The organism is Thermofilum sp., assembly GCA_038741495.1.
In the GTDB taxonomy this organism is placed as follows: Archaea; Thermoproteota; Thermoprotei; order Thermofilales; family Thermofilaceae; genus Thermofilum.
Genome location: JAVYKX010000001.1, coordinates 111,426 through 558,865 on the forward strand (window position 1 = coordinate 111,426; position 447,440 = coordinate 558,865).

At 58.0% G+C, this 447,440-nt stretch carries 507 protein-coding genes and 2 tRNA genes (1 of these 509 only partly in view); 300 read left to right on the plus strand and 209 right to left on the minus strand.

Annotation, left to right across the window (positions count from 1 at the left end):
* Positions 1-235 precede the first annotated feature (235 nt).
* Positions 236-3,526, minus strand: coding sequence for a hypothetical protein (locus QXU72_00680; protein ID MEM0493760.1), 3,291 nt, complete (start codon positions 3,524-3,526; stop codon positions 236-238).
* Positions 3,527-3,632: 106 nt separating this feature from the next.
* On the opposite strand from QXU72_00680, the gene QXU72_00685 reads away from it, so the two are divergent.
* Positions 3,633-4,415, plus strand: a complete 783-nt coding sequence (locus tag QXU72_00685; GenBank protein MEM0493761.1) for an MBL fold metallo-hydrolase — start codon at positions 3,633-3,635, stop codon at positions 4,413-4,415.
* A gap of 65 nt (positions 4,416-4,480) precedes the next feature.
* Positions 4,481-6,103: a hypothetical protein gene (locus QXU72_00690; GenBank protein ID MEM0493762.1), complete on the plus strand. Its 1,623-nt coding sequence runs from the start codon at positions 4,481-4,483 to the stop codon at positions 6,101-6,103.
* 25 nt (positions 6,104-6,128) lie between these two features.
* Here the strand turns inward: QXU72_00690 and QXU72_00695 are convergent, their stop codons facing one another.
* On the minus strand, positions 6,129-6,548 hold the full coding sequence (locus QXU72_00695) for an archaellin/type IV pilin N-terminal domain-containing protein (protein MEM0493763.1): 420 nt from the start codon (positions 6,546-6,548) through the stop codon (positions 6,129-6,131).
* 127 nt (positions 6,549-6,675) lie between these two features.
* Between QXU72_00695 and QXU72_00700 the strand changes: the two genes are divergently transcribed.
* Together QXU72_00700 and QXU72_00705 are read left to right on the plus strand one after the other, a co-directional pair.
* Positions 6,676-7,509, plus strand: a complete 834-nt coding sequence (locus QXU72_00700) for a hypothetical protein (protein MEM0493764.1) — start codon at positions 6,676-6,678, stop codon at positions 7,507-7,509.
* Position 7,510: 1 nt separating this feature from the next.
* Positions 7,511-7,687, plus strand: coding sequence for a hypothetical protein (locus tag QXU72_00705; GenBank protein ID MEM0493765.1), 177 nt, complete (start codon positions 7,511-7,513; stop codon positions 7,685-7,687).
* A 14-nt stretch (positions 7,688-7,701) separates the two neighbouring features.
* On the opposite strand, the gene QXU72_00710 is transcribed toward QXU72_00705, so the two are convergent.
* From QXU72_00710 to QXU72_00720, 3 genes are read right to left on the minus strand one after another with little or no spacing between them, the layout of a single operon-like run.
* A complete protein-coding gene (locus tag QXU72_00710) occupies positions 7,702-8,613 on the minus strand; it encodes a type II secretion system F family protein (GenBank protein ID MEM0493766.1) in 912 nt (303 codons plus the stop codon).
* Between the two features lie 4 nt (positions 8,614-8,617).
* Positions 8,618-9,481: a type II secretion system F family protein gene (locus tag QXU72_00715; protein ID MEM0493767.1), complete on the minus strand. Its 864-nt coding sequence runs from the start codon at positions 9,479-9,481 to the stop codon at positions 8,618-8,620.
* A complete protein-coding gene (locus QXU72_00720; protein ID MEM0493768.1) occupies positions 9,478-10,974 on the minus strand; it encodes a type II/IV secretion system ATPase subunit in 1,497 nt (498 codons plus the stop codon). Before QXU72_00720 ends, QXU72_00715 begins: the two co-directional genes overlap by 4 nt.
* Before the next feature lie 201 nt (positions 10,975-11,175).
* Here QXU72_00720 and QXU72_00725 point away from each other — a divergent pair, with 201 nt between their 5' ends.
* On the plus strand, positions 11,176-12,168 hold the full coding sequence (locus tag QXU72_00725; protein MEM0493769.1) for a hypothetical protein: 993 nt from the start codon (positions 11,176-11,178) through the stop codon (positions 12,166-12,168).
* Positions 12,169-12,203: 35 nt separating this feature from the next.
* Here QXU72_00725 and QXU72_00730 read toward each other — a convergent pair whose 3' ends face one another.
* From QXU72_00730 to QXU72_00745, 4 genes are all read right to left on the minus strand, one after another.
* Positions 12,204-12,467, minus strand: coding sequence for a hypothetical protein (locus tag QXU72_00730; GenBank protein MEM0493770.1), 264 nt, complete (start codon positions 12,465-12,467; stop codon positions 12,204-12,206).
* Between the two features lie 11 nt (positions 12,468-12,478).
* Positions 12,479-13,414: a glutamine-hydrolyzing GMP synthase gene (gene guaA / locus QXU72_00735; GenBank protein ID MEM0493771.1), complete on the minus strand. Its 936-nt coding sequence runs from the start codon at positions 13,412-13,414 to the stop codon at positions 12,479-12,481.
* 41 nt (positions 13,415-13,455) lie between these two features.
* Positions 13,456-14,484 carry a histone deacetylase family protein gene (locus tag QXU72_00740; protein ID MEM0493772.1) on the minus strand — a complete coding sequence of 343 codons (1,029 nt, stop codon included), beginning with the start codon at positions 14,482-14,484 and terminating at the stop codon, positions 13,456-13,458.
* 122 nt (positions 14,485-14,606) lie between these two features.
* Positions 14,607-16,775 carry an ABC transporter substrate-binding protein gene (locus QXU72_00745; protein MEM0493773.1) on the minus strand — a complete coding sequence of 723 codons (2,169 nt, stop codon included), beginning with the start codon at positions 16,773-16,775 and terminating at the stop codon, positions 14,607-14,609.
* Positions 16,776-16,878: 103 nt separating this feature from the next.
* Here QXU72_00745 and QXU72_00750 point away from each other — a divergent pair, with 103 nt between their 5' ends.
* The 6 genes from QXU72_00750 to QXU72_00775 all read left to right on the plus strand — a co-directional run bounded on the left by QXU72_00750 (position 16,879) and on the right by QXU72_00775 (position 22,889).
* Positions 16,879-18,150 carry a trehalase family glycosidase gene (locus tag QXU72_00750; protein ID MEM0493774.1) on the plus strand — a complete coding sequence of 424 codons (1,272 nt, stop codon included), beginning with the start codon at positions 16,879-16,881 and terminating at the stop codon, positions 18,148-18,150.
* On the plus strand, positions 18,134-19,138 hold the full coding sequence (locus tag QXU72_00755; GenBank protein ID MEM0493775.1) for an ABC transporter permease: 1,005 nt from the start codon (positions 18,134-18,136) through the stop codon (positions 19,136-19,138). Before QXU72_00750 ends, QXU72_00755 begins: the two co-directional genes overlap by 17 nt.
* 1 nt (position 19,139) lies before the next feature.
* Positions 19,140-20,021, plus strand: a complete 882-nt coding sequence (locus QXU72_00760) for an ABC transporter permease (protein ID MEM0493776.1) — start codon at positions 19,140-19,142, stop codon at positions 20,019-20,021.
* 2 nt (positions 20,022-20,023) lie between these two features.
* Positions 20,024-20,989: an ABC transporter ATP-binding protein gene (locus tag QXU72_00765; protein ID MEM0493777.1), complete on the plus strand. Its 966-nt coding sequence runs from the start codon at positions 20,024-20,026 to the stop codon at positions 20,987-20,989.
* Between the two features lie 10 nt (positions 20,990-20,999).
* Positions 21,000-21,968 (plus strand): ABC transporter ATP-binding protein, encoded by a 969-nt coding sequence (locus QXU72_00770; protein ID MEM0493778.1) that lies wholly within the window; start codon positions 21,000-21,002, stop codon positions 21,966-21,968.
* A gap of 99 nt (positions 21,969-22,067) precedes the next feature.
* Complete coding sequence (locus QXU72_00775; protein MEM0493779.1) at positions 22,068-22,889, plus strand: PIG-L deacetylase family protein; 822 nt, start codon at positions 22,068-22,070, stop codon at positions 22,887-22,889.
* A gap of 56 nt (positions 22,890-22,945) precedes the next feature.
* Here the strand turns inward: QXU72_00775 and QXU72_00780 are convergent, their stop codons facing one another.
* The 7 genes from QXU72_00780 to QXU72_00810 form a co-directional block, all read right to left on the minus strand.
* Positions 22,946-23,731, minus strand: coding sequence for a hypothetical protein (locus QXU72_00780; GenBank protein ID MEM0493780.1), 786 nt, complete (start codon positions 23,729-23,731; stop codon positions 22,946-22,948).
* Entirely contained in the window at positions 23,728-25,125 is a 1,398-nt protein-coding gene (locus tag QXU72_00785) for an FAD-binding oxidoreductase (protein MEM0493781.1), read from the minus strand. Before QXU72_00785 ends, QXU72_00780 begins: the two co-directional genes overlap by 4 nt.
* Positions 25,089-26,531, minus strand: coding sequence for an FGGY-family carbohydrate kinase (locus QXU72_00790; GenBank protein ID MEM0493782.1), 1,443 nt, complete (start codon positions 26,529-26,531; stop codon positions 25,089-25,091). The genes QXU72_00785 and QXU72_00790 overlap by 37 nt, the downstream gene beginning before the upstream one ends.
* 3 nt (positions 26,532-26,534) lie before the next feature.
* Positions 26,535-27,491: a hypothetical protein gene (locus QXU72_00795; GenBank protein MEM0493783.1), complete on the minus strand. Its 957-nt coding sequence runs from the start codon at positions 27,489-27,491 to the stop codon at positions 26,535-26,537.
* On the minus strand, positions 27,473-28,861 hold the full coding sequence (locus tag QXU72_00800; protein ID MEM0493784.1) for an FAD-dependent oxidoreductase: 1,389 nt from the start codon (positions 28,859-28,861) through the stop codon (positions 27,473-27,475). Before QXU72_00800 ends, QXU72_00795 begins: the two co-directional genes overlap by 19 nt.
* Positions 28,862-29,004: 143 nt before the next feature.
* Positions 29,005-29,499: a hypothetical protein gene (locus QXU72_00805; GenBank protein ID MEM0493785.1), complete on the minus strand. Its 495-nt coding sequence runs from the start codon at positions 29,497-29,499 to the stop codon at positions 29,005-29,007.
* A gap of 9 nt (positions 29,500-29,508) precedes the next feature.
* Positions 29,509-30,201 carry a hypothetical protein gene (locus tag QXU72_00810; GenBank protein ID MEM0493786.1) on the minus strand — a complete coding sequence of 231 codons (693 nt, stop codon included), beginning with the start codon at positions 30,199-30,201 and terminating at the stop codon, positions 29,509-29,511.
* 58 nt (positions 30,202-30,259) lie between these two features.
* On the opposite strand from QXU72_00810, the gene QXU72_00815 reads away from it, so the two are divergent.
* Complete coding sequence (locus QXU72_00815; GenBank protein MEM0493787.1) at positions 30,260-31,285, plus strand: hypothetical protein; 1,026 nt, start codon at positions 30,260-30,262, stop codon at positions 31,283-31,285.
* Here QXU72_00815 and pcp read toward each other — a convergent pair.
* The 3 genes from pcp to QXU72_00830 form a co-directional block, all read right to left on the minus strand.
* Positions 31,282-31,944 carry a pyroglutamyl-peptidase I gene (gene pcp, locus QXU72_00820; GenBank protein ID MEM0493788.1) on the minus strand — a complete coding sequence of 221 codons (663 nt, stop codon included), beginning with the start codon at positions 31,942-31,944 and terminating at the stop codon, positions 31,282-31,284. The genes QXU72_00815 and pcp overlap by 4 nt on opposite strands.
* Before the next feature lie 108 nt (positions 31,945-32,052).
* Complete coding sequence (locus QXU72_00825) at positions 32,053-32,526, minus strand: GIY-YIG nuclease family protein (protein MEM0493789.1); 474 nt, start codon at positions 32,524-32,526, stop codon at positions 32,053-32,055.
* On the minus strand, positions 32,486-32,749 hold the full coding sequence (locus QXU72_00830; GenBank protein ID MEM0493790.1) for a hypothetical protein: 264 nt from the start codon (positions 32,747-32,749) through the stop codon (positions 32,486-32,488). Before QXU72_00830 ends, QXU72_00825 begins: the two co-directional genes overlap by 41 nt.
* A gap of 98 nt (positions 32,750-32,847) precedes the next feature.
* On the opposite strand from QXU72_00830, the gene QXU72_00835 reads away from it, so the two are divergent.
* A complete protein-coding gene (locus QXU72_00835; protein ID MEM0493791.1) occupies positions 32,848-33,969 on the plus strand; it encodes a hypothetical protein in 1,122 nt (373 codons plus the stop codon).
* Positions 33,970-33,991: 22 nt separating this feature from the next.
* Here the strand turns inward: QXU72_00835 and QXU72_00840 are convergent, their stop codons facing one another.
* Positions 33,992-34,171, minus strand: a complete 180-nt coding sequence (locus QXU72_00840; GenBank protein MEM0493792.1) for a hypothetical protein — start codon at positions 34,169-34,171, stop codon at positions 33,992-33,994.
* Between the two features lie 306 nt (positions 34,172-34,477).
* Between QXU72_00840 and QXU72_00845 the strand changes: the two genes are divergently transcribed.
* The 7 genes from QXU72_00845 to pyrD are packed head-to-tail and all read left to right on the plus strand — an operon-like array spanning position 34,478 to position 40,092.
* Entirely contained in the window at positions 34,478-35,176 is a 699-nt protein-coding gene (locus tag QXU72_00845) for an orotidine 5'-phosphate decarboxylase / HUMPS family protein (protein MEM0493793.1), read from the plus strand.
* A gap of 2 nt (positions 35,177-35,178) precedes the next feature.
* A complete protein-coding gene (gene pyrE, locus QXU72_00850; GenBank protein MEM0493794.1) occupies positions 35,179-35,706 on the plus strand; it encodes an orotate phosphoribosyltransferase in 528 nt (175 codons plus the stop codon).
* Positions 35,703-36,617 (plus strand): aspartate carbamoyltransferase, encoded by a 915-nt coding sequence (pyrB, locus tag QXU72_00855; GenBank protein MEM0493795.1) that lies wholly within the window; start codon positions 35,703-35,705, stop codon positions 36,615-36,617. The genes pyrE and pyrB overlap by 4 nt, the downstream gene beginning before the upstream one ends.
* 5 nt (positions 36,618-36,622) lie before the next feature.
* Entirely contained in the window at positions 36,623-37,099 is a 477-nt protein-coding gene (gene pyrI / locus QXU72_00860) for an aspartate carbamoyltransferase regulatory subunit (protein MEM0493796.1), read from the plus strand.
* Between the two features lie 2 nt (positions 37,100-37,101).
* A complete protein-coding gene (locus QXU72_00865) occupies positions 37,102-37,890 on the plus strand; it encodes a dihydroorotate dehydrogenase electron transfer subunit (GenBank protein MEM0493797.1) in 789 nt (262 codons plus the stop codon).
* Positions 37,891-37,901: 11 nt separating this feature from the next.
* Complete coding sequence (locus tag QXU72_00870; GenBank protein ID MEM0493798.1) at positions 37,902-39,188, plus strand: dihydroorotase family protein; 1,287 nt, start codon at positions 37,902-37,904, stop codon at positions 39,186-39,188.
* On the plus strand, positions 39,181-40,092 hold the full coding sequence (gene pyrD, locus QXU72_00875; GenBank protein MEM0493799.1) for a dihydroorotate dehydrogenase PyrD: 912 nt from the start codon (positions 39,181-39,183) through the stop codon (positions 40,090-40,092). Before QXU72_00870 ends, pyrD begins: the two co-directional genes overlap by 8 nt.
* A gap of 174 nt (positions 40,093-40,266) precedes the next feature.
* On the opposite strand, the gene QXU72_00880 is transcribed toward pyrD, so the two are convergent.
* Together QXU72_00880 and QXU72_00885 are read right to left on the minus strand one after the other, a co-directional pair.
* Positions 40,267-41,055, minus strand: coding sequence for a hypothetical protein (locus tag QXU72_00880; GenBank protein ID MEM0493800.1), 789 nt, complete (start codon positions 41,053-41,055; stop codon positions 40,267-40,269).
* Positions 41,056-41,128: 73 nt separating this feature from the next.
* The gene (locus tag QXU72_00885; GenBank protein ID MEM0493801.1) at positions 41,129-41,929 is read right to left on the minus strand and encodes a hypothetical protein; all 801 of its coding nucleotides are present in this window, start codon (positions 41,927-41,929) and stop codon (positions 41,129-41,131) included.
* Between the two features lie 95 nt (positions 41,930-42,024).
* On the opposite strand from QXU72_00885, the gene QXU72_00890 reads away from it, so the two are divergent.
* On the plus strand, positions 42,025-43,242 hold the full coding sequence (locus QXU72_00890; GenBank protein ID MEM0493802.1) for an FprA family A-type flavoprotein: 1,218 nt from the start codon (positions 42,025-42,027) through the stop codon (positions 43,240-43,242).
* Between the two features lie 55 nt (positions 43,243-43,297).
* Here QXU72_00890 and QXU72_00895 read toward each other — a convergent pair whose 3' ends face one another.
* From QXU72_00895 to QXU72_00905, 3 genes are all read right to left on the minus strand, one after another.
* Positions 43,298-44,023 carry a creatininase family protein gene (locus tag QXU72_00895; protein ID MEM0493803.1) on the minus strand — a complete coding sequence of 242 codons (726 nt, stop codon included), beginning with the start codon at positions 44,021-44,023 and terminating at the stop codon, positions 43,298-43,300.
* Positions 44,024-44,086: 63 nt separating this feature from the next.
* Entirely contained in the window at positions 44,087-44,653 is a 567-nt protein-coding gene (locus tag QXU72_00900) for a V4R domain-containing protein (GenBank protein MEM0493804.1), read from the minus strand.
* A 46-nt stretch (positions 44,654-44,699) separates the two neighbouring features.
* Complete coding sequence (locus QXU72_00905; protein MEM0493805.1) at positions 44,700-45,083, minus strand: hypothetical protein; 384 nt, start codon at positions 45,081-45,083, stop codon at positions 44,700-44,702.
* Between the two features lie 68 nt (positions 45,084-45,151).
* On the opposite strand from QXU72_00905, the gene QXU72_00910 reads away from it, so the two are divergent.
* The 3 genes from QXU72_00910 to QXU72_00920 are packed head-to-tail and all read left to right on the plus strand — an operon-like array spanning position 45,152 to position 48,070.
* Positions 45,152-46,171 carry a histidinol-phosphate transaminase gene (locus QXU72_00910; protein ID MEM0493806.1) on the plus strand — a complete coding sequence of 340 codons (1,020 nt, stop codon included), beginning with the start codon at positions 45,152-45,154 and terminating at the stop codon, positions 46,169-46,171.
* A 22-nt stretch (positions 46,172-46,193) separates the two neighbouring features.
* Positions 46,194-47,156 (plus strand): 2-hydroxyacid dehydrogenase, encoded by a 963-nt coding sequence (locus QXU72_00915; protein MEM0493807.1) that lies wholly within the window; start codon positions 46,194-46,196, stop codon positions 47,154-47,156.
* 50 nt (positions 47,157-47,206) lie between these two features.
* Complete coding sequence (locus tag QXU72_00920) at positions 47,207-48,070, plus strand: DMT family transporter (GenBank protein MEM0493808.1); 864 nt, start codon at positions 47,207-47,209, stop codon at positions 48,068-48,070.
* 5 nt (positions 48,071-48,075) lie between these two features.
* Here the strand turns inward: QXU72_00920 and QXU72_00925 are convergent, their stop codons facing one another.
* Entirely contained in the window at positions 48,076-48,480 is a 405-nt protein-coding gene (locus QXU72_00925) for a thioesterase family protein (protein MEM0493809.1), read from the minus strand.
* A 241-nt stretch (positions 48,481-48,721) separates the two neighbouring features.
* Between QXU72_00925 and QXU72_00930 the strand changes: the two genes are divergently transcribed.
* Complete coding sequence (locus QXU72_00930; protein ID MEM0493810.1) at positions 48,722-48,979, plus strand: DUF131 domain-containing protein; 258 nt, start codon at positions 48,722-48,724, stop codon at positions 48,977-48,979.
* A 5-nt stretch (positions 48,980-48,984) separates the two neighbouring features.
* A complete protein-coding gene (locus tag QXU72_00935) occupies positions 48,985-49,290 on the plus strand; it encodes a hypothetical protein (GenBank protein ID MEM0493811.1) in 306 nt (101 codons plus the stop codon).
* Here the strand turns inward: QXU72_00935 and QXU72_00940 are convergent.
* On the minus strand, positions 49,252-49,956 hold the full coding sequence (locus tag QXU72_00940) for a hypothetical protein (protein MEM0493812.1): 705 nt from the start codon (positions 49,954-49,956) through the stop codon (positions 49,252-49,254). The two genes, QXU72_00935 and QXU72_00940, sit on opposite strands and share 39 nt — an antisense overlap.
* Positions 49,957-50,010: 54 nt before the next feature.
* Between QXU72_00940 and QXU72_00945 the strand changes: the two genes are divergently transcribed.
* The 6 genes from QXU72_00945 to QXU72_00970 all read left to right on the plus strand — a co-directional run bounded on the left by QXU72_00945 (position 50,011) and on the right by QXU72_00970 (position 54,387).
* Positions 50,011-50,808, plus strand: coding sequence for a nicotinamide mononucleotide deamidase-related protein (locus tag QXU72_00945; protein ID MEM0493813.1), 798 nt, complete (start codon positions 50,011-50,013; stop codon positions 50,806-50,808).
* A gap of 26 nt (positions 50,809-50,834) precedes the next feature.
* A complete protein-coding gene (locus QXU72_00950; protein MEM0493814.1) occupies positions 50,835-51,131 on the plus strand; it encodes a HypC/HybG/HupF family hydrogenase formation chaperone in 297 nt (98 codons plus the stop codon).
* A gap of 2 nt (positions 51,132-51,133) precedes the next feature.
* A complete protein-coding gene (hypE, locus tag QXU72_00955; protein ID MEM0493815.1) occupies positions 51,134-52,186 on the plus strand; it encodes a hydrogenase expression/formation protein HypE in 1,053 nt (350 codons plus the stop codon).
* 103 nt (positions 52,187-52,289) lie between these two features.
* Positions 52,290-53,396 carry a zinc metalloprotease HtpX gene (locus QXU72_00960; GenBank protein ID MEM0493816.1) on the plus strand — a complete coding sequence of 369 codons (1,107 nt, stop codon included), beginning with the start codon at positions 52,290-52,292 and terminating at the stop codon, positions 53,394-53,396.
* 69 nt (positions 53,397-53,465) lie between these two features.
* Entirely contained in the window at positions 53,466-54,137 is a 672-nt protein-coding gene (locus tag QXU72_00965; protein MEM0493817.1) for a hypothetical protein, read from the plus strand.
* Positions 54,112-54,387: a winged helix-turn-helix domain-containing protein gene (locus tag QXU72_00970; protein MEM0493818.1), complete on the plus strand. Its 276-nt coding sequence runs from the start codon at positions 54,112-54,114 to the stop codon at positions 54,385-54,387. The genes QXU72_00965 and QXU72_00970 overlap by 26 nt, the downstream gene beginning before the upstream one ends.
* Positions 54,388-54,398: 11 nt before the next feature.
* On the opposite strand, the gene QXU72_00975 is transcribed toward QXU72_00970, so the two are convergent.
* Positions 54,399-55,010, minus strand: coding sequence for a GNAT family N-acetyltransferase (locus QXU72_00975; GenBank protein MEM0493819.1), 612 nt, complete (start codon positions 55,008-55,010; stop codon positions 54,399-54,401).
* Between the two features lie 37 nt (positions 55,011-55,047).
* On the opposite strand from QXU72_00975, the gene QXU72_00980 reads away from it, so the two are divergent.
* A complete protein-coding gene (locus QXU72_00980) occupies positions 55,048-55,842 on the plus strand; it encodes a carbon-nitrogen hydrolase family protein (GenBank protein MEM0493820.1) in 795 nt (264 codons plus the stop codon).
* Here QXU72_00980 and QXU72_00985 read toward each other — a convergent pair.
* Positions 55,832-56,551 carry an HAD family hydrolase gene (locus QXU72_00985; protein ID MEM0493821.1) on the minus strand — a complete coding sequence of 240 codons (720 nt, stop codon included), beginning with the start codon at positions 56,549-56,551 and terminating at the stop codon, positions 55,832-55,834. The two genes, QXU72_00980 and QXU72_00985, sit on opposite strands and share 11 nt — an antisense overlap.
* An 80-nt stretch (positions 56,552-56,631) precedes the next feature.
* On the opposite strand from QXU72_00985, the gene QXU72_00990 reads away from it, so the two are divergent.
* On the plus strand, positions 56,632-57,099 hold the full coding sequence (locus tag QXU72_00990; protein MEM0493822.1) for an NUDIX domain-containing protein: 468 nt from the start codon (positions 56,632-56,634) through the stop codon (positions 57,097-57,099).
* Here QXU72_00990 and QXU72_00995 read toward each other — a convergent pair.
* From QXU72_00995 to QXU72_01005, 3 genes are read right to left on the minus strand one after another with little or no spacing between them, the layout of a single operon-like run.
* The gene (locus tag QXU72_00995) at positions 57,089-58,198 is read right to left on the minus strand and encodes a pyridoxal-phosphate dependent enzyme (protein ID MEM0493823.1); all 1,110 of its coding nucleotides are present in this window, start codon (positions 58,196-58,198) and stop codon (positions 57,089-57,091) included. The two genes, QXU72_00990 and QXU72_00995, sit on opposite strands and share 11 nt — an antisense overlap.
* Entirely contained in the window at positions 58,199-59,098 is a 900-nt protein-coding gene (locus tag QXU72_01000; GenBank protein MEM0493824.1) for a ParA family protein, read from the minus strand.
* Complete coding sequence (locus tag QXU72_01005; GenBank protein ID MEM0493825.1) at positions 59,082-59,471, minus strand: hypothetical protein; 390 nt, start codon at positions 59,469-59,471, stop codon at positions 59,082-59,084. Before QXU72_01005 ends, QXU72_01000 begins: the two co-directional genes overlap by 17 nt.
* A gap of 126 nt (positions 59,472-59,597) precedes the next feature.
* Here QXU72_01005 and QXU72_01010 point away from each other — a divergent pair, with 126 nt between their 5' ends.
* Entirely contained in the window at positions 59,598-60,296 is a 699-nt protein-coding gene (locus QXU72_01010) for a hypothetical protein (GenBank protein ID MEM0493826.1), read from the plus strand.
* A gap of 9 nt (positions 60,297-60,305) precedes the next feature.
* Entirely contained in the window at positions 60,306-61,640 is a 1,335-nt protein-coding gene (locus QXU72_01015; GenBank protein MEM0493827.1) for a rhomboid family intramembrane serine protease, read from the plus strand.
* On the opposite strand, the gene QXU72_01020 is transcribed toward QXU72_01015, so the two are convergent.
* From QXU72_01020 to QXU72_01030, 3 genes are read right to left on the minus strand one after another with little or no spacing between them, the layout of a single operon-like run.
* Complete coding sequence (locus QXU72_01020; protein MEM0493828.1) at positions 61,603-62,091, minus strand: hypothetical protein; 489 nt, start codon at positions 62,089-62,091, stop codon at positions 61,603-61,605. The genes QXU72_01015 and QXU72_01020 overlap by 38 nt on opposite strands.
* Positions 62,091-63,200, minus strand: a complete 1,110-nt coding sequence (gene menC, locus QXU72_01025; protein ID MEM0493829.1) for an o-succinylbenzoate synthase — start codon at positions 63,198-63,200, stop codon at positions 62,091-62,093. Before menC ends, QXU72_01020 begins: the two co-directional genes overlap by 1 nt.
* Complete coding sequence (locus tag QXU72_01030; protein MEM0493830.1) at positions 63,191-64,090, minus strand: GNAT family N-acetyltransferase; 900 nt, start codon at positions 64,088-64,090, stop codon at positions 63,191-63,193. The genes menC and QXU72_01030 overlap by 10 nt, the downstream gene beginning before the upstream one ends.
* Positions 64,091-64,258: 168 nt before the next feature.
* Between QXU72_01030 and QXU72_01035 the strand changes: the two genes are divergently transcribed.
* The 6 genes from QXU72_01035 (at position 64,259) to QXU72_01060 (ending at position 68,127) form a co-directional block, all read left to right on the plus strand.
* Positions 64,259-64,364, plus strand: a tRNA-Ser gene (locus QXU72_01035).
* Between the two features lie 76 nt (positions 64,365-64,440).
* Positions 64,441-64,905: a 30S ribosomal protein S13 gene (locus tag QXU72_01040; protein MEM0493831.1), complete on the plus strand. Its 465-nt coding sequence runs from the start codon at positions 64,441-64,443 to the stop codon at positions 64,903-64,905.
* 12 nt (positions 64,906-64,917) lie between these two features.
* Positions 64,918-65,439 carry a 30S ribosomal protein S4 gene (locus QXU72_01045; protein ID MEM0493832.1) on the plus strand — a complete coding sequence of 174 codons (522 nt, stop codon included), beginning with the start codon at positions 64,918-64,920 and terminating at the stop codon, positions 65,437-65,439.
* Positions 65,432-65,854: a 30S ribosomal protein S11 gene (locus tag QXU72_01050; GenBank protein MEM0493833.1), complete on the plus strand. Its 423-nt coding sequence runs from the start codon at positions 65,432-65,434 to the stop codon at positions 65,852-65,854. The genes QXU72_01045 and QXU72_01050 overlap by 8 nt, the downstream gene beginning before the upstream one ends.
* Before the next feature lie 193 nt (positions 65,855-66,047).
* A complete protein-coding gene (locus QXU72_01055) occupies positions 66,048-66,842 on the plus strand; it encodes a hypothetical protein (protein MEM0493834.1) in 795 nt (264 codons plus the stop codon).
* A 79-nt stretch (positions 66,843-66,921) separates the two neighbouring features.
* The gene (locus tag QXU72_01060; protein ID MEM0493835.1) at positions 66,922-68,127 is read left to right on the plus strand and encodes a pyridoxal phosphate-dependent aminotransferase; all 1,206 of its coding nucleotides are present in this window, start codon (positions 66,922-66,924) and stop codon (positions 68,125-68,127) included.
* Between the two features lie 12 nt (positions 68,128-68,139).
* Here QXU72_01060 and QXU72_01065 read toward each other — a convergent pair whose 3' ends face one another.
* From QXU72_01065 to QXU72_01085, 5 genes are all read right to left on the minus strand, one after another.
* Positions 68,140-68,508 carry a roadblock/LC7 domain-containing protein gene (locus tag QXU72_01065; GenBank protein MEM0493836.1) on the minus strand — a complete coding sequence of 123 codons (369 nt, stop codon included), beginning with the start codon at positions 68,506-68,508 and terminating at the stop codon, positions 68,140-68,142.
* A 61-nt stretch (positions 68,509-68,569) separates the two neighbouring features.
* On the minus strand, positions 68,570-69,097 hold the full coding sequence (locus QXU72_01070; GenBank protein MEM0493837.1) for an ATP/GTP-binding protein: 528 nt from the start codon (positions 69,095-69,097) through the stop codon (positions 68,570-68,572).
* Positions 69,045-69,476, minus strand: coding sequence for a hypothetical protein (locus QXU72_01075; GenBank protein MEM0493838.1), 432 nt, complete (start codon positions 69,474-69,476; stop codon positions 69,045-69,047). The genes QXU72_01070 and QXU72_01075 overlap by 53 nt, the downstream gene beginning before the upstream one ends.
* Entirely contained in the window at positions 69,466-70,209 is a 744-nt protein-coding gene (locus QXU72_01080; protein MEM0493839.1) for a hypothetical protein, read from the minus strand. Before QXU72_01080 ends, QXU72_01075 begins: the two co-directional genes overlap by 11 nt.
* A 48-nt stretch (positions 70,210-70,257) precedes the next feature.
* Entirely contained in the window at positions 70,258-71,715 is a 1,458-nt protein-coding gene (locus tag QXU72_01085; protein ID MEM0493840.1) for a hypothetical protein, read from the minus strand.
* Positions 71,716-71,832: 117 nt separating this feature from the next.
* On the opposite strand from QXU72_01085, the gene QXU72_01090 reads away from it, so the two are divergent.
* From QXU72_01090 to QXU72_01195, 22 genes are all read left to right on the plus strand, one after another.
* Positions 71,833-72,921, plus strand: coding sequence for a Xaa-Pro peptidase family protein (locus QXU72_01090; GenBank protein MEM0493841.1), 1,089 nt, complete (start codon positions 71,833-71,835; stop codon positions 72,919-72,921).
* A gap of 31 nt (positions 72,922-72,952) precedes the next feature.
* Positions 72,953-73,573 (plus strand): DUF99 family protein, encoded by a 621-nt coding sequence (locus QXU72_01095; GenBank protein MEM0493842.1) that lies wholly within the window; start codon positions 72,953-72,955, stop codon positions 73,571-73,573.
* 63 nt (positions 73,574-73,636) lie between these two features.
* On the plus strand, positions 73,637-74,683 hold the full coding sequence (gene mtnA, locus QXU72_01100) for an S-methyl-5-thioribose-1-phosphate isomerase (protein MEM0493843.1): 1,047 nt from the start codon (positions 73,637-73,639) through the stop codon (positions 74,681-74,683).
* A gap of 94 nt (positions 74,684-74,777) precedes the next feature.
* Positions 74,778-75,200: a hypothetical protein gene (locus QXU72_01105; protein ID MEM0493844.1), complete on the plus strand. Its 423-nt coding sequence runs from the start codon at positions 74,778-74,780 to the stop codon at positions 75,198-75,200.
* Positions 75,201-75,295: 95 nt separating this feature from the next.
* Positions 75,296-75,682: a 50S ribosomal protein L24 gene (rplX, locus tag QXU72_01110; GenBank protein MEM0493845.1), complete on the plus strand. Its 387-nt coding sequence runs from the start codon at positions 75,296-75,298 to the stop codon at positions 75,680-75,682.
* A 6-nt stretch (positions 75,683-75,688) separates the two neighbouring features.
* A complete protein-coding gene (locus tag QXU72_01115) occupies positions 75,689-76,450 on the plus strand; it encodes a 30S ribosomal protein S4e (protein MEM0493846.1) in 762 nt (253 codons plus the stop codon).
* Entirely contained in the window at positions 76,447-76,992 is a 546-nt protein-coding gene (locus QXU72_01120) for a 50S ribosomal protein L5 (protein ID MEM0493847.1), read from the plus strand. The genes QXU72_01115 and QXU72_01120 overlap by 4 nt, the downstream gene beginning before the upstream one ends.
* A 5-nt stretch (positions 76,993-76,997) precedes the next feature.
* Positions 76,998-77,162, plus strand: coding sequence for a 30S ribosomal protein S14 (locus tag QXU72_01125; GenBank protein MEM0493848.1), 165 nt, complete (start codon positions 76,998-77,000; stop codon positions 77,160-77,162).
* A gap of 11 nt (positions 77,163-77,173) precedes the next feature.
* Complete coding sequence (locus QXU72_01130; GenBank protein MEM0493849.1) at positions 77,174-77,563, plus strand: 30S ribosomal protein S8; 390 nt, start codon at positions 77,174-77,176, stop codon at positions 77,561-77,563.
* A gap of 11 nt (positions 77,564-77,574) precedes the next feature.
* Positions 77,575-77,973 (plus strand): 50S ribosomal protein L32e, encoded by a 399-nt coding sequence (locus QXU72_01135; GenBank protein ID MEM0493850.1) that lies wholly within the window; start codon positions 77,575-77,577, stop codon positions 77,971-77,973.
* Between the two features lie 14 nt (positions 77,974-77,987).
* Complete coding sequence (locus tag QXU72_01140; protein MEM0493851.1) at positions 77,988-78,443, plus strand: 50S ribosomal protein L19e; 456 nt, start codon at positions 77,988-77,990, stop codon at positions 78,441-78,443.
* Positions 78,436-79,035 (plus strand): 50S ribosomal protein L18, encoded by a 600-nt coding sequence (locus QXU72_01145; protein ID MEM0493852.1) that lies wholly within the window; start codon positions 78,436-78,438, stop codon positions 79,033-79,035. Before QXU72_01140 ends, QXU72_01145 begins: the two co-directional genes overlap by 8 nt.
* Positions 79,036-79,058: 23 nt before the next feature.
* The gene (locus tag QXU72_01150) at positions 79,059-79,685 is read left to right on the plus strand and encodes a 30S ribosomal protein S5 (protein MEM0493853.1); all 627 of its coding nucleotides are present in this window, start codon (positions 79,059-79,061) and stop codon (positions 79,683-79,685) included.
* 10 nt (positions 79,686-79,695) lie between these two features.
* A complete protein-coding gene (locus tag QXU72_01155) occupies positions 79,696-80,166 on the plus strand; it encodes a 50S ribosomal protein L30 (GenBank protein MEM0493854.1) in 471 nt (156 codons plus the stop codon).
* A 69-nt stretch (positions 80,167-80,235) separates the two neighbouring features.
* A complete protein-coding gene (locus QXU72_01160; GenBank protein ID MEM0493855.1) occupies positions 80,236-80,685 on the plus strand; it encodes an uL15m family ribosomal protein in 450 nt (149 codons plus the stop codon).
* The gene (gene secY / locus QXU72_01165; GenBank protein MEM0493856.1) at positions 80,685-82,121 is read left to right on the plus strand and encodes a preprotein translocase subunit SecY; all 1,437 of its coding nucleotides are present in this window, start codon (positions 80,685-80,687) and stop codon (positions 82,119-82,121) included. The genes QXU72_01160 and secY overlap by 1 nt, the downstream gene beginning before the upstream one ends.
* A 138-nt stretch (positions 82,122-82,259) precedes the next feature.
* Complete coding sequence (locus QXU72_01170) at positions 82,260-82,472, plus strand: FaeA/PapI family transcriptional regulator (GenBank protein ID MEM0493857.1); 213 nt, start codon at positions 82,260-82,262, stop codon at positions 82,470-82,472.
* 176 nt (positions 82,473-82,648) lie between these two features.
* The gene (locus tag QXU72_01175; GenBank protein ID MEM0493858.1) at positions 82,649-83,470 is read left to right on the plus strand and encodes an RNA methyltransferase; all 822 of its coding nucleotides are present in this window, start codon (positions 82,649-82,651) and stop codon (positions 83,468-83,470) included.
* Between the two features lie 98 nt (positions 83,471-83,568).
* The gene (locus QXU72_01180; GenBank protein MEM0493859.1) at positions 83,569-84,570 is read left to right on the plus strand and encodes a 50S ribosomal protein L3; all 1,002 of its coding nucleotides are present in this window, start codon (positions 83,569-83,571) and stop codon (positions 84,568-84,570) included.
* A 5-nt stretch (positions 84,571-84,575) separates the two neighbouring features.
* Positions 84,576-85,364, plus strand: coding sequence for a 50S ribosomal protein L4 (rpl4p, locus tag QXU72_01185; GenBank protein MEM0493860.1), 789 nt, complete (start codon positions 84,576-84,578; stop codon positions 85,362-85,364).
* Between the two features lie 6 nt (positions 85,365-85,370).
* Positions 85,371-85,631 (plus strand): 50S ribosomal protein L23, encoded by a 261-nt coding sequence (locus QXU72_01190; GenBank protein MEM0493861.1) that lies wholly within the window; start codon positions 85,371-85,373, stop codon positions 85,629-85,631.
* Between the two features lie 14 nt (positions 85,632-85,645).
* A complete protein-coding gene (locus QXU72_01195) occupies positions 85,646-86,389 on the plus strand; it encodes a 50S ribosomal protein L2 (GenBank protein ID MEM0493862.1) in 744 nt (247 codons plus the stop codon).
* 108 nt (positions 86,390-86,497) lie between these two features.
* On the opposite strand, the gene QXU72_01200 is transcribed toward QXU72_01195, so the two are convergent.
* Entirely contained in the window at positions 86,498-87,655 is a 1,158-nt protein-coding gene (locus tag QXU72_01200) for an FAD-dependent oxidoreductase (protein MEM0493863.1), read from the minus strand.
* A 79-nt stretch (positions 87,656-87,734) separates the two neighbouring features.
* Here QXU72_01200 and QXU72_01205 point away from each other — a divergent pair, with 79 nt between their 5' ends.
* The 8 genes from QXU72_01205 to rtcA are packed head-to-tail and all read left to right on the plus strand — an operon-like array spanning position 87,735 to position 95,188.
* Complete coding sequence (locus QXU72_01205) at positions 87,735-88,271, plus strand: 30S ribosomal protein S19 (GenBank protein MEM0493864.1); 537 nt, start codon at positions 87,735-87,737, stop codon at positions 88,269-88,271.
* 10 nt (positions 88,272-88,281) lie between these two features.
* On the plus strand, positions 88,282-88,782 hold the full coding sequence (locus tag QXU72_01210; GenBank protein ID MEM0493865.1) for a 50S ribosomal protein L11: 501 nt from the start codon (positions 88,282-88,284) through the stop codon (positions 88,780-88,782).
* Positions 88,783-88,787: 5 nt separating this feature from the next.
* Positions 88,788-89,462, plus strand: a complete 675-nt coding sequence (locus QXU72_01215) for a 50S ribosomal protein L1 (protein MEM0493866.1) — start codon at positions 88,788-88,790, stop codon at positions 89,460-89,462.
* Entirely contained in the window at positions 89,459-90,349 is an 891-nt protein-coding gene (rplJ, locus tag QXU72_01220; GenBank protein MEM0493867.1) for a 50S ribosomal protein L10, read from the plus strand. Before QXU72_01215 ends, rplJ begins: the two co-directional genes overlap by 4 nt.
* A gap of 58 nt (positions 90,350-90,407) precedes the next feature.
* Positions 90,408-93,140 (plus strand): alanine--tRNA ligase, encoded by a 2,733-nt coding sequence (alaS, locus tag QXU72_01225; protein ID MEM0493868.1) that lies wholly within the window; start codon positions 90,408-90,410, stop codon positions 93,138-93,140.
* 34 nt (positions 93,141-93,174) lie between these two features.
* On the plus strand, positions 93,175-93,528 hold the full coding sequence (locus QXU72_01230; protein ID MEM0493869.1) for a nascent polypeptide-associated complex protein: 354 nt from the start codon (positions 93,175-93,177) through the stop codon (positions 93,526-93,528).
* Between the two features lie 20 nt (positions 93,529-93,548).
* Positions 93,549-94,136, plus strand: a complete 588-nt coding sequence (locus tag QXU72_01235) for a CDP-alcohol phosphatidyltransferase family protein (protein ID MEM0493870.1) — start codon at positions 93,549-93,551, stop codon at positions 94,134-94,136.
* Positions 94,133-95,188: an RNA 3'-terminal phosphate cyclase gene (rtcA, locus tag QXU72_01240; GenBank protein ID MEM0493871.1), complete on the plus strand. Its 1,056-nt coding sequence runs from the start codon at positions 94,133-94,135 to the stop codon at positions 95,186-95,188. Before QXU72_01235 ends, rtcA begins: the two co-directional genes overlap by 4 nt.
* Here the strand turns inward: rtcA and QXU72_01245 are convergent.
* Positions 95,157-95,963, minus strand: a complete 807-nt coding sequence (locus tag QXU72_01245; protein MEM0493872.1) for an SAM-dependent chlorinase/fluorinase — start codon at positions 95,961-95,963, stop codon at positions 95,157-95,159. The two genes, rtcA and QXU72_01245, sit on opposite strands and share 32 nt — an antisense overlap.
* 24 nt (positions 95,964-95,987) lie before the next feature.
* Positions 95,988-96,275 (minus strand): hypothetical protein, encoded by a 288-nt coding sequence (locus QXU72_01250; protein ID MEM0493873.1) that lies wholly within the window; start codon positions 96,273-96,275, stop codon positions 95,988-95,990.
* A 138-nt stretch (positions 96,276-96,413) separates the two neighbouring features.
* On the opposite strand from QXU72_01250, the gene QXU72_01255 reads away from it, so the two are divergent.
* Positions 96,414-96,983, plus strand: a complete 570-nt coding sequence (locus tag QXU72_01255) for a THUMP domain-containing protein (protein ID MEM0493874.1) — start codon at positions 96,414-96,416, stop codon at positions 96,981-96,983.
* On the opposite strand, the gene QXU72_01260 is transcribed toward QXU72_01255, so the two are convergent.
* Positions 96,961-97,512, minus strand: coding sequence for a hypothetical protein (locus QXU72_01260; protein MEM0493875.1), 552 nt, complete (start codon positions 97,510-97,512; stop codon positions 96,961-96,963). The two genes, QXU72_01255 and QXU72_01260, sit on opposite strands and share 23 nt — an antisense overlap.
* Positions 97,513-97,592: 80 nt before the next feature.
* On the opposite strand from QXU72_01260, the gene QXU72_01265 reads away from it, so the two are divergent.
* The 4 genes from QXU72_01265 to QXU72_01280 all read left to right on the plus strand — a co-directional run bounded on the left by QXU72_01265 (position 97,593) and on the right by QXU72_01280 (position 103,039).
* Entirely contained in the window at positions 97,593-99,398 is a 1,806-nt protein-coding gene (locus QXU72_01265) for a ribosome biogenesis/translation initiation ATPase RLI (protein MEM0493876.1), read from the plus strand.
* A 63-nt stretch (positions 99,399-99,461) separates the two neighbouring features.
* The gene (gene albA, locus QXU72_01270) at positions 99,462-99,749 is read left to right on the plus strand and encodes a DNA-binding protein Alba (protein ID MEM0493877.1); all 288 of its coding nucleotides are present in this window, start codon (positions 99,462-99,464) and stop codon (positions 99,747-99,749) included.
* Positions 99,750-99,817: 68 nt separating this feature from the next.
* Positions 99,818-101,632 (plus strand): glycoside hydrolase family 57 protein, encoded by a 1,815-nt coding sequence (locus QXU72_01275; GenBank protein ID MEM0493878.1) that lies wholly within the window; start codon positions 99,818-99,820, stop codon positions 101,630-101,632.
* Positions 101,633-101,677: 45 nt separating this feature from the next.
* Positions 101,678-103,039: a glycerate kinase gene (locus tag QXU72_01280; GenBank protein MEM0493879.1), complete on the plus strand. Its 1,362-nt coding sequence runs from the start codon at positions 101,678-101,680 to the stop codon at positions 103,037-103,039.
* A 16-nt stretch (positions 103,040-103,055) separates the two neighbouring features.
* Here QXU72_01280 and QXU72_01285 read toward each other — a convergent pair whose 3' ends face one another.
* Together QXU72_01285 and QXU72_01290 are read right to left on the minus strand one after the other, a co-directional pair.
* Entirely contained in the window at positions 103,056-103,478 is a 423-nt protein-coding gene (locus tag QXU72_01285) for a hypothetical protein (GenBank protein MEM0493880.1), read from the minus strand.
* A gap of 85 nt (positions 103,479-103,563) precedes the next feature.
* Entirely contained in the window at positions 103,564-104,592 is a 1,029-nt protein-coding gene (locus QXU72_01290) for a glycosyltransferase family 2 protein (GenBank protein MEM0493881.1), read from the minus strand.
* 52 nt (positions 104,593-104,644) lie between these two features.
* Between QXU72_01290 and QXU72_01295 the strand changes: the two genes are divergently transcribed.
* Positions 104,645-105,733, plus strand: coding sequence for a lysylphosphatidylglycerol synthase transmembrane domain-containing protein (locus tag QXU72_01295; GenBank protein ID MEM0493882.1), 1,089 nt, complete (start codon positions 104,645-104,647; stop codon positions 105,731-105,733).
* A gap of 1 nt (position 105,734) precedes the next feature.
* Here the strand turns inward: QXU72_01295 and QXU72_01300 are convergent, their stop codons facing one another.
* The gene (locus QXU72_01300) at positions 105,735-106,064 is read right to left on the minus strand and encodes an SWIM zinc finger family protein (GenBank protein MEM0493883.1); all 330 of its coding nucleotides are present in this window, start codon (positions 106,062-106,064) and stop codon (positions 105,735-105,737) included.
* 40 nt (positions 106,065-106,104) lie between these two features.
* Between QXU72_01300 and QXU72_01305 the strand changes: the two genes are divergently transcribed.
* The 5 genes from QXU72_01305 (at position 106,105) to fbp (ending at position 110,320) form a co-directional block, all read left to right on the plus strand.
* The gene (locus tag QXU72_01305) at positions 106,105-106,614 is read left to right on the plus strand and encodes a metallophosphoesterase (GenBank protein ID MEM0493884.1); all 510 of its coding nucleotides are present in this window, start codon (positions 106,105-106,107) and stop codon (positions 106,612-106,614) included.
* Positions 106,615-107,460 (plus strand): inositol monophosphatase, encoded by an 846-nt coding sequence (locus tag QXU72_01310; GenBank protein MEM0493885.1) that lies wholly within the window; start codon positions 106,615-106,617, stop codon positions 107,458-107,460.
* Between the two features lie 3 nt (positions 107,461-107,463).
* Positions 107,464-108,192, plus strand: a complete 729-nt coding sequence (locus tag QXU72_01315) for a TatD family hydrolase (GenBank protein ID MEM0493886.1) — start codon at positions 107,464-107,466, stop codon at positions 108,190-108,192.
* A 112-nt stretch (positions 108,193-108,304) separates the two neighbouring features.
* Entirely contained in the window at positions 108,305-109,075 is a 771-nt protein-coding gene (locus QXU72_01320) for a PAC2 family protein (protein ID MEM0493887.1), read from the plus strand.
* 144 nt (positions 109,076-109,219) lie between these two features.
* Positions 109,220-110,320: a fructose-1,6-bisphosphate aldolase/phosphatase gene (gene fbp, locus QXU72_01325; GenBank protein ID MEM0493888.1), complete on the plus strand. Its 1,101-nt coding sequence runs from the start codon at positions 109,220-109,222 to the stop codon at positions 110,318-110,320.
* 19 nt (positions 110,321-110,339) lie between these two features.
* On the opposite strand, the gene QXU72_01330 is transcribed toward fbp, so the two are convergent.
* Positions 110,340-111,614 (minus strand): Clp1/GlmU family protein, encoded by a 1,275-nt coding sequence (locus tag QXU72_01330; GenBank protein MEM0493889.1) that lies wholly within the window; start codon positions 111,612-111,614, stop codon positions 110,340-110,342.
* 75 nt (positions 111,615-111,689) lie between these two features.
* Between QXU72_01330 and QXU72_01335 the strand changes: the two genes are divergently transcribed.
* On the plus strand, positions 111,690-112,379 hold the full coding sequence (locus QXU72_01335; protein MEM0493890.1) for a molybdenum cofactor guanylyltransferase: 690 nt from the start codon (positions 111,690-111,692) through the stop codon (positions 112,377-112,379).
* Between the two features lie 339 nt (positions 112,380-112,718).
* Here QXU72_01335 and QXU72_01340 read toward each other — a convergent pair whose 3' ends face one another.
* On the minus strand, positions 112,719-113,741 hold the full coding sequence (locus QXU72_01340; GenBank protein MEM0493891.1) for a M42 family metallopeptidase: 1,023 nt from the start codon (positions 113,739-113,741) through the stop codon (positions 112,719-112,721).
* 135 nt (positions 113,742-113,876) lie between these two features.
* Here QXU72_01340 and QXU72_01345 point away from each other — a divergent pair, with 135 nt between their 5' ends.
* A complete protein-coding gene (locus QXU72_01345; GenBank protein MEM0493892.1) occupies positions 113,877-115,727 on the plus strand; it encodes an aldehyde ferredoxin oxidoreductase family protein in 1,851 nt (616 codons plus the stop codon).
* 15 nt (positions 115,728-115,742) lie between these two features.
* Here the strand turns inward: QXU72_01345 and QXU72_01350 are convergent, their stop codons facing one another.
* Complete coding sequence (locus QXU72_01350) at positions 115,743-117,113, minus strand: 4Fe-4S binding protein (protein ID MEM0493893.1); 1,371 nt, start codon at positions 117,111-117,113, stop codon at positions 115,743-115,745.
* A gap of 67 nt (positions 117,114-117,180) precedes the next feature.
* Between QXU72_01350 and QXU72_01355 the strand changes: the two genes are divergently transcribed.
* The 5 genes from QXU72_01355 (at position 117,181) to QXU72_01375 (ending at position 121,254) form a co-directional block, all read left to right on the plus strand.
* Entirely contained in the window at positions 117,181-117,453 is a 273-nt protein-coding gene (locus QXU72_01355) for a MoaD/ThiS family protein (GenBank protein ID MEM0493894.1), read from the plus strand.
* On the plus strand, positions 117,446-117,790 hold the full coding sequence (locus QXU72_01360) for a LysR family transcriptional regulator (GenBank protein MEM0493895.1): 345 nt from the start codon (positions 117,446-117,448) through the stop codon (positions 117,788-117,790). The genes QXU72_01355 and QXU72_01360 overlap by 8 nt, the downstream gene beginning before the upstream one ends.
* A 155-nt stretch (positions 117,791-117,945) precedes the next feature.
* The gene (gene arcC / locus QXU72_01365) at positions 117,946-118,866 is read left to right on the plus strand and encodes a carbamate kinase (protein ID MEM0493896.1); all 921 of its coding nucleotides are present in this window, start codon (positions 117,946-117,948) and stop codon (positions 118,864-118,866) included.
* 193 nt (positions 118,867-119,059) lie between these two features.
* Complete coding sequence (locus tag QXU72_01370; GenBank protein MEM0493897.1) at positions 119,060-120,076, plus strand: transglutaminase-like domain-containing protein; 1,017 nt, start codon at positions 119,060-119,062, stop codon at positions 120,074-120,076.
* A complete protein-coding gene (locus QXU72_01375; GenBank protein MEM0493898.1) occupies positions 120,073-121,254 on the plus strand; it encodes a hypothetical protein in 1,182 nt (393 codons plus the stop codon). Before QXU72_01370 ends, QXU72_01375 begins: the two co-directional genes overlap by 4 nt.
* Positions 121,255-121,313: 59 nt before the next feature.
* On the opposite strand, the gene QXU72_01380 is transcribed toward QXU72_01375, so the two are convergent.
* Positions 121,314-122,648, minus strand: coding sequence for a TldD/PmbA family protein (locus tag QXU72_01380; GenBank protein ID MEM0493899.1), 1,335 nt, complete (start codon positions 122,646-122,648; stop codon positions 121,314-121,316).
* Positions 122,648-124,093 carry a TldD/PmbA family protein gene (locus tag QXU72_01385; GenBank protein ID MEM0493900.1) on the minus strand — a complete coding sequence of 482 codons (1,446 nt, stop codon included), beginning with the start codon at positions 124,091-124,093 and terminating at the stop codon, positions 122,648-122,650. The genes QXU72_01380 and QXU72_01385 overlap by 1 nt, the downstream gene beginning before the upstream one ends.
* A gap of 78 nt (positions 124,094-124,171) precedes the next feature.
* On the opposite strand from QXU72_01385, the gene QXU72_01390 reads away from it, so the two are divergent.
* Complete coding sequence (locus tag QXU72_01390; protein MEM0493901.1) at positions 124,172-124,825, plus strand: adenylate kinase; 654 nt, start codon at positions 124,172-124,174, stop codon at positions 124,823-124,825.
* Here the strand turns inward: QXU72_01390 and QXU72_01395 are convergent.
* From QXU72_01395 to QXU72_01430, 8 genes are read right to left on the minus strand one after another with little or no spacing between them, the layout of a single operon-like run.
* The gene (locus QXU72_01395; GenBank protein ID MEM0493902.1) at positions 124,788-125,273 is read right to left on the minus strand and encodes a hypothetical protein; all 486 of its coding nucleotides are present in this window, start codon (positions 125,271-125,273) and stop codon (positions 124,788-124,790) included. The genes QXU72_01390 and QXU72_01395 overlap by 38 nt on opposite strands.
* Positions 125,266-126,501: a DUF58 domain-containing protein gene (locus tag QXU72_01400; protein MEM0493903.1), complete on the minus strand. Its 1,236-nt coding sequence runs from the start codon at positions 126,499-126,501 to the stop codon at positions 125,266-125,268. Before QXU72_01400 ends, QXU72_01395 begins: the two co-directional genes overlap by 8 nt.
* On the minus strand, positions 126,501-127,463 hold the full coding sequence (locus QXU72_01405) for a MoxR family ATPase (GenBank protein ID MEM0493904.1): 963 nt from the start codon (positions 127,461-127,463) through the stop codon (positions 126,501-126,503). The genes QXU72_01400 and QXU72_01405 overlap by 1 nt, the downstream gene beginning before the upstream one ends.
* Positions 127,464-127,485: 22 nt before the next feature.
* Positions 127,486-127,758 carry a hypothetical protein gene (locus tag QXU72_01410; GenBank protein MEM0493905.1) on the minus strand — a complete coding sequence of 91 codons (273 nt, stop codon included), beginning with the start codon at positions 127,756-127,758 and terminating at the stop codon, positions 127,486-127,488.
* 2 nt (positions 127,759-127,760) lie between these two features.
* Entirely contained in the window at positions 127,761-128,642 is an 882-nt protein-coding gene (locus tag QXU72_01415; GenBank protein ID MEM0493906.1) for a DUF4129 domain-containing protein, read from the minus strand.
* Complete coding sequence (locus QXU72_01420; protein ID MEM0493907.1) at positions 128,642-129,541, minus strand: ArsA-related P-loop ATPase; 900 nt, start codon at positions 129,539-129,541, stop codon at positions 128,642-128,644. Before QXU72_01420 ends, QXU72_01415 begins: the two co-directional genes overlap by 1 nt.
* A 28-nt stretch (positions 129,542-129,569) precedes the next feature.
* Complete coding sequence (locus QXU72_01425; GenBank protein MEM0493908.1) at positions 129,570-130,064, minus strand: methylated-DNA--[protein]-cysteine S-methyltransferase; 495 nt, start codon at positions 130,062-130,064, stop codon at positions 129,570-129,572.
* The gene (locus tag QXU72_01430; protein MEM0493909.1) at positions 130,054-130,263 is read right to left on the minus strand and encodes a hypothetical protein; all 210 of its coding nucleotides are present in this window, start codon (positions 130,261-130,263) and stop codon (positions 130,054-130,056) included. The genes QXU72_01425 and QXU72_01430 overlap by 11 nt, the downstream gene beginning before the upstream one ends.
* Positions 130,264-130,322: 59 nt before the next feature.
* Here QXU72_01430 and QXU72_01435 point away from each other — a divergent pair, with 59 nt between their 5' ends.
* The 8 genes from QXU72_01435 to QXU72_01470 all read left to right on the plus strand — a co-directional run bounded on the left by QXU72_01435 (position 130,323) and on the right by QXU72_01470 (position 136,662).
* Positions 130,323-131,471 carry a glycosyltransferase family 2 protein gene (locus tag QXU72_01435; GenBank protein MEM0493910.1) on the plus strand — a complete coding sequence of 383 codons (1,149 nt, stop codon included), beginning with the start codon at positions 130,323-130,325 and terminating at the stop codon, positions 131,469-131,471.
* Between the two features lie 78 nt (positions 131,472-131,549).
* Complete coding sequence (locus QXU72_01440) at positions 131,550-132,119, plus strand: hypothetical protein (GenBank protein MEM0493911.1); 570 nt, start codon at positions 131,550-131,552, stop codon at positions 132,117-132,119.
* A gap of 12 nt (positions 132,120-132,131) precedes the next feature.
* Positions 132,132-133,676, plus strand: a complete 1,545-nt coding sequence (locus QXU72_01445) for an acyl-CoA carboxylase subunit beta (GenBank protein ID MEM0493912.1) — start codon at positions 132,132-132,134, stop codon at positions 133,674-133,676.
* Positions 133,677-133,684: 8 nt separating this feature from the next.
* Positions 133,685-133,837 carry a hypothetical protein gene (locus QXU72_01450; protein MEM0493913.1) on the plus strand — a complete coding sequence of 51 codons (153 nt, stop codon included), beginning with the start codon at positions 133,685-133,687 and terminating at the stop codon, positions 133,835-133,837.
* Between the two features lie 9 nt (positions 133,838-133,846).
* A complete protein-coding gene (locus QXU72_01455; protein ID MEM0493914.1) occupies positions 133,847-134,203 on the plus strand; it encodes a biotin/lipoyl-containing protein in 357 nt (118 codons plus the stop codon).
* A 97-nt stretch (positions 134,204-134,300) separates the two neighbouring features.
* Positions 134,301-134,942, plus strand: coding sequence for an MBL fold metallo-hydrolase (locus tag QXU72_01460; GenBank protein ID MEM0493915.1), 642 nt, complete (start codon positions 134,301-134,303; stop codon positions 134,940-134,942).
* A gap of 15 nt (positions 134,943-134,957) precedes the next feature.
* The gene (locus QXU72_01465) at positions 134,958-136,040 is read left to right on the plus strand and encodes a hypothetical protein (GenBank protein ID MEM0493916.1); all 1,083 of its coding nucleotides are present in this window, start codon (positions 134,958-134,960) and stop codon (positions 136,038-136,040) included.
* Positions 136,033-136,662, plus strand: coding sequence for a hypothetical protein (locus QXU72_01470; GenBank protein ID MEM0493917.1), 630 nt, complete (start codon positions 136,033-136,035; stop codon positions 136,660-136,662). The genes QXU72_01465 and QXU72_01470 overlap by 8 nt, the downstream gene beginning before the upstream one ends.
* On the opposite strand, the gene QXU72_01475 is transcribed toward QXU72_01470, so the two are convergent.
* Together QXU72_01475 and QXU72_01480 are read right to left on the minus strand one after the other, a co-directional pair.
* The gene (locus tag QXU72_01475; protein ID MEM0493918.1) at positions 136,655-137,074 is read right to left on the minus strand and encodes an Lrp/AsnC family transcriptional regulator; all 420 of its coding nucleotides are present in this window, start codon (positions 137,072-137,074) and stop codon (positions 136,655-136,657) included. The genes QXU72_01470 and QXU72_01475 overlap by 8 nt on opposite strands.
* A 29-nt stretch (positions 137,075-137,103) precedes the next feature.
* Entirely contained in the window at positions 137,104-138,564 is a 1,461-nt protein-coding gene (locus QXU72_01480) for a hypothetical protein (protein ID MEM0493919.1), read from the minus strand.
* Positions 138,565-138,729: 165 nt separating this feature from the next.
* On the opposite strand from QXU72_01480, the gene QXU72_01485 reads away from it, so the two are divergent.
* The 6 genes from QXU72_01485 (at position 138,730) to QXU72_01510 (ending at position 146,784) form a co-directional block, all read left to right on the plus strand.
* Positions 138,730-141,429 carry an ABC transporter substrate-binding protein gene (locus QXU72_01485; protein ID MEM0493920.1) on the plus strand — a complete coding sequence of 900 codons (2,700 nt, stop codon included), beginning with the start codon at positions 138,730-138,732 and terminating at the stop codon, positions 141,427-141,429.
* Between the two features lie 241 nt (positions 141,430-141,670).
* Positions 141,671-142,744, plus strand: a complete 1,074-nt coding sequence (locus tag QXU72_01490; protein MEM0493921.1) for an ABC transporter permease — start codon at positions 141,671-141,673, stop codon at positions 142,742-142,744.
* Between the two features lie 10 nt (positions 142,745-142,754).
* Entirely contained in the window at positions 142,755-144,179 is a 1,425-nt protein-coding gene (locus QXU72_01495) for an ABC transporter permease (GenBank protein MEM0493922.1), read from the plus strand.
* Positions 144,180-144,190: 11 nt separating this feature from the next.
* Positions 144,191-145,159, plus strand: coding sequence for an ABC transporter ATP-binding protein (locus QXU72_01500; GenBank protein ID MEM0493923.1), 969 nt, complete (start codon positions 144,191-144,193; stop codon positions 145,157-145,159).
* Between the two features lie 5 nt (positions 145,160-145,164).
* Positions 145,165-146,151, plus strand: a complete 987-nt coding sequence (locus tag QXU72_01505; GenBank protein MEM0493924.1) for an ABC transporter ATP-binding protein — start codon at positions 145,165-145,167, stop codon at positions 146,149-146,151.
* A 6-nt stretch (positions 146,152-146,157) separates the two neighbouring features.
* On the plus strand, positions 146,158-146,784 hold the full coding sequence (locus QXU72_01510) for a hypothetical protein (protein MEM0493925.1): 627 nt from the start codon (positions 146,158-146,160) through the stop codon (positions 146,782-146,784).
* Here QXU72_01510 and QXU72_01515 read toward each other — a convergent pair.
* Complete coding sequence (locus tag QXU72_01515; GenBank protein ID MEM0493926.1) at positions 146,695-148,047, minus strand: FAD-dependent oxidoreductase; 1,353 nt, start codon at positions 148,045-148,047, stop codon at positions 146,695-146,697. The two genes, QXU72_01510 and QXU72_01515, sit on opposite strands and share 90 nt — an antisense overlap.
* Positions 148,048-148,072: 25 nt before the next feature.
* Positions 148,073-148,828, minus strand: a complete 756-nt coding sequence (locus QXU72_01520; protein MEM0493927.1) for a 5'/3'-nucleotidase SurE — start codon at positions 148,826-148,828, stop codon at positions 148,073-148,075.
* Between the two features lie 136 nt (positions 148,829-148,964).
* Here QXU72_01520 and dcd point away from each other — a divergent pair, with 136 nt between their 5' ends.
* From dcd to QXU72_01550, 6 genes are all read left to right on the plus strand, one after another.
* Entirely contained in the window at positions 148,965-149,480 is a 516-nt protein-coding gene (gene dcd, locus QXU72_01525; GenBank protein MEM0493928.1) for a dCTP deaminase, read from the plus strand.
* Positions 149,481-149,489: 9 nt separating this feature from the next.
* A complete protein-coding gene (locus QXU72_01530; GenBank protein ID MEM0493929.1) occupies positions 149,490-150,047 on the plus strand; it encodes a DUF429 domain-containing protein in 558 nt (185 codons plus the stop codon).
* Positions 150,048-150,112: 65 nt separating this feature from the next.
* Positions 150,113-151,693, plus strand: coding sequence for a GTP-binding protein (locus QXU72_01535; protein MEM0493930.1), 1,581 nt, complete (start codon positions 150,113-150,115; stop codon positions 151,691-151,693).
* 72 nt (positions 151,694-151,765) lie between these two features.
* The gene (gene ppa / locus QXU72_01540) at positions 151,766-152,305 is read left to right on the plus strand and encodes an inorganic diphosphatase (protein ID MEM0493931.1); all 540 of its coding nucleotides are present in this window, start codon (positions 151,766-151,768) and stop codon (positions 152,303-152,305) included.
* Positions 152,302-153,870, plus strand: coding sequence for a glycoside hydrolase family 57 protein (locus QXU72_01545; protein MEM0493932.1), 1,569 nt, complete (start codon positions 152,302-152,304; stop codon positions 153,868-153,870). The genes ppa and QXU72_01545 overlap by 4 nt, the downstream gene beginning before the upstream one ends.
* The gene (locus QXU72_01550; GenBank protein ID MEM0493933.1) at positions 153,860-154,132 is read left to right on the plus strand and encodes a hypothetical protein; all 273 of its coding nucleotides are present in this window, start codon (positions 153,860-153,862) and stop codon (positions 154,130-154,132) included. The genes QXU72_01545 and QXU72_01550 overlap by 11 nt, the downstream gene beginning before the upstream one ends.
* Here the strand turns inward: QXU72_01550 and QXU72_01555 are convergent.
* Together QXU72_01555 and QXU72_01560 are read right to left on the minus strand one after the other, a co-directional pair.
* Complete coding sequence (locus QXU72_01555) at positions 154,109-155,359, minus strand: cytochrome c biogenesis protein CcdA (protein MEM0493934.1); 1,251 nt, start codon at positions 155,357-155,359, stop codon at positions 154,109-154,111. The genes QXU72_01550 and QXU72_01555 overlap by 24 nt on opposite strands.
* 4 nt (positions 155,360-155,363) lie before the next feature.
* The gene (locus QXU72_01560) at positions 155,364-157,085 is read right to left on the minus strand and encodes a carboxypeptidase regulatory-like domain-containing protein (protein MEM0493935.1); all 1,722 of its coding nucleotides are present in this window, start codon (positions 157,083-157,085) and stop codon (positions 155,364-155,366) included.
* A 93-nt stretch (positions 157,086-157,178) separates the two neighbouring features.
* Here QXU72_01560 and QXU72_01565 point away from each other — a divergent pair, with 93 nt between their 5' ends.
* Positions 157,179-157,889 carry a DUF72 domain-containing protein gene (locus QXU72_01565; protein ID MEM0493936.1) on the plus strand — a complete coding sequence of 237 codons (711 nt, stop codon included), beginning with the start codon at positions 157,179-157,181 and terminating at the stop codon, positions 157,887-157,889.
* On the opposite strand, the gene ileS is transcribed toward QXU72_01565, so the two are convergent.
* A complete protein-coding gene (ileS, locus tag QXU72_01570) occupies positions 157,882-161,070 on the minus strand; it encodes an isoleucine--tRNA ligase (protein ID MEM0493937.1) in 3,189 nt (1,062 codons plus the stop codon). The genes QXU72_01565 and ileS overlap by 8 nt on opposite strands.
* Before the next feature lie 218 nt (positions 161,071-161,288).
* Between ileS and QXU72_01575 the strand changes: the two genes are divergently transcribed.
* The gene (locus tag QXU72_01575) at positions 161,289-161,528 is read left to right on the plus strand and encodes a ferredoxin (protein ID MEM0493938.1); all 240 of its coding nucleotides are present in this window, start codon (positions 161,289-161,291) and stop codon (positions 161,526-161,528) included.
* Between the two features lie 22 nt (positions 161,529-161,550).
* On the opposite strand, the gene QXU72_01580 is transcribed toward QXU72_01575, so the two are convergent.
* Positions 161,551-163,020, minus strand: a complete 1,470-nt coding sequence (locus QXU72_01580) for a hypothetical protein (GenBank protein ID MEM0493939.1) — start codon at positions 163,018-163,020, stop codon at positions 161,551-161,553.
* A 44-nt stretch (positions 163,021-163,064) separates the two neighbouring features.
* On the opposite strand from QXU72_01580, the gene QXU72_01585 reads away from it, so the two are divergent.
* From QXU72_01585 to speE, 4 genes are all read left to right on the plus strand, one after another.
* The gene (locus QXU72_01585; protein MEM0493940.1) at positions 163,065-163,739 is read left to right on the plus strand and encodes a metallophosphoesterase family protein; all 675 of its coding nucleotides are present in this window, start codon (positions 163,065-163,067) and stop codon (positions 163,737-163,739) included.
* Entirely contained in the window at positions 163,667-164,317 is a 651-nt protein-coding gene (locus QXU72_01590) for a hypothetical protein (protein MEM0493941.1), read from the plus strand. The genes QXU72_01585 and QXU72_01590 overlap by 73 nt, the downstream gene beginning before the upstream one ends.
* A gap of 112 nt (positions 164,318-164,429) precedes the next feature.
* The gene (locus QXU72_01595; GenBank protein MEM0493942.1) at positions 164,430-164,675 is read left to right on the plus strand and encodes a winged helix-turn-helix domain-containing protein; all 246 of its coding nucleotides are present in this window, start codon (positions 164,430-164,432) and stop codon (positions 164,673-164,675) included.
* A 172-nt stretch (positions 164,676-164,847) separates the two neighbouring features.
* Positions 164,848-165,738, plus strand: a complete 891-nt coding sequence (gene speE, locus QXU72_01600; protein ID MEM0493943.1) for a polyamine aminopropyltransferase — start codon at positions 164,848-164,850, stop codon at positions 165,736-165,738.
* Here speE and QXU72_01605 read toward each other — a convergent pair.
* Positions 165,733-167,226 (minus strand): biotin carboxylase N-terminal domain-containing protein, encoded by a 1,494-nt coding sequence (locus QXU72_01605; GenBank protein ID MEM0493944.1) that lies wholly within the window; start codon positions 167,224-167,226, stop codon positions 165,733-165,735. The genes speE and QXU72_01605 overlap by 6 nt on opposite strands.
* Positions 167,207-168,031, minus strand: a complete 825-nt coding sequence (locus QXU72_01610) for a TatD family hydrolase (GenBank protein MEM0493945.1) — start codon at positions 168,029-168,031, stop codon at positions 167,207-167,209. Before QXU72_01610 ends, QXU72_01605 begins: the two co-directional genes overlap by 20 nt.
* Before the next feature lie 68 nt (positions 168,032-168,099).
* On the opposite strand from QXU72_01610, the gene QXU72_01615 reads away from it, so the two are divergent.
* The 4 genes from QXU72_01615 (at position 168,100) to QXU72_01630 (ending at position 171,371) form a co-directional block, all read left to right on the plus strand.
* Entirely contained in the window at positions 168,100-169,014 is a 915-nt protein-coding gene (locus tag QXU72_01615) for a polyprenyl synthetase family protein (protein ID MEM0493946.1), read from the plus strand.
* A complete protein-coding gene (locus QXU72_01620; protein MEM0493947.1) occupies positions 168,962-169,681 on the plus strand; it encodes a methyltransferase domain-containing protein in 720 nt (239 codons plus the stop codon). The genes QXU72_01615 and QXU72_01620 overlap by 53 nt, the downstream gene beginning before the upstream one ends.
* Before the next feature lie 60 nt (positions 169,682-169,741).
* The gene (locus tag QXU72_01625) at positions 169,742-170,089 is read left to right on the plus strand and encodes a PadR family transcriptional regulator (GenBank protein MEM0493948.1); all 348 of its coding nucleotides are present in this window, start codon (positions 169,742-169,744) and stop codon (positions 170,087-170,089) included.
* A gap of 91 nt (positions 170,090-170,180) precedes the next feature.
* A complete protein-coding gene (locus QXU72_01630; GenBank protein MEM0493949.1) occupies positions 170,181-171,371 on the plus strand; it encodes an NAD(P)/FAD-dependent oxidoreductase in 1,191 nt (396 codons plus the stop codon).
* Here the strand turns inward: QXU72_01630 and QXU72_01635 are convergent.
* A complete protein-coding gene (locus QXU72_01635) occupies positions 171,298-172,065 on the minus strand; it encodes a nucleotidyltransferase family protein (protein ID MEM0493950.1) in 768 nt (255 codons plus the stop codon). The genes QXU72_01630 and QXU72_01635 overlap by 74 nt on opposite strands.
* Positions 172,066-172,193: 128 nt before the next feature.
* On the opposite strand from QXU72_01635, the gene eno reads away from it, so the two are divergent.
* The 7 genes from eno to QXU72_01670 all read left to right on the plus strand — a co-directional run bounded on the left by eno (position 172,194) and on the right by QXU72_01670 (position 178,533).
* Positions 172,194-173,504, plus strand: coding sequence for a phosphopyruvate hydratase (gene eno / locus QXU72_01640; protein MEM0493951.1), 1,311 nt, complete (start codon positions 172,194-172,196; stop codon positions 173,502-173,504).
* Between the two features lie 41 nt (positions 173,505-173,545).
* Positions 173,546-174,346, plus strand: coding sequence for a phosphohydrolase (locus QXU72_01645; protein MEM0493952.1), 801 nt, complete (start codon positions 173,546-173,548; stop codon positions 174,344-174,346).
* A gap of 44 nt (positions 174,347-174,390) precedes the next feature.
* Positions 174,391-175,614: a DegT/DnrJ/EryC1/StrS family aminotransferase gene (locus tag QXU72_01650; GenBank protein MEM0493953.1), complete on the plus strand. Its 1,224-nt coding sequence runs from the start codon at positions 174,391-174,393 to the stop codon at positions 175,612-175,614.
* Complete coding sequence (locus tag QXU72_01655; GenBank protein MEM0493954.1) at positions 175,611-176,315, plus strand: acetate--CoA ligase family protein; 705 nt, start codon at positions 175,611-175,613, stop codon at positions 176,313-176,315. The genes QXU72_01650 and QXU72_01655 overlap by 4 nt, the downstream gene beginning before the upstream one ends.
* 188 nt (positions 176,316-176,503) lie before the next feature.
* Positions 176,504-177,169 (plus strand): hypothetical protein, encoded by a 666-nt coding sequence (locus tag QXU72_01660; protein ID MEM0493955.1) that lies wholly within the window; start codon positions 176,504-176,506, stop codon positions 177,167-177,169.
* Positions 177,159-177,641, plus strand: a complete 483-nt coding sequence (locus QXU72_01665) for a bifunctional nuclease family protein (protein ID MEM0493956.1) — start codon at positions 177,159-177,161, stop codon at positions 177,639-177,641. Before QXU72_01660 ends, QXU72_01665 begins: the two co-directional genes overlap by 11 nt.
* Positions 177,628-178,533 carry a tyrosine-type recombinase/integrase gene (locus QXU72_01670; protein ID MEM0493957.1) on the plus strand — a complete coding sequence of 302 codons (906 nt, stop codon included), beginning with the start codon at positions 177,628-177,630 and terminating at the stop codon, positions 178,531-178,533. Before QXU72_01665 ends, QXU72_01670 begins: the two co-directional genes overlap by 14 nt.
* Here the strand turns inward: QXU72_01670 and QXU72_01675 are convergent.
* The gene (locus tag QXU72_01675; GenBank protein ID MEM0493958.1) at positions 178,520-178,822 is read right to left on the minus strand and encodes a winged helix-turn-helix domain-containing protein; all 303 of its coding nucleotides are present in this window, start codon (positions 178,820-178,822) and stop codon (positions 178,520-178,522) included. The genes QXU72_01670 and QXU72_01675 overlap by 14 nt on opposite strands.
* Positions 178,823-178,887: 65 nt before the next feature.
* Here QXU72_01675 and metG point away from each other — a divergent pair, with 65 nt between their 5' ends.
* Positions 178,888-179,217: a methionine--tRNA ligase subunit beta gene (metG, locus tag QXU72_01680; GenBank protein MEM0493959.1), complete on the plus strand. Its 330-nt coding sequence runs from the start codon at positions 178,888-178,890 to the stop codon at positions 179,215-179,217.
* A 52-nt stretch (positions 179,218-179,269) separates the two neighbouring features.
* Here the strand turns inward: metG and QXU72_01685 are convergent, their stop codons facing one another.
* A complete protein-coding gene (locus QXU72_01685; GenBank protein MEM0493960.1) occupies positions 179,270-179,521 on the minus strand; it encodes a ribbon-helix-helix domain-containing protein in 252 nt (83 codons plus the stop codon).
* A gap of 126 nt (positions 179,522-179,647) precedes the next feature.
* Here QXU72_01685 and QXU72_01690 point away from each other — a divergent pair, with 126 nt between their 5' ends.
* Positions 179,648-180,388: a 5-formyltetrahydrofolate cyclo-ligase gene (locus QXU72_01690; GenBank protein MEM0493961.1), complete on the plus strand. Its 741-nt coding sequence runs from the start codon at positions 179,648-179,650 to the stop codon at positions 180,386-180,388.
* Between the two features lie 3 nt (positions 180,389-180,391).
* On the opposite strand, the gene QXU72_01695 is transcribed toward QXU72_01690, so the two are convergent.
* Entirely contained in the window at positions 180,392-180,955 is a 564-nt protein-coding gene (locus QXU72_01695; protein ID MEM0493962.1) for an archaemetzincin family Zn-dependent metalloprotease, read from the minus strand.
* Positions 180,956-181,045: 90 nt separating this feature from the next.
* Here QXU72_01695 and QXU72_01700 point away from each other — a divergent pair, with 90 nt between their 5' ends.
* On the plus strand, positions 181,046-181,432 hold the full coding sequence (locus QXU72_01700; GenBank protein ID MEM0493963.1) for a hypothetical protein: 387 nt from the start codon (positions 181,046-181,048) through the stop codon (positions 181,430-181,432).
* A gap of 51 nt (positions 181,433-181,483) precedes the next feature.
* Complete coding sequence (locus QXU72_01705) at positions 181,484-182,170, plus strand: DUF120 domain-containing protein (protein MEM0493964.1); 687 nt, start codon at positions 181,484-181,486, stop codon at positions 182,168-182,170.
* Between the two features lie 11 nt (positions 182,171-182,181).
* On the opposite strand, the gene QXU72_01710 is transcribed toward QXU72_01705, so the two are convergent.
* From QXU72_01710 to QXU72_01720, 3 genes are read right to left on the minus strand one after another with little or no spacing between them, the layout of a single operon-like run.
* The gene (locus QXU72_01710; GenBank protein ID MEM0493965.1) at positions 182,182-182,565 is read right to left on the minus strand and encodes a hypothetical protein; all 384 of its coding nucleotides are present in this window, start codon (positions 182,563-182,565) and stop codon (positions 182,182-182,184) included.
* A 7-nt stretch (positions 182,566-182,572) separates the two neighbouring features.
* Positions 182,573-182,809 (minus strand): MoaD/ThiS family protein, encoded by a 237-nt coding sequence (locus tag QXU72_01715; protein ID MEM0493966.1) that lies wholly within the window; start codon positions 182,807-182,809, stop codon positions 182,573-182,575.
* 5 nt (positions 182,810-182,814) lie between these two features.
* Positions 182,815-184,650 carry an aldehyde ferredoxin oxidoreductase family protein gene (locus tag QXU72_01720; protein ID MEM0493967.1) on the minus strand — a complete coding sequence of 612 codons (1,836 nt, stop codon included), beginning with the start codon at positions 184,648-184,650 and terminating at the stop codon, positions 182,815-182,817.
* Positions 184,651-184,709: 59 nt separating this feature from the next.
* Here QXU72_01720 and QXU72_01725 point away from each other — a divergent pair, with 59 nt between their 5' ends.
* Genes QXU72_01725 through QXU72_01735 form a run of 3 tightly spaced genes read left to right on the plus strand, consistent with a single transcriptional unit; the run spans position 184,710 to position 188,165 of the window.
* Positions 184,710-186,266: an AMP phosphorylase gene (locus tag QXU72_01725; GenBank protein ID MEM0493968.1), complete on the plus strand. Its 1,557-nt coding sequence runs from the start codon at positions 184,710-184,712 to the stop codon at positions 186,264-186,266.
* A 42-nt stretch (positions 186,267-186,308) separates the two neighbouring features.
* Positions 186,309-186,725, plus strand: coding sequence for a DUF2153 family protein (locus QXU72_01730; protein ID MEM0493969.1), 417 nt, complete (start codon positions 186,309-186,311; stop codon positions 186,723-186,725).
* A 15-nt stretch (positions 186,726-186,740) separates the two neighbouring features.
* Positions 186,741-188,165, plus strand: coding sequence for a UbiD family decarboxylase (locus tag QXU72_01735; GenBank protein MEM0493970.1), 1,425 nt, complete (start codon positions 186,741-186,743; stop codon positions 188,163-188,165).
* Here QXU72_01735 and QXU72_01740 read toward each other — a convergent pair.
* Positions 188,125-188,445 carry a winged helix-turn-helix transcriptional regulator gene (locus tag QXU72_01740; protein ID MEM0493971.1) on the minus strand — a complete coding sequence of 107 codons (321 nt, stop codon included), beginning with the start codon at positions 188,443-188,445 and terminating at the stop codon, positions 188,125-188,127. The two genes, QXU72_01735 and QXU72_01740, sit on opposite strands and share 41 nt — an antisense overlap.
* Before the next feature lie 224 nt (positions 188,446-188,669).
* Between QXU72_01740 and QXU72_01745 the strand changes: the two genes are divergently transcribed.
* Both QXU72_01745 and QXU72_01750 read left to right on the plus strand, forming a co-directional pair.
* Positions 188,670-188,831, plus strand: coding sequence for a DUF5679 domain-containing protein (locus tag QXU72_01745; GenBank protein MEM0493972.1), 162 nt, complete (start codon positions 188,670-188,672; stop codon positions 188,829-188,831).
* Between the two features lie 111 nt (positions 188,832-188,942).
* Positions 188,943-189,431 (plus strand): hypothetical protein, encoded by a 489-nt coding sequence (locus QXU72_01750; protein ID MEM0493973.1) that lies wholly within the window; start codon positions 188,943-188,945, stop codon positions 189,429-189,431.
* 116 nt (positions 189,432-189,547) lie between these two features.
* Here the strand turns inward: QXU72_01750 and QXU72_01755 are convergent, their stop codons facing one another.
* Both QXU72_01755 and glmS read right to left on the minus strand, forming a co-directional pair.
* Complete coding sequence (locus QXU72_01755; protein MEM0493974.1) at positions 189,548-190,723, minus strand: NDP-sugar synthase; 1,176 nt, start codon at positions 190,721-190,723, stop codon at positions 189,548-189,550.
* On the minus strand, positions 190,724-192,538 hold the full coding sequence (gene glmS / locus QXU72_01760) for a glutamine--fructose-6-phosphate transaminase (isomerizing) (protein MEM0493975.1): 1,815 nt from the start codon (positions 192,536-192,538) through the stop codon (positions 190,724-190,726).
* A gap of 126 nt (positions 192,539-192,664) precedes the next feature.
* Here glmS and QXU72_01765 point away from each other — a divergent pair, with 126 nt between their 5' ends.
* On the plus strand, positions 192,665-192,799 hold the full coding sequence (locus QXU72_01765; GenBank protein ID MEM0493976.1) for a hypothetical protein: 135 nt from the start codon (positions 192,665-192,667) through the stop codon (positions 192,797-192,799).
* Here the strand turns inward: QXU72_01765 and QXU72_01770 are convergent.
* The gene (locus QXU72_01770) at positions 192,786-193,286 is read right to left on the minus strand and encodes a hypothetical protein (protein ID MEM0493977.1); all 501 of its coding nucleotides are present in this window, start codon (positions 193,284-193,286) and stop codon (positions 192,786-192,788) included. The genes QXU72_01765 and QXU72_01770 overlap by 14 nt on opposite strands.
* Before the next feature lie 149 nt (positions 193,287-193,435).
* Here QXU72_01770 and QXU72_01775 point away from each other — a divergent pair, with 149 nt between their 5' ends.
* The 10 genes from QXU72_01775 to QXU72_01820 all read left to right on the plus strand — a co-directional run bounded on the left by QXU72_01775 (position 193,436) and on the right by QXU72_01820 (position 202,489).
* Complete coding sequence (locus QXU72_01775; GenBank protein MEM0493978.1) at positions 193,436-194,662, plus strand: pyridoxal phosphate-dependent aminotransferase; 1,227 nt, start codon at positions 193,436-193,438, stop codon at positions 194,660-194,662.
* A gap of 45 nt (positions 194,663-194,707) precedes the next feature.
* Positions 194,708-195,211 carry a Rab family GTPase gene (locus QXU72_01780; protein ID MEM0493979.1) on the plus strand — a complete coding sequence of 168 codons (504 nt, stop codon included), beginning with the start codon at positions 194,708-194,710 and terminating at the stop codon, positions 195,209-195,211.
* A 17-nt stretch (positions 195,212-195,228) separates the two neighbouring features.
* Positions 195,229-196,020, plus strand: coding sequence for a hypothetical protein (locus QXU72_01785; protein ID MEM0493980.1), 792 nt, complete (start codon positions 195,229-195,231; stop codon positions 196,018-196,020).
* Positions 196,020-196,853 carry a hypothetical protein gene (locus QXU72_01790; protein ID MEM0493981.1) on the plus strand — a complete coding sequence of 278 codons (834 nt, stop codon included), beginning with the start codon at positions 196,020-196,022 and terminating at the stop codon, positions 196,851-196,853. Before QXU72_01785 ends, QXU72_01790 begins: the two co-directional genes overlap by 1 nt.
* The gene (locus QXU72_01795) at positions 196,850-197,911 is read left to right on the plus strand and encodes a hypothetical protein (protein MEM0493982.1); all 1,062 of its coding nucleotides are present in this window, start codon (positions 196,850-196,852) and stop codon (positions 197,909-197,911) included. The genes QXU72_01790 and QXU72_01795 overlap by 4 nt, the downstream gene beginning before the upstream one ends.
* A gap of 74 nt (positions 197,912-197,985) precedes the next feature.
* Complete coding sequence (locus QXU72_01800) at positions 197,986-198,255, plus strand: hypothetical protein (protein ID MEM0493983.1); 270 nt, start codon at positions 197,986-197,988, stop codon at positions 198,253-198,255.
* Between the two features lie 22 nt (positions 198,256-198,277).
* Complete coding sequence (locus tag QXU72_01805; protein ID MEM0493984.1) at positions 198,278-199,009, plus strand: hypothetical protein; 732 nt, start codon at positions 198,278-198,280, stop codon at positions 199,007-199,009.
* Positions 199,010-199,017: 8 nt separating this feature from the next.
* Positions 199,018-200,082, plus strand: a complete 1,065-nt coding sequence (locus QXU72_01810; GenBank protein ID MEM0493985.1) for a TIGR04084 family radical SAM/SPASM domain-containing protein — start codon at positions 199,018-199,020, stop codon at positions 200,080-200,082.
* A 78-nt stretch (positions 200,083-200,160) separates the two neighbouring features.
* Positions 200,161-200,781, plus strand: coding sequence for a LysE family transporter (locus QXU72_01815; protein ID MEM0493986.1), 621 nt, complete (start codon positions 200,161-200,163; stop codon positions 200,779-200,781).
* 55 nt (positions 200,782-200,836) lie between these two features.
* Positions 200,837-202,489 carry a TIGR04190 family B12-binding domain/radical SAM domain protein gene (locus QXU72_01820; protein ID MEM0493987.1) on the plus strand — a complete coding sequence of 551 codons (1,653 nt, stop codon included), beginning with the start codon at positions 200,837-200,839 and terminating at the stop codon, positions 202,487-202,489.
* Here QXU72_01820 and QXU72_01825 read toward each other — a convergent pair.
* Together QXU72_01825 and QXU72_01830 are read right to left on the minus strand one after the other, a co-directional pair.
* Positions 202,486-203,550, minus strand: coding sequence for a TrmB family transcriptional regulator sugar-binding domain-containing protein (locus QXU72_01825; protein MEM0493988.1), 1,065 nt, complete (start codon positions 203,548-203,550; stop codon positions 202,486-202,488). The genes QXU72_01820 and QXU72_01825 overlap by 4 nt on opposite strands.
* A gap of 66 nt (positions 203,551-203,616) precedes the next feature.
* Positions 203,617-204,609, minus strand: a complete 993-nt coding sequence (locus tag QXU72_01830; GenBank protein ID MEM0493989.1) for a thiamine-phosphate synthase family protein — start codon at positions 204,607-204,609, stop codon at positions 203,617-203,619.
* A gap of 184 nt (positions 204,610-204,793) precedes the next feature.
* Here QXU72_01830 and QXU72_01835 point away from each other — a divergent pair, with 184 nt between their 5' ends.
* The 3 genes from QXU72_01835 to QXU72_01845 are packed head-to-tail and all read left to right on the plus strand — an operon-like array spanning position 204,794 to position 207,699.
* Positions 204,794-205,384 (plus strand): ECF transporter S component, encoded by a 591-nt coding sequence (locus QXU72_01835; GenBank protein MEM0493990.1) that lies wholly within the window; start codon positions 204,794-204,796, stop codon positions 205,382-205,384.
* On the plus strand, positions 205,374-206,966 hold the full coding sequence (locus QXU72_01840; GenBank protein MEM0493991.1) for an ATP-binding cassette domain-containing protein: 1,593 nt from the start codon (positions 205,374-205,376) through the stop codon (positions 206,964-206,966). Before QXU72_01835 ends, QXU72_01840 begins: the two co-directional genes overlap by 11 nt.
* Positions 206,959-207,699, plus strand: coding sequence for an energy-coupling factor transporter transmembrane component T (locus QXU72_01845; GenBank protein ID MEM0493992.1), 741 nt, complete (start codon positions 206,959-206,961; stop codon positions 207,697-207,699). The genes QXU72_01840 and QXU72_01845 overlap by 8 nt, the downstream gene beginning before the upstream one ends.
* A 29-nt stretch (positions 207,700-207,728) precedes the next feature.
* On the opposite strand, the gene QXU72_01850 is transcribed toward QXU72_01845, so the two are convergent.
* From QXU72_01850 to QXU72_01870, 5 genes are read right to left on the minus strand one after another with little or no spacing between them, the layout of a single operon-like run.
* A complete protein-coding gene (locus QXU72_01850) occupies positions 207,729-208,232 on the minus strand; it encodes an ECF transporter S component (protein MEM0493993.1) in 504 nt (167 codons plus the stop codon).
* A 24-nt stretch (positions 208,233-208,256) separates the two neighbouring features.
* Positions 208,257-208,709 (minus strand): hypothetical protein, encoded by a 453-nt coding sequence (locus tag QXU72_01855; protein ID MEM0493994.1) that lies wholly within the window; start codon positions 208,707-208,709, stop codon positions 208,257-208,259.
* A gap of 48 nt (positions 208,710-208,757) precedes the next feature.
* Positions 208,758-209,567, minus strand: coding sequence for an FkbM family methyltransferase (locus QXU72_01860; protein ID MEM0493995.1), 810 nt, complete (start codon positions 209,565-209,567; stop codon positions 208,758-208,760).
* Positions 209,515-210,234 carry a purine-nucleoside phosphorylase gene (locus tag QXU72_01865; GenBank protein MEM0493996.1) on the minus strand — a complete coding sequence of 240 codons (720 nt, stop codon included), beginning with the start codon at positions 210,232-210,234 and terminating at the stop codon, positions 209,515-209,517. Before QXU72_01865 ends, QXU72_01860 begins: the two co-directional genes overlap by 53 nt.
* Positions 210,235-210,255: 21 nt before the next feature.
* Positions 210,256-211,608: an amidohydrolase family protein gene (locus QXU72_01870; GenBank protein MEM0493997.1), complete on the minus strand. Its 1,353-nt coding sequence runs from the start codon at positions 211,606-211,608 to the stop codon at positions 210,256-210,258.
* 442 nt (positions 211,609-212,050) lie between these two features.
* On the opposite strand from QXU72_01870, the gene QXU72_01875 reads away from it, so the two are divergent.
* The 5 genes from QXU72_01875 to QXU72_01895 all read left to right on the plus strand — a co-directional run bounded on the left by QXU72_01875 (position 212,051) and on the right by QXU72_01895 (position 214,587).
* Positions 212,051-212,788 carry a hypothetical protein gene (locus QXU72_01875; GenBank protein ID MEM0493998.1) on the plus strand — a complete coding sequence of 246 codons (738 nt, stop codon included), beginning with the start codon at positions 212,051-212,053 and terminating at the stop codon, positions 212,786-212,788.
* A gap of 176 nt (positions 212,789-212,964) precedes the next feature.
* Entirely contained in the window at positions 212,965-213,153 is a 189-nt protein-coding gene (locus QXU72_01880; protein ID MEM0493999.1) for a hypothetical protein, read from the plus strand.
* 265 nt (positions 213,154-213,418) lie between these two features.
* Entirely contained in the window at positions 213,419-213,646 is a 228-nt protein-coding gene (locus QXU72_01885) for a hypothetical protein (protein ID MEM0494000.1), read from the plus strand.
* Entirely contained in the window at positions 213,610-214,071 is a 462-nt protein-coding gene (locus QXU72_01890) for a type II toxin-antitoxin system VapC family toxin (protein MEM0494001.1), read from the plus strand. The genes QXU72_01885 and QXU72_01890 overlap by 37 nt, the downstream gene beginning before the upstream one ends.
* A gap of 422 nt (positions 214,072-214,493) precedes the next feature.
* A tRNA-Gln gene (locus QXU72_01895) sits at positions 214,494-214,587 on the plus strand.
* Between the two features lie 9 nt (positions 214,588-214,596).
* Here QXU72_01895 and QXU72_01900 read toward each other — a convergent pair.
* On the minus strand, positions 214,597-215,190 hold the full coding sequence (locus QXU72_01900) for a hypothetical protein (GenBank protein ID MEM0494002.1): 594 nt from the start codon (positions 215,188-215,190) through the stop codon (positions 214,597-214,599).
* Positions 215,191-215,262: 72 nt separating this feature from the next.
* Between QXU72_01900 and QXU72_01905 the strand changes: the two genes are divergently transcribed.
* On the plus strand, positions 215,263-215,799 hold the full coding sequence (locus QXU72_01905; GenBank protein MEM0494003.1) for a hydrogenase maturation protease: 537 nt from the start codon (positions 215,263-215,265) through the stop codon (positions 215,797-215,799).
* 6 nt (positions 215,800-215,805) lie between these two features.
* Here the strand turns inward: QXU72_01905 and QXU72_01910 are convergent, their stop codons facing one another.
* Genes QXU72_01910 through QXU72_01925 form a run of 4 tightly spaced genes read right to left on the minus strand, consistent with a single transcriptional unit; the run spans position 215,806 to position 217,626 of the window.
* A complete protein-coding gene (locus QXU72_01910; GenBank protein MEM0494004.1) occupies positions 215,806-216,258 on the minus strand; it encodes a hypothetical protein in 453 nt (150 codons plus the stop codon).
* Positions 216,164-216,496, minus strand: a complete 333-nt coding sequence (locus QXU72_01915) for a hypothetical protein (protein ID MEM0494005.1) — start codon at positions 216,494-216,496, stop codon at positions 216,164-216,166. Before QXU72_01915 ends, QXU72_01910 begins: the two co-directional genes overlap by 95 nt.
* The gene (locus tag QXU72_01920; protein ID MEM0494006.1) at positions 216,489-217,241 is read right to left on the minus strand and encodes a P-loop NTPase; all 753 of its coding nucleotides are present in this window, start codon (positions 217,239-217,241) and stop codon (positions 216,489-216,491) included. Before QXU72_01920 ends, QXU72_01915 begins: the two co-directional genes overlap by 8 nt.
* Complete coding sequence (locus QXU72_01925) at positions 217,234-217,626, minus strand: hydrogenase/urease maturation nickel metallochaperone HypA (protein MEM0494007.1); 393 nt, start codon at positions 217,624-217,626, stop codon at positions 217,234-217,236. The genes QXU72_01920 and QXU72_01925 overlap by 8 nt, the downstream gene beginning before the upstream one ends.
* 227 nt (positions 217,627-217,853) lie before the next feature.
* Between QXU72_01925 and QXU72_01930 the strand changes: the two genes are divergently transcribed.
* The 4 genes from QXU72_01930 (at position 217,854) to QXU72_01945 (ending at position 222,687) form a co-directional block, all read left to right on the plus strand.
* Entirely contained in the window at positions 217,854-219,137 is a 1,284-nt protein-coding gene (locus tag QXU72_01930) for a hyaluronate lyase (GenBank protein ID MEM0494008.1), read from the plus strand.
* On the plus strand, positions 219,130-220,131 hold the full coding sequence (locus QXU72_01935; protein ID MEM0494009.1) for a hypothetical protein: 1,002 nt from the start codon (positions 219,130-219,132) through the stop codon (positions 220,129-220,131). Before QXU72_01930 ends, QXU72_01935 begins: the two co-directional genes overlap by 8 nt.
* Positions 220,128-221,999 carry a nickel-dependent hydrogenase large subunit gene (locus tag QXU72_01940; GenBank protein ID MEM0494010.1) on the plus strand — a complete coding sequence of 624 codons (1,872 nt, stop codon included), beginning with the start codon at positions 220,128-220,130 and terminating at the stop codon, positions 221,997-221,999. The genes QXU72_01935 and QXU72_01940 overlap by 4 nt, the downstream gene beginning before the upstream one ends.
* A 79-nt stretch (positions 222,000-222,078) precedes the next feature.
* Complete coding sequence (locus tag QXU72_01945; GenBank protein MEM0494011.1) at positions 222,079-222,687, plus strand: hypothetical protein; 609 nt, start codon at positions 222,079-222,081, stop codon at positions 222,685-222,687.
* A 16-nt stretch (positions 222,688-222,703) separates the two neighbouring features.
* Here the strand turns inward: QXU72_01945 and QXU72_01950 are convergent, their stop codons facing one another.
* From QXU72_01950 to QXU72_01960, 3 genes are read right to left on the minus strand one after another with little or no spacing between them, the layout of a single operon-like run.
* Positions 222,704-223,399: a phosphoglycolate phosphatase gene (locus QXU72_01950; GenBank protein ID MEM0494012.1), complete on the minus strand. Its 696-nt coding sequence runs from the start codon at positions 223,397-223,399 to the stop codon at positions 222,704-222,706.
* A 49-nt stretch (positions 223,400-223,448) separates the two neighbouring features.
* Entirely contained in the window at positions 223,449-224,102 is a 654-nt protein-coding gene (locus tag QXU72_01955; GenBank protein ID MEM0494013.1) for a hypothetical protein, read from the minus strand.
* Between the two features lie 26 nt (positions 224,103-224,128).
* Complete coding sequence (locus QXU72_01960) at positions 224,129-224,416, minus strand: winged helix-turn-helix domain-containing protein (GenBank protein MEM0494014.1); 288 nt, start codon at positions 224,414-224,416, stop codon at positions 224,129-224,131.
* Between the two features lie 50 nt (positions 224,417-224,466).
* Between QXU72_01960 and QXU72_01965 the strand changes: the two genes are divergently transcribed.
* A complete protein-coding gene (locus tag QXU72_01965) occupies positions 224,467-225,360 on the plus strand; it encodes a CPBP family intramembrane glutamic endopeptidase (protein ID MEM0494015.1) in 894 nt (297 codons plus the stop codon).
* 18 nt (positions 225,361-225,378) lie between these two features.
* Here the strand turns inward: QXU72_01965 and QXU72_01970 are convergent, their stop codons facing one another.
* Together QXU72_01970 and QXU72_01975 are read right to left on the minus strand one after the other, a co-directional pair.
* Entirely contained in the window at positions 225,379-225,831 is a 453-nt protein-coding gene (locus QXU72_01970) for a hypothetical protein (GenBank protein ID MEM0494016.1), read from the minus strand.
* A gap of 120 nt (positions 225,832-225,951) precedes the next feature.
* Positions 225,952-227,238: a Glu/Leu/Phe/Val dehydrogenase gene (locus QXU72_01975; protein ID MEM0494017.1), complete on the minus strand. Its 1,287-nt coding sequence runs from the start codon at positions 227,236-227,238 to the stop codon at positions 225,952-225,954.
* A gap of 101 nt (positions 227,239-227,339) precedes the next feature.
* Between QXU72_01975 and QXU72_01980 the strand changes: the two genes are divergently transcribed.
* The 4 genes from QXU72_01980 to QXU72_01995 all read left to right on the plus strand — a co-directional run bounded on the left by QXU72_01980 (position 227,340) and on the right by QXU72_01995 (position 230,051).
* Entirely contained in the window at positions 227,340-227,702 is a 363-nt protein-coding gene (locus tag QXU72_01980) for a hypothetical protein (protein ID MEM0494018.1), read from the plus strand.
* 100 nt (positions 227,703-227,802) lie between these two features.
* The gene (locus tag QXU72_01985; GenBank protein ID MEM0494019.1) at positions 227,803-228,261 is read left to right on the plus strand and encodes an archaellin/type IV pilin N-terminal domain-containing protein; all 459 of its coding nucleotides are present in this window, start codon (positions 227,803-227,805) and stop codon (positions 228,259-228,261) included.
* 98 nt (positions 228,262-228,359) lie between these two features.
* Complete coding sequence (locus QXU72_01990) at positions 228,360-228,677, plus strand: hypothetical protein (protein ID MEM0494020.1); 318 nt, start codon at positions 228,360-228,362, stop codon at positions 228,675-228,677.
* Positions 228,678-228,719: 42 nt separating this feature from the next.
* Positions 228,720-230,051: an APC family permease gene (locus tag QXU72_01995; protein MEM0494021.1), complete on the plus strand. Its 1,332-nt coding sequence runs from the start codon at positions 228,720-228,722 to the stop codon at positions 230,049-230,051.
* A gap of 21 nt (positions 230,052-230,072) precedes the next feature.
* Here QXU72_01995 and QXU72_02000 read toward each other — a convergent pair whose 3' ends face one another.
* Complete coding sequence (locus QXU72_02000; protein ID MEM0494022.1) at positions 230,073-230,435, minus strand: hypothetical protein; 363 nt, start codon at positions 230,433-230,435, stop codon at positions 230,073-230,075.
* A gap of 103 nt (positions 230,436-230,538) precedes the next feature.
* Between QXU72_02000 and QXU72_02005 the strand changes: the two genes are divergently transcribed.
* From QXU72_02005 to QXU72_02020, 4 genes are all read left to right on the plus strand, one after another.
* Complete coding sequence (locus QXU72_02005; GenBank protein ID MEM0494023.1) at positions 230,539-230,886, plus strand: hypothetical protein; 348 nt, start codon at positions 230,539-230,541, stop codon at positions 230,884-230,886.
* A 5-nt stretch (positions 230,887-230,891) separates the two neighbouring features.
* Positions 230,892-231,437, plus strand: a complete 546-nt coding sequence (locus QXU72_02010) for a hypothetical protein (protein MEM0494024.1) — start codon at positions 230,892-230,894, stop codon at positions 231,435-231,437.
* Between the two features lie 51 nt (positions 231,438-231,488).
* A complete protein-coding gene (locus QXU72_02015; GenBank protein MEM0494025.1) occupies positions 231,489-232,382 on the plus strand; it encodes an ARMT1-like domain-containing protein in 894 nt (297 codons plus the stop codon).
* Between the two features lie 66 nt (positions 232,383-232,448).
* Complete coding sequence (locus QXU72_02020) at positions 232,449-233,273, plus strand: formate dehydrogenase accessory protein FdhE (GenBank protein MEM0494026.1); 825 nt, start codon at positions 232,449-232,451, stop codon at positions 233,271-233,273.
* A gap of 2 nt (positions 233,274-233,275) precedes the next feature.
* Here QXU72_02020 and QXU72_02025 read toward each other — a convergent pair whose 3' ends face one another.
* Positions 233,276-234,595 carry a TldD/PmbA family protein gene (locus QXU72_02025; GenBank protein MEM0494027.1) on the minus strand — a complete coding sequence of 440 codons (1,320 nt, stop codon included), beginning with the start codon at positions 234,593-234,595 and terminating at the stop codon, positions 233,276-233,278.
* Entirely contained in the window at positions 234,592-235,986 is a 1,395-nt protein-coding gene (locus QXU72_02030; protein MEM0494028.1) for a TldD/PmbA family protein, read from the minus strand. The genes QXU72_02025 and QXU72_02030 overlap by 4 nt, the downstream gene beginning before the upstream one ends.
* A gap of 91 nt (positions 235,987-236,077) precedes the next feature.
* Between QXU72_02030 and amrS the strand changes: the two genes are divergently transcribed.
* Positions 236,078-237,172 (plus strand): AmmeMemoRadiSam system radical SAM enzyme, encoded by a 1,095-nt coding sequence (gene amrS, locus QXU72_02035; protein ID MEM0494029.1) that lies wholly within the window; start codon positions 236,078-236,080, stop codon positions 237,170-237,172.
* On the opposite strand, the gene QXU72_02040 is transcribed toward amrS, so the two are convergent.
* Positions 237,169-238,185 (minus strand): FAD-dependent oxidoreductase, encoded by a 1,017-nt coding sequence (locus QXU72_02040; protein ID MEM0494030.1) that lies wholly within the window; start codon positions 238,183-238,185, stop codon positions 237,169-237,171. The two genes, amrS and QXU72_02040, sit on opposite strands and share 4 nt — an antisense overlap.
* A 73-nt stretch (positions 238,186-238,258) precedes the next feature.
* Between QXU72_02040 and QXU72_02045 the strand changes: the two genes are divergently transcribed.
* A complete protein-coding gene (locus tag QXU72_02045; GenBank protein ID MEM0494031.1) occupies positions 238,259-238,696 on the plus strand; it encodes a hypothetical protein in 438 nt (145 codons plus the stop codon).
* On the opposite strand, the gene cyaB is transcribed toward QXU72_02045, so the two are convergent.
* Genes cyaB through QXU72_02060 form a run of 3 tightly spaced genes read right to left on the minus strand, consistent with a single transcriptional unit; the run spans position 238,677 to position 239,932 of the window.
* The gene (gene cyaB / locus QXU72_02050; protein ID MEM0494032.1) at positions 238,677-239,204 is read right to left on the minus strand and encodes a class IV adenylate cyclase; all 528 of its coding nucleotides are present in this window, start codon (positions 239,202-239,204) and stop codon (positions 238,677-238,679) included. The genes QXU72_02045 and cyaB overlap by 20 nt on opposite strands.
* Position 239,205: 1 nt before the next feature.
* On the minus strand, positions 239,206-239,637 hold the full coding sequence (locus QXU72_02055; GenBank protein MEM0494033.1) for a hypothetical protein: 432 nt from the start codon (positions 239,635-239,637) through the stop codon (positions 239,206-239,208).
* A gap of 10 nt (positions 239,638-239,647) precedes the next feature.
* On the minus strand, positions 239,648-239,932 hold the full coding sequence (locus QXU72_02060) for a hypothetical protein (GenBank protein MEM0494034.1): 285 nt from the start codon (positions 239,930-239,932) through the stop codon (positions 239,648-239,650).
* Positions 239,933-240,034: 102 nt separating this feature from the next.
* Between QXU72_02060 and QXU72_02065 the strand changes: the two genes are divergently transcribed.
* A complete protein-coding gene (locus QXU72_02065; GenBank protein ID MEM0494035.1) occupies positions 240,035-241,063 on the plus strand; it encodes a hypothetical protein in 1,029 nt (342 codons plus the stop codon).
* Between the two features lie 25 nt (positions 241,064-241,088).
* Here the strand turns inward: QXU72_02065 and QXU72_02070 are convergent, their stop codons facing one another.
* Positions 241,089-241,484, minus strand: coding sequence for a putative metallopeptidase (locus QXU72_02070; GenBank protein ID MEM0494036.1), 396 nt, complete (start codon positions 241,482-241,484; stop codon positions 241,089-241,091).
* Between the two features lie 137 nt (positions 241,485-241,621).
* Positions 241,622-242,011, minus strand: coding sequence for a hypothetical protein (locus QXU72_02075; protein ID MEM0494037.1), 390 nt, complete (start codon positions 242,009-242,011; stop codon positions 241,622-241,624).
* Positions 242,012-242,095: 84 nt separating this feature from the next.
* Between QXU72_02075 and QXU72_02080 the strand changes: the two genes are divergently transcribed.
* Positions 242,096-242,350 carry an AbrB/MazE/SpoVT family DNA-binding domain-containing protein gene (locus QXU72_02080; protein ID MEM0494038.1) on the plus strand — a complete coding sequence of 85 codons (255 nt, stop codon included), beginning with the start codon at positions 242,096-242,098 and terminating at the stop codon, positions 242,348-242,350.
* Positions 242,338-242,766: a PIN domain-containing protein gene (locus QXU72_02085; protein ID MEM0494039.1), complete on the plus strand. Its 429-nt coding sequence runs from the start codon at positions 242,338-242,340 to the stop codon at positions 242,764-242,766. The genes QXU72_02080 and QXU72_02085 overlap by 13 nt, the downstream gene beginning before the upstream one ends.
* Before the next feature lies 1 nt (position 242,767).
* Here the strand turns inward: QXU72_02085 and QXU72_02090 are convergent, their stop codons facing one another.
* Complete coding sequence (locus QXU72_02090; protein MEM0494040.1) at positions 242,768-243,967, minus strand: aminotransferase class I/II-fold pyridoxal phosphate-dependent enzyme; 1,200 nt, start codon at positions 243,965-243,967, stop codon at positions 242,768-242,770.
* Between the two features lie 84 nt (positions 243,968-244,051).
* On the opposite strand from QXU72_02090, the gene QXU72_02095 reads away from it, so the two are divergent.
* From QXU72_02095 to QXU72_02110, 4 genes are read left to right on the plus strand one after another with little or no spacing between them, the layout of a single operon-like run.
* Positions 244,052-245,344 carry a thioredoxin domain-containing protein gene (locus tag QXU72_02095; GenBank protein ID MEM0494041.1) on the plus strand — a complete coding sequence of 431 codons (1,293 nt, stop codon included), beginning with the start codon at positions 244,052-244,054 and terminating at the stop codon, positions 245,342-245,344.
* Positions 245,345-245,387: 43 nt separating this feature from the next.
* A complete protein-coding gene (locus tag QXU72_02100) occupies positions 245,388-245,933 on the plus strand; it encodes a hypothetical protein (GenBank protein MEM0494042.1) in 546 nt (181 codons plus the stop codon).
* A 27-nt stretch (positions 245,934-245,960) separates the two neighbouring features.
* A complete protein-coding gene (locus tag QXU72_02105; protein ID MEM0494043.1) occupies positions 245,961-246,434 on the plus strand; it encodes a DUF4430 domain-containing protein in 474 nt (157 codons plus the stop codon).
* Positions 246,415-247,041, plus strand: a complete 627-nt coding sequence (locus tag QXU72_02110) for a DUF4443 domain-containing protein (protein ID MEM0494044.1) — start codon at positions 246,415-246,417, stop codon at positions 247,039-247,041. The genes QXU72_02105 and QXU72_02110 overlap by 20 nt, the downstream gene beginning before the upstream one ends.
* Here the strand turns inward: QXU72_02110 and QXU72_02115 are convergent.
* A complete protein-coding gene (locus tag QXU72_02115) occupies positions 246,985-247,710 on the minus strand; it encodes an HAD family hydrolase (protein MEM0494045.1) in 726 nt (241 codons plus the stop codon). The genes QXU72_02110 and QXU72_02115 overlap by 57 nt on opposite strands.
* A gap of 80 nt (positions 247,711-247,790) precedes the next feature.
* On the opposite strand from QXU72_02115, the gene QXU72_02120 reads away from it, so the two are divergent.
* The 5 genes from QXU72_02120 (at position 247,791) to QXU72_02140 (ending at position 250,708) form a co-directional block, all read left to right on the plus strand.
* A complete protein-coding gene (locus QXU72_02120; GenBank protein MEM0494046.1) occupies positions 247,791-248,447 on the plus strand; it encodes a hypothetical protein in 657 nt (218 codons plus the stop codon).
* 119 nt (positions 248,448-248,566) lie between these two features.
* Complete coding sequence (locus QXU72_02125; protein MEM0494047.1) at positions 248,567-249,049, plus strand: Lrp/AsnC family transcriptional regulator; 483 nt, start codon at positions 248,567-248,569, stop codon at positions 249,047-249,049.
* A gap of 57 nt (positions 249,050-249,106) precedes the next feature.
* The gene (locus QXU72_02130; GenBank protein ID MEM0494048.1) at positions 249,107-249,526 is read left to right on the plus strand and encodes a nucleoside 2-deoxyribosyltransferase; all 420 of its coding nucleotides are present in this window, start codon (positions 249,107-249,109) and stop codon (positions 249,524-249,526) included.
* A 12-nt stretch (positions 249,527-249,538) separates the two neighbouring features.
* Positions 249,539-250,321 carry a hypothetical protein gene (locus QXU72_02135; protein MEM0494049.1) on the plus strand — a complete coding sequence of 261 codons (783 nt, stop codon included), beginning with the start codon at positions 249,539-249,541 and terminating at the stop codon, positions 250,319-250,321.
* Positions 250,322-250,351: 30 nt separating this feature from the next.
* The gene (locus tag QXU72_02140; GenBank protein MEM0494050.1) at positions 250,352-250,708 is read left to right on the plus strand and encodes a hypothetical protein; all 357 of its coding nucleotides are present in this window, start codon (positions 250,352-250,354) and stop codon (positions 250,706-250,708) included.
* A gap of 110 nt (positions 250,709-250,818) precedes the next feature.
* Here the strand turns inward: QXU72_02140 and QXU72_02145 are convergent, their stop codons facing one another.
* Positions 250,819-251,547 (minus strand): ABC transporter ATP-binding protein, encoded by a 729-nt coding sequence (locus tag QXU72_02145; GenBank protein MEM0494051.1) that lies wholly within the window; start codon positions 251,545-251,547, stop codon positions 250,819-250,821.
* 10 nt (positions 251,548-251,557) lie between these two features.
* Entirely contained in the window at positions 251,558-253,069 is a 1,512-nt protein-coding gene (locus tag QXU72_02150) for an ABC transporter permease subunit (protein ID MEM0494052.1), read from the minus strand.
* 90 nt (positions 253,070-253,159) lie between these two features.
* Here QXU72_02150 and QXU72_02155 point away from each other — a divergent pair, with 90 nt between their 5' ends.
* Positions 253,160-253,648 carry an AAA-associated domain-containing protein gene (locus tag QXU72_02155; GenBank protein ID MEM0494053.1) on the plus strand — a complete coding sequence of 163 codons (489 nt, stop codon included), beginning with the start codon at positions 253,160-253,162 and terminating at the stop codon, positions 253,646-253,648.
* A 79-nt stretch (positions 253,649-253,727) separates the two neighbouring features.
* Here QXU72_02155 and QXU72_02160 read toward each other — a convergent pair whose 3' ends face one another.
* Positions 253,728-254,219: a hypothetical protein gene (locus tag QXU72_02160; protein ID MEM0494054.1), complete on the minus strand. Its 492-nt coding sequence runs from the start codon at positions 254,217-254,219 to the stop codon at positions 253,728-253,730.
* A gap of 31 nt (positions 254,220-254,250) precedes the next feature.
* A complete protein-coding gene (locus tag QXU72_02165; GenBank protein ID MEM0494055.1) occupies positions 254,251-254,919 on the minus strand; it encodes a nucleoside monophosphate kinase in 669 nt (222 codons plus the stop codon).
* Positions 254,920-254,999: 80 nt separating this feature from the next.
* Here QXU72_02165 and QXU72_02170 point away from each other — a divergent pair, with 80 nt between their 5' ends.
* The 5 genes from QXU72_02170 (at position 255,000) to QXU72_02190 (ending at position 259,780) form a co-directional block, all read left to right on the plus strand.
* The gene (locus tag QXU72_02170) at positions 255,000-256,376 is read left to right on the plus strand and encodes a transglutaminase-like domain-containing protein (GenBank protein MEM0494056.1); all 1,377 of its coding nucleotides are present in this window, start codon (positions 255,000-255,002) and stop codon (positions 256,374-256,376) included.
* Positions 256,377-256,469: 93 nt separating this feature from the next.
* Positions 256,470-257,309, plus strand: coding sequence for a QueT transporter family protein (locus QXU72_02175; protein MEM0494057.1), 840 nt, complete (start codon positions 256,470-256,472; stop codon positions 257,307-257,309).
* 73 nt (positions 257,310-257,382) lie between these two features.
* The gene (locus tag QXU72_02180; protein ID MEM0494058.1) at positions 257,383-258,141 is read left to right on the plus strand and encodes an energy-coupling factor transporter transmembrane component T; all 759 of its coding nucleotides are present in this window, start codon (positions 257,383-257,385) and stop codon (positions 258,139-258,141) included.
* The gene (locus tag QXU72_02185) at positions 258,126-258,968 is read left to right on the plus strand and encodes an ABC transporter ATP-binding protein (GenBank protein ID MEM0494059.1); all 843 of its coding nucleotides are present in this window, start codon (positions 258,126-258,128) and stop codon (positions 258,966-258,968) included. The genes QXU72_02180 and QXU72_02185 overlap by 16 nt, the downstream gene beginning before the upstream one ends.
* Complete coding sequence (locus QXU72_02190; GenBank protein MEM0494060.1) at positions 258,965-259,780, plus strand: ABC transporter ATP-binding protein; 816 nt, start codon at positions 258,965-258,967, stop codon at positions 259,778-259,780. Before QXU72_02185 ends, QXU72_02190 begins: the two co-directional genes overlap by 4 nt.
* Positions 259,781-259,879: 99 nt before the next feature.
* On the opposite strand, the gene QXU72_02195 is transcribed toward QXU72_02190, so the two are convergent.
* A complete protein-coding gene (locus QXU72_02195; protein ID MEM0494061.1) occupies positions 259,880-261,166 on the minus strand; it encodes an MFS transporter in 1,287 nt (428 codons plus the stop codon).
* Positions 261,163-262,059: an alpha/beta fold hydrolase gene (locus tag QXU72_02200; protein MEM0494062.1), complete on the minus strand. Its 897-nt coding sequence runs from the start codon at positions 262,057-262,059 to the stop codon at positions 261,163-261,165. Before QXU72_02200 ends, QXU72_02195 begins: the two co-directional genes overlap by 4 nt.
* Before the next feature lie 133 nt (positions 262,060-262,192).
* Between QXU72_02200 and QXU72_02205 the strand changes: the two genes are divergently transcribed.
* The 4 genes from QXU72_02205 to QXU72_02220 all read left to right on the plus strand — a co-directional run bounded on the left by QXU72_02205 (position 262,193) and on the right by QXU72_02220 (position 266,007).
* Entirely contained in the window at positions 262,193-263,290 is a 1,098-nt protein-coding gene (locus tag QXU72_02205) for a M42 family metallopeptidase (protein MEM0494063.1), read from the plus strand.
* A 78-nt stretch (positions 263,291-263,368) separates the two neighbouring features.
* Positions 263,369-263,800, plus strand: coding sequence for a hypothetical protein (locus QXU72_02210; protein ID MEM0494064.1), 432 nt, complete (start codon positions 263,369-263,371; stop codon positions 263,798-263,800).
* A gap of 482 nt (positions 263,801-264,282) precedes the next feature.
* Positions 264,283-265,137 (plus strand): pyrroline-5-carboxylate reductase, encoded by an 855-nt coding sequence (gene proC, locus QXU72_02215; protein ID MEM0494065.1) that lies wholly within the window; start codon positions 264,283-264,285, stop codon positions 265,135-265,137.
* 27 nt (positions 265,138-265,164) lie between these two features.
* The gene (locus QXU72_02220) at positions 265,165-266,007 is read left to right on the plus strand and encodes a phosphatase PAP2 family protein (protein ID MEM0494066.1); all 843 of its coding nucleotides are present in this window, start codon (positions 265,165-265,167) and stop codon (positions 266,005-266,007) included.
* Here QXU72_02220 and QXU72_02225 read toward each other — a convergent pair whose 3' ends face one another.
* Positions 266,008-267,081 carry a dipeptide epimerase gene (locus QXU72_02225; GenBank protein ID MEM0494067.1) on the minus strand — a complete coding sequence of 358 codons (1,074 nt, stop codon included), beginning with the start codon at positions 267,079-267,081 and terminating at the stop codon, positions 266,008-266,010. It lies immediately after the preceding gene.
* 122 nt (positions 267,082-267,203) lie between these two features.
* Between QXU72_02225 and QXU72_02230 the strand changes: the two genes are divergently transcribed.
* From QXU72_02230 to QXU72_02265, 8 genes are all read left to right on the plus strand, one after another.
* On the plus strand, positions 267,204-268,136 hold the full coding sequence (locus tag QXU72_02230) for a hypothetical protein (protein MEM0494068.1): 933 nt from the start codon (positions 267,204-267,206) through the stop codon (positions 268,134-268,136).
* Positions 268,117-269,049 (plus strand): hypothetical protein, encoded by a 933-nt coding sequence (locus QXU72_02235; GenBank protein MEM0494069.1) that lies wholly within the window; start codon positions 268,117-268,119, stop codon positions 269,047-269,049. Before QXU72_02230 ends, QXU72_02235 begins: the two co-directional genes overlap by 20 nt.
* A gap of 44 nt (positions 269,050-269,093) precedes the next feature.
* Positions 269,094-269,825, plus strand: a complete 732-nt coding sequence (locus tag QXU72_02240; protein ID MEM0494070.1) for a cyclophilin-like family protein — start codon at positions 269,094-269,096, stop codon at positions 269,823-269,825.
* An 11-nt stretch (positions 269,826-269,836) separates the two neighbouring features.
* Complete coding sequence (locus tag QXU72_02245; GenBank protein ID MEM0494071.1) at positions 269,837-270,253, plus strand: hypothetical protein; 417 nt, start codon at positions 269,837-269,839, stop codon at positions 270,251-270,253.
* A 22-nt stretch (positions 270,254-270,275) separates the two neighbouring features.
* Positions 270,276-271,154, plus strand: a complete 879-nt coding sequence (locus QXU72_02250; protein ID MEM0494072.1) for a hypothetical protein — start codon at positions 270,276-270,278, stop codon at positions 271,152-271,154.
* 31 nt (positions 271,155-271,185) lie between these two features.
* Positions 271,186-271,911: a radical SAM protein gene (locus QXU72_02255; GenBank protein MEM0494073.1), complete on the plus strand. Its 726-nt coding sequence runs from the start codon at positions 271,186-271,188 to the stop codon at positions 271,909-271,911.
* Positions 271,912-271,959: 48 nt separating this feature from the next.
* Positions 271,960-272,193 (plus strand): hypothetical protein, encoded by a 234-nt coding sequence (locus tag QXU72_02260; protein MEM0494074.1) that lies wholly within the window; start codon positions 271,960-271,962, stop codon positions 272,191-272,193.
* Positions 272,194-272,266: 73 nt separating this feature from the next.
* Positions 272,267-273,313 carry an asparagine synthetase A gene (locus QXU72_02265; protein MEM0494075.1) on the plus strand — a complete coding sequence of 349 codons (1,047 nt, stop codon included), beginning with the start codon at positions 272,267-272,269 and terminating at the stop codon, positions 273,311-273,313.
* A gap of 30 nt (positions 273,314-273,343) precedes the next feature.
* Here QXU72_02265 and QXU72_02270 read toward each other — a convergent pair whose 3' ends face one another.
* Positions 273,344-274,636 (minus strand): MFS transporter, encoded by a 1,293-nt coding sequence (locus QXU72_02270; GenBank protein ID MEM0494076.1) that lies wholly within the window; start codon positions 274,634-274,636, stop codon positions 273,344-273,346.
* 139 nt (positions 274,637-274,775) lie between these two features.
* On the opposite strand from QXU72_02270, the gene QXU72_02275 reads away from it, so the two are divergent.
* The 4 genes from QXU72_02275 (at position 274,776) to QXU72_02290 (ending at position 279,045) form a co-directional block, all read left to right on the plus strand.
* Positions 274,776-275,606 (plus strand): sugar phosphate nucleotidyltransferase, encoded by an 831-nt coding sequence (locus QXU72_02275; protein MEM0494077.1) that lies wholly within the window; start codon positions 274,776-274,778, stop codon positions 275,604-275,606.
* Positions 275,607-275,673: 67 nt separating this feature from the next.
* On the plus strand, positions 275,674-276,999 hold the full coding sequence (locus QXU72_02280) for a hypothetical protein (protein MEM0494078.1): 1,326 nt from the start codon (positions 275,674-275,676) through the stop codon (positions 276,997-276,999).
* A gap of 50 nt (positions 277,000-277,049) precedes the next feature.
* The gene (locus tag QXU72_02285; GenBank protein MEM0494079.1) at positions 277,050-277,664 is read left to right on the plus strand and encodes a hypothetical protein; all 615 of its coding nucleotides are present in this window, start codon (positions 277,050-277,052) and stop codon (positions 277,662-277,664) included.
* 4 nt (positions 277,665-277,668) lie between these two features.
* The gene (locus tag QXU72_02290; protein MEM0494080.1) at positions 277,669-279,045 is read left to right on the plus strand and encodes a glycosyltransferase family 2 protein; all 1,377 of its coding nucleotides are present in this window, start codon (positions 277,669-277,671) and stop codon (positions 279,043-279,045) included.
* Here the strand turns inward: QXU72_02290 and sppA are convergent.
* Complete coding sequence (gene sppA / locus QXU72_02295) at positions 279,037-279,957, minus strand: signal peptide peptidase SppA (GenBank protein MEM0494081.1); 921 nt, start codon at positions 279,955-279,957, stop codon at positions 279,037-279,039. The two genes, QXU72_02290 and sppA, sit on opposite strands and share 9 nt — an antisense overlap.
* Before the next feature lie 62 nt (positions 279,958-280,019).
* Here sppA and QXU72_02300 point away from each other — a divergent pair, with 62 nt between their 5' ends.
* Positions 280,020-281,432 (plus strand): dihydrolipoyl dehydrogenase, encoded by a 1,413-nt coding sequence (locus tag QXU72_02300; protein MEM0494082.1) that lies wholly within the window; start codon positions 280,020-280,022, stop codon positions 281,430-281,432.
* Between the two features lie 61 nt (positions 281,433-281,493).
* Here the strand turns inward: QXU72_02300 and QXU72_02305 are convergent, their stop codons facing one another.
* The gene (locus QXU72_02305) at positions 281,494-282,144 is read right to left on the minus strand and encodes a DUF981 family protein (GenBank protein MEM0494083.1); all 651 of its coding nucleotides are present in this window, start codon (positions 282,142-282,144) and stop codon (positions 281,494-281,496) included.
* Between the two features lie 235 nt (positions 282,145-282,379).
* Between QXU72_02305 and QXU72_02310 the strand changes: the two genes are divergently transcribed.
* A complete protein-coding gene (locus tag QXU72_02310) occupies positions 282,380-282,895 on the plus strand; it encodes a type 1 glutamine amidotransferase domain-containing protein (protein MEM0494084.1) in 516 nt (171 codons plus the stop codon).
* Here QXU72_02310 and QXU72_02315 read toward each other — a convergent pair.
* Positions 282,887-283,636, minus strand: a complete 750-nt coding sequence (locus QXU72_02315) for a HesA/MoeB/ThiF family protein (GenBank protein ID MEM0494085.1) — start codon at positions 283,634-283,636, stop codon at positions 282,887-282,889. The genes QXU72_02310 and QXU72_02315 overlap by 9 nt on opposite strands.
* Before the next feature lie 195 nt (positions 283,637-283,831).
* Here QXU72_02315 and mobB point away from each other — a divergent pair, with 195 nt between their 5' ends.
* The 5 genes from mobB to QXU72_02340 all read left to right on the plus strand — a co-directional run bounded on the left by mobB (position 283,832) and on the right by QXU72_02340 (position 287,409).
* On the plus strand, positions 283,832-284,554 hold the full coding sequence (gene mobB, locus QXU72_02320) for a molybdopterin-guanine dinucleotide biosynthesis protein B (protein MEM0494086.1): 723 nt from the start codon (positions 283,832-283,834) through the stop codon (positions 284,552-284,554).
* 41 nt (positions 284,555-284,595) lie between these two features.
* Positions 284,596-285,549: a hypothetical protein gene (locus tag QXU72_02325; GenBank protein MEM0494087.1), complete on the plus strand. Its 954-nt coding sequence runs from the start codon at positions 284,596-284,598 to the stop codon at positions 285,547-285,549.
* 3 nt (positions 285,550-285,552) lie between these two features.
* Entirely contained in the window at positions 285,553-286,254 is a 702-nt protein-coding gene (sfsA, locus tag QXU72_02330) for a DNA/RNA nuclease SfsA (protein ID MEM0494088.1), read from the plus strand.
* Positions 286,255-286,645: 391 nt separating this feature from the next.
* Positions 286,646-287,260, plus strand: a complete 615-nt coding sequence (locus tag QXU72_02335) for a hypothetical protein (GenBank protein ID MEM0494089.1) — start codon at positions 286,646-286,648, stop codon at positions 287,258-287,260.
* Between the two features lie 5 nt (positions 287,261-287,265).
* A complete protein-coding gene (locus QXU72_02340) occupies positions 287,266-287,409 on the plus strand; it encodes a hypothetical protein (protein ID MEM0494090.1) in 144 nt (47 codons plus the stop codon).
* Here QXU72_02340 and QXU72_02345 read toward each other — a convergent pair.
* From QXU72_02345 to QXU72_02360, 4 genes are all read right to left on the minus strand, one after another.
* Positions 287,381-288,352, minus strand: coding sequence for a hypothetical protein (locus QXU72_02345; GenBank protein MEM0494091.1), 972 nt, complete (start codon positions 288,350-288,352; stop codon positions 287,381-287,383). The genes QXU72_02340 and QXU72_02345 overlap by 29 nt on opposite strands.
* Positions 288,349-289,557 carry a hypothetical protein gene (locus tag QXU72_02350; GenBank protein ID MEM0494092.1) on the minus strand — a complete coding sequence of 403 codons (1,209 nt, stop codon included), beginning with the start codon at positions 289,555-289,557 and terminating at the stop codon, positions 288,349-288,351. The genes QXU72_02345 and QXU72_02350 overlap by 4 nt, the downstream gene beginning before the upstream one ends.
* 96 nt (positions 289,558-289,653) lie before the next feature.
* Positions 289,654-291,420: an aldehyde ferredoxin oxidoreductase family protein gene (locus tag QXU72_02355; protein MEM0494093.1), complete on the minus strand. Its 1,767-nt coding sequence runs from the start codon at positions 291,418-291,420 to the stop codon at positions 289,654-289,656.
* A 5-nt stretch (positions 291,421-291,425) separates the two neighbouring features.
* Positions 291,426-291,821, minus strand: a complete 396-nt coding sequence (locus tag QXU72_02360) for a 4Fe-4S binding protein (GenBank protein MEM0494094.1) — start codon at positions 291,819-291,821, stop codon at positions 291,426-291,428.
* Positions 291,822-291,921: 100 nt separating this feature from the next.
* On the opposite strand from QXU72_02360, the gene QXU72_02365 reads away from it, so the two are divergent.
* Positions 291,922-293,037: a CBS domain-containing protein gene (locus QXU72_02365; protein ID MEM0494095.1), complete on the plus strand. Its 1,116-nt coding sequence runs from the start codon at positions 291,922-291,924 to the stop codon at positions 293,035-293,037.
* Positions 293,038-293,161: 124 nt separating this feature from the next.
* A complete protein-coding gene (locus QXU72_02370) occupies positions 293,162-293,812 on the plus strand; it encodes a phosphoribosyltransferase family protein (protein ID MEM0494096.1) in 651 nt (216 codons plus the stop codon).
* Here QXU72_02370 and QXU72_02375 read toward each other — a convergent pair.
* On the minus strand, positions 293,809-294,894 hold the full coding sequence (locus QXU72_02375; protein MEM0494097.1) for an L-threonylcarbamoyladenylate synthase: 1,086 nt from the start codon (positions 294,892-294,894) through the stop codon (positions 293,809-293,811). The two genes, QXU72_02370 and QXU72_02375, sit on opposite strands and share 4 nt — an antisense overlap.
* 141 nt (positions 294,895-295,035) lie before the next feature.
* Between QXU72_02375 and QXU72_02380 the strand changes: the two genes are divergently transcribed.
* From QXU72_02380 to QXU72_02390, 3 genes are all read left to right on the plus strand, one after another.
* Entirely contained in the window at positions 295,036-295,722 is a 687-nt protein-coding gene (locus tag QXU72_02380; GenBank protein MEM0494098.1) for a dolichol kinase, read from the plus strand.
* 600 nt (positions 295,723-296,322) lie between these two features.
* The gene (locus QXU72_02385; protein ID MEM0494099.1) at positions 296,323-296,604 is read left to right on the plus strand and encodes an AbrB/MazE/SpoVT family DNA-binding domain-containing protein; all 282 of its coding nucleotides are present in this window, start codon (positions 296,323-296,325) and stop codon (positions 296,602-296,604) included.
* Entirely contained in the window at positions 296,555-296,956 is a 402-nt protein-coding gene (locus QXU72_02390; protein MEM0494100.1) for a PIN domain-containing protein, read from the plus strand. The genes QXU72_02385 and QXU72_02390 overlap by 50 nt, the downstream gene beginning before the upstream one ends.
* A gap of 45 nt (positions 296,957-297,001) precedes the next feature.
* Here QXU72_02390 and QXU72_02395 read toward each other — a convergent pair whose 3' ends face one another.
* The 4 genes from QXU72_02395 to QXU72_02410 form a co-directional block, all read right to left on the minus strand.
* On the minus strand, positions 297,002-297,367 hold the full coding sequence (locus tag QXU72_02395) for a DUF86 domain-containing protein (protein MEM0494101.1): 366 nt from the start codon (positions 297,365-297,367) through the stop codon (positions 297,002-297,004).
* Positions 297,368-297,375: 8 nt separating this feature from the next.
* On the minus strand, positions 297,376-297,879 hold the full coding sequence (locus QXU72_02400) for a nucleotidyltransferase domain-containing protein (GenBank protein ID MEM0494102.1): 504 nt from the start codon (positions 297,877-297,879) through the stop codon (positions 297,376-297,378).
* A gap of 166 nt (positions 297,880-298,045) precedes the next feature.
* The gene (locus tag QXU72_02405; protein ID MEM0494103.1) at positions 298,046-298,204 is read right to left on the minus strand and encodes a hypothetical protein; all 159 of its coding nucleotides are present in this window, start codon (positions 298,202-298,204) and stop codon (positions 298,046-298,048) included.
* A 41-nt stretch (positions 298,205-298,245) separates the two neighbouring features.
* On the minus strand, positions 298,246-298,986 hold the full coding sequence (locus QXU72_02410; GenBank protein ID MEM0494104.1) for a Gfo/Idh/MocA family oxidoreductase: 741 nt from the start codon (positions 298,984-298,986) through the stop codon (positions 298,246-298,248).
* Positions 298,987-299,067: 81 nt separating this feature from the next.
* On the opposite strand from QXU72_02410, the gene QXU72_02415 reads away from it, so the two are divergent.
* The 10 genes from QXU72_02415 to QXU72_02460 all read left to right on the plus strand — a co-directional run bounded on the left by QXU72_02415 (position 299,068) and on the right by QXU72_02460 (position 307,748).
* The gene (locus tag QXU72_02415; protein ID MEM0494105.1) at positions 299,068-299,226 is read left to right on the plus strand and encodes a hypothetical protein; all 159 of its coding nucleotides are present in this window, start codon (positions 299,068-299,070) and stop codon (positions 299,224-299,226) included.
* Between the two features lie 18 nt (positions 299,227-299,244).
* Positions 299,245-299,658 (plus strand): PIN domain-containing protein, encoded by a 414-nt coding sequence (locus QXU72_02420; protein MEM0494106.1) that lies wholly within the window; start codon positions 299,245-299,247, stop codon positions 299,656-299,658.
* Between the two features lie 175 nt (positions 299,659-299,833).
* Positions 299,834-300,790 carry an ABC transporter ATP-binding protein gene (locus tag QXU72_02425; protein MEM0494107.1) on the plus strand — a complete coding sequence of 319 codons (957 nt, stop codon included), beginning with the start codon at positions 299,834-299,836 and terminating at the stop codon, positions 300,788-300,790.
* A 10-nt stretch (positions 300,791-300,800) separates the two neighbouring features.
* Complete coding sequence (locus QXU72_02430) at positions 300,801-301,910, plus strand: ABC transporter ATP-binding protein (GenBank protein MEM0494108.1); 1,110 nt, start codon at positions 300,801-300,803, stop codon at positions 301,908-301,910.
* Between the two features lie 162 nt (positions 301,911-302,072).
* Complete coding sequence (locus tag QXU72_02435) at positions 302,073-303,692, plus strand: ABC transporter substrate-binding protein (protein MEM0494109.1); 1,620 nt, start codon at positions 302,073-302,075, stop codon at positions 303,690-303,692.
* Between the two features lie 18 nt (positions 303,693-303,710).
* On the plus strand, positions 303,711-304,637 hold the full coding sequence (locus tag QXU72_02440; GenBank protein ID MEM0494110.1) for an ABC transporter permease: 927 nt from the start codon (positions 303,711-303,713) through the stop codon (positions 304,635-304,637).
* Position 304,638: 1 nt separating this feature from the next.
* Entirely contained in the window at positions 304,639-305,526 is an 888-nt protein-coding gene (locus tag QXU72_02445) for an ABC transporter permease (protein ID MEM0494111.1), read from the plus strand.
* A 65-nt stretch (positions 305,527-305,591) separates the two neighbouring features.
* The gene (locus QXU72_02450) at positions 305,592-305,846 is read left to right on the plus strand and encodes a creatininase family protein (GenBank protein MEM0494112.1); all 255 of its coding nucleotides are present in this window, start codon (positions 305,592-305,594) and stop codon (positions 305,844-305,846) included.
* Positions 305,847-306,115: 269 nt separating this feature from the next.
* Positions 306,116-306,298, plus strand: coding sequence for a hypothetical protein (locus QXU72_02455; protein ID MEM0494113.1), 183 nt, complete (start codon positions 306,116-306,118; stop codon positions 306,296-306,298).
* A 148-nt stretch (positions 306,299-306,446) separates the two neighbouring features.
* A complete protein-coding gene (locus QXU72_02460) occupies positions 306,447-307,748 on the plus strand; it encodes a DNA double-strand break repair nuclease NurA (GenBank protein ID MEM0494114.1) in 1,302 nt (433 codons plus the stop codon).
* 19 nt (positions 307,749-307,767) lie between these two features.
* Here the strand turns inward: QXU72_02460 and QXU72_02465 are convergent, their stop codons facing one another.
* Complete coding sequence (locus tag QXU72_02465) at positions 307,768-308,139, minus strand: PaREP1 family protein (protein MEM0494115.1); 372 nt, start codon at positions 308,137-308,139, stop codon at positions 307,768-307,770.
* Positions 308,140-308,269: 130 nt separating this feature from the next.
* Between QXU72_02465 and QXU72_02470 the strand changes: the two genes are divergently transcribed.
* From QXU72_02470 to QXU72_02515, 10 genes are all read left to right on the plus strand, one after another.
* A complete protein-coding gene (locus QXU72_02470) occupies positions 308,270-309,910 on the plus strand; it encodes an ATP-binding protein (GenBank protein MEM0494116.1) in 1,641 nt (546 codons plus the stop codon).
* A gap of 4 nt (positions 309,911-309,914) precedes the next feature.
* Positions 309,915-311,090: a DNA repair exonuclease gene (locus QXU72_02475; protein MEM0494117.1), complete on the plus strand. Its 1,176-nt coding sequence runs from the start codon at positions 309,915-309,917 to the stop codon at positions 311,088-311,090.
* A 1-nt stretch (position 311,091) separates the two neighbouring features.
* Positions 311,092-313,605 carry an SMC family ATPase gene (locus QXU72_02480; protein MEM0494118.1) on the plus strand — a complete coding sequence of 838 codons (2,514 nt, stop codon included), beginning with the start codon at positions 311,092-311,094 and terminating at the stop codon, positions 313,603-313,605.
* A gap of 237 nt (positions 313,606-313,842) precedes the next feature.
* Positions 313,843-314,634, plus strand: a complete 792-nt coding sequence (locus QXU72_02485) for an ATP-binding cassette domain-containing protein (protein ID MEM0494119.1) — start codon at positions 313,843-313,845, stop codon at positions 314,632-314,634.
* A 1-nt stretch (position 314,635) separates the two neighbouring features.
* The gene (locus QXU72_02490) at positions 314,636-315,472 is read left to right on the plus strand and encodes a hypothetical protein (protein MEM0494120.1); all 837 of its coding nucleotides are present in this window, start codon (positions 314,636-314,638) and stop codon (positions 315,470-315,472) included.
* Positions 315,473-315,484: 12 nt separating this feature from the next.
* Complete coding sequence (locus QXU72_02495) at positions 315,485-316,117, plus strand: hypothetical protein (protein MEM0494121.1); 633 nt, start codon at positions 315,485-315,487, stop codon at positions 316,115-316,117.
* 203 nt (positions 316,118-316,320) lie between these two features.
* On the plus strand, positions 316,321-316,737 hold the full coding sequence (locus QXU72_02500) for a hypothetical protein (GenBank protein ID MEM0494122.1): 417 nt from the start codon (positions 316,321-316,323) through the stop codon (positions 316,735-316,737).
* Positions 316,738-316,762: 25 nt separating this feature from the next.
* A complete protein-coding gene (locus QXU72_02505) occupies positions 316,763-317,122 on the plus strand; it encodes a MarR family transcriptional regulator (GenBank protein MEM0494123.1) in 360 nt (119 codons plus the stop codon).
* A 247-nt stretch (positions 317,123-317,369) separates the two neighbouring features.
* Positions 317,370-317,756, plus strand: a complete 387-nt coding sequence (locus QXU72_02510) for a HEPN domain-containing protein (GenBank protein MEM0494124.1) — start codon at positions 317,370-317,372, stop codon at positions 317,754-317,756.
* Complete coding sequence (locus QXU72_02515) at positions 317,704-318,117, plus strand: nucleotidyltransferase domain-containing protein (protein MEM0494125.1); 414 nt, start codon at positions 317,704-317,706, stop codon at positions 318,115-318,117. Before QXU72_02510 ends, QXU72_02515 begins: the two co-directional genes overlap by 53 nt.
* A 61-nt stretch (positions 318,118-318,178) precedes the next feature.
* On the opposite strand, the gene QXU72_02520 is transcribed toward QXU72_02515, so the two are convergent.
* From QXU72_02520 to QXU72_02535, 4 genes are all read right to left on the minus strand, one after another.
* Complete coding sequence (locus tag QXU72_02520; protein ID MEM0494126.1) at positions 318,179-318,625, minus strand: type II toxin-antitoxin system VapC family toxin; 447 nt, start codon at positions 318,623-318,625, stop codon at positions 318,179-318,181.
* Complete coding sequence (locus QXU72_02525; GenBank protein MEM0494127.1) at positions 318,615-318,851, minus strand: AbrB/MazE/SpoVT family DNA-binding domain-containing protein; 237 nt, start codon at positions 318,849-318,851, stop codon at positions 318,615-318,617. The genes QXU72_02520 and QXU72_02525 overlap by 11 nt, the downstream gene beginning before the upstream one ends.
* A 569-nt stretch (positions 318,852-319,420) precedes the next feature.
* Positions 319,421-319,588 (minus strand): hypothetical protein, encoded by a 168-nt coding sequence (locus tag QXU72_02530; GenBank protein ID MEM0494128.1) that lies wholly within the window; start codon positions 319,586-319,588, stop codon positions 319,421-319,423.
* Between the two features lie 26 nt (positions 319,589-319,614).
* Positions 319,615-320,364 carry a hypothetical protein gene (locus QXU72_02535; GenBank protein MEM0494129.1) on the minus strand — a complete coding sequence of 250 codons (750 nt, stop codon included), beginning with the start codon at positions 320,362-320,364 and terminating at the stop codon, positions 319,615-319,617.
* Between the two features lie 107 nt (positions 320,365-320,471).
* Here QXU72_02535 and QXU72_02540 point away from each other — a divergent pair, with 107 nt between their 5' ends.
* Positions 320,472-320,681, plus strand: a complete 210-nt coding sequence (locus tag QXU72_02540) for a hypothetical protein (protein MEM0494130.1) — start codon at positions 320,472-320,474, stop codon at positions 320,679-320,681.
* Positions 320,682-320,694: 13 nt separating this feature from the next.
* On the opposite strand, the gene QXU72_02545 is transcribed toward QXU72_02540, so the two are convergent.
* Positions 320,695-321,159 (minus strand): nucleotidyltransferase domain-containing protein, encoded by a 465-nt coding sequence (locus tag QXU72_02545; GenBank protein MEM0494131.1) that lies wholly within the window; start codon positions 321,157-321,159, stop codon positions 320,695-320,697.
* 594 nt (positions 321,160-321,753) lie between these two features.
* Here QXU72_02545 and QXU72_02550 point away from each other — a divergent pair.
* The 4 genes from QXU72_02550 to QXU72_02565 all read left to right on the plus strand — a co-directional run bounded on the left by QXU72_02550 (position 321,754) and on the right by QXU72_02565 (position 323,454).
* Positions 321,754-321,996 (plus strand): hypothetical protein, encoded by a 243-nt coding sequence (locus QXU72_02550; protein MEM0494132.1) that lies wholly within the window; start codon positions 321,754-321,756, stop codon positions 321,994-321,996.
* Positions 321,997-322,218: 222 nt separating this feature from the next.
* Positions 322,219-322,722 (plus strand): hydrolase, encoded by a 504-nt coding sequence (locus QXU72_02555; protein MEM0494133.1) that lies wholly within the window; start codon positions 322,219-322,221, stop codon positions 322,720-322,722.
* 140 nt (positions 322,723-322,862) lie between these two features.
* The gene (locus QXU72_02560) at positions 322,863-323,108 is read left to right on the plus strand and encodes an AbrB/MazE/SpoVT family DNA-binding domain-containing protein (GenBank protein MEM0494134.1); all 246 of its coding nucleotides are present in this window, start codon (positions 322,863-322,865) and stop codon (positions 323,106-323,108) included.
* The gene (locus tag QXU72_02565; protein ID MEM0494135.1) at positions 323,089-323,454 is read left to right on the plus strand and encodes a type II toxin-antitoxin system VapC family toxin; all 366 of its coding nucleotides are present in this window, start codon (positions 323,089-323,091) and stop codon (positions 323,452-323,454) included. The genes QXU72_02560 and QXU72_02565 overlap by 20 nt, the downstream gene beginning before the upstream one ends.
* A 685-nt stretch (positions 323,455-324,139) precedes the next feature.
* Here QXU72_02565 and QXU72_02570 read toward each other — a convergent pair.
* Both QXU72_02570 and QXU72_02575 read right to left on the minus strand, forming a co-directional pair.
* Positions 324,140-324,397, minus strand: coding sequence for a hypothetical protein (locus QXU72_02570; protein ID MEM0494136.1), 258 nt, complete (start codon positions 324,395-324,397; stop codon positions 324,140-324,142).
* Positions 324,398-324,738: 341 nt separating this feature from the next.
* The gene (locus QXU72_02575) at positions 324,739-325,314 is read right to left on the minus strand and encodes a DUF998 domain-containing protein (GenBank protein ID MEM0494137.1); all 576 of its coding nucleotides are present in this window, start codon (positions 325,312-325,314) and stop codon (positions 324,739-324,741) included.
* Positions 325,315-325,565: 251 nt separating this feature from the next.
* Between QXU72_02575 and QXU72_02580 the strand changes: the two genes are divergently transcribed.
* From QXU72_02580 to QXU72_02590, 3 genes are all read left to right on the plus strand, one after another.
* Positions 325,566-326,231 (plus strand): molecular chaperone TorD family protein, encoded by a 666-nt coding sequence (locus QXU72_02580; protein ID MEM0494138.1) that lies wholly within the window; start codon positions 325,566-325,568, stop codon positions 326,229-326,231.
* A gap of 199 nt (positions 326,232-326,430) precedes the next feature.
* A complete protein-coding gene (locus QXU72_02585; protein ID MEM0494139.1) occupies positions 326,431-326,673 on the plus strand; it encodes an AbrB/MazE/SpoVT family DNA-binding domain-containing protein in 243 nt (80 codons plus the stop codon).
* Complete coding sequence (locus QXU72_02590) at positions 326,654-327,070, plus strand: PIN domain-containing protein (protein ID MEM0494140.1); 417 nt, start codon at positions 326,654-326,656, stop codon at positions 327,068-327,070. The genes QXU72_02585 and QXU72_02590 overlap by 20 nt, the downstream gene beginning before the upstream one ends.
* A 314-nt stretch (positions 327,071-327,384) precedes the next feature.
* Here the strand turns inward: QXU72_02590 and QXU72_02595 are convergent, their stop codons facing one another.
* Both QXU72_02595 and QXU72_02600 read right to left on the minus strand, forming a co-directional pair.
* On the minus strand, positions 327,385-328,140 hold the full coding sequence (locus tag QXU72_02595; protein ID MEM0494141.1) for a family 16 glycosylhydrolase: 756 nt from the start codon (positions 328,138-328,140) through the stop codon (positions 327,385-327,387).
* A 247-nt stretch (positions 328,141-328,387) separates the two neighbouring features.
* Positions 328,388-329,029, minus strand: coding sequence for an HD domain-containing protein (locus QXU72_02600; protein MEM0494142.1), 642 nt, complete (start codon positions 329,027-329,029; stop codon positions 328,388-328,390).
* A gap of 140 nt (positions 329,030-329,169) precedes the next feature.
* On the opposite strand from QXU72_02600, the gene QXU72_02605 reads away from it, so the two are divergent.
* The 4 genes from QXU72_02605 to nrfD (QXU72_02620) all read left to right on the plus strand — a co-directional run bounded on the left by QXU72_02605 (position 329,170) and on the right by nrfD (QXU72_02620) (position 333,886).
* Complete coding sequence (locus tag QXU72_02605; GenBank protein ID MEM0494143.1) at positions 329,170-329,745, plus strand: DUF998 domain-containing protein; 576 nt, start codon at positions 329,170-329,172, stop codon at positions 329,743-329,745.
* A 190-nt stretch (positions 329,746-329,935) separates the two neighbouring features.
* Positions 329,936-332,431, plus strand: a complete 2,496-nt coding sequence (locus QXU72_02610) for a molybdopterin-dependent oxidoreductase (GenBank protein MEM0494144.1) — start codon at positions 329,936-329,938, stop codon at positions 332,429-332,431.
* Between the two features lie 5 nt (positions 332,432-332,436).
* Positions 332,437-333,030 (plus strand): 4Fe-4S dicluster domain-containing protein, encoded by a 594-nt coding sequence (locus QXU72_02615; protein ID MEM0494145.1) that lies wholly within the window; start codon positions 332,437-332,439, stop codon positions 333,028-333,030.
* A gap of 7 nt (positions 333,031-333,037) precedes the next feature.
* A complete protein-coding gene (gene nrfD / locus QXU72_02620; protein ID MEM0494146.1) occupies positions 333,038-333,886 on the plus strand; it encodes an NrfD/PsrC family molybdoenzyme membrane anchor subunit in 849 nt (282 codons plus the stop codon).
* Between the two features lie 42 nt (positions 333,887-333,928).
* Here nrfD (QXU72_02620) and QXU72_02625 read toward each other — a convergent pair whose 3' ends face one another.
* A complete protein-coding gene (locus tag QXU72_02625; GenBank protein ID MEM0494147.1) occupies positions 333,929-334,642 on the minus strand; it encodes a 50S ribosomal protein L11 methyltransferase in 714 nt (237 codons plus the stop codon).
* A 159-nt stretch (positions 334,643-334,801) separates the two neighbouring features.
* On the opposite strand from QXU72_02625, the gene QXU72_02630 reads away from it, so the two are divergent.
* Positions 334,802-335,842 (plus strand): hypothetical protein, encoded by a 1,041-nt coding sequence (locus QXU72_02630; protein ID MEM0494148.1) that lies wholly within the window; start codon positions 334,802-334,804, stop codon positions 335,840-335,842.
* Between the two features lie 457 nt (positions 335,843-336,299).
* Here QXU72_02630 and QXU72_02635 read toward each other — a convergent pair whose 3' ends face one another.
* The 6 genes from QXU72_02635 to QXU72_02660 form a co-directional block, all read right to left on the minus strand.
* Positions 336,300-337,481: a CDP-alcohol phosphatidyltransferase family protein gene (locus tag QXU72_02635; protein ID MEM0494149.1), complete on the minus strand. Its 1,182-nt coding sequence runs from the start codon at positions 337,479-337,481 to the stop codon at positions 336,300-336,302.
* Positions 337,471-339,309: an NTP transferase domain-containing protein gene (locus QXU72_02640; protein ID MEM0494150.1), complete on the minus strand. Its 1,839-nt coding sequence runs from the start codon at positions 339,307-339,309 to the stop codon at positions 337,471-337,473. The genes QXU72_02635 and QXU72_02640 overlap by 11 nt, the downstream gene beginning before the upstream one ends.
* Positions 339,310-339,837: 528 nt before the next feature.
* The gene (locus tag QXU72_02645) at positions 339,838-340,878 is read right to left on the minus strand and encodes a hypothetical protein (protein ID MEM0494151.1); all 1,041 of its coding nucleotides are present in this window, start codon (positions 340,876-340,878) and stop codon (positions 339,838-339,840) included.
* Between the two features lie 32 nt (positions 340,879-340,910).
* Positions 340,911-342,206: a C69 family dipeptidase gene (locus tag QXU72_02650; GenBank protein ID MEM0494152.1), complete on the minus strand. Its 1,296-nt coding sequence runs from the start codon at positions 342,204-342,206 to the stop codon at positions 340,911-340,913.
* 316 nt (positions 342,207-342,522) lie between these two features.
* Entirely contained in the window at positions 342,523-342,912 is a 390-nt protein-coding gene (locus QXU72_02655) for a PIN domain-containing protein (GenBank protein MEM0494153.1), read from the minus strand.
* 3 nt (positions 342,913-342,915) lie between these two features.
* Positions 342,916-343,131, minus strand: coding sequence for an AbrB/MazE/SpoVT family DNA-binding domain-containing protein (locus QXU72_02660; protein ID MEM0494154.1), 216 nt, complete (start codon positions 343,129-343,131; stop codon positions 342,916-342,918).
* A gap of 170 nt (positions 343,132-343,301) precedes the next feature.
* Here QXU72_02660 and rpiA point away from each other — a divergent pair, with 170 nt between their 5' ends.
* The 5 genes from rpiA (at position 343,302) to QXU72_02685 (ending at position 348,200) form a co-directional block, all read left to right on the plus strand.
* On the plus strand, positions 343,302-344,006 hold the full coding sequence (gene rpiA, locus QXU72_02665) for a ribose-5-phosphate isomerase RpiA (protein MEM0494155.1): 705 nt from the start codon (positions 343,302-343,304) through the stop codon (positions 344,004-344,006).
* 33 nt (positions 344,007-344,039) lie between these two features.
* Positions 344,040-344,492, plus strand: a complete 453-nt coding sequence (locus QXU72_02670; protein MEM0494156.1) for an RpiB/LacA/LacB family sugar-phosphate isomerase — start codon at positions 344,040-344,042, stop codon at positions 344,490-344,492.
* A gap of 209 nt (positions 344,493-344,701) precedes the next feature.
* Entirely contained in the window at positions 344,702-345,691 is a 990-nt protein-coding gene (locus QXU72_02675) for a pyridoxal-phosphate dependent enzyme (GenBank protein MEM0494157.1), read from the plus strand.
* Positions 345,673-346,737 (plus strand): DUF1611 domain-containing protein, encoded by a 1,065-nt coding sequence (locus QXU72_02680; GenBank protein ID MEM0494158.1) that lies wholly within the window; start codon positions 345,673-345,675, stop codon positions 346,735-346,737. Before QXU72_02675 ends, QXU72_02680 begins: the two co-directional genes overlap by 19 nt.
* Positions 346,734-348,200: a hypothetical protein gene (locus tag QXU72_02685; protein ID MEM0494159.1), complete on the plus strand. Its 1,467-nt coding sequence runs from the start codon at positions 346,734-346,736 to the stop codon at positions 348,198-348,200. The genes QXU72_02680 and QXU72_02685 overlap by 4 nt, the downstream gene beginning before the upstream one ends.
* Here QXU72_02685 and QXU72_02690 read toward each other — a convergent pair.
* Both QXU72_02690 and QXU72_02695 read right to left on the minus strand, forming a co-directional pair.
* Positions 348,184-348,915, minus strand: coding sequence for a hypothetical protein (locus QXU72_02690; GenBank protein ID MEM0494160.1), 732 nt, complete (start codon positions 348,913-348,915; stop codon positions 348,184-348,186). The genes QXU72_02685 and QXU72_02690 overlap by 17 nt on opposite strands.
* A gap of 55 nt (positions 348,916-348,970) precedes the next feature.
* Entirely contained in the window at positions 348,971-349,708 is a 738-nt protein-coding gene (locus QXU72_02695) for a hypothetical protein (GenBank protein MEM0494161.1), read from the minus strand.
* A 91-nt stretch (positions 349,709-349,799) separates the two neighbouring features.
* Here QXU72_02695 and QXU72_02700 point away from each other — a divergent pair, with 91 nt between their 5' ends.
* Entirely contained in the window at positions 349,800-350,333 is a 534-nt protein-coding gene (locus tag QXU72_02700; GenBank protein ID MEM0494162.1) for a flavin reductase family protein, read from the plus strand.
* A 38-nt stretch (positions 350,334-350,371) separates the two neighbouring features.
* Here QXU72_02700 and QXU72_02705 read toward each other — a convergent pair whose 3' ends face one another.
* Both QXU72_02705 and QXU72_02710 read right to left on the minus strand, forming a co-directional pair.
* On the minus strand, positions 350,372-350,665 hold the full coding sequence (locus tag QXU72_02705) for a hypothetical protein (protein ID MEM0494163.1): 294 nt from the start codon (positions 350,663-350,665) through the stop codon (positions 350,372-350,374).
* Between the two features lie 60 nt (positions 350,666-350,725).
* A complete protein-coding gene (locus QXU72_02710; protein MEM0494164.1) occupies positions 350,726-352,627 on the minus strand; it encodes a S16 family serine protease in 1,902 nt (633 codons plus the stop codon).
* Between the two features lie 59 nt (positions 352,628-352,686).
* Here QXU72_02710 and QXU72_02715 point away from each other — a divergent pair, with 59 nt between their 5' ends.
* Positions 352,687-353,052 (plus strand): MTH938/NDUFAF3 family protein, encoded by a 366-nt coding sequence (locus QXU72_02715; GenBank protein ID MEM0494165.1) that lies wholly within the window; start codon positions 352,687-352,689, stop codon positions 353,050-353,052.
* Positions 353,053-353,232: 180 nt separating this feature from the next.
* Here the strand turns inward: QXU72_02715 and QXU72_02720 are convergent, their stop codons facing one another.
* Positions 353,233-353,517: an ATP cone domain-containing protein gene (locus QXU72_02720; GenBank protein ID MEM0494166.1), complete on the minus strand. Its 285-nt coding sequence runs from the start codon at positions 353,515-353,517 to the stop codon at positions 353,233-353,235.
* Between the two features lie 44 nt (positions 353,518-353,561).
* Positions 353,562-354,938, minus strand: coding sequence for a phosphoenolpyruvate carboxylase (gene ppcA / locus QXU72_02725; protein ID MEM0494167.1), 1,377 nt, complete (start codon positions 354,936-354,938; stop codon positions 353,562-353,564).
* Positions 354,939-355,092: 154 nt separating this feature from the next.
* Here ppcA and QXU72_02730 point away from each other — a divergent pair, with 154 nt between their 5' ends.
* Positions 355,093-356,508 carry an MATE family efflux transporter gene (locus QXU72_02730; protein MEM0494168.1) on the plus strand — a complete coding sequence of 472 codons (1,416 nt, stop codon included), beginning with the start codon at positions 355,093-355,095 and terminating at the stop codon, positions 356,506-356,508.
* Here the strand turns inward: QXU72_02730 and QXU72_02735 are convergent.
* Both QXU72_02735 and QXU72_02740 read right to left on the minus strand, forming a co-directional pair.
* Positions 356,483-358,309 carry an ASKHA domain-containing protein gene (locus QXU72_02735; protein ID MEM0494169.1) on the minus strand — a complete coding sequence of 609 codons (1,827 nt, stop codon included), beginning with the start codon at positions 358,307-358,309 and terminating at the stop codon, positions 356,483-356,485. The two genes, QXU72_02730 and QXU72_02735, sit on opposite strands and share 26 nt — an antisense overlap.
* 3 nt (positions 358,310-358,312) lie before the next feature.
* Positions 358,313-359,278 (minus strand): aldo/keto reductase, encoded by a 966-nt coding sequence (locus tag QXU72_02740; protein MEM0494170.1) that lies wholly within the window; start codon positions 359,276-359,278, stop codon positions 358,313-358,315.
* Between the two features lie 53 nt (positions 359,279-359,331).
* Between QXU72_02740 and QXU72_02745 the strand changes: the two genes are divergently transcribed.
* On the plus strand, positions 359,332-359,544 hold the full coding sequence (locus QXU72_02745) for a hypothetical protein (protein ID MEM0494171.1): 213 nt from the start codon (positions 359,332-359,334) through the stop codon (positions 359,542-359,544).
* A gap of 284 nt (positions 359,545-359,828) precedes the next feature.
* Here the strand turns inward: QXU72_02745 and QXU72_02750 are convergent, their stop codons facing one another.
* Positions 359,829-360,284 carry a hypothetical protein gene (locus tag QXU72_02750; protein MEM0494172.1) on the minus strand — a complete coding sequence of 152 codons (456 nt, stop codon included), beginning with the start codon at positions 360,282-360,284 and terminating at the stop codon, positions 359,829-359,831.
* 197 nt (positions 360,285-360,481) lie between these two features.
* On the opposite strand from QXU72_02750, the gene QXU72_02755 reads away from it, so the two are divergent.
* The gene (locus QXU72_02755) at positions 360,482-361,978 is read left to right on the plus strand and encodes a hypothetical protein (protein MEM0494173.1); all 1,497 of its coding nucleotides are present in this window, start codon (positions 360,482-360,484) and stop codon (positions 361,976-361,978) included.
* Positions 361,979-362,130: 152 nt separating this feature from the next.
* Here the strand turns inward: QXU72_02755 and QXU72_02760 are convergent, their stop codons facing one another.
* A complete protein-coding gene (locus QXU72_02760) occupies positions 362,131-362,274 on the minus strand; it encodes a hypothetical protein (GenBank protein ID MEM0494174.1) in 144 nt (47 codons plus the stop codon).
* Positions 362,275-362,514: 240 nt separating this feature from the next.
* Here QXU72_02760 and QXU72_02765 point away from each other — a divergent pair, with 240 nt between their 5' ends.
* From QXU72_02765 to QXU72_02785, 5 genes are all read left to right on the plus strand, one after another.
* Positions 362,515-363,219, plus strand: coding sequence for a SagB/ThcOx family dehydrogenase (locus tag QXU72_02765; GenBank protein MEM0494175.1), 705 nt, complete (start codon positions 362,515-362,517; stop codon positions 363,217-363,219).
* Between the two features lie 31 nt (positions 363,220-363,250).
* Positions 363,251-364,273: an ABC transporter ATP-binding protein gene (locus tag QXU72_02770; protein ID MEM0494176.1), complete on the plus strand. Its 1,023-nt coding sequence runs from the start codon at positions 363,251-363,253 to the stop codon at positions 364,271-364,273.
* Positions 364,274-364,283: 10 nt separating this feature from the next.
* On the plus strand, positions 364,284-365,033 hold the full coding sequence (locus QXU72_02775) for an ABC transporter permease (protein MEM0494177.1): 750 nt from the start codon (positions 364,284-364,286) through the stop codon (positions 365,031-365,033).
* Positions 365,034-365,107: 74 nt separating this feature from the next.
* Positions 365,108-365,590, plus strand: coding sequence for a magnesium-dependent phosphatase-1 (locus tag QXU72_02780; GenBank protein MEM0494178.1), 483 nt, complete (start codon positions 365,108-365,110; stop codon positions 365,588-365,590).
* 39 nt (positions 365,591-365,629) lie between these two features.
* Positions 365,630-366,211 (plus strand): TMEM165/GDT1 family protein, encoded by a 582-nt coding sequence (locus QXU72_02785; GenBank protein ID MEM0494179.1) that lies wholly within the window; start codon positions 365,630-365,632, stop codon positions 366,209-366,211.
* Here the strand turns inward: QXU72_02785 and QXU72_02790 are convergent.
* A complete protein-coding gene (locus QXU72_02790; GenBank protein ID MEM0494180.1) occupies positions 366,189-367,544 on the minus strand; it encodes an APC family permease in 1,356 nt (451 codons plus the stop codon). The two genes, QXU72_02785 and QXU72_02790, sit on opposite strands and share 23 nt — an antisense overlap.
* Before the next feature lie 392 nt (positions 367,545-367,936).
* On the opposite strand from QXU72_02790, the gene QXU72_02795 reads away from it, so the two are divergent.
* The 3 genes from QXU72_02795 to QXU72_02805 all read left to right on the plus strand — a co-directional run bounded on the left by QXU72_02795 (position 367,937) and on the right by QXU72_02805 (position 369,477).
* Positions 367,937-368,329: a HEPN domain-containing protein gene (locus tag QXU72_02795; GenBank protein ID MEM0494181.1), complete on the plus strand. Its 393-nt coding sequence runs from the start codon at positions 367,937-367,939 to the stop codon at positions 368,327-368,329.
* Positions 368,301-368,651, plus strand: coding sequence for a nucleotidyltransferase domain-containing protein (locus tag QXU72_02800; protein MEM0494182.1), 351 nt, complete (start codon positions 368,301-368,303; stop codon positions 368,649-368,651). The genes QXU72_02795 and QXU72_02800 overlap by 29 nt, the downstream gene beginning before the upstream one ends.
* A 190-nt stretch (positions 368,652-368,841) precedes the next feature.
* On the plus strand, positions 368,842-369,477 hold the full coding sequence (locus tag QXU72_02805; protein MEM0494183.1) for a DUF1122 family protein: 636 nt from the start codon (positions 368,842-368,844) through the stop codon (positions 369,475-369,477).
* Between the two features lie 105 nt (positions 369,478-369,582).
* Here the strand turns inward: QXU72_02805 and QXU72_02810 are convergent, their stop codons facing one another.
* A complete protein-coding gene (locus QXU72_02810) occupies positions 369,583-370,737 on the minus strand; it encodes a glycosyl hydrolase 53 family protein (protein MEM0494184.1) in 1,155 nt (384 codons plus the stop codon).
* 221 nt (positions 370,738-370,958) lie between these two features.
* On the opposite strand from QXU72_02810, the gene QXU72_02815 reads away from it, so the two are divergent.
* Positions 370,959-372,179: an MFS transporter gene (locus QXU72_02815; GenBank protein ID MEM0494185.1), complete on the plus strand. Its 1,221-nt coding sequence runs from the start codon at positions 370,959-370,961 to the stop codon at positions 372,177-372,179.
* 181 nt (positions 372,180-372,360) lie between these two features.
* Positions 372,361-373,083, plus strand: coding sequence for a glycerophosphodiester phosphodiesterase family protein (locus tag QXU72_02820; GenBank protein MEM0494186.1), 723 nt, complete (start codon positions 372,361-372,363; stop codon positions 373,081-373,083).
* A 137-nt stretch (positions 373,084-373,220) separates the two neighbouring features.
* Here QXU72_02820 and QXU72_02825 read toward each other — a convergent pair whose 3' ends face one another.
* From QXU72_02825 to QXU72_02835, 3 genes are all read right to left on the minus strand, one after another.
* Positions 373,221-373,757, minus strand: coding sequence for a DUF488 family protein (locus QXU72_02825; GenBank protein ID MEM0494187.1), 537 nt, complete (start codon positions 373,755-373,757; stop codon positions 373,221-373,223).
* A 79-nt stretch (positions 373,758-373,836) separates the two neighbouring features.
* Complete coding sequence (locus tag QXU72_02830) at positions 373,837-375,300, minus strand: hypothetical protein (GenBank protein ID MEM0494188.1); 1,464 nt, start codon at positions 375,298-375,300, stop codon at positions 373,837-373,839.
* On the minus strand, positions 375,290-375,829 hold the full coding sequence (locus QXU72_02835; protein MEM0494189.1) for an NUDIX hydrolase: 540 nt from the start codon (positions 375,827-375,829) through the stop codon (positions 375,290-375,292). Before QXU72_02835 ends, QXU72_02830 begins: the two co-directional genes overlap by 11 nt.
* A gap of 108 nt (positions 375,830-375,937) precedes the next feature.
* Here QXU72_02835 and QXU72_02840 point away from each other — a divergent pair, with 108 nt between their 5' ends.
* The 7 genes from QXU72_02840 to brxL are packed head-to-tail and all read left to right on the plus strand — an operon-like array spanning position 375,938 to position 382,210.
* Positions 375,938-376,882, plus strand: a complete 945-nt coding sequence (locus QXU72_02840) for a substrate-binding domain-containing protein (protein MEM0494190.1) — start codon at positions 375,938-375,940, stop codon at positions 376,880-376,882.
* Between the two features lie 9 nt (positions 376,883-376,891).
* Positions 376,892-377,539: an ABC transporter permease gene (locus QXU72_02845; GenBank protein ID MEM0494191.1), complete on the plus strand. Its 648-nt coding sequence runs from the start codon at positions 376,892-376,894 to the stop codon at positions 377,537-377,539.
* Entirely contained in the window at positions 377,536-378,231 is a 696-nt protein-coding gene (locus tag QXU72_02850; protein MEM0494192.1) for an ATP-binding cassette domain-containing protein, read from the plus strand. The genes QXU72_02845 and QXU72_02850 overlap by 4 nt, the downstream gene beginning before the upstream one ends.
* The gene (locus QXU72_02855; GenBank protein ID MEM0494193.1) at positions 378,216-379,325 is read left to right on the plus strand and encodes a substrate-binding domain-containing protein; all 1,110 of its coding nucleotides are present in this window, start codon (positions 378,216-378,218) and stop codon (positions 379,323-379,325) included. Before QXU72_02850 ends, QXU72_02855 begins: the two co-directional genes overlap by 16 nt.
* A gap of 28 nt (positions 379,326-379,353) precedes the next feature.
* Positions 379,354-379,878: a QueT transporter family protein gene (locus tag QXU72_02860; protein ID MEM0494194.1), complete on the plus strand. Its 525-nt coding sequence runs from the start codon at positions 379,354-379,356 to the stop codon at positions 379,876-379,878.
* Between the two features lie 25 nt (positions 379,879-379,903).
* Positions 379,904-380,782, plus strand: a complete 879-nt coding sequence (locus tag QXU72_02865) for a hypothetical protein (protein ID MEM0494195.1) — start codon at positions 379,904-379,906, stop codon at positions 380,780-380,782.
* Between the two features lie 12 nt (positions 380,783-380,794).
* Positions 380,795-382,210, plus strand: a complete 1,416-nt coding sequence (gene brxL / locus QXU72_02870; GenBank protein ID MEM0494196.1) for a BREX system Lon protease-like protein BrxL — start codon at positions 380,795-380,797, stop codon at positions 382,208-382,210.
* An 11-nt stretch (positions 382,211-382,221) separates the two neighbouring features.
* Here brxL and QXU72_02875 read toward each other — a convergent pair whose 3' ends face one another.
* The 11 genes from QXU72_02875 to QXU72_02925 all read right to left on the minus strand — a co-directional run bounded on the left by QXU72_02875 (position 382,222) and on the right by QXU72_02925 (position 390,843).
* On the minus strand, positions 382,222-382,353 hold the full coding sequence (locus QXU72_02875; protein ID MEM0494197.1) for a hypothetical protein: 132 nt from the start codon (positions 382,351-382,353) through the stop codon (positions 382,222-382,224).
* 93 nt (positions 382,354-382,446) lie between these two features.
* On the minus strand, positions 382,447-383,151 hold the full coding sequence (locus QXU72_02880) for an ABC transporter ATP-binding protein (protein ID MEM0494198.1): 705 nt from the start codon (positions 383,149-383,151) through the stop codon (positions 382,447-382,449).
* 6 nt (positions 383,152-383,157) lie between these two features.
* A complete protein-coding gene (locus QXU72_02885; protein ID MEM0494199.1) occupies positions 383,158-383,925 on the minus strand; it encodes an ABC transporter ATP-binding protein in 768 nt (255 codons plus the stop codon).
* Complete coding sequence (locus tag QXU72_02890) at positions 383,918-384,961, minus strand: branched-chain amino acid ABC transporter permease (GenBank protein MEM0494200.1); 1,044 nt, start codon at positions 384,959-384,961, stop codon at positions 383,918-383,920. The genes QXU72_02885 and QXU72_02890 overlap by 8 nt, the downstream gene beginning before the upstream one ends.
* Positions 384,958-385,917 carry a branched-chain amino acid ABC transporter permease gene (locus QXU72_02895; GenBank protein MEM0494201.1) on the minus strand — a complete coding sequence of 320 codons (960 nt, stop codon included), beginning with the start codon at positions 385,915-385,917 and terminating at the stop codon, positions 384,958-384,960. Before QXU72_02895 ends, QXU72_02890 begins: the two co-directional genes overlap by 4 nt.
* A gap of 19 nt (positions 385,918-385,936) precedes the next feature.
* Positions 385,937-387,229 (minus strand): ABC transporter substrate-binding protein, encoded by a 1,293-nt coding sequence (locus QXU72_02900; GenBank protein MEM0494202.1) that lies wholly within the window; start codon positions 387,227-387,229, stop codon positions 385,937-385,939.
* 206 nt (positions 387,230-387,435) lie between these two features.
* Entirely contained in the window at positions 387,436-388,149 is a 714-nt protein-coding gene (locus QXU72_02905; protein ID MEM0494203.1) for a SagB/ThcOx family dehydrogenase, read from the minus strand.
* 44 nt (positions 388,150-388,193) lie between these two features.
* Positions 388,194-389,459 carry a (Fe-S)-binding protein gene (locus tag QXU72_02910; protein MEM0494204.1) on the minus strand — a complete coding sequence of 422 codons (1,266 nt, stop codon included), beginning with the start codon at positions 389,457-389,459 and terminating at the stop codon, positions 388,194-388,196.
* Positions 389,456-390,169, minus strand: a complete 714-nt coding sequence (locus QXU72_02915) for a respiratory nitrate reductase subunit gamma (GenBank protein ID MEM0494205.1) — start codon at positions 390,167-390,169, stop codon at positions 389,456-389,458. The genes QXU72_02910 and QXU72_02915 overlap by 4 nt, the downstream gene beginning before the upstream one ends.
* 12 nt (positions 390,170-390,181) lie before the next feature.
* Entirely contained in the window at positions 390,182-390,424 is a 243-nt protein-coding gene (locus QXU72_02920) for a sulfurtransferase TusA family protein (GenBank protein MEM0494206.1), read from the minus strand.
* Positions 390,425-390,435: 11 nt separating this feature from the next.
* Positions 390,436-390,843 carry a DsrE/DsrF/DrsH-like family protein gene (locus QXU72_02925; protein MEM0494207.1) on the minus strand — a complete coding sequence of 136 codons (408 nt, stop codon included), beginning with the start codon at positions 390,841-390,843 and terminating at the stop codon, positions 390,436-390,438.
* Between the two features lie 132 nt (positions 390,844-390,975).
* On the opposite strand from QXU72_02925, the gene QXU72_02930 reads away from it, so the two are divergent.
* Both QXU72_02930 and QXU72_02935 read left to right on the plus strand, forming a co-directional pair.
* Positions 390,976-391,458 carry an Lrp/AsnC family transcriptional regulator gene (locus tag QXU72_02930; GenBank protein ID MEM0494208.1) on the plus strand — a complete coding sequence of 161 codons (483 nt, stop codon included), beginning with the start codon at positions 390,976-390,978 and terminating at the stop codon, positions 391,456-391,458.
* Positions 391,459-391,604: 146 nt separating this feature from the next.
* Complete coding sequence (locus QXU72_02935) at positions 391,605-393,197, plus strand: ATP-dependent DNA ligase (GenBank protein ID MEM0494209.1); 1,593 nt, start codon at positions 391,605-391,607, stop codon at positions 393,195-393,197.
* Positions 393,198-393,239: 42 nt separating this feature from the next.
* Here QXU72_02935 and QXU72_02940 read toward each other — a convergent pair whose 3' ends face one another.
* The 11 genes from QXU72_02940 to QXU72_02990 all read right to left on the minus strand — a co-directional run bounded on the left by QXU72_02940 (position 393,240) and on the right by QXU72_02990 (position 404,679).
* Entirely contained in the window at positions 393,240-393,569 is a 330-nt protein-coding gene (locus QXU72_02940) for a hypothetical protein (protein ID MEM0494210.1), read from the minus strand.
* A 79-nt stretch (positions 393,570-393,648) separates the two neighbouring features.
* Positions 393,649-394,527 (minus strand): NrfD/PsrC family molybdoenzyme membrane anchor subunit, encoded by an 879-nt coding sequence (nrfD, locus tag QXU72_02945; GenBank protein ID MEM0494211.1) that lies wholly within the window; start codon positions 394,525-394,527, stop codon positions 393,649-393,651.
* Positions 394,524-395,087 carry a 4Fe-4S dicluster domain-containing protein gene (locus QXU72_02950; GenBank protein ID MEM0494212.1) on the minus strand — a complete coding sequence of 188 codons (564 nt, stop codon included), beginning with the start codon at positions 395,085-395,087 and terminating at the stop codon, positions 394,524-394,526. Before QXU72_02950 ends, nrfD (QXU72_02945) begins: the two co-directional genes overlap by 4 nt.
* The gene (locus QXU72_02955) at positions 395,084-397,507 is read right to left on the minus strand and encodes a molybdopterin-dependent oxidoreductase (protein ID MEM0494213.1); all 2,424 of its coding nucleotides are present in this window, start codon (positions 397,505-397,507) and stop codon (positions 395,084-395,086) included. The genes QXU72_02950 and QXU72_02955 overlap by 4 nt, the downstream gene beginning before the upstream one ends.
* Before the next feature lie 211 nt (positions 397,508-397,718).
* The gene (locus tag QXU72_02960) at positions 397,719-398,477 is read right to left on the minus strand and encodes an ATP-binding cassette domain-containing protein (GenBank protein MEM0494214.1); all 759 of its coding nucleotides are present in this window, start codon (positions 398,475-398,477) and stop codon (positions 397,719-397,721) included.
* Positions 398,478-398,481: 4 nt separating this feature from the next.
* A complete protein-coding gene (locus QXU72_02965; GenBank protein MEM0494215.1) occupies positions 398,482-399,462 on the minus strand; it encodes an ABC transporter permease in 981 nt (326 codons plus the stop codon).
* Between the two features lie 39 nt (positions 399,463-399,501).
* On the minus strand, positions 399,502-400,524 hold the full coding sequence (locus QXU72_02970) for a sugar ABC transporter substrate-binding protein (protein ID MEM0494216.1): 1,023 nt from the start codon (positions 400,522-400,524) through the stop codon (positions 399,502-399,504).
* Between the two features lie 411 nt (positions 400,525-400,935).
* A complete protein-coding gene (locus QXU72_02975; protein MEM0494217.1) occupies positions 400,936-402,036 on the minus strand; it encodes a SufD family Fe-S cluster assembly protein in 1,101 nt (366 codons plus the stop codon).
* On the minus strand, positions 402,033-403,445 hold the full coding sequence (gene sufB, locus QXU72_02980; protein MEM0494218.1) for a Fe-S cluster assembly protein SufB: 1,413 nt from the start codon (positions 403,443-403,445) through the stop codon (positions 402,033-402,035). The genes QXU72_02975 and sufB overlap by 4 nt, the downstream gene beginning before the upstream one ends.
* Complete coding sequence (gene sufC / locus QXU72_02985; protein ID MEM0494219.1) at positions 403,445-404,161, minus strand: Fe-S cluster assembly ATPase SufC; 717 nt, start codon at positions 404,159-404,161, stop codon at positions 403,445-403,447. Before sufC ends, sufB begins: the two co-directional genes overlap by 1 nt.
* A gap of 104 nt (positions 404,162-404,265) precedes the next feature.
* Complete coding sequence (locus tag QXU72_02990) at positions 404,266-404,679, minus strand: hypothetical protein (GenBank protein MEM0494220.1); 414 nt, start codon at positions 404,677-404,679, stop codon at positions 404,266-404,268.
* Positions 404,680-404,741: 62 nt separating this feature from the next.
* Between QXU72_02990 and QXU72_02995 the strand changes: the two genes are divergently transcribed.
* A complete protein-coding gene (locus QXU72_02995; protein MEM0494221.1) occupies positions 404,742-406,142 on the plus strand; it encodes an SLC13 family permease in 1,401 nt (466 codons plus the stop codon).
* Between the two features lie 111 nt (positions 406,143-406,253).
* Here the strand turns inward: QXU72_02995 and QXU72_03000 are convergent, their stop codons facing one another.
* Positions 406,254-407,432: a DUF72 domain-containing protein gene (locus QXU72_03000; protein ID MEM0494222.1), complete on the minus strand. Its 1,179-nt coding sequence runs from the start codon at positions 407,430-407,432 to the stop codon at positions 406,254-406,256.
* Between the two features lie 267 nt (positions 407,433-407,699).
* Between QXU72_03000 and QXU72_03005 the strand changes: the two genes are divergently transcribed.
* Both QXU72_03005 and QXU72_03010 read left to right on the plus strand, forming a co-directional pair.
* Positions 407,700-408,011 (plus strand): hypothetical protein, encoded by a 312-nt coding sequence (locus tag QXU72_03005; protein MEM0494223.1) that lies wholly within the window; start codon positions 407,700-407,702, stop codon positions 408,009-408,011.
* Between the two features lie 134 nt (positions 408,012-408,145).
* A complete protein-coding gene (locus tag QXU72_03010) occupies positions 408,146-408,271 on the plus strand; it encodes a hypothetical protein (protein ID MEM0494224.1) in 126 nt (41 codons plus the stop codon).
* 16 nt (positions 408,272-408,287) lie between these two features.
* On the opposite strand, the gene QXU72_03015 is transcribed toward QXU72_03010, so the two are convergent.
* From QXU72_03015 to QXU72_03025, 3 genes are all read right to left on the minus strand, one after another.
* Positions 408,288-408,701 carry a type II toxin-antitoxin system VapC family toxin gene (locus tag QXU72_03015; protein MEM0494225.1) on the minus strand — a complete coding sequence of 138 codons (414 nt, stop codon included), beginning with the start codon at positions 408,699-408,701 and terminating at the stop codon, positions 408,288-408,290.
* Positions 408,701-408,982, minus strand: coding sequence for a hypothetical protein (locus tag QXU72_03020; GenBank protein ID MEM0494226.1), 282 nt, complete (start codon positions 408,980-408,982; stop codon positions 408,701-408,703). The genes QXU72_03015 and QXU72_03020 overlap by 1 nt, the downstream gene beginning before the upstream one ends.
* Before the next feature lie 98 nt (positions 408,983-409,080).
* Entirely contained in the window at positions 409,081-410,028 is a 948-nt protein-coding gene (locus QXU72_03025; protein ID MEM0494227.1) for a biotin--[acetyl-CoA-carboxylase] ligase, read from the minus strand.
* Positions 410,029-410,106: 78 nt separating this feature from the next.
* On the opposite strand from QXU72_03025, the gene QXU72_03030 reads away from it, so the two are divergent.
* Genes QXU72_03030 through QXU72_03045 form a run of 4 tightly spaced genes read left to right on the plus strand, consistent with a single transcriptional unit; the run spans position 410,107 to position 413,992 of the window.
* A complete protein-coding gene (locus QXU72_03030) occupies positions 410,107-411,273 on the plus strand; it encodes an MFS transporter (protein ID MEM0494228.1) in 1,167 nt (388 codons plus the stop codon).
* Between the two features lie 58 nt (positions 411,274-411,331).
* Positions 411,332-412,144 carry a class I fructose-bisphosphate aldolase gene (gene fba, locus QXU72_03035; protein ID MEM0494229.1) on the plus strand — a complete coding sequence of 271 codons (813 nt, stop codon included), beginning with the start codon at positions 411,332-411,334 and terminating at the stop codon, positions 412,142-412,144.
* A gap of 11 nt (positions 412,145-412,155) precedes the next feature.
* Entirely contained in the window at positions 412,156-413,121 is a 966-nt protein-coding gene (locus tag QXU72_03040) for a carbohydrate kinase family protein (GenBank protein ID MEM0494230.1), read from the plus strand.
* Entirely contained in the window at positions 413,111-413,992 is an 882-nt protein-coding gene (locus QXU72_03045; protein ID MEM0494231.1) for a VIT1/CCC1 family protein, read from the plus strand. The genes QXU72_03040 and QXU72_03045 overlap by 11 nt, the downstream gene beginning before the upstream one ends.
* A gap of 10 nt (positions 413,993-414,002) precedes the next feature.
* Here the strand turns inward: QXU72_03045 and QXU72_03050 are convergent, their stop codons facing one another.
* The gene (locus tag QXU72_03050) at positions 414,003-414,521 is read right to left on the minus strand and encodes a nitroreductase family protein (GenBank protein MEM0494232.1); all 519 of its coding nucleotides are present in this window, start codon (positions 414,519-414,521) and stop codon (positions 414,003-414,005) included.
* 90 nt (positions 414,522-414,611) lie between these two features.
* Positions 414,612-415,133, minus strand: a complete 522-nt coding sequence (locus tag QXU72_03055; GenBank protein MEM0494233.1) for a class I SAM-dependent methyltransferase — start codon at positions 415,131-415,133, stop codon at positions 414,612-414,614.
* 115 nt (positions 415,134-415,248) lie between these two features.
* Between QXU72_03055 and QXU72_03060 the strand changes: the two genes are divergently transcribed.
* Genes QXU72_03060 through QXU72_03070 form a run of 3 tightly spaced genes read left to right on the plus strand, consistent with a single transcriptional unit; the run spans position 415,249 to position 419,117 of the window.
* The gene (locus tag QXU72_03060; protein ID MEM0494234.1) at positions 415,249-415,941 is read left to right on the plus strand and encodes an HAD family phosphatase; all 693 of its coding nucleotides are present in this window, start codon (positions 415,249-415,251) and stop codon (positions 415,939-415,941) included.
* Complete coding sequence (locus tag QXU72_03065) at positions 415,938-418,064, plus strand: hypothetical protein (protein ID MEM0494235.1); 2,127 nt, start codon at positions 415,938-415,940, stop codon at positions 418,062-418,064. The genes QXU72_03060 and QXU72_03065 overlap by 4 nt, the downstream gene beginning before the upstream one ends.
* 45 nt (positions 418,065-418,109) lie before the next feature.
* Positions 418,110-419,117: a TrmB family transcriptional regulator gene (locus tag QXU72_03070; GenBank protein ID MEM0494236.1), complete on the plus strand. Its 1,008-nt coding sequence runs from the start codon at positions 418,110-418,112 to the stop codon at positions 419,115-419,117.
* On the opposite strand, the gene QXU72_03075 is transcribed toward QXU72_03070, so the two are convergent.
* Genes QXU72_03075 through QXU72_03090 form a run of 4 tightly spaced genes read right to left on the minus strand, consistent with a single transcriptional unit; the run spans position 419,114 to position 423,325 of the window.
* Entirely contained in the window at positions 419,114-420,193 is a 1,080-nt protein-coding gene (locus tag QXU72_03075; protein ID MEM0494237.1) for an ABC transporter ATP-binding protein, read from the minus strand. The two genes, QXU72_03070 and QXU72_03075, sit on opposite strands and share 4 nt — an antisense overlap.
* 5 nt (positions 420,194-420,198) lie before the next feature.
* Positions 420,199-421,038 (minus strand): carbohydrate ABC transporter permease, encoded by an 840-nt coding sequence (locus QXU72_03080; GenBank protein MEM0494238.1) that lies wholly within the window; start codon positions 421,036-421,038, stop codon positions 420,199-420,201.
* 1 nt (position 421,039) lies between these two features.
* Complete coding sequence (locus QXU72_03085; GenBank protein MEM0494239.1) at positions 421,040-421,987, minus strand: sugar ABC transporter permease; 948 nt, start codon at positions 421,985-421,987, stop codon at positions 421,040-421,042.
* Positions 421,988-422,017: 30 nt separating this feature from the next.
* Complete coding sequence (locus QXU72_03090) at positions 422,018-423,325, minus strand: sugar ABC transporter substrate-binding protein (GenBank protein ID MEM0494240.1); 1,308 nt, start codon at positions 423,323-423,325, stop codon at positions 422,018-422,020.
* Positions 423,326-423,531: 206 nt separating this feature from the next.
* Between QXU72_03090 and QXU72_03095 the strand changes: the two genes are divergently transcribed.
* The gene (locus QXU72_03095; GenBank protein MEM0494241.1) at positions 423,532-424,806 is read left to right on the plus strand and encodes a radical SAM protein; all 1,275 of its coding nucleotides are present in this window, start codon (positions 423,532-423,534) and stop codon (positions 424,804-424,806) included.
* A gap of 203 nt (positions 424,807-425,009) precedes the next feature.
* On the opposite strand, the gene QXU72_03100 is transcribed toward QXU72_03095, so the two are convergent.
* Genes QXU72_03100 through QXU72_03110 form a run of 3 tightly spaced genes read right to left on the minus strand, consistent with a single transcriptional unit; the run spans position 425,010 to position 427,092 of the window.
* Positions 425,010-425,411 carry a CopG family ribbon-helix-helix protein gene (locus QXU72_03100; protein ID MEM0494242.1) on the minus strand — a complete coding sequence of 134 codons (402 nt, stop codon included), beginning with the start codon at positions 425,409-425,411 and terminating at the stop codon, positions 425,010-425,012.
* Positions 425,412-425,463: 52 nt separating this feature from the next.
* On the minus strand, positions 425,464-425,919 hold the full coding sequence (locus tag QXU72_03105; protein ID MEM0494243.1) for a YbaK/EbsC family protein: 456 nt from the start codon (positions 425,917-425,919) through the stop codon (positions 425,464-425,466).
* Positions 425,920-425,943: 24 nt separating this feature from the next.
* On the minus strand, positions 425,944-427,092 hold the full coding sequence (locus QXU72_03110) for a tyrosine--tRNA ligase (GenBank protein MEM0494244.1): 1,149 nt from the start codon (positions 427,090-427,092) through the stop codon (positions 425,944-425,946).
* Between the two features lie 105 nt (positions 427,093-427,197).
* On the opposite strand from QXU72_03110, the gene QXU72_03115 reads away from it, so the two are divergent.
* The gene (locus QXU72_03115; protein MEM0494245.1) at positions 427,198-428,406 is read left to right on the plus strand and encodes a saccharopine dehydrogenase NADP-binding domain-containing protein; all 1,209 of its coding nucleotides are present in this window, start codon (positions 427,198-427,200) and stop codon (positions 428,404-428,406) included.
* A 76-nt stretch (positions 428,407-428,482) separates the two neighbouring features.
* Here QXU72_03115 and QXU72_03120 read toward each other — a convergent pair whose 3' ends face one another.
* The 5 genes from QXU72_03120 to QXU72_03140 form a co-directional block, all read right to left on the minus strand.
* Positions 428,483-429,607: a hypothetical protein gene (locus QXU72_03120; protein ID MEM0494246.1), complete on the minus strand. Its 1,125-nt coding sequence runs from the start codon at positions 429,605-429,607 to the stop codon at positions 428,483-428,485.
* Positions 429,608-429,729: 122 nt separating this feature from the next.
* The gene (locus QXU72_03125; protein ID MEM0494247.1) at positions 429,730-430,071 is read right to left on the minus strand and encodes a PadR family transcriptional regulator; all 342 of its coding nucleotides are present in this window, start codon (positions 430,069-430,071) and stop codon (positions 429,730-429,732) included.
* Between the two features lie 68 nt (positions 430,072-430,139).
* Complete coding sequence (locus QXU72_03130) at positions 430,140-430,541, minus strand: type II toxin-antitoxin system VapC family toxin (protein MEM0494248.1); 402 nt, start codon at positions 430,539-430,541, stop codon at positions 430,140-430,142.
* Entirely contained in the window at positions 430,523-430,732 is a 210-nt protein-coding gene (locus tag QXU72_03135) for an antitoxin VapB family protein (protein ID MEM0494249.1), read from the minus strand. Before QXU72_03135 ends, QXU72_03130 begins: the two co-directional genes overlap by 19 nt.
* A gap of 130 nt (positions 430,733-430,862) precedes the next feature.
* Positions 430,863-431,768 carry a zinc ABC transporter substrate-binding protein gene (locus QXU72_03140; GenBank protein ID MEM0494250.1) on the minus strand — a complete coding sequence of 302 codons (906 nt, stop codon included), beginning with the start codon at positions 431,766-431,768 and terminating at the stop codon, positions 430,863-430,865.
* Between the two features lie 127 nt (positions 431,769-431,895).
* On the opposite strand from QXU72_03140, the gene QXU72_03145 reads away from it, so the two are divergent.
* From QXU72_03145 to QXU72_03160, 4 genes are all read left to right on the plus strand, one after another.
* On the plus strand, positions 431,896-432,639 hold the full coding sequence (locus tag QXU72_03145) for a metal ABC transporter ATP-binding protein (GenBank protein MEM0494251.1): 744 nt from the start codon (positions 431,896-431,898) through the stop codon (positions 432,637-432,639).
* Complete coding sequence (locus QXU72_03150) at positions 432,640-433,449, plus strand: metal ABC transporter permease (protein ID MEM0494252.1); 810 nt, start codon at positions 432,640-432,642, stop codon at positions 433,447-433,449.
* A complete protein-coding gene (locus QXU72_03155; protein MEM0494253.1) occupies positions 433,446-433,832 on the plus strand; it encodes a hypothetical protein in 387 nt (128 codons plus the stop codon). The genes QXU72_03150 and QXU72_03155 overlap by 4 nt, the downstream gene beginning before the upstream one ends.
* A gap of 135 nt (positions 433,833-433,967) precedes the next feature.
* Positions 433,968-434,366 carry a NifB/NifX family molybdenum-iron cluster-binding protein gene (locus QXU72_03160; protein ID MEM0494254.1) on the plus strand — a complete coding sequence of 133 codons (399 nt, stop codon included), beginning with the start codon at positions 433,968-433,970 and terminating at the stop codon, positions 434,364-434,366.
* Between the two features lie 24 nt (positions 434,367-434,390).
* On the opposite strand, the gene QXU72_03165 is transcribed toward QXU72_03160, so the two are convergent.
* Entirely contained in the window at positions 434,391-436,286 is a 1,896-nt protein-coding gene (locus tag QXU72_03165; protein ID MEM0494255.1) for a phosphoenolpyruvate carboxykinase (GTP), read from the minus strand.
* A 161-nt stretch (positions 436,287-436,447) separates the two neighbouring features.
* On the opposite strand from QXU72_03165, the gene QXU72_03170 reads away from it, so the two are divergent.
* The 3 genes from QXU72_03170 (at position 436,448) to QXU72_03180 (ending at position 439,003) form a co-directional block, all read left to right on the plus strand.
* On the plus strand, positions 436,448-437,539 hold the full coding sequence (locus QXU72_03170; protein MEM0494256.1) for a DUF711 family protein: 1,092 nt from the start codon (positions 436,448-436,450) through the stop codon (positions 437,537-437,539).
* A 209-nt stretch (positions 437,540-437,748) separates the two neighbouring features.
* Positions 437,749-438,393: a nucleotidyl transferase AbiEii/AbiGii toxin family protein gene (locus QXU72_03175; protein ID MEM0494257.1), complete on the plus strand. Its 645-nt coding sequence runs from the start codon at positions 437,749-437,751 to the stop codon at positions 438,391-438,393.
* Positions 438,394-438,406: 13 nt separating this feature from the next.
* Positions 438,407-439,003 carry a hypothetical protein gene (locus tag QXU72_03180; protein MEM0494258.1) on the plus strand — a complete coding sequence of 199 codons (597 nt, stop codon included), beginning with the start codon at positions 438,407-438,409 and terminating at the stop codon, positions 439,001-439,003.
* A gap of 467 nt (positions 439,004-439,470) precedes the next feature.
* On the opposite strand, the gene QXU72_03185 is transcribed toward QXU72_03180, so the two are convergent.
* From QXU72_03185 to QXU72_03205, 5 genes are all read right to left on the minus strand, one after another.
* Positions 439,471-440,517 (minus strand): ATP-binding protein, encoded by a 1,047-nt coding sequence (locus QXU72_03185; GenBank protein MEM0494259.1) that lies wholly within the window; start codon positions 440,515-440,517, stop codon positions 439,471-439,473.
* Positions 440,518-440,686: 169 nt separating this feature from the next.
* Positions 440,687-440,851 carry a hypothetical protein gene (locus QXU72_03190; GenBank protein ID MEM0494260.1) on the minus strand — a complete coding sequence of 55 codons (165 nt, stop codon included), beginning with the start codon at positions 440,849-440,851 and terminating at the stop codon, positions 440,687-440,689.
* A 273-nt stretch (positions 440,852-441,124) separates the two neighbouring features.
* The gene (locus QXU72_03195) at positions 441,125-442,483 is read right to left on the minus strand and encodes a hypothetical protein (GenBank protein MEM0494261.1); all 1,359 of its coding nucleotides are present in this window, start codon (positions 442,481-442,483) and stop codon (positions 441,125-441,127) included.
* Between the two features lie 23 nt (positions 442,484-442,506).
* Positions 442,507-444,123, minus strand: coding sequence for a MoxR family ATPase (locus tag QXU72_03200; protein MEM0494262.1), 1,617 nt, complete (start codon positions 444,121-444,123; stop codon positions 442,507-442,509).
* Positions 444,124-444,159: 36 nt separating this feature from the next.
* Complete coding sequence (locus QXU72_03205) at positions 444,160-445,284, minus strand: radical SAM protein (protein MEM0494263.1); 1,125 nt, start codon at positions 445,282-445,284, stop codon at positions 444,160-444,162.
* Positions 445,285-445,485: 201 nt separating this feature from the next.
* On the opposite strand from QXU72_03205, the gene QXU72_03210 reads away from it, so the two are divergent.
* Positions 445,486-445,779 (plus strand): PaREP1 family protein, encoded by a 294-nt coding sequence (locus tag QXU72_03210; GenBank protein MEM0494264.1) that lies wholly within the window; start codon positions 445,486-445,488, stop codon positions 445,777-445,779.
* 130 nt (positions 445,780-445,909) lie between these two features.
* On the opposite strand, the gene QXU72_03215 is transcribed toward QXU72_03210, so the two are convergent.
* Entirely contained in the window at positions 445,910-446,479 is a 570-nt protein-coding gene (locus QXU72_03215) for a hypothetical protein (protein MEM0494265.1), read from the minus strand.
* 9 nt (positions 446,480-446,488) lie between these two features.
* Positions 446,489-447,440 carry the 3' portion of an AAA family ATPase gene (locus QXU72_03220; GenBank protein ID MEM0494266.1) on the minus strand. It continues 716 nt past the right edge of the window, so 952 of the gene's 1,668 nt are visible here — the last part of the coding sequence; the start codon falls outside the window, past its right edge; its stop codon occupies positions 446,489-446,491.

Genomic DNA, 447,440 nt, shown 5'->3' on the forward strand with positions numbered 1-447,440 from the left:
AAAGCACAATATTCCTCCCGCAAACTCGAGGATAAACCTATCACTTCTTTTCCCTAAGGATAACCGAGAAGCAGCCCAGGCTCTCACCCCACTCTCCGCGCTGCGGCCGTTAAAACACTGTTATTAAGAATAATAACATTGTTATCATAGGTGGCGCCGCTCCGCCGAGGTCCAGCCCTTCATCGATATAACGAAGTTATTATACATGCTAACATTGTTTTAACGAGGTGCCCCCTCAAGCCCTCCGCTTCCTCACCTTCACGAGCACAACCGCAGCGCAAACCACGAGGAGGGTGGCATACACCACCAGCCCATGCTTAACTAAGCTTTCCGCGAAGCCGGCAAGGGCAGGGTTACCCTCGCTCGCCCCCTTCTCGAGAATCGCGAGCGCAACGTAGCCGAGAGGATCCAGCGAGTCAGCTCTAGCCTTCGTGACAGTGTACGCTGCCGTGTACACGGCGACTTCAGACCAGCCTCCGGTGCGGACAGCTTCCCGCAGCAGCTGCTCGAAAACGCTCCCCTCCCGGAGTCTCTTCAGCAGGTCGGCAGCGGTGAGGTACTCTCCCTCCGGGACAACGTAAACCGTAATCACAGTCGAGTTCCTCACACCCAGGTAGGTAGCTGTCAAGTTCAGCTCTACTCTCCCAAGCACAGGTGGAGTGTACGCTTCCACACCGTTCACAAGCACTTTTGCAGCAGCCCGGGTCCCGTTCGAGAAAGCTGCCGAGCCGCGGAGCGGCCCGCTAGGCAGTATAGGTACTCCGTCCTGAGAGCCTATAGCGCCCTCGACGTTCAGGTTGAGGAGGTCCCAGGATACCCTAGCTTTCGACGTGTGGTTCAGCAGCCTAGCCTCCAGCACCGCTACCGAAGGGGATGCTGGGGATTCAACGAGGAGCGAGGAGTTTCCGCGGAGAATAACCGCCCACCGCTTCCCTCCAACGTCCACGTTAACGCTCACCGGAAGAGGTAGCGGAGGCTTAGCGTAAACCTCGACAGTGACGTTAGCGGGCATGCCGACCAAGAGGAATACGGGCGCCTCGACGCGCACCCCTGCAGCTTCGACGTAGTACACGAGAGCTGAAGAGTTGGCGAACCAGCTACCCACCTCGACGCGGTATAGCCCGGGAGCGGGGGGCTGCAGCTGCAGAGCAGAGGTGTAGGCGTGCGTGCCGTTCTTGCGGACGCTCAAGCTAGCCACCACCGAGCCGTTAAGCTTCACTGTAAGGTTAGCGGTGATTGAAGCTTCGCTTTCAACAACCACTTTCACGGTGAGAGGACCCGGGGCTAGAACGACGTCGGGAGCCTCGATGGACAGCTTTACCGCCGGGACCTGGAGGAACTGCCGGGAGAAGCCGGCGTCCACTTCGAGCCCTCTGGACCCGGCCTCAGCCGAGAAAGTGAAGTGTTCGGTCGAGTTCTCGAATACCCTGCCCAGGATGTAGTACGCGTAGGGGCCCCTGACGGAAACCGAGACATTCACGGTCACCTCCTGGTCTGTGATAAGCCACCCTGAAGGCTCAAGGAGAATTTGGGGCGGGGTTAAGCTCACCTCCGCGACCCACTGGTTGCTGACCACGAGGGTTGCGCGCATACTCGTCTGCGTAGCGTTGAAGTCCCCCTCCACTTTCACCTGCTCCCCGCACTTGAAAGAAGCTGAACCCAGCGCCGTCGCGTTAACGATCACGCTAGCGCTGTAGGTGACCGGGTACGCAGGGCAGGCTCCCGCAGCCCGGAGAGCCACGCTCAAGCGCAGGAGAGCCCAGCTGGGCGCTACCAGCTTAGGCTCCGCGCTCACGGTCGCGCTGAGAGGAGGCAGCTGGACGGGAACCCTCCCTATAGCGTAGGTATCGTACCTCGCCACCGCATCGCCGGAGAGGCCCGTGAAGGAAGCTTCGAAGAACGCGTTGAGCTGCGGTACAAAAAGCTTGACGCGGGTTAGCCCGCCCGGGAAGGTGTGCGCGGCTTCAGAGACGAGCAGCTCGACCGGGACTACGCGGAACTTCGCCACAACAGCTTCCCCGGATGCGCTGCGCAGCTTCACGAGAACTTCACCCTCGGCTAGCTTACCGGCGGTGAAGGGCACTTCAACACGCTGCGAAGCGGATGGGGGTATAGTCAAGGCAACGCTCGAGGACGCAAGCTTCAAGATCTCGGCGCCGTCTACGGCCTGCGGCTCGAAGAGCAGCTCAGCAGAGATGCTTACCTCACCGCTGTTCGAAGCCTGGAGCACTAGAGAGCCGTAGCCGCTAGGGCTCAGGTAGAGGGGGGAGCGGGTTACAGCCGAGAAGGATGGCTGAGCAACGTTCACTCTCACAGTACGGCTGTAGCCACCGTACTCCACGACCAGGCTGTAGGACCCCCAGCCTACCCCGCTGAAGCTAGCGCTGACTAGCCCGTCCGCAGCCTGGTACTCTGTCCCGTTCACTCTCACCAGGCCTGATACGGGCTTCAGCGCGTAGGTAACTCTCAGATCCACGCTCAGCACCCCTTTGACCGCGTCGTAGACGCCTCCCGAAAGCTCCACTGAGAGCATGGGGAGAGCGTTGACTGTCAGCCTCGCAGAGATGCTGTTCGCTGAGGGGTTCACCAGGGCGAGGAAAAGCGTAGTGTTCTGGACTTCGAAAGGTTCGTTGAGCTTCAGGTTGCTCCTGAGCGAGGCACCCTCCACCCTGATCTCGACGATCCCGCTGCTGGTCAGCTGAACCGCGTAGTAAGCAGCTGAGAGCCCATCCAGGGAGACTACCGTGGACCAGTCACCGGATGAGAGGTAGACGCTCTGCCGCGTAGGGGTGTACGTCTTACCGCAGAGGACTTGCCCCTTCACGATGCTGAGCAGGTAAGAGGTGTAAGCCTCGTTCAGCCAGCCGTTCTGCACAGTCGAAGAGGAAAGAGTCCTCGAGAGCGCGTCGGAGACCGAGTAGGATGCGAGGAGCCAGTTGAAGAAAGCGCTGTAGCTGTATGCTTCCGCGTCACCGTCGCTGTAGCTGTAGGGGTTCCTCGAGAATAGAGAAGCGGAGTAGAAGTTATTTTCCCATGTGCAGACGCCCGTGAGTCTGCCCGCCACCCCCTCGGCGGAGGCTTCCACGTACCAAGGGTAAGCCTGCACGACGCTGTGGTAGCTGAAGTAAGCTGCCTGCGCGACGTGCACCATCTCGTGGTAAACCGTCTTCTTCAGCGTCGAGCCCGAAAGCTTCGAGCTGAAGTTAATGAAGCGGATGCAGGAGCTAGTGATCCTGCCGCTCGAGTCGTAAGAGTACTGCCAGCTCACGTAGCCGCCCTCCCCGGCGCTCATGCTCTTCACGTAAACTGTGTACCGCGGCCCGCTGCACGGAGGAGCGAGCCTCACACTCCCACCGGCGAGAGCGCTGTAAGCCGACTCCAGCTCGCTGCCCAGGCTCTGAAGGTAAGACTGCCCTGCCCCCGCAAGGTCGTAGAGCTCGAAGTGCGCCGTGGTGTAAGGCTGCGCGGCGGCAGCCACGCTGACCAGCAGAGCGGCGAGCAAGACTAGCAGAAGAGCGCGGCGCATCACCTATACGCGTGCTGGGAAGTATTTCAACGTTCAGGTTCGCCCTCCGAACGCTGCCGGCGCTGCCCGGCGGCACCTTTATCTCCTGGGCGCGGAAGCTGCTCGTGTGAGCGGGCTCGTGGTAGTGCCGCTCGGCTACGGCGGCTGGGTCTCGAACCCCCTCTTCGGCACAACCTCCCTTCTAGTCAGGGCGGGCAGCTTAACGTTCCTGCTCGACGCAGGCGAGGGCGTGTACGCGTCGCTCAAGAGGTGCGGCTTCGACGTCAGCAACATCGACTACATCCTCGTCACGCACAAGCACGGCGACCACGTGCTCGGCCTCCCCACGCTGCTCGTCCACGCTAAGCGCTTAAACCGGAAGCTGAAGCTCATCGGGCCCGCTGACCTCGATCTGAGAGCCCTGCTGAGCGCGGTCGGCATCCCCGACCACGTGGAGCGGGTTGAAGCCATGCTCATCGAGCCTCCCGCCGAGCCCACCCTAGTCCTCAGCGAAGGCGCCGCCAAGGTCTACGCCGTAGCAGTGGAGCACACCCACCCGGCGCTAGCTTACCGCGTGGAGGCTGGAGGAGCTTCGCTAGTGTACACGGGGGACACGAGGCCTACAAGCTCTCTCATCAGCCTCGCTAAGGGCTGCGACCTGCTGATTCACGAAGCATCCTACAACCCCGGTGAGGAGAGCGTGGCGGTTGCTGACGGGCACTCGACAGCCAGGCAAGCCGTTGAAACCGCTGCTAGGGCGGGAGCCAGGTACCTGATGCCCGTGCACTTCAGGCTAGCTCCAGCAATCCTGGAGGGGGCGGGCGTGGGGCTGCTGCTCCCCCTCCCCTGCACACCGGTGGATGTCGCCTCCCTTGCAGGCCGCGCTCGATACGCTAGCAGCCCCCTCTAACCGCTCCAGCGGGAGAGTTTACGGCAAAGTTTAAGATGAACACCCGCGTGTTCCACACTAGGCTCATGCGGAGAGGTCAAACCGAGGTACTAGCAGCCCTTCTCACAACGCTGATCGTGGTAGCGGCTTTCGCCACACTTTGGCTCTACCTCCTCCCCCAGTACTTGGAGCTGGAGCAAGCTTCAACTTGGAGCGCAACGCAGGCCAGACTGGCGGCTGCGGAGAGCCTGGTCCTAGAGCGCGCGAGGGTCAGCGGTAGGAGTGTAAACCTGACCGTGATTAACACCGGAAGTGTAGAGATCACTCTAGGCTCAATCTACGTGAACGAAACACTCGTTTGGATCGGCTCGGAAACACTGCAACCCGGCCAGTCCAGCAGCATAGCCGCAAGCATCCCCGCAAGTGGAACTCACCTCATCATCAAGCTCTGCACCACCCGCGGAAACTGCTGGACCTTCAGAGAGAGCACAACCCTCGCAAGCCAGCCCCCTCCACCCCCACCGCCGCCCCCTCCACCCCCACCGCCTCCTCCTCCGCCACCGCCCGGGCAGCCCCGCTTCGCAATCACATCTTACAACACCACGCTGAGGGGAGCCCCCGGAGCCAGCGTCAGATTCGTGTTCACAGTCAGCAACACAGGCAGCGCGCCGGGAACAGTAACCGTCAGCGTGTACGACCATGGCGGGGCTCTTAAAGCGAGCACTTCGCTGTACTTGAACAATGGCTCTTCTGCTCAAAGAGAGCTGTCCCTTCTTCTTCCTTCAGATAGAGGAACCTACATCTGGACAGTTAAAGCGTTTAACAACCAGACGCTAGCCTACGATGACGAGAAGCAGTTCACCGTCCAGGTAGTTGACCTGGTTCTCGCGAGCAGGACAGCTTTCCTGTACGAGAGGTTCGAGAGCCTGCCAAGCGGGTGGACCGCAGTGGGCGGAAGCTGGACGATAGTCAGTAACTGCTGGGCAGGCAGCTGCCTTCAAGGCACAGACAACAACCGCGGGCCGGGCGGATCCTCAGTGTACGTTTGGCAGGGAAGCACTCCCCCAAGCTTCCAGGTGCTCGTAAAGCTGGGCAACGCTGCTCAGAACGATCGAACTTACAGGGGCGTCGCCCTGCTGGAGAGCATTTCGTCAACATCACGCCTCTACGCCGCCACCCTCTACCCTATAGGAAACTTCATCAGGCTACAACTGAGGCTCTACACCACTGCTTGGTCCAACCTTGCGACTTACCAGAGCAACTTTGCTTCGAGCTGGTACACGCTCCACTTATCCTATACGCGGTCAGGTAACCAGAACAGCTTCATCATCACTTTCTACGACAACAGCGGAGCAGCGCTCGGCAGCATCAGCACAGCTGACGGCACGCTCCAACCCAGGTACCTAGCACTCATCGTAGACGGCGGTAGAGCATCCCTCTTCGACGAGCTCGTCGCCGCTACCGGAGACCCCCGCTTCGTCAACGTGACCGGGCTGCCGAGCGGCTGGAGAGTAGAGCTCTGGCAAGGCGCCACGCTCGTCGCATCCGCCACTGCAGACACAAGCGGGAACGCTGCGCTCAACGTCCTCCAAAAGCCGATCATCGAGGGAGCCACCTTCAAAATCGTAGACGAGCAGGGACAGCCAGTGATAAGCAGAGACTTCAACCTAGTAGTTGGCGGAGACACGTACCAGTTCGTTCAAGGGTAGAAAAATCCTTTAAGAGCTATCTCGCCTAAGCACGGAAAACGTACGTGGCCTCAGCTCCGCCGCTCGACGAGACCTTCGCGATGTACGTCGTGCCAGCAGCCAGAGCGCAGTTGCCTAGGTTCACTGCCTCGGTACTCGCTCTCGGAATGGCGACAGCAGCGCCTCCGCCGCAAACAGCTGTGAAGCTCTCTGTGAGAACGTAGGCGCTTATAATGCTCGTATCAACCTCGCCGATATTCGAGACGTAGATCGAAACAGTGTTAGTAGTGGTGTTATAACTGACTGCATCGATCTTTATTCTCTCTCTGAGCTGCCCGGGGACTTCTCGGGGGGAGAGGGTGCCCATGTAGCCTGTTACCCAGATGTACGTGAGGACTGCAGCTACGACAGCGATGACGATGAGCAGGAGCGTCGCTATTACGGGGCTGATTCCTTTCCTTCTCATGCTTCTTCAGTTTAGCTGCTGCACGCTCCCTTTTATTCTTAACTTGTAAACTGTTCTCGTCGTGGTGCTAAACGCTCTTCAGCCTCTATAGGTACTGCTTAAATATAGGTTTCGGGGGGAGGGTTTCGTGGCTCGTAGAGGGGTTTCGGCGGCGGTGGGTACTCTGCTCTTCGCGGTGATCGCGTCAGCTTTCTTAGCGTTGATGCTCAGGATGTTCTACGACTTGAGCGCGCTGGCGGGCGAGCTCTCTCTAGCGGCGCGCGAGAAGGAGCGGGAGGGGGTGCCCAGCGTGAAGCTCAACTACACTGCGCTGCGGAGCGTGTACGCTGAAGTTACCCCGCTCGTGCACGGGGGTTACGCGGCGCAGGGGGATTTGTACTCTGTCAAGTGCCTCAACGCTTCCGATCCGGGCGCGCGGCAGGCGCTCTCAGGGGTCGTGTTCCCCGTAGCAGCTAGCGGCTGCGTCGCGCTGGTTAGGGTGAGGGTGGAGAAGGGGTCTCTCGGCTCCATCGGGAACCTTACCGTCGCTGTCTTCGGCTCTCCCGCGTTTGTCGAGGTGTACGAGGGCGGGGACGGCGCGTGGAGGCTGGCTGCGGCTTACGTCCTCAACGGGAGCGCGGTGCTCGCAAGCTACAGGAATTTCTCGCTTATCTACGCGTACAACCCGAATGCCTCCGCTAGCTTTAACCTCACGCTCAGCAATCTCCAGAACTTCTCAGCAGATGTATCGAGTGTCACCGAGGTTTTCGTGACTAACACGGGGCCTGCTCTGCTCGACGTGAGGGCTGTGTGGTTGCTGAACGAGACGTACGAGCAGCGGCTAGAGGAGCGGAGGGTTCTCGCCCCCGGCGAGTCTCACGTTTTCCGCTTCGCGACAGCGGTCACTTTGAACGGAAGCTACGAGGTTAGGGTGGTGACTAGCCTCACCACTTACGTGTACAGGTTTAAGGTGGGTGGTTAGCTTGGAGAGGATAGTCGAGGATCTCAAGAGGAGGTTGGAGCACCTCGAAGCTGTGAAGCTGCTTGCCGAGCTGCTGGTTTACTCGGTGCTGGGAGCGCTCTTCCTTCTACTCCTTTTCTCGCTGCTTGCGTCGGTGGGCTCTTTCGCGGAGCGGGTTCTGGGCCAGCTGAAGCCTTAATCCCGCGTGGGCTTCTACAGCTGGGGAGTGAGGAGAGGTTCTAGGAAGATTTCCTGCACGTTGAAGTAGGCTACGACGGCGAGCGTCATTACCATGGTGTGGGTAACACCCGCTTTCACAGTTCCTCTGCTGATCTTCCCGGAGATGAGGCCGCCGAAGATTGCCTGCATGTAAGCGGCGATGAAGAATCCGGCTTTGAAGAGGTGGGGTGGGGGTGGGGTCACGAGGCCTGGTGCTCTCAGAGTGTAGAGGGGTCCCACGAATACGGATGTGATTATCGTCGCCGTGATGAGGAATACGGCGAGAGCTATGTAAGTCACCCAGATGTAGGTGGCCATTCGGGCCTTCCTTTCCTCCTCGTAGCCCCTCAGCATGCCGTACATCTCGGCAGCCGCTCCGAGCACGTCAGCCACCCTGCCCCCCGACTCGTAGGCTGCAGCTAGCAGGCTGGCCGCCCTCCTGAACACGGGTACAGGAACCCTCTCCGCAGCGCGGCTTAAAGCCTCCCTAAAGGGTACCCCCAGGGAAAGCATGGCGAGGATGTTCTGAACCTCGCTTCTTAAAGGGTCTCCGGCAGCCTCCGCCGATGTGGCGAGCGCCCTATCGAGGGTCATGCCTGCTCTCACCCCGTCGGCCACCCCCTTGAAGAAGGTGGGCAGCTGCTTAGCTAGCGCGTCGGTGTAACGCGAGTTGTTCCAGTACACGTAAGCTAGGGGTGCTAGCGCGAGCGGTAGCGCGAACCCGAGCAGGGTGTAAAGGGGGAGCGACCAGGGCAGCGCTAACCCTTCCAGGAGCTCCGCTTGCTCCACCGTGTTCTCCAGGCTACCCCACGCCGCGGCCAGTACAGCTAGCGGGGAGGAGCCGAGGGTTAGGGATAGCGCTGCTAGAAGGAGTGCAGTCCTACCCTTCACCGGGATGTAACCCATAGCGCTACACCCTGGAGAGAACCGAGTCCAGGATAACGAGAACTGCTGCTGCCGAGAAGGGTACCAGGATGAGGACGATGACCGCGATGAGCAGGTTTGCCGGGAGCCCGGCTACGGAGCCCCCGAGCATGCCGATTATGGAGAGCATCACGATGAACATCAGTGGTGCGGCGACGATTAGCGCGGTGTACATCTCCGCAACCGTGGCTAAAGCGTTCACCACACTGCTGAGCTCTGCCCTCCTCATCTCGAGTAGCCTCTGCGCAGTGAATGATACGTACTCGTAGAGGCTCCTCCCGGTTATGTAGGCGTCCCGCAGCCCTGAGAAGAAGAGCGCGAGCGCGGCTGAAGGGCTCCTCGCCGCTCCCCGCTTGATCGCTGTGGGTACGTCGAGGCCGAGGAGCTCCACGTCTGTGAGGAAGAGGTCGAGCTCTCTCCGGAGCTCCTTGCTCTCCTCTAGGTCGCGTACCTCCCTGATGATCTCGGTGAGCGTGCTGCCTGAAGAGGCGAGCACGGCGAAGTGTGCAAGCGCGTGCGGGAGCCTGGCGGTGATGGTCCAGCCGCGGGAGTGCCTCCGGTAGACCGGGTAGTAGAGGCAGCCCATCGTGAACAGCAGCGTGTAGATCACCAGGATGATGAGTGTGAGTAGCGCGGAAACGGGGGCTGGGTAGCCGAGCACTGAAGAGTGAAAAGCCATAGATAAGGCAGCAACAGCTGGCGTGGAGGCAGCGAAAGCTAACCCCCATTTACCTAGGTACTCTTCGAAAGTCTCGCTGAACCCAGCGGTGCAGTAAATCTCCCTGAAGGGCTTAATCCTCTCTCCCGCAAGCTTCGAAAGCTGCTGTCCAACCAGGTAGGGTAGGCTCACAGAACGTACACCCCCCTCTCCACAGCGGCGTACACTGCTGAAGGTCTGAGGGCGAAATCTCGGACGAGCTTGCTAACCCTCCTGAAGTCCGTCACCTGTCTCTCAACGAGCCAGTCGAGAACGAACTTCCTGTGCTCAAGCTCTTCTCTGAGCGCGCTCAGCGGCAGCCCCTCCTCAGAAGCTATCTTCTGGAGGAGAACGCTATCCCCTACCACCTCCAACCTGTCCTTGAGCTGGTTGTACTTAAAGACGGTGTTCCACTCAAACTTCTCGCCACTTACCGCTTCAACCACCTCCACGACTCTGCGGAACACGCGCTCCCCGGAGAAGAACTTCCTGACGGTGATGTACACGTTCATCAGCGGGATGAGGGGAGGAGGCACGTTCATGGGCTCTGAAGTAAGCCTCTTCACCGCGTAGTCCACGTTCTCCGCGTGCAGAGTGCACATGCCCGCGTGCCCCGTCGCGATAGCCTGGAACAGGGTGAACGCCTCCTCGCCCCTCACCTCCCCGACGATCACGTAGTCTGGCCGCATCCGCAGAGCCGACTTGAGAAGGTCGAAGAGCGTGACATCCCTCGTCCAGGGATCTCTGGAGGGCCGGACGACGAGCGGCGCCCAGTTCTCGTGAGGCAAGTTCAGCTCCGGCGTCTCCTCGATACTCACAATCTTCGCGTCCGGCCTGATGAACGTGGCAACAGCGTTCAGGAGAGTTGTCTTCCCGCTCGCCGTCGCGCCGACAATCATCAAGCTCTTCTTCCTCTCGATGAGGAGCCACAGGTAGGCAGCCAGCTCGGTTGTCAGCGTGCCGAGCCTCACCAGGTCAACAATGGAGAAGGGAACCTCCCTGAATTTCCTGATCGTGAACGTCCCCCCTCGCCTCGAGATCTCTGAGAGCGTCGCGTGCAACCTATAACCCTCGGGAAGCGCGCCCTCCGCGATCGGCTGCGCCACGGAAATGTGCCTTCCCGCCTTGTGGGCAAGCCTCTCGATAGCTTTCTCAAGCTCCTCAGGGTCTTCGAAGACGATGTTCGTGGGCAGCGACTCAAACTGGCTGTGCCACACGAAGACCGGTAGGCCTACACCATCGCACGAGATATCCTCGATGTTGGGATCTCTGAGCGGAACCTCCAGCTTCCCGTAGCCGAGCATATCCCTGCGAACGTAGTAGAATATCTTGTCGAAGGCCTCCGGCGCGACGGGCAGCTTGCGCTTCTTTATGATGCTCTCCACCCTCCTCCTCAGGACCTCCTCTGGGCTCTTCTTCTTCAGCTCATCGTAGAGGGGTCTCTGCTCCTCCAGCAAAACTCTCTTAATCTCGCCGATTACTTTCTCATCGGTTTGCGTCAGGACAGGTTCTAAAGCTCTGTAGAGCATTCGCCCCGTCTTCACGTCTCTCGTGATTGCTACGTGAGCGAAAGGCGGTACAACCTCGTATAACGCTATTATAACTTCCCCTGGAGGTATTAACCCGCCTGGCCCGCTAGCAGACAAGACTGGTCCCTATCCTCCTTGAAACTTCAAGGATAATATTTTTTACAGCGTGCAGCCCTTACACGGTGTTTATCATCTTTCGAGCGTGCTAGTTTGCTGGGAAATCTCTCGCACCCGTGAAATAAGAACCCTCGAGAGTCAGAAGTCCCAACTGTATTGCAAAATAGTTATAAATTGCACAATCGGAGAAGACACAGAGTAATGGAGTTCGCGAGGCAAAGTCAAGCCATGCGAGCGGCGGTAAAGCAACCGAGGATGCCTTCGAGAGCCCTGGTAGACGTGCTCATCACTATACTGAAGGCGGGACTGGATAGGCTCGTACCGGAGTTTTCGAACGAGCTAGGCTACTTCTACCCTGACGTCCTAAAGGTTTCTGTAAGGTACAAGGTTCGCGACGCGGAAATTCTCGAAGAGCTTGCAAACCTCGGAGCCCTGGAGAGGGAGCACTACGATGCACTGATACTATGCCCGAGCTGCGGCTCCCACTTCATACTATCCAAGCTGAAGTGCCCTTCCTGCGGCTCTGAGCGGCTACGCAGGGAGGTCACCGTAAGCCATGTGAGCTGCGGGGCGGTTAACACTGTTGAGAGAATACACGGCTCTACTTGCAGGAAGTGTGGGGAGCCGCTGAAGCCCGACAACACGGTCACCATAGGCGTGCTGTACAGCTGCCTAAGCTGTGGGTTGCGTTTCGAGACGCCGAGCCCCCTCTACAGGTGCGGTGTCTGCGGCACCACCTTCGACCATAAGAATGCAAACTACACAGTCATCTATGCTTATAAGGTGAGGGTTGAGGAAGCATCACGCCTGGAGAAGCAGCTCATCACAGCGGAGGTGAAGAGCCTCGCGGAGAGCGCTGGGCTCAGCGTCACTCAGCCCGCTAGGGTCAGGGGGCAGAGCGGCTTTGAGCACGTGTTCGATCTCTCAGTCTCTGACGGCAAGAGGGTAGTCTACATAGATGTCATTAACTCGGGACCCAGCGCTGTGGTAGAAGCTCTATCCTCGGCAGCCAAGACTGCAGACATCGCTGAGAAGCCTCACTTCATACTAGCTCCTAAGCAGCTCGAAGGCAAGGTGAGAGCAAACCCCGCTGAAGCGCTTAAAACGTACGAGAGCGCTGATGACATCCTGGAGAAGACCAGTAATACTCTCGAGTCATTCTTCGGGAGAAGGCCCAAGATCGGTGTGAAGTAGCTCGGAGTCTGCGGGGAGCCCCGCCAGCAACTCTCCTAGGTTTCGCCGCCCAGGCTGCTTAGCTCTTCCAGGCCCTGAACCACTCCGAGCGAGTCGGGCAGCCTGCCTTCGCGGACGAGCTTCTCGTAGAGGGACCACACCCTCTTGTTCGAAACGAGGCCAGCGTAGAACCCCTTCTCCTCGAGCCTCGCCCTAACCCTTTGAGGAAGCTCGTCCGGGCTCAGGATGACTTCGCTTAAAACCTCCTTCAACGCCTCGACGATATCGCTGTTGCGGGGGTATGGTTTCCTCCCTTTCACATCGAAGCCACCTACTCGTACTCGATGGTCGCGGGCGGCTTACCGGTGATCTCGTAGAGCACTCTCACGACGCCCGGCACCTCGCGAGTGATCCTCTCCGCAACTTTTCTCAGCAGCTCGAAGGGAACCTCCAGCGGCTCCGCGGTCAGGGCGTCCTCGCTCCTCACAGCCCGCACAGCAACTACGTAGCCGTACCGCCGCTCCCCTCCAACCAGCCCCGTCGCCCTGTCGCTCAGGACAGCGGCGAAAACCTGGAAGGCGCCTAGGCCAGAGAGCTCCTCCTCCACCACTCTGGTGGCGAGCCTAGCCACCTCTAGCTTCTCCTCTGTCACCTCCCCGACAACCCTCACCAGCAGGCCGGGTCCCGGGAACGGCATCTTCTCTGAGATCTCCCTCGGGAGGCCGAGAAACCTCGCAACCTCTCTAACCTGGGGCTTGAAGAGCTCTCTGAGCGGCTCTACAACCTCGAAGCCGTATGTTCTCGGATCCAGGCCCAGCTGCACGAGGACATTGTGCTGCGTCTTCACGCCCCCCACAGTCTCGACGATGTCTGCCTTTATCGTCCCCTGCACGAGGTAGCGCGCGCCGAGCTCTCTCGCAACCCTCCCCAGCACGCTGTAGAACGTGTGCCTGAACGCCTTCCTTTTCTCCTCAGCGTCCCTAAGCCCTTTCACAGCCTCGAGGAACTCCCTCCTGGCGTTTACGAGCTCGACGTCGAGCCCCAGCCCCTTCAGCAGCTCCACGGTTCGCTTAGGCTCGCCCAGCCGCCTGAAGCCGTCGTCGATGTAGACCGCCCTGAGCCTATCGCCTAGCGCCATCCTCGCGAGAACCGCGGCAACAGTGCTGTCGACACCCCCCGAGCAAGCTGCAACCGCGAGAGAGTCCCCTACAATCCTCCTGATCTCGGAAACCGCCTCCTCCACGAACCTGCGTGGGTCAAAACTCATACTGGGGCAAACCCCCCGAGCAATATCTCTTTTTCGCAAAGCTACAGGCTCCAGAACTGCCTCAGCAGCCCCTTCAAGTCCCGGACGTACTCCCGAGCCACCCTGAAGACAGGCTCCCTGGAAGCTACCCGCTCTGCCTCCGGGCGGAGATCAAGCAGAGCGGCGATGAAGGCGGGCAAACCCCGGGAGAGGCCAACCGAGTAGCCTCCCTCAAGGACCGCTGCGCACTTCCCGCGCAGTCCCAGCTCTGACGGCAGCTCTCCCATCCTCGCGAAAGCCCACTCGCCCGCTCTAAGGTGCGTGAGCCCGTCACCCTCGAACGCGTCGAACCCCGCCGAGAAGAGGAGGAGCTCCGGCTTAAACTCCTCCAGGATAGGCAGCACAACCTCCTCTAATGCGAGCCCGTAGACGTCGTCGGCACTACCGGGCGGCAGCACGACATTCACCTTCGTCCCTCTAGCCTCCCCCTCGCCGAGCTGGTTCGGGAAACCGGTCCCCGGGTAGAGCGTAGAAGGATCCTCGTGCAGGTCGATGTGCAGCACTCTCGGATCCCTGTAGAAGATCTCCTGAGTCCCGTTACCGTGGTGCGCGTCGAAGTCCACGATAGCCACCTTCTTGACACCACGCTCGAGGAGCCACGCGGCCGCCACCGCAACGTTGTTCACGATGCAGAAGCCCTGCGTCCTAGCACCCATCGCCCTCCCGCTTCTCCCAGCATGGTGCCCCGGAGGCCTCACCAGCGCGAAAGCAGGTTCACCTAGCAGGGCTGACAGAGTAGCTTCTATAGCAGCCCCCGCCGCTGCCTTCACTGCCTCTAGCGTCCCACTAGAGACGTAAGTGTCTTCGTCCAGCAATAGAAGCTTCTCCGAGATGATATACTCTAAGCGGTCAAGGTAACTGCCTGTATGTACCCTCTCTAAGTCCTCTCTACTAGCTAACGATGGCTCGCGGAAAGTAAGCATTTCAAACTGCTTAAGTGCATTCATAGCCACCGAAAGCCTCTCGGGATTTTCCGGGTGAGGAAATGGAGGTTCATGGGCACGAGTCCTTCTATTGTAAAGCAGGAGCACAGGTTAAAGGATCAGCACTCGATATTTTTATCACCGCACCCTAAGCGTACACATTACTTAGCCCTTGTCTCAGAGGCTAAAAAGTTAACATAAAAATATAGAAAAAATTTTTATTTATTTTCTTATTTCTTTCTTACTGCAAGATATATTACGGCAATGATAAGCAGTATAGATATTACTAAATTTATCGTAACTAGTGTAGTGAGGTTCGAGAGCTGGACAGTCAAGCTGCCAACGCTGTCTTTAAGAATCGAGACGGTGTTTGTGAGAGCTGCAACTTGGTCTACGAGAGGTTTCAGTTCAGGCGCAAGGCTTGGTATTGGTGGTGTGTAGGAAGCGTACCCTTTCTTTATCCAGAACTCAGCGTCGTCGGAGGGTATCCGTGCTGCATCGCCAGCCTTAAACGGCCCGTACCAGATGAGATCTATCCCTCTGAACCTGGGTGTATCCTTTGTGAAGTATACTGTAGCGTAATCGATTCTCGCTGGCTTAATGCCGCCCACCCATTCTCCTTTTGAGGGGGAGTAGTAGCCATTCACGACGAGGTTGAACTGAGCCCACCAAGGCACGGGCATTATCCACGGGTTCTCGGCGGTAGGCCATCCAGTCCAGTATTGTGTACTAAACGGTACAATAGCGGGAGCCTGAACTACGGGGATCACGGGTAGGTCGCGGTAGAATATTTCCATTATCTGCTTGAAGAGAGTTATTGCCTTTTCTTTCTCGAGTGGGGAAGTTAACTGCAGTTGATCAATGAGCTTATCGTACTCGGGGTTTATATACCTCCACCCATTATATTCCCAGTTGGAGACAGGCTGACCAGGCGGTGCAGCGAACTTGCTGTGAGAAATGTAGAGGTTGAAGAAGGGGTCAGAGTCTCCGGGGCACATGTACCCGTACCTGAGGTCCCACTCGCCTCTGTTCATCGTATCGATGAACGCTGGCCCCTCAAGTCCTTTAGCGATTACGGAGATTCCTGCGGCTCTTAGAAGTGATGTGATAACTTCCATCGCTTTTCTCTGCTCTACCGGGTCGGATGCAGTGTGATAAATGTAGATTGCTTCTAACTTTGTGCCGTTTGGTGTGACCCAGATTCCGTCAGGCCCCTTCTTAAAGCCGAGTTTTGTGAAGATTTCTTCAGCTTTCTTAGGATCATACTTCAGAATTTCGTACTTATCAACAAGGTCCTTAACAGCGTCAAGGTATGGCTTCATGCCACCGTACTCTGGGAATATGTAAGGAGTGGGATAGGTAGTTTTGTCGAAAACAAGCTCTGCTATGAGCGGTCGGTTCAGGAGGTAGGATATTGCGTGCCGAACTTCAGGCAAGCTCCACGGGTACCGCTGGTTGTTGACCATAAGCACTCGGGGGCATGGATCGATCCATGAATAAGGAGATGTTCTACGCCAGACAATAACTGCTGGGTTTCGAGCAATCACCGTTTGAAGGGTTCCAAATGTTATCATGCCAATGAAAACGGCATCTACATCGTTTGCAGCTAGAGCTGCAGCGAGGCTCTCTTCAGGACCGTAGTACTTACAGACTATATACTTCGGAGCTGGACGAATTCCGAAAAGTTCTGTAGCCCACCAGTCATCTCTTCTCTCTAGAATGCTCTCTGTTTCACCTGAGCTCACCACCCTGTAGGGGCCAGTACCCACAGGAGGATAGTTTTTGAAAGTCAATGGGTCTTCTTTCTCCCAGATATGCTTAGGGACTATCGTAAGCCCGCCCCAGACAAGAGCTGCTGGGAACGTGCTCCGATCCAGGTGGAAACGCGGGTCTGGGTCTTTAAGTAGTATCTCCACAGTGTAGTCGTCGATCTTCCTAGCACCCGCAACCTTAGCAGCTACCGCGGCTGAACCGCTTAGCCTTGGTGCGTACTTTAGCAACATCTCGTATGTGAAGACAACATCATCGGCTGTGAAGGGGTGGCCGTCACTCCACTTGACGCCCTTCCTTAAGTAGATTTTCACGCTCTTGTAATCTGGAGAGTACTCGAATTTTTCTGCTAACCAGGGTATATACTCCCCCGTCTCGAAATTGTAGTAAAAGAGGTACTCCCAGACAAACTGGTGCATGCATGTGTGGCTACGCGAAGGAGCTCCTGGAGCATAAAGGTTCAGCAACGTCGGGTTCACAACCCTTCCGCGCGCTATATAGAGTGTTTCTTCTCTGGGAGGCGGCTGGGCAAAAGCCCCGTAAAACGACAGAGTGAGCAAAAGCACGAGAATAGCTACACAGAGGGTTTTCGCAAATCTCTCGGTTGTGAGCTTTTTAAATCTTCCCATCAAGTACTGTTAATATAGAGATCTCCTTATAAACTTTATGGTATTAATGCAAATATAAATGAAAACTATATATGAGGCTTGACCTCTAAAAGTTGGAAGTAATATGAGAATTCCTGCATTGAATAATGAGGTTGTTTCAGAGGCTATAAGTGTACTATACCATAACACTGTTAAATACAGAGGATTTAATATAACAGTGCCGCACCTGGAAAGATACCCTATACCTTACTGTTGGGATACTGCATTTCATGTATTAGCATTTCTGCATTTTGATGTAACTCTTGCAAAGGAAAATCTCGAGTGCTTACTTTCTCTCGCGGATCCTGATGGTAAAATTCCAAATGCTCCTACAGAGGCTGGAGATCAAGACCTGAGAAGCCAGCCGCCAATAATTGTTTATTCTGCTTTACGGCTGTATGAGGTTGAGAGGAATAGGGAGCTTCTGCTGAAGTGGTACCCATCGCTGAAACAGTATTATTGGTGGTGGCGAAAAAAAGGAGATCCTTTGAATCATGGCTTTATTAGTCCTTTCACTGGGGCTCGGGAAAAAGCTCATCCAAAAACGGCATATTGGGCGGTGTGCTCGACCGGGATGGACAATCACCCCATCTACGACTTCACGAATGGTAATGCACTTGAAGTTAATGGGCTGTACTACATACCTGTTAAAGACTTGCTGCTGACTTCGACTCTGGCTCTTGCGGCGAAGGCTTTAGCCGAGATGGCAGGGCAGCTAAAGTTTGAGAACGATAAAGCGGTTTTTGAGCAGGAATATGAATGTCTTTCAGAAAAATACAGGTATGAGCTGTGGGATGATGTAGAAGAGTTCTACTTTGCGGCTGATTGGAAGGGATCTCGGATAAAGGTGAAGAGTGTGCAGGCTTTCGTTTCTCTCCTAGCGGATATCCCTGATAGCAGTCAGCGGAAGCATCTCATTGGTCACTTAACGTCACCAGAAGAATTTTGGGGTAACCTCGGTATTCCTTCCGTAGCATTTGATGATGAAACTTACATGACCCCACAGCCTTCATGGTACTACTCGCGTGACCCCTATTATTGGCGGGGACCCATATGGGCGCCCACAACGTACCTCGTTTTCCGCGCCCTTCTAAATAATGGATACGCTAATTTAGCAAGAGAAGTAGTTCAACGCTGGGTCGACCTCGTGTATGCGAGCAAAGAGTTTCCTGAGTACTTTTACGCAGATGGGAGACCCGGAGCAACTAGGCTGAGCAATTTCGGGTGGACTGCGGCGGTTACTGTAAGCATGCTGGTAGAGTCAGGCCTAGTGAGCAGATCGGAAGTTACCGCTGCGAAGGAGCAAGTCGAAGAACTTCTGAGGAGGCGGGGTGCAAGCTATGGCCGCGCCGATTAGGTACTGGGCTCAGAGGTTTCTACTTTACATCTTTACCATCTACTTGTCAGCTACCATTATATTTGTAATCCCGCGACTAATTCCCGGAGATCCTCTTTCTGTATACTATGAGCAATTGAGGGAAGTGGGAGCGCAGAGGGGTGCAGAGCTTATGATAGAAGAGTATAGGAAAGTTTTTGGGTTAGACAAAGATATCTTTTCGCAGTACATAAGTTTCCTTTACCAGATACTTAAGGGTGATTTCGGTTACTCCATCTCTCAGTTTCCCGCAAAAGTTTCAGAGCTTATAGCTGCTGCTCTTCCCTGGTCCATCGGTTTACTCTCAGTAACCACGGTCATTTCCTGGGTTCTCGGAACACTTATGGGGGCGATAGCCGGGTGGGTTAGAGAATCAAGAGCGTCGAAGATCATGGCTGCGGGTGCGCTCTTACTCAGTATAATTCCGTATTACATTTTAGCGATCCTATTGGTTTTCTTATTTGCATACACACTGAGGTGGTTTCCAAGCGGAGGGGGATATACAGCTGGAATGACACCCGCTTTTGACCTGGCTTTTATTCTCAATGTACTGTGGCATGCTTTCCTACCAGGGCTGAGCATTATCATATCATCCCTTACTTGGTGGTTCCTCAGTATGAGGTCAATGATCTCAATGATCAAGGGTGAGGACTTCGTAATACTTGCTGAGGCAAAAGGACTTCCTAAGAGGGAGATATTGTGGAACTACGCTGCGAGGAATGCTATTCTCCCTCAGCTAACGGGTTTAGCTCTTTCTCTCAGTAGAATTTTCACGGGAGCTCTAATAACCGAGGTTATCTTCGGTTATCCGGGACTGGGAACCTTACTCGTAACGGCAATAAGGAATCTTGACTATTTCTTGCTGCAAGGCACAATTATGCTGTCTATTTTTGCTGTAGCTACCGCTAATCTTTTGGTAGAGATCTTTTATCCGCTGGTTGATCCTAGAATAAGACATAGCGGTGGTTAGTATGCCAAGACTCGGGTACCTTCTTGGACCTCTTCTTATGCTGCGTGCATCGATTAGAAGGCTCCTCAGTAACAGCTTCTTTGTTATCGGGTTCGCATCTTACGTAGGCTTAGTTGCCGCTTGCGCGGTAGGGTATCTCATAATTCCCAAGGATCTGGCAAGAGTAGGTGCGGCACCTCCGCTGCTGCCACCGCAGGCTGACCACTTTCTCGGGACTGATGTTTTAGGGAGAGATATCCTCGCGCTGCTCGTAGAGGCTACTTTAAACTCCAGCAAGATAGGTTTGATAGCAGCAACCTTTGGAACAATAGTAGGTACACTGATAGGTTTCGTTAGTGGTTACTATGGAGGTCTCCCGGATAACGTTCTGAGGTTAATCACTGATGTATTTCTTGCAGTTCCATCCATGCTGTTTTTAATCCTCATTTCTGCACTTGTTAGAGTTGTAACTGTGGAGATGATGGCGCTTTTAATCGCTATTTTCTCCTGGCCCTGGCCAGCTAGACAGGTGAGAGCACAGGCGCTCAGCCTTAAAGAGAGGGAGTTCGTTTATCTTGCCTGGCTCTCCGGCGAAAGCAAGTTTGAGATCATTCTGAAGGAGCTCATGCCTCATATGGTTCCTTGGATGGCAGCTAATTTCGTTAATGCGTACTTAGTGGCTATTCTCACCGAGGCAGGGCTCGCCATTCTCGGGTTGGGTCCCCAAACGGATATCACGCTGGGGATTCTTCTCTGGTGGGCTCTAAGTCATGCGGCGATCTTCCGGGGACTTTGGTGGTGGTGGCTGCCGCCGGTAATACTGCTAATTTATTCGTTTTTCACTCTATATTTAATACAAATTGGAATATCCGAGGTGGTTAACCCCAGATCTAAGGTGATTTAGAAATGGAAAAAAGTATTCTTGAGGTTAGGAGTTTAAGTGTATGGTATGACGTTCCACCGCGTCCCTTGAGAGCTGTGGATAAGGTTAGCTTTCTAGTTCGGAGGGGAGAGATTCTCGGGTTGGCAGGTGAGTCAGCCTGTGGGAAATCAACGCTAGCACAGGCTATCCTAAGATTATTGAAACCCCCTGGACGTGTCATCGACGGTGAGGTTCTTTTTGAGGGGGTTGATCTCCTAAGGTTGAATGAGCAGGAATTAAGGCGTATCAGGTGGAAGCAGATATCTTACGTCCCGCAGAGTTCGATGAATGCTCTAAACCCTGTGATGAGGATCCGTGATCAAATAATTGACGTGTTTAAAACACATGAGGGATCCGCGCTGTCAAAAGAGGAGCTGTCGAAACGGGTAGAGGAGTTACTGACCCGCGTAGGTCTCGCCGAAGAGGTCTCGAAGATGTTCCCGCACGAGCTTAGTGGTGGGATGCGTCAGCGAGTAGTTATAGCTATGGCACTTGCTCTGCGCCCGCAGCTTCTAATAGCTGATGAACCTACAACAGCTTTAGATGTTGTCGTTCAAAGGGGAATTCTCCAACTTTTAAAAGACATCAATGTAAAGGATAACACAACAGTAATGCTAATTACGCATGATATGGCAGTTCACGCGGAGGTCACTGACAGGGTTATGATTATGTACGCTGGGAAGATTGTCGAGAGCGGTCCCACGCTGAAACTTTTCTCCGAGCCTCTACATCCGTATACCAAGCTGTTGATATCTTCGATACCACGAATAAGGGAGAAGAGAAAAATCATAGGAATCACCGGGCTACCACCTGATCTCCGCATGCCTCCGCCCGGTTGCCGCTTTCATCCCAGGTGTCCTCATTTTATTAAAGGAAAGTGTGACATGGATGAGCCGGTGATGAGACGGCTAGAGCCCGACAGGTGGGTAGCTTGTCATCTGTACAGCTAGGTGACTGCTGATGAGTGTCCACAGCTTACTTGAGCTAAGAAATGTCACAAAAATTTTCTCAACAGGTGTGCTGTTCTTCAGGCAGAGAATAGTAGCGGTCGATGATGTATCGTTTCGCATTCCGGGCGAGAGGCCTGTTGTATTTACATTAGCTGGTGAAAGTGGTAGCGGTAAAACGACGATCGCCAGACTCATCTTAGGTTTTCTCAAACCTGATAAAGGAGATATAGTTTACAGAGGAAGAAATCTCACTGCTTTTTCTAGCAAGGACTGGAACTGGTACCGCCGCGAAGTTCAAGCAGTTTTTCAAGACCCTTACGCTGCTTACAATCCGATATACACTGTAGACCGAGTTCTTTTTACGCCGTTAAAGAAGTATAGGCTAACATTCAGTGACTCGGAAGCCAGTGAGATGGTAGCAAAAGCCCTTGAATCCGTAGGTTTAAGGCCAGAGGAGATTCTTGGAAGATACCCCTACGAACTCAGCGGAGGTCAACGCCAGAGAGTGCTTCTCGCCCGGTCGTTGCTTCTCAAGCCGCGCCTAATAATCGCCGATGAGCCAGTATCCATGCTTGATGCTTCTCTTAGAGCGGAAGTGCTTAACCTTATGCTCGATTTGAAGAACAAAGTTGGAGTCTCATTTCTCTACATTACTCACGACTTATCAACAGCAAGCTACATCAGCGATTTCTTAGCCATCATGTACCGGGGGGTTCTAGTTGAGACAGGACCTATTGATGAAGTTATAGAGGAGCCTCTTCACCCCTACACGAAGCTACTGCTTGACTCTATACCTGTACCAGATCCAAATAAACGCTGGACTTCAAGGGTGGTGCTTCCTCCCAGAGAGTACACCGAGGAGAAGAGAATGGGCTGCAAATTCTACGACAGATGTCCCTTGAGAATGAACATTTGCAAGGATAATGTCCCGCCGCCTAAGATCATTAACTCAAGGGTTGTTCGCTGTTTTCTTTACTGATCACCGTAGCTTTCAAAAAGAGGATACATTCTTGTCTTTTTACTATTACTTGGGGGTGCCGGGACAGATTTTTATATATCCCGGTTTTCATCTTTTAAAGTGCCCACTGAAGAGAGTGGCATAGCTAACGAGGTTAGGAGGCTGGCAAAAGTTCTAGGAGCAGCAGAAGCTTTAAGGCGTATTACGAAGGAGATTTTCGAGAGCTTGGACGACCCCTTTAAGGGCTGCAGGAGAGTTCTATGTATTCAGCCGCACCCCGATGACTGCGAGTACGGTGCTGGCGCGACTCTCGCGGAGCTCGCCGACGCGGGCATAGAGATCACTTATCTCACGCTGACCGATGGGAGCAAGGGTACGCTGGACCCCAGCATGGATCCGAGAGTGCTGGCGCAGATCCGGAGGTTGGAGCAGGAGCGGGCGGCTAAGGTGGTGGGCGTGAAAAAGCTCCTTTGGCTAGACTACCTCGACGGGGAGCTTCCGTACTCGGCAGAGGTGAGAAGCAAGCTCATTGAGGCTATTAGAGCTGAGAAGCCGGATGTGGTGTTCGCGCCGGACCCCTACCTCCTCTACGAGGCGCACCCCGATCACAGGGTCGGCGGGCTCCTCGCTTTGGAAGCTGCAATGTTCAGCCCCCTCCCCCTCTTCAGCAGGGGGTCGCAGCCGCACGAGGTACGCGCAGTAGTCCTCTACTACACTGCGAGGCCGAACCTTCTGAAGCCTGTCGACAGGACCTTCGAGAGGAAGCTTCAAGCGCTGAAAATGCACGAGAGCCAGTTCTCCTCCAGCTGGAACCTCTTCGAGCTATACCTTAGAGTGGTCGCTGCCGCTTACGGCGCCCAAGCTGGTTCGGAGTATGCGGAAGCTTTCCGGGTGCTGCCCACGTCTCTGCTGCACGCTACAGCGCTCTCGGAGCTCGTGTAGGCTGCTGGGGCGCGCTGCGGCCGAGGCTGGCTAAAAGAAGATTTCCTCCAGCACTGCTACTGCAGGAAGTCGTAGACGCTCTTCAAGCCCAGCTTACCGGCTCTCGGGCATAAGTAGAGCGCGTCAAGTCTAGGCTTCGCTTTAAGGCAACTGTCTCTGTCGACCCCAGTGATCACCGCGCCGGCAGCCCTCAGCGCGTTCAGTATCTCTGGCTCAGCGCTTCTCAGCAGGCACGGGATGTGGACTACACCCTCGTACTTCACTTTCAAGCCTAGAGTCGTGAAAGCCGTAGGGAGGAACCTCAAGCCGAGTGCGTGAGCTGCTTCGGGAGACACCGAGTAAGCTTCACGGCCTGATAGCGCTTTCACCACCGCTCTAGCGGAAGATCCTTCCAGGGGCCTTCCCTCAGTGTACCTCTGGTCGAGGGCCTTCACCACCGCTAGCCCCGCTCCCAGCCTGCTCGAGAGGCTGGAGGCATAGCTCTCGTCGAGACCCTCTACGGCGACGAGCAGAGGAGAGCCCTCCCTCAGCACCCTAAGCTCTAGCCTCGCTTTCTCGCGGGAGTAGGTTTCGGGGAGCTGGTGCCTCGCAGGGCACTCCTGCACGCACCTCCAGCACTTAGCGCACTTTTCCTTGCCGAGCTCGAGGTGTCGGGAGTACCCTAGGGGGCTGAGCATCATGTTCCCGCTGTCCAGGAAAGTGGGGCAGGAGGCTAGGCAGATCCCGGGACAGTAGAGGCAGGGGTTTCTAACTTTTCTCAGAGGGAGGAGCGCGAAGCGCGCGACGAGCTTCGGCGTGAGCTTCACGGCTTTCAGGACAGTGAGGCTGACCAGAGCGATCACCCTAGCCACTTGCCGGGGTTGCTGACGTTGCCTGGGTCTAGCGCCCTCTTCACCCTCTTGAGGTAGTCGAGCGCGCTACCCAGCTCTTCCGCTACCCAATCCTTGCGCAGAAGCCCTACGCCGTGGTGGTGGCTGATCGTCGCGCCTGTCTCGATCAGGGTCCTCATCGCTTCCCTCCACATCCTCCAGTAGACTTCCTCGCTAGCCTCGTACGTCAGCGTGAAGTAAATGCAAGCACCGGTGGTGTAGAAGTGGGATGCGTGGGCCAGGACGGCGTACACCCCCTTTACGGCTTTAACTCTCCTCTTGAACTCCGAGTAGACTGCTGGCAGCTTACTCCACGTCGCCGCGGTCTCGATCGTGTCAAACCAGAGCCCCAGCGGCACAACAAGCTTCTTGAGCTCGCTGATCACGTCGAACCTCGTCTTCAGCCACTTCTCAACGTACTCTCCACCCAGCTTGACGCCGCCGTGCTTCGCCGCCAGCTTCTCGATCACGGAGACCTTCGCCCGGAGAAGCTCCTCGCTGCTCTCCTCCACGATGAGGAGGAGGATGTCGCGAGGGTCGTGGAACCTGGCAGCGCTATCGTCTCTATCGTAGAGCCTCGCAACAGCCGGTGTTGCCCACGAGAGCATAACCTCCCTCATAGCCTTCAGCCCCGCCTCGAAGCTCGGGAACGCGTAAGCCTCCTTCCACACGTGCTGAGGTAGTGGGAAGACTTTCAGGGCAGCTTTCGTTATCACGCCAAGCTGGCCCTCACTGCCGATCAGCAGCCTCTTAAGGTCGGGGCCGGTCGCAGCCCGCGGGACGAGGTTCCTCCGCATGGGCACCAAGACCCCGTCAGGTGCTACGAACTCTAAGTCCAGGACTAGCTCCTCTATACCGCCGTACTTGGTGCTGAACTGTCCAGTGCTCATAGTCGCTATCAGCCCCCCGAGCGCCGCCTCCGGGTAAGACTGCGGTATGTGCCTCAGCGTGAACCCCCTCTCGTTGAGGAACTCCTCAAGCCTCCTCAGAAGCACGCCAGCCTCCGCGACCACGAGAGCGTCCTCCTCCGAGAACGTGAGGACCCTGTTCATCCGCTTCACGTCGATGACGAGGCACTTCTCGCAGATCGTCCCGCCTATGACGCCGCTACCCCCAGCGTAGGGCGCGAAGGGGATCCCGTACTCGTTGCAGAGCCTGACGAGCTCGGCCACCTCTTCAGCGGACTCGGGCCACGCCACCGCGAGCGGCTTAGGCAGAGGCTCGCCCCTCAACTCCTTTAAGAGCGCGAGAGGCCAGTAATCCCTGCTGTAGAGCCTCAAGGTGTCCGGGTCGCTGGCCACCCTACCTTTAAGCAGCTCTTCCACTCTCCTCAGAAACTCCCTCTCAGGAACGGGTTCTCCTCCCACCTGCGCACCACCTCTAAAAGCTCCTCGTAGCTCCTGAGCCAGAAGCCCCGCTCCTCTGCGTCCGCGCGGGGCTCGAAAAACCTGCCAACGGGGGGCGGCTCCGCGAGCTCTCTCTTCGAGATCTTCCCGTCGGAGAGGAGGAGCAGCTTAGCCACCCCGCGAGAGCTGGCCTCTACGTCTACAGGCCTAGCGACGCGCATTCCCGTCACGTCCGAGAGGATCTGGAGGAAGGGGTCCGACTTCGAGTAACCTCCCGAAGCCCAAAGGGGCTCAACCGGCTTGCCTGCGTGCTTCGATATTTCCTTTAAGAGCAGCGCGATGTGGAGGGCTACCCCCCAAGCTAGCCCCGCGATCACCTCAGCGCGCCCAGCGCCCAAGCTGAGGCCTACGACCAGGCCCCGGAGCTTTCCCGCCCTCGGGCACCGAAAGCCGCCGAACGCGGGGACCACGAGGACCTCTCTCCTCCCCTTTCCCGCGAGATCGTTCATCTCCTCGTAGGTGTTGAAGAAGCCTGACTGGCGGAGCCACTCGACGATAGACCCGGTGGTCCTGACGAAGCCCTCGATCCCGTAGGTTCTCTCGCCGTCCAGGCTGAGCATCACAACGGGTACTAGCCCCCCGCTCGGGACTTTCAGGCTGCCCGTGCACTGCTCGACGAACGATCCCGTGCCGTGAACACTCTCGACGCGCCCCCTCTCGACTGCGCCCACCGCCAGGGCTGCGGACTGCTGGTCAGCTATGACCGCTGATACTTCAAGCCCCTCGAAGGAGCCGAACTCCGCCACGTTATCCACCACCTCCGGAGCGGCGCGCGGCAGCTTGAGTATGCTGTACACTACGCTTATCTCCTCCAGGTTCCGCGGGTGTAGAAGCCCCGTGAGCGTGGCGTTCGTAGCGTCCGCGAGGAACCTTCCCGTCAGAGTGTAGATGAGGTAGGAGTCGAGAGTCCAGAGGAAAGCGCCGCCCCGCAGCACTTCCTCGTTGAGACCCGGGTTGTGGTCGAGGATCCACCTCATGAGGACTGCTGGGGAGTCGGGGCTGAGGATTTGCGACAGCGAGCTGCTCAGCTTCTTCAAGAACGCTACGTGCGCGGGTAGCTTCTCGACGACTTCACGGCCCCTGCCGTCTATCCAGGTGACAACGTTCGTGATCGGGGTGCCGTCCCTCCTCCAGGCGAGCACTGAGGCGCGGTAAGTGCACAAGCCGAGCTTTCTCGCACCCATCGACCTAGCTTTCCTTGCGAAGCCCCGTACTACCTCGGCGAGCTTAGCGCTGCTCTGCTCCACGAAACCCTCCTCCGTCTTCTCGAACCCGAGCTCCACCCTCTCGGAGTGCACTCTTTTCAGCTCCTCGTTGAAGAGGAAGAGCTTGACCCCCGTCGTGCCGACATCCACCACAGCGTACATGGCTTAAAGCACCTCCAACCGGACCCTCCCAGCCTTCGGGAGCTCCACGACCGGGTAAGGCTCCTCGGCCTCCACGACCTTACCGTCAACCCTGATCCTAGCCCCCCTCGGCGCAGCCACCATCGCGCAGCCCACGCTCCAGGGAACCCTGCGGGGGTAGACGGGCACGCTGCTATCAATCTCCACGAAGTCTCCGCCAGCTCTGAGAGCCCGCGCGACAATCCTGGAGAGCTCTACTACCTTAAGCGGGTGCTCCACCACCATGGCCGCGTTACCCGCTAGAGCCTCAAAGCCGAGAGGGTTCCAGGCAGCCGGCACCGCGAGGATGAGCGCGTCAACCCTCAGCTCGCCAGCACTGGTCTTCACGGATTCGACTCTCTCCGCACCCTCGACGCGCTTTACGCGCCCCCTGAGCGGCTCAGCTCCCAGCTCGACCGCTTTATCCGGTGGATGGACGAGAGACGGCTCGCTGAACACCACGTAGACCTTCTCGGAAGCTCTCCGGAGCTTCTCGACGAGGGAGAGCGAGAAGTGGTTAAGCCCGTAAACGAGGACGCGGTCACCGAGCGAGTAACCTCTCGCCGCGAGCTCCCAAGCAGCCGTGAGGTACCAAACGCCTGCAGGCCTGTGGCCGTAAACGCCAAGCTCCACAGCAGTTTTCTCGCGGAAGCCCGTCGCCCCCACGACGGCCCCCCTGAGGAGCCTAGCCCCCTCCACGCCGACTACCCACACACCATCCCGCCGCACCTTGAATGCGGTAAGCTCCGTGAGGGGCTTAACCGCCCCGAGAAAGCTCTCCACGAGCTGCTTCCCGGTTACCCCCTCCACGGGCAGAGTATCTTCTGCGAAGAAGCCTCCAGGCCTGCTCCGCGCTTCGATGACGATCGCCTCGCCGAGCTCCCTCGCTAGGGATAGCCCGGCGAGACCCGCTCCGACCACGATCACTTCTTCACTAGCCACGAGCCGCCACCTCTCAGAGTAACTTCTTCGAGCGGGATCCCGAGCTCTTCAGCAATGATGCGCATGACCTCGGCAGCGCACCTCGACCCCTGGCACACCCCCATTCCAGCGCCCGTGCGGAACATGACACCCTGAAGCGTGCGCGAACCTCTCCGCACAGCCTCCCTAACCTCCTCCTCGGTCACGAGGCTGCACGCGCAGACAACCCTCCCCCTCCCGGCTTCGGGGTTATCCCTAAGCCTGGGGAACGGTCTCCGCGGCTTCACGGCTTTCGGCTTCAGGGTCAGGCCGGCCTCCCGCAGCATGGCGATAATCTTGTCTGCGATCACCGGGGAGGCTGTGAAAGCCGGCGACTCCGTGCCCATAGCGTGGACGACCCTGCTCGAAGCCTTCGAGTAAACGATTCTGAAGTCGTTCTCAGGGGGGATCGGGCGTATACCCGCGTAAGCCTTCAGCGGGATCCCTGGATCCGCGTCGAGCAGCGGCGAGAACTTCCTCATCAGCGCCTCCACATCTTCCTCGTCGACGGCAGTGTCGGATTTGCCTCTCGCAGGCCTCAGGTTAGGTCCCCACAAGCCCCGCTCGTCGACAGTGTACATGATCGCGCCGCCCTTCGTCTTGGGGTCGGGCTTGAGGTAGAGCGGGGCGATGAACCTCTTAGTCACTCTCCTCTCGAAGACCAGGAGGGCCCCCTTACCCAGCTCGAAGTCCACGTCGTCGCCAGTCATCTTAGCTATCTCGTCTGCCCAGAGCCCCGCAGCGTTCACAACGTAGCGAGCGCGGTACTCGCCTCTACTCGTCTTAACGGTAACGAACTCCGGTTCGACGGATATCCCGGAGACTCTCTCGCCGAAAGCGAAGTCCACCCCGTTCTCGCGCGCAAACTCGTAGAGACCGTAGAGAAGGTCGAAGTTGTCCACGAGGCCGTACCCCTCAACCTCGATCGCGCCTAGAGCTTTCTTCGAGAGGGCGGGCTCCTCCCTCCTGAGCCAGCTCCTGCCGCGCAGCTTCACGGGGAACTCCTTGCCGAGGTTCAGCTTCAGGTACAGCGCGACGAGAGGCATCGCTAGGAAGTGGTGAAGCTTCATCGCCACAGCTAGAGAACTCGTCCGCTCGAACCTCACCCCCAGCTCCCGGCAGATTTTCTCGAGCTGCCTGTTCCCCTCTCTCGCCATCCTGCTCTTCAGCGAGCTGAAGGGGAGCTGCACCACGTGGACTACAGCGGCATGAGCTTTCGAAACACCCCAGCCGGGCTCAGGGCAGGCCTCGATTACCAGAGTTCTGACGTCGTAGTGCGCTAGCTTGTACGCGAGCATTAAGCCGACGATGCCGCCCCCCACGATGGCGACGTCGTAAGGTCCCCCGCCCACGGGGCTACTAATGTCTTGCAGAAAATATATCACGCTTTCTACAGTAAGCCCCGCTGCTCACGCTCTTCCCCGTAGCGAACCACGAGAAGCTGGGCAGCTAGCTGAAAGCTAGAGACGGGTGGCTCGCGGGGGCTCCTCTACTTTCACTTCTTCCTAGCCAAACCCGCGGCGAAGACGACGAACGCAAGTACGAGGGAAATCAACGTCCCTAAGCCCAAGCCGAGGGAACCGAGGAGCACCATCCCGGCACCGGCCAGCGCGAAGACGAGGGCGAGGAGCCTCTCCGCGAGGTAGTAGAGCACAGCTGCGAAAGCTAGGGAGAGTAGGGCTACAGCTTCCTCAGCGTTAACTATGATGCCGAAAGCTGCGAGGGAGTAGGCAGCTAGGAAGCCGGCCAGCAGGGATACGGCTAGCTTGAACGTAGAGAAGCCGATCAGGGCTCCCGCTATGAACCCCACGGCGAAGAGCACGGGTCTACCCACCGCGGCTATCAGGCTGGGCGAGGCGTAAGCGTAGAGGAGGTAGCCTACGGCTAGCCCGAAGGAGAGCGAGACTAGAAGCTTCGCGAGCTTTACGCCGAAGAAGGCGAGGACAACTCCTAGGATGATTAAAGCCAGGCTTGTCAGCGTGTCGAACATTCTTATTCGCTAACTCTTAGCGGCAGTGGCTCTTATTTTCTTCCATGCAAAAAGCGCGAGAGCCAGGACAGCTGCCAGAAGAAGCGCGAGAGCCACGGCCCGTAGCGGATGCTCCTGAGCGGGCCAGACAGGTATCTCGTACACGTCCAGAGGCAGCGGGGCTCTGCAAACCGCTTGAGGTGCTGCTCCCGGCACCTGGTAGTAGCTAACCCACGTGCCGTTTAACCAGAGGAGCCTGTAGTCCCACCCAGCCTTCCCGGCGGCGCAAGCAGCTCTGAACGCCTTCAGCATATCGCCGCCAACTCCCCCCAGAACCTGCTCCTTCGACAAGCGCTCTAGCTCGAAGCCAGCCGCTCTGCAGAGCTCCTCCCCCGTCAGGTTGAAGAGAGGCGCCTTTCCCGCAAAGGGCACTTGAAACCTCACCGTCGGGAAGCTTACACCCAGCGGCGGGGCAGCCGAGTAGTAGAGGAGCACGACCACCCTCGTGTCGAAGCCGCTCCGGTAGGCGTACACTCCCGGCGCCACCTCCCTCGCGTCTTTCAGAGCTCGGAAATCCAGCCTCGCGCCCGGCGCAGACAGCACGGCTTCTACAGCGTAAAGGTCCTCGGGCTCCGGGCACGGCTGAGCAGCAGCTATGCTAGCGAGCAGGGCCAGCACTATGCAAGCGGCGGTGAAGCATAAACAGCGCCTCTCCACGTGCACGTCCTCCTCGTTGCGGAATTCATATAAATCCTAGCCTTCGCGGCAGGCGGAGGGCGGCTTGAACGCGAGGAGGGTGGCGGAGGAAAGCGGTGTGCGCACGGATATAGTCAAGGAAGCTGGTAGGGTTGATGGTGGGAAAGCCTACAGAGCCCTCGTAGATGTCCAGGCTGAAGCCTTCTTGCTCGACACCGACAGCGGGCTGAGGATCGCTTCCCAACCGGAGCTGGTCGGCTCCGAGCTCGAGGAAGAGGCTCTGCGCGCGGCTCTCGCAGCCGCCGGCCTCATAGCTAGGAGGGCTTCGGCTAAGAGAGTCGTATTCCTCCACGTCCTCAGAGCTTCGCGCGGCTACCGGCTTCACGAAGCTCTCTCACGGGGAGGTTTTCAGCTGCACGAAGTTTTCGTGAGAGTAGCCTACCCGGGTTCGGGGGCTGGCGTGCACGATTCGGGAACGGCTAGCGTTCTCCTGGCGCGCGCCGGCAGCCTCCCCAAAGGCGAAGGCGTGCTGGTTGTGAGCGACACCGTCGCGACGGGGAAAACGCTTCAAGCGGCGCTCAGCTTCCTTTTGGAGCTAGCGGAGTTCAAGGGCTTGAAGCTCGTGGAAGCGCACATTTACGGCTTCATCTCTGAGGCCGGGCTGAGGCGCGTAGCAGAGTACCTCGAATCCCAAGGCGTGGAGAAAGTATCGTTTTACGCGGTGCAGGACCTCACAGCTCTGTCCAGCAACAACTACGATATGCCGCTCTACGGCCCCGACCTGCCTAGCCACGAGGCTGGCGAGCCGCGAACGCTGGGAGGCGTAGCCTCCGAAGAAACTCTCGCGAGGATGCTTCCTCGCTACTTTCCCGGAATGGACCAGCCGGGCGACTGGAGCGAGCGCCAGTGCGTGCTGTACAACGGGGAAAGCTACGAGAGGGGGCGTATCCGCGACCACCTCGAGAGGAGCCTGAAGGCTTTAGAGAGGCTCCGGGAAGCCTCCCGAGCGTACCCGTGGTACGGGGACTGGCTCGACCGGGTCTACGAGGAGAGGCGTAGAGCACTTCTCGAGGCTCTGGAGAGGAGGGCCTACTGCCGGGACACCGCCTAGAGGGGGATTCTTTCATCGCCTGCATCCAGCCGTTCGAGCGACGTGAGGGCAGCGATTTCGACCGCCCTAGTGAGAAGCTCGCGCGCCATGCTCGGCGCGTACCCGCACCAGCTCCTCTTGCTGGCAGCCTGCTCTGGAAGGTAGGGAAGGTGTAGGAACCCGGCCCGCCGCGGCCATCCCCTCGTAGCGGAGAGGTGGAGCAGCTCGAACATTACGAGGTTGCAGATGAAGGTGCCTGCAAAGTACGAGAGCGCAGCAGGTATCCCCGCTTCTCTCAGCTTCTTCACGATCAGCCGCACTGGGAGAGTCGAGAAGTACGCTGCAGGCGCGCCGGGCTCGATGGGCTCGTCCACAGGCGCGTAGCCGTCGTTGTCCGGGCTCCCAGTGTCCATGAGGTTTACCGCAACTCTCTCGACCGCCACGTAGGCTAGCCCCCCGGCTTGCCCGAGCGCGATAGCTACGTCAGGCTTGTGCTTCTCGACGAGGTCCCTGACTGCTTCCCTAGCGCGCCTGTAAGAGACGGGGAGCACAGCGCTCACGACGCTAACTCCAGGGAGCTTGCTCGCTAAGGTTCGGGCAGCTTCTACAGCTGCTAAACTGCTGGGGTTCACGCTTTCGCCGCCGAACGGCTCGAAGCCGGTTATCAGCAGCGTTGACACGCGGTGAAGAGAGCAGCGCTAGTTATAAGCTACGCTCACAACTTCATATGAGGCGATGATGAGCGCCTGCGACGCACCTGACTCGTGAAGAGTACCAAACCACCTGAGTCACAGAAGGATCGTCACCGGGTTGAGCCCAGCCCTGCGGAAGGCTTCTTCAACTCTCGCCAACACATCCTCGCCTGCAGGCTTCCAGAGCAGGTGGGAGCGGCACCCTGAAGTGCAGTCAGAGCTCCCGAAGCCGGGAAGCGGGTGGGCGAAGCCTAGGTTCTCGAGGTGCGGTGTCAGCACGCACTCCCTCTCTCTAGTTTCCGCGAACACGATGCCCAGAGCTCTCGCGGCAGCAGTGAGCTGGTCGATATGCCACTTAACCTTCTTCTCGCGCCTCAAGTGCCTAAGCACCCGCGCTCTAACGCCGCCGGGCCCCCTTGCAGATCCAATGTAGACGTATATGCCCGGCGGGAGAGCTCCTCTCTCCCTGCCCATCGTGACTTCAAGTTCCTGCTGCAGCTCGAGAACGAGCGCGTAAACACCGCTCCTGTCAGTCACCTGCGGTGCTGCGGACCGCGGTGAACTCTCCATCGAAGCCAGCCTCCTTGAGCGATTCCCTCACCACCCCTAAGAGCTCCTCGCAGAAGCTGATGCAGTAGAGCGAGCTTTTCTTCTTCAGCGGCTCCAGGAGCAGGACCCCCGCGATCCTGCCACGCCACCCGAGGAGGAACTCGAACGCGTGCCACCTCACGTAAACTCCCCTCCTTCTGAGAGCGTTTACCAGCTTCATTCTACGCTGAAGAGTCAGGCTCAAGAGGGCGCTCACCTTCCCCGCTATTCAAGCGCTAGCAACAACAGCCCCCGGCTTAAGTCTATTTTGTGAACCCCTCGGAGTACTACCGTAACGCGCGCGTGCTGTCGGAGGTAGCGGACTTCCTGAAGGGCCGCTGGGTGGCTTTCCACTGCGAGAAGCAGCTTAAGGACGGTAGGCCCGTGCTTGTCCGCTACCACAGAGGTAGGCTGCTGAAGGCTTCAACCCCCGCAGAGCTCTCCGCTATCATGCGGAAGCTAGCTCACTTGAGGCCCCGCGCCGTGTACGGGACTGCAAGCATCTACCAGAAGCTGGAGGCACCGGAGGATGTGAGGAGCATGGATCTCGTTGTGGCGAGAACGCTGACGTGGGACATCGACTCCACGCCAGAGCACTGGAGAGCTACGGTTGAAGCTGCTAGAACGGTAGTCGACGTGCTCGAGAGGCACGGTGTCGTCGAGAGCGTATGGCTGAAGTGGAGTGGGAGGGGTATGCACGTTCACGTGCACGAAGCCGCGCTAACTACAGACTTCCTCAAGAGGCGCGGGGTTCTCGACGCGACGTGGTCAGCGGTGCAGTATGTTGCGGATAAAGTCAGGGAGAAGATACTTGAGATCAACATCCGGCACGGTTCAAGCGTCAAGGTCGAGAACTTGATGGACCCGCAGAGAGTTTTCACCGCACCTCTAAGCCTGCACAGGCAGCTCGACTCCGCTTGCATCGCGTTGAAGCCAGAGAACCTGGACTCGTTCGAGCCCGGGTGGGCGGACCCCAGAAGCCCAAAGCACGAGCCTGCTTGGAGGCGGCACGTGGAGGGCGAGGCTGAGAGCCTAGCTGAAGTGGCTCTGAGAGAGGTTGGCGGCTACCTGGGCCGGGGCAGGCGGCTCCAGGCTAGGTGGAGGCTCCTCGAGGAGAAGTTCTGGCAGGAACCGCTACCCGAGCGCGAGCCCGCGCCCGTGCTCGGAGATCTCGAAGTTAAGCCGAACATGTCTCCTGGGCCGCTGGAGGGCAGGGACTTGAGAGGCGATCCCTTCAAGGCGGTGCGCTTCCTTGAGGATGTTCTGGGGCACTTATCTCTCGGGAGAATAAGCAGGGAGAGAGCTTTCTCGCTGCTAAAAGCTACCGCTGAGGTTACGATCAAGGCTCAGGGTTACCGAGAGGAGGATGTGAGAAAGCTGGCTGAGCTGTACGGGAGAGTGCTGGAAAAGTTAAAAGAAAGTTAGAGAAAGAAAGAGTAGCGGAGTTTTACTCTCCCCAGAACTCCTCGAATGTCGTTCGGGTCCTGTAGCCGGCTAGCGCGCCTCCAAGGTACTTCTCTAAAGCGACGTTCACGTGGTGCCCGATGTCGCCCATCTCGGCTAGCTTTGTGTAGAGGTCTTCGTAGATCTGTAGCCGCACTTCCACTAGCTTTCTGTCAAGGCCCATTTTGATCAAAGACCGCACAACTAACCTTTTATTAAGGGTTTCCCCTGACAGTTCTTTACTATAGGGCGACGTAAAGCTTTACGTAAGGCAAAAATGGTGTTCGCCGCCTCTGCTCTCGGCTTAGAGGTTTTTTATCCATTTTCCGCCAGTGTAAAGGTAAATATTACCTTTAAGAAGCGATTTTTCAGTAAAATTTCCATCAAGGTGCCAGGTTCCCGTTCGCTGCTTCTACCTTGCTGGAAAAAGTTTCTTTGCCCGGATGAGGATTAGCTATTTATCCGCTCTGAGCGTTGCTAGACGTGGGTCTTGCCTTCCAAGTTGAAGAAGTTGGCTGCTGAGAAGGGTTCCAGAGTAATCCTCGCGCTAGACTACTACCCTCCGGGGAAGGACCCTCTAGACTTCTGGAGCCAGCTGCTAGACAGCGTAGACGACCTGCTCGCTGGCGTGAAGCTGGGGCTGCCCGCGCTCTTGTCTGTAGGGCCTGAAGGGCTGCGCGAGCTTGTGGAGAGCTTCAGCGACAGCAACTACTTCATCGCGGACTTCAAGTTAGCTGACATCGAGGATGTTGTGCGCACAGCCGCTCAGAGGATACTGAGGCTAGGCTTCGACGGGGCGATCGTGCATCTCTTCCCGATGTGCTACAGCAGGCTTGCGGAGAGGGAGGCGGGAAGGTCGCTGGACATCTTCGGCCTCGTCTCGATGAGCTGCCGCTCGCCGCTGATGGACTTGCACCTTGAAGACCTTGTAGACTACGCTGTGAAGCTCGACCTCGCGGGCGTTGTTGTCGGAGCGACAAAGCCCGAGATTGTGAAGAGGGTGAGGGAGCTTCTAGGCCAGAGAGGCGTCATCCTGTCGCCAGGGGTCGGCGTTCAGGGTGCTGAGCCGGGGTCAGCGGTCAGAGCTGGCGCCGACTTCGAGATTCTAGGCAGGTCTGTTGCCGCTAGCCCCAGCCCGAGGCAAGCTCTGGAGAAGATTGTGAAAGCGTACCCCCTGCCGAGGTGGTAGACGTGTCTGTGGAGGAGCTGCTGTGGAGGATCGGGGTAGTGCAGAGGGGTTTGTTCAGGCTCACCTCCGGGAGGATCAGCGAAGTGTACGTAGACCTGAGGAAGCTGCCTTCCCACCCCGCAGAGTTTAGGGCTATCGTCGGCGAGATGGCTAAGCTGGCTTCCGGCATCGGCGCTGACTACGTGTGCGGGATAGCGGTGGGCGGCTTACCGCTGGCTGCAGCTCTCGCCTACGAGCTGGGGAAGCCTCTCATCTACGTGAGGAAGGAGAGGAAGGAGCACGGCACGATGAAGCAGCTCGAAGGGGACTTCGAGAAGGGTGCTAAGGTTCTGCTGGTCGACGACGTTGCTACGACAGGCGGGACGCTGGCGGACACTTGCAGGATCCTGAGAGGTGAGGGGCTCCGCGTCGAGGACGCTCTCGTGGTTGTCGACCGGCAGGAGGGCGCTGAGGAGGCTTTGCAGGCTCTCGGCGTGAAGCTCCGCAGCCTGACGACGCTGAAGAAGCTTCTCGAGGTGGGCGGGAGGTGAAAGGGAGGGACGTGATCTCGATCTTAGACTTCGAGAGGCGCGAGCTAGAGCAGCTCTTCGAGCTCACCGACGAGATCCGCAGGAGCCCGCGCGCTTTCTCAGAGGAGCTGAAAGGCTACATAATGGCTACCGCTTTCTTCGAGCCCAGCACGAGAACAAGGCTGAGCTTCCAGACAGCGATGCTTAGGCTCGGCGGGTCTTACATAGACCTCGGCGAGCTCGAGAGGAGCTCTGTCGCGAAAGGCGAGAACTTCGCCGACACCATACGCATGCTAGACTCCTACGCTGACGTGATCGTCGTCAGGCACAGGCTTGAAGGCGCAGCTAGGTACGCGGGGGAGATCGCGGCAGCGCCTGTGATCAACGCTGGCGACGGGCGGAAGAACCACCCGACTCAAGCGATGCTCGACCTCTACGCGGTCAGGACTCTCCAGGGAGGTATCGACGGCCTAGTCTACGGCGTGCTGGGGGACCTCAGGTTCGGCAGAGCTGCGGCGAGCTTCATCCTAGCGCTATCGCTCTTCAAGCCTTCGAAGATCTACCTGGTGTCGCCCCCGCTCCTCAGGGCGAGGCCGGAGGTGCTCGAGGTGCTTAAAGCTAGAGGGGTTGACTTCGAGGAGGTTGACAGCCTCGAGAAGGTTGTAGGGGAGCTCGACGTGCTCTACGTGACCAGGGTCCAGAAGGAGCGCTTCCCGGACCCTGCGGAGTACGAGAAGGTTAAAGGAAGCTACCTCGTGAGCTCCAGCACGTTGAGGCAAGCTAAGGAGAACCTTATCGTGCTTCACCCTCTGCCCAGGGTCGACGAGCTCGGCTTCGACCTCGACTCGACTAGGCACGCAAAGTACTTCGAGCAGGCAGCCTTAGGGGTCCCCGTGAGGATGGCGCTGCTGAAGCTGGTTCTGAAGGGGTGATCGGGATGCACGCGGAGGAAAGCCTTCTCGTGAGGAAAATCCGCGAGGGCACGGTAATAGACCACATCCCAGCCGGCAGAGCGCTCGACGTGCTAAAGATCCTGGGGCTGACGGGCGAGGAGGGCTACACGATCGCGATCGTGATGAACGTTCCTAGCGGGAAGCTCGGGAAGAAGGACATCGTGAAGGTGGAGGGCAGGTTCCTCAGCCCTGAGGAAGTGAACGAGATCGCTCTGATCGCGCCTACAGCGACGATAAACATCGTGAGAGACTACGCGGTCACGCTGAAGAGGAGGGTGGAGGTCCCGGCCGTCATCGAGGGGCTGCTCCGCTGCCCCAACCCTAGCTGCATCACTAACTCGCCTCGGGAGCCGCTCAAGCCGAGGTTCGAGCTCTTGTCGAGGATGCCCCTGAGGTTCAGGTGCAGCTACTGCGGGGACGAGCTCTCGGAGAGAGATATCGCAAAGCAGCTAGCTGGTTAGCTATGCACAAGAGAGGGCGAGTGGTCGGCGCTAGCTTAGCGTGCGAGCAGGTGATGGAGCTCAAAGTAGAGGTCGATCTCCCTCAGCCGACACCCGGGCAGTTCGTGATGCTCTGGGTTCCCGGAGTGGGAGAAGTACCGATGAGCATCGCCGACTACGAGGAAGGCCTGCTAAGGCTTTTCATCACGAAGAGAGGGTTAGTCACCAGCTACATCCACGAGCGCGCGAAGCCCGGCTGGGAGGTCTTCGTCCGGGGGCCCTACGGGCGCGGCTTCACGATCCCAGCGGGTGGGCGGGTGCTGCTGGTAGGCGGAGGCACGGGCGCTGCCCCGCTCCACTTCCTCGCCAAGCTGGCTAGGGGTGCGGAGTGCGTTGCGGCGCTGGGCTTCAAGTCCTCAAAACACGTGCTGCTGCTGGAGGATATCGGGAAGTACTGCAGAGTTCACGTGGCGACCGACGACGGTAGCGCTGGCTTTGCAGGGCCTGTCCATAAGCTGGCCGAGAGCCTTCTGGCCTCGGAAAGCTTCTCGAAACTCTACACGTGCGGGCCTGAACCCATGATTGCAGAGCTGCTTCGGCTCGCGGAGGAGGCGGGTATCCCGCTGGAGGCTTCCCTGGAGAGGTACATGCGCTGCGCAGTAGGCGTGTGCGGCAGCTGCGTGCTAGACCCTCTCGGCCTCAGAGTCTGCAGGGACGGTCCCGTCTTCGACGGGGATACGCTGCGCGGGGTTTGGGACCTGGGTAGGTGGTGGAGGGGGGCTGACGGCAGCAAGGTTCCGCTCAAGGCCTAGGGGTGACCGGCTTGAGGAGAGTAGACCTACTGCTGGTGGGCAGGGCTTACGTTGATGGCTCGCTGGAGGAGGTCGCTGTCGCCGTCGATGGCGGGAGAGTGGTGGCGGTCACGCGGCCCCCTCTAGCACCTCTGGCTGAGAAGAAGCTGGAGCTCGGAGCGAGCGCTATCCTTCTCCCAGGCATGGTCGATATTCACGTGCACATGCGCGAGCCGGGCCTGGAGTACAAGGAGGACTGGAGGACTGGCAGCATGGCTGCCGCTAAGGGAGGGGTAACCTGCGTGTTCGACATGCCTAACAACAGCCCGCCCGCTAACACCTGCGAGAGGCTGAGGGAGAAGTTTTCCCGCGCTTCTGCGAAATCGCTGGTAGACTTCGGCTTCTACGCCGGCTTCAGCCCGAACCTGGAGGGGCTCGCCGGCTGCCCCGAGCTCTTCCTCGGCTTAAAGCTCTACCCCGAGGACCTCTTCCACGAGAAGTCGCCCGACGCCTTCGCGCTGGCAGCCAAGCTTGGGAAACCGGTGGTCGTGCACGCGGAGGACCCCAGCCGCTTCAAGCCTTCAGATATCCACTCCGAGGCGCGCCCTCCCGAAGCTGAGCTCTCCGCAGCTAGGCACGCGATCCTGCTGGCGGCGAGGACGGGAGCCTGGCTGCACCTCACTCACGTCAGCACGGGGGCTGTCCTCAGAGAGGCTCTCGCGGCGAGAGTTTCCCTGAGCGTCACCACCGACGTGACACCGCACCACATGCTGCTCAACGAGTCCCTGTACAGGGGGCGCGCCGCGGGTCTAGCTAAGGTGAACCCGCCGCTCCGCGGCGAGGAGGACAGGAGGGACGTCTACGAGGCTGCGCGGAAACTCGCTGTAGACGCTGTAGCGACGGATCACGCGCCGCATTCGCTTGACGAGAAAGTCTCACCGAGCCCTCCTCCCGGCTTCCCCGGCCTGGAGATCGCGCTTCACCTCCTCTTAAGGGAGATCCTGGAGGGGAGGTTCCCGCTGAGGGCTCTCGACCTCTACAGCAGGAGGCCGTCCGAGCTGTTCGGGGTGAGGAAGGGGGTTATCGCACCCGGCTTCGACGCGGACTTCGTAGTAGTCGAGAAGTCCGAGTGGGTTGTAAAAGGCAGCGACTTCGCTTCTAAGGCGAAGTACACGCCCTTCGAAGGCATCGTTCTGAGGACGAAAACCGCCATGACCTTTGTGAGAGGGCAGCTAGTCTACAGAAACGGCGAGTTCCACGAGGGTGCCTGGGGCAGTCTCGTCAGGCCCGGGCTGGGAAGGGGGTGGCAGCTTGACTAGCCTGGAGGTTAGCCTCGCCGGGCTCAAGCTGCGCAACCCTACAGTGCTCGCCTCGGGCATCTTAGGCGTCAGCCTAGGCTCTGCGAGGCGCGTGGAGAGCGCGGGCGCAGGGGCTTTCACCACGAAAACCATCACGAAGGAGCCGAGGAGAGGCTACTTCAACCCGACTTTCGTCGCCACAGAGCACGGCTACCTCAACGCTGTGGGGCTGGCGAACCCGGGTATCGAGCACTTCTGCAGCGAGCTCCGCGAGATCGTGAAGAGCTTAAGCATCCCAGTGCTGCTTAGCGCAGGCGGCTGGTCAGGAGAAGAGCTCGTCGAGGTTGCTAAGCGCGGGCTAGAGTGCGGTGCTCACGCCGTAGAGCTTAACGTGTCCTGCCCCCACGTGAAAGGCATGGGAGTAGAGCTCGGCCACAACGTGGAAGAGGTAGTGGAGGCTGTGCGCCAGATCAGGAGCGCTGGAGGCCGCGTCTTCGTGAAGCTCTCAGTGCACCACAACTACCTCAAGCTCGCCGAAGCGGTCGTCGACGCCGGGGCGAGCGGGCTCACCGCGATCAACACGGTTAGAGGGATGGCGATCGACATATACGCTCGGAAGCCGGTGCTCTCCAACGTCTACGGGGGTTACAGCGGCCCCGCGATAAGGCCCATCGCCGTCAGAGTAGTGTACGAGCTCTACGAGCACTTCCCAGAAACCCCGATAATCGGCGTCGGCGGCGTGGACAGCTGGGAGGGAGCGGTCGAGATGCTCCTCGCAGGGGCTACAGCGGTCGGCGTAGGGTCTGCTATCGCCCTTAAGGACCTCGAGATCTTCCGGGAGATCGCGGAAGGGCTGAGAAAGTACCTTGAAAGCGAAGGCTTCAGCTCGGTGAAGGAGCTCGTAGGGCTAGCGCACCGACGCTAACTCTTTAACGCTCACCCGCGCTCTAACCCGGGATGAAGAGACTACGGGGGCCTGAGTAGTGAAGAAACGTCCCGAACACTGACCGCCCTCGAGCGAGTGGAGGAAGATTCCCGCGAGTACCCCGCTAGGTGGGCGCTCGCCCCCGCTTCGAACATCTTTTGATGGGGCGCGGCGTTATCTTTCTCTGAAAAGTTCTCTTATAGATCTCAAGCCCGCAAGCAAGAGGACGTAGGAGGTTGCGTAGAGGAGGTCCGCTGGGAGGAATTCAAATGTTCCGGCAGCGTAGTAGAGGAGGTCGGCGAAGCAGAACGCGATGAAAGCTAGGGCAATTAGCGAGAGCGCGGAGCCCATAACACCCGGCCTGAAAGTCATGGCCGCGTACAGGGAGGTGAAGAGGAGCGCTGCATCCAGGAAAATGTAAAGCAAGGTGAGCAGCCTTCCGGTCGGAGAACCTCCTTTAAGCAGCGTGCTAGCGACCGCTGCAGCGGCTAGGGAAGCTGCCGCTGCGGTGATCACGACGGCCGGTGCTAGGATCTTGAGGGTTTTAATCTCTTTTAGCTGCGAAGCGAAAGGCTTAGCTAGATACCACAGTCCCACCATGAGTAAAGGGTACCCTGCAGTCCATAGACCGTAGGCAACGGATTCTACCTGAGGCCCGCCGTAAAACGCGTAGAGTGCAGCCCAAGAGATCTCGGAGAATGTCCACACAGCTAATCCGGCGGTTACGAAGAGCCAGGGGCGCAGCACGTGAGGTGGGTCTCCGGCGCAGCTCTTCAGCAGCAAGAGGCCTTCCCGCAGAACGAGCACCGCTACAGCGGCGCTGAATAAGTTGAAGTAGAGGTTTACGTGGAACGAGCGGGAACCTTGCCCTGCGAAAAGCAGCGCGATGACCGGCACTAGGAGAATTGTTAGCGCTGAAACAAGTAGTCTTAGGGAGGATTCGATCATCCGTTTAGACGGCATGAACCCTTACTCTCATATTCTCAATATGGCTATTTATATTGATTTATTGCCAGGCCTTTCCTAGACTTTTAGCTTAGTGATGCTTTTCCCGTCCGCTTTCCCGCAATATTTCCAGATTCACCCGCAACCCCAGGGTTACTAAGACGTAGGAGGCTGCGTATAGAAGATCTGCGGGCACGAACACGGGCGTACCAGCAGCGAAGTAGAGGAGGTCGGCTACGCTGAAGTGAATCAACCCTAAGGCCACGAGCCAGTATGCGAAGCCTAAAGCCCCTCCCCGGAATGCGCGAACCGTAGACGCTGACATGACGAGGAGCACAGCATCTAGGACCGTGTAGGAGGAGTCGACGAGTTGAGCGAGCGAGAGCTGTCCATCCGCCCCTGCCTTAACGTACACTACAGCGGTGGCGGTTACAGCGAGAGCGATGGAGAAAATTATCAGCAAGGACGCGCTCCCGGTGCTTACTCCGAGCCGTTCAAGCTGAGAAGAAAAAGGTCTAGACAGAGTCCACAGCCAGAGGAAGAGTAGCGGGTAGCCGGCAAGCCACAGGGCATCGCAGACAGAGAGGGCGAGCGCCTCCCCGTAGAGGATGATAAAACCCGTGTAAACAGTTTCGGCAAGCGCCCATAGCGCAACACCGGTTACCAGGAAGAGGAGCGGCTGCGTGACTTGCCTCGGGCTGCCTGCGTACGCGCGTAGGAGAGCTAGCCCGCTGAGAAGAGCGGCGAAAGAAGCCGCAGCAGTATAAACGTTGACGTACACAGCGTACAGGTCACGGTTCACGAAGAGGAGCAGGGCTGCCGGCAGCAGCAGGGCCGCCAAGAGTATGGCGAGGTTTCTGGCTGCGAAACCCCTCAAATCTCTCAAAGGCATGCGGGATGCCCGCCAGCCCAGCTACTATGTCTAACCTCTTTCGCTGCTCTAACGTCAAGCAAGCAAATATAAAGAGGCTTCGAGAAGTGTCCAGCGTGGAGCCTAGAACTTTTGTCGAGAAAGTGACGCCTGACCTCTTCCTGCTTCGAGTAGACGATACGAGGATCAAGTTCTTCGAAGGCATGTGGGAGATTCCCGAAGGGATCACGTACAACGCGTACCTGCTCGCCACCGGCGAGGGCGCCGTGCTCTTCGATGGCTGGAAGCGCGAGTACGCGGAGCTTCTCCTAAGCTCGCTCGAGAGCATCGTGGATATCCGAAGCGTCAAGTTCGCTGTCGTGCACCACGCGGAGCCTGACCACTCGGGCTCTGCTCCCGTTCTGGCGGAGAAAGCTCCTCACGCCGTCTTCCTCGGGCACCCGATAGCGGGCAGGATCCTGAAGTCGCACTACCGTGTGGAGAGGTTCAGGCCCGTGAAGGATGGCGAGGCTCTCCAGCTGGGCGGGCGCACGCTGCGCTTCATCTACGCGCCGTGGCTGCACTGGCCTGACACGATCTTCACCTTCGTAGAGGAGGAGGGCGTCCTCCTATCCTGCGATGTTTTCGGCGGCTACTCCACTCCATCCCTCTTCGACGACGAGGCTGACTTAGAGGCGCTGGCGCGCGCCTTAAGGAAGTATGCTGTCACGGTTGTCGGCCACTACAGCGAGTGGATAGCGAAGGGCTTGGAGAAGCTGAAAACCGCAGGCATCAACCCCAAGATTATCGCGCCGGCGCATGGTCCCGTGTACCGTAGCAACCCGCACTGGGCCATCGAGAGGTGGGCTGAGATCTCCTCCGGTGCGGCTAAGCGGGGTAAAACCGCCCTCGTCTACGTCTCCATGTACGGCAACGTCGACAGGCTTTTCCACGCGCTCGAGGAGCGCTTGAGGGGGAGGGGCCTAGAGGTCGCTGTTCACGCGTTCACCGACAAGCAGCGTTCTCTCGCGAGCGAGGTTCTCACCGACGTATCCGACGCAGAGCTGCTGATTCTCGGCGTGCCCGTGTACGAGGCGAGCGTACACCCCCTGATGATCCACCTGGCGAGGCTCATCGGCGAGAAGCTACCCTCCCGCAAGCAGATCCCGATCCTTCTTCTCTCGAGCTACGGCTGGGGCCCCGCGAGCCGCAAGCTAGCCGAGATCCTCCAGAGCTACGGCTTCACCAACCTGCACATCATCGACTTCGAGGGCTCTGCAGGCGCAGAGCTACTCGCTAAAGTCGACTCCCTGCTCTCCGAAGCCCACGCAAAGCTAGCAGGGGGAGGAGCCTAGCCTCCCCTCTCTTCCCTCGTGCAGCTCCAGAGCCAGCCCTGCAGCCCAGCAAGCTCTAGATGCTGGCTGCTTTCACCCTGCCGACCAGCTCGACGAGAGCTTCCACAGCAATCTTGAAGACTTCAGCGCCCTTCTCCCGCGTGGAAGTCTTCGAGACGCCGAAAACCCCGCTCCGAGTCCTATCGTGGGTGTACTCCGGGTAGAACGCCAGCCCGTCGGTCGGCAGCTCCGCAGGCTTCTCGTCCACAGCCCTGCTCATGTTCACGTGCTCTCCGTGAAGGTACAGGTTTAGCGAAGTCTCCACAGCTGCCGCGTGGCCGAGCTCCTCCCTGCTGAAGAGCTTCCCGAGCTCGGGAAGAGTCCACCACTGGAAAACCACCACGAGCAACCCCTCGCTTCTCAGCTCTCTAGCGAGAGACAGCAGCGCGGAGAGGTTTCCACCGTGCCCGTTCACCACGATAATCTTCCTCGCACCGTGCTTCTTCAGCGAGAGCACGATATCCCGGACGTACTCCTTCAGCACATCCTCACGAACCCAAACGGTTCCCGGGAAGGCTGAGTGGTGCGCGCTCACCCCGAAGGGCACAGGAGGCAGCACGAGCGTCCCCGTTCTCCGTCCCGCCTCCTCGGCGAGGGCATAAGCCACCAGGTAGTCGGTTCCCAGGGGGTTGTGAGGCCCGTGCTGCTCCACAGAGCCTACGGGAAGGAGGACCGTGTCGTTCGAGGAGAAGTAATCTGCCGCGTCCTTCCAGCTCATAAGGGAAAGCCTAAGCTCTCTCACAACGTCCCCAGGAGAGAATCTGCTTTAAGCTTTCGCCAGGCCAGCAGTCAGCTTCGATGCATACTACTCTATCGTCACTTCAAAGCTGTCATGAGTGTAGCCGAGCCCCCAGCAGTGATTTTCTCGCACAGTTACTCTCCGTCCGGTTAGCCTGTGGAGCGAGCCGGCGATCAAACCCCTCTCGAAGTGGCAGACCGCTCTACCGATGTTGGGAATGCCCGAGCTCGAGATTGACTCGTAGACGAGTATGCGGGCATGCTTCTCCCCGGCTTCTAGAACGTCGAGAATACCGATACGCTGGTTAAGAGTGAAGTTTGCTAATTCTTCGATGCTGCTGACGAGACCTCTCTCCACAGCTTTCTCACCTATCTCGCGCCCAGCGCTGTAGAGAACTATTGCTAGAGCTTTCTCGCCGAGCTCCGGCGGCTGAGACCACCTCAAAAGCCTAAACGTCATCACGTACACTGCATCCTCCGGGTTCAAGCTCTGAAACGTAGGTCGCTCCGCGGCTAAGAGGTCGGTTAGCGTGAAGCTCTCAACTCGGGGGCTCAACTCGGCCTCTCCTCTCTCTTCTCTGAGAGCCTGCTCGCGGTACTGGCGGATAACATTGCTCAAATCCTCGAGCTCCACGGCCGAACCCCCAGGCTTTTCCTTTTCTTCAAATCGCCGGTTTAAATTACTCGCGTATGATTTCGCTCTTCAAAGCACGAGCGAGCCGAACAACTTCTAGAAGTGCACGCGCGTGGAGCCTGTTCTCGGGCGTCGCAGGGCTTTCGAATACGCGGCTGAAAACGTTCTCGATAGCGGCGTAAATCTTCTCATCGAAGGGGATGAGCCCCCTAGCCTGTACGAGCAAATCGTAAAGGCGCCACGCGTTGGTTGAAGGAACGCGCAGCAGAGCGTCTCGGAAAACACCTTGCGCAAAGAACGTGAGTGGGACTACGTGCGTCCACCGTCCATAGGCCTCTTCAACCGCTCTCGCGCAGTCCTCCCACCTCTCATGCTGAGAGCACTGCTCAACCCAGTCGCGTAGCACGCGCACAGACCAGCGTACTGCCATCTCTTCATTCTAATTCCCGTATCCTCGTAAAAAAGAATAGCGGGTGCCGCCTCGAAGATGTGATCCGCGTGAGCCGGAGAGGAGGCTACGTGCGTTTGAACATGAACGAGTCACCTTACCCTCCCCCACCGCTAGCTGTCAAGATGGCGAAGAGGTACGCTGGCCACATGAACCTCTACGAGGTCGAGCACCTGCGGGAAGAGCTTCTCGAAGAGCTGAGCCGCTACGCTGGCGTCAGCCGGCGCAGCATCGACTTGTTCGCAGGCAGCTCGGAAGCAATCTCCATCATGCTGTCCCTAGCCAGGGCGAGCGGCGTCGACGTAGTGCTGCCGCACCCAACCTTCTTCGTCGTCTACGAGCTGGCCCGCGCGCACGGCGTGAGGCTGGTTCCCGTCCAGCTTAGCGGAGAAGACTTCGAGCTGCGAGCCGAGGAGCTCGCCCGGAGAGCAGGGGGAAGGCTGGTCTACCTCGCGAACCCGAACAACCCGACGGGTAATCTTCTCGTCGAGGATGCTGCGCTTGTAGCGAGGCTCGCCGCCAGAGCTAAGTACCTGTTCCTCGACGAAGCGTACTATGAGTTCTCCGGCACCACCTTCTGCAGCGACGCGGTCGAGCTAGGTAACGTCGCCGTGCTGAGAAGCCTTTCGAAAGCGTTCAGCCTCGCGGGGGCTAGAGTCGGCTACGTTGTCGCGAGCCCCGAGATGCTTAGAGCCCTCAACAGCTTTAGAATAGGTTTCGAGGTCCCTGTGATCTCGCAAGCTGCCGCCCTGGGTGCTCTGAGGTCCCGCGGCTACGCGAGTAGAGTAGTCGAAGAGGTCTCCAAGACTAGGGAGTGGTTTAGGGAGAAGCTTCTCGAGCTGGGGATCCCAACCCCGGAGAGCCGGACGAACTTCGTGCTCGCTAAGCTGCCTACTTCATGCGTAAAGGTTCAGAGAAGGCTGAGGAGGATGGGCTTCCTGGTCATGTGCTTCGACGGCGTGCCGGAGCTCCGCCGCTTCAGACAGTACATGCGCATCACGGTTGGGAGGCGCGACCAAATGGAGGCTTTCCTCGAGGCTTTCAGGAGGGCTCTCGGGAAAGAGATATAGATTCAGCCAGGTGCCTGCACTGATGGCGAAAGTTTTCGTCGCCTTAAGGCTGACCAGCTGGGAGCGGGAGATTCTCGAGTCCGCTCTTCTCGGCTTAGCGGAAGTGGCTTACCTGCGAAGCGAGTCGTACGAGGGCATCGAGGACGCTGAAGCAGCGATAGCGCTCCAGCTGCCGCTTCAAGCTCTCGACAGAGCTCGGCGTCTACGCTTCGTGCAAGTGCCTGCAGCCGGCGTGGACTGGCTCAACGTGAAGGAGCTGGCTGCGCGCGGAATCACAGTCGCCTCAGCTAAAGGTTGCAACGCTAGAGCTGTCGCGGAGCACGCGCTCGCCCTAATCTTCGCCCTGGCGAAGCGCATCGCTCTCCAGGATTCTGAGCTAAAGCGTGGCTCGTGGCTCCGCTACGTTGAGGAGAACTTCCTCCAAGACATCGAGGGGTCGACGCTGGCTATCGTCGGCTACGGGAGCATAGGGAGGGAGCTCGCTCGGATGGCTAAGGCTCTCGGCATGAAGGTCATCGGCGTGAGGAGAAACCCCCAGCCCGACGGCGTCGCAGACCTTGTGTGCGGAGTCGAAGAGCTTCACAGAGTTCTGGGCGAGGCGGACTACGTCGTCGTAGCGCTGCCTCTCACAGAGGAGACTCGCGGGCTGATCGGCGAGCGCGAGCTGAGAGCCATGAAGAGAAGCGCTTACCTGATCAACGTGGGGCGCGGCCCAGTCGTGGATGAGAAAGCGCTCCGCAGGGCTTTGGAGGAAGGATGGATCGCCGGCGCGGGTATAGACGTCTGGTGGCTCTACCCGCCTGAGGAGGGCTGGCCCTCCCGGGAGGGTATTCACAAGCTGCCGAACGTCGTCGCAACGCACCATAAGGCGGGATGGACGAGGAAGTCTAGAGAGGCTTGCCTGCGCTTCTCCGCGGAGAACGTTGCACGCTTTCTCAGCGGCCTTAAACCGCTGAACGTGGTTGAGCCGGGCCAGTGGTACTGATCCTCGGCTTTAAGGAAAGTTTAAATCGCCGGGCTTCTCGCAGCTTCCCCGTGTCTTCGCCGGCGGCGACTGCACTCTCGCTGATTGGAGCACTTTGCTTTTCAGGGGCAGCTGTCCTCTACCGCTCAGGGATGCAAAACTCCTCGATCTCACCGCTCGCAGCCAACGCGCTCCGCTCCCTGACGGTGCTCCCCCTCCTGGCAGCCATCGGGGCCCTGACAGGAGCCAGCTACGAGAAACCTGCCCAGTTCTACATTCTCGCGTTTCTCTCAATGCTCTTCATCTTCTTCGTAGGCGACTCCCTCCTTCTCTACGGGCTGGGTGTCGCTCCGATAAGCCTGGTTTACCCCGCCGCCTACACGTACCCTCTCTTCACGGTGCTTTTCTCGAAGCTTCTCCTAGGGGTGAACGCGAAGCCGAGCGTTCTCGCAGCAGCGCTGCTCATCATAGGCGGCGTCACCCTAGCTTACTGGGGCGGCTCGGGGAAGATGGGCGGCTCGGTTGCCCGCGGGCTCGCGGCAGGCTTAGGCGCTAGCGTGAGCTGGGGTCTCGGGATCACGCTCAACCAGCCGGCTCTCTACTACTCGACCCCGGTCGAGTTCACGGTAGTGAGGCTCGTGATGCTCCTTGCCCTATCCCTGCCCGTCGCTCTGAAAGAGCTCTCTCAGAAAAGAGCGGTGCGCGCCGGCCCCCTAGTTCTGGGAGGGCTTCTCGGCGTTGGCGCCGGCCCCCTAGCGTACCTTTACGCTATAGAGATGGTCGGGGTCGTGGAGCCCAGCGTCATTTCTTCCTCGACCCCGGTGCTAGCGCTCCTGCTCGGCGGGCTCACCCTCAAGGAGAAGCCCGGCTTCAGAGCCCTGCTGGGCAGCCTTCTTGTAGCTGCCGGCATCTCCATCCTGGTGCTCGGCCCCTGAGCTTCTCAGCCGCCAGCCCGGCTAGCGAGCAGTGTTTTCACCTTTCGGGCAAACTCCTCTCTACTCACTATAGCCCTCTCGTGGAAAGCGTAGCCGATCATTTCCACCCCGCTCCACGCCTCCGCCCAGAAGAGAATCCGCCGCTCGTCAGCGTGGAGAACCTGGACGCGAACCTCTACCTCCGCCCCTTCGGGAGCAGGCTTCACGTGGTGTATCTCTACGCGCACTCCGACGGTTGTGAACTCTGCTGGAAGATGCTGGTCTGCGAGAATCCGGCAAGTCTCCTCCACGAATCCTACTAGAGAAGGGGTTGCTAGAACTCTCAGGCCGCCGGCGTCTATGTGCTTCGCAGTGTTCTCAGCTTTGACGGTGAAGCGGCGCGAATACGTGCTTCCACGCTCGATCGGCACGCGGCTGCGAAGCCGGTCCACCTAATTAAGCTTCCGGAGATGTTGAGCGTGGGGCCAGCCCCTCACGCGTCATCGATGCAGGCTCTCGAAGCGCTCCCTGAGAGGAGTGGAGGGGCCAGCCCCTGATGCTAGCGGGATATTTGCGTATAAAGTTGGCGGCCCGAGAAGCTCCGCGGCCAGCGAAGCCTGGGGTGAGGCTTGAGCAACGTTTATGACCTGTCTCTGCCTGCTTCTACCAGCGATGAGCCTGGCTGGCTTGGCTCTGCTGCTCCTCGTAGCCGGCTTTGCGGCGATTCTAGTGGGAATACTACTTTTCGTGCTTTCGGTTCTGAGGGGAGAAGAGGGGAGCCGCGTGGAGGGTGGTGCAGTGCTTGTGGTGGGTCCTCTCCCGATCGTTTTCGGGACGAGCGAGCGGGTGGCGAAAGCCCTTCTGGTGCTGGCGATTGCTTTGACGCTCGTTACATTTGCTGTGTTTACCGTTCTGAACCTTCTTAGGTGAGAAGGATGAGAGCGGAGGAGATCGGCCTAGCGCTGATCTTCACCGGTTTCGTCGTCATTTTCGCTGCGGCAGCGATCCTAGCTTTCTCCTCGCTTAGAGGAGAGCTGAGCGTCGGCGGTTGCATAGCCGTAGCTGTCCCGATCCCCATTTGCTTCGGGGCAGGCTCTGAGGCGCCGCTGCTAGTCCTCATCTCGTACATCGTTTTTCTCGTATTCTTCATCATCGCGCTGCTTATCCTCTGGCCTCTCCGGAGAAGTCCCGCGGATCTACTCCTAGAGCAGCGAGAGGTTGACGACGGGCACTATCGCTAGAGCTGGCGCGCAGCTCGCGTCGAGCCTTTCAAGGTTGCCTGCCCGCGCTGCGAGAGCTAGGTTGTCCACGTAGAGGAGTAGAGGCCGCCCCTCCTCGCAGCTTACTCTCCAGTACCGCTTCGCGTCTCTCCTTACTCTCTCCAGCCTATTCCTCAGCAGTGGCTCCGGGTCGGAGCCCGCGAGCACTTCTAAAGCTTCGTCGATGCACTCCTCGTAGAAGTCGAGAATCGTGTAGTCGGCTATCCTGAGGTGCAGCTTCCACAGGCGCTTGTCCATCTCTTTGCATGTGAGCACTGCACCGGAAGCGAGGGGGATTAGGCTCTCGAAGAGCTTCTCGCCGATGAGGAGAGCTGGCGCAACGTATGCTGACGCGTAGACGAGGGCTTCCGCAGCTTCCAGCGGGAGCTTTAAGCTCGCGTGAAGCATGCGGGGCAGGGTTTCCAGCGCGGGCAGCGGGAGCGCTAGCTCGCGGAAGGGTCGGCTTTTAAGCTGCTTCGCCAGCTCCGGGATCATGCTCCGCAGCGTTGAGGGGACGATGCCCAGCTCTCTGTAGCGGTAGAGCTTGGCGAGCTGCTCAAGCTTCTCGAGAGCGCCCTCCTCGCTTGGGTCGGCTGCGATAACTCCTCTCAGGTTTTTTACAGTTGCAGCGTACTTCGCGAAGCTCACAATTCCTTCTCCTCGGCGCTCACTTTAATTAAAGAGCTTCTCCTCTTGTCCGCGATGGAAGCTTGGGTATTCGCGCTGGGCACTGAAGTGGTTACCGGGAGAGTTGTGAACACGAACGCTGCGTACCTTGGTAGGCGCTTGATGCTACTGGGTTTTCAGGTCTTGGGGTCTGTGTCGCTCGTCGATGATGTGCAGCTGATCGCCGAGTGGCTCGGGAGAGTACTCGAGAGGAGGCCGCGCCTCATCGTCACGACTGGTGGGCTTGGGCCTACCTACGACGATGTCACGCTGGAGGCAGTGGCAAGGGCGCTGGGCAGGAGGCTTACGCTGATCGAGGAGGCTCTCAGCATGGTTAGGAGGAAGTACGAGGAGAGGGGGTTAGAGCTCACTCCCGAGAGGGTGAAGATGGCTTACCTGCCGGAGGGGGCGGAGGTGGTACCCAACCCCGTCGGAACGGCGCCCGGCTGCTGGCTGGAGCATGGGGGGACTATCGTTGTCTGCTTGCCGGGAGTGCCGCGCGAGCTAGAGGCGATGTGGGAGGGTTATGTCGAGCCTAAGCTCCGGGGGGTTGCGCCTCTAAAGCGCATCGCTGAGAGGAGCTTCACGGTCGTAGGCGTACCTGAGTCTTCAGCCGCTGTAGCTGTGAAGGAGGTCCTCGGGCTGTATCCGGGGCTCTACGTGAAAACCCACCCTAAAGGCCACGAGACTAGGGGTCCCGTCCTCGACGTGTACGTTCAGGCGTCGGCCGAGAGGGTTGAGGACGCGGAGAGAGTGGCGGCAGAGGCTGTAGAGCTGCTCTCCCAGAAGCTCAAGGCGCTCGGCGGTGTCGTGAGCACGGTAGGGCAAGCTTGATATTCTGACGGTGCTTTTCAAGTACTGTGTGCTGGGGGTCTCCCGCGGTTGTCGTGGCGTTGGACGAGAGGAGGGGTACGGCGAAGGTCGACTACGGGGACGGCATAGAGCGGGAGGTGATAGTCGGCATAGGTTCCGAGAAGCTTAGGAGAGGCGACATCGTGCTTGTGCACGCGGGCGTCATAATCTCGAAGCTCACCAGGGAGGGTATTCTCGAGCAGATCAGCTTCTTCAGGGAGGTTCTAGGGGAGGAGGCGGAAGCCGCTGATCTCATCAAAGTGTACCAGGCTGTGCTCGAGCTCGCCGAGAGGCTGGGTGGGTGAGCGTGCCGGCTTCTCTCAGGAGCGGTGCTGTGAGTCTAGCCCAAGGGCAGGGAGGTGTGGAGACCTGGGAGCTTCTCCAGGCTCTGGTGTTCTCCCGCGTGAAGCTCGGGAGAGTGGGGGAGGGTGTGGGCCTGGACTGGCCGGACGACGGCGCCACGATACCGCTTCCCGACGGCACGCACCTCGTGGTCACGGTCGACTCCTACACGGTTAACCCGCCGTTCTTCCCGGGAGGGAATATCGGCAGCCTGGCTGCGGCCGGCACGATAAACGATGTGGTCGTGATGGGCGGCCGCCCGCTCGCAGCGCTGGACTCGGTGGTGGTGGAGGAGGGCTTCCCGCTCGGGGACCTTGAGGTGATAATCGAGTCTTTCGTCTCGACCTTGGAGCAGAACGGGGTCGCGCTGATAGGCGGAGACTTCAAAGTCATGCCGAAAGGGCAGATCGATCGCATCACGATAACGGCGGTGGGCGTCGGTATCGCTAAGCACCCCATAGTGGATAAGCCTAAGCCGGGCGACAAGCTGATCGTCACGGGTCCTGTCGGCGACCATGGAGCCGTGATCCTCCTCCTGCAGATGGGGCTCGAGCGGGCGGAAGAGCTCTCCCACGGCCTGCTGCGTAGCGACGCCCGCCCCCTGACGCCCCTCGTGAACGTCCTCGAGAAGCACCACGCTCATGTTCACGCAGCCCGCGACCCAACCAGGAGCGGAGTGGCTGGAACCTTGAGCGAGTGGGCGAAGAGCACGGGGACGATAATCGTCCTTGACGGGGGCTCTATACCCGTCAGGGAGCCTGTCAGAAAGTACGCGGAGATGCTGGGCGTGGACCCGCTGTACCTCGCCAGCGAGGGTGCGGCTGTCCTCAGCGTCAGCCCCGAGGCAGCTGGAGAAGTGCTGGAGGACCTGAGAGCGAGCGGTTTCGAGGAGGCTGCAGTGATAGGCGAGGTCAGAGCGAGCGAGAGGTACCGGGGCTTAGTCCTCCTGAAGACGGAGGTGGGAGGCCACAGGATCCTAGAGCCTCCGCGCGGCGTCCTAGTCCCGAGGATCTGCTAGCCCCGCTGGAGGCTACGGAAGCACTTCCGCAGCTGTTGCGGAGTGCCTGGAGGGCTGGGACGAAACTTTTATACCGGCCCTCGTCGACTCCGCTTTGCGAGGTATGCGGGAGAAGGTATCCCTTCTGCTAAGCTTGATCGCTGTAGCTGCGGTCATGGCTCTGGTAGTCCAGCTCGCCTCCCCCTACTTCATGCCCGGCTACACCGGCTTCGCTGCGTGGTGGCTGGTCGACATGGTCGCTTACGCTCTAGCCCTTACGGCGCTCTTCACGGCTTCCGGCGTTTTCGGGCGCTTCCTGACTTTCAGGCCGCCGAGCCTCGACGCCTTGAGGGCAGCTATGCTGGCTGCGAGCGCTGGAGTGGTCGGCGGAGTTCTCCTCGTCATCGCGGGACTCGCGTCCCTGCTGGGCACGGAGCTGACAACCCAGCTCGCGGTAGTAGCCCTCCTATTCGCCTTGATCCCGGCACTTTTCTCGTGGCTCCTTTCCCCGCTTCTCATCAACGTGATGTACGGCTGCAAGCACGACCCCGGGCTCCAGGAGCTTGTCAACCGTGTGGCTGCTAGGGCTGGGATGAAGCCTCCGAAAGCTATGATCGCGAGCGCTAGCGAGCCCAACGCCTTCGCCTACTCATCCCCCCTCTTCGGTAGGTACGTGGCCGTCACAAGGGGGATGCTGGAGATGGCAAGCAGGGAGGAGCTCGAAGCAGTCATCGGCCACGAGCTGGGGCACCACAAGCACAAGGACAACTCAGTCATGCTGGTCTTCGGCCTGGTACCCTCTTTCGTCTACTTCCTCGGCCGCTACCTGATGTTCGCGGGGATCTACTCGAGCGGTTACCACGATGACAGGAGGGGGAGAGGTAACGGGATGATCTTCCTGCTGGCCGGCATCGCTCTAATAATCGTCAGCGTGATCATCCAACTCGCGGTTCTCGCCCTTTCAAGGCTTCGCGAGTATTACGCTGACGCGCACGGCGCGAAAGTCACCTCCCCGAGCGCGATGATATCTGCTCTCTCCAGCCTTGATGCTTTCTACAAGAGGTACCGCGGCGCTATGGCCCGCGTCGACGCCAGCAAGCTCAAGATGCTCTTCATCTACGCTCTAGCTAACCCGGCTTTCGGCCTCGAAGAGCTCCTTGCCACCCACCCGCCGATCGAGAAGAGAATAGAGTTCCTCAGAGCGATCAGCCGCAGCTACTCTTACCTTTAAGCGGCCGCTGTATTTTTTCATCGACTTTTTATACGCATGCTTTTTCCATCTAACCTTGGCGTGACCACTGTGCCGCGCCCTGCTCCTCTCCCACCGCCCCAGCAGGTTGCGGGCTTCCTACTCCTCCTCGACGCGCTAGGCCTCGGCGCGCTCCTCGCGCTCAGCTACCTTCTCTACAGGTCGTGGTCAATCACCAGGAACAGGCTCTTTGTCTTCTTCTTCCTCGGCTTCGCCGTTCTCTCCGCGGGCGAGCTATCTAGGCTCGTCCTGCTGGCTGTAGCTATGACGGCGAGAATCTCAGAGCTGCGGCTGTTCTTCTTGACGCACGTGGCCGGCTTCATCCCGCAGCTAAGCCAGACGGTCGCTCTCACGCTGATAGCCATCGGCTACTCTCTCGAAGCTTTCCGAGCCGAATCGCTGCAAGTCATCTTACCGTACTGGCTGCTCAGGGAGCGCAGAGCTGCCTTCTGGATCACCGGGGTGCTGAACACGGCGCTGCTAGCTTACATCGTTGTGAATGCCTTCAGCGTTTACGCGGCCTCCCGAAGGAACCACTCCCTATTCCCCGCGCTCGCCTTCCTCTTAATGCTCGCCTCCAACGTAGTGTTGCTGTTCTCGCTAGGTATGGAGAACGAGCTCCTCTTCGTGTCCTCGAAGCTCCTGCACCTCGCGGGCCTCCTCCTGCTGCTAGTGCTAGCTGTGAGGGTGGTAAGGCTTGAGCGCAAGGAGGTCGAAGTTTAGAATACTTTCGGACATCATGCGGGTTGTTGAGCGGGAAGGTGAAGCTAATGTCTCGACCCTCCTCCTCGAGGCGAATCTCTCTTACGCGAGGCTATCTAAGTACCTGGAGGAGCTCGTCGACAAGGGCTTCCTCCTGAGAATCGAGGACGGGAGAGAGATTAAGTTCAAGCTTACGCCGAAAGGGGAGAGCTTCCTGAGAGAGGTCAAGCGCATAGAGGCGATAGCGGAAGCCTTCGGAGTCGAGCTTTAGAGTGCTCTGCTTCAGCGAGACCGCCAGCGCTCCGGGAGCTCCTCCTGAAACTCTTTCACCATGAGGAGGAAGTCCCGGCCTGCGAACCTGGTGACCGCTAGCGGCGCGTAACCTCTCCTAGCGTAGAACATCAGCGCCCTGTTCTCCAGGTCGACTTCTAGGATTACAGCCTGCCTCCCGAGCCGGCGGCACTCCTCTTCCACGGTCTTCAGCACTCTCGACCCGTAGCCCCTCCCCGGCAGCAGAGAAGCGATGAAGAGCAGGTGGCACGGCTTCTCTACCTGCCGGAGAATACGCCTGTAGCGCGGGAACCACGCCGCAGACCCGGTGAGCAGCAGTAACCCGCGAAGCTTCAAACACGCGGCGAGAAAAGCTAGCAGCCTCGCAGCCGCACTAACCCCCGGCTTACCGCTAAGCTGCGCACGTCCGGCTGCCAGGAGTGCTGCCGAGGCCGCTGCCCCGCTGTCTTCCACGCAGACTAACTTCAATGCGCCGAGACGGGCTAGGCTGACCAGAAGCTCGAAGAAGATGTAGAGGCAGGAGGGGCTCCTGAGCAGGCTGTTCGCTAGCGGATCGCTTCTAAAACCCTTGAACAGCGTTAAAGCTGCCCTGCAGCAAGACACGCGGAAGGTATATGCGCTCGGGGCTTTAAACTCGAGCGTGCTCGAAATCGAGCTCTTTCAGGTTACCGCCGGGTCGGAGAAGCCGGCGAACCTGAGGAAGGTTCTCCAGCTCATCGACGGGACGGAGGCGGACTTGGCAGTGTTCCCCGAGTACCTCATGGGCGTTCCCCCGGAGGGGCTGACAGCCGACTACGTTAGGTCGGTTGCAGAGCCTCTCACCGGCGAGTTTATCGGAAGCATCGCTGACAAGCTGCGCGAGAAAGGTATCTCAGCCGTCATCCACGCTTACCTCCTCGAGCATGGCAGAGTGAGCAATGCGGCGATTCTCATCGAGAAGGGTTCGGTGAGGGCGGTCTACCGGAAGATCCACCTGTTCGATGCCTTCGGCTACAAGGAGTCGAGCATGTTCGCAGCCGGGTCGGAGCTCGCGGTCACCAAGCTGGGAGGCTTCACCGCGGGGTTAGCGGTCTGCTTTGACCTCAGGTTCCCGGAGCTTTTCAGGGCTTTGGCCCTGCGGGGTGTAGACCTGTTCATAATTCCCTCCGCCTGGTACAGGGGGCCCAGCAAGGAGGAGCAGTGGTACGCGCTCACGAGAGCTAGGGCGCACGAGAATGTGGCCTTCCTCGTGGCGGTGAACCAGACAGGCTCTCTCTTCACGGGCCGGAGCGTTCTCGTCAACCCCATGGGTCACGCGCTCGTCGACCTGGGGGAGGGTGAGCGCAGCATTCGGGTCGCCGTGGACCCCTCCGAGGTGAGGGAGGCTCGCGAGAAAGTACCCGTGCTCAACCTCCTCAGAAGGGATCTGTACCGAGAGTGGCTAGCTACTCCCTGAGCCTCGGCGCAAGGAGGAGCGAGACCGCCTCGGGTACCTCCTTGAGCGTCCCCACGATTGCTATCCTCTGCTTTCTCAGCAGCACTTTCTCCCCTGACCCCCTGTCGACGAGCACCCCTGCCATCTCCGACGCTAGAGCGCCTGCTAAGTCCTCGAAGGGGCTGTCTCCCACGTGAGCAGACTCTCTGCTTTCCGCGCCGAGCAGGTTGAGAGCCACTGCGAAGATCCTCGGGTGCGGTTTCAAGCACCTCACCTCGTCCGCATAAACCTGGACCCTGAAGTAGCCTGAAAGCCCTGCTTTGTCGAGAACTGTCCGCGTTAGGTAGCCTGGCCAGTAGATCACGTTGCTCACAACCCCCAGGCGGTAGCCAGCATTTCTAAGCGACGTTAAGGCCTCTTCAGCCCCCTCGAGCACGATGCTTCCCGCGTCGACGGTGTTCACAGCCCGCGAGAAAGCCCAGTAGAGATCCTGCTCGGTGACGCCGGGCAGGCTCCTCAGCGCGATCTCCGTCGAACTTTTAACGACGTTGCTCTCGTCGATTAGCCCCTTCCGGCGTGCGGCTTTCACGGCCGCGTAAGCCCGGAGAAGGTTCTCTAGTGCTTCCTCCTCGCGGCCGCCCACCCTCTCCGCAAGCGCTCTCGCAGCCGCGCGGTAGAAACCGTTAATGTCGAGCAAAGTTGACCAGACGTCGAAGGTTACCGCGCTCACTTGAGGGGAACCTCCTGCTGGGTAATTATCCTTTATTCGGAGCTGGGCTACGCTTTTATCCGGAAGCGCGGTGCCTTGCCGTGAGCTCGAGGGAGTATCCAGCACACGCTGTAGCAGCGGTAGCTGCAGTCGTGCTTAAGGATCGAAAGCTCCTAGTCATCAGGAGAGCGCACCCTCCCGGAGAGGGCTTGTGGGCTATCCCCGGAGGCGTTATCGAGGCCGGCGAGAGGGTTCTCGACGCGGCTAAAAGAGAGCTGGCCGAGGAGACGGGCTTGACCGGGGAGCCCGACGGGATCCTCGGGCTGACCCAGGTCATCAGGAGAGACGAGAGCGGAGCAGTCAGGTGGCACTACTTGATCGTGCTGGTGAGCTTTAACCCTGAAACGCTGAGAGGTGTGCTGAAGCCGAGCGGGGATGCTGCCGACGCCATGTGGCTCCCGCTGGAGGAGCTGCTTTCCCGGAGCGATGTGGCGGTAACGACGAGAGCCGTAGCCGAGCTGCTAGCCAGAAGTGGGAGCAAGCTGTCCTTATCGCACGTTATAGGCTGAGCAGCTGCGAAAGCTTCTCAAGAGTCTTTAAGCCCGAGCCCGTCAGAGGCACGAGGACCCTCTCCCCTCTATCTAGAGCCCCTCCCTCGGAGAGCTCCGTGAGAGCTGGGAGGACGACGGCTGAGGTTGGCTCGACCAGAAAGCCCATCCTCGCGAACACCTTCAGGGCGCCTGGAATGCTCGAGTTCCTCACAATGACCACATCGCCGCCGCTCTCCCTGATGGCGCTCGCGACCTGCTTTAAGCGTGGCGGGGCCGGTACGGCGATACCGTCGGCTAGAACCTCTCTGGACTCGGGCACCCAGTCGCGCCCGTAGAGCTCCCTGAAGAGGGGCGCGTTGTTCTCTGCCTGCACGGCGTAGAGCCTGGGGGGCTTTCCCGCAACGCCGCTTCCCGCCAGCTCCTGGAACCCTCTCCACACCCCGAGGAGAAGGCTTCCACTGCCCACCGGCAGGACCACGGCATCCACGTCACCGATCTCTTCGAATACCTCGAAGGCGAGGGTTTTGCAACCTTCGAGGAAGAAGGGGCTCCAGAGGTGACCCGCGTAGAATCCACCTCGGTCGCTCTGTGCAGCCTGCGCGGCAGCTTCGCGGCTCTCAACTTCGACGAGCTCGGCGCCGTAAGCTCTGACCAGCAGCTTTTTCCCGACGGGAGCGGAGCGGGGAGCGTACACCCTGCAGCTCAAGCCGGCCGCGGAAGCGTAGGCCGCGAGGCTCAGCCCTGCGTTACCCGACGAGTCCGTAACCACCTTCTCCACTTTAAGGCTCTTCAGGTGCGTGACCACCACGCTGCTCCCGCGGTCCTTGAACGAGCCTGTGGGGTTCAGGTACTCTAGCTTAAAGAAAACTCTCAAACCTCTAACCTCTTTTTCGAGTACAGGCGTCCCGCCCTCCCCTAAGCTGAGAAAGGCACCAGAGTCCACGGGGAGCGAGCGGTGGTACCGCCATACTCCTCTTCTTTCGGGGTCGGGCTCGAACACCTGTTGCCCGCAAACAATGTCGAGCACGCCGCCGCAGCCGCACCTCCAGACGGGCTCCTGGATCTCGTACTCGGATCCGCAGGCTTGGCACTTCAGCTTGCACTTCCGTTCCGTCATCTACCTGCTGATGTGCTTGAAGATGTCTGATAAAGCTTCCTCGAGAGACTTCCTAGACTCTTTCTCCAATTCTTTCAGCTCCAGCCGCGAAATTTCGGCGGAGAGAGGGATGAGCGATCTCGATACATTTATCAGATTCTCTAGAGTGTCCACGTAGCTTCTCAGATCCGATGTGCGCTCGTCCTGCTTCGAGCGCGCCGAGGCGACTCCTCTGAAACCTTTAGCTAGTAGAGCGTCGGCCTCGCGGCTTCTGCGGACGAGGTTGAATACGCCCATGAACCTGCCGAGGAACTCGCCGGTGCTCAGGCCGAAATCGCTCGAATAGTCCATGAGCCTTCTGAGCATTCTCGTGGTTCTCCTGAAGTCGACGAGAGAGGGTCTCAGCACGACAACGTACCTGCTCGCCGCGTACAGGCTTAAGACAGTGTACCTCATGTCGAAGAAAGGTGCGCTGTCGAAGATCACGTACTCGTACCGGGTGTAGACCCCGCTCCTATCCATCAGCTTCCTGAAGCGGGGGCCAGGGTTACCAGGCCTCCAGAGCTCATCCACCACGAGGTCGAGTTCCTCGCCGGGGACGAGGATGTTTAACCAGTACTCACCACCGTGCTTTACCTTAGTCACGAAGTCTTCGATGTTCGCCGAGGCTACACCTCTCGTGAAAAAGCTCCTGTACAGCTCGACCAGGCTTCTCTTTTCGTCAACGCTCTGCTGGTACTCTTCCTCTCTCATCAGGGAAAGGCTGAGCCCAGCTGTCGGGTCCAAGTCTACCAAGAGAAGCCGCGGAGACGTGACCTGCTTACTTTCAAGGAGCCACATCGCTAGATAGGCGGAGAGAGTCGTCTTGCCGACGCCTCCCGACGCCGAGATAAAGGATACCGTCTTAGCACTCGACGACATGCAGCCCGCTCACCTCCGAGAAGACGAGTGCGGGCACGCCTACCGCAGCGCACAGCTTCCTCATGGACTGCAGGTAATCGTCAGCTATCGCCTTCACCACGTGAAGGACAGCGACTCTCTCTAGGCCTGCCACGTGCTTCAGAGCGAGAGCCTGGTCGAACCCCTCGTAGAACCTTGAGGGGTAGAGCTTCACCTCGATGGCTTCACCCTCCCGGAGCAGGTCCGCTTCAACTCCGTTTACGATAACGCAGGCACTTGCGGGCAGGTGGCTCGCAAGCAGCTTGCAGAACTCCCTCTCGCTGGATGAGCTGCGCAGTAGCTTGCCGAGAACCTCTTTCTTTGCGAGAACTTTCAATTCCTCTATCAGCTTCACGCGCCTCGTTAAACTATTACGCAAATGCGTTTAAATTTTTTCAGACAACCCGGTTTGAAACACCGTTAAGCTCGAGTAAAGAAGTTAGCTTTAAGAGCTCTGCTGCGCAGACCTACCGGGGCAGCTTTGCCCCTGCTGCTTCACGCGCCGAGGCTAAGGCTCGCTCGGGTGAGGCTGGCCGAAGTGCTGCTCGAGCTGGAGGGTGCGGAGAGGGTAGCTCTACCCTACCCCAGCGACCTCGAGAGGGTGCTGAACCTCTACGCTCAAGGGCTGGTCGGCTGGAGGAGAGTTGTGGAAGAGGCTCGGGAGAGGATGCCCGGATACTTCCGTAGCTGGTTGTGGAGCGAGGAGCCTCTCCTCAGAGCACTTCCCCTACTCGGAGCGAAAGTTAGGTGCTACATGCCTTCCAGCAAGGATTACTTCAGCAGAGCGTCAGAGCTAGCGGTGCTAGCTTTCCGAGTTCGCGTCACGGGTAAGGTAGACATAGAGGAGTGGAGGAAGCTTCTTGGGAGTGGCGCGGCAGCGCCGCCGGCCGAACACGTAGTTGTCGCGAGCTGGCCTCCGGGCGGGGGGCTGGGCGTGGATGTCTGGAGGCTACCTTACCCTCCTAGCGAGGTTCTCTCTAGCAGTAACCTTTCCGAGGAGGCTGTGAGGGAGTACGTGGACTACGTGTTCACGTACATCGTGCACTCCAAGAACATCGATGAAGCGTACCTCAGGTGGCTTGAGGAAAGGAAGGGTTTGAGGGTGCCCGAGCTCTGGAAGCTTCTTGAGATGAGTTACCGAAGATCGAAGGAGTTAAATTCAGGAGCGGAGCAGGTGTAGCTGAGAGAGATGGTCTACGGGTATCCCTCGGGCTTCGAGGAAGTTGAGCACAGGAGGTCTCTCGTAACGGTGGCGCTGATCCTGGTTAATGTCGCCGTGTACCTAGCTACTTCGTGGAGGAATGGTTTCACAGCGATCAGCGAGGAGTGGCTGCAGGCGGGCGCCTTCGTTCCCGCGCTGCTGAGCCAGCCGGACCAGTGGTACAGGCTTTTCACCTCGATGTTTCTCCACGCGAACCTCCTCCACATATTTTTCAACATGCTGTTTCTCTACTTCTTCGGGAAGCATGTTGAGAGGGTGCTGGGCCCCGCTAACTACCTCGCGCTCTATATGGCTAGCGGACTTCTCGCGGAGGTATTCCACACAGCATTTCTACCTCTCGAGGGTGAAACCTCGGCTTTCATCCCGGCGCTGGGAGCGTCTGGAGCGATCAGCGGCGTGTTGGGCGCTTACCTCTTAATGTTCCCAGGGACTAAGCTCTCGATGTGTGTTTTCTACTTCTTCATCCCGATCTGCTTCACGACTAGAGCTTACGCTTACCTGATTTTCTGGTTCGCCACACAGGTGCTTCAAGGGTACCTTGGCGCGAGCCTGGGGGTGGCGGTTTTTGCGCACGCAGGAGGGTTCATCGGCGGCTTGGCTCTCTTACCGCTGCTCCTCAGGAGCGAGCGGGTGGAGGCGCTTAGGGTGTACGCTTCCCTCCGCAGGTTCTTCTTCGACGTCTTCTTCGTGAAGCCGGGGCTAAGCTCTTTCGCCAAGGCGGTGCTCACCGCCCTCCTCCTTAGCGTGGCGGCCGGAGCCGTCTACTCCGCTTCGGCGGCTAGCAGTGCGCGAACCGTTTCGAAGGTCTTAGGGGTGAGTGTCAGCTACCAGGACGTCGTCGAGAGCGAGAGCGTGATCGTGCAGCTTAGCGACGGCTCGGTGAGCTTCACGCCGATCACCAGCAGCGGTGTCAGGGTAGTGGTGAACAGGCTGAGCGCCATGAACCTTCTCTTTGACGAGAAGTACGCAGGCAGGACAGTCAGTGTCGACGAGTCGCGGAGAGTGCGGGTTCAGGGCGTCCCCGTCCAGGTGCAGCTGAAGGCGCAGCTATCCTACGATGAGTGGGGGCTGCTGACCAGCGGTAGAGGCTCCATGGTCACCGACGTCCTGCAGTGCAGTTACTACGGCTGCGTAGTCGGTGAGAGGCAGGCTTTCTCCTTCGAGGCGACGACGGAGAAATCCTGGGTGGGCTACGAGGGTATACCTGTTGTCGAGCTCTCTGTAGTATCGCTCGCGGTGTGCTTAGCAGCGATCCTCGCTGTAGCTAGGGCGGAGCACTACGAGATAGCTCCCTCTTCCTGAGCTGGAGGAGAGCGGAAACCGTCACTTTGCTGTCTCTCTCTTCGACTGCGATGAGCCACCCCTTCTCGTCTACGAGACCCTCATCGAGCAGCGCCTTCTTGATGGCTGTGAAGTACTCCTGAGACCATCCTATCCGCGAGCTCAGCCGAACGCGGATTTTCCTCACCTTCAGCCCGGAGTCGGCAAGCACTCTCGGCAGTTCTCGCGCAAGCTCGCCCGCGGGCAGCGGGTCGAAGGCCGCCAGAACGTAACGCACAGCTATGAGGTTTCTGATCGGGAAGGTATGCAGGAGCTTCCGGAGATCCTCGAGGTGGAGAGAGGTTTCAATGCAGATGTTCCAGCCGCACAGGGTGCCTTTCACATCATGGTCGTACGGAAAGAGCGCGTCGAGCAGGTCTCGGAGGACCGCTCTCTCGTGCCCTCTCTCCGCTGTCGCTACGACGAGGGGCATCAGGTTACCGCCCACCTCTCCCTCAAGAACTTCTCCACGACCTCTTCGCGCACTTCTACCCCCAGCCCCGGCTTCTCCGGTACCTCGATGGTCCCTCTCGGCGTGAGGGTCCAGGGGGGATCTACGATGTCCTCTCTCCAGTACCTGCTGCTGGCTGAGATATCGTTCGGGTAGTTAACTGAGGGGTGTGAGGCGAGAGCGACGAGAAAGGCCCGCCCGATCCCTGTTTCGAGCATGCCGCCGATCCACGCTCCGAGCCCGAGTCCCGGCACTGCGTCAAGCATTCTCTTAGCTTCGAGGACTCCCCCCACGCGGGCAGGCTTGATGTTCACAACCTCGGCGGATCCTATCATGGATGCGAGCACCATGTCGTGGAGGTTCTTGATGCTCTCGTCCAGGCACACCGGCGTGGAGAGCTTCCTCGAGAGGATCGAGTGCTCGACCAGGTCGTCGTACGCCAGCGGCTGCTCGATCATCAGTAGATCGTACTTGTCGAGCTTTCTCAGCGTCGGCAGGTGCTCGAGCCTGTAAGCCCCGTTGGCGTCGACCTGCAGCGTAATATCCCCGAACTCCCTCCTCACAGCTTCAACGAGCTTAACGTCCATCCCTGGCTCGATTTTCAGCTTGATCCTGGCGTACCCCTCCTCAAGCCTGAAGGATACCTCTCTGAGCAGCTCGTCCACCGTGGGCTTCAGCCCGATGCTCACACCGGAGACGATCTCCCTGCGTTTACCTCCGAGGATCTCCCTAAGAGGCTTACGCGTTACGCGGGAGTGAAGGCAGAGCAGGGCCTCCTCTAGAGCAGCTTTAGCCATAGGGTAGCCCCTTACGCTCGCCACAATCCGGTGGAAGTCGCTGGGTTCCTCGATCCTCTCCTTCAGCACAGCTGGTGCGAGAAACTGGCGCAGGATAAGCAGGTCAACCTCGTAAGTCTCGTAACTGTACCAGGGCCCCCACTCGCTTACCAGCTCGCCCCACCCCTCCTCTCCCCCCTTCTCCTCGACGCGGACGAGAACTACGGGCCTCGCTCTAAGGGAGCCGAAGCTGGTTCTGAACTCGCTGCTCAGCTCCATCTCGAGCAGGAGCAGCTCCACTTTCCTTATCTCCACGGGTACTCCCCCGAGAGGGCTTCTTCGAGCTTCGTGCGCCAGAGGAGGTAGAAGTTCCTCCTCTCCCCTCCCTCCACGAGCGGCACGTGCTCAACCACTAAGTATCCGCGCGCCAGGTAGAAGCCGAGAGCTCTGCGCAGAGCCAGCTTCCAGGCGAGAGCTGCCTCCATGCTTCTGGCTTTCAGCTCGTTGATGTCGCCGGGGAACTCCACGAGCACGAGGTCCCTGCTTTCGTCCAGGTTGGGGTCGCTGGGCAGCCGGAGCCCCTCGGACGGCTTGCTCTCTAGGGCTAGGTGGGCGAGGGGGGCGACTCTGCTGTAGCTTGGAGGCTGGTCTCTACCCGAAAGCCTGTTTTCGACGCGGGGGCTATCCACCCACCACTCGACCTTCAGTCGGTCAGTCGGGAGGCCCACGTTCAGGGAGTCTCTAATCTCGCCGTAGTAGTTCTCGAGGAAGCTCCTGCTGATCACCCCCAGCTTGCCGAAGTTGAACCTCGCGTTTAAGCCTTGGCAGTGGTCGAATGTCCACTTCACGAGCCTGTACCCTCTCCTCAGCGCCCACTCTCTCTGCATTAGCTTGAGCTGAAGGGCGATGTTCTTTCCGCGATACTCCCTCCTGACCCCGACCATGTGCGAGTACAAGTAGTAGCCGCGCTCTTCGCTATAACCGATGAAGCCGAAGGCGAAGCCGACGACTCGCCTACAGCTCACCGCGAGCGCCAGAAACCCGCCGTTGTCGATGACCGCTTTAAGTAGGTGCGCGGGCACAGCCTCCGTATAGTCAGGCATACCCCAAGCGTCCCTCATGACGTCCATAGCTTCACGGAGAAGCTCGGGGCTGTCGCTCACCACGAACTTCACTTCCTCCGCGCATCCCCCCTCCCTGGTCACGTCTTGGATCTTCTGAAGCAAGCTTATTAACGCTGCACTGCTCTCAGCAGGCTCCAGGCTGCTAGGGCCTTTTCCCCGCCCGCTCCTGGCGTGTGCGCTCTCGCACCTGCTTCTTTCGCAGCGCGAGTCTTAAGGTTAATAAGCAGCTGGTGGTAGTCAGACGTGAGCGCCGGGGTGGCCGAGCGGACCAAGGCGGTGGACACTGCTCGCGGCCACACTTGAGATCCACTGCCCATCTCTGGGCGCCCGGGTTCAAATCCCGGCCCCGGCGCCACTTCGTGTTTGAGGGGGTTGGGCCGCGCTTCTCGAGGCGAAAAGGTATTTATGCTCGGACGACCCGCTGTGCTCCGATGTCGTCTTCCGAAGAGTTTCGCTACATCGTTCGCGTGGCGGGCGTGGACTTGCCCGGGGACAAGGCGATAGCGTACGCTCTAGCAGACATCAAGGGTATAGGTTTCAACACAGCTTACGCTGTTCTCAGAAAGCTTGGCATCGATCCTCATAGGCGTCTAGGCACGTTGAGCGAAGAGGAAGTAGAGAGGCTCTCTGATGCTCTCAGATCCCTCGAGAAGCTGGATCTCCCCGAGTGGATTCTGAACAGGAGAAAAGATCCCTTCGATGGTAAGAGCAAGCACTTAATCACTTCAGATCTCCTCCTGGCTGTGCGTAACGATATCGAGCAGATGAAGAAGATCAAGAGCTACAGAGGAGTAAGGCACTCGCTGGGGTTGAAGGTCCGCGGCCAGCGCACGCGAACAACGGGTAGGACGGGAGTTACGGTCGGAGTGAAGAAGGGTAAGCCTACGCAGAAGTGAGGTGGTGGGAGGATGGGTGACCCTAGGAAGTCTAGGAAGAAGTGGGAGCCGCCGTCTCACCCCTGGGTGAAGGAGATACTCCTAGAGGAGATGCGCCTACTCGGAGATTACGGCTTGAGGAACAAGAGGGAGCTCTGGATCGCCAGGAGCTTCCTCAGGAGCATCAGAGCACGCGCTAGAAAGCTTCTAGCTCTTCCGCCCGAGCAGAGGGAGCAGCAAGCGAGGCCGCTCATCGCGCGGCTCTACCACTTAGGGCTTCTCCCGAGCGAGGACGCTACGCTCGATGATATTCTCCGGTTGACAGTGCAGGATATTCTCGAGCGGCGGCTGCAGACGATAGTCTACAGGAAGGGTTTAGCCAGCAGCATATACCACAGCAGGCAGCTTATAGTCCACGGCCACATCGCCATCGGAGGGAGGAGGGTTCGCAGCCCCGGCAAGCTAGTAACTCGGGAGGAGGAGGCGCTCGTCGAGTACTACCCCTTCTCCCCAGTTGCGAGAGGAGCTCAAGCAGAGGTGAGAGCAAGTGAGTGAAAGGAGCGGCGAAGCTCACGAGAAGGCTAAGAGGGGCGACGTTGGAATCTGCTGGATTTACGCCAGCTACAACAACACTATCATTCACATCACTGACCTATCGGGGTCGGAGACCATCGCCATGGCTTCAGGCGGCCAGGTGGCTAAGGCTGACCGCGATAAGCCCTCTCCTTGGGCTGCAATGCAGGCTGCTGCTAAAGCCGCTAAGATAGCTCTCGACAAGGGGATAAGGGTTGTCCACGTGAAGGTTAAGGCCCCGGGCGGGTACGGGCCGAAGACCCCTGGGCCCGGCGCGGGCCCGGCGATCAGGGCGCTCGTCAGGGCAGGCCTCATTGTCGACAGGATAGAGGATGTGACGCCGCTGCCCACGGACACCATAAGGAAGCCTGGGGGCAGGAGAGGTAGAAGAGTGTAGTAGCTCAGCCCGGAAACCTCTTCTTCACTTTTCAGCGCTGCAATAGCTCGTCATCGCCGATCAGCGAGGGTGCTCAGGCTTTTAAAGGTATGCGGCTCTACCGCGCAAGCTTAAATTCTACAGCTCAGCTTTGAATGAGTGAAGCTGGGGATCGCTCTTGCCATGGGTCGGTGTATCTGCTGAGTGCCCTAAATTGGAGGAGGCGGAGAAGGTGCTGGAGTCCATGGGCTTCACTGTGATGAAGAAGTTTCAGCTTGAGCTTCAGGTAGAGGGCGCCTGGCGAAGCTTTACTGTTTTCGAGGTTCTGGGCTTCGTTGAAGGTGCAGCCGAGCTGCTCGCCGCGGAGCTGGGCTGCCCAGCGCTCGAAAGCGGCCCCCACCTCGTTCTAGGAGAAGTTTCAGCGAAGATCTGGGATGAGGCGGCTAGGGTTGTCCTGCCGGAGGGGCGGGAGGTCCTAATCCCCATCCTCACTTACGACGCTTTTCTCGACCTGGTTCTCCCGACGCAGAAGGTCAGAGGGTTGGAGGGGAGGATTACTATCACGGGAAGGACTTTCAAGCTGCCTCTCACTAAGGAGGACTTACTCGAGATCGCTAGGCTCGGCAGCAAGTACCTCGAGAAGGTTGAGAAAGCGATTGCGGTTTACGGGTCTGAGCGTATCGTTTCTGCTGCTGCGCTTTCAGAGCTCTTACTCCGTAGGGTCAAGCTGGAGGAGGAGTTCAGGTACGAGGTTGATTTCGACGAGGGTGTGGCTTTCCTGTACAAGGGTGGGAAGCTGACCGCGGTCTCGATACCCCGTCTCGCGGTAATGCTCGCGGAGAAGGGTAGGCTTGAGGAGGTCGAGCAGCTTTTGGAGAAGTGTGAGGGTGAGCTGCTCCACGAGGTTGAAGCCGCTTTACTCGACTTATACAGCTTGTATGGGGAGGAGAGTGTTGCCGGGAAGAAGTTGAAAGATTTTTTGGTGAAGAGAGGGATCTTAAAGGAGTAGAGCTTTCCAGGCACTGTGATTTAAAGTACAATGCAAGAGAATATATTTATGCGCCTGTTGCATACGTGTTACGGGAAACATGCCAGGGTACTCTAGCAGAACCGAAAGTATCGTAGCATCCCCTATCCGCAAGATCGCCGCTCTTCTGGACGAGGCCAGGCGTAAGGGGGAAATAATCAGTTTCGGGGGCGGAGCTCCCAGCTTGCCCCCTCCGCGGGAGGTCGTAGAGTACTTAGCTGAACTTCTCCGCGCGCAACCCCAGAGGAGTGTCGCGTACGGAGCCACCCGAGGGATGATCGAGCTCCGCGAGCTGATCGCCGAGGACATGAAGAAGTACTACGGGGTTTCTTACGATCCCCGCTCCGAGATAATGATCGTGAACGGGGGCACCGAGGGTATATACCTGGCGCTTGGAGCGCTGCTGAACCCTGGCGAGGAGGTTATCATCCTCGACCCGACCTACGTGGGGTACAGCGAGCCCATCAAGCTCTTCGGGGGCAGGGTTAGGACTGTGCCCGTCAGAGTTGAAGAGGGTTACCAGCCCAGGGTCGAACTCATCGCGAAAGCTGTTTCGCCGCTGACCAAAGCCTTCATCCTACTGAGCCCGGACAACCCGACGGGGCGCATAGTCACTGAGAAGTTCGTGAGAGACCTGGTTGACCTCGCTGTCCAGCATGACTTCTGGATCATATTTGACGCGGTGTACAAGCACATAGTGTACGAGAGGCCGCAGCCCTGGGTGGACGCTATTCCTGAGGCTCGCGAGCGAACGATCACTATTAACAGTTTCAGCAAGGAGGCGAGCATCCCGGGCTTTCGCCTCGGCTACGTGACCGGGCCTCCAGAAGCGATAGAGAGAATGGAGAAGCTCAAGCAGTACGTTTCGCTAGCACCGGATACTCCTGGACAGCTCGCGATGATAAAGTTCTACGAGGATGGTATAAAGGAGAGGTACCTGAGAGAGTTCGTCATCCCGACTTACAGGAGGCGTAGGGACTTCATGTACAAGATGATTCAGGAGTACCTCCCAGAAGCGAAGACTACACTGCCTGAAGGAGCTTTCTACTTCTTCGTGAACGTCGAGAAGTACCTGGAGGCGATGGAAAGGGATGACGAGGAGTTCGCTAATAGGCTTCTCTACAGGAAGAGCGTGGTGGTGATTCCTGGAAAGTACTTTGGTGAGATGGGTAAAGGCCACGTGAGAATGACATTTGTAAGCGAGCCTGAGGAGAGGATAGAGGAGGGCGTTAAGAGAATCGGAGCGTTCGTGAGCAGCTACCTATAACCTGCCTGCTCTTTAAACTAGGCTGCTTACCTTCTTTTTAATATCTCTGAGCGTGTATAGGAGCACTCCTAGCCTCGTATCTCTGCCGAAAAGGACGGCTAGGTACCCCATCTCCCCGAGCTTGATATAGATGATTCCTGAGCCATCGGGGGCATTGACAGTGATCCAGTCTGCTTCTCCCTTGCCCAGCTCAACGCTTGCACGGTTACCCACCTCAGCTAGCACGGCAGTTAAGGCGGCTATCTTCTCCTCCAGATCCTTATCGGTCAAACTGCTCAGTAGCGGTAATCCATCGCTTGTCGAGACCACGAAACCTTCGACACCCCCCACTCTCGTTACAGGCTCGATTAACTTCCTCACACTTTCCAAGTTTAGGCTCATCACCCTTCACCTCCTACCTCATGCCTCTTAAATTAGTATATATTGCTTTCAAACCTCTCCCTCACTCTTCCGCTATTAGCCGGATGAGCCGCCTGAGCACGGCCATCGCAGACTCCTTATCGTAAGCGGTAAGAGGCATAACAATCGACGAGTTAGCTCTGAAGATCTCCGCGGCTTTATGAGGAGGAACCGCTCCTTTCACATCCTGCTTGTTCACAGCTATGACGTGGGGGTACTCGCCCAGGGACTTCATGTACTCGTAGAGCGTCCTCCCCCTTATAACCTCCACAGGCGAGCTGCCGTCTACTATAAACACGTAGCCGTGCATTCCTGTGGAGAGAATTCTCCACATGAACTGAAGCCTGGTTTGGCCCGGCGTACCGAAGAGGTAAATCTCGTAACCATCCAGCACGAGTTTCCCGTAGTCGAAGGCTACCGTCGTGTACTGCTTTGTCTGAGCCTCGCGGGGATTGGAGACAGGGACCTCGGTCTGAAGCACATACTGCGAGACTGTCTTAACGAAAGTCGTTTTTCCGCTAGCGTAGGGCCCGCTCACTAGTATCTTTAGGTAGCCTCTGGGGGCCAGCATAACCTACACCCGCGGTTTTCACAACATCGTCTTCGTACTTCCTGAGCACCAGGTGTATGAGGCCCAGGTTAGGCCTTGGTACAGTTGATAGAGCGATGAACGCTCCGTCGACAGCGGATATCACTACATGCTCGCCGTTCTCAAACTCTACATCAACCCTCCTCACCTTCGAGCCGAAGATATCTCCCAGAGCGTCCAGTGAACCTAGCGCTGCAGCCGAAGCTACAGCCAGGAATTCGGCTTGCGCCTGCTCGGCGGCGAGGAAGTCTTGCGGTATGCCATCGCGCCACGCGTAGACGATTGTTGTGATCATTCTATGCGTCTCTTCGAGGATCTTGTTCAGCAGGCTCTTTAAGCTCCCTGGATTGCTAGCGGCCATAGGCGCTCTCACCTTTAGCTGCAAGCCTCTCGTTAAAGTACCTACTTATTGCTTTCTTGGCTTTACTTACAACCTGCTCCGCTACATCGATACCGTCTCTGAACTCCAAAATGCCGTAGACCGATATATCTTTCACATCTCCGAGGTAGAATATATCGAACCTGAACTTGCCTTTCACGATTGAGGTAGCTGAGGTGCCGTAAAGCCTAACGATCTCGAGCAGCCGCGCAGGTTCCTCGCTGCAGCTGCCGTAGCTTTCAACCAGGAATCCCTGCGAAGTTATCACACCTGCGAATTTGACGTCGGGTGCCACGAGAATCACATCACTGAGCTTAGCTAGCGGCGGCGGCTCTTCCTCGAGAGAGGGCTTGGGTTGGAGAGTAGGGGGAGGTCTAGTCTCAATAGGCCTGGTAAGCCGTCTTTCCAAAACGGCTGTACGGCCCTCTAAACTCGTAATCTTAGATTCGAGCTGCGTGATCTTCTCCAGCACTGGTGCTATGTTTATCTTACTAATCGATTCCTGAATTTCCTTGAATTGATTTGTGAGAATTTCTAAACGCTTATTCACTTCATCATCTCTTTCAGGCTTAATATTCTTAAAAAAGTACCTAATCGAGTAAAGAAAGCCGACCAGAAGCCCGAGAGAGATGCTGAAATTTATCAAGAGCAGCGTGACGTAAGCAGATTCTGATATCTGCCCTACTGCCAGAAAGCGGCCAGCTACCTCGAGCATTACTTTCTCTTCAGTGATTTTTCCACATTATCCTAATATTTTTAATCGCTAGAAATGCCTGAAGGGGGTGCGCCTGAACCCTATAGTAGGGTAGAGCGAGGTTATCTCTTCGATGAGAACTGCAACCTCTGGCGTGAACTTCGGCGATGCTTCAGAGATTGCTTTCTCGAAGGCGCGTTTAGCTGGAGAGCCTCCTGCTATTAGCTTGTCAGCTTTCCCAGCTATCTCGAGGAGCGTTGTCCTGTCGAGGTACTTTAACACGTTGAGGAACTCGGAGTCCAGGCTTTCGATAGCTTCCTGCGGGTAGCCTGAGAGTCTTGAGAGGAGGCTAACAGCCTCTTCCAGGGAAAGTGGAGGGATGTAGAAAACGAGAGTGTTCTCAGGGCTGAGCCCCTGCGGGATGGCTCCGTGCTCGTGGAAAAGAACTATTTTCGCGGCGCATTTGCCAACGCTTAGGATGCGCGTCCGGAGAGCTTGCTCGTCCTCCAGAGAGAGTCCCAGTAGCAGCAAGTAGCTGTACTTGCCTTTAAGGCACTCCTCTAGCACTAGAGACGTGTATGGTTTGAGATCTTCGAATAAGAGGTCTTCCGCGCTCTTCCTCTTCTCCCTGGGGGGAGGTGTTTTCACGCTTAAGCTCAAGCGGCGCGGCTGGTGCCAACCCGGGGTAGCTGCAAGCGATGCTAGCCCCGAAGCTGCGGCTACCGTGAGAACTTGTCTACCCAGCTCGAGCAGCGGTGTGTTCGCGCCGTAAAGTGCGGGAACGCTGAGAAGAAGAGGTGCGGCGATAGAAGAGCGTACTCTGCCTACCTCCTCCGCGAGGAGAGCTGACAGAAGCGCTGACGCGGCTAGCATCGTATAGCTTGCTGCCATGTAGGGGTCTTTCAGGAGCTTCTCCAGAAGTGCTAGGTAGAACTGACCCACGTTAACTACATCGAAGGGTGTTTTATCCAGTAGTGCAGCTAAACCACCGGGGACTCTGACCAAGCTGCATAGCCAGGTATCGCCAGGCAGCAGGAAACCCGACAAGACGAATACTTGTGATGAGAACACTAGTCCCGTCGCCGCTGCAGCGCGCGGTTCCTCTGCCGATGAGAGAGCGTAGAGGAGTCCGAGCAGCGCTGCTGCGTAACCGCCGCTTACGAGCATGAACACTGAGAGCAGCTGTAGGAATAGAGCCGAGTGCCAGCTTTGTAACCCCTTGTAAACCACCAGGAGGAGCACGGGAGTGAACAGGAGCAGCATTTTCAAGCCCCCGCCCAGGTACAGGCTTGCGCCGATGACAACGGACGAGATGAGAGGGCTGAGGTTCGGAGAAAGCGCTGAGAGGCCTGCAAGGAGAGGGAGGAGCGAGGCTTCAATCCCTACTAGCGAGCAGAAAGTGAGGTAGGCAAGGCTGCTCGCGAGCGCCGCAGCAATCCGTGGGATCAAAGAAGCTCCCCGCAACGCGACCAGCTTTCCGGAGAGCGGTTCGAAGCTTATATTGATAACCACCAGAGCAATACTCACTCTAAAAGGTCACGGAGTGGCCGCAGGAGCTTTCAGCCTGCTTAAGCAGATTACTCCGTGGAAGCTCCAGCAACTAGCTGGAGAAAAGCGTATTAGGATCTATGCGGAAGCTTCGCCGTGCTGAAGCTTAAGCGTCTTCTCAGCGAGGTCGAGTCGAAGCAGCTCGATGCGGTGGCTGTATTTTCTCCTTCTAATGTGCTCTACTTAACCTCCTCTGACGCCCCGAGCGCAGTTCTGGTCTTCAGGAGCGGCGAGGTAATCTCGCTAGCCCCGAGGCTAGAGTACCTCAGAGCTCTCGAAGAAGTGAGTGTCGGTGAGGTTTACACGTTTTCGAGAGTTGGCGAGTTGAGCGAGTACGAGAAAGCTATCCCGGGTGACGTGTACGAAGCTATAGCGTCGGTAGTGCGAGAAAGGGGGGCGAGGAGAGTGGGGGTTGCCGGCGCTTCGCTGGAAACGAGGCAGAAGCTTGCCGAAAAGCTGGGTGTCGAGCTTACCGATTTCTCGAAGGAACTCCAGCGGCTGAGGCGTGTAAAGGATGAGGAGGAGCTCAAGGTTATGCGTAACGCGGTAGCGCTCGCCGAGGAGGCGATGCGCCTCGCTATCGATAGCCTCGAAAGAGGTGTGACTGAGCTCGAGGTGCTCGCGCGAGTACTCTCGTTTTTAGCGCGGAGGGGGTCCGGCCTACCTTTCACCCCGATCATAGCTTTCGGCGATCACTCCGCTCACCCTCACGCTAAACCTCAAGGGCGCGCGCTGAGAGAGGGGGACCTGGTTAAGATAGACCTTGGTGCGCGTGTCGATGGGTACTGCTCCGACATAACGCGGACGCTGGTCTTCGGGAAACCTTCGCCCAAGCAGGAGCGTCTCTTGAGGGCTGTCAGGAGAGCTCAGGAAGCGGCTATAGAAGCTGTTAGAAGCGGTGCACCCGCGAAGGACGTTTACGGGAAAGCTTACAGCGCGCTCAAGGAGGAGGGCCTCAGCGCGTATTTCAACCACGGGCTTGGGCACGGTGTAGGAGTAGACATTCACGAGCCTCCAGCGCTCAACGCGGAGAGCGAGGAGTTCCTCTTAGCGGGAGACGTGGTGACGATCGAGCCGGGAGTGTATCTAGCTGGCTACGGAGGGGTCAGGATAGAGGACATGGTTCTAGTCCTCGAAGACGGCCACGAGTGCTTAACCCACTTTGCTAAAGACCCGGTAATATAAGCGCTCCGGAGATCTTTTTCTGGTGAATTGAATGGGGTGCTCGGGCTTCGTCAAGCCGGCTTTCCGCGTGCTCGGAGTAGCGGAGTGCTTCAGGAAGAGTCAGGCTCGCTCGGTAGTGGCTGCCGTCTCCTACAGGAGGGACCGCGTGATCGACGGTGTGTACTTGACCTTCTTCAATGTGGGGGGCTTAGACGCCACAGAGAAAATCATTTCCCTGGTGCGCGAGAGCGGTAGGAAAGACTTTAATGTGATTATGGTGAACGGGTGCGTGCTATCCTGGTTCAACGTGCTCGACCTCAAGAAAATCCACGAAGGGACAGGGATTCCGGTGATGTGCTTAACTTACGAAGAGTCGAGTGGCCTCGAGCGCTTCATCAAGGAGTACTTTCCCGGCGATACCGCGAGGATGAGAATGTACCTCGACCTCGGCGAGAGGGAGCTAGTGTACGTGAGAGCGGCTAGGAGCTACGTTTACGTCAGGTACCAGGGCTTAACCGCCGAGGACGTTAGGAAGATTCTCGACTCGACGACGCTCACCGGAAGAGTGCCAGAGCCTCTTCGCACAGCCCAGACCATCGCTAGAGCAGTTCACAGCTTTCTCGAATCTCGGTTTCCCGAGGTTCTCGGCACGCGCTTCTCGCAGCCGGCCTAGCGCTAGCTTTAAGCCATTTCCGCGTGGGAGCTATCTCAAAGAACTAGGCTTCAGGTTAGCGGTATGTTGAACCTTCCACGTACTCTCGAGTGGAGGGATGGTAAGCTCGCGTTCATCGACCAGACCAAACTCCCTGATGAGCTGGTGTATATTGTAACAAATGATTGGCGGAGAGTTGCCGAGGCGATTAAGCGTCTGGAGATAAGAGGGGCTCCAGCCATAGGCGTAGCTGCAGCCTATGCGCTTGCTCTGTACGCATACCACTCCCGGGAGGATGATGCGGAGAGCTTCCTCCAGCACCTCGAAGAGGTTGCGAGCGCTTTGAAATCTACCAGACCCACAGCGGTGAACCTTTTCTGGGCTGTTGAGCGTGTTCTCGCTGCAGCTAAGGCTTCAAGCGACGCAGAGGAGGCGCGGAGAGCTGTGATCAGGGAGGCTATGGCGATACACAGAGAGGATGAGGAGGCGAACAGGAAGATAGGAGAGTTGGGAGAGCGGCTGATAAGCGACGGAGATACCATAATCACCGTGTGCAATGCTGGCTCACTTGCGACCAGCTACTGGGGTACTGCTACAGCACCGATGTACGTCGCGAAAGAGCGGGGTAAGAGCTTTAGGGTGATTGCTCTGGAGACTAGGCCCTTCCTTCAGGGCGCTCGGCTAACTGCGTGGGAGCTCTCGAGAGCCGGCATCGAGGTCGTAGTAGCGACGGACAACAGCATCGGGATACTCGCCGAGAAGGAGAGGATAGATCTCGCTCTCGTTGGCGCCGATAGAATTACCCGTCTAGGGTATGTGGCTAACAAGCTCGGAACGTACCCTCTCGCCCTAGTCAGCAGGGTGCACAACATCCCGTTCTACGTTGCGGCGCCGACGAGTACCGTTGACCTACGCTCTGCTGGCCCTGGGGACTTCGAGATCGAGAAGCGCAGCCCGGAGGAAGTGCTTTACGTTAAAGGAATCCGCATAGCCCCTGAAGGCGTCACAGCAATTTACTACGCGTTCGACATTACGCCGCCCCAGCTTGTAACGGGCATAATAACGGAGCGCGGCATTGCCTATCCTCCCTACAGCAAGAGCTTGATCTCAATTCTCGGGGCCGGAAACTAAGGTGAGCACTTTACTCTTGGGAGGGAGCATTTCTACTTTATAAAAAAAGACACCGATAATATTCCCCCGCGGCAGCGGTATTTCGAGGGGTTTAATGGGGGCTGTCAAGGCCATCCGGTTGAGGAGTCTGCGCGACCTAGTCCATGTGCTTAGCGTCAGCCAGATCCCGCTTGTCCACCACATAGGGCTAGATGGGCTCCACGTGTACTTCGTGCCTATCGCTCTTTCAAGCGACTCAAGCGTGATTTACTTTTACGCCTCGCAAACACCGCTGGAAGGAGGCTTCCTCCTCTTCAACAACTTCACTGGCGAGGTCACCGTCTCCGAGCGGTGGGTATCCGACTCCAAGCACATCGTCATCCCCATAGTTGAGGTGGATGGCCAGAACATCTTCTCCGAGAAAATTCTCCTGAAGGAGCTTTTGAAGACCGAGCGCAAAGAGCAGGCGCGCCAAGCCCAGGACGAGCGCGAAAACAGGGAGGGTCGCAGCCTCGTCCCCGCAGAGGCCAGGCGGTGAGGAGAGACCTAGGTTCTCCTCACTAGAAGTTCTCAGCTTCATCCGCAAAGGATAGGGCACTAAGTTTAAAAGATCTACATGCTGATGCGTCGAACGTGACTGGTGGTCTAATGAGCAGGGCTCTCTCTTCACAGCCCAGGAAGGTAAGGAAGAGGATGGTGTACAGCCTACCGCTTCATAAACGGTCGAAACGGATCGTAGCGCCTTTGTCTCCGGAGCTTCGCGAAAAGTACCGCGTGAAAAGAGTTAGAGTTAGGAAAGGCGACAGGGTTCTCATCCTCCGCGGGTCGTTCAAGGGGCATGAAGGCAGAGTTACAGGTGTTGACGTGAAGCGAGAGAGAATCTTCGTCGAGGGTGCTGTTCTCAGGAAGTCTGATGGCACGGAGGTTCCATACCCTATTCACCCCTCTAAGGTTCAAGTTGTAGAGCTCGATCTCTCGGATCCCAGGCGCAGGGAGGAAATCGAGAAGAGAGCGAGGTGACGGGGTTTGAGCCGCAAAGTCAAGGGGTCTCTCAGGCACCTCAGAGTGAGCGTAGCCCCACCCCACTGGCCCATACCCCGGAAGGAGCGTGTGTGGACTGTTAAGCCCAGCCCGGGTCCCCACTCGCTGCTATCATGCATACCCTTAGGGATCCTTCTCCGAGATTTCCTCGGCTACACGACCACTATGAGGGAGACTAGGCGCGTGCTCGCGGAGCGCACTGTCCTGGTTGACGGAAGGGTGGTTACAGACTACAAGTTCCCGGTCGGACTCATGGACGTCGTGCAGATCGTACCAGAGGGTAAGTTCTACAGAGTGGTTCCCGACAAGTCCCGGAAGCTGACTTTAGCAGAGATAGGTGAAGAGGAGGCGCACCTAAAGCTCCTCAGAGTAAGGAGGAAGACGATGGTGAGAGACGGTAACATCCAGCTAACCTTCCACGATGGGAGAAACTACCTCGTCCGCGTTAAGGATCCAGGCAATCCTGTCGAGGCTCCGTACAGCACTTTCGATGTAGTGCTCTTCGACCTTAAGTCGAAAAGCATACTTGAGCACATCCCTTTCGAGAAAGGGGTTTTGGCGATCGTCGTGGAAGGCAGGAACACGGGCTTTCTAGGCCGCATAGAGGATATTCAAACAATCTTCAAGCGCCGAGACTCTCTCATCACGCTTAAGGCCCAGAGCGGTGAAGTAGCTCGTACAGTAGCCGAGTACGTGTTCCCAGTGGGAAGGGATAAGCCGCGGGTCACGGTGGGGGTTAAACCATGAGCGGTAAGGTCCCTTACCTTGATGTAGGGCACCCGATGAGAAGAGTCTTCGTAAGTAAAGTGGTCGTCAACATCGGGGTCGGCGAGAGCGGCGAAAGGCTGGCGAAGGCCGCGAAGCTTCTCGAAACGCTCACGGGTCAGAAGCCGTCCTTCAGGAGGGCTAGGAAGTCTATCAAGGAGTTTGGCGTAAAGAAAGGCGAGAACATCGCAGTGATGGTGACCTTGAGGGGCGAGAAGGCTATCTCGTTCCTTAAGAGGGCTTTCGCTGCTGTTGAGAACAAGATAAGCGAGCGAAGCATCGATAAGCATGGCAACTTCTCCTTCGGTGTGAAGGAGCATATACTGCTCCCTGGGGTGAAGTATGACCCAGAAGTAGGCATCTTCGGCTTCAACGTGGTGGTTGCTATGGCGCGGCCCGGCTTCAGGGTGGCGCTGCGGCGGCGGAAGAGGTCCAAAGTCCCTCTTAGGCACAGGGTGACTAAAGAGGAAACGATAGCTTACCTCGAGAAGGTTCTAGGCGTCAAGGTTGTTAGAGGTAGGTGAACCGTATGGGGAAGATCCGCGCGCCGAAGAAGAGGAAGATGGGTAAGGGCAGCAGGCGCTGCACTAGGTGTGGTACTCACGAAGCTATTATAAGGATGTACGGGCTCAACCTCTGCAGGCGTTGCTTCAGGGAGGTTGCCGAGCAGATAGGTTTCAAGAAGTACTCTTAGGGGTGGTCTTCATGATGATGGACACTCTGGCTAACGCGATGGCGTCCATCAAGAATGCCGAAATGAAAGGTAAGCGGGAATGCGTAATCTACCCTGCTTCAAACCTCATTGCCTCCGTGCTGAACATCATGCAGAAGCACGGCTACATAGACGGGTATGAGTTCGTGAACGATGGGAGAGGGGGTAAGTTCGTGGTCAAGTTAAACGGGCGCATTAACGATTGCGGTGTCGTAAAGCCTAGGTTCTCGGTGAAGAAGGACGGCTACGCGGAGTGGGAGCGCCAGTACCTACCCTCGAGGGACATAGGGATCCTAATAGTATCCACTCCGAGCGGCGTGATGTCGCACCGAGAGGCTAGGGAGAAGGGTGTCGGTGGAGTCCTGCTGGCTTACGTTTACTAGAGGTGGTGCTCATGGGAAGTGGCAGGCCTCAGCTGGATGAGGAGGTGGAGAGAGCTCTCGAAGTGAGAGAGAGGATCAAGTCTAAGAAGCCCGAGTTCGTGAGGATGAACTCCTGGCGTCTCGAGCGGTTAGACGACTCGTGGAGGAGCCCCCGCCGCTCTCTCGACAACAAGATCAGGCTTCAGCGAAAGGGTTTCCCGCCCATGGTTAAAGTAGGCTACAGGGGGCCTGCGCTGGCGAGAGGCCTTCACCCCTCCGGCTTCGAGGAGGTACTCGTGCATAACGTCAAAGATCTCGAGCGCATTGACCCCAAGAGGCAGGCCGTGAGGATTGCCGCTACAGTCGGCAGAAGGAAGAGGGCGGAGATTTTAAAGAGGGCTGAAGAGTTGGGCATCACCGTGCTGAACTAAAGAGGTGGGGAAGAGTGGATCTGAGGCTTGCGCGCAGGCTTGCGGCTGAGATCCTCGGGGTCGGGGAGAGCCGCGTATGGATCGACCCCGAGAAAGCTGAGGACGTCGCAGCAGCCATTAGCAAGGATGATGTGAGGAGGCTGATTAAAGCTGGAGCGATTTCTGTACGCCCAGCCAGCACGCCTTCTAGAGGTAGGGCGCGGGCAAGGCATGAGAAGAGGAGGAAGGGTCGTGGCCGGGGACCTGGGAGCAAGAAGGGTCCCAAGGTCGATGAAAAGAGGCTCTGGATCCTGAGGGTTCGCGCTCAGAGGAAGCTGCTAAAGGAGCTTAAGAGTAAGGGGCTCATAGACACGAAGACGTTGCGTAGAGTGTACCGCCTCGTGAAGGGAGGCTTCTTCCGCAGTAGGGCTCACCTGAAGCTTTACCTTCAGGAGCACGGGCTTCTGAAAGAGGGGAGTGCGAGTGGCTAGAGGGCCGCGCTACAGGGTTGCTCTAAAAAGGAGGAGAGAGGGAAAGACTAACTACTACAAGAGAAGGAAGCTGATCCTCTCTGGGAAACCGAGGCTTGTCGTCAGGGTACTCTCCAGGGTAGCTGTGGTTCAAATCCTTAAGGCTGATCCCAAGGGCGACGTGACCATCGTGGCAGCGCACTCTAACGAGCTGAGGAAGTACGGCTGGAAGGCTTCGCGGAAGAACACGCCAGCGCTTTACCTGCTCGGTCTCCTCGCCGCGCTAAAAGCTAAGAGTAAGGGCGTGGAGGAGGCTGTAGTTGACATAGGTCTTCACAGACCGGTTAAGGGTGCGCGGGTGTTCGCCGCGGTGAAAGGCGCTTTAGACGGCGGCTTATCGATACCTGTGGGGGAGGAGGTGCTTCCCTCCGACGACAGAATTCGAGGTGAGCACATCGCTAGCTATGCAGCGCTGCTTAAGGAGAGGAGCGAGGACGAGTTCAGATTAAGGTTCTCGAGCTACCTGGCGCAGGGGCTGGACCCCGAGAAGCTACCAGAGCACTTTGACGAAGTTAAGCAGAGGATTCTCAGCGCTTTTGCGGAGCGTTTATAAGCGGAACCTCGAGCGGGTAGGGGGTGGTGGGTATCGCTGCGCGGAGCGAGTGGGTTCCCAGAACGGAGCTAGGCAGGCTCGTGGCAGAGGGGAAAATAAGGAGCATGGAGGAGGTGTTTGCCAGGAAGCTGCCGATAAAGGAGGTGGAGATAGTCGACGCGCTGCTTCCCGACTTGCGCTTTGAGGTGCTCAGCGTTAACTTCGTTCAGAGGCAGACAGACTCGGGCGAGGTCAGTCAGTACCAGGTTACGGTTGCTGTCGGGAACGAGAACGGCTACGTAGGTGTCGGCATGGGCAAGTCTAGGCAGATCGGGATGGCTATCGAGAAGGCTGTGAGGAACGCTAAGCTCAACATAGTTCCCGTCAGGCGGGGCTGCGGAAGCTGGGAGTGCCTCTGCGGGGAACCTCACAGTATTCCCTTCAGAGTCGAGGGGAAGAGTGGGAGCGTTCGAGTGGTACTCCTTCCTGCACCGAAGGGAGTCGGGCTCGTTGCCTCGGACACGGCGAAGGTTGTTCTAAGGCTGGCGGGGATAAAGGATATCTGGACTCGCGCTTTCGGGGAGACGAGGACGACTCACAATATGGCTAAGAGCGTGTACGAGGCACTTAAAATGACTTACAAGTTCTACACGCCAGATATCTGGAGCTAAGGTGTGCGTAATGGGTCTCCTGCTGGTCGTCAGGCTGAGAGGGTCTCCTGACAGGCGACCCGAAGAGGAGAAAGCTCTATCGCTCCTGAGGCTGCATAAGCCATACCACGCCGTTCTGCTCCGCGACACACCCGACGTTAGAGGCATGCTGAAAAGAACACTTGAGAACGTGGTCACGTACGGCGAGCCCGATAAAGACACGCTCGTTGAACTTCTGCGTAAAAGGGGCAGAATCGCCGGGAACAAGCCGTTGACAGAGGATTACCTTAAGACTCTCGGCTTTTCCTCCTTCGAGGAGCTTGCTGACGCCCTCCTGGCTGGAAAGATTTCCCCAGAGGATATACCAGGGCTTAAACCTGTATTCAGGCTTAGACCCCCCTCAGGCGGTTTTCGAGGAACTCTCAGGAAGAATATCGGCGCGGGAGGAGAGTGCGGCTATAGAGGCTCACGGATAAACGAGCTTGTGCGCAGGATGATTTAAGCGCTCTTTCCATACTTTGGGAAAATTAAATAACCCGCTGCTAGCTGGCAGTCGGGGTGCGTCGCCTTGGTGGTTAGGCGGGAGAAGAAGAGCAAGTACTACCGTGGTAGCAGGACGTGCGGGTGGGGTCGAGTAGCGCAGCACCGTAGGAGCGGCAGGAAAGGCGGGCGGGGGCGGGTCGGCTACCACAAGCACAAGTGGAGCTGGGCTGTCAAGTACGCACCAGACTGGTACGGCCGCCATGGCTTCACGCAGCCTCCCAACCTAGTCGCCAAGTGGGTGACAATGAACGTGGGGGAGCTGGACGAGAAAGTTGAGGAGCTTGTGCGGCAAGGCGTAGCTGTAAAGGTTGGCGACGAGTACCACGTAGACCTGCTGAAGCTGGGTGTTAACAAGCTCACCGGAGAAGGTAGAGTTACGAGGAAGCTTGTAGTGAAGACGATTGCCGCTACGAAGAAAGCTGTCGCTAAAATCGAGCAGGCGAATGGTAGAGTTATTACTTCAGCGGTGGAGCGGTAATGAGCTGGTCCGAGAGAGTAAGCGTCCTTTTCCGCCTACTGCCTGAGGTCAGCAAGCCGGCTAGGAGGCCCACTCTCGGTGAGCGCCTGTTCTGGACGGGTGTAGTGCTCATAGCGTACCTCACCATGGGTCAGATTCCGCTCTACGGAATCCCCCGTGAAGCAGGGGGCTTAGGCCCGCTAGAAGTTCTCAGGGTAGTGATGGCGTCGAGGAGGGGGACGCTCGTCGAGCTAGGGATCGGGCCGATCGTCACTGCCGGCATAGTATGGCAACTGCTCGTCGGCGGCAAAATAGTGAACTTGGATCTCACAACTCCCGCCGGCAGGAGAGCATTCGCGGGTCTTCAGAAGCTTACAGCCATCCTCTTCGCAGCTATCGAAGCTGGAGCGTTCGTTCTGGGAGGAGTCTACGGTGTGCTGACCGCGACGCAGCAGCTGCTCGTCTTCTCGCAGCTTCTCGCGGCTAGCGTGATCATCATCCTGCTCGACGACCTACTGGAGAAGGGTTGGGGTATAGGCAGCGCGGTCAGCTTATTCATAGCAGCTGGGGTAGCGCAGCAGATATTCTGGGAGCTCTTCAGCCCGATAGCGGTGGATGACGGCCTTTACTACGGCTTCTTCCCGTCTTTAATCGCCGCTACAGCCAGCTATGCGACTACGGGCAACTCCACTCTGCTGAAAATACTGGTTGTTAGGCCTCACGGATACCCAGATTTCGTGAGCTTCATTTCGATGGTGCTTCTGCTCCTGTTCCTGGCCTTTCTCGAGAGCGCTAAGATTACCATCCCCGTCTCTAGCGCCCGTTTCGGAGGTGCGAGGGCCAGGATACCCCTGAAGCTGCTCTACGTCTCGGTGATACCGGTAATACTCGTTGGAGCGCTTTACGCTAACATCGTGATGCTTACCCAGGTTCTCTGGCCCCGAATTAACCCTGCGAACACCAATCCCGTGTTGAACCTTATAGCGATGTACAACTACACCAGCCATGGTACGGTTCCGCTTCCAGGATCCTTCGTCTACTACATCAGCGCTCCGAGAAGCCTCGGCGCAGCGCTCGCGGATCCTGTTCATACACTCCTCTACGCGCTTTTCTACATTCTCTTCTGCGTTCTTTTCGGCGCGGCTTGGATCATCACTTCCGGAATGGACCCAGAGACCCAGGCAGAGCAGCTGGCTAAGGCGGAGCTGCAGATACCTGGCTTCAGGAAGAGTGAGAAGGTTATCGCTTCCATCTTGAAGCGCTACATCTGGGCCTTAACGATATTCAGCAGCATCGTAGTCGGTCTCGTCGCCGTGCTGAGCGACATACTGAGAGCGATGGGCGGTGGGACGGGAATACTCCTACTCGTCGGAATCACTATGCAGTACTACTCTATCCTTGCTCGCGAAAGAGCGCTAGAGATGTACCCAACCCTTGCTCGATTCTTCCGAGAGTAAGGCACCGCGGGCTTTGAGAGTAGAGCCCCGCTGATAGATTTTTTACTCGCATCTACTTCGAGCAATGCTGATTCATCAAGCACCTCTGGCGGCAGCAATCTTTTAATATAACGACACTGGAGGTTAGGGCGAAACACTATGCCGAGGAAGGTTACCGATAAGGTGCTCAGCAGGAAGAAGATGATATACGAGTACCTCAAGAAGCAGGGACCTATACCTACTGTAGAGATCGTGAGGGACCTGGGTTTATCGCACAGCCAGGTGTTCTACATCCTTAGGCTACTGCTCCGGGAAGGAAAGGTCAGGGAGGAGCGCCGAGGAAAGATGGCTTACTGGGTGGCAGTTGAATAGATAAGTTAGCGCTATTCCACAAGCTTGGTGAGCGCAATGGGCGGCAGGCAGAGGACAACGATCTTCATGGAGAAGAAGAGGGAGCTTACCAAGGAACAGCGGGAAAAGGCCAAAGCCGGGGGTAAGTAGCCCAGAACGCTTTCGGCGCTGGAGCTGCTAAAAGCTCGTGCATCTCCATGAACTGGCCTCCCCCGAAGCCGCGGATCAGGAGAGCTGTAGCGGTACCTTCCTCGACTTTCTGCCAGCTCAAGGAGCCGGCCCGCACGCTCCACGCGGCTTTTCTCGCGCGGGCCTTGGCAATCTTCCGCGTGGAGGAAGTTTTCATCTACGAGGAGTCATCTATCCGCTGCAGCTGGCTCTCAAAGATCCTGCGAGCTTTTGAGACTCCTCAGTACTTGAGACGGTTGCTCGTTCCGCAGGACGAAGATCTGAGGTTCATAGGGATGGCTCCCCCGCTAGCTATACCTAGCCACCAGCTGCGCGGCGAAAACCTTCCCTACCGGGAGGGCGTTGTCCTGCGTAGAAAGCGGGGAATGGTCGAGGTAGAGGCTGGGCTCGGCGAGCCTATCACGGCGAGGGGGACGGCTGAGCCCGGTAGTAGGGTAACACTCCTGAGGGAGGGGGACGGCTGGGTTGTTGCCGGTTATAACTCGCTGAATGTCTACTGGGGTTACAGGGTGTTCTGCTTCAACAGCCTGAGAGAGCTGCTCGACAAAACTAAGGATGACTACCTCACTGTACTCACGTCGAGGTACGGGGTACCCTTCCGCGAGCTCAGGGGCAGAATTGAGGAGGAAGCGAGGAGGAGAGGTATGCTTCTGCTGGTTTTCGGAACCTGGAATAGGGGCCTTCACGAGATAGCTAGAAGGGAAGGCTTTAACCTGGAAGCTTTCTCAAGTCTGGTGGTCAACGTGGCGCCCCTTCAGGGAACCAGGACTATAAGAACGGAGGAAGCCGTCATGATAGCTCTCTCCCTGCTGAACGACCTGCTTCAGTGACCTCTCGGCCTACACTGAGCTACCGCGTCAAGCTGCGTGGCGAGTAAAAGCTTTATAAAGTGTGAATCGCTCAAGCCTCGCGCGTTTGGTGAGGCGCCTTGGCTAAGGGACACAGACCTCGCAGAGGCTCGCGTGCTTACTGGCCCAGGAAGAGAGCGCGGAGCATCGTAGCGCGGGTTAGAAGATGGCCGGTGACGGATGAAGTTAGGCTACTAGGCTTCGCCGGCTACAAAGTGGGCATGCTCCACATAGTGGGCGTAGAGATGCAAAAGAGCAGTCCATTCTACGGCCAGGAGCGGGTGTACGCAGCAACGGTACTTGAGGTGCCACCGTTGAGGGTAGTGGGTGTTCGGCTCTACGGTAGGACACCTTACGGGCTCAAAGCGCTGGGCGAGGTCTGGGCTAAGGAGATCCCAGAGGACCTCGAGAGAGTGTTCACGACACCTAAGGAGAGTAAGTCCTTCGAAGAACAGCTGAAGAAAGTAGAGGGATTGAAACCGAAGGTGGAGCACGTGCGGGTTATCGTCGCTACGCAACCTAGGTTGACAGGGATAGGGAAGAAGAAGCCTGAGGTTTTCGAAATCGCTGTAGGTGGTCCTGGACCCAAAGCTTTGGAGTACGCACTGAGCTTGCTAGGCAAGGAAGTTAGCGTGTCGGAGGTATTCAAAGAGGGTGACTACTGTGATGTCATTACGGTGACGAGGGGGAAGGGGCTCCAGGGAGTTGTAAAGAGGTACGGTGTTGCTCAGATGCCGAGGTGGCATAAGCACAGGAAAGGGCACCGCAGGATAGGGAGCGTTGGCCCGAAGAAGCCTGCTGTGATGTTCTATACGCCGTTCGCGGGCCAGACCGGCTTCCACCAGAGGACGGAGTACAACAAGCCGATTTTGAAGATAGGCGACATAGCTAGGGAAAACATTAACCCGCCGGGAGGCTGGCCGCACTACGGTCTCATCCGGAGCACTTACGTCGTGGTAAAGGGCAGCATCCCTGGCCCACCCAAGAGGCTTGTGAAGCTCAGGCTGCCCGTGAGGTTGCTGAAGAAAGCGGAGGTTCCCAAAGTCGTTTATATAAGCACGCAGCCGTGGCCGCCTAGGTGATCGAGATGGCGGAGCTAAAGCTTGCCTCTTTAAGTGTTCCCGTGTATAGCCTGCAGGGTGAAGTCACGGGAGAGGTAAAACTACCAAAGGTCTTCGAAACGCCCTTAAGGAAGGACTTGATTCGAAGGGCATTCCTGTCGGCTTTCACGGCGAGGCTCCAACCGAAAGGCACCGATCCCCTCGCTGGCCTTCGCACTACCGCGGAGAGCCTGGGGGTGGGGCACGGTATTGCGCGCGTAGCGAGAATTAAGGGAGGTTTACGCGCTGCGCGCGTCCCCCAAGCTGTTAAGGGAAGAAGGGCTCATCCCCCTAAGGTTGAGAAGAAGCTTCACGAGCGAATAAACAAGCGCGAGAGGCTGCTTGCGCTGATGTCGGCGATAGCTGCGACTGCTATACGCCCCGTTGTTGAGGCCAGGGGGCACCTAGTTCCCGAGAAGCCGCTACCAATAGTCGTGGATAACTCTCTCGAGGAGGTTTCCAGGACAGCGGACCTTCGCGGTGTGTTGGAAAAGCTTGGGCTTTGGAGGGATGTGGAGAGGGCACAGCGCGGTACGCGCGTCAGGGCGGGTAAGGGTAAGATGAGGGGGAGGAGGTACAAGGTGCCGGTCAGTATTCTGATAGTTGTTAGTGACAGCGGCAAGGGGATTTTGAAAGCTGCCAGGAACCTGCCGGGTGTCACTGTGAGAACCGCTAAGACTGTCTCCGTCATGGACTTAGCTCCTGGCGGGCACCCCGGCCGCCTCACAATTTACACGGTGAGAGCTCTGGAGGAGATAAGGGAGAGGTTCGGGTGATCGGGAATGAGTGGTAGAGCAGTTATAGTGAAGCCTCTTCTAACCGAGAAGACGCTGCGTCTGCTAGAGGAGAACAACACGCTGGCTTTCATCGTGGACAGGCGGGCTACTAAGCAGCAGATTCGCGAAGAAGTTGAGAGGCTTTTCGGAGTGAAAGTGGAGAAAGTTAACACGCTCATCACCCCTAGAGGCGAGAAGAAAGCCTACGTAAAGCTCAAGAAAGAGTACTCTGCATCCGAGGTAGCGACTCGGATGGGTCTAGTGTGATGGGGTGATGTGCTGTGGGCAAGAGGCTACTCGTTCAGCGTAGAGGTCGCGGAAGCTCGGTGTTCCGGAACCCCGGCTGGAAGAAGGTGGCTCCAGCCAGGTACCCTACCTACAATGCTGAGGAATTCCGCTCTAAGGTTCTAACAGGAGTTGTCGAGGAGCTCGTCCACGAACCAGGGCGCGGAGTCCCCTTGGCTATCGTTAAGCTGGAGAACGGTGTGAGGTTCGCGATGATTCCTCCAGAAGGCCTCGCCGTAGGTCAGAGGATATACTACGGGGCTAGCGCGCCTACCGTGCTGGGCAGCATCGTAGCTATAGGAAACGTGCCTGAGGGTACGATGGTCTGCAATATTGAAGTTCGCCCTGGAGATGGAGGAAAGCTCGCGAGGAGCAGTGGCGCCTACGCTCTGGTGCTCGCTCACTCTGGAGGGAAGACTCTGATCCAGCTTCCTTCGAGGAAAGTGAAGGAGGTTGAGAGCGATGCGCGCGTAACGATCGGCATTGTGGCTGGCGGTGGCCGCGTGGAGAAGCCTTTCCTCAAAGCGGGCAAGGTTTACCACCTCTCTAAGTCCAAGTCCTTCAAGTATCCTACCGTGCGAGGCAAGGCGATGTCACCGTACGCGCACCCAGCGGGAGGTGGATCCCACCCCAAGGGCTTAACGCCAGCTCCGCGAAACGCTCCTCCAGGGCAGAAGGTCGGCCACATCGCCCCGAGGAGGACGGGGAGGAAGAAGGGAGCCTCCAGGTCTCCAGCGTAGCACTCCAGCGGTAGGCAATCGAGAGCTCAAGTCCAGCTTTTACACTTTCTTTTAATTTTTCCTCTTTTCACATTAAAACAAATTTACTCTTAGATTTTCAGATTTATGTTAACTGATCGCTTTCAGCAGCCTGCTCTCCATCGTCGTAAGGAAGCTTCCTGCGATCTTCCCCTTAATGTCTCTCATCACGAAGCTCTCGATCATCATCTTCGTCACGTAGGGCGTCTTGCCGAAAGATACCCTTTTTTCCCACACTAAGATGGCTTTGTCGAAGCCTAGTGAAACCAGTGACTTCGGTCTGGAAGCTAGGAATATGGGCTTGTGCGTTAGTACTGGTTTTCCGCCTTTAACCTGGAGGGCGATGTTTTTCGCAGCAGTCTTGCCCTGCAGTATCGCTTCCTCCGCCATCTTCATTGCGCAGTCAGTGTCGAATGCGAAGTGGTTCAAGTCCCCGACAACGTAGACGTTGTCGTAACCAGGTATCTGAAGGTTAGGCTTAACAACGATCCATCTGCCTCTCCCAACTCTCTCGACTTTACCCGTTAACTCTATTGGTGACGCGCGGACGCCGAGCGACCAGATGATCAAGTCGCAGGGAATTTTTTCTCCTCCCTCAACGTGTACCTCGCCCTCCGCCACCTTGACGACCCCCTTACCCTTGACGATGTTCGCCCCCCTGGACGAGAGGAACTTCTCCGCAACCTCAGACGCCTTTAAGTTATTCAGCGTGGGAAGCAGATTAGGCATTTTCTCGATAAGAGTTACTTTGCCTGGGCCGTAAACCTCCACAAGCTCGCCCGCAACTTCCACTCCCGTTAGCCCCCCGCCTGCAACGCATAGCCGGTCGGGGTTCTTTCTCAACACGTCGATCATGCGCAAGTAGTCTTCAAGCCTCCAAGCAGGTACAGCCAGCTCGGAGCCGGGAATTCCGTAGTACTCTGTAGTAGCGCCGGCTGCGAGAACCAGGTAGTCGTACTCCTCTTCTCGACCATCAGCGAGAACTAGCTTTCTCCTCTCAATGTCGACCAACGAGGCTTCCCCCCTGATGAAGGTCACTCGAAGCCTTCTCGCAATGGCCTGGTAGCTCTCACTGATCTCCTCTACCTTTTTCTTCCCAGAAAGTATGTAGGGTAGCGAAGGCAGGTAAGCGAACCTGTCGCTCTTATCTACAAGGATGATTTCGCCCTTGTCTCCTAACTCGCTGGAAAGAGTCTTGGCGGCGTAGTATCCGCCGAACCCGCCTCCGACGATGAGTATCCTTGTCATCGGAGATTACAACAAATGTCGAGCATATGTAGAGTGATGAATAAACCACGATAATTTTTGTAAGGAGACAGAAACATAATTGATCGTAATAAGTATCGCCGCCACCGCTTCCATCCCGCCGGCCGCGAAGCGCGCCCTCACGGGGCAGCAATACTTAAATTGGCTTGCGATAAGGGAGGGCAGGTTAGCCATGGAGAGCACCTCCAAGTTCATGTATAGGGGGTACACGCTAGAAGAGCTTACCAGAATGCCGCTGGAGAAGCTAGCGGTGCTGTTCCCAGCGAGACAGAGACGCAGCTTAAGGAGGACGCTGATCGAGGGGAAAAGCGAGGAGCACTTAAAGCTCCTGGAAAAGATAAGGAGAGCTAAAAAGGCTGTCGAGGGGGGCAAGAAGCAGCCTGTCATCAGGACTCACTTGAGAGACTTCGTGATACTGCCGGAGATGGTTGGACTCACGATTCACGTGTACAACGGCAAGGAGTTCGTCCCGGTGGAGATAACTCCCGAGAGGATTGGCCACTACCTCGGAGAGTTTGCTCAGACCACGAAGAAAGTTGAGCACGGTGAGCCTGGACTTAAGGCTACGAGATCTTCGATGTTCGTAGCAATGAAATAGGTGAGCTGGGTTGTCGAAGAGCTTGAAAACGTTCACCTTCCTGGTGGAGGGGGGTAAAGCTACGGCCGGCCCGCCCATAGGTCCAGCGCTCGGGCCACTGGGCCTTAATGTAATGCAGGTTGTCAAGAAGATCAACGAGCTCACGCAGGAGTACGCGGGGATGAGGGTACCCGTAAAGGTCGTTGTCGACACGGAGAAGAAGACTTTCGAGGTGGAGGTGGGGACGCCGACAACCGCCGCTTTGATAATCAAGGAGCTGAAAGTCGAGAAGGGCGCGCACCAGTCCACTAAAGAGTGGGTCGGCAACCTCTCGCTAGAGCAGGTTGTGAAGATTGCGAAGATAAAGATGAAGGATATCGGGGCTAAAACTCTGAAAGCCGCTGTAAAGGCGGTGGCGGGGACTTCTCAGAGCATGGGCGTCCGGATCGACGGGAAGCCTCCTAAGGTATTTATTAAGGACCTTGAGAGCGGGGTCTACGACGAGCTGCTCGAGAAGTACGCGAGAGGGTGAGAGATGTGAGCGCGCAGGAGCTTTACTCTCTGAGCGAACTCAAGGAGGCGATCGAGAGCGCGATAAAGCGAGCCCGTAAGAGAAGGTTTACCCAAAGCGTTGAGATGATCATCGTGCTCCGCGATATAGACATGAAGAAGCCTGAAAACAGGTTGAACATAAGCGTGGCTCTCCCCCATCCTCCCGCTTCCAAGCCGGCGAAAGTAGCTGTTATAGCTGCCGGAGATTTAGCGCTGAAGGCCAAGGAGGCGGGCGCAGACCTCGTGCTGGACCGGGATGGCTTAGAGAAGATTGCTTCCAGCAAGAGGGGGGCGAGAAAGCTCGCCAGGGAGTACGACTTCTTCCTAGCTCAGCCGGACCTTATGGTTCTGATCGGTAGGCTGCTGGGTAAGTACCTCGGCCCTCGGGGTAAGATGCCGCAGCCCGTCCCGCCAAACGCTCCTGTAGCTCCGCTTATCGATAGGTTAAGGCGCTCTGTCAGGATCAGGACTCGCGAGCAGCCCCAGATCGGATGCCGCATAGGAACCGAGAACCAGCCTGTCGACGAGCTTGCGGAGAATGCGCGGGCGGTGCTGGACGAGGTTCTGAAGAAGATCCCCGCGCACAACATCGCGAGAATATTCTTTAAAGTGACGATGGGCCCGCCAGTCGCGGTTGCTAAGAAGGTGGCTGCGAGATGAGCTTGCAGAGGGTTGTCGAGAAAGCGCAGCTGTCTAGAGCTAGGCAGCGGAAGCAGAGAATGCTTCAGGAGTACATCTCGCTGCTTAAGAGCAACAGCTACTACCTTATAGCGGATATCGTGGGTTTACCCACATCGGTCATAAAGAGCTCGAGGAGCATTCTCGAGGAGAGGGGCAGCCGCCTCAAAGTGGTGAAGAACACCGTTTTCCTTATCGCTCTGAAGCAAACGGGGAGAGTGGTCGAAGGTGTCGAGAAGCTACTCCGGGGGCAGAATGCCGTTATCTTCACTAACGAGAACCCCTTCGAGATAATGCTCTTCCTCGAGAAGCAGAAGATCGTCCGCGAGGCTAGAGCCGGCGATATCGCGACGAACGACATTGTGATCCCGGCCGGCAACACCGGCATGTCTCCGGGGCCTATTCTGAGCCTTTTCGGCAAGCTCAAGGTGCCTACGAGAATCGAGGAGGGCAGCATCTACGTGGCGAAAGACACTGTTGTCGCGAAGGCGGGGGACGTCATAACTCCGGAGCTGGCTGAGCTGCTTAACAAGCTGGGGATCAAGCCCATCGAGAGCAAGCTCAGGATTAAAGCTATCTGCATGGACCACAGGCTGGTTACTCCCGACCAGGTGATCCTCGAGCCGAAGCGCTACGAGGAAAGCCTGAGGGAGGCTTACGCCCAGGCTTTCAACCTAGCGGTTAACGCCGCTATGCCGCTGCCCGAGGTGGTCGGCCTCCTGGTTCGCCGTGCTCGCGCGGAGGCGTTGGCGGTGGCAGCTGAAGCGGCAATAGTGACTCCGGAGACTGCACCACTAGTGCTCGCAAAGGCCGAGGCAGCGGCTAAGGCACTCTACGAAGCTGTAAGGCGGAGGAACCCCTCTCTTTGAGCTTTCAGCGCAGATTTAATAAGAGGAAGTTTTAACGGCTAGGGCTGCGGGGCCGCGAATGGAGGAGGAATTCCTTAACCTGCCGTTCTTCGTCGAGAATGGCTGGATTAAAAAGACCTGTAAAGTTTGCGGAAGGACTTTCTGGACGCTCGATCCTGACAGGGAGGTTTGCGGCGATCAACCCTGCGAGGAGTACTCCTTCATAGGCGAGAGGGTAGGCGCCGCTGTAAGCTCGCCCAGCGAGGTCAGAGCTAGGTTTATCGACTTCTTTAGCAGGCGGGGCCACACCCCCGTGAGGAGATACCCCGTTGTAGCACGCTGGCGCGAAGACGTTTACCTCGTCGGGGCCTCTATCTACGATTTCCAGCCGTGGGTGACGGAGGGCGTGGTGCCGCCGCCCGCAAACCCTCTCGTAATTTCTCAGCCGAGTATCAGGCTCACGGATCTAGAGAACGTGGGCAGGACTGGCAGGCACTTCACCGGCTTCGAAATGATGGCGCACCACGCTTTCAACATCGGCGGAATCAACGTGTACTGGGCCAACGAGACGGTTGAGTACGCTTACGAGCTATTCACAAAAAGCTACGGGGTGAACCCCAGGGAGATAACCTTCATTTTCGACGTTTGGAGCGGTGGTGGGAACGCTGGAGAGGACTACGAGGTAATTGTGAGAGGCTTAGAGGTGGCTACCCTCGTTTTCATGCACTACAGGGTGCTTCCCGACGGCAGCTTTTCACCGATGCGGAACAGGATCGTTGATACTGGGTATGGGCTCGAGAGGATCTACTGGCTCCTCACAGGCAGCTTCAACGCTTACGAATCGATCTTTCAGCCTTTCATCACCTACCTACGCAGTGAGACTGGAGTGGCCCAGCCTCCCAGGGATCTCGGCCTAAGCCTAGCTAGGAAGAGCGGCGTACTGGACTACAAGAACCCCCTCGCTGCCGAGAAGCTCCTCAAAGAGATATCCCAAAGGCTCGGAATGAGCTACGAAGACGTGAAGCAGATTCTCGAGCCCAACGAGGCTATCTACGCTCTAGCTGATCACACGCGCACTCTCGCCTGGATGATCGGGGACGGTGTCGTGCCGTCCAACAGCGGCGCAGGGTACTTGGCAAGGCTGCTTATCAGGAGGAGCTTAAGGCTTAAGCGCCGTCTCGGCCTGGAGGTCCCCCTGTCGGAGCTCGTAGCTAAGCAAGTCGAGATCTGGTCGAGCGACTTTCCAGAGCACCTCGAGGTTCTGGACGAGATAGTCGACATCGTCGATCACGAAGAGGAAAGGTTTAGGGAGACGCTCGAAAGGGGCAGGAAGGCGCTCTCAAGCATCCTGAGCGAGTACGAGTCGAGGGGGCTGAAGCAGATTCCAGCTGAAGAGATGCTCAAGCTCTACGAGTCCCTCGGGCTGCCTCCAGAGGTTGTGGCCGAGGAGGCTAAAGCCAGGGAGCTGGACGTGGATGTCACCGGCTTCTACGCTAAGCTCGCGGAGCTCAGGAGCAGAGCTGCACCCGCTCAGGCAGTTCCCGCCGCTCCTCTCGTCGACCCGCAGCTCTTGGAGAGCTTTCCTCCAACGAAGGTTTTGTATTACGAGAACGAGAAGCTAGAGAGGTTCAAGGCGCGTGTCTTGGGCGTGCTTCTCGGCCGCTACGTGATTCTTGACCGCACAGCATTCTACCCCACAGGAGGAGGGCAGCTCTACGACCAGGGAGTTCTATCCTTTAACGGGAGGATCTGCCGCGTGGAGGAGGTGAGGAAAGTGGGCAACGTAGTGCTCCATGCTTGTTCGGGAGACTTGCCTCCGGTCGGCAGCGAGGTTGAGGGCATAGTGGACATGGAGAGGAGGCTTGCTCTCATGAGACACCACACAGCCACTCACATAGTGCTAGGTGCTCTGAGAAGGGTACTCGGCAGGCACGTCTGGCAGGCTGGAGCCCAGAAGACGCCCGAGAGCGTGCGCTTCGACTTCACGCACCACAAGCCTGTGACACCCGAGCAGGCGCGAGAGATCGAGATCCTCGCCAACCGGGTTGTCATGGAGAACAGAAGAGTCAGGAAGGTGTTCCTGGGGCGCACCGAGGCAGAGCAGAAGTACGGCTTCACGCTGTACCAGGGGGGAGCAGTCCCCGAGCCTGTCCTGCGGGTTGTAGAGATAGAGGGTTGGGATGCCGAAGCGTGCGGTGGTCTCCACTGCGACTACACTGGAGAGGTAGGCCCCATCAAGATCCTGGGCTTCGACAGAATCCAGGATGGTGTTGTCAGAGTCACTTTCTGCGCCGGGCTCGCGGCTTTGAACTACATCAGGGAAACTGAGGAGAAGCTCAAAGAGCTCTGCAGAAACCTGGAAGTACCCTGCGACAAGTCCGTGGAGCGTGTGAGAGAGCTCAAGGAGCAGGTCGAGAGGCTGGAGAAGGAGGTTAAGCGGTTACGGGAGGAGATCGCTAAAGGTGGTCTCCCGCGGAGGGAGTTCACACTGGGGAGCCCGCCTAAAGCCGTGAAGGCGGTAATCGTAGAATCGGGAGATACGCCGCCGCGCGAAGCTGCGACCTCGCTCGGGAGGAGCTATCCGGGGAGCATAGTTCTCGCCTACAACGCTAGAGGCGATATCGCGCTCAAGGTGGCGGACGACCTCCTTGAGGAGTTTGATGCCCGCGAGCTCGGTAAGGCTCTCTGCGAGAGGTTAGGGGGCAAGGGTGGCGGAGTTAGGGACCTGTTCCAGGGTAAAGTGGAGAACACCGCGAACCTCGAGGACGCCTTCAGAGCCGCCGTGGAGCAGGCTCTGAGCAAGCAGGGCTAATGGTTTTATCTCCCTCTTTTCGAGGCTTGAGATTGTGAAGAGAATCAGCCCGCGTGAGCAGAGACGCTTGCTCGAGAGGATGGGCTTAAGCGTGAAGAGCCTAGACAACGTTCTGGAAGTGCAGATCCGCTTACCCGATCGCGTAATCACCCTGCGTAACCCGGCGGTCAGCGTGATAGAGGTAAAGGGAGGTGGGAGAATATACCAAGTGTCGGGGGAGGAGGTGGAGTCCCCTCTTGCTCCCCAGCTCGAGGTAAGCGAGGAGGATGTCCAGCTCGTCGCGGCTCAAGCGAACTGCAGCCTTGAGGAGGCGAGAGCCGCTCTCCGAGAGGCTGGAGGCGATATCGCGAAAGCTATTCTTCTGGCATCCTCGAGGAAAAGCTCGTAGCAGTAGCTGCGTGAGCCGGAATGCTGACGAGGTTTAAGGAAAAGTTCGCGGTAATCCTGGACTGGCTCTACCGGCTACTTGAGCCTCTTAACTTGCCGCCCAACGCTGTGACGCTAGCAGGGCTAGCCGCATGCTTCGCCGGGTACGCCGCGCTCAGGCTAGGCTTCTTCGAGCTGCTCGTCGCGCTCTTCGCTCTCTCGTGCTTGGCCGACGCGCTCGACGGTTACATAGCGCGCAAGAGGAATGCAGCATCGACCTTCGGAGCATTCCTCGACTCCGTCACAGACCGCATCGAAGACGCCGTCTTCGGGATCGCGCTCTACGACATAGGGCTTCTCAGCCAGCACGAGGCTTTCTTCCTGATCACTGGCTTCTTCATGGTGAGCTACGCGAGGTCTAGGGGAGAAAGCCTCGGGGTACCTATGGCGGGAGTGGGCTTTGCGGAGAGGGCTGAGAGGCTTGTCTTAATCTTCTTAGCCCTTTTGCTGTCACGCTTCTGGTGGGCTGCTGCTAGGGCGACTGTGCTGGTGCTCTTCGCCGCCACCTACTTTACCGTTTTGCAGAGAGTTGCGCACGCTTACAAGCAGCTGAGGGTGCGTAGAGCATGATCGAGATAGACGGTTCCTTCGGGGAGGGAGGGGGTCAGCTACTACGCTACAGCGTGGCGCTAGCAGCGCTGCTCGGTACCCCGATACGCGTATACAACATCCGCGCAAAGAGGGACAACCCGGGGCTCAGGCCCCAGCACCTTTCCGCGGTTAAACACATCGCCGAGCTAGTGGGCGCTAGAGTGGAGGGGCTGAAGGTAGGCTCAACTGAGATAAAGCTGTTTCCGCAGCGAGCTAAGGTGAGAGGTGGAAGGTACACCGTAGACATAGGTACTGCAGGCAGTGTCACTTTGTTCCTGCAGGCCACCTTGCCGGTTCTGCTGAACTCTGACGGCCGAGTCGAGCTTGAGGTGCGCGGTGGAACGAGCGTGCGGTGGAGCCCACCGTACCGCTACTTCGAGAATGTCCTCCTGCACCTCCTGCAGCTTTTCGGCGCGAGAGTCAGCGCAAGGGTACTGAGAGAGGGTTTCTACCCGGAGGGCGGGGGGATCGTTCGTGTCGTCGTTGATCCATCCTACCCGATGACTAGTGTTGACCTCTCGCGGCCTGGAGAGCCCTCCCCGGTTGAGGGAGTGTCCTATGTCTCAAATCTTCCTTGCCACATCGCAGAAAGGCAGGCGTCCAGTGCACGGGAAATTCTTCTCGGGCGCGGTTTCGAGGTAAAAAATATCGAGGTCTTGTGCAATGTTCCCTCGATCGGCCGCGGGAGCGGTATAGTTCTATGGTCTAGGGTCGGCAGGTCGGTGGTCGGCGGCGACTCTATCGGCGAGAAGGGTAAGCCTGCCGAGCAGGTTGGCAGGGAGGCGGCGGAAAGCCTTGCGGGTACGCTGAGTAAGGGGGTTCCTGTAGATCCCCACGCGTCAGACAACCTTGTGATCTACATGGCTCTAGCCAGCGGCGAATCCACTATCCTCACCACGGAGCTGACGTCCCACGCGGAAACAGCTCTGATGCTCTGCAGGGAAATTACTGGTGCGAGCTTTAAAGTCGAGAAAGTGGAGCGCGGCGTCAGGATCTCCGTTAAAGGAATCGGCTACGGCTCCCGAGCCTGATGACCACGACGTCTCCGACACTCAGCCCGAAGGTGCCGGCGGCGTTTCCCTGGTTTATGGCAAGTTCTAGGAACCCGCAGCTATTGATGAGGGCTAGGGGCTCGCCCACCCCTACTTCCCCGAATGTCTCCCTGAAAGGCACCTCCACGCTTCTTCCCGGGAGCTCGAGAGAGAGGTCCCCCTCCCCCGCGAGGTACTTGCTCACTAGCTCGCGGCGAACGTTGAGAGCGACATTCCCGAACCTGTCGACGTGGATAACCCGGCTGATCACGGTTTCCCCCTCTACCACGGGAGACCAGGCGGGTAGTCTCGCGGGGTCAGCGCACTCCCTACCAAAACTGCCTGGACTTCCCCCGCACGCCAGAGCAGCCGCAACAGGGCCGAAGATATCGCGGCCGTGGAAAGTGCGCGAGCTTTTCCTCGACTGCGGCGGGTTTTCGATCACCCATGCCCTAAAGGGTGGATCTCTCTCGGCAGCGCACACTAAAAGCCCGTTATCTGGTCCGACGAACCAGTAGTTCGCGCTCCTCACCACTAGAGGCCTCCTCTGCGTTCCCACGCCGGGGTCGACCACGGCAAGGAAAACTGTCCCCGGTGGGAAGTCGTCGAAGCAGCAAGAGAGAATGTAGCAGCCGGTTAGCAGAGACCACGGCGGAACCTCGTGAGTTATGTCGATGATCTCCGCGTCAGGGCAGATGCTTTTCACTGTAGCTTTCACAGCTGCAACGTAGTAGTCTCTAGTGCCGAAGTCGGATAGAAAAGCGACTAGCCCCACCCCGGCCCCCCGCGAAGGGGTATGCTACTCGCCTTCCTCGGTTTCCTCGCTCGCCATGGTTTCGAGGAAAACCTCGTAGTACTCTTCCTTCAACTGCCTCCGCTCCTCCTCACTTGCGCCGCCCGCTGCCGCGGTGAATATGGAAACCTTCGTGCGCTTCTCCTCTGAGATTTCTTCCTTTGCGGCGTAGCCCTCCAGCTTCTTAGCCTTAACCTCGTAGCCACAAGCCTGGCAGACGAGGTGCAGTTTACCATCCCTCCTCTTGGGTAGCATAAGACCTCCACACTTCGGGCAGAATTCCACGATCCTCACACCCCCGTAATGTGGGGTTAAAGCGCGCTTAAACTAGTATATTAGATTTTCCATCGGTCCGCACCCTTCCCCGCAGCCCCTCCTCAGCCCGGGCCGGGCCTCAGTGACTTTTTAAGCTGCTTATCGCCAGCGTCAACCGTGCTTAGGGATTTCAACCTGGTGGTTTCCACGTACCGCCAAAGAGAGAATGACTGCATAGCCGAGCTGTGGTACTTTGCAAGAGAAATAGGGGATAAAGAGCTGGACGCCAGCCGAAGTGGTCTCCCAGCGCTCATTCTCGCGAAAACGAGCCTTGACCCGGAGGTTTTCGCAGCAAAAGCTAGGGAGAGGATTCTCGAAAACCCCTGGTACTTCCGCTACGTCTTGAAGATCGTGCCAATCCAGCAAGTAGTTGAAGCCAGGATCGAAGAGATGGTTAACGCTGCGCAGCGGCTCTCAGAGCTCAGGCTCAGACCAGCGGATACGTTCAAGGTTGAGGCGCGGATTCGCCTCTCCGAGCTCACTCGAGATAAAGTGGTTGAAGCTATCGCCTCGGTAATCCACAACAAGGTGAACCTCACGAACCCGGACAAGGTGGTCCTGGTAGAGGTTATTGGGAACCTGGCCGGAGTCTCAGTAATCTCTCCAGAGCTGATAGTTTCCGTGGAGAGGTTGCGGAGAGAAGCTCGCAAGGCTTCGCGTAGACTCAACGCTGAACCTCTAGAGTGAGCAGGGCTGCTCTAGCGCGAAGTGTTCTCGCGGTGGCTTCGCGCAGCTTCTCCGGGTTATCACTTTTCAGGTTAAAGTACTCGGCGTAGTGCTTGACCCAACCATCCCCTTGGACAGCGTGCAGCTTAAAGCCTCTCCGCAGGGAGAACTCCCGTATCTTGCTCTCGAGAGCCTTGGGGTCCCGGAGAGTCAGGCAGATGAGGCCTAGCTGCCTACCTGGCTTTTCAGCGAGTAGCGAAACAGCACTTCTGATGTTCCGCTCTCCGAGCAAGTACAGGAGAACTTCGATCTCCAGCCACTCGGAGATCATTGTCCGGGCTAGGTATGCTCTAACGGCGTACATGCAGGGCGAGAGAAGCACGTCCTCGGGTGGAACCAGCTCGCAGGAGGAGAGCACTACAACCCACTCGTCTCTGTCGAGGATGCTTCTCAGCTGCTGCGCAAGCTCCCTGGGTGCTACTTCCACCGGTGAACTTAAGCATAGGGTGAAGAGCGAGCACTTCGCGCCCTTAACCTTGAACTGCCGCACGGGAGGTGGTTGGCTCTGAACCGTAAAAACGCTTCTCAGGCGCGCGTGGAGGTTAAAAAAGGGTCTTTCTTACAAGCTGTGTGCGCCTCGCTGTAGTTGAAAGGTCGCTGTGCAAGCCCAAGAAGTGCAACTTGGAGTGCGTCCGCTTCTGCCCTATCAACAGGACAGGCTCTAAGTGTGTTTGGCTCGACGAAGCCGATGGGAAGGCAAGGATCTCGGAGGAGCTTTGCGTCGGCTGCGGGATCTGCGTGAAGAAGTGTCCCTTTACGGCCATCACGGTAGTAAATCTCCCGGAAAAGCTCTCGCGTTATCTCGTGCACCGCTACGGACCCAACGGTTTCGAGCTATTCAAGCTGCCCGTACCGAAAGAGGGGCTCTCGCTGGGCATCCTGGGCAGCAACGGCGTCGGCAAATCTACCGCCTTGAAAATACTGTCGGGGCAGCTCAAGCCCAACCTCGGCAGAGTTGACGGTGAGGCGAGCTGGGACGAGGTCATCGACTTCTTCAAGGGCTCCGAGCTTCAACCATACATGCAGAAGCTGGCCAACGGGAAGCTTCGCGCCGTCCTGAAACCCCAGGCGATAGATCCTCTCCGCAAGTTGAAACTCAGCGTGGGGGAGGCTCTGGCTAAGGTCGACGAGCGTGGTGCAGCTCGCGAGGTCGGAGGCGCTCTAGGTCTTCTTGAGATCTGGGACAGGCCACTGAGCTATCTCAGCGGAGGAGAGCTGCAGAAAGTCGCCATAGCGGCTGCTGTTTTACGCGACGCGCAAGTGTACCTTTTCGACGAGCCCTCAAGCTACCTTGACGTGCGTGAAAGGCTGCGTGTGGCAGGCCTCATTAGGAGTCTTGTTCGACCAGGAGTCTACGTGATAGTGGTTGAGCACGATCTAGCGGTGCTGGACTATGTTTCCGACATCGTGTCGATCTTCTACGGGGAGCCGGGAGCCTACGGCGTAGTCGGCCTAGTGAAGGGGGCTAGGGCCGCGATAAACGCGTACATCGAGGGCTACATAAGAGAAGAGAACGTGCGCTTTAGAGACTACCGGATAGAGTTCCACGAGCACCCACCCCCTGTCCAGTGGCCCTCGGAGTCCGTGATCATGCGGTGGAGTTCTCTCGAAAAGACTCTGGGAGACTTTCAGCTGCGCGTCGGCGAGGGGGCACTCCACAAGGGGGAAGTTCTCGGCATAGTAGGCCCTAACGGCATAGGTAAGACGACTTTCGTGAGGATGATCGTTGGGGAGCTGGAGCCGGATTCGGGCTGGGTTGAGAGGCCGGGAACCCTCACGCTGAGCTATAAACCCCAGTTCCTGGGAGAAGTGAAGCTCGAGGGGTCTGTGAGAGAGTACTTCAAAGAGAGTGGTGTGAACTTTGAGTCCAGCGTGCTTCAGTCAGAGCTCTTCAAACCGCTCCGCATAGCTCCTCTTCTCGACAGCCAGCTCGCTGAGCTGAGCGGGGGAGAGCTTCAGCGAGTTCTCGTCGCTGCCGCCCTCGGTAGGGAGGCTAGCATATACCTCCTCGACGAGCCTATGGCGTACCTGGATGTGGAGCAGCGTTACGCAGTCGCGAGAGTTGTGAAGAGGCTTACTGCAGAGAGAGGAGCTGCGACCTTGGTCGTAGAGCATGATGTCGTCGCCGTGGATTTTCTCTCCACAACTTTAATGGTCTTTACAGGCATTCCTGGTAAGAGGGGCGAGGGATCTTCCCCGGTGGACATGAGGAAGGGGATGAATGCTTTCCTGAGGGAGGTAGATCTAACGTTCCGGAGGGATCCCCAGACGAAGCGTCCAAGAATCAACAAGCCCGGGTCGTGGCTGGACCGCTACCAGAAGGAGGTTCTCAAGGAGTACTATTACGCTGTGCTTGAGGAGAAGGAGGAGAGGTGACGCGATAAAGCTTATAAGACGAGGCTTCAAAGTAAGCCCTGCACAAGAAAAACCATCTTGAGAGTGATCGAGATGGCGGCAGAGATTGGAACGGTCTACGTCGGTAACAAGCCGACTAGCAGCTACGTCTTAGCTGCAGTGACTCAGTTCACCAGCGGTAGCAAGAGGGTAGTGCTCAAGGCCAGAGGAAGAGCTATCTCCCGCGCTGTCGACGCTGCGGAGCTCATCAAAAGGTTCCTTGGCGGGAAAGTGGAGATCGGAAAAATCAGCATCGGCAGCGAGAGGGTTGGAGAGGCGGGCAAGGAGCGCCAAGTATCCACCATAGAGATCGAGTTGATAAGAACAGAGTAGTCTAGCCGCGAAGAGCCTCTGAGTTTTTCTCAGTTATTTATTTCAAAGCAGATCCTGTGGGAACACTTATGAGCGTACTTGTCCGACTTCTTGCTGACAGCCCCCTTCTACCCCAGAACCGGAAAGCAAGCATCTCTTTCAAAATCAGCAACAAGGGAGGAGATCTTCTGAGCGGCACTCCGTACATTGTCGTGAGGCGGCCCCCCTCTAGCGAACCGGCCTTGTACGCGGTATTCGACGAAATCAGCATACCTCCATCGGGAGAAGCTACGCTGAGCGTCGACCTTGACCTGATCGGCTTAGAGGGCGAAATAGAGGTCGAGGCAAGCTACGAGAGCGAGGGGAAGGTTCTCGCATCGGACTCCCGCCGCTTCTACGTTTACAGCGAGGGACCCCCGATACACGTAGCATTTGTATGGCATTTTCACCAGGCTCCCCAGTTCCGTCCTAGCGGTGTCTACAAAGACGAGTGGCCTTTCCTGCACGTTTACAACGGAAGCTTTTACGGCTACAAGGGAGGGCCTTACAGTGTCCACGTGCAGCTTCACCAGCGGGTTCCGGGCTGGAGGGACGTAGATCACTTTTCCCCTTCCTTACTCGAGCAGTGGGTCAACGCCGTCGAGAGAGGCTACCGTACAGCGGAGATCAGCGTCCCGCCTGGAGACGCGAGGGTCTTAGCGGTCAAGGAGGTTCTTGATTCTGCGAGAGCCATAGCTGCAGAGGGTGGTGCAGAGCTGCTGGGAAGCGTATACGCGCACACGATTCTAGGCTTCCTGCTCCAGGAGTCCGAGAAGCGAGGTATAGGTAGGCTGGCCAGGTTTCTCATAAGCTGGGAGCTGCAGGAGGGGTTGAGGATAGTTCAACAGGTGCTCGGGAATCGCCCGCGAGGCGTGTGGACTCCCGAGATGTTCTGGCACATGCACCTCGTAAAGATATACAGGGAGAGTGGAGTAGAGTACACCGTTCTCTGCGAGCAGCACTTCAACCAGGCGAGCGGCGACAAGGGTACGATCTATGAGCCTTACATCGTTAGAGACGAGGAAGGAAACGAGATCGTAGTTTTCTTCAGGGATTTAGCGCTAAGCGACTGGATAAGCTTTAAAGCGGACTTCAAGAGTGTTGAAGAAGCCGAGGAGGCAGCCTGGAATTTCGTAATCGAGCTAGCTAAGAGGAGAGCGGCAGCACCCGGCGGCATCGTTGTCGTGGCTCTCGACGGTGAAAACTGGATGATAATGCCGGACTACAGGCGCTACGGGCCGTTCTTCCTAGAGAAGCTCGCTCTGCTGATTACGCGTAGCAGTATCATAAAGGTCACCACCCTGAGCGAATACCTGAGGCATCGCCCGCCCACGAAGGTTCTCAGGTATATTCCTGCCGGCTCGTGGATCAGGCTCTCGGATGCCCAGTGGGTCGGGGGAGTTAAGTCTGAGACCTGGGCGGAGGTTATGAGCCGCTTGGAGCCGGTGGAAGCTCTGCTCGAATCCCTCGGCGAAGATCAGCTGAAGATTCTCCTCCAGAACAGAGTCGAGCCCGTATACAGCGTGTTTAAGGCAGCGGCGATATCCCTGGACAGCGACTTCTACTGGTACGGCGAGCTCGAGAAAGAGAGAAGCTTCGTCATAGAATGGGCGAGAGAAGCTGAAAAGCTCGCGCTTTCACTCCTCTCGAGCGTAAGGGCGGAGGTTCGCAAGCTCAACGAGCACCTACTTGAAGTTAAGCTGGTAAACCCCACTGAGCTGCGCTTAAGCTTCTCCATCAAGGCTGGTGCGGACAGTCTAGCGGTGTTTCTGGAGCCCTCGTCCGAGAAGAGAATCTTCTTTGAAGTGCACAGTACCCCTCTAGAGCTGAGGGCCGGTGGGTTAACACTAGCTCGCCTGGCTTAGCGCCGGATACTTTTTTTTGACCCGGCTTTTCACGGTTTACGCGATATGAGCGAGGAGACCGAGCACGCAAGAATGACCGCAATCACGCTGGCTATGGAGGGTATCCGCGCAGCAGATCCAGTTCGTGTCATCAAAGATTACCTGCGTTTTTCCGGTGAAGAGGTGGTGCTCCGCGACGGTACCAGGCTTCCCGTGAGAGGACGGGTAATAGTCGTGGGAGCGGGCAAGGCTACGGGGGGTATGGCTAAGGGCCTTGAGGAGGTTCTCGGCGATAGAATTAGCGGCGGCGTGATAGCAATCCCCGAGGCATTAGCCGTGGAGTATGCCAGGGAGCTCAGGAGGGTTGAGGTCGTCCCCTCCACGCACCCGAAGACGTCAGAGAAGAGCTTCGAGGCCGCGCGCCGCGTTCTCGAAGCGGTCAAAGGGGTTCGGGAGGACGATCTAGTGATAGCCCTCTTCTCGGGTGGTGGGAGCGCTCTACTCGAGCACCCGGTTGAGGGTGTATCCATCGAAGATATAGCTGAAACCAGCATGTTGCTGATGAGGGCAGGTGCCGACATTTTCGAGCTTAACACGGTGCGAAAGCACCTATCGAAGATTAAAGGAGGCTGGCTCGCTAGGCACGTCTACCCGGCCTCCTGCCTAGCTTTGATGATTTCTGACGTTATAGGCGATAGGATGGATACTATCGCGTCAGGCCCCACGGTTCCTGACCCTACAACGTTCCAGGATGCACTCGCTATAATAGGGAAGTACCAGCTGCTAGACAAGGTTCCTCGAGCTGTGCTCGAGTACCTGAGAGCGGGAGTTGAAGGAAGGGTTCCCGAAACGCCTAAGCCGGGCGACAAGGTGTTCGACCGCGTTGTGAACAGGGTCGTTGCTAGTAACAGGATTTCTCTCGAGGCTATGGCCGAGAAAGCCAGAGCTATGGGTTACAGCGTGATAATCCTCTCGTCTATGCTCGAGGGAGAGGCCCGGGAGGTTGGCAAGGTAGTCGCGGCTATAGCTAAGGAGATAAGAGCGCATGGCCGTCCGCTGCAGCCTCCCGCAGTCGTTCTGCTTGGAGGCGAAACCACGGTGACTGTAAAGGGGGACGGGCTGGGCGGGAGGAACCAGGAACTAGCTCTATCCGCTGCCATTGCTCTACGCGGCTGGGATCGAGTGGTCGTGCTTTCCGTGGGTAGCGATGGAAGGGACGGGCCCACCGACGCTGCCGGAGCAGTAGTTGACGGCTACACGTACGGGAGAGCGCTCGAGCTAGGGCTCAAGCCCGAAGAGTTCCTGAACCGCAACGATAGCTACAGCTTCTTCAAGAAGGTTGGAGGACACGTGTTTACAGGGTACACCGGTACTAACGTCAACGACTTCGTAGTAGTTGTAGTGGAAAAAGAGAAAGTTTGGGACTAGAAGCAGCCCCAGGGCTCTAGAACCGCCTGGGCCGCCTTCCCTGGAATCTCGGCCTTCTATCCTCGTAAGTCCTAGCAGAAACGTTGTTCTCGGTGTTGATGCTCGGTATTTCTTCTCCAGACGGTTGGAGGGTTCCGTACCGACCTAGCCCAAGCCTCAGGGAACCTCGATACAGCGAAACATAGCCGTTCATTAGAGAGAGCGTCGAGCCTAGGAGCTCGCGGAACTTGTCTATCTCGTCATCCCAAGCTGTGAGCAGTATGACGCCAGTATCATCGCCCACTAGTACATCTGCCACCCTGTGCTCGGCACCATCTCTTCTAGAGACTATGCTTTTCTCCTCTCCGACCTCTAAAACCTTGAAGGTTACGGAGAACTTACGAGTTCCCGGGTTTATCTCCGCGATCTTCACCTTCTTCAGGTCTCCACTTCTTTCCATTCACTTTCTCTCGTGCCTTCTGCAGGCGCAAGCGACTGCAGCAGTATTAGCATATAAGGCTTGTGCTTTTCCCGCAGAGGGCAGCTCAGCGGCCTCTGAAGTACCTGATCAGCAGGGCTCTCATCATAAGCACGGTCGCGTAAATGCCCCGGATCAGGAACCCTCTCCTCTCCAGCTCCCCATCGCTCACAACCTTAATCCTGCGAACGATCGCCCTGGAGACGAGGTGCTTTCTCAGGTTTCTAAGAACCTTTACGATAGCGCTAATGTAGGCTGATGCTTCCCCGCTTCTTCCGGCGAAAGCGAGCACAACCGCGTTGAGGTAGCCCAGGTAGGTGGTCAGCAGGAGGCTGAAAACCATGTTGAAAGTGTCCAGGTTCTTGACCGTGTTCAGAAGCCTGTTCCTGAAGCCGAAGTAGAGCTTCTCGTAGCTCAACCTCTTGGCAAGCCTATCTTCGTGCCAGACGCGCGCCCTGGGCTCGAAGAGTATCTCATAACCCCTCAACCTGAGCCTCCAGCTGTAGTCTGTGTCGTCGTCGTAGATGAAGTACGTGTCGTCGAAGCCCATCACCTCGAAGTACGCTCTCTTCCGAGTGATCATCGCTGCGGAGGAAGAGGCGAACAGGAGCATGGGCCGCTTAAACAGGTTCGAGTCCCAGCCGTAAGCCGACAGCCAGGTGCCGGTGCTGTCCACCCCCAAGCCCGTGTGGTCCATCCTACCCGTGTTGCTCATTGACACGACCTTCGCTTGCACGGCTCCTACACGGGGGCTCGACGAGATAGCCTCTACGAGGTAGCTTAACCAGTCGGGCTCTACAACCACGTCGTTGTCTAGGAAGACCACGTACTCCGACCTCGGGTCGCTCGCGAGAACACCTACGTTATGCGAGGCCGCGGCTCCTATATTCGCATCAAAGTGGACGAGCTTGATCTTCAAACCGCTTTCCTCCCTGAACTGCTGAACAAGCTCCTCGATACGGTCCGTTAGAGAGTCAACGACTATAACCTCGTAGTTCGGGTAAGTCGTCTTCAGAAGGGAGCTTAAACAGCGCTTCAAGGTCTCGAGAGACTTGTAGTTGATAACGACTACGCTCACTAGCGGTGGGTCTCCCATCACGAGGCAATTCCGGTAAAACCTTTTTTATCTTCGCTGCATTTGGAATTCTATGAAGGTGGAGCGGAGGCGAGCTCGCCGCGCTATTTTTCTTCTACAAGTATTCATCGTTACCGCGCTCGCCGCGTACATTGCGAAGGACTTCGACATCTACGATTTCATTTACGCGTTGAGAGCGTTAGACCTTGCGGACCTAGTACCCATAGTGATTTTCGAAGTTCTATACTACTTTTCCAACGCGCTGGCTTTCTGGTTCCTTAGCAGGAAGAGGTTTGGGCTAAGCTTTAGCGAAGCTTATGGAGCCTCAATGATGTCGTGGCTGGTCGATATCCTTCTGCCATCCGCTTTCATCGAAGGAGACCTCGCCAGAATCTTCTTCTTAAAGACAAAGTCCGACTGGGCAAGCGCTATCAGCTACACGCTTTTCTTCCGCCTCCTCATAAGCTCTACACTGGTGTTTTTCATAGCTTTTTCCTCCCTGCTGGCGTTAAACATGCTATACCTCTACTCGAGCGTAGCCTTGTTCTACGTGCTTACAGTTCCTCTCGGAGTTCTCCTATCCGCAGCAATGTGGGTTGTCGTCTTCAAGCCTATGATTCTAAAGAGCTGGATTGTCAGAGCTTCAGCGAGATTCCTGAGGGGCGAGGCCTTAAAGAAGTTCGAGAGAGATCTCGGAGAGTTTCTCGCAAAAGTACAGGATTCTGCTCGCGACTTCAACCCTTCCAACCCCCACCTCCTCGCCGCGCTAGCTGCGCTCATGCTGCAGTGGATTAGCGGCATCTTCACCCCGTACTTCTCTTTAAGAGCTGCAGGGGTCGAAATCAACCCCATTCTCATAGCTCCCGGCTACACGGTGCTCACCGTATTCTCTCTTGCCTCGGTGGGAGTCCCCTTCATGCTCGGCAGCGTAGACAGCGCTCTAGTCACTCTCTACCTACTACTTCGAGTTCCGAAGGAGAGAGCTCTCCTGGCGACGCTGGTTGGACGCGGCATCACGGTGATCACGACGCTGGCGCTCATCTACCCTGTTGGCGTCGTCTACATCAAGAGAACATTCTCGACGAGCAACCTGGAGGAGGTGAGAGCCACGTTGAGGAGAATCTCCACCGAGTACGGGGTCAGGATCCCGCTAGTAGGTTAGCCTAAGTTCTCCTGCTCAAAGCTTTCAGCTCCTTCATCACTCGCTGCTTCACAGCCTCGTCGAGAATCGAGCTCGCGTCCTTAAGCCCTGAGAGCGTCATAACCGCTAACACGTGCGAACAGAAGCCTTTGCTCTCGAAGCCCTTGCACGTGCACGCGAACCTACCGCCCTCGTACTTTACGAGGTGCTTACTGTTCCTACCTATGACGTAGTACATGTAGGGGCTAATCTTCACAACCCTCCCTTCGCTGAGAAGCCACGCTGCCTTGTTGATTATCTTCATCATCGCTTGCTGCCCCTCCGAGGACTTCTGCGTATTAACTTCCGTCATCTCGCAGGGTTTATTACGCGAGGACTTATTAGCGTAGCGTATGCGGCGCGTAGCCGTGGTATCCGACTCTCACGATAGAGTCGATAACCTGAGGAGGTTCGCGGAGGAAGCGCGGAGAGAAGCTGTAGAGGCGGTGATCCACGCCGGCGATATAGTATCGCCTTTTGCCCTCCGCGAGCTCAAGGGCTTTAAGATTTACGCGGTTTTCGGCAACAACGACGGGGAGAAGCTCCTCCTAAGCAGGGTGGCCGGAGAGCTTGGAGCCACTCTGGTAGAGCAGCCTCTCTTCACTTCTATTGGTGGCCGCGACGTAGCTGTCGTGCACGGTGCGAGTTCTCCAGAATTGACGGCGAAGCTCGTGGAAGCGCTAGCCAGGAGCAATCTCTTCAGCATCGTAGTTTATGGGCACACTCACAAGCTAGATGTTAGACGAGTGGGTGAAACTCTCGTGGTAAACCCGGGAACCCTCTCCGGCTACCTTGCGGACAGGGCAACCTACGCGCTCGTAGACCTGGATACGCTCGAAGTGGAGATAGTCGAGGTTGATTAAGTGGAAGCCGGGAAGCTTCTCAGCGCGCTGAGGGAGGCCGCTCGTAGAGCGGGGGAGGCGGCGCTCTCGGTTAGAGAGCAGGGGCTCGGCGGGGAGGTTGTAGGTATCGGGAAGAGCGGCGACGCGACTCTCAGGGGGGATTTGGCTGCTGAGAGGGCAGCGGTAGAATACATAGTAGAGAAGCTGGGAGATGTCGTGATCATCTCCGAAGAGATGGGGGTTGAAACCGCTGGGCGAGGAGATTTAACTGTGGTCGTCGACCCGATAGACGGGAGCAGGAACTACAAGCGCGGCAGCCCCCTTTTTACAGTTTCCATAGCGGCAGCCACCGGTACCTCACTCGACAGTGTAGTCGCCGGCGTGATTTACGCTCCAGCGCTCGGACTCGAGGTCTACGCCGTAAAGGGCGGTGGAGCCTACGCTAATGGTAGGAGAATCTCCGTGAAAGCCCCCGAGCGCGGAGATCTCGTGTTTGTCGGGGCAAGCCCTAAGGCGAGCTTTCTTCCATACGCTTTCATGCTCGAGCTATCGAAAAGGGGTCTCATCGCGAGAAGCTTGGGCGCTGCTAGCTACGAGATGGCTTCGGTAGCTCTCGGTGCCGCCGACGGGTACATTGACGCGTGGGGGACTATGCGCGTAGTGGACATCGCGGCTGCCTACCTCGTTGTCCGCGAGGCTGGAGGGTGGGTTAGCGCACAGGGAAGGATGTGCGAGTCACCGTGCCTTTCTCTACAGGAACGGCTGAGCATCGTCGCTGCCGCTACCGGCAGCCTAGGGGCAGAGCTGCTGGACGCGTTACGGGAGGCGCTAGGTTTTTCGCTCAAAGACCCCCTCAGCCGCGGCTAGAACATGTTCGTCGACGCTCACGTGCACCTGCACGAGTTCACTTTAAAGGAAGTAGAGGAGTTCATCGACTTGGGAGTTGTGCTGGTAGCGGTGAGCGATGACTATGACTCTTCTGTTAAAACTCTTGAGCTTCGCGACTTTTTCCCCGGCCGCGTCAAGGCGTGCGTCGGCATACACCCGTGGAAGATCCCTGCAGAGGGCGTCCCTGCCTCGCTTATAGATAGCTTGCTGGATCTAGTCAGAGAGGCTGACTGCGTAGGGGAAGTAGGCGTTGACCTCAAGTTCGTACCAGAAACTTTCGAGGCACAGCGCGAAGCGTTCAGAGTTCTTGCCAGAGAGGCTGCAAAACTTGGGAAGCCCATCAACGTTCACGCTGCTGGCGCGTGGCAGGAGGCTCTCGCAGTGCTGGCGGAGCTTAATGCACCCAAAGCTTTATTGCACTGGTACACGGGCCCCGAGGGGCTGCTGCCGCTTCTCTCAGAGAGGGGGTACTTCGTCTCGATAAACCCGGCCGTGAAGATCCAGAGGAAGCATCGGGATCTTGCCGCGAGGGTGGACCCCTCCATGCTTCTCACCGAGAGTGACGGCCCCTACGATTACAGGGGGCTGAAGCTAAGTCCCAGGCTAATACCTGAGCTCGTAGCGGATATCGCCGCTCTGAGAGGAGTAGCGTCCGCGGAGATCGCCAGCGTTGTCAGGGAAAACTTTAACCGGCTGTTTCCAAGAAAGTAGCCTGGGCCTGATGACTACTTCCGGAGCTGACGAGTGATGTGAACTTACCCGGCTGACCCCTTAGCGCGCTAACGCTTTTATTCAGCTATGCTGCTTCTGCTCTCGGGAGGAAATGAGGGTCGAGGATTTAGGAGGTTATAAGTTGGTTGTACGCAGAGACGTGCGGCTGAGGAAAGGGGTTCTCGTGCAGGGGTTACCGGGAATAGGGCTAGTCGGTAAGATTGCTGTAGACTATATCATCGCTAACCTGCACCTACCGCTCTTTGCGGAGCTTTTCGGGCCCGGGCTGCTGCTCCCCGTAGGTAACGCGGGTGTTTTCGTCGACGGCTCGGGGGTTCTGCGCCTACCTTCGTACAAGTTCTACCTCCTTGAGCGGGACTCAGGAGACGTGGTCTTCCTTACGAGCGAAGTTCAGCCGGTGAGCTGGGGGCAGTACGATGTTGCTGAAAGGGTACTGGACTACTTTGTACGGATAGGAGGTAGGGAGGTTATAGGGGTTTGCGGCACTTCATCGGAGAGCGAGGAGATCGAAGTCTACTACGCTCTAGCCGGAGACCTCGACGAGAAGAGGTTTGAGGCACTTAATCTCAAGAAGAGCTCGGGAGGCACTATCACCGGTGCGTGCGGCCTCCTCCCGGCGCTGGCAGCTATGCGGGGTCTCTCAGGCTACGTCATCATGGGGAGCACGAATACCTCTGAGCCCAACCCTGCTGCTGCGCGGGAAGTCATAGTAGCTCTCTCGAAGCTCTTAGGTATTGAGGTGAACCTTGAGGACCTGGATAGGATGATCAAGGAGGTGAGGAGCCGCGAAGAAATAGCGAAGAAGCTGCTAGAGCAAATGGAGAGGAGGCCGGAGCCCAGTCTCCCCTCCTGGTACGTTTAACTTTCTGCATTGAATCCTTAGGGAAGAGAGCTCCTCTAGTTTTAATATTAATACGCTTTTATAAAAGAGTTTTAATAAGTAAGTGAGGAGAGTACATAAACTTACTAAGGCAGCTTTAAGTCTACGTGCGAGAGTTAAGGTTCGATGAGAGTAACTGTCAGCCTGATTAAGGCGGACATAGGTGGCCTCGCGGGGCACGCCGTAGTACACCCCAAGCTGGAGGAGCTTGCGAGGAAGAAGCTTCAGGAGGCTAAGGAGACGGGCCTTCTCATCGACTACTACGTCTACCACGCGGGGGATGACCTGCAACTCCTGATGACCCACACAAAGGGTGAGAACAACCCCGAGATACACAAGCTAGCTTGGGATACTTTCGTGGAAGCTACCGAGAAGGTGAGTAAGCCTTTAAAGCTCTACGGTGCTGGGCAGGACCTTCTCAGTGATACTTTCTCCGGGAACATTAAGGGTATGGGCCCTGGAGCGGCTGAGATGGAGTTTGAGGAGCGTAGGAGCGAGCCCATACTGGTTTTCTCCGCAGACAAGACCGAGCCGGGAGCTTGGAACTTCAAGCTCTACAAGATCTTCGCTGACCCGTTCAACACAGCAGGGCTTGTAATCGACCCGTCGATGCACGACGGATTCATCTTTGATGTCCTCGACCTCCTAGAGGGAGCCAGCGTCCTGCTGAACACTCCAGAAGAGTCCTACGACCTGCTCGCGCTTATCGGGACGCCGGGCCGCTACGTCATCAGCAAAGTCTACCGGAAGTCTGATAGGGAGGTTGCAGCCTCCGCCTCGGTAACAAGGTTATCTTTAATCGCCGGCCGATACGTCGGCAAGGATGATCCCGTGCTTATCGTCCGCGCTCAGCACGGCTTCCCGGCGGTTGGCGAGGTTCTTGAAGCCTTCGCGTTCCCGCACCTTGTTGCCGGATGGATGCGGGGAAGCCACCACGGACCCTTGATGCCTGTAAGCCTGAAAGACGCTAAGTGCACGAGGTTTGACGGGCCTCCTCGCGTGGTAGGTCTCGGTTTCCAGCTGCACAACGGGATCCTCGAAGGGCCGGTCGACCTCTTCGACGATCCAGCTTTCGACTACACGAGGAGGATGGCCGCGGAGATCGCGGATTACATGCGCAGGCACGGCCCCTTCATGCCGCACAGGCTCGGCCCAGAGGAGATGGAGTACACGACACTCCCCGGCGTTCTCGAGAAGCTGAGAACGAGATTTCAGAAAAGCAGGTAGCAAGAGCTCGTCGAGCTGCCTACAGGAAACTTGTTTTTTCCACTAGTATTTCCTCGAAGGAGATGGGGTTCAACTTAAAGGAGCCAGCCATGATTATCATACCCTCCTTTGGCTCCACTGTAGTAAACACTCTCATTGTCTTGCCCGCTGGGTCAAGGGAAGTAACTATGCCCAGGCCTTCAAGGTACTTTTCTCTACTCGAGAACGCTACCACATTGTAAAGGATTTCTGATCCCGAGAGGATGTGTACCTCGCTGGCGGAGAACATCGCCTTCAGGAGCTCGACGTCTCTTTTCGGAGCCTCGTCAGTGAAGAGTATCAGGGAGTTCTCAACCCTCTCTGCGAACTTCACCCTGCTCCCCAGGAAGCTCTCGGCTTTTTTCACCTCGTCAGAGCTTAGAGGAATTCCGTTGAATAGCAGGGTGAAGAGTAGCCTGTACTTGTCAAGGGTCACTATCCGCTCTAGAGCTCCCGAGAACCAGCGCCTATAGAGGTACCGCCTGTACTCTCTCCTTTCCTCCCTACTTCTCCTTCGCAGAACGCTCGGAGAGTCCACGCGAACAGAGGGGAAAAGCCCCGAGATAGGCTTGTAAACCTGCGAAAGCTCCTCTTCAGCCCCCACGAAAACGATGAAGTCGGGCTGCAGCGCTAGAGCTTCCGTTAGCTTGAGCTCCCGGCCACCCCACTCGTGCACCCAGCCAGCAGTATCCACCAGCACAGTATCAGCGCCAAGCGCTTCAGCTTTCCGCGAAAGGAGTAGGGCCCCCACGACAGCTCTGTGGAGGAGGCCTGCCGGTGTGAAAGACCCGATGAAGAATCCATCTTCGAAAGCTACGCTGCTGAGGGAAACAGCGGGCCGCTCTGCGAGCCCCATCCCTAGCGCTCCCGGCGGGCCTATGCTCTTCTGCCCAACGTCAGCATCTATCACAGCTATTTTTCTGCCCCCCTCCCTCACCAAGGTGTTGAGGAGTAGCGTGGAGAATGCTGTTTTTCCTGAATCGATGTCGCCGACTACGAGTATGCGCTTCGGGCCCGTGGAGGCTATCTCCTCCGCGGCTTTAACCCAGCTCTCGGGAACCGTTCGCCCCCTTACGAACCAGAACTTGCCGTGCTCGAGGTCCACCTTAGCCTCCTCGCTCGCATAGAGGGGTAGAGCCCTGAAGGGCTCGACAGTGACAACTTCGCTCTCTTCGATTTCTGCGCCGAAAGAGTCGAGCTTGCCCTTAACCACCGTTACTTTCGAAGGCCCCTCCACCAGGAGCGTGTAGTCCCGGGGGATTTCCACGAGCGGCATCGTCCCCTACGACTTTCGCGTCGCACTTATAACGTTACTCCGCAAGAACAGCTGGGCGAAGTGTGGTGCTTGGGAATGACGGGGATCCCGCTAGCCATACTGGCCGGGGGCGAGGGGCGGAGGCTAGGAGGCTCGTATAAAGCTAAGCTATGCCTCTGCGGCAAGCCCCTGCTCCTACATGTGCTCGAAAGCTTAGCACCTTCGTTCTCCCGAGTGATAATAGTCGTTCACGAAGAGAAGCAGAGAGAGGAGCTCAGCGGTCTCGTGGAGAGCGGGGCTGCTGTGGTGCGTGATTGCGTGGAGGTACGATCCCCGCTCGCAGGGATATACACTGCCGCGCATGAGTTCGCGAGAGGGTTTTTCGCCGTAGCACCTGTGGACACGCCTTTCCTGCGCCCCACTGCCTACAGCCGTATGCTGGTGCTGGCAAAGAACTACGACGCTGTGGTGCCGCTGTGGCCTAACGGCTACCTCGAGCCGCTCATTGCAATCTACCGTGCCGAGAAAGTTCTAGAGACCGCACCTACTCTCCTAGCGAAGGGCGACGGTAGAGTGCAAGCTCTACTAAAGAGCATTAGAAGCTACCTCGCCCCCGTAAGCGAGGTGTTCGATGACCCCGCTCTCGAAGCGTTTAACGTGAATACTCGCCACAATTTAGCGCGTGCGGAGGCCATCTGCTCGGGTAAGGATGGGTACCTCCACCACGCGGCAGCCGCTGAGAGTCCAGGCTTTCACCGAGCCTCCGGAGCGGATAAGCCACAGTAAACCTGCTCTCCGCATACCCAGCACATCTAGTGGTGAAGGTCGGCTTTCTCCGCTAGCGTGAGCGTGGAAGATCCCTACTAATTCGAGCCCTTTCTCCGCGATCTGAGCTATAGCGCTCAGCACGCTTTCTGGACGCGCCTCAAAAAAGCCCGGCCGACGAACCGCTTCAACCGGCACGAGCTCTCTCACCGCGACGAAACCCTCGGTCATCTTTCCCCCTAGGAGGTATACTTCCCCCGGCTCGGTGGACAGCAGACGGTTGAGGAGGGCTTCGTCGACCATAACAGCCCGTACTCCTGAAGTTTGAGAAACACCTTTCGCGCACACGCTCAGCTTAGCTCACCGCTCTTCCGTGGGCCAAGGGTTCTCTATGATTAACCGGAGCAGCTGCACTGCGAGGTCAATATCTTTCTTGAAGGCGACCGAAGCTGGCGTGTGAATGTACCTGACGGGGACCGAGATAGCTGAAGTTTCAGCACCCCTCGTAATGAAGCTCCCGCTGTCAGTCGCGCTGTAAGGCGATACCTGCAGCTGGTAGGGGATCGACCTCTCCTCGGCAAGCTGGCGAATATGGCTGACAAGCCTCGTTGATGCGATAATTCCTCTATCCACTACCCTGATAGCGGGGCCTTTTCCGGTAACCGTGATACTCCTATCCTCAGGCACGCCGGGAATATCGTTAGCAATCGTTCCCTCAACTGCGATCGCGTAGTTGGGTTCTAGCTCGTGAGCTAGAACGCTCGCACCCCTCAAACCCACCTCCTCCTGGACCGTAAAAGCTACTGCCACGCTGCCCTCCTCTACCGCCTTCGCGTTCCTAAGGGCTTCAAGCAGCGCGTAACAGCCCACGCGGTCATCGAGAGCCTTTCCGATGACCCTTCCACCAGCCTCCCTATAGTTACCGACGAATGACACCGGAGTTCCAACGTTCACCCCCATGGCGTGGGCCTCCTCCCTAGAGGAAGCACCTATGTCGATGAAGAGGTCCTCGAACGCGAGAGGCACCTGCGCAGAACCCTTGCCGTGAGGAGGCTGCGCGCCGAAAACCCCGAAAACATCCTCCTTGGCTCCCATTACGATAACCTCTTTCCCGAGGGCGACCTCGGGAGACACCCCGCCCAGGGGGGCTACGCGGAGGAAACCCTTCTCGTCGATGTGACGGACCACGAACCCCACCTCGTCCATGTGAGCTGCGATGACCATGAGGGGCCTTCCATCACCGAGGATGACGTAAACGTTCCCCAGAGAGTCGACGACGGGCTCGAATCCCATTTCCTCGAGCTCCTCGAAGATGATCTCTCTCACACGCTCCTCGAAGCCTGAAGGCGCTGGGGCGTTCACGAGGCGTGACAGCAGGCTCATAGCGCTTGGAATTGCAGGAAGAGCTAGAAATATTTTGGTTCTAAGCACTTTCTGCCGCGGGTCTTAAGCAGTGAGCGATATGTTTATATAAAAATATCGTAAACCTTTTTACTCGGAGAAGCGCCAGAAACCACGATGAAGGGAGGCTACGTCAACCGAATTCTTTTCGTGAACCTGAGCGATGGCACAATCCGGACTGAGCCCGTTGACCCGGCTGTTGCGGAGAAGTACATAGGAGGGAAGGGCTACGCGCTATACGTCTTCTACAGGCGGTACCTGAAGGAGTACATCGCGAAGGGAATATCCCCCAGAGACATCGACCCGCTGGGCCCGGAGAACGTGCTATTTCTCGGCACAGGCCCTGTGACCGGTATCGCCGGAGCTCCCGCACCCGGCAGGTACCACGCGATGGCTTTGAGGTCGCCGCTCACGGGCTCGGTGGGCAGCGCAAACAGCGGAGGCGAATTCGGACCCTACCTGAAGTTCGCAGGCTACGACATGATTTTCATCGAGGGGGCTGCCGAGAAGCCTGTCTACATCGAGATTGTGGATGGACACGTGGACATTAAGGATGCTTCGGATCTATGGGGCAGGAACGTTTTCGACACGACGAGAGTCTTGAAAGGTAGGGTGAAGGGCAAGAACGTGAGCGTCGCCTGTATTGGCCCAGCTGGCGAGAACCAGGTGCTCTTCGCCTGTATTATGAATGACGAGCACAGAGCTGCCGGCAGAACTGGCCTCGGCGCCGTCATGGGCAGCAAGAAGCTGAAAGCCATCGTGGTCTCCGGCGAGCAGAGGCCCGAGGTCGCCAACCCCGAAGGCTTCCGCGAGCTATCGAAGCAGCTCGTCGAGCGCATGAGGAAGAACCCCGTGACGGGCGAGGGCCTGCCGAAGTACGGGACAGCGATCCTAGTCAACATCATCAACCAGGCAGGCGCGCTCCCGTTCAAGAACTGGCAGTTCGGCTACAACCCGGAGGCGGACAAGATCAGCGGTGAAACCCTCGAGAAGACTTACCTGATCGGGAGGAGGCCCTGCTGGGGCTGCCAGATCGGCTGCGGCCGAGTGACGAAGGTTCCGAGCGGCCCCTACCAGATTCTCTACAGCGAAGGGCCCGAGTACGAGAGCATCTGGGCTCTCGGGAACTCTACGGGAGTGATGGAGCTAGACGCAGTGGTGAAAGCGAACCACTTGTGCGACGAGCTCGGCATCGACCCCATCAGCATGGGCTCCACGATTGCCTGTGCGATGGAGCTCTACGAGAAGGGTTACATACCTGCTGAGGACCTCCAAGGCCTCGACATGCGCTTCGGGAACGCGGCGGCGCTCGTTGAGAGCATTTGGAGGACCGCATACAAGGCCGGGTTCGGCGCTAAGCTTGCTCTCGGCAGCAGGCGCTTAGCCGAGATGTACGGTGCGCCGGAGCTCTCAATGAGCGTTAAAGGCCTCGAGATGCCCGCTTACGACCCCAGGGGTGCTAAGGGTATAGGCCTCAACTATGCTACGGCGAACAGGGGAGGCTGCCACGTAACTGGTTACACGATCTCTCCGGAGATACTTGGAATACCGCAGAAGATTGACCCGCTAACGCCCGAAGGGAAGGCTTTCTGGACGAAGATCTTCCAGGATCTCACGAGCGTCGTGAACAGCGCGGTGAACTGCTTGTTCACCACATTCGAGATCGGCGCTAAGGATTACGCTGCATTGTTCAACACTATCGCTGGCTTTAACTTCACAGAGAATGATGTGCTCACGATTGGAGAGAGGATCTACAACCTTGAGAGGTACATAATGTCTCTCTACGGTTTCTCTGCTAAGGACGACACGCTGCCGCCGAGGCTCACGAAGGAGCCTATGCCCGAGGGGCCTGCAAAGGGCCAAGTGGTCGAGCTGGACAGGATGCTCAAGGAGTACTACGAGCTCAGGGGCTGGGTTAACGGCGTCCCGACCAAGGAGAAGCTGCAGCAGCTGGGCATCGAGCTCTAGACCAAGAGCCTAAACTTAAGTTATAAGGATTTCTTTTTTAGTTATTTGCTGAGTTATTTCTCTCACGAGGCTATCGGCCTTGCACTTGCTACAGAGGTATAGCCCATCCACCGCTCGCTCAGGAGCTCTCTTCTCACGAAGTCTTTTCTCTAAGGCCTTAATCTTGGTGAGAGGGCCTATTGGTGCACCGCACACTCTGCAGCGGGCGACATCGCTGCGTACAAGCGTCGAGTATCTGCCGGCAAGAGTCTCGGCGGCAGCTTTTTTCTCGAGGGTTATTGCCGCCTCAGGGCATACTCTAGCACAGGTACTGCATCCTAAGCAGAGCGAGGAGGTGAAGAGTAAGCTCACGCTCTCAGCATCTTCAAGGTACTTCACCGCTTTCGTGGGGCATGCGCTGGCGCACGCTCCGCAGAGCGAGCACTTCTCGCTATCTACTCTTATACTGAAGAGTGGCAACAGGCGTAGCTTCGTTTCAGCCACTTTAAGCTCGAAGCTCGAGGCCAGAAGGGGTAGGGTATGCCGCGTCGCCTCCAAGGCTCTAAGAGGCCCGCCTAACACCTCTTCAGCCTCGCTGATAAGCTCAAGGTGCTGTCTAGCCGCCAGCCTCTTGTCGCAATCTTCTCTAGCGCAGAGGAACTCTATGCTAACCCCTTTTAGCTTCGCGTAGAGGTACTCGTGCAGCCGAAAGCTGGCAATGCAAGGTACTTCGAAGATAAGCGCCCTGTCGCCAGATTTCTCGTAAGCGGCTCCACGGCTTCTTGAGCAGGCTGCTATTATTTTTCTCAGGCCTTTCTCCGCAGCTTTCTCGATCAAAAGCCTCACGGCTGTAGGCGGCACTGCAGGCTGGTAGAGCAAGCCCGAGGGACAGCTGCTCGTACAAGCACCGCAGCCTACACATTTTTCTCGAATAGCTTCCGGGGGCTTGCCCTTTAAAGCCGAGTACGGGCAAGCTGGCAGGCAGAGAGAGCAGTGCCTGAGGTACCCGCACGTCTTCGTATCGACGTCAACCAGAGGTGTGTACCGGAGAGCTAGGCTAAGGCCTCTCTTCACGAGGTCGCGCCGGCTAAGTTCCCTCCCGACATCTACTGTGACGTGAAGCACGTACTTCGAAGCTTCCTCCAGGTACTCTCCCCAGAGCTCTATGAGGTCCTCCAAGCTTAGAGAGGAGAGAGATGTGTCCCTTTTCTCATCGATGAAGCGGATTCTCGGCCAGCGCGCCCCAACGCGCTCAAGCTCCACGTAGAAGTTTTCCCAGAACTCGGCGCTGCCAGGAGAACCTATAACGAGCACGCCGTCAGCATCCTCGGCAAGCTCCGCGATGCTGTAAATATCCTCGGCGGCTTTCTCCTCGCTGCTGAGAGCGAATACCCGGATATCCGCCATGCCAGCCACGCTCTATCGGCGAGCTCCTAGAAGATAATTTTATCTGCGTCCAGCAATTTTCAAGGTTGTGGTTAAAGTAAAGTTTCTGCTCTTCGCTACCCTCCGCGAGAAGTACGGGAGGAAAGAGGTTCTCGTAGATTGCGACGGCACCCTCGCCGATGCTGTGAGAAGAGCCTCAGAAATTCTGGGGCCTGAGTTCTACGGAGAGGTCTTCTCGGATAGCGAGGTGCGCAGGGATAGAATCATCCTGGTGAACGGTAGGCACGTTCAGTTCGCTAAGACCGAGGGGCTAGAGGAAGGTACTGTAGTCTCGATATTTCCCCCCATTGCGGGTGGCTGATAGCTTGCTTAAGGTGAGGTACAAGATCTGGCTGGAGAGCGAAGGAGGTGTATCGATCGGAGAGGGCGGTATAGCTCTCCTCAGAGCCATAGATGAGGCTAAGTCTATCAGGGCTGCTGCCGAAAAGTTGGGAGTCTCCTACACTTTCGCATGGAACTACATCAGGCGTCTCGAGAGGGGTCTCGGCTGCAAGCTTGTAGTGGGTGTCAGGGGAGGGAGAGAGGGAGGGGGGGCTGAGCTCACGGAGGATGCAAGGCACCTGCTCACCCTTTTCGAAGAGGCGAAAGCCGCTGTCGACGGCATCGTCGTGAAGCTGAACTCCCGTAGTCTTGCGTAGGCTGTGGTTACATCAACGCTGCAGCTCCAAGGCAGCTGTATTTCACTATTTTTACATGCTTCTCGAAACGCTTTCAAGGACACCTGCGGCTTAAAGCTTCCTTAATCAACACTATTCGTGATAAAAATCATAGGTATCATTAATAAACTGGGATTGTGGAGAAGCCCCTCATCGTCGTAGCGCTTGGAGGAAATGCACTGATCAGGAGCGGGGAGAAGGGCACCTTCGAAGAGCAGTTATCGAACCTGCTTAGAGCCGCGCCAGCGATAGTCGAGGTTTCGCGCAGGTACAGGCTCGTGCTGACTCACGGTAACGGTCCTCAAGTCGGGAACCTTTACCTTCAGCAGGAGCTCGTGCGCGAGGTTCCCGCAATGCCCCTCCATGCCTGCGTCGCTATGACTCAGAGCCTGATCGGCTACATGATCCAGCTAGCAGTAAGCTCCGTCGACCCCAGAGCCCGCGTCACCGTAGTGCCTACCCGTATTCTGGTCGATGAGCACGACCCGGCCTTCAGCAACCCCACGAAGCCGATAGGCCCCTACTACTCTGAGAACGAGGCGAGAAGCCTGGCTGAGAGAGGTTGGGCAATCACCTACGTTCCGGGTCGCGGCTACCGGCGGGTCGTGCCTTCGCCGAGACCCGTTCGCGTAGTCGAGATCGATACGATCAGAGAGCTTGTGGGTAAAGCCGACATAGTGGTTGCCGCCGGGGGAGGAGGGATACCAGTGCTGGAGAAGGACGGGAGGATGGTGGGTACTGACGCCGTTATAGACAAGGACCTGGCGTCCTCCCTTCTCGCAAGGGAAATCGGGGCCGACAAGCTAGTCATCTTGACTGACGTAGAGGGGGTCTACCTGGATTTCGGGAAGCCGAACGCTAGGCTGGTTAGACGGCTATCCGTCTCCGAAGCTGAGGAGCTGCTGAAGAGCGGGTACTTTCCGCCGGGCAGCATGGGCCCCAAGGTGGAAGCGTGCATCAGCTTCTCCAAGTTCACAAGTCGTCCCTGCATTATAGGCAGCCTGGAGAAAGCGCTAGAGACCGTCGAAGGGCTCGCCGGCACCATCATACACGTGTGAGTAGCTCTCCCGGCCTTTCTGGCCGAGCCCTGCCGCTGCTCGGCCTTACCCAGGGCAGTCCTAGCTCGCGCTGCGGGAGGTTCTAGAAATGCTCGAGAGGCGGTGGGGCGCGGGCAACGCATGGCGGTTTGCGGATTGAGCACTGCGCGGCTGACAGGCACCCTTAAATCGCCGTGTGGAGATGAAAATGCTGGTGGTTTCGATCGCTTCTCTGAGGGTAGGGGTGGTTCTCACATGTCTTGTAGTACTGCTGCTTCTCCCACCCATTCTTGCGCCAGGATCCAGGGATCCTGCTCTAAAGGTTGAGGAAGTCGTCGAGTACGACATTAGAGGCTACTTTGTGCTAGTCAACAGGCACAACGTCACCATAAACGATTTCGTATACGTTGCTTTGCCGCAGAACACCACTACTCAAGAGAGCCGTGTCGTGCTCATCGAGCCGGAGCCTCTTAAGTACGTGCGCGACGAGGATGGAAACGTGTTCGCTATAGTTAGGGTGATGGCAACCCCCTCTGAGAAAGTTCGCGTGAATGTTCGCTTTCAAGTCCGCGTGACCGGCTACCGCATCAGCTGGGGTGCTACGCCGCCCGGCGCTTGGCCACCCTTCGAGGTCGTCGCTAGGTACACTGGAAGGACGCTCTACTGGAACGTCTACAACACGACCCTAGTTAATCTGGCGTATAGAGTCGGCTTCGCCGATACTCCGCTGAATGTTGCCACGAAGCTGGCTACCTGGCTCGTCTCCAGGATCAGGTACCAGATAAACCTCGGCAGAGCTGGTAGCGACCACGCGGTCCGCTACGGCTATGGAGGCTACTTCGTGCAGGGAGATTGCGTCGAGGTAGCTGACGTCTACGTGACGATGGCCCGCTCGCTTGGACTACCCGCTAGGACGGCTTACGGTTTCCTGCTCAGCAGCTACTCGCAGGTAATGTGGCTCAACATGTCTACGGTTCAGGAGGAGGGGGAGGCTATCCTGAGGCACTGGGGTGGTCACATGTGGCCTCAGGTCTACATCCCGCCCTTCGGCTGGGTAGATGTGGACATGCTGGACGGCATGCAGCCTAACGTCGGTCTGTTCAGTGCTCGGCACATAGTCTTCGGCTTCGAGGAGACGAAGTACTACGGCTCTGCGCTCACGAGCAGCTGCATACCGAGCTACCTAACTCTCGAGTACGTCGAGTACATTTTCGAGGGTAGGCGGGTATGACCAGGGGGCGCTCGCTCGCTCTTCTAGCGGTGCTCCTCTTCGCGCTCGCGGCGGTTTCTAGAGAAGCGGCAGCTCAACCGAGCTACTGGCTTGCGCTCAACTTCAGGCTCACGTTCTACGGCAACGGGACCGTTCTCGTGGAGGAGCTCATCCACCCCTTCACACCGGAGGGGAAGAGCTTGCTGGAAGACAGGGAGGTGGAGAGCGATTTAAGGAACTCGACAGCCGATCTGCTGCGCTACGTGCTTCTAATGTTCTCGGATCGCCCTGAAACTATCCTCTACCGCGTGGGACCTGTGCTCGATAAGCGGTATGGAGAGAGCGTTTACTGCGATATCACGGGTACAGGGAGCATGTCGAGGTTCTTGGGAGCTTACACGCTGACGGTTTACGTGTACCTTAACAGGAGCACCTTCGTTGAGGACCTCGGCGGTGGAGTCTACCGCGTTAGTATCCGGGATAGCTTCACGAGCATGGATCCTCGCAGCTGGATAGACGTTATAGCTTTCAGCTTCAGAGAGGGGGCGGCTCTGCTGGAGGTTGAATGGGCTCCAGAGTACGCTCGAGGGCCCGTCGAGAGGGGCGAGGGAGCTCTGCTCTGGATGAACACTAACGAGCTTGAAGCTCCCGACTTCTACATATTTACAGTAAAGCTGCCTGGCTTCAAGTACGCGGGAATACCGCCTGAAGTTGAAGCTTTCATAATGAGCGCGCGCTTAGAGGGCAGCAAAGCCACCGTAGTAGTGGTTAACAGGGGGGTTTCGAGCGGTTACGTGATCGTCTGGCTCAAAGGCGAGCAGGTTGACCAGGCTAGAAGAGTTTTCCTGAACCCGAAGGATAGAGTGGAAGTTACTTTCTCGGATGTGCCTCCTGGCAACCACACTGTGGTGCTGATATCTGGGACGAGCGCGATCGACAGAAAGCTTCTCAGCACCGCAGCTGACGAGCTGAGGGCAGAGTTTCCGAGCCCCGAGGAGTGGTGGCGTTTAATCGTGCTTGCTGCTGCTCTCGGACTGGTTGCGGTGCTAGCAGTACTCCTCTTCAGAGCCCGCTCGCGGGCTAGCCCCACCCACACTCCGGAAGCTTCTCTCTCATCAGATTATTCGGCTCCGAGCGGCCCTTCTGTAAGGGCTCCTCAGGGTGCCCGCTTTTCCTTTGGAGGAGGAGAGCTGGAGTGAAGAGCGCAGCGTAGCGACTCATGCAGCACGTGTAAAGAAGAAAGCAGATTAGCGGTTCCCTAAGCCGTGTGCTTCGAGGTGTTTACTTCCCTGAAGAGGATGTAGGGGGTTCTTGTGGGGATGTCGACCTCCCACCAGTGTATATCGTAGACTTCTTTACCGATGGCGGCGATGTTGGTGATCATGCGAGGCAGGGCGTCCGCTATCCTCATCTTCCTTGCTGCGCCGACCACCTCGCCGTTCCTCACGATGAGTGTGGCGTCTCTAGTTATCGTCGAGAAGATTCCCTCCACGTAGTTCTGGAGCCGGGTGTACCAGTTGTTCGTAACTATAAGGCCGTTTTTCACCTCACGCAGCATTTCTTCGAGAGAGTGCTCTCCGGGTGTTACTTCAATCGTCCAAACCCGCGGTAGGATTAAGCCGGCGTTTCCTGTGCTGCTTGCACCGAACTTGGAAGCTGTTTTCGAGTTGTGGAGTATGTTCCTTAGGACTCCTTTCTCGATTATGGGCTTCGTGTACGTAGGTACACCTTCATCGTCGAAGGCCGTGGAGCCCGGTAGCTCAGCATTTCTTGGCGCGTCAATGATCGTTAACGCGTCAGAGGCAACTTTGTCTCCAACATCCTTGTTGATGAACATTGAAGCTCCCATGAGTATTGACGACGCGCTCGCCATCTCGGCCACAATGTTGAAGAGGTTTCCAACAACCATGGGTGAGAGAATGATATCGTACTTGCCGGGTGGCACTTCCTCCTGGCTTCTGCTCTTCACCGCCAGGTCTGCCGCGGTAGCTGCAACCTCTTCGATCCTCTTGATGTCGTACCTCCTGCTTCCTAACGCCCACTGCCCAGAGCCCTCGCCGGCGAACGCCCTAATGTACATCTTCAGGCTCGTACCCTCTTCCTCAAGCTCAACCCCCTTGCTAGTGGCCAGAGCTTTCCTCTCGAGCGCCACCTGAAACATTCCCGCAAAGTGGTCGATCGGATGCCTCCTCGCAGTCTCGACTATAGCCTCGCTTACGCCGGAGGGGTCGTGCAGGACCTCGAGGAGCTTTTTGTCCACAAGCCCCTCCAGGGGCTGAGGCTTAGGAGGCTCCGGCAGCGGTGCGTAGAGCATGGAGGGAGGAACTTTCGTGTGAAGTGCGTGGAGCTCCGCTATGATGCGCGCCGCCTCATCGGGTGAGGATAAGGGCACGCTTGTTCCGAGTATGCGCTGCTGCTTAGCCAGGTAGACGTGCGCTGTCCGCGTGGACCACCTCTGAATCACGCTAGGCTCGCTGTTGGCGAACTTCACCATGATGCTCTCTACGGACTCTGCGAGAACAGCCGCTTCTTCGAAGCCGGCTCTCAGAGCGCTATCCCTCAGCTTGATTGCCGCCTCGATGAGCTGGGTCATTACGCGATCACCCTCAGCTGGATGTTTCTCAATCTAACGTTAGGTCCGCCGAACCACACGGGGACACCCTGCATCGGCTCACCCTTGCCGCACGTACCTGCGTAGAACGCGAGGTTCCTATCGGCGGCGTCCACGCTGCTGTAGAACGTCTTCGTAGTTATCTCGAGAACGGGGTTCTTCACCAGCCCCTTCAGCTCCCCGTTCTCAATTAGGTACGCCTCTAGGCCACCGTACCTCTGGCTCCACCGCTCGTCATCGATGTTCCACTCCATGTAGCTCTTTATATAAACGCCGTACCTTACCCCCTCGATGAGCTCCTCGAGCGTGTGGTCTCCAGGCTTAAAGTACGTGTTCGCCATCCGTATTATCGGCTCGCTCGCGTAGTCCATCGCGCGCGCAGCAGCGTTGCTGCGAGTCTTGAAGACGCGCGCCGTCCACCTGTTGTGCAGAAACTCGTTTATCAACCCCTCCTTGTAGAGGTAGCGGGGGCGCGCCGGTACCCCCTCGTCGTCGTAAAGGTAGAAGCCGTTACTGCCTGGAATAGTGGGGTCGTCTATCACAGTGGCGTTCTCATTCCCGATCCTCTGCCCGAGCATGCTAGGCTTGATGAAGCTTTTACCTGCTTGAGCGGCTTCTCTTCCCAGAATTCTGTCAGCCTCACTCGGGTGACCGCAGCTCTCGTGAACCATCAAACCCACGATCTCACTCCCCACGACGACGTCCACCGGTCTATCTGTGGGTGGTGCTTTAGCTTCTAGGATTATTTTTTCGAAGGTTTTCACATCCTCGGGAAGGTAGCCGAGAACGTTCCACTTTTCAAACCACTCGTAACCTCCGGAAGCAGCGTGGGAGAAGAACCTCTGAACAGTCCCTTTCGAGGGTAGAGTGACCACCACGTTGTACCAAACGGAGACGCGGGGAACGCGGCTCCGTATGAAAGCCCCATCGCTGTTTGCGATAACCTTCTCCTCAACGCTCTCCCCGATCGAAGTAGTGAGTGTTGCTACACGCGCCGTTTTAATCGCCGCGCTAGCGTGTTTCCAGAGGTCGGAGCAGTAACTGACCTTCTCCTCGATGCCGACGTCCTCAGGCCTCTTCTTCTCGATAACCTCGTACGAGGCGCGACCTACTTTCTCCTCGCTGAGCTCTATCGGGCTGCGCATAAGCCTGCCGTGGCTCCTAGCCTTGCTAAACGCTTCCTCGACTGCCTTCTTCACGGAATCCCACTCGAGCACGTTTGTGGAGGAGAAGCCCATAGCCCCGTCGGCTAGGACTCTGACTCCGATTCCTTCACTGAAGCTCTTCTCAGCACCTATGACCTCACCGTTCCTGGAAGCGAGACTGCTCCTGGAGGTCCGGTGGTACCTAGCTTCGGCGTACTTAGCTCCAAGACTCAGAGCGTAGTCCACTGCTTTCAAAACTATGTCTTCGTGCTGCCAAGGCATGCACCCCTGCCACGCTTTCCGAGTAAATATTCTTTGCTCAAAACGAACCTTTTTAGGCGTTAGGAGAGCTGATGCGCGATGCGGCTCGTACTCATAGGTCCTCCTGGCGTCGGCAAAGGCACGTACGCGCAGGCGATTTCGCACCAGTACAGGATACCGCACATCTCTACCGGGGATATCTTCAGAGAGGAGGTGAAGCGGGGCAGCGAGCTCGGTAGAGCGGTTAAGGTCTACCTTGAGCGCGGCCTCCTGGTGCCCGACGATATCGTCATAGAAGTCGTTAAGGCGCGTCTATCGCGGGAGGACTGCAGGGAGGGTTTCATACTGGACGGCTTTCCCAGAACTGTGCAGCAGGCGGAAGCGCTTGAGGCCTTTGCCCCTCCCGACTTGGCGATTAACTTCACAGCGGACGATAACGTGATCGTTGAGCGGCTAAGTGGAAGGAGAGTCTGCCCGCGGTGCGGCGCCATATTCCACGTCAAGTACATGCCGCCACGCTTCCCAGGCCTCTGCGACAAGTGCGGAGCACCTCTGATCGTCAGGCACGATGACAAACCCGAAGTTATAACGGAGCGGTTGAGAGTCTACCGAGAACAGTTCACCCCCATAATCGAGTTTTACGAAAAGCGGCGGCGCCTCGTAACGGTAGTCGCGAACGAGCAAGCCCCTCAGGTGATCCCCAAAGTAATCGCACTCATCGAGGAATGGAGGAGGAGTAGGAATCCCTCCTGAGCGCCTCTGCGACGGTGAAGAGGTAAGTAAGCAGGGCTGCTACCGCTACTAGGGCAACGATGGGGGAGAGGGCTCTCGGAAGCATCTCCCTTACTAGCAGAGAGGGCGCTGCGATCATCAGCGCAGCCGCGTACACTAGAGTTACCCTGTGCAGCAGGGGGCCCGACGCTTTTCCGCTCGAGTACAACCATAGCGCGTCGCGAAGGGCGAGTAGAGCAACTGAGCAAACGTAGGCAGCCAGGAAGGCACTCTCGCTTAAGGCAGCTACCGTCACTAAAAGCGTGAAGCTTACTGCGACGATAGCATCTCCCAGTGCCACGTTTCTCAATCGAAGGGAAGCGAGGGAGCCGACCAGTCCAAGCACCGTGACGATTAGAAGCGCGTAGAGCGCAGTCTCCCCGCCGGCAGAGCCCGCTGCCAGGCTTGCGTAGTGTGCACCACTAAGCAATCTGCCTCACCACCGCTATTCCTCTACGTCCTCGGGCTCCCGTCCAAAGCCAGATGCTCCGCCCAGCGAGCCTCCTCAAGACACCCTTCATCCACACCTCTGTTAGCCTTTCAGCAACCTCTTCGTCTCTCAGGCTCGAGAACGGATTAACGGCTACGTAGATAGTACGGAAGCCTAGCCTTTCCAGCTCCCCGGCCACTGCGGTTCCCTGACGTTCCACGAAGGGTGAGACGAGGATCACCAGAGAGCCGGTGGGAGAGAGGAAGGGAACAACCTTAGCGACAATATCTCTGGGGTCGGCGACCTGCCTGTGGGGGAGAACGTGCACGCTCGCTAGAGATGATAGTAACCTGAGGAAGTGGCCTTTACCGAAGCCCGGCTGCACCCAGTCCCGGTACCAGCCCACGACGAGCAGCGAGACCCTGTGACCCCTCTTGTGGAGGTAGGCTGTGATCGAGGCTGCGGCAGCTACGAGATCCTCGAGTAGGTTTTCTGTCAACGCTCCCAGCAGCCGTCTCCCCGGCACCTCTAAAACTACGAGAACACTCGCAGAGCGCTCTTCAGCATAAAGGTTCACCATCAGCTTCTCGAACTTCGCGGTGGCTTTCCAGTTAACACGCCTGAGGCTACTACTCCTAGCCTCGCTGAGCTCTATGAACTCAAACCCTTCACCGCCCCTCTTTGAGGGGAAGTCCCCGAAGCCCGGCAGTGTTACGGACTGCCTCAGGGGTAGCCAGAGGAGCCGCTGAACCGGGGGGAGAACTACCACGCTTTCAGCTTCGGGTACATCCCTGCTGGCTGGGAGCGTCAGGAACTCGTCCCATGCTCTCACGGTTAGGGGTCCAAAGTCAAACCTACCTCTCCTCGCGGCGTAGACCCGGTAGGAGAGCTGTTTCACTTCACCGGGCCTGAGCACGACCAACTGCCTTGGCGATCCAGCGGAGACGGGCAAGCTCTGAGGCACTCTGTCCTCTACTTCCGCGAGCACAGTGCGAGAAGAAACATTCTCGACTACTAGAGTTACCGGAAGCTCATGGCCCAGGTTGACTCTTCGAGAAGGTAAAACCCTCTTCACTCTCAGTGCATCAGCGATTCCCTCACGTGAAGCAAGCCCCGCTAAGAGGGGCAGAAGCAGGGGGGCAGCGAACAGCGACAAGTACCACTTCTGGGTTAACGCAGAGAGCAGTAGAACTCCCGAAGCTAGCGGGAAAGAAACCCTCGCGCGCATTACGCCCTCTCACTCGATCTGTACTCTCTCGGAACTTCCACCTTGCTTACAACCTCTCGCACTAGGTCTTCAGCGCTGAGCCCCCAAGCAAGTCCTTCAGCCCGGAGAACCAGCCTGTGGGCGAGAACCTCAACAGCGAGCTCTTTCACATCGTCAGGTAGCACGTAGTCGCGTCCCCTGATCAGCGCGAGCGCTCGAGCAGCTTTCATCAGCGTCTCGGAACCCCTCGGGCTGGCGCCCACCGCAACCTCCCTCAGCTCTCTGGTTTTCCTGGCTATTGAAACAATGTACTCGAGAATCGAGCTGTCGACGTAGACTTCCTCTACTTGCCGCTGCAGCTCCAGGACCTCTTCCCTGGAGAGAACGCTCTTCACCTGCGGTGAATCCTGCCTCCTCAGTATTCGCCTCTTAAGTATCTCGACTTCCTCCTCGAAGCTAGGGTACCCTATGCTCACCTTCAGCATGAACCTGTCAAGCTGAGCTTCTGGGAGAGGGTAGGTTCCCTCGTACTCGATCGGGTTCAGCGTCGCTATAACCATGAAAGGCTCATCCACCTTGAAGGTCTGGCCATCGACGGTAACCTGCCTCTCCATCATGACCTCGAGCAGGGCGGCCTGCGTCTTCGGCGGCGCGCGGTTGATCTCGTCGGCAAGCACAACGTTCGCGAATACCGGTCCTCTCCGAAACTTGAATTCCCTCGCCGTGGGATCGTAGATGAAACTCCCCGTGATGTCAGCGGGAAGGAGGTCTGGCGTGAACTGTATTCTCTTAAAGGCGAGGTCGGTGGCTCTGGAGAAGGTCAGCGCTAGCAGGGTTTTCGCCATGCCGGGATAATCCTCTATCAACACGTGACCTCTGGCTAGCAGTGCAACGCAAAGTCTCTCAATAACTCGCTGCTTCCCGACGATGACCTGACCGACTTCCTCGAAAAGCTTCTCGAAAGTTTTACCGTAGTCTCTCACGTTTCACCGCCGGGCTTATGCGCTATTCAAATATCATTTTTTCCAGCTCTACATCGTCCTTAGCTTCCTTCACCGCCTTCACCAGCTCGTCGAGAGCGCTCTCATCCCCTTCTTCCACGCTCAAACCCACCGCTCTCGCTCCAAGTGGACGCGCGCTTTCCGCAAGCAAGAGAGCGGCAAGCAGTGCTAAAGTGATCCAGGCCGCGGAGATTAGCTGAGGCACCTGCAGGGAGAGCAGGGACATCGCTACCGTTAAAGCGCAGAGCGTGGCAGCGATGATCCGAGGGCGCAGCATATTTACACCACTTGCTCGCGAGAGAGCGCCCCGGAGATTTCAGATAAGGCTTCCTCCGCGGCGAGCTTATCCTCCGAGGTTACTGCGTGGTCGCTGTACCTGGCTTTCTCGAACAAGTTGGTAAGGGTGGTTAGAGCTTCCTTAGGTAGCCACGGGAAAGCGGTGTTGGCGCCCGCCATTATCTCCCTCGCGGTCATGTAACGCGTCACGGTAAAGCCCCTCTTCTCGAGGATTCTGCAAAAATCTTCGTATAGAGAGCATATCACCGCCCTAAGGTCCTCGCCCGCCCTTAAGCGCTCTAGCGCTACGGCTGCCACCTCTTTAACCTCTGCCGGACTCTCTGCGCGGCTGTAAACCTCCTCTTTGTACCTCAGCATGGCGACCGCAATCGCAACGATAGGGATCACGGCCAGAACTGCAGCCAACGCTGTGAGAGGTTGCTCGATAGTCCCGGCGCCCGCTGCTGAAGACACTAGCATAGCGGAGGTGGCGTTGGACAGCTGCTCTGTCATGTTCTGCTGCACTGCTCCGGGAAGACCTCCCACTTCTTCCACGCCAGCTGTCTCAGCTTCTCTTCTGAGCAGAAGCGCCAGGGCTATGAGGATCAGGAAGAGCACCTGAGTTAGCAGAGCGCTCCTCACGCGCCCCCAATCCTCAGCTTCTCGAGAGTAGGGCCGCCTTCTGAAGAGCTCGCGTAAAACGCTCGCTATGTAGCTGCTGTTGAGAGTAACACCTATGGAAAACATCGCGAGAAGAGCCACTCCAAGAATCTGCAGAGCCGTTGAGACATCCACCTCTCCCTCTATGCGCGCAGCGGAGGCTCCCGACGCCAGCGCTAAAGCTGCAGAAACGAAGGTCATCGCCAAGACGGTTGATCTACGCATTAACAGTCACCGAGCTTCGAGGCTTTTACAACTTCGCAAACCACCTCCTCTTTGAGAAGCCCCCTCAACTCCTCAACACCGCGTGGTGAGCTCTCAAACAGGGGGATTCTGAAGAGAGGCGAGGAGACCGGTATTGATCCTCTCAGCTTCCTCTCTATCTCGCGGCTCTCCTCCCTTCTCTCGTCAAACATGTTCAGGAATACCCCTTTGAGCTCGATACCGGCTACCGAAAGCTCTCGAATAACTTTCACCGCTACCGCGTAGTCCACGGGCATAGGTCTAGTCACGAGGAACGCTATATGGCTCTCGGACTTCAGAAACTCCAGCACGTCGTGGGCAAGCTTCCTCCATGATTCGATCAGCTCCAGCGGTTCCGCGGCCCCGCTTCGAATCCTCTCGATAACGCCCTTCACCTTCAAGTACATCTTCGCCGCCTCGCTTAGGTGATCGTAGAACTCTTTCTCGATCTTCACCATACGCAGTCCTCCCCCTGTCGCCATCGTATCCCACACGAGAGCGTCGTAGCCACCTGCTCTAGCTTTCTCGTAAACGTAGTAGAGCGTAAACTCTTCCACGATACCTGGCGCACCCGCAACGTAGTCGATTACCTCCCTTCCCACGGGAAAGATGCTGGACGCTACACGGTAAACCTCGTCACCGAACCTCTGCTTCCACAGCTCTATTATGCTATCCTCAGTCAGCTGCTCAGCGTAAAGGTTCTCGGCGACTTTCACGGGGGCTGAAGGCACGTCTACAGCTAGCACGTCGGGGAGGGAGGGGACGAAATCCGTGGAGAGCAAAAGGACTCTATACCCTTTCTCTGCGAGCCTAACAGCCACCGCGCTTGAAACCGTGGTCTTTCCAACACCCCCCTTCCCCCAGAAACTTAAAACCCTCACCAAGGATACCCCACTCTTACAGCTGCTTTCACAGGGTTCTATTAAATTTTGTAAGAGCGCCTTCTATCATAAGGAGGAGTCTTTTTCTCTCAGCGCCGAGAGCGTAGCCGCCCAGGCTACGCGAACCAACAACTCTGTGGCAGGGTATCAGCACCAGGACGGGGTTTCTCCCGAGAATCCGCCCCACTGCTCGCGGAACTAGACCAGTTCTCCTCGCTAGCTGCCCGTACGTGGATGTTTCGCCGTAAGGTATCCTAAGAACTTCTCTGAAAACTCTCGAAGAAACCCCTTCCTCGGGTAGCCTGGGCCGGTAAGAGAATACGCGTCTTTCACCGCGCAGGTACTCCTGAAGTTCCTCCAGAAGGCTAGCCGCTAAATCTCCTCCCGCTGCGGGCTCCGCTATGCCAGGTAAGGGTGTGCGCGCGAGGAAATCTTCGGTGTGGAGAAGGAGCACTTCACGCTCGCGAACGGCTGCGCACAGCTTACCTAAGATTGTTTGCGCGCAAGCGACCTCAACGCTCACTTAAGAACACCTTTATGTAGTCTCCCACGACGGAAACCCTGTACCTTCTTTCAATGACTTTTAGGGCCTCTGTTACTTCTTCGCGCGAGTAACCCTTGGCGATCAAGTCCTCGATGAGAACCCTGCCAACGTTATTTACCGCATCCCTGGCTGCGAGCTCAACTATGATCTCGGCGAGCTCTAAAACGCGGTGCTCCACGCTCCAGCACTACCAACGTGTCTGCTAAAAGTTTTTAGGGGCCCGTATTTTCTCGTGGCGTGTCTGCTGAGAGCCTGGCTGTAGTTACTCACGCTGCCCAGGTGCCTCGCGTCTCGATCATTATCCCTGCTTACCGCGGCGATAGCAGGCTGATAGAGCTGGCTAAAAGGGTTCTAGCCGACCCGTACCCGGCGAAAGAGCTCGTAATCGTGCTGGACGAGCCCCTGGCTAGCGTGGCTCAGCAGCTGGCTGAGCTGCAGGGCTGCAAGCTTTTGATAAGCCCGGTGAGGATGGGGAAAGTTAGAGCGCTCAACAGAGCTCTTAAGGAGTCTAAGGGGGATATCCTCATCCTCCTCGACGATGATGTTCTCATCGAGGATGAGGGCTTTATCTCGAAGATCGCCAACTCGATGAAACGCTACGATCTAGCAGATATAAAGAAAGTTATTGTTGGTGACTCTCTTCTAGCTAAGCTCGTCTACATCGAGTACGTGGCGGTGAACTTCGCGAGCAAGCTCATGGCGAAGTACGCTGGCAGGACTTTAGCAATCAACGGCGCAGCTTTCGCGATAAAGAGAGAGGTTCTCGAGAAGCTGGGAGGTTTCCCCGCTACTCTCACGGAGGACTTCGACCTCGGCTTAAAGTGCTTTATAAGCGGCTGCAGCTTCACTTATATCGAGGAAACACACGTTTTGAACTTTCCTCCAGATAGCTGGGGGGAATGGCTCAAGCAGCGGAAGCGGTGGGCTGTCGGCGTTGCCGACTGGCTGAGAAGGAACTTCCACGCCATCCTTACGGCGGTGGTGGCTGCGCCGCACATCATCATCCCTAGCCTGCTCCTACTCGTTCCCTCTATAGCTACTTTCGCACTCACACTGGCTCTCTACAACTTCAGCGTGTACAAGGCTCTCTTGCTCGCACTCCTCTTGCTTGCTTCAGCCGTCTCCCAGGTGATCCCAGTAGCCACGGCCCTGACTGTTAACGTTCAGCTCCTGTACCTCGTGACGACAACACCCCTACTTGTAGCTCTCGCAGTCTTCGCGCTATGGCACGCAGCAGCTTCCAGAAGCCTTGGCCTCCGCTCAAGAGTGCTCTACTACCCGCTGTACCTCTTCGTCTACCAAACGCTGTGGCTGGTAATCCTGCTGGCAGGCTTCTTCAGAGTTATCGTTTTCCGAAAAACTAGCGTAGACGACTGGGTAGTGTAGACGGTTTCTCGACTAGAGTCGAAGACAACCTCGACAACGCTTAAATACCACACAGGTGCAGCACCCTGCAGCACCTGTATGACGCTCGTAGTACGCTCAGCAAGCAAAGCCTTCATCGTGCCTAATCCCCTGCTCTCAGCAGATAAGTACCTTCACTCCGCAGCTAACGTGCTTTGCCTCAATCCGATCATGGCTCCCGCGATAGAGGTGGGGGGCGGGGACCTTTTCCTCGAAACCGACACACCGGTGCTTGCAGCTGTAGCGGGAGAGGCTGATGTGAGCGCCGATGGCCGGAGAGTATCTTCGTGGGCGGCTGTCCGCTTCACTCGAAGCCTGGAGGTTCACGCAGGGAAGAAAGCTTACGTGTCTATTAAGGGGCTTCGCAGCGAGGCGGAGGGTAGAGCCCCCCTGCACAGCGGCCACTCTCTAGCTCTCAACTCGACCGAGCTGGACGGTGTCGAGCCGCGCTTGCTTGCGGCGCTCAAGGCTCCCCCCTCCCTTAGGGGCGACGGAGGGGATTGGCTGCAGGCAGCTTCGAGGCTGCAGAGGTACCTTCAGTTCCTAGCGGATATCGTCCAGAGAGGTGCCGAGCTGGTGCGCGTAAACCTGGGAGGAGTTGAGTACGAAGCTTGGGTTCTCGAGCTCTAACAGGGACCGCTTATGAGCGATAAGCTAGCGCGTCTACTTGAGCTCAGGAAGAGAGCTGAGGTTGCCGACCCAGCCGCTGCGCAGAAGCTGCGAGAGCAGGGTAAGCTCACGGCGTGGGAAAGGCTCAACCTGCTTCTCGATAGGGACTCCTTCGTTCCGATAGGGCGCTTCGTCCTGCACAGGGCTACGGCATTCGGCATGGAGTCTAGGAAAGCTTACGGGGACGGCGTGCTAGCTGGTCTTGGGACGGTTGACGGCAGAAAAGTGGCCGTGTACGCCCAGGATTTCACGTTCATGGGAGGTAGCGTAGGCGAAATGCACGCCTCTAAGATAGCTAGAGTGATCGAGCTCTCGCTGAAGATGGGCATCCCGCTGATTGGCCTCAATGAGTCGGGCGGTGCGAGGATACAGGAGGGTGTAGACTCCCTCAAGGGCTACGGCGAGATATTCTACAGGAACGTGCTCGCGAGCGGAGTGGTTCCTCAGATCGTCGCCATTCTCGGGCCCTGCGCCGGCGGCGCGGTTTACTCTCCGGCGCTGGCCGACTTCATAATCATGACTAGAGGCAGCTACATGTACATCACAGGCCCTAAGGTGGTGAAAGCCGCTGTCGGCGAGGACGTTACTCATGAGAGTCTCGGAGGAGCCGAGGTTCACGCCTCGAAGAGCGGGGTGGCGCACTTCGTCGTCGAGAGGGACGAGGATGCTATCCGCCTGATCAAGAAGCTTTTGAGCTACCTGCCCAGCAACAACGCTGAAGACCCACCCTTCCTTGACACCGGCGATGACCCGCTCCGGGAGGACGCGCAGCTGGACAGCGTGGTCCCCGACGACCCGGTGAAGCCTTACGACGTCCGCGAGGTCATCTCTAGAGTATTCGACGCGGGCTCTTTCCTCGAAGTGCACGTCCACTTCGCTCCCAGTGCGGTTGTAGGGTTCGCGCGGCTCGGAGGTTTCCCGGTCTGTGTAGTGGCTAACCAGCCGGCTTACATGGCTGGAAGCCTCGACATCGACTCGTCCGACAAGATTTCCAGGTTCGTGACCTTCTGCGACGCGTTCAACTTCCCAGTGATAACGTTCGTGGACGTACCTGGTTTCTTGCCGGGCACTGTCCAGGAGCACGGCGGAGTGATACGCCACGGTGCCAAGATCATATACGCCTACTCCGACGCCACCGTCCCCAAGCTCACCGTGATTCTGAGGAAAGCTTACGGCGGCGCTTACATCGCGATGGGCAGCAAGCACCTTGGCGCTGACTACGTCGTCGCGTGGCCCTCCGCCGAGATCGCGGTAATGGGACCGGAAGCAGCGATCGAGATAATCTACAGGAGGGAGCTCGAGAAGGCGCCTAACCCAGAAGAGTTGGTGAAGCAGTTCGCCGAGAAGTACAGAGCCGATATTGCGAGCCCGTACTACGCGGCTTCGAGGGGCTACGTCGACGACGTTATACAGCCTCGCGAGACCAGGCCCTGCCTCTACAGGGCTCTGCTGCACTTGCTTGACAAGAGGGAGAAGCTCCCGCGCCCCCCGAGAAAGCACGGCGTCCCTCCGGCATAGTGGTCACCATGCTGACTGGCAAGAGAGTGGTTATCCTCGCCGCGGTGATAGCTTACGTCAGGTCAAAGCGCTTGAAAGCGTCCCGCAGGGTAGAGCCCCGAAGCGTCTCGGGCTGGCGCTTGGCGAGAGTACTCGACATGGTGGACCCAGCGTCCCCGTGAGGTGGTTAAGTGAAGAAGCGTTTCCTCGTCGTGATGGATGGGGAAGCCTACGAGGTGGAGGTGGAGATCCCCGAGGGAGCAGCCCCCCTCGAGGCAATGCTCTCGGTGTTTCAAAGCGGCGTGGTCCGCAAGGTGGAGCCCCCTCCTTCGGGCAGAGGAGTCGTGCGCGCACCGATAACCGGTAGAGTCGCAGAGCTGAAGGTGCACAAAGGGGCGACCGTGCATAGGGGTGATCCGCTCGTCCTCATCGAGAGCATGAAAACCATCGTGGAGGTGAAATCCGACGTTGACGGCGTAGTCGAGGATGTGATGGTGGAGCAAGGCGCCGCCGTCAAGCAGGGGGATCCTCTGCTCAGGATCTCGTAGCTGAAGAGCACCCTCCTGGGGTTCAGGCTCCCTCTCGCTCGTGAACCGCCGGATAAGGATATAGGTCTGGCTCGCTCAGAAAGCCCGGTGCAGGGCTGTGGAGCTTAACTACGGGGAGCTCACTATAAGGAGGCTTGCTCACGCAGCCTTCAGGGTTTCTGGCGCCGGTAGAGTAATCTACATCGATCCTTTCCGCATCGCGCAGGCGCCGCGCGACGGCGATATTGTTGTGTGCACCCACGACCACTACGACCACTGCAGCCCGGAAGACGTGCGCAAAGTTGCTAAGCCCGGTGCGACCATCATCGCCAGCGTGAACTGCGAGAGGAAGGTGAGGGGTATGGGCTTCGAGTACAAGCTACTGAGACCAGGCGACACGGTGGCTGTGCACGGTGTCGAGATTAGAGCCGTCCCGGCCTACAACGTTGGGAAGCACTTCCACCCTAGGGATTACCACGGGATAGGGGTTCTGATCAAGCACGCGGGAGTAACTATCTACCATGCAGGTGACACCGACTTAATCCCCGAGATGGAGCAGCTCCGCGGGCAAGTCGACGTAGCCCTCCTACCCGTCAGCGGAGTGTACGTGATGGACGCGGCGGAGGCTGCTAAGGCAGCTCTCCTCATCCAGCCGAGGGTAGCGGTACCTATGCACTACGGGGAGATAGTGGGCAGCGAGAGGGACGCGGAGGCTTTCCGGAGAGCGCTTGAGGGGCGAGTGCGCGTCGAGCTTCTCTAAGCCGGGGACCGTAAAGTGATGGAGCGCTACCCCTTCTTCAGAGGCGGCAGACTCGAGGGGTTTGTAAGGACGTACGGCGACTACCTGGAAGTCACGCGACTGGAGCGGGAGGACGTGTACCTTTGGGAGGGGCGGGTCGGCGTCAGGTACACAGGTGGATCACCGTTCTTCAAAGCGTGCTACGAGCCTCCGACAGCCCCCTCCTCGGCTTCCCTCGACTCGCTCGAGGAGAGGTTGAAGCGCGTAGCAGATTCCATTGGGAGCAAGTTGGCTGGGCGCAAGGTCATGGTAGACTTCAGCGGGGGTAAGGACAGCACGCTAAACCTTCTCCTTCTCAAGGCGCTCAGCGAGCGGGTGAGCTTCCAAGTGGTTCCCGTCTACGTTCACATGCCTTTTCTCGAGCCTCCCGAGAACATAGACCACGCCCAGTGGATAGCTGGGAAGCTCGGCTACGACTTGGAGGTTGTGGAGCCGAGCAGGCAGCAAATCCTCTTCTTCCTCCATAGGCACGGCCTGCCCCGCCGGGGCCAGAGGTGGTGCACATACCTGAAGATGAGAGCTCTCCGCGAGGCTCGGAAGAGGATATCGCCTAGCTACGAGGCAAGAGCGGAGAGAGTTGCAGAGTCCGGGAAAAGGGCCGAGTGGCTCTCGAGAGCTTACTCTAAAGCAGCCTTCCTTTCCGGTGCTTCTCTGAACCTCGTCTACGACTTGGGAATCGAGCAGGTAGCTTCGGTGCTGCGGGAACAGGGGCTTGTCCACCCACATTACCTGGATGGTTTACCAAGGGTCTCCTGCTCTCTCTGCCCCTACCGCAGTCTGTACGAGCTTGAGCTATCGTCGCGGTACCCTCTAGAGGATGAGGGTCTAGTCGAGCACGTAGCCTCCTCACTCTACAGGAGATTCTACTCGGTTCGCGTAAGCTGGGAGGAGTTTTGGAGTTACCGGCTGTGGCGCTTCCCTCCCTCTATAGCGCTAGCTAGGCTCGAGGAGCGTGCGCACACGAGGGTCGAGGACAGTCTTTCCCTCGAGGAGGCTCGAGAGATGTTTAGAAGTATATGGACCTCCAGCGCGGCGTCCAGGGTCGAGGACCATGGGTAGAGGCTTGTGGAGCGAGCTCCTTGCGGAGCTGGTGCTAGAGCTTGAGGGATTCGAGGTGGTTAAGCGCCAGGAGAAGATACTGCGCGGGGGTGAGGAAGTGGGCGAGGTCGACATAGTTGCGAGAAAGGGGAACGATCTTTTCGCCGTCGAGGTGAAGTCCGGTAAAATCAGTGTCGGCGATGTAAGGCAAGCTTACACGAACTCCGTTCTACTGGGTTTCAAGCCGCTCCTTATAGCTAGGGGCTTCTCGGACAAAGCGGCGGAAGAGCTCGCGAAAGAGCTGGGTGTCGAGGTGTTCCTGCTGCCCGAGTACTTCCACTTCGTGAGCATGGAGGAGCTCACCGCTGCTATCGAGCAGGCAGTGGTCAGGGTCTTAGACCAGCTAGTGCCGGCTCAGGTAGAGGCTTTAAGCAGCGAGGACATCCTAGTTCTCGAGGCACTAGCGCTAAGCAGCGACTTCTCCGAGGCGGCTAGGCGTGCGAATTTCAGTGAAGCTGATCTGGGAAAGAGGCTTGACGAGATGAGAAGAAGGGGCGTACTCACACGCGTAACAGGCTTTGCGGCACTACGCCTTCAAGCTAAGCTTATTCTGCTCGCTCGACGCGCGCTGAAGCCTACTTAAGCCTCTCCAAAACTATCGCGGGGCATACTCTCTTAACTCCGCTCATGCTCCCTATCTCATCCACGATCTTTTTCAGCTCCATGCTGTGGCGGGCCCACACCTCCACCATTATCATGTGGTCACCTGTAGTCACGTAAACGGCCGCAGCGTAGTCTTTTTTCGAAAGCTCTTCAGCGACTTTCAGCACGTGATCCGACTCCGCGTCCACGCCGATGAGAGCTACACCGTTGTACCCGAGCTTCTTGGGGTCAGCGACCACCGTGTACCTTTTGATCACACCCTCCCTCTCGAGCTTGCTCAACCGCTTCTTCACAGCGACATCGCTGATTCCGAGGATTTTCGCCATCTCGGTAAGTGTTCTCCGCGCGTTCTCGGAAAGCAGCCTAACTATCTCGACATCTTTCTCGTCCATACCCTCTCGAGAAGTGGTATGAGCGCAAATCACCTATAAACGTGTACTGCTTTCGGGTAGCTGCGCCTCCTCCTGAAAGCAGCTAGAATCAGCGAGGCGAAAATCACGAGCGCGGGGGAGAGAAGAAGGAGGGGGACGTTCCTCTCCAGCCAGCGCTGCACCAGAGTCCCGAGCTCTACCTTGCTCTTGTACTCCCCCGCGACAACCTTCAAGGAAGTTTCCCTCCACTTGAAGGTGGTTACTGTAGGCTCCAGCGGCCTTACACTTAGAAGGACGTTGCACGGCTTCTCCTCTACGATACCAGGTATGCTCCTCCACCCGTAGAGAGCTCGCTCCATGGAAACTGCAAGCTGGGAGTGGTTCAAAAGCTCGAGCTGCGTAGTGTTCAGAGGGTGCATGGACCACGCTTTCCCGGCTCCATCTTTGACTCTAAAGAGGGAGTTGTTGCCCCAGAGGAACAACGCTCCTCCGCGTGCGCTAACTGGCATGAGCTTGAAGTTGTCCGCCTCGAGAACCTCTACTCGAGATAGCTCGAAGCTCCACCCGTATTTCTCGCTCAGTGTCAGCAGCACAGGAACTTTAACGCCTTCCTCGACCTCCGTCATCCCGAGAGCTTTTAGGACTCCGCCAGCGTAGTCGACCGAGACCAGGAAGGTGCTGCCGAAACCCTTGAAGGATCGGAGCCACACGAGCCCCCCAACGTCAGATACTCTTACCGCAAAACCGCTGTAGCCGTCTAAAGTAGTGGTGCCTACCACTACTAGATCGCCGTCTACGACTATTGCATCTTCAGGGGTTTCCGCGCCGGCACCTCCGACCGCGTAGCTCGCCTTCACGCGCAAACCCTCATCGAGAACGAGAACCAGTATATCGCTCTGAGAGACGTTGTAGGCCCAAGTTTCGCCTACAAGCACGATCAGACTACCGCTTCGCAGCACTCGGCGGGGGAGGTCAGGGTAGCCAAGGCTCCCGTAGCACGCGTAAGTCTTTACCAACCCGCTGCTTGACAAGCGAATAGATAGAACGTCCGAGTCCCCCGCGTAGCGGCTTGCGTACACGTACCCTGTGAGGATGAGCTCGTCTTCATCTAATGCTATTCCGTCAACTCCGTAGAAGCTGGCATTAGCGCTGACAGAGAAGGCAGCGTAAGAGTTATCGTAGTTTAAAAGCACCGCAATCGCTTGCGGAACCCACTCCTCGCCGACCATAAACCCAAAACCTACCGCACCCTGCGGTGTCGGTTTCACGCTCAGTATTGCTCCTGCGCCGGGGAGTGCCAGGAGTGTGACCTCCCCACCTTTCACTACCCCCAGCACGGGCTGTCTAAAGTACCCTCTGCCTAGATAGCCCCCGAAGAAGATCCTCCCATCCTTCTCGATCGCTGCTAGGACGGAGAGCTCTGCTGGCTGAGCTTCAGCTAGGGTTTGACCCGCGAGGAGAGCGAGCAGGAGCGCAAAAAGGCTGGCTGCGAAAGCATTCCTCGATTTCATACGCTTTCGCGCAGACAGCAGCCTAATAAGCCATCGCTTTTACGAAATCTACTTAAATAGCATTCCTAGATAAGATATATGTGAAGTAAGTTTAAGGTGAAGCGCGTACAGCAGTCTTTGTAGTAAGGTTTAAATTTCTGACGCCAGGAAAATACAGCGACAACGATGAGAAGCAAGCTAGCCATAGCACTGGTCATAGCTTTAGTCCTTTCGGCAGCCTGTGGAGTTGTTCTCGCACAACCTCAGGGCCCCTGGGTCGACGAGGTTATCTTCTTCAGGGAGCCCGACCCTGCGAAAGTTGTGGACATGCTTGTTAAGGGTGACATGCACATCTACTTCAGCGATGTGCGTGCAGACCCCGCGCTTCTCGAGAGGATAAGGACGGAGCCGGCTTTAGGCTACAAGTATTCCTACGGCTTGTACTTCGAGCTCACATTCAACCCTGTTGGCCCAGAGTTCCCGGCTACGGGGAAGTTGAACCCCTTCAGCAACCCGCGGATTAGAGAGGCCATGAACTGGCTGGTAGACAGGAACTACATCGTGAACGAGATCATGGGCGGCTTCGCTAGGCCCAAGCTCCTACCGATAGTGTCAGCCTTCCCCGACTACGCTAGGCTGGCCGAAACCGCCAAGCTGCTGGAGGCCGAGTACAGCTACAACTTCGAGAAAGCGAAGGAGGTAATTTTCGAGGAAATGGTCAAGATGGGTGCAGAGTTCAAGGAAGGCAAGTGGTACTACAAGGGTGAACCAGTAACAGTAACCTTCCTGATCAGGGTTGAGGACCAGCGGAGGGCTATCGGCGACTACGTTGCAAGCCAGCTGGAGAAGCTCGGCTTCACGGTCGAGAGAAGGTACGGGAGAAGCAGAGAGCTCGCTCCCCTGTGGATCGCCGGGAACCCGGCAGACGGCAAGTGGCACATCTACACGGGAGGCTGGATCACCACGCTCATCTCTAGAGACGATGCCGATAACTTCGGCTTCTTCTACACGCCTCTAGGCGCGTTGGGCCCGCTCTGGAGCGCTTACAAGCCCGACCCCTTGTTCTACGAGGTAGCTACGAGGCTCTGGAACAGAGACTACAAGACTATAGAGGAGAGGCAAGAGCTCATGGCCAAGGCCGCTGTGATGGCTCTCAAGGACTCCGTGAGAGTGTGGCTCGTCGACCAGATCGTGCCCTGGGTCTACAGGAAGGAGGTCTCCTGCGCTGCCGACCTGTCCTCTGGCTTCGACAACTACCTCTGGCCCATGACTCTGCGTTTCGTCGACAAGACTGGTGGATCCGTGAAGATCGGAATGAGGGAGGTGCTAGTCGACCCCTGGAACCCTGTGGCAGGCACAAACTGGATCTATGATGCAGTCATCATATGGGCTGTTAACGATTACTGGCAGAGGCCTAACCCGTACACTGGCTTGCCGATGGCGAACAGGCTGGTTAGCGCCGAAGTCTACGTGGAGAAGGGTGTGCCCACCGCAGCCAGCAGCGACTGGCTTAAGCTAACGTTCGTGGATAAGGTCGAGGTTCCCGCGGACGCTTGGTGGGGCTACGACGTTGCGACCGGCAAGGTGATCACTTCCGGCGAAGCTGGTGTAAAGGTTGCTAAAGTTAAAGTCGTGGCTAACTACGGTAGCGTGATCGGCAAGATAAAGTACCACGACGGAACGGTGATGAGCCTTGCAGACTGGCTTATCGGCTGGCCTTTAACCTTCGCTAGAGTCGACCCGAAGAGCCCGCTGTACGATGAATCCGCGCTCGAGGCTTTCAACGCTTGGAGGAGCGTGTTCGCTGGCTGGAGGATTGTAAGCCAGGATCCGCTGATCATCGAGTACTACGGTAACTACACAAGCCTCGACGCGGAGTACATCGTAGGGTACTTTGCCGGCTGGCCTGCTAACCCGTGGCACATGCTCGCAATCGGTATCAGAGCTGAGGAGAAGGGCCTGCTCGCCTTCAGCTCCGACAAGGCTGACAAGCTGAAGGTCGAGTGGATGAACTACATAGGCGGGCCGAGCCTCGAGGCCCTCTCCAAGATGCTCGACGAAGCGATCGCGGAGAGCTACATACCCTTCAAGGAGTACTTCAGCAAGTACGTAACGCCTGCTGACGCGAAGAGCAGGTACGAGGCTCTGAAGCGCTGGTACTCGGAGCGCGGCCACTTCTGGGTTGGCAACGGTCCGTTCTACCTCTTCAAGGTGGACTATACCGCCGGCCAGGTGATTCTGAGAGCTAACAGGGAGTATCCCGACAAGGCTGACCGCTGGGCTTTCCTCGCGGAGCCTCCTATCCCTGAGGTCAAGGTGACACCGCCGGAAGCCGTGGTGCCTGGCCTTGCTGCGGAGTTCAAGGTTAGCATCACGTTCAAGGGAGCCCCCTACCCCAACGCCAGAATGGACTTCGTCAGGTACCTCGTGATGGACGCGGCTGGAAACATCCTTGCGAAAGGCTCTGCTAGCCCTGCTGCAGAGGGCGTCTGGTCAATCAAGCTGAGCGAGGTAGATACCGGCAAGATGACGCCCGGCGGCTACAGGATCATGGTTATAGCGCTGAGCAGGGATGTGGCCATGCCGGCGACTATCGAAGCACCGTTCATAGCTACCTCACAGATAGCTTACTTCCAAACGCTCCTCGCAGCAGCGAGAAGCGCTCTAGAAGCTAGAATAGGTTCGCTCGAGGCCGGCATAAGCGACGTTAACAGGAAAGTTGGAGCTCTCGAGTCGAGTGCTGCCGCGCTCCAGAGCAACCTGACCATCGCCATAGCTCTCGCTGTGATCGCGCTGCTACTGTCAGCAGCAGGTATCGCAATGGTATTCAGGAAGCCCAAGGCAGCCTCTCCAGCTGGAGAAGGGACTGTAGCTAAGACCGCCTAAAGTTCAAGCTTTAAAATTTTCTCTTTTTCTCTACCTTTTCCACTTCTCTGCTTTGAAACTTTCCGAGCAAGTCCAACTAACTAGGTAGGAATATCCAGATAAGTTTAATAAACTTTAATAATAAAGGCGGGCGCTCTCAAAACAGCTTATTTTTTTTGAAGATAGTTTCCTTTCTCTGCTACATAAAACCTTTAAGGCCCCTGTTTGAAGGCGCTTGTAGACAACGAGCTAGGTGCACGGTATGGTACCGGCTTCCTTGAAAGGCTTCCTAAAGTACAGCTTGATACGAGGTTCTATCCTCTTCCTCACGGTTGTAGCGGCGATATATTTAACCATAGTCATCGCGAACATGGGCGGCAAGGTAGATGAGATCGTTCTCAGTGAGCTACGCATGGCTATAACGCAGAGGGTGAACATGGACCCCCAGTACAAGAACTTGCCTGCCCCTGAGAGGGAGAAGCTGATCGAAGCTATGCTGGAGAACGAGAAGAAGAGGCTGGGCTTGGACACACCCTTCTTTGTGAGGAGCTTGATTTACCTGAAAGACGCTATTACTCTTGATCTCGGTAGAGCGTTGTACATGACCAGCGACTCGGGATCGAGGCTTGTCAAGAACATTATCCTCGAGAGGTTACCCGCGACAGTCCTTCTATTCACAACTGTTACCGTCATCAACTTTTTTATTCACCTGTTTCTCGGCCTCTACCTGTCTAGGCACTACGGCAGCTTCTTCGACAAGCTCACAGTGGCGCTCGCGCCGACTTCGGTGATACCTGGCTGGTTCTACGGCATTCTCCTGATCCTAATCTTTTACACGTGGCTTCACGTACTGCCACCCGGCGGCTTCGTCGATGTCCCGCCACCCGAGGAACCTGTGGCTTACGCTCTGAGCGTGCTTAAGCACATGATACTGCCTATGGCAGCTTGGATCATCTCCGGCTTCTTCCTGGGAGTCTACGGCAACAGGACTTTCTTCCTCATATTCTCAACCGAGGATTACGTTGAAGCGGCTAAAGCGAAGGGCCTGCCACCCCGCCTCATCGAGACAAGGTACATACTTCGCCCCACCCTGCCGCCCATAGTAACGAGCTTCGCGCTCACGCTTATAGGCTCGTGGGGTGGCGCTATAATCACGGAGACCGTGTTCAACTGGCCCGGTCTCGGCCTCGTAACTTACGAGGCTATCTCGAGGTTTGACACCCCAGTAATCGTCGGCATAACCGTGATCTACGCCTACTTACTGGCAGCGACGGTCTTCATACTCGATATAATATACGGGCTGCTGGATCCCCGCATCAAGGTCCGTTTCGGCTGAGGTGGGAGCCATGAGCAGGCCGTCAAGAGCTGAGAGCTTGAGGAGAGTCCTCCAGGACATCATGTACTACAAGTCGGGCGTGGCGGGCCTCCTGCTGATCACACTCTTGGTGGCGTTATCTATCTACACTGTAATCGTCCTGCCCGTTGACAGGGCTATCTACCTCTGGAGGAGCAGCGAGATATGGCTAGATAACCCCAGAACGGCCGCCCCGGAGTGGGTTCAGTTCTTCGTGGGGCGAGAACTACCGAAGACAGTGGTGCTAGACAGCAGAGCTGCTAGGCTCGGTGTGGCAAAGTCCTCCACGCCTATTTTCGGCACAAACATGAAGAAGATTCTCATAGAGTTCTCTTTCGAGTACAGCTACGACGACTTCCCAAGCGAGGTGAACGTTTTCCTGAACGCCAAAGCGGCTAAGCAGCTGCCAGTTCTCAAAGTGATCTGGGTGAAGCCTAGCGGGGATGCGATCACGCTGATCGAGACTGCGATGAGCGGGCCGAACATGAGCCTCTACGTTACAGCTAGCGAGCACGTGCTTAGGAACATGGTCGGCTACGTTACTGCTAAGTTTGGCTTCCAGCCGAGCGACAGGTGCACTCAGCTGAGGCTTCTCTTCGGCCAGTACACTCCTGACGCTCTCAGAACGGGCGACATGGTTATCGAGAAGGGGAGGTACAGGCTGATTATCGATGCGACGGTGTTTGATGAACAGGACGATCTTGACGCTAAGCTGGTGGTCTACGGCCTAGTGCACGGGATCGCGGGAACGGATCACCTGAGGAGGCCGCTCGAGATCGCGCTGCTCTGGGGTGCTCCCGTGGCTTTGGCTTTCGGGTTGACCGCTTCGCTCGTAACGTCCCTGGTCCAGATGATTATCGCGACCATAGGGGCCTACTACGGTGGACTCCTGGACTCCTTAATTCAGCGAATCACCGAGATCTACATGGTCCTCCCGTTCCTCCCGTTCCTGATAATGATCTCCGTGTTCTACCAGGTGAACATCTGGGTGATCTTAGTTGTGGTGATCGTGCTCAGTATTTTCGGAGGAGGGATAAAGTCGACGCGCGCCCTCGTCATGCAGATAAAGGAGTACCCCTACATAGAGGCAGCGCGCACCTACGGAGCATCGAACATGCGGATAATCTTCCTGTACATCATACCCAAGATCTTACCGCCCATAGTGCCCGGTCTTATCTCCGCGGTTCCGGGGTTCGTATTCCTCGAGGCCGCGCTAGCATTCCTTGGGCTCGGAGACCCTCTGCTTCCAACTTGGGGTAAGGTTATCAACGATGCTTTCGAAAACGGCGCAGTGTACAAGGGTTACTACTACTGGGTTCTCGAACCCTCGGCTCTACTCATCCTTACGGGTATAGCTTTCGCGCTCTTCGGTTTCGCGTTGGATAGGATTGTGAACCCGAGGTTGAGAGAGCTTTAGAGGTGGGCGTTATGTCTCCTGTGCTGAGCGTTAGGAACCTGAGGCTTTACTTCAGGACCAGGAAGGGAGTAGTGAGGGCAGTGGACGGAGTAAGCTTCGACCTCGATAAAGGGGAGACCTTAGCCATAGTGGGAGAATCGGGCTGCGGGAAGACCTCTCTTGCCCGAGCGATTATACGCCTGCTCCCGAGGAACGTGCACACCTACGATGGGCAAGTGCTTGTCGACGGAGTCGATGTGATGAAGCTAAGCGAGGAGGGCTTCAGGCGGCAGGTTCGCTGGAGGAAGATTGCGATGGTCTTCCAGGGTGCGCAGAACTCGCTGAACCCAGTGCTCAAGGTGGGCTTCCAGGTCGCGGAGCCGTTGATCATCCACATGGGCTTAAGCAAGGAAGAGGCGCTGATCGAAGCCAAGAGGTACTTGAGAATGGTGGGGATACACGAGAGCTTTGCCGACCGCTACCCGTTCGAGCTTAGCGGTGGAATGAAGCAGAGGGCTGTGATCGCGATGGCTCTCGTCACGAACCCGGAGGTAATCATCCTGGATGAGCCTACCTCTGCGCTAGACGTGATAACCCAAGCTAACATCATGAACTTGCTGAAGAGGATTAAGAACGAGCTGGGCATCAGCTATCTGTTCATCACGCATGATGTCCCGCTGACGAGCGAGCTGGCGGATAGAGTTGCGGTAATGTACGCGGGCCAAATTGTAGAGCTTTCCGATGCGGATAGCTTCTACGTACAGCCGCGACACCCCTACGCTGAGAAGCTCATGGCCAGCGTGCCTACCCTGAGGACTGAGAAGAAGCTGGAGTATATCCCTGGCACGCCGCCTAGCCTTATTAACCCGCCTCCCGGTTGTCGCTTCCACCCACGGTGCCCGCTCGCCTTCGAGAGGTGTACCCGAGAGGTTCCGCCGCCTTACGAATATAAGCCTGGGAATTACGCTGCTTGCTGGCTGGTTCACGAAGGTAAGAGGTGAAAGAGATGAGTGCGGAGCCCCTGCTCAGGGTTGATAACTTGAGGACGTGGTTCGAGCTCCGCAAGGGACTTTTCGGGCCGCCGGTATACCTGAAAGCCGTCGATGGAGTGTCCTTTACTCTCAGAGAAGGCGAGGCGGTGTCTCTCGTCGGGGAGTCCGGAAGCGGTAAAACCACCCTTGGTAAGACTATCTTGAGGTTGTACGAGCCAACGGATGGAAAGCTCGTATTCAAGGGTCGTGACATAACCCACGATGATGAGAAGAACCTCATGTGGTACAAAAGAGAAACAGGTCTCGTGCAGCAGGACCCCTACGGCGCGATGCCATCGTTCATGACCATACAGAGGATCCTCGAGGAGCCCCTTATAGTGCACAAGGTCGGCAGCAAGGCGGAAAGGCTCGAGAGGGTCTATAAAGCCCTCGAGGAGGTTAAGCTGACACCAGTAGAGGATTTCGCTCACAAGTATCCCCACATGTTAAGCGGCGGACAGCTTCAGCGGGTAGCAATTGCAAGAGCCCTTATCCTCCAGCCGAGCCTCGTAGTTGCGGATGAACCCGTTTCGATGCTCGACGCCTCAGTGCGCATCGAGATACTTTACCTGATGCGTGAGCTTCAGGAGAAAAGGAAGATCAGCTTCATATACATCACACACGACCTCTCGACAACCAGGTACTTCAGCGAGTGGATCTTCATCATGTACGCGGGCCACCTCGTGGAAAGAGCGCCCACGAGGGAGCTGCTGAAGAACCCGCTGCACCCCTACACTAAGGCTCTTCTGGCGGCTATACCGGATCCAGACCCCGAGAACCGTAAGCGGTACCGAGAGGTTCCACCTGGAGAGCCTCCAAGCCTCATCAACCCGCCTAGAGGATGCCGCTTCCAGCCCAGGTGCCCTTACGCTTTCGAGAGGTGCCGCGCGGAGGAGCCTCCCGAGTTCGAAGTCGAGCCCGGGCACTTCGTCAAGTGCTGGCTCTACGTGGGCCGTGGGTAGAGATTCTTGGAGAGAAGAGAAGAGCACGCTAAGAGGCGCAGGAAACTTATTCTTTTGATCGTGATCGGCCTCGCAGCGTTCTTAGTTGGAGCGCTTGTGCTTCTATACAGTAGCTACTACACGTCGCTCAGGTTTAAAGCCTCGGTAACGCTCGTCTACCCAGAGAATTTCTCAAGCAGGGTGGAACTCAGGGGCGCTTCGTCGGAAAAGGTCTACTACACCGTGGGGGCGCGGGGCGGCCCCTTCAACATCACACTGGTTTTCGAGGACGTTAACGGTTCTGCGATCGGACTCACGCAGCTGGAGAGGGTATCGGGGAACCGAACAGGCTTTCTACGCTTAGACGGCATCCCCGCTGCTTTCGTAGCTACCGCCCAGTGCCCTTCATGTAGAGGAGAGGTGAACCTAAGCGTTGTTTATGCAAGCTTCGACCGCGGCGTGTACACTGCCATTGTCGTGCTCGGGAGCATTCTGGCTATGAGCGGCGCTATCGCTCTAGGGCTGGGGTCTTGGCTCATAGTTTACGAGGAGCGATCGGTCAGCTTAAGCGGTGCCACGCAGCTTCCCGGCGAGCACTCTAGCAGCGACGACGAGGGGGTCCCAGACGGGAGCGAAGGGCGGAGCGTAACCTAGGTCGCTGAAGAACACGTCTTTGTATGTCGCGCCGGCGGAGAGCAGGGTTGCTGCCGCGTTTATCCTTGCTAATACGCCTTCTCTTCCCACCGCCTGAGCGCCTAGCAGTCTCCCCGTCTCCGAGTCAACCACGAGTTTCACCTTAATCTCGGAAGCTCCCGGGTAATAGCTGGGCTTAGTTCTAGCCGTAATCAAAGCAGAAACGGGATTGTAACCTTCGCGCTTAGCTTGCTCTTCCGTGAGCCCAGTTCTCCCAACCTCCAGGTCGAACACCTTAGTCACCGCGGTTCCCACAGCGCCGGGGAACTCTTCGGGCACTCCAGCGAGGTTCGCGCCCGCCACGTAACCCATCTTGTTCGCGATAGGGGCTAGGGGGAACCAGTCCGGCTTGCCTGTAACAAGGTTCAACGCTTGCGCAACATCACCGGCGGCGTAAACATCCTCCAAGCTCGTCTGCATGCGCTTATCGACCTCTACTGCGCCTGTCTGCCCCAGCTTGAGCCCAAGCTGCTTGGCAAGCTCTACTTCAGGTGCTACGCCTATCGCAACGAAGACCGCGTCGACGGTGTACTCTCCCTTATCGGTAATTACTCTGTTGACCGAAGAGCTACCGGACAGCTCTAAGACCTTCTCACCAGTGTGAACTTCAACACCGCCTCTGCGCAGCTCTCCCTCCACGGTTTCAGAAATCTCTGGGTCCAGCTGCGGCATGACATGCTGCATGACTTCTATGAGAATAACTTCCTTACCAATCTTCGCGAGGTTTTCCGCTAGCTCTACACCGATGTACCCTGCTCCTACCACGGCGACGCGGCGCGCACGCGATAAAGCATCCCTAGCTGCTTCAGCATCCTCTAGGGTTCGAAGGTAGAAAGTGCCCGGAAGGTGGCTCCCAGGGACGTTCAGCCTCCTAGGTTTAGCCCCTGTAGCTATGAGTAGCTTGCTCCACTCGAAGGTTAAGGTCTCGCCCGTGTGCCTCCTAGCTTTGAGGTAGCCATCCCCGACCTCTGTCACCTCTGTCCTCACGTAGACTTCTATACCTCTCTCCTCCGTGAAGACTCTCAACGGGTAATGAACTAGGTCATCGATGCTTGCCGCTAGTCCGCCGAGATAGTAGGGGATACCGCACGGCGCGTAGCTGACGTAAGAGCTTCTCTCGAAGACTGCCACTCTAAGCGAGGGTTTTAGCCGCTTTGCTCTCGAGGCTGCCGTCATCCCGGCAGGTCCTCCACCTATGACGGCGACATCTAAGTGCTCTGGCACGCGTTTACGCTTTGAGAGCCGGCACTTATCTCTTTCCCACCGCAAGCTGTCTACTAAACCACTCCAAGTCACCGACGCTGAGCAAGCCGAGGGGGGTGAGCGAAGTAAAGCCTTGCTGAACTGCGCAAACGTCGCTCCCTGGGGTCAAGCACCTGTACGTCCGGTAGAGGTCCCACTCTTCTGCTTCGCAGAACCCACTGTAGCACCGGTAGATCCTGCCTGGACCACCGCCTGCTTCGGGAAATGTAACCTGGATGCCGCGGTGGCCGAATGACGGCACGTTAAGGTTGAGGGCGGGGGAGGGCCAGCTGGCGGGGAGCTGCTCAATTATATCGTAAGCTGTTCGCGCAGCCGGGAGAAATTGCTCCTCTGTAAAGGTCCTGTACTCCGCTCTTGTGCGGGCAGCGAGGGATACTGCCATTCCTCTCAACCCGTGGAGGGCCGCTTCGAGCACAGCTCCTACGGTTCCCGAGGACATGATGTCCCAAAAGCCCAGGTTAGCTCCCTCGTTTATACCGCTAAGCACTAGCTCGATGCTTTTCGAGATGTTTTGCAGGGCAAATGCTACAGCGGAAGCGGGAGTGGAGTCGATGAAGTACGCGGGGCAACCCAGCAGCTCGTCCTCCCTGTACTTGAAGCGGAACGCTACAGACTTGGATGAAGCGCTACGCTGCCCCTCCGTAGTTACCACGAAGACCTCGTGACCTCTCTGGAGCCCCTCTTTAACGAGGGCTAAGAGGCCCTTCGAGGGTCCATCGTCGTTGGTTATTAAGATGCGCACAGCGGGTGACTACAGCTGCTCTATTTAATACCGTCGCGTCGAGGGGGCCGGCGGCCGGGGCTTGCACCGGCTGGAGGCAGTAGACTCCTACAGTGCTAAAAGATACTTCTTTAAAGTGGCCGATCCTTAACGGCGTGTGCTGTCGGGGAGAGAGATTAGGCGACTGATCGATGAGGGTAGACTTGTGATAGAGCCCTTTAGCGAGGAAATCGTTCGGGAAAACGGTGTAGATCTCAGGATCGGTTCAGAGGTAGCGGTGCTGCTGAACAACCCAGAGCCCCTGGATCCTGATAAGCTCGGCGAAACTGACCTGGGAAGCTACTACAAAGTGTTCCAGACAGATTCTTTCGTCCTCCAGCCCTACATGAAAGTGTTAGTGACGACGCTCGAGTATGTTAAAATGCCTGAAGATATCGCCGGGCTCATCGGAGTGCGGAGTACATTTGCCCGGTTAGGCATCTCGATTCCTCCAACTCTCATAGATGCGGGTTTTGAAGGCGAGCTGACGATAGAGATACACGGAGGAGCTTTCCCGGTAGTTCTTAGGAGAGGCATGCGCTTCGCTCACGTAGCCTTCTACAGGATTGAGGGAGAGCCCGTCACCTATAGGGGTAGGTACCTTAGGCAGCGTGGTGTGACTCTACCGCGCTAGTGAAGAGCGATGTACGAAGCGTACATAGGCTTAGATCTTTCCGCATCACCTAAGAGGAAGTCAGCGTACGCGGTTCTATCAGAGGATCTTCGCTGCAGAGCTGCTCTTTTCCGCGGGGATGAGGAGCTGCTAAGCGTTGCGAGAAATTACAGGCACGCACTGGTCGCGATAGACGCTCCTTTATCGCTCCCCGTAAGCGGAAGCCTTCGAGGTTGCGAGAAAGCACTTGCAAGGCTAGGGATCCGTGCTTTTCCGCCGGCGCTGCCGGGGATGCGGCAGCTTGCGGAGAGGGCTATTTCCCTATCGGAGAAGCTGCGCGAGCAGGGGCTTAGAGTGGTTGAGGTTTACCCCGGCGGCGCTCAGGATGTTCTAGGCTTGCCGAGAAAGAAAAACCCAGAGGGCCTCCTGAAGGGTTTACTCTCGCTGGGGATGGTTCTCGAGGCGCAGACTATAAACGGTGATATCTTGGACGCTGCCACCGCTGCTTATACTGCCTGGAGCTACGCTCATGGCAAGTATATCATGATCCGAACTGGTGACTGCGAGCTAATACTACCAGCGCCCTAGTGCTCTAGCCCGATTAATCAAGGGAAACTCTAATATCGCCCACTGCTCATGGATCGTGTAGCAAGGTGGATCTCGGGCAGAAGCTACCGCGGGAGGCTGAAGACGGGAACGTAGAGTACAAGATAGCACTGCATAGGCTGGACGAGGAGAGAGTCGAGCGTCTCGCGTCTCAGATGAAGTACAGGCTTTTTGAAGGAGGAGGTGAGGCCATTTACGTTCTTGGGGTGGACGACCAGGGGAATGTTATCGGCCTGAGCGAGGAAGAGGAGAGGGAAAGCATAAGCATCCTGGAGAAGGTTTCCGGGAAGATCGGCGCCAAGATCCGTATCCTTTCCCGCGAAATCGTTCAAGGGAAGCATATCGTGAGAGTTCTCGTCCGCTCCAGCCGGGAGGAGAGCCCCCCGGTTCAGGTGACTGTAGCTGTTGTCGGAAACGTGGATGCTGGGAAGAGCACGACCGTCGGGGTTCTCTGTACCGGACAGCTAGACGACGGTAGAGGAAGCAGCATGAGGAGGGTTGCCCGCTATGTTCACGAGATTCTCACCGGGAGAACCTCGTCGGTCACGACTAGGCTTCTCGGATTCGATCTAGGGGGACCACCGGTTAACTGGTCGTTGCCTAACCCCTTAGATGAGGCTCAGATATTTCTCGCCTCGAGAAAAGTCATCTATTTTGTCGATGTAGGTGGTCACGAGCGGTACTTGAGGACAGCGCTTCGTGGCATACTCTCGAGGGAGCCGGACTACGTGATGCTGGTTGTCGCTTCAAACGCTGGCCTTCAGGTTATGGGCCGCGAGCATCTCGGGCTATGCTTGGCGCTTCGCCTACCGTTGATAGTAGTATTTACGAAGACGGATTTGGTCGATGAAACTGTTTTCAAGAGAAACCTGGAAGACACGTTGACGCTGCTGCGGAAGCTTGACAGAAAGCCTGTCCTCGTGCATACTCCTCAGGACGCTCACCGCATAGCGGGCTTGATCTCGAGCGGTAGAGTTGTTCCAGTGCTATCGATCTCGAACGTAACCGGGCGGGGTCTTGATTCTCTACTTGAGCTTCTCAATCTTCTGCCGCCGAGGTTGAGGTGGGTCGAGAAGGCCGGAGAGCCCGTTCTCGCTTACGTTTCGGATATTTTCAACGTTAGAGGAGTGGGGCTCGTGGTAGCAGTATCCATTCTGAAAGGCGCGGTTAAGGAGGATTCCACTCTCTTCATCGGCCCACTGCAGGATGGGGGCTGGAAACAAGTTCGCGTGAAGTCTATCCACGTGAACCGCGTGCCCGTAAGTACCGCTAGGGCTGGCGAGGAGGCGACACTAGCTCTCTCGGGGATTGATGAGGAGGAGGTGGAGAAGGGGATGGTGCTGCGCACCAGCCCCGCGAAGCCTATTAGGAGAATCCTCGCGGACGTGCTGATATTAAGACACCCTACCACCATCAGGGTCGGGTACCAGACTGTGCTGCACGCGTACTCTATAAGAAGCCCGGTCGTCTTCGAGCAGATGGGGAAGGAGCCTATGCGCACAGGCGACCGCGGCACTGTGACGCTGAAGTTCCTGTACCACCCCTGGTACATTGAGAGGGGAGAGAGATTTGTCTTGAGGGATTCGAGAACACGCGCGATCGGCACAGTGCTGGAAACGCTCGAGTAGTATGCTCGGCGGTGTGCCGCTCTCCTTTCAGAAGAGCTTATTAAGATGTTTCCCGAGAGAACATTGACTGTTATGAAGTTCGCGATAGGTCCCGGCAAGAACCCTCCTGAAGATATTTACGTCGTAGTTGAAATACCTATGGGAAGCAACGTAAAATACGAGGTGGATAAGGAAACAGGGCTCATACACGTTGACCGAGTTCTCTTCACTTCCATGGTATTCCCCTTTAACTACGGCTTCATCCCCTCTACGCTCGAGGAAGACGGAGACCCCGTCGATGTGGTTCTTCTCAGCAATGACCCCTTCGTGCCGGGAAGCGTTGTGAGGGCTAAGCCCGTAGCGCTTCTCGAGATGGAGGACGAGAACGGCTACGACGCAAAGGTTATCGCGGTACCTCACGAGAAAATCGATAATCGGTTCGAGCACGTTAGGGATCTCAGTGACATATGCGAAGCCACTCGTGAGAGGATCAAGCACTTTTTTGAGCACTACAAAGAGCTGGAGAAGGGTAAATGGGTAAGGGTCAGGGGCTGGAAGGGTAGAGAGCACGCGGTAGAAGTGATAAGCAGAGCGATTCAGCGGTACAATGCTAAAGCGTCGGGTTCTCCATGAGAGATATAGTACTCGTTTTCGAAGTTCACCAGCCTGCGCGGCTCGCCAGGAACTTTAAGCAGCGCATACGTGAGCTTGCGGCGAAAGGTGTTAGGATAACTCCTGATCTTCTGGAACACATTTACTTCGACGAGGAGCTGAACCGCCGCATACTTGAAAGGGTATCCAGGAAGTGCTACCTGCCGGCAAACGAAGTTATACTGCAGCAGCTAGATAACTTTCGGCACTCTGGGAAGAAGTTCAAGGTCTCGTTCAGCCTCTCCGGGGTTTTTCTCGAGCAGGCCAGGAAGTGGGTCCCGGAAGTTCTCGAGAGCTTCCAGCGCCTGAGTGATACGGGCCTTGTCGAGTTTCTGGACCAAACCTACTACCACAGCCTTGCCAGCCTGCTATCCGAGGAGGAGTTTACCGAGCAGGTGCTGGAGCACCGGCAGTTGATGAAGGACTACTTTGGGCGCGAGCCCACATCTGTCGAGAACACGGAGTTCATCTACAACACGAGAATCGCCTGCGTTCTGGGCCGATTGGGATACAAGGTCGTACTGACTGAAGGTGTGGAGCGGATTCTCGGCTGGAGAAGTCCCAACTACCTTTACAAAGCTCGAGGCTGCGGCATCAAGGTCTTGATGAGAAACTACAGGCTTTCAGATGACATTGGTTTCCGCTTCGCCTCGCGGGAGTGGAGCGAGTATCCTCTTACCGCTGACAAGTATGCTGCCTGGCTCGCGGCCACTCCTGGAGACGTTATACTCATCGCTGTAGACTACGAGACCTTCGGCGAGCACTTTCCACGCGAAACAGGCATCTTTGAGTTCCTGAGGTGGCTTCCGGGCGAGGTTCTGAAGTGGGAGAACTTAAGGTTCGCGACACCCTCCGAAGTCGCGGACAGCAAGCCTGTGAGAGACGAGATCGAGGTGCCGGAGGCCCACACGATCTCTTGGGCCGACATCGAGAAGGATATTTCCGCTTGGCTTGGCAATGAGCTCCAGAGGGAAAGCTTCGAGAGGCTTCGTCACCTCCGGTGCATCGTCCGGGCGCTACCTCAGCACTCCTGGAAGAGAGTGTGGAAACTGCTTTCCACCAGCGACCACCTGTACTACATGTCCACTAAAACCGGGGGGCCTGGCGAGGTGCACGCGTACTTTAGCCACTTCGCAACAGCTTACGAAGCCTATGCAGCGTACCTTGAGGTGGTCTCAGATTTCGAAGCCAGAGCCATCGAGGCTTTGCTCGGCTGCGAGCGGGCCAGGGTTAGGTACGCGTGGATGAGAGACGTGCCTGCAGGACAGGAATTCTTCTTCTACGAGGCTGACGGCAAGCCTGCGCACTCAGCTGCCAGGAACATGTTCGAATTCGCAGATGCGCTGGCGAAGCAGCCGGCATCAGTAGCGCAGTACCACCAGGAGAGGGGGGATTTCGCATCCTGGGTAGAGAGCGTTGTAGGAGATCTCGTGCTGGCCCAGGAGTTTCGTAAGGTGGGCGTATCTCGAGATCCGGAGGAGACTAAAGCCCGGCTTCTTCAAGCGGTGGAAGCGAGGAGGAGGGAAATCTTCGAGCATGACTGCTGAACTAGTAGAGCTGCTTGAGAAATTGCTCCCGGAGAGCAGGAAGAGCATACGTGTGCTTGCCCTTTTCCTGGAGAACCCTAAGGAGGCTTACACCAAGTACATGGTTGAGAAGCTTACCGCGACTAATAAGGTTGGAGTAGTTCTCGAGAGGTTTCGAGAGCTTAATATACTTGAAGTGGTGGACGAGGAACCACGCGCTTACCGGCTAAACCTCAGGAATCCTCTTGTGCGTAGTTTGTTAAGACTCGTCGAGCATACTTAACACGGCAAGAGCCGCACTTGTTTTCCTCCACGCAGGCAGTATGCTGAGATGTAGCGGTAAAATCAGCGCTGCCACTACTGGCTTCACCGGGTCGGGTATCGAATAGAGGAGGTCGCTCACCGCTGATGCTACGAAGAAAAGTGTCGAGAATGCAAGTAACCTATCTCTCTTAATCCACTCTGCAAACCACAAAGCCGCAACTAGAGCGTCTACTAGCGGTGGAGAAGCTGCTGGGTACGTCGGCAGCAATAGCAGCACCTCGGAGAACCCCCTCCCAAGCGCCGCAAAGCTGATGAGAGAACAGAGCAACACCAGGCGTGAAGCTATGAAGAGAACCTCGGTCGGCGGGGCCCACTGAGCCGCTCCAAGATACGGGAGCAGCGCGGACAAACGCTGAATACTCATCAGCGTTAATCCTGCTCCAAGCAGCATAGGTGTTGCCGAGTTAAGGTATATGCCAACCCTGAGTACGCCCAGAGCAGCCAGGATTCCCGAAAAAACACCCACCGCTTCAGCTGCAATGATGAAAGTTTCCGCGCCTCTAACTGCAGCAATCTCGAAGTTTTCTCCTGCAACGATGGTGAGCACTCCCAAAACCATGAGCAAGATTCCCGAAAACTTGGCCTGGTGCTTTACGATTCCTCTTCTGGTCAGCTCCTCTACCATCCTCCTCCCTGCCATCACACTCGCAACTCCTATCAGGAGCAAGGTCAACCCAATTCCAGCACTGAACGAAAGAATCAGAGGGATCGCGTTACCTCCTCTGGCCCCCTCTAAACCCACAGCCATGAGGAAGGCTACCAGCGGTGCGAAGGAGCAGGGAGCTGCTGCCAGCGAGAAGACCAGGCCGGCGAGAAGCGACTGCGCTAGCCCTGCTCTCTTGAGCCTCAGAGAGAACGTTGGAAGAACCGCGAACACTTCTCGTATGGGAGTGAACTCCATCAGCCCGAGCCCTATGAGCAGGTAACCTGCCAGCGTGGGGAGCTGACTAAGTCTTGTTTCAGCGAAAACATTAAAGATATTTGTTGAAACAATTGCAGTTAAACCGTATATTATTATACTTATGCTTGCTCCCAGCGAGAAGAGAAAGGCTGCTAAAGCCCCCCTCCTAGTACTATACCTTGAAGTTACAGCAACGAGTATAGGGATTACCGGCAGGTAGCACGGGCTGAAAGAAACAGCTACCCCGAGTAGATAAAGAGTTAGCAGTTGCGCAGCATCTACCATACTCCTACCTTCTACTTCTTCTCTGGCTAAAAAGTACTATCATAAAGCTGAGCGCAGCTAGAGGCGCAGCCAGTGCAAAGAATCCTAGTTGAGCTTCACCCGTCACCTCTACAACGATTACTCTATACTCTCTCAGGCCGTCGGCCTCTACTAAAAACATCACATTGTAGAACCCCTCCGAAGCGTTGCTGGGAACCAACACTGAGACTGAAAGCACAAGCTTTTCTCCCGGCCGTAGAGTAGCGGAACTAGGTATAGGAGTGACCGAGAACTTCGGCGGCGCTGAGACAACCCTTGCAGTTACGTTAAGAGGCATGGTTCCCGTATTAGCTATGTTCACGTTCGCAACGCCAGCGGAGCCCGGAGCAGCTACTATAAAGAGATTAGCTGTACCGACCTCTAGAGCTTTAGAACCCTCCACCCTCACTACTATGCTTTTCTCCACCCTGCTCGACGAGCCTGCTGCTGTCAAGGTGACTAGGTAGTCACCCGCTTGAGCTCCGGGCAGCGCCTCCACAAGGAGAGGAATAATCTTCTCTTCGCCGGGGAGGACGTACGTCGACATTTCGCTCGTTCCCGTGGCCTGGAAGCGGCATAAGATATCCGGTGCTTGGCTTTTAGCTGAGATGAAAGCAGTAGTGGGGGCGTTGCCTATGTTCTTCAGAGCTAGCGTGACCTGAGCCGCGCTGCCGCCCGTCACGTTGAGCCTTTCACCCGGTATCGTTAAGTTTAGCAGGTCGTACCTGCTCTCCACGCTGACCGCCACCTCCCTCACCGTCTTCGAGAAGTCCGAGGCGACGAGCACCACTAGCTTGTAGTTTCCGGAAGCTGTCGCCGGGTGAACGTACACGATTAGGGTGAGATTCCTTGAAGAGCCAGGTGGTAGAGTAAGCCTCGAGACCGATACGCCACTTGGATCCAGAAGCGTTGCGATCCAGCCTGCAGGGCCTGAGACAGCGAGAGTGAACGTCGTCTCAATTGGGAAGAGGTTCCAGAGCCTCAGCGGTATCTTAATCAAAGCGCCGGGATAGCTGGCAACCTCCTTAAGCGGTAGCTCTAGGATGACTAGCTGTTTTTCCTCAACATTGAACTTGAATTCGTAGGATTTCTGGAGACCAGCCCATCTCGCGATCAGCCGAACCGTGGCTGTGCTAGTAGCGTTGTACGGTATAGATACCAGCAGGGTTAAGTTCCTCGACGAGCCTGGAAGCACGTATACTTCGCTCGTGCTTAATCCCTCCGGGGTGACTATCCTGCAGTCCCAGCCGGCCGGAGCTTCCAAGTAAAAAGTTACAGGGATAGGGTCGAGCCCCTTGTTCGAGACGGAAAACCGTATAGGTATTCGGTCTCCTTGGTGTACTGTGAACCTCAGGGCTTCAGGAGTTACCTCCACGCCTTCTCTGAGCACGAAGCTTCCTATGCTGCCGCCCCTCTCGGGTGTTGCGGAGAAAGAGACGAAGACCGGCTGGTAGCCAAGCTTGTAGACTCTCAGCACGTAATCTCCTCGAGGCAGCTGCAGCTGGAAACTACCGTCAGGGGATGTCGAGACTGTCGTGACGAGAAGGTTGTCTTTCAGGACGGCGAGCTCGGCGCCAGCGATGGGCTTCCCCTCGGAATCAACGACACTACCGTAAAACAGGATCGCCTGACCTGAAGTTTTCGTGAGTGCGAACATGAGTAGTAGCAGGAGGAAAGCCGTCCAGATCCGCCTCAAGCCTCTCTCCACGAGACGTGAGTAACGAACAATTATCTATTTATCGCGCACCTGACGGGTGAGGAGCGTTTTTACCAGGCTAGTTGTGCTGTACGTTGGGTGCCTATGGAGGTATACGTGGGTACGTCTGGATGGAACTATGACTGGAACCCGGGCGGCTTGAAGTGGTACGCAGATGAGAGCGGCTTCAACGCAATAGAGCTGAACATGAGCTTCTACAGCTTCCCAAAACCCTCGACTGTAATCAAGTGGCTTGAAGAAGGGGCTAAGCTCAGGTGGGCGGTGAAGGTCCACAGAAGCATCACTCACTTGAGGAGAATGAACGAGAAGTCTTTAGCAACTTGGAAGAGGTTCAGGGAAGTTTTTAAGCCTCTCGAGGAAAGCATCGACTTCTACCTTTTCCAGCTTCCCCCCCAGATGCCATTCAGCGAGGAGGTCGAGCGGAGGCTCCGCCTCTACGCAGGTATTTGCGAGAAAGCTGCCGTAGAGCCACGCCATGCAAGCTGGTTCAACGACGAGGTGCTACGCTTCTTCGAGGAGCTGGGCATGGTTTTCGTCACTCCTGACTCGCCTCTATTCGAAGGTTTACCGCACGGTAAAGTCTACAACGTGAGAGGCGTGTGCTATGTGAGGATGCACGGACGCCTTACCTGGTACAACTACGGTTATCTAGACGAGGAACTTGAAGAGGTCGCAGACGCACTTATCAGAGCATCGCCAGGGAGGGCTTACGTCTTCTTCAACAATAACCACGATATGCTTTCGGACGGGAGGAGAATGCTGGAAATCTTAAGAAAGAAAGCTGCCCTTAAGTAGCTCTGCGGACACCGATCACCGCTTTAGTTTCCTCTATTTCCCACTCCCTTACCAGGTCTCCGGAGACAAGGTCTTCGCTATCGAGAACCTCGATATCTCTAGCCCGCGCTTCTGAGCGAATGTAGCCTAGCATCGGGTACAGCAAGTGGCGCACGCTTTCATCGACGTACAACTTCACGTCAATGAACGCGTCTACCGGGAGGTTGAGCTCTTTCCTCATGAACTGGATACGCCTCAGCACGTCACGCGCTAACCCTTCAGCAAGCTCCCTCTCGCTTAGCTTGAAGTCGAGAACCACGTAAGAGCTCTCCCACTTCTCCCCAGCGAATGTCTCTAGCCACTCGAGGTTGGCTGTAACCATGTCCCGCTCGAGCTTAAAGGTCTCCTGCCCTACCGAAACCTCCAGGACACCTTCTTTCTCGAAGCGTTCAAAATGCTCAAAGGACGTCATCTCCTCTAGGGCTTTCACCACGAGAGCTGTTTTCTCTCTGTAAGCGGGCCCGAGCTTCTGGTAGTTAGGGGTAAACCTCACCTTCACGTACTCCTTAATAGCCTGCGTGGGCTTTACAGCAACCTCCTTCACATTCACCTGCTCCCTCAAAATGTGCAATAGCCGGGAAACAGCTTCAGCAACTGTTGGGTCATCGGTGAGCACGAAAAGCCGCGGGAGCGGTTGACGCACTTTAACTCCCTTTCTCATTCGTAAGGCTAGAGCACGCTCCACAATGTTTCTCACAATGTCCATCTGCTTCTCGAGAGCGGGGTCCTCTAGCGAGGCGTCGGGCACGGGCCACTGCAGGAAGTTGACGCTGATAGGACTTTCCTCTGACCTGAACGCTGACTGGTAAATCTTCTCGGCCGTGAAGGGTAGAATGGGCGTGAGCACGGGGAGAAGGTTGTAGAGGATGTAGTGCAACGTAGCGTACGCGGCCATCTTGCTTTTCTCCTCTTCCTCGACCCAAACCCTAGGTCTAACTAGTCTAACGTACCAGTGGCTCAAATCTTCTATGACAAATTCCCTTAGAAGCCGCGCAGCCTTGTGCAAGTGGTACTCTTCGAAATTTTGTGAGTACTCTCTGAGAAACCTAGTGAAGCGCGAAAGAATCCAGCGGTCCTCAGGCCTCATGCTCTCCCTAAGTTCATCGAGAGGCCAGCGCTCGGGAGCGAACCTGTCTATGCTCATGTACAGTGTGGCGAAGTAGTACACATTCCAGAGGACGTTGAGGTCCGAGTAAGCTTCCGAGAGCCCACGCCACGAGAAGCGTAAATCCTCCCAAACCGTGTTCTTAAGGACAAACCACCTGAACGCATCCCGGCTTCCTTGCTCGTATGCTAAGACCTGGCTCGGCTCCACGTAGTTACCCAGCGACTTGTGCATCTCGCGGCCCTGCTCGTCGAGCGCGAAACCATGCATGAGAACAGTCCTGTAAGGCACCTCGCCGAAAGCGATAAGCCCTGCCCGCAGAAGCGAGTAGAACCATCCAGCGATCTGGTCGTGCCCTTCCACGATAAAGTCCACGGGCCACATTTCTGCAAGCTTGCTCTTTTCCAGAGGGTAGCCAAGCGAAGCGAAGAAAGATATCCCGGAGTCCAGCCACACGTCGAGCACGTCAGGTACTCTCTGCATCTGCCCACCGCACCTCGGGCACTTCAACACGATCCTGTCAACCCACGGCCTGTGCAGATCCTGCAGCTCGATTTTCGCCCCTGAAAGCTCTTCGAGTTCTTTCACAGAGCTAACCACTAATCTGTGCCCGCAGGACCCGCACACCCATATAGGAGCTGGAATACCCCAGTACCTCTGCCTGGAGATTATCCAGTCTCTCAGCCCCTCTAGCCAGTTCTTAAACCTGGCGTAGCCCGCCCAGGGCGGTATCCACTTTACTCTCTCAGCCTCCCTAAGCATTTCCTCCTTCAGCCTCGTAACCCTGATGAACCACTGCCGCGTAGCCCTGAGCAGTAAAGGCGTCTTGCAGCGCCAGCAGACAGGGTACCTATGCCGTATCGAACCCGCGTGGAAGAGTAAGCCCTTCTTCCTAAGGGTCTCCACTATGCGCGCGCTAGCCTCTCTAGCCGGAATACCCGCGTAAACCCCAGCTTCCTCCGTCATCGTCCCTTTCTCGTCAACGAGCACGAGCACCGGCGCACCATAGCGGCTTCCTACCACGTAGTCCTCCTCACCGTGCCCCGGGGCGCCGTGGACTAGCCCCGTGCCCTCGCTAGCCGAAACAAACTCGCGTGAGAGAACTACGGTGTGGATACCTCTCTCCCCCTTCTGCGCGAGAACTTCCTCGCTGAGAGGGTGTACGTACTTAAGTCCTTCCAGCTCCTCGCCTTTAAGCGTCCCGGCAACCCTGTAGTTTTGCACTCCAGCCTCCCTCATCACCTCTTCTAGGCGGGATGCTGCAAGCAGAAGCTGCTCGCCGCCTATATCGACCCAAACGTACTCGAGATCCGGGTTCACCATCACGAAGGTGTTAGCCGGTATGGTCCAGGGGGTAGTAGTCCATATGAGCAGGTACTTCTTCTCTTCGTTAAGCAGCGGGAATTTGACGTAGATAGACGGGTCTTCCAGCTCGACGTACTCGGTGACTTCGTAGTCAGCGAGCGACGTTTCGCACCTGGGGCACCAGTGAACAACCTTCACACCGTAGTCCAGGAGACCCCTCTCTTCCGCCTTCTTGACAAACCACCACGCCCCCTCGATGTAGTCCTTGTTGAGGGTTAAGTAGGGGTTCTCCCAGTCCATCGACACTCCAAACTCCTTGAAGTAGCTGCTCATCGACTTCACGTTGCTAAGCACGAAGGACCTGCACTCCTCGATGAACTTCTCCACCCCGTAGCTTTCGATATCCTTCTTCGTCTTGAACCCAAGCTTCTTCTCTACCTGCACCTCGATGGGGAGGCCGTGGCAGTCATAGCCAGGCTGGTCGTGCACCCTGTAACCCCGGAACCTCCAGAACCGTATAACCGCGTCCTTGAGCACCTTGTTCCACAAAGTCCCAACGTGCGGCACACCGCTTGAAGCGTACGGCGGGCCGTCTAGGAAGTAGAACTTCTCCCTCCCTCTGCTCTTCTCCCTCAGAAGCTCGTAGACTCTGTTCTTCTCCCAGAACTCTAGGATTTCCTTCTCGTACTCTTTGGGCTTGAAGGCCTGAGGTATGCTCCTTACCACAGACACGCGACCACCCCCTCCTTAAGAACCTTATACACACTAACTAAAACCCGTCCCGCCAGCGGGTGCTTCCCGCGGGTCAAATTTGGCGAGTCATAGCACCCACTCCCCCCACGCAAGGTACCTTTTAAGGGTTATGCTTTCAGAGCTTCCGGCGGTGAAGCCTTCCTTGAAGTTGTGCGTTAAACATTTAGATTAGTGCGTGAAGCGCAATAGCGGTACACATGCCAAGATTCAAGGTTGTCATCGATAGGGACCAGTGCATCAGCGACATGGCTTGCGTGAGCTTGTGCCCCGAAGTTTTTGAGATGAACGAGGAGGACGGCAAAAGCGCGATTGTCGCTAAATACAGGCTTGGAGGAAAACTGGAGGAGGGCGAGGTTCCCGGGGAGCTAGAAGACTGCGTGAAGAGCGCTGCTGAGGCTTGCCCGGTCTCCATAATTCACGTATCGAAGGTTGATTAATCCCGCTTTTACCGCTTTTTTCTTATCTAGAGAACTCTCGGTTTCCTGCGAGGAGCTCGAGTTCTCTCCTAACCCTAGTGTTGAGAATGTACACGAGCGCTCCCGCAGCGATGCCCAGAAGCACTAGAGCTGCCGCGAGCTGTCTTTCAGCCACTCCGCCGCTCAGCGGGTCCTGCCAGTCCTCGATGTTAGAGAACCCCCACTCCCTGAAGAGGGGAGCGAGATTCGTGCGGGCAGCTTCGCTCATAGCTAGAACTATTTCACGCGTAGTCTTAGCCCCTCCCCTACTACTCAAGGCGCTGAAGAGCCTAGCTATGTAGCTGGCCTGTCCATACCTCGATGAGATGTTGGCGATGATGTAGTAGCTTGCGAGGTAAGCGGCAGCCTCCTCTTCGCTCCCGCTCGGCCATTTCTCTATGAAAGAGAGCTTACCGCGGTACGCGTTGAGAACAGCTCTCGAACCGTTCTCCAGATCTCGGTGGTACTCGGAGACGTTGACGCCTATCCTCTCTGCTACGATCAGGGAAACGTACTGGGCTACTCCTTCATGAAACCACCGCGTGTTTGCGTTTGCCTCGACGCCTGCAGCTCCGAGAAACACGTGGATCATCTCGTGCACGACTGTGGTCTCGTGGTACCCAGGAGCGAACCTGATCAAAGCAAGGTTCAGCATGATGGGCCCCCTCCCGCCCGCGTTCACGTCTTCTCCCCGCACGAAACCTAAGGCCCCCAAGCCGCCCATCTGCTGCTCCGGAAGGTAAAAGCGTAAATCTACTCTCTGAACCTCGATGCCCGTCAGATCGCGAAGCTGGCTATAGGCCTGGGTAGCTATCTCTAGCGTTTTGTTTGCTATAGAGGTGTAAGGTTGCGGGTACTCAACCCTCACTCTACCGTCCATTGAGCTGATGAAAGCGGAGGGTACGCTACTCCTCATCGTGTACTCGACAACCACACGCCCCTGCAGGTCGGCCTGTGCAGTTCTCGAGAGGATGTAGACCCGGTAGTCGCCAGTCTGGTTCACAGAGCTCGGGCTCTCCCGCACGACGCTCTTAAGTAGAGGTAACTTGACGAAGACGGCGATGCTTATCGAACTGTGCGCTGTCAGAAGCGGTGACATGAACCAAGCTCTGTCACCCTGCATAAGGACAGCGTAAGGGAAGCTGAAGCAGAGCCTTAACTCGTAGCTTCCGTCGTCGGACGGGTGTAGAGTGACAGTCGTGTTGTAGTAGAAATATGCTCCCGAAGTCTCATTGTAAAGTGCGTACCCGCCTTTTAATCCGCACAGGCGAACCTTCTCGAACTTTGGCAGCGTGATCCAGAAAGTGAAAAAACCTCTGCCGCTAAACACTAGAGTCACATTCGCGTTCCCGTTCTCCCCGACGTCGATGTATGCAGAAGCGCTGGGAAGATTAACGGGCTGAGCCGCCGAGCTGACCGGGCTGAAAGAGACCAGGATTACGGCCAGCAGAGCTGCGGAAATTGCCTTACGCATGACACAACCTTATAGCCAGTCTAGTATAATCTGTTTCGCCCAGCATGTTCACTCTCGAGGTCTCGGAGAAGCACGAAAGCTGTGTCCTATGCTCCGATCTCCACTGCGAGGAGGAGTCAGAATGCTGGCAGCTGCAAGCAGTGCTTAACTTCGCTGCAAACGAGAAGGTGGACTGCCTGCTTATCCTTGGAGACCTGTTTGATCGATTACACTACAGGCTCCCAGCCGAAGAGCTGAAAAAGCACTTCGAGAAACTCACCGGTGAGGCCGAGCTTCCGCGCTACGTTTACTACACTACGAGCTTAAGCTCGCACGACCCCATTCTCCCAGCTCCCGCGAAGTTGAAGCTGAAATCTTCTGAGCTTCTAGCAGTGCCTGGAGTTCTCCGTCTCCGCGTCGGTGGGCACAGTGTATGTGGGCTTCACGGAGACCTGGTGGTCAGCAGCGGCGTTCTAGCGTTCTTACTGAACAAGCTAGCTTCCGCGGCGAGCAGGGAGCTGCTCTTAGAGGAGATAGCTAAGCGGAGGTTCTGCAGCAACCGGGAATGGGTCTTCGCAGGCCACACCCACTTACCGGGGCTGGATCCGGTCAGGAGGCTAGGCAACCCAGGCTCCTGGAAAGCGACCTGGAGCGGTAAGATACCGTACTGGAAGCCCTCCTCGTTCTCGGTGATAAAAGTCTCCGCCAACGAGGTGAAGCTCCTACGGGTTCGCTTGTAAAGGCGTCAGACTGGGACGCACTCAAAGGAAAGGCTATCGAAAGGTTGAGAAGGCATTTGGAGGAGGGTGCTGTGGATAGCGACATCGTCGAGCTTCTCGAGCTTGTAAACAGCTCCCGAGACTACTACACTACTTCTAGCTGCAGTGGGAGAATTCAGCTAGCAGCTTGCAGCCACCCCGGAGAGAAAGGGAAACTGAGAGTTTTGGCGAAGTGGCACCGGCCTATCGAGGTTTGGGAGCTTACACTTGCTCTCGCCGCCTCCCGAGAGCCCGGCGTGTGGTTTTCCGTCCACCCCCCGATCTTCCACATAGTTGCGAGGAACTTGAAGGCTGCTCACCGCCTTCTTGTCGCCGCTCGCAACAGCGGCTTCAAGCACAGCGGGATCCAGGGGCTCGGAAAGCGTATTGTCGTCGAGATAATGACTATGGAGAGGCTGGAGATGCCGCTCAGGCTGAACGGTGTTGACCTTGTTCATCCGTGGAGTTACCCTAGTATAGTGAAAACTGCTAATGACTTGTTGTCCAGATCAAAAAAGAGGTTAAAGAAGCTGGAGGAGGTTTTTCAGCTTCAGCAATGATGTTCTATATGTCTCTCAGCTCTACGTTCTGGATTCTGAGAAGTAAGACGGATGAATGCTTTTTAGCAAAAAGTTCCTAAAGAGTAACCTAAATTAATCACCTACGGTTTTGATGAACAGAGAGCGTATGTCAGCCTCTTCTCGAAAGCCAGACGAGGTTGCTGTTGCGATACTGAAAGCTTTAGTAGAGCTTGGCGGAGGGCCTGTAAGCTGCAAGGAGATAGCAGCTAAAGCCGGCCTAGATGTGAGGAGAGTGGCTGGAAAGATTAGAGGGCTGGTGAACACAGGTTACGTGGAGAAGGTAGAGGAAGGAAAGTACAGGGTCACCGATAAGGGTAGAGAGCTGGTTTCTGCCTAGAAAGAGTTGCGAGCCAGGAACCTTAAAAACTAGCAATGTTTTTCTACTCGGCTGGGATGAAGAGCGCTGGAACTGCTGATACGTGACGAGGGCTAGGACACCTGACCAGCTTGGCGAACGAGATAAAAGGCCCCTTGCTTTTTTGCTCTCCGTGGCTGCGAATTACCATGGCATGAGTGTTATGTGGTACTCTGAGTGGCTGAGCCCCCATGAAGCTCACATTCACGGAATTCTCGAGCTGATCTACGACGGTTATACAAAGTACCAGAGAGTGACTATCGCGAGAACAGGGTCTTTCGGCATGGCTCTCTTTCTCGATGGTTTCCTCCAGAGCTCCGAGTATGATGAGTTCATCTACCACGAATGCTTAGTTCACCCAGCGATGATTACACACGGCAATCCTCGCCGAGTCCTTATCATAGGGGGCGGCGAGGGGGCGACTGCTCGCGAGGTTTTGAAACACGAGAGTGTCGAGCGAGTAGTCATGGTCGATATTGACGAAGAGCTCGTAAACCTAGCGAGGAAGCACATGAGAGAGTGGCACCAGGGTGCTTTCGACGACCCGCGCCTCGAGCTGATCTTCGAGGACGGGAGAAAGTACGTCGAGGAAACAGGAGAAAAGTTTGACGTGATAATCCTGGACATTACAGACCCCGTAAGAGGAACGCCGGGGGTATACCTCTACACGAAAGAGTTCTACGAGAAAGTTCGAGAGAGACTTGGTGCTGGCGGTGTAGCAGTCACTCAAGCAACGTCTTTGCGTTACTACGAGAGAGCGTTCGCCGTGATTTATAACACATTCGCTAGAGTGTTCCCCGTATCGCGGCGGTACAAAGTGTTCGTGCCCTCTTTTTACAGCGAGTGGGGGTTCGTGATGGGGTCAATGGGTAGGGATCCGCTGGAGGTGCCCCCGCATGAGGTGAGAGAGAAGCTTTCACGCTTGAGGCTTCAATTCTTGGACGAGGAGCAGTACAGGCATCTCTTCACCATGCCGAGGTACCTTGCGAACAGGCTCAGCAGGTACACGGAAGTTTCCACGTTGAGTAGCCCACTGGAGCTATAAGCTGGCGGATCCAGCTCGAGCGAGCAGCCTCCAGTAGTTTACTCTTTCTGGCTGCTCCACTCTCTTCTGGGCGGCTCCGCCTTTCTCTGCCTCTCTCCCACTTGGAAGGAGAGGCGCCTCGTCGGTATTCCTCAAGCCGCGGAGGAGCTCGCCGTCCTCGAGCATTCTCGTAGTGTAGTTAGCTTCGCGGAAAGCAGGGTGCTCGAGTATTTTCAGAATCAGGTACTTGTTGTGTCTAATGCCTCCTATTCTCAGCTCGCTTACTGCTCTCAGTAGCCTGCTGAGCGCTTGTGCTCGCGAAGAGCCCCAGGTGATTACCTTCATAATCAAGGGATCGTAGAAGTGCGGGATCTCGTAGCCTTCGTAAACTCCGCTATCAACCCTAACCCAGGGGCCTTGAGGTATCTCGAGAAAAGTTATCTTGCCCGGCGAAGGAGCGAAGCTGTTCATGGGGTCTTCTGCGTAGATCCTCGCCTCGATCGCGTGAGCATGAATTTCGACGTTTCCTTGCTGCACTGTAGGCTTACCTTCTCCCGCTATGCGTATCTGCTGCTCCACTATATCTACCCCTGTCACCGCTTCCGTGACCGGGTGCTCAACCTGTATTCTCGAGTTCACTTCTAGCAAGTAGAAGCTTCTCGTATCCAAGTCGAAGATGAATTCAAAGGTTCCCGCGTTAGTGTATCCGCAGCTGCTCGCAGCTCTTACAGCTAACTCGCATACGTGCTTTCTCTCGTCCCAGGATAGCGAAGGCGAAGGAGCCTCTTCAATAACCTTCTGGAACCTTCTCTGAACGCTGCACTCCCTCTCAAAGAGGTGGATAACTCCTCCCCGCCACCCGAGCACCTGAACTTCGATGTGCTTCGCTTTAGGGAAGTACTTCTCCAGGTAAACTGAAGCGTTCTTGAAGTACGCGTGAGCCAAGTGAGCTGCTTGTTTCATTTTCTCTTCTAGCTCTTCCTCCGACCAGGCGACGAACATGCCTATACCTCCTCCACCGCCAGCAGGCTTCACGACGACGGGGTAGCCGATCTCCTCAGCGTAGCTCGCCGCGTCTCTCAGATCCACAGGGTTAAGCCCCCCCGGGACGATGGGTATTCCCTGGCTGCTGAAGAACCGGCGCGCGCCAAGTTTATCCCCGACGAGCTTGATGACATCGGGGTGGGGGCCGATCCAAACCAACCCGTTTTCCACCACCTTCTCCGCAAAGAGCGCATTCTGCGCTAGAAAGCCGTAACCCGGGTGTACAGCCTCCGCTCCACTCTTCAAAGCCACGTCGATGATCGCATCCATGTTAAGGTAGCTGGCTCCCGGCTCCCCTGGGCCCAAGCGGTACTTCTCATCCGCTAAGAGAGCATGAAGAGCGTTGGCGTCTGCATCGCTGTACACAGCGACTGTTCTTATACCCATATCCCTCGCGGTTCTAATAATCCTGACAGCTATCTCTCCCCTGTTAGCGATCAGGATCTTACGGAAGGGAGGCTCCATGAGGTTTCAGCCCCGCAGCAAGCTTCCCCTCCAGGCCGAAAAACTTGATGGCGTTCCCGGTCGTGGCTTCATCGACCTCCTCTACAGAGGTGCCTCGGAGCCTAGCAACTTCTTCCGCGACGCGCCGAACCGATAATGGTGTGTTGATGCCACTGTCCGGCGATAGAAAAGGTGCGTCAGTCTCCACTAGTATCGCTTCCATCGGAAAGTTCCTGGCTATTTTGCGCATAGTTTTCGTGTTCGTCACGCGGTAGTTCACAGAGAACAGGTAGCCTCGATCGAGCGCTTCTCTAGCAGCGGTCATGCTTCCTGTGAAAGAGTGCATCAGAACTTTCTTTAGCGAATAGGAGGATAGTACAGCGATGGCCTCCTCCTCGGCTTTCCTGCTGTGAATGACAACGGGTTTCCCAAGCTTCTCGGCGAGGTTAAGAAATTTCTCAAAAACTTCCTGTGCTCTCTTGTGCTCCAGCTCGTCCTTTATCCAGAAGCGGTCAAGCCCTATCTCGCCGATTCCAACTATGTCGTCTCTCCTGGACTCGACAAACGCCAGGTATTCCTCTACCTCCTCATCCGACATCTCGCTAACTTGAGTAGGGTGAAGCCCCAGCGTTACGAAGACGAAGCCAGAGTACCTGCGTGCGAGCTTCAAGGATTCGAGAGCGCCTGGAAACCCTGGTGCTTTCTCCCGGTCGAAAGGTAGACCGCAGGTTATGATGGCGTCGAGCGCTTCTCGCGCGCTCTCGAGGACTTCGTCTACTTTCTCTCGTAAGCCTGGGTAGAGGAGGTGGCAGTGCGAGTCGATCATCGCGGTCAGCTCTCTCGTAGGTAGCTTAAAGTTAATATTGCTTCCGTCAACAAGGAGAGGTTGGTTCAATGCTGAGCGCTAAGGCCACTCCAGAGAGTGTAGTTGAGAAGCTGAACCTGCTACGCTTAGAGCTGAAAGCGTACTTTCAAGAGCAGCTACCGCTATTGTTTCCCGAGATCCACGATGAGGTTAGCTACATGGTTGCTGGTGGCAAGTTCCTCCGCGGCGCTCTCTCACTTTTCTCGGCAGATGTTGCAGGCTGTGATAAAACCCGAGCTCTCCCGATAGCCTTGGCTGTCGAGCTGATGCATGCTTCAAGCCTCGTCTACGATGACATTTCAGACTCCACCGAGAGTAGGAGAGGCCAGCCGAGCTTCTGGAAGAAGTACGGGCTCGACGAGGCTGTTATCGTGCCTCACGCAGCTATGGCGACCGCCATATCGTTGATAGCCCGGTACGGTGGACCTGAAGCTGTTATTGCCAGCATGGGTGCCTGGAGAGAGGCCGCAGTAGGGCAACTGTGGGATTTGAGAGCAGCGAAGAAGAACATGAGAGTAGTAGCTTCTTACCGCGAAGTTGTCTCAAAGAAAACAGGAGAAGTTTTCGGCGCTGCATGCACTCTTCCGCTCTACGCTGCTGGGAAACGCAACCTAGCGGACATCTTTAAAAATTACGGCGTTACGCTCGGTGCAGCGTACCAGGTCATCGACGATATGTCTGACCTTTCACGTGGGGTAAAAGACAGCGGGAGCGCGCTCCTGCTTCTCGAAGAGTCTCAAGGAGATTACCTCCAGTATGGCTCCCGAGTGCTCCATCAGCTTATAACGGAACTGCTCCAACTCTCAGGAAGACTCCCGGCGGAGTGCGGGCTACTGGCCGCTGAGATACTGAGAACTTTCGCCGAAGAGGCCGGCGGGGAGGTTAGAGAGCATGTCTTCAGGATACTCGGAGGATTTGCGAGAAGCCCGCGGGCTCCCTATTAACATGTGGTTGAAAGTCGAGGAGACTTTGAGAGCCTTATTCAAGAGTGGTGCGTACAGGTTAGGCAACGCCGCAATGAGCATGGGGCTAGACTCCCTAGCCAGGAGACACGCTCTCTCCCTGCCCTCCGGGCTCGTCCTCGACATCGGGTGCGGCGACGGCTACTACTCGAGAGAGCTTGAGGAGAAAGGAGCCGAGGTGGTGTGCCTCGACCCCCTTGAGGATGTCCTCAAGGAGGCAAGGACAACTCACGCAGTAGTAGCTGTCGCTGAGTACCTTCCCTTCAGAGAAGGGAGCTTTGACTTCGTGCTAGCTATGTTTAGTGTGAGAGATTTTCTAGATAAGCCGAAGGGCTTGTGGGGCATGAGAAAGGTTTCTCGCAGAGGTGCTGTCGTTCTAGATATTTTCAATCCTAGGAGTGCTCTCCTGAGACTGCTGTTCTGGGCTTATGTCGCAGGCGTAGCACCCCTCCTAGGCTTCTTAGCATCCGGCGTGGCGCGTAGGTGGCGCTTACTTTACCCGACACTGAGATACATGCCTACCACCGCGGCCTTAGAGCGTGGAGGCGGTAGAACAATTCTCAGGTTGATGGGAGGGATCTTATCCGTTGTGTTTATTCCAAGTTTTTCCCGAGCTTCACCGGGCAACCGCTCCCGTCGGGTGGGTTGAATCGATGATATGTAACGGAAAATAAATTTAAGAGTTGAAGAAAGAAGTGAAGGAACTTCGATGTCTGCTGAGCAGCTCGACCGGCTGAAGAGTATAAGGGTCAACACAGTGGTGAAGCTCTACACACTCGTGCTTCTAGCGGAAGAGGAAAGGCATGGCTACGAGCTTATGAAGCTGCTAGCGGAGATGCTCGGTGCCCCTATAGGTCCATCGCAAGTATACCCTTTCCTTAACAAGCTGGAGAAGGCAGGGCTTCTCGGATCTAGAATCTCTGGGAGCAGGGAGAAGAAAGTCTACTACCTTACGCCTCAAGGCTACGAGTTCGTGAAAGAGCTGCTTGAAAAATCTCTATCTGTGCTTCACACAGCTGTGAAAATCCTCGGAAAGGAGAAGGTTTGCCTCCCATAGCCTCCTCCGGGAGCTAGACCCGCTTTCGGAGCCGTAGCTAGTACTGCTGGAGAGGGTTTTAAGAAGCTCTACACACCATGCTGTTGCCCGTATGAGGTACAAAGCAGTCGTGGTGGGGCTGGGCCCTGCCGGTGCTGCTGCTTTAAAGCGCCTTAGCGAGCTAGGTGTTCGGGCGGTCGGCTTTGACCGTAGACCCCAACCCGAGAGGCCTGCTGTTTGCGGCGAGTTTCTCCCAGAGCCTGAAGCCATAAGCTTCATTTCTAGAAAGCCGTCTGTAGCTAAAGCGTTCAGCTACGTGGCTATGGCTAGGCGGCGTAACAGCGTGTCGAGAGTGGTGCTCGAATTCGCGGGAGGGCGCGTCTACAATCTACCCATACCGGGGTTTACGATCAGCCGGGCGGAGCTCGTTGAGAAGCTTGTAGGCGAGGCAGAGCACTACACTGGAGAAGACGTTGTCAGCGTTAAAAAAGTAGGGAGCGAGTACGTAGTCAGAACCAGGAAGGGTAGAGAAGTTTCCGCCGATTACGTCATCGCGTGTGACGGCTACCCTTCAACCGTCAGGAAGCTTGTGGACCGAGAGATCCTCCTACCCGAGAACGACGTGGCCGTGGCTGCTAACGCGAAGTTTCACACCCCTGAGATGCCGAAAAACATCGTGTATATGCTTGCTTCACCCGAAACCCCCGGAGGGTACGCATGGATAATACCTTTCGAGAAGGATATCTCCAACGTAGGTGTGGGTGTGCGTCTCTCCTCTCTCCGCGAAGGCGGGGGCAGTCTCAAGAAGTTCTTCTCGCTCTTCGTTAATCTCAACGTGCATGGTTACCTCTCCAACGTGAAGCAGATCGAGGAGATGAGAGCCAGATGGGTGCCTGTCAGCGGCTTCTACGCTGAACCAGCTATGGAGAGAGTACTGTTCGCAGGTGACTCCCTGGGAGCTGTGAACCCGATTAACGGCGGCGGTATTTTTCCCGCTATGGCTCTCGGGATACTCGCAGCCGAAGCTGTCTGGCTGGAGGCTCCGGGAGCCTATAGTGAGAGAGCTTGGAGCGAGATTGGCTCGATTCTGGATATCGGGAAACAGTATCGCAAGCTTGTTGATGCTCTTTACGCGAACTGGAGCGCTGTCGTGAAGCTATCCTACCTTATCCCTACTTCTCTGATGGTGAAGATACTCAAGGGAGAGAAAACAGGTCTGTACAGGGCCCTCAGCCTTCTTGGAACAAGTAGGAGAACCAAGCATCTACGTCGTGAGGCTCCAGCTTCTCGTAAGCTTCCGTAGAGCCCAGGTCGAACCAGAAAGAGTCCGTTAAGTAGCCTCCGACTTTAAACCCTCTTTCAAGGAACCTTCTGATGAGATCGCCCATGATGTCAATGTCCTTCTTCTCCTCACTCAGCTCCTCAAGGTACTTCATCCCCTCGACTTTCACCGCAAGAATCCCGATGGTGACCGGCTTGCCGAGGGGTGGCTTCTCTACTAGTTTAACGACCTGGCTACCCTCCAGCTCCGCTACTCCTACAGCCACCCTGTAGTTCGGAGAAAGAGCCAGCGTGGCTATAAACCCTCCCTCTCTGTGAAACCTCAGAAGCTCCGTCAAGCTAATGTTTGAGAGAATATCTCCGTAGTATATGAGCAGGTTCCTCGCTCCCTCGAAGCTTCCATTTAGGTATGCGTTGAGCAGAGCCCCTCCGTTGCCGCCATACTCGGGGTTGTCCCAGACATAGCTTATATCTACACCGTACCTCTCTCCCTTGTTAAAGTAGTTCACGATTTGCTGTCCCTTGTAGCCTATGAGCATGGTGATTTTAGTGATCCCGTGGAACTTCATAAGGCGGACAATGTACTCGAGAAGCGGCTTCTGCTGTGAACCGACGGGTATCATAGCCTTCTGGAAGTAGTACGTGAGGGGTCTAAGCCTCTTCCCCTCGCCTCCGCAAAGAATAACTCCGATCGTGTCTTCCGAAGAGTGTTTCATCGGAGAGAGTATTCCTTTCATTCTTTTTATACTTTTCATCCCGTGAGGCTCGCTAATTATCAAGGATACAGGTGAATAACGGGCATTATGAAGATACCTGTTATTCGCGGTGAGCAACTCGAGCACGTATGCCGTTGAAAGCCGCTCGCGATGAGGACTTTACCATAGCGTCCGTTAAGGGAAGGTGGGTTCTGGACTCTAGAGGAAACCCCACCGTCGAAGCTGAAGTTGTCACGAGGGGAGGAGGGCTCGGAAGAGCTATTGTGCCTTCAGGAGCCTCGACGGGAAAGCATGAAGCGCTGGAGCTCCGCGATGGAGGAAGAGAGTTCCAGGGCAAGGGCGTGAGGAAAGCCGTCGAGAACATCAACTCGATCATCGCGAAAGAGATAGTCGGCATGGACGCGAGGATGCAGAGCAGCGTTGACCGGCGCATGATAGACCTTGATGGCACGAGGAACAAGTCCCACCTGGGAGCGAACGCTATTCTCGCAGTTTCTCTAGCGACCGCTCACGCCGCGGCTAACACTTACGCGATGCCACTTTACCGCTACCTTGGGGGCGTAAGCGCGCGCACGCTTCCCGTACCCCTTATGAACGTGCTTAATGGAGGGAAGCATGCCGGCAACGAGCTGAAGATTCAGGAATTCATGATCGTGCCTGTAGGGGCGGGCAGCTTCTCCGAGGCTTTGAGGATCGGCGCGGAGGTCTACTACTCCTTGAAGAAACACTTGGCCGAGAAGTACGGAGTAGGAGCAGTCAACGTGGGGGACGAGGGAGGGTTCGCTCCCCCCATGAGGGAAACGAGAGAGGCTCTCGACGCATTAATAGCAGCGATAAAGGCTGCGGGCTACGATCCGGGCACCGACGTTGCATTGGCGCTCGACGCTGCCGCTTCGAACTTCTACGATGAGAAGAGGCAGGTCTACGTAATAGACTCGCGCGAGCTCGATAAGTCCAAGTTGATGGAGTTCTACGAGAGACTCGTCGACGAGTACCCTATAATATCGATAGAGGATCCGCTACAGGAGGAGGACTTCGAAGGCTTTGCGGAACTCACGAGGTCCCTGAAGATCCAGGTCGTAGGCGACGATATATTCGTGACGAACGTCGAGCGCTTTACCAGGGGCATAGAGAAAGGCGCCGCGAACGCTCTCCTTCTCAAGGTCAACCAGATCGGAACCCTTACGGAGGCACTTGAAGCAGCCTACCTTGCCTTTAACCGTAACTACTCCGTGGTTGTTAGTCACAGGAGCGGTGAGACGGAGGACTCTACCATCTCGCACGTAGCTGTGGCGCTGAACACGGGCCAGATAAAAACCGGCGCTCCCGCTAGAGGCGAGAGGACAGCCAAGTACAACGAGCTTCTGAGGATTGAAGAAGAGCTCGGAACCTGGGCGAGGTACCCGGGTATCCGGGCCTTCCCGCATTACCGGCGATAGCGTCATCCTTTTTAAAACCTCTTTTTCCTTTTCAACCCTCCATGACAGCTGAGAGCGTGGTCGTGAGTAAAGATCTTCTCAAGCACTGGGTTGAGCGCGACAGCTTCGTAGCTTCGCTCGTCAAGGCGATCGAAGAGGACGAGGAGGTCAGAGAACTCCTCTACATGAGCAACGTAAACGCTGTGCTGAGGCTGGGCTACAACGACCACGGACCCGTTCACGCCAAAATTGTAGCTGGAACGGCGCTAGAGCTAATGCGCCTTCTCGCTCTGAGAGGGGCATCGTTTTCATCTCTACAGCACGATACTGCGGCAAACCTTGACGATGTAAAGCTAATTCTCGTCGCCTCCAGCTACCTTCACGATATAGGTAACGCTGTTCACCGCGACTTTCACGAGTTGATAGGAGCGATCCTCGCCAAAGATATTGTAGATAGGGTGATCGATAGAGTCAGGCCGGGGATCGGTGCGAGGAAGATTAGGCTGCGCCAGGAGGTTCTTTCAGCAATCTACAGCACTGCTATGGAAGCGAAGCCCCTCACGGTGGAGGCGAGCATTGTTCGGCTTGCTGACGGGCTGGACATGTCTGAGGGTAGAGCGAGGCTTCCCTACAAGCTTGGGAAGCATGATATGCATTCACTATCCGCTCTCAGCATCAGGAAGGTGGAGCTGCGGCCGGGTGCGGAGACGCCGATCGAGGTTCTCGTGTACATGAGCGACATGGCGGGCTTCTTCCAGGTGGAGAGAGTGCTAATGCCCAAGATTGAGGGTGGTAAGCTCAAAGGGCTAGTTAAAGTGTTCGTGTTTAGCGAGCGGGACGGGAGGTCGATCACTCTAGCGTGAGAACGGCAGCAATAATAAGACTGGGCAGCCCGTGTATCGGGTTGATGTCAAGCTTGCCAGCGATAGAGGGGGGAAGACCCCAGAGACCCTACTTTAAGGAGTATTTTCCCACGTTCACTCAGGAGGAGAAAGAGCTCGTGCTGAAGGTTTTGGAGAGCGGGAGGCTCTCCTCGACTGCGGGAAGCATCACTAGGAAATTCGAGGAGGAGTTTAGCAAGTACATCAAGGTTAGGTATTCGCTAGCGGTGTCTAACGGGACGGCCGCTCTGCACACTGCTGTAGCGAGCCTAGGGATAGGAGCCGGTGACGAGGTGATCACCACGCCTTTTAGCTTCGTTGCCTCGGCTACTGCGATTCTCCACAATAACGCGGTACCAGTTTTCGCGGATATAGACCTAGAGACGCTTAACATAGATCCCGAGACCATCGAGGATAGGATAACTCCTAGAACAAGAGCGATTCTCGCAGTTCACATCGCCGGGCACCCTGCCGAGATGGACGAGATCATGAAAATAGCTCGGGAGCACGGCCTCGCGGTGATAGAAGACTGCGCGCAGGCTATAGGTAGCGAGTATAGAGGAAGGAAGGTTGGAGGCATTGGCGATGTGGGCGGCTTCAGCTTCTACCAGTCGAAGAACATCACTACCGGCGAGGGCGGGATGGTTACTACCAATAGCGAAGAAATCTACAGGAAAGCTAGGCTCTTCGTAAATCACGGCCAGGAGGATAGGTACTACCATGTTCTTCTCGGGTGGAACTACCGGATTACAGAGCTTCAAGCGGCCGTTGGTCTGGCTCAGCTCGCGAAGATCGACGAGCTGAATGCTCAAAGAGAGAGAATAGCCAGGATCTACACGGAGGAGCTGGAGAGCCTAGACGGTGATCTGGTCCAGCTACCTAAGGCGCGAAGCCACGTGAAGCACACTTGGCACATCTACCAGGTGCTTTTAAAGCTCGAGAAGTTGAGGGTGAGTCGAGACCGTATTGTGGAGGCTCTGAGGGCGGAGAACGTCCTGGCTCTAGTAGCCTACCCTCGCGTGATATACGAGAACCCGCTGTTCCTGCAGCTAGTGGGATACGGGAGGGGCTGTCCCTGGGCATGCCCCTTCCGGGGCGCTGGAGTTTCCTACAAGAAGGGTATGTCGCCGCGCGCCGAGCTGGCTGCGAGAAGCGTTGTAACATTGCCGACTCTAGCGGGGATGAGTGAGGAGGACGCGCTCGATACAGCAGCTGCATTTAAGAAGGTGCTATTCTACTACAAGGTGTGAAAGAGGCGAGAATTCCCGATATTCTCGCAAGAGCCGTGAGAGAGGGAAGAAGCTTCCTCTCCCTCTCTGAATCGCTTGAAGTGCTCAGAGCCTACGATCTCCCCGTAGCCAACTATGCTGTGATCAGAAGCTTGGACGACATCTCCGCGGCAGGGAAGGTAGGGTACCCCCTTGTCCTCAAGCTCGATTCACCAGACATAGTTCACAAGACCGAGTTCGGCGGGGTTAAAGTGGGCATCCAGTCCCCCGAAGAGCTGAGGAAGAGCATGGAGGACATGCTTTCACGTGTGCGTAGTGCCAGTCCGAATGTCCGCTTAACGGGCTTCGTCGTCCAGGAGCTTGTCCGAAATGCTCACGAGGTTATCATTGGCGGATTGAACGACGCACAGTTCGGCCCGCTGATAGTTTTCGGGCTGGGAGGAATCTTCGTCGAGATATTGAAAGATGTGGTCTTCGACCTCGCACCCGTCAGCGTAGAGGAGGCTCTAGAGATGATAAAGAAGATTAAAGGGTACAGGCTTCTCGAGGGCTACAGGGGTCTCGAGAAGGCAAACTTCGAGCTCCTAGCCGAAACGATTAGCAAGGCATCTTTCATGTTCAGCGAGCTATCGCCCTATGTCGATGAAATGGACCTCAACCCCACTTTCGTGAGCAGCTCATGGGTAAAGATCGTGGACGCGCGTTTCAAACTCAGGACGTAAAGCGAGCTGGAAAAGTTTTTGAGGTTTTAAGGGAAGATCGCCAGGGGATGATGTCACGACGGTCTCTCGAGTTGGTGAGGAGTCTTCTCGCGGCTGACCCGTCTCTTCTCGCGGCTGTACTTTCTCCTTCCCTGAGACGCAAAAGGCTTTAAGGGGAGGAGCGCCTCTGGTTTAGGCGAAGTGAGTTAATGTCGCGCGAAATCGGGAAGGAAACATTTCTCAAGGCTGTGCTCCGCAGGTATCTTCTCAGACAGTTCCCCGACCTGACTTCTCAAGAGCTCGATTTCATGGTCGGGGTAGCACTAGAGGACCTCCTGAACTACGTTGCCTTCTCAGGTAACTACATCTATGAAGCTAGCTACAGAGAGAGGGCTGTTGAGCAGCTTGCCGGGCTCGCCGAGAGCGACCCGATCGGCTTCGACAGGCTGGTCACAGAGCACATGGAGGTTTGGAGCATCAAGTGGAACCAACGTGTCAAACTTGTACTGGGTAAGGATGCCCAGGATTCCCGCGGCAGCGAGAATTTAGAGAGAAAGGTAGGGCAGCTCATACCCCTCCTCAAGGATCTCTACAGCTGGCTGCAGCGCTTCGCCGTAGGATCGCTTATCAGCAACGGAGAAGTCTGCTTTACGAATCTGATCGCCGAGACTGTTGTGAAGGAAGTTCTCTACAAGCTGGTTTCCTCGATGTCTATCCAGGAGGCGGCGAAGTTCGTTGCAGAAAACCCAGCTTTCCTCATAAGCGAGATCGTTCAAAGGGCTCGCGGCGCTGCCCGCTATAGAGGGAACCTCGTTATCGTCCGCGTGAACCCGAGCTTCTTTGAAGAGAACAGGGGTGAGGTCATTGAGTGGTAGGAGCGATGCTGGAAGTGAGTACCTCAAGGCGGAGGTCGTAAACGTCTACCCGGTCATTACTAGTGGGGGAGGCTCAGCTTATGTAATGCTTCTAGAGGCTGCGGAGTGGAAGGGGAGGGTTCTACCCATATTTATTGGAGTCAGCGAGGGTCTGGCTATTCAGAGCGTCCTGCTGGGTATTAGGTACGAGAGGCCTATGACTCATGACCTTCTCGTTAACATTCTCGAAGCGCTCGGCGTATCGGTCGAGAAGGTGACGATCGACGCTTTGCTGGGCAACTCGGTGTACACGGCGACGCTCTTTCTCATCCGCGAGGTCGGAGGGAGGACCGAGCGGATACAGATCGACGCCCGCCCCAGCGATAGCGTCGCGATAGCCCTTAGGACGGGCGCACCCATCTACGTTGCGAAACACTTAGAAGTAAACACGAGAAAGCCTGAAGAGCTAGGGCTAGGCTATGAAGAGCGGTGAAGGCACTTACGAACTGCTTGGGAGTAAGACGAACTCGGAGCTTCTGGAGCTGTACATATCCCACCTGGTGGCAAGGAACAGATCCAGTAAAACGATCAAGAGCTTCCGAAGCATACTCAAAATGTTCCTTGAATTTCTGGGCAGCAAGCACGTACGCGAAGTAACTGTTTACGACATAGATCTATTCCTCGCGAAGCTCCGCGAGATGGGGTGGGGGCCTAGTAGCCTCTACACTGCCGCCGTGGCGGTAAAGCGCTACCTGGAGTTTCTCGGCCTGGGAGACCAGATAGCGGGTTTCGAGCTTCCGCGGAGGGAAAAGAGGCTGCCGCGCTACCTGGAACCCGATGAGGTTGCGAGGATGGCAGCTTCGTGCAGTAATCTGAGAGACAGGCTGATTCTTCTACTCCTGTACACTACGGGGCTGCGCGTGAGCGAGCTGGTATCGCTAAAGCGAGATGACATAGATCTCGAAAGGCGTGCAATCAGAGTGAGGGGTAAAGGTGGGAAAGAGAGGATAGTGTTCTTTCCTGAGAGCTTAGCGAGCATTCTTGGGAACTATCTTTCATCCCTCGGAGACGGGAGCGAGTACGTATTCCCCTCGTCATCAGGGCACATCCACTACACCACCGTTGAGCGCATCGTTCGCAGAGCAGCTGAGGCTGCCGGTATCAAGAAGAAGGTTTCCCCTCATGTTCTCAGGCACTCTTTCGCTACTCATAGCCTAGCTATGGGGCTCGATATCAGGGAGATACAGGAGCTGCTCGGTCACTCGAGCTTGAGCACGACGCAAGTCTACGCGCACATCTCTAAAGAGAGGTTGAAACGCGACTACGACCGTGTGTGGAGTAAGGCTGTCCCGCTAGAGGGCACGGGCCGCGTTACTCTGGAGTAAATACTCTCATTCTTGGTTTGAGCTCTTCCTCCAACTGCCTCAGCAGCGCTGCTAAGCGGGCTCCGCGCGGAGTTAGCTTGATGAACCTGTTGGCCGGGCTCCCGCTTCTTCTCTCCTCGACTAAACCTGCGCTTAAGAGCTTGTCCACGTTCCGGTATATCGCGGTGGTAGAGAGACCTGTTATTTCCCTCAGCTTGCTAATCATCTTTTCCCCATCGTACAGCGCGAGAAGGATGAGATCCGCTTCAGTGAATATTAGTTTTTTCTCGATTTCAGATACGTTCTCCAAATCGACCCCCACAGGGGCTAGCTCTTCTGCGATAAAAATTATAGCGCTGACCCCCTTCACGCGGTGTGACTACAGTCAAGCTCGATGTTTTCAAGCAACTAGATATTAGAGTCGCTAGGGTGATCAGCGCGGAGAGAATTAAGAGAAGCGATAAACTTCTTCTGCTGAAAGTAGACATAGGAGGTGGTGAGGTTAGGCAGATTGTCGCGGGGCTCGCCCCCCACTACTCGCCCGAGCAGCTTGTGGGCAGAGAGGTTATCGTCTTGGTCAACCTTGAGCCAAAGACTCTCATGGGGTACATCTCTCAGGGTATGCTCCTCGCTGCCGTAGAAGATGATAAGCCTGTGCTGATAGTGCCTGAAAGCGAAGTGAAGGTTGGGGCTAAAATTACCTAATGCAGCCAGATTCGAGCAGAGAAAAGGGATTAAAGAGAGGAAAAAGGTATGTTTACCTGATTCCGAGCATTAAGCTCCTGTTAAACTTTTGCGTGTCAAGGTCCCTGTAGCTAGCGAGCAGCTTCCTTATAGCTTCTCTAATAGCGTCGCTTCGATTCTGGAAATAACCTCTCTCGATCAGCTCGTCGAGAACCTCGAGCAAGCCGACGGGAAGCTTTACGCTGATTACACGGGTAACTGCCGTGTAATCCTCGCGGCGTGTTACGTACTCACTTCCACGTTTCTGCCGTGGTGATGACATCATTCCCTCTATTTCCGAGGAGAGTAATTAAGGTGAATCAATACGCCATGGAGACTGTTGTAGGACATTTGAAAATAGGGGCTCCGGGAAACGTTATAACTCCCTGGTAGGGAGTATCCCGGATTAACCATGCACTCTAGTGCCGCTGCGAACTACGAGAAGATAAAGAGCGAGCTGAGAAAACAGGCATGGGCGAGGCTGGAGTCTTACGAGGTTGTTGTAGGGCCGAGACCCTGCTACGGTAAGGTTCCGGGCTTTCTCGGCGGGATAAGCGCTGCCGGGAAGATCGCTAAGACGAGCTTCTTCAAGCAGGCAAGAGCAGTATACTTCACATCTGACGGGGCCAGCAGGCCTCTTAGAGAGGAAGCCCTTCGGAGGGGTAAAACGATAGTGCTCTCGCAACCCCTGCTGAAAGGCTACGTGGTCGTCCACGGGTCGGAAGTTAGCGCGAGAGAAGCGCGCATGCTATCAACGCTGAGAGGTGCACTCCAGATGGGTGAGAAGCTGACTCTGCTGGAAGGGATAAAGGTGGATATGGTCGTTATCGGCAGCGTTGCTGTCGACAAAAGCGGTGGAAGGTTGGGTAGGGGAGATGGGCTCTACGACCTCGAGTACGCGCTCCTAAGGGAGATGCGTGCAGCAGAGGAGAAGACCCCGGTTGTGACCCTTGTGCATGACGTTCAGGTTCTCGACGCAGAGATACCGATGCTACCTCACGATGTACCTGTGGATATTATCGCCACCCCTTCATCTCTCCTCATGATCACTGCCCGGAAGTACCCTAAGCCGAGTGGTGTAATCTGGGATCTTCTCCCCATTCAAAAGATAAAGAGTAGCCGTGTTCTCAGCATGCTTTTCGGCTTATCCTAGCGGCTAAACGCGGAGTAAACCGGGGGCTGCGAGACTCAGTTCTCTCACGCACCTACTACAGAAGAACGCACTCTTCCTGTCGACATCCACTACAGAGTTGCTGAATCTCATCACGCAATTGTTGGGGCAGTGCTGCAACCCGAAGCTGTGGCCTAGCTCGTGAAGAGCCTCCTTAAGCAACCGAGCCCGAAACAGCGCATCGCTGGGCGTCTCGTGGTAAAGCTCTGGGCGCAGCCTCTCGGTGAACACTACGCCGCCCCAGCCCTCAGCAGCTATGCCGAAGACGAAGTTCAACCCCTCCACGTAACCATCCCCATTAATCACCACTAGGACTCTCTGGTAGGGCAGTACTCCGAACTTTGAGTGCAACGCGTGTAAAAGCTCGTCAGCACGGATCTGTCCTCTATCCTCGTCAAGGTGTTCGAGAATCAAGCCCATCGGCAGGGAGCCTGCCGCTATCACCTTGATGTTTAGTAGGCGCGTTAGGCTCTGCGTGAGAAAGTCCACGTATTGCTTCTCAAGCTGAACAGAGTACAGTACCAGGCTGTAGCTACTGCCAGCCGCCACGGTAGTAACACCACCGTAATCTCCCAGTTTTCCACGGCTAGAATAAAGTGTTGCTTTATCACCTCCGCTCCACCGCTTCCGCTTACGGGTATGAACTGGAGGGATGCTGTCGACACAGCTGTAATTCACGCTGAAAGGAGCACTTACCTGCTGCTCACCCTCTCGGTTATACTCATCCCTATTTACGGTGTAACGGGCGAGCCGCAGTTTCTACTTCTCCCCTCGCAGCTTACCGCTTCCGCATTCGTAGGGTTGCTCGCCTACAGCTACCTTAAGAGGTTCTTCGAAGAGCAGCAACCAGGTAGGCGGGCTTTTGCAGCGATCATCCCATCATACTCGGCCTTGCTGGGGGTCTTCGTTCCACTCCTCAACAGCACACCAGCCTCACTAGTTATGATCTCCACCGTGCTGGGAGTTATCCTGAGCCTCAAACTGTACTCTGCCGTGAGGGAGTACGAGGTAATTATGAAGGTTTGAGGAGGCGGTGAACTAACTGATATATTAGGGCTTCATGGAATTACGCCCAATATGACCCCCAACCCCGATAACGAAGTACTCCCTCTCCTTCTAGAGCTCGCCCGCAGGGGATGTCTCTACGCGCCGAGAAGGATCAGCAAGGTCGAGGTAGCTAAGATTCTAGGCATGAGTCCATGGAAGCTGAACAAACTTCTCCAGTTCGCAGAGGAGGATGGCTATGTGGAGAAGAAGAGGATTGGGAGAACGTTCTCGTACCAGCTAACTCCACGAGCGGTAATATTGCTACACCGCGTTCACAGGCTTCTTTCATCGGTTCTCAGAGGTCAGCCTTTCGCCAGGCTGAGGGGCTTCGCCGTAGCGGGCTTAGGCGAGGGGGCTTACTATATGAGCATCCCCAGGTATGTGGAAGCGTTTAAGGAGGTGTTGGGGTACCAACCGTACGCGGGAACACTCAACGTAAAGCTCGATGAGGAGAGCGTTAAGGTTAGGAGGGATTTAAGATCCCAAGGTGTAGGCTGCAGGATAGAGGGTTTCACTTTAGATGACCGAGAATTCTGTGGGGTAACTGTGTACAGAGCGGTGATCACGGGCAACGGTATCAGTGTGTCGGGCGCTGCTCTAGACATAGATAAGACCAAGCACGGCGACGATATCCTCGAGCTGATCGCACCTGTAAAGCTAAGAGACGTTCTCAAGCTGCGCGATGGAGACCCGGTAGAGGTTCTAATCCTGGAGTGATCAGGGAACCTTTACTGCAGCATGTACCTTATAGTGCACTCGCCCGCGCCCCTAACCTCGTGGCTTGCGAGAGCTACACGCCTGGAGGTTGCTTTTCTCACGTAAGCGGCAATGTAGAACGGTAAGGGGCACACTTCCTCTAGACTGCACTCAGCCCCGCACTTCACGTCGACGCGCAGCCCCCCCTCCTCTATAGCTGCTCTGCAGTCGGCACAAAGCTCTCGCACCGCGTTGCTTACCGCTTCTGCCACGTCGCTACCTCGCGCCTCTACTTTCTCCATGACGTACAGCTCAGTAGCGATAGCTATCTGCCCACGCGTGAGGGAAAGCCTCCCGTAGAGTACTTTAAGAACTTGTGGAAGCAGGTTCTCGGCAACTTTGCATCCACCGCCCATTCGCTTATCATCCTCCCCCGACGTGAGGCAAGACCTTAACAGTATCGCCCGCTTTCACGAGAGCCTCCAGCGTGGAAGGGGTGTCGTTCACCAGGATTATCAGGGAGCTCTCGCCGAGCTTGATTACTCTCTCGGCTATCAGTTCGCGCACGCGCACCGAGGCCCCGTCTCTAACGCTAACTACGTTTTCTCGAGTGCCGGCTAAGTCGGAGAGGTAGCCGTAGTACACTACCTTAACGCTCATGGCGATTACGGTGTCAGCCGGATGTACTTTTCAAGATCACTCTTCACGTCCGCTAAGCCCAGAGCTTCCAGTGTGGAGGCGCGCGGAACACCCCTGAAGTCCCAGCCCCTCATGCTGTAGTAGTAGCCGAGAAGCTCATCATACTTTACCGGGTCTAGCCGGGCGCCCCTCAGCGGGCCTGCTGTAAGCGGTTTCTTGAACCACTTTGCAGGTGGGTGGTCTAAAACTCTAGACCACTCCCGCCCCTCAGCAGTATACTCCCTGACCCAGAAGGCTCTGATCAGGTTATAGATCCTGTCAGCAACTTGGAAGTGGTCGGATAGGCTCCAGCTTAAGCCTGTGACCGCATTGAAAATTCTCATATACCAGTCGAGCTCTAGTCCGACTTCGACCCAGGGCAGCCTGCAGGCCACAAGGGTCTCGAATATTCCTCCCCTGATCCTCTGAAGCTCGATTATGCGCGCGGCTTTTCCTCGGCTGTACTCGAACCGGCCGTGGGCAACCTCCCAGGAAATGATCCATGCATCCTTGTGGTGAGCACCAATGGGGCTTACACCGTAAGACAGTGCCATGCCGGGGGCAGCATGGCAGTCGTAAGCGGAGATGCTTAACCCCTTTACGTGCATCGCGTACTCGGACCCCCCGAGCTTGGAGGAAGCTTCGAGAAGGCCTCGAGCAAGAACATCGCCGACTCCGCTTCTCTCCACAATATCGCGTGCAAGCGCGAGAATCTGGTCGAAATCACCCCACTCAATCCGCTCACCCAGCAGACCGTTCTGCGAAGCCTCCACAGCGTAGCTGAGCACCGCTCCTAAGTTAATGGTGTCTACACCCCACATGTCTGCAAGCCTGTTCAGCCTCGCTACTTTCGCGAGGTCCCCTATGCCCAGGTTCGAGCCCAGCATCGCCACGTTCTCGTAGTCCAGCTCGGACACCTCTCCCTCGTCGTCGAGGACGTAGTTTCCGCACGCCATGTTGCAGTTGGGGCAACCCCTCTGCCCTTTCTTCACCTTCTCCATCGCGTAGCCGTCGATCGAGCCGCTTTCCTCGAACACCCCCTCGCTGAAGTTAAACGTTGGGAGAACGCTATTCTCCTGAGACCACTGAATCGTCATCATTGTTCCCTGCCTCATCCAGAAACCGTACTGAGGTCTCCGCTTAATCTCCCTGTAGGAGTCTGCTGCCAAGCGTCTCAATGCTCCTTCATCAGCTACCTCTACTCCCTCCCTACCATTGAACACCACAGCTTTCAAGTTCTTGCTACCCATCACTGCGCCTACTCCCACTCTTCCGCCGCTACGCCCCTCCTGCGAGATCACTGTGGCGTAAGCAACTAGCCTCTCACCCGCTGGACCTATAACGAGGGCTCCCGCTGCTTTACCGTGTTTCTCAAGCAGCTTTCTCTCAGCGGAAAACGCGTCGAGACCCCACAAGTCCTCTGCGCTAAGTACCTCGGCTTTCCCGTCCTCAACGTACAGGTAGACAGGCTTCTCCGCTCTACCTTTAACTACGACAGCATCAAATCCCGCGCGCCTCATCCCGACTGCTGCACGTGTACCGATGTTCCCGTCCCCGTAGCCGTGCGTGAGAGGGCTCTTCGTCGCTACTACAAGCTTACCGGTGCTGGGGCCGGGCAGCCCTGTCAGTGGTCCTGCTGCGAAAACCAGAAGGTTCTGGGGTGAGAGCGGGTCTGTCCCTGCTGGTACGTGGTCCCACAAAATCCTTGCGGCGAAACCTCTCCCCCCTACATACCTGCGCGCGAAATCCCCAGAGTACTCCTGAATCTGGATCTTCCGGGAAGAAAGGTCAATCCAGAGAATCCTACCTGTCCATCCCTTCATCGCGTGGTTTACGCCTCAATGAGTTATTAGCTTTTTGATAGAAATGCTTATAAACCCACATGGAGTTACTACCCCCCTCCATGAAGCTGAGAGTTGTCCTGATACCCTACGAGCTCCCCCAGAGCCTGGCAGTAGTGAGCCCGGACACCGCTGCGCGCCTCGAGCTGAGAGCCAACGATAGGGCTAAGATCTCGTGGAATGGTAGGACGGTGACCGCTTTCGTGGCTGTAGCCCCCGGCTTTCCCGAGGGGGCTGTAGGCTTATACGTGAACGTGGCTAGAGCTCTGGGCGCCGAGGAGGGTTCTGAAGTTCACGTCGAGGCCTGCGAGCCTCCCGTTTCAGCTAAGGCGATCAGGAGAAAGCTTGCCGGAGCTAGGCTCGCACCAGAGGAGATTCACCAGCTAGTCCGCGACATCGTCGAAGGGAGGTTGAGCGAAGTGGAGCTTACAGCGCTCGTGACTTCGCTTCACTTTACTGGCATGTCCCTGGAGGAGGCCAAGGCGTTCACGGTGGCGATGGTTGAAACCGGCACTAGGCTTGTGCTGAACCGGAAGCCTGTCCTGGATAAGCACAGCTTGGGCGGTGTACCAGGGGATAAGACGAGCCTACTTATAGTTCCGATAATCGCCTCGCTGGGATACACTATACCTAAGACCTCCTCGAGGGCGATCACCTCGCCGGCAGGCACTGCCGACAGAATGGAGGTGCTCGCACCTGTCAACTTATCTTTGGAGGAGATGAAGCGAGTGGTGGAGAAGGCTAATGGCTGTATCGTCTGGGGAGGGAACCTGAACCTCGCTCCTGCCGATGACATCATCATTCGAGTAGAGTACCCTCTCGGCATAGACCCCTTCTTCGTCCCCTCTATTCTGGCGAAGAAGCTGGCAGTCGGCTCTACTCACATGGTTCTAGACATCCCGACCGGCAGGGGGACGAAAGCGCCCACGCTTGAGGATGCTACGAGGGTCTCTCGCGACTTTCTCGAGCTCGGGAGCGCGCTAGGGCTCTCAATAGAGGCTGTCGCCACGTACGCGGAGGAGCCTATCGGTTACGCTGTGGGGCCCGCGCTAGAGGCGCGCGAGGCTTTAGAGGCTCTCTCAACGCTAAAGCCCGGGGACTTGGTCGAGAAGGCTGCCGCGATAGCGGGGATTCTCCTCGAGATGGTGGGCGTCGAGCAGGGATACGAGGCAGCGCTCCGGGCACTATCTTCGAGAAAGGCTGAGATGAAGCTCAGGGAGATAATCGAGCTTCAGGGCGGTGATCCGGGGGTGAAGCCTTCCGACGTGCCTGTCGGCGATAAAACACTCACTATTTACTCGGAGGACGAGGGGCTGGTACAGTACGTCGATAATGCCGCTATCGCGCTGCTAGGCAAGCTTGCTGGCGCGCCGTCCGACAAGGGGGCCGGAGTCCTGCTTCATGTGAAGATAGGGCAGCATGTGAGGAAAGGTGACCCGCTGATGACTATCTATTCCTCGAGCTCGGCCAGGATCCAGGCCGTAGAGAAGTCGATCGCTGACGGCTTCCCGGTCTTCAGGGTCAGCCGCACGGTAGGTAGGAGAATGCTGCTGGAGAGGTATCCCTCAGCGCCCCAGCGGATCGGGCTCGAGAGATAGCTAACTATTTTAGGTACCGGCCAGTAGCCGCTTGTGGCTGAGATGGTGTCCGAGGATTTTGTGAAGATATTCGCTGCAAACCTCACGAACTGGATAGAAGCGCAGAAGAACTTCCTCAACTCCGCTACCCTCATGGAGAAGCAGCTTGAGAAGGCGGACCGACTGGAGCTGGTGCTCGCAACTAGAGCTGCTTTCGCCCACATAGTGAAGACTGTTGAGGCTTTTGACAAGTGGCTTCAAGACCCCTTCATCGTGGGACACATGCCGAGGGAGATGCTGATAGAGATACAGAAAAGCGTGTGGGAGACTTTGAAGAAGCTGCTCGAGCTAGACATTAAGCACACGTCAGAGTTCCGGGACTTGATACTGAGGCTTGCTGAGAGAGGGCAGCTGCACCCCCTCCTCTTCATGCCTCGAGAGAAAGCGGGAAGAGAGGATAGATTCTACATAAGCTACTGAGCGCTGGGGGTAGGCTTGTCCTTCCCGTCCTTCCGGGAAGCTTTCCAGAGGTTAGAAGCTCTCGGGAAAGTGCTGAGAGTAGATGAGGAGGTATCTGCCGACTTCGAAGCACCGCTACTCGTGCGCGAGGTTTCTCGCAGAGTAGGTAAGGCGGTCCTGCTCACCCGCGTTCGGGGGAAGGAGGCGTCTCTCGTTTCAGGCATCTACTTCGGCAAATCGCCTAGGGACTTGGGTCTCGGCAGCTTGGAAGAACTGTGCCAGAGGTATTCATCCTGGGTCTCACTCTTCGACAAGTTGCCCATGGACGCATCCGATAGGCTGACAGTCTTAGCATCGGTTTCCTGGATTGCTGAGCGTTTTCCCAGGGTTGTGCAGTTTCCCTCAAGCGAGTACGAGGTAAAGCAAGGTTACGACCTAGATCTAACGAGTTTTCCGGCGATCAGGCATTCTCCTAGAGAGGAGGCCCCCTCAGTAGTCAACCCGGTTATCGTGATAAGGCTGCCGCAGCTGAAGAACTTCATAGCTGTTTCCCACCCTGTTGAAGTAGTGGACGAGAAAACCATGCTCATTGCCGCACCTGCGAGATCGCCTCTGCATGACGTTCTGAGCGAAGCTGCCGCTACCCGAAGCCGAGTCAGCGCCGAAGTAGTCATCGGCGCGCCACCTCCCGCGCAGCTTGCCTCTGCGATTGAGTGGGTGGTACCGGCCGACACATTTACTTTCATGGGTGTTCTCGCGGGTTCCCCAGCAATTCTCGCGAAAACTGAGGAAGAACTCCCTGTTCTTCTAGGATCGGAGGTCGTGCTTCTCGGCGAGATCGAGCCCGGGGATAGCAGACCGGGAGGCAGGCTTCTCCAGGAGGACGGCTACCTGGCTGAGGAGGTTGCACTGCCTGTTTTCAAGCCGAGAAAAGCGTTGATACGCAGGAAGGCCCTTTTCTACACGTCGATAGTTAGCAGGGTTTTCAGCGATACCGTACAGATAAGCAAGTGGCGCGACAAGCTTTTGCTAGTTTACCTTCAGAGGCTAAGCCCCGTCGTTAAAGACGTAAGGGTGCTGCCTGAAACAGCTTTCAGAGCGATAGCTGTAGCTGTGAAACGATCTTCAACGCGCGATCTCTTAAGGCTAGGCATGCACATACTCTCGATGAGGGTTTCCTCAAGGCTTAACACAGTTATTTTTGTCGACGAGGATGTCGATGTTGACTCCCCCGCATCCGTCCTTTCCTCGATAATCCGATACGCGGATCCCGAGAGGGGAGTGTACAGGCTTTCCCACTCTCAGGGGAAGGAGTCCCCGCAGGAAGAAGCTGAGGTTATAATCTTTGCAACCTCATTCTCAGGAGAGCATCTAGCCGAGAGACCGGAAGACGAAGTGGTTCGCCGAGTAGAGAACCTTATCAAGCGGCTACTTTCAGAATCTCGGGTCGAGAAGATCTGATAGTTCTGCAGATCTCGCAGAGCACAGCGTTCTTGTCGACACCCCCCTCCACCAGTTTTCGAGCTGCATCTCTTAACCACTCAAGCACTTCTGGTCTATCTGCACCCGTCCACGTGCCTCTCTGCTCATTGAGGTACCTGCTCACGCTGGACTGGCTCACGCCGAGAAGCTGGGAGATTTGCAGCTGTGTCAACCGGTACTCGTGGTACAGAATGTTCACTAGCAGGCTCTTGATCCTGGGTATTAAACGCCTGCTGACAGCTTCGCAAGGAGCCCTCATGAGCCCTCTACTCCCTGTGATGACTGAGTCAAGTATATCTACTTTTCCTGGCTGTCAAACAAGCTTTAAAAAATCTCTGTTTAAAATACCCCGAGGCGACCAATTGCAACAGAAAATCTCTTTTTACGTTCAATGGCAGTATCAGCTTACTGTTGGAGTTTTTCAGAATTTTAGGGAGCAAAGGATAAATACCTCCAATGTGTGGTTACTCATGGTGAAAGCCAGTGAGCCAGAAAGTGACAGCATACTGCGTTAAGTGCCGGAAAACCGTCGATATGAAGAACCCCCAGCAGGTTACTCTGAAGAACGGCAGGCTGGCTTACAAGGGCACGTGCCCCACCTGCGGCACCACGGTCTATAGATTCGTCGGCAGAGTAAAGCAGTAAGAGACCGCACTCGCTAGGGTGCACGAAAATATTTTTTATTTCTCCCGTGAGGTGCCTTCTACCTCTGTCGGCAGAAATAATAGTTTCCTCTGCTCCGTTGAGCTGTGATAGGTGATGTCCGAGGCAGATGTCCTCGAGAAGCTTGAGCGGATAGTACCGGGGTTTCGGGGTTACCGGGATAAGGACTTCTGGAAGGAGGATGACGCGCTTATCCGAAAAAGAGTGGCGGAGATTCTCGACGAGGCGAAATTGAGGGTGGAGCGTCTCATAACGGTTATGAAGAAGAAGAGCGTAGGAGCTGCACTCAGGCTCGATGACTTGAGGCTGGAGCTTATCAAAGCGTCCCAGATGCTCAAGCACGCTGAGAGAAATGAGGCAACGATTCTTGAAGGAGAGCATGTGGAGAGCAAGGTTCTCGAAGAGCTTGTGCAGCGCGACTACGAGCTGGTAAGCGTAGCGTTGAGGATCATGGAGAGGGTTGTTAGCCTCGGTATGATGACTGACAGCAGAGAATTCATGGAGCGGCTTAACGAGACTATTGAAGTGGTTTACACGCTCGAGGACAGCATAAGGAAGCGGGAGGCTCTCGTCCGGAGGTAGAGTCAGCCTCTAGTGTAGTCTTCACCCCTCAGCCGTCTCTTCCCTCATCATCAGGCAGTTAATTCGCGTAAGCGATTTTAAACCATTCCCAGAGCCTCTGGGCGCGTAGACGGCTGCTAAGACTGAGCCCGGAGCGTATCCAATACTCCGTTTCTGTGAACTAAAGCGGCTGGGCCCACCAGCGAGCCTGCTCGTAGTCTAGCTCCAGGAGCGACGAACACGCCGAGCTTTCTCTTCCTTTGGAGGACCCCCTGGAGAGGAAGCTCTCGAATAACATCTTCCTCCTCCTTAAGCGAGCTTATCACAGTCACCCTCGGCTCAGCTACGCTGCGAGGACCTAGAACGCTATCCACTATCAGCGAATAGCTACCCACAGTGGCTTCAGGCTGGAGAACGCTGCGCTTAACTTCGGCGAAAGCGCCTACCACGGCACCCTTCTCAATGAGAGTGTATTCGCGAATAAAAGCCCCCTTGCCAATGAAAGCATTCTTGCCGATGTAGGCGGGTCCCTTTATAACCGCGAAGTGGTCCACTACGGCACCCCTCTCTATTATCACGCTCCCTTCGATGACGGCTGTAGGGGACACTTTAGCTTCAGGGCTTATCATCGAGTACGGTGTGTTGAGTACGATGTACGCGGCGGAGATCAAATCCCATGGGTAGTCTACCGCGACCCAATCACCAGTCCAGAGCGCTGCTGCAACTCCTTGCTTCTCTACGAGCGTGTTCAGCGCCTCGAAGAAGGAGCCATACCGCTCCACAAGCCTGAAAACATGCCTAGGAAGAACGAAAGCTCCCCCAACCGCGTAGCCACCTCCCTCCCCGCGCCTTTCAGAGAACGTGATGACGCGGCCGCCCGCCACTGCTGCAGCACCGTAAGACTTGATCTGAGGCACAGGGACAACTAATGCTGAAGGGCTTTCATTCTCACTGTGAGCTTCGAGAAGCAGCCTGTAGGCTTCAGGTGGTGCGACGATATCCCCGTACGCCAGCATAAACCAGTCATCGCTGCCCACCCACTCTTCCGCTGTCAGCAGCGCTGCCTCAACGCCTTCGCCGCGCTGCAGGAGAACGGTGGCCCTGCCGGAAAGCCCTCTCTCGGAGAGGAATCCTGCCACATCCTCCATCCCCTCAGAGACCACTAGAGCAGCTCTGCTAACCAGCTCTAGCGGATTCAGCAGTGCGTAGGAGCAAAGAGGTCTCCCGGCCAGATGGAGAAGTGCCTTGGGGTAGCCCTCCGAGAGCGGTTTCATCTTCTCGTCTCTCCCCCCGGCTAGAACCACGAGCTTCATTCACTCCACCGTCACAGTCTTCGCGAGGTTTCTGGGCTTATCCGGGTCGAGCCCCCTCTCAACTGCTGCGTAGTAAGCCACCAGCTGGAGAGGAATAACGCCGAGAACGGGCACCAGCAGCTCATCATTCGTGGGTAGCGTGGCTGCCACGTTGAGGGTTTCGGAAAGCTCCGAATCCTTAGGTAGAATACCGACTGTAAAAGCGCCGCGCGCTTTCATCTCCTCGATGTTACCGGCTAACTTTCTCTCAAGCTTCCTCTCAACCGAGACGAAAAACACCGGGAAGTCTTTCTCGACGAGCGCTATAGGGCCGTGCTTACTCTCACCTGCAGGGTAGCCTTCTGCGTGAACGTAGGCTATCTCCTTCAGCTTAAGCGCCCCTTCCAGAGCGATTGGTAGTGCTAGTCCGCGCCCCAGGTAGTACGCACTTTGCTTCTGGGCGATATCCCGGCTTAGTTTCTTTGCCCAGCCACTGAACTCTGCGAGTACGCTATCGGCTAAGTCGGGAAGGCGTCGGAGTCTTTCGAGTACCTCCGCTTTTTCACTCTCAAGGATTTCTCCCCTCTCGGCGGCTACGAGATACGCGATCCAGGTTAGCGCAGTGAGCTGCACCGTGAAGGTTTTGGTTGCCGCAACCCCGATTTCAGGTCCTGCTTTCGTGTATATAGCCACGTCGCTCTCTCTCGCAATTACGCTGCCTACTACGTTCGTAAGCGACACGATCCTGCAGCCCCGGCTTCTGAAGGCTCTGAGAGCCGATAGCGTGTCTATTGTCTCACCGCTCTGAGAAACGGCGAGAAACGTATCTCCCGGCCTCGCCGCGTTGGCGTAGACCTCGTACTCGCTCGAGATTAGCGGGATAACTCTCACTCCAGCGAGCTTGGTGAGAAGCAGAGCGAAGTACAGAGAAGCGTGAAAGCTAGTACCCGCTGCAGCGACGAAAATCACGTCGCTGGAGGCTAGCTCCCTAGCCCCTCTCAGGTAGTCCTCGCCGAAGCCGCTTAGAGTCTCGGCGATGGCTCTCGGCTGCTCGTGAATCTCCTTTATCATGTAATGAGGGAAGCCCCCCTTCCTAGCCTGCTCGGGCTTCCAATCCACAACGGAAATTCGGCTGGTAGGGTCGACCGCTCTCCCCTCACGCTCGAGGACAATGCTGCTTGGGGTTACGTAGCCGACCTCTCCATCTACTAAGATTATCACCTTCCGCGTGTACTCAAGGATTGCAGGAAGATCCGATGCAACGAAGTTGACCCCATCCCCCAGGCCCACGAGCAGAGGGGAGAGCCTCCTCGCGAAGTATATCCTTCCAGGGGTGCTGCTCACCAGTGCGGCTAGGGCGTAGCTCCCCTTAAGACGCTTCACAGCGGCTTTAAAAGCCTCGAAGGCCTCACTACAGCCTTTAAGCTCCTCCTCTATGAGGTGCGCAATAACCTCTGTATCCGTATCGCTTCTGAACACGTGCCCGCGCGAAACCAGCTCGCGCTTGATTTCGGCGTAGTTCTCGATAATCCCGTTATGGACGACTGCTACCCTACCCGTGCAGTCCGTGTGAGGGTGTGCGTTATCATCGGTGGGCGGTCCGTGGGTAGCCCACCTAGTATGGCCAATTCCGGCAGTACCCGGCATCGACTTAAAGTTTAAGCGCGCATTAACCGCCTCTATCTTCCCCGCCCCTTTACGCAGGACTAGTATCTCACCGTTCAAAGTCGCGACTCCAACGCTGTCGTAACCCCTGTACTCGAGCCTTCTCAAGCACTCTAGAATAATACCCGCCACGGGAGTTTTCTCACTCACTACACCTACGATGCCGCACATCTACCACCAACTCCTTGGCTCTTCGTTAATAAGCTTGTAGCACGAACGAAGGAATTTTGCAGGAGAGCAGCGAATTTTCTGCCACTGATATCTTAATGTGAAGCCTCAGAGGTAGCGGTGATGGAAATGGAGGAAATAACCTTAGATGCTTTCATGAGGAAGTTGGCTGGTAAGAGCATCAGGATTCGGGGTATCTGTGCTCCTCCCCCTTGCGTGATAGTGGAGTCCCTGGGTCAAGTGTACAAAGTTAGGGTGAAGTAGCTGAAGCACTTGCATGGGTAGCTGCTAGATCGAGCTTCAGTATCCCTTCGAGCTCAAAGTAGAATATGCGAGCTTCTTTCAAGGAAAGGTACCTCATCCCTCCTTCCTCTTTCACCTCGTATGTAACGATGATTTTTGACGGAGTTTCAGACAAGCCCCTCTTCTCGTACTCCTCGATTATTCTGGAGACAGCACTCCTCCACTCCTCCAAGCTTTTCTCCCTGTTAAGGCCTTTTTCCTTCACAAGTCTTGAAAGAGTCGCATAGTAAGCTTTCCTCAGGTTGAAGAGAGCGCTGCGAGAGCTCGGACTTATCGGTGTCTGTATCGTGTTTTCCCGGACGCTTACCTCCACAGCGGTCATGAACTCTTTCATTCGCCTACCAAGCTGCTGGACGTACAGCCGGACAGTCTCGGGGTATTTCTTCTCCCTTATACCAGTCTCCATGCTTTCGAGAAGCGAATTGAGCTGCTTCAGCAGCTCCTCCATAGGATTCCGTGCATAAAGTATACTTGCATCTATTTTAACTTTTTTACTAAGCTTAAAGGCTAGGCTTCAAGGTCCAACCGGCTCGCCTCCGAAAAATGTAGAGAAAACTCAATGTAAAGTAATATAGAGGGCGGGGCTGCAGCTTTCTCGTGCGCTTAGCAGGCAGCTTTCAGCTAAACGAGAGTGTGCTCCGCCTTGGTGCAGAGGAGGCGTTCGTGTACCTTGCGAGGAGCTTAGAGCTGAAGAGGAAAGGGGTAGATGTGGTATCCTTCGGTATAGGGCAGCCCGATTTTCAGCCTCCCAGCTTTGTTATCGAGGAAGCCTACAAGGCTATGAGGGAAGGTTTCAACGGGTACGGTCCTAGCCTGGGCATGCCTGAGCTGCGCGAAGCTATAGCGGAGTTTTTAAGTGAAAAGTACAAGGTTGACGTTAAGCCTAGCGAGGTTGCCGTGACTGTCGGCGCTAAGGCTGCGATTTTCATCGGCATGCTGTCACTCCTAAATCCTGGGGACGAGGTGATAGTCCCTGATCCAAGCTACCCGCTGTACGAGTCGGTAGCAAGATTCGTCGGCGCTAGGCCCGTGTTCCTGAGGCTTCACAGAGGTAACAACTACAAGATCAGGTACGAGGACGTTGAGCGCCTTCTCTCCGACAAGACCAGGATGATAGTTTTGAACTACCCCGAGAACCCTGTCGGGACGACGATGGACAGGGCTGACGTCGAGGAGATAGTGGAGCTTGCTGCTAAGAGGGGTATCGTGGTCGTCAGCGACGAGATTTACGATCACTTCGTCTACGAGGGTGAGCACTTCTCAACTCTCCAGACTAGCGCTTGGCGAGACTGCGTTTACTACGTGAATGGCTTCTCGAAGACCTACGGGATGACTGGCTGGAGGCTTGGATACGTGGTCGCGAACGAAAAGCTAATCGAGAGACTTTCTGTCGTAGCGAACAACATGTACTCGTGCCCTCCCACCTTTGCTCAGGTAGCGGCTGCGAGAGCGTTAAGGTACGGTCTCTCCTGGTTTAAGCCGATACTGGAAGGTTACTTGAGGAGAAGGGATCTGATATACGAGAAGCTCAGCCGGATTCCAGGGGTCAAGGTCAGGAAGCCTGAGGGAGCTTTCTACATATTCCCTGACTTCAGTGAAGTGATAGAGTCGATGAAGCTGAAAAGCGAGAGGGAGCTCGCCGACCGCCTGCTATACGAGAAAGGTGTTGTCGCGCTGCCTGGTACTGCTTTCCCGAAAGAGGGTGGAGTGGGGCACCTGCGGTTGTCGTTTGCTGTTAGCGAGGCAGATATAGAGAAGGGTATTGAGAGAATAAAAGAGTGGATCAGCGAGAGCGTGAGCTCTAAGCACGAGATTACTTTTTAATTCAGTTACCGCTAACGGTGCTGGGGAGGTAAGCTGTCTAGGAGTGTGATCAAGATCTCTCTATGCGGTGCTGGGGGTGTCGGGAAAACTAGCTTAGCGAAGGTTTTCACGGGGCAGGGTTTCAACCCCCGGGAAAGGCTGACGGTGGGTGTTCAGCACTTCTTCACCAAGATCTACATGGGTGGTGAAGATAGGGCAGTCGCTATCTGGGATATAGGTGGAGAGCACAGGTTCCGCTTATTGGCACCCGCGCTAATCAGGGGAAGTCAGGGCGTAGTCTATGTTTTCGATATAACCAGAGAGGAGACGTTTCTAGAGCTGGACAAATGGGTAGAGATCGTGAAGCTGGTTTTGGGGAACGTACCCTCGGTTCTTATAGGTAATAAGGCAGACCTGCAGCCGATGAGGACCGTTTTCCGGGACGTTGCCGAGAAGTACGCTGAAAGGAATGGTATGCTCGCATACTTCGAAGTTTCAGCAAAGAATTCATTCGATGTCGATAAACCTTTTATACTGTTACTACAGAAAATAGTTACTTCGAGAGGGTGATTTTCACGAGCTTTACCTTGAAGGTGCTGAAAGTACGCTGCCCCCAGTGCGGTGCTGAATTCACGCTCGATGTGACGACGGCGGTGCTTAACGAAGCGTCTCAGAGCCCGATGGGCCTAGCCGGTGTGGCTCTCCCGCACGGTGACCACGTGCTAGTAGTCTACGTCGACAGCTCGGGGGGAGAGAGGGGCCTTCGCGTTTTCAAATCGTTCCAGACGCCTGCTGCTAGGCAGATGACAGAGGTGCTCGTTCCCAGCGACGCGCTTAAGGGTTTGAGGAATATCGGAGGGTTTACAATTGAGCTGGGGAAGCTGGGTTTGAGGCTCACATCTCCCGCTGGTAGAGCAGCTCTCCTGCTGAAGGGGAGAAAGGGGGATACTTCTATAGAGCTGGAGCTCGTGAGGAACCTGGACTACCAAGCTGCGAGACCCTGGCTCGAGATGCTTCTAGAAGTTATAGACACCTCGTACTCTATCGAAGTCGCGGACTACGTAAACTCTTTAAGAGTCCTGGATGTGCTTCTCGAGGAAAGGCCCTTCGTCTACGCACGCCAGGTTTTATGGCTCGTGGCGAATTCTTCGATAGTTAAGACGAGGTTAAGGATGCCTGAAGCGCAGCTCGTCCGGACTCTTAAGCCCTCTGCAATTTTCGAGCGGTACGGCGGAGGCTTCGTTAGCCGAGTACTTGAAAGCGGTGAAGCGAGGCTTCGCGAGCTGCTCACCGCGGAGAGTCCGCAGCTCCTCCTCTCCTCGGCGGAGGCCATACTGGCTCTCTATAGGCGCGGAGCCGTCGACTTGGTGGTCACGTGATGTACGCGGGCTCTCTCTACTACGATGTCTCACTAACGCTGGTTCCCGAAGCGGTGAGACTGCTTAGGGAGTTCGACCACCCTAACAAGGCCGAGCTCCTGCAGGCAGGTAGCCAGCTTTACTCTTTCGTGGCGAACGCCAGCGAGAGGCTACGGGCAATAACTCTTCCCCCGGAGCTGCAGCAGTTCAGAGAGGTTATGCGGTACGGTTTCCTCTCTTTGAAGAGGGTTTTCGCGGAAGGCGACTGGAGAGCCCACGTGCTGTTCACCGAGCTCGTGGCCGAGCTCAAGCCGTACAGGCACCTTCTCGAGTGGCTCCTCCGAGCTCCGTCGCTGCCGTCCAAGCCGTCGGTAGTTGAGGTTAACACGGTTGCTCCGCTTTTCTCGGCCAAGCTAGGCGCGGGGGCTGGTGCTAGTGTGACTCTGGTGCAGAAGAGGGAGCTAGCCGAGGTATCGATCGTGGGGGAAGTCGTGGAAGAGTACTTTAGAAGGTACGATGTGCAGGGCCAGGTTGTAGAGCTCGAGGATCTGAGCAGGCCGGCTGCCCTAAAGGGTACTGCTGACGTAATCTTCGCCGGCTCACCGGATGCTTGGAGGGTGGGCTGGGATACTTTGCTTTCCCTAGCGTTAACTGTCCTGAAACCGAAAGGCTACCTAGCTTACCTACTGCCCGGTAATTTCCGGGAAGGGTTGAAGACGCTTCTAAGGTTCTGGGATATTTCACCGTTTCCAGAACCCTTACAGGCCGTTGAAAGGCTACGTAAATCCGGGTTCGGAAACGTTATAGTTAACACTCAAGAGTGTTTTTACGCGATTTTCGCCCAGAGGAGGTGAGGTATAGGCTCCTTCTATACCTCCCCGAGCCTTTAACCTCCCCAACCCTACCTCTCCTTCTTCGAGAGGAGGGTGGGTGGACCATAGCGCTTCTCGACGACCACCTAAAGCCTGTACGCTGCTACGCGGGTCTAGCGAACCCCGTAGCGTGCGGGGAGCCGTTTCCCGAGCTTAGAGGAGAGGAGCTTCTCGTAACGGGCGGCGCTGCGGCAGAGGTAATAGCCTCCCAGCTGGGTGCAGTCTACGTCGACGAGAGGCTTGCCAGGTTGGCGGACGTCTTCCACCCAGGGATCACCGGATCTCTCCACGCTGCAGTTCTCGAAGTCTTGGGGCGGAGAGGGGAGAGCCCTATACTGAGAGACACCATGCTTATTGTTCTGCCCGGCTCCCACATGCGAGCATGGGCGGTTGGATTGGCGTCCAAGCTGGAGGGCGGGCGCGCTTCTCTTAAAGCGCTGTTCTCCTTCTCGGAGAAGCTGGTAACGAGGTACCGCTTCGGCGAGAGCTGGGAGCCTATAAAGCGCTTTGGAAGCTGGTGGAGTGTACCTTGGCACATGGTCTTCTCGCTAGGAAGGAACCTTCGCAGAGCATTGGAGGTTGTGGTCGAGAGACCCGTAGAGAGGCTGCCCGGAACTCTTGCGGCGAGGGATCCTGAGGAGCTTGTAGAGGAAGCTGCTAGAGCTGCTGAGTCCCGCTACACGGCACCGCTCGGGCGGAGGAGCCCGCGGAAAGCTATAGTGTACATAGACGAGGAGCTTTACAAGCCCCAAGGGGGTTACGTGGCTGTGGTTGTCTCTAAAAACTACCAGAGACGCGTGATTGCAAGGTGGTACTTTAACCGGAAGTTCGAGCTGGTGGGCTTCGACTCTACGCCGCCTGAAGCGGTTAGCAGTGTGGACGCCGAGATAGCGGTAGGGGATGTACCGCGTGAGGTTCAAGCCAGGCTTACGAGCGCGGGGGCGATCTTGGTGACTCGAGCGGCGGTGCTGTCGCCAGCTAGGATTGAGGATTACATAGCGATAAAGGCTGTCAGGTGGTACGAGAACGCCGCTCTGTAAGGGTTCTGCCCCCGCCTTGCCCGCATGGAGGGGGGAAAGGTTAAGTTTAACCTCTACGGTTTCCAGCTTGGTGTGTGCCCGTGAATCCACGGGAGGCGTTAGAGATTCTCGAGAGGAAGCTTAGAGAGAAGGGTTACGAGACGAGGAGATTAAGGGAAGAGGGGGAGTGCGTTCTAGAGGTTATCTCCGGGGGGAAGAAGGTGAATATCTGCCTTCACGAGGAGAGAGGAGTGCTTAAAGAGCTGAGGCTCCGCTACGAGGGGGTTCCCGGGATGACTATTCTGCGCTGCGAACTAGCTGAGAAGTACGTTTCGTGTATAGAGGAACTTCTAGCTAGGCTATAGCGCTGCGCGGTGGTTTCCCGAGGTGAAGCTGGGGAATATACTCGCTGCGCTTTTCTTCACACTTGTCGCATTCGAAGTGCTAGAGTACTACGCCGTCTCTACAACCAAGTTCACGTACATCGAGGTGGCGGGCAGCGTGGAAGGAGAGGGCGGCTCGAGCACCCTCACCAGAGCTTATATATCGAAGCCTAACCCCCTGCCCGTCCGCCTCCTGAGTCTTCAGGTAACGTTAACCTGCGATGGGGCGAGCTTCTACTCAGAGTTAAGGAACATCACCGTCACGAGGGGCGATTTCACGGTCTGGGTTCCCGTGAAAGCTGAGGGTGAAGTTCGCGGTAGCTGCAGGCTAGAAGCCAGCGCTATCTTCACGACCAACCTGCTCTTCCTTGTCGGCATCGGTGTTGCTAGAGAGAATCAGAGCGCAGAGTTCGAATCGGGCATCCTGCGAGGCCCGCTCCTATGGGCGGGGTGGAACGCCTCCTCCGTAAGTTCGGGCAGCTGCTCCGAGCTCATAGTGCTAGCGGGACCCAACAGCAGGTACGTGGTGCGCGTTTACGAGGAGTACTACGGCCAACCCGCTAAGGTCGTCCTCGAGGAGGAGGGCTCCGGTAACATGACGAAACTATTCTGCGTTCCGAAGAGCATCTCCCCCCTGGTCGTGAAAGGCTACTACGTATCGCTTGAGGATCTCTCGAGCGGAGCTAGGCGAGACCAAGCGTTTTCCTACCCGCCTAGGTTAAAGCTGCGGAGCTGAGGGCCGCCATGCTCTACATCACGTTCACGACAGGTAAGTGCAACTTAAGCTGCAAGTACTGTGGCGGCAGCTTCAACCCCAAGAGGGTTCCCTGGAGCGTACAGTACAGCCTTCACAAGCTTAAAGGACTGATCGAAAGCGATCCAGGAGCTGTTGTCGCGTTCTACGGTGGTGAACCTCTCCTCAACGCTGGCTTTGTTAAGTGGGTGATGGATAACGTGAGCGCAAAGCACTTTGTCATCCAAACTAACGGAACCCTGTTCAGATCCCTGGAGGTAGAGTACTGGCTTAGGTTCGGCTCGATATTACTGTCGCTAGATGGCATCGAGGAGCTGACGGACAAGTACCGAGGCCGAGGCGTGTACGCTAGGGTGCTAGAAGCCGCCAGCAGCCTTAGGGAATGGGGCTTCAGAGGCGACCTGATAGCGCGCATGACTGTGACGGAGGATACTGATATCTACCGCGACGTGATGCACATTCTGGGCCTGGGGCTTTTCTCTCACGTGCACTGGCAGCTAGACGTCGTGTGGAGCGACAGGTGGGGGAGTTTCCCCAAGTGGAGAGATGAAAGTTACATACCCGGTTTATCGAGGCTCGCTAAGCTGTGGCTAAGCATGGCCGAGAATGGAGTCGTCCTGGGGGTAGCTCCTTTCAAGGCGATTCTCTCGCAGCACTTCTGGGGCGTTTACTCTTCTCCCCCATGCGGAGCCGGAATAGACTCCTTCGCGGTGCTCACGGACGGGACACTGCTCTCCTGCCCCATCGCGGTGGAGGAAGAGTGGAGCCGCGTAGGAAGCCTTGAAGAAGGCCTAGTGAACCCGAGAGCCGGTATCGGAGAGCCTTGCACATCCTGCGTCTACTTTACTTACTGCGGTGGCCGGTGCTTGTACGCTTACAAGGAGAGGTTGTGGGGTGAGGAGGGTTTCCGCGAGGTGTGCCGCGCTTCTCAAGCACTGATAGACATCGTTCTCCGCATGGCTCCCAGAGTGAGAGAGCTGCTTTCAGAGGGTATCATCTCTGAGGAGGACATCAGGTACCCGCCTTTCAACAATACTGTGGAAGTTATCCCTTAGGCGTTTTCGCAAGAATAGAAAAATTGCCTTGTCGGCGCAGAAGATTTTTACTGCGCTCTACTCTTCCAAAGAGGTTCGATGATCCCCTTGTCACTAGCAATGGAGATAATCGGCGTCACCGCTTCAGGAGCTTTATCGCCAGGCCCCCTCACCTTCGCGGCGATAGTAGGTGGCCGTGCTTCCGGGGCGAAGTACGGTCTTCTCGAAGCCTTAGGGCATACAGCCTTCGAGTTGCCTTTATTCGTTCTACTAGGCCTGGGCTGCTCGGCTATAGTAGCAGGCTCTAGCACACTCAAGCTAGTATCAGCACTCGGAGGCATTTCCCTGCTAGCCTACGCTGTGCTGACTCTGCGGAGCCTCTTCTCAGAAGCTTCGCCGACTAAGCCCAGGGCCCCCTCTGCGCACCCTACCGCGGTCGGCTTCATGCTAACAGCGTTTAACCCCTTCTTCATTGCCTGGTGGCTCTCGGCGGGAGTGAAGCTGGTCACGGATATTCTCACCTATTCAAGCGGCCTCACGTTCCTTCTAGTATCCTATGCCACTCACGTGTGGATGGACTACGCGTGGCTGGCGGCGGTAGCGCACCTCGCTCGCACGGGAGGAGCTAAGCTTCCGAGAGGAATGACCCTCGTTCAGGTAGCGCTCACGCTAATCCTCGCTTACTACGGTTTAGTGTTCTTAAGCAGCGTCTTTACATAAAGCAAATAACAGCGTGGGAAAGATTACCTCTCACGGAGCCCCCCGTGGGATGCTGATGAGGAGGTTTGATGTCGCTTTAGTTCATGCCCCCAGCGTGTACGATTTTAGGAAAAGAGGTTACGTGTACTACGGTCCTATAAGCGACGTCATCCCCTCAAAGCCCGTGTTCGATATGTACCCGGCAGGATTCTTCACTCTAACCTCATACCTCGAGAAGAACGGCGTTAGAGTCGGCATCTTCAATTTAGCTGCGAAGATGGTTAACGATGAGAGGTTCGATGTTCCCAGGTTCATCAGGAAGCTAGACGCTGACGTTTACGCGGTTGATCTCCACTGGCTTGTTCACGCTCACGGCGCCCTCGAGGTAGCGAGGCTAATCAAGGAGTTGAAGGGTGCACCAGTGGTTCTGGGTGGGCTCTCATCCACTTACTACTGGTGGGAAATACTTAGCCGGTACGAATTCGTAGACGCCGTTGTTCTCGGAGACACGACCGAACCGTGTTTCCTCCAGCTTGTCGAGAAACTGCAGAAGGGAGATGAGAACCTAGAGGGGGTTTGCAACGTAGCGTACCGCGCGGGCAGTAGGGTTCGCTTCAACGGCATCAGCTTCGTCCCAGAGCATCTCGACGAGTACGCAGCAGATTACGGCCTGGTTTTGCGAGCCATGGTCAGGAGCGGCATTTCCCTCTCGCTTCCTTGGAGCTCGTTCCTGGAGCACCCTGTCACGGCGGTAATCACGTACAAGGGCTGCCTTCACAACTGCTTAGCGTGCGGTGGCAGCAACTTCGCGTACAGCACGATCTACAGGAGGAAGGCTGTAGGGGTGAAGAAGCCGGAAACCCTGGTTGAAGAATTCAAGGGGATTACGGAGAGACTGAAGGCCCCTATCTTCTTTGTGAACGACTTGCAGCTGCTCGGCAAATCCTACATCGAGAAGCTGATGAAGCTCTTAGCCGATGAGAAGAGTGATGTTGAGATATTCTTCGAGTTCTTCGTGCCTCCCGAGAGGGATGTCCTGGAGCTCTACAGGAGAGCCGGCGACCGGGTGTATCTCCACCTATCGCCGGAGTCCCACGAGGATAACGTTCGCAGAAGGTACGGCAGACCTTACACGAACTCTCAGATAAGGAATTTTATCAGAAACGCCGTCGAGCTATCCTTCGAGAGAATCGACCTGTACTTCATGGTAGGGCTGCCGGGTCAAACCCCCTCGAGCGTCCAGGGGTTAGGAGACTTCTTCAAAGAGCTATACGAAGATGCTAGAGGAAAGCTCGAAGCCTTCGTCGCCCCCCTTGCCCCGTTCGTGGATCCAGGGAGCCTGGCGTTTCACATGCCAAGCAGGATGGGTTACCGCATTCTCGCACACAGGCTGAGTGAGCACAGAGAGCTGCTTCTCGCGAAGAAATGGTTCGAAATGCTAAACTACGAGACGGAGCTTATGTCCCGCGAGCAGGTGGCTGAGGCAACCTACAACGCGGTGCTGAGCTTAACGGAGGCTAAGCTCCAGCTAGGACTTCTCGGCGAGGAAGAGTTTAGCCGCATCAAGGCCAGTGTGGAAGCTGCGAGAAGCGGCCAGCACGTGAAGAGCTTCCGGGAGAAGGAAACTCTCAGAGGGGATGAGCTCTACCCTAAGCGCAAGATACCTCTCCAGTACATGACGCTCAGGCTAGTTGGAGAGATTATCAGGTACGCGGTCACCCAAGCTTAAGGCTCTTCCTGAATTTCGAAGTACTCTCCGGCAATCTCTTCAGCTATCGCATCGAGTCCTCCTACGCGCACGATCCCCGAGCCTGTATCCACTTTAAAGTGAGCGTACCCTGCCGGAAGCTCGAGCACCGCATCTAGAATCTTGCCCTCGATGGTGGCTCTCGCACCGGTATCTGTTTCGTAACCTACAGCACGCAGCCTAAGCTTCCTATTTTCGAGAAGCATTCGCTTTGCCTCGTAGAGCGCCAACCTGTGGAAGGTGAAGCGAGCAGGCAGCTCCAGCTTCTCATCCACCACCACGCGAGCGCCAACCCACCTGTTGACGAAATCGTGGGATAAGTAGTCGATAAGGGTCCTCTCCTCTACGAGGAAGCCGTGCCGCATAGGTAGAGTGGGCCTAGCTTTCAGCACCCCTCCAAGCTGAGAGTCAACTACGACAACTATATCGCCCGAGATAGCGACGCGAAGCTTACGCAGGAAAGGTAGATCCTCCATAAGGAACCTCGCTCCCCGCTCCCCCAAGGAGTACGAGAGCACGTAAACGTTCACCCCCCTCTTCACGGCTTTCTCGAGCCTATCCGCAATGAGGTGAATGAACTTGATATCACCCATCACGAGGGCATCGATTCTCGCCTCGTCGAAGAGGTCGGCCATGCGGCTCTTAGCCACTTCAGGCTCCCTAACCACCCAGACGCCAAACCTCTCCTCTGGAGCCGGCTTGGCTATGCTCTTCATGTACTCTAGCGCTTTCTTCGTCATGCTCTCAAACTCCTTGGTGAACATCTCGAGAAGAGTCGTAGGACTAACAGCGCGGTACTTCTTCGGCCTCCCTCCAAGCTCCTCTATGTAGCCCTTCGAGCTGAGGCGCGTTAAGGCAACGTGGATCTGAGGCCGGTGGCGTGCCAAGTAGTCGGAAATCTCGGGAGCGCTGAGGGGCCCCCTCTCTAACAGAAGCAGGTAGAGCTCAGCTTCCAAGCCGGTTAACCCCAGTATGCGGAGAAGCTGTATCGCTTTCTCGCGCGGCGTGCCAGCCTCCACGCCGATCGGCCCGCTCTCGCTCATAGTGCCCTACCATTTATCGATTGCATCTAATGCTAATATACTCTTTTTCTCTCGATAGGCTACGCGTCACGGAAACCTGGCAGCCAGCCGCACCCCCTCCTCGAGCTTCCCGCCAAGCTTCCTGGACACCGCATAGTAAACTTCCGAGAGATTCACGGCTAAGTTCGCCACTTCAACAGCCTTGTTACCAAACAAGTATACGACGGGCTCGACGTGCTCGCCACCAGAATCTACCAGCGCGGTGCAAGCGGGGCACTCGTTGAAGAGCTGTCTAGCCGCTAAGGCTGCAGGGTTAGAGGACGGGTACTCGACGCTGCTGAACTCCCGGAAAACCACTCCTAGGGCGAGCATCGCCTCTCTGACAGCTCTGTTGTACTTTATGTTCATCACGGCGCGGTACTTCCCCTCGATTGACAAAAGAATTCCGCCTAAGTGCTTGCTGGCCCCGAACTCGGGCTTGCGGTAGAGCAGTTCACCGCTTCTAGTTTTCGAAATTCTACCCGGAATAGCGGCGATATCGTACAGATTTCGTGCTCCTGGAATAGCGACGGCAATATTCGTGAGTACCTCCGGGATGAGTTCTGGAAAACTGTCCGAAGCCGATAAGATAATTAAAGCACGCTCTATGTCCGCCAGTACCAGGCCCCTGCTGATGTCAAGCTCCGGGTAGACCATTTTCGTGCAGATGTGGCACTCGCTCCTCCTCCAGCCGAGCTTTTCATGAGCTCTACAAGCATCTCCAGAGGCAGCCAGCAAAAGCCAGTACCTGTTAGCCAGGAAGCCTGCCTCGTTCAGCTCGCCAGCCTGTATCAGCTTGGCTACCTTCTTCGCTACCAAATGCAGCTCCTGAGCCGAGACTTCGAGCCCGCTGGGGGGCGGAGGAGGCCTGCTGTTGCTCCCCATCCTGCCAGAGCGCAGCACCTTACTCACAGCAGCCTGAGTTATGCCCAAAGCTCTCGCAATCTCGACCTGAGATTCGCCGAGATTCCGAAGCTCACGAATAACTAAACGCCTGAAGAAGGGGATAAACAGTGTCGCTTCAAGACTGCCCAGCAGCATCAATCTACATTAAAAAACCCAGTTATATCTCCCTTTCCTCCCGGAGCTCTTCTCAAGGTAAATTACGAAGTTATAATTCCCAGGGCGCCCACCTCATAACTCGGTTATACACTTTTCGGGATAAAAAGCGTTAAGCCAAGGAAAAACTTATAACCTGTTCATTTATGAAGCTCTCGTGAAAGAGATGAGACACCTGCGAATGACCGTTGTAGAGACAACCTTCATAGCAGTGCTCTCAGCGATAGTGGGAGCGGTCTTCCTTTTCTGGTCGAACGTTGTCTGGGATCTCGCCAAGTTGACCTTAGGGTTGCTGTTCACCCCCGTCATCTACGGGATGTGGTTCATAGGAGGAACTCTATCTGCCTACATTGTGAGGAAGCCGGGCGCCGCCGTGCTCGGCGAGACGCTAAGCGCGATTTTCGAACTCGTTTATGGCACGCAGTTCGCCTCGACCGTCCTGCTCTACGGCCTTATGCAGGGACTTATGTCGGAAGCAGTCTTTGCCTCTTCAAGGTATAAGAGGTGGGGGTGGGGCACTATGCTTGCAGCGGGCGCTGCTCCAGCGCTGTGGGCAGCGCCTGCGGACACCATCCTCTACGGCATCACAGCGCCTTTAACTCCCGAGCAGCGCATCGTCTTCTGGCTGCTATACTTCATCAGCGGCGCGCTGCTCGCGGGCTTACTTGTAAAGGTTTTAGTAGACTACGTAGCCAAGAATTCTTCTCTACTCGACACCTTCGCCGTAGGCAGGGCGGTGAAAGGGATTGGGTCATGAGCGAGCTTTCGTGGATGTGAAAAACCTTAAGGTTACTTTCCCCCAGAGCGGAAGACCAGTCCTAAAGGAAGTTTCTTTCGAAGTTGAGGAAGGTGATTTCACGCTCATCACAGGACCTACAGGAGCTGGGAAAACCACCCTCCTACTCACGCTAGCTGGCGTAATACCTTCTCTAATACCCGCGAAAGTTGAGGGTAGCGTAAGGCTCGGGAACCGCGATCCCGTTAGGGAAGGGCTTAGCAGCATGGCAGGCTTCCTGGGTATAGTGTTTCAGGATCCTGAGGCCCAGTACGTTATGCCGACGGTGATCGAGGAAGCGTACTTCCCAGCTGAGAACCTGCTTCTACCTCGAGATGAGGTGGCTAGGCGAGCGGAGAGGGCTCTCGCGCTCGTTGGCCTCAGCGAGTACAGGGCGCACAAGGTGGATACCCTTTCGACTGGGCTGAAGCAGAGGCTCGCTCTCTCCACAGCTCTAGTGCTGGATCCGGAGATCCTGCTTCTCGACGAGCCAACAGCTCACATCGATATGTGGACAGCTAGAGAGATCTACAGGGTTTTAGGCGAGCTGAAAGAGTCAGGAAAAACCATCCTCGTGGTAGAGCACAGGATCGAGCTGGCAGAGGGCCTTGCCGACAAAGTCGTTTATATCGAGCGGGATGGGCGTGCATCTGTTTACAGCTCAGTGGATGAGATGATACGCATCCATGGTGCTGAGAGGCTGGTTAGCGAGGGTATATGGGTCCCCTACAGGTATATCCTCAACCCTCGAAGAGAGATCCAGGAGGATTCTCCTGCGGCAAAGCAGCAAGAAGAGCCAGCGGTTTCTGTGGAGAATCTCACGGTGAAGCTGGGAGGGGTTAAGGTGCTGGATAACGTGACGCTCACAGTCCCGCGGGGGAGGGTAGCGGTAATCCTCGGACCCAACGGCAGCGGAAAGACCACTCTTCTCAAAGTGCTATCCGGGATTCTCCGGGACTTCCAGGGCAGTGTCAGGGTTCTAGGGGGCTCTCCTAGACCCGATAAAGTGGCTTTCGTCGCCCAGGTTCCGGAGCTCCAGTTTACTGAGCGCACTGTTATCGAGGAGCTAGCCTCGTCTTTCAAGGCTAGAGGTTTTAGGAGGGAAGAAGCGCTTAGAAAGGCCCGTGAGGTTCTTCGAGCAAAGGGGCTCGAGCATCTGGCAGATAGAGTTGTCTACGAGCTGAGCCAGGGGGAGAAGAGGCTCATTTCTATCCTCGAGATGGACGTTCTCGAGAGGGAAGTCTACCTCCTGGATGAGCCGACGTTTGGGCTAGATCTGCGCTACAGCTTGCTTGTTATAAGCCGTGTAAACGAGCTCGCCGAGGAGGGGAAGACTGTCGTCCTGGTCACCCACGACTCGTGGGCGCTACCTATGCTGAGAGCGACGATTTACGGCCTCTCTCGAGGAAGGGTGGTGTTCAGCGGCTCGCTGTCCAGCTTGCTTCGCAAGAGAGAGCTTTGGCCTGAGCTACACTTCGCCCCTCCCAAGCTCCTTTCGGATCAACTCAAGCTGCCTTCTAGCGAGAAGACTGGAGGAGCCGCCGAGGGGGTCTCTCATGGCTGAGACTACCGTTAGCGTGCTAAGCCGTATCAACCCATCTCTTAAGCTGATCTTACTTCTAGCCGGCATCTTCCATCTAGCTTTCTTTCTCCACCCAGTGGTAGTGCTGGGGCACTTGCTCACTGCTTCTCTACTCGTTCTACTGGGACGTGTCAGAGTCCGAAGAGGGTTTGCCCTAGGGGCTGCTACCACGATCGCCGGATTCACGTGGGTGAACTACCTCTTGTTCGTCACGAATCTTAATCTGAGCCCCGTCGAGGCTCTCAATCGCGTAGCGCTGCTTTCTTCGCGTATCTTAGTCATCATCCTTTACTCAGCTTTCTTTGCCGGCACCACGGACCCCGGTCAGCTAGCCGCATCCCTGACTCTGCAGCTCAGGGTACCTTACGTCTACTCTTTCATGTCGTTCGTCACGCTGCGAGCCGCACCCATCGTGATGCAGGACCTCGACAGCATGGTATCCTTCAGGAAAGTGAAAGGCTACATCTCTCGGAGGAGCCCTCACCGCTACCTCGTTTCACTCGTAATGCCGCTCCTCTACCTCGCCGTGAGGCGGTCGACGACGCTAGCTATATCAATGGAAGCGAGAGGCTTCGGCAAGTACCCCTCCAGGACATTTATGAATCCCACCAAGATCTCAACGCTGGACAAGGCTTTTGCGGCAGCCTACTTGTCAGCTCTTATCCTCATAAGCTTCCTCGCCGTGCAGCTCGGCGGGATAGCCCCCTCCCTCTAGCCATGGGGAAAGGCTCGAGACGCTAAGTCTCAGATCATCGAGGCCGCTTTCCGTACTACGGCGTTTTTCTCCAGAGGCTTTAACAGCGCTAATGATAGTAACCAGGAGATTAGCGACTGCCCGAAGATATCCCTGGCGAGCGATAGGAGAGCAAGCTCTGCGCCCTTAATGATGACGTTCACTATGAAGTAGGTGAACGACATCAGGAGGCCGGCCGCCACGATGAGCATAACCTGCGCTCTTAGCCTTTTCCCCTTACCGAGGCCCGCGATGTAGCCCTGAAGCCCGTGCGCAACGATAGTGACGTACCACCTAGGGTATCCTACTAGTAGGTCTGCAGCGAGCGGTCCAATGACACCCACGGCTAGCCCCACGGCAGGGCCGAAGAGAAGCGCTGAGAGGTATATTACCGTATCCCCGATGTGCGTGTAGCCTCCGGTCGGCGAAGGCACGTGGATCAAGTAGGTAGCGGCAGCTGTTAGCGCAGAGAATATGGAGGCTACGCTCACGAAAACGGAGATCCTCCGAGGCACGAGCTCTCCTTTGCTGACACTTATTTATTCTTTCCTTGATTGATGCGCGAGTAGCTTATCGACCCTAGAGAGGTAGCGCGCAGTTTTAACAGCTTCCCGGCTTACCTGCACCGCTCTTCCCTCCTCTACCACGTAGTGGTACACGCTAGCTCTACTACCTGTAACTCTGGCGGCTTCCTCGACAGCGTGGTGAAGCTGAACGCAGTGCGGGGAGCCGTCAACCGTTAAGACAACAACTTCCTCTAAGTTCACTCTCGCCAGCATGGATGAAAGCTTCAGCGCTATGATGTTTATGTGCTCAGCTTCAGGACAGGCGGAGAGCTGAACCCTACCCTCTCCAAGCGATTCGAAGATCTGAGGGTACTCTTCGCGCACGCACGAGCCGTAAACGAGCAGCTTTCCCAGGTTTCGGAGCAGCTTACCTGCAGCGTTGTACTCCGTCAGCCGCTTGCACGCACACCAACTCTCGCACGGCAAAGGCTCTCGCTGAGAGAACTCGAGAGAGCTTATAACTGTTAGCAGCACTTACTCTGAAGGCGTCCACGCGTAGACGAAAACCTGGTTAGGCAGCTCGCTCTCAGCCACGATAGCCACCCTGTACCCTCTCGACAGTTTTTCTGCAATCGACTTCGCCGAGCAGAACGGTGGATGCACTTCAACAACTACCCGCTGAACTACTTCAGGTTGAAGAATTTCCGAGTTCTCGTCGACCAGCCTGCCCTCTAACCCCTCTACATCTACCTTAAGCAGGTCAACTTTCTCTACGCCTGCGAGCCGGAGAACATCGTTTAACGTTATTGCTTGCACGCGCAGAGTTCTCTTTAAAGATGAGAACTCTCCCACGTACTCACCGATAAGGGACGAGTTCACCATGTTCTCTGCAACGAAGAGTTCCCTCGAGCCTCTCTCTAAATCTACCGCAGCGCAAATGATTCTCGCGTTCTTCACGCCGTTCAGCTTCGCGTTGACACGGAGGTAGTGGCACATAAGAGGGTTCGCCTCAACAGACACGACCTGGCGGGACCGCTTCGCAGCCCTCACGCTGAAGAAACCCGCGTAAGCTCCAAGGTCTACGACGACTCCGCGAGGCTCGAAGCCACTTAACCGCTCGTAATCTCTCGAGAAAAACACGTGGTCGAGGTTCAGGAGGGCGTCTTCCAGCTCGCTGCTCGGCACTAGAAACCTGTAAGGAGGTAGCAGCAGCACGGATGACTGTGTAAATGGTTGTAGTGGTAGTGCTGCCAGCTTCACCAGCTGGAGGAGTATGTCTCGGGGTAGTGTCTCAAACCTCCAGGCTGATGGCAGTACGCAGGACAGCTCTGGACGCTTTGTCAACAGCTTCTCGCAGCTCTTCAGCAGTGGCCATTTTCTCGTAAACCTCCCCGATAACATCGCTGATGATGAAAGCAGCACCGGTTTTCACACCCTTAAGCCTACCTATGGTGAATAGCGTAGCGGCCTCCATCTCAACACCTATCATCCCCCGAGCACGCCACTTGATTAGCGAGTCTAAGCCAGCGTAGAAGTTATCGCTGCTGACTACAGGGCCGACGTAGAACTTGATGTTCTCCTTTACAGCGTTCTCTACGAGGGCTTTCAGCACATCGTAGTCCGGTATAGCCGCCATGCAGTCTCCCTGAGTATAAGTCGCGAGCGTCCCACCCGGCGCGTACGATGCACCAGTGGCGATCAACATTTCCCCTATCCTCATTTTCTCGAGCAAGCCACCGCACGTCCCGAACCTGATGATGAGCTTTGCGCCGAGCATCACCAACTCTTCGAAAACGATCGCTGCAGAAGGGGCTCCTATACCATGCGTAGCTACGGTTACTGGCACCCCCTCGTACTTACCTGTGTAGACGAGAAAGCCGCGGTTCTCATTCACAAGCTTAGCCTGCTCAAGCTTGCCGGCAAGCTGCCGGACACGAGCAGGATCCCCAGCTGCGACAACCCGCGGCGCTACCTCGCCAGGCTTCGCGAGAATGTGGAGAGGCTTCGCCATGTACTTCGTCTCATGCAACCGCTATATCTCTTTTTCTGATCTTGCTGGAAGCACGCTCTCGAGCTCGGGGTGCTCATCTAGGATTTTTTCGAGGAAATTCATCGCAGCGACCTCCGCCTGAAGCAGAGCTCTCTCCTCGTCCAAAGCCACGTGCCTACCGCCGATAATAACCGGTTTCCCGCGCACGATCACAGTGTCAACGTCCCCCGAGCTAGCTGAGTAGACTATAGACGCAGCTAAGTTGAAAGCTGGCTTGCACCACGGCCTCCTGGCATCCAGCAGCACGATATCTGCCTCAGCCCCCCTCTCAATAGCTCCGGCCCTCAACCCCAACAGCTGGGCAGCCCTCCTGGTGCTTACCTCCAACAAGTCCCAAGCTTTCCAAACCTTCCTTTCCAGCTGCACGCGCTGGGCGTACACCATCAGCCGGAGCTCCTCGAAGAAATCGATGTTGTCGTTGAGGCTCGGCGAATCTGTCCCGACGGCAACGTTGCCGCCCAGCTGCCAGTACTCGTATGCGTGGATCGGCAGCCCCTCCAGCATGCTGCTCGACGGGCACTGCGCGATCAAGCTGCCGCTCTGAGCCAGTATGAATCGCTCCTGCTCGCTCACAACGTTCGCTTGAGCCGCTATCGTTCTAGGCCCCAGTAGGCCAAGCCTGTAAGCGTAGAGGACCGGCGTGTAGCCCGTGAGCTCGCGAGTGTACTTCATCTCCTCGCGGCTCCTAGCCAGGTGAACGTGCAAGTGCACCCCCAGCTCCCTAGCCAGTCTAGCCAGCAGCTCTAACTGCTCGCGAGAAACTGTATCTACAGAGTAAGGCGCTATAGCCGGCTTCACCAGCGCGTTCTCTCTCCACCTCTTCCCGAATTCGATAGCACGCCCTATCTCGCTTTCACTGTGAGCAGCCTCCTCGTGATTGATGAAGCAGTACCCGACGAGGCCCCGGATCCCCACGCTTTCGAGTGCTTCAGCGACGCCCTCTGCCTGGAAGAACACGTCGGCGACGAGCACGATCCCGCTCTTCAAGGCTTCTAGGGCCCCAGCCACCGCGAGGCGGTACGCGGTCTCGCGATCCATCTCGCTGCTAAGCATAAAGAAGGTCTCGTGTACAGGCCTATCCGCGTCTACCAGTAACCCTCTGAAACCAAGCATGGCGATATGCGTATGTAGGTCGTAGAAGCCTGGGATGGCCACCTTCTTTCTACCATCTAAAACCACATCCGGCTGCCCGTACATAGAGGCTAGAAGCGAGAAATCGCCAACGCCGAGGATAACTCCATCCTTGATGAAGATCGACCGCTGCGAGATTACAGGCTCGTGCGACCCTGGAGATACGATCGCGCTGACGTCCCGGATAGCTATGAGCTCACTCACAGAGTTGAGGCGATGTCCCGCCTTATTTCTTTTCCTTGGCTTGAAGCAGCACTCAGGGGGGTAACGAGCGCAGGCTCAATTAGCTACAAGCGTATTTCCATCCGGGACTCGCGCCGATAAAACCATCGTTTAAAATAACTTCTTTTCCTTTCTATTCTGCATGCTAGTTTTATCTGGCAAAGTAGCACTGATAGTTACGGAGTAAACATGCGTCTGCTGGAACATGACAAAAGTGGCTGTGAAATTTCGCAGCAAATAAGCTGTATAACAGGTATCATATCACGGTATGCAAGTTTCACATTACATATTTCGAAATGTGTAAATCGTAGAAGCTATACCATGTAACACTTTTCGCTCGGATAAATTTCCGGGAGAATTTCTCCGCTCCCAGCCGTCCCGCGCCGGTGAAAAAGATAATATCCTCCCTACCAACTTAGCTCTCGTGCTCCAAGTGTACGTACATCCCAGGTGCTCTGAGTCTTTCCACGTCTACCAGTTAGTCACGGAGCTCGGCCTTCTCAACGTAAGCTTCGTGAACACCGAGCTGGATCCTTTCGGCGCTCTTTCGAAGGGGGTTTTTGCCGTGCCAGCTTTCGAGAAAGACGGTAAAATTATCCTGCAGGGGTGGTTTACCAGGGAGGATCTGCTCTCTCTTCTGAAGGAGGGGGTGATCAAGGTTTCGTCGAAGGAGGAGGCGTTCGAGAGGCTTTTGCGCAGCGTAACTGCTTCATTCACTGTAGCCTCTGCAGTGTACGTTGTTGGCGACCTGAGCATAGTGTCGGGGTCTCCCGAGTACGTTATGTCGGCGAGCGGCGCCTTCTTCCTGAGCGGTGGCGAGGAGTTTTTGGATTACGCAATGTGGAAGCTGCGGGAGACCGAGTTCGCATCCATAGAGGAGAAGCTGCTCCGCAGCATTGCGGCTAACTTCGCCAGAGACGCGTACTGGCTCAGAGGGAGTATACCCACTCGCCGCGAGCTAGAGAACATGGGTAGCGGCTTCTTCGAGACATGGCTCGCAGCGCGCGCAAGCATTGGAAGAGTGTTCGTACCTCACTCTTACGCTTGGGAGGGTGCTCGCGAGAGAGTGAAGCGTGCATGGTCTTACCTCTTAGAGCACATCGATGAGATCAGCCCGAGAGTCAGAGAGGAGCAGGAAGGAATACCCCGAGACTGGATTTAGCTGGTCCTCCCAGAGCACCGCACAGCATCTGCTGTTTCAATTATTTTTAGTGCGCGTGCGGCTCAGCGGTGAGGGTTCGGAGAGCCGCCGGGGCGAGCAACGCTTTTATATGTAAAGTTTATACAGCAAAGTTATTAACTTACGTCGTGAAGGCATAGGGCAAGAGGCTGGCTAGGGTGAAAGCCCAGCGCAGGGGCTACCGGCTAGCTCTCCTAGCGGAGCTGGCAAGGAGAGCTGCGAGAGAAGGACGAACCTTGGACGACCTTCTCTTCGAAGCTATCGAGGAGTACCTGTGGAGTCGCGGGCAGCAACCTCGGAGAAAACTTGTGGAGTACGCGCGACCCAGCGAGCCTGGCCGGAGCTAGGTCCCCCCGGGGTGCGGGCCGCCTTCGCCGTTTTGTGCACGCAAAACTGCACAAGCCCGGGAGCGCGCGCCCGGGAAGCCCCAGCCCTCCCTAGGGAAAACCTCCCCCGCTTATTTTGAATCGTCAAGCCCCCCGGGTCCTAACGCGGGCGCCGAGCCGCCCCTGACCCCTCTGGCCCGGGGTGGCGGGGGCTTCTAGCGCCCCGGCCGTGCCGTTTACGCCCTCTGTTTACAAGTTTATATACGGGGCCCGCCGCTAGCTAACCGTGGCCACCGAGGTTCTCAGCGTGAGGGTGAGGAGCGATATCAAGCGGAGGATGAGGAAGTTCAGCGAGGTGGACTGGAGGAGGGAGATCGAGAGCTTCCTGGAGCGCAGGCTGGCGGAGCTGGAGCTCGACAGGGCTCTCCGCGAGATCGAGAAAGCTCTCGACGGCGTGCAGCCGGCCGGCGAGCCCGCGTGGAGGAGCATCAGGTTGTCGAGGGAGGAGAGGTGAGCAGGGCACTCTACGTGGCTGACGCCAGCGTGTTCGCCAGCATCATCGTAAAGGACGAGTTCCACGAGAGGGCTACCGACTTCGTTCGAAGGTACTCGGGGCGGCTCGCAACCCTGGACCTGGCAGTCGTCGAGGTAGCGAACGCGCTGTGGCGCCACGCCCGGCTCCTCGGGAGGATACCGGGGGACAGGTATGAGACGCTCAGCAGGAACATCAAGCCGCTCGTGCTGGGGGCCGCTAGGCTCTACCCGGCTGCCGAATTCCTCGAAGCTGCCTCGAGCGCTGCGTACGAGTACTCGATCACCGTCTACGACGCGCTCTACGTGGCGCTAGCCCAGCACCTGGAGTGCAGGCTAGCGAGCTTCGACGGAGAGCTCAAGAGGCGCCTAGAGAACGCGGGAGTAATCATCGTGGAAGCCCCCTGACCCGGTCCGCTCGCCGCCTGAGCCCTCCTAGCGGGGCTGGCCCCCACCCCCACCGTCTTCAGAGAATTGTAGATCTTCGCGTACCTTACCGCCGACTTCTCGCAAGTCTGGGTTCTCTCCGAGGAGGCAGGGTAACGCGATGCAGGCGCTTTGCAGGTTATCGCGTGCCACCCGCCCCTTCAATGCCGCCTTACCCAGTACGTCCGCAGAGGCGCTACTGCCGAAAATCAACTACAGTGGACCACCTTGCGCCGCAAGTGGCTGTGCTATGCTCAGGTCTTCAAGGATCCGGCAAGCCTCGGCGCTTATTTCCACTTTACGCATTATGTAAAGCAAAGCATCTCTCCCATCGCTTCCGAGAGGCCCGAGTGCCGCTAGCCGCGGGAAAGCTTTAAACCGGTACAGCGCAATGAGCTGCTGGAAGCCCGGTGGTGTAGCGGCCAAGCATGGCGGGCTTTGGACCCGCAGAGCCTCAGGGCGCGGAGATCCCGGGTTCGAATCCCGGCCGGGCTACCACCTTGTTCTTCAAATCGTTGAGGCTCTCTCCCCCGAGCTTACCCCCTTAACGAATTTCATCAATTTCTCGGGCACTCCCTTCTCAGCTATCTCGCCGTGGTCTACGTCGAGCTGTAGGAGCGGCTTGGGCAGCTTACCCTCTTCGATCAGCTTCAGGAGCTCTTCCATGAAGACTCCCGCACCCTCCACCTTTTCGGAGGGTTGAAGCTTCTCGGCTTGCGGCTCGCCCATCCAGGAAGGGTTGCTCGTAGTCTTTTCGAGAGCGCAGGAGGGGCTGCCCCTCACACCCAGCAGCACGTACTCACAGCCGTCGCGGGCGAGCTCGGCGATCAGCTTCACGTACGGCTCCAGGAGCTTCCTCGCGAAATCCCTATAAGATATCGTGTCGTACTGCTCCCTGCTCATCCACCACCTCCTCATCCCGAGGTAGATGACTTCAGGGCAGGGGAGCTGGACGATCCCGTAACCCTGGTCTACTAGGAGTTTCACGAGAGCTGCTACGGAGCCCGGGTGGCTGGCGAGCGGCTTCACCACCGTGTTCTGGTTCAGCAGGCAGTGCGCAACGACGGCGAGCCTCCTGCCCCTAACGTCTCCTCTACTCATCCGGGCGGCGCCCCGCAGCTACTTCCCCGAACGCAGCTAGTATTTAAAGCGCGCTAGGGCTCAGCTGCGCGGATGGGCTGCGAGTCCGTGCTAGTAGTCGGAGTGGGCAACAGGCTCTACGGCGACGATGGGGCGGGCAGCTGCCTCGCCGAATCCCTTAGGAGGTGTCACCCGGAGCTGAACGTCGAAGTCCACGAGACGCTAAGCTTCTGGGAGACCGGAATCTTCGAGGGCAGGTCGCTGGTCGTGATCGCGGACGCTGTAAACGCTCAGCCACTCGGCAGCCCGAAGCTCTACAAGCTCGAGCCGCGCGCCCTACCCCCAGAGGAGGTGAGCAGCCTGCTGTACTCGGCAGACCCCCACGACGCGAGCCCAGCTCTCCTCGTGACTCTTGCCCACGCAGCTGGGGTATTAAAGGGCGACTGCTACCTCCTGGGGATACCGGCGGCGAGGGTCGAGCTGGGCTTCGGCTTATCCGAGGAGGCTTTGAGGGCGATGGCTCTAGCGCTCCCCCTCCTCGAGCGCCTACTCAGCCGCTACGGGTGCAGCGTGAACTTGAAGCGGGAATGCCTCGAGAACGCTTTCCGGGAGTGCGGCGCGATGAGGTAGCGGTGGTCAGCCTTCACCGCCCGCGCAGAGCCGCTCCAGAGCCTCTAGCGCCAGCCGGTAGGCAGCGCTGCTCGTCGCGGCAGATACCCGGACGGCCGTGAAGGGCCTCCCGAGGAACACTCGGAGGGCATCTATGCTCCCGTCAACCGACACGTCGCCAGCGAGCCCCAGCCACAGGCCTCCGCTCTCCACTAGTTCCAGAGCGCCTGCCGCGCCTTCCGGCGGGCTGACGGTCGATACCTCCACCCAGTCACCTGCAGCCGGCTCGACGCAGCCGACGAGGATCAGCTCCCTGTCGCCAGCTATGTCCGCGATGCTGAGCGCGTCCGCGAGGCCCTCTCCTAGTGTGCAGCTGCCCAGAGTCTTAACTCTCTCCAGCAGCTCCAGCAGGCCTCTCCCGCACTCGCTCAGCACGTGAGCTTTCACTGCCACGTAGCGCTCTTTCGAGCTCTTCGGCAAGGTCGCCCACCTCGTTCAAGCCGAGAAGCCTGGCGATCTCCGCCTTTAGCTCTTCCGGCTTAGGCTGCCTAGGCGGCTTGAACCCGTAGAGAGCCCGGGCGAGCTCCTCGCCGGCGGCTCGCTTAAGCTCCCCCAGCAGGGCTTCCTCAGCGGCTTCCCTCACGCTTCCCAGCGCTCTGCTGAGCTTTGCCAGCAGCCTCGCAAGCTCCACGAGGTCGCTGCTATACGATTTAGACACGCGGAACACCTAGAATCTTCGCGGCAAGCTTCTCGAGAGCTAGCGCGGCCCGCGTGGATAGAAGCTTCTCAGGCGAGCCCACGGAGCCCCTAAGCTCCTCGTCGTAAGGGATCAGTCCGAGGTGGGTGAAGCCCAGGGACGCAGCCTCCTCTAGGAGGGCCGGCTCGCCGCTGTGGGCCATGTTCTCCAGCACGCCCGCCCAGGCCACCTTCTCCTCCTTCAGGAGCTGGAGGAGCCTCCTCACGCTGCTAACGCTCAAGTAGTCCTGCGTGGTGACGACCAGCGGCTTAGCTCCGAGGCTTATCGCCTCCAGCAGCTCGTCCTTCGCGCCCGGAGGCAGGTCCAGAACCATAGCGTCGAGGGCACCCCACTCGTGGCTGATGATCAGCTCTAGCATCGCATCGGTAGCGGAGTTCCCTCGAAGCGCGAAAGGCCGCCCTCTCGTGAAGAGGACGGGCGTCGCCAGCTTCAACCCAGCGACCTCTAAAGGCTTCACGCCCTCTCCCTCCTCCACTCCCGCCCTCTCCGCATCCACGCCGAGAACCAGATGAGTGGAAGCGTTCGTGAAATCGAGGTCCATGAGGCCCACTCTCAGCCCCCGGCGCGCCAGCAGCAGGCTCAGGAGGCAGGCGAGAGTGGTTTTTCCCACACCGCCTTTCGAGCTTGCGATAGCGTAGACTCTGCCCACCTTGGAGAAGATCCTCCTCGCGTGTACCGCTCGCGGGTCGACCTCCACCCTACTCACCCAGCTCGAAAGAGAGCCTGATACCCCTCCCTTTAACGATCTCGAAATCCCCGCTCCCGCAGGAGGGGCACTTCAGGAACGCGTATGCTGCCTCAGGCATGAAGTGGATCAGCTCTCTCACGTCCACCCCAGCTTCGACATCGCCCAGCCCCCACCCCCTCCCGCACCGCCTGCACTTGAACTCTGCGTTTTCAGTGACTACCTCGTAGTGTAGGGGGATTCCGGCGTCGTCCAAAGCTACGTCGAGGTATTCTTTCAGAACTCCGGTATCGATAGCTTGAAGTTCGCCAGCGATCACTTTGACTTTCCTGACTCTACCGCCCTCTCTAGAGTAGACTTCCTGGATTGCTGAAAGAACCGCCGCCGCTATAGATGATTCGTGCAAGCAGGACCACCCGGCTTCTGCGAGCCACAGGCAAGTCTGCCTTATTATACCTTCTCTATTCTTGAAACTACCGTACCCCTACCATAAATGTAAAAACATAGATATATTACGTTAAGCTGCCTGCGGGGGTCGGCGGTGAAACTCACCGCTAAACGGGTTTTCCTGTATCGGATTTTTTACATAAAATTATTAATATTGCATTGGGAGAGGCGCTGCGGCAGAAACCAATGCTGTCTAGGAGGGACTTTCTAAAAGTGAGCGCTGCCAGCGCCCTCCTAGCGACGCTGGACTGGGATAAAGTTGTTAAAGCCGCAGCTGAAACTATACAAAAAGGTAAGTACAACATTGTCTGGGTGGAGTTCCAGTCCTGCATGGGCGACACCGGCGCGCTGCTTCTCGGAACGGATCCCGACGTGATACAGGTTCTCGCGGGCCACTTCCACGTAGTCGGCCCAGGTGCTGTCGCGCTTCCATTCCAGCCTGCAGTGATGCCGGAGTGGGGGGAGGGGGCTCTCGACATCCTGAAGGCTGCAGCGAAGGGGGAGCTCGACCCCTTTGTGCTCGTGCTCGAGGGAAGCGTTGCTGCCGACGAGAAGGCGGGCGGGCCGAAGGGCAGCGACTTGTGGTGCTACGTCGGCGAGGAGGGGGGTAGGCTGATTTCAGCGCTCGAGTGGATGAGGCGCCTCCTTCCCAGAGCCGCTGCCCTCGTGGCTGTGGGTACCTGCGCCGCCTACGGCGGAATCCGAGCTAACCAGATACTGGACCCGGACTTCTTCAAGAAGTACGGATTCGACCTCTTCGAGAAGTTCCCCGGCGGCTGGAGCAAGTCGCCCACCAGCACAGTTGGCGTTTTCGACAACCCGAGGGGCTTCAAGGGCCTGCTCCACCTTCTGCCGGAGGCGGAGCCCTTCAGGAAGTTCGCAGACGGGGAGCCCTGCACCCTCTTCAAGGACTGCAAGCCGGTCATCGCGGTGCCCGGCTGCCCAGCCAACGGCGACGCGACCCTGAAAACGCTAGCCCACGTAGTCCTCGCGCTGGAGGGCCTGCTGCCGCTCACGCGTGACCAGTTCGACGAGTACGGGAGGCCCAAGTTCCTCTTCGGTGAAACTACCCACAACCAGTGCCCGAGGGCGGGGCACTACGCTGCGGGCAGGTGGCGGAAGTACCCCGGCGAGGGCACCGAGTACTGCCTCTGGGGTGTCGGCTGCAAGGGCCCCGTATCGCACTGCCCGTGGAACAGGCTCGGCTGGGTGAACGGTGTCGGCGGCTGCACGAGGCAGGGCTCTGTCTGCATGGGCTGCCACGAGCCGGGCTTCACCGACTCGTACGAGCCGTTCTTCCAGAAGCTCCCGTACGTCTTCGCCAGCGATGAGGCGCTGAGGGCTGCTCTAGCCGGCATTGTCGCCGGGGCAGCCGCCGTGGGCGCAGCCGGCGCTGTCGCAGCCTTCGCTAAGGCGAGGAGAGCCGGGAAGTCGGAGGAGAAAGCCAGTGCGGGTGGAGGGGATGGCTAGCACCGGGAGGATGCTGGCTATCGTCGCTGCTACCGCCCTCCTCTGGTCTCTCACAGGCACTCTCGTGTACTGGGTGGCTCTGGCACCCATCCTGCCGTCGCTGGGAGGGATCGTAGCGCATGTCCTCGCACCCCCCTCTCTGTCCTGCGTGCTAGCTCCCGATACGGGTTGCGGAGCCGCCTGGTGGTCATTGCTCGTAAAAGTTCTCTTCTCGCTCGCAGCCATCCTGCTGGTCTTTCTCGGAGTCGTGGCAACCGTGAGGTACATCCGCGCAGAGCGCGACGTTAAGATCGGCGAGGGCGGGGGCGCGGAGGAGAGGTACATAGAGAGGCTCGGCAAAGTGGATATAGCTTCCCACCTGTCAGTGCTCCTTGGGGGCTTCCTCGCAGGGATAACGGGTTTCACCATGTACTTCGCGGACAACCCCTTCATCTACTTCTTCGTCTATCCGCTGCTCAGCCGCGAGGCGCTGGCAAACCTCCACGTTGTGGGTGGCTTCGCGATGGCTGCCGGCGTCGCTCTCTACCTCTCCTACTACGTGACCGACTTCGTCTTGCACCTGCCGGGCCTGGGCTTCAAGAGAGCTCTCTCGAGGTACTACTTCGTGAGGTTGATCCCCACCCTCCCCCGGGACCTCACGCAGTACTTCGCCTGGCTCTTCGGCCTCCGGAAAGAGCACCCGAAGTACCACAAGTATATGCCCTCGCAAGTCCTCGCCTACTACTCCACAGGAGTGCTCGTCATGCTGGTCGGCCTCACAGGCCTCGGGATGGTGATCTGGGGGATACGGTTCCTGAGCGGGCTCGCTTGGTGGCTCCACGTCTACGCCGCCGTGGCGCTAACCGCTCTGATAGCTTTCCACGTTGTCATGGGCCACCTGAGGCCGATCCACTTCCCGATCGATAAGACGTTCCTGACGGGGCGCGTGCCCCTGGGTAAAGCCCGGGAGGAGTGGCCTCTCTGGGTTGAGGAGGTTACAGGTGGTAGGGTATGAGCGTGAGGGAGCTGTTAGTAGACCCGATAACTAGGGTTGAAGGGCACATAGGAGCGCGGCTCATCGTAGACGTAGCCACGAGGAAGCCCGACCCTGCCAGCGTGCGCGTCTTCGCGACGATGTTCACAGGCTTCGAGGTCTTCCTGCGGGGTAGGCCGCCGGAGGACGCACCGGCGGTCACTAGCAGGCTCTGCGGCGTGTGCGGTGCAGCCCACGCGAACGCCTCAACGCTGGCGGGGGACATGGCTTACGGCGTCTCCCCCGAGCCGCTGGGCGTAGCGCTCAGGAACATCGCCTACGCGATGGGCGAGTACCTTTACGACCACTCGATAATCCTCAACCTGCTGGAGGCGCCCGACTACAGCGAGCTCCTGGTTAAGAAGTTCACGCCCAGCGTTTGGGAGGCTGCCGCGAAGACTCCGGCGGAGAACAGGGACAGGCACGGCTTCGCGACGATAGCGGACATAATGCGCGCTTTCAACCCGGTCTCGGGCAAGGTCTGGCAGCAGACCGTGCTATTCCAGAGGATCGCGAGGGAGGCGGGCGTCATCATCTACGGCAAGTACCCGCACCCCAACGCCCTGATCCCCGGCGGCATCCAGACAGACGTCTTCGACATCGAGGAGAAGCTGGTCGCGATAACCTACAGGCTCGTCAAGCTGACGGCCTGGGTCAAGTACAACTACTACATCTGGGAGGACCTCCTGAGCTTCTACAAGAACATCGGCTACGAGATGAACGGGCTCACCTACGAGAAGCCTAGAGTCATGAGCGTCGGCCTCTTCGACGACCCGGAGAGCTACTCCGCGATCGGCGACTACGTCAGCTGGGAGGACTTCTACAAGTCCGTCGACAGCACCGCGGAGAAGAGAGTTTTCGTGCCGGGCCTCGTCCTCGACGGGAACCTCGTCACGACGAAGTACACCGATATGAACGTCTCAACGATGGAGCACGTCGACACCTCGTTCTACCTCGACTGGGCCGACAAGGTTAAGGGCGAAGAGTGGTACACCGAGACGGACCCGCTGGGCAACAAGCTCCTCTGGGGCAAGGCGGACCCGGCGTACCACCCGTGGAACAAGGTGACCCTGCCCAACCCGGCCGGGAGAGACTGGGCGAAGAAGTACTCGTGGGTCGTCAGAGTCAACATCGCCTGGAAGGACGGCAGCATCGGCCCCATCGAGCTCGGCCCCTTCGCCAGAGTCTACGTCCAGTCCAGGAGGTCCGCGAAGACTGCGGGAGGCCTCGTCCAGTCGGGCAACGGCGTCATCAGGACTACGCTGCCCAGAGCGGTGGCGGACGAGCTACCCCCTGCCGTGTGGGAGGAGGACACGATCGAGTGGCGCGTCCCCGAGACCAGCACCACGATCTACAGGCTCTGGGGCAGGGCGTACTGCCTCCTCGTCGCCGCAGCCGGCGCGTGGCACAACATCCTCGCAGCTCTCCAGCTGGTGAAAGCCGGGAGGACGGCGACCTCGAGGCCCTGGAGAGTGCCGAGCGGCATCACGAGGGGGGCGGGCTTCAACGAGGCGCCGAGAGGGTCCGTGAGGCACTGGCTGGTGCAGAGGGACGGGAAGATCCTGAACTACCAGATACACGCCCCCACCACCGAGAACGCTTCCTCGAGGGATGAGGTGAGGGTCACCGACAAGGTGAGGTACGCCAGGGCACCCTACGAGGCCGCGGTAGCGAACATCACGGTCACCGAGGAGGTGCCGCCGGACCATTGGGAGGGCTTAGACGTCGTCAGAGCGGTGAGGAGCTTCGACCCGTGCCTCGCCTGCGCAGTCCACATAGAGTTCAGGAACAACGGCCACGTGTACAGAGCCCTGGATAAGATAGTCCGCGACGCGACCTGCTCCGTCTAGCGGAAAAACCAAAACCTTAATTTTTCTTTCTAGCGGCTACCCCCTACTCGCTGCTGGGCTAAGTCGCCGAGGGTTCGGGATGCTGAAGGAGGAGGTTCTGGAGGAGATTGCCCGCAGAGCCCTGTTCTCCGCAGTTAAGTACGGTTTCCCCTTAGAGTTCAGCGTCGAAAGAGGCTACGTGCGGCTGAGCTATAGGGGGAGGGTAGCGCGCTACAGAGTGCTCGAGCTGCTAGACCCTTCCGGAAGAGTCTCGGGCATTGGCTTCGCGCTCCCAGGCCTAGAGGCGTACTCCATCCGCATAGCGGAGGCTGCGGCACTCCCTGAGCAGGAGTTCAGCTTAGTGTTCGAGAACATTCCGGCAGCAGTCGGCCTAGATGTGCGATTCATGTCTCCCGCCGAGACAGATATCTGGGTGAGGCGCTTCAAGCTAGCCGGCAAGCTCACGCGAGTCGAGAGCCCACCCGAGCCCCTCGAGAAGCTTCGCAGCCTGGGCTTAGAGGTCTGGGCTACCCCGGACAGCATCGACTACGCTGTGGGGAAAGAGGGCGTCGTGGGGCTATGGTACATACCTCTCTTCAACCGTACGGACTTCGCGATGGAAGTCCAGGAAAAGCTGGGTGTGCACCGCTGGGGGGTTACCGCGGAGGAGGTGAGGAGGCTGCTAGGCCTTCAGGTTCCGCGGCGCTGAGGCAGCCCGGCGGTGCCTAGAGATCCCCTCTGATGAGCAGCTCCGCCGCCTCGATGAAGCCCTCGCCGTAGGCTCTCCTCGTGACGTACGTAGCCTTAGCCTTCACCTCCTCGGGAGCGTTCGCTAGAGCGACGGAGACGTCAGACTTCTCGAACATGCTCACGTCAACCTCGCTGTCGCCTATCGCGACGATCTTCTCGGGCTTCTCCTCCAGCATCTCCAGGAGGATCTCGACCCCGCGGCCCTTGTTGACGCCGGGCGGGTGGACGTGGACGGCGACAATGCTGTACGAGACTTCGAGGCCAAGTGCCTCCAAAGCGCTCCTCGCCCTCCGGACGGCTTCCCGGGGGTCGAGCCCGGCCTTGATCCTGAAGGTGAGATCAACTCTCCTGTAGCTGTTCTGCCAGCTGTCCTCGAGCACGTCAGGGAGCAGCTCGAGGATGAGCCTCCGGAAAGCTTGCGCGTCGAAGTCCACAGCGACCTTCACTCTATCTTCTCTTCCAACAACGCCACCGTTCTCGCTGATCACCCAGCCGGAGGTGGGCAGGTACCTGGCCAGCGAGTAGGTTAACGGGTAGGCGTTAGCCGACGCAAGCACGACCGGGAACCCAGCCTTATCGAGCTCTTCGAGAGCGGCGACCACCCTGCTGCTTATCCGCCGCCTTTCATCCGTCAGCGTGAGGTCCACGTCGGCTAAAACGAGGGTTTTCATGCTGCTGCCATTGAGCGGCGCGCGGTAGATGAAGCTATCGCGCCAGCGCTTAGCCGCCCGCCTGCTCCTGGCACCACGAGAGGTCTTCGCTCAGCTTCTCCACCTTCTCTTGCCTCGCCACGTCCGCCTCCGGGTGGATCCTCGCCTGAGAGACGTAGAGGAGGGCTTCCACGGAAGCCTCTCTTTCGATGGCAGCCTCCACAGCCTCGATGCGCTCAGCCTCAGCCCCCCTGCCCGCAGTAACCCTTAAAGCAACTATCTCTTCAGCTTCAGCTTCCCTCTCGAGCTCAACCTCGCAGGCGACGACCCTGCCCCTCACCTTCGACTTGCGGTGCACGACTACGCGCCGAGCCCTCACCTCCTTCGCGGATAGCGACCCCGAAACGCTGACTTCACCAGCCTTAACCACCCCGCCCCTAGCAGACCCCCAAACCTCCAAGCTCTCCGCCTCCAGCTGTCCACCCACGTCGAGCGAGCCGGACACTCTAACTTCCCCAGCTTTCAAGTCCTCCTCTACGCTAGTCGACCCCGAAACCTTGAGCTTCCTCGCGGTGAGCGTCGAGTAGAAGCGGGCGGAGCCGCTGACCGACACTTCCTCAGCCTCGACAGCGCCCTCCGCTCTCAGCGACCCGCTAACGCTGATCCTAGCCACCCTGACGGGTCCCCTTATGGTTCCACTACCCGCGACAGAGATCTCGCTCATATGCACCGCAGCACCCTGCACCTCGGCTACTTAAGCCCCTTGCTCACAACTTGTGAGCAAAAAGCCTTAGAGAGCTCCTCGTATAGCGAGACGTACACGTAGCCCAGCTCGGAGAGCAGGTAGACCCTCCTCCCCCTCTCCTCCCTGCTGGTCACCAAGCCGCACTCCTCCAGCACGGAGAGGAGCCTAAGCCCCCTGTCCACCGGGAGGTTAGCCAGAGTGCACAGGGGCGTCAGCTTCGCCGGGCCCTCTCTCAGCGCGCTCAGCACATCGTAGACCACATCGTGGATGCAGCGCTTCCTCCTGGAAGCCACGCCCAGCACGCGTGAAAGCCATTTAAAAACAGCGTGCGCTACGGTGCTTGATGAGCACCTGGAGAAGCCTAACCGTGTTCATCGCGGTGAGCTACGGGCTCGCCGCAGCGATAGACTTCGCCACAAGGCAAGTGGTTGAGAGCGAGCCGCCCACCTCCCAGCTGCTGGTGGCGCTCCCGCTCGCGTGGGGGCTCGTGAGGATGTACACACCCACGGTAGCGGCTCTAGCGTCCGCCCTCCTGATCGACCGAGTGGAGCGGTCTAAGCTGCGCAGCACCCTCGGCTTGAGCGTCACAGAGCTCTCCGTCAAGTACTTCCTCCTGGCACCGCTCCTCGTCCTACCCCCGCTCTTCGCAGCCCTCGCCCTGGAGCTGACCCTCGGCGCTCTTGAGCCTCGAGCGCTTCTCACTGCGCTTCCAGGGCTCCACCTCCTAGAGCCGAGGCTCACAGCCGCCACATTTATGGCAGTCACGCTGCTCTCCGGGTACCTAGCGGCAGTCACCATCAACGCCATCTACGCTCTAGGCGAGGAGATCGGCTGGAGAGGATACCTCTACACGCTCCTCTGGCCGAGGCTCGGCCCCCTCAAGGCCACGCTGGTGATCGGTGCCGCGTGGGGCTTGTGGCACTACACGGCAGCCCTACTCCTCGGCCACAACTACCAGACCCACAGGGTGGAGGGCCCCCTCGTCTTCACCGCTATAACCACCCTGATGACAGCGCCGATGCTGCTGCTGCGCCGCAGCTCCGGCAGCGTGCTGCCGGCAGCAAGCTTCCACGGGGCTGTGAACGCCTGGTGGGGCCTCACCGTGCTGCTAGCCCCGAGCCTCGGAGAGCTGCAAGGCGGCTTGGGAGCCGTAGGCTTAGCCGCGTGGGCTCTAGCGCTTCCTGTGATCCTGGCCGCGGAGCGCTTACTGGCTGGGAGGCTCGGAGCGGGTAAATAAGCTTCTTTTAAAACACTCTTAGGTGGAGAAGCCGATCCTCACTCCGAAGAAGTCCTTGACGTGAGGCTTGAAGAAGTAGTAGAGGATGAGAGCGGCGATCAGCAGCCCTAGAAGGGACGACGGGTCCCCCATCGCGACCCCTGCAAGAGAGGATACAACCCCGAGAACCTCGAGGACTACGACGATCCACCAGGCCCAGCCTTTCCCGGTCCAGAGCCCCCAGCCGACGAGCAGGGCCACGAGCCCCGCCACTAGGAACACTACGCCCAGAACGCCGAGCAGCGCGCTCAGCAGCGGCGGCACCGCAGCCCCCGCGAAAAGCTCCGCAACATAGGGGCCGACAGCCATGAAGAAGAGGCCTAGCAGCAGCGCCAAGACTCCGCCGACGAACTCGAGGATAGCGAGGATAGTTACGCCGAGCGGCCTAACCCTAGGTGGAGGAGGTGGGGGTAAAGCTGCCGCGCTCTCCATACGCTTTTCGAAGAGCGGAGCCGCTATATAAAAGTTCTTGAAGCTAGCCGGAGCGCCGGCCACCACTCCTTTAAAGAACACGAAGGCTCGGGTAAAAAAGCAGAGCCATTGCGGAGAAGTTTAGAGCCAGCCTCTCAGCTTCATCGCCGTGTAGACGCGCTCCACAGCCAGCACGAAAGCCGCATCCCTCATGGTCACGAGGCGGTTGCTGTGCTCGCTCTTCAACCGCTCCCAGCGCTCCGCCGTCTTCCTGAAGTTCCTCTCCATGATGCTGGCCAGGCGCTGCCTCGTCTCCTCCTCGTCCCAGAACCACCACTGCAGGTTCTCCACCCACTCCAAGTAGCTCATGATCACTCCGCCAGCGTTCGCGAGGATGTCCGGAACGACAGCGATGAAGTCCTTGCGGGAGTAGAGGATCTTCTCCGCGCCGGGCGTCGTGGGGCCGTTCGCAGCCTCAGCGATCAGCCTCGCCTTCACTTTCGCCGCGTTCTCCTCGGTGATCGTGTTCTCGATAGCCGCTGGTATTAGGATGTCCGCCTCCACGTAGAGCGACGCGTCCGGGTCCTGGATCCTCTGCCCCTTCGGGTAGTTGATCACCTTCCCCGTCTCGTTCTTCACCTTGATAGCCAGCTCCACGTCCAACCCGTTAGGGTCGTACACCGTGCCCGAGGTATCGCTCACCGCCACGACCTTCGCGCCCAGCCTCTTGGACCAGAGGGCCGCGTACTGCCCAGCGTTCCCGAAGCCGTGGATCGAAACCACCTTGCCCTCGAAGCCGCCCATCCAGAGGTCGGCAGCCGCCTTAGCCGCGACGACGGTGCCGTACCCCGTCGAGTAGATGCGCACAGGGTTACCCCACAGCTCAGGCGGCTTCGCCGTGAACACTCCAGGCACGTTGTAGCCCTTCAGCTTGCTGAACTCGTCCACCATCCAAGCCATGACCTGGGGGTTCGTCCCCACGTCGGGCGCCGGGATGTCTACGAGGTCGCCGATCAGCGGAGCTATAGCCCTAGCGTAACCCCTGCTCAGCCTCTCCAGCTCACCCTGGCTCAGCTTCTTCGGGTCGCACCTCACCGCGCCCTTCCCGCCCCCGTAGGGCAGGCCGGCGAGCGAGTTCTTCAGCGTCATCCCAAGCGCGAGCGCCATATCCGTCTCCAGCGTCACCTCCGGGTGGAAGCGGATCCCGCCCTTGTAGGGGCCCAGCGCGTTGTTGTGCTGCACCCTGTAGCCCTCGAACACCGCGAGCCGCCCGTCATCCATGCGCACCGGGATCTTCACCATGAGGACGCGGTCGGGCCTGCTCAAGTACTCGTAGACCTCGCGCGGCAGGCCGGCGAGCTCCACCGACTCCCTGAGGATGCTCAGCATCCAGTCAAGGTAGCTGCTCAAGCTCCCACCGCTAGACAAAGGTAAAACCAAGCTTATAAAGCTTTTGCAGGATTTTTACAGGGAGGGGCGGGCGCCATCCCGGAGAAAACTAGAAAAAGAAGCACCGCGAGCAACCCTGGATGGAAGCTCTCCAGATCGTCATCCTCGCCGCCGTGGCGATCGCTCTCTCCGTAGCCGCCGCGCTCTGGCTCGCCAACCTCGCCACGCATCAGACAGGAGTCGAGCTGCTCGAAATCAAAGCCTCCGCCCAGAAGCTCGGGAGCAAAACCCTCCTAACGATCCATGTGCAGAACCGCGGCACCACGGCAGCCACCCTGCTCTACGTCAAAGTCAACCAGCAGCCCCACCCAGCCCAGGTAACCCTGCAGCCCGGCGGAACCGCGACCATCACCCTGGAGGTCGAGGCAGCCCCACGGCTCCTGCAAGCCGCAGTAGTGACAGCGAGAAACGAGTACCCACTGCTCGTCGAAGTCAAACCGTGAGAGCTGAACTCCACAAGCAAGGCGGGAAGCCCCGCGGAAAGCGAGAAGTGCTCCATCCTAAAATTTATAAGCGAGATCTCGGCGGAAAATCGTGAAAGCCATGAGGCTAGCTAGCAGGAGGGGTATAAGCCCCGTCATCGCCACCGTCATCCTGGTAGCGATCACGATCGCCGTCGCAATCGCTGTCGCCTTCTGGATGACAGGCATCGTCGGGCTCTTCGCAGGAGCCGTCGAAAAGCTCGAAATCACCTCGATCTACGCAACACCTACTGGTAATGGCTGGGATGTCACTGTACGCGTCAACAACACTGGCACCGTCCCTGTAACTATCGATCAAGTCTTCGTAAACGGCATACTAGTCGGTAGTCCTGAGTGTGGGGGCGCATCTCTCAAAGGAGGCACTATTAGCTTAAATCCTGGCGAGGGTACGACTATAACGCTTTCTTTGAATAAGGGCCAAAAATGCGGCCCCACGACTTTTAATCCTGGTATTAGCATTGAGGTTAAGCTGCACACTGCTGGGGGTAGGGAGTACCCGAAGCTTATCACGCTGCCTTAGCGGCTTTTAAGGGCTCTCTTTTTTCTCTCAGGGCTCTCTTTTTTTCTCTCCTTGATTTTAGCGATAGCTACATATAGTTCTCGTGGTGGGAGGTTGCGATGAGCAGCGAGGTTATTGAGGTTGAGCTGGCTAGGCCGGTGAACCCTGCGGGTGTGAGCTTTATCAGGTACTTGTGGGGGGCTGTTGGCGCGAGGAACAGGGCGGTGCTGGAGGGCTACAGGAGGGAGTTGAGCAGGCTTGTGCAGCGGCTGGGCTTCGCGCTGGAGGAGAAGCTGGGCTCGAACAAGCTGGTGACGGGTAAGGTGGTGCTGGAGCTGAGGGATGGGAAGCCTGTGCGGCTCGTCGCCAGGGATCTCAGGGTTTGGCAGGAGGTTGGGCCGGTGGAGGGCGAGGTCGTGGTCGAGCTTAGGGAGTAGGCGCGGCGGAACATTAAAATTCTTTTAACTCTAGTTTTCGCGATGGGAGAGCTGAGGCGAGAGCTGGGTTTAGGCTACGCGACGCTGATGGGGGTAGGGCTGATCCTCGGCGCCGGGGTCTACGTCCTGGTTGGAAGGGTTGCCGGGCTGGTGGGCGACGCGGTCTGGATGAGCGTTGCTTTCTCGGGGCTTATCGCGGTCTTGACGGCGCTGTCGTACGCGGAGCTGGCCGGGATGTTCCCCTACGCTTCTAGCACGTACAGGTACGTTGGGGAGGCTTTCCCGGGGAGCGGCCTGCTCTCCTTCGCGGCCGGCTGGCTGCTCTTCTTCGGGGGTGTCGCTGGCGCGGCTACCGCGGCGCTGGGCTTCGCGAGCTACTTTTCCCGGCTGGCGGGCTTGCCGCTGGTGCCGGTCTCGCTCGCGCTGCTGCTCCTGCTCTCCCTGCTGAACTGGTGGGGTATCAAGGAGTCTGCAGCGCTCTCAGCGGTGTTCACGCTGGTGGAGGCTGGGGGGCTGCTGCTCGTGGTTGCTCTGGGCTTGCTTCTGCCTCAGCGGAGCCCTAGCTACTTCTCGCCGAACCCGGGCGTCGACCCTGTCATTGCGGTGCTCGTGGGGGCGGCGATCTTCTACTTCGCCTACACGGGCTTCGAGTTCCAGCCGGCGCTGAGCGAGGAGACGAGGGATGCGGAGCGCGTGATGCCGAAGGCGATCGTGCTGGCTACAGCGGCCACCACGCTCCTCTACCTCGCTGTGAGCTTGAGCGCGGTGCGGCTGATGAGCTGGGAGGAGCTTGGGAGCAGCAGGGCTCCTCTCGCCGACGCGGCGGCTAGGGCTTGGCCCGGAGCTTACGGGGCTTTGATGGTGATCGCGCTGTTCGCTACGACGAACACGGTGCTGGGTTTCCTCGTGACGGCGTCGAGGCTCGCTTACGGGATGGCGGAGGAGGGTGTGGCTTGGCGAGGCTTGGGGAAGGTGGACCGGTGGCGCAGGACGCCTCACGTGAGCGTGGCTTTCTCGGGGCTGCTGGCGGCGCTGGTGATACTCTTGACGGACTACCTTCCCGAGGTTACCGGCTGGAGGCTCAGGCTGGGGGAGTTCGAGTACCAGCTGATCGACCTCGTGGGGAAGACCGCCAGCTTGGCTGTGCTGCTCGCTTTCCTCGCCGTGAACGCCTCGCTCGTCGTGCTGCGGCTGAAGAGGCCTGGCGCGCCGAGGCCCTTCAAGGTGCCTTTGAGCGTGGGCAGGGTGCCCGTGCTGCCGATCTTCGCCAACGCTTTGATTCTAGTCTTCCTGGCTGTGAGCTTCGCCGACTGGATAGTCTGGCTCAGCACGCTGGTTGTGCTGGCGCTCGGCCTGCTTCTCCGGAGAAAGTAAGCTGTTGGTTTTTCTCGAGGTTTATCTCGCCAGCGCGCTAACCACTGCTAGTGGCTTCACGCTGACCTCCAGCTCTGCCTCGGCTTCGCTCTCGCTTCTCGGGGCGATGAACCTGACGCTTAGCTTTGCCGAGGCGCCCGGCTCCAGGTCGAGCGAGAAGCTTGCCTGGGGGGTGGACCTGCCCAAGTAGCGTGTTTCACCGTTCACCTCGACCGCCAGGATGGACTGCCTGAAGCCTCTCGACAGCTTCACGGCTACCGTGTACCTCACGGGCTTCGAGCTCCTGTTGACCAGGGGGATTTCAACCGCCTGGCCGACGGCGAGGGGTAGCTTCAGGGGCTCGAAACCCTCGTGGAAGCGGATCAGGATGCTCGCGCTAGCCACGAAGCGCACCCGTGCCGAGGCGTGCCCGGGGGCTTTTAAAAGGAGTTTAGTTCAGAGGCTCCCGGCCGGAAGAGCTATTAACGCCTGTGCGCACCGGGCTGGTGTGCCGGGCTTAACCGAAGTGATGGAGCGGGAGCTTTCGCGAGCGCGCGGTTTTCAGTCGCTAGCGGTGGTCGAGGGGGGTGAGCGTTTCCACGCGGTGGGCCGCCTCGACGAGAGAGTTCTCCCTGAGGTTCACGAGCTTTTCAAGTTCATGTCGGAGACGTTCAAGCAGCTGAGGGGAGGGGGTGTCCGCTCCCTCGTCGCGGAGTTCGAGGACATGGGGGTCGTGTTCGTGAAGCTCGGCTTCAACAGCTACCTTGTCGCGACCTACAGGGGCTTGCCGCTCGGCACAGCCTACTACGAGGCGAGGAGGATCGCCAGCGCGGTTCGGGAGGCGCTGCCGGGGTGAGGCCTGTGAGGGTCGTCGGGGTTGCCGCGCTGGGCACTGAGCCGCCCGGGGAGCTGGCGGAGAAAGCTAGGCTTTTCGTCAGGGAGCTTGCAGGGCTGTGCGGACGCGAGGTGTGCCTGGCTCTCGGCGGGTACTGGGGGCTCATGAAGGTTGTCGTGGATGAGGCTTTGAGGCTCGGCCTCCTCGTGATCCTCTTCCCTCCCGTGGAGCGCGAGGACGTCGCGTTCCCCGAGGGCGTGGTCGTGGTGAGGACGGGTTCGAGCTTCAGGGTGAGGAGCGTGTTCCTGTGCAGGTCTTCCGACGTGCTGGTGAGCCTTGGCGGCGAGGCTGGCACGATGCAGGAGGTGTTCACCGCCTACCTTGAGGGCGTGCCTGTCCTCGCGCTGGGAGGTACGGGCTTGTCGAGCGACCGCTTAGCTGCTTTCGCGCCGTGCCTCGACTCGAGGTGCTCTGCGCCGGTGGAGGTCGTGCCGGACCCGTCCTCGCTGGCGAGGAGGGTTTGCGAGCTGGTGAGAAGCGCTCGGGGGAGGGGGTGGGCGGCTCCAGGCTAGGTGGTGGGCTCGGGGATCACGCTTAAATGCTGCCTCGAGCTCTAGGCGGCTGTGCTCGCTCGGCCGGAGTGTGTAGCTTGCATCTACAGGACGAGAGCTGCGGAGCTGGCCGCATCCAGGCTCCCGGAGGACGTGAAGGTAGCGAAGCTGAGGGCTCTCACGGAGCACTACGCTCTGCTGGTGGCGCCGGGCGTGGCGACCACAGTGCTGGCTTGGAGGGCTTTCGCGAAGGTGAAGGAGCTGCTGGGCGAGGAGGATCCTTACAGGGAGTTCAAGGAGGAGTCGCGGAGGGTGGCGGAGAGCTTAGCTCGGGAGGTTCGCAGCGCGGCTGAGGGGAAAGTGGGGTTGGAGAGGCTGAGGTACCTCATCAGGGCTAGCGTGGCTGCCAACTACCTGGATCCCGGGTCGCCGATGGGGCTCGAGCCGGGAGACCTCCTGAGGGCTATAGAGGCGGTGAGGTTCGGGAGGGATGAGACGGGTAGGCTATACGGGCAGCTGCTGGCTTCCCGCGCCGTCGCCTACGTCCTGGATAACAGCGGTGAAGCGGTGTTCGACGCGCTCGTCATGGAGGAGCTTCGGAGGATGGGCCTCGAGCTCTTCATCGTGGCTCGCGGGAAGCCTTACCAGAACGACGTGACGTACGAGGAGGCGCTGCAGATGGGTCTCGACAGGCTGGGAACGCTGATTAGCTCTGGGACGGACTTCCCGGGGGTGGTCCCCGGCTTTGTTTCCAGCGAGGCTGTGGAGGCGCTCAGGAGAGCCGATGTGGTGATCTCTAAGGGGATGGCTAACTTCGAGAGCTTTCTCCTGAGCCAGCCCCCGAAACCTACCTTCATCGTGCTGACTGCTAAGTGCTTACCCATAGCGGCTGCCGCGGGCGTCAGGCCCGGCGAGGCGGCTGCTTTCTTCCTGGGCGGTGCTCCGGGCCCGCGAGACCTCCTGTAGCTCCTTGAAGTCAAGCTTTATTACGTACCGCTAGGTTTTGGAGTCGTCCGAAAGAGTTGGTTTCGAATGGGAGAAGGGTTTAGGGATAAGGCTAGGAAGATCTACAAGGACGTCCCGATCGAGGAGGCTTCCCTCAACACTTTCATCGGGTTAATCGAGCTGCAGAACGACATTTCGAAGAGCTTCTCAGCCAAGTTCGCGAACCTCGATAAGGAGAGGATAAGGGAGGCTCTGGGGGCCGGTAGGCCTGCGGTGGAGGTTGTCGACCTGCAGCTGAGCGAGGAGGAGCTCGGCACCGCGCTCACGAGGATTTCCGGCTACCTCAAGGAGGAGCTGAGCGATGCTAGGGACAGCCTCACCAGGATTGAGGAGGCGCAGAGGAGCGGCCAGCTGAGCGTCTCGGAGCTCGGGCAGGCGTTCCTGCAGGGCGACGTCGGCAAGGCTCGAGCCGCGGCTTGGAAGCTGGAGGTAGACCAGGAGATGCTGGAGGCGCTGGTAGCCTGGGTAATGCAGTCTGTTTTTCAAGCACTGTCTGAGAGCGTAGCGGAGCAGGTGGGCTTCGAGGGGTGGAGCAGCGGGAGGTGCCCTGTCTGCGGGGCTTTCACGCGTGTCGAGATCGAGGAGCCGGCGGGCGGCACGCTCCTTCACTGCCAGTTCTGCGGCGCTGAGTGGCGGTACTCTCCAGCTAGGTGCCCGTTCTGCGGTAACGAGGATGAATCCTCCCTCAGGGTCTTCGCGCTCGAGGAGGACGAGCGCTTCGGAGTGGGGGTCTGCAGGCAGTGCAGAAACTACTGGAAGATTATCTACGAGGGGAAGGCTGGGGCCGACGTCCCCAGGAGGCTCTACGACATCTGGACGATCAAGCTCGACTTGCTGGTCTCCGGGAGGTGAAGCTACCCCGAGACTGTGACCCGGCCCATCAGCAGGTCGGGTGCGTAGACTCCCGTGTGCGTGTTCTTTACCCTTTTCGCCGGAGTTAGCGAGTCTGCGATCTCGTAGATGTTCGCGGCGATCGTGACGGGCTTCAGCGGCTTCAGCTCGCCGTTCTTGACGAGGTAGGGGTTGGAGGCGACGACGCTGAAGTTCCCGGTGATGCTGTTTACCGTGTGGACGCTGAGGAGGAAGCCGTCCACGACGAGCTGGGCGGACTCGACCAGCGCCTCCTCGCTCTCCCTACCGCCCTGGATGACGAGGTTCGTCCTCGAGATTGTTACCGCTCCCCTAGCTCTCGCCGCGTTACCCGTTCTAGGCGCTTTCATGCGCCGGGCGGTGTAATTGTTGTGCAGGAACCCCTTGAGCACGCCCTCCTCGACCAGCACCGTTCTCCTGCGGGCAGAGCCCTCCGCGTCGTAAAGGCTGGTTTCAAGCCCCCCGACCATGGTCCCGTCGTCGACGATCGTGAGGTTTCCGAGAACCCTCTGGCCGAGCTTGTCCCTCAGGGGGCTGAACCCCTCGAGCACGTTCATCGCGTTGAAGGCTGGCAGGAGCAGCGCGTCGACCAGGCTCGCTAGCGGCTCAGCCCTGACCAGGACGTTTCCCTTGATCACGCCGCCCAGCTTCTCGCCCCTCGCGCTGTCGAGAGCCAGGGTCCTCGCCCTCTCCACGAGCTCGTGCACATCTACGCGGAGGCTTCTCGAAGCCGTGCTCGCGAAGCCGAAGCCCTCACCCCCCTCAGACGCCTTCAGCTCGATGCCGCACCAGAAGCTCGTGCCCCGATCCTCCGCCGAAACACCTCTCGTGTTCACCACGAAGTAGGATCCGTGCTCGGCGCTAGCGAATACTCCCGAGACTTTGAGCCTCGGGTCCTCCCCTGCCTCGGAGATCAGCGTTCTCGCGAGCTCCACGAGCCACTCGCTAGGCGCTGTCGCAACTCCCTCGTCGAACCCCCTCCAGCTGTGGAGCGGCTGCTCGGGGTCCGGTAGGCCCTCCCAGTACGGGTCCTCCTCGGCTTTCAGCGCCATTCTGACTGCGAGCTCTGCAGCTTCCTCGACAGCCCTCTTCTCCAGCGAGGAGACCGTAGCGATCGCGAAACGCTTCCCCTTGCTGACGCGCACCCAGGCGTCTATGGAGTGGCGGAACGTCGCCTTGAGGTGCACGCCCTCGCTCTTCACGCTCCTGCCTGTCGACCGCGAAGCAGTGACCTCAGCCTCGTCAGCCCCCAGCTCGAGAGCCCGCTTCAGGGCCCAGTCTAGAGTGCTCAGGACCTCGCTCACCGCTGCTCACCCCCTACCAGCAGCTTAGCTACTCTAAGCGTGGGGCCGCCGTCCCCCACGTGAACCATCTGCCCCATTTTCCCGCAGCCGCCGAAGGGGCTTGTCGAGATTTCAACGTTGCGGGCCGCAGCGTCCACGTACTTCAGCATCTCGAGGATGTTGCCGGCGAGGACGACGTCCCTGACGGGCTCCCTTATCTCCCCGTTCTCCACGATGAAGCCTATCCTGGCGTTGAAAGTGAAGGTGCCGTCCTCGGAGACCTGCCCGCCGGCCGGCTTGTCGAGAAGCACGCCGCGCCGGGTCTCCCTGACGATCTCCTCCTCGCTCCAGCTCCCGCCCTCGAAGAACGTGTTCCTCATCCTCACGATCACGTCGTGCTGGAAGCTCTGCGCCCGCCCGTTCCCGGTGGGCTTCATCCCCAGGAGGCCCGCGCTCTCCCGGCTGTGGAGGTAGCTCTTCAGCACACCCTTCTCCACGAGGACCACTCTCTCGGCAGGCACCCCCTCGTCGTCCACGGGGAAGTAGTACCCTCCCCTGGGGTCCAGCCCCGCGTCGACTATCGTGACTTCCTCGCTCGCGATCTTCTCCCCCAGCCTGCCGGTGAGCGGGCTCGTCCCAGCGAACACGCCGTCACCCTCCGTCAGGTGCCCGAAGCTCTCGTGGGCGAACACGCCTGTGAGCTCCGGCCTCGTGATCACGGTAAGCTCCCCTGCTGGGGGCCTTCCAGCTTTCAGCGCGTTCCTCGCCATCTCCAGCGCTTTCTCGGCAGCCCGCTCGGGGGAGTGCTCTCCCTCGAAGGCCTCGAGCCCGCTGGAGAAGCCGTAGGTTTCGAAGCCGTCACCAGTTCTCCCGGCTTCGCGGAGCACGACGGACGCGGAGATGCCAGCGACGAGCCTCTCCGCAGCCACCCGGAGCCCTTCAGTCGTGTAGACCTCCAGGAGCCCGAAGTAAGCGCCGTAGCGCGCGGAAGCCGACGAGGCGCCAGCGCTCCTGGCCACCACGTAAGCGCGCTTAACGAGGTCCAGCTTCTCCTCTAGCTCCGCGGAGGCTGGGTGCTTCTTCACGGGAGGTAAAGCGTACCTGCCTTCCTTGAGCTGCAGCTCAGCTAGAGTTTTACTGCCGCTGCCCAGCGCCCTGGCTAGGCTCACCGCCTCCTCTAGGGCTTGGAGGAGGCTCTCGCGGGTGAGGTTTGCCGTCGATGCGAAGCCGAAGTTCCCGTTGTAAAGGACTCTGATGCCGGCACCCCTGACTCTCTGAGCTCCGAGCGCTGCAACCCTACCGTTAACGTAGGTGATGAGCTCGCGGGTAGTGTCCTCGAAGCGCACTTCGGCGAACTTGACTCCCAGCTCCCCGGCTCTCCTGAGGACCGGGGCTGCAAGGTCTTCGAACATCCTGTAGGGGGCGAGCGCGCGGGAAATTAAGGTTGCGCTGCGGGGAGCCCAGCGAAGAACGTTTAAGCCAGTGCGGCCACTACCTCGCGGGATGGTTAGCGATCTGCTCCGGAAGCCCTACGTGAGGCCCGCGAAGCACTGGGAGCCGGTGGAGGGGAGGCCGGGCTTCGCGAGGTGCAATCTCTGCAGTAGGCGCTGCTTGATCGCAGAGGGGCGCTTCGGGGTGTGCGGGGTTAGGAAGAACGTTGGCGGCAAGCTCTACACGCTGGTCTACGGGCTGCTCACAGCGGCTAACCTCGACCCCATCGAGAAGAAGCCCCTCACGCACTTCTACCCGGGCAGCGCGGTCTTCTCGATCTCCACCCCGGGGTGCAACTTCTTCTGCCAGTTCTGCCAGAACTGGGAGATCAGCCAGAGCCGCCTCGAGAAAGGGCTTTACGGCCAGTACGCTAGCCCGGAGGAGGTTGTCCGAGAGGCTCTCAGGCTGAGAGCTGACGGCATATCGTACACGTACAACGAGCCGACGGTCTTCTACGAGTTCATGTACGATACTGCTGTGCTTGCCAGGAAGCGCGGCCTCTTCAACACGATGGTGACGAACGGCTACATCACGCCTGAAGCTCTCGAGGAGCTCGCCCCGTACATGAACGCAGCCACTGTCGACTTCAAGGGTGGCGGTGACCCGGAGTTCTACCGGAAGCACATGGGCGTGCCGAGCCCAGAGCCTATCTTCGAGGCGTTGAAGGTAATGAAGGAGAAAGGGGTTTTCATCGAGATCACTAACCTCGTCGTCCCGCTGGTCGGCGACGACGAGGAGCGGGTTCGCAAGCTCGCTCGGTGGGTAGTTGAGAACCTTGGCGACGAGACACCTTTCCACCTTCTGCGCTTCTACCCTCACTACAAGATGATCGACTACCCGCCGACCGAAGTGAAGCAGCTGGAGGACATGGCGTTGATCGCCCGAGAAGAGGGCTTAAAGCACGTCTACATCGGCAACGTCTGGGGGCACCCGCTGGAGAGCACCTACTGCCCCAGCTGCGGTGCTAAAGTTATCGAGAGAAGAGGCTTCTTCGTCACGAAGTGGAATCTCGGAGAGGATATGCGGTGCCCCAGCTGCGGCTACAAGCTGAACGTTGTCGGCGAGTACAGGGGCAGGTTCAGGGAGGATACGTTCTTCGCGTTCTAGCGGAGCTTGAGCGCGAGGCCAGCCCCCTCTCTGCGCTCCCGGCCTGGCACCTCCACATGCTTCCAGTCGCCAGCCAAGGCTACCTTTCTCCCCCTCTTCTCCATCACGTACGTGTACGCGCTGAGAGCAGCGCACGCGCCCGTGCCTGCTGCGATTACCGCCTGCTTGTACGGCATACCAGCGATGTCGCCAGCCGCGAAGACTCCCGGCCGGCTCGTCCTGCACGCCTCGTCTACGACTACCTCACCCTTCTCGTTCAGCTCGACGAAGCCCTTCAGGAAATCTGTCCTGGTTGTGTACCCAAGCTCTACGAAGACTCCGTCGACCTCCAGGGTTCTGAGCTCCCCCGTTCTCTTATCCTTGACCACGAAGGCTTCAACCCGCCTGGATCCCCGCACTTCGGCGGGTGTGGAGAAGGGGACCAGCTCGACGTTCCCCTTGCTGAGCGCCTCGCGAAGCAGTTCCTCGTCCTCGAGGGGCTTTTCGCCGGGGAACACCCAGTAAACCTTAGCGGCGTAGTCTCTGAGCCTGACCACGTTCTCGTAGTTGTGGGCCCCCCACCCCACGAGAGCAACCCTCTTGCCCTTGAAGAGCGGGGCGTCGCAGATAACGCAGTAGGAGACGCCCCTGCCCTTCAGCTCGCGCTCGCCGGGCACTCCCATCTCCTTAGGGCTCTTACCGAAAGCCAGGATCAGCGCGTCACTCGAGTATGTTGAACCGGAGGAGGTCGTGACGCGGAACTCCCCGCCCCTTTCCTCCACTCCAGTTACCTCGTCGAAAACTATCTGGGCGCCGTAAAGGCGCGCCTGCTCCTCCACCTTCCGGATGAGCTCTACGCCGCTGATGGACACGAAGCCTGGGAAATTCTGCAGCTCGCCCGCTAGGAGCAGTTGGCCTCCGAGATCCACGCTGATCACTAGCGTTGACAGCTTCTGCCTGGCGGAGTAGAGTGCAGCCGTGAGGCCGGCTATCCCCGCACCCACCACTATGACGTCGAACCTTCCGCTGCTCACGAGGCCCTTTCGCGCGAGAGGTATTTAAGCCAAACCACTTTGAGGGCTTCAAGCAAGGCTTCAGGTGCTAGGCATGGTGGCCGAGAGGGTTTCATCCCGAGCGCTAGCGGTGAGAGGGACTGCAGCTCTGCTAATAATCGCCGTGCTGCTCTTCCTCTTCTCGACAGGGCTCTTCATCCGCATACCTCTCGCTTACGGCGTTTTCCTCGGGGATCTAGTGGTTCTCACGCTCGTCATGCTGTTTATCTTACGCGCTGAGCAGCTCATAGCCCCCTTATCCTCAGTGATCTCTATAGCTCTCGCAGCTAACGCGAACATCGTGGGGGCGTTCGTGCAGTCGTTTCTAAGGATACTGGAAATAGCTGTAGCTTACTACTCGCTGAGGAGGCTGCCGCTCCTGCTGCTCTCGCCTCTCGTCGGTTCCGACAACGCGGGCGTGCTCTACGACGCCGCCTTCCTGGTAGCAGCGTGCCTAGTGATCTACAGCTTCGTCAAGGCGATCGCCCGGTAACCTTCATCAGCATCTCCAGGTAAGTCTCCCTCAAGGGCTCCCCTCCGACGCCCAGCTCCTCCGCCACCTTTCTCAGCTCCGCCACCCCTCCCCCCTTGTCCTCGAGCTCCACAAAGCTGCCGAGCCCCTCCACGGTATCCAGTGCGACTTCCACTCCAGAGACCCTGTACACCTCCCTCCTCTTCCTGACTCTCGCCACCTCGAAGAAGCCCAGCCTCCTCAGTATCTCGGCGGTAGCGGCAGGATCGTTCACGGTAGTTGAGAGCTCCTCCCTGGCCTTCGCCACCCCACCCTCCCTAGGCCCCTTGTACGTCAGCTCGGAAACGCCTCCCTCCTCGACCCTCAAGCGGAGCGCCTCGTCTCTTTCCGCGAAGTCGCGGCAAGGATGCTGGAAGTAAATATCCACCTGCTCGGCAACCTTAACGAAGCTGGCCCCCAGGCTCGCCAGCTTGCTGCGTACGCTCTCGAGGTTTTCGCACCTAAACTTGAGCTCAACCTCTCTGGACAAGCTACTCCTCCTCTGCCGGCTGCAGGGCCACTATGTTCTTGAAGTTCTCGGCCACGGAGCTTACCCGGTGAGAGATGCTTAGCAGCTCGGACGCGCACTCCATCGCCTTGCAGCGGTCTCCGGCGACCACCGCTTCAGCCATTTGTACGAGGTGCTGCGATACGGAGGATCGCACCTCTTCAAGCAGCTGCTCAGCCCTGCTCCGGACCTCGAGAGATAAAGGTACCGAGGTCACTCTCAGGAACGAGCTGAGCGTGTCAGCCAGCGTGTACAGAGCGGTGCTCAGTGTGAAGAAGTAGGACTCGCCGCTCATGAGCGCTGCGGAGAGCATGACCATGCCCAGGTTTCTCAGCTCCTGGGGGTCGACATACCCGCTTCTCATGCTCTTAGATGCCTCTTTGAGCACTTTCTCGACACCGCTGCTTATCTCCACGCAACCACCCTCACTGCCCCCTTCTTCTACCGGCGCGGATAAGCCCTAGCCTGTAAGCCCTATATAGCATGTTCTTCGCGCAGTCGATGTCCCTCAGCGCATCCTCAAGCGCTGCCCGCTCGCGGTCGCTCAAGCAGCCGCTCTTAAGCAGGCTCTTGACGTGCATCTCGGCGATAATCATCTCCAGCGCAAGTTTCCGCGCTTCCTCGAGGGATACCTGGGCTAGCAGCCCTGCCACTCTCCTCTGGTAGTAGCTCCTGCCCGCCCCCTGGAGTAGCCCCTCCAAATCGCACACCGTGGTAGTGCTTCTGGAGTAGTTTATGAACTATTTCCGCGGGGCGCGAAGCCCTTTGCCGAACGTTATTCTTAAAGTGCTCCCAGTCCCTTTACTCTAGGGATGCAGGGAGCGGGGGCTGCGCTATTCCACAACGGGCTGCTGAAGCTATCGCCCACCGAGTGGAAAGTAGTTCAAGCGTATCCGAAGTCGCTCAACCTGGCTAAGGTGGCAGCGGCCACCGGGCTCCCCTACAGCACAGTCGTCGAAGCAACGAAGAGGCTCTGGGAGCGGGGTATCCGGGTCTCCTTCAACCCCCGCTTGGGCGTGCTGGGCGCGAAGCCTCTCCTGCTGGTGTACGAAGGCGACCTCCAGCTCGAACCCCCTCCCTACACAGTCTACGCGTTCAAGGGTCTCGGGAAAGTGAAGCTTCACGGCTTCTTCGCGCTCGTCCCCGAGCCCTACGTGGACGACTACCTTGCCGAGCTGGGGCGCAAACCCCTCGTCGAGGTCATAGGCGTAGAGCTCCGGTACTGGGACCCTAACGGCAGGCTGACCGGCTACGAGCCGGGGCTAGGCGTGGTGGTTCCGGATCATTCTCGAGTTGAGGAGGTTGTCACCGCGCGGTTGGAGACCGCTCAGGTAGAGGAGAGGAGGTGGGTCGACTGGGTAGATCTCCTGATTCTCAGTGTGAAGATGAATAACGCTTACGCGAAGCTGAGCCCAGCCTTATCCCGGCTAAAGGGAGTCCACGGGCCGCTACTCAGCAGGCAGCTGATAAGCTACCACTTTAGAATGCATGTCGTGCCGCTTTGGGGCGGAAACGTTGTCCGCTTCAAGCTGCCTGGCAGCTCGTGTCCCGAGAGAATCTACCTGCTCAGGGGTAAGGGGTCGAGGAGGGTGGCGAGAGCACTCGTGGAAGCACCTTACTTCTACGAGGCGTTGATAGGTGAAGAGCTAGCGGCCGTTTTAGCGCAGCCCCCCTGCGCGGCTCAGACGCTGCCCTACGAGGTTCTCTGCGCTTCAGGTGACGCGGAAATCGAGGAGCTTATCCTCACCGAGAGGAAGAGCTTCGAGTGGCTTTCGAGCCGCCTCCTCCAGTACTACAGGGATCACGGGACGTGGCCTCCCCCCTCCCAAGCATCCGCCTAACCGTGGCCTCGCGCCTCGACCAGCTCTAAGGCTGCTCGCGTCTCCCGGAACGCTCGAGGAAGATTCGGTAAAGCTCGGAAATCTTCTCGTCGCTCGTTAGGGGGCCGTGGGGGCGCAGCCCGCCGCCGAACCTCTTAGGAAGGTGCATCAGCTCGTGAATTAGGACCATCACCTGCTCCTCTCCGCTAAGCCTGCTGAAGTTCTCGCCGATAACCTCGATGACGTAGAGTGGAGGCAGGCTGTACGCCGTCTGGAAGGCTTTCGGAAGACCGAAGATGCGGGCGTACGCTCGGCTCTTCGAACCACGGCTCTCAACCACCCTAACCGACTCCTTCCTCACCCACGAGAGGCCTAGACTGTCGACAAGCTCGTAGACGAGCTCCTCTAGGTCTAGTCTCCGCGAGTATCTCACTCTAGCCACGCTCCCCAGCCGGCATTTGCCTCCTTTTTAGTTTCACCCGTTCAAAATTTTCTCGAGAATACAGAAAAGAGGTTTTAGCTCTTCTCGCCAAAATGAATCTGGGATACCAGCGTGAAACTTTCGGCGTAGTTAGTTGATTATATGCCGCCTTTCAGCTCCACGAGCAGCTTGCCCAGAAGTCTTCTGAACATGTTTATCCTATTGACGACTGCCACGAGAGCGGACCTTCCAGTGTTCTCGTAGGTCCCGTGGTATTTTATCCTAAGCTTGTTGTTCTCAAACTCCACCTCGAGGTCAGGGTCCTCTTGGGCTGCCGGAGGCACTTGGCTTGCTTCAAGCTCCGCGAGCATAGCTAGGTGGATTTGGTTTCCGAAGCACGCTATCTCGGCAGTCATGTACTCGTCTACGGCGAGAACGTCCCAGCGGCCGCTCTGGTCCTGTGCTGCGAGCACGCGGCCTAGGAGGCGGAAGTCCTCGACGAGCGTGAACTTCACACCCTCCTGGACTACTGAGCGTACGCCTTCCACGTTTCCTCGCTTGAGTCGTGGCGTTGACTTACTTAACTTTGCTTCGCTGAGAAGTCTTTTATACTTGGGAGCTTCGAAGAGCATGTGGTGGCGAAAAGGAGGTTTATCGTCAGGGTAGGCGAGGACGGCGCCGTCAAGCTTCCCAGGGCTCTCCTGCGGGAGCTGGGCGTGGAGCCGGGAACCTACGCGGTGATCTACAGGGAGGGTTCCGGAATAGCTATAAGGTTCAAAGCTAGCAGAAGCCCGCTCAGGCTCGGGAGGCAGGTCTCCACCGAGGAGATGGAGCAGATGATCCGCGAGGCACTCGACGAGGTGGTGGCGGCGCGATGGGAGAGCTAGGGGGCCTCGATAAGATTCTCGTGGACACGGACGTCCTCCTCCACGACACGTTCGAGGATAGCGAGAAGCACGCGGAGGCTGCCGAGATGCTCGACGAGGCGAATAAAGTGTACCTTCCCTCCATAGTCGTCCACGAGTACTTGTGGCTCCTCCTGGTTAAGTTCAGGCAGAGCCCGGAGATCGTGAGAGAGAAGCTCGAAGAGTACTTTGGCGACGCCCGCTTCATATACGTTAGCGAGAACAGCGAAGTGTTCCTGAGAGCCCTCGAGATGATGCGCGAAGATGGTGCCGAGCCGTACATGGTTAACGACTACATCCTCCTAGTGCTCGCTCAAAGGCTTGGGGCGGTTCTAGTGACCTACGACGAGGAGCTGAAAGAGATCGCGAAAGCCAGAGGGGTGGCGACGCTGCCCTAAACTATCTTGAGTGCTTCCTCACGAATCGCTCGATTCTCGTGAACGCCTCCTCGAGGACCTCTATCGGCGGAAGGTACACGATTCTCATGTGGTCGGAGCCCAGCGGGCCGAAGCCCGAGCCGTAGACGACGAAGACCTTTTCCTCCAGGAGCAGCCTTCTCGCGAACTCCTCATCGCTCAGGTGGGTGCTCAGGCGGGGAAACGCGTAGAAAGCCCCCTTGGGTGCAATCGGCATGGAAACTCCGTGAAGCTCGTTCAACCTCTTAGACGCGTACTTCCTCCTCTCGTCGAGCTTCCTCTTCACCCCTTCCAGGAAATTCGGCCTCTTTGCCGCAAAGCGGGCCAGCGCGACCTGCAGCGGCGTGACCGCGGAGAGCCTTGTCATCAGAAAGTTTAGGATCCCTTTCCTCAACTCGGAGAGGTGTTCTTCCGGGCCGAGGAGGTAGATGTACCCGAGCCTCCAGCCGGTTGCCAGGAATGTTTTCGAGAATCCGTTCAGCCCAATGACGAGGTTATCGCTTCCCGCGAGGGCGCCGACGCTCTTGAACTCTCCCTCGAAGGTTAACGCGTCGTAGATCTCGTCGGTCACTACGGGGACCTCGTGCTCTGCTGCCACGTCGATGATTTCCCGTAGAATTTTCGCCGGGTAGACAGCCCCCGTGGGGTTGTGAGGGTTGTTAACGATGATGAACTTCGTCTTCTTCGAGATTTTCCTCCTTATGTCGTCCACGTCGGGGATCCAGCCCTCGCTCTCGATCGTCGCGTAGAAGATTTTCCTCGCTCCGTAGAAGTCCGCGAAGTTTATGTAGAGGGGGTAGCTGGGGTCGGGGATCAGGACCTCGTCCCCCTCGTTGACGAGAGCAGCGTACAGAGCGTTCAGCGCCTCGCTGACCCCCGACGTGACCAGAATATTGGAGGGGTTTACCTTCACGCCGTTCCAAGTCCTTTCCTTCTCGGCTATAGCTTCCCTAAGCTCCTTGACCCCGTCTGAAGAAGCGTAGTAGTTGTGTCCCTCCAGCATCGCCTTGTACGCTTCGTCTACAAGCTCTTTCGGTGTCTCGAAGTCGTACTTGAGCGGGTCGCCGATGTTGAGGTAGATTACTTTCTCGCCCTTCTCCTCCAGCTCCCGCGCTATGGCGTTAAACTTCCTTATAGGATAATCAAGTTTCTGCACTCGCTCCGAGAGCAGACTTTGTCTCACGTAAAAGAGTTGCCGGATTTTCCTACTAAAAATCCTTTCTCCGAAACGAGCAGATTTATGTGCAGGCGCGCTGTTAGGCTGGTTATGGAGCTGAAGAGGACCGTGATAGTTGCGCTCGCTACCGCTGCCGCGGTTGCGGTAGTTCTGCTGCTCGTCTTCTACAGGCCTGCCAGTACCCCCATCCAGCCTCAGGCGTGCCCCGACCAGGCCGTGGTGTACATTTACGCAACAGAGGAGCAGAAGAAATTTGCGGACACGATCGTGGCAGACCTCAAGATGATGCTGCAGCAGCGGGGAGTGAACATCGTGAACGTGCCAATGTGCACTTTACCCGCGCAGAGCTTTCCGTGGAAACTTCAGGTGTACCCAGCCATTCTAATCCGCGGCGACGTGAGCGTGCCTCCCGAGTACGTTTCCAGAACCTTGGACGGGTACAGGGAGCTCTACCCGCTCGTTTCCCTTATGCTGGCCCACCAGATGGGAGTCGCTCTCTTCAGCTACGCTGGGGAGGCTGTACTCGTCCCGAGCGCAGCGCCCTTCGCGAACATCTCGGTAAGCACCCTGCAGCAGGCGAAAGAGTTCCTTAGCTGGTTATTCGTCGTCAACGTAACGCAGGTTTCAAGCTCGCATGACGCAGAGCTAGCTTCGCGGCTAAGCTTCCTCCCGGGCATCGTCGTGAAAAGCTCCTACAATCTCACGCTAGGAGCACCCTACATCGTCGAGGTCGCGCCCGGAGCGTACGCGCTCGCGGAGAGGTTCCAGCGCGCCATGCTTCAGTACCTGGGAGTTCTTGCCTATGAGGTTAAAAGCAACCCTCTTTCAGGCTTAGAGGACGGCGTACCCTTCGGTGCGGGAACAGTAACCCTCTACCTCCTCGAGGACTACCACTGCCCCTTCTGCGCGAAGTTCATCAACAGCAGTGGGGAGCTCCTCTCCGAGCTCGCTCGAGAAGGGAGACTCAGAGTCGTTTTCCTAGATCTAGTGGTCCACGCCGAGGTAGCTCCCGTTCACGCCTTCGCTCGATGCCTGTTCAACCTGACGGGCAGCGCTGACCTGTACTTTGACTTGACGCGGGAGCTCTACAGAGCTCTACTCTCCGGGAAGCAGGTTACTCTAGAGGATGCTGTGAGCTTTGCTAGGATCAGAGTGCCCCAGGATGTTGTGAACGCGTCACTAGCTTGCAGTAGAAGACTGGAGAGCGAGGTGCTCGCCAGGTCTAGAAGCCTGCAGGGCGCGGGCTTCACGGGGACACCGACGTTCATCTTCTGGAACGATCTCGCGGGCAGGGGCCTGCTTCTGGAAGGCTGCATAGATGTCAACGCCTGCATTACGAGGGAGGACTTTCTCCGGATACTTGAGTGGCTCCGCGGAGGATAGGGCTAGAAAAAGTTTTTGTATTGGATGCAAAACCGGTAGACGCGTGCGGTTAGGCTCTAAGAGCGTTGCCCTGATCTCTACGTTCACAGCACTCGGGCTGGCTTTGAGAGTTGCGAAAAACCTTGCCACGAGCGTGCAGTTCGTGAACATTCCTCTGCTTTTCGGTTTTCTCGCAGCGTTCTTCGCGGGCCCCCGCTCGGGTTTTCTCACCACAGCGCTAATCTACCTTCTATCGGACCTGTTCATTCTCCCTGGCGTGTGGACTATCACTAACATGGTTCTCGGAGGTTTAGCGGCGGCCGCTTTCGGCGCTGCTTCGAATTTGATTAGAACCTTCGAGCACCGCTTTGCCCTGGCTTTCCTACTATGCTTCCTCTTCGACGTGAGTAGCTCAGTGCTGCTCTACATCTTCTTCGGAGTACCTCTGGTTCAGGCTCTCATAGTGGGCGTTGTGGGCTTGTTCCTTCCCGTGATGGGGGGCTACCTCATCGGAGTGGGCCCGCTCACCGAGTTTACGACAGCGTTGCTATCGGTGCTTCTCGCCGATAGGCTGAGAAAGATCTTTGGGAAGGAGATAGAGAAAAACTAAAATATTGGAATTTTATCCGAAAGCTTCGTGAGCGCGCGGACAGCTACCGAGAAGCTAGTGGTCGCCGCGCTACTCGTGTGGGCGGTCGCCGCGACGTCTGCAGCTGCTTACCTATACCTCGAGAATGCCAGGCTGGAGAGGGAGCTCGAAGCGAGCAGGACGCTTCTAGGCAATGCTGTGGTTGTAAACCTGGGAATCGATTATGGGAACGGCACCGTAGTGTGGTATAACGGTACTCTGCTGCCGCGGGGCGCTACGGTGTTCTCCGCACTGCTCTCGGTAGCTTCTGTCGAGTACCAGGTTTCCCCGATGGGCGTGTACGTTACTTCCGTGAACGGTGTAGCCGAGAGGATCCTCTCGAAGAACGAGGGGTACAGCTGGCTCTGGTACTACTTCGACGCGAGCAAAGGGCAGCTGGTCATGGGCCCTGTTGCTGCAGACAAGTATAAGCTTTCGAGCGGCGATGTAATCGTGTGGAGGTATGAGCACTGGCGCTTCTGAGGAATCGCTGGTTCTTCTTTACCTCTACTTAGTAGGGACTTTTGCGGGGAGGGCGCGAATCGCCGAAGACCTGAGGCTGGGCGAGGGCACGGTAAGGAGGATTCTCCAGCGGCTGAGCGGAGCGGGTCTCGTCGAGAAGATTCGGGCAGGATCGCGCATCACGCGGCGTGGAACCGCTTACGTGGAGGACTTCCTCGGGAGGATGGGCGTCAAGAGGCTGGTGCTCGCCAGGGTAAGCGAGCTCGAGGGAGGGCTAGCCCTGATCGCGCTTCTAGGCTCGGCTAGGAATCCTGGGAGCCACGTCCTAAAGCTCAGGGACGCTGCCGTGAGGGAGGGCGCGGCCGGCGCGATTATCGCTTTGAGAGAGGGCAGGGCTCTGAGGCTTCCTCCAGGAGGGGAGGATCTCTGCGACTACCTAAGGGACCTCTGCTCCAGCATCTCCAGGCTGGCTCCGCGAAGCTACAGCGCGGCCATCATCGTCTTTGGAGAGGGGTTCGGGGCGCCGCTCAGAGGCTTCCTCGGAGTCCTATCCAGTCCCTACTACTCTCTTCTAGCTTCCGGGGAACGTTCTCTCCTGCCTGAGGAGTTCTTCCACCGCTTGGGGTAGCTCTTCGAGCGTCGAGATCCAGGCGTCCGCCAGTGGACTCTTCTCTTTCGCGTACTTCAGAACCTGTACAGCTTTGAGTCCCGCGGCCTTAGCCCCAGCGATATCCACCTGCGCATCATCCCCCACGTATACAGCCTCAGCCGGGGCTACGCCGAGAAGAAAGCAAGAAACTTCGAAGATCTCGCGGGACGGCTTCCGCCAGGGGAAAGCCTGGGAAGCCACCACAACATCCACGAACTCGAGGAGGCCCGAGAACTGCAGCCTAAGCTTGGTCGCATCGTAGCTGCCCACGTTGGTTAGGATCCCCAGCTTCAAGCCCATATCTTTTAGCGCGCGCATCACAGGCTGAGCGGAAGGCTCGACGTCGAACCCTTCGATGTACGCTTCAAGCACCGCCGCATACACCTGCTCTGCGAGCCTCAGGCTAGGAAGTATTCCCAGCTGGCGGAGCAGGAGCATTACCCTCGCGAGGTCCCAGAGCTCCACGCTGCCGTACAGCTGCCCGGCCCGCTCCCAGAGCTCTGAGACGGTTTGGGGGTGGGCTCTCAAACCCGTGTGCGTTTCCACTACCGCGGAGATTTTCTCCGAAAGCACCCTGGCAAACCCTCTATCGTAAACTATTGTGCCTCCCACGTCGAAGAGAACCGCTCTCAAGGCACCCGCAGCCACAGCCGTAGAGCGGCGGCGTCATATATGCTTCTTTCAGCGAAAGGGATTAATCGGCTAGGTGCTCGAGGCGGTTGAGCTAAGTGGCTAGGGCTGGTGAGTACTCTAGGTTGGTCGCCGGGAAGAGGGTTAAGGCCTTCTTCTCGGAGAGTGGGGAGCTTGAGTATCTCGAGGTAGACGGTAACGTGTTTGAGGGCGTAGGGGACTTCGCGCCAGTCCCCCTCTGGAGGCTCAGGCGCTTGAAGCTAGGGGAGATACCTGAGGAGGTTCTCATACAGCCTGTTGAGGGGGTTGAGAGAAATATCATCTACAGCATCGGCTTGGGTAAGCGGGCATCCTTCGAGGTGAAAGTGGGTAAAGGGTTCGCAATCCTCGAGATGAACGAGTGGCCGCAGGACTGGGAGGGAGCTATAGGCTTCTTCACTTACGTGAACTCTCTAGCCGACCTTCTGCGAGAGCTGGAGAGGATGAACGTGGTGCACGACCTCGAGGCGGAGCTCGCAGACGAGCTCTTCACGCTGTCCTTTACCCTCCGCCTAAGCGAGAACCTCACCGTGCTGAACGCTCTCAGAATCTTGAAGCGGTTTATCCGAGTACTGGAGGAGGAGGCAGAGTACAGGGCGGCGGAGCAAGCGCTAAAAGAAGCTAGGAGGATTCTTAAAAGGCGGCAGAGCAAGCGTAAGAAGTCGAGCTTCTACTCTCAAGTATCCAGGGTTCTAGAGGAGACAGCCCCGTTCTAGGCTTGCGGATCTCCGCCTTCTCAAGGAAAATCATACAAGCTTTCGCGGGATTTCAGAAACCTATTCTATTTTTTAGAGCAGAGAAAAGTATAATTTTCAGAGGTTTCTAGAGTGGTGCTATGCTCGACGAGAAGGACCTCGCCATACTGGACACGCTGCAGGAGAATGCTCGCCTCACCGTGAAGGAGATAAGCAGGAAGGTGAACTCGCCCATCACTACCACGCACGCTCGGCTCAAGAAGCTCGAGAAAGAAGGCTACATACGAGCTTACCGCGCAATTCTCGATGCGAGGAAGCTCGGTTTCACGACTACCGCGTTCATCTTCGTATCCTTTTCTCGAGAGCAGGGCTTGGACCAGAGGAAGGTGGCTGAGCAGATCGCGAAGATACCGGAGGTTCAGGAGGTTCACATCATCACTGGCGAGTGGGATATCCTCGTAAAAGTGCGCGTAGGCTCCGTCGACGATCTCGGCGAGCTGGTTGTCGGCAGGCTTAGAAGCATCCAGGGAGTTGAGAGGACTTACACTTCAGTGGTGCTCGAGACGGTTAAGGAGACGCAGAAGCTTCCCTTACCGCTGGCTCGCGCGCGAGAGTTTATGTAGGATGCCGCCGGGCCTATTTTTCCCGAGCACGCGAGGAACCAGCTTGAGGTGCTGGGGTTGGCGAGAATATACCTGGCTGCGCCGATGAGAGGTGTCCGCCTAGCGCTCAACCACGTCAGGGAGCTAGCCCGCCTCCTCGAGGAGATGAACCACCGGGTCCTCACTAAGCACGTAACGGAGGAGGAGCTAGATGTGGATAGAGGGCTCACGCCCAGAGAGATATTTGAGAGAGATGTGCAGCTTCTCGAGGAGGCGGACGTTATGATCGCGGAAGTCTCCCACCCGAGCCTCGGCGTGGGTTTCGAGCTCGCTTACTTCCTTCTGAAAGGGAAACCCGCTGCCGCTCTGGTGCTTGAGGAGCGCAGAGCAAGCTTGTCGGCTCTCATCGAAGGCATTACCTGGCCGAACTTCCACCTGATCACGTACCGCAGCCCTAAAGAAGCAGTCGAGAAGCTTACCCGGCTCGGAATAATCTAGCAGGTGTCGGCGTTGAAAGTTGCTGTTGTACTGCTGCCGGGCGAGCGCAGCTCGGAGGTTGCCGCGAGCTGGCTGGTTGGCTACCTTAGAGCTATTGGAGTGGAGCAGGTAGACTTGCTTCGCGCCGAAGACGATCTGTCGGCGATCACCTCCTCGTATCGTTCTCACGACGCTCTAGTAGTTGTGGGAGCCTCGGGGAACCCTGACGCGGTCAGGGCTATAGCGTCGGCGCTCGGCCTGGGCGTTGAGGTGAGCGAAGAAGCGCTAACCTACGTGAGGAACTACTACTCCGATAGGTTTGAAGTTCCCGCGGACTTAGAGCGCCTCGCTCTCGTACCGGAGTTCAGCTACGTAGTGCCGAACGAGCGCGGAGCCGCTCCAGCTTTCGTCGCGAGCAGCCTAACCGAGGATAAGTTCATCGCAGGGCTTCCGCAGAGCCTCGGCGAGGCGGTCGAGTGCTTCGAGAAATCAATCCAGGACTTCTTCCGCGAAAAAACGGGAAGGCGGTTTTCGGCAACTTTCGCTTTCTACCTGGCTGGAAGCGCTCAGGCTGCCGGTGAAGTGGCCGCAAAGCTTTCCTCAAAGGTTGAAGGAGTTTTCGCCAGGGTGGATTACCGCTTCATGGGGGCGGAGGGGTTGCCTCTCGTTGTCACTATCTACGCAGCTACAGCTGAGGAGCTCTACGAGAGGATAACCGCCGTCGAAGGCGAGTTAAAGCAGCTTGCCGAGCAGGCAGGGCTCTCAGTGCTGCAGGGTGGGATTACAGGGCAGGGCGAGGAGGAGTTAACGCTTTAATTCTCTCCACTGAGTAGCACCGGGAGCCATATGAAGGTGATTCTCGCAGAGACTGGGGAAAGGTGGAGAGTCGTCTTCAGGGATAGGGACAAGTGGCAGGTGGGCATCTACATCCCCGAGAACACTTCCGCAGAGGAGGTAGTAGTGCTTGAGAAGCACAGCTGCCCTGAGCTCTTCATTCTCCTTGAGGGGAGGATTGTGCTCGTCCTCTCCGAGGATGGTGTGAGCACAAAGGAGGTCGAGATGGAGCCTGGGAAGCTGTACATCGTGGATGAGTGGCACAACGCTTACAGGCCCGGAGGCGGGAAGGGGGTAGCGCTGGTGGTCGAGGCACCCGACGGCGAAACAGAGTACGTGAGCCTGGAGCCAGGCTGCAGGGCTGTCTAGCGGGGCAGAGCTTCGCTCCTTCGCTTCAGCTGCCTGGAGAGGCTCCCGCTGGTCACTTCTACTGCTCCTTAAGTTTGCTCCCTTGCGGTGGGCCATCCGCCTAGAAACGGCTACGCGCTTATGAGCTCGTAGATCTTATCTTCTAACTGCTGGAACTGCGGAGAGCGCCTGTCCCGCGGCCTCGGTATGTCGACGGTGATTAGCCCAGCTACTCTCGCGGGCCTCGGTGTGAGCACGACGATCCTGTCGCTCATCAGGATTGCTTCGTCGACGTTATGCGTGACCATCACTATCGCTCTGACGGTTGTGACCCCGTAGAGCCAGAGGTCGAGAACCTCTGTGCGCAGCGACTCTGCGGTTAGCGGGTCCAGCTGCGAGAACGGCTCATCCATCAGGAGGAGGGTTGGCTCAACTACGAGAGCCCTCGCGATGTTAACCCTCTGCCGCATGCCCCCGCTCAGCTCCCGCGGGTAGAAGTCCTCAAAGGGCAGCAGCCCGACTAGCGATAGGAACTTGCGCGCCTTCTCGCGCGCCTCCCGCCAGCGCGCGCCCTGAGACACTAGGGGCAGGGCTACGTTATCCAGCACGGTGAGCCACGGGAGGAGCGTGGGAGACTGGAAGACGAAGCCTATGCGCTTATCCTCCGTGTGAAAGATTATCTCGCCGCCGTCAGCTTTCTCAAGCCCCGCGATCAGTCTGAGAAGGGTGGTTTTACCGCACCCGGAGGGTCCGAGCACGGAGATGAACTCCTCGCCTATCTCCAGTGTTATCCCTCCGAGAACCTCGAGGGTCTTACCGTCCTCCCGGAAAGTCTTCCTCACGTTGTTCAGCGTAAGCACTCTAGTCAAGCTACTCGCCCCCGTACCTTTTCTCAATGAACCTGAAAATCCTTACCCATAGGGTCTTGTTAACAAAAACTATGAAGAGCGAAAGAGATAAAGACGTGAGAACCAGCCCCAGGCTATCTCCCCGCTCGGCCAGCCTGCTGATCATGCTCCCCACGCCTCCCATGTCGAACACCATGCTGCCGGCGCTGATGTACTCTGCAACTATGCTGGCGTTCCAGGCCCCTCCCCACGCGCTGAGCGCTCCAGTCGCGAGAGAGGGCAGCAGGCTGGGCACGAAGAAGTACCGGAAGTAGACTGCGCTGCGCAAGCGGTAAACTGCCGCCATTTCCGCCAGGTCCTGCCTCACGCTCGCCAACCCGTATATGATCAGGTTGAAGTACAGGTACCAGAAGGCGCCCTGGAGCAGAACGACCATCATCACCGCGTAGGGTCCCCACGCGAAGCTTAGAGCGATCCCGCTCAGAAGGGGCCACCACACCACCGCAGGCACCGAGGCGAGGAGCTCGCCCGCCAGGCTCACAAACTGGCTGAGAAAAGGCTTCACATGTGCAAGGTAGGCTACCCCGAGCGAGAACGTTACCGAGATGAGGAGGATCGCTGCCACGCGGGTCACGCTCACGAGCAGCTCGAAGGGAAACTCGGCGAGAGTTTCCAGAACTCTCTCGACCGGGAGAGGCTGGTAGCTTCTGAGCAAAGTCAGGAGAACGGCTCCCGCCAGAAACGCTCCAAGCACTTTCCTCGCCAAGCCCGGGATAGCCGCCTTCGGTAACCGAGCTTCGAGAAATAGAGCAGCCCAGGTCAGCCCCCTCCAGAGGGAGCTGACGGCGAGGTGCACGTACTTGTACACGCTGCGCGAACCCAGAAGCGGAAGATTCAGAGTCGCCGCGGCAGCCGGGTTCCAAACGAGAGCATAGGTCGCCAGGATCACGGTCACCAGCATAACTATCCCGGCGTAGAGGTTCTCCTGATCCCCTCTTGAGAAGCTCTCGAGGATGAAGCTCCCGATCCCCTTCAAGCGGTACTCCGCCTCACCGAGGCTGAGAACCTCGGCAGACGTAAGGAAGAACCAGCCGCCAGCCCAGGAGACGAGGCTGTTAGCCACCAGGGAGGCTCTGCACGCGGGCACGTAAACGTAGAAGAAGCGGGCCGCGCTCCCCAACCTGTAAACTCTAGCCATTTCGAAAAGCGAGGGGTCCAGAGCCTTTATCGACGTGTAAACCCCGAAAATCATATTCCACACTAGGCTCGTGGTGATGAGAAAAATGGCAGCGAGCTCCAGGCCCGCCGCGCCGGGCAGGAGCCTAGCAAAGAGGAGGAGCGCCGCGGGGAAGAAACCGAGGATGGGGATCGACTGGAGAATGTCGAGAATCGGCAGCAGCACTCTTTCGACAGTCCTGCTGCGGGCCATCCAGCTGCCTAGCATCACCGCAAGGGTCACCGAGACGATGTAGGCAACGATCATTCTCGCTAAGCTGAGCGCGCTGGACTCGAGCAGTGCAGCCCACTCTGGCATGCAGACCGCCTGTAACCCCCGCAGGCTCAGGTATGGAAAGTTTATTAACCATTCCCAAGATTTAACACAGTGGCACGGTGATGGGGCGAGGTGTCACAGGACACGAGTAGAAGGAGGAAGGTTTTACTTCCACATGACCTCACTCCCGACCACCTCCTGGGTTTCCTCGAGCTGCTGCATAGCCTAGGTGGTAGCATAGACTCCATGTACGTCGGGGACTCATTGAACGAGAACGTTTCCATGCTCCCACACGCCATCGACGTCGCGGAGGCTCTAGGCCTGGTAGCTCAGGAGCACGGTAACCTGCAGATAACGGAGGCTGGGAGGAGGATCGTAAAAGGCGACCCGAAGAGCGTGAGGAGAGAGTTGAGGAAGCTTGTGGACAAAATAGAGCCTTTGGGAGAGCTCGTCAACCTGCTTAGGGAGAAGGCGTCGCTTAGCATCGACGAGTTCATGGAGCTTGTGGAGAAGTACTACCCCGGGAACGCTGAGGAAGCTGCCAAGAACCTGCTGATCTGGGGTGCTTTCCTCCACCTATTCAAGATGGACGAGGACGACGAGGAGATAAGACCTTTTTAACCCCATTCCTGTTATTTAGCGTGCATGATGAGGTTCGCTAGAGCCGAGCCGTGAGGCCTACGGCGGAGGCTGATGCGCTCTAGAGGAGTGTCAGCTGTCCCCCCTTCCTCTCGCGAGGGGCGATCTCCGGGAAGCTGTCTCTCACGGGCAGGTACACCTTCTCGTAGAAGTCTCTCTGGCTCAGCAGCACCCTCTTATCGAAGCTCCCAACATACTCGAGTGCAAGCCTCCACGCTTCTTCGAAGGACACTTCCTCCTCAATCTTCCTCGCTACCTCCCGCTCGAAGTCCTCGGGCCTCTGCTCCACCCCTCCCATCACGAACCACCCGTTGGGGCTGACGTAGGCTTGCTCGTCTCCGACGTAGATAATGCTTCTCTCCCCCTCAACCTCCGCTCCGGCTCCGGTCGCTCGAGGCCTCGAAGCTGCTGCAGGGACACCTCTTCTCTTCGCCCAAGCGTAGAAGATAGCCCGGTTAAGCCCGAAGGAGAATGCCCTCTCTTTATCTCCGGTGAGAATGTAGTATCTCGCAGCCTGGAGCAGCGCCATTACCTGGAAGCGGCCCACCACCATGCTACTTAGGAGAGTAAAGCAGCGGGAGAAATTAGTAACTTTCAGGCGGGATCCTCACAGCTCTCTCGGCGAGAATGCTCAGGAGCTTCGGCACACCCACTACGGAATCCACGTTAGCGTCGAACTCCAGCAGCTTCCCTAGCTTCCTATAGAACTCGACGACCTCGCTTACCTCCTCGTAGTAGATTCTTACACGCTTTGCTACTACAGACGGGTCGTCATCGCTCCTACGGGCTAGAGGTGTACCGCAAGTGTCGCAAAATCCTTCTCTAGTCGGCGGCCTCCAGGTTACGTGGTAGACGCGGCCGCATGCGGGGCAGTAGAGCCTGCCCGCGAGCCTGGAAACTATGGTCTCGATGCTTGCTCTAAGAGCTACTGCAGCGTCAGCGGGGGCTAAGCTTTCGAGAAACCTTGCCTGGCTGATAGTTCTTGGGTAGCCGTCCAGGACGTACCCTCTCCTACACTCCTCTAGAGAGAGGTAGTTGCAGAGTACTTGGTTAACGATCTCGTCCGGCACGAGAAGCCCTCGCTCCACAAAGTAGCGGGCTTTCACTCCCAGCTCCGTCCCCGCGGCTATCTCCCTCCTGAGGAGCTCCCCCGTGGAGATGTGGGGAATGCCGAAAGCCCTCGAGATGGCTGAAGCGTAGGTACCTTTCCCCACGCCGGGCGGCCCCAGGATGACTACTCTCAGCCTTTCCACCAGCAAGTTAGCAACATGGCTTATTAATAAAATTAGCTATGAAGAGCGCCTTTAATCACCATGCGCGGGCTCGGGGTGTGATGAGCGAAAACGTGCTAGAGTTCATGAGAGAGCCGCTGCCGCAGGATCTTCAGGTTCTCGTAAAGTCGGGGCGCTACTCGGAGGCTAAGTCCCTTATTCTCGAGCTATTGAGGGGGGCGGGGAGCCCCCTGAGGGAGCGTCTGCTCTTCGAACTGGATCGCATGGAGAGGCTGCGCCACGAGTTCCCGTACTCTCTCGAAGAAGCGTACGCGATCGCTTCCGCAGAGGTGCGCGAGCTATCGATGGACGAGTTCAGGTCTCTCCTCGGAAGAGGCTGCGTTGACCACGTCCTCGTCGACGGGCAGGTCAAAGTCCTGAGGAGGTTTCTACCAAACATGTTCTGGCTGTGCCCTGAGCTAAGGAAGCGCAGGCTGCGCGGCGAGGACGAGAGGGAGGTGATCGCTAGGGAGGTGCTGCGCGGGCGGGCTGAGCGGGTGGTGGAGGCTGCGAGGGCTAGAGGAGGCGGTTATGTCCTACCTCTGAGGTACAGGGTGAGAGCACGCCTACGGGTCCTCAAGCCGAGCGAATACCCTCTCCGCGTCTGGATACCTCTGCCGAGGCAGGACGAGCTGCACCCCGAGGTGAGGATCCTGAAAGCGAGCCCTGAGCCGAAGCGTGTGGCACCGCCCGACCACCCGCAGCGCACTGTATACTTCGAGCTGGAGGCCGGTAGCGAGGTTGAGCTAACCTACGAGTACGTCTCCAGAGGTTTCCACGTGCAAGTCGACCCGAAAGAGGTCTCGGGCGAAGTCCCCGGTGAGCTGGAGGTGTACCTTGCCGAGAGGCCGCCGCACATCGTCTTCACACCCGCACTAAGAGAGCTCGCAGAGCGCATAGTTGGAGGTGAAACGAACCCCTACCTCAAGGCGAGAAAGATCTGGGACTGGATCACCTCGAACGTCAGGTACACCTACGCTATGGATTACGCGCTGTACGACAACATCAGCGAGTACGTAGCTACGCACCTGAGAGGTGATTGCGGCATGCAAGCACTGCTTTTCATCACGCTCTGCCGCATCGTTGGGGTGCCTGCGCGCTGGCAGTCCGGGTGGTACATGAACCCGGTGTCTCCGGGGATGCACGACTGGGCGCAGTTCTACGTAGAGCCCTACGGCTGGCTGTACGCAGATCCGAGCTTCGGCGGAAGAAGGAGGGGAGAGCTATGGCGCCCCGAGTTCTACTTCGGCTCGATCGAAGGCTACAGGTTAGCGGCTAACGTTGAAGTCTCTGCTCAGTTCGACCCACCGAAGAGGTTCTTCCGCTCCGACCCTGTGGACAGCCAGAGAGGTGAGGTCGAAGCGGAGGACAGGAACCTGTACTACGACGAGTGGGAGTTCTCCCTAGACATCCTAGGCGTTGAGAGACTGCCAGAGTAGCGGATCAAGCACTTGTAACTATTTCAACAAAATGCAGTTTTCCCGGAAGGTATCGAGAGAAATATTTATAAGTAGATTGCTATCGTGAAACATGTGGTGCAGCAGAGAGCGCTGGGAATTATAGCCATAGCAGCAGGGCTCCTGGTAACGGCTCTCATCATCTATGCCTTCTACGAGGCCTACCGAGCAAGGCCCGATAGCCCCTTCAGCGAGTTCATAATCTCTAAAGCCTTCCTCGGCTCGCACCCGATAGTTTACGCCATTGGCGCCATCGTGTGGATTATAGGGACGCTGATCTTCATCGTGGAGCTTGCGGGCTACACACCCACGCTACGAGGTCTGAGGAAGAGCGGTATGGGCGTAGCGAGCTGGAGCGTTATCGACACCGCGCTGACCGCGCTCAGTGCCGCCGTCTACGGAGCTCTCCTGGCGGCTACAGCCCCGCTGGTAATCTTCCCCGGCTTCACCTGGCTTAGGCCCGCGAACTCTCTAGCACCCCTCTTCGGCATGTTTTTCGGCATCCCCGGCTGCTTCGGAGTAGCTCTGGGCAACCTCATCGCCGACATCGTCGGGGGATTCTTCGGCGTTGGCTCGATAGGCGGCTTCGTAGGCAACTTCCTCATAGCTTACCTCCCCTACAAATTCGTGAGAGACCATACCTTCTCGACGTCCGCATCGGTTGGAGAGTTCTACCTGTGGGGAGTGCTAGTCCAGGCTATTGTTAGCGCCCTCTACATCTGCTGGTGGCTGGACGTGATGCAGAACGTTGTCGGGCTACCTATCTTCGTGACGTGGGGGATCATCGCCCCCTCGATACTTTCCAACAACATTGTTGTCAACGCGACTCTCTCGCCGATCTTGGGCCGCGTCCTCTACCCGCTAATCAAAGGCCGCGGGCTCTACTGGAGAGACCGCGTCAGGCCCCTCGCCTAAGCTTCGCCCTTTTGAAATGAGTTTTTTACCGCTCGTATAGTTTTGTGGGGGGCGGCGTCCCGTGCTCTCCGGAATGTACGTTGAAAGAAAGTCTCTCTTTCACTCCCTCGACCCTAGGGTGAAGCTCGCCTGGACACTCCTCGTCCTATTTTCTTCGATTGCCGCGCAGCATAACGGCTTGAAAAGCCTCCCTATCTTCATCTCGACAGTAGCCTCGCTGTCCCTCTCAGGCATCGGCGCGGGGCTGGCAGCGCTTCTAATCTTCAACGCCTCAGTATTCCTCCTCGTAACCACGCTGATCTGGGCCGGAATGTACGCATCGCAAGGCGTGCCGCTCATCACTCTCGGCTTTCTCAGGCTGACGGACGTGGGTCTGCTGGTAGCGCTAGGCAAGTTCTTTCTCATAATAAACCCGGTTATCGCCTTCATCGTTTTCTTCTCAACTACGCGACCATACCAGATATCCTGGGCTCTGGAGAGGTTGGGCGTTCCCTCGAAAGTCGCTCTCTCATTCGTCATCGCGCTGAGCCTCCTCCCCTCCGTTGTGAGAGCAGTGAGAGACGTCATCGACGTTCAGAGGTTGAGGGGGCTCAGCCTGGATAGGGGCGGCGTGCTGGAGAGGCTGCGAAAGCACGTTCCGATAATAGTCCCGGTAATCTCCCGCCTTCTGAGCGACGTGTGGGATCTGAGCATGGTTCTCGCTTCAAGGTACGCTGGGGTAGCCGCTAGAAGGACCTACGTGTTCGAGCCGCGCTGGTCGGCGAGAGACCTCGCTTTCCTGGCAGTTTCTCTCACCTTCTATGGGGGTGTGATTCTATGGGCTCTGCTGTGACCGTTAAAGGTTTGAGCGCGAGGTACGTGGGCTCAGAGGCTTGGGCGCTGAGGGGGGTTAACTTAGAGGTCAGAGAGGGGGAGATGCTGGTTCTCATGGGGCCCTCGGGCTGCGGTAAGAGTACTCTCCTCAAAGTTCTGGCGGGCCTCATGCCCTGGGTAGTCCCGGGAACCGTTGAAGGCGAGGTTCGCGTGGCGGGTGTTGACGTGCTGGCCGCAGGGTACAGGGCTCTGGCGGGGCGCGTGGGGATTGTCTACCAGAACCCAGAGGTGCAGGTGATCACCAGGTCGGTCTTCGAGGAGCTGGCTATGGCTCCCGAGAACCTCGGCCTGCCGAAGAAGGAGGTTGAGGAGAGGGTGATGGACGTTGCCCGCGCGCTGGGCCTCGAAAACTACCTGTGGAGGGACCCGCAGACGCTCTCTGGAGGGGAGAAGCAGCTGGTAGCTATCGCAAGCGTGCTCACCATGAGGCCGAGAGTTCTTCTACTCGACGAGCCGACTTCAATGCTGGATCACGCTGGAACGAGAATGGTGCTGGATCTCGTCACGCGGCTCAAGGAAGAGCAGAGGTTAACGATCATAGCGGCAGAGCACAGAGTGGAGTGGGCGGTCGACGTGGCTGACAGAGTTGCTGTTATGAGCGAGGGGTCGATTATGCTCGACGGGAGCCCTGAGGAGGTCTTCAGCAGAGTTGAGGAGGTGCAGCGGTACGGGGTAAGGCCTCCCGGAGTGAGCGAAGTCGCTTACCACCTGAGGGGGATGGGTGTGCTTGCTAGAATACCGGTCAGGCTGAAGGACTTTGAAGAGGTTCTGGGTGGGCTGGCGTGATCGTCTTCGAGGATGTGAGCTTCCAGTACCCGAGAGGCCCTCTAGCGGTGAGGGATGTCTCGCTGAAGATCGAGAGGGGGGAGTTCGTCGGGATAATAGGGCACAGCGGTGCGGGAAAGACCACGCTAGCTAAGCTCGCTGTCGGCCTGCTGAAGCCCACGAGGGGGCGCGTCCTAGTCGACGGTGCCGACACGGCTGTCACGCCGGTCTCCGATCTTGCCCGCAGGGTCGGCTACGTTTACCAGAACCCGGACATGATGCTTTTCGCTTCGTCGATACTCGAGGAGGTGGGCTTTGCACTCAGGAACTTCGGCTTCCCCGAGAGCGAGGTCGAGGAGAGGGTTCGCGATGCGCTGCGCGCCGTGGACTTGAATAAGCCGCTCACAGCCTCTCCGCACGCGCTGAGCTTCGGGGAGAAGCACAGGCTAGCGATTGCCTGCGTGCTGGCTACGGAGCCCGAATACATTATTCTCGATGAGCCCACCACGGGCTTGGACTACGCCAGGTGCTTAACTCTATTCAACGTTCTACGCTCTCTCAACGAGAAGGGGAAGACCGTGATCGTGATTACCCACGACCTGGACCTGCTGGCGCGCTACTCCACTAGGGTGCTCGTCCTCGAGAGAGGGATGTTGGTGCGCGACGGTCCCGCTTCAGAGGTGCTGGGAGACACCGCTTTTCTCGAGTCGAGGGGCTTCATACCGACGCACCTCCTCCGACTCGCCAGCTCCTTGAAGTGTAGCGTTCTAACTCCAGAAGCCATCGCCAAGGAGGTTTACGAGCGCATGCTGAGATCTAAGGCTACCGGCTAGTGCCTCCAGCAACAAGGAGGGTACTGCTTTCTCTACTTTGCTCCGCTTAGAATTCTAAGCGAAGAGAGAAAACGCTCACGTTTCTGGAAGCTCAGGGCTCTAGAGCTTCTCCTTCGGGTAAGTCTTGACGAGCACAGCCCAGCAGATGGCCGCGAAGATCCATAGGGAGACGATCATCGAAGCGGAGTAAGTCATCGCTTGCACGCTGTCTCCTACGATTCTCGACACAAGGCCTAGAGTGACCGCGTAGGCGGAGGGGCCGAGGGTCCACCCCAGGTTGTTCAGGACTCCGTAGACGGCGAAAACCTTACCTCTATGCTCCGGCGGCACGACGTCGCTCATTACGGTGCTTATGTTCGGGTACGCGAAGGTGGTGAACATCATTCCTCCCACCGCTATCAGCGCCGGCGGCAGCAGGTTCTCGAGGTTTTCGCGCCCGTAGGGGTAGGGGTACAGGAGCATCGTGAGCATGAAGAGGTACCCTACTATGACGCCTACAAGGGAGATCTTCGCTCTCCAGCTGATCTCGCCTTTACCAGCCATCTTGTCGCTCAGGCTTCCTCCCACTACGTGGCCCGCCGCGATGCTGGCCGTGGCGAGCGCGAGAACCAGAGAGGCCGTCTCCCTGCTCACTCCCCACTTCGCGACGAGGTAGTCGACAGACCAGTAGCTCAGCATACCCCAGGGGATCGTCCACGGGATGATCATGAGCAGTATCAGGAGCACGCTCCTCTTCTTCAGGCTGGGGAGCGCGTCCTTCAGGGAGGAGCCCCCCGCTGCGCTCTCCCTCTTCTCGGAGTACCCGATCGTGACCCCTTTCGAAAGCATGAAGAGGGTGGTGGTGAACAGTAGAGTCATCGCTCCAGCTAGCGCGTAGGCGGGCCTCCAGTGCAGGAGAATGCCGGCGACTATCAAGCCCAGTATCATCGCGACGACGCTTGAAGCGTAGTAGGCTGCGTAACCCTTCCCCCTGCTCTCGCTCGGAACAGCGTCGGAGATGAACGCGTAGATCGCCGGGCCTATGCCCACGAAGCCTACGCCGAAGAGCACGAAGAATGAGAGAAGCTGGAAGTAGCTGGTAGCAGCCGAGACCAGGAGCAGCCCTGCACCCATCATGAGGCCAGCTGCAAAGATGACTGGGCGCCGGCCGAACCTGTCCGCGAAGTACCCGAGTATCAGGGAGGAGGCTAGCCCAACACCTTGGAGCACTGTGCCTATCAAGCCCGCGTAGAAGCGCCACTCGACCTCGGTCGCTCCGGGTATGAGCCCTTCCTCGCGGAGAGTTCTGATGATCGGGTTGAGCATGTAGAAGCCCATCGAGTAGAAGAGCACGAGGAGCATCAGCGACAAGATTATCGGTACGGCAGATCTCCCACCACCGCTCACTGCAACCACCTGCTGAAGAACGATACTACTCTCTTCTCGTACTCGCTCGTGTAGTCCTTTATCGCCGCGACGTGTCTGGCATCGTTGACCCAGATTTCAGCGTTGGGGTTCACGCCCCTGAGAAGCTGGTAGAACTTCTCTACCTCCTCCAGGGGAACTAGCTCGTCGTTCCTCCCAGCGATGATCAGGAGCGGTTTCTTGATCTTCTGCGCGTAGTTGTACATAACCAGGTTCTCAGGGTTCACGCCAGTCTTCCTAGCAGTTAAGCGCACCACGAGCGGGTAGGAGGCGAGGAGGAGGTAGCGGAGCGGCGCCTTTACCAGCTTGATCCAGTTCCTTCCGGAGCTTCTGATGTCGATGTAGGGGCTGTCCGCTACACCGGCTCTAAGGCGCGGCTCCGCACTCAGCGCCATGAGAGTTATCGCACCGCCCATCGAGTAGCCTATGATCCCCAGCTTCCCTCCCAGCCCTCGCGACTCCAGCCAGTCTACGATCGCGGATATGTCCCTCACCTCACGGTACCCGAGAGTCGTGTAGGCTCCCTCGCTGGCTCCGTGAGCCCTCATGTCGAAGACGGCGACGTTGAAGCCGTTGCGCGCGAGTATGTCGAGCACCATTCTCATGTAGTCGCTCCAGCGCGAGGACGTGTAGCCGTGAACGGCGATAACCGTCCGGTCGGAGCCCCGCTTCACCAGCCAGCCTCGGAGAACTAAACCGTCCTCTGTCTTGACTTCGACATCCTCGTAGTCGTACCCTAGGTCCTTCGGGGTCCACTTCTCGGTGTGGCGCGGAGGTTTTGCTAAACGCCTGGAAGCGCTCGCCGAGAGGATGACCAGCAGGAGGATCAGTAGCGCGGCTATTGCCGCTACTACTGTGAAAATGAGCTGCATCATACAGCGAGGATTATTAAGAAATTATTATAAATTTTATTCCGAGCCCATTGGACAAACGCTAAACGCTGTAGCTGAGCCTGTCCCGCGGGGTAGGCGAGAAAGCTTAATTTTGAACCTCTTGCTCTCCCGCTAGATGATAGAGTACAAAGTTGACGACTTGAGGCTTGAAGTGTTGAGAGAGATCGTAGAGGTTCCTGCGCCTTCAGGTTTCGAGGAGCCTGTTCTCAACCTCATTAAGGAGCGTTATGGCAGGTTTGCACACGAGGTGAAGCGCGACAACCTGGGCTCTCTTGTTCTAGTGCGCCGCGGCAAGTCGGAGAAACCCAAAGTGCTCGTCGCCGGCCACGTGGACGAGGTCGGCTTCGTGGTCACAGGTATCACCAGCGAGGGGTACGTTAACTTCACGCCTTTAGGCGGCTGGTTCGACCAGGTTCTTCTCGCGCAGAGAGTTGTTATACGGACGAAGAACGGCTTAGTGCCCGGGGTTATCGCGAGCAAGCCACCCCACCTGCTCACCCCCGAGGAGAGGCAGAAGGTCGTCCAGATCAGCCAGATGTTCATCGACGTGGGGGCATCGAGCAAGGAGGAGGTGGAGAAGCTTGGCGTGAGGATCGGCGACCCGATCGCGCCGTGGTCTCCCTTCACGCGGACAGCTTTCGCTGACAGAGTGATGGCCAAGGCGTTCGACGACAGGATTGGAGCTTTCATCGCCATGGAGGTTCTGAGGCTTCTCGCCGAGAGCGGTATCGAGCACCCGAACACGTACTACGCTGCTGCCACCGTCCAGGAGGAGGTCGGGCTCCGCGGCGCGGAGACCGTGGGGTGGGTGGTGGACCACGATATTGCTATCGTTACGGAAGTGGACATAGCGGGCGACGTCCCCGGCATTAAGCCTCACGAGGCGCCTGCTAAGCTCGGCAAGGGGCCTTCCATCGTCGTCTACGACAGGTCAATGATCCCCAACCAGAAGCTGAAAGATTTCGTCATCCAGGTCGCCGAGGAGGCTAAGATCCCCTACCAGCTCTCAGCTGTGACAGGGGGGACGGACGCCGGGAGGCTGCACCTCTACCGCGGCGGCCGGCCGAGCATCGTGATCGGCGTGCCCACTAGGCACATACATAGCCACGTGAGCGTTCTCAGCTTATCTGACGTGGAGAACGCCGTGAAGCTCGTAGTGGAGCTGGTAAAGAGGCTCGATGAGGAAACTGTGCGCAGTTTCACCAGTGTATGAAGCTGCTGCCGCTCTGAGGTTGATTTATACACAGCACTATTAATTTATGTCCAGCTCGCTTATAACGGCTGAGGAGCTGTGCGCCTGGAAGCCTCCGCCGTAGAGGAGATCATTCGACGTGGCGTAAAACCGCTGCACGCTTTCGTAGCTCTCATGCTGGCAGCGCTCAGAGAGTTCGGCGTCATAAACTTCGGAGTAGTCCACGAGGTCACTAAGCAGGCGGGTGAGAAGATGGCCTTGATCTACGGGAGAGGCAGCAGCCCCTCAGAGTCTCTGGAGAAAGCGGCCAGCTTGCTGGAGGTCGGTCAGTTCGAAGTAGTGCCTAACCAGGATAATGTGCTCTTCATGCTGAAGTCGAACACGTGCAGAGTTTGCCCGAAAGGTGTAGGCGGGTTAGAGCTTCCGGGAAAGCTGTGCCCCTTGGTCGGGCTTCTAGCAGGTTTCTCGGGGATGAAGGCCGAGGAAGCGAGAAAGGAAGGCAGCTACTGCGTTATAGAGTTCAAAGCCTAGCTCAGCCTTCCCGCTTCTTCCACACTTGAAGTACGCTCTCGTCAACTCACCCGCCTCTCCCTTTACGCGCCTACTGGCGAGCTCGCCGGCTGAGACCGCACCGGGTTCTCCTGCAAGGTCGCTCAGAGGAGCGGCGGAGGCGGCGCCCGGAGCCGGAGACCGCTACGTCATCTGGATTCACGACCACGTTCAAGTAGCTACCTTTAGCGGTTCTCCAGAACTACCCTGATCCGCCACGCCCCAGCTTCTCGCCTAGAGCACAGCCTCTCGCCTGAAAGACCTCCGTCTAAAAATCGAGAGAGGTTGCCGAAGGCGCCGGAGCCGCTAAACCAGGGCGTCGGTACAGCGCCTTATTCCAAGCAGTTAAGCCGGGAGAGCAGAGGAGCACGGTGGCTAGAAATTCATATGTCAGCTGTACATCACTGTATTTTTTCTTACACACCTGCGGCTACGTTTAAAAACCGATAAGCTGCTAGCGCGGCGTGGAAACAGTAGTCGCTGTGCTCGGCGCCGGGAAGATCGGGAAGGCTTTCATCTCGGCTGTTCTGCGCAGCGCTTGGGGCAAAGTTATCGCAACTGCGCGGAGCGAAAACTCGCTGGCCGAGGCTGCCAGGCTCGGGGCTCTGGCCACGAGGGACAACAGGGAAGCTGTTAAGAAAGCGGGGATCGTGGTGCTCTCGGTGAAGCCGTTCCACTTCCCGCAGCTGCTGCGGGAGGTTGGTGGAGACGTTTGGGAGGGGAAGCTCGTTGTCTCCGTGATGGCCGGCGTGAAGCTGAGCACTCTGGCTAGCGTGCTCGAGGGCGCGGAGGTTTACCGCGCTATGCCTAACCTCAACGCTTACGTGGGCTTATCGTCGACAGCTGTCGCCTGCAACGGTAGGTGTGAGCGCGCGCAGCTGGTCGAGCAGTTTCTCGGCTTGCTGGGCAGGGTGTACTGGGTCCCTGAAGAATACCTCGACGTGTGGACCGGGCTGGCTGGCAGCGGGCCGGCCTTCATTTCCGAGATTGTGGATGCGCTCGCCATGGGGGCTGTGGCCGCGGGGCTGAGCAGAGAGCTCGCCTACATGGCTGTGCTCGACGTGCTGGAGGGTACCGCTCAGCTTCTCAGGAGCCGGGTAGGCGTTCACCCGGCTCAGCTCAGGGACGAGGTGGCGACTCCCGCCGGGACCACTATCCGCGGGCTCATGGTGCTGGAGTCGGAGGGGGTGAAAGCCGCTTTGATGAAAGTCGTTGAGGAGGCAGCGAGAAGGTCGCGGGTGATAGGGCTGGAGGTCGATGAGAAAGTTCAGTCGGAGCTCGAGAAAGTGTTCCTCTACGGGGCTCGGAAAAGGAAATAAAGGAGGGCTCGCGCAGGAGCAGGCTTGATGAAGGCGGTGAAGCTGAGCCGGCTCGCTTACACCCTCGCCGCGCTTCTCCTCGTATCACCCCTCCTGGCTCAAGCGGTAGGCTTCGGAGACAAGTACTGGGAGATTATCACTGATCTCGGCGACGAGCCTGCATACGTCGCGCTAGCAACAATCCTGTACGTGGGTATCTCGAGAGAGCTTGGCGCGGTAGCTCTCCTCTCGCTGATCACTTCAGCATGGGTGAATGTCTACCTGAAGAACCTGTTCGCGCTGCCCCGCCCTCCGAGGGAGCTGTGGAAGGTAGAGGCAAGCGGCTACGGCTTTCCGAGCGGCCACGCTCAAACCTCTTCCGCTTTCTGGGTTTCCGTGGGGTTCATGCTCCGCAGCATTCCCGTGCTCGTCCTAGGAGCAGCTATCGTCGCACTCGTAGCAGCTTCACGGGTTGCTCTCGGCGTCCACTACGTGCACGACGTGGTGGGCGGAGCCGTGCTCGGCTCACTCATCGCGTGGCTCACGGCCACCGCTCTCAGGCGCAGAGAGCTGGATGGTACGCGGCCGGCAGCCGCGCTCGCAGCTTACGGCTTCGCAATCCCCCTGCTCTACTTAATCTACCCTGACCCCACTTTCGTCAAGATGGGAGGCGTGGCTCTCGGCTTCTCAGCGTACCCTCTAGCTAGGCGCCACCTGAGCCACAACGCCTCCGCGCTCATCCGCCTAGCGGTCACCGCCTTGGTTCTCGTGGCTGCTTTCGCGCTAACCCGCTTCTTCGACAAGCAGGTGCCCGTCCTCCAGTTCGCTGGCTACGCGCTGACGACCCTCCTAATAGTGCTGTCCCCAGCATTGTACAAGCTGCGCAGGTAGCTAGAGGATCCTGGTGAGCCTATCCCACCGGAAGCTGAAGCGGCCTAGGCCCGGCTCCTCCGGCGTTTTTCTCACACCTTTATCGATCGAAGCTCCACCGGTGACGAGGCTCTCCGCTACCAGTAGGTCGCAGTCGAGGTCGTAGTACTTAACGTTCCTGATGGCTTGTGAGAAGTGGACCGCCGCCGTCATACCCACGCGGGACTCTCCGAAGCACCCGATCATGTTCTCGACCCCAGCTGCCTCGCAGATGCTAGCGATCCTAACCGCCCCGAGGATGCCCTGCGACTTCATCAGCTTGATGTTCACGATATCTGCGGCTTCCGCGCGGATAACGGTGAGGGCGTCCTCTGGAGTTTTCACAGTCTCGTCGAGCGCTATCGGCAAGGGGCTCTCAGCCCGTATTTCCGCTAAGCCCTCGAGGTCATCCCACCTCGTCGGCTGCTCAACCAGCTCCACTTCGTAAGACGCTATCCTGTCTATCGTTCTCAGCGCTTGCTCGACGCTCCACCCCTGGTTCGCGTCCACCCGGATTCTAACTCCCTCGCCGACAGCATCCCGCACAGCTTTCACGCGCTCGATATCCTTCTCCGGATCCTCGCCGAGCTTCAGCTTCAGGATGCGGAAGCCTCTCTCCACGTACCTTGCAGCGCGCTCAGCCATCTCGCCGGGCTCCATGATGCCTATTGTGATGTCTGTCTCCACCTCGTCCCTGTAGCCTCCCAGGACCCTCCAGAGGGGCTTCCCGAGGCTCTTAGCGTAAAGGTCTAAGAGAGCCATGTCGACCGCCGCCTTAACTGAGGAAGTTGCTTCTAGGCTGCTGACGAACTCGTAGATCCTCTCGAGGCTCGAGTAGTCGCTCTCGGCAATTAGGCGCGCGGCTCTGCGAAGTGACTCGACGCTATCCTCGAGCGTCTCGCCCAAAACGTTCCTCGAAGGGCAGGCCTCGCCCCATCCCTCGAGCTCGCCGTCCAGGAGGCGTATGAGGATGGTTCTGCTCTCTAGGGAGACGCCTGTAGCGATCCTGAAAGGCTCTAGAAGAGGTACCCGGTGGATGTATGCCTCGATCTTCACGAAGGGTTCTGCGAAAAGCCGGGGAAAAAGCCTTTTGCCTTTAACTCTAAATGTAGTACGCCGGGAGTACGCGCTAGAGGAAAAGGATACTGTGAATACCACTGCTAACCGGTAGGCGAGCGATGGAGCCCGTTAAAGCGGTGGTGGAGGGCGTTGCCCTACCCCTCCTCGACGCGACGCCGAGGAAGCTTAGGGAGCCGGCTAGAGCCATGCTGGCGCTAGTCCTAGCGCGCTGCGGAGCCGAGTACAGGCACCTGCTGTCTGGTGTCAGAAACACGTACCTTCTCGCCAGCTTGTACGCCGAGCTGCCAACGTACTTCCCTGACACGTGGGAGGAGTACTCGCGCGCCGCGCTAGTGCGCCTAGCAGAGCTCAGCTTAAACCGCAGGTGCGTAGTGCTGTCAAAACTAGCTGAGACTGCCGCAAGAACGGGGTCGACGCCCCACGTCTTCCTCTCAGCTGCTCTGAGGGGATCGAACCTATGCAGCAGAAGCGCTAGAGCGAGGCTAGCGCTTGCCCTGGCCGAGTGCGGCCAGCCGGAGAAAGCTCTCTCCCTGGTGAGGGGCCAGCCAGCCCTCGTGGTGGAGCTGCTTCTCCGAGCCCCTGGTGACGGGACGCTGCTAGAAGCTGCGCGCAAGGCAGTCTCCAGGGTTCGCGACTCGCGTAGGCGCCTCGTTCTGGTTTCCAGGCTACTCGTGGGAGGCTTCAGCCTGAGCTACGAGCCAGAGGTCGTCGCCGAGAGCCTAGCTGCCGCTCTTTCACGGGACGGCGACCCGAGCAGCGTCTACTTGTCCCTAGTGATCGCCAGGAACCTTGCTGAAGCCGGGATGCAGCAGTACGCCTGGGAGAAGGTTTCACAGATTCTGGAGAACTCTCCACCGCTGTCCTGGCTACCCCTCGATCTGGCTGAGCTGTACCTGGTGAACGCCTACCACTACCTGGGCCTAACCAGGGCCGTGGAGCTAGCTGACACTGCCGGCGAGAATAAAGGCTTTCTGCTCGCCTCGCTGCTGGACTACATCACGGCAGGCTGGGGTGGTCCGCACGCCGGTTAGGCTTTCCCGAAGGAAAGCTTTCCTGCTAGCAGTCGTAATCGCTATTACTGCGGGAGCCTTAACTCTAGCGTACTTCTACCCGAAGATCGTGAAAGCTGAAGCTCCCTCGCTTGAGAGCAAATTCCGGGATCTCTACTCGCGAAACGCGGAGTTTAGGCTTGCAGTCGACGAGCTCAGGAGGCTCGCGCTAGACCCGAGCGTGCCCTACGACGAGAACAGAGCGTTCACCCTCTTCAACTCTATTCTAAAGGGTTTGGGGCTGCCCGAGGTCGATAGGCTTCACTTCAGGTACGGGAAATCTGTCAAAGCGAGAGCGGAGAAGGTTCCGGAGCCGGTGGCTTGCCGTCTCCCGGATGACTTGAACCTGGTGATCGTTCAGCCGAAACTGGACGTCAGCGCTGGTAACCACCTCGAGAAGGTTTACGCGTGCGAGTACCAGCTCGGCTCCAAGAGAGTCGTGGAGGTCACTCTTGTCTTCAAGAATGAGAAGAGGCCCGACCGCTCTCTCGAGGACGTGTGGTACGAGGTTTGGCGCCTGGTAGCGTGGGGCCGTTCGCGGGACGTGGAAACCTTCTTCCTAGTTTACGAGGGTGGTAAGGCCTACGTGGACTTCTCCGGGCTGGCCCTGATCCTCAAGGACACGTCCGGCTTAAGGTTCATCAGCAGCATCGGCAGCGGCGGGAAAGGGTACTTTGAGTCGGCTCACGAGACGGAAAGGTGGGAGCTGAGCAGTGCGAGAATCGTAGTGTACGTCAACACCTACAACCACGCGCTAGGGGTTAAGGACAACAACCCGGGCATGGAGAAGGTAGTTTACGAGGTAGCGCCGCGCGATGTGGTGGTTGGGAGGAGGATCGACGCCGAGAACGAGTACTCCGACCTCAAGTACGCGGGCGAAATAGTCAGCGTCTAGCTGGTGCGCCAAAGGGTTTAAAAGAAGCTTCAGCGTTCTCTTCCGTGTACCTGAGAATAACGTTCGGCGAGAGGCTCGAGATTCCAGCTTTCATCGAGAACCCCCAGTTTCACGAGCCCATCAGGCGCGCGCTGCCCGCGAGCTCGCAAGCCAGGGTCTGGAAGGAGGAGGTTTACTTCCCCACGGAGATCAGCCTGAGCGGCCCCATGGTCACTCGGGTTCCCGAGGGTTCTCTAGCCTACTGGCCCCCGGAGAAAGCTCTCTGCCTCTTCAGCTGGGCTAGCCAGCCTTACGGGCCGGTGCTCAAGCTGGGGTGGTTTCTCGGCCCGAAGCAGAATATCTTCGACGTCGAGGAGGGTGACGGGGTTAGAGTTGATGAGCTTAAGCGCGAGGGGTACAGCGAGCGCTTGTGGAGCATCGCTGACCAGCTCCAGCGCGGGGGCTTCCTGGCGGCGCCGAGGAGCTGGGAGGGCGTCGAGAGCGTGGTGGGCGCTTACGTAAAGCATGAAGTTAGGGTTGGGTTCGAGGTCATGGTGGAGGACTTCGGCTTCGTGATCGAGTCAGACCCCCTCTACCTGAGGGACTTCTCGGTCGTGGACGAGTCTCTGAGGCGCGCCCTGCAGTGGGCTAAGGTTGTGAGGAGCAGAGTCGACGTGAGCGAGGACGGTTTCGTCGTGCTCTCAGAGTTCGCCGCCACTCCAGCGGAGCTCGTGGACGCTGCTAGCCAGCTAGTGCAAGACTACGTCAAGGTGCTGGACATCATACGCTTAAAGTAGGGCTGGGAGGCGTGAAGAAAGTCCTCTGGGCTCTAGACTTCCCTCCCTCGAGGCAGCTGAGAGACATGCTGGCAGGCGCCCTAGGCGATGATGTTGTCCTCGTGGGTGTGGGCCCCCTCCGGAAAGCGGAGGAAGTGCTTGAGGCTATGAGGGATGTCGGCGCGGACGAAGTCGTGGTAGCGATCGACGACCCCTGCGAGGTCTCCAAGATGCTCGACGCAGGAGTGGAGCCGCTGATAGCTTTAGTCGAGGAAGTTTCGGCAGCAAGAGACCGAGAGGAATGCCTCCCTAAGGGGGAGGGCGAGGTCGTGATCGAGGAGGAGGAAGGCTGCAGAGTGGTCAGGGTCAGCGAGTTCGCCAGGATCACGGACGTAATGTTCCAGCTGTCCGAGCCCAAGGAGAAGCACGAACACGAGCACGAGAGCTAAGGGTGGCCTGGGGATAGCCGGTGTGCTCAGGCTTCCGTCACGTGGAATCGACCTGGAGCTCACCCTGAAACCCTCCTTCATCCTCGCTCTCTTCGAGAAGGAAGAGGGAAGCTACAAGAAGATTGCTGGGCGCTCGCTGGGCTGCCGGATCTGGCAGAAGAGGGGAGAGATCTTCTCCACGTGCCCCGCCGAGGAAGTCGAGTACTACACCGGGCTATGGTTCCTGGAGGTGAAGGCTGCTGAGAGCCCGCACAGGAGGTTCTCGCAGCTGGTCGACAACCTGATTGAAGTCTACGCTGGCTTAAGCCTAGCCGTCGACATCTACGACCCGCTCTACATCTTCATAGCTGTCTTCCTCTCCCAGAACACCAGCTACCGTACCAACGTGCTCCGCTGGACTCGAGAACTTTGGAGAACTGCTCGGGACCCTGCCACTGCTGCCGAAGCTGCTCCAGGAGTCGGGGGCAGCTTCCAGCTCAAGAGGCTTCCGGAAGTGTTCCGCTGTGTTGCTGGGGAGTGGCCTAGAGACCCCTACCAGCTTAGGAGGTTTCTCGTTAGCTGCAAGTACGTGGGCCCGAAAACCGCCGATGCGACGCTGCTCTTCGCTAGAGCCGAGTCCTCAGCAGCGCCCGTGGATAGGCACTTTCTCAACATGGTGTCCAGGCTCTCCCTCTTTCCGGGAGCTGGCCCACCAGTGCCTGCTTACTGCAAGAGGTTCCCCTGCTTCGATTGCCCGAAGCGCGGCTCCTGTATCCGGTGGCTTGCCTCCAAGTACTTTGGGCGCTTAGCAGGCTGGGTGCAAACAGCTTTTTACATTCATGACGCGGAGATGTGCTCGCGGAGCATGTGCCGGGAATGCGCGCTCAAAGACTTCTGCGAGGTGGGTAAGCCTGGAGAGTGAGGGCTACGACCCGCTTCTCCTATCGGAGGTAGTGAGGGAGCGTGTCGCGCGCGGTAGCGCGAGGAAGTACTACAGGTTCCGCGGCGGCAGATGGTACGGGGGTATAGCTACAGCAGACTGCGTCGGCTGTAACTTACGCTGCGTTTTCTGCTGGGGGTCGCACGCTAGAGATAACTTCGCCAGCGTGGGCGTGTTCCTCGAACCAGAGGAAGTCTACGCTAGGCTGGCGCGGATAGCTGAGAAGAGGGGCTACGACTTGGTCAGGATCTCTGGAAACGAGCCCACTCTAGCGTGGCAGCACCTTCTGAGAGTCTTAGAGCTCTTCGAGGAAGACGGGCGCTTCCGCTTCGTGCTCGAGACCAACGGGATCACCTTGGGGGCTGATAGGGGGAAAGCGCGCGACCTCTCAAAGTTCTCCTGTGTTCACGTGCGAGTCTCCTTGAAGGGAGCTAGCGAGGAGGAGTTTCACCTGCTGACCGGGGCACGGCCCGAGTTCTACGCTGTGCAGCTTAACGCGCTGAGGAACCTCCTCGACTACGGTGTTTCCTGCCACCCCGCTGTCATGCTCTCCTTCTCTGCGCCGGATTCTGCGGATCGCCTAAAGGAGCGCCTCGCCGCGATAGACCCTGTGCTAGTCAGAGAGTTTGAGGAAGAGTACGTCTTCCTCTACCGGCACGTGGTGGAGCAGCTGCGGAGAGCTGGGCTCAAGCCTCGCGTCGCCTACGCTCCGGATAGTATCCCGCCCGAGCTGGTCTAGTAATCGAGAAAAAGCAGTGTGGCTAGTTCTACATCTAGGTGAGGGCTGGTGACGGTCGACGAGAAGGATCCCTTAATCGAAGCAGTCCTAGCTGTTCTGCGTCTTAATCCGAGGTTTTCGAAAATCGAGGAGAAGAACGTGAAAAAGATACTTAGAAAGCTCGAGAAGAGCGACCTAACGTACATGGCGAACACTTTCGACGCCTTCAGGGAGTTTCTCGAGAAAAATTGTACCGATATATTCAAGAAAGACGTGGGAAAAAGTTCCGAAAATGCTGTTTAGCTTCCGCGAGATAGTCTAATGTTTTCCGCTAGTTTCTAGAAGGAGTTTTATCTGGCTGTGCCCAGAGCATCCTGTGAGAAAAGGCTGCTTCCACCCGAGTCTTCTCGAGCTGGAGGAAGCGGTTTCAAAGCCCAGCTTCGTACAGGAGCTCGAGTCCAAACTTTCAAAGTACTGGAGGCTCCTGCACAGCAGCGAAAAGCTACAGCTGGTTCTACGCGTGCAGGCAGCCCTGCTGAGGGCGATGCGGGACTTCCTGGACTCGGAAGGCTTCGTAGAAGTTCTCCCACCCATCATAGGTCCCGTCACAGACCCCGGCATTCGGGGGGCGAAGCAAGTAGTAATCGACTACTACGGGAGGCAGTACAAGTTGATGAGCAGCGCGATCCTGTACAAGCAGATGCTGGCTAGCTCGCTGGGGAAGATATACTTCGCCAGCCCGAACGTCCGCCTGGAGGATCCTTCGTCCGTCTACACGGGTAGGCACCTGGTCGAGTTCGTGCAGCTGGATCTAGAGATCGCGGAGGCTTCGTATCGCGAAGCAATGCGCGTAGCTGAGAGCCTGCTGAAGCACGTGGTGGAGGACGTGCTGGACAGGTTCGGGGCACACCTGGAGAAGCTTGGGAGGCAGCTCACCGTTCCGAGGACCCCGTTCAGGAGGTACACGTACACGGAGGTTGTCGAAATGCTGCGGAGGTACGGAGTGGAGCAGGATCCCTACGCGGAGATAAGCTGGGAGAACGAGGAGCTATTCTCCTCCCTTCACGACAACCCGTTCTTCGTGACAGAGTACCCTATCACCGCGAGAGGCTTCTACGACAGGGAGGATCCCTCGAGACCCGGAGTGCTCCTCGACTTCGACCTCCTGTATCCTGAGGGCTTTGGAGAGGCTGCGAGCGGCGCGGAGAGGGAGTACGAGTACGAGAAGGTTTTGAGGAGACTTATCCGCAGCGGCGAGGACCCCTCCAAGTATGGTTGGTACCTGGAGATGCTCAAAGACGGTATCAAGCCCTCTGCGGGGTTCGGCATAGGGGTTGAGAGGCTCACCAGGTACGTGTGCGGGCTGCCGCACATCTACGAGGCGCGCCCCTACCCGAAGCTTGCCGGCATAACTTCTCCTTAGTCTGCAAGAGAAGGGGGAAAGATAACCTGCCTAGCTTTCTCTTTTTAGGAACGGGTCGATGTTGGTTCTCTTCAGGATAGCCAGCGCGCAGGTCGCGAAAGCGGCAGCAACGAAACCCCAGAGCAGTAGGCCTGCCGTGTAGCCCCCGTCGGGCACTTCGGGGAGGCTCATGAGGAAGCCTGTGACGGCGTACGCTATAGACTCGAAGATGTTTATGGGGATGCCCTCCAGGCCGGTGAAGAGACCGGCTCTGCTCTCACCTCTCTGCGTCTCGTACCAGTGGGCCAGGTCTGCCACTACAGCATAGGGGAAGAGGACGTAGGCTGAGACTGCTATCGCTCCTACAGCGACTATCAGGTACCCTAAAGCTATCCTGAGAGCTCCGCTCACAAAGTGCGGAAGCGGTACGAGCATGAACACGAGGATCAGCAGGAGGATCGCTCGCGAGAGAGCGTACCCCTTCCCCCTCTGCTTCGCCACCCTGCCCCAGAGCGGGAACGCGCCCGCGACGAACAGCACTAGGACTAGACCGAAGGAAGCCGCGGCGAGCGAGTGCTCTACGCCTATAACTTTCTCGATGTAGGCGATCACCGTAACCACGAGCATGTGCTGGGCAGCCGACATGAAGCCTCTGACCCCCAACCACTTCACGTACTCCCTGTACTTCACCACCTCCTTGAAGTCCTTGAGCACGTTGAGCCTAACCTCGGTTCTCCTCTCGACGGGGATTAAAATTACGGGAGGTGTGAAGAGAGCGATGAGAACCAAGCTGTATGCTCCGATCAGCGGCATGAAGAAGCCCATCGCGACAAGCATCTTCGCGAGGAAGCCGGTCACTGTGCTGACAACGTTCCCGAATATGTTCGCGAGATTCTGGACCATCGAGATATCTACTCTCTCCGCCGGCTCGCTGATCTCGGCCAGCCAGGCCTGGTACGGCGTTAGAAGCCAAGCGTAGAAGAAGTGGAAGAGCGCGCTCGTTGCTACTCCCCACAGCAGTATTAGCGTGTACTCCCCTGCCGGGAGAAAGTATATCGGCGTGAAGTGCAGGAAGCCTGAGAGAGCTAGCGCTGGAGCACCTGTGGCGATGAAAGGTTTCCTCTTCCCCCACCTCGTCCAAATGCTGTCGCTCAGATACCCTACCACTATGCTGGCCAGTATGATCGTCATCTTGCCTGCTACGCCGATGAGCCCCGCGTCGACTGGCCTAAGCTGGAAAACCTGCCAGTAGATGTAGAAGCTCGCGAAATCGTATAGCCCCATGAAGATCGTCGAGCCGAAGCGGGCGAAACCGTACCCCCAGCGCTGCAGCCTCGTTAACACGTTTATAGGTGTGCGCCGAAAACAAAATTAATTTTTTTATTTCAGCATGCAGACCTGATGGGAAGCCCCACGGTGCTTCGCGGCTTCCACGGGAAAAAAGAAAAACGTAACCTTTTAGGGAGTATAATCTGGTGGTTAGGTGAGAGCGGGGAAAGCCGTCCTTTTAGCAGCGGGGCTAGGTACGCGCCTAGTGCCCTTCTCTAAGGAGATCCCGAAGGAGATGCTTCCGATCCCCCTTCGCGAAGGCGATCACACGTACCCTAAACCCATCATCCAGGTAGTTTACGAGCAGTTGTACGACGCGGGGGTGAGGAACTTCTGCCTTGTCGTAGGGCGCGGGAAGAGGGCTATCGAGGACCACTTCACGCCGGACTGGGGTTTCGTGGAGTACCTTGAGAGAAACGGTAAGCACGTGCAAGCTCAAGCGCTGAAGAAGTTTTACGAGAAGATTGAGAGCTCGTTCATCGCGTGGGTCAACCAGCCTATCCCTAAGGGAACTGCCCACGCAGTCCTCATGGCGAAGGGCTTCGTCGGCGACGACTACTTCGTAGCCGCAGCTGCGGACAACGTCTTCGTGGGTGAAAACGTGTTCGCAGCAGCTCTCGAGGTTCACGAGCGCTTCTCGAAACCTGTAGTAACCGCGAAGAGAGTCGACGACCCTAAGCGCTACGGGATTGTGGTGGGCGAGCCCCTCGGTGGCCCCCTCTACCGAGTCAGGGAGATCATTGAGAAGCCGGAGAGGCCCCCCTCCAACCTGGCTAACGCGTCCCTCTACATCCTCCCGCCAGAGATCTTCCGCGCCATTGAAAGGACAACTACAAGCAAGCGGGGAGAGATCGAGCTGCCCGACGCGATAAAGCTGCTCATAGATGAGGGCTTCGAGTTTATCGCCTACGAGGCTCAGGCGGAGTGGATAGATGTGGGCAGCTGGGAGTCCTACACTAGGGCAGTGATGCTGATGCTGAAGTAGAGCTCCCGTGCGGCGCGCTCCGCGCGGAGAGCTGAAAATATCTAGAAGCTGAAGGTTCTGCGGAGATGTGTCCACTAGGTCTTCCAGGGCTGGGGAAATCCTCCTAGTGCTCGAGGCCGCTTTCGGCGGCTTCTACGTTTCGATAGCTCGCGCACTCTTCGTGCCGATGCTGACCTACAGTGGCTACCCGCTCGAGCTTCTCTCGATGGTGATCCTGCCGACGGGATTTGCCGGAGCTGTTCTGTCGCTCTACATATACCGCCACAGCGGTTTCGTGTCCTCGAAGTTCAAGCCTCTCCTGTTCACCTCCCACATCGGTGAGCGCCTGCTCTGGGTCCTGCCGCCTTTCCTCTTAGCCTCACCGGCCGCAGAGTCCATCGTGTACATGCTCGGCAACCTAGCAGCCCTTACCACGGGCCTCCTGCTGAGTGCGCTGATCTTCCTGTACTTCCCCGAGAGGGATGTGGTCAGGGTGGCTGTGAGCCGCTCAGCTTCAGGAGCTGCGGCTTCGCTTCTGGGCTCGCTGTACATGACTTACCTTCCGACCGTGATGCCGGCTCCCGACGTCTACTACGTGCTTTACCTTTCAGCGTTTGCAGCCGGTGTCATAAGCTCCATCTCTCTGGCACTGGTTCCCAATATCCCCTCAAGCATCCCGGAGCCTGGAGGTGCTCTCCCGGAGGAGGTTGCCGTGAAGAGCGGTAACGCTTTCCTCGTGCTTATGCTGATGACCGCTGGAGGAAACTTAGTCGGCATTGCGTGGAGCCCCCTGCTAAAGGCCCTAAACGCCCCCCTCTACATCCCGTTGGCCTTATCCTTGGCGGGGAACCTCGGAGCTCTCCTAGGCTCTTATGCCTGGAGAGGGTACAGATCCTACCTGGCTGCGATGCTGGTAAATTCTCTCTTCACAGCACTCGTACCCTTCTTCAGCCAGCCTGAAGCACACCCGCTCCTATCCTTCGCGATGTCCGCTACATTCATGGGCGCGAACCTCCTCGGAATGCAGCTCTTCGCGCAGCTCAGCGGTAGAATGGGCAGGGTTAAAGCCTCGGTTTTCCAGACTTCCTCCAACTACGTGGGTTTACTGCTCGCAGCTTCTCTCTCCACTCTGCTCCCGATGAGCCCTCAGGCAGCCTTGCTGGCTGCAGCCCTTATCAAGCTTTTAGGAGTGGTCGTGGCGGCTATCGCGATACCGGAGACCGCTATCGTGAAGGGTAGGAGGGTCTACGAGTACAGCAGGCTGGTGTACTCGACCAGCCTCTACGGTTTCACCTTCACGGTTCAGGCTTCTAGAGAGTTCCTGAAGACCATGCTGGAGATGCTGGCGACAGTGGCTCTAATCGTCCTAATATACGTGGTTCATCGGCTCAGCACTTTCCTGGCCGGAGCTTAGACAGCACTTTAAGAGCGAGCAAAATAAAGCGCTGTTACCGTCAGGGGTTGGTGCGCATGTACCCAGACCTGGTGAGTCTGCTCTTAGGTCTCCTGTCCGAGATCGCTGCCCTCCTCCCGAAGGTTCTGCTGGGCGTCGGAGCCTTCTTCCTGGCGTTCTTCGTGGTAAGGCTGCTGCACAGAGCGGTTAAGGTTCTCGTCGCGGCCGGGGGTATCGAGGATAAGCTCCGCGAAATAATACCTGGCGGGATGAAGATCCCACTGGCCTCGCTTATCTCCTTTATCCTCGGTGCGATGATCCTCGTCTCGGTAGCTTCTCTAGTCATCAGGCTTTTCATCCCCGAGTACACAGCTGCCTACAGGTCATTCGTCGACCTGCTCGCTAGGCTGGGCAGCGTCGCCGCCCTCACGCTCATCTCGGTAGTGGTGGTGGATACCTTCGCGAAGTCGATGGGTCTTGAGAGGAAGACCGAGAGGTTCTTCACGATGCTGCTCTCTCTGCTTATCGTCATGCTGGCTATCGACCTCGCAGCTCTAAGCCCCGAGGTGAAGCAGGCTCTGACCTTCGGCCTTGCGATCGGCGTCGGCTTGCTGATAGGTGCCTTCGCGCTCTGGGCTTTCTTCGGCGACTACATAGAGAAAGTTCTCGCGAGGCATACCGGGTGAAGCTATGCTGAGTGAGCTGCTCATCTTGCTGTTCTTCGCACCCATACTGCTCACCACCGCCTACTACCTAGTCATCTTCGCGGCTGCTGCGAGGAGGAAGGCCGCACCGGGAGACAGCGGGAGCGCAGGTGGCAGCTGCACCTTGGAGCTGCTGATCCCCGTAAAGAGCGAGCCGGTGAACATAGTCTCCAGGACCGTGCACCACGCGCTTTCAGCGCTAGGGAGAAGCTGCGCGCGAAGCATCACCGTGCTTTCGGACGACGATCCTCCGGCAGCGGAGGAGTTGAAGAAGGCGGCTAGCGACCCCCGGGTCAGGGTTCTCCGCAGGGATGAGCCGCGGGGAGGTCGCACCGGAGCGCTCGACGAGTATTTCCTCCACCATGCGAAGTCGGAGTACGTGCTCGTGCTCGACGCGGACGCGATCATCGGCGAGAAAGCTCTCGAAGAGGTTTGCCGCCGTGCTGACGGCTGCACAACGCTAATTCTACCCTGGAGGGCTTACTACGAGGAGAGAACGAGGGTTGCGGAGACGATGAAGTTCATCACGGATATGGGCACGATAGTCCTCTACCTGATGAGGAGCAGGGCAGGCTTCTTCGCTTTTCCCCTAGGCTCGGGCACGGCTTTCCCCACCAAGGTGATTCGCGAGGTAGGCGGATGGGGTCCCGGTATCGTGCAGGATGATATTCACATCGGTGTTAAGCTAGCACTGGCCGGCTACACCACTAAGGTTATCGAAAGCGCCTCGCTAGGCATCCTCGTACCTTCCAAGTTTCAGTCGCTGAAGAAGCAGCAGCGCAGGTGGGCCTACGGTACCAGCGAAGTCCTATCCAGGAGCCTCCTCCCGCTGCTCAGAGCAAAAAGAATGCCTTTCTGGAAGCGTATAGAGATGATCATGTACATGTCGCAGCCGCTGCAGACCGTCCCGCTCTTCTCAGCTTTCATCCTGGCACCTGTAGTGGCTGCTCTAGAGCCGGGTGTTCCCCTCAGGTTCGTGCTCCCCGAAGTCCTCGGCTTATCTCTCGCTACAGCTTTCCTAGTAGCCATCTACGTTTACCTCTTCAGGAAGCTCTCAGGAGTATCTGCCAAGGCTGGTGAGGTGCTCGCCAACATCGGCAGGTTCGCAGCCATACTGACTGTCCTCTCGCCTATCCTCTCGGTTAGCGCTCTGAGGGGGCTGGCCAGGGCGGGAATGCCTTTCGAAGTGACCCCGAAAGGCGAGAAGGAGAAAGCTCTTCGTGGGGATAGCCTGCCTATGGTGGAAGCTCTCTACGCGTCGGCGAGCGCATCCTTATCTCTAGCTCTAGGCAACGCGGCAGCGACCCTAGTCTCACTTGCACTTCTGGCAGCAGCCCTCTACGCTCTGGCTAGACTAAGGTAGCACGACCGCCTCAGGTGGAGGCCACATCGCGAGGATGAGGAGGCGCGGCACCGTGATGCTTCTAGCGCTGCTCGCTCCTCGCAGAAGTAGATCAAGGAGCGTCAGGGGACGGGGCTTTAGCTCAACCACCGGCGCGTCTGGCGGCAAGCCGGCGAGCTCGCGCGCCCTTCTGAGGGCTTCCTCGTAGTCTGCTACACCGTCTACCAGCCCCACGGCCACCGCTTCCTTTGGGGCGAAAGGCCGCCCTGTGAACACCTCGGGGTCCACGCTACCCCTGTACGCGACTACCTTTTCCTTGAACAGCTGGAAGTACTCGTCTACTATGCCCTCCATGACTTTCACTTCCTCCTCGCTCATCTCGCGGTAGAGCGAGCCGATGTCTTTCATAGAGCCCGACTTGATCGTGTACACCGTCACCCCGAGCTTGCCGAGCAGCTGCTCAGCCACGAGAACGGTTGTGTAAACTCCCACAGAGCCCACCAGGCTCGCGGGGCTAGCGTATATCCTCTTCGCGGGGAGCGCTGCGAGGTACGCGCCGCTGGTCATGAGGTTTCTCGCGTACGCTACGACGGTTTTCCTCTCTGAGAGCTCGCGAACCGCCTCGAAAAGGTCGTAGGAAGCGGCTACTGTCCCACCCGGGCTGTCGAAAACCAGGATGACGGCCCCGGCCATCGGGTCGTCCCGAGCCTGCCTGATGAGCCTTATGTACTCTTCTACACCTACCGTCGCTCCCAGGAGAGCTGTGGAGGAGTAGTCGAGCGCTCCAGTAACCCTTATCTCGGCAACGTAAAGCGCTGAAACCGGTCTAGGCGTGCGGGCGATGAAGAGAGCGATACCCACCGCGACGCTGAGTAGGATGAGGATTAGGGGTAGCTTTCTCCAGAGCTTCTGACCCAGGCTGGGTACCTGCATAGTAAGAAAGTTCTCGGCGGCGGCTTTATTACTTTCCTCTCCGGCTGGGCTTTCGGCCCCGAATGGTTAAGCATTACGACGTGATAGCTTTCGGCACCGGCTCGGCGATGAACATAGTTTCAGCTCTGCTCGAGGAGGGGTCGAGGAAGAAGGTAGCGGTTATCGAGAACAGCATGGTGGGCGGTATCTGCCTCACCAGAGGCTGCATACCTTCGAAGATGCTCCTCGAGGTGGCGAGGAACATCAGGAGGATAAGGGAGGCTGGAAAGTTCGGCATCAAGGTTACGCTCGAGCCCGTAGACTTCACCTGGACTATGGAGAGAGTGTGGCGCCGGATCTCGGAGGAGAGCAGGATGATCGAGCGGTCGCTCGAGCGGCACCCTCTCATCGACCTCTACAAGGTCACAGGGGCTTTCATCGGCGACTACACGGTGGACGTGGGCGGGAAGGAGATAGAGGGGGATACTGTGCTGCTCTGCCTGGGGTCGAGGCCCGCCATCCCAAAAGTGCCGGGAATAGAGGAGGTCAAGTACTACACGTCGGATACCTTCTTCCGCGAATTGAGGAAGCTGCCTCGGCGGACTGTCGTCGTGGGCGGGGGCTTCGTCGGCCTGGAGCTCGGCTTCTTCCTCGCTATGATGGGGAGCCAGGTGACGGTCCTCCAGAGGAGGGACAGGATTCTGCCTGAGGAGGAGCCTGAAATCTCGGAGTTCTTGAGGCAGGACCTCTCACGCTACATGGATATACGGGTAAACCACGAGGTAGTCGAGTTCAGGAAGAGCGGCGAGCGCCAAGTCGTTGTCGCCGAGAACAAGCTGACCGGTGAGAACGTCGAGTTCGATGCAGACCTGATCCTCATAGCTAGCGGTAGAGCGTCCAACAGCGACATCACGCGAGTCGAGAAAACAGGGGTGAGGGTCGACCCGAAAGGCTGGATCATGGTAGACGAGTATTTGAGAACGACGAAGGAGGGGATATGGGCTTTCGGCGACGCGACAGGCAAGCTGATGTTCAAGCACAAAGCTAACTACGAGAGCATCATCGTCTACAGGAACGCTTTCCTCGGCGAGCAGGTCAAGGCCGACTACCACGCGGTTCCTCATGCAGTGTTCACCGAACCTGAAGTCGCGAGCGTAGGGATGAAGGAGGAGGAAGCGGTGAAGAAGCACGATATCCTCGTAGGCATAGCCGCCTACGGAGAGACGGCTAAGGGGGAGGCGATGATGGCGGAAGACTACTTCGTGAAAGTGATTCTAGAGCGGGAGAGCCTGAGAATACTGGGCGCCCACATCATAGGACCCGAGGCGTCAATCCTTATCCAGGAAATCGTAAACTTAATGTACTCTCACGGCACTGCCGAGCCGATCTACCGCGGAATGCACATCCATCCAGCTCTCTCGGAAGTTGTCGAGAGAGCGTTCTACCACCTGCACGAACCGGAGGATTGGAAAAGGCACATTCATCATGCGCACTAACTTTTCTTTGGAAATATTTTAGAAAGCTGTTAAGGTAAAAAAGTGGTATTTGATATCTTTCCTATCCTTCGACCCGCACCGCTCCGTACCAGGGCGTCCACTTCCCCCAGCCGGGGATATGACCAAAGACCGCGTTGACACCTATGAAGAGCGCGATTATTCCGGCGACCACCAGGAAGGCTATAGCGAGGTACGCGAGGGTCTTGCTCTTCTTGTAGAAGAACACCGGGGATAGCAGGACTGAGAGGCCTGTGAGGAAGTACATCAGGAATGTTAGCTCAGGTGTTCTCGTTAGCCTGTACGTCAGGATTCCGAGGCCGTGTGCAATCGGGATAATGCCGAGAAACGCGAAGCCTAGGCTCGTGTACATAAGCTCTATCCGCATTAACAGGGATAAGCCTAAGACCAGGCAGGCTACGCCGAAAATCGCCCAGGGATCCATGAGGACGATGTTGTAGGGACCTGGGAACGGCCAGGTGATCGTAGCCCACACGCCAGTAGCGAGTGCGTAAACTCCTACGGCTAGGTAGTAGGCTCCGAAGCCGCGGTCTAGCTTCTCTTTCTCTGCTAGCGGCTTGACGAGGCTGAAGAACAGGTACACAGCTGAGGCGAAAAGCGTGGCGGCGAGCAGCATAAGCCAGGTGTCAAGGGGGTCCACGACGAGAAGCCGTTGTTGGTACAGCGTGTCGACGAGGGTCTGCTGCTGCAGCATCGTGGTATATAACGATGCAGAGGCATATAAAAACACATATGTCGAATTATGAATACTTCTTTCTTTTCATCGCTACTACGTTATTACTACGTCATGAATAATGTAATACATTGCCTAGATACCGAGTAGAGTTTCCATACCTCTGTGTGGGATGCATCCTGCAAGATACCTCTTCCTTTGCGTGAGGAAACCGCAAACGCTTTTTACGGTCTTTTTCTTTAAGTTTCGATGGGAGATGAAGGCAGCAGTTCTGGTAGAGGATTTGTTCGACGAGAGAGAGCTCATATTCCCCCTTTACAGGTTGAAGGAGCTCGGCTTCCAGGTCGACGTCGTGGGGCCTGAGGTCAGGGAGTACCGCGGCAAGGTAGGCTTAACTGTCAAGGCGGATAGAGACGCGCAGAGCGCGCTCCGCGAGGAGTACAGCGTGCTCTGGATACCTGGCGGCTACGCTCCCGATAGGCTCAGGCGGAGCCGCGCGATACTAGAGCTTGTGAAGAAGGTTGCGGAGAAGGGCGTGGTTGCGGCGGTGTGCCATGCGCCCTGGGTGCTGATCTCTGCAGGGCTCGTGAAGGGTCGCAGGATCTCCGCTTTCTTTTCGATCCACGACGATTTGCGGAACGCTGGAGCGCTCGTCGTCGACGAGCCGTACGTGCGCGACGGCAATATAATCACGGGCACTGACCCGGAAGCGATGCCGGGGATGTTCAAGCTGCTGGTGGAAGCCTTGAAGGAAAGAGGGCTTCTAGCCTAGCGCTTTCACATGCCCGCAAACCGGGCAGTTCTCCCTCTTCTTTACGTTGATCACGTCGAAAGAGCCCTGCACCCCGTCGAATATGAGCAGCTTACCTGCTAAGGGCTGCCCATAGCCCGTGATGAGCTTCACTGCCTCCAGTGCTTCGAGTGTGCCGAGGACGCCCGGTGTAGGGCCAGCTACGGGGAACGTTTTCTCCTCGGGCGGGTCCTCGGGCAGCAGGCAGCGCAGGCATGCGCTTTCACCAGGCTTCACGACCATGAGCTGCCCGTAAAGCCCCCTGACCGCCGCGTGAACCAGAGGCTTGCCCAGCTTCACGCACGCCTCGTTTAGGAGGAACCTGGTCTTCCAGTTATCGAGGCAGTCCACCACGACATCTGCCTCCGCTACTAGCTGCTCGGCTCGCTCGAGCGTTTCGAGCTTCCCGAAGACCTGAACGACTTTCACGTGAGGGTTCAGCTCGCTTAGCTTGCTCGCCGCGCTGGACACTTTTTCCCTACCGATGTCGGGTGTCCAGTGCAGCACCTGCCTGTTGAGGTTGCTGAGCTCAACCTTCTCGGAATCCACGAGGATGATTCTACCCACGCCTGCAGCCGCCAGGTACATCGCAGCTGGAGAGCCGAGCCCGCCCACCCCCACGACGAGCACCGTGGAAGACTTCAGCTTCTTCTGGGCTTCCAGCCCCCACACTCTAAGCTGCCTGTCGTACCTCTCAACCTCCTCCGGGGTTAAGTCCACCATCCTCCCACCTCGAGGGCTGTCGCCCACCCACCGGCGCGCCGCTTCATTCTCGGCCTGGAGCCGCGTCGCGGCGTGTGCGTAGGGTGGGCGAGTCAGGCTACCTACCTCAGATCACCTTTCACGCCAAGGGGAACGCTCATCACTCCAGACTTGTATACGCGTTAGCCGTTTTAAGCTATCGCGCCTATCGGGCTTGTGAAAGCGTTCGCAGTTGTAGGCTTCAAAGACTCTGGGAAAACAACGCTTGCGGAGAAGCTGGTCGGGATCCTGGCCTCGCGGGGCTACCGGGTAGCGGCGGTGAAGCACGCTCACAGCGGGCTGAACTTGCAGGGCGACTCTGCCAGGCTCTTCGCCGCTGGCGCTGAGCGGGTGATAGCGCTGTCTGAGAACGCCTCAGAGGTGATCGCCGGGAGCTTGAGCCTAGAGGAGGCTCTGGCAGCGCTGAGAGCTTACGACTTCGTGGTTGTGGAGGGCTTTAAGGAGCGCTTCCCGGGGGTAAGGGTCGCGGTTGCTAGGAGCCGGGAGGAGCTGGAGAAGCTGCAGAGCCCGCTGCTGGTCGCCGCCTACTCGGCAGCTGAGCTGGGGGGTGCTAGCGTTCCCGTCTTCAAGCCTGGGGAGGAGGAGCGGCTGGCCGACTTGCTTACCGAGAAGGCTTTCGAGCCGCCTGCCGGGCTTAACTGCGGTTTCTGCGGGTTTAGCAGCTGTATCGAGTTCGCTCGTGCTGTAGCAAAGGGCGAGGTTTCGCCCTCGGGCTGCCGGGTGCTAGCTTCGAGAGTCAAGCTCGTCGTCGACGGTAAAGCAGTCGAGCTCAACCCCTTCGTGCAGGACGTAATAAGGAACGTGGTCAGAGCCCTGGTTTCCACGCTGAAGGGGGTTGGAGAGAGGCCGGGTAGAGTGGAGCTCGTGCTTATAGATTAGTGCCGCGAAGTTTTTGTCCACGCAGTGCCGGTGAAGCCTCGATGGAAACAACGCTCGTGGGGAGCTTCCCCCTTGAGCCGAAGAGGGAGAACCTAGCCCGCGCGTTAGAAGATCAAGCGGAGCTCGGCGTAACGTACCCCGTCCTGCCGCAGCTGAGGGATTTTGTGCTGATGTACGTTGAGCCCCTCGTCGCTAAGGGGGTTCTCAGCCTCGAGCACACGGGCTACGTGCTCCGCGGCGATCCTCTCAGCGTGGAGCCCGAGGTGCCTGAGGATCTCGTCGAGGCGGCGGATATAGCGGCGGATCTGGGGCTCCGGTACCGTGTCCCCTTCACAGGCCCTTTCACTATCGCGTCGCGGATAGCTCTCCCCGGGGGGAAGCCCGGGGATATCATGTCCTCTGTCCTTTCCTCCCGGGAGGCTCTGGAGCCCCTGCTCGAGTACGTGCGCGGGATGGCGCGTGAAGTCTACTCCAGTCTTCGCGGTTACATCTACTGTGTCGACGAGCCTGTGCTCTCCGTAATCGTCGGGTCGAGAAGCGTGCTCTTCGGGTACTCTCCAGGAGAGCTCGCGGAAACCCTCGATAGCGTGCTCGAGCAGCTTAAAGCGCCTATGAAGGGAGTTCACGTCTGCGCGAGGCTGCCGCCCCTCCTGAAGAGGATGCTGCTCAGCCTTCGCTACGCGAATTTCCTGGATCACGAGCACAGTGATGTCCCGGAGAACAGGGCTTACTACACGAGGGACGAGCTGGCGGGCAGCGGTAAGGCTCTCGGTTTCGGTGTAGTGTCGTCGAAGAACCCGAGGGTGGAGAGGCGCGAGGATGTCGAGAAGCTTGCACGGGAAGCTGTTGAGCGCTACGGGGAGCGCCTAGCTTTCCTCAAGCCTGACTGCGGCTTCGGCGGGCTCAGGGGCTACCTCAAGGGGAGGGAGTACGAGGAGGTTGTGCTGAGGAAGATACGGGTTTTGGTAGAAGTGGCCTCTGAGCTCAAGGTGTAATGCTTGCCCTTAGAGCTGCTCAGGCTGCCTGAACCCGTGCCCTGCACTATAGTCAGGAGGAGGAACCGCTTCGTCGTCGAGGTCCAGGTAGCTGGCAGCGTGAGAGCTGCTAGCATCAACAACACGGGCAGGCTCCTCGACTACGTGGCCCAGGGTAGGCTGGGCTTCTGCTTCCCGAGGAGTGGTGGGCGGACGGATTACCGCCTCTTCGCGGTAGCGGAGGGTGAGGCAGCCGCCCTGATAGATACTCAGATGCAGATGAAAGCCTTCGAGTCCCTGCTGGGCCTGAAGGGAACAGTGTGGGAGCGTTGCCGCTTGCTCTCCAGGAGCCCCAGGGTCGGCGACTCGACGCTCGACTACCTTCTATCCTGCGGTGGCGACGAGATTTACACGGAGCTGAAGAGCGCAGTGCTTCGCGAAGGGCCTTACGCGATGTATCCGGACTGTCCGACGCTCAGAGGCAGGAGGCATATAAGAGAGCTGACCGAGCTTGCTAGGAGCGGCTGGAGAGCGCTCATCGTGTTCATCGCAGCGGCTCCCGGAGTCTCGGCGTTCAAGCCCTACGAGAGAGGCGACCCGGAGGTGGCGAGGCTCCTAAGGCAAGCTAAAGAGTCGGGAGTGCTGCTGAGAGCCGTGTCCATGCACTACGACCCCGCTCTCTCCGCAGTTGTCCTCGATAACCCCTCCTTACAGGTGCTTGTGTAGAGCTCTTCTTCAGCTTCTAGTCCCGCAGCCTGGGTCCCGCGCCGGTGCTCATCTCCCCCTTTGGCCGTTGCGGGCCTCTGGGGCCCGCCCTGCGGCCTCCTCGCGGGAGACCGGGGCGGGTCATGGGGTCGGCCGCCGCCCTTGGCGGTGGCCTACACCCCCTCCTTTCAGCGCCCCGTCGCCGGGGCGCATCCCCGGAGGGGGACCTCCCGGTTGGTAGCGGGGGTGGACCCTCGATCCCGCGCGCGGAGCACCCGGGCACCAGCGCCGAAGCGGCGAGGTCCCGGGAAGCGGGGCTCCGTGTGGGGCGGTTGTGTAGAATTCTTTAAGGGGGCTACTTATTGCTTGTGTGGGGTTTTTCGCTGCTAGCGGGTTTAGCTAGCTGTAGGGTTTGAGCGGTGGGGGGCTGCTGATTGTTGAAGGTTTTGGGTTGCTCGGCGGGAGGATGGCTGTCTACCCGGAGGGCAGGGTGCTGGTGATCAGCGGGGACAGGACGATAGCGGCGGAAACAGCGCTGCCGGTGAGGGCGGAGCGGGCTTTCAGCGTCGACTGCAGGGAGGTGCCCGGCGACGTTGTGGCGGCGGAGGTGAGGAGCGAGGGGGTGCTGGTGGTGAGGACGAGGGAGGGTGAGGAGCTCGTCCTCGGCGGTGAGGGGCTGGAGGCGCTTAAGCTCCCGCCTGCCGAGAAGTGGTGCGATTTCCCGTGCGGGGTGCTTGAAAAAGCTGCTAGAGCAATGGAGGGGGAGTGGGGTTTCGCGGGACTCGAGCTGGAGGGCGACTTGCTGACGGTGAGCTTCAACGGCTTGAGGTGGAGGGCGGTGCTGGGAGGCTGCAGCTGCAGCTTCAAAGCGGAGGTGAACGTGCACACGCTGAGGAAGATCCACGAGGTCTTCAGAGCCGCGGGGCTGAAGCCGGTGAGCGTAGCGTTCAACACCCTGGGGCGCACGGTGCTGATGAGGCTGAGGGGTGGGTGGCTCACCGTGTACACGGCTTTCGCCACGGGGTGAGTGGTGTGGAGAGGCTGGCGAGCGGCGAGGGCATGAGGGAGCTGCGTGAAGCTGGGGAGAAAGGCGGTATACTCCCCGGGGCATCGAGCCTAGAGGACGCCTACTGTGCTGCGGATCAGGCTACTGAGCGTAGAACTCCCTCACTGTAGCTGTGCTGCCTAGAGCTTTAGCGATGCTGTAGGCTCCCGAGAGAAGCAGCCCGGATGCAGCGGTGAGCGCGAAGAAGGGTGCACGAGGTATCGTGGAGAGTACTGCGAGGGCGATGGCTACCGACACTGCGCCGGCGATGCCCGCAACAACTCTGAACCTCGTCTCTTTCGGCACCTCCGCGTAAATGATTCTCGATGTTCCCGCCTCGGCTACGAACACGTGCCTGCGCGGGCCGTACACGTACTCGCAGATGTAAACAGGGACGTGGACGAGCCTCCTCTCGAAAGTTTTCTTCTCTACTAGCTTCGCAGCAGCTTGCTTGCCGAACCTTCGGGACAACCTGCGCGCAACCTCCTCCTCCGCCCTGCGCTCAGCGGCTCTATCTGCCTCCTCAGGAGGAATATCGGGGTTCAGGAGCACTCCTCCTCTCTGCTGCACGTAGCGGTAGCTGAAGTAAACCTTCCCCGCGGGGCTGAGCGTTAGCCGGCCGAGAGCGCTCTCCAGATCGCGCCTGAGCCCGGGTACGGAGACGATGGCTGTAGCGGTCTCTTCGCCTGCCTCCTCGGCGAAGCCCCGGGGGACTATACTCTCGGGAAGTATAGCCAGCGGTCTTAAGCGCACGTAGCTGCTCCCGCCCTGCACCGTGTACGCGAACACTCCGCTGATCTCGTAGAGCCAGTACGGGTGGAACTCTAAACGGCACCTAGATATCGTCGCTGAGGCGAAGAAATCGTTTGGCGTCTCGGGCATGCGGAGAGCCCACTGCGCGAAGATCTTGAACACCTCTCCAGGCTCGTAATTTATGCGCTCCATGAGGTGGTCGCCCACGCTTCCCTGTCTGGAGAAAGCTGTCCCGCAGCTAGGGCAGGTGAGGACGGATTCTCCTCTCCACTCGACCTCAGTCCCGCAGTAAGGGCACGGTAGCCTCCTCTCCGCGCTCACTTTCTCACCCTTCTCGCAGGCTTGTACGCGGTCCGAACCAGGAAGTAGACGCCGGCTAGCCCAAAGAAGAAGATTAGGATCGCAAGCTCGCCGAGCCCTACGCTCGTAAACGACTCTACCGCGGCCCCGGTCGCCAGGGAGAGTGCCCAGGATCCTGCTAGCGCCGCGGCGCGCCTCATGTTCGATAGGGGTGCCTCCGCAACTCTCGATGAGGCTTCGGGGCCCACAGCGGCACCTGCGAATAGGCCTTCAGGCCTGCGGTAAGTGAAGTACCAGTAGGGGACGAAGACCAGATGAATCCACTCCACGTTCACTTTCGGGTTGAACTCGTTCAGCACCACATCCTCAACGCTGCCGGGAGCCCTCGCCCTAGCTTCGGCTTTCGCTTTCTCAGCCAGGTTATCCTCGATCGTGTCGACCACTATGCTTGCAGCCCCCTCCTTCCCGATCTCCGGCGCCAGGATGAAGCCCGCCAGAGGCTTCGCTTCCTCGGCTGACAGCTCCTTCGGCTTGCTCAGCGCCCACGCGCTCCTGACCCACTCGGTGATCTCCTCCGCTCCGAAAATCTCCGCGTTGAGCCTAGCTATCACGGGCTCGATAGTTTTCGCGCTCACGGTTCCCGAGACACTCATCCTCCTACGCTCGCTGACCGTCTGCTTCCCATGCTGGCGGGTCACAACGTACGTCACGGTTGCTCTGTAGCTCGCCGCCCCCTCAGCGCCTGCAACCCACACAGGGACGTACCTCAGCTCCGCTGAAACAAGAGTTCCGCCGAGCCTGCCTGCAAGCCTCTCTACCGCGCTTCGCGGAGCTGGAGGCCAAGCGAGGATCTTCAAGACTCTCCCGTAAACGTCGCCCGCCCACCCACAGTAGGGACACACGTAGACTACTGTTTCCGGGCTGAGTTGGAGCGATGCCGCGCACTGGGGGCAGCGGAGCGAGACTGTGATCTCCAGCTCCTCGACGGGGAAGCCTATCTCCCTAAGCTTCCTCGAGAGGTCCAGCCGAATCCTGTCCCCGTGGAGCTCCGCGAAGTCTCTCCTCCCCAGCTCGTAGAGGAGGCTTGTCAGCACCTGCTCGAGCCCCGGCCGGGCAGGCCTAGCTGCAGCCGAGAGGTACACTAGCCTGCCGTCCCGCGTGGTGAGGGATACGAAAGCTGTCGCTGCTTGGCTTAAACCGCTAGGCGCCTGGCTCAGAGCCCCCACCCCTTCGGGCCTCCCTCGACGAGCCGTAAGCCGGCTTGCATAACCAATCCTGTGCTCTCTAACTAAAAACGGTTACTATTTTCCCGGGCGCCTCCGCTAGTTAGCGAGCATTGACCGGATAAAGCCCGCGTACGTTTTTCTCATGCTCTCGAGGAGCGCTGGATCCAGCCTCCCGTGAGGCGTGGGAGTCTCGAAGATCCGCTGGGGGAAGCTGACGTGGTCCGGGTCGAAGCCTAGCTCCACTTTGAGCCTGTACTTCTCGCGGTATATCTTCCGCCCGATCTCCGCGAGGTCGGAGGGGCTGAGGTCGTACCCCGCGATCTTGAGGGCTTCTGACACGACTTCGGGCTTGTAGACCTCGCGGGCGAACAGGCACACGACGAGGCTGGTCAGCACCTGCCTCCAGGCTTCCTCTTCGACCAGCTTCTGCACGAGCTCTTCGGGCTGAGGAGTCTTCCCTATTGTTTTCTGGTCGAGAGAGTAGCCAGCGCTGTCCAGGTGGCTGTGCCTTAAACCGAACGCGTAGTTCAGGTACGCTGCAGGGCCGGTGTGGTAGCCGGCCATCTCGTTCCCCCCGAAGGCTAGGGCGAACTCCCCCCCACCGTACTTCTCCGACGCGTGCGCCACCCCTCTCGCCAGCGCTTTGTAGAGCTCTGTCGGCTGCTCGACGATATTCTTCACGGCCTCGATGTAGGCGCTGTAGTCACCCCAGCGCAGCTCGACTCCCGCCAGGTCCTCCCTCGAGATCAACCCCTTCTCGTAAGCCTCCGTCGCCCACGCCAGCACTACGCCTGTGCTCATCGCGTCGAGGCCGTAAGCCTCGACCACGTCCAGCAAGCGCAGCATACCCTCAGGTTCTCTAGCCCCGAGCATCGCTCCAAGCGCGTAGATAGGCTCGTAGTCGTAGCCGATGAACGAGGTCTTGAAGAAGAACGGTTCCTCCTCGTAAGGCTCCCTGAGGGCGGCGAGGTGGATGCATGCAACGGGGCAGTGAGCGCAGGAGACTCTCCTGCCCAGGTAGTTCTCGGCAAGGTACTCTCCCGATATCTTATCTGCCGTGTCGAGCCTGCACTGCTTCAGGTTTAGTGAGGGGAGAGCTCCAAGCTCGTTCAGGTGCCTCACGTTCACCGGGGTTCCGATCTCGTGGTATTTCCGCATTAGCGGGCTCTCCGTTATCACCTTGAAGAGCTTGTCGTAAAGCTCCCGGTAAGCTCTCCGGTCAGCCACAGGGAGCGAGCTCTTGCCTGAGATGACGAGAGCTTTCAGCTTCTTGCTGCCGAATACTGCCCCGAGCCCCAGGCGGCCGAAGTGCCTGTAAGTCTCCGTTACGACGCACGCGTAGCTTACCAGCTTCTCGCCGGCTTTACCTATCCTCATTATTGCTCTCAAACCGCTCCCTGGCTCTGCCTCCCTGAGTATCCTGCCCACGGTATGGCTGCTAGTCATCCCCCACAGCGCGCGGGCATCGCGGAAGTAGACCCTCCTCCCGTGGACGGAGACCCAAACGGGGATGTCGCTCGCCCCCTTAATCACGATGGCCCCGTATCCCGCTAGCCTGATGGCGATCGCGCTCCTACCGCCGGCGTGGCTCTCCCCCAAGTTGCCCGTGTGAGGGCTCCTGAACATCGCGACGGTCTTCGAAGCTGTCGGGAATAAGCCGTTGAGCGGCCCCACAGCGAAAACGATAACGTTGTCGGGGCTCAGCGGGTCGGCGCCGCGCGGGAGCTCCTCCTCGAGGAGCTTAGTGGCTACGCCTGTGCCACCGATATACTCCTCGAAGATGTCCCTCCGCTCCTCAACCCAGTACTTCTTGCTGGAGAGATCGATGTAGAGGACGTTTCTAAGCGGGTCGCTGAGCAGCATCCCCCTCACCCCCTTAAGGCCAGTACCCCGTATGGGCAGTAGCCGATGCAGAAGCCGCAATGGACGCAGATTATCGGTTTGTTCATCTCATCGTCCCACATCACGGCTCCTATGGGGCAGGCGCCGCGGCAGTTACCGCAGCCTATGCACTTCGAGGGGTTTAGGATTACTCCCCCGCCAGCTCTCCTCACGAGCGCTCCCGTGGGGCAGGCCGCCGCGCAAGAAGGATCTTCGCAAGCCCTGCAGACGATAACCCTGTACCCGCGCTCCACGCCCCCGATGCTGGAGACGTGGATGGCCGACCTCGATAACCCTCCTTCGCTGAACCTGCGGGAGCAGGCGAACATGCAGGACATGCAGCCCACACACTTCTCAACATCTGTTACGTTGAGCCTAGGCATGCCGGCCAGAAAACCGCGAGGGTAGAATATCTACCTTTCATTATCATATTTGTTCTGAACCGCTGAGCTTTAATACTACACTTTTGCAATTATTGCTTGCATGCAGAGTGACCTGCTTCTCAGAGTAGAGCCTGCTAGGGTAAACACGACCCTCGATGTCATCGCCGAGAGAATGTGGGAGGCCCAGTCCCCGGTAATTCCTGTAGTGGATGAGGAGCAGCGCCTCCTCGGCGTGGTATCCATATTCTCGATACTCAGGACGAGGCTGCAGCCCACCACGAAAGCGAAGTCCGTCGTCGAGAAAGTTCCCGCCGTGGAGGACCCCTCCGATACCCTCGCGGTGGCCAGGCTTTTCGTCAAGACAGGATTCCCCGGACTGCCCGTAGTGCAGGGCGGGAAAGTCGCCGGCGTCATCTCCGCCAGGAGCGTTATCCGAGCCCTCTCGCTGAGAGCGGGCGTCCCGAGCCGGCACCTAGCCTACCCGCTACAGCCTTTAAGCCCCGAGGACACTGTGGAGAAAGCGAGGAAGCTTCTCGCCGATGTCGGGCTTCGGCTCGTGCCTGTTGCAAGTCGGGGGAGGCTTGAGGGGGTGGTTCGCGTCTACGACCTTGCGAGGTTCCTTTACGGGACGCCGCTCCGCAGGGGTAAGCTTGGTGAGGTTGGAGGCGATGCTGAGTACTTTCTTGACCAGCCGGTGAAGAAGGTCATGGTGGAGCCAGGCCGTGTGGTTAGGCTTGACTTGGCGCCGTCCCCGGAGGACATAGCTGAGGGTGCCGTGGTTGTGAACGAAAGGGAGGAGGTTGTGGGCGTGATATCTCCCTACCTTCTCCTCCGCAGGCTCTTCCCGGCCGTGGAGGAGGCGGGGCTCCCGGTGCGGGTCGAGGGTATAGACGAGAAAGTGGATCTGATCGCGCAGAGGCTGATATACAGGAGGTGCGTGGAGGTCGCTAGGGATGTTTCTCGCCGGGCTCGCCTGCTCGAGCTGTCGCTTGTTCTCAAGCCGCGTGATAAGGGCGGTGAGCGTAGAAGGTACGAGGTCTTCGCCACCGTGAAGCTGGACGTGGATATCTTCTCAGCGAAGGCGGAGGCGTGGGACCCGGTTCAGGCAGTGTACGATGCTCTCGACTCTGTTTACAAGAGCTTTTCGAAAGCGAAGGAGAGGCGTAGGGACAGGAAGATAGACTTCGCGCGGTTGAGGAAAACGCTGGGCTTTTAAGCCCTCCGGGGCTTCCCCTCACCGGATGATGAAGTCTCGGGGTGTTTCCGCACCGGTGGGGAGTCAGCGACCCCGTCGCTGACTTCCAGCTAGATTTTTTACGCTCGTTCTGATCTTTTCTCCTGTGGCGCTCGTTTTCCGCAACAGGGAGGAGGCCGGCCGCTTGCTCGGGGAAGCCTTGAAGCGTGAAGGTATTTCTGGGAGCGAGGTCAGGGTGCTTGGTATCCCGCGCGGCGGCGTGATCACCGCTAAGGCTGCGAGCGAGGTTGTGGGCGGCCAGCTCGACGTGATCGTCTCCAGGAAGCTGAGAGCTCCTTTCAACCCAGAGCTCGGCCTGGGTGCTGTCAGCGAGCTGGAGGCTGTATACATCAACTGGGATATCGTGAGGGAGCTAGGCGTAGGCAGAGATTACCTCGATAGAGAGGTGGAGTACCAGCGCGAGGTGGTAAAGCGCTATGTGGAGAAGTTCCGGCTGGGCTCCCCCTTGAGCCTGAGAGGGACTACGGCGGTAGTCGTGGACGACGGGATAGCTACTGGTGCGACGGTGATCGCGGCTTCGATAGCTTGCCGCAACGCGGGCGCTGAGAGAGTTGTGGTTGCAGCCCCCGTAGTGTCGGAGGACGTTGCGCCGATCGTTTCCCGCTACTGTGACAGGCTTGTCTACGTCATCAAGCCGGCCGTACTCTACGCTGTCGGCATGTACTACGAGGACTTCAGCGAGGTCAGCGACGAGGAGGTGCTGCGCCTGCTCGGGAGGAGCCGGCAGGCCGGCTAGATCCTCACGATCCTAAATCCGGAAGCTTTGCGAAGCCTGTTCATGATCGCTAGCCCGAGCCCCCGCTCCTCCAACCCTTCCGCTACTATGAACTCGCAGCCCGTCGCGTCCGCTTCTCTGAGAACTTTGAAGAGCCTGCGGGCTATGGAGAACACTTCCCCTCTAGACCCTAGGCACAGCGTTATGGCCTGCAGCCCGGAGTAAGCTGGCTTTGTCTCCTCAGTGCAGAGAATGCAGACGCGCAACCCCTCAGCCATCTTCTCTCGAGCTAGCTCGGATACCGCGGCCACGACTCTCGAAAGGTCTCCGTAGTCACTGCTCTCAACTACTACCATCGGCGCCCGAGGAGCGTAGTGCCGGTACTTCGTGCCCGGCGCCAGCGCGGCCTCTGCCTCCCCAAGCCCCCTGGCGAAGCCCGGGATAGCCACCCTCCTGCCGAGAGCAGCCTCCACAGCGTCGACAGGCAGGGCTCCCGGCCTCAGCAGCGTTGGAGGATCCGTGGTCATGTCGATTATCGTTGACTCGAGGCCGTGCACCGTCTCGCCAGCGTCGATGATGACCTCGACGAGCCCATAGAGATCCTCGATCACGTGCTGTGCCTCCGTCGGCGAGGGCCTGCCGGAGATGTTCGCGCTTGGAGCAGCAATAGGCTCGCCCACCTCCTTGACGAGAGCGAGCGCGACCGGGTGCGCCGGCATTCGCACGGCAACCTTCTCCAGCCCGCCCGTCACCTCCTTGATCACGCGCGGCGACTTCGAGAGCACTAGCGTGAGGGGGCCCGGCCAGAACTTTTCGGCGAGCTTGAGGGCGTCCTCCGGCACGCGGTTTGCCAGCTCGAAAAGCTGGTCTACCTCGCAGATGTGCAGGATCAGCGGGTTGTCGGGCGGCCTCCTCTTCACTTCGAAGACCCTCAGCACTGCACGCGGGTCGCTGGCCAGCGCTCCTAGGCCGTACACAGTCTCGGTGGGGAAGGCTACGAGTCCCCCTCCGCGTAGCACCTGCGCTGATGCCCTGATGACCTCGGGGTCAGGGTGCTCGGGGTCGACCTTGTACACGACTGTGCGCATAGCCCGAGTTCTCATAGGTGAGAGACCTTTAAAGATGGGCTTCGCCCAGCTTCCCTCATCGCCCCCGTCTGACTCGCAACCCTCCAATAGGGGAGTTTAACGATTGTCGAATGCCCCGCGGCGAATGTTTTATACCATGTAGGTCACGGAGGCGTGATGATAACCACTAGTGAGCTGCTCTGGACGGGAGCGCTGTTCGTCTGGGTGATGTTCGTAGTCCTAGTAGTATCCAAAGCGGTGTACAACTTCTTCGAGAAGAAGCACGGCCACAAAGTCGCGATCTACTACGCCCGGAAGGCTATCCACATCCTGGCTGCCGGAGTCGTCACACTGCTTATCGCGCTCCTACCCATATTCTCCACGCCGGTGCTGCCATTCATCATGGGGCTAGTTCTTGCCCTGCTGACGTACCTACCGCACCGCACAGGTAAGCTCATGTACTGGTTCCAGGATCCCGAGAACATCTACGAAGTCGACTTCTGCATCATGTGGTCTATTTTCATCGCGCTAGGCTGGTTCGCGGGTGTGCAGTTCGGGTACAACAGCCCCTTCTTGTTCAGCGTGCCAGCGCTGCTCTTCATGGCCGTCGGCGACGGGGTCACGGGCATCGTTAGGAACGCGCTCTTCAAGAGAAGGGTAAAGCACTGGAGCGGTAACGTAGCCATGTTCATAGTTTGCACCGCCATAGCCCTGGCCCTCGGCTTCGGGCTCCCCGGAGTCCTCGCCGCGCTGGCGGCGAGCCTCGTTGAGCGTGTCGAGTACTTGGGCGGAATCAGGCTAGACGACAACATTACGGTGCCGATCGTCTCCTTCGGAGCACTCTACCTGCTCCACCTCCTCTGAGGCTCAACTGCCCAGGCGCCGCGAGTTTTTCTAGGCTACTGCAGCGTCTGGAGTGATTTTTCGCACGCAGGGAAGCCTCCCGAAGTCACCGAGAGTGCTTTTAATCTATTTACGAAATGGTCGCTTGCGTGCTTCATAGAAGAGCTTAAGCTAGGCTCAAGAGGCAGGAGGTTTTACGCGTCGCGGGTAGGAGCAGTGGCCTGGCTAAGCACGAGCCAGTCGAGGCTGGAAAAGAAGTTTAGACTTCTAGCTGAGATGAAGATCGGGCCGAAACCGGACGACTTTGACGAGTATCAGGTCCTCGAGAATCCCGGAGCTCGCTGTTAAGGCCTGAGAGTACGCGGCGCCTCAGAGAGCAGGGCTCGGTGTATCTTCGCCAGCTGATAGGGGCGGCAGCTTACCTGGAGGGCTTCGCGATATCTGAAGGGAGCGCTAAGATAGGAGCTGCCACGGCATGAGGATGAGGGTACTCGCCGTGATAACTGTGTGAAAGTTCTCTCAGGTTGTGAACTAGGGTCTGCTATCCTGTGTAGTGCTCGCCCGCCTGAGTGCGGGGTTAAGGTGGGAAAGTTTAAAATTGTGGGTCACACAATTCTCCATGTGGAGACGATCAGGGTGGATAGTAGGGGTAGGATCGTGCTGCCCCGGAGCGTGAGGACTGCCCTCGGAGTAAAGCCGGGAGATGTAGTGGTGATCCATTTGGAGGGCGATCGTGCTGTCCTAAGGAAGGCATGCGACCCGGAGGAGGTGCTTGAGAAGCTCTTGGGGGACTTGACCTTCAGTAGGGAGCTCCGCAGGGCGGCTGAGAGGATGGCTCTAGAGGTGGTCGAGAGTGAGCCTCGTGGAGACAGGGTTCCTACTCGCGCTCAACCCCCGGGATAGGAACCACGATTGGGCGCTCAATCTGCTGAGGGAGGCGAGGAGCGGGAGGTTGAAGCTGTACTTGTCGCCCGCCGCCCCCATCGAGCTCTCGCTCATCCTAAAGTCGAGGGGCCTAGCTGAGAAAGAGGCCGCGCTGGTTCTGGAGGCTATGAGCTTGGCCGTCAGTAGGTACACGAAACCCGTCTACCCGCCTCCCACCCTCGAGGTAGCGTCTCTCGCGGCAAGCCTCAGGGAGCGGCACCCCGAGCTGACGTTCTTCGACTCGTTGCATGCCGCTGTTGCTATCTCCAACAAGCTCGAGTATCGCGACCTGGACGAGACGGTTCGGAGAGTCGTCGAGAAGGAATCCTGATGGGGACGCGAGCCAGCGCTGGGGACGCGCTCTCGCCAGAGCTCTTCACGGGTCGACTGAGATCTGGGCTGCTGTTTGCAGCAGCTTCGAGGCTAGGGTCAGCATGTCCCTGTACTTCCCTTTGCTTAGGATCGAGTGGACAAGCTCCTTGTTTATGCCTAAGTAGCCGTGGACTACAACGTTGCGGAAGCCGGCGATCTTGCGAAGCAATGCGGCTTCCTCCCTCGAGAGCGCCCCACATCCTTCGAGCATACCGGCGGCCTCGGAGTAGCTAGAGGGCGGTTTCTCGCCGAGGAGGGAGAGAAGCCGGTAACCCATGTCCAGTATCGCTTGAGCAGCCGTCTGCAGCATGTGGAGCACGGCGTTCATTAAAACGTAAGTCCTCGAGAATCTCGTCGGCCCCGCGCTCAGCTACGAGCTTATCCAACCACTCGACGTTCCTCTTCACCAGGTCGGAGAGCTCGGCAATCCCACCCACTTCCAGTGCACCTGGTGTAGGCTTCCGCGTACTTCCTTAAGTAATCGAGTTTGCGCAGCTGCACCAGGTGGTCGGTGTAGAGGGAGGCGATACGCGCTAAATCCTCGGCATAGGCCTCAGCGTCACCCCAGACGAGAAAGCCGTGCGCTAACGCCTCGTAGAGGAAGGAAAGGTTCTCGCACTTCTCCACGTCTAGCAGCGCGAGGTCCACGCGGTCGATGGGGAGTCCGAGGCAATCGGCTACTTCAACTGCGAGCTCGGGCAGGACTTCGAAGAGCTTGCCAGCTTGACGGGGCTTCGGCCTTAAGCCTACATCGATGTCGCTGTCAACTCGAGGGGTACCTCGAGCCAATGAGCCGAAGATCACGGCGTAGAGCACCAGATCTCTGTAGCCAGCCAACACCTCAGATAGGCGCGCTACCACCGCGTTTAGGTCTAAGCGCATCCCTGAGCGAAAATCGGTTAAGGTTACAAAACTTAAAAATTAAAAGAAAAATGCTTGGAATGGTTGGATTATGAGTATGCTACATGGACCCTCCTACCAGTTCTAGCGGATTCCAGGATGGCATCTATGATTACGTTGCAACGGTAGCCGTCCTCAAAGGTTGCACCTATCGGTCCGGCATCCTCGTCTCTGACGATGCAGTTGAGGAAGTGATACACCTCGTTGATGAAGGTGTGCTCCCTCCGATTATGTGGCCCGGCGGCCAGTACCTATCGATGTACGGGTGCCTCCTCTCCGTGACGAGAACGGTGCTCCAGCCGGTCAAACCCTTCTCCTCCCACTCCCTCAGGTAGACTCGGAGCTCGTTTAAGCGCTCCAGGTTGACTCGATGGATCCGTGGTCGCCATTGATCTCGAAGTTGTTGTAGTTCTTCCTACCGGTGGTGAACCTGGAGGCCTCGAGCGTGCCGATCGCCCCGTTCTCGAACTCGACGGTCACTCTTCCCTTCTTCGACGGGTCCTCGGCCAACGGGCGCTCCTCAATGAACGTCCTCACAACACCCGTCACAGCGGTGATCTCACCGAATAGGAAACGGGCTAGGTCGATGATGTGGCTCCCCAAGTCGCCTAGGGGCCCGCTGCCCGCCTCCTCAGCCCTAAGCCTCCATGTGAGCGGGGCACTGGGGTTGGCGAGCCAATCCTGCAGGTACCTGGTCCTGAAGTGGTAGATCCTATCCAGAACCCCCGACTTGACCAGCTGCCTTGCTAGCTGGACGGCCGGAACGAAGCGGTAGTTGAAGGCTACCATTGTCTTCACCTTCGCCCCTCTCGCCGCATCGCGGAGCACGCGGGCTTCTTCCGTATTCCTCGCGAGAGGTTTCTCGCAGAGCACGTGCTTCCCAGCCTCCAACGCCTCCAGTGTCGGCTTGAGGTGCATGTTGTTGGGGAGCGAGTTGTCGACGATCTCCACCTCCGGGTCTCTAGCGGCGGCGCGCCAATCGGTCGTGTACCTCTTAAAGCCGTAGTTCCTCGCGGCCTCCCTAACCCTGTTCTTGTGCCTGCCATAAATGATGACCAGCTCAGGGAAGCGCTTATCTATGGTGTGCATTCTGTGACCATCACAGTGAAGGTGAGGAAGAGCGCTGCGAGGCTGGCGGATCGGATGGTGAAGCTCGGGTTAGCTTGAAGCATGTCGCATGCGATCAACATAAGGATTGAGAGGGTGAAGGAGGAAATGAGCTTCTGGGAGAGGGTAGAGGAGCGGGTCTCGCAGCTGCTGAGGGAAGCCTGGAGGGTTTTGCACGGCGGGCTCTCAAAGCTGCTTGAGGAAGGAAGGAGCGAGAGGTAGCCTACATTAATAGCCTACATTAATACGAGCGTGATCGTAGCCTTCATCGACGAGAAGGATGCCAACTACGGGAAGGCCGTCGAGATGCTCAATCAGCTGGAGGGCTACTGGAAGGTCATCAGCGAGCTGGTTCTCGTTGAGCTGGCCTCCGCCTTCTCACGGGCGGGTTTCAGCGAACCAATGGAGCTCACGTTCTACTCCGTAAGGAGATGCGGAGCTCGGCTTGCCTCGATTGACTTCAGCAGAGTGATTCGCACGGCGCTCTTGTACTCCAGAGAACTCATGATGAGAAAGCTGGATCTGCTCCACGTGGCGTTTTGCTGTATAATTGGTGCAACTGTGTTCGCAACACTCGACCGTGAACTCGCGCGCAGGAAGAACGCTATAGCAAACCTCCTGGGAATCGAGGTTCTCCACTCGCTCTCTGGATAGTGGACACTGCGAGAGAGCCGGTGCGGCATCGTTCTTTTCTCAATAAATGTTTAGGTAAAAAGTTTGCGTGACATGATTAAAATTCGGATTATATTGGGTAGGCTGTTAAAGACTGTGCATGTTTATAAGCTAGAAGTGAGCAGAGTTGTGGAATCCCAAAGGGGTGTGTGCCCGAATGGAGAAGCTGCTGGAGATTAGCGGTTTGAAGACCTACTTTTTCACAGACCGTGGTGTCGTGAAGGCGGTTGACGGCGCCCACCTTGACCTTTCGAAAGGTGAGGTTGTAGGAGTGGCGGGCGAAAGTGGGTGCGGAAAGAGCACGCTGGGGCACTCGATCATCAGGCTTGTCCCTCCCCCCGGCAGGATCGTCGGAGGGAAGATCCTGTACAGAGGTTTGGATCTGCTCAGCCTGAGCGAGGAGGAGTTCAGGAAAATCAGGTGGAGGGAGATCTCGATGATCTTTCAGGCCGCGATGAACGTTTTAAACCCAGTCTACACCGTAGGCGAGCAGATCGCTGAGGTCTACACGGTTCACAACGGCTTGAGCAAGAAGGAGGCTCTGGAGAAGGCTCGGGAGCTGCTCTCGCTTGTGGGCGTGGATCCCCGGCGCGTGAACAGCTACCCGCACGAGCTGAGCGGGGGTATGAAGCAGAGAGTCGTCATAGCGATGGCGCTCGCTCTAAGCCCGTCAGTGGTCGTTGCCGATGAGCCGACGACGGCGCTCGATGTCATCGTCCAAGCCCAGATCATCAACCTCTTAAAGAGGTTAAGGAGCAAGCTGGGGCTATCGATGATCTTCATCTCCCACGACTTGAGCCTAATTGCGGAAATCGCCGATAGGGTGGCCGTCATGTACGCCGGGCAGATCGTGGAGCTCGGCTCAAGCAGCATGCTCTACCGTGAGCCCAGGCACCCCTACACGAGGGGGCTCTTGGAGAGCATCCCGAGGCTTAGAGGGGATTTGAGGAAGTTGACGTGGATTGAGGGGGCTCCACCTGACCTCGTGAACCCGCCCGAGGGGTGCAGGTTCGCTCCAAGGTGCGGCTATAGGATGAGCATCTGCAGCAGGGAGGAGCCGCCGCTGGCGAGCATCGCGCCAGGCTACTACGTTAAGTGCTGGCTGTACGCGTAGGTGAAGGGTCGTGACGAAGGGCAATGACCTGGTCTACGCGCCTGAGATCAGCGAGAGAGTCAAGCTGATGGTAAAAGACCTCAGAGTTTACTTCCCCCTTAGGAGGAAGCTTCTCGACGTGCTCCGGGGAGTCCCTCGACCCTTTATTCGAGCCGTGGACGGTCTGTCGTTCGAAGTATTCGAGGGAGAAGTCTTCTCGCTCGTCGGTGAGAGCGGCTGCGGCAAAACTACGACGGGTAGGACTGTGCTAAGGTTAATCAAGCCGTACTCGGGCTCTATCCTCTACAAGCCGGGGGCTGCCGTGAACCACAACAGGTTGCGCCCCGAAACCGAGTACGGGCACATCGACTTGGCCAAGTACGACGAGAAGGAGTTGAAACCGCTCAGGAGGGATCTGCAGATCTGCTGGCAAGACCCCTTCAGCAGCATCAACCCGCGCAAGACCATCTTCAAGATCCTCGAGGAACCTCTCCTGATCCACAGGATCGGCTCTACCCGGGGCGAAAGGTACGAAATCATCGCGAAGGCGCTGGAGATGGTCAAGCTGGTCCCCCCGGAGGAGTACATGCGTGCCTATCCCCACATGCTCTCCGGCGGGCAGAGGCAACGCGTGGTTATAGCGAGAGCCCTCATCCTCAACCCATCCTTCCTAGTAGCCGATGAACCCGTCTCCATGCTCGACGCTTCCGTCCGTGCGGAGATCCTCTACCTGATGCTGGAGCTGAAGGAGAAGTACAACCTCACCTACCTGTTCATCACGCACGATTTAGCTGTGGCCCGCTACATCTCGAGCAGAATAGGAGTCATGTACCTAGGCAAGATGGTCGAGATGGGTAACGCGCAGAAAGTGCTGAGCGACCCTCTCCACCCCTACACGCAGGCGCTCATCGAAGCGATCCCGGAGCCGGAGCCCGAGAGGCAGCTCACCGTGAGAGAACTTCCCATTAAGGGCGAAGTCCCGAGCGCTGTAACTCTGCCGAAGGGGTGCAGGTTCCACCCGAGGTGCGTGGTTTGCGAAAGCAACCCAGCTCTAGCTGAGAAATGCAAAACTCAGGAACCACCTCTAATCAAAGCTGAAGGAGACCGATACGTTGCTTGCTGGCTAGCAGCCCGCGAGTAGACTTTTAGCGCAAGTCTTTTTTATGAGAAGATTTGCAACCTTAGTCGAAAAATGTAAAATCAATTTACTGAGTCAATAAAAAGTGCTCTAGAAATATTTATAAACACTGATTCCTAGTAACATTTATAAACAGGCATCTGATGGGCTGGTGCTGAAAACGGCATGCCCGGTGCACGTAAGCCGCTCCTGATAGGAGTGATCGCGGCCGTAGTCGTCGTGGCGCTAGCTGCTGCAGTCCTCTTCTTCTTCCAGCAACCTCAGCAGCCAGCTCCAATCCCCGGCCCATCTGAGGAGACCGCTGCTCCCGTTAGACCACAGGAGATACCCGTTAGACCACAGGAGATAGAGGTTCTAAGGATCTCCCAGAGAGCCGATCTTTCAACGATTGATGTTCAAGTGGCTACAGATTCCCCCACACTGAACGTTTTCGGGCACGTGTACGAGACGCTGTTCAAACTGCGTTTCACCCCGGATGGAACACCCGTTTTCGAGCCCCACCTAGTAGAGAGCTACAACTTCGTGAACGAAACAGCCATTAAATTTAAGTTGAGAAGCGGTATTCGGTTCCACGACGGTAAGCCTTTAACGGCGGAGGATGTTGTAGCCACTTTCAGGAGAGGCCCGGTTGTCGGCTCGATACCGAGGACGCTTTTGGGACCGGTTAAGAGCGTGGAAGCGATCGATGACCTGACGTTCGTAATAGTTTTAAAGTACCCATTCGCCCCGATCATCGCCCACCTTGCGCACCCATCCACAGCGATCATCCCTGCTTGGGTTGCTGAGCTGTTTCCCGATAAACCGATAAACAGCACCGCGTACATCATCGGTACGGGCCCCTTCAGGTTCGTTGAGTTCAGAAAACTAGAAAGAACGGTCTTAGAGAGGTTTGAGGACTACTGGGGTCCCCAACCCACCGTTAAGAGGTTGGAGTGGGTCCCCGTTGAGGACGATGATACGAGAGCCGCAAAGCTGGAAGCTGGAGACGTTAACATAATCACGCACGTTCCCCCACACCTTGCCCGCCTGCTACGCGACAGGGGCTTCAAGGTTGTCCAGATGCCGAGCACGAGGATAATATATATCGGCATAAGCGTTGACAGAATCACCGATCCTCGCGTCAGGCAGGCGTTGAACTTAGCCGTGGACAAAAACGCGATCGTCAGCAGGATCCTCGAGGGTGCGGGAACCGTTGCCACCGCTCCCATTCCTCCAGCAGTATTCGGCTACTCGCCGCAGACACCTTACGGCTACGACCCCGATAGGGCGAGGAAGCTCCTCGAGGAGGCTGGCTGGGCCGGGCGCGAGCTTATAATGATCGCTCCCTCAGGCAGGTACTTGAAGGATAGGGAGATCGCTGAAGCCATTCAGATGTACCTGCAGGCTATCGGTCTAAACGTGAGGCTGACGACGATGGAGTGGGCCGCCTACATAGCGAAGGTGATGGGTGAGGTGAGGGACTTCGACCTCTTCCTTCTCGGCTGGTCAACCGCTACCCTGGATGCAGACTACGGGCTCTACTCGCTCTTCCACAGCAAGGCCCCGTTCAACCGGATGCGTTATTCGAACCTAAAGGTCGACGAGTTGCTGGAAGCGGCTAGAGCTGAAGCAGACGTTGAGAAGCGTAAGCAGCTGTACAGGCAGGCTCAGGAGCTGATATGGCAAGACGCGCCCTGGATCTTCCTGCACGTTGAGGACCTTATAGTGGTCATGGACCCCAACCTCGAGAACGTCGAAGTGCAACCGATTGAGCGTTGGATTCTCACGTACGCTACAAGGCGTTAAGCAGGGAGGACTCGGGAAATGCTAAGGTATATAATCAAAAGGTTTTTTACCAGTCTACTTACCTTCTTCGCGATCCTGCTGTTCACGTTCATCCTCGCACGCTTACTTCCAGGCGACCCGATAACCGTCATGTACGGTGAAATGCAGCCAACACCCGAGGTTCGGGCTGCGCTCGAGAGGGAGCTCGGCTTGGACAAGCCGATAGTAGTGCAGTTCTTCATCTACGCGTCAAGAATGCTGAGGGGGGATTGGGGCCTTTCGGTCCACACGCGTGTACCGGTCGCCGCTCTGGCGGGAGACGCCTTCCTCTCCACGCTGGTTTTAACAGCGTTCAGCATCACGCTGGCAGCTGCCCTCGGTTTGCTGCTAAGCTACCTAAGCGTCGTGCGCTACAATACCCTCGTGGACAAGGTTATCCGGGGTGTCTCGGTGGGAACTTTCTCGCTCCCGGTTTTCTGGTGGGGTTACATCCTGATCCTCGTTTTCGCCGTGCAGCTCAGGTGGCTTCCCGCAGGTGGTAAGGGCGGGATCGAGCACTTGATACTCCCCTCGTTAACACTAGCTATGGTCAACCTAGGGATGATCACCAGGGTTTCAAGGGCAGCCATGATTGAGGTGTTAATGCAGGATCACGTGGTACTGGCCAAGGCGAAGGGGCTCAGCAACGGCGATGTCATGGTTAGGCACGTGATCCGGAATGCGTTGGTCGCCATAGTCACCGTAATAGGGTTGAGGTTCGGCGTCCTGCTCGGCGGCGCGGTGATCACTGAAACTGTTTTCGCCTACCCGGGAATGGGCAAGATGATCGTCGATGCTATCCTCACAAGGGACTATCCTGTCCTCATCGGCGGGATGTTCATCGCATCGCTAGCTGTGATGATCGTGAACCTGGCCGTCGATATGGCTTACGCCCTTCTTGACCCTAGGGTCAGAGTGGGTGGTTAGCATGCTTAGGCGCAATGTGAGCGTCAAAGAAGCCGCTCGCCGCTCGCTCGGCGGCCGTGGGCCTGCAACGCTGCTTAAGTCGCCGTCCATGGCCGTCCCGCTGGCTTACCTAGTCCTGCTAGTTGTGGTCACCGCTTTAGCCGACTACATAGCCCCCTACCACTACGCGCGGGGGGATCTTGCAGCGAGCCTTGAGCCCCCCTCACCCCAACATCCCCTGGGCACCGACCACCTCGGCCGCGACGTGTTGAGCAGGCTCATCTACGGAACGAGACCGCTCATCCAGGTGATATCCATCGTGCTGGCCGTATCGATCCCTCTCGGCGTGCTAATCGGTATTACGGCAGGCTACTATGGCGGTCTCTTTGACCTTGTCGTCTCGAGGGTTGTCGACGCACTCATGGTTTTCCCAACGATACTGATAGCCCTGTTCATCGTCGCCGTGCTCGGGCCGGGCCTAGAGAGCGTGGTCCTGGCGATCACTATCGCGGAGATCCCAACTTTCGCTCGCTTAACGAGAGCACTGGTACTCGTGGAGAAGGAGCTCACCTACGTTGAGGCCGCTAAGGCTTTGGGCGCCAGCTCGCCTGAGATAATCCTCCGCCACATCCTGCCCAGCATTGCCGGCCCCCTACTCGTACAAGCAACCTTCAGCGCGTCAACGGCGATCATGTGGGAGGCCGCCCTCAGCTTCCTCGGACTCGGGATTCAACCTCCAACCCCCAGCTGGGGTTTGATGATGTACGAAGCTAGGAGGTACTTCAGGACGCACCCCTACCTGATGATCTGGCCCGGCTTAGCCATCTTCGTGACGGTATTCATGCTGAACACGCTAGGTGAGAAGCTGAGGGACCTCCTCGACCCCAGAATGAAGCACGTAAGAGTGTAAAAGCTGAGTAAGTTATTTTTTCGAGCGAAACGTTCTTTCAACCGCTTCCCCGAGCGTGCTGTGAATTGGATCGAGCTTGCGTACCGGTCGGGTCGATCGAGGTTCACGGCCCCGTGCTCGATGGGCTCGTGATTTACAGCGTTGCTTCGGAGGCGAGTCGCCGCTCGCCGACCGCCCTCGTGCTCCCACCGCTTTACTACGCTTACGTCCCCGAGATCCGGTACTTCCCTGGGGTGATCTCCTTGAGCGGCTCAACCTCCCTGAAGCTCTTTGAAAGATCTGCGATGAGGTTTACAGGAACAGGTTTAAACGCATCCTGATCCTGAAGGGGCACGGTGGTAACAGGCGCCCCCCTGTTCGTAAGGGAGATGCAGGAGAAGGGGAAGCGATACCTGCTCTACGCCTGGGTAGAGCCGATGGAGGGCCTTGAGGATCTGGTCAGCGAGATGAGGGAGACCGAGCCGATCGGGCATGCCTGCGAGATCGAAACCAGCTTAGCGCTCCACCTCTTCCCCGCCTCTGCAGGCTCGAGTACGTGGAAGGCCCCGCCAAGCTCGGTCCAGCATAGATCGCGAGGAACGTCAGGACAATGGCCGATTGGATCTGCTACGCCATAAAGAGCTACGTCGGTGACCTGCGAGCGGCGACAGCTGAGAAGGGCAGAGACTCTTCGGGGGTGGTCTCACGGGCTGCGAAGCTGCTCGAGGAGATAAGGAGCGACCGGTTGTACGAGAAAGTGATGGACGACTACTACAGGCGTGCTGGTAAGTAACTGATCACGCAAACACCCCATCAGCAGCTCTTCTACAGAGTAGGCTCCGGCCCCCTCTTTCCGCTATTTTTGCGCAGGTACGATCTCCCGGTTACTTTCGAGGCAGTCTTAAGGCTACCTAAAATACCCCCGTGGATTGTATCACGCTGTGCCGCGCTTTGCTGATCTCTTCGTTGAGGAGGTTCGCAGGAAGAGGAGCGAGATTCTCCGAGTTGCAGCGGGTAGCGCTGATCTAGTGTCCCGGTACAGCGAGCTCGTGAGAGGCGTGTGGGTGGAGGGTGTTGAGGCGCGGAACGAGTTTGATGGAGTTTACGCGGTGGATAGCAGCAGCGACGAGATCGAGGTAGCTGGAGGAGGAGTTATCCTCTTCACCAGGGCTGTAGCACTCGGTGCGAACGGGAGGGAGCTGAGGAAGCTTAGAGTCGATGCACTCTTCCCTAAGAGCATCCGCGACTACGAGGACTTCAAGCGTCTTCTGAGGGAGCACCTTGAGCACGAAGTCGCCCTCGAGGCGGTGGAGGAGGGCGCCGATCTTGTGCTGCTTGACGGGTCCCTCTTCGGCAGGATGAGCCACGTCGTCAGGGAGCTGAGCGTTGATGGGAGGGAGGGCTTTTTGCTCGACTACGTGGAGACGTACGGGCAACTGCTCTCGAGAGCTGTTAGAAAAGGTGTTATCATCGCGGGGGTGAGTAAGGACTCGAGGTCGACGGTTCTAAAAGAGGAGCTCCTCCTATCCGAGCTGAGGAAGTGCCTCGAAGGCTGCCCAACCGGTCTGGCGGAGAAGGTTCTCGAACTGTGGGCGAGGCTGAGGAGGAGGCCGTCGCAGGTACTCGAGGAGGTTAGGAGGCTCGTGAGGGAGGGGCTTGACCCGAGGATCTACGAGCTGTTCGAGGAGGCAAAGAGTCCAGTGCCGGACTCGAAGCTCCTACTCTTAATGAACCTGGGGCCCGGTTTCACGGTACCGATTAGACTCACTCTGGAAAGAGTTCAAATGGGCGTTATCGAGGTGGCTCTAACCGAGGAAACTCGTCTCATAGCGCTGCTAGACGCGATTTTCGAGAAAGTGTCCGACGAGCTCGGCCCCAGGTTCGCTGAAAACGTTAACAGAGTGCTCGCAGCCCTGAGGAACTACCCCGCCGTTCTCGCAAGCTACGTGATTTTCTCTAGGGGTGATGACCCCGTGAGAGTCGATATCGCCGTCAACCGCGAGGATCTTGCAGCTAGCTCTTCTCGGTTTGTCAGCAGCCCACCGGATTCCTTCATCAGAGTTCTGCGGCAGCTAGCTTTCCTCTACTCGGGGAGGACGAGCTACAACGTGCTCCTCCTTGAGGCGGACAAGAGGGTCAGAGCGACTACTGAAACGCTCGACCTATACCACAAGCTCGCTATGAAAGAGCTCGGGGAACTTATCGTGCACTCGCGCGGCGAAAGGCGATACTTCGTACCCTAACAGCTGGTCGCGGCTTTGACTACTGCTTTGGCGGCCCTCGAGCTTCTCGCTCTAGCGCTTCGATTATGCTCTCCACCTTCTTGATAGCGTACTTGACCTCATCAGGCTGGTAAACCCCCTCGTAGAAAGCTTCCTCGTGAAGGGTCTTCATCAAGTCGCTGTAAAGTGCGCGGAGATCCTCACGCCCTATCTCCCTCAGCACGCGCCTCCTCTCTGAGTGGCTTCTCGGCACCAACCCCCTTATAGAGTGCACGTACTCGTTCACAGCGATGATAAGAGCTAGGAAGGCCTTGTCAGCCGCATTACGGTAGAGCAGGTAGTCTCGCAGCTTTTCAGCGCGCTCCAGCTCCTCACGCGCGTACCCTAAGATTTCCCTCGCTGTTTCGAACACCGCACCATTTCTTACCCAGCGGGCTCTTATAACGTTAGCTCGTCCCCGCCGCTGGCCTGCTCAAGTACCTACGGTATACTCAAAGCGATGCCTACTTATTCTTCGTCCGAGGCGAAACGTGGGGTTCATCTTGCCGGCGATCAGTGAGGCATTTCTCCATTCTTCAGGCGAGAGGCTGCTCCACTTGAGGCAGGTCGGCAGGATTGTAGAAGAAGCGACGCCGGACAGCTTCATCTTCGTTACTTCCAGGCGCGAGCACCCTCCAAAGTACGAGTACGTCGTAGTTCGATCCGTCGAGCCCGTGGGTGGGGAGGAGAGGGAGGTGCTGGTGCTGTGCCAGGTGAGGGGCGTCGTATCCCGGAGCTCAGCGTACAGCTCGAAGCTCGACGTGGAGACTCTAGAGCGCATCTACCAGGCCGGGATTGACGACGCGAACCTGCTTTGCCTGGCGAGGTCTCTCGGCTTCCTGGCGGAGGAGGATGGGCGTAAGGTCGTGCTCGCCCCGCGCCGCGCCTTCTACCCGGGAAACCCAGTCTACTTGGCTCCCGACGAGCTTGTGCGCGAGTTCTTCAGCTACCAGCCCGACGAGGGCATCCACATAGGGAGGCTCGTCTCGCGCAGGACGGTGGACGTCTACCTTTCCGTCAACGGCTTCAGGAGGCACGTTGCGGTTATCGCTCAGACTGGAGCTGGCAAGTCCTACACGGTGGGCGTCATCCTGGAGGAGCTGATGAGGCTTGGCGCTACAGTCGTCGTTATCGACCCGCACGCAGACTACGTTTTCCTCAGCAGGGACCGAGACATGCGGCGGCACGAGTACTCCAACAGAGTCGTGATCTTCAGGAACCCGAGCAGCATGGGCCGCTACGACCCCAGCCAGCTCGACAACGTGAGGGAGCTGACGGTCAAGTTCAGCGAGCTCTCCCCGGAGGCTGTGGCCAGGATAGCCGATATCCCCGAGAAGTGGACGAACGTGAGGAAGGCGATCAGGAGGGCGGTCGAAGAGCTGCGGAAGCAGGGAGACTACGAGCTTGAAGACTTACTTGAAGCGCTGAAGAGGATGTCGAACGGTAAGGGCGAAGAGGCCCGAAGCGCCGAGAGGGCTTACCAGAACCTCCTGAGGCTTAGGAAGGTCAAGGTGTTCGGAGCCTACACGACCTCGGTGAAGGATGAGGTCCTCAAGCCGGGCCAGATCAGCGTGCTCGACCTCTCCGGCTTGAACGACTCGAGCCAGGACTACATTGCGAGCTGGGTGCTTGAGGAAGTATTCCGGTTGAGGCAGACGGGTGAGTTCCCGTGGCCGGTCTTCGTCGTTATTGAGGAGGCTCATCGCTTCGTGCCTGCGGCGAGCCTGGAGAGGCGCACGATGTCCTCCTCAATCATCGAGACGATCGCGTCGGAGGGGAGGAAGTTCGGCGTCTTCCTAATCCTGGTGACGCAGAGGCCGAGCAGGATCGACGCGGACGCGCTCAGCCAGTGCAACAGCCAGATTATCCTGAGGATCACGAACCCTCATGACCAGCGCGCTGTGGCGGAAGCAAGCGAGAGGCTCGGCGAGGAGCTTATGCGGGACCTGCCTGGGCTGAACGTCGGGGAAGCCATTATCGTCGGGGAGCTTACTAGAGTTCCCGTGATCATCAAGGTCAGGAGGAGGTTAACGAGGGAGGGTGGCGCAGACATCGACCTGGTTAGCGAGCTAAGGAGAGCGAGAGAGTCCCTGAACCTCGCGCCCACGTGCTACGGAGCGGGCGGCCTCCTCTCCGAGGTGTGAAGCCGTGACCGTGATCAGAGTTCTCCATACGGCGGACAACCACGTAGACCCCAAGCTGACTTTCCTCGGCCCTAAGTCTCTCGAGAGGAGAAGGGACTTCATGGATGCTTTCCGCCGCGTCGTCGAGTATGCGGTTGAGAGAAAGCCGCACCTGTTCTTGGTGTCGGGCGACCTCTTCGACTCCGTGAACCCGAGGAACCCTCCGAGGACGCAGGTGATCAGGGCGTTCAGGAGGCTCCACTCGGAGGGAGTTAGGGTCTTCCTGATAGCTGGGAACCACGACATGCCGCGAAGCGTGGAGGAGGGCATGTCTCCTCTCCACGAGGTGGAGGCTTCAGGGTACGCGAGGTTCTTCTCCTCGGTGAGCAGACCCGAGGTAGAGCACGTCAGTATTGATGGGGTCGACGTGGCCGTGGTCGGGCTCTCCTTCAACCCTGAGGTCCCTCCGGACGAGAACCCGCTCAGGTTCCTAGGTGCGAAGCTACCTGTGGAAGGGGATATCAACATCGCGATGCTTCACTACAATCTCGCGGGCGTCAAGGCCCCTGCAGCCTGGAGGGCTCCGACGATCGCTAGAGAGGATGTCCCGGACGGCTACATCTACGTGGCTCTCGGGCACGTGCACTCGCGCACGGTGATCAATCTCGGCAGTGTGATCTTCGCGTACCCTGGCAGTACGGAGAGGAGAAGCTTCAACGAGGAGGGGGATCCGGTGAAGGGCTTTCTCTGGGCGGAGCTGCCGCTCGGCGGGAAGCCCAAGGTCGAGTTCGTAGAAGTTCCCACCAGGCCCATGAGAACAGTGAGCGTGGAGCTACCCCCGGCTGTCGAGGACCCTATAGGCCACGTACTGCAGAGCGTGCCCGCCGCTGACCCCCAGCTGCTGCTCAGGCTTTCTGTGAGGGGTAGGCTGCCGCTCGCTAAGCTAGGTAGGTACAGCCGAGCAGCACTGCTGAGGCACTTGGAGAGGCTTTTCTTCTACGTGGTGATCGACGACTCCGAGCTCCGGTGCGAGATCCAGCCTGCGGGTTCCCCCTCTCTCGAGGCTAAGAGTCCGATAGAGGCTTTCCGAGAGGAGTTGGAGGAGCGCCTAAAGAGCTCTCAGTCCCAGGAGGAGAGGGAGGCCCTCACGCTCGCTCTGAAGATAGGTGTCCAGAAGCTAGAGGAAGCTGGAGGGTGGTAGCTTGGTCAAGCTGGTCAGCCTCAAGGCGGAGAACTTCCGCCGTCTCAGCTTGAAAGAGCCTCTCGAGTTTCCCGACGGCCTGGTAGTGATCCGCGGCAGGAACGAGGCCGGGAAGTCAACGATCCTCGAGGCCATCCTCTTCGGCATTTATGGTGATTTCCGCATTCCCGCTGCGCTGAGGGGCGGCCGCCAGGGGCTTGAGAGCGTTGTAAACCACAGGTCGAGCCGTGCAAGAGTCGAGGTGGTTTTCGAAGCTGGTGGTAAGCGCTACAAGGTCGAGCGGATAGTTGAGGGTGGCGCTGAAGGGGGACGCCAGGTAGATGCGAAGCTTGTAGAGCTTGATGGCGCCGGGGGGAGGTTGATCGCTACGGGAGTGACGAAGGTTAACGAGCTTGTGCAGAAACTTCTCAGGGTTTCGTGGCGAGAGATGCTGGCGACCAACGTGATCGCGCAGAAGGATCTCGAGCGTATTCTAAGGATGGATAGGAGCGACCGCGAGCGGGTGATCAACATGATGATGGGCTTCGAGAGCTACAACAAGGCTATCGAGAAGCTATCCGAAGAGGCGGGAAACTTGCAGCGCGACCTGGATTACTCGAGAGAGAATGAGAAGATGCTGGAAGAGAACATCAAGATGCTTGAGGAGAAAGCCGAGAAGCTAGCTGGGTGGAGGACCTGGCTACAGAGAATCGAGGAGAAGCTTCCTCAGCTCGAGCTCGCCCTAAGCCGTGAGAGGGCAGCTTACGAGTACCTAGTTGAGCTCGAGACGGCTCTCAGGCGCAGGCGCGAGCTCAAGCTGCGGCTCGAGTCGCTGCGCCGGGTGAGAGAGGAGCAGATCGCCAGGCTTGAGGAGGCTAGGGCGCGCTACAGCAGGGCTCTCGCAGATCTAGAGTCGCGGCAGAGGGAGGCAGTAGAGCTCGCGCCTGCCCTGGAGCATGCTGAGCGCGAGTTGAGCGAGGCTGAGAGCGAGGTTAGGCGTCTCGTCGAGCTTAGGTCGAAGGTCGAGGAGCTTTGGGACAGCTACCGCTTAGCCGAGCGCGAGCTGGAGAGTCTGAGGGGCAGGATCGCGAGCCTCAAGGAGAGAGTGGGGAGGAGGAGCTCGCTAGAGGCGGAGGTGGGGAGCGCGAGAGCTTCTCTCGCTAGTGTCGAGAGCGCTATGAGCTCCATCCGCTTACCTGCGTGGAGCTTGGCTGGGGCTGTTTCCGCTGCGGTCGCTTCAGCTCTGCTCGGCCTCTTCCTTCACCCTGCGGCGCTTGCAGGTGCTTCACTGGCTCTAGTTGCACTGTTTGCCGGTTTTCAGGTGAAGCAGCAGAAGCTCCGGCTTCTCGGAGAGAAGCGCTCCGAGCTTAGGGAGAGAATCTCTCTCCTGGATGCCGAGCTCCGGAACATCGAGAGAGACGAGAAAGAGCTAGAGGCCTTGAAAACCGGTGAGCAGAGCTTGTTGGAGAGGCTGAGAAGGGTAAAGTCTCAGCTAGCTATGGTGGCGGGGAGCGCCGGCCTTGAAGGTGACTTTGAGAGTCTGGCGGGAGCTGTAGCTGAGCGCTTGAGAGCGGCCGAGGAGAGGAAGGCTGAGGCTTTCAGGAAGCGGAACGAGCTGAGCGAGAAGCGCTCAAACCTGTACGCAGTTATAGAGGCGCTCAAGAGAGAAGTATCGAGGCTTGAGAGCGAGATTAGTAGCGCTCAGGCGAGGTTGACGGAGCTAGCTTCTCTCGAGCGCGAGCTGGTGGAAGAGCTTTCGGGCGTCGCGGTGCCGGAGCCTCCTCCCGGGGTCGATGGGGTGCTGCACCCTCCAGTGGAGGATGACCTGGATGCAATCACGTCCATGAGGCGAGAACGCGAGGAGCGCTACAGGCGTGCGAATGCAGAGCTCGAGAAAGCGAAGGCTGAGGCTGGGAGTCTCAGGAGGCAGATCGAGGAGGCTGAGAGGGAGCTGCAGCAGCTGCCTAAGCTAAAAGCTGAGCTGGAGGAGGTCAGGGAGAGGACCCGGAAGCTGGAGCTCGAGCTGAAGGCGAGGAGGTCTGCCATAGACGCGATGAAGAAGGTGGCTGAGCGCAGGAGAGCCATTTTCGCCCCGAGCGTCGAGAGCAACATGAGCTGGATCGTTTCATACATCACGGGCGGCAGGTACAAGGCGGTGCGCGTAGATCCTCAAACCTACGACGTGGAAGTCTACGATGCGGAGGCAGGCAGGTGGATGCGCCGCGACATCTACAGCGGGGGGACTAACGACCAGTTCCTTCTCGCTATGAGGATCGCGTTTATCCTCTCGCTCCTCCCCGCTGCTAAGGGGACTTACCCGAGGTTTCTCTTTCTTGACGAGCCGCTCGGCTCCTCTGACTCCGAGAGGCGTAGCAGGATCATCGAGCTGCTGAGCAGGGAGCTCACCCGCTTCTTCGACCAGATCTTCCTTATCACGCACGTGGAGATCGACGAGCCGCCGGGCTCCACGATCATCGAGTTGGATGACGGTAAGCCGGTGAGAATCTACGCCACGGGTTCTGTAGAAGCCGAGTAGCGCCACTCACTGAGAAACTTTCTCCTCGTCGGCGGGAACTCGCGGCATGCCGCGAATCATTGAATGGTGCTGCGGGTCGCGGAGCTTCAAGAGATAGTAGGTGGGCGGATGGTTTTCGCGCTTACCCGCCTGCGAGCGTGCGGAGAAGCATCCTCTACTGCAAGTCCATCAATGTCTTTCTCTTAATTTAAGAGAAATTCCAGGCTTTAAATACACTAAATGACGGAAAATTAACGTATGATCGAGCTGGGAGAACTTCGGGTATCTTACGGCCGGGGAGAAGTTGTGAAAGGCGTGTCGACAGTCTTCAACAGCAAGCACATCGTTCTAGGTCCGAACGGGCACGGGAAAACCACGCTGTTTAAAGCGATAGCGGGATTAGTGCCCTACAAGGGTGAAGTTGTCATTGAGGGGATCTCCCTCGCCAAGTTGGGAGAAGGAGTTGGGCTGCTGGCCGTCAACCTACCTGAAGTCTACAAGCTGGTTCCAGTTACCGCTTGGGAGACAGCCCGACTGTACTCCGACATTATGGATGTGGATCTCGCGCTCGTTGAGCATATGCTATCAGAGCTCGGCATCTCTAGGAAGGATCTCGAGAAAAAGAAGATGTGGGAGCTCTCGGCCGGAATGCTGAAGGCTTACTGCACAGCGCTTGCAGTAGCGAGCGGCGCCAAGAACGTCTTGCTCGACGAGCCTTTCGAGCAGCTCGACCCTGCGAGGAAAGGGCGTCTCACCCAGACACTGGAGCGCTACAGCGGAACACTGGTGCTGAACACCCACGAGACGTGGATTCTTAACCGTTTCCCCGACTGGCACGTCCACGTCATGGTGGACGGCCGCCTCTACGGCCCTGCTCCAGCGGGGAAGCTGGCGTCTGCTAAGATAGCGACTGGCGCTGTGGAGCAAGCGCTTCTCAGAGTGCCGATAGGGGACACGACCGTGAGTTTTGTTGAGACGGGGTCTGGCGAGCCTATCTCAAGCCTCCTAACTCTAGACAGGCTGTACGACACTGTGCTGAGGGGTGGTTGAGGTGACGCGCTACCTGATCTACAAGTTCAAGGGCCTCGCGACAAGCAGGAGCGTACTCTTCTGGGGCATCGGCTTCATGCTGTTCTGGGCCGTCATGTGGGTTTACGTATTCCTCCAAGTGAAAGAACCCCTACCACCCCGCGAAGTACTCGAGCAGGTTCTCAAAATAACAGCAGCGCTCAGCTACTCGTACCTCGGCGTGCTCTCAATGTCCTCAGTCGCAATCGGGTTAACTCAGGACAAGCTCGTCTCCTCCAGCGCTTCAGCCTTTGTCGTACGTTTCTCGCGGCTCACTTCTCTCAGGCTCCTCCTCGAAGATTTCATCGCGGGAGTCGCGGCAGTAACCTTTTACGCTTTAGCCACTATAGCGGCTGTAACAGGGCTAATGTACTCTAGATTCAGCATTCTCCTACTTCCCGAGAAGCCGGTGGAGCTCTTCGCTTACATAGTATTGGCCGGCGTCGAGTGGTACTGGTTTAGCTACTTCCTCTGCACAGCTATGCTTGCGTTGAGAAAGCCCAGGTCTCAGCTGTTAGGAATGCTACCTCTGATGCTCGGCTTCAGCATCTACGCGACGCTCTGGCTAGATCCCGGGGAAGTGGTCTACGCGCTGCCTGTAGCCCCATTGGCCCCTCTAGTCGTCAGCTCCGCATCAGGCGTTGATGCTGCAGCGGGAGGGTGGCTCTCCTATCAGCCTTGGCGGGGCTCTAGCGCGATTACAGTCGTAGAGCCGCTGCCAGCCCTGATCTCGACCTTCGCATGGATACTCTTACTCGCCTTGGCATCCCTCCTCCTGGCTAAGAGGATTACCGGAATCCCAGTAGAAGAAGTATCTTAACAGGTGAGAGACATGAGGGCGGAAGACTCTGAACTGAGCGATGCGGTTGCGCTAGCTGATCTAGCTCGGAGGATGAGAAGGTACTTCCTAACGGTCCAAACGGCTTACGCGTTCCTCTTCAACGCCACGATAATTTGCGCCTACTGGCTGGCGGTGATATCCTTGGCTTTCCTGTTCGACCTTGTCGAGCCGCTTCTGTTCTGGGTGGCCGCCCTCATCATCCTTATACCAGTTGTGCTCCTAGCTGCCTACGTGAGTGGGGTTGCCTCCCCGAGTGCCACTTCCCAGGTCTGGAGGACTCGAGGCAAGTACTTCGGGCTGTTCTTCGCCGTGCCTTTCGTCATCACGTATTCCATGCGCCTGCCACCGTACATGTACTCCATAGCTTGGTACCCTGCGCTCGCGGTCTCACTGCTCCTCGTACACGTCTTCATCGAGAGAGAATCCTACCGGCGTGGCGAAGTCCTGGCTATGCCCTTCCTCATCTCATCGGTACTTACGCTGCTGACCTCCCCTCTCATCATCGTCATAATTAACAAGTCGCCACTCGCCGCTTGGACGCTAGCTCTATCCCTCATGCTCACCAGCTACACTTCCGCCGCCTTCATAGCACTATACAAAGCTAGAAGGGCTCTAGTGGGTTAGGATGGTTCCGCGCCAGTTCACTTCCCCCTTCACTGGCTTAGGCCTTCGGGCCCGCCTTGCTGCCTCCGCGAGAGTAGGAAAGAGCTGAGGGCGAGGCTGGAGGAGCGGGTTGAGAGGCGCGGCGCGGAGCTCCAGCAGCTCTTCGGCGAGTACGGTTTGGGTGTTGACGCGCGGAAGCTGCTGCGCAGCGCGGTGAGGGATCTGTGTTCTTCAGCCTGCCTCGCAGCCCGCTGAGCTGGTACGGCTCGCTGATCGAGGAGGTTAGGGAGGGCTTGGAGGGAGCTGGGGACGAGGTTTGGGAGGAGCTGATGCTCCACTACAGCACTGCTATCGTGGTGAGGGGCTCTACAGCTTGGGTGAAGGTGGGCTACCCTCCCTCAAGGCTCTACACCGCCAAGTTCAGGAGAAGCGTGAGCGTGGCTGAAGCTGTAGTGGCGCCGGTGGCGAGGTACCTCATCCCTCCAGGAGAGGTGAAGGTCGTCATGGAGGGTGCTTCCACTTTCCAGGCGGGCACGGGAGGAGGCTATGCCGCGCCGAAAACCCTCAAGCTTTTCCTCCTATCTTTTCCTCTGCGTGCTCTAGGGGCTGGTGCAGCGCAGCGGTGTTGCCGCGCGGGGTGAAGGTTTAAAACGCGGGCTAAAGCCGGTGAGCGTGGTGTTCTGGGTTAGGATGGAGGAGCTCTCTGGGCTCCTGCACGAGGTTGACTCGGATCTGCTCAACCCCAAAAGGTTCGCGATTGTAAGCCTCCTTTACGCGATCGGGCCGATGAGCCTCAGGGAGCTAAGGCAAACTCTCAACCTCACGTGGGGGGACCTGGACAGCAACATACGCAGGCTCCACGAGAAGGGTTACATACGCCTCTGGAGGGGGCTCGGCAGCGGCCCCCGAATCCTAGAAGTGAAAACGGAGCTCACCGAAGCTGGGATCCGGGAGTACGAGAAGCTAGCTCAGCAGCTAAGCGCAGTCCTGCGGAAGGTGGAAGAAGCCAAGAAGCAGGCCTGTTAGCAGCAACCAGAGCGGTCCAGCTCGAGTGCTACGCTGATGCTGTGGCGAGACATTATTCAAGCTGCTAGGCATACTGCGAAAGCGGTGCTACCCATACTTTCCCCTCGTCAGTGCCCTCTACAGGGAGGCTTTCGAAACACCTAGAGCAGGCTCCGCCCTCTTTCTTCTCCACCTGGATTAGAGTGCAACCGCCGGGTGTGCAGCGCGAAGCTTAATATCACTGTAAGGCCGAAACTTCCCCGTATCTATGGAGCTGCCCAGCGAGTGGGTTGAGAAGGCTGACATCTTCTTTCGTGAAGCTAAAAGACACATCGAAGAGGGGGTTTACTGGCTGTCATGCTTCGAAGCCCAGCAGGCTGCCGAACTGTATCTAAAAGCGCTTCACGTAGCAGCTGCAGGCCTCTACCCCTTCACTCACGACCTCTCCGAGCTGCTTAACTCTCTAAAAGCTCTCAACTTTAACCCTCCGGACGATCTCTTCGTGGTCGCTGACGCTCTCACAGCTCACTACACTCTTTCAAGGTACCCGGGAAGGAAACCTGTTTCCTACACGAAAGATCTCGCTGAGAGGTGCATCTCATATGCGGAGAGAATCATCGAGTGGGTTAAGCGAGTATCTAAGGTGGAGGGCTGAACTCCTGAAGCGGCAAAACGAGCTTCTAAATGAATTCGTAGAGAGGGTTGTAGAGAGGCTGGGGAAGTGCGCCGTGCTACTCTTCGGCTCTAGAGCCCGAGGCAACCACCTGCCCTACAGCGATTTCGACATCGCTGTCGTTGTGGAGGAAGCTGTAGACAAGCTCTCCTTGATTGAGGAGCTGCGAGCCTTGAAGCCGAGAGGGCTACCCCTCGACCTCGTGGTCTTTGGAAGGGAGGATCTGGAGAATCCAGTTGTGAAGAAGATGCTAGAAAGCGCTATCGTCCTGCACGACAGCCTCCAGCTCAGCGAACTCGTCTCAAGCTGTTGCACTCGCGGCTTGTCGAAGCCTGAGCTTTAAATGGTAGGCAGCGTTACTCTGATCGAGGGAAGAGATGTTCCAACGCTCGCATAGCGCAACGCTAGGTTTCACCGGCCGGGAGCCGTGGCAGGACTTTTACGCCAGGCATGTTGTGGAAGTGCTTGTCGAACGTGTACACCTCCTCGACCCCCTCCTCCTTCATCTTCACGTACGCGAGAGCATCATTTACGCTCACACTGTAGCGTTGGGCAACATCCAACGAAGCGTCGAAATCCCGAGGCTCTACGGGTAGGACCTCTATGTTCTCCTTCGAGAGTATGCCGCCGGCCACCAGCTTAATACTGTAGGATAACCCCAGTCTCGCTTCAACTACGTTCGCCACCTCGCTCACGTGGACAACGGTTGTGACCACAGGCTCCCCTTCCTCAACCCTCACCAAAACCTCCTGCGCAGCCCTTTTAACCGCAGCCTCTCTCGGGGTCAAGCTGCGCTTCGGCTTCAAGTAGGCGTGCAGAAACACGCTGGAGTCCAGGAACCTAGCCCTCACGGTAGAGCGCCCCCTTCAACGCGTGAGTATCCGCGAAATCCTCAACGTCAACCTCGATTGCGTCGAAGAGTTCCGTCAGCTTCAGCGCGCCCAAAGGCTTCAACCTCAACTCACCATCATCCAATACCTCGAGCATAAACACCCGCGCACCCACCCTCCTACGCACACTGGAGGGAATCAAGATCCTGCCAAATTTATCCATCTTCACCAGATAGCTTTCAATCACAGCTTACACCAGAATCTCTAAATCATCCAGAAATATAATTCTTACCATCAATGCTGGGTTAGCCATCAACCAACGACCACTGTAGAGAGCATTCAGCCCGAAGATTTTAACCTTTAAGCCGGCCACGATGATCAGTAATGCCATTTTCTAACTACCACCCCTAAGCGTAAAACAAGGCTTGAAGTCCCCCGCATCAACTCCCCGAGAACTTACGAAGCATGCCTCGCTACAGACTCATATCTACGCTTCCTCCTACCCGTCCCAATAGCCGCGGCAACCCAACGTGCCTAGCGTCGCCTTGCAGGCTATGCTTGAAAGGTGAAACCTGGCTACGTACCGATGGTTGAAGCACGGCATCGGGGACGAGTTAAACGGGAGTATCGAGGGAAGCCTTGAAAAAGTGAACGGATTGAGTTTCAAGTGGAGCTACTTTCTCCTTCTAGCCCGGATGACTAAGAGCACAGCCACCGCTAGGACTGCAAGCGCGGCAGCGATCAGCAGTAGGTTGTTTAAGTCCAGAAATCGGTGGTTTCCGGCTTGGGCTTCCAGTATGCAACGAGGTTGACGGGCTAGTTCACGGTGAAACTGTAGGTTGGTGACGTGGGGGCTGTCTCTCCGTAGGAAGTACTTAAAGGTGTAGTTGCGTTCAAGCCCTTCGCGTAGACGCCGGGGCCCCGCACACTCCCGTAAGCAGAGTGCGCGGTTACCGCGTACTCGGCCTTGTGTATCGGTTTCATCAAGAGGTATCGATAATAATCATTGTTCACGTTTCACCAGATATTTTACAGAAAAGTTTTTCAATGTTGAGGATTATCCCTGGATCGCGACTTTGAAGCCATTTTATCATTTTCTCACCGCCTACGTAGAGGGTTATACGGGTGAACGGTTTTTCACGGCCGGAGTTGTTCTCTTTCAGCTGCAGTACTTTTCGGATTACATTTTCGATGTACCTAGCAAATCCCTCCTTCCACTCCTGCCAAACCATGTACTCGTAATCCTTATGACATAAATACTCCTTTAATTCTCTCCTTATAATTGGGATTTCCTCAGCGTTAGCATCTAAAAACCTCGAGTAAAGTTCCACAAAGTGATCATCGGTGTAGGGGAAGGGGTAATTGAGCTCCCACGAGTAGTTGCCGGCTTCTACCTCCTCTCTCGCTACTGTAAGGCTGCTTTTGAGCTTCTCCTCGCAGCGCTCCCACTGATAGCAGTGGACAAACTCGTGTAAAACGGAAACTATACTTTCTAAAATAGCTTCACCAGATAGAGAGACTACAGCTGTCATTCTCCAATCGTTCACGTCTAGGGGGAGAGCGGCGGAAACAGTATCCGGCATCCAGCTGGGTGCTGTTACGATTTTTGCAAGCCTATATTCGTTATTAGAAGGCTCGAAAAGGTAGAGTTCTCTCCCCCTAAGTACAGCTAGTGGGTATAGCTTCGTGAACAAGGGATGAATCTGCCGAACTTTTCTCAAGATCGATAAAAGCGTAGCCACAAAATCGGAAACATCCATGCTCACTAGACGCTTGGTTAATACTTATGTTTTACTCTTACATTAAAAATGGCTTTAGCCGCTGCGCTAACGGATAAGTGAAATGAGCTCAACGTCATGGTGGCTGTGTGGTACGCTTGTGTGATGAATTGCTGGGGAAGCGTGACCCTGAAGGGTACTATGTCATCCTCGCGAAGCTCGAGGCACTGCCTCTGCTTGAGGGCTTCGACGTGCGGGTGGAGCAGAGCCCCTCCCTGCTGGTGAGGGTGAAGTCCCGCAGCGTAGCGCGCAAAATCTGCCGAATCCTCCAGGCGCGGAACCCCCTCGTACACCCTTAGAGCATGGCAGTGCTCAACTACTCGAGTGCTTTCGCGGATTCTGCTCAAGGCTTCCCGGCTTCAGCTTCTCCTTCAGCTTTCTCCCCCTCTCAATAGCTTCGAGCTTTTCCTCAAGGCTCCTGTGGTACTCGATTCTGTGCTTCGCATCCTCCCAGACTTTTCTCCAGTAGTAGAAGTACTCCGAGATTTCAAGCTCGTCCCCGAAGAGGACGATGTAATCATCGATGATCGAGGCTTTCACCTTCAATGGTAGCAGCTCGAAAACCCTCACATCGTAGATCGGCTTAAACCTGCCGATGAGGCTGCGCTGAATCTCCAGGTTCTTGTCCTGATCCCTCAGCCTCGTAATCACAGCTACGTCGATGTCCGACCCCTCTCTAAACTCCCCCGTCACGTAGGAGCCGAAGACAACTGCTTCGAAGCTCGAGAGAGCTCGGAGATCCCTCTTAATCTCTTCGAGACTGGGCTTCGAGCGCATTCTCGACCCTCCTTATGAACTCGAAAAGCGCTTCCTTAACCCCCGACACACTAGGCCTCTTACAGCCTCACTTCTCGTCTCGTACACTCCGAGCTCGATGAGCGTATCGATAAGCCGAATCCCCTCTCACCCAACCTGACAGGAAGTACTTTGCTCGTCACGACTCTGTATACGATTAGGTATACCAAAAATTAAGCCTTTGCCAAACACAGGGCCGAGTGAGAGCCTGACCGCAATATTTCTGAACGTTTAGGGGATCGTCTAGGCTGTTTATCGCGGCTAAACTGCTTTCTTCCAACGGTTACGCCAGGGGGAAGCGATCCTTAGATGACGAAAATGCTGGAGCATGGTTCCGCAGGGCGAGATACGGTTAGATAAAGGAACCTCCATAAAGCTGTAAACCAGCGGCAACGCTTAAAGCGCTAGTTGGTCTTTCGATGCTGGGATGGGCCACACAGTGGCAGAGGTTGGGCTCTACAACCCTTGCGATACTTCCAGGTCTTTGGCACTGGGGCTACTAGTTGATACGGGTAGTGCTTACAGCTGGGTTAGGCGGGAAAGACTCGAGAGCCTAGGCATAAAGCCAATGGCGAAGTGGAAGTTCAGAACGATCGAAGGGAGGGTGTTGAACGTGAGATCGGCGAGGCCGTGTTTGAGTGCTTGGGTGAGAGGGCTACTAGGATTGTCGCATTCGCGGAGGTAGAGGGTGCTGAGGTCCTGGGGGTTGACGCCCTAGAAGGCTTGAGGCTCGAAGTCGATCCCGTGACGAAGCAGCTCAGGAAGGTTGAAGCCCTACTCGCGCTATGGGTCGATTCTCCCGCGCTAACCCCCTGGTGATTAGAGGGTTCAAGAAGTGACGCGCGAATACGTAAATCACGTTTGTACAACCTACTAACTTTATGACGCGTCAGGCTGTGCCCGCGTGGGGATGCTGTCGATATTATTTCATGACCTAGCGCGTATAGCCTTAAGGCTATCTTCGCCTGGTAGTATTCGCTGCTCCAGAAAGCTTTAGCTTAGCGCCGTCAGACATATTAAGCATGGCGTCCGTGTGAAGCTGTGCCGTTCACACCCTTCCACCTCGGCCCGGCTCTAGGGCTTGGAGTCCCGCTGAGGAAGTACATCCACCTCCCAACTCTGCTGGTGGCGAGTGTGGTCAGTGACGTGGAACCGTTTCTCGTACTCCTGCTGGACCTCAGCTCCCCGCTGCACGGGCTCCTGCACACGTTTCTCCTAGCGGTGCCCGCCGGCTTCGTGCTGGGGGTCATCATGCACCTGCTCGAACCTGTGCTCGCTCCACTGCATAAGGCGCTGCTTCTCGAGCCGAAGGAAGGGGTGGGATTCCGCGGCTTCCTTCTCGCTGGAGCTATTGGAGCGGCGTTGCACGTGCTGCTGGATGCGCCGCTGTACGATGACATTATGCCTTTCTACCCGCTGACCGTAAACCCTCTGTACAATCCATCACTCTCTAGGGTCGTGTACGCGCTTTGCATCGGACTCGGCCTTCTAGGTTTAATTGAGTATGTAGCTCTCGCAAGAGCCCCTTCATCGACGCGCTGGTAGGTTGGGCTAAACCGGTCTACCCTACTGGTCTGATCTACTTCTCTTATCTTACCGCAGCAGACTTCTGCTTCCGAACACGGTTTTTACAATCGGTTTTCTTTGTCATAAAGCTTATAATATGGTATTATAATTTGTGCATAATGGTGGAGGTTGTCGAAGTGGATGCTAACGGCCGTATTTACCTGCCGGCAAGCGTGCGGAGGACCATCCCGTGGAGGCGCTTTATCGTGCGGGTAGAGGGCGATATGATCGTTCTGACGCCGGTGAGGCCGGCTGTGGAGAAGTACTACGGTGTCGCGGGGAAGCCTGCGTACACGACGGCGGAGGAAATCGATGAGGCGGTGGAGCGTGAAACGAGGAGAACGCTTGAGGAGGATCTACGTTGATGTGAACGTCCTCTACTACTACCTAACCGCGCACCCGGTGTACGGTGAGAGGTCGAAGAGGTACCTGGAGGAGTTCAGCGGCCAGCTGGTTACTTCTTCGCTCACGGCTTGGCTCCTCTACGTTCTCACGCGTATTGAGAACATAGCGTTGATTCTCGACGAGATTGGGGTAGAGCTTGCACCCTTCGACAGCAATGTACTAAGGGAGGCTACGAGGTTGGAGAAGCCGAGGGACCTCGAGGATCGCATACACCTAGCCACTGCTCTGCGGCTCGGCGCTGCAGCAATACTCTCGAACGATAAGGATTTCGACGGGATACCCGGTATCAGGAGGATCTTCGAGTAGCATGCAACGATCCCTGAGGATGCGTGCAAGCTACTGTGGAGTAAAGCTCGGAGGGGGAAAGGCGGCCGGGCGGAAGGGTATGGGCCTCGGGTTCTCAACCACGTGTTGCTGGGGCCTCCAACACGAGTCAACCCACGAGCCTGCGCCCGCAGGTTTTCCCGTGCTGGCTGCCTCAGCCTCGCATGATTGAGGTCCGAGGCCCGTGCTCTTCCGCCTTGCAATAAAAGGTGCGCAGGGGAGGGGCAGTATCGCTGTGTTGAATGAAGTAAGTTTCGGGGAGGTTTAACTCCTTTAGTTCTGCCGCTCTATCCCTCTTCCCCCCGTTTATTGCGAGCTTCACGCTGGCTGGGCAGTCTAGGGGGATTAGCGCGGCTGCCGCAAGGCCGCGGAGAGGGCTGAGCCGTACCTTACTCCGCTCCACTCGCTCGCTTCGATGAGGCTGTCTGTGATTGAGCCCCCCAGCGCTGAGCCGGCAGAGGCTGCCAGGCCTTGAGCCAGGTTGTAGTAAGGGAGGTAGCTGGCTTCAGCTCGGGTTCCGCGACCTCGATCACGTAGAGTGGGGTTACGACTGCGCCGGGCGCGGTGAAGGGGCCTGATAGCGCCTGCCACATGAAGATCGGCGCGGGGCTGGGGGCGAGGGCGTAGACGGTAGGGAACGTGATGAGGCCCGCCCTGCTGACGAGCGTCAGCTTGGGTAGTTTCCCGTTTTGTACCGCTCTGCGAGCGCGTACTGGGAGATCGTGGTGGAGGTGGTGGAGAGGAGGTTGAGCAGAGCGAGGTCTGCGACGCTCACGCAGAGGACGTACTTCCGGGCTGGTGGGAAGGGGGCCAGGCAATGGCCATCACGAAGGTGTAGAAGCTGTTCGCAGCTGTGAACTTCAAGAGGCCTTGTTCTCGACTGCCTCCCGTTAATGGACCCGCCGCTCTGCCTGAATCCTTTCAACTAGATGCGGAGCATCGTGAGCCACGTGGCTGATGCAGCGATGACCTCGAACCCCCTAAAGTTTGGCGGGCTAGCGGCTCGAGGAGCTCCACGATTATGCTCTCGTTCTTCCTCGTCGGGACGACGACAGAGATCGCACCCGAGTAAATCCTCAAGGCTTTTAAGTGGGCACCGCCCCAATAAGCCGGTGATGAGGGTTTCTGGTTCGGAGGTATGAAGAGAGCTTGATTAGCTGATACATCGGGAAAATCCACGCGCCCCCGGCTTTTAGCCTGCAGGTGGGTTCAGGAGCTCCAGCGTTGCTATCGTAGAGTAGCCGTCTTGCTGGGCCTCAATCGCGGCTAGCGCCAGTGGGCTGCGACGGCGATGAGAGCGCCCACTGCGATCACGACGGCTCCCACGTACTCGGCTACGGCTACCGACGGCCACCGGACCGTAGCTTCAACGAGGTAGCCGAGCGGTGTGGGGAGGAGCCCGAGCAGGAGGAGGACTATGCCCGGTGTACGCCTCTTCTCCGCGAGCAGCGCGAGGCCGAGCGCCGTCGAGGCTAGGAAGGATTGGACGTAGAACCAGGTGGATACGAAAGTGTGCGGCCTTGTCCCGCCCGGGTAGACGCCGACGAGAGCAAGGAAGATTCCGGAAACGAAGTAGAGGCCGCAGGCGAAGGCTGCACCCTTGCTCCTCGACGCTAGCAGGAGGCCCAGCGAGAAGAGGCACATCATTGCTCCTAGCACGATTAAGCCGTAGTTGTAGATCCAGGGGTCTGTGGCTCTCGCCGCTCCTAGATCGCTGAACGCGTGCCTGTAGAAGTCGAACCAAGGGTTTCGCGCCGCAGAGGCCAGTACGACTACGTGGAAGGCTGGAAAAGCTAGGGGACCTAGCATCATTAGAACCCTTGCCAGCTTTCTCGCATCCACGCCTTCCCTACGTGAAGCGTGCAAATGAACTTAGCGTCACGCGGAACTCTGGCCCGGGGTGGTGGGCGCTTCTTCGGCAGGGGCGGCGAAGACAAAGCCTTCACTCGAGCGTTAAGGATGCTACCTGCGGTAGAGGCTGGGGGTTGAAGAGAAGGCTTGAGGAGGCCAGAGAGGGCAGCCGAGCTCCTACCTAACGCGGCTGCTACCTCGCGCAGCCCTCAGTTTTTATACGTGGTGGGCAGGCGTTAAGCGTGCGCGAGGAGGAGTTCCACCGCGAGAGAGCGCTGCTCTATGAAGCCTTATCGCTCGCCTTTACGCACCCCACTTACGGTCAGACTCTGAAGCTCTTAGAGAATGTTGCTGAAAAGATTAGCAGGTGGAACGCCGTGTGGCGGGCTGTGCGCCCCGACCTTCCGCCAGCTTTCGCAGGCTCGTGGCTTGCCGCGCTGAGAGGGGATCGTACGAGGCTGCTGGAGGAGTACACGAGGCTTTTCGTGTTGAGTTCGCCGAAGCCCCTCTGCCCTCCTTACGAGTCTCTCTACCTGGGAGGTGCGTACCTCGCGGGGCCTAGATACGAGCACCTCTTAAGGTTGCTGGGATCAGCGGGGCTGGAAGTGAAGGAGGATGTCGGAGAGCCTGTAGAGCACGTTTCCGTGATGTTCGAGCTCATGAAGGCGCTCATACTGATGTACTTGGAAACAGGAGAGCTTCGCTTCACCTGCCTTCAGGCTCTTCTGGTGGAAGAGCATCTGAACGAGTGGATTCACGCTTTTGCCAGCTGCGTCGAGAGGAACACCAGCCTCGAGTGTTTCCGCGTGTCAGCGGAGCTAGCCAGAGAGCTGATCGCCGCCGACAGGAACCTCTTGAGGACTTTCAGCAAGAGGTGCGAGGAGGAGTACTTCAAGCCTCGCGGCTAGAGGTTGATGCAACTCCTCTCCTGTCGATTGACAAGAGAATCTTACTCGTAGCGGCGTCAACGGGGAACCGTGGGGCCCCGCCCCACGCTCCCCGAGCGCTCAGCATGAGCGCTTTCTCGATGATGAATCCATCCGGCTTGCCGCCGAGAGTGGCTTTAAAGTAGATAACTTTAAGTAGAAGTATGCTGATTTTCGCATTGTGAGTAAAGTAAAAGTCACGAGAAGCTACCAGGTTACTCTCCCGAAGGATGTTCGTGAAGCTGTCGGTATCGAGGTTGGAGACTACCTGGAAGTTTACGTGGATGAGAGGGGCAGGATAGTCATGGAGAAGGTGAGGAGGAATAGGTTGAGGCTGTCATCAGGCAGGAAGCTCACCCCCGAGGAAATCGACGATGTAATCGTGAGGGGGCTAGGTGAGGCGCTTGCAGGAGGCGGTGATTGATACAAATGTTCTCGTCTACGACACCTTCAGCGACTCCATCTACCACGAGCAGGCTGCGCGGCTGCTAGACAGCTTAGACGCCTGGGTGATACCGCTGATCGTTATCTACGAGCTCGTTTGGTTCCTGAAGGGGTTCTCGCTAGAAGCGCGAATCGTTCGCGAGAAGGTGCTAGACTACGCGGGCGATGAGAGGGCTATCATCGCGTGCGAGGGTGTTGAAGGAGTTCGCTGGGCGCTTAACACGCTGGTTGAGGAGGGGGCGTCCGTTGCTCGCTTCAACGATAAAGTCGTGCTATCGGTTGCGGCTCGAAGAGGGGTTCCACTAGCGACTTTCGACGCGAGGTTGAGGAAGCAGGCTGAGAGAGTAGGCATCGACGTTCTGCCGGAGAGGTTGTAGCGCAGCGCCAGAGCTCGCGCTTACAGTTTGTAGATCAAGAGAGTAAGATACTAACCTTAGCAGTCTAAGATGGTAAAAATACGATGGCCATGCGTCTACGGGGCCAGCAGAGCTATCGAGAATGCTGGCATTAAAGCTGAAAGTGGTGGCGAAGGCCTTCGGGGAGGGCCGGTGGGTCGATGTCGCTGCCAGGAATCGTGCCGCTACAATATCCTATGCGAGGTCCCCGAAGAGTCCGTCAAAATTCGAGGTCCAACTCTGGAGAAGCACCCGGGTTCCGCGGCCGGGATGCTAGCTGAGAAGAAAGACCTGAGCTAGGTTACTTTCACGTAGTCTACTTCCAGGTAAGCTCTAACTCTGTTCTCCTGAGTGAGGTGCCTGTAGACGCGGCCAGCGTCACGCCTGTTGTAACCGAAGACAGCGTTATCGATCCATATGTCGGCTCTCGCCCTGTACTCCTGCCCCCTCAGGGGCAGCGTAGCTACGTGGCGTCCGTCCACGTAGAAGCTCACAGCCCCCTCCCTCCACTCGACGCGGTAAACGTGCCACTGAGTTAAGTCGAGATCCTGGAGCGCCGGCTTACCCGAGTGGATGACTACCCCAAGCCGCCCTCTGGTCAGCCTGCTCACCAGGCTGAGCGCGGAGAGGGAGGGGCCGTACAGCTTCACAGGGTAGAGGTGGTTCTTAACCTGGGCGAAGAAGCCTTGAAGCATGTAGGGGCCCCTGCTCTTTAGGTGGATGAACCAGATGGGCATGCTTATGTCGAATACCATCGAGTGGTTCCAGAAGCCCCACCCAGCTGAGCCGTAGTGTAGGCCCGCCATCCTGATTTTCGCCTCAAAAGTCTTCCGGAACCAGGGCAGATCGTCGAACATACCATCCGAGATCTCAGCATTAGAGTAGTAGAGTGCCTCGGTGGGCCCTGAGAATATGCGCAAGATGCTGCCCTCGTGCTCGAAACCGGCGAAGTTGTCGCGCCGGTAGTGCCAGTAAGGGCTCATCTCCGCGAAGTCGTCGAAGAGCACACCGCTCTCGCGGGCCCTCTTCCTAAGCTCCTCGCCCGAGGCCATACAGCTCTACATCCTTCCGGCCATATATACGTGCTTCGAGCAACGCAAGCCACATGCATGTTCCCGACTTTAGACAGGTCTCCGCGAGGAGCACGAACACTTGCTCCAGAGCTCTAAGCTCACTTCGCGTAGCGGTGCACAGTAACGCACTCAGCTACCAGGCTAAGGCGTAGAAGCGTAAGGAAGAACCTGAGGGAAAGGTAACCGCGAGCTCAGCCGCGCTCGCCCGCCGGATCCTAGCGCGGGCTTAAAGCTCTCCTTCCCACTCCTTCAAGAAGCGTGCGATAAACTCCTCCACGAACTTGTGCCTGCCTTCAGCTATCCTCCTTGCAGGCTCCGTGTTGAGTGTATCCTTGATCTTCAGTATCTTCTCGTAGAAGTGGTTGATCACAGTCTCGGAGCGGCCATCGTAGTCGCTCTTAGGCGGTATGGAGGGGTCGTGAAGCGGCACGTTGGCCCAACCTCCTCTCGCGAAAGCTCTCGCAACCCCGATAGCACCCAGCATGTCGAGCCTGTCGGCATCCTGCAGAACCTGTGCTTCCAGAGTTTCAGGCTTAATACCTTTCCTAAACCGGTGGACCCTGATGCAGTAGCACACCTGCTCGATCTTCTCCTGTGGGAAGCCCAGCTCACCCAGCAGCTTTCGGGCGATCGCAGCCCCCTCTTCGGCGTGATCCCTCACGGCCCCCTCGTCCTCGAGAGCTCTGGCGACATCGTGGAGGAGCGCGGCAGCTTTCAGGACGTCGAGGTCGATGGGCTCGCGGAGCTCGCGCGCTATCCTCAGCGACAGCTTGTACACTCGCTCAACGTGGCTTTTATCGTGGTGTGAGTGCCTGTAGTAGGGCTCGGCGGCTTCCCTCACTTTCTCGAAGAAATCCTCACCCAGCACGCTCGAGGAATCGCTGCAGAGGGTACAAGAACTTAGCTTTCACGTAAGCTTTCAGCCTGCAGCGTGCAGCGCCACCGCCCCGGCTGCAGAGGCTTGCAAGAGAGGGAAATGTTTTTGAGCGCTGGTTTTTCCTCCGCGTCGTGAGCAGGTACAAGCTTGAGAGAATTCTCCTACTGCTCGGCCCGCTAGCGTTCCCGGTGTTCCACCTAGTGCTGCTAGTAGCGGTTTCCCGTAACCCGTGGTTCAACTTCTTTGTCCACGCTTTCAGCGACCTCGGCGGCCCGAAGGCGTCTGACCCGTGGGTGTTCAACAACGGTTTAATTGCCCTCGGCTTCATGCAGTGCCTTTACTCTCTAGGCCTCCTCGCCAGAGCGAGGAGCAGGGGTGCCGCCTTCGCGTGCGGGCTCTGCTTCACAGCTGGTGTTTTCCTTGCCCTGATAGGAGTCTACCCGAGCGGTACGAAACCCCACGCGTTTATCGCGATGTGGTTCTACCTTCAGGCTCTAATGGCTATGAGCGCTCTCGGGCTAGCGCTCCTCGTGGAAGGTAGGCGTGTGCCAGGAGCTCTCCTGCTCGCTCTAGGGCTTCTCCCGCTACCACTAGGTTACGCGGTTGAAATCACCGTAGGCTGGCCCTCCCTAGCTGTAGTAGAGTACGCTGGAACGATCTTCATCGCCGGAGGGAGCCTAGTTGCGACGCTGGCTCACTGGAGCTGAGAGTACCCCCGGCTTCATCGGGGAGAACGCGAGAGATACAGGTGCAGGAGCGAGAAGTTTCCTCTCGATCGACGAAGGGTGATTGTAAACAAATTGACATGTTTAGAATTGTATAAGTTGAGATGATGATGTGTAAATACCCGGGATTATAATATAAATAGTATTTCGTCACCAATAAATAACGGTCGGCATGGGAGCAAAGCTCGACCGAAGAAGCTTTCTGAAAATCATCGGGACTACAGCGGCACTGGCCACCACGACGGCTAGCGGCTCCCTGAGACTTCTAAAACCTCAGGAAGATGTACGGGCTCAGGCAGCCGCCAAGCAGGTGCCCTCGATATGCATGATGTGTCCAGCCTCGTGCCAGATACTCGTAGATGTTAGAGACGGAGTTGTGCGGAGAGTTGAGGGCAACCCGAAAGGACCTACAAGCCTCGGTAAGCTCTGCGCGAGGGGGCAGGCCGGGGTTTTCCGGCTATACAACCCCGATAGGCTGAAGAAGCCTCTCGTGAGGGCCGACGCGGCGAAGAAAGGCACGTGGGAGGGCTTCCGGGAAGCAAGCTGGGATGAGGCGCTGACAGAGGTTGCGAACCACCTTAAGAAGCTCGTGGAAGAGAAGAGAATTAAGGAGCTGGCGATACTGTACGGGTGGCCCACGAAGCTGAACTACGAAGCTTTCGTTAAGGCTTTCGCCTCTACCTTGGGCACGCCTAACACGATGGATATACCGACTTCGATGTGCTTCTTCCCGAAGGCGCTGGGCTGGTCCTCCGCTATGGGTGCCGGCGCACACACTCAGATCCTGACCGATTACGAGAACGTCAAGTACCTCATCGTCATCTGGAGAAACTTCTTCGGCAGCATCAGCATAGTGCACGCTACCAGAGCTGGGAGAAAGATTGGCAACTACAAGCTCGTTGTGCTCGACCCGAGGTTCAGCGAGACTGCCGCGAAAGCCGACGAGTGGATTCCGATCAAGCCCGGAACGGATCTCGCTTTCCTCCTGGCTCTGATAAACGTTGTGATCAGCGAGCGGCTCTACGACGAGGCTTTCCTCAGGGCTTTCACCAACGCTCCGATGCTTGTAGGAGAGGACGGGAAGCCTCTCACGGTCGGCGTCGAGGGTGGGAAGACCCGCTACCTCGTCTGGGACCTCGCGAAAGGTAAGGCTGTGAAGCACGAGGAAGCCCTCTTGCCGGCTCTAGAGGGCGAGTACGAGGTTGAGGGTAAGAAGGCTAAACCCGTCTTCCAGCTGCTGAAGGAGAAGGTGGCTAACTACACTCCCGAGTGGGCTGAGAAGATCACGGGCGTACCGGCTGACACTATACGCAGGATAGGTATCGAGTTCGGTAAGACTCGCCCCGCTGCTGTAGACTGCGGCTGGCACGGCCCCAAGTACAAGAACGCGACTATGACGTTCCGGGCTGCCGCGATCCTCAACGCTCTGGTCGGCGGGCTCATCAAGGATGGTGTGCTGCTGACGGGTGTCGGCGCTACGGCGACACCGCCGCCCGACGTGCCCGAGGATAACGTCGCCCGTGTCTGGGCGGCTCGCCAGAAGATCGGGCTCGCTGCAAAGGGCTTCACGTTCCAGTACCTACCCTACGTGATCAAGAACAAGGATCCCTACCCGATAAGCTCGCTCTTCCTGCTCTCCGCTAATGTGCTGGCTACGGCGCCCGACACCGCGGAGTGGATCAACGCCTTGAAAGCGTTGGAGAAGGTTTTCGTCGTGGATATCTACCCGATGGACCATGTAGCCTACGCTGACGTCGTCCTGCCTGAGTCAGTGTACCTGGAGAAGGACGATCCTCTCTTCCCGCTCACCTACGCGCCAGCTGCAGGCTTCCAGACGAGGATCCAGGCTGTCAAGCCGGTCTTCGACACGAAGCACCAGATCGAGATTCTCGTCGAGATCCTGAAGAGGATGGGTGACGAGTACTACACGAAGTACTTCAACGCGCTGGCGGGCGCGCTCGGGCTGGACGCGGGCAAGCTGAGGCAAGCCTACGAGAGCGAGGGAGTAGCGGGCATCAGGAGGCTGCAGGTTGAGGCGCGCAAGCTCTCGCTAGAGCAGCTCCTCTCCGACGGGTTCATCGTGACTAAGCCTCCGGCCACGCTCAGAAACGAGCTCGTGAACAACGTTCTCGCAGGGAAGCACATCACCCCCACCGGCCGCATCGAGCTGTTCAGCTTCTCACTCTACGGGATAGTGCAGAGACTTGGGCCGAGCCCCTACTGGGACCCGATCGTCGACTGGGCTCCCCCAGAGGTTCTCGACAAGGCTGACGGAGTCAACACGTTCTACTTGACGTACGGCAGGATACCGACAATGACCCAGACGAGCACGTGCGACGAGCCGTTCCTGGTGAAGCTCACCCCGGACTGCCACCGGATGGTGTGGATAAACACGAAGGCGGCTGAGAGGCTAGGCATAAGGAACGGTGACAAGGTTAGGATCGTGAGCCTGGCGACCAACCAGAGCGTCGAAGCAGTAGCCTACGTGACGGAGCTGATCAGGGAGGACTCGATCTGGTTCTCTTCAGACTTCGCCTACCAGGGCCAGAAGCTAATCTTCTTCAAGCCTGGAGTGCCGCTTCACGTTCTCGTCGGGATCATGGCGGATCCCGTTTCGGGAGGTACTATGAGCCAGGAGGTTGTTGTTAGGGTTGAGAAGGTAGGGTGAGAAATATGGTAAGGTACGCGATGGTGATAGATCTAAACAGGTGCATAGGCTGCGGCGCCTGCGTCATGGCCTGCATCACCGAAAACCGGAGAGAGCAGGCTATGAAGGCTATGGAGAGGGGCCTAGAGGAAGTCGAGAGGATGAAGCTGAGAACATACATCACTAGGATCACTACGGGCAGGTACCCCCGCGCCGGGGTACTCTACATGCACATGATCTGCCAGCACTGCTCCAACCCGCCTTGCGTCTCCGTATGCCCCACGGGCGCCAGCTACATCGGAGAAGGCGGCGTAGTGCTCGTGAACAAGGAGAAGTGTATTGGCTGCGAGTACTGCGTTCAGGCATGCCCCTACGGCGCCAGGTTCTGGGACTACTACATCAGGTCGATTGACAAGTGCACATTCTGCATCCACCGCGTGAAGGAGGGCCAGCAGCCAGCCTGCGTCACCACGTGCCCCTCGGGGGCTAGAGTCTTCGGAGACCTCGACGACCCGGAGAGCGAGGTTTCGAAAATCGTCGCTGCAGGGTCTACCGTGCAGATGAAGAGGGAGGAGGGCACCTCGCCCAACGTCTTCTACATCCTGCCCAGCAGGAGGTGATGGGGGTATGATGCACCTTCAGGAGAGCTGGGGAATGAACGTTATCCTCGACCTATTCCTCGGTGGGATGGGAGCAGCTGCCTTCATCCTAGCGCTCTACGACTACCTGAAGGGGGAGCGCGAGCTCTCGCTGAAAGTGGCTTTCGCGGGAGTTATCTCGCTCATCCTCGGCCTCTTATTCCTGGTAAGCCACCTCGGCAAGCCTGAAGCAGCGTTCCACGTCTTCCTCTCCCCGAACACGAGTTCGGTGATGACTTACGGTGTATTCTTCAACATCCTATTCCTGGTCTTCGGAGGCCTCTTCGTGCTACCAGCGCTTTTGCCGAAGCTACCCTACTCCGGTAAGGCAGGCGCCATGAAGCTCCTCGGTGTCATCGGAGGGGTCTTCGCGCTCCTCGTGATGATCTACACAGGCTTCCTCATCGCCAGAACGAGCTACCCGCTCTGGAGGAACCCTGCGGTACCCCTGCTCTTCGTGCTCACAGCCCTCTCCGCGGGAGCAGGCCTCTACATACTGGTTGCGGAAGCGCTGAAGAAAACTTTCCCGAGCAGGCTGATCAGCTTCTCCCTGCTCACCACCTTCCTGGCTTTCCTGGCGTTCACTTCGATGCTTCTGTTGGTCGACATAGCGCCCCTGGCTTACAGAGAATCAGTGCACTTCATGCTTAGCGAGAACCTCGCCGCTACAATGCTCCTCTACTTAGTAGGCTTCGCGGCACCCTTCCTAGTATCCCTAGCGCAGAGAGGGAGGAGCTCCAAAGCCCTCACCCTCGTGCTAGCTCTAGCCCTGATCCTCCAGGCCCTGCTCTGCAGGTACCTCGTCGTGAGCTCCGCCTTCATGGAGCTCCCCTGGTAGGGCACTTAAAATACGATTTTTTTCTTTCCCTTAGGAGTCTTCTTACCTGCAGCGTGGAGCTGGCAGCTCTTCCTGCCGGGCGACGTGCTGCGACGAGCCCCTCTCCTTCACGTAAAGGTGAACGAGCACGCTGTCAAGTAGAGCCCACCGCCTGGATAGCAGCTTTGCCCCGCAGACCCTGCCGGTTAAGCTCGAGGATGTGAAGATGAGTAGCCCGCCCCCGCGCAGCACCCTCACGGCGTCTTTAAGCATCTCTTTGAGCGTCTCCAGGTTCTCGCCGGCGCACGCTGCCAAACCTACCCCTTGAAGGCGTGGCAGCGGGAAGTACGGGGGGTTTACGAGCGCGAAGTCGAAAGCCCCGCTTCTCAAGCACTTTGCTTCAGGGCAGACCACCGGGTGGAAGAGAGCATCGAGGCCGTTGAGCGCAGCGTTGAGAGCCCCAGCGCGCACACAGAGCTCATCCACATCGGTTCCGACGACCTCGCAGCTCAGCGCCTTTGCGACGGCGAGAGCCAGCGAGCCCGGGCCAGTCCCAACCTCGCAGCCCACAGAGCCCCTTGCAAGCTTTACAGCAGCCTCGTAGATGAGCTCCGTCGAGACGAAAACGGGCGCGAAGCAGCCCCGCGGGATCCGCAAGCAAACACCCTCAAAGGTCAAGGTCTCCGGGACGAGCCTCGAGAGCATCCTCAGAACGTTGACTGCTAGGAGAGCCCTCAGCCTGCCCAGATAGCTCTTGCTAGGCTCTACACGCAGCACGCCTCAGAACCACTATCGCATGCTTTAAAGCTCAACCCAAGCTCAGCTCTCTGGCAAGGCCTACGTGTTTCCCAGCATCTTAGCAGACAGAGAGGCTCACCCGAAGGGAGTAGCGAGCGAGCCGAAAAAATAAACCCGGTTGTTTACTGTTTGCTTGGAATGAGAGTAGTAGCGATAAAGACGATGGCGTGCATCGCATTATTAGTTTGCGTGGTAGCGATCGCCGCTTCGCTGAAGAGTATCGATAGTCAGGGCAGCGCGAGCGGCAGTTTGAACCATCTATCCCAGGCGAATCTCCTGCCTCAAAAGTCGGAGGATCTCGTAGGTGAGCACCTGCGGGAGTTGAACGCGTGCAGCAGCCTGCAGCTGGGGGAGGGGGATACCCTGATCCTTAAGTACCGGTTCGTCCCTCCCGATAAAATTCTGATAATAGAGGAGGGGGGACGCGATTTCGTCGTGTCCGCTGGAGATGCTTTACTTACAGTAGAGGTTAGTAGAGCAGGGGGAGGCTATCGGGTTCTGTTCAGGTTGACGTACAAGGGGGTTGGGCTCCGCCCGGCAGAGGAGAAGCCGCCGAAAGAGTGGGAGGGGGTTGAGTTCAGCATCGTTAGAGAGCTCCTCACGGTCTACGATCCGGGTCGCGGCTACAGCCTGCTGAACGGCACGCTACTGGGCCGCTTACTCCCCCTGTTCGAGCGGGGCGAGGTTCTATCTGTTGACTACCTCTGGGCGAGACCCGGTGAGAGGTACGATTTGGGGAGAAAGCGGCCTATCCACGCGCGCTTAGCGCAAGTTACCGTATGGGACTTAGAAAAGAGGGTAGCGCTGGTGCTCAACGGTTCGCAGATAGTTGCGTCTAAGTCCTTTGACGAGTTTTACGGTAAGAGCTACGTCGAAGATGTGATCAAGAGAACTGAGGGGCTCAGGGCTCTGGGCGGCTGCCCGAACCTCCTCGCCTCTGTTCACTACGTGAGTGCTTCGGGAGAGGTACTATTTGAGGTGTCCATCGATTACCCCACATCTGTCCCTACTTTCATCCTGATGGAGGGGGCTGCCAGGTACGCACCTGGCGGAGAGTATGTTCGAAACGGTAGACTGATGGTGGAGCTCCCCGCCTCGCTTCTTGCCGAGCTCTTCGGGATACGCTCGACGACGCTAGCGCTGGAGCTTGAGGACGTCCAAGTCGAGCGAAGAGGATAGCTCGGACTCACTCAAATTATCTTTTTTCCTCAATGGGGCTAGTGCACGGTTAGCTTCTCACCTGTAGGCTACCCCGCTGGTATCACTACTCATCTTCACCCCTTGGGATTTCGCGATGGATCACGCGCTTGCCGATGACCGCTCGGCGAGTATCCAGGTCGCTGAGCCGCGAGTACAGCCTTTTAACTCGGGGGGTGATGCTTGGGAGCGTGAGCAGCGCGCTGGAGGCCGCCCTACTGAGGGAACTGGACTGAGCCCGTTTTCACTCGGGGAGAGGCTGGTGCGGGCGGGAGCAGTCTCGTGAAGTGTGTTTTACCGGGCACGCTAGCCCTGGAAGATCCATGCTTCGCCAGCTTCATCTACCAGCGCTACACCCTTAAGCGCCTTCGCGCGATAGCGAGGACTTTATGTCTACAACCTCAGTGAATCAGGCTGCACGAAGCGCAGCTACCCTACTTCAGTGGCTTGTAAAGGATCTGAACAGCAACATCGATGCTCTCTTTACGCCGCTCCTGCGGTCCAGCTCGGATAGGTGCTGGTAGGCTCTGACCGCGTAAACGATCGCTGTGAGCGCTGAGTGGGATAGCGCTGCCGCGAGGGCGAGATGCGGTGTTTGAAGGGCACTGAAGGCTGTGAAGTAAAGCAGGTACACGTTCCTCCTCCCATCAACCTTGGCGAAAAGTCGGTCGAACTCCGCGTACCGCTTCAGCGGGGCTCCTGTTACCAGCGTGAACTGGTTGTAAATATGCCGCACGAAGCAGTCGACGACCAGCAGGGCTAAGCCCATTTGAAGCGCCACCGTGCTCCAGCCGTGCAGCGCCAAGCCGGCGATGAAGGACGCGTAGAGAGCCTGCTCGTACAGTGCGTCGAGCGAGTGCTCAAGGTGCCCCAGCTTCGTTAGTACACCCCGAACCCTAGCGAGCTTGCCATCAACGCCGTCTAGGATGCCGATCAAGTAGGAGAAGATAGAAGCTTCCAGGAACCTCCCGTAAAGGAAGAGGAGGATCGCTGGGATTGCAAGTAGGTTCACTAGCGCGGTGATTCTGTTGGGCGTCACGTAGCGGCTCCTCCCGACGAGACTCACGATAAGGTTCTCCAGGGGCGCGTTGAGCATAGAGGTGAAGTGAACGCCCTTCTGGGCCCAGCGCAGCAGTGCCCTCTCAGCTTCACGCGAAGCAGCGGGCACGCAGGCCGGCCTGTGCCTCCTTTCAACCAGCTCATCCAGCTCAACTGGAGCGGCGAAGCTGCCCAGGGCGTTAAGGTCGCTTACACGCAGTGCACTCCGCCCGTCTACCGCCACTCGGGCGATGATTACACGCCTCGAGTGCGTTCCTGCGACATCGCTCTCATTCTCTAGAATGCGCTGCACAGCATCGGGCGCTACGAGGTAAGAAGCATCTATGAGCACGGCTATGTGGGGCTCCGCCGGGACATCCTCGAGGCTATCGGCAACTCTCACTGACGAATCGCTGAGCGCTGAGAGGAGCTCTTCCACGCCTCTGCGGGCACCACGCTGGGGGACAACTAGCACCTCGCTGACGCTCCCCTTTACGAGGAGGAGCCAGCGTAGGAGCACAGGTGTGCCGTAGTGCGATGAGAGAGCCTCCGGGCCTGCTAGGATGTAAGCTTTAACCTTCACGCTCGATCACCGAGGCCGCTCGACGGGCTAGGAGGGTAACAAAGCCCTTGAATGTCCCGCGTAGCTTCTTCACGAGGTTGTAGAAGAGGAGGAAGGCGAGGAGGAGCAGGATTAGAGCGGCTGCTGTTGAAACGTAGCCGCCGAGGGTGGGGGCCTCGCGAAGCAGCTGTGGCACGTAAAGGAGCGCTAACACGACGACTGAGAGGTAGAGGACGTTCATGGCTAACCCTCTTGCAGAGCTCTCTGTTATGCCCAGCAGCGAGGATAGCTTCACTGCGTAGATGTCCACGATCCTACGAAGCCCGGCTAGGATGCGGTAGCCGTAGTAGATGATCACGACAAGCCTGGCGATGGAGACCACGTCTTCTGCGGTTAACGCCACGGCACCAAGGCTCAGCTCAACCCCCCCTACAGCGACTTGCACTAGCCACAGCAGCGTTAGGGCTGCGAACATCTTCAAGCCGCTTACCACGATCACCTCCACGTAGCGCTCAACGGGCCCCACGTATCTCTCGACCTGCGGGTGAGGCACCACTCTGGCCCGACCAACCCGGGGGGTTGATCGGAGCGAGCCAGCGAGAGCTGCGGCACCGGAGGCGAGCCAGAGGATGGTTGGAAAGATCCAGCCGATGAATGGCGCGAAAACCATTGCGAGAAGTAGCAGCGAGCGGTCTGCCAGAACCCACGCGAGGCTTCTGCTCGGGGCTAGACGCCGGGAAGCTTCGGCTCCAGCTGCGCTGGCCAGCCCTAAAAGCACCAGGGGTAGGAGGGGGCCCGATGGTGCCTCCGGCAGCTGCCAGAGCACTGCGGACAGGAGCGAGGCAGAGTAAAGGATCGAGGTTGCAGTTGAGAGAGCGTTTAACGCTCCTGTTCTACCATGCAGCTCCAGTAGGAGCTCGCGAGCGTCAGATAGCAGAAGAGACGCGTAGGAGAAAGCCAGCAGCACGAGAGGGGTGGCGAATTTGAGGGCGGCAAGAGCGATCGTGAAGGCCGCCAGGGTGAGCTCAGCGAGAGCCATTTTGACGGCTGCTTCACCTCTCGAGTGCGCGGGTTCATCGAGAACTAGGATGCGGCTTACCGGTCTAACTAGCAGCTTCGTCACGGGCTCTGGGAGAGCCTTGCTGCGCTCCCTTAGAACAATGCTGGGGTAGAGCCTCCTAGCCTCCAGTAAGTCTTCCGGGGTATCAACATCCTTCCACAGAAGCCCGGTTACATCGATGAAGTCTACGTCCCCGGCTGCAGCAGCTAGATTCAGCGCGTCGCCGATTGATGCTTGAGGCCCTTTCCTCTCAATGGCTTCCTCGATGTAACTTACGGCTCTCTCCCTGATTACGATGAGGCCGGTGTCTATCCCGTACCTCGGCTCTAGCTCCTTGCCCACGGCAACAATCCTCCCTCCCTCGATCCTAACCTTAAGCCCCTCCCTCACCTCAAGCGCGGAGGGGGTTCTATCCAGGCAGATTGTAAAAGCCTTGTGCGAGCCGTGGGCTAGGAGCCGCTCCAGCAGCTCGTACTCGAAGATGTGGTCGGACATCGCAATGAGGAAGGGTGTTTCCACATGTTTCAGCGCAGTGTACACTGTGTAGAGGTTCCCGAACTCCTCCCTGTCCACGGTGAGCACGTAAACCCCTAACTCGCGGCTCAGCTTCTCGGCATGCTCCCTTCTCGAAACCACGTAGATCGGCCCCAGCCCAGCCCTGCGCAACCTCTCGAGGATGAACCTGATCAGCGGTAGCCCAGGCTCGAGCTCCATCAAGGTCTTCGGCAGGTCTCGCGAGTAGGGGTGAAGCCTGCTGGCTACACCAGCCGCAACTATGACGGCAGGCATTGACCGCAAGCCCGCTCAACCTCTACGCATGGACTTGCGTATAATTACTTAATCCTGGGTGCTGATTTCTCACGATATGCTCTGGCTAAGCTTCCCGTCCGATTCTTGTCAGCATTTTCTAGTTCAAGAACGGGCAGAGTGGGGGTGGCTCGCGCCGGGCGAAGTTCCTCGGTGCATGAGAAGCCGAGCATCACCTAGGTAGAGGGGCGGGAGCAGGCTGGCACGACGCGCGGGAGAGTTTCTGCGCCCAGGGCCTAGAGCCGAGCTGACCCTCTTCAACATTGGGATCATCGGGATCAAGGTGAACGAGCTCATCGGGCCTCACCGTGCGGAGCGAGACTCTCGAGCAGCAAGGCGAGGGAATGCACCACACTACTTTCGTCTTGGACTCCGTGGAGGCGACGGCGAGAGGGCTGGAGGAGCTCGGAGGCGGGCTGGTGCAGAAAGGGGTTTTGGTGGCGTGTCCTACGCCCATGTCGGCGCCGGATCGAGCCTGGGAGCTATCGTGGAGCTCCTCGCCTTTAAGCGCTAGCCTCTAAGCCAGCGCATCTCCTCCATCACTTTTTCCAGTTCGGCTGCGAAGAATCCGATAGCGTAGTCGCTGACACCGCCAACCCACAGCAGTTTCCCCCGGTGGAGGATCAAGCCGTCGCCAAAGATGACGAGCGGCCGATCCCCGTACTTCTCCACGATGCCTCTCGGGGTGAGCAGGTAGTCGCTCACGGCAAGGAGCTCGCCGCTGCCGTCGAGGAGGGCGAAACCCTCCCTGTACGAGTAGTCGCCCTTCAGCACCCCGTGCCAGCCGATCAAGTACTCGTTGCTCGATAGCTGTATCACGTTCGTCGACCACCCCACCTTGAACTCCCACTCCTCGTGCGCGAGCACAGGCTCCATCGACTCCGCCTCGATCGCCAGCCGGTCCAGGGATGCGGTACCCCTCCAGCAGACTTCAACGTCGCCCAGTGTCGGCCTACAGAGCAGTACGGCTTCACCGCTCTCCAACCGAAGTATCGCGCTGTCCTTCATCTTCGGGGCGAACGAACCCTCCGCCCCCTCGATTCGGAAGTAGCCCTTCTTGAGAACCTCCAAGCTGCTGTCGAGCACGGCCAAGCCTTGAACCCACTTCAGCTCTAAACCACTTGCCGAGTGGTGGTAGCCGAAGCCCGTGTAGAGCATGAGGAAGCCGTCAGGTTGGGCGTAAACCCTTGCGCCCTCGCACCCCCTGAACTCCCACAGCTCATCCGGCCAGAGGACTACTCTAGCCGACACCGGCTTCTCAAGCTCACCTGAGAGCAAGCGCTCCACATCCACTGCGAAGAGGCAGATGCTGGACGTGTAGTTATAGTATTCGAAGATCGTGCGCGGGAAGACCAGCAGCTCCCTCCCCCTCAGGGCAGCGCCCGGGTTGAAGGCTGCGACAGGCTTGCGGGGGTAGTTTGCAATGGCCAGGTCTGAGGGGAATACATAGGCGAGTCTCTCGAAGACATCGTGCGTTCTGGGCGACCTCAATCCTCTGAGCTCGCGCATCTTCGCTAAAGCCTTCTCCCTCAAGCGACCCTCCAGCGTCACGGAGGTCTCACTAGCGGCTCGTAGATAAAATACTATAGGCCAGCGGCCTTATTCACTTTCCTCCAGTAGGATGCGTAGAACGGGTTGAAGCAACGACCCGGCTTGCTGCGCTGAAGCCACTTCTCCTCCACTTTCGCCGCTGCCTCGAAGGCTTCCAGCGTTAGCTTCCTTAAGGCATCAGCGGAAGCTTCACCCCTCAGGTATGCCTCTCTCAGGCTCAGCGCTCTGGCGTAGAACTCCCTCTCGAGCTCCCCTAACTCAGCAGCTATTTGTGGGGCGTAGCGCTGGTAGCTGCAGTTGATCCTCCTGCTCAGCGCCTCGTGCCTCCACCAGTAGCTTCTGCCGCCGTCGTACTTGCCGGTGGGCGGGGGCCCTAAGTCGGGCAGCCCGGCATCCAGGAGCACAGGCTTGAACATGCTGATGCAGGGAGTAGATGTGCCTGTGGTGAAGGCGAGAGGAGCCCTATCGTAGAGCAGCGCTATCAGGGAGCAGGCTGTCTGCGAAGGCCTCGCGAGCCCGCCAGCGTGCATGCACACGTCTCTCATGGATCCCCTGCTCGGGTCGTAGGGCTCGAAAGAGTGGCTGCGGAGCAGGTTCGCGGCGAAGAAGAAGTCGATCGAGCCTTTCGCCTCCCTGAGCTTTCCCATCGTGAACGCCTGCCTCTCTCTCCCCTTAGCCATCCGCGTGTAGAACCAGTCCGAGTACCTTCTGGCGAAGTTCGCCTCCCCCTTCGAGGCCAGCTCGGCAACCTTTCTCGACGCTGAATCCCAGTCAGAGCTAATCGAGAGAGCGTTCGATATCGACGCGACGTCGCTGACGCGCTTAGCTACCCACTCGCGCCCTGCGGTCTCGAGGACCCACGCGCTCCCGGGATCGGCGATGAGGAAGGAGTTGTGGTAGTAGAAGCTTCTCGCCGCGCTGCAGCTACCCCCCTGCCCGTGCTCCTCGATCAAGCGTGTTATCCAGTCAACCGCCTCCTTAGCGTTCCTGCTTCTCTCTAGGGCGAGCCTGACGAGATCCATTCCCGTCAGCCCTTTTCTAGAGTACGGCTCTCTGGTGAATACGGCCTCGTTCCCGATCGCAACCCCGTGTTCGTTAACACCCATCTCCGCTCCCCACATCCAGTAGGGACGGCAGATGAGAACCGCGTACACTTCATCCACTTGCTCGACCTCAATGTAGGTGCACTTCACCCTCTCTTCCGCGGTGCTTCTGCGCGGGTGAAACTCCACAACTTGAGCTTCGTTGGGCTCCCGATCGCTGTTCTTGGCGAAGATTGTAAACCCTCCGCGAGTCGCATCTTTCAGAGCGACGAGAGTGTCGCACACGGGTCGCGTAGCCTCGCGTAGCATAATAGGCTTCCGCACAGCCCTTCTAGCGGTGAAGAGTCCAGCAGGGACTTCAGCTGTCCCCGCGCGGGAGCTCGAGGCAAAGGAGGGGTGGAAGCCAAGCGATAGCGAAGCGTAGCGGAGCTCAACTTTCCCAGCGTTGCTGAGCCTCTGGCCGAGGTCGGAGTACGCCCAGAGCCTCGAGAGGCTGCTGTGCGTTGATGGCCGCTGCGCTGAGCGTCCCGCAGCACTAGGGCGTGCTTTTCGCGGTGAAAGGCGGTTTCTCGGCAGAGGATGGGGCTCACCTTCAGCGGTTTTAGGGGCGTGTGGGTACTCCTAGTTCTTCGGCGAGCTTTCGAAGCTTCCTATCGTACGTTGCGATCTCGGCGTTAAGCGTGAGGGCTAAGGCGAGGATTACGTGGTCGTTCAGCTCCCTGATGGAGGCGCTATGCTTAGCCCAGAGCTCTAGGCCTCTCTGCACGACGTGAGGCGGCTCGCATAGAATATTGTACTCGGCCAGCTCCCTGATTTTCACCAAAACGAAGAGAGGGTCTCGGGTCAACTCCGCGATAACTCTAACATACTCGTAAACCACGATCTGCGGTATCGCAGAGTCCTTCTCGTTGAGCAGCTTCAGGCTCTCCTCGTGGAACTCGCTGTCCTCTACACTAGCGTAGACGAGCACGTTAGTGTCGAGCACCAGCATACTCTACAGCGAGAACGTTTTCTCGGCAATCTCCTCAATCTCCTCGACACTCAACACCCTACCAAGCTTAATCGTCGACCACTTCCTCTTCACAGGCTTCAGCAAAGCCGCATCACCCCGCAGCTCGAACTCCACGTAGTCACCTTCCCTAATGCCCAAAGCCTCCCTAACCTCCACTGGTATAGTGACTTGGTAGTTCCTAGTGACCTTAACCCTCACGGGATCGATAATACTAACTAATATATAAAGATAGCTACTAGGAGAGCCCGCCGTACCGCACAGCTGGCGTGAGCGTGTGGACCACCGCGGTGTGCGGCAGCCCTTCCAGGCGCCCTCGCACCTGTAGATCTCACAGCATTATATTAAACCCTGAAAGTGGGCGTCTACGCGTGAACGTCGAGGTAGCTAAGCTGAACGCTGCTAGAGCCGCGCTCGCCGAGATCGAGAGCTGCACCGTGGTGGGAGTAGGCACGGGCTCGACGGTGGAGAAGCTCATCGAGCTGCTTGCGCGCTCCGAGGAGCTAAAGGGTAAGCTTTACGTCCCCTCATCGCTGGACACAGCCCTGAAGCTGCAGCGCGCCGGTCTCCGCGTCCTTCACCCCGCTTTCTCTCCCGAGATAGAGGTGTACGTCGACGGAGCCGACGAGGTCGACCCAGGTCTTAACATGATAAAGGGCGGTGGAGCTGCGATGACGATGGAGAAGGTCCTGGCGTACTACTCCAGGAGAAGGGTGTTCATAGTCGACGCGGCGAAGCTCGTCCGCAAGCTTGGCGAGAAGCATCCAGTACCCCTCGAGGTTCTGCCCTGGGCTCTCGGCCACGTTCTCCGCCGGCTGACGGAGCTTGGGTTCAGGGCTGAGCCCAGGAGGGCGCCCGGGGGCAAGGCTGGCCCTGTCGTCGCGGATACGGGGGGCGTGCTCGTAGACGTCTACACGGGTCCTATCGACGACCCCCGCGAGCTTGACTCGCTTCTGAGAAGCCTCCCCGGGGTTGTGGAGACAGGGCTCTTCGTAGGTTACGCTGACGCAGTCTACGTTGGCTGGCCAGAGCGGGTTGAAGTCCTCTCGAAGAGCGCGCGGAGCTCTACCGCGTAACGCTTAAGGACTCAGGCGGCTAGCTTACTGCCGATGAGGGTCGCGTTCGGGTCCGACGACAACTACTCGATAGCTGGCTTCGTAGCCCAAGAGCTGAGGCGGAGGGGGCACGAGGTTATCCTAGTGGGAGCCCCGAGTACCGGCAAGCTCTATCCGTGGCCCCGCGTCGGGGTCGAGGTGGCGAAGCTCGTAGTTGAAGGCAAAGCGGAGACGGGTATCGTCATGTGCTACACGGGCACCGGCGTGAGCATCGCGGCGAACAAAGTGCCGGGAGCGAGGGCTGCTCTATGCGTGGATGCTAAGACAGCGAGAGGTGCAAGGCTGTGGAACGACGCGAACATCCTGGCGCTCAGCGCCCGCCTCCTCTCGGAGGAGCTCGCCAAGGAGATTCTCGACGCCTGGTTCGAGACGAGGGAGATTGACCCTACAGAGCGCGAGAACATCGAGGAGCTGAAGAAGCTTGACTTAGAGTTTCGCAGGCTTTAGTGAGGCTCGATAGCCTCCCAGCTGAGAGGAGTGCTTTTTCCCTCCGTTCACGCGAAAGTAGCGGGATGAAAGTGTTCTCATTTCTTTCTGGGCAAGATACCTATACTGGTATCAGTATCAGGGTTTTTTCATCCCCTAGGGAGTTTTTCATCATTATACTCACCAGCGTAGATGAAGCCTAAAACCTAGCCTGCCCGCAAAAGCGGCTGGTGGAGGGGGTGGACGAGGACTCGTCGAGTAAACGCATTCAGGCTCTCAAGCTGAAGGCTGCAACCCCCCTGATTCCTCTCACTGTCTCGAAGCATCTTTTCGGCCTTAACGGGCACCCGGTTTTCGTGAAGTGGGAGGGAGCTAATCCGACAGGAACTCACAAGGACCGCGCAGCGCTTGCTCACGTAGCGGCGGCAGTTGAGAGAGGGTACGCGGTAGTGACCGCTGGCACGTGCGGCAACTACGGCGTTGCTCTAGCCTACTACGCTCTCCTCGCCGGGGTTAAGGCTGTGATCTTTGTGCCGAAGGGGTACGAGAACAGCCGCGTCTCCGAGATGAGGAGGTACGGGGCAAAGGTCGTCTTCGTGGAGGGATCCTACGAGGAAGCGGTGGCTCTCAGCTCTCGAGCGGCTAACTCCAACGGGTGGTACGACGCAAACCCCGGGAGCCCCAACGACGTGCTAAGCTTGAGAGCTTACAGCGCGATCGCCAAGGAGATTGTTGCCGAGCTGGGTGACGCGCCTTACGCTGTAGCGGTTCCCGTGGGTAACGGGACTACGCTGGCCGGGCTCTACCTGGGCTTTCTGGAGATGTACAGGGAGGGGCTCGCCACCCGCATGCCGAGGCTTATCGCTGCCAGCACGAGCCACGCGAACCAGGTGGTTGAGAGCTGGAAGCGGGGGAGCGTTGAGCCCGTTGAAGTCCCACCCAGCTCTGTCTCCGAGACTCCTGTCAACGAGCCGCTCGTAGCTTACGAGGCACTTAACGCTCGGGATGCCTTGAAAGCTCTCTACCTGACGAAGGGGAGGGCTTACGCCTTCGGGGACGAGGAGATGGTTGAAGCGTCTCTGCTGCTGAGAGCTACTGAGAGGATTAGCGCCCTCCCCGCCTCCTCTTCCTCTATTCTCGCCCTGAGAGAGTTTCTTAAGGAGGAGCCGGAGGGGCCCTTGGTCGCGGTGATCACGGGGAGATGGCAGAAGAAGCGGTAATCCTGGCTGAAGGGCTTTTCGCCACGACAGACGGTAAAACAGCCCACGGGCTCCTCCGCAGGAGCGAGAAGTATAGGATCGTCGGTGTCATTGACAGTACCCTGGCCGGCCGCGACGCCGGGGAGGTTTTGGATGGCAGGCGAAGAGGGGTTAGGATCTACGCGACGCTGGAAGAGGCTTTGAAGGAGCATCGAGGCGTGAAGTGGCTGATCGTAGGTGTAGCTACCCCGGGCGGGAGGCTGCCGGAGGAGTACAGGCGGATCGTGAGAGAAGCTATCGAGAAAGGGCTCGGGGTGGTTTCGGGGCTCCACGAGTTCATTAGCGACGATCCGGAGCTCTCGAAACTCGCTAGGGAGAGGGGCGTCCAGATTATTGACGTCAGGAAGATCTACTACAGCATGAGGGTTTTCTACACGGGGAGGATAAAGGAGGTTAAAGCGCTGAAAGCCGTTGTCGTGGGGACGGACTCCGCTGTGGGCAAAAGGACTGTCGCATGGATGCTTGCGGACGAGTTGAACGCTCGCGGAGTTAAAACAGTATTCATCGGAACAGGGCAGACGGCCTGGATGCAGGGAGCAAAGTACGTTTTCGTCCTCGACAGCGTGATCAACGACTTCGTGACGGGCGTCCTCGAGGATACCGTGTATCGGGCATACATAGAGGAGAAACCCCGCGCCATCGTGGTTCCCGGTCAGGGTTCGCTTCTCCACCCGGTCTTTCCGGGGAGCTACGAGATACTTAACCTGCTCAGGCCGGAGGTCACTATCCTGCAGCACGCTCCAGCGCGGAAGCACTTCGACGGCTTCCCCGAGTATCCTATCCCCCCGCTCGAGAAGTACCTCCAGCTCATCGAGATAATCACCGGTAGGCCGGCTTTCGCGATCACTATGAACGCGGAGGGTATGACGGAGGAGGAGGCGCTGAGAACTAGAGAGAAGCTGGAGAGCGAGTACGGCCTACCGGTGGTCATACCGCTGAGGGAGGGTGTGGGCAGGATTGCCGATCTGATGATCGAGAGGTTCCCCAGCTTGAGGGGGGAGGGTTGAGAAGCCTCAAGTGCTTCGATAGAATCCAGGTGAGGCTCGGCAAGCTCAAGAAGCGGAGCACGGAAGTTATCTACACTCTGGAGCTCGACGGGTTGAAGAAGGAGTACAGGCTGCTGAACGCTTACCCTGAAGACCTGCCCGAGAAGGGCTTGAGCGAGATGGCAGCGCTGGCCGGCATAGTCCCCGCGGTGAACTACGGTCTCTTCGCGGAGGAGATAGCCCTCGATCTGCCACTCCACGAGCTAGACTACTCCTTCTTCGTCGACATGATGCGCATAACTGCCCGCGACATATTTGTGAACCGAATCCTCGCAAGGACGGGCCTGATCAAGGAGGAGTACATCCCCGACCCGGAGAGCATCACACCTGAAGACGCGGAGCCCCGCGCCCACGTAGAGGTTAGAGAGACCTTCACGGGTACCGAGCTCGAGAGCGAGCCTCACTACGGTAGGTGCGGGGTCATGTCCTCCGGGGGTAAGGAGAGCCTCCTCGCCTACGGCCTCCTCCGGGAGCTCGGCTGCGAAGTATACCCGTTTTTCCTCAACGAGTCGGGGAGGCACTGGTTTACAGCGCTCACAGCGTACAGGGAGCTGAGCCGCACCGACGCGAGGACGAGGAGGGTCTGGAGCAACGTGGACAGACTCTTCGCCTTCATCGAGAAGAACATGAAGATCGTGGTACCCTACTACTGGAGGAAGAACAGGGAGATCTACCCCATCAGGCTGTTCTGGTACGCTCACTTCATACTCTCCTTCCTCCCGCTAGCCGTCAAGTACGGTGTGGGTAACGTAGTCATGGGGAACGAGTTCGACGACACGGCGCAGCTTTCCTTCGAGTACAGGGGGATAAGGCACTACAACGCGGCGTACGACCAGTCCCTCGACTTCGACAGGTACATGACCAGGTGGTACGGGGAGAGGGGGCTCGGCCTCAGGCAGTGGTCTCCTCTGCGCCCCATCGCCCCTCTGATCGTCATCCGAATACTCTTCAACCGGTACCCTGAGCTAGCAAAGCTGCAGACGAGCTGCCACTCCACCAGGATCATCGACGGCGTAGTGAAGCCGTGTGGAACATGCTTCAAGTGTAATGGGGTGCTCCTAATGCTCCTCGCAGAGGGCGTAGACCCCCGCACCATCCGGTACGAGCAGAGGCACGTCGACACCCTCCCGGAGAGAGTGAGGAAGGGGATGCTAAGGCTGGAAGAGTCTATCGTCGAGCACTGCCTTTTCAAGGTCGCGGAGAAAGGGCTCTGGAAGCTGCCGGGAGCTCGGCCTCACTGGCACGTCGAGACCATTCACTTCGACAATGTGAACAGCCCGCCCGACTTCATCCCCGACCCGGAGCTGAGGCTACGGGTTCTCGAAGTTTTCGAGCAGTACACGAGAGGGTACACGAAGCTAGTTGGGAGGAGCTGGGCTCCTCTAAGCGAAGAGGAAATCCGGTCGATTAAAGGGCTAGCCTGAACCCTTCCGGAGTCTTTTCGAGCAGCACGTGGACTTTCCCGAGGACTCCGAGCCTCTCCGCTGTTTTGACCCACCCATCGGAGAGCGCGACAGCGATCAGCACAGCGGAGAGGTGCGCTTTCGCTTGCTCCACCAGAGAAAGGAGCGCGCTCAGCGACTCGAAGTTGGTGGCGACACCCTTAGCAATGAGCACCTTGCTATCTTTCTCTAAAGCGTCCTTGGGTAAGTGCACGTGAACGATCTCCCCCCTCTCTAGCGACAGGTATTGCGCGGTGAGCAGCTTCCCCCAGCTGGTCCACCCCCTTTCAGAAGCTACGCAAACCCCTGCGGAAAACCACTCGCCGAGGATCGCTGCCAAAGCGGAGTTCTTCTCGGGGAACGTGAGCACAACGTCCACGTCCACGTCGGAGAGCTTCCTCCAAGCTAGGTAGCCCACGATGTTCAGCAGCCGGGGGTTGAACAGCAGCCTCCACTCTTCGAACGCGCTCTGCCTCCCCAGAGCTCTCTGGAGGGTTTTCTCGATAAGCCCCTGCGCTCTCACGCCTTCCAGTATCTTCTTTGCTGTCTGCCTCTCAGGGAACTGGGCGAAGCTCGTGTAGCGCCAGAGCACCTGCGCTGGAATGCCGAGCAGCTCTTCAAGCTCCTTGAACGTGTACGCTTCCTTCAGCCCGTTCAAAAGCTTCGCCGCGATGTAAGAGCTCTCCTCAGCCTCCAACGCTACCAGAGAGGGTCTATAATGAGAAGTGTAAAAAAGTTGCTCTTACTTAAAGTTACTCGACATTTATCCTGACGCTACTCTCCCTTCCCGTCTCCTCGCTCACCGCACCCCTAAGCTCTCTCTGCACCTCCTCCTGGAGCTTCCTTATCTCCTCAACCTTAGCTTTCACCCTCTCCAGCCAGTCCTTGCTGCACTCGATACCCCGGTGCACGAAGTACGCGATTCCCTCGTTCCTGCTCTTGAAGATCCCCGCCTCCACAAGCGCATCAATAACGTTTAAGTCGGCTTGAGATATCCTTGCAGAGGAAACAACCGCGGAGGGCGCCCGGTACCACGACGCGCTCAAACTCTCCTCAATGATCCTCCCGATATCGGGAAGCTTTATCTCGGGGATTCTTATCCTGATTTCCCTCCTAACTCTCTCGGAGGAAAGGGAGTCTCTAAGATCCTCCAGCCTGTCGAGAAGCTCGTCAACCATGTCCTCCAGCTCCTCCTCGAACTCCTCAAACCTATCCTTTAAGCTCTCAAACTCCTCGCGGCTTAAGAGGTTTGCATACTCTCGGCGGAATTCGCGGAGAGTTCTCCAGCCCTCAAGCCTAAACTCACCCAGAAGGCTCTTCGCCTCGAAGCGTACTCTCCGAAGTTCACCTATCACTTCTCCGAAGCTAGCCCCCTCCCTGATCTTCTTCTCCAACGTCTCCAGCTCATCTTCGAGCTTGCGAAGCTTCTCGGAGTACTTGCTGAAAATCTCGTTTAACCGCTTCTCAGCGTCGCCCGGCACAGCAGACATATTGTATCGATACAATACAGAACTACCCCTATATAAGCATTTCTCTGAGCGATGTTTATTAGGTGCCGCGCGCAGCCTCTAATCGACTAGCATGATACGAGTCTCGAAGTTTTACCTGCTGCTTCACCCGCGCCCAGCTTACGTGATCGGCAGCGGCCGCGTGGGCGAAGTAGTTAACTTCATGGCGGCCAGCTGGGTCACCCCAGTAGCAGAGGAGCCCCCGCTCGTCGGCGTGGCTATAGGTGTTGAGAGCTACACGCACGAGCTCATAGAGAAGTACGGGGAGTTCACGGTCAATGTGCTTCCGGTCTCCATGCTCGGTAAGCTGTACCAAGTTGGCAGTACGAGTGGGAGGAGCGAGGACAAGTCGAGGGTACTCGCGTACCGTAAAGGCGAGAGCGTTTCAGCACCGGTAGCTGAAGGCGCGGTCGGGGTGCTGGAGTGCGTAGTTGCAGATAAGCTGCGCGCAAGAGATGTTACCTTCTTCGCCGGAGAGGTTAAGCTCGCGGCGGCTGACGAGAAGCTTTTCTCGGAGAGATCGGGCTGGAACTTCAAGGAGATAGACTTGCCTCTCCACAACTGGGGCCGCGGCTTCTACGGCGTGGGAAGGTTCTACCGGGCGTAAACGCCGGGTTGGCTTGCAGGCCCCCTCCGGAGGCCTCCCTAGCCTTCGTAAAGCATCTCTATCTCTATCGTAGGAACGCACTTCTCCTCAGTTTCCTCACCGAGCTCCTCGCTGTTCAGCGCGATTCTGCAGTAAGCAGCCTTACCCCCTGTAACGCGCCGCAGAGTCTCAGCCACGTAAGCCGCCTTGGAGATGTTGTGCCCGTAAGCTTTCAACACGATGCGTTTCCCCCCACTCCTGAATCTGTGGAGAACTTCTAGAGCGTAGCTCCCGGGGGTTTTCTCACCGATGATAATCACATCCTTATCTCTACTACTCAGAGCTACCACCATATACTTACTCCCCACTGAAATAAATATCGATATAAGAGCTGCAGCTGCTCGATCCGGTTTTCAGCGTCTGAAGAGGCTCTGCAGCCACCTGAGAAAGTTCTCCAGGGCTAGGGCAATCTGGCTCAGAAGATCCTTTATCCACTGGACGATGTCCACCGCGCCTCGCCTCTCAGGAGGCTTTTCTGGAGCGGAGGGGGTTGGTTCTGCAGGGTGAGGAGCCTGATAAGCGGGAGGCTGTGCCGTCAAGCTGATACCCTCCTGCTCGGCGATGTCCGCGAGCAGGTTCCCGAGCTGCGCTGCGAGCCTGAGGTACACGAGCTTGTCGGAGTCTGAGGCAGCTACGTTGCTCAGGTTATAGAAGTATAGCGCGGGAACGTTGTCAGCTGCGCGCAACGCGGCAAGCTTCGCCTGATCGCTAGCGACTCTCAAGTAGACCCTGCTGCCCGTAGCTGAGAGCTGGAAAGAGAGCAGTGCAGCCTCCGAGAGCGCGATGCTCCTAGCCCCGGCTACGCTCGCCGAGAACTTCCTCCCGCTGGAGAACATTGACATGGCTGCTCGCAGGTAGGTGTTAGAGTAGCTTAACGCCGTCAGGTCGCCTCCGGCTTCGCTGAGCACAGAGTAAGCGTACGACCACGTCGAGCGCGCCACGGATATGTATGACTCTGCGACGCCCACGGGCACGTGGCCCGGCAGGGAGGGGAGCCCCTCAGCCCAGAGCTTAGCCTCGTCGAGCATAGCGGAGGCGAAAGCGAGGTTTCTCAGAGCAGATACAGGGTCCGACGACCAGGTGGATGCTGACTCGTTGAGGAGTCTTGAAGCCCTGATCACGAGATCTGAAGCGAGAATCCTGAAGCCGAGGTCAGCGGTGTACAAGTTCCCTCTGTTTTCAAGCTCGCTGAGCAAGCTGGATACTTCGCTGGAAACCTGAGATACTACAGCGTCGAGCGAGCGGTCCAGGTAGTAGTCCACGAGGTACTTAACCCACCTCGAGTAGGCGACGCTCATAGTGCTGAGGAACACTGCCGCAGCGTCGCTGCCAAGGCTGGATGCCCTGCTCAAGTAGGCAGCAGCGTAGTTATCCAGGTAGTTCCGCAGCGCGAGAGCTGTGGTTGCGCTGAGCCTGGAGGCATTAACGTACCTCCGCGCATCGCTCAGCTCGCTCTGCGCCATTGACAGCATAGTCTTCACCACGTAAGCGATCTTTTCGCGGGCAGTAACGCTGAGAAGCGGTGCAGCTGCAGGCGGGGGAGTCGGTCTGTAGTTGAAGAAGTAGCGTAGCGCGTCCTCTATGGTGCTGATCTCAACCACTCTTAGGCCCCAGTTCCTTTCAGCGTAATCGGAGAGGTTGATCTGCTGAGGCTCGTAAGTGGTCACCCTGAAGGGCCCGATCCTGCGCACAACAGGCCTGTACGTCGTAACGATGCTCTGCCCAGGGGGCACCAGGAACACTTTAGCTCCCTGGGAGACGGCAGCCTGTGCTTTCTCGTAGATGCCGCCGACAGGCCCCACCGTGCCGTCGGGAGAGATCATCCCTGTGACCATCACAGATCTGTTGATAGGCGCTCCCGTGAGGGCCGAGTACACTGCTACAGCCATAGCGACGCCCGCGCTCGGGCCGCCGATAATCACGGCGTCGCTCTTAACCCGGAAGTAGTAGTTGTACTTGGAGAAGTCGAGGTTCAGCAGCTTAGCTACAACCCTCGCGGCTGCAGTAGCCGCGCCTTGAAAGTCCTCTGCCGTCAGCGAATACGTTGAAACGTATACATCCCCCCACCCCTCCGTTACGAAAACCGTGATGTTCGTTACTGAGCCCGCGTAGCCCGAATCGGTCTGGTACACGGCGGGTGCAAGAACCCACGCGGAGCCCACAACCTGAAGTTTCTCTCCGGGGCGCTGCGCGAGCACGGTAGCGGAAACCAGGAGGACGGTTATCCAAAGGGATAGCAGCCACTTACCGTACACGGTGCTAGATGGCCGGCGATGCGGAAAAAGATTACGTACCACTAGTTCACTAAAACCTGATGAGCGCGGTGCCGGCGAGGATCGAGGGCTACAGCTTCGGGAAGATAAAAGTGTCTGGGCGCGAGTACACGCGGGATATCGTCGTCTCCCCCGAGGGAGTTCTAGACGAGAGGTGGTGGCGCAGAGAGGGGCACCTGCTGCAGGTCGAGGACGTAGCCAAGTACGTTGAAGAGTACAAGCCCGCAGTAGTCATCACTGGGACGGGATACTTCGGTGCGATGAGAGTGGATGAAAGAGTCGAGTCTTACCTGGCAGGCAAGGGTATCGCTCTTCTCGCTTTGAAGACGAGTGAAGCCGTCCGCGAGTTTAACCTGAGGGTGGGGAGGGGTGAGAGAGTGCTTGGTTTCTTCCACCTCACGTGCTGACTGTGCCGGTGCGAAAACCGCCTCAAGGGTTACTTCTTTCCCTCGATTTTCGGCACTAGTCTCTGGAGCCAGCTGAGAGAAAGAACTTTTTAGGTGCCTAAGCGCTGGTAGTGGGGGATGAGGAGGGGACAAAGCGCTTGAGCTTTGATGAGACCGCTACAGGCTGACCCCGCTTTCCCGCTAAAGCTCCTTCTCCGTAGCCCTCCTCTTCACCGCTCTATCGAAGACTATCCAGTTGCGGTACCACTCCTCGTTTTCCTCCTTTAGGAGCGCGAGCACCCTCCTCATCAAGTCCCTGGTAGTGATCTCCTGAACTCTCTCTTTGAGCAGCTCGCCCTCAACAATCTTAGCGATTCTGCGCGCAGCCTCCAGCGTGGCGCCGGACTTCAAGCAGCTGACTACGATCTTCTCGGGCGCGAACTCCTCCCTAGAACTATCCCGCTTAATTACTGTAATTGCCACCATTACCACCACGTATACGGGCGCAGTTCGGAGTATTAACCTTTTCTTCAGCCGAGGAACCCCCTCCACCTCGCCGCCGCCAAGACCCCCAGCTCGGTGAAGCCCGGGTTTACCAGGTGAGCGTAAGCCGAGTCTACACACTCCTCAACGCCCAGCAGCGCCATAGCTTTCCTGACAACCTCGAGGAGCTCCCCGCCGAGAAACCTCCTCACAGAGCTCGAGACAAGAAACTGGGAATCATACTCCCACTCCAGAGGGAGGTTGGGCAGAAGCTCGAGAAGCTTGCCGAGAAGCCCTCTCCCGGAAGCCTGGAGGATAAACGGTGCATCGAGGAAGGTGGGAGGCAAGCCCAGAGAGTAGCAGGCAGCCGTGAAGGGGATCGCGCGGGGCAGCTTTAACACCGCGCCCCCTACTTCCACGCGCCTAGCGTACTCGGTCCAGACCAGGCGGTCTCGGGTCTGCGGCACGTTCCCCACCACGGCTAAGATTGCCTGGCTCACTTTCACCAGAGTTTTCCTGTAGTACTCTTCAGCCTGCTTGACCACTTCCAGAGCTCGTGCATCAACGCTCTCAGCTTCGGCTCCGCGCTGAGCAGCTACCGCGCTTGCGAACTGACGGTACTCCTGGCTGCTCGCGTCGTAGCGGATAGCTGACTGAACAGTTACCGTCCAGTACCCAGCGTACTGACTAGCCTCTCGCGAAGCTAGGCTGGGCTCGTTAACTCCACCCCGGAAGGGTGGGCGGCCCATACCGAGGATAGGTGCGACCTCGACGCCCAGCTTATCGCTCTCTCTGCTCACCTCGCCGAGGGCGTACCTGACCGCGAGAGAGGAAGCTATGTGCCCGCTAGAGACTGCGGAGTCGCTCGCCCCCAGGAAGACCCTTAGGCCGCCGTCCCCGCCTTGGATGCTGACGAGCACCCGGAGGTACTCCCCAACTCTAGACAAGCTTTCCACGCTTTCAAGCAAAGGGACCAGCAGAGGAGCTTGCACCCCGTCTTCCCCGATAGCGCCGCTCAGCTTCAAAGCTAGCTGGTGCACTTCCTTCAGCGCGTCTACCCCGCTGAGCATCGGTAAAACTAGCCATCGGACAGCCTGCGTCCCGGCCCTGCTCGCCGAGAGAGCGTTCGCGGACAGCGCGGCTACCAGAGCCAGCACCAGCCTATCGGCGCTCTCCAGCTGGGGGTTAGGCAGCCTCACTGTGACGAAGCGGTTCTCCCCTAGCGCGATGCCGCGCTCGAGGGCCTGCGCTACGACCTCCCGGGGCTGGCTGTAGGGAGTGAGTTTTCCCTCATAGTCTACCATCACTTCATCGCAGCCGTACGCTGTGAAAGCCATCAGAGCCTCTTGGATCTCCATGTGAGCTGGGACGCGAAGCGTGGAGTCCGGGTGCTGTGTGCACATCATCCTGGGAAACTCTACCATACGTTCCAGGCGAATGTTGGCAATTGTTTTTAGCTTTTCAGCAGAATTTTGGTATAAAATATGTAAATATGTGATTTTTGAGTATTACTTACCGCGGAATGCTTCCCGTGAGGGAATAGAATAAAATTTCGCCCTCTCCCTTGGCGAGGTTTAAATGAGTAAAGCTTTGAGGGGCGAGCTAGAGCTGGAGAGGTACAGGGATAGGGTGGTCAACGGGCCTGTGCTCCGCACGCTGCTCTGGCTGGGCGTGCCCCCGATGATCACCCAGCTAGTTCACGTGCTCTACAGCGTCGCAGACTCGCTGTGGCTCAGCATCTACAGAGAAGCCGCCATAGCCGTTCCCCGCCAAACCTTCCCAGTGCTGATGCTGTTCGGCGCTGCGATCAACGCTTTAAGCGCGGCCGGCACAGCGCTGATTTCACAGTCTGTTGGCTCTAGGGACTACGAGGAGTTCAAGCGGGAGGCATCGCACTTCTTCTCGGCGAGTGTGCTGGTGGGCGCTGCCCTCAGCTTCTCCTTCTTCGCTCTCCGCCCCCTCATCTTCACGCAGGTGGTGGCGACCCCTCCCGAGATACTTGAGGAAGTGCTCCTCTACTCGGCGATCATGGCTCTTGACTCTCTGCTAATGTCCCTGGTCATGCCCCTCACGACAGTGCTCAACAGCCTCGGCGAGACCAGGCTTCCCTCAATCATCAACGTGTTGGCTGTTCTCATCAACATCGCGCTCGACCCGTTCCTGATCCTTGGTCTGGGGCCCTTCCCGCGCCTGGGCGTTGCCGGAGCTGCGGCTACCGACGTGCTGGGGAAGGTGTTCACGCTGGGAGGCTACTTCGCGCTGCTAAAGAGGAGGTTTAGCTGGATCAAGATCACGTTTACTCCCCGCTTACCGGCTTACTGGGTCAGGCTGGCGTTCAGGATCGCCTCCCCCGTTTTCTTGATGATGTCTACTAACAGCCTTGCCTTCATATTCCAGCAGAGGATGGTGAACGCCTTCGGAGTAGCTGTTGCGACAGCCTACGCTATAGGCTTCGTCATCCTCGATATCGCGGACGGAGCCCTCTGGGGGCTGCTGGGCTCGATCTCGACAATGGTGGGGCAGGCGCTCGGCGCTGGCCGCAGAGACAGAGCCCGCGAAGCTGCAGTGAAGGCTTCGCTTTTCATCGCTACCGCGGTGGCGGCTGGAGCGCTGTTCGTGTACGTACTGAGAAGGCAGCTCGTGGCGGTGTTTGTCTCCGATCCCGCGGTTGAGGCAGAGAGTGTGAATTTCCTGGAGACGATCGTGGTGGGTCTACCATTCTTTGCCATGTTCATGGCTGGCAACTCCGTGGGAAGGGGGAGCGGTCACACGACGGTACCCACGATCATCGGTGTGTTCAGACTCTGGGTGCTGCGGGTAGCGGGTGGCTACGTCTTAGCGTTCCTGCTGGGCCTGGGGTCTATGGGCCTCTGGCTGGCGATCATGGCCAGTAACATCGCTGGGGGCCTCTTGATGTTCTACTGGGTCGCGAAAGGAGACTGGGCTGTGCCCGTCCTCAGAGGTCCTGCTACCGGTGGAGCTTCGGGAAGGTGAGCCCCTCCTTGAAGAAGCGCGGGAAGCTCGGAGCCGCGGCGAGCTCCACGTACCGCGTTTTCTCGGCTACCTTCTCGGCTTCCGCTAGAACGTCTTCGGAGATTAGTATCAGCCGCGCCCCCTCGATCGCGGTGTTCCCAGCTTGAAAGACCCGTGAAGGCTCTAGGGGTGGTAGGAGGCCTACTGCCACAGCGTTCTCTACGTTTATCCCGTAGCCGAAGGAGCCGCACAGGTACACTTTCTCGATGTCGCTGGGAGAGAGCCGTGTCTCCTCCAGGAGAACTTTCACAGCAGAGTAAACCGCGGCTTTCGCGAGCCTAAGCTCGCTGAGGTCGCCCTCCGAAATCGTGATCTCAGAATCCCTTCCCGCCTCCCCTGCGGGCACCACCACGTACTCGTAACCCTGCCGGCCTCTCCGCAGCCTTTCGTTCGGCGAGTCGCGCTTGAAGAAGCCTCGCTCGTCGAGGATGCCGGCGCGTAAAGCCTCAGCCGCGAAGTCTATGTAAGCTGAGCCGCATAGCCCTATCGGCTTCACGTCGCCAATCACAGTATACTTCACGTCACCATCTCGCAGCGATATCCTTTCGATAGCGCCCACTGAGGCCTTCATACCGTGCTTCATGTGAGCTCCCTCGAACGCCGGGCCCGAGGGGGCTGAGCACGCGAGGAGCTCTTCCCCAGTGCTGAGCACGACTTCCGTGTTAGTGCCTATATCGACAAGAAGGCTGGGCTCGTGCTCCAAGTGGATGCCCGTAGCGATGATGTCTGCGACTGCATCGCTGCCCACGTAACCCGCGATGACCGGCGGAAAGAGCGCGCGCCTGCCGTGCTTGAGGCCGAGCTGTTCGGCGGGAACCTCCACGGTGCCTCTTACGACGGGAACGTAAGGTGAGAAAGCGAGCCCCCTCACGTCTAGTCCAAGCACCAGGTGGTGCATCACAGTGTTCCCGACGATCACGGCACCGAGCACGCTCTCGTCCGGTATGCCGCTCTCGGCGAGGACCGCTGAGGCTAGGTTGTTAAGCGCGCTGACCACCAGCTCCTGCAGCCTCCTCAGGCCTTCCGGCCCGCGTAGAGCGTAGCTTAAGCGCGTTACGATATCCTCCCCCACGAGGACCTGGGGGTTCTCGGCTTTCGCCTCGGCGACGGGCTCACCGCTCGACAGGTCTACGAGGTGGACTACGAGCTTAGTCGTGCCTATGTCAACCGCCAAGCCGTACTCGCCGTCGAGGGGCTTCTCCACGCCTACCACGAGCCTACCCCGCCAGATGGCCGCATCGACTATCCAGCCGCTATCCCTCAAGACTGCCGGTAGCTTCGCCAGCACCCCCGGGTCTAGGTCCAGCTCGAGCCCCGTCCTCTTCGCGAGGCTGGAGCGCAGCCTCTCCCAGTCTGCTAGCACGTCTCTCAGCCCCGGCGGGTGGAGCTCTACGCGCACTTTCCTCGCGAGGGGCTTCGGGGGGACCCTCCTCGAGAACCCTCTGCTCGCAACTTTGAAGAGGCCTGCCCGGCTTTCGGGAGGCAGGTAGGCTACAGCGCTGCCGCAGACCCTAACCTGGCAAGCGAGCCTGTAGCTCCTTGCCAGCTCCTCAGCGGTTAAGTGCTTCATCTCTGGCTGGGTCGGCTGGCTGGTTTCGCCCTCGACGCGGAGAACCACTCTGCACTTACCGCAGAAACCCCTCCCGCCGCAGTCGCTCCTCAGGGGGATGCCCGCAGCCTGGAAAATCTCGTAGAGGGTTCTACAGCCTTTCACGGGCAGCTTTAAGCCGTAAGGCTCGACCACTACCGTGGAGTCCTCCATGCGCTACTCCTGGGCGGTGTAGTAGACCGAGTAGGAGACCGAGACCGAGCGGCTCGCCTCGTCTAGAAGGCTCCAGTCCTCGGTCTTCAGCCTCCAGCCCACTGCGCCAGCTACATCGTCGACCTGCTCCGGCGCCTTAGCGCCCGGGATAGGCACGACGGCAGGGCTTGAGAGAATGAGCCAGTTGAGAGCCACCTGCACCGGCTTCTTCCCGTACTTCTCCGCGATGCTGCTGAGCAGCTGCAGCAGCGGCCAAGCTTTCCTGAAGTTCTCCGGGTGGAATACTGGCTCGCGCGCTCTCACGTCTCTGAACTGGGGGAGATTGTCGGGAGAGTACTTCCCGGTCAGCGCGCCCTTCGCGATAGGGCTCCAAGCCTGCAGCGTTATCCTGTGCTTCTCCGCGTAGGGTATAACCTCCGCCTCAGCCCACCTCTCCAGCAGGTTGTAGCGGTGCTGGAAGACCTCTACATCGCACCTGGAGAGGCTGCTCCTGAAGCTCTCCACCAGCTCTACCGGGAAGTTGCTGAGCCCCAGGTACCGCACAAGACCCATGTTTACGAGCTGCTCGAGAGAGCGGGCATAGACCCGCGTGGGGACGTTGTGCCAGGCGGGCGGCCAGTGGGCAAGGAGTACGTCGATGTACCCGAGCTCTAAGTTCTCTATGCTCTTCCTGACTGCCCGCGGGATGTCGAGCGGGTTGAGGAACTCGCCCGGTATCTTCGTGGACACGATGACACTATCGCGGCTTACAGAAAGCTCTTTAAGCGATCTGCCGAGCAGCTTCTCGCTCTTCCCGTTGCCGTAAACCATGGCCGTGTCGAAGAAGTTTACCCCCAGCTCGACTGCCCGCCGCACAACAGCTTTAGCCGCTTCGAAGTCGAGAGCACCCCAAGCCTCGCTGAACTGCCAGGCCCCTAAGCCTATGCGCGATACACGCTCTCCGGTTTTACCGAGGATCGTGTACTCCACAATAGCTGCTCAGGGGCTAGGCTGAAATAAGCTTTCCCACCACATCTGCCCACGTGAGAAGGCTTTGCGACGAACTGCTGAGGAAGCGCGACCCAGCAGGGTACTACGTCATCGTCGCTAAGCCCGAGGCCCTCTCACTGGTCGAGAGCTTCGCCGCTCAGGTGGAGCAGAGCCCTTCAGCCCTACTGGTAAAGGTGAAGTCCCGCAGCGTGGCGCGCAAGCTCTGCCTCATCCTCCTCGAGAGAAACCTGCTAGTCAGCCTCTAGCTTCAGCGCACGCCAGCTTCTCCATACCTTCACTCCCAGATGAAAGCCGTGTACACGGTGAGCCAGCCTTCCCTCAAGCACACCAGCGCTATGCGCCCTGAGACGTTGAACGCTACGCTCACCGGCTTCAGCCTCGCAACCCCGAAGGCTTTGTGGATACTAGCGCCCCCACCCTGACTGTGGTGGCAGCCACAGCGACAGCTCTAAACCTTCACCCTGCGCGGAGGCGCCGCGCTAGCCCCGGAGCACGAGAGAGAAAAAAGAAGAAAAAGATGCTTAAGTTTTCAGCGGGGTAGGGCCTCCTCCAGTGCCCGCCTGACCGTTTCTTCGACAAGGCTGCCCGCCTGGAAGGTTGAGACCCCTCCCTCCGCGGCGACCTTCACTTCCCCTGGGGGGATGAGGCGCTTTGCCGCCAGCGCCACCACCGCTTCCTCGGCGCTCACGCTCCTCCTGAACCTAGCGGTGTAGAGCTTTGAGGGAGGGTAGCCCACCTTCACCCACGCCGTAGCGCCCCTCACCACCACCGCGGTGCTGCCGTGGAACGTCAGCTCATCCCAAACCTCGCCCCCAGCACCCTCCAAGCCGTCGCGCACCTCAGCGATCAGCGAGCCGTACCGCTCCAGCAGGCTGCGGGGCAGGCTGAAGAACACAGATCCCTCACCGCAGCGCGCAGCAGCCTCCGAGCGCCAACCCCCGAACCCGTACTCGCCGAAAAGCTGCCGGAGCTCCGCGCTTCTCAACCCGCTCCTCCAGCCTCCTCCCTAGCTCCTTCCTGCCCTCGCTGCTCGCGAGCCGCTCCACGCCGCTCACCCCGTGGCGAAGGCTTGTAGAGGGTGAGCCAGCTTCTCCTCAAGCGCCGGCACCACTCTCCCGGGGGCAACGCCCCCGCGTCCCTTGCGGCCATAAATAGGGTTTGGGCAAGTGAAGCTGGGGGCGGATGGGGGCCAGCACGGCGAGGGGAGTCCCCGAGAAGAAGGCCCCCGGGGAGGGCTTCAGGGTCTTCAGGGTGGAGTTGAACAGGAGAGTGAGGGGAGAGCTCGCGAAGCTCCACCAGCGCCTCGTACAGAGGGATCCTTCGCTGCCGAAGAGCGCGTTCCGCTGCCTTGAGAGCTGGGAGGAGGAGAGAGCGGTGGTGCTGGAGATGCGGGAGCAGGCGGGGAAAAGGACCCCGCCCAGGCGCGATCCACCGTACCACCTGCTGGTCAAAGTCATCAAGGACGGGAAGAGAATCCACGGCAGCGACAGCGTGCCTGTGGTCATCGACCTCAGCAGGGGCGAGCTGCGGATCCCCTGCGCGGGGATCCAGATCCACCTGAAGCCCTCACTGCTCAAAGCGCTGGAGGGGGATCTCCGGCTGGACCCTAAGCCGGAGTTCATAGTGCAGCTGACGTGCCGGGGCAGGCTCCGCATCGTCGCTTTCAGGAGCCCGCCGAAGTGGTGGGCGTTCAGGGAGGAGTGCAGCGACTTCAGCGTCGTCCGGCTCGAGCCGCCCGTCAGGGTGGTAGCGATGGACTTGAACAGCGTGTACGGCCTCACCGTCGTCGTCTTCGACATCAAAGAGGACGGAGTTAGGGTACCGAAGTCGCCGATGCGGTGGCAGCCGCCGAACGACACCCTATTCCTAACGATGGCGAGCGTGCTCCGGAAGATCGCCCAGGGCCTGCCGCCGGAACCGCCGGACAACGCCACGGAGGAGGAGCTCCAGCTCTGGCGGTGGGCGCTCGAGAGGGTGAGGAGGCTGGAGGAGAGAACGGGTACCTTGACAACGGAGCGCGCCGACAGGCTCCGCTGCCAGCTGGAGCGGGCGGCGAGGATGGCGAGGAGGCGCTGGGCCCGGAAGGTGGTGCACGAGCTCAGGCAGCTCATCCGCGAGGCAGGAGGTAGGGCAGTAATCGCTATCGACGTCCCCGACTCTGGGAGCTTGAGGAACAGTAGGCTGCAGAAGACCTACCTGCGCGTAGTCAAGCTCGTCAAGAACCTCTGCGCTTACGAGGGGGCGCTCTACCGGAGGGTGCGTGCCTCCGGCAGGGTGTGCCCCCTCTGCAGCAGCTGGTGCGAGGAGGTGGAGCACCGCTACTACCGGTGCCCCTGCTGCGGCATCGTAGTCGACCGGGACTACGGCGGAGCTTTCAACGCAGCCCTCGAAGCCCTACCACCGACGCTCGCCGACACGCTGAGAAAGTGGCTCAGAGCCCACCCCAAAGCGCTCGCGAGGAACTACGCTAATCCAGCCGGAGCAAAGGCAACCGCAGAGCTCAACCGCCGCGCCCTAGAGGGCCCCGCTTCCCGGGACCCCCGCCCGGACGTCGAGCCCGTTCGGGGGGCGCTCCCGGGGGGCCGCGTGCGCGACGAGGGGGAGAGCAGCCGGGAGGCGCTCCGGCGACGGGGCGCTGAAAGGCGCGAGCAGGCCGCCCTTAAGCGGCCACCCCCATGACCCGCCCCGGTCGTCCACGGCCAAGAGCCGGGGAGGCCGGAGGGTGGGCCCGGAGGCCCAAGCCGATGAAGGGGGATGAGCACCGGCGCGGAACTATACTGCTCTAACCCCCCAAAACACGAGAGGAAAAAAGAATAGAGAGTTTAGAACTCTCAACGCGGCAAAGCCTCATCTAGCGCTTGCTTAAGCGTCTCTTCGAGGAGCTTCCCCGCGTAGAGGAAGGTGACACCCTCCTTCGTGATGCCCCTCACTCCTTTCGACGGGATAAGGTGCTGAGGGCCCACCCCCGCTACCAACCGGGAGGCCCCTCTCAGAAGTGCACCGGTGGCGGGGGCTCTGAAAGGAGGAGGGTGTAAGCCACAGCCGGGGAGGCGGGCAGCCGACCCCCTCCCTCATGACCCACCCCGGTTCTCCGCGGTTCAAAACAGCAGAAGCCGCAGGGCGGGCCCCAGAGGCCAGCAACAGCCGAAGGGGATGAACACCGGCACGGGACCTAGCGCGCAAGCCTTATCTACTCTCACATTACCCTCACGGCTATGGTGGAGGGGATGCGGGAAGAGGTGGTTCTTCTACCTCACCTTCAGAGGCTCTCAATGCTCTCTCTGGAGGAAGCCCTCCTACTGCGCCGCAGCACGCGTTCTTTCACTGGAGAACCGGTGAAGCTCAGACAGCTTGCGATGATCTTGTGGGCAGCGAACGGGATAACCGACCGGTTGGAGCGCAGGACGGTGCCTAGCGCGGGAGCCACCTACCCGCTGAACTTGTATGCTGTTGTCGGGGAGGGAGGTGTAGTCAAAGAGAATGGGGACAGGCTGCCGGCTGGCGTTTACCTGTACGATGCACCCAAGCACTTTCTACTGTTGAAGATTCCCGGCGATCTACGGAGCGAGCTGCAGAAAGCGGCTTTGAAGCAGATCTGGGTCGGCCAAGCTCCCGTTAGCCTGGTTATCACCGCTGTCTACTCGAAAGTTGTGGAAATCTACGGCGAGCGCGGCCGCACGAGGTACGTGCCGATGGAGGTGGGTCACGCGGGCCAGAACATCTACTTGATGGCGACCGCGCTCGGCCTAGGCACTGTGGCCATAGGTGCTTTCGACGACGAGGATGTTTCCAGGGTTCTTTCTCTTCGGCCGGAGGAGACTCCGCTATACATCATGCCGGTAGGAGTACCACGGAGAAGTGAGAGCGTAAGCTTCGCGGAGCTCAACAGTTTCTTCGAATCGAAACGAATTAGAGCATGAATTCCCACAGGCTTCGACTCCCCGTCGGAGTTTGAGAGAGCAGGAGGTGGTTCAGGCGCCGGCAGCTGTAGTCGCGGAAAGCCTGGTGAAGAGCTTCAAAGGCGTTCAGGCGCTCTCAGGAGTTTCGATGAGAGTTGATGAAGGTGAAGTTCGGGGTGTGCTAGGCCCTAATGGTGCCGGCAAGACAACGATGATGAGGATCTTAACAACTCAGCTGAGGCCCACGTCGGGCGAAGCATGGGTTCTAGGATACCACGTGGTTCGCGAGGCTAGCAGAGTCAGGAGGCACATCGGCTACGTCCCGCAGGAGTTCTCCGTGTGGAGCGACCTCACAGGGTACGAGAACTTGCGTATTTACGCGAAGCTGTACGGCATCCCCGGGGACCGGCGCGAGAGAGTTGTCTGGAACATGCTCGACTTCATGGACCTGCGCGAGGCGGCGGGCAGGCTCGTGAAAACCTACTCGGGAGGGATGATCAGGAGGCTCGAGCTCGCGGCTGCGCTCATGGTTAGCCCGAGCGTGCTCTTCCTCGACGAGCCGACGATCGGTTTAGACCCGAGGGCTAGAGAGCTGGTTTGGTCGAAAATCCTGGAGTACGTGAAGGAGTACAATGCTACTGTGGTTTTCAACACGCACTACATGGATGAAGCAGAGAGGTACGCTCACAAAGTAACTGTGATAAACCGAGGTGAGGTGGTGGCTGAGGGGACCCCGGAGGAGCTGGTGAAGCTGGTCGGCGAGAGCTCTGTGGTTCGGATCTACATCGGCAGCGGGGTTGAGAAGGCTGTGCAGCTGCTCTCCCAGGTGCCGGGCGCTATCCTAGTATCTTCGAAGAACCCTCTGGTTGTGCGGCTTGACGACGCCGAACACGGCGTGGTTCAGGTGATGAAGGCTCTCGTCGAGGGGGGAGTGAGCGTCGAGCAGGTTAGCTTGAGGAACCCTACCTTGGAGGACGTCTTCATCAAGCTGACGGGTAAAACGTTCGAGGAGGCTGAAGCGGAGAGCTTCCGAGCTGTGTTGGCGACGAGGAGGGCTATTAGGAGGGGTGGTTAGCTTGAGCTTAATGAAAGTTCTCGTCTTCGTAGAGTTAGAGCTGCGGAGGCTCCGCCACGACCCTACTGAGGTGTTTACTCGAGCTGTCCAGCCGATACTCTGGATCGGTGTCTTCGGCACAGCAATGAGCAGGATAAGAGCGATACCCACAGGGTCGGTGGACTATCTCACCTACATAACGCCCGGCGTTCTCATGCAGTCCACGTCGTTCATCGCGATGGCTTACGGCATCATGCTTGTATGGGAGCGCGAGTCAGGGATCTTGAAGAAAGTTCTCACGCTCCCCCTCAGCCACTTCACGATAACTCTCGGAAGATCTCTCGCGGGGGCAGCGCGCGCCCTAACGCAGCTTTTCGTGGTCCTCGTGGTTGCGCTCCCCCTGGGCGCGAAAATCATCCTGGCGCCCGAAGCCCTTCTTCTAGCGATGGTGGCTGTCTTCGTCGGCGCAGCGGGGCTGACCGCTCTCTCCATCCTCTTAGCTGCATTCATGAAGACCAGGGAGAGGTTCATGGGGATCATTCAAGCCGTAACGATGCCCCTATTCTTCGCGAGCAACGCAATCTACCCTGTCGAGATCATGCCGCTTCCCATAAAGCTGATCAGCCTAGGCAACCCTTTAACCTACGTGATCCAAGCGCTGCGAGACGCGCTGGTCTACGGAGCCTACCTCGATAGCCTCTACAACATCTGCATCGTGGCAGTGTTCTCGGCGAGCATAATCACGCTCGCCAGCACAGCGCTTAGAAGAATCATCGAGTAGGGGCCCCCGCCTCGAGCGCCCTGCCTACCCAGCGCCCGTGCAAGCTTTAACTGAGGGTTGCTGCGGAGGAGGGTGTGGCTGTCAAGCTGCTCATACTCGACTTGGACCAGACCCTATGGAACCACCCCGATATCTCCCAGGCCACTCCGCCGTTTCGACCTCTAGGCCAGGGTGCTGCTGTGGATGCTTCAGGCACTCTAGTGAAGCTCAGGGAGTGCGCTGAGGAGCTGCTGCTCCACGCTAAGAGGAGCGGCATCAAGCTGGCTGTCGCGAGCTGGAACTGGAGAGAGCCCGCGGCCGCGGCGCTGGATGTGCTGGGGCTCACAGCCTACTTTGACGCTGTGGTTATCGAGCCTCACCCCCGCAAGGAGGAGATGATAAAGAAGATTCTCAAAACACTGGGTGTGAAGCCCGAGGAAGCGCTCTTCGTAGACGACAACGAGGTTATCGTGCGTAGAGTTCGGAGGTATCTGCCAGAGCTGAGAACCCTGCGCTACGGCTTTGAAGTAAGTAGCCTCTGCGAGCTTCTCGAGAAGCTTAAGGCGGGGGAGCTCTGACAATATGTATTTTAAGCAGCCCGAGCGCTCTCGCGTAATGTGTCGGAGGAGCCTTTGAGGAGCGCGCTCAGCGTCGCCGTATCCGTGTTCCTCGCCGAGATCGGCGATAAGACGATGATCGCCACCGCTGCTTTCTCCGTAGCGTCAGGCCCGCTGGCTACGCTGCTTCTCTCCACTGCTGCCTACCTTCTCGCTAACGCGGTGCCGGTCGCTCTCGCGTGCGGGGCTGCAGCCGCGCTCAGCGGCTACAGCAGCTTTATCAAAGCCTTCTCCGGCGCGGGCTTCATCGCTCTCGGAGTTTTCACGCTGCTTGCGAGCGAGCGTGATGCCAAAACAGTCAGGGGCGGTGGTAACCTTCTCGCCTACTTTCTAGTTCTCACCGCAGCCGAGATCGGCGATAAGACGCAGATTGCGAGCATTCTCGCCGCCGCTCTCACCGGTGATGTGGTTCAAGCGCTAGCTGCAGGCGCGTCCGGTTACCTCGCAGCCAACTGTATTGGCGTGGCGGCAGCGCATGCTTTTAAAGAGAAGCTCAGCCCCGCTGCCGTGAGGAAGGCTGCCGGCACCGCGTTCATCGTTCTTGGCCTCTACCTGCTGGCTACCGTGATTTTCTGGAGCTGAATAGGAACATTGCGATGCCCGCGATGATCCACAGAGTGGCGAGCAGCCTGCCCTCCCCGTGCAGGATGAAGAGGAGGGACCACATCGCGGCGCACGCCACTAGCCCTGCTATGGGCTGCAGCACAGGCTTGATTCTGAAGTGGGGGTTGGTTTTCCAGTTCAGCGACGTGAGGGCTAGGTGCGCGTACATGTACGCGATTAGCGCGCCAAAGTTGTAGAGCGAAGCGATTACTTCGAGGAGGTGCGCGCTCGGGAGAAGAGCGTGGGTCAGGAGGAGGCTTGCCGCGACAGCGCCGGAAACCGCTAGCGCCACGTCCGGCACGCCTCTAGAGTTCACTCGCTGCAGAGCTTTCGGCAGGAGGTTCGTCCTGCTCATAGAGAATATCACTCTCGAAACTCCGATGACGCCCGAGTTCGCCGACGCTGCGTTGAGGAGAAAACCCATCAGCCCTGTCAGAACAGCCAGGTAGGGCCCGAAGACAGGTATAGACTTCGCCAGGGTTGAGAAGGGGTGCTGGACATCCTCCTCGCTCAAGTTCCCGAGCGAGGAGAAGAGGATAGACGCTGTGAGAGCCACGAGCACGGTGGCGGCCACGGCGAGGAGGATAGCCTTTGGGACGTTCTTCTCCGGGTTTCTCACCTCCTCTGCGGCTTGCGAGGCAGCTTCGACCCCAACGTAGGACGCCATCGCTATAGTCGTCGCGTGAAGGAAGTTGCTCATGGAGACTTCGCTGCCGATGGCCGGCAGCCGCAGCCTTAGAGACCCGCTTGCGGCGAGGAGTAAGCCGCCCACACCGATGACCAGGAATATCGTCAGGAAGTCTGCCGCCACTATGTACTCGTTGAACCTGCTCGACACCTTAATTCCGAGGAGGTTGATGCCGATGAGAAAAACCGTGAGGACGCAAGCCGCGAAAGCGTAGTTCGGGTTCTCCAGGAGGAAGCTGCTCCCGGTCACCAGCTTGACGAGGAAGCCGAGGTAGCCTACAGAGGCCAAAGCGAAGAGCGCGACGTCAACAATGTAGTCCAGCATGAGCCCCCAGCCCGCAAGGAAACCGTGCAGGGGCCCGAACCTCGCATACGCGTAGTACTGGGCACCTCCCGCCACCGGGTACACTCGGCTTAGCTTAGCGTAAGTCAACCCGGTGAGCACGTATACCACAGCCGCCAGCGCTAGAGCGAGGGGTGCGGCGCCTGCAGCGTAGAGGACTACAAGGCCCAGCGTGATGTAGATGTCAGCCCCCACGTCTGCATAGCCGATGCTAAACGCTCCGAAAAGCCCTACTTCTCTGCGTAGGCCACTCTTCTCATCTTCACCCCCTTCCTCCCCCATCCCATCCCCACCCCGACGATCCCCCTCCCCAATGAACTGCCACTCGTCGAGGAGCGGATTAAAAAATTTTCGATGAAAACGCGGCCGTGCTCCTCCACGCCTCCGGAGAAGCCCTCCTCGAGCCGAGACTTTCGCTACGGCTAGCGTGCTGCGCGAGCTGTCACTGTCTCCTGCGGTTGCTCGCGGTGCCTCGAGGGTTATATCAGCACTCCGAGCGGACTGCGCCCAAAACTTAGCTGGGCAGCAGGACCGTTAAGCTCGCTTACTCTTCAGCTCACCTCGAGCCGCTTTGCTGTTATGGAGATCGGCTCAAGTCAGCGGTAGGGTTCATGTAACAGGCTTTTAAGGTAAAAATTAAGAGGTGTGGAGTTTCTTTCACTTGTGCTCTCATCGTGAGAGAGGAGGCTAGGGCCTGGTACGAGGGAGCGCTCGTAGATCTAGCTGAAGCCCGCTCTGCTTTCAGGGAGGGAAGGTACAACTGGGCGGTCTTCGCGGCTCACCAGGCAGTTGAAAAAGCGTTAAAATCAGCTCTCATGGTTTTCAAGAGGGAGCCGCCGCCCAGAACTCACGATTTAACTCGCTTGCTTTCGATCCTCGGGCTAGAGCTGCCGGAGGACCTAAGAGCCGGAGTAATGGAGCTTTCACCATTCTACACTGTTGCTAGGTACCCTAACGCAGGCCTAGAGAGACCTTGGGAGGGTATTAGCAGGGGTCTAGCCGATAAGCTGCTGAAGGTCGCTGAGGAGGTGGTAGAGTATGTTGGGAGAGCTGCAGGGCTTAAATAGCGTGAATGTCCCCTCGGAGCTCAAGGAGATCTTAAGGGAGTTCGTGGAGAAGGTGAAGGCTCAGCTGGGACCCGCCGAGGTTTACCTCTTCGGGAGCTATGCTCGAGGCGACTGGCTGAGGGACAGTGATGTCGATCTCATTGTAATTTCCCCAGCATTCCAGGGGCTGGATTTGGGGAAAAGGTACTCTCTCGTGAGGCGATTGCTGCCCGACACGATCTCGGTGGAGCTCCTCCTTTACACTCCGGAGGAGTTTGAAAGGCTCAGGGAGAAGAGCGTGGTGCTGAGAGATGCTGCGAGGTACTGGGTAAAGCTGCTCTGATGCTGCGCCTAAAGGGGGATTTTCTCACTCCAGCGCGCCTGTGGGGGTGTCTCAGCTCTTAACGCATTCCATCGAGTCTTCGCAAGCTCCTCTGCGGCCAGCGTTAGTAGAGGATTCCTGCGTGAGAGCTCACGCGCGCTTTTCTCCACAAAGCTAGAGATATAGGTTTAGGCAGAGCTTCTGAACAACCATGTTCTGTGCGCGAGCGCTGCGAGCCCTAGCTGAAAGGCACCGGCTAGGCTTGGTCGAGAAACCGGGCCGTTTTCGAGAGGAAGGGAATTTCGAGCTGTGGCTATACGGTAAGCGCTTACTCGTCGCGAAGTGCTTCAGCGGTAGGCCCCCCTACTACAGACGGTGGGCTGAAATCTTCGCGGTGCTTCCCCGCGTTGAGGCGGAGGAAGGCTCTTTCGTGTTCGCCGGCTCAGCTCTGGAGAGCGAGCTTGTCGGAGAGCTAGCAAGCGAGCTTGAAGGCGGGGATGCACTGTACTTTGAGTACGGCTACGACCCTGAAACCGAGGCCTTGCTGCGCCTCGGTCTGCCACCCCACGTGACGAGGCTGGGCTTTACGCTGTTCCAATTTGGCTTCACGCTCCTGAAAGACTTCTACTTCCCCGAGGGCTTCATGGAGGGTGGAGCTAAGCTGCGAGGAGAGAAGCCTACTAGTGTAAGTGCGCGGTGCCGATACCTCGCGAGAACTATTGAAGAGGTTAAGGAGGCTGTCCCCCGCCTGAGGGAGCTTGCGAGCGACCCTAAGCTTGGACACTGGGCTGTGAGAGCGCTGGAAAGGTCAGAGCGCGTGGTTAACAGCATTGGTCAATGCCCATGAAGTTGAGAGCGCTAGAATCGAGATGGGTTAGCAGGTCGACGGTCAAGCTGGGTCGGGGTTGAACGTCGGAGAGGTAGAGGAGCGCTGCAGATAGCATCAAGGAGCCTAACCGGAGAACGTGAACCCCAATCTTTCAACTTCGCCCAGCGACGATACATCGCCCCCCAGCAGGAAGTCTGGGCCCCGCACCTTCCTTATCTCGCTGAAGGCTCTCAGAGCGGGTAGAGCTCTCCCGCTTTCGTCGAAGAGGGCTGCGGCTCCGCCAAGCCAGGGGCGTAGATCTCCCACGGTCGCCACCGCTGGCTCCCACCACACTATTCCCGCGCAGCCGGGAGTGTTCACAGCTTCCGCTAGGTCCCGCAGGAACTGCTCCTGCCCTTGCGGAGTGAAGCTCCATGCAGCGTGCTTAGAGTCAGCGTAGGGGAGTACGTTCAGGTTCACGGGCTTGTAGGGGTACGCGGTTTCAACGATTAGGACTTTCTTACCGAAAGTCGCATACGCGTTCTCTACGTTCTCCCTTAAGCTCGATAAGGGGCCGTGCCACCAGGGATAGTAGCTTATACCGATCAAGTCGTAGGGCACGCTGAATCTCTCGATGTTGGTGAAAAACCACTTCGTGGTGCTCCACCCCTGCCCGTGGACGTGAAGCATGATCTTAACATCCTCCCCGCCGGCGCCCTCTCTCACGCCTCTGATAGCCGCCTTGAGCAGAGCTGTGAAGCGGCTCCACTGCTCTTCTGGGTTGCTGACGTCGCAGATCTTTCCCCACGGCCACAGCATGCCGCAAGTGATCTCGTTTCCGACCTGCACGATGTCCGGCAGCACTCCCTCTTCCCGCATTCTAGCGATAACTTCACGCGTGTACGCGTAAACCTGCTCCACTAGCTGGTCAAAGCTCAGCTCTCTCCATGCGGCGGGAGGCTCCTGACGCTGCGGGTCAGCCCAGGTGTCGGAGTAGTGAAGATCCAGTATCAGCTTGGCGCCAGCACTCTTCACTCTCTTCGCGAGAGCGATCGTGTAGTCGAGGTCATTACCCGTGAAACCTCCCCACTCGTCGCGGGGTTTCGGGTTTACGAAGAGGCGGAGGCGGAAGCAGTTCGCTCCATGATCAACCATTACAGTTAGCGCATCCTGCGGGCTCAAACCGGCGCTCTCCTCGAAAGCTGATTTTCCCCCGCCGCCTCCTAGAAGAGTTGCTAAGAGAGCGGTAGTGAGGAGTACAGCCGCAGCCAGCAGGTACAGAGTAGCGCGGCGGCGCATACCCGCTTTTCTCTAGGGCTTCTGCTATAACTGCCTGCCGGTGGCGCTCGGAGGGATGGAGAGGCCGCTCAGCCGACAGGAACCGCTTAGAGAGGGTTCGCGCCAGTTTCTCGCAGATGCTGAGCTCGGCGGACCCGAAGGAAACTCATATTTTAGGAAGCTCAGCGTGACCTCAGAGTCTGCGGATTAGCACTACAGGCTGCTCGCCGCGGTGGCGCGCTATGCTTAAGCGGAGAGGTAAGCTCGGCAGGAACGCGAAGTGGCTGCTGCTAACGGAGCCGGGATGGTCTTTACCAATGCCCTCCATCTTCTACTATCAGTCCATCTACGTTGTAGAGCTAGGTTTCAGCGAGATCGAGTACGGGCTCCTCGTGAGCCTCTTAAAAGGCTTCTCGATCCTGACTCCTTTCGCCGCTGTCCCCCTAGCGTCTAGGGTGGGCTTCAAGAGAGCTTTCCTGCTGATCGATGTGCTGGGCAACGCCGGCTTCCTTCTCCCTCTCATCTCGGGGAAGCGCGAGCTCCTACCTCTAGCGTTCGCAGCAGGCTCACTTATCGCGGCCTCCAGTATCCTCTGGGAGGTGCTTCTCGTGACGGGAACCGACGAGGACGCCTTGGTGACTGCCTACTCGATATCTTCCGTGATCTACATCGTTGGGAGCATGCTCCCTCCTCTCGCGGGGGTAGTAATGGAGCGGCTGGGAATCGTGAACGGCTACAGGCTCGCCGCTCTCGCCGCTCTTACCAGCTTCCTGGCTAAGACCGCCGTCCTAGCATTCACCCTGGAGGAGCCTCGTGATGGGTCTTCGCGCAGGGGTGCGAGCCGGCCCAGCTTCGCTCGCTCCATCCGAGAAGTTCTCTCGGATCGCGGTGCGGGACTGCTGCTACTTTACTTCATGCTGTCTTCGATTCTCTACTCCGTCTTCAGCTACCTCTCCCTCTACTTGCACGACGAGAGGGGGGCTAGGATGCGCGTCGAGGACGTAGGGCTCATCTCAACGATCTCGTCGGCGGTCTCCCTCCTGGTTGTCCTCACAGTCGCGGTGAGGCCTCTCAACCCGCTCGCATACCTGATCGCGTCGGCTACCGCTGGCTCCCTGGCTTACGCGCTCTACTCTCTGTCGAGCCTGGAGCCTAAGCTCGCCTTCGCGGCTGCTGCTCTCTCCGGGCTGCGGGGAGCCGAGTTCTCCGTAGCGCGAGCTCTGTTCATCGGGCTGCTCGGCGGCGGAGTGTTCGAGAGAGGACACGCGATAACTCTCTCCTACACTCTCGGCAGTCTTGTCGAAGTTCCAGCTCCAGCCGCGGTAGGGCTGCTCTACAGGCTCCACCCAGTGGCTATCTGGTTGCTTGCGCTTACAGCCACGCTCACACAGATCGCTGCACTCGTTCTACTGAGGAGGGCGAGCGGGCGGAACCTCTTCCCAGCGGCGCGCAGCTCCCAGTGACCCGTGAGCGGAAGCGCGCATACCGCTCTCCACACGGGGGAGGGGTTCGAAGGAGGGTTACCTTTCTCGAAGCCGGAGGCGCGCCAGGCTCCCGGCGGCCCCGCAGCGCTAGCGCCTACAAAGAGCTTACCGCTGCGTGATCCGAGCGATGAATTTATTGCTGGACGCAAAAGCAAGGTAAATGCTCATCGGCGATTTGAAGGGTAGGTTTTTCGTCGTCGCACACAGGGGAGCTAGCGGGCACGAGCCTGAGAACACCCTGAGAGCTGTCAGGAGGGCTATCGAGATCGGCGCGGACGTTGTAGAGGTCGACGTCAGGGTGAGCAAGGACGGGGCACTGGTCGTGATTCACGATGACACCGTGGACAGGACGACGAGCGGCCGGGGCAAGGTTCGCGACATGACTGCTGCCGAGCTGAGGAGCCTGGATGCCGGGAAGGGGGAGAGGATCCCCCTGCTCGAAGAGGTTCTCGACGAGGTGAAGGGCAGGGTCGCACTTTTCCTCGAGATAAAGGAACTTGAAGCTGCGGCACCCGCGCTGCGCCTCGTAAAGGAGCGCGGCATGCTAGACCAGGTTCTCTTCATTTCCTTTGACCAGGAGACCCTTTCGGCGGTGAAGGGTGCGGAGCCTGCCGCACACGTGGGTCTCATCTACGTCAAGCCGGAGGGTGGGATCGTTGAAGCGAAGCGCCTAGGCTGCGAGTTCGTGCTCCCCTACTACCGGCTGGCGACGGAGAAGGCTGTCGCCTTCGCTCACAGGATGAAGCTTCTAGTCGTAGCGTGGACGGTGGACGACCCAGCGCTAGCGGCTGAGCTGAAAGGCAGAGGCGTGGATGGTGTTGCGTCAAACTACCCAGATAGAATACTGCCGCTCCGCGGCGGTACGAGCGCGTCAACGCGTTGACACGCCGCGGTTGCTCAGAGTCGCCCTCGCTCGCTGCTGCGAGCCGCGGGCACCGGCGCGGATCCTAGACGGTTAAAGACCGAGGGTCGAGCACGAGCCGGCCAGATCTACGAAGCCGCTTAGAGCTCGGCGGGAATTCAGCATTCTCTTTGTGTAAACTCCCGCGGGAGCTTGGATGACAAGTATTCGCGGCAGGGCGAGCCGGCGTGTTCTACCATCTCCTCGCCGATGATGTGGAGTACCTCGACTCCCATCGCGGTGAGCGCGTCAGCGATAAACTGCCTGTGGCAGTGCTCGGGCCTCCTCTCTTTGCAGATGATCAGCGGGGCCAGCCCCTCAGCAGCCATACCCCTTATCCTCGAGAGGGCGTTGAGCGCTAAAGGCTCGGTAGCCAGGTAGGCTACGTACGCTTGAAACGTGGGTGAGCTCGTGCAGGCTATAGGCTCCGCAGCCTTGTACTTCTTGCTCAAGCCGAGCGCCCCGAGCTCGCCGAGCCAGACGTAGGAAACCCCCACTCTCTCTAGCTCCACCTTCAAGCTCTCACCGCTGTAGAAGCCGACGCGCGAGCGGGGAAACCTGCGCACATCAACCACCACTCTGCAGCCTACACTGCTCAACACTTCGAGGAAGCGTTCGGGCGGCAAGCCGCCGTAGCCGAGCGTGTACGCGCGCACCAACAGGGATGGGGGCTACGCGGGGGAAAAGAGTTTCGCCCGCGCAGCTGTTCGCGATCTCTCAGGCCTCGGGGCCCGGCTAGGGCCGGTGCTCCCGCGTAAGCCAGCTGGTGGCTCTGCGGTAGAGCTGCCTGGCAACGTCCCGGAACCAGCTGTCGATCGCGTAAAGTACCGCGAAGTAGACTGCTGCTCCCAGGGCTACCGCGAGGAGCACCTCCCTTATCCTCAGGGGGCTTAGCGGGGTGAGGGCACAATACATCGCTAAGCCCGCTGCGAGGAACTTCACGGCTCCTGGTGGCAGAAGCTTAAACCCTTTCGCAGCTGCCCACTTTGCGAGGCAGGCTAGCACTGCTAACTCTACGAGGAGCCCGGCCAGCCGGGAGTAGAGCGCTGTGCTCAAGGGGTCTGCGTGCAGAAGCACAGCAGCGTAGACGCCCGCTAGGCGCAGTAAGGCTCCCGCGTAGCTGAGCACTACCAGCTTGAAGAAAGCCGTCCCTACCAGTTCTCTGGGCTTCGCGTTCATAGCGTCCGCCCGCTCCACGCCTTGAAGCGCGTCGGAGAGGATACTGTTCACGGAGCCCAGGAGCGCTGTGAAGGAGGCTACCCTGAGCACCGGGGCTGCAGCCGCGTAGAGTGGGTTCATGACGTAGAGAAGGCTTTGAGAAAGCGCTACCGAGCCGAGCGCCGCGGGGACGCCGATCACAAGCACCAGCCTGAGAGCTTCCTCCGTGAACACTGCCGCGCTGCTGCTGTCGGTGGTGAGGAGCTTCTGGTAGAGCCCCCTCCCGAGGAAGTAGGAGTAGGCGATCAAGTTCGCGAAAGGCAAGATGATGGTGTAGAACGCAACCGCATCGTTTCCGGAAAAGTGCGATATCAGGAGCACGTCTGCGGAAGCGATCAGGGGTATAGGCGCGCCCAAGGCTGTGATCCATGAGTAGCCGAGAACCTTTCTCGCGGTTTCGAGCCTCGGCCGCAGGGAGAGCTCCCTTCTAGTGAAGTAGGCGAGCGCTGCGAGCTGCGCCACGTGGCCGGAAAGCACCGCGATGAGAGCGTGGGTGAGCGTCACCTTGCCTCTCAGCGCGAAGAAAGCAGCAGCCGCTAGCTTGAAGGTTTCGAAAAACACTTCGGAGGTTGCAGCAGCCGCCGGCCTCGTCGCGTACAGCGAGGCGTACAGCGCTCCGCTAACGTACTGGACGGGCACGTAGGCGAGCACGACTTTGAGAGCCGCCTCGGGAATCCCGAACGTGGCGGATATGCCTGGCGACAGGAGAGCCAGCAGCGCGGTGGCTGCAGCAGAAAAGGAGAGAGCAAGAGCGAAGCCTGTTGCTGTCACGCTCTCGTCGCCGAATGCCCGCAGCCTCGTAACCCAGAAGTTCACGAAGGAAGCCATCAGCGCGTACACAAGTATCGAGGAGATTACCCCCCAGGCGCCGAAATCCTCCGGGGAGAGGTTCCTGGTCATGATGAGTATGAACGCTGCGCCGACCAGCACGCTGTACAGCTTACTCACGTAAAACAGCGCTCCGACGAGCCTAAGCCCCACGCAACCACCCGCTTCTCTCAGCGTAGAGGAGGATAGCTGCGAGCGACTTCAAGTCTCCCTCCCCGCTCCCGCAGAGCCTAATGTACTCGAGAGGGTTCAGCTCCACGACCTCCAAGAACTCGCCCTCATCGGGGCGGGCGGCAGCTTTCGCAAGCTTTCTGGCGGTAAAGATCTCGATTAGCTCATCGCTGTAGCCTGGCGAGACGTACGCTCGCCCAAGGCTCTCAAGCTCCCCGGCGCGGTACCCCGTCTCTTCTTCAAGCTCCCTGGCAGCAGCTTCGCGAGGATCCTCTCCGGGCTCGACGCGGCCCGCGGGGAGCTCGATAATCCACTTCGCGATGGGGGCCCGCCACTGCCGCACGAAAATCAGCCGACCCCGTGCCAGCTCCGGGACGATGACCACGGAGCGCCCGAAAGACACTAGATCCTTCTCGAAAAGCCTCCCATCCCACTCGACGATCCTCCGGTAAAGCGCGACCCGGCGCCCGCGGCACAGCAGCTGGTCGTCAACCACCCTTGGGCTACTCAAAGGCACCACCGTGCTGACAGCCTAGCGTGGCGAAGCACCCCCTCTTATAACTCTCCCAGAGCGGCATGGCAGGAAATTTTAAATACGCTATCAAAATTCTGAGAAACGATGGGTAAGCGCTTAGCAGCTGGAGTTCTCGTGGTTCTGCTCTTCGTCTCTCTCTACCTGGTTCTCACCGCTCGGCAGGGCGAGAGCGGGGAGGCTTCCCAGCGCTCGGCGCGGAGAGTCCTTGTGAGAGTAGCGACTACGACGAGCCTCGACGCATCGGGACTGCTGGACACGCTCAAGAGAGAGTTCGAGATCAGGCACCCGGGCATCGAGGTGGTGTGGGTGGCTGTTGGGACAGGCCAAGCGCTCGAGATGGCGAGAAGGGGGGATGTTGACCTGGTGTTGACGCACGATAGAGAGCTTGAAGATAGGTTCATCAGCGAAGGCTACGGAGTCCACGGGGTCACTTTCGCCTGTAACGAGTTCTACGTGCTGGGGCCTCCTGAGGACCCCGCCGGGGTTTCAGGAGCGCGTAGCGCTGCCGAGGCTTTTTCTAGAGTCTACTCTGCGGGTGAGGCTGGTAGAGCGGTGTTTGTTTCGCGGGGCGATAACTCGGGTACGCACCTGAAAGAGCTGAGTCTCTGGTCGAGCGCTGGGCTCAGCCCTGGAGGGAAGCCCTGGTACCGCGAGACCGGTCAAGGCATGGCTCAGACCCTGATGGTAGCTGACCAGCTGCGCGCGTACACTCTGTGTGACTCCTCCACTTACGCGGCTTTCGCCAGTAGGGTGGGCTTGAAGGTTCTCTTCAGAGGAGACCTCTCGCTTAGGAACTTCTACCGCGCGATTCTCGTGAATCCGGAGAGGTTCCCCTGGGTTAGCTACAGCGCAGCGCACGAGTTCGTGAAGTTCGTGGTATCGCCCGAGGGTCAGAGAGCGGTCAGCGAGCACCGCAAGGGCGGACTGCAGCTCTTCGAAGCTTGCTTCGGCAGGTTCGATGTCTTAGAGTTGGGTGGCCCCTACGAGAGGGAGCAGGTAGAGTACTGGGAGAAACAGCTGAGCGGCTAGGTGGCTTGCATGGAGCCCTACGAGCTGCTCCACATTACGTTGCTGTCCGTGAAAGTCTCGCTGACGGCGACCCTCCTGTCTTCTGCGGTAGGCGTTCCTCTCGGGCTCTTCCTGGCTACGAGGGCCCGCTGGAAGCGAGCGCTGAGCTTACTCGTGAACACGGCGATGGGTCTACCCCCCGTCCTTCTCGGGCTTCTGCTCTACCTCCTCCTCTCGAGGAGCGGCCCCCTAAGCTTTCTCGGCCTGCTCTTCACTCCCGAGGGGATGGTTCTCTCGCAGTTTCTCCTCACTCTACCGATAGTCGCGGGCTTGACGATGGCGGCTGTAGAGGCCCTCCCCCGCGACGTTAAGGAGCTTATCGACTCTATCAGCACGAGCCCGCTCTACCGGTACCTGTTCTACCTGAGCGAAGTCCGCGCGCACGTGTTCGCCGCGTCGCTGACCGCGCTAGCGAGAGCGGTCTCCGAGGTTGGCTCCGTCATAATCGTTGGCGGAAACATCCGCTACCACACCCGCGTGCTCACAACAGCTATCGTGTACTACACGAACGCTGGGGACTTCGAGGCTGCGCTGCAGCTAGGCGGGGTTCTCGTGCTTCTCTACTTTGCTGCGAACTTGCTGGCTTTAGCGATTAGAGCGAGGGTGGTTCAAGCATGATCGAAGCGAGATCCCTTGTGAAGGCTTACGGTGGGGTGCCCGTTCTGAGGGGGGTAAGCGTCTTCGCGAGGAGAGGCGAGGTGACGTGCATCGTAGGTCCTAACGGCTCTGGAAAGACCACGCTTCTCAGGATCCTGGCTCTGCTGGAGAAGCCGGACTCCGGCGAGGTGCTTTACGACGGTGTAGTGCCTGCAAGCAGCGAGCAGGTAGCCAGGGTGAAGGCTAAGACTGCTTACGTTCCACAGAGGGCCCACGCCCTTTCGATGAGCGTCTACAGCAACGTTTACCTTGCGCTGCGCAGCAGGGGTGTCCCGCCTCAGGAGGCTTCGAGGCGCGCTGAGGAAGCGCTGAAGGTTTTCGGGCTCTACGAGGCCAGGAGGAAGAGCGCGCTTTCCCTCTCTGGCGGGCAGAGGCAGCTCCTCTCCGTCGCGAGAGCTCTCGCGCTCCAACCGGAGTACATGCTCCTCGACGAGCCGACGAGCAACCTGGACTCAGAGAGAGCTGCACTCGTCCTTAAGCTACTCAAAAGCTTCGCGCGGGAGGAGGGTGCCGCGGTCATCCTGGTTACGCACAGGGTGGCAGAAGCGAGGGAGATCGCTGACAGAACCTTCATCCTAATGAGCGGTAGAGTCGTCGCCGCGCTTGACGGCGCGCCTGAGGGGGAGGAGCTGGAGAAGTGGCTAGGGGGCTGATCATGAGAGACGAGCTCGAGCCCCTACCTAGGTTCGCGAAGCTCTTAGAGCGGGGGGAGGTTAGCTTCCACTTCGCAATTCGGGCCGGTGAAGCGCTCCTCGGGAGGGACCTGCTCGCAGTTCTCAAAGCTGTAGAGTCCTCGGGGACTCTGAGGAGAGCGTCCGAGGTTCTTGGCGCGGGCTACAGCGCAGCCTGGAGGGTTCTGAGCGATTCGGAATTGGCGCTAGGAGTGAAGCTCGTGAGGCGCACCGCTGGAGGCTACGGCGGTGGGGGGGCTTTTCTCACCCCGCACGGCGCGCTCGTCCTGGGGAGGCTGGAGTACATCCTGAGGAGGATTAACTCTCTTCGCAAGGTGCTGGCGACGCCGGACCTCCGGATCTACGGGAGCGATTGCCCCGGCGTTAGGCTGGTCGTGGACGACCTTTGGGAGAGGGGTCTGGGCTCGGTTTACTCGGCTGTCGGGTCCTGGAATGGGCTCGAGCTGCTCTCCGAGGGCCTCTGCGAGGTATCAGGGCTCCACATACCCAACCCAGACGGCGAGGGGTACAACACTTTCATTCTCCGCGATGAGCGCTTTAAGGGCCGCTTAGTGCTAGTCCGCGGCTACGTCAGAAGGGTGGGCTTCGTCGTGAGGAAGGGGAACCCCAAGTCCATCAGGAGCTTCCGAGACCTCGCGCGCCCCGGCATCGTGCTGGCGAACCGGAACAGGGGCAGCGGGACCCGATCCTTTGTGGATGATCAGCTGAAGAGGCTGGCAGCGCAGGAAGGCATTCCCGTAAAGCGCCTGCTATCCTCGGTCAGAGGGTACCGCAGCGAGCACCCCTCCCACACAGCTGTCGCGCACGCCGTAGCCTCGGGCAGAGCTGACGTGGGAGTGGCGCTCGAGTGGGCGGCAAAGCTCTTTGACCTGGACTTCGTGCCCCTGCGCGAAGAGCACTACGACTTCGCTGTGCTGCGAAGCGCTTTAACCTCCAGAGGGGTCAGGGAGTTCCTAGAGGCGTTGGGGAGCAGCAACGTTAGGAAAGGACTCGAGAGCCTTGGCTTCACCGTGCCGAGCGATATAGGCAGCGTTCTCCACGGAAAGCAAGCTTAAAATCGGTCTTCCTTCTCGCTGCTGACCTGTGAGAGCTAGAGAAGCAGCTCTCTCGTCAATAATAGCGGCGACCTACGCCGTACTCGTCATAGTGCTGGCACCCATCTCATTCGGGCTTGTGCAAGTCCGCCTAGCCGACGCCCTGATCCCTCTATCCACGGTTCTCGGCTACCCTGCTGCTGTCGGCGTCACGGTGGGCTGCTTCGTCGGGAACCTGGTCGCAGCATCCTGGGGAAGTCCCCTCCTCAACTTGGTGGACGCCATTCTCGGCAGCGCTGCGAACTTTCTGGCAGGCTACCTGGGCTGGAAGCTTTGCTCCAGCTGCGGCTTCAGGAGGAGAGCGCTCGCCGCGCTAGTGCAAGCTACGGTGATTTCGCTGATCGTCGGGGCGTACTTGAGGTACCTGCTGCTCTGGGCTTTCGACCTCGATGTTCCCATCGCTTTATCGATCCTCTCCGTTTTCGCCGGCTCGCTAGCTTCCGTGGTCGCGGTGGGCGTGCCGCTCGCTGCCCTCGTGGAAAGGAGGCTGCCGGCTGGACGGAACCCTCTTTAACTCTCAGCTTTTTTCGTTCAGGATGGTGAAAGGTGAAGTCGTTTCACCTCCTTTTCTCGCTTTCCCCGAGAGGTTAGTGTTTGGAATCTTGCTTTCCGCAGCGCCACTATTCCCGCCTGAAGTTGCTCCTGCACACCTGCTGCCCTTGATACCCTTTGCCGCAGTGGGACTCGCTTTCGGAAAGGTTTCGCGGCTGCAGAGGTTCACCGTCATCTTAGCCTACGTCCTCTCCCTTGGGGCTCTCTCCTCAGCGGACTCGTTTTCCCAAGTTTCCTCTCTCTGCTTCTTCCTGGGGCTCGCCTACCTCCTGCTGGCCTGGATCGATGCGAAGCTGACAGCCTACGTTTTCCTCCCCGGCGAGGTGAGGGTGCGCTCGATACAGCTAGAGGAGCTCAAGCTCCGCGAGGAAGCGGTGGATCTCCGCCTCGAGGATGTTGTGAGCATTACGAAAAGGGTGCCCATCCTCTCCAGCCTGCTCAAGCTGCGCTTCTACGACGTTTACTTAAGGACTAGGGGCGGAGAGCTGCGCCTCCGCGGCCTACCCGAGAGCTTGAAGCTGGAAGCGTGGCTGAGGCGGCGCCTCGAGGTTCCGCGCACCGAGAAGAAAATCCAGCAGCAGGCAGCGGGGGAGGAGGCGAAGCGCACAGCTCGGGAGCTCGAAGATCTGCGGAGAGCTCTCGAGAAGGGCTCCGCGAGGAGGGTGGTGGTTTCAGCGGGTAGCGCTAGCGCTAGCCTCAGCGCAGAGTTCTTGAACCCTAAAGCTGACGCGCTCGATGTGATCGAGGACGCGTACCTCCTCGCAGAGAGAGTTCTGCAGAGGTTTGGTGCGGGCGGGAAGCCTAGGCTCCGCGTGGAGAGCGCTGAAGGCGGGTTAAGGACAAATAGGATTGAGAGGTTACTTTAACGGGGGACTCGATTGCTCTCCAGCGCCGGCTCCAAGGTGCGCAGAATTTTCGGCGACGCTGTCGTCGACAAAGGGCTGGCCAGGCGAGTCGGTGTCAGCCGCGTGCCTGCCTTCATCACGGAATACCTTTTGTCGAGGCTGTGCCAGGGCGAGGACTCGGTGTGCGTTGAGAAAGCTGCGAGGCTGATAGCGGAGCTCCACCCGGAGCCTGGGGATCGCGAGAGGTTTCTAGGCGTCCTCAAGGAGAGGGGGGAGGTGAAGATTCTCGACGAGTTCAGGGTCCGCGTAGACCTGAAGAGGAACCTTTACCTGCTGCAGATCCCGTCTCTGGGCATCAACGACGCGCTCGTCGACAACGCTCTGCCGAGGACATACGAGAGGATTTTCTCGGGGCTCTGGGGGATCGGCGTGCTACGCTACACCCCCCGTTCGGCGCAGAGCAGCCGCTCCGGGAAAGTGACGCCAGTCACCTTGGTAGACTTCGAGCCTTTCCAGACGGAGATCGTCGACGCGAGGAGCTTCGCTGAAGCTAGGGAGGAGTTTACGACAGAGGAGTGGGTAGACCTTCTCATCACCAGCGTCGGCCTCAACCCGGCTATGTACAGTTTTGAGCAGAAAGTGCTCCTTCTCGCGAGGCTCATACCTCTCGTTGAGCCTAACGTGAACACGCTAGAGCTAGGCCCGAGAGCCACGGGGAAGACTTACGTCTACCGCAACCTCACCTACTACTCGAGGATCTACGCCGGCGGCACCGTGACTCCGGCTAGGCTATTCTTCGACGCGAGGCTTTCCTTGCCCGGCGACCTGGCTGTGAACGACGTGGTTGTGTTCGACGAGGTTAGCAGAGTCAAGTTCTCGAGCGCGGACGAAATAGCGTCTAAGCTTAAAGACTACATGGTCGACGGCTTCTTCGAGAGGGGGTCTCTGAAGAGAGCCCACAGCACCTGCTCTCTGGTATTCCTCGGCAACATAGACCTTGAAGCTCTAGGAGATGCTTCGTCGGCGCTATCGTACCTTCCCTCGTTTATGCACGATACAGCTTTCCTGGACAGGATTCACGGCTTCATCCACGGGTGGGAGCTCCCGAAGATAATGGAGAGCGGCAAGCACCTGGCTTCGGGCTACGGGCTAGCTTCCGACTACCTCGCCGAGGTGATGCACCGGTTGAGAAGCGAGTCTTTCGACGGTTTAGTCCAGGATCACGTCGAGCTTGTTGGGCAGTACACGATTAGGGATGAGAAAGCGGTGCGCAAGCTCGTGTCCGGTGCGCTCAAGCTCATCTACCCTAACGGGTCGATCGAGCGAGCAGTCCTCCAAAGAGTAGTTAACCTAGTCATCGATCTCAGGAACAACGTTGTGAGGCTCTTGACGGCTCTCTCGCCCAGCGAGTACCCTGCGAAGAAGCTCAGCGCGGTTGTTAGAGCGTAGCGCGGCTCAGCTTAAGGAAGGTATGCAGCGATTCTCGCCGCGATTACCGTGAACAGCAGAATGGCTAGCAAGCCCCCTACAGCGGCTGCAGCCTCCCTGACTGCTTTCTCTCCAGCTTCGCTCCTGGTACCTCTCATACGCATGGTTCCTAGAGGGGAACCACCACGCTATATTAAGATTTCGCCCACTGAGCCAGAACTACCGCTGTACGACCAAGGGAAAGAGAGCTCAGTGCTTTAAAGCACGAAGAAGAGCTTCTCGGGGGCGATTTCGCGGAGCTCGCTGACAGGAGCATGCTTCACGATCCTCCCGCTGACCAGCACGTACGCGGACTCTGAGACCTCGAAAGCTCTCTCAACGTTCTGCTCAACGAGCAGTATCGAAACGCCCCTAGTCTCCTGGATCTCCTTCACCTTCTTCATGAGGGTGGATCCGGCTTTGGGTGAGAGGCCGGCAGTAGGCTCGTCGAGAAGGAGGAGGCTTGGCCTGGTCATCAGCGCCCTTGCCACCGCTAGCATCTGCCTCTCGCCGCCGCTGAGGAACTTAGCCTTCTGGCTCCTCCTGCGCTTAATCTCCGGGAATAGCTCCAGCACGTCTTCGATGTCGGCCGCCACGGCCGGGTCTTTCCCGCGGATGAACGCTCCAACCTGGAGGTTCTCCTCGACAGTGAGGTTGGGGAAAACGTTGTCTAGTTGAGGAGCGTAGCCGATACCGAGCCTGACGAGCTCGTGAGGCCGCCTGCCAACCACGTCCTGCCCGTTGAAGCGAATCCTCCCGGAGTGCACGGAAGCAAGCCCGAAGACCGCGTTGAGGAGCGTTGTTTTCCCGGCGCCGTTCGGGCCGATCACGGCTACTATCTGCTTCTTCTCAACGCTGACGCTAACCCCTTGGAGCACGGTCATGTTGCCGTAACCCGCCCACAAGCTTTCGACTTCAAGCATCCCGGCTCACCCGATGTATGCTTCAATCACCTTCGGGTCGGAGACCACCTCTTCAGGCTTCCCCTCGGCGAGTAGCCTGCCGTTGTGCAGAACGTACACGTAGTCCACGTACTTGGTCAGGATCTCGATCCTGTGCTCTACGATGAAGAATGTGAGCCCTTCAGTTTCTCTCAGCTCGCGGACGAGCCTGAAGAGCTCGTGAGCAGCTGCTGCTTCAACACCCGCCGCGGGCTCGTCGAGCAGGTAAAGCTTCGCCGGAGTCATGAGGCCGCGGATGGTCTCGACGAGCTTCATGTGAGCTGCTGAAAGCTCAGAAACTTTCTTGTTCGCGTAGCTTAGCAGGCCGAAGCGCTTAAGGAGGGAGAGAGCGCGCCGGGCTAGCTCCCGCTCCTGATTCTCCCACCTCCGCTTCGAGAGCGACAAGAAGGGGTTCTCCCCACTCTGCCCCTGAGGCGTGACCAGCAGGTTCTCCAGGACCGTGAGCGAGCGGAAGAGCCTGGGAATCTGGAAAGTCCTGACGATCCCCTTCGCGAAAACCTCGTTGGGGTTCAAGCCGTGAATCCTCTCAACCCCGTTCTCCCCCCTGTACAGCACCTCCCCCTTATCGGGGGTGTAGAAGCCGGTCACAACGTTGAAGAGCGTCGTCTTTCCGCTGCCATTAGGCCCGATCAGCCCCACCACTCCTCTCTCGGGCACCGAGAGGGTGACCCCGTCTAGCGCCACGATGCCCCCGAACCGCTTCGAAACTTCTACCACCTCCAGTATGCTAGCCACTGCTCTCACCTGCCGCTCTCAGCGCTTCCTCTAACGCAGGCGTCTTAACAGGCTCCTCCGGAAGGAGGCCCTGCGGTCTCGCAATGATCAGCACCACGATGAGCAAGCCTACGGCGAACCACCTTATGTAGTCGGGCGAGACCACCGTTAAGCCGATCTGCGGAGTCACGAAGGTGAGCAGCCTGTCCAGGAGCGTGAAGACCGCGGCCCCGACCAGCGAGCCCTTGAGGTTGCCGAGCCCGCCCAGTATGATCATCGCCCAGACGTTGAACGTTACAGCTGGGACGAACATGTCGGGGTTCACGGCCGTCAGGTAGTACGCTAGGAGTGCTCCCGCGACGCCGGAGAAGCCTGAGCCGATGAAGAGCACCGTAGCCTTTATCCTCGGAACGTGCTTCCCGAGGCAGAGCGCAGCGATCTCATCGTCTCGCACAGCTTTAAGAGCGCGCCCGAAGGGGCTGTTCACCAGCCGGTTGAGCACCAGGTAGACCAGCGCGAGGAGGGACAGCACCACAGCGAGGAAGAGCGCTTCTCTCAGGCGCGGAACCGGCACCCAGGCGAAGGGGTTCGGGATAGCCATGAGGCCTTTGCTCGCGCCGAGCGGGGTGTAGTGCTGCAGGAAGATTCTCATGAGCTCTCCAGAGCTGAGGAGCGTGAAGCCGACGAAAGCGGGGCCTACGCGCAGGATGGGGTATGTAAGCAGGTAGCCCAGCGCGCCAGCCACGAGGAAAGCCAAGATCAGGGTCAGGGCGAAAAGCCCTAAGTTCACCAGGGGGTTGCGGGTCGAGAGATGCCCCAGGGCAATGATGCCCTTGATGTCGTAGGGTGGGGTTTCCGAGGTATCGATCCCGTAGATCGCGAGGAGGAGGTACGTCGAGAGAGCTGCGGCGACGTAGGCTCCGACCCCGTAGAAGAGAACCTTTCCGAAGTTGGTCACGCCGCTGACCCCTGACTCGAAGTTTAGGGAGAGTGCTAGAATCGAGTATATCCCGAGGAGCGTGAGCCAGCTGACCAGGAAACCTAAGATGTCGATCATCGCCCACCACCCACCTTCCTCCTGAACCTGTAGGGAAGCCCACCTGCGGCTCCTAAAGGCGGGGAAACGATGAGTACTGTGAGGAGAGTGACGAACGTGATGAATGGTCTAAAGCTCGTGGGGATGCCGAAGAACGTGTTTAAGGCTGCGATGCCGACGTTCTCCGCTAGGGAGATCGCGAGAGCCCCCAGAATGGTTCTCGAGAGGGAGACGAGCCCCCCGATGAAGCTCACCGCGAAAACCTGGAGGATCATCGCGTCAGCTGACGCCGGCGTGATCGTCCCCGAGAAGCTAGTCCACAGCACGCCCCCCACTGCCGCCGCGCCACCGCACAGGAACCAGGTGAACCTCAAGACCTTCTCGCGGGGTATGCCGGAGATTTCAGCTAGCGCGGGGTTATCCGCCACAGCCCGCATCGCGCGGCCCAGCGAAGTCTTCATTAAGAGGAGGTAAAGCGCGGTGCCGAAAGCTGTGGCAGATGCTAGGCTCGCTAGTAGCGAGTGGTCTACAGCAAAGTCGAGGATTCTCAAGTCCGGGATGTCCGCGTAGTCGATCCTGCCGTACGAGATGAAGTTCTTCATTGTGAAAGCGTGGGCTACGTCGGCCAGCATGTAGAGCAGGTAGTTGTACATGATCCACAGCCCCATCGAGGCTATCATGACGAACGCTGGCGACGCTCTTCTCCGCTCGAGAGGTCTGAAAACCGCTAGGTGGTTGAGCAGCGCGATGGAGCCGCCGACGAGGAACGCTGCCATAGCCGCTACCAGGAAGCTCCGGTTGCCGGCCAAACCGTGCAGGAAGATAGCGGTGTACATCCCGTAAGCGATGAAGTTCGAGTGCGAGAAGTTCAGCACCTTGCTAGTCCTGTAGCTGAGCGTCAAGGGTACGGAGAAGAGGAGGTAGAAGAGGAAGTACTGTAAAGAATTCAGTATTGAGTACGGGTACCCCGGTAGCATAGGCCCAGCACTGCTTAAACTACGGGTAAGGTTTCTCCAGGAAGACTATCGAGCCTCTCTCGTAGACGCCGACGTCCTTGAAGTCGTAGCCGGCCGCGGTCCTCACGATAGCCCAGACGCCGTAGTCCTGGTTGGCTTTGTCGCCGCTCTCGTCGAAGATCGTCCAGCCGCTCGGGCCGTAGTACGTTTTCGCCACCTCCACGAGAGCAGCGCGGATAGCTTTCCCATCGCTGCTTCCTGCCCTGAGGATCGCCCAGCCGGCCAGCTTCACCGCATCGTACAGAGTATCGCAGAACACTGTCGCGTCGACACCGTACTTCGACTTCAGCCTAGCCTTGAAGTCCTCGTACAGCGGGTTACCTATGAAGAGAGGCCTTGTGCCGAGCAGTTTCACTTTCGCCGCGAACTCGCCTACTGCTTGTGCTTTGAGCTCTGCTGCCCCGTGGGGCCCCTCAGAGATGAACCAGCGCACAGCTGAGAGTACCGGAGATTTCGCCGCGTGGCTCAGGATGTTGCCGCCGTCCGTGTCGAAGGATATCAGCACCACAGCGTCAGCTTTCTCGGCTTGGACCCTGCTAGCGAGGCTGGCGACCTCGGCCGCGTAGTCCGAGAGCCCCGTCTGGTAGGGCATCTTCACAGCTGTTCCTCCCAGCTCCTTGAAGTACTTCTCGAAGAAGTCCGCGAACGCGTTCCCGTACTCGTCGTTCCTGTGGAACACCACGACCTTCCTCGCACCCTCCTGGAAGGCCAGCACCGCGAGAACCTTAGCCTGCCCGGCGTCGGAGCCGACAGTCCTGAACACGAAGTCGCCGGGAATGGCGAGCGTGGGCGCGGTCGAGGATGGTGAGATCAGCACGATTTCGTTGCTGTCCACGAAGCTCTTGACAGCCTTAACCTGCGAGCTGGCTGCCGGGCCTATGATCACTTTGATTCCCTGCTGCGCGAAGGTTTGCACGTTCCTCAAGGCTCCTTCAGCTGACGTGGCGTCGTCGAGGATGACTGGCTTGAACTCTACGTTGAAGCCGTAAGCTTGAACCTCCGCGTTGAGATCCTCGATCGCGAGGTACACGACCTTCTCCCACACCTTGCCGATGGACGAGAGCTCTCCGGAGAGGGGGAGCGTGAAGCCTATGCTGATCGTTCTCTTCTCCTGCGGGGCAACAGCCTGAGCAGCCTGCTGGGCTCCGAAGACGCCCGCTAAGGCGAAGCCGATGAGCAACCCGACTATAAAGACTGCTAAGAGCGGCACCAGCGCTGAAATGCTGAGCTTTTTCCCCGCGGGGGCAGCTTTCCCTTTACTCTCTTCACTCATCTGCGACCCCCGGTTTTGCAGGCGCCTTCGCTCTCGCTTTAATAAGAGTGATGCAGCATTGCTTGAACATTTTTCCCTTAAGAGGCGCTTAATAGTAAAATTTTCGCATAGCCGGCGGCATCGTGGAATGATGGTTTATTATAATGACCACCAAGTATCAGGAGGCACGCTAGATAAAGTTCTTATATTACCGCTGCGATCAGGCTCTACCCCTTTCCTCTCTTCCGAGACTCTGTGAGAAGCTTCCACAGCTCTTCAAACCTCCCCTTAGAAGGCTTCTCAGGTACCCCGACCGGGAAGATGTAGAGGGGGTGCTCCTCGGCTTGTGCCCGGATAACCCTTGCCACAGCGGCGTCGTCGAAAGCGCCTACTGCTACTGTGCCTAGGTTGAGCGCAGCTACCATCAAGTAGATGTTCTGGCCTGCGTGGCCAGCCTCCATATACACGTACCTCTCACCACGCTCACCGTACCTCCGCGTCGTCCGCCTGTGCACAGCGCAGATGACGATGCTCACCGGCGCCTCGAGAACCCACTCCTGCCTCAGCGAGGCAGCCCAAAGCTCTCTGCGCACGTCCCCCTCTCTCACGAGCGCCAAGCTGTGGCGCATCCACCTGTACTTGTAGACGCCAGCCTCGGCGAAGCTTCCCCCCACCCTGACCCCTTCCTCTCCGAGAACTGCGTAGAGCTCTAGCGGGTACGTAGCCCCGGCGCTCGGAGCGGTGCGCCGGGGCCAGCCGTCATGCCCCGCGAGCCCTTGAGCAGCCCAAAGAATCAGCGCCAAGTCTTCCAGAGAGAGCGGGCTGCGAGCCCACTCTCTGACACTTCTCCTGAGCAGTATCGCTTCCTCCAGCGCAACCTTGGATCGCGGCGCCGGTAAGGGGAGGAGAAGCTCTACTCTTTCTCCGCTCTCACCGAGCATATCTGATGAAAAAGAGCAGAGTCTGCCTACTATTCTTTTTCGACCTAGCTGAAGCTGAGGGCTTCGGCTACGAGATCCATTACTCCGACGACCTGAACTCCGAGGTTGTAGCGCTCGCTCAGGAGCTTTAACTGTGCCTTGCAGTTCTCGCAAGCTGTTGCCACGATCCGGGCTCCCGTAGCTCTCACCTGCTCGGCTTTCTTCTTCCCGGTCTTAACTCTGAGCTCTTCGAAGTCAGGCACCGCCACGAGGCCGCCGCCGCCACCGCAGCACCAGTTCTTCTCCCCGTTCGGCGTCATCTCTCTGAAGTCGAGTACGGCGGCTTTCAAGACTCTCCTCGGCTCCTCGATGACCCCGCCGTTCCTTGCCAGCTGGCAGGGATCGTGGTAGGTGACCGGCTCCTTGATGGCTTCCTTTCTGAGCTTTATCCTGCCCTCCCGGATGTACTCGTCTATGATCTCCACGATGCTCTTCACTTCGAAGGGGAACTCCTCGCCCAGCCACTTTGGAGCTAGGTGCTTCATAACCCTGTAAGCGTGGCCGCACTCCGTTATTACGACGACTTTAACTCCAAGGCTCTTCGCCTCCTCTACAATGTTTCTCGCGATTTCTTTGGCCTTCTCCGTGTCTGCCAGGAAGAAAGCGTAGTTAGCTGCGTCGAAAACGCTGAGGGTCCAGTCCTCGCGAGCGGCGTGGAAGATCTTGGCAGCTGGTAAGATCGTGTGCGAGCCAGCCAGAGCAACGTAGAGAACCCTGGCACCCTTCTTCCCTACGGGGATTTCGATCGTGGGATCGCCGGTCTCCGCTCTCAGCTGATCCTCAAGGCTCTTTACCTGCTCGAGGAAGAGCCCCTTGTACAGCTCCACGTTTCGCCCTCTTTCAAGCGCAGCGTCAGCGACCATCGAGTAGATCTCGGGGGCTGGACTGTTCACTCCGGCCGCCACCAGCGCCGGCTTCGCTGCAGTAAAGAAGACAGTCACGTCTATGCCGAAGGGGCAGTGAGCCACGCACCTCCTGCAACCGGTACACTCCCACACAGCTCTGCTGAGATCCTGAATGAACTTCTCGTCCACGCCATCCGCGCCGATGAGCCGCGGGAACATTCTCAGCGGGCTGTGAGCACTCTTGTAGAGGCGCCTGATCAGCTCCATCCTATAGGCTGGAGCATGCACAGGGTCTCTCGTCGCGACGTACATGTGGCAGGCGTCACTGCAAGCACCGCACCTTGCACATATATCGAGGTAGTACTTCAGGCTGCGGTTCAGCTTGCGCTCGAAGTTCTGAAGGAACGCCTGAGCTGTGTTGCTCACATCTTCCACCTCGTAACGCTGTTGGTGAGGAGCGAGCCGATCGAGTGCATCAGCTTACCGAAGGGGAAGTACGCTAAGAGTAATTGAGCCAGGGCGTAGTGAGCCATGAAGAACGGGTTTTCCGGCAAGTGCTGCGGCCTAAAGGTGGCTAGCTCCCAGAAGTACAGTCTCATCGCTTCAACATCGATGTGGGTTGCAAACCTCATCATCAGACCTGTAATGACAAGGCCGAGGACGAGGGATAGAGCGAAGTAGTCCTCGGGGGTCGAAAGCTTCCTCAGTAGCCCCCTGAACCTCCTGAGCAGCAGGAACGTGAAGGCTGCGAGCATGATGAGTCCGGCTATGCTCCCAGCCATGAAGGAGAACTGGTCTATCGCGTGCTTGTCCATGCCTAGAGGGCCGAATACGAACGTGTACTCTGTGATCAGCCGCCCATGGCCGATGAGAGCGCCGAAGAGCGCCATGTGGCCGGTCCACGCCGCCAGCCAGAGCTTCGGGTTAACGGACATGAGAGACGGGTAGAAGAGGAACTGCTTCACGACCGCTAGCAGCGAGCCTAGCGTGCTTTTCGGTGCCGGGTGAAGGAGGAACCTCACGGCCGGCGGAGGCACTCTAAGCCATGAGAGCAGCCTGTATGCGATGCCTGCGAGGAAGATCGCAACGGCTACGTAGGGTGTCACAGCTAGCAGCAAGAAAGAAAAAACCTGCACGCTTAACCCCCCCTACTTCGTTCTCTTCACGTAGAAGACGAACCTACCAGACTCTTTTTCGACTTTCACTACTTCATGACCTTGGCTTTTTGCCCACGCCGGGATGTCCGAGAGCGAGCCGGGGTCTGTGGCGATAACTTTGAGAATCCCCCCTACGGGGACCTGGCCTATCTCCTTGGCCGTTTTCACCACGGGCATGGGGCAGGAGAGTCCTGAAGTGTCCAGCACCCGGTCGACCCTAATCTCCTCGCTCATGTCCTCCACCTCTACGTGAGGAAGATTATCTGGCCGTCTTTAGCTAGCTCGAGGAAGGTGGCAGCTCCTATCACGTCCTCAACCTCCGGAATCATATCCTCTTTCTTTATGTTCATAAGCTCGGCTGTCGTAGAGCACGCATGTAGGTGAACATTACCCGTAGCTACAGCGGCTTTAAGCAGCTCTTCAGGGCCCGGGATGTTCTTCGCCTTCATCCTGCTCTTCATCATACCTGTGAACAGCGACATCTTCCCGAGCTTAGCTTTCTCCAGCCCGCCCTTCTTCAAGAGGTTAAGTCCCCAGAACGTGTAGAAGATGTGAGTCTCAACACCCATCGCGGCCGCAGTGGAGGCTATGATCAGGCTCATCATAGCGTTCTCTAGCGTGTCGTTGGCTACAACTATGCAGAGCTTCTTCATACGGAGGATACAGGCTTCCCTCCAAATTTAAGCTTTTTGGCGCAATGATCAAAGATCTGGCAGCACTAGTTAGACATTGTTTCACCAGGGAAAGCGAGAAATACCTGGAAAACTAATGTAGCGGGAAGCGCTGTGGACAAGCTCGATCTAGAAATCCTCAGAGCTTTAGCGGAGAACCCTCGAGCATCGTGCAGAAGCATCGCGAGAAAGCTGGGTGTATCTCCCTCCACGGTAGCGAGGAGGATTAAGCAGATGACCAGTAAGGGGGTCATCAAAGGCTTCGCTATAGTGCTCGGCCAAGACTTTGTAAGCGCAGCTAGCTGCTTCGCCCTCCTGGTCAAGGTGAAAGGCGGCTTCGAGCCCAGAGAGGTTGGGGAGAAGCTGAAGACCATTCCCGAGCTCTGCAGGATCTACGTAACGGCGGGGAGACACGACATTATCTGCTTCTTCTCCAGCACAAGCAGGGACGAGACAGCCAGGATAATCTCCAGGGTGAAATCCACGGAAGGCGTTGCTGAAGTAGAGCCCTACACTATTCTCTATCACGTGAAGGATGAGAGCTTCTTCACGCCGTCACCGAATCTTCTCGCGAAGATCCTCCCTCCCTCAGGCTAACGGCTCCTGCAAGCGCCCTAGCTCCGCGGTGCGGCCAGCACCAGCTTAAGCCTCTCCAAACCGTTCTAGCGGCTTAGCCCAGCCCCTGGCTGCAGCCGGCTCTTCAATGCTTCGAGAAGCTTAACCGATAGTTTGAACTTTAGCTGGTGAGAGTACTGGTCGTGCTCTTCGAGGAGCTGGTCGAGCTGGCGAGCCTGCTCGAGTCCACAGCCTCGAGGAACGAGAAAGTATCCCGCTTAGCGGCTGCCCTTAAGGGTCTGGACCCCGAGGAGGCGGCTATAGTGGTTAGGCTGATCACTGGGGAGATCTTTCCCGCCTACTCAGGGCTAGAGCTCGGTGTGGGCTACAGCACTCTTCTCGAAGCTGTGCGGGGAACCTCGGGAGTGGTCCCGCTGGACCAGCGGAAGCTGAGCGTAAGGGAGGTTTACGAGTCCCTAGTTAAGGTCGCGAACGCCTCCGGCGAGGACTCGAGGAACAGGAAGCTGAGAGCTCTGCGCTCGGTTATCGCGGGGATGAGCCGGAGGGAGGTAGAGTTCTTGGCGCGCTTCCTTCTCGGCGAGCCGCGCCTGGGGGCTCGCGAGGGCATCATCCTGGAGGCGCTGGCGAGAGCTGTTTCAGCGCAGCTCGAGGAGGTGAGGAGGGCCTACATGTTTTCCGGAGATCTCGGCGACCTGGCGCAGCTGCTGCTGAGCGGTGTGAGCCCTTCGGAGGTTAGGCTCCGCCTCTTCCACCCCGTTAAGCCGATGCTCGCTGAGATGGCGAGAAGCCTGCGGGAGGCGCTGCGCGAGAGCGGTGGGAGAGCCGCTCTAGAGTTCAAGTACGATGGCGTGAGGCTCCAGGTTCACAAGAGAGGCGGGGAAGTGCGCTTGTTCACGAGAAGGCTGACCGACGTCACCTCAAGCCTACCGGATGTCGTGGAGCTCGTGCTGGAGCACGTGAAGGCCGAGGAGGCTGTGATCGACTGCGAAGCAGTGAGCTTCAAGGATGGGAAGCCGCTGCGGTTCCAGGACCTGGTGAGGAGAGTGCGGAGGAAGGAGGACGTGAGGAGGATGGCTGAGGAGATGCCTTTCGAGATCAAAGCATTCGACGTGCTCTACCTCGACGGCCGCGTTCTAGTGGATGAGCCCTACGAGGAGAGGTGGAAGCTTCTCGAGGGGGTCGCTAGCCCCGAGATCCTGATCGAGAGGGTAGTTACGGGGGATCTCGGCGAGGCGGAGTCGTTCTACAGGAGGAGCTTGGAGGCCGGCAACGAGGGCGTGATGGTGAAGCGGCTCGACTCTCCCTACACTCCGGGCGTGCGCGGCAGGTACTGGTTTAAAGTGAAGCCGGCGGAGACACTTGACCTGGTTATCGTTGGCGCCGAGTGGGGGCACGGCCGCAGGAGAGGCTGGCTGAGCGACTACTACCTGGCTGCCAGGAACCCTGAGACGGGAGAGTTCCTGATCGTTGGGAAAACGTTCAAGGGGTTGACGGACACTGAGTTCGAGGAGATTACAAGGAAGCTGCTGGAGCTGAAAGTGCGGGATGAGGGGTGGCGGGTCTGGGTGAAGCCTTCAATCGTTGCTGAAGTCGCTTTCAGTGAGGTGCAGAAAAGCCCCAAGTACAGGTCGGGGTACGCGCTCCGCTTCGCCAGGATTATCAGGCTCCGCCCGGATAAGCAGCCTGAAGAGGCTGCGACGATCCACGACGTCAGGAGGATCTACGAGGAGCAATTCCTCTCGAAAGCCAAGGCCGAGTAGCCGCTCCTTCGAGCCTCCGGGAGCTCGAACCGCTGCACCGCCTCACTGCTCCCCAGGCTCGAGAACCAGGAACACCCGCTCCGGGGCGAACCTCCACTCTTCACCTTCTTTCAGCAGCTTGTACTCGACGATCGCGCCGCCCTCCTCTTCTTCAACAGCTAAGATCCCGGCGCGGGCGCCGCAGCTTGCGAGAACGTACGCGAAGTCTTCAAAGTAGTCGTAGAACCCACAAGTGAGGCAGAAGCTCCCTCGAAACTCCACTTTGAACTTTCCTTCTTCGACTTCAAGCACGCGCACCTGCCCCTCGGCTCCGTGCAGCCTGTTAAACTCCCTGACAGCGCACTCGAGAGCTTTCACCAGCTCCACGCTCACGTGCCCGAGCATCCTGAAAAGAAGGCTATAAACCTGACTAAGCGCGGGTAAAGAAAATTCTCTTTCGTTATAGCTTGCTTTAAAGGTGTAGTGGCTCGAAGATTCCGGCCTGGATTACGAGTACTCTCAGCAGCAGAGCGCCGACTAAGTAGAGGCTAGCGGCCGCCACACCCAGCTTTCTATCCTCTTTTCTCATCAGTAGGAAGCCGAGCGCCATCGGCGCTAAGACGCCGACAAGCACCACTCCGAGCCAGAACGCGGGGGCGAGCGGCCCGACCAGCAGAGCAGCTGCGCTGGCACGCGCCGCCTCGGGGCCAGCGTAGAGCGGGACGTTGAGGAGAGCGACGAGAGCGAGGAGTTCCCCGATGTCTAGCCCTAGCCCGGCTCTCGTCAAGAACCTGGACACGTGTTCGCTGTGCACGAGGATCTTCAGGACGGCTATAGCGCAGATTGAAGCGCTGAGCACCCAGAGGACTGGGATGAGAGCTGTGTTCCAGAAGGGGATGCCTGGCGCGCTGGAGATCAGGAAACCGCTGTACACTGTAACGAGGAACCCGATGAGCGCTAAGAGGACTAGGTACCACTTAGCGTCCGTGAGCTTAGCGAGCGCGGGTACTGCTGCATGCCTAAGGGTCAGCAGGAAGGAGAGGATGAGGAGCAAGAAGAGGAGCGTGATGCCGAGGGTCATCCACGACTCGGTTAGCTTCGCGATGAAGATCCCTTGAGCTAGAGAGGATAAGATTGCGGCCGGCATGTTCGCGGGCCTGGAGAGGTCGGCGATAACGAAGACTAAGCCGAGCACGACCGACGCGAAGATAACTAGCGAGAGCTCCTTCAGCTTCTCCTCGATCTTGAAGAGCCTTAAGAGAGAGTACGCGACGCTGCCCATTCCCGCTATTCCGGCGAACCAGAGGAACGGCCCTATAAGCCAGGGGTCCCAAATCTCCTGGAACATCATCTCCCCACCACCACGAAGTACTTAGGTCTAGTACCCTTGTTGGCGAGCAGTCTGATCACCCTGCCGCCCCTCAACCTCTTGCTTACCTCGCTTCCCGGGTCATCCAGGTCGCCGAACGCCCTAGCACTAGCCGGGCACACCGTCACGCAGACAGGTTGAAGGCCCGCTTTGAGCCTGTCCAGGCACTCCTCGGACATGCACTTCCGCGGGAGCCCTGTCTCGGGCTCCAGCCACCTCATTCCGTAGGGGCAGGCGGTCATACAGTACTTGCAGCCTATGCAGAGCTCTGGCTTAATCTTCACGAGACCGTCGCCGTCCACGTAGGAAGCCCCCGTCGGGCAAACGGAGACGCAGGGCGCATTCTCGCAGTGCTGGCACTGTACGAGCAGGAGGTACGGCTTAGCCTCCAGGTCGAATGTTATCCTCAAGATGTTGGTCCTGAGCCCTCCCCAGGTCGGGTTAGGGGCGTCGGTAGACTCGTAGTTCGCGGCGTTGCAAGCCGCAACGCACGCGCCGCAGCCGATGCACTTGCTCTGATCCCAGAGGTGCGCCAGCCTCATGCTCCCACCCTCCTAACCTTCACGGTGGAGTTAAGGCTCGGAGAACCGTTTAGAGGCTCCAGCCAGCTGAGCGTGAACATGTTCGGGTTGATACCGTCCTTCAGCACCTCGTACTGGCCGGTGATCAGCTTGGAGAACCTCCCGCCAGCCCTGTTGTACACGTAAAGCACCCCCTCCCTCACCCTGTTGGTGACCTTTACGCGGGCTCTGGCCTTGAAGCCGTTGTCGAGCCCTTCGAGCTCTATCAGGTCGCCGTCCCTTATCCCGAGGCGCTCAGCATCCTTCGGGTTCATCCAGACCCTTCTGTCGACGAGGCATGCAATCGACCACGTCCACACAGCGTGCACAGTGACGAACTGGTCCCGCCCGTTAACGAGGTAGAACTCGTCCGGGGCAGTCGGCTTCTTGTACGGTGGAGGCTTCCACTTGGGCAAGGGGTCGTCTTTGAAGTCGAGAGCCCTGAGGCTGTAGATCTCGATGAGCCCGCTCTTCGTCGCGAGGGTTCCTGGACCCGGCTTCGGAGTCCAGTACCTGAACACGTAGAAGCCTTTCTCGTTGAGAGCCCTCTCTATATCCTCTGCGGGAACGTTCCAAGCTTTCGACAGACCTTCAATGGCTTTCTTCCTAACCAAGCTCTCGAACTCCTCGAACTTGTGGTAGTCTGCGTACTCCTCAGTGTAGCCTACCGCCTTAGCCCTGTCGGGGACCGTGCGCCTAACTATCTCCATCATGATCCAGAAGCCGTTCCTCGCGTCAACGCCGGGCGGCGGCTCCAGCGCTTTGTGGCTCAGCTGGATTGCGGCGTGCGGAGTCCACTTCACGTCAGCGAGCTCCTCGCGCTCGAGGTAGATGTTGTCGGGTAAGACGTAGTCAGCCCAGTCCACGCTATCGTTTGGCACAACGTCGATCACGACCACGAGGTCCAGCTTCCGCAGAGCTTGCTTCAGCTTCTCAGTGTTAACGTCCCTCGTAAAGGGCTCCGTCCCCACGATTATCAAGGCCTTGATCGGGTACGGTTTCTCCTCGAGCACCGCGTCGAGTATCGCGTCGAAGACGTGCGGCACTGCAGGGTATTTCTGCGTGTCAATGCGCTTCGCGGTGATCGGAGGCAGCGTGCCTCCGGTGATCGTCGTCACCTTGTCTGCCTCGGCTCTTGCGGAAGCAGGGAGCCTCGAGCCGAGCTTTATGTAGAGCCCGCCAGCCGTCTCGATGCTGCCCACAAGAGCGTTCAGGGTGAGGACAGCGCGGAACGCGTCCGAGTCGTTAGCGTTCTTCGAGGTCCACCACCCATCCTCAATGACGCCTCGCGCGTTCGCAAACTCTCGCGCGATCCTCCGGATCGTTGCTGCTGGGACCCCGCAGATCCCCTCCACTTTCTCGGGCGGGTACTGGGCTGCGCGCTCCTTCAGGAGGAGGAAGGCCGTCCTCACCTTGACGCCCGCCGCCTCGCCCTCCCACTCGAGTGCGGGGTTCCTAGCCTTCTTGTAGCTGACGAAGTCCTTCGCGTCCAGGTCGTACACAACGTAGTCTGCGGTTTCGCGCCCAAGGTCTTTCTCGGTTAGAGGCGTGCCGTCAGGCTTGATGAGGAAGGTCGCGTTAGTGTACTTCTTCACGTAGGGCTCGTCGTAGAGCTTCTCAGTGAGGATGACGTGCATCATCGCTAAGAAGAAGGCAGCGTCGGTTCCGGGGATTATGGGCACCCACTCGCCTTCGGCCATCGCAGCGTTACCCATCCTCGGGTCAACGTAGACGAGCTTGACCCCAGCCTCCCTGGCTTTCTGCAGCCTCTGCACGTGACCCATCGCGGCGTTGAGAACCCGGCCCACGAAGATCACGTACCTCGCTCTCTCGTAGTCTGGGTCGACGGTGGGCGGCCCCCCAGCGCCCAGGATTAGCATTCTCGCGTATGTGCTGGCGTTGTGGCAGCAGGACGCGTGTGATACGTAGTTCGGAGTCCCGAGAGTGAACGCGATGAAAGGCATGTGCCAAGCGTAGAAGTCGTGGTAGGTGAAGCATACCGACTCGGGCCCATACTTCCCGACGACTTCCCTCAGCTTAGCAGCAATCTCGTTCAAGGCCGTCTCCCAGTCGACTTCCTGGAACCTGCCCTCGCCTCTCTCGCCAACTCGCTTCAAAGGTTTCTTTAGCCTCAAGGGGTGGTTCCAGAGCTGTATTGACGATGCCGCTCTCGCGCAGAGGCCGGGCTGGGGGTGCTCTAGGTTAGGCTCCACGTACATTCTGCCGTTGCGCTTCACGAGGTAGATGCCGCACCCAGCACCGCACATGTTGCACATCACTGGTATTTTCTCCTCCTGCGCGGCCGACGCCTCCCCACTTGGCTTCGGCGCTGGCAGGTGGACGAGTAGAGTCGCAGCTGCTGCAGTGCTCAGCGCTAAGAAGTCTCTTCTGCTAAGCTCCATACCGGAAAGAACCTTACCAGGCCCGGATATATTCCTTTATGTCAATACATGATAAGATATAAATATATCTGGAGCACGTTTCCTCCGGCGTGCTGCTTTACCTGCCCGAGCTTAGCTCCTTCTAGATGTCAGAGAAGCTCTACGGCGGTTTGAGCGGCCCGAAGTTTTCGCTGGAGCACCCCGGTTAGAGAAACTGCCGAGGGGTTGATGTTCAAGAAGTGTTCTCTAGGGGGGCGCCGCGCCTGATCACTTCGATTATTTCTTCCGGTGTAACTTTCTCTTTAGGTACATCGGCGATTTTCCTGCCGTGGTCGAGCACCACTATCCTGTCCGCGACCTCATAAACGTGGTATATGTTGTGGGAGATGATGACCACGCTGGTTCCCTGCTTCTTCACGTCTAGGATGTGGTCGAGGACGGCTCTGGTCTCTCGGACTGAGAGGGCGGCGGTGGGCTCGTCGAGGAGGAGCAGCTTCGCCTTGAAGTGCATCGCTCTACCGATAGCGACGCTCTGCCTTTCACCTCCGCTGAGTTTCGCTACGCGCACTGAAGGGCTCCGGATCCTCTTGAGCCCGATCTCCTGGAGTACTTTCATCGCCTCTTCCGACATCCTCCTCCGCTGCAGGATAGCTAAGGGGCCGATCTTCCTCACAGGCTCTCTCCCGAGGAAGATGTTCCTCTCGATGCTCAGAAGGTCGATCAGCGCGAGGTGCTGGTACACGATCTCGATACCAGCTGCCCTGGCCTCTCCGGGGTCTCTGAATATCCTCGGCGAGCCCTCCCAGTAGATCTCCCCGGCGTCAGGCTGGTAGACGCCGGCGATGATTTTTACGAGCGTGCTTTTGCCGGCTCCGTTGTCGCCCACCAGGCCGACGACCTCGGCTCTTCCCACGTGGAAGTCGACGCCTTTGAGGGCTTCGACGGGGCCGAACCTCTTCACGATCCCGCGCATCTCGAGGAGGTGGCTCACGGGATCACCCCGGGGCTACGAACTTCTTCACGATGAACTGGTTTATCACCGTAGCTACTATCAGCAGTATTCCTATGAACGCTGTGTACCAGTAGGCTGGCGCCTTGGCGAGCACGAGGCCGACTCTCGTCATCGCTACGAGCACTGCGCCGAGGAAGGTGCCGACTACGCTCCCGTAGCCGCCTGAGAGCAGGCACCCGCCAAGCACTGCAGCGGTTATCGCCTCCAGCTCTAGCCCTATGCCGAGAGTCGGGTCTACTACCCTGAACCTGCTGAAGGCGATGAGGCCAGCGAGGCCGGCCAGCAGCGAAGATATACCGAAGTTGATGATCTTCACCCTTCTGACCGGGACGCCCAGCTCCCTAGCGGTCGCCGCGCTCCCTCCTACAGCGTAGACCCAATTACCGTAAGGGGTCCAGTTCAGTATGAACGCGAAAAGGCCTGTAAGCGCGATAAGCCACAGCGCGCTTGTGCGCAGTCCTTCCTCCGTTAGAACCCCGTTGAGGACGCTCGCCAGCCAGTGGTCGTGGGGCATCCTCACGGGGAAGCCGCCGGTAACCGCCAGCAGGATACCTCTGAAGAACATCATGAAGCCTAGAGAGGTTATGAAGCTCGGTATCCCGGTGCGCAGGGTGATGTAGCCCATCGCTACGCCAGCCGCGAAGGCTACGGAGAGCATGATGAGGGAAGCGAGGAGCATGTCCACGCCCCCTATCATCATGTACGCGACGCCCATCGGAACTAGCGCGTATATGCTACCAACCGCGAGGTTAAACTCTCCGCTGATCATCAGGAAGGCGACACCCACGGAGACGACACCGACCTCTCCCGCCAGCGCAAGTATGCTGTAAAGCGTGGGCAGCGTCAGGAACTTCTCGGGAACTAGTACCGCGAATATGAGTGCGATGCTTAGGAAGCTCACCCCCACGCCAAGCTCGGGGTGCTGGAGGAAAGTGACAATCATCCTACTGGTTTCTCGACTCATGGCGAACACCCAGAGAAAAAAAGGGTTATTTACACGGAGTTACGCTCCACCTGTGGTCGCTATCTGCTTCTTAACCAGGTCCAGCTTAGCCTTGTCGATGACCGTGGGGCCTGTCGGGACCTGTGCTGGCGGCATGATGCCGTACTTCACGTAGAGGTACATGAAGACGACGGGGAGGAAGCCCTGAGCGTACGGCTGCTGGCTCACAGCCGCGTCGAGCTCACCGGCCTCGATCGCTTTGAGGATCACGTCGTCTATGTCGACTGTGAGGAGGCGCACCTTGCCTGTGAGCTTCATCTCTCGGAGAACTTGAAGCGCTGGGTGCGCGCCCAGTGGCCCTAGGGTGAAGATAGCGTCAGTCTCCGGGTGAGCTGTTAGGTAGCTTCGGAAAACCTCCGCGGCTTTAGTGGGGTCGGTAGTGATGTCGAGCTTCTCGACGGGGACGTCGGGGTACGCTTTCTTGATAGCGTCGGTGATTCCCTGGGCTCTCGTCTCGAGGCCTACGTGCCCTACCTCGTGGATACCGATCACGACGCGCTTAGGCTTGTACCCCTTGTCGACCAAATACTTGGCCAGGTAGTAGCCGGCGTCGTACTCGTTCTGGCCGATGTAGGTGATGTACGGGATCCTCTCCTTCTCGGGCCTCGGGTCGGGGACGTTCACCGCTATAACCGGTATGCCCATGCCGATCGCTCTCCGGGCCGGCTCGTCGAGGGCTTTGTAGTCAGTGATCGTCAGGATGATGCCCTGCGGCCTAGCGGCGATCGCGCTGTTCAGCAAGTCCACGAGCGCCGGGATGCTGAACTTCTCGGGACCGGAGTAAACTACCTTCACGTTGAGCAGTGCTGCCGCGTCCTGGCTTCCCTTGATGACGGGAGCCCACCACGGGTCAGCGGGCCCGCCGTGAGAGACGTAGTAGAACGTGTACTCAGGGGCGGCGGGCGCAGCGGGAGCGGCGGGTCTCGGTGCGAGGAGGTACCCTACGACAGCGCCTACGATCAGGCCTATCACTAGGAATGCTAGGGCTGGAAGCATCGGTATTTTCTGGGTTTTCTGGGCCATGTTTATCGGGGTCAGAAAAATCCAAATACTGTAAATATGCCGTTTTCGAAATCTTTATAAGATCAAGGGGCTTTCCTCAGGAGAACCTAGCCCGGAGCTTCGAGGATTTAGGATAGTTGTGGCTTTATAGCTAGCTTTCAGCTTCCCTTGAGATTAAAGCCTAGATGGCGTCTCCCAGCGTCGAAGCGCTCCCCCTCTAGTAGCGTGGTTCTAGCGAGCGGCCTGGCTAGCTCGTTGAAGAGGAGCTTCGACTTTGAAGGGCGAAGCGGGCGTGCCTACGCGGGCACCATCTCGTGGTGGGCGAGAGCTCTTCCGAGAAGTGGGAACCGAGAAAATTGCTGGGAGCGGGAAGCAATCGGGTAGCTTGCGTCCGGGTTTAGCTCAGCTTCTGCCTATGAGGCTGGCTTTGGGCTACCCGGCTTGGAAGAGCGCTGTTTCGACTTCTTCAAGGAAGTGTTTTACGCGGGGTTCAGATGCCCCGTCTCCGGATACCAGGTTGACCAGCATCCCCCTCACTATTGTCCTGACGGCGTCCCTCTCGGATAGTCCGCGGGAGCGGAGGTAGAAGAGCGCTTCAGGGTCGATCGGCGAATGCGAAGCGGAGTGGCTAGCCTCTGCGGGCTCGTCGGAGTTTATCTCAAGCATCGGCGCGGAGTAGGCTCTGGAGTCGGGAGTCAAGGGGATGAGGCGGGATTCGACCCTGATGGCGGAGCCTCTCGAGCCTCTCTCCACCGTGGAGAGCCCCTTGTGGACAACGGTCCCCTTCGAGGCGAAGCCTACAACTTTCACGAGCACTTTTGTTCGCTGTGCTAGCTGGAGTGTACTCGTGCTGAACGTCACGTGAGAGTTCGCCGGCGCTGCCAGAGCTCCTCTGATGAGCGCGCCGGCGTTCTCGCCTCTCACCGTGTAGCTTTCCTCAACGTGGTCTGCAAAGCCTCCAACGACTAGGCTTAGTGTTCTGAGCCGCGACCCAGTGTCGAGCGAAGCCCAGTGGAAGAGAGCAGTGGAGGAGCCCGGCGAGTCTACTAGCACCTCCACGATGTCGGCGCTAACCCCTGGAGCCACGCGCGTTCTCAGCGAAACCGTGAGAAGCCCCGCAGCCTCGCTCGGCGAGAAGGATGCGAGAATCAGCGTTGAATCTCGAAGAACTTCGAGCTCGAGGTGCACCGACTTGACCCCCTGGAGAGGCTTTTCGAGGAGAATCACCGCATCTCCCCTCACAGACGTTTTCCTCGCAAGAGTGAGGTTCTCGACATGGAACTGGAAGAGCTTCAAGCCGATGGGCTTCACGTCAGCTAGCTCTAAGCCCGGCTCTACCCCTCTGTCCCTCACTCCTACCAGGATACTGGGGCTTGCTCCCAGCTTTTCGAGCAGTCTTGCGTCAAAGCCCCCAGCCGTAGGCTCCCCAGGGTTCTCGAGAAACTTCTCGAAGCGCGTCCAGTCCGTGTAGTACTTCACGGTCGGCGAGTCACGCACGATCTGGTAAGGTAGCTGCAGGTACACGGCTCTCACCCGTAGCCCCCCAGCTCCTCGAACTCGAGCTCCAGCACCTTCCTCAAAACCAGCCCGTACTCGGCCGGCAGCCTCCCTAGGATATCGCTCACGTAGCCCAGGAGGAGCAGCCTCCTCGCCTCGCTCTCCCGCAGTCCGCGAGCTCTCAAGTAGAAGAGAACGTCTTCGCCCAGCTTCCCCACAGAGGCTTCGTGGACGACTGTCGCCTCCTCCTCTTCTACCTCGTTCCTAGGGTAGGTGTACGCTCTCGAGCGCTCGTCGAGGACAAGGCTATCGCACTTCACCGACGCTGTCGCCCCTTTAGCGCCCTTAGCGACCTTCACGAGGCCCCTGTACACAGCGGTCCCGCCCTCCACGCTTATACTCTTGCTCACCACTTCGCTCGCAGTGTTCGGGGCTAGGTGGAATACTTTCGCCCCGCTATCCTTCCAGACGCTGCCCTTAGCTAGAGTCACCCCGTGGATAGACGCGGAGGCCCCCTCACCCCTCAGGACGGCGGAGGGGTAGACGTAGCTCGCCTTGCTGCCGATGCTTCCTTCAACCCACTCGATTCTCGCCCCGCGCTCCAGCAGAGCTCTCTTGTTGTTGAAGTTGATGAGGTTCTTGCTCCAGTTCTGGATCGTGGTGAACTTCACGTGAGCATTCTCGCCAACGTAAACCTCGACCATCCCGTCGTGGAAGCTGTACTTCTTGAAGAGGGGTGCTGAGCACCCCTCGATGAAGTGCACGTAGCTTCCCCTGTCCGCTACTATCAGCGTGTGCTCGAACTGGCTTTCAAGCTCGCTAGCAATGAAGAAGAAAGCTTCTATCGGGGCCTCGACCCTGACCCCCGGGGGCACGTAGAGGAAGACTCCACCGCTCCAGAGCGCTCCGTGGAGTGCTGCGAACTTGTGGTCGCTGGGCGGGAAAATCCTCATGAAGAACTTTCTCACCAGGTCCGGGTACCTTGCTACCGCTTCGCTCATATCCATCAGCAAGACGCCCTTCTCTTCAAGGAACTTCCTAAATGCGAGGTACACGTTCTCGCTCTCCAGCTGCGCCGCCAACCCCGAGAGGGCTTTCCTCTCTATCTCTGGGAGGCCTATCCTCTCGTAAACCCGCTTGATATCCTCCGGCAGCTCGTCCCACGAAGCCGCTCTATCGACATCCGGGTGAACGTAGTGGGCCAGCTCCTCCAGGTCTAGCTCCTCCACGCCGATAAGCCAGTTGGGAGTCGGCAGCTTCTCGAACAGCTCCAGGCTCCTCAGCCTGAGCTGGAGCATCCACTCCGGCTCTCTCTTGATCCTGGAGATCTCCTCAACCATGCTTCTCGTTATCCTCCCGCGGAGCTCGACCCTCGGCTTCAGAGTGACAGAAGCTATGCTCGTATCCCCAAGCTCTAGGCTTTCAAGCACGCGGCGGGCCGCCATCACGCGGCACCCGGGTAACCTTTCTCGGAGATCGCGCGAGCCAGCTCAACACCTCCCTCAGCTGCTATCAGCCCCGAGACGAGAACTAGAACCTTCTGCGGCCTCACGATCTCCACAGTCATAGGGTTGTGGGTGATGAGCAGCACGCCGGCGCCGCTACCCGCCAGCTCCCCGAGAGCGACCGCCAGGAGCCTGACCCCATCGACGTCCAGCCCCGAGTCCGGCTCGTCGAGCACAACAACTCTAGGCTTCAGCACCAGGGCCTGGGCAACCTCAAGCCTCTTGCGCTCACCGCCCGAGAAGCCCACGTTTACCTGCCTCTCCAGGTAGCTGGGCGGCAAGGCCATCTTCCCGAGCGCGCGCACCACTTGGTCTTCAGAGTACTCCAGCCCCTGAGCCGGCAGCACGGCACTCAGCAGGGCGCGCACGCTAACCCCCTCCAGCGCTGGAGGTGCTTGGAAGCCGAGGAACAAGCCTCTGCGCGCTCTCTCCTCAGGCTTCAGCGCCGTCACATCTTCTCCGTTGAGGAGAATTCTACCCCCCACGACCTCGTAGCGCGGATGCCCTGCGAGGCTTAAAGCCAGCGTGCTCTTCCCGCTTCCGTTAGGCCCCATCATCGCCACTACGCTACCCTGGGGAACGGAGAAGCTGACGCCGCGCACTACTTCTCTGCCACTTACTCTCACGTGCAGGTTCACTACTTCGAGGCCCACCATTCTCTATGACAGTGTCATTAGGCAGAGGGCCGGCTATAAAGCTTTCCGTAGAGGTAGGCGCGGGTCTAAGTAAAAACGGGCTGTTGAGAACGGGGCAGAGGGGGTTACTCTTTGGGCTCGATCTTCATGCTGGCGACGTGGAAGATCTCGGAGCCTATGTAGAGGGCTAAACCCCCTAGCAGCACGAGAAGTCCAGCTATCAGCGCAGGTATCAGCAGCACGGCAGCTGCGACCAAAGAGGAGAGGCCAGCCATCCTGAACCTGCTCGCTCTGCAGTAGTGCTCGTGAGTGTACAGCGCGAATGCGGCGCCCGCGAACGCGATCACTGCGAGGATTATGTACTCGGTGAAGATTCTCGGCGGAAGCCCCGAGGGGTGCGCGAAGTACTCGAGAGCGAACTTCAGGGACCAGTAGATTCCGTACACTACCGCTGTAAGCACTCCAACTCTAACGCTTATCTCGCCAACCCTGATAAGGTTCTGCGCCGTTTGTACCCAGGAGCCGCTCATCGCAGACATAGCCATTGCCCTCTTGGGGAAAACCCATTTAAAGGTATTGCTAATTCAAGAGCCGCCCCAAGATGGAAGTTCCAGAGGGATTCCGGCTTAGGGTAGCTATCACGCTCCTGCTCGGACTAGTGACCGCTCTAGTGGCGACCCTCCTCGAGCTATCCCCCGTGAAGATTCTCTCCCTAACAGTGTTTATGACAAAGACCTACGCGACACTACTCCTCTGGAGCTACAGGCTGGTGTTCGCTTTCTTAGGAATTTTCTTCTTAATGGCTCTTGGCGTGCTCGACGTACCCCACCTGGTCGAGTTCGCCTACTTGGACGTCATCCTCTTCCTGATAGCCATGATGACATTCATCGGCTTTCTAGAGGAAGATGGCTTTTTCGATTTCATTGTTTCGAAAGTAGCGGAAGCCACACGAGCCAGCTTTAAGGCAATGTTCTTCGTGCTCATCATCGTCTCCGCGTTCTTGGCCGCCCTGATAGACGAAGTCACTTCAATACTCATTGTCTCGGCGCTAGCTCTAAGCATCTCGGAGAGGATGCAGATACCCCCCTTCCCTCTGCTGCTAGCCATAATCTTCGCCACTAATATCGGCAGCAGCGCGACAGTTGTCGGCAACCCCGTAGGAGTGATGATTGCTTTCTCAGCGGGCCTCACCTTCATGGATTTCCTGCGCTGGGCTACCCCGATTTCCCTCATGGCTGTGCTTCTCACAGCTACGATACTGCGATTTCAGTTCAGGGCCTACATCGAGGAGGGAAGCGCGAAAGCGCACAAGCTGCTGGGCGAATGGCAGCAGCCTTCTGCGCGCATTAATCGGCAAAGGCTTCTCCTCGATGGAGTTCTGTTCACCGCCGTGATGGTGGCGCTGGCACTCCATCACCCGCTCGAGGAGGCGCTCGGCCTAGAGAAGAACACGCTACTTCTCGCTATACCAATGCTGGCATCGGGCATAGTACTCCTCCTGGACCCGGTAAGGGGCTTCGAGGCTTTCGAGAAGAGAGTCGAGTGGAGGACCATCGTGTTCTTCCTCCTACTCTTCGCTTCCGTGGGAACGCTGAAGTACGTTGGCCTCGTCGAGGACTTCTCAGCGGGAATAATGAGAATTGCCGGCCACAGCCTCGAGTCGTTAATCGCGACATTCGTCCCCCTAGCCTCCCTTATGAGCGCGACGCTTGACAACGTCCTAGCAGTAGCTATCCTCGTCCCGGTCGTCCGGGATCTGAGCGCTTACGGAGTACCCTCGTACCCCCTGTGGTGGATAGCGCTCTTCGCGGCCTGCTACTCCGCTAACTTCACCCCAGTCGGCAGCACCGCCAACATCGTCGCTGCAGGTCTACTCGAGAGGAGGGGTCACCGGATAAGCTTCGCCGAGTGGCTCAAGGCGAGCATACCGGTGACGCTCGCAACGCTAGCTCTATCGACACTCCTGGTCTACGTCCAGATCCCGCTGATGCCAACCAGCTGATCCCCGGGCTTTTCGAGAAGCTTTCTGCTCTCTTTTTTCCCGGATCTTCTCGCAGTCGTCCATGACGCCGCTCTTATTCTCGCTGCGCGGGGCTGCGAGTGCCCGGCGGGCCTAGCTGGCAAAGTCCCACTCCTCTAAGTTCGAGACGATATCTGCGAGAATTTCCTTCGAAACTTCCCTAGGTAGCGAAAGGAAGAGCTTCACGAGGTGTTTGCAGAACCTCTTCGACTCCAGCAGCTTCTTCCAGTCTTCACAGTCGTGGTAGAGCCTTCTGCCCGCTCTGTCTACCTCGACCTGGTAGCTCTTTACGCGGGCGGAGACACCGTTCTCAGTCAAGCTGTACTGCACCTCCGAGCTGCTGATCTCCAGCCCCCGCTGGAACCTCCGCTCCCCAGCTAGCGCCTTGAGAACCTCTTCAACCCTGCCGCTCTCGAGCTCCTTAACCGCGCCCCAGCCGATCGGCGGAGCGGCGGCGAAGTACCTATCCATCCTGGCTAAGGCTTCCAGCTGCCTCCTCCCCGCGAGCCCGAGGAGCGAGAGCATCTGCAGCGCGTTGTGGGGGGCGAAGCCTCTGAAGTGGTTGTTGAAGTAGCCGAGAACCACGCTGACCTGCTCCGCCAGCTGCTTCAACCTCTCGGCCCAGGGCTCCAGCTCCTCCAAGCTGTAGTGGTAGTAGTACCAGGGCCTCTCCCCCCTCCCGTGCCACCTCACGTACGAGAACCCTGCCGTGACCTCGACAGCCGGTGGGAGAAGAGGCTCGTCGACAACCACGTAGCCGACCTCGTACCTCCGGAGCAGAGCGAACACTTCCCCGCTCAGCCAGCTGGGGTCGCGGAACTCGACAGCAACTCTGACCCCCTCCGGCAGGGCGGCGAGGAACTCCTCAAACCACGGGATCTCCTCCCTGCCTCTAGGTGGCAGCTGGACCAGGACGGCGCCCAGCTTTCCTTGAGCAGCGAGGGGGCGCACCGACTTGAAGAACACGTCGATCTCCGCCTCGGCGAGCTTCGGGTTCAGTAGCTTCCTGTGAGTGATGCCCCTGTACATCTTCACAGAGAAGAGGAAGCCTGGGGGAGCGGACCTGGCGAGCCCCTCGTAGAACTTCTCGCTGAGCAGCGTGTAGAAGGAGGAGTTCACCTCCACGGTGTCGAATAGTTTCATGTAGCTGGAGAGCATGCCTTTCTCGCTCTCGTAGAGGGGGCCGACCCAGTCCTCGTAATCCCAGCCGGAAGTGCCGATGCGTATCCTCGCCTCCCGGCGGCCCAAGCCGAGGAACTCCTCCAGCGACATCTCCGCGATAAGCCTGCTTAAAGCGGGATAAGTGCCTAGCTCGCAACACCACTCCCCGCGCGGCGTAGCTCCTGACAGTGCCTCAGGGACCCGGCTGGCCCGGGGAAGGTTAATAAGAGGATGCCTTCCACACTGCTGCAGCTCGGCTACCGAGAGAGTTTCTAGAGTGGAACTTCTACCAGCGCCGCGAGCTTCTAGCGAGAGTCTCCCAGGGCTCGCAGGCGATCCTGGCAGCGCGTTAGAGAGCTTGCTGCGAGGCACAACGCTGTGCTATGCACGGCAGCTTGCCTGCCCGGCGGCGGTGTGGAGGTTAACGGCAAGGTGGTTGGCGTGGACTACGCGCTGAAGCGCGAGTTTATAGGAGAAGCTATCGGAAGGCTTGAAGAGCACTTGAAGCTGAGCGATGAAGCTTTCTCCAAAGGAGAGAGCTGGGAGAGCATTGCGCGGGAACACGCAGCCCGGGGGTTAAGGCTCCTGCTGGGCTTGATCTACCCGGAGCCCCGGCTCAGCCGAGGAGAGAGTGGACTTCGGGAAGCTGGCCAGCCTCGAGCTAGCATTGAGAGTCCCGCACTCTTCTAGGCACACGTGGAGTATAGTGCAGAGATCTGGGAAGGCTAGCCCCGTCTTCTTCCAACCCCCATCGCTCAGCTTCGAAGCAAACTGCTCCCCTCTCTATTCACGAGAGTGGCGAGTACTGGAGGCTGGCGAACCTGGTGCACGACACTTACCACTACGTGCCGCCTGAGAAGCGGGCAGGTAGGCCGGCGTACATCTTCAGCGTGGAGGAAGTCTACGACAACAGCGCTACGCGTGAAGTTTTCGGAAGAAGGCTCGCTTGAGCAGGAGCTGAAGCCTCTACGGTAGCAGCTGCGCGCTCGACAGCACTTTCACGTGCTTTCCCGCAACGCTCCTCAGCTTTACGTCGTCAGTCACCAGCGCCAGTCTCATCACCTTCGCTGCGTAAACGTAGGAAGCATCGTAGACCGTGATGCCCTCGCCGACCGCTACGCTGAGCACACCGGTTAAGACCTCGCCCAGCTCACCTAGATCGCTGAGCGAGTAGACAGGAATCGTAGCGAAAACCTCAGCCAGGATAGCGACCCACTCAGCCGCAGCCCGCCAGTCTACCCTCCCCAGCAGGTGATATTCCTTCCACACTGCGCTCACGGCTTCGTAGACCGCTAAGCTGATAGTGGCGCCGGCGGCGAGCGGTTTAAGCACACCTCTCTTAACCAGGTTGACGATCGAGCTCGCGTCGAAAAGGTACATTACCTCCCCTCTCTGTCCGCGCGTATCAGGCTGACCACTTCCTCGTCGCTGATGGTCGCCAGCTCTTCGGCCAGCCTCCTAGCCCTAGCCTCGAGCTCCTCAAGCCTCCTGCGCCGAACCTCCTCCTCCAGCGCTCTCCTGATGAGGGGGCCCGGCTTCACACCGTACTTGTCGAGCAGTAGCTTCAACCTCCTGGGGATTTTCGCGGACACCGTCACGTACCCGGACTCCACGAGGTAACCTGCTGTGTAGACCGATATAAGGTTTACATAAAAGGTCACCTCGCAGGCACCTTGCTTAGCTTCAGTGAGGCATCCGCTCTCCTCAACCGGAAGCCCGAAGCCCTTCCCCCCAAAGTACTCGCGCAGGCTTGAGTCCGCTACCTCAGGTGCACAACATCCCCAGCGTAGAAGGTTGCGCGGCGGCCCTCCACCTCCACTACCAGCCCGCCGTTATCATCCACGTCGACTGCAAGCCCCTCGTGCACACCATTCAGCGTGATTACGCGCACTCGCCTGCCGAGCGTGGATGAAAGCTTTTTCCACTCGCTGAGCACTCCTCCAGGCTCCTCACGCAGCTTACTGTAGATGCGGTCAACCTCCCTCAGGATCCTCAACAGGAGCGGCACACGAGGCACGGGGCGCCCGAGCAGCTCGCGGAGCGAGGTGGCTGAGGTGCTCAGCTCTGGCGGCAGCTCGTTGTTCACGTTAACCCCGATCCCCGCGAGGAGGAAGTGTGCCCCACCCCCTGACTCGCCTTCCACCAGTATGCCTGCGAGCTTCCTGCCCTCCGCTAGGACGTCGTTAGGCCACTTCAGCCTAGCGTCCACCCCGTAAGCCCGCACCGCTCTAGCGACCGCCACCCCCAGGGCTAAGCTCAGCAGGTGCGCAGCGCTCAGCTCGGGAGGCCTGAGCACGAGGGTGAACCAGAGCCCGCCCCTGAGCGAGGTCCACGCCCTGCCCAGCCTCCCCCTGCCCCTCGTCTGCTCCTCAGCTACGACGAGAGTCCCTTCAGGTGCTCCCCGCCTCGCCAGGGCTGCGGCGACATCCTGCGTGGAAGTACAAGCTTCGAGAAAGTGCACCGAGAAAGCCATACTCGTGTCTAGCGCTCCCGCGTAGCGTCCCGCTTCTTCGAGGTTGTCGCCGACAGCGAGCCTGTAGCCCAGCTCCGGGCTCGATTCAACCGGGTAGCCCTCACTGCGAAGCTCTTCAGCTAAGCGCTCCACTGCTGCCCTCGGCACCCCCAGGTCCTCGGCCAGCTTCTCGGCTGGGATGTGCCCCGTGCTCACCGCGAGCTGCTCGAGAAGCTTGCGCTTAACGCTCTCCACCCCTCCCACCGGTTCGCCAGCCTGGTTTTCGAGCCCGAGCCGATAAGCTTTTACACTGCACAGCCGGTGGGCTCGCTTGTGGAGAAGAGCGGGAAGAGCAAGCCCGGCTTGAGGAACGTTTACGCGCTCGGCACGGTGAGCTTTCTCACCGACGTGTCGACGGAGATGGTTCTCGGATTCCTCCCCGTCTACGTCGTCCAGGAGCTTGGCGCGACGAGAACCGTCCTGGGTCTGATGGAAGGCTTAAGCGAGTTCACCAACTACCTTTTCCGCCTGCTGAGCGGCTTCCTTTCGGACAAGATTGGCAGGAGGAAGCCCCTCGTCTTCGTAGGCTACTTTCTCTCAACGGTAGCGAAGCCCCTCTTCGCGTTCGCGAGGACGCCTGCAGACGCGGTAGCCGTGCGCGTCGCGGACAGGGTGGGTAAGGGTATCCGGACGTCACCCAGGGACGCGCTCCTGAGCCAGTCGGTGGACGAGAAGATAGCTGGGAGGGCTTTCGGCCTCCACAGGACCCTCGACCAGTCCGGGGCGGTCCTCGGGCCGCTGCTCGCCTCCGCGCTCCTGCCGCTCCTAGGCCCTAGGAACGTTTTCCTCCTCTCCTTCGTTCCGGCGGCGCTAGCCCTCGCAGTTCTCCTGCTCTTCGTTGTAGAGGTGGGTGTCGAGCGCCGCGAAGCGAGCGTGCTTCGAGGGCTTTCGAAGGTGGTAAAGGGCGATTTCGCGCTGCTTCTGGTGGCGTTCGCCGTACTGGGGCTCGGCTGGTACGATTTCTCGTTCGTGCTGCTCAAGTCGGCTGAGCTCGGCCTAGCGCTAAGCATGGTCCCCCTGGTCTACCTCGGGCTCAACGTGTTCCACACGCTCGTCGGGTACCCTGCGGGAGTCCTCTCGGACAGGGTGGGCAGGAAGCCCCTCCTCGCGCTGAGCATGCTGCTGTTCTCGGCTGCGTCCCTGGCCATGGCGTACTCCGCGGGCGTGTGGAGTATTCTCTATGTGGTGGCGCTGTACGGGCTTCACTTCGGGATCTACGAGACCGTTTCGCGCGCGGTTATCCCGAGCTACGCGCCGCCGGAGCTCAGAGGCGCTGCCTACGGGGTATTCTACATCGTTACAGGCCTCTCGATGCTGGTGGGGATGAGCCTTGTCGGCTATCTCTGGGACGCGTACGGCAAAGTCCTGGCTTTCACCTACAGCGCTGGGATGGGGTTGGCTGCGGCGGCGCTCGCCGCCTACCTAGCGGTTAAACGTTAACCGCCTCCAGTAAGCAAATAGAATTTTATTTGCGGCAGCCTCTAGAGAGCGACCTCTCATGGTGTACGGTCTGGTAGGTAAGAGGGTTCGCCTCTTCAGGCTACTCCCCGACGGCAGATCCGTTATCTTCGCTTACGACCACGGAGTGGAGCACGGGCCCGCAGACTTCCCAGCCGCCCTGGTGAGACCCGAGAAGCTGCTATCCCAGCTTGTCGGGGTCGTGGACGCGGTGATGATGCTGCCCGGTGTAGCGAGGCTGACGAGCGACGTTTGGGCCGGCAAAGTACCCCTCATCGTCAAAGTCACGAGCAGAACTTCTCTGAGGCCTGAGCAGGAGAGGCTCCTCCAGAGCCCCTTCGGTGCGGTAGAGGACGCGGTATCGCTGGGCGCAGAAGGCGTCGCGGCGACCGTGTACTGGGGCAGCCAGCACGAGGACGCTATGCTGCGCTTCTGGGTCCAGGTGAGGCGGAGAGCGGACTACTACGGGCTCCCGTGCCTCCAGCTCGCCTACCCGCGGGGGCCGGCGATCAAGAACATGTACGACGTGGAGGTAGTCCGGTACGGCGCGAGAGCTGCTGCCGAGAGCGGCGCGGACCTTATTAAAACGTACTACACGGGGAGCGCCGAGACCTTCCGCCGAGTGGTTGAGGCGGCTTCAGGAGTCCCGGTGCTGATGAGCGGTGGCGCGAAAGCGCCCACGCTGCTCGACTTCCTCAGGGTTGTGAAGAGCGTGATGGAAGCTGGCGCCCAGGGAGTCGTGGTGGGGAGGAACATCTTCCAACACGAGAACCCTCGGGGGGCCGCTAGGGCGATCATGGCTGTCGTGCACGAGGGCAAAGAGCCCGAGGAGGCTGTAAAGCTCGCTGAGTAGGGACGGTCTCCATGCCGTTCGATGTCGTCACTGTGGGGCACATACTCCTGGACTTGAGGTTCTGCGTAGAGCGTTTCGCAGCCAGCGACCGCGAGAGCCCGATCACGTGCCAGAGCCACGGCGTCGGCGGGTCGGCGGCCAACGTCGCGATCGGAGTGCGCCGGCTGGGCGGTCTGTCCAAAGTCATCGGGAAAGTCGGGTTCGACGACTTCGGTAAGAACGCGCTCGAGGAGCTCGCGAGGGAGGGAGTGGACATATCGGACGTCCGAATCGACGCGCTCGCAGGGAGGACGGGCTTCACGGTCGTGATCATCAGCGAGGAGGGCCAGATAGCGATGTACGGCTTCAAGGGAGCGGCTGAGGAGCTGACCCCCGAGGAGGTTTCCCCGCAGGCGCTCGCGGGCAGCAGGTTCCTCCACGTAGCCAGCCTGAGGCTCGACACGTCCGTCCACGTCGCCCGCTTGGCGAAGGAGAGGGGGATCACTGTGACGTGGGACCCCGGGAGGGTTCAGGCGCAGATGGGGCTCGAGAAGCTCAAGCCGATAGTTAGCCTAGCGGACGTGATCTTCCCGAACGAGTTCGAAGCCAAGGCCATGACGGGGGAAGACTCTCTGGAGGCTGCGGTCGACAAGCTCCTCAGCGCTGGCCCCAGAGTCGTGGTGGTTAAGCGGGGAGCTAAAGGCGTGCTGGTAGCAACGCAGAACGAGCGCTTCGAGGTTCCCGCCTACCTGCCCGGGAGGGTTGTCGACACCACCGGTGCTGGAGACGCGCTCGCAGCCGGGATGATCGTTGGGCTGAAAAGGTTCCCGCTGCGCGACGCAGCCCGCTTCGCTGTCATCGTCGCAGGCATGAAAGTGACGAGGCTGGGCTCCCACGAGATACCGAGGCTGGAGGAGGTGGAGGCGGAGATGTCGAGGATCGGGTGGCGCCCTGGAGTTCCGCCGATTAGCGAGAGGTCGTTTCTCGGTGTCGACTAGGCAGTTTAAGCGCTACGCGCTCGACGAGCTCTTCGACTGCATCTTCTACCGCAGGATGGCTAAGCTGGAGAAAGATCCCCGGAACAGGGCCATCCTGGAGAAGCTCAGCGAGGAGGAGCGCCAGCACTACCTTTTCTGGAGCAGTTTGAGCGGGCCCGTCGAGCTGAGCACCTGGGATAAGCTACGCCTACGCTTAGCTCTGCTGTCCGGAAGGCTCCTCGGGAGGGTTTTCACGGTGAAGCTTCTCGAGAGGCACGAGAAGGCGGTCATCGAGGAGTACCGGAGGCTGCTGAGCTCGAAAGCTCTACCGCAGGACGCTGCGGAGAAGCTGGCGAGAATCCTGCGGGACGAGGAGGAGCACGAGGCAAGCCTAGCTGGGCAGATCGAAGAGACCCGAGTGAGGTACCTTGGGTCGCTGGCCCTCGGGATGAGCGACGCGATAATCGAGCTTTCAGGTGTCCACGCCGGCTTCCTCAGCTACACAGCTTCCTCGCTCTACACGGGGATTGCCGGGCTGATCGTCGGCGTGAGCGCGAGCATGTCGATGGCTGCAGCAGCCTACCTGCAGGCTAAGCAGGAGCCCGGTAAAGCGCCGGCGGTGAGCGCTGCGACCACGGGTCTCATGTACGTAGCTACGGTGCTGGTGCTCACAGCGCCTTTCCTGGCGGGCCTACCCTTGCTGGCGGCCCTAGCGGCTTCGCTGAGCCTCGCTTTCCTAGTCCTCGCCATGTTCACTTTCTACAGCTCGGTTATCCGCGAGACGAGCTTCCTGCGCGACTACGTGGAGAACGTGCTCGTCATCCTCCTCGTAGTTGCGGCCGGCTACGCATTCGGCGGATTCGTGAAAAACGTGCTTGGCTTTGAGGTATAAGTGAGGAGTTTCACTCGAGCTTCTTCCCGTAGCTGTCCAGGTGCACTAGCTCTCTCAGCTCCTTCCTGGGCCTTGCTTTCGGCTGCTCCGCGGGGAACCCCACCGGGAAGATCGCGACAGGGAACAAGTGCTCTGGAGCGCCGATAACCTCTCTGATAGCCTCAGCCTCCTGAAGGGTGTATATCCAGACGGTCCCTAGACCCACGCAGTGCAGAGCAAGCCACAGGTACGTTGCCGCGATAGAGCCGTCCTGCAGGAAGGAGTCGGGTGCCTGCCTCCTATCCGCTAGCACGACGATAGCGGCTTGCGCGCCAGCTACGGGCCCAGACCACCGGTGAACCCTCGAGAGCTTCTCCAGAGTTGCTCTGTCGCGCACGACGACGAACTCCCACGGCTGCCTGTTGTGCGCACTGGGCGCGAACCTGGCAACATCGAGGGCCTTCAAGATGAGCTCTAGCTCGACGGGGTCAGGCTTGTACCGCCTGATGCTCCTCCTCGAGAGCAGAAGCTCGCAGCCGCTGTCTGGCACATCAGCAGGGGGACTGCCTCTCTATAAGTTTACCGCTGCGCCTCCCAGCCTGAGGACCTGGAGGCGCTCGGAGCGCCCCGGCCAGGGCTCTTACTTGCGGGCTGCCACAATCAGGTAGTCGCGGTATACGCGCAGGTCCACTAACGTGAACAGCCTCGGCAATAGCTCCTTAAGCTCCTCGATAACTCTTCTCGCATTGCTCGGCCCGTGAGGGTTTAGCCGCGACTCCGGAGTCCACTCAACTACTACGAGCAGCCCCTCAGGCGCGAGAACGCGGTGCGCCTCTTCGAGAGCCCTACCGATATCGTCTACGTGGTGCAGCGAGGCCAGCGCCGAGACCAAGCCGAAGACCCCCTCCCTGAAGGGCAGTTTCTCAGCGTCGCCGGCCACCGGGCTCAGCCGACCGCGCTCCAACTCTCTCTTGAAGCTTTCGCGGAGCGTGCTGAGAGCCGAGAAGTCAACGTCAAGGGTGACTATGAGCGCACTGTTGTACACTGCTGTGAGAGTGCTTAGGTTCTCGCCCTTACCTGTCCCGATATCGAGCGTAACCGCTACTGGGAGCTCTTCTCTCAGCTGAGAGTAAACCTTTACCAGCACGTCTCTGAGTAGCATTCCACGACCCTCTCGAGACTCTGTAGGGTAGTTCGCGTGCTTTTACTGATTTCGCGCCTGCGGATGTAAGGGGTAATGATTAAATACCATTTTAAGTGGTAAACTCGTACCTGGAATGCTGCGCGTGGCCTTCATCTGGGACTTTGATGGAGTCGTCGTTGAAACTCCGCACGAGAAGGCGTGGGCGCTCGCCTGCAAGGCATGGGGGATTAGCGGCTTCACTCGCGATTTCTACGACAAGTATGTGTCCGGCCGGCCGAGGCTAGAGGGGGCTGCTAACATTCTTTCTTATTTGAAGCACGGTGGCCGTCCCCCCTCGGCGGAGAGGCTCGAAGAGGTTGAGCGCTTCGCGGAGCTGAAAACGAGAATCTACCTGGAGCTTTTGTCAAGGGGGGAGTACCGTGTTCGGGTGGATGTCGTCAGGTTTATTCAAGAGTCACGAAGAGAAGGAGCTCTGCAGGTGCTTGCCTCCGCATCTAAGAATGTGCGGTTGTGGCAAGATGTCGAGCTGGTTCCCGGCATCAGACTGGACAACCTATTTGACGCTAATGTCAGCGGCTCCGCTCCCACTAAGCTCGGCGTGTTCAGCAACGCCGTGGTTAAGGCTCGTGAGCTTCTGGGTGAGCCGGAGTGCCTCGTCTTCTTCGACGATGCTCCAAGCGGAGTAGAGGCTGCGAGGCGCCTAGGAGGTAAAGCTGTAGGCTGCTTCAACGAGAAGCTTAAGTCCAGCATGCCTGACTACTTTGTTCCCTCCTTCGAGAAGCTACACTTCAGGGATATTCTTTCCGCTGTGGGGTGCCTGCCTTGAAGAAGTTCATTTTCACAACAGCAGAGCTGCCGGACAGCGCTATCCACACGCTTACAACGCTTTCAAACGGCTTCATCAGTATTCGAGGCGTACCAGAGCTCACTGAGACCTCAACTGGAACCTTTATCGCCGGTGTGTACTGCGACACGCCCCTCTTCTACCGCGAGCTAGTCAACCTCCCCCGGGTGGTTTCACTCTACGTGCGGCTGGACGGCGTCCCCCTGGTGCCGTCCGAGGAGGTTTTCACCTTAGACGCTCTGCGAGGCATCGTTGAGTATAAAGCGAAGCTTGTAGCGCGCGGAGGGTACCTTGAGTACACTGGCGTACGGCTTGTTCACGCGAAGCGGAAGGAAGTGGTTGCCCTCAGGGGGAAGCTCGTCTCGAGAGGAGTGAGGGGTAGGCTCACCCTGGATCTCCCCGTCGAGCTCAACACATGCAACCCGTCCGTGCCTGACAATATCTGTGTGAAGCTTTACCGAGTCGTCGAGAAGTCTGCCGACAGCCAGGCTGTGAGAGTAAAGGTTGTGTCAGCGGATCAGCGTTACTCAGTAGAGTTTGCTGCAGGCGCTAAGTCCTCCCGCGCCGCCCTTCAAGCTTACGCAGCTGGCGAGCGCGTAGGCTTTGCTGGAGAAGTGGAGGTTGAGGATGGGAGCGTGGTCACGGTCGAAAAGCTAGTTGCGGCTTCTACAGCTGGCGAAGCTGCAAGCGTCTTGAACGCAGCTCTGAACATGGATTTTAACCAGTTAGCTGCGAGTCACTCGGAGGAGTGGGAGAGGAGGTGGCGGGAGCTGGGCCTTGAAGCGGAAGGTGATGAAGAGTTCGTCGACGCTCTGTACCTTAACACCTTCCACCTTCTGCAGATGTATAACAGTGAGCTGCCGTTCTTCGCCCTACCCGCCCGGGGTTTCCACGGTCACGGCTACAGAGGGCACGTGTTCTGGGACACTGAGATCTACGCCCTGCCCTTCTACCTGATCCTGAAACCAGAAGCTTCTCGGAAGATTCTCATGTACCGCTGCGCTCTACTCAATGCTGCACGCTACAATGCCGAGAGGAACGGATGCAGGGGGGCGCAGTTCCCCTGGGAGAGCGCGGATGACGGGTTCGAGGCGACACCGCGCGAGATCCCCCTGGACCTGAGGGGCGAGAGAAAGGTCGTTATCAGGACGGGAGAGCTAGAGCATCACATAACAGCAGATATCGCCTATGCTGTTTGGCTCTACCACAGGTATACCGGTGATGACGAGTTCATTTCGCAGTGCGGGCTCGCCCTACTCATCGAGACTGCCCGATTCTGGGCGTCGAGATTCGAGTACGACTCCTCGAAAGGCAAGTACGTTATTAGAAGAGTTATCGGGCCTGATGAGTACCATGTGGGCGTCGATAATAGTTTCTACACGAATCTCTTAGCCGCGTTTAACCTGCAACTCGCAGCCTCTTACTCCAGGCAAGCGGGCGACCAGCCAGAGGGGAGGGAGGTCTTGAGTCAGCTGAACGTCACAGACAGCGAGGTGCGCGAGTGGGAGAGAATCGCCGAGAACGTTTTCCTACCTAGAGGCGCGGATGGCGTATGGGAGGAGTTCGAGGGCTACTTATCTCTCGAGGACTACACGCTCCCGGAGGGGTGTATCGGCGAGGCGTGCGTGCCTGAGGATGTTTTAGCTCGCGTTGAGAAGACCAGGCTTGTGAAGCAAGCGGATGTGGTTGCCGGCCTTTTCCTGCTTAGGCACCTTTTCTCCCGCGAGGAACTAAGCCGAAACTACGAGTTCTACAAGAGGCGTACAACGCACGCGTCATCCCTGTCGATTCCTATGTACGCTGGTTTAGCGGCGTACATAGGGAAGCTTGAAGAGGCTTCAGCCCTCCTCCGCACCGCTATGCTAGCCGACCTCAAGAATATCTACGCGAACACGGGGGATGGCTTCCACGTAGGCTCAGCGGGAGGCGCTTGGACGGCCCTGCTTTTCGGCTTTCTGCGCCTGGAGGAGAATCGCGGGAAGCTCACCGTAGCTCCCGTTCTCCCCCCGTACCTCAGGCGTCTCCGGCTAACGGTCAACTTCCGCGGCAAGAGATACCTGCTTGAAGTCGACGGCAAACGCGCGTCTATTAAGGAGCTGAGCTAGCACAGTACTTTTTTATCTTCCCGCGCGCTTGGCGGTCAGGCCTTTATGGAGCGCCTCGTAGAGCTCGCGGAGAGACTCGGCTTGTCGAACTATGAGGCTAAAGTCTACGTAGCGCTCCTTGTATACGGTCCGCTATCCAGCACGGAGCTAGCAGAGAAGAGCGAGGTTCCGCAGCCCAGAATCTACGACGTCGCCAAGTCCCTGATGGACAAGGGTCTCATAATGGTTCAGCACGGGAGGCCGAAAAAGTTCTCGGCAGTGAATCCTTCAGTAGCGCTGAGGAACTACGTGCAGAGGCGCTACGAGAGCCAGCTTCAAGCGCTTGAGGAGCTCCTGGGGTCGGTTCCAGAGGAGGCTGTGGAGGACGAGGTCGGCTTGTGGATTTCCCGCGGATATGAGAGCATGGCTAACCTAATAGAGGATTCGGTGAGGTCGGCGAAGGTGGAGCTGCTCCTAGCAGTCCCTTCACGTATGGCGAGGAAGCTTGTCCCACTCATCCGAGAGAGCATCTCAACCTGCGCCGTCCTCTTCGACTCCGAGGAACTTGTAGAGGACGTGCTCTCCAAGTTCGACGAAGTTAGGCTTCGGCCGACAAAAGCTCCTATAATGGTGATGCCGGACTTCAGCTATATGCTCGTTGTCGTCGAGTGGGACGGTGAGAGGCCTGTCGCTTACAAGGTTACCGACAAAAACCTGGTGAAAATGCTCGCTGTCTACTACCTTAACTACCTGAGGGGCGAGGGGGAAGCTATATCCGTGAAGTTTCGGCAGCTAAAGAGGAGAGCTTACGTTCACTTAACGCGCGCATTAGACCACTTACGCCAAGTTGAAGGAGAAGTCATGGTGACCGTGAAGGGTAGCTGGGTGAGGAGCAGAGAGCCCGTCATGCTTCGCGGTAAACTCGTCAGGATTTCCGAGAACCTTCTGAGGAGCATGGGCAGCCTCGTTCTCCGCTTAGAGGATGGCAGGGAAGTAACTGTGGGCGGTATTGGCGCTCACCTAGAGGACATTGAAGCAAGGGAAATATTGATAGAGGTAGAGGCGCCGACTTAAGAGGATAGCTCGACGCTGAAGGATTTTGAAATTCCGATGAGCTCTTCTGTTTCAGGATCAAATAGGTAGAGGGGACCTACAGGGTTGACGCTCAAGCTCTCCCCTGGGCTTAGCTCGATACGGCCTCTCTCGACGTAGACCGTAACCTCCTGCCTTTCAATCAGCATATGCAGGATCAAGCCGCTTCCCAGCCTCTCGACGCCTACGAGGGTTCCAGTGAGCTCTCCTTCGCCTGGAACAAGGTCCTGAGGCCTTAGGCCGATGATCACGTTACCGGGCTTTACTGACACATCCCTGACTCTAAAGAGATGCTTACCCATCCTCACACCTTCGCTCGTCGCCTCAGCTACCAGAAGGTTCATGCTCGGCGCGCCGATGAAGCTCGCCACGAAAACGCTCTTTGGCTTCTCGTAGAGTAGCGAGGGCTCGTCAACCTGCACGACGCGGCCCTTGTTTATTACCGCAATTCTGTCAGCCATGGTCATCGCCTCAACTTGGTCGTGCGTTACGTACACTGTAGTCGTCTTCAGGTCGTCGTGGAGCAGTTTTCTCAGCTCGAATCGTAGGCGCGTTCTAAGCTTCGCATCAAGGTTGCTGAGCGGCTCGTCCAGCAAGAATACCTTAGGTCTCCTAACGATAGCTCTTGCGAGGGCTACTCTCTGCTGCTCGCCACCTGAAAGCTGGTAGGGGTACTTTTCAAGGAGGTGCGTTATACCCAGCATCTCGGCCACCTCGAGGACTCTCTGCTGAATTTGCTCCTTCGGGTACTTCTTCATCCTGAGCGGGAAAGAGATATTGTCGTAGACTCTCATGTGTGGATACAAGGCGTAGTTCTGAAACACGAAAGCTACATCCCGCTTGCTAGCATCCACTTCGTTGACGATCTTACCTTCGATGAGGACTTCCCCCGAATCAGGATCTTCTAAGCCTGCGATGATCCTAAGGAGTGTGGATTTGCCTGATCCCGATGGGCCGAGGAAGACGAAGAACTCTCCCTTCTCGATCTTGAGAGATACATTGTCCACGGCTACAACGTCCTTGAATCTTTTCGAGATGTTTCTGAGCTCCACGCTCACACGCATCACCCCTTCTTCGCTGTAACAACTACACCGCGAATCAGGTACTTGTTGAGCATGATGTAGAGTACGATCGTAGGCAGCGAGGCTAACAGGCTTCCGGCGATAATCGGAGTGTACTCGACCCACATGCTGCGCGCGAAGGCGAAGTTTAAGCCCACAGGCAGGGTGAAGTTCTCAACGCTCCTAAGGAAGACGAGCGGCCCTAGGAAGGAGTTCCAAGAGCCGAGGAACTGGTAGACAGCGACCGCGCCGAGTGCGGGTTTCGCGAGAGGTAAAGCCACGTAGAAGTATACTTTAAGAGGGTCTGCCCCGTCGATGCGAGCTGCCTCAAACACTTCTCTTCCGAGAGACAGGTAGTACTGCCTCATCAGGTAGATGCTGGAGATGCTTGCTGAGCCTAGCCATGCGAGCGCGAAAAGGTTGTCTACGAGCCCGAGCCTCGAAACCAGGATGAAGTTAGGAATGATCGTGACGAACGGCGGCACCATCAGCAGAGCTAGAAGCGTGCTGAACAGCGCGTTTTTCTTCGGGAAGCTCAGAAGCGCGAACGCGTAACCAGCCATCGATGAAGTGACGAGGTTGAACGCTGTCACTAGGCTGCTGAGGAAGGCCGTGTTCAGTATCCACCTCGGAAACAGCGAGAGGCGGAAGAGCTTGATGTAGTTGTCGAGCGTGAAGGGGTTCGGAATCCACTCCGGCGGGTAGCGGGAGGCTTGAGCCCAGACCATGAACGAGGCTACCGCGGACCTGATGAAAGGCATCATATAGACTAGAGAGAGAAGCACTAGAGCCGCGTACAGCAGCACCACGAGGAATAGCTTGACGATCCTTTCTCCCACCATGCTACCTCACCCAGGGCTGCTTTAGCTTCTCTTGAACGTAGTAGTTCAGGGTGAAAACTATTGAGAAGAGAAGCACTGCTTTCGCCGCCGCGTAACCGTACTGAAGCTGAACAAACGCAGTGTTGTATATGTCGAGAGCGATAGTGTAGCCTGCACCGCCCGCACCCCCGGATTGACCAGCCATCACCCAGGCGAGGTCGAACATCTGGAGCGCACCTATTGTTCCGAGCACAACCACGTACGTTATGAGAGGCTTGAGAAGCGGGATCGTTATGTGCCTAAAGCGCTGCACAGGGCCTGCACCGTCGATCTTCGCAGCCTCGTAAACCTCTTTGGGTAGAGCTTGAAGACCGGCGATGAAGGTCACCGAGAAGTGTGCGCTCGTACCCCATATCGCGACTAAAGCGATAGCCGGCAGCAGGAATACTGGGTCGTTCAACCAGTCGGGGCGGAAACCGCCCGTAAGGTAGCTTACGAAGTAGTTGATGAAGCCGTCACGCATAAAGAGCCAGATGAATATCAGCGAGACGATAACGGGGCACGTCGTAGCTGGAAGGAAGAAAATAACTCTGAAGGCGTAGGACCCTCTGGGGGCTCGACTCGCGAGCACGGCCAAGATAAGGGCTAGCAGAGTCTGCGCCGGCACAACCAGGGCTGTGTACAGTAGAATATTCTTAAGCCCGTTGAAGAAGGGAGCCTTCAAGTACGCGAGCCGGGGATCGCTGAGGAACGCTTGAAACCCTACTACGAGCTCTTGAACCATCCTGGCGTAGTTACCTAACCCGACGAACTTCATCGGAGTTAAAATGTCCCAGCTGAAGAAGCTGAGCATGAAGGCAAAAATCATCGAGAAGTAGCCGAAAAAGAAGTTGAGCGTCAAGGGGTAGATAGTGAGGAGAATGAAAGCCAGATACTCCACACTTCTCTTACCCTGAAAGAGAAAAACCATATTTTTCCACACCCCGTCTCGGGGCACTTTCTAGCCTCCGAAGCTCTGCTTAACCTTATCCTTCATCAAGCCTACCGCGTCAGAGGCGGCGATCTCGCCCTTGACTGCAGCGCCGAGAACTTGCGCAATCGCTCCTTCAAGCTCTCCAGTTTTCGCACCGTAGAAGAACACCTGGACTTTGTCGTACTTACCAACCATGTCGAGCTCTTTCCTGTGGGAGGGCCAAAGCCCGGGATCCGTAGCTAAGGCCTTGATGGAGGGGAGTGTGTGGCCCATTTGGACTACAATCAGCCTCTGCCCCTCAATGCCCTGGACGTACTGGAGGAACTTCAGCACAGCATCGAGGTTTTCCGTCTTCGGGTTTACTCCCAGAGCGACTGTGTAAGCCATGGTGGCCCTCCCCGCGCTGCCCTTAGGCAGCAGAGCGATATCCCAGTCACTCCCGTATTTGAAGTCGGGGAACTGATCCGACAGGTATGGGATAAGCCAGCTACCCTCTATCGTCATTGCTGCTAGCTGCTTCCCGAAAGCTTCGCCGGACCAGCCAGCGTTAATGTCAGCCGGTGTGACGATCCAGCCTTCTTTCCTGCCTCTCTGGAACATTTCAATGAAGCGCGTTAGGCTGTTTCTCACGGCGGGGTTGTCAAAGTACGCCGCATCGGCTGCGCTGTAGAATAAGGGGGAGGGCGCTCCGTTAGATAGCAGGTAGGGGAGCCACCTGTTAAGCTCTGCATGAATAACCAGCCCGGGCTTCCCGGTTCTCTGATGTATCTGCTGCGCTGCGTTGAAGAGATCTTCCCACGTCCAGGCCTCTGTGGGCTCAGGTACACCTGCTTGCGCGAAAAGCTTCTTGTTGTAGAACAGTGAGAGGACTGACCAGTCCTTTGGGATGCCGTAGAGCTTACCATCTCTGCCTTTGAAAGGTTCCAGCAGGAACGGGTAGAACTGATCGATGAACTCTTTCGGGAGCTTGTCTCCAATGGGGTAGACAGCACCTCTTTCTATGAAGACTGGAGCCCAGGCCGAATCAAGGTAGAAGATGTCCGGTGCGGCTCCAGCAGCGTAGCTCGCTAGGATGTTCTCTGAGAACATTTGAGTGATTACCTCGTACTTCACGATAATTCCGGGGTTAGCTTTCTGGAACTCTTCGATAAGCTTCTGGTAATTCTTCATCTCGGTTTCTCCAGCACTCCAGCCAGCGAACCTGATTACGGTGGCAGTGGGTGGAGCTGCCGGCGCGGAGGGTCTCAGCAGCATGAAGGCGGCAGCAACCACGATCACCAAGATGGCAATCACTCCGAGAGCCACGAGAGTGGTTCTCTTAGGTTTCTCGGCCATCTGGTGTCAGTTATTTACAACTCAAAGTAGTATTTAAAGCTTGCGCAAAAGAAGGTAGTAGGTCTTGAAAAATTGAGAAAGCTTCGGCTATCGGCCTACTAATCTACAGCGGAGAGGAGCTGGGGCTGCTACTTCTCTTTACTCTCCTCGAGAGGAGCCTGAGCAGCAGGCTTAATATGCCCCCCGGATAGGAGCTGTGGGCCAGCTTGTTTCCCGAAACGGTACAGTTCGAGATAGCGAACACGTGCAACCTGTCGTGCATCATGTGTATTCGGAGAACTTGGAAAGCCCAGGATTTCGGCTACATGGACTTCGACCTCTACAGGAGGGTTATCGACGAGGGTGCCGGGCGGCTGAAGAGGGTTGTCCTCTACGGTTTCGGCGAGCCTTTCACGCACCCGCGTTTCACTGAGTTCGTCAGGTACGCTCGCAGCGCGCTCGGCGATTATGCTTACATCTTGACCGTGACGAACGGCACGCTCCTGGACTCCAGAATGGTTTCCGAAGTTTTCGAGGCGGGTATCGATGAGGTAGCCTTCAGCGTCGACGCTCCCGATATCGAGCCCCTCTCGACGATCAGAGTTGGCTCTGAGAGCTACGATGTGCTCAGGAACCTGAGAGCCGCGTCCGAGCTGAAGCGCGAGTACGGGGCTAGGCTCGGCATCTCAACCGTTCTCATGCGGAGCAACTACAGGATGCTACCGCGCCTCGTCGAGCAGGCGGCGGAAGCGGGGCTCGACTACCTGGTCGCCTCCCACGTGGTGCCCTACCACCCTGCCATCGTGGGAGAAGCTGTGTACACTACAGCCAGCGCGGAAACGGTAAGGTTCTACAAGCAGGCTGGGCGGAAGCTGGGCGCTCTAGCCAGGGAGGCCCTCTACGATGCTTTCCTCTCCCACTACACCTGGCAGGAAAGGGGGTCGAGGCAGCTCTACCTCAGCCTCCTCGAAGGGATAGCCAGGATAGGCTACACCTTGAACTACGAGCTGGTAGAGGACGCTCTATCCAGAGAGCAGCTGCTCCAGGACGTGGAGGATACCATCGCAGCTGCGAGGGACATCGCGACGGCTCACGGGCTCGAGGTGAAGCTGCCCAGCGTTTACGCGGATGCCCGGAACAGGGAGTGCCCCTACGTCAAGCAGAACGCGACGATGATCCTGCGCGACGGGAAGGTCGTACCCTGCATGGACCTCGCGTACGAGCACCCACTGTACACTAACATGCACGCGAAGATCGTGAAGCAGGTAAGCTTCGGCAACGTTAGCGAGAAGCCTCTCTCCGAGATCTGGTCCAGCGAGAAGTACGCTAGCTTCAGGGCTCTCAGGAGTAGCCTCACGAGCACTACCCCCTGGTGCGCAGACTGCTCCTTCTCGACCAGAAAGTGCTGGTACATCGAGACCAACGACTACGACTGCTACGGAAACGAGGTAGGCTGCAGCGAGTGCCTCTATAGCGCGAACCTTGCACACTGCATAATCTGAAGAGGAGCTGGGGCGCGCCCCCGAATCAGGCCGCCAGCTTCCTCACGGTGCGCGCGAGCTGCCGCCTAGAGCGGGCTCCCACCGCCGCCGGCTCTAGAGTGCGTAGAGGTTCCTGCAGCACGCAGGCATTGCCTTCCAGTAGGCTGGCTTGCGAGCAAGCTGCGGTGGTTGAAGCCCGCGCTTCGGCTCTCCGGTGCTAGCGGCTACCGCCGCTGACCGCGCGCTCTCACTGCTACCAGCGAGTGCTGGACTGAGAATACTCCGCTTACCCGCCTCAGCGAGGATATCAGGCTCCGTATCCTCTCACCCTTACCCTCAACAGTTAGCACTTCTACGCACTTGTCATCTGAGACGTGGAGGTGCGTGCTCGACCGCACGATATCGAGGTGCTCGTGCTGCGCGTCGACGAGCGCGTGGACAGTCTCGCCTCGCGTGTGGTCGTAAGCCACCGTAACCGCACCGGCGTAGTACTCGTCTCCGCTCAGCAGGTGCGAAGAGTAGTGAACAATAGAGTCGCTGATGATCCTCGACCGGTTGTAGACTCCCGTCTTCCTCGCCAGGTCTTCGAGGAGCTTGTACACCTCGTCTGGGAGGGCTACGCTCACTCTCCTCAAGAGCGCTCCCGCGTAGGTACCCCGAAGGGATAGATAAATGGTTTTAAGTGTGCTCCTTCTTAGGCACGTTCAAGACCGTAGCTTCAGCCAGCTTCAGTATATCCTCTGCCTTTATGAAGAGAAGGTGCTGCGAGTCGCCTCCCCCCACGTAGTAGTAGCCGCCTAGCAGCTCTTCATCCAGGTACACGGGGAGTTTCCGCAAGTGCCCTACAGGCGGCACGCCGCCGGGAGGGTAGCCCGTAGCCTCTATGACTTCGCTATCGGTGGCGAGCCTGAGCTTCTTGCACCCAAGGAGGCGGGCCAGCTTCGCCTGGTCTACCCTCCTATCCCCCCTGACAACCACCAGGAGGGCTTTACCTTGCTCTGAGACGAGAACCACAGTTTTGGCGATGCGGCTGAGCTCGATGCCCAGGTTCTCGGCAGCTTCGCGCGAGGTCGAGGCCCTAGGCACCTCCACTAGCCTGTACTCTATTCCGGCTCTCTCGAGGAAGGACTTCAAGCTTTCCGGGCCGAGCGTGAGGGTTCACCTCGTTATCTTTATCTCTCTCATCTCTTCGAGGTACTGCCTCCCAGGGCCCTCGGCGAAGTGCTTGTAAGCAGGCTCGAGGATCTCCGCTAGGCGTGTGGCGACGGCCTCCTTGAGGTCTAGCGGGTGTACCTTCTTCTCGCGGAATGCCTCCTCGAGGCTCTGGTAGCTCTCGAAGCTCGCCCGGGCTCCGGTCTTCTTGTTGACAACCTCGAAGGGTTCTCTGAGCTGCCGAAAGATAATGTACCTCGCAATCTCGAGCACGGGGTTCAGCTCCACCTCGCCCGCGGGGCAGAAGGCTCCGAGCACTTTCGAGCGGACGACTTCGGGAGGATCGTGGATGAACACGGCCCCCTCGGGCTTAGACTTCGACATCTTAGCGTCCGCGACCACCTTCTCGAACTCCTCCCGGCTGCCAGCCCTCCTGGCCTCCACCAGGGCTCTCCAGCTCTCCTGATCCATCGCCAGCGCGGGGAGGAGGTGGTGGTGCACCGCTACGGGCTTGTAGCCGAACGCTTTCTCGCCCACTTCGATCGCGATCACGTGCGCTTTCCTCTGATCCATCCCGCCGTGAGCGATGTTCACTCCGAGGCTGAAGATATCGGCCACCTGCATCGGCACGTAGAGCAGCTGGGCGAAGCTCAGCGCTTCGCTTTCCCTCCTCCCGAGGATGGTGACCGAGCGCCGGACTCTCGAGAGCGTTGCCTCCATGGAGACCTTCAAGACGTTTGTGAAGTAGTCGATCCCGAGCTTCTCGTAGAGCTCCGAGCCGAGCACGAACCTCGTCTTCTCCGGGTCGCCTCCGACAAGCTTCAACGACACTTTCAGCGCCTCCTTGAAGTACCCGCCGGCAACCCTCCTTATGGTCGAGAGGTCCCCGCCCAGCTTCCTGTTAATCCAGCTGTGGTAGTCTGCCAGGAAGACCTGCGTCTCCACCCCGACCCCCTGCAGGTCGGCGACCTTCTGCATTGAGATGAGCCCAGTGCCGAGGTGCACGTACCCCGAGATCTCAAAGCCGATGTAGTGGACGAGCCTCTCGCCGGCCTCAGCCATCGCTTTAAGCCTCTCTGGGGAGATAAGCTCCTCGGTGGGCTCCCGCAGCGCAGCCGAGACTACAGCGTCCGGGTTCACCGTGATCCGCTGCAAGCAGACTCGCCTCCTGTTAAAGCTTTCCGCAGCTGTTTTGCAGCTCGCTCGAGAAGCGCAAGAGAGAAAAGCAGGCGGCGACCACAGAGCTTGCGGTGGGAGCTCGTGAGAGTAGCTGTGCTCGGCTGCGGCGCGGTAGGCTCCGTCTTCGCTAAGCTTGCAGTCGAGGAGAAGCTGGGAGAGGTAGTCTGCCTGGACCGCTACCCGGAGAGGGCTAAGGCTTCTCTGAGCTACGGTGTGCAAGCTGACGTGCCTGTTGAAGCTGTAGATGCGCTCGACAGCGAGGGGCTCACCCGCAAGCTGGCCGGCTTCGACTTCGTAGTTAACGCTCTGCCGACCTTCGCCCGCGTTAACCGGCGCGAGATCCTCCTGAACCCCCTGGTCATGGCGGCGGCGCTCCGCGCGGGAGCGAACTACGTAGACCTCGCGTGCTACGGCGGCAAGAAGCGTAGAGCAGAGCAGCTGTCGCTCGCGGGGCAGTTCAGCGGGGAGGGGTTGCTCGCGCTCATCAACAGCGGTGGCTCGCCAGGCCTCTCGAACATTCTCGCCCGTAGCGCTTACGAGGAGCTGGACTCCACGCAGACAGTCACGGTGATGAGCCTGGAGGACCAGCGCGGGAGCACTTTCGTGATCCCCTGGTCCCGGGAGGAGATGCTGAGCGTCGCGTCCCCTGTGCTGGCCTACAGGAACGGGAGGTTTGAGCTGCAGGACCCCTTCGCCGAAGCTGAGGTCTGCGAGTTCCCGGAGCCCCTGGGATCTGTCAGGTGCTACTCCGTGTCGAACGATGAGAGCTACACGATCCCCCACTTCCTCAGGATCCGGAACTTCCGCTACCTAGCTGGGGGCAGCGATATCGAGGTTCTCCGCGCCCTCTACAGGCTGGGGATCTTCAGCAGCAAGCCGCTCCGGTTGAGGAAAGCGCTCGTCACGCCCAGGGAAGTGCTCTACCACATTCTCGAGAGCGCTGTGAACCCCGCTGAAGTCGACGCAGCCCTCAGGGAGGGGGACCTGGAGGACGCGTACTTCGCTATCCAGGTGGTGGCGGAAGGCGAGGTCAGCGGGGAGAGAGCCCTGGCGAGAAGGTACGTTATCTTCCCGAGCCAGCGTAGGGTAGCGCAGCTCATGCCGGGAGCGACCTACATAACCTACCCGACAGCAGTCTGCGCTCTGGCGATGCTGAAAGCCGTGAAGGGGAGGAGGCTCAGAGGCGTGCTGCCCCCCGAAGCCCTCCCGAGACCGCTGAGAAGGCTCGTCCTCGAGGAGCTGGAGAGACGCCACATAATAGTTAACGAGGAGTTCAAAGTCCTACCCTAGCGCGCCGCTGTGCGGCAGTTGAAGCGCCCCCCACCTGAGCCCCGGGCTAGCGCCGTTGGCCAGCGCGGCTCGGCGGTTAGCCTCTGCCGAGCTTTCTTACGAACTGCAGAAGATCCTGGTAGGCTAGGATCTTAGCCTTCTGCTTAACCCCCGGTGGGCCCGGCCTCTTCATGTAGAACAGGTTGACCTCAGGCAGAGTGCCGCGGAAGCCGGCCCGAAGCGAAGCGTAAGCGAGCCTGGCGAGGTCTACCATGTAGCCGGCAAGCGCCGGGCTGTCGTTAATCCTCGCGCTGACTACTAGCTCGTCGATAAAGCCGCCGAAAGAGATCCACTGAACATGCATCGCCACGAACTTCTTGTCGCCGAGAGGCTCAAGGTAGCCGGTAGGCTTGATGAAGTGCGGAGGCTCGTAGCCCAGCACCTCCTCGAGGAAGCTGCTCTTCGTCTCCTCCTTCGCCGCGTTCCGGTCGGGCTCGGTGAGCGAGAGGAAATCGGTGTTTCCGCCGATGTTGAACTGGGCGATGGAGAGCACCCTCCTGTTCCTCTCCGCTAGGTGCTCAGCCAGGTCGACAGTCAGCGGAGTAGCCCCCGTCGCGCCATCATCGCCGAGCACTAGCGAGCCGCTGAGCTGCGCCTGCTCAACGAGAGCGGGGCTGCAGGCCACGTGGGCCGGCTGCATGTTCACGTGCGCTACCCCGCTTCTCTTCAGGGTGAGGAGGGCGTAGACCTGAGGGTGGGGGAGCTCGCCCCTGAGCGTTTTCCTCTCAGCTTCCTCCCGATCGCGGAGAGGCTCCGAGCGCGCTGTCGTCGTTACGTCGAACACCACGTCGGGCTTCGCGTCGTCCAGCAGCTCCTCGAAGCGGGCGATAGCGTCCTCCAGCGGGAGCCTATCGTCGAGAGCAGCTGTTCTGATGAATGAGGGGGTGCTCGCCAGCCTCAGGCCCGGGCTCACGGCGACCTCCGCCAGCTCCGGCTCAGGCTTAAGGTTGTAGCGCTCCGCTACTTCGTAGAGCGTCCTCCCCACCTTGCTCGCGTCCACATCCACGCTCGCGACAACCTCGAGCCGCTTAATCGGAACACCGAAGTCGATCTTCGCGAGCGGAACCCCCCAGGGCTCAGCCAGACCCTTCTTCAAGCGGGCGAGACCCCAGGCGAAGACGGTGGCAGCGTGCCCCTGCCCGAGCAGCATCACGCGCACCATGACTTTTCACAACCATGAAATAGTTCATAGTTATAAACATACCTCGGGGTCGAGCGCCGGGAAAACCCCGCGCCCGGCCGGCCCCAGCAGCTGCGACGCGCTGGCAGCTTGCCGGGGTGCACTCAGAAGCCTCCTGGCTCCAGGCCAGCCACCTCCACGAGTCTTCTCGTAAGCACCTTGAGGTGGGTGAGCCCCTCTGCGAGGAGCTCTCTACCCTTCTCCGTTACTCTGTAGTACTTCCTCCTCTCCACGAAGTAGCTCTCCACGAAGCCCTCGCTCTCGAGCCTGCTGAGAACCACGTAGGGCAGCACTTTGCCAGGCTTGAAGCCGAAATCCCTCTCTATCGCTTTCACGAGGTCGTAGGGGTAGCTATCCCCCCGGCAGAGCTCCGCCAGAACGTAGAGCCAGAGGTTCTCTACTCCCAGCTTTCTCTTCAGGCGGGCAACGGGTGGTGGAACGCTCACGAGAGGTGACGCTTACGCATGTATTTAAATCGCAAACCTTTGCTCCGGCCAGCTGCCAGGGGGCCCCCTCAGCCCTCCCGCCTCCCTGTGAGGCTGCCCGCTAAGCTGATAGGGTGCAGCTCCAAGCCGAGGGGTCTGAAACGCTCAAAGTGCTTAACGTTCCTCGTGAGCAGGGGCAGCTTCCTGGCTATCGCTACCGCAGCGACTAAGAGGTCTCTATCGTCCACCAGGAGGCCGGCACCGCGCAGCTTCCTCCAGATCCCCGCCGCTCTCTCGATGATCTCGTTGTCGTGGTAGATTATGGTGAACTCCTCTTCGAGAAGCTTCTTCGCCTCAGCAGGGTCCCTGGTACCGCGAGTGAACTCGTAGAGCGTGATCTCCGAGATGAACCACTGCCCTTCGGGCAGCTCCGCACGCCTCCTGACGTAGTCGATCAAGTAGTCTGTGTCTACTAGTACTCGCGAGCCCACCTCCTCACCCTGACTTCCTCGAACTCCGCTTCCAGAAGCTCGCCCAGCCTCTCCCTGACTCTCTCCCTCCTCTCCCTCAGCATCTCCTCCGCCAGGCTGCGCAGGAACTCTTCCCACGTCTTGCCCCCCTTCAGCTTCTCGAGCAGCTCCTTCGTCTCTGCAGAGACCGTGATCGTCGTCACTCTACCCATAAGCCTCAATTATCGCGCGCCAGCACCCCATATAAGCATTACCAAGCTTGAAAAAATTAAGTTTAGTTAAAAAATTGAGAAGAAACCCGCAATTGAGGCGCCGAGCCCAGAGCGGAGACCGCTCGCGAGCTCAACCCCCTGCGCCGATCCTGCCAGCTACCTTTCCCACTTCCTCCACAGCTTGCCTGATCTTCGAGAGCGTGCTTTGAGGCGCGTCGCCGGACGGCACGTAGATGATCGGCACACCGTACTTGCTCGCCAGCTCGCTCGCCTTACGGCCCAAGGGGGTGTCCTCCCTCCCAGCCACCGAGACTATCAGGGCCACCTCCCCCCTGGAGAGAGCCCGCTCAACAGCCGCTATGTCTTCGGGTGAAGCAGGGAGATCATGCTCCTTGATGAGCAGGTACTTTACTCTCACCCCCATCCACTCTACAGCGTACTGAACCACAGGGGATAGAGCGACAGCTGATGTGTTGAGCCGCGGAGCCTGAAGCATCAGCCTGGCCACCTCCTCCTCGACAGCCTTCTCCCGCGCTCTGTACACTTCGGCGCAGCCCGGCCGAAGCTTCACCATCGCTTCGACCAGGAGCTTCAGGAAAACTCTGAAGTTTTCAGGGTCGTAGATAGGCATGTGGAGGTTCGGTAGCCCGGTTGCAGGGTTCTTAGCTATCCTCAAGCCCGGAAGCTCTGGGATGACTACGAGCACCCCTTCAAGCTCTCCCCTGCTCGCCATTTCAGCGATTCTCTCCTCGAAGGGCGCGTGGCCCGTCGAGACGATGAGGTTGCTGCTCTTCAGGAGTTCTACATCCTTCGGCGAAAGCTGGTACTCATGAGGGTCCACGCCCGGCGGCGCGATCGAAACGACAGCATCACCCTCGCAGAGAAGCGCTTTCACGTCCTCGTAAAGCGAGGGGAAGGTCACAGCGACCCTGAGTCCCCCCACCCCCTCTCGGGGCGGTGGCGGCGCGAGGTAGAGGAGCAGGCTCAGCGCTACTGCAGCTGCAGCTAGCACTGCGAGGAGTACCCTTTTTCTCATACAGGTCGAGGATCATTCTTCTCGAGGGATATAAATCTTGTGCACACCTTCTCGGGAAAGCCTTCCCAGAGCTGTGCACAGAAGGTAAGGTTTATACGTGATCCCGCCAGTTAGCAATGTGCCTGGTGTGCACAGCCCGTCCGTAGCTGTTGAAGAAGTCTCGTTCGCCTACGACAGCGACGCGATACTCGCGGGTGAGAGCTTCAGCATAGCGGGGCCAGGCCTCGTCACAGTGCTGGGGCCGAACGGCTCCGGAAAAACGACGCTGTTCAAGCTGATACTCGGTATCCTGAAGCCCTCGAAGGGCCGCGTCCTGCTCAACGGGGAGGATGTGACGGGCGACCCCGTAAGAGCTGGTGTGCACGCGAGCTACGTCCCGCAGCTCTCAGCGGTGAGGAAGGATATCCCGATGACGGGTCTAGAGGCTGTAGAGGCGGCGATCGCTACACGCTTCAAAGGCTCGGAGCGTGCCGCGCGGGCGCTCGAAGCGCTAAAGGCTGTGGGGGCTGAGAGCCTCGCCTCTAAGAGGCTGAGCGCGATGAGCGGCGGCCAGCTGCAGCGCGTGCTGATTGCCCGGGCGCTAGCCAGGAGCACTCCCATACTCCTCATGGATGAGCCTCTCTCCGGCATCGACCCTAGGGGGAGGGAGGGCTTAGTGGACCTCATAGCGGAGCTGTCTAAGAGCAAGCTGGTTCTCGTCACTACTCACGACCCGGTGCTGTTCCTCAGCAGGAGCAAGACCATCATCGTGTTTAACAGGGGGGTTAAGGCGGTGGGGAGCCCGAGAGACGTCTTCAAGCTCGACCTCCTCAGAGCTGCCTACGGGTCGGACGTCCTCCTGATCGAGAAGTGCCTGCACGTGGTGGCGTAGATGCTGGCCACGTACATCGATCCGCGCTGGGTTCTCGTGATGCTGGGGAGCGCTGCCGCCTTCGGCTCCCTAAGCCCGCTAATCCAGGCGAGAAGGCTCAGCTACTTCGCCGCATCGCTGCCGCACTCCGCTCTCCTCTCGGTCACGCTCGGGTACATAGCCTCCGTAGCGGTCGGGGGGCACCCGGCTCTCTGGGCCGTAGCCTTCAGCCTGCCGCTCTCAGCCATGCTCATGTACTTCGTCCACAGGGGTGTCAGCGAGGATAGCGCGACCTCGGCTTTCGTGGCCTTCACCGTCTCCGGGAGCGTGGCTGCGGTCTACTACGTTCTCACGAACTACCCGGCGAGAGTGAGCCTGTGGTCCTACATCCTCGGCGACCCGCTGCTGTCCACGTGGGAGGATGCGGCCATAGCGGCCGCCATGGGGGTTCTCACGGTGGCTCTGACGAGCAGGCTCATCCTCGTAGAGGTCAGCATAGGGATGGATAGCGAGTTCGCGGCATCCTCGGGGATCAAAGTGAACCTGCACAACTACCTTCTCGCTTCCCTGCTGACGGTGACCGCGGTCGGCCTGCTGAAGATCGTGGGCTTCGTCCTAGAGCACGTCGTGCTCCTCATGCCCGGTGCAGCCGCGGCAATCATCGCGAGAAGCGCGAGAGAGTTCTATCTGCTGAGCGTAGTGTTCTCGCTCTCGGCGAGCGCTCTCGGGCTAGCCCTCTCCATCCTGCTGAACATCGCGCCAGCAGCGATGACGGGCTTCGTGCTGCTCGCCTTCTACCTCGCAGCACTCGCGCTGGGTGGTGGGAGGTGACCAGGAAGAAGAGGTTCGGCGTATCGCTTGACAAGGAAACGTTCGAGCTGCTCGACGGGGTCGCGAAGGGGCTGGGGGTAGACCGCTCGAGGCTGATCGCGCTAGCCACTAGAGAGTACCTGGCAGGGCAGCTGCACTTCACCAGGCCTCACGAGTGCGAGGGAGTGCTGATCCTCAGCTACTCTTCAAGCGATAAGAGCGAGGTTGACGAGCTTCTCGAGAGCAGCGGGCCGCTCATCGTGAGCCGCTCCCACCTGCACACCAAGGCCGGGTGCTGCGTCGAAATGCTCTACGTCCGGGGCCCCTCGGACTCCATCTGGAACCTCCACGCGAGCGCTAACAAAGTCTGCAAGGAGTGCCGCTACGTGCCGGTCTGCCTCTAACCCGCGGAGCCCAAGCTCCGCGGGCTAGCGGAACCCAAGCCTCTTCCACCCCGAAGTGTCCCTCACCCCTTCTCGCAGCGCACAGGGCGCGGTAAAGCTAATTAGCGGCTCCGCGCCCGAGAGGGGGGTGAGGAGTTGAAGAAGAGGATAGTTTTCCCAGCTGAGGAGAGCAGGGGCCTCGACTCGAGGCTCTCAGAGCACTTCGGGAGAGCCCCCTTCTTTATCGCTGTCGAGCTAGACGAGGACGGCAGCATCTCCGAGGTGGTAGAGAGGGCTAACAGAAGCGAGCACTTCGGGGGGTCGGGGCGCCCAGTAGATTTCGTGCTACAGCTCAAACCCGACGTCGTGGTTACCCACGAGATAGGGCCCGGGGCGCTCAGCACCCTTAGGAGCGCGGGGGTTCTAGTCCTGAGGGCAGCTGGGAGCACAGTCAGGGAAGCTATCGAAGCGTACAAGCAGGGCTCCCTCAGGGAAGTGACAGAAGACTACAGCCACCACCATCACCACCACTTTCATCACCACCATCACCACTGAGCTTGCGGAGCGCCCGCGGTCGCCTCAGGAGCGGTCGAGGGTGAACGGGTCGATACGCTCGCCGTAGCGCTGGCGCGCTTCCTCCAGCCTCCTCTTCTGCTCCTCGAGGATCCGGAAGAGTAGGGGAGGCGTGTCGGGTATGCCGCGGTATATCGAGTAGACGCGCTCTATTTTAGCGAGGTGCTGCGGCACCCTCACGGCGAAGAGCTCCCTGTAGAGCTCCTCGCTGAAGCTCTTGCCGAGAACCTCGTCGAAGAGCTTTCGGAGGTCCTCGTACACCGGGATGAGCCCGGCAGGCGTTCTAACGGCACCCAAGTCGCCGTGGCAGCGCAGCTCTATCCACTTCAGCCAAACCTTCTTGTCCAGCTTCTCGGTGAGGTAGCGGCCATCCCTACCCCTCAGGAAGTAGTTCACCGCGAAGATACGCGGCGCGGCTCTAAGCTTCTCAGCAAACCTGAAGTGCAGCTCCGTGAAAGCCCCGGGGGAGATCGAGAGGAAGTCGAGGATCGCGTAAGGGTTGAACTCCATCTCCCCCGCCCTCCCGAGGACAGCCGCGGTACGCTCCGACTCCAGGGATGCGCCCATCGTTACGATACCGTGGAACCAGTCGAAAGCCTCCTGCACTGGAGGCCACGTGTCGGGATCCCTGCCGCCGAAAAGGAAGCCTGAGACGGGGACACCGGCCGGGTCGTCGATCGCCGGGTCTACGCTGCCCAGGTGCCGGATGCTGACCGTGAACCGGCCGTTAGGGTGCGAGGGCAGCACCTCCCTCCCGCTCTCGTCGAGCTTTCCCGGCCACCAGGGGCCAGCGTAGTTCACCCCCCTCCGGGGGCTGCTGGGCTTGCCGCGCCACCAGACCTCGCCGTCCTCCGTCAAGAGGACGTTAGCGAAGATAACCTCGACGCTGGGGTCCGTCAGGATCCGGTATATGTCGGGGTCGTCCCTCGGGTTCACGTCATCGATTATCCCGAACATCCCCACTTCCGGGTTGATAGCTCTCGCCACCCCGTCAACGCTGTGGATGATCGCCAGGTCGTCTCCCACAACAGTGTCCGCGACCATCGCCGTGGAAGTCTTGCCGCAGCCCGCGGGGAAAGCGCCCGTGAGGTACGTCACCCTGCCCCCCGGGCCGCGCACCCCCACGATGAACATGTGCTCCGCGAGCCACCCCTCCCTGAAGCCCTTGTAGACCGCCAGCCTCAAGGCCAGCTTCTTCAAACCCACGGTGTTGCCCGCGTACTGGGTGTTCACGCTGTAGGTAGCGTTCCCCTCCAAGTCGATGTAGATTCTCCTCTTCTCGGTGCTCCGGCTCCACCCGTTCTCGTCCCTCTCGCCCGCGGAGTGCACGAAAAGCATGTACTCGATGTCAGCGCGCTCGGTGAACTCCTCGTAGCAGCTGCGGTACAGGATGTCCTCGCTGTGGATCACGTAAGCCGAGTCGGTGATCTGCACCCCGTACAGCGAGAAAGGAGAGCCGCGGGGCCCGTAGAGGTAGAACGAGACGAACATCTCCTTCCCGCGCATAACCCCCCGCATAAGCTCCGCGAGCTCCCGGAGGCCCGCAGCCCGGTCCATGGTGTTGATCAGAGGCACGCCGCGCCCTCCCGGCACCAGTATCCTCGTGTTCACCTTATCCCTAGCCAGGTCCCTGGGCCCGTCGAAGTGCACCGTGTGCAGAGGGATCCTGGACGGCAGCTCCTCACCCCTCTCCAGCGCCCTCCTCCTCACGTACTCCCTGTCCGCAGGCGACCCCGTGTGGACGAAAAGCGAGCTGGGCTCAGCCACCGAAGCCACGATCGCCACGTCCCTCAGAAGCCTCTCGCTCCGAACGCGGAAGAGCCTCTCAACCTGCTCCCGCGGCTCCAGCCTCTCGAGAACACCCCGGTAGTCGTGGAGCTCGACCAGCCTCAAATCCCCCACTCACCGCTTCAGCTTTCCGCGCATGCTAAAAAATCTTCAGCCGACTTTTTACTCGAGTAGCCTCGCAGCCCGCTTAAAAGTAAAGAGCTTTAACCAGGCCGGGCCTCCGAGGGCGCGCGGCGCAGAGCCTTAAAATACCTCCCCCGGCTTTAAGGGCGCTCGTGTACCGCTTCCGAGCGCTAGCCTACCACGCGCCGCTCCCCCGAGGCGACCTCGACAGCTACATCTCGCAGCTGAGGGTCGGCGAGGCCGGGGAGCTGGCGCGCGAGCTCTCCAAGAGGAGGGAAGTCTGGACGGTCCGCGCCGTCTCACCCCCCGCTCGCGAGGCTGCTGAAGCTCTCGGGGTAAGCCTCGAGAAGTACGTGGAAGCCTTCTACGAGGAGGCTAGGAGAACCGCGGGCTACGTAGCCTTCCCCCTCTCGAGCCTAGAGCCCAGCCTTCTCGCCGAGCTCGCGGCAAGCTACGAGCGAGCGTACTTCTCAGCGCCCTACAGCACCGCTCTCGAGAACGCGATCGTGGAAGCGCTGCGCAAGCTACCCGAAGAGGCAGGCTGGGCCGCTGGCTCCAGGTTCGCCGTAGCTTTCGGCGGAGCGCCCGTGACAGCCTACTTCCCGGCCACCACGAGCGAAGGGGAGGGCTTCACCCTCAGCCTCCTCTACCCTAACCACGTCGCCGAGGAGCTCGAGAGAGGCAAGAGCCTGCCCGAAGCGCTGCGCAGCGTAGCGCTCGAAGCCTACAGGCTAGCCCACGAGGCGCGCGAGGCAGCAGGCTCGAGCCTGAAGCTGCTGGGCATCGACCTCTCCCTCTCGCCCTGGGAGAGGGAGAGCGTCGCAGCCCTCCTCGAGAAGCTCCTCGGGCTCCCCCTCTTCAGCCCCGGCACCCAGGGCGTGCTGCACCTAGTCAACACAGCGCTCAGCAGCACCGCCTCCACGCTCGAAGCAGTAGGCTTCAACGAGGTAATGCTCCCTCTAGCAGAGGACGCGAGGCTCAAAGAGCTCGCCGCAGTCGGCCAGCTGAGGCTTCGAGACCTCGTCGCCGCCACATTCACCTGCGTTGCAGGCCTCGACATGGTCCCCATCCCCTCCACAGCCGAGGACTCCATCCTCAAAGGGTTGATGAGGGACCTCGCCGCAGCCCACGCCGTGAAGAACCGGAAGCTCGGAATGCGGCTCATCCTAGTAGACGCCGAGCCCGGCGAAGAAGTCGACCTAGGAATGTTCGGCAAAACCCCCGTCCTCGACCCCCTCCAGTGAGCACCGAGAGCAGGCAGAGCTGAGAAGCCGCGCAGCCCCAGGCCGAGACAGCAGCGTGAACCCACCCCAAGGCGCTCACTCCGAGATGCTGCCGGGGCAGAGCTCCCGCCCCAGAAGCTCAGCGAGCAGCTGCCGTAGCGCGGCGCCCCGCTACCGGTCGGTTTATGGTGGATTAAGGTTATATACTTTTGTAACCTAAGTCTGTGGAAATGGCTTCCAGGATCCCGCTCATCCGCATTTTGAGAGGAAAGATGCTGCGGATAGCTGAACTCCAGGACGCTGTGATCGTGGAGCTTTCCAAGCACGTGGATTTCGTCCTGAGGGGTGGTACAGCTGTCTGGAGGGTGTACGGTGGTAAGAGGTTCTCTTACGACATAGACCTCTACTGCCCGCAGCCCGAGAGCATACCGGAGGTGCTCTCCAGGAGCTTCAACCTCCCCCACTCCAGCACGGTGCCCGGATACTTATACCTCCGCGTCAGCGATAGAGAAACTGTGGAAGTAGAAGCTGCACGCCCCTCAAGAGAGGTGGATGCAGTGGAGGCGGAGTACTGGCTCGTGGATGGGACGAAGCTGGTTGTCAGAGCCCTCTCCCCCTGCGCCCTGCTCGAGGAGAAGGCCTCAGCCTACCTCGACAGGCGTAAAGCTAGGGATCTCTACGACGTCTACTACATGCTGGACTTCTGCGAAGACACGGAGAGAAGGAGGAGCGCCGCCCGACCCCTCCTCGCCGCGCTCGCCGAGCCGCCCGGGGATTACAGCCTCCTGGACGAGCTGATCCTCGCCGGTAGGGCTCCCAGCTTCAAGACGGTTGTAGAGAAGGTGAGGAGAGCTGCCTCGCAGGAAGTACACTAGGCAGCTGGAGCTGCTGCGCAGCTCGACACTCTTCACGTACAGGGCGGTGGAGTCGATCGTAGGGAGGAGCTACGCGAAAACCTTCATCTACAACCTGAAGAAGAGGGGAGAGGTCGTCGAAGTCTTCAAGGGAGTCTACTCCTTCAAGAAATCCCCCTACCTGGCGGTGAAAGCCCTACCGAAAGCCTACGTCGGGCTAGGCGCGGCCGCCTTCCTGCACGGAGCCTGGAACCAGGTGACAGCCGTGGTCATCCTCTCACCCTGCGTCTCGTCAACCGTGAGAGGTGGAGTGCGCGAGATTGCAGGCTACAAGGTTATCCTGAGAAAGATCTCGGAGAAAATGTACTTCGGCTACACGTACATCCCTGTCGAGGAGCTGGGCGAGGAAGTGAGGGTTTCAGACCCCGAGAAGACGGCTATCGACCTAGTCTACTTCAAGCACCCAGCCCGCTACGAGATAGTACCCAAGCTGCTCGAAAAATCAAGCTGGGAAACGCTGAGCAACTACCTCAACATCCTCAGGGAAAGAGGGGTGAAAAGCTGGAGAAAAACCTCGAGAGAGCTGCAGGAGCTTCTCAGAGAGCAGCCGGCTCGCCGAGAGCAGCGGTGAGAAGAGGCTCAGGCCCCAGGCCTTCTCTACGATCAGCCTGCAGAGAGCAACCGCACCCCCAGACCCCCAGGAAGCCTCAGCGCGCGATGCTCGCCTAACAGAGAGTTACCTTCAGGGCCGCGGGGCGGAGCCGGGTCAGATCGGCGAGACCCACTGCAGAGCCGGACGAAGCCGGCAAGGTCGCCGCCAGGAAGAGAAGCGCTGCGGAGAGGCTCCCTGCAGCTCCGCTCGCTAGGGGTCACGCCCCGGCCGAATACTACCCCGGATTCGTGCCAGGGACAGGCAAGCGTGCCAGCTTAGGCCAAGCCTCCGCCGCTAGAACCGGGAAACCCTCCAGAGCATTGATCCTGGCCCGATCGCGGCACTCGCCGCAGCCACGCTAATCAAGAAGAAGCTCCCGCGCGAATCATCAGCCTAGAGGCTCAGATCCTACGGTAGGGCAGCCGGTCTGCGGAGCACGAAGCCCGCTACCAGAACCTCCTTATCCCGTGCTCTAGAACCGGGTCAGCGATCCTGTAGCCGCCCACCCCCTTCTCGAGGAAGCCCGAGTCGACCAGGTTCCCGAGCATCGCAGCCAGAGTGTTGCTGGGGATCCGGCCGAGCCTCGCCTCCACCCCCCTCCTCACCTCGGACCACCTGGCCTCCCCGAGAGCGGCGACAACCCTGAGGATCTCCCTGTACCTCCTCTCACCGGGCCCGTAGATCTTCAGCGCGTGCTCCAGCTCGCTCAAGGCCAGCTGGGCCGCCCTATCCAGTATCCGGTCGATCGGCTCCCCACCCGTCACCGTCGCGTAGCCGAAGTAGGTGAGCCACCCTATCACCCCATCGAACCTCCGCACCGCCTCCTCGACCAGCTCCTCCGGCACCTCTACGCCCTCTTGCTCGAACCCCTTTCTCAGGAACTCCCGGGCCCGGTCCGCCGGCAGCCTACCCAGCTTAACCTCCACGTACGGCCTACCGTAGAGCGGGGCCTCAGCATCGTTCAAGCGGAGGAACCTGTAGAGCAGGCCGACCTTCGAGCCCGAAACAACCACCTTCACGTCCAAGTGGTCGTAGATGTAGGCCAGCAGGGAGTCAAACCTGTACCCCGACCTCCTCAACTCCTGCGCCTCATCGAGCACCAGCACCTTACCCTCAAGCCGGTGGAGAATACCGAGGAGAGTTTGCTCACCCCTACCCCCCAGCCTCACCCTGAAACCTCCCACCCCAACCTCCTCGACATCGCTCAGAATCCTCCGCCCCCAGCTCTTGCGCTCCAGCTCCCCAGCGAGAAGGCTCAGAAACGAGCTCAGCGAGATCATCCCCTCAGGCAGAAGGCGGCAATCGATGAAAACGCTCTCGAAAGGCGCCTCACTCAGGTAGGTGAGGATGAGGGAAGTCTTCCCGTACCTACGGAGGCCCGTAACCAGCACCAGCTTACCGCCCCTAACCCCCCGGTCCAGCGCCTCCAGCTCCCGCTCCATATCGAAGAAATCCTCCCTCCTCCTCTTCGGCTCAGGAGAAAAGTACCCCAAGCTACCCCCCTAACCAAGTCACCCCCCTAACTTAAAAGCCTACCCTCAGGCGGGAGACCCGGCGAACCCGCGCGGAAACCATTAAGCACCACACCACGCCCACCCCCGCTCCGCCAGGAAAAGCCCAGAGAAACTGTAAGATGCAGACTAGACTTCAACCCCCAACCGGCTACAGCGAAACACGCACAGGAAGGAGACCCTTCAGAGCGCCCACAACCTCCCCGCCCAGCCTCTGAGGACCAGGCAGCACCCGAACCCCAAGCCGCTCAAGCGCATCCCTCGAGACAAGCCTCCAGCCCATCGAGTACCCAGCAGAGTACTGGAGGCCCGTCATGCGTGGCTGATACTCGTTCGAGCGCTGTGCACCAGTTCGATGTCCCTCGGCTTCACAACACTCACGATCCTTTTCAGCTGGTAAGGGTAGTAGTGGCCGGAAACCCTCATGGCGTAGCTCTGAACACCTAGCTTGGTGAATCAGTTCATAAGTGCACTGTTCTCTCCGACTTTTGACTCATCAGTGATAGAGAGAAAATCTGAAATTATTAATAGAGAAATTAGTATAAAAATACTTCTGAAAGCTTTCTTTGTATTAGAAATATATTAATGATCAGTCAAGGAGCACATTAAAGATTTTTTTGAAAGCTTTTTTAGCGTTTTCAGCACCTTTATGATTTGGATCAGCACACACGATTGCTAACATTTTTCCATTAGAATCTATTTCAATTAAAGCTCCCCCGCGCTCGCTGATGCTCCGATAGAAACTCAGGTGCTCTTGAGCTTCTTCATCTAGTTCCTCGCTCTCCAAAACTGAGTGGTTTGCACTTTCTTTAGATGTGTTCCAGACTGTAGGACTCACTATTATTACGCAATCGGCATAGAATTCATAAAGATATGATAAGGCCTTAAATCGCGAAGCAGCAAGGTAGCTTAGTCTCCTAGTGTACTTATAGTCTACAACTACTAGGTTCTCTTTACCTTCAATTTTCATTAATAAAATTGTATCGGGAAGGCCGCCCAATTTCTTAACCAAGGCCTGATCTATGCCATTGCTCAGAAGGCCGAAAGCCTTCGCTGTAGCAAGTCTTGAATTCACGTCCTGAGGTAGCGCGTTGTACGATATGTGAACGCGTTCGTTTCCCCGCTCAAGTGTGAGAACTCTGAACTCCTCACTCACATTTATCTTCCATGACTCGTCGTAGATTTTTTCCAGTAATGCTTCGAGGAGGAGGGTAAAACCGTAGAGCTCATACAGCTTACTCACCGGCAGCTTCAACGCTAACCTTTCTCCGAAGTCTCTTGCGTTCTTTTCTATTATGTGAACGTTCATACGCAGCTCTCTACGTAATTTGAGTAGAGGGCGGTATGCGCGGTACTCACGCGGTCTCATAACTGCGTTGAGGCGCACCCTAGCTTCCAGTTCGTTAAGCAGCCTTTCATCGCCAGCGATAACGCTAGCCTTTGGAATCAACTGCCGGAGTAGGGGTTCGTTTAGCAGATACTCATAGCTTGAGATGGTCTCGATTAATCGTTTGACGGCTATATCGACCAGTGGGTTACTTCCAGTATGTCGTGTACTGAGCAAGTTTTGTAGTATCCTTTTCAAGCGAGTTTCAATTTCAATTATCGTGGCAGCAAGTAGAAAGTTAGCGGGAGTCTCGTAACTCACCCTTGTGGTTTTTACCGGGACTGCGACGGGTAAATGCCTAGCCGCTAACTGGGTGTTGACTCTCCCAGCAATTGTATCAACATTAACGAGCATTAGTTCTTCAGCCATAAGGACTTGTAGTCTTTTCAAAGCCGATTTGACGGCTAATGTTAACTCCCTAAGCGTTTTCTGCGCTCTAACGACGTCTGCTACGCTACCCGTAATTACGAGATCGTCGCTGTAGACGCGTAGTCGTAACGGCTCGGCTAGCTTCAGCCTGCTGTAGAGGGAGAGGAGCGTTGTGAGAACGTAGTTTGCCATGAAATTAACTTCTGAATTTAATTTCATAGTTCTCTTAACATATTTATTTCTTTAAGGTAGAAACTATCAAAAGTTCTAACAGATTTTCTTAGATCTATCTCGTTTAGAATTTTTCTTATATTCTCTAAGGCGGAAGTAGGCAATCCTTCGAGTTGAGGGATCACTATCATCGCTACAGCATTATCAAGAGCCTCATCCTTATTAATCCCTTGATTTTCTAATTCACTTGCAATCTTTGCTACATCTATTAGAATTGCGACACCCAACTCGAGCCCAGCAGCTCTTAGTTTGCTATTCAAATCGAGGATACGTTCAATGATTCCAGCATCTTTACAATATAATCTCAGAATCTCTTGAATCTTGCTTGAATCTGGATTGCTTACCTCAATTACGGCAAAGCGCCGTAAGAGGGCATAACCTAAAGTGAAGAGGTAACGTCTATCATAGAGATTCATTGTGGCAATTACTCGAAGGTTCTCAGGAACTTTAAGCATATTGTCCTTCGAGTAGACTTCAAGCAGTAAAGAACCCCACCTATCTATTTTGCCGTCTCCCGCGTATGACCGCATCTCCTCTATGAGACTCTGAGGCACTCTCCACTCTTTCGGATCAGCGGTGCCAAATATTGTAAAAAACTCGCCAAACGCTCTATCGAGGTTAGCTCTGTTAATCTCATCAATAAGTAAGATCGCTCCATACCCGTTGCTTTCATGACAGCGAGCTATGGCTTCTAGCAGAGCACCGCATTTCCATACGACGTTACCACCAATGAACACGGGGCCGCCTACAACGTCAACCCTACTCCACTCACTTGTTGCCGTCTTCTCAACAAGCGGCACTTTATATATTTCTGCTAACATTTTAACTAGAATTGTTTTTCCAGTGCCAGGTGGTCCTACGAGTATAACGTGCTTCCCACTTTTAAGCGCGGCGATGAGCTCATACAGTACATCCTGATGGATTACTAACCCTTTATTCCGCAGCCCCTCTTCAATCTCTTCTACTCTTAATCGATCCAACCAGCTGACAGGTAGAGGCTGAGGACCGGTCGGTGGGGGTTGGCTAAGACGTTTCTTTAACAGTTCTCGGAGTTTATTAACTACAGCTATGTCGACTACGTGCTGAAGACCGCTTACAGCGTAATTCCTAAGCAAGCTAGTAAGCTCCTCATCCCCCCTCCAGGCTCCCGTACGGATAGACTCGTGAAGCCATAGAATCTGCATTTTATACCTGAACGGAAACACTACTTCACCTCTCCTCCTCTCCTCGGGCCAAAATAGGTTGAGAAAATCGAATTCACATTCGATAACCAAACCTGCTCCAATGATTCCGCTACCAGTTACGTAGAAGAGCACTACGTTCGGTTTATCACGCATCAAAAGAATACCTTCAAAGAGCTTAGCAGAGGAAGTTCGAACTCCTCCAGCTTCTTCGAATATTCCCTGGAACTGTTTCTTATCGATCCTTGAGCCCCAATAAGTGTGGTTTTCCTCGTATTCTAGGGCATACCTCAAGCTCCATTCCCAGTGCTCACGAGACCCGGCAGAGACCCAAAAATCAGCTTCGTCAAGCATCGCTCCGGGGTCTTTAAGCCACTTATCCAGTTGGTGACTAGGGATAGCAGAGCGGAAGTGAACCACACCAGTGTCTTTAAAACGTTAAAATAAATATTTTTCTTAGCCTAAGATCCTTTGAAGTAGTTCTTTATTTGCCAGCGCTTTATATACTAAATGAAAGTGTTTTCTTAGCTTTCTTCTCGCAGCAGGAAGCGGTAAATGTTCCACATCTTCGGGCTGTATGTATCGGTAGCCGGGCTGAAAACCATGAAATTGTTCACGCAGAGTAACGCGCATAATTCTTTCACGCAATAGATGGATGCCGCAACAGTCCGGCGCCGTGTTTAGGTCAAAAAACCCCTCTCTGCATAAACCAATAGTAAGTCCCCTTCTCGATAGTCTTTCAACAGCAAGTTCGTAAATGCTCCGTCTCCACTCTCGTCTTGGATGCTTGTGTGCCCCCCATGGGTACAGCTCCCAAAGGGCTGGATTAGTTAATCTTGTGAAATCAAGTTTTGGCATCACAACTTTGAAGCACTCAAGATCTTGCCAGCTCAAAATCCTCAATGCTTCGAGAATCACGTGTTTAGCTCCAACTGAGCGCGCTGTATCCGCATACTCTTCCAGGAATTCTGTGCTCGAGTTGAGATAGGGGATTAGCGGCTGCAGCCTTAAGACCACGGGGATCTGCTCATCTGTCAGCTTCTCTGCCGCTTTAAACCTCTCCGATGGAGGAGGCGCCCCCCTCTCCAGCTTTCTTGCAACTTCATCGTTCAGAAAGGCTATACTCAGTTGGACGATTGCTAGCCCCTCGCCTACTAGCTCCTTCACAGCGTCAAGCCATGGTCCCCGGGCTATCAACGTCGATTTCGTGCAGATAATGAGAGGGATTTCCAGCCTCTTTGCCACCTTCATAACCTCCAGTGCGATACCCAGCTTTTCCTCGATTGGTGGAAGGGGGTCAGTTAAAGCCGATAACCTGAACGGGGGCAGAGGCACACCTGAGCTGCGCCACTTCTCTAACGCTGCGCGAAGCAGCCTGGAATAATTCGTAATGGCTTTGAAACTTCTTCTATACCCAGGAAGAAATTTTGTATAACAGTATGAGCAGGAGTGTTGACACCCTATGTAGGGATCCAGGCGAAAGATGGAGTAGCAGAAGCACGACATTATCAGACCGGCGCCGATCACTAACTCTCCATCAAGCTGATCTCTCAGCACCGCGAATCCCTCATCATAAAACATGTACTCTCATTAAACTTAGCTAATCTTTGCTTAAAAGGCAGAAAGGCTTCGTTACGCTTTAAGCGTGCACTGTGGACGCGGTGGATTTTAAGTGCCCCCTACAATACCTCGCTAGGTTCCAGTGTTTGCTATTGAGTTCAGATCGCAGGTGAGGCGTCAGGCGAAGAGTTCAGAGGTTTCCACCCGGAGCGGGGTACGGCGTTGTCGAAGCACCTAGAGGTCGCGTGGAGCTACTACGGGAGGGCGGTGAAGCTCCTGTCGGAGGGCGACCCCTGCGACGCGGCCGAGAAGGTCTGGGTTGCGGTGTGGCACGTCACCCTGGCGCTCGCAGAGAAGTACGTGGGATCCACGAGGCCGCCGGAGGGAGTGACGTGGAGGGAGTTCGTGGAAAGCGCGTCGATGGGAGCTGGCTTGGGTGAGTGGGAGGCTGCAGAGAGGGGGGCCTCGAACCGGATGAGAGGTGTGCTCCGCGATGGGCAGTTTTCCGGGCCGTGACGACCGTCGAGCTGTACGGTGGGAAGGAGCTGCGAGGAGCTTGGGAGCAGGCTGGTTTCACTTCAGCTCAGCGCTGCTTATCACTGCTGTTAGCTGCAGGGGGCTCTTTGGACTATGGGGGTTTGTGGGTTTACGCTCGCTGCTGGCAGCCTGTTTTCGCGACGTCTACTATGCGGGCCAGGTAGCCCGGTAGGGCTCCGTGCCTCTTTATGTATTCGAGTGTGTGCTGCGTCAGGAGTGTGTGGAATCTGCTTTTCCTGTACTCTCCCCCTCTTCTGCCTAAGCGCCTGTTGATCAGCTCGATGGCTTCGTCGCACAGCTGGAGGGATGAGCTGCCGGCGATCTCCATGGCTTCGCAGAGCCATACCTCGTGGCAGGGCTTTGAGGGAAGCTGCTTCACCTTCCTCTTGTCAGCGCCGCTGAGGTTGGCTAGGTGCCTTTGAACGTGCTCCTCTGTAACTTCCCGTTCGAGGTCGTACACTATCAGGATGAGGTTGTAACCCTCCTTGAGGGCGCCCTCCACGTACCTGGCGAGCTTGTTGTCGCACGCGTTGACTGGCTGCGAGATCCTGTACTCGGCGACCGGCCACTCCACTTGCAGGCCCTGCTCCTCTCTTAGCCTCGATAGCAGCTTGAAGAGCTCGTCAAGCGCCTTCCTCGCGTAGGTGTTATCGATTACGATGTACAGGTTGCAGCGCACCCTTAACCCCTACTCGAGCTTCCCCAGCATTAAGCCGGAGAGGAGGGCCTCGCTGGTGGTGAGCCCCAGCTCGGCCAGCCAGCTCTTCAGCTCTTCGGGCGACTTAGCTCTAAGCGCCCTTGTTTCGCCCCTCTCCCACTTCAGGAGGACGAGCTCGTCCAGCCTCTTCAAGTAGTCCAGGACGACGGGCGAGTGCGTCGTGATGACTGCGTACGCGCCGCTGCTCCTGACCTCGTCGAGAAGGAACTGCTGGGCTAGGGGGTGCAGGCTGTTCTCGAACTCGTCTATAGCGATCACCGAGGGCTTCGAGAGAAGGGCAGCTTCCACGAGCAGCGCTTTCAGAGCGCCGTCGGGCTGCGAGGGCGGTAGAAGCTTAACCCCGTCGACCTGGATCGAGATGTAGACTCTCCCGTCGTCGGTGACCGGCATGCCCAGCTTCACCTCCTCGCAGCCCTCGAGAACGTACTCCAGCGCCCCTTCGACCTCCCTCGGGACCCTACCCTCTGTGATTGTGTAGAGGTAGGGTGCGAGGTTCGACCCGTCGCTCTTCAGCGCTTCCTCCCTGGTGAGAGGCTGTGGGGTTTTCAGCTCGGAGGACTTGACTCCCCGCAGGACGACTACCCCCTCTATGAACTCCCAAACCCCCACCGCCGCGCCAGTGATTGCCACAGCACTCTCGAAGGCACTCATCCTCGCCACCTCTGCTAAGGCTTTCAAAACCAGCCCCCCGATGCTCTCAGCTCCCTTAGAAAGGTCGGGAAGCTTCGCGTTGGACCCAAGATAACTGATCAAGGTCTCTTTCCGCTTCTCCAGCGCCTCATGGATAGAATCTGTGATCATTTCTTGGAAGATATCTATTAGAGTATCATACCAGTTAATACTTTTCCCAAATCTGTCGTAGATGTACGCCAGCGTTTCAGTTAATAGCTCGCTGTATTCGATTGTCGGGCGATACACGCTT

Coding starts and splice junctions, on each gene's coding strand:
- QXU72_01550 (MEM0493933.1), top strand. CDS start 153,860: ATGACTGCTGAACTAGTAGAGCTGCTTGAGAAATTGCTCCCGGAGAGC.
- QXU72_02065 (MEM0494035.1), top strand. CDS start 240,035: ATGCAGGGAGCGGGGGCTGCGCTATTCCACAACGGGCTGCTGAAGCTA.
- QXU72_02775 (MEM0494177.1), top strand. CDS start 364,284: ATGAAAGTTCTCGTCTTCGTAGAGTTAGAGCTGCGGAGGCTCCGCCAC.
- QXU72_02765 (MEM0494175.1), top strand. CDS start 362,515: ATGGTGGAGGGGATGCGGGAAGAGGTGGTTCTTCTACCTCACCTTCAG.
- QXU72_02410 (MEM0494104.1), bottom strand. CDS start 298,986: ATGCACACCATAGATAAGCGCTTCCCTGAGCTGGTCATCATTTATGGC.
- QXU72_01585 (MEM0493940.1), top strand. CDS start 163,065: ATGTTCACTCTCGAGGTCTCGGAGAAGCACGAAAGCTGTGTCCTATGC.
- QXU72_02380 (MEM0494098.1), top strand. CDS start 295,036: ATGATAACCACTAGTGAGCTGCTCTGGACGGGAGCGCTGTTCGTCTGG.
- eno (MEM0493951.1), top strand. CDS start 172,194: ATGCCGTTGAAAGCCGCTCGCGATGAGGACTTTACCATAGCGTCCGTT.
- QXU72_02415 (MEM0494105.1), top strand. CDS start 299,068: ATGTCGCATGCGATCAACATAAGGATTGAGAGGGTGAAGGAGGAAATG.
- QXU72_01660 (MEM0493955.1), top strand. CDS start 176,504: ATGTCGCGCGAAATCGGGAAGGAAACATTTCTCAAGGCTGTGCTCCGC.
- QXU72_02955 (MEM0494213.1), bottom strand. CDS start 397,507: ATGGAGCTTAGCAGAAGAGACTTCTTAGCGCTGAGCACTGCAGCAGCT.
- QXU72_02020 (MEM0494026.1), top strand. CDS start 232,449: ATGGGAGAAGGGTTTAGGGATAAGGCTAGGAAGATCTACAAGGACGTC.
- QXU72_02185 (MEM0494059.1), top strand. CDS start 258,126: ATGGGCTCTGCTGTGACCGTTAAAGGTTTGAGCGCGAGGTACGTGGGC.
- QXU72_02180 (MEM0494058.1), top strand. CDS start 257,383: ATGTACGTTGAAAGAAAGTCTCTCTTTCACTCCCTCGACCCTAGGGTG.
- QXU72_03090 (MEM0494240.1), bottom strand. CDS start 423,325: ATGGCCGAGAAACCTAAGAGAACCACTCTCGTGGCTCTCGGAGTGATT.
- QXU72_02925 (MEM0494207.1), bottom strand. CDS start 390,843: ATGAAGAAGCTCTGCATAGTTGTAGCCAACGACACGCTAGAGAACGCT.
- QXU72_02200 (MEM0494062.1), bottom strand. CDS start 262,059: ATGATGCAGCTCATTTTCACAGTAGTAGCGGCAATAGCCGCGCTACTG.
- QXU72_01625 (MEM0493948.1), top strand. CDS start 169,742: ATGTCTGCTGAGCAGCTCGACCGGCTGAAGAGTATAAGGGTCAACACA.
- QXU72_00865 (MEM0493797.1), top strand. CDS start 37,102: ATGCACAAGAGAGGGCGAGTGGTCGGCGCTAGCTTAGCGTGCGAGCAG.
- QXU72_01280 (MEM0493879.1), top strand. CDS start 101,678: ATGAGCGAGGAGACCGAGCACGCAAGAATGACCGCAATCACGCTGGCT.
- QXU72_00945 (MEM0493813.1), top strand. CDS start 50,011: ATGGAAGCTTGGGTATTCGCGCTGGGCACTGAAGTGGTTACCGGGAGA.
- QXU72_03140 (MEM0494250.1), bottom strand. CDS start 431,768: ATGAGAAAAAGGGTACTCCTCGCAGTGCTAGCTGCAGCTGCAGTAGCG.
- QXU72_03205 (MEM0494263.1), bottom strand. CDS start 445,284: ATGTTTTATGATGAGGGATTCGCGGTGCTGAGAGATCAGCTTGATGGA.
- QXU72_01235 (MEM0493870.1), top strand. CDS start 93,549: ATGCTGACGAGGTTTAAGGAAAAGTTCGCGGTAATCCTGGACTGGCTC.
- QXU72_01385 (MEM0493900.1), bottom strand. CDS start 124,093: ATGCCTTGGCAGCACGAAGACATAGTTTTGAAAGCAGTGGACTACGCT.
- QXU72_01130 (MEM0493849.1), top strand. CDS start 77,174: ATGATGATGGACACTCTGGCTAACGCGATGGCGTCCATCAAGAATGCC.
- QXU72_00880 (MEM0493800.1), bottom strand. CDS start 41,055: ATGCCGTCTAAACGGATGATCGAATCCTCCCTAAGACTACTTGTTTCA.
- QXU72_01075 (MEM0493838.1), bottom strand. CDS start 69,476: ATGGCCGCTAGCAATCCAGGGAGCTTAAAGAGCCTGCTGAACAAGATC.
- QXU72_00760 (MEM0493776.1), top strand. CDS start 19,140: ATGCCAAGACTCGGGTACCTTCTTGGACCTCTTCTTATGCTGCGTGCA.
- QXU72_01300 (MEM0493883.1), bottom strand. CDS start 106,064: ATGACGGAAGTTAATACGCAGAAGTCCTCGGAGGGGCAGCAAGCGATG.
- QXU72_01045 (MEM0493832.1), top strand. CDS start 64,918: ATGGGTGACCCTAGGAAGTCTAGGAAGAAGTGGGAGCCGCCGTCTCAC.
- QXU72_01015 (MEM0493827.1), top strand. CDS start 60,306: ATGGTCTACGGGTATCCCTCGGGCTTCGAGGAAGTTGAGCACAGGAGG.
- QXU72_01630 (MEM0493949.1), top strand. CDS start 170,181: ATGAGGTACAAAGCAGTCGTGGTGGGGCTGGGCCCTGCCGGTGCTGCT.
- sufB (MEM0494218.1), bottom strand. CDS start 403,445: ATGGCGGCCCGCCGCGTGCTTGAAAGCCTAGAGCTTGGGGATACGAGC.
- QXU72_01755 (MEM0493974.1), bottom strand. CDS start 190,723: ATGAAGCTCGTGGTTCTAGCCGGGGGGAGAGACGAGAAGATGAAACCG.
- QXU72_02840 (MEM0494190.1), top strand. CDS start 375,938: ATGGGTAAGCGCTTAGCAGCTGGAGTTCTCGTGGTTCTGCTCTTCGTC.
- QXU72_01285 (MEM0493880.1), bottom strand. CDS start 103,478: ATGGAAAGAAGTGGAGACCTGAAGAAGGTGAAGATCGCGGAGATAAAC.
- QXU72_01830 (MEM0493989.1), bottom strand. CDS start 204,609: ATGCTGCTGGGCAGTCTTGAAGCGACACTGTTTATCCCCTTCTTCAGG.
- QXU72_02920 (MEM0494206.1), bottom strand. CDS start 390,424: ATGAGCGAGGAGATTAGGGTCGACCGGGTGCTGGACACTTCAGGACTC.
- QXU72_02905 (MEM0494203.1), bottom strand. CDS start 388,149: ATGCTCGGTGAGAGCGGAGAAAGAGTAGAGCTTCTCCTCCCCTTACCG.
- QXU72_00930 (MEM0493810.1), top strand. CDS start 48,722: ATGAGCCTGGCTGGCTTGGCTCTGCTGCTCCTCGTAGCCGGCTTTGCG.
- QXU72_01730 (MEM0493969.1), top strand. CDS start 186,309: ATGGTGTCCGAGGATTTTGTGAAGATATTCGCTGCAAACCTCACGAAC.
- QXU72_02220 (MEM0494066.1), top strand. CDS start 265,165: ATGAAGGCGGTGAAGCTGAGCCGGCTCGCTTACACCCTCGCCGCGCTT.
- QXU72_01345 (MEM0493892.1), top strand. CDS start 113,877: ATGAAGGGAGGCTACGTCAACCGAATTCTTTTCGTGAACCTGAGCGAT.
- QXU72_01545 (MEM0493932.1), top strand. CDS start 152,302: ATGAGAGATATAGTACTCGTTTTCGAAGTTCACCAGCCTGCGCGGCTC.
- QXU72_01120 (MEM0493847.1), top strand. CDS start 76,447: ATGAGCGGTAAGGTCCCTTACCTTGATGTAGGGCACCCGATGAGAAGA.
- QXU72_01200 (MEM0493863.1), bottom strand. CDS start 87,655: ATGACAAGGATACTCATCGTCGGAGGCGGGTTCGGCGGATACTACGCC.
- QXU72_02310 (MEM0494084.1), top strand. CDS start 282,380: ATGAAGGCAGCAGTTCTGGTAGAGGATTTGTTCGACGAGAGAGAGCTC.
- QXU72_02700 (MEM0494162.1), top strand. CDS start 349,800: ATGATACGAGTCTCGAAGTTTTACCTGCTGCTTCACCCGCGCCCAGCT.
- nrfD (MEM0494211.1), bottom strand. CDS start 394,527: ATGATGTTCCAGGAGATTTGGGACCCCTGGCTTATAGGGCCGTTCCTC.
- QXU72_02455 (MEM0494113.1), top strand. CDS start 306,116: ATGGCCGATTGGATCTGCTACGCCATAAAGAGCTACGTCGGTGACCTG.
- QXU72_01575 (MEM0493938.1), top strand. CDS start 161,289: ATGCCAAGATTCAAGGTTGTCATCGATAGGGACCAGTGCATCAGCGAC.
- QXU72_02305 (MEM0494083.1), bottom strand. CDS start 282,144: ATGCTGCAGCAGCAGACCCTCGTCGACACGCTGTACCAACAACGGCTT.
- QXU72_01320 (MEM0493887.1), top strand. CDS start 108,305: ATGAGGGTCGAGGATTTAGGAGGTTATAAGTTGGTTGTACGCAGAGAC.
- QXU72_01845 (MEM0493992.1), top strand. CDS start 206,959: ATGGCTGAGACTACCGTTAGCGTGCTAAGCCGTATCAACCCATCTCTT.
- QXU72_02970 (MEM0494216.1), bottom strand. CDS start 400,524: ATGGCCCAGAAAACCCAGAAAATACCGATGCTTCCAGCCCTAGCATTC.
- QXU72_01410 (MEM0493905.1), bottom strand. CDS start 127,758: ATGCTGCGCCCTCGGATCATCGCTGCCACGCTCTGCGCTTTAACGGTA.
- QXU72_01275 (MEM0493878.1), top strand. CDS start 99,818: ATGAGCGTACTTGTCCGACTTCTTGCTGACAGCCCCCTTCTACCCCAG.
- QXU72_01450 (MEM0493913.1), top strand. CDS start 133,685: ATGCTGACTGGCAAGAGAGTGGTTATCCTCGCCGCGGTGATAGCTTAC.
- QXU72_02140 (MEM0494050.1), top strand. CDS start 250,352: ATGAAGGTGATTCTCGCAGAGACTGGGGAAAGGTGGAGAGTCGTCTTC.
- QXU72_01000 (MEM0493824.1), bottom strand. CDS start 59,098: ATGTCGTCGAGTGCTAAGACGGTATCCTTTATCTCGGCGTCGGGAGGC.
- QXU72_01985 (MEM0494019.1), top strand. CDS start 227,803: ATGAGGCTAGCTAGCAGGAGGGGTATAAGCCCCGTCATCGCCACCGTC.
- sufC (MEM0494219.1), bottom strand. CDS start 404,161: ATGGTGGGCCTCGAAGTAGTGAACCTGCACGTGAGAGTAAGTGGCAGA.
- QXU72_03135 (MEM0494249.1), bottom strand. CDS start 430,732: ATGGGTAGAGTGACGACGATCACGGTCTCTGCAGAGACGAAGGAGCTG.
- QXU72_01020 (MEM0493828.1), bottom strand. CDS start 62,091: ATGCCCCTCGTCGTAGCGACAGCGGAGAGAGGGCACGAGAGAGCGGTC.
- QXU72_01105 (MEM0493844.1), top strand. CDS start 74,778: ATGGGGGCTGTCAAGGCCATCCGGTTGAGGAGTCTGCGCGACCTAGTC.
- QXU72_00840 (MEM0493792.1), bottom strand. CDS start 34,171: ATGGGCCTTGACAGAAAGCTAGTGGAAGTGCGGCTACAGATCTACGAA.
- QXU72_01095 (MEM0493842.1), top strand. CDS start 72,953: ATGGGGTGCTCGGGCTTCGTCAAGCCGGCTTTCCGCGTGCTCGGAGTA.
- QXU72_01980 (MEM0494018.1), top strand. CDS start 227,340: ATGGAAGCTCTCCAGATCGTCATCCTCGCCGCCGTGGCGATCGCTCTC.
- QXU72_01305 (MEM0493884.1), top strand. CDS start 106,105: ATGCGGCGCGTAGCCGTGGTATCCGACTCTCACGATAGAGTCGATAAC.
- speE (MEM0493943.1), top strand. CDS start 164,848: ATGAGTGTTATGTGGTACTCTGAGTGGCTGAGCCCCCATGAAGCTCAC.
- QXU72_02805 (MEM0494183.1), top strand. CDS start 368,842: ATGTTCTGTGCGCGAGCGCTGCGAGCCCTAGCTGAAAGGCACCGGCTA.
- QXU72_02670 (MEM0494156.1), top strand. CDS start 344,040: ATGAGGGTCGCGTTCGGGTCCGACGACAACTACTCGATAGCTGGCTTC.
- QXU72_02845 (MEM0494191.1), top strand. CDS start 376,892: ATGGAGCCCTACGAGCTGCTCCACATTACGTTGCTGTCCGTGAAAGTC.
- QXU72_01705 (MEM0493964.1), top strand. CDS start 181,484: ATGACCCCCAACCCCGATAACGAAGTACTCCCTCTCCTTCTAGAGCTC.
- QXU72_02730 (MEM0494168.1), top strand. CDS start 355,093: ATGAGTAAAGCTTTGAGGGGCGAGCTAGAGCTGGAGAGGTACAGGGAT.
- QXU72_01135 (MEM0493850.1), top strand. CDS start 77,575: ATGGGAAGTGGCAGGCCTCAGCTGGATGAGGAGGTGGAGAGAGCTCTC.
- QXU72_01065 (MEM0493836.1), bottom strand. CDS start 68,508: ATGAGCCTAAACTTGGAAAGTGTGAGGAAGTTAATCGAGCCTGTAACG.
- QXU72_02085 (MEM0494039.1), top strand. CDS start 242,338: ATGGGAGAGCTAGGGGGCCTCGATAAGATTCTCGTGGACACGGACGTC.
- QXU72_01715 (MEM0493966.1), bottom strand. CDS start 182,809: ATGAGCGTTAAGGTAGTGTACTACGGCTACCTCTCCGACTTAGCCGGC.
- QXU72_02530 (MEM0494128.1), bottom strand. CDS start 319,588: ATGAAACCGATACACAAGGCCGAGTACGCGGTAACCGCGCACTCTGCT.
- QXU72_02170 (MEM0494056.1), top strand. CDS start 255,000: ATGAGCGAAAACGTGCTAGAGTTCATGAGAGAGCCGCTGCCGCAGGAT.
- QXU72_00680 (MEM0493760.1), bottom strand. CDS start 3,526: ATGCGCCGCGCTCTTCTGCTAGTCTTGCTCGCCGCTCTGCTGGTCAGC.
- QXU72_02515 (MEM0494125.1), top strand. CDS start 317,704: ATGCGGAGAGAATCATCGAGTGGGTTAAGCGAGTATCTAAGGTGGAGG.
- fba (MEM0494229.1), top strand. CDS start 411,332: ATGGTGTACGGTCTGGTAGGTAAGAGGGTTCGCCTCTTCAGGCTACTC.
- QXU72_03055 (MEM0494233.1), bottom strand. CDS start 415,133: ATGCTACTCAGAGACGTGCTGGTAAAGGTTTACTCTCAGCTGAGAGAA.
- QXU72_02790 (MEM0494180.1), bottom strand. CDS start 367,544: ATGGGGGAGGAAGGGGGTGAAGATGAGAAGAGTGGCCTACGCAGAGAA.
- QXU72_03015 (MEM0494225.1), bottom strand. CDS start 408,701: ATGTACCTTTTCGACGCGAGCTCGATCGTCAACCTGGTTAAGAGAGGT.
- QXU72_01945 (MEM0494011.1), top strand. CDS start 222,079: ATGCTGAAGGAGGAGGTTCTGGAGGAGATTGCCCGCAGAGCCCTGTTC.
- QXU72_02695 (MEM0494161.1), bottom strand. CDS start 349,708: ATGTCTGCTGTGCCGGGCGACGCTGAGAAGCGGTTAAACGAGATTTTC.
- QXU72_02290 (MEM0494080.1), top strand. CDS start 277,669: ATGCTGAGTGAGCTGCTCATCTTGCTGTTCTTCGCACCCATACTGCTC.
- QXU72_00905 (MEM0493805.1), bottom strand. CDS start 45,083: ATGGCAGTACGCTGGTCTGTGCGCGTGCTACGCGACTGGGTTGAGCAG.
- QXU72_01710 (MEM0493965.1), bottom strand. CDS start 182,565: ATGGGCGGTGGATGCAAAGTTGCCGAGAACCTGCTTCCACAAGTTCTT.
- QXU72_00725 (MEM0493769.1), top strand. CDS start 11,176: ATGGAGTTCGCGAGGCAAAGTCAAGCCATGCGAGCGGCGGTAAAGCAA.
- QXU72_02435 (MEM0494109.1), top strand. CDS start 302,073: ATGCCCGGTGCACGTAAGCCGCTCCTGATAGGAGTGATCGCGGCCGTA.
- QXU72_02360 (MEM0494094.1), bottom strand. CDS start 291,821: ATGCCTAGGCTCAACGTAACAGATGTTGAGAAGTGTGTGGGCTGCATG.
- QXU72_01295 (MEM0493882.1), top strand. CDS start 104,645: ATGAAGGTGGAGCGGAGGCGAGCTCGCCGCGCTATTTTTCTTCTACAA.
- secY (MEM0493856.1), top strand. CDS start 80,685: ATGAGCTGGTCCGAGAGAGTAAGCGTCCTTTTCCGCCTACTGCCTGAG.
- QXU72_01725 (MEM0493968.1), top strand. CDS start 184,710: ATGGAGTTACTACCCCCCTCCATGAAGCTGAGAGTTGTCCTGATACCC.
- QXU72_02355 (MEM0494093.1), bottom strand. CDS start 291,420: ATGCTGCTCAGCGACCCGCTTAGAAACGTCCTCTACATCGATCTCTCC.
- QXU72_00770 (MEM0493778.1), top strand. CDS start 21,000: ATGAGTGTCCACAGCTTACTTGAGCTAAGAAATGTCACAAAAATTTTC.
- QXU72_02640 (MEM0494150.1), bottom strand. CDS start 339,309: ATGCCTGCCGTCATAGTTGCGGCTGGTGTAGCCAGCAGGCTTCACCCC.
- QXU72_01610 (MEM0493945.1), bottom strand. CDS start 168,031: ATGATCGACTCGCACTGCCACCTCCTCTACCCAGGCTTACGAGAGAAA.
- QXU72_01500 (MEM0493923.1), top strand. CDS start 144,191: ATGTCTCCTGTGCTGAGCGTTAGGAACCTGAGGCTTTACTTCAGGACC.
- QXU72_02325 (MEM0494087.1), top strand. CDS start 284,596: ATGGAAACAACGCTCGTGGGGAGCTTCCCCCTTGAGCCGAAGAGGGAG.
- QXU72_02610 (MEM0494144.1), top strand. CDS start 329,936: ATGGGAGCAAAGCTCGACCGAAGAAGCTTTCTGAAAATCATCGGGACT.
- QXU72_02365 (MEM0494095.1), top strand. CDS start 291,922: ATGCAGAGTGACCTGCTTCTCAGAGTAGAGCCTGCTAGGGTAAACACG.
- QXU72_02655 (MEM0494153.1), bottom strand. CDS start 342,912: ATGCTGGTGCTCGACACTAACGTGCTCGTCTACGCTAGTGTAGAGGAC.
- QXU72_00750 (MEM0493774.1), top strand. CDS start 16,879: ATGAGAATTCCTGCATTGAATAATGAGGTTGTTTCAGAGGCTATAAGT.
- QXU72_03195 (MEM0494261.1), bottom strand. CDS start 442,483: ATGGCAAACTACGTTCTCACAACGCTCCTCTCCCTCTACAGCAGGCTG.
- QXU72_02375 (MEM0494097.1), bottom strand. CDS start 294,894: ATGAGAACTCGGGCTATGCGCACAGTCGTGTACAAGGTCGACCCCGAG.
- QXU72_01770 (MEM0493977.1), bottom strand. CDS start 193,286: ATGGAGGAGCTGCTGAAGCAGCTCAATTCGCTTCTCGAAAGCATGGAG.
- QXU72_02045 (MEM0494031.1), top strand. CDS start 238,259: ATGGTGGCCGAGAGGGTTTCATCCCGAGCGCTAGCGGTGAGAGGGACT.
- QXU72_02965 (MEM0494215.1), bottom strand. CDS start 399,462: ATGAGTCGAGAAACCAGTAGGATGATTGTCACTTTCCTCCAGCACCCC.
- QXU72_01480 (MEM0493919.1), bottom strand. CDS start 138,564: ATGAAATCGAGGAATGCTTTCGCAGCCAGCCTTTTTGCGCTCCTGCTC.
- QXU72_02880 (MEM0494198.1), bottom strand. CDS start 383,151: ATGCTTGAAGTCGAAAGCTTGTGGGCGGGTTACGGCAACATGACCGTG.
- QXU72_02030 (MEM0494028.1), bottom strand. CDS start 235,986: ATGTTCGAAGACCTTGCAGCCCCGGTCCTCAGGAGAGCCGGGGAGCTG.
- QXU72_02875 (MEM0494197.1), bottom strand. CDS start 382,353: ATGCGTATGAGAGGTACCAGGAGCGAAGCTGGAGAGAAAGCAGTCAGG.
- alaS (MEM0493868.1), top strand. CDS start 90,408: ATGGAGGAGGAATTCCTTAACCTGCCGTTCTTCGTCGAGAATGGCTGG.
- QXU72_00690 (MEM0493762.1), top strand. CDS start 4,481: ATGCGGAGAGGTCAAACCGAGGTACTAGCAGCCCTTCTCACAACGCTG.
- QXU72_01470 (MEM0493917.1), top strand. CDS start 136,033: ATGGGTAGAGGCTTGTGGAGCGAGCTCCTTGCGGAGCTGGTGCTAGAG.
- QXU72_00745 (MEM0493773.1), bottom strand. CDS start 16,775: ATGGGAAGATTTAAAAAGCTCACAACCGAGAGATTTGCGAAAACCCTC.
- QXU72_01340 (MEM0493891.1), bottom strand. CDS start 113,741: ATGAGCCTGCTGTCACGCCTCGTGAACGCCCCAGCGCCTTCAGGCTTC.
- QXU72_01740 (MEM0493971.1), bottom strand. CDS start 188,445: ATGAGGGCTCCTTGCGAAGCTGTCAGCAGGCGTTTAATACCCAGGATC.
- QXU72_01635 (MEM0493950.1), bottom strand. CDS start 172,065: ATGAAACACTCTTCGGAAGACACGATCGGAGTTATTCTTTGCGGAGGC.
- QXU72_02440 (MEM0494110.1), top strand. CDS start 303,711: ATGCTAAGGTATATAATCAAAAGGTTTTTTACCAGTCTACTTACCTTC.
- ppa (MEM0493931.1), top strand. CDS start 151,766: ATGAAGTTCGCGATAGGTCCCGGCAAGAACCCTCCTGAAGATATTTAC.
- QXU72_01495 (MEM0493922.1), top strand. CDS start 142,755: ATGAGCAGGCCGTCAAGAGCTGAGAGCTTGAGGAGAGTCCTCCAGGAC.
- QXU72_01490 (MEM0493921.1), top strand. CDS start 141,671: ATGGTACCGGCTTCCTTGAAAGGCTTCCTAAAGTACAGCTTGATACGA.
- rpl4p (MEM0493860.1), top strand. CDS start 84,576: ATGGCGGAGCTAAAGCTTGCCTCTTTAAGTGTTCCCGTGTATAGCCTG.
- QXU72_02615 (MEM0494145.1), top strand. CDS start 332,437: ATGGTAAGGTACGCGATGGTGATAGATCTAAACAGGTGCATAGGCTGC.
- QXU72_02595 (MEM0494141.1), bottom strand. CDS start 328,140: ATGGCCTCGGGCGAGGAGCTTAGGAAGAGGGCCCGCGAGAGCGGTGTG.
- QXU72_01475 (MEM0493918.1), bottom strand. CDS start 137,074: ATGGACGAGAAAGATGTCGAGATAGTTAGGCTGCTTTCCGAGAACGCG.
- QXU72_03120 (MEM0494246.1), bottom strand. CDS start 429,607: ATGGTGCGCGTGATGCTGCTCGGGCAGGGGCACGCTGCCACCGTCTTC.
- QXU72_01765 (MEM0493976.1), top strand. CDS start 192,665: ATGGAGGAAATAACCTTAGATGCTTTCATGAGGAAGTTGGCTGGTAAG.
- QXU72_00695 (MEM0493763.1), bottom strand. CDS start 6,548: ATGAGAAGGAAAGGAATCAGCCCCGTAATAGCGACGCTCCTGCTCATC.
- QXU72_02680 (MEM0494158.1), top strand. CDS start 345,673: ATGGCAGAAGAAGCGGTAATCCTGGCTGAAGGGCTTTTCGCCACGACA.
- QXU72_01190 (MEM0493861.1), top strand. CDS start 85,371: ATGAGTGGTAGAGCAGTTATAGTGAAGCCTCTTCTAACCGAGAAGACG.
- QXU72_01930 (MEM0494008.1), top strand. CDS start 217,854: ATGCTGTCTAGGAGGGACTTTCTAAAAGTGAGCGCTGCCAGCGCCCTC.
- fbp (MEM0493888.1), top strand. CDS start 109,220: ATGAGAGTAACTGTCAGCCTGATTAAGGCGGACATAGGTGGCCTCGCG.
- mtnA (MEM0493843.1), top strand. CDS start 73,637: ATGTTGAACCTTCCACGTACTCTCGAGTGGAGGGATGGTAAGCTCGCG.
- QXU72_01040 (MEM0493831.1), top strand. CDS start 64,441: ATGTCGTCTTCCGAAGAGTTTCGCTACATCGTTCGCGTGGCGGGCGTG.
- QXU72_02315 (MEM0494085.1), bottom strand. CDS start 283,636: ATGGTGGACTTAACCCCGGAGGAGGTTGAGAGGTACGACAGGCAGCTT.
- pyrI (MEM0493796.1), top strand. CDS start 36,623: ATGCACGCGGAGGAAAGCCTTCTCGTGAGGAAAATCCGCGAGGGCACG.
- QXU72_02895 (MEM0494201.1), bottom strand. CDS start 385,917: ATGCTACCGGGGTACCCGTACTCAATACTGAATTCTTTACAGTACTTC.
- QXU72_01415 (MEM0493906.1), bottom strand. CDS start 128,642: ATGCGTAGATCAACCGTCTTGGCGATGACCTTCGTTTCTGCAGCTTTA.
- QXU72_01375 (MEM0493898.1), top strand. CDS start 120,073: ATGACCAGGGGGCGCTCGCTCGCTCTTCTAGCGGTGCTCCTCTTCGCG.
- QXU72_03150 (MEM0494252.1), top strand. CDS start 432,640: ATGCTGGCCACGTACATCGATCCGCGCTGGGTTCTCGTGATGCTGGGG.
- QXU72_00710 (MEM0493766.1), bottom strand. CDS start 8,613: ATGGGTTACATCCCGGTGAAGGGTAGGACTGCACTCCTTCTAGCAGCG.
- QXU72_02630 (MEM0494148.1), top strand. CDS start 334,802: ATGAGAGTAGTAGCGATAAAGACGATGGCGTGCATCGCATTATTAGTT.
- QXU72_02815 (MEM0494185.1), top strand. CDS start 370,959: ATGCTTAAGCGGAGAGGTAAGCTCGGCAGGAACGCGAAGTGGCTGCTG.
- QXU72_03085 (MEM0494239.1), bottom strand. CDS start 421,987: ATGGTTTTTCTCTTTCAGGGTAAGAGAAGTGTGGAGTATCTGGCTTTC.
- QXU72_01080 (MEM0493839.1), bottom strand. CDS start 70,209: ATGCTCGAGGTAGCTGGCCGCTTTCTGGCAGTAGGGCAGATATCAGAA.
- QXU72_02820 (MEM0494186.1), top strand. CDS start 372,361: ATGCTCATCGGCGATTTGAAGGGTAGGTTTTTCGTCGTCGCACACAGG.
- QXU72_01605 (MEM0493944.1), bottom strand. CDS start 167,226: ATGGAGCCTCCCTTCCGTAAGATCCTGATCGCTAACAGGGGAGAGATA.
- QXU72_00885 (MEM0493801.1), bottom strand. CDS start 41,929: ATGCCTTTGAGAGATTTGAGGGGTTTCGCAGCCAGAAACCTCGCCATA.
- QXU72_01390 (MEM0493901.1), top strand. CDS start 124,172: ATGCGGCTCGTACTCATAGGTCCTCCTGGCGTCGGCAAAGGCACGTAC.
- QXU72_00805 (MEM0493785.1), bottom strand. CDS start 29,499: ATGTTCGACACGCTGACAAGCCTGGCTTTAATCATCCTAGGAGTTGTC.
- QXU72_02230 (MEM0494068.1), top strand. CDS start 267,204: ATGGAGCCCGTTAAAGCGGTGGTGGAGGGCGTTGCCCTACCCCTCCTC.
- QXU72_01335 (MEM0493890.1), top strand. CDS start 111,690: ATGACGGGGATCCCGCTAGCCATACTGGCCGGGGGCGAGGGGCGGAGG.
- QXU72_01170 (MEM0493857.1), top strand. CDS start 82,260: ATGCCGAGGAAGGTTACCGATAAGGTGCTCAGCAGGAAGAAGATGATA.
- QXU72_02715 (MEM0494165.1), top strand. CDS start 352,687: ATGAGCGCGGTGCCGGCGAGGATCGAGGGCTACAGCTTCGGGAAGATA.
- QXU72_02990 (MEM0494220.1), bottom strand. CDS start 404,679: ATGTCTGCGATGAGCGGCTCCTGGGTACAAACGGCGCAGAACCTTATC.
- QXU72_01900 (MEM0494002.1), bottom strand. CDS start 215,190: ATGAGTAGAGGAGACGTTAGGGGCAGGAGGCTCGCCGTCGTTGCGCAC.
- QXU72_01990 (MEM0494020.1), top strand. CDS start 228,360: ATGAGCAGCGAGGTTATTGAGGTTGAGCTGGCTAGGCCGGTGAACCCT.
- QXU72_01485 (MEM0493920.1), top strand. CDS start 138,730: ATGAGAAGCAAGCTAGCCATAGCACTGGTCATAGCTTTAGTCCTTTCG.
- QXU72_00995 (MEM0493823.1), bottom strand. CDS start 58,198: ATGACGGAACGGAAGTGCAAGCTGAAGTGCCAAGCCTGCGGATCCGAG.
- QXU72_01940 (MEM0494010.1), top strand. CDS start 220,128: ATGAGCGTGAGGGAGCTGTTAGTAGACCCGATAACTAGGGTTGAAGGG.
- QXU72_02735 (MEM0494169.1), bottom strand. CDS start 358,309: ATGGAGGACTCCACGGTAGTGGTCGAGCCTTACGGCTTAAAGCTGCCC.
- QXU72_03080 (MEM0494238.1), bottom strand. CDS start 421,038: ATGGTGGGAGAAAGGATCGTCAAGCTATTCCTCGTGGTGCTGCTGTAC.
- QXU72_02560 (MEM0494134.1), top strand. CDS start 322,863: ATGGTGGAGGTTGTCGAAGTGGATGCTAACGGCCGTATTTACCTGCCG.
- QXU72_01670 (MEM0493957.1), top strand. CDS start 177,628: ATGAAGAGCGGTGAAGGCACTTACGAACTGCTTGGGAGTAAGACGAAC.
- QXU72_02095 (MEM0494041.1), top strand. CDS start 244,052: ATGGAGCTGAAGAGGACCGTGATAGTTGCGCTCGCTACCGCTGCCGCG.
- QXU72_02535 (MEM0494129.1), bottom strand. CDS start 320,364: ATGGATGTTTCCGATTTTGTGGCTACGCTTTTATCGATCTTGAGAAAA.
- QXU72_03060 (MEM0494234.1), top strand. CDS start 415,249: ATGCTGCGCGTGGCCTTCATCTGGGACTTTGATGGAGTCGTCGTTGAA.
- rtcA (MEM0493871.1), top strand. CDS start 94,133: ATGATCGAGATAGACGGTTCCTTCGGGGAGGGAGGGGGTCAGCTACTA.
- QXU72_02125 (MEM0494047.1), top strand. CDS start 248,567: ATGCTCGACGAGAAGGACCTCGCCATACTGGACACGCTGCAGGAGAAT.
- sppA (MEM0494081.1), bottom strand. CDS start 279,957: ATGCAGGTACCCAGCCTGGGTCAGAAGCTCTGGAGAAAGCTACCCCTA.
- QXU72_01380 (MEM0493899.1), bottom strand. CDS start 122,648: ATGACCCAGCTCATCGAGGCGGCAATCAAGCTGAGGGATAGCGCTCTG.
- QXU72_00765 (MEM0493777.1), top strand. CDS start 20,024: ATGGAAAAAAGTATTCTTGAGGTTAGGAGTTTAAGTGTATGGTATGAC.
- QXU72_00935 (MEM0493811.1), top strand. CDS start 48,985: ATGAGAGCGGAGGAGATCGGCCTAGCGCTGATCTTCACCGGTTTCGTC.
- QXU72_02950 (MEM0494212.1), bottom strand. CDS start 395,087: ATGAGGCTGGCGCACCTCTGGGATCAGAGCAAGTGCATCGGCTGCGGC.
- nrfD (MEM0494146.1), top strand. CDS start 333,038: ATGATGCACCTTCAGGAGAGCTGGGGAATGAACGTTATCCTCGACCTA.
- QXU72_01155 (MEM0493854.1), top strand. CDS start 79,696: ATGGGTCTCCTGCTGGTCGTCAGGCTGAGAGGGTCTCCTGACAGGCGA.
- QXU72_01690 (MEM0493961.1), top strand. CDS start 179,648: ATGCACTCTAGTGCCGCTGCGAACTACGAGAAGATAAAGAGCGAGCTG.
- QXU72_01965 (MEM0494015.1), top strand. CDS start 224,467: ATGAGCACCTGGAGAAGCCTAACCGTGTTCATCGCGGTGAGCTACGGG.
- QXU72_02755 (MEM0494173.1), top strand. CDS start 360,482: ATGGGGGCCAGCACGGCGAGGGGAGTCCCCGAGAAGAAGGCCCCCGGG.
- QXU72_02485 (MEM0494119.1), top strand. CDS start 313,843: ATGATCGAGCTGGGAGAACTTCGGGTATCTTACGGCCGGGGAGAAGTT.
- QXU72_01555 (MEM0493934.1), bottom strand. CDS start 155,359: ATGGTAGATGCTGCGCAACTGCTAACTCTTTATCTACTCGGGGTAGCT.
- QXU72_01685 (MEM0493960.1), bottom strand. CDS start 179,521: ATGATGTCATCACCACGGCAGAAACGTGGAAGTGAGTACGTAACACGC.
- QXU72_01865 (MEM0493996.1), bottom strand. CDS start 210,234: ATGGCGAAGCCTCTCCACATTCTCGCGAAGCCTGGCGAGGTAGCGCCG.
- QXU72_01530 (MEM0493929.1), top strand. CDS start 149,490: ATGTACGAAGCGTACATAGGCTTAGATCTTTCCGCATCACCTAAGAGG.
- QXU72_02510 (MEM0494124.1), top strand. CDS start 317,370: ATGGAGCTGCCCAGCGAGTGGGTTGAGAAGGCTGACATCTTCTTTCGT.
- ppcA (MEM0494167.1), bottom strand. CDS start 354,938: ATGGTAGAGTTTCCCAGGATGATGTGCACACAGCACCCGGACTCCACG.
- QXU72_02720 (MEM0494166.1), bottom strand. CDS start 353,517: ATGGTGGCAATTACAGTAATTAAGCGGGATAGTTCTAGGGAGGAGTTC.
- QXU72_02205 (MEM0494063.1), top strand. CDS start 262,193: ATGATAGAGTACAAAGTTGACGACTTGAGGCTTGAAGTGTTGAGAGAG.
- QXU72_01440 (MEM0493911.1), top strand. CDS start 131,550: ATGACGCTCGTAGTACGCTCAGCAAGCAAAGCCTTCATCGTGCCTAAT.
- QXU72_01815 (MEM0493986.1), top strand. CDS start 200,161: ATGATCCCCTTGTCACTAGCAATGGAGATAATCGGCGTCACCGCTTCA.
- QXU72_01955 (MEM0494013.1), bottom strand. CDS start 224,102: ATGAGCGAGATCTCTGTCGCGGGTAGTGGAACCATAAGGGGACCCGTC.
- QXU72_01700 (MEM0493963.1), top strand. CDS start 181,046: ATGAACTGGAGGGATGCTGTCGACACAGCTGTAATTCACGCTGAAAGG.
- QXU72_02890 (MEM0494200.1), bottom strand. CDS start 384,961: ATGATCGACATCTTAGGTTTCCTGGTCAGCTGGCTCACGCTCCTCGGG.
- QXU72_01060 (MEM0493835.1), top strand. CDS start 66,922: ATGCCAGGGTACTCTAGCAGAACCGAAAGTATCGTAGCATCCCCTATC.
- QXU72_00755 (MEM0493775.1), top strand. CDS start 18,134: ATGGCCGCGCCGATTAGGTACTGGGCTCAGAGGTTTCTACTTTACATC.
- QXU72_01580 (MEM0493939.1), bottom strand. CDS start 163,020: ATGCGTAAGGCAATTTCCGCAGCTCTGCTGGCCGTAATCCTGGTCTCT.
- QXU72_01620 (MEM0493947.1), top strand. CDS start 168,962: ATGTCTTCAGGATACTCGGAGGATTTGCGAGAAGCCCGCGGGCTCCCT.
- QXU72_00960 (MEM0493816.1), top strand. CDS start 52,290: ATGCGGGAGAAGGTATCCCTTCTGCTAAGCTTGATCGCTGTAGCTGCG.
- QXU72_02300 (MEM0494082.1), top strand. CDS start 280,020: ATGGTTAAGCATTACGACGTGATAGCTTTCGGCACCGGCTCGGCGATG.
- QXU72_02545 (MEM0494131.1), bottom strand. CDS start 321,159: ATGCGCTCGAAGCCCAGTCTCGAAGAGATTAAGAGGGATCTCCGAGCT.
- QXU72_01290 (MEM0493881.1), bottom strand. CDS start 104,592: ATGGGAGACCCACCGCTAGTGAGCGTAGTCGTTATCAACTACAAGTCT.
- QXU72_01810 (MEM0493985.1), top strand. CDS start 199,018: ATGCTCTACATCACGTTCACGACAGGTAAGTGCAACTTAAGCTGCAAG.
- guaA (MEM0493771.1), bottom strand. CDS start 13,414: ATGAGTTTTGACCCACGCAGGTTCGTGGAGGAGGCGGTTTCCGAGATC.
- QXU72_01175 (MEM0493858.1), top strand. CDS start 82,649: ATGAACTGGCCTCCCCCGAAGCCGCGGATCAGGAGAGCTGTAGCGGTA.
- QXU72_03190 (MEM0494260.1), bottom strand. CDS start 440,851: ATGACGGGCCTCCAGTACTCTGCTGGGTACTCGATGGGCTGGAGGCTT.
- QXU72_01825 (MEM0493988.1), bottom strand. CDS start 203,550: ATGAGCGAGAGCGGGCCGATCGGCGTGGAGGCTGGCACGCCGCGCGAG.
- QXU72_01820 (MEM0493987.1), top strand. CDS start 200,837: ATGAGGAGGTTTGATGTCGCTTTAGTTCATGCCCCCAGCGTGTACGAT.
- QXU72_01350 (MEM0493893.1), bottom strand. CDS start 117,113: ATGGCGGATATCCGGGTATTCGCTCTCAGCAGCGAGGAGAAAGCCGCC.
- QXU72_00790 (MEM0493782.1), bottom strand. CDS start 26,531: ATGTACGCTGTGGTGGATGTCGGCACGACGGGGGTCAAGCTCTTCCTC.
- QXU72_02110 (MEM0494044.1), top strand. CDS start 246,415: ATGAGCACTGGCGCTTCTGAGGAATCGCTGGTTCTTCTTTACCTCTAC.
- QXU72_00825 (MEM0493789.1), bottom strand. CDS start 32,526: ATGGAGAGTTCACCGCGGTCCGCAGCACCGCAGGTGACTGACAGGAGC.
- QXU72_01070 (MEM0493837.1), bottom strand. CDS start 69,097: ATGCTGGCCCCCAGAGGCTACCTAAAGATACTAGTGAGCGGGCCCTAC.
- QXU72_01565 (MEM0493936.1), top strand. CDS start 157,179: ATGGAGGTATACGTGGGTACGTCTGGATGGAACTATGACTGGAACCCG.
- QXU72_01445 (MEM0493912.1), top strand. CDS start 132,132: ATGAGCGATAAGCTAGCGCGTCTACTTGAGCTCAGGAAGAGAGCTGAG.
- QXU72_01905 (MEM0494003.1), top strand. CDS start 215,263: ATGGGCTGCGAGTCCGTGCTAGTAGTCGGAGTGGGCAACAGGCTCTAC.
- QXU72_01595 (MEM0493942.1), top strand. CDS start 164,430: ATGAACAGAGAGCGTATGTCAGCCTCTTCTCGAAAGCCAGACGAGGTT.
- QXU72_00915 (MEM0493807.1), top strand. CDS start 46,194: ATGGCGAAAGTTTTCGTCGCCTTAAGGCTGACCAGCTGGGAGCGGGAG.
- QXU72_01650 (MEM0493953.1), top strand. CDS start 174,391: ATGTCAAGCTTGCCAGCGATAGAGGGGGGAAGACCCCAGAGACCCTAC.
- QXU72_01950 (MEM0494012.1), bottom strand. CDS start 223,399: ATGAAAACCCTCGTTTTAGCCGACGTGGACCTCACGCTGACGGATGAA.
- QXU72_03175 (MEM0494257.1), top strand. CDS start 437,749: ATGGCTTCCAGGATCCCGCTCATCCGCATTTTGAGAGGAAAGATGCTG.
- QXU72_01315 (MEM0493886.1), top strand. CDS start 107,464: ATGTTCGTCGACGCTCACGTGCACCTGCACGAGTTCACTTTAAAGGAA.
- QXU72_03070 (MEM0494236.1), top strand. CDS start 418,110: ATGGAGCGCCTCGTAGAGCTCGCGGAGAGACTCGGCTTGTCGAACTAT.
- QXU72_02495 (MEM0494121.1), top strand. CDS start 315,485: ATGAGGGCGGAAGACTCTGAACTGAGCGATGCGGTTGCGCTAGCTGAT.
- QXU72_01615 (MEM0493946.1), top strand. CDS start 168,100: ATGCTGAGCGCTAAGGCCACTCCAGAGAGTGTAGTTGAGAAGCTGAAC.
- amrS (MEM0494029.1), top strand. CDS start 236,078: ATGGTTAGCGATCTGCTCCGGAAGCCCTACGTGAGGCCCGCGAAGCAC.
- QXU72_02810 (MEM0494184.1), bottom strand. CDS start 370,737: ATGCGCCGCCGCGCTACTCTGTACCTGCTGGCTGCGGCTGTACTCCTC.
- QXU72_01720 (MEM0493967.1), bottom strand. CDS start 184,650: ATGAAGGGATGGACAGGTAGGATTCTCTGGATTGACCTTTCTTCCCGG.
- QXU72_02995 (MEM0494221.1), top strand. CDS start 404,742: ATGGAAGTTCCAGAGGGATTCCGGCTTAGGGTAGCTATCACGCTCCTG.
- QXU72_01935 (MEM0494009.1), top strand. CDS start 219,130: ATGGCTAGCACCGGGAGGATGCTGGCTATCGTCGCTGCTACCGCCCTC.
- QXU72_02850 (MEM0494192.1), top strand. CDS start 377,536: ATGATCGAAGCGAGATCCCTTGTGAAGGCTTACGGTGGGGTGCCCGTT.
- QXU72_01330 (MEM0493889.1), bottom strand. CDS start 111,614: ATGCCGCTCGTGGAAATCCCCCGGGACTACACGCTCCTGGTGGAGGGG.
- QXU72_01835 (MEM0493990.1), top strand. CDS start 204,794: ATGAGACACCTGCGAATGACCGTTGTAGAGACAACCTTCATAGCAGTG.
- QXU72_01505 (MEM0493924.1), top strand. CDS start 145,165: ATGAGTGCGGAGCCCCTGCTCAGGGTTGATAACTTGAGGACGTGGTTC.
- QXU72_02900 (MEM0494202.1), bottom strand. CDS start 387,229: ATGAGTGAAGAGAGTAAAGGGAAAGCTGCCCCCGCGGGGAAAAAGCTC.
- glmS (MEM0493975.1), bottom strand. CDS start 192,538: ATGTGCGGCATCGTAGGTGTAGTGAGTGAGAAAACTCCCGTGGCGGGT.
- QXU72_01970 (MEM0494016.1), bottom strand. CDS start 225,831: ATGGAGAGCGCGGCAGCTTTACCCCCACCTCCTCCACCTAGGGTTAGG.
- QXU72_02150 (MEM0494052.1), bottom strand. CDS start 253,069: ATGCCAGAGTGGGCTGCACTGCTCGAGTCCAGCGCGCTCAGCTTAGCG.
- QXU72_03040 (MEM0494230.1), top strand. CDS start 412,156: ATGCCGTTCGATGTCGTCACTGTGGGGCACATACTCCTGGACTTGAGG.
- rplJ (MEM0493867.1), top strand. CDS start 89,459: ATGAGCTTGCAGAGGGTTGTCGAGAAAGCGCAGCTGTCTAGAGCTAGG.
- QXU72_02705 (MEM0494163.1), bottom strand. CDS start 350,665: ATGGTGGTAGCTCTGAGTAGTAGAGATAAGGATGTGATTATCATCGGT.
- QXU72_02800 (MEM0494182.1), top strand. CDS start 368,301: ATGTTGGGAGAGCTGCAGGGCTTAAATAGCGTGAATGTCCCCTCGGAG.
- QXU72_02400 (MEM0494102.1), bottom strand. CDS start 297,879: ATGCGCTTAGACCTAAACGCGGTGGTAGCGCGCCTATCTGAGGTGTTG.
- QXU72_01400 (MEM0493903.1), bottom strand. CDS start 126,501: ATGCGCGCGAGGGTTTCTTTCCCGCTAGCTTCGGGAGTTCTACTGCTC.
- QXU72_02445 (MEM0494111.1), top strand. CDS start 304,639: ATGCTTAGGCGCAATGTGAGCGTCAAAGAAGCCGCTCGCCGCTCGCTC.
- QXU72_02425 (MEM0494107.1), top strand. CDS start 299,834: ATGGAGAAGCTGCTGGAGATTAGCGGTTTGAAGACCTACTTTTTCACA.
- QXU72_03000 (MEM0494222.1), bottom strand. CDS start 407,432: ATGTCGCTGGAGGAGTTCCTCGGCTTGGGCCGCCGGGAGGCGAGGATA.
- QXU72_02160 (MEM0494054.1), bottom strand. CDS start 254,219: ATGGTGGTGGGCCGCTTCCAGGTAATGGCGCTGCTCCAGGCTGCGAGA.
- QXU72_01645 (MEM0493952.1), top strand. CDS start 173,546: ATGACAGCTGAGAGCGTGGTCGTGAGTAAAGATCTTCTCAAGCACTGG.
- QXU72_01125 (MEM0493848.1), top strand. CDS start 76,998: ATGGGGAAGATCCGCGCGCCGAAGAAGAGGAAGATGGGTAAGGGCAGC.
- QXU72_01995 (MEM0494021.1), top strand. CDS start 228,720: ATGGGAGAGCTGAGGCGAGAGCTGGGTTTAGGCTACGCGACGCTGATG.
- QXU72_01790 (MEM0493981.1), top strand. CDS start 196,020: ATGTACGCGGGCTCTCTCTACTACGATGTCTCACTAACGCTGGTTCCC.